This window comes from Rathayibacter sp. SW19, assembly GCF_030866825.1.
GTDB classification, from domain to species: Bacteria; Actinomycetota; Actinomycetes; order Actinomycetales; family Microbacteriaceae; genus Rathayibacter_A; species Rathayibacter_A soli.
This window is the reverse complement of the sequence record NZ_CP133020.1, coordinates 2642786-3098796: the sequence shown is the minus strand read 5'-3', so window position 1 is coordinate 3098796 and position 456011 is coordinate 2642786. Positions and strand designations below refer to the sequence as shown.

Below are 456011 nucleotides of genomic sequence, written 5' to 3'. Positions count from 1 at the left end.
CGAATCCGAGAGCGAGGCCCAAGACACTGAGGAATACCAGTTGCTCATCACCTGCGATGAGGCTCTTGCCGACGCCGACCTCGACGAAGGTCAGAATGGCCAGAGCAGTCCAGCCGACGCCAGTGACAAGGCAATGAGCGTGACGGCAGAGCCAGAAGTTCAGAGCGCACCAGCCGCCGGCTGCCACGAAGGCGACCCCGTCGGCACCGAGTTGCGCTCGCGTTGGGAGGTAGGGGGCCACGCCCAGCAGTGCGGCGACGCCGATGAGGTAGAGCAGGCACGACCATCCGGATCGAGGGAGCATTCGGTCAACGCGTTGCGCCAGCGTGTTCACGGGCGGCCGCGTCGGAGGAGACCAACCCCACAACGCGCGTGATGAACGGCTGAGCGGCAGGATGTCGGCGGGGCGGCACGCGCGGTCGGCATCCGCGGCGATTCGGATCGCGTCGAGGCGTTCCGTCTGGCTCTTATGGGGAATCATCTGGGCAGTCATCTCTGTCACCTCAAAGTGAATGTAAGCCCTCCCGGTGGGGGGAGAGTCAAGCGCTATTGCTGAATCGCGGATCCCACGCACGAAAATCTGCGCGACCGGTCAGTTCCTCGTTGTGCTCCGCCCGAAAGGCATCGATGCGCTCTATGACTTGGCCGAGTTCGGCGATACGCGCTGCCGCGCGGTCGCGTGCCACTCCCAACAGTGCGGCCAACTGCGGGCCGACGGTCTGGGTGGTGGGCGCAAGATAGCTCAGGCTGAGGTTCTGGATCTCAGCCATAGTCAGGCCGAGCGAGCGGAGCCCGCTGACCACCGCCACGCACCACAGCGCGTCGTCGCCGAAGAGCCGGTAGTTGCCCGGGCTGCGGCCCACGGTGTAAATGAGGCCGAGGTCCTCGTATGAACGCAAGATTTTAACGGAGACGCCAGTTCGGCGCGACAGCGTACCGATCGTCATTTGATGCTCATCGTTCATCGGGAGCGACCTCCTTCGCCGGCGTGAATCGCGCTTGATCGCGTCGGACACCTCACACAATACGGAGGGTAGACCCCGCGTCGCCGGTCGGCCACCGGGAGGCGGCAGGTGCCATGAATCAGTTTCAGCAGTTTCTGCTCAACTTGTTGACGCACAGCGGATCGAGGGGTTACATTAACTGTCATTGATGACTAACGTTAGTAGTCACGAACATAGTGATTGCGAAGATCGCGATCACTTACACAAAGGAGAAGATGATGGGACAACCAGTGGCCATGTTCGAGATCGTCAGCACCGAGCAGGATCGGGCGCAACGTTTCTATTCGCAACTGTTCGATTGGACGATCACGCCGGCTCCCTCGACGGACGGGTATGCGTTGGTCGATACCGGCGCCGGTGATGGCGCGATCGGCGGAGGAATCGGGCCGTCGATGCGCGGCGAAACCGGAGTCAAGTTCTATGTCCGGGTCGACGACCTTGACGCTTATCTTGCCCGCGCAGAGGAACTCGGCGGGGCGCGTGTCGTGCCGCCCACTGACCTGCCTGAGGGCTACGGGCGGTTTGCGATTCTTGCTGACCCGGACGGCAACCCGGTGGGTTTGTGGGCGTGAGTGCTGCTGTACGGCAGTCGTCGGTACAGAACGATGACGACGCGGTGTGGCGCGCCCTGGTCGAACCGCGTCGACGCGCGATCCTGCGTCTGGTCGCAGACCGGGAGCGCGCCGCCGGCGAGATCGCGAACGAGTTCGAGGTCACCCGCACCGCCGTGAGCCAGCACCTCACGGTGTTGAAGGAGGCGGGGCTCGTGTTCGAGCGTAGGGATGGAACGCGGCGCTTGTATCGCGCGCGCAGCGAAGGGCTTGCGGCGCTGCGTAACCTGTTGGACGATGTGTGGGCGACCTCGCTGGACATCGGGCGCACCCTGGTAGAAGCGGACCAGGACGAGAGCATTCGGGGTGAGTCAGATGACAACTGAGCGGGTGAGAACTGAGCGGCCACGCGAAGTTTTGCGGATGGAGCGGCCGCCGGTGCATCAGTCGGTCCTGGTGCGAAGCGGGCTTGAGCACACGTTCGCGGTGTTCGTGCGGGAAATCGGCTCGTGGTGGCCGTTACGGCCATTCTCGATCGGTACCACGAGCGTCCGCACCGTGACTTTCGAGCAGTCGCTCGGTGGGCGTGTCTACGAAACTTGGGACGACAAGAGCGAGCATGACTGGGGCACGATCCTGGCGTGGAATCCACCGCACGGCTTCTGTATGACCTGGAACGTGACAGGAACACCCACGGAGGTCGAGCTGTCTTTCACCGCAGAGGCGGAGCAGCGCACGCGGGTGGATGTCGAGCATCGAGGGTGGGATCGCCTCACGCAGGCCGAGCTGGAACGCGACTGTGCGCTCCCCGGCGGTTACCTCGGCGGCAGTTTCACCCAAGGGTGGTCGCGAATCCTGGCGGAATTCGTCGCGGCCGCACAGGCCTGACCTGGCCAGTGCGAGTGGCGTCGACGCTACGAGAAGGAAAAACCGAACCATGGACTATTTCACCGACGAGCAAATGCAGACAGCACTGCAATCCACGGAACCCTATACCGTTGTGATCCTCTCGAAGACCGTAAAGCGTGCCTCGAGCGGCGCGGATGCCGTGATTTGGGAGCACGGGCGACGGAACTTCGGCTTACGTGCACAAGGCGACCTTGCCGTCGTTTGCCCGATCAGCGACGAATCGGATTTCGCAGGCATTTACATCTTCGCAGGGAGCCCGAAGGAGGTCCGCGAGATCGTGGACGGTGATCCTGCCGTGCGCGCGGGCATCCTTACCTACACGATCCACGCAACGCGTACCTTCCCAGGGGACGCGCTTCCGCGACACTGATCAGTGAGGTATTGCTCGACGGCCGCAGTGATGCGCTGCTGGTCGTTTGTGGCGAGCAGATCAAGTAGAGCTCCACGCAGCACGGCGAGGGTGAGGGTGCGCTCAGCAATCGCCCTCGGGCTGCTGCGCTCGTCGGGGTCCTGGGCGGCGGCAAGAAGCTCCAGCCAGTCAGACACGGTGGACTGCGCGAAGTTGGCCCACGGGCCGTGTGGCTCGACCAATGAGCGCGTATAGCCTTCGGCCCACAGGCGAAGCAGGTCGCGGTACTCCTCAGCGGACAGCCATTCCCAGATCGTCGCGGCCATGGATGCGAGGTCGCCGCCGGGGTTGGACTCCTCCAGCCGGCGCAGCCAGGCAAGCTCGTCGACGCGCGCACGGCCGAGCAGGGCGCGCACGAGTCCGTCCTTACTGCCGAACAAGAACAGCAGCACTCGTGGGCTTGAGTCGATCTCCTTGGCAAGGGGCCGCAGCGTCAGTCCAGTGATGCCGTACTGGAGCACGTAGTTGTAGGCGCGTTCCAGCAACTCATCGCGCCTCGCAGACTCTGGCGGTACCCGTTCGTTCGACACGTGCTCTAGTATACTGAAACATGCGTTTCAGTTGCTATGAGCGGAGAGATTATGAAGACCGCAAACTCTGACATCACGATTCGACCCCTGGGTCGGCCGGGCGATCTGGGCTGGGTCGTCGAGGCCCACGGGGAGGTCTATAACACTGAATTCGGCTGGGATACGGATTTCGAGGCTCTGGTCGCGCGGATCGTCGCCGACTATGCCACCGATCACGACCCCAGCCGTGAGGCGGCCTGGATCGCCGAGTTGGGCGGGCGTCGCGTCGGATGCATCTTCTGCGTAACCGATGCCGATGACCCCTCGGCAGCAAAGCTGCGAATCCTGCTCGTACACCCAGATGGCCGCGGCCACGGGCTCGGCGGCCGTTTGGTCGATACCTGTCTGGGATTCGCGCGCGCCGCCCACTACGCGCGCGTCCGGCTGTGGACCAACGATCCACTCAAGGCGGCGAGACGGATCTACCTTGACCGCGGCTTCATCCTCACAGCGGAGGAGCGGCACCACTCATTTGGAGTTGACCTCATTGGCCAAACGTACGAACTAGAACTCGAGAACGCTGAGCCTCCGCTGTGACAGCTCAGCGTGACCGCCAAGAAGGCGTCGGGCGCGGCCCCTCACGGGGCGCAGTTCGAGCAGATTGTCGTCGTCGCGGGACACAAGACTGTGTGAATCGACACTGGGTAAATCGAGACTGTGTGAACCGAGACTGGGTAAATCGAGACTGTGTGAATCGACACTGTGTGAACGCGGCCACCGCGATTCGGCGAAGCGCCGTGCGGTGGCGTGTTCACATTCCACCTACGCAAAGAGGCCGGAAACCCTCAAGTTTCCGGCCTCATCTTGGTTGCGGGGACAGGATTTGAACCTGCGACCTCTGGGAGAACCGGAGCATAGTTCCGGTTGGCCCTGAATGAGGCTGAACACTTGCGGTTTTCCCTTGATTTTACAGGGAACCGGGTGGTTCGCTTGCCACGATCATATCCGGTCAAATTGAGTTCGTCACGAACCAATCCGGTGAGTAAACGGTGACCATCAGCAGCCCAAGACAGCTCGACCCGGCTACTTTCGTCCGGTGTCCGGACCATGGCGGAGTCCGCTCGGACGCCATCCAGTCCGGCGCGCTGATCCGGGAATGCACCCTCGACTGTTGTCTCACCCGCCAGTTCCGGGCCCAGTTCGACGAAGACGCGATAGTGGCCTCGAGAGTCTCGACCACGACCACGCTGACGCCGACGTGATCCATCATATGGGTCGTCATTTCTTGATCTCGTGGCGCAGTAGCACCACGCCCTTTTCGAACGAGGTGGCCTCGACCACGCTCAGGTCTCGCGAATCCTGGAAAATGCGCGTCCCAGTGCCCCGTGACGCCGGGCAGACCTGCATCTGGGTCTCGTCGACGACGCGGGCGTCCAGCGGGGGAGTGCATGAGCGCCGAGCTCCCTCACAGCTAGATGTCCTTGCTGCTGTGCTCCTTGGGCTCCCGGATTATGGCGGCCGTATCGCGCGCGACGAACTTGGCGAGATTGTTGAACTTCTGCCCGTACTCGCCCTGTTCGTCGGCATACGGCCAGCAGTCCTTGACAACTCGCACGTGTTCGCGCTGAGAATCATCATGTCGACCGAGTCGTCCTGGGTTACGAGACAGTGTGTGTTGAAGCCTGCTGCTATACAGCAAGTTGCGTGCTTCCGTATGCCGATCCTTGCATACGTGACAGCCGCTGCAGTAGGGGGTGATCCGAACGGCCCACACTGTCTCGCAAGGTATGCGTTTCGAGGCGCCTGGGTTGCGAGAAAATGTGACGCTGGAGATCATCCACACGGAGAACGGGGAGGAGGGCGAACCCGACGAGTGGATTCAACCCCCGGACAGACCAGGACCCACGGGAGTCGAGCGCTTCACAGACATTTATGCCTCGGTGGCCTACTTCTGGCGATTCGCGATGTCGCACCTTCGCATGAACAAAGCCTGGGCTACCTCGCGGAATTCCTCGTTGCTCGAGCGCTCAGCCTGGCCGACACACGCCGTATCGAGTGGGATGCCTATGGTTTGCTTGTCGATGACCGCATTCGGGTCGAGGTCAAGTCGTCGGCCTATCTCCATCTCTGGAAGCAGCGCCAGCTGTTACGGATCGAATTCTCCGGACTCCATGGGACGCGTTATGACCCGCGCCATGGTGACGACCCAAATGGGCGTCAGTCAAACGCCCACGTCTACATCTTCGGCGTGCAGGCGTCGACCAACCGCGACTCACATCATCCGCTGGATGTTCGGCGTGGGAGTTTTTCATCCTCAGCAAGAGTGATCTCAAGCGAGGTCGCGTCGGCCAGAGCCTCGGGCTCGCAACGTTGACACGCCTGTCGGGCGGGCAACACCTAGGAACGAGTTACGAGCACGGGTCTTCGAGAAAACAGAAGGCCAGATCGTGAAGACCGAACCCTGGTGGTGAGCGCGGGTCCTGATGCCGGCAACTCTCAATTGCGCATGAATGTGACTGACTCCTTTGGGACCGTGCCGAAGAGTGATACTCGCAATTCCCGCGCGACCCCGAGAAGTGTGCTCGCGTGCATACGAATCCAGGACTGCCTGGGTCTGACACTCTCTGTCAGCGTGAGTTGAGCCCCGGACGGCGGCTCGCACTCGCCGGGCGAGTAGGTTCGTGTCATGGATGCAGTTCTCGATGAGCGACTGGTGTTAGCGAGTGACGACCCGAGTCGACCTCATGTGCAGGGTGAATTCGTTGTTCCCCCTTATCAGCGTGGATACCGCTGGGGGGAGGTCGAGACGCATCAGCTTCTCGACGACATCAACTCAAGTCCTGTCGACCGCGGCTATTACCTGCAGCCGGTCGTGGTCCTGAAACGGCCCGACGGCACATGGGAACTCGTCGACGGGCAACAGCGCCTTACAACGCTGTACCTGATCCTGCGCTATATCGGGACGAAGCTTCCGAATGCCACCGTCGACTACTCATTGACATACGAGACGCGGGCTGGCAGCCGAGAGTACCTCGAGACACTCGACCCGGCACGAAGCAATGAGAACGTTGACTTTTTCCACATGGCAAAGGCCTATGAGGCCATCGAGTCGTGGTTTGAATCCCGCGGGAATCCGCTTCTCGTCGCCGTGGACATGTACCAGGCGCTCTCAAAGCGAGTGTTCGTGATCTGGTACGAAGCGCCCGCCGACACGACTAACGCGAACGCGCTGTTTGCCCGCTTAAATCGTGACCGGATTCCCTTGACCGACGCGGAACTCATCAAGGCTCTTATTCTCTCTGAGAGTGCCACCCGTGACGATCACTCTGGGCGCCGAGCTGAAATCGCCGCACAGTGGGACGGAATCGAACGAGAACTTCGGGAGGATCAATTCTGGGCATTCTTGACCGGAACGAGTGCCGGCAGACCGACTCATATCGATTTTGTCTTCGAAAGCTTGACCCGAGCGTCTTCTTCGCACCACAGACCTCCTTACTGGACGTTCGAACAAGTACGAGAACGCGTCAAGCAGACATCGGCGGCAGAATTCTGGCGGGAGGTCGTCGAGATCTTCGGAACGCTCAAGGGGTGGTTCAACGATCGCGAACTGTTTCACCGGATCGGCTACCTTGTCGCTATTGGCGACAACATTCAAGATCTAATCGCGATCTCACGGCTGACGACCCATTCCATGTTCCGGCAGGAGCTCCAGCGACGTATCCGCGAGAGGCTTGTTCTCACCCGAGAATCGGCGTCGCTACTTCGTTACGACAAGAACCCGATGCGATGCGAATGGGTACTTCTGCTCATGAATGTTCAATCGATCCTTGGATCGGCGGACAAAGGGAGCCGGTTCTCGTTCCACGCCTATGCACAGGGCGGCTGGTCTCTGGAACACATTCACGCTCAGAATGCCCAGCTGCTTCGCACCGACGCGCAACGATCAGACTGGATCGAGGCACACCTTCACGCAATCCGGGTGACGCCCTGGGAAGCCCCGAATCAGGTGACTGCTCAGAACCTGGCGCACGATCTCGAGGCACAAAAGAGCTCGTCAGTTCGAATAAGCGACGATGACGCATTTCAACGGCTCGTCGACCGGGTCTTCGACCTGTTCTCGGCGGGTGGCGACGAGGACGACGAGGAAATGCACGGCATCGCCAATCTCGCGCTGCTGCAGAAAAACTTCAACAGCAAGCTCAACAACGCCGTCTTCGCGTTGAAACGCGAGCGGATTATCGAACTCGACGAAGCAGGTGCTTTCATTCTTCCCTGCACCCGCAACGTGTTCTTGAAGTACTACACGCGAAGCGAGGATCAGCAGCTTTCTCTCTGGAGCCCTCAGGACCGCGAACAGTATCTCGAGAAGCTGCTGGTCCTGGTGGACGAGTTCCTGCTGGTCGAAAGCGAAGGAGAGGCAGCTGCATGAACGGGCACCGCACCACATTCATGGGACTCTTCGACGAAAGGGATGGCCGCCCGGACATCACCGCTATTGAGATCCCGATGATCCAAAGGGATTTCGCTCAAGGTCGTCAAGACGACGCCACAAGGGTCATCCGAGACCGCTTCCTCGACACCCTCATCGACGCAGCGACAGGTGCCACTTCTCCGATCGGTCTCGACTTCGTCTACGGAGAGCTACCGAATAACGGACTACTCCGGCCACTTGACGGGCAACAGCGACTCACGACCCTGTTCCTTTTGCATTGGTACATCGCATGCCGAGCCGGAACTCTTGATACGGACGCGGCGTGGCTTCGTCTCACCTACGCGACACGACCGAGCGCCCGCGACTTTTGCCAGACCCTAGCGACCCACCCTCTCCCTGACGACGCGGCGAGCCCATCGGCGTGGGCCACGGATGAGCCGTGGTACGTGTTCCCTTGGCAGCAGGATCCCACCATCCAGTCCATGCTGGTCATGCTCGACAGCATTCAAGAGCGTCTCTCCTCGCCCGGCACGGACTTTTACGACTTGTGGCGTCGGCTGGCGGACCGCGAAAACCCGCCGATCTGGTTCCTGTTTCTTCCCATAGAAGACACGGACCGCGGTGAGGACCTCTACATCAAGATGAACTCCCGCGGGAAGCCTTTGACGCCTTTTGAAGTCTTCAAGGCAGAACTCGAGGACCTGCTGGTCCCGGTGCTTGACCTGGCCGAGCATCGACACCTCATCGACAGCATCGACGGCAGCTGGACAAACCTTCTCTGGGAGTACGAGAAGACCGGCGACGGTGACTTCGAGATCGACCAAGAATTCATCCGCTACTTCCGCTTCATCATAGACGTCAGCGAATGGAGGAACGGGGCGAGAACTCGGCGCACCCTCGAAGCCGGCCTCTCCGATGAACTCCCCCTTGAGAAACGGGCACGGCGCCTGTTCGCGGACGCTACGAACCCCGACGCTGCCGCCAATCGCGCGTTCTTCTTTAACGCATTCGATACGTGGTGCGGCACTGAGAGCCCGGACACAGTTTTCTCGCGACTGTTCCGCGCGAACGGCGAAGGGGACGGACCGCTTCCACTGCTGCTTTCAACTTCGCCGGACCTGTTCCAAGCGTGCATTAGCGGATATGGCACATCGTTCACGACCACTGAGACGCTAATGCTGTTCGCAGTCCTGATCGCGCGCCAAGCCAGCATTGACGACACGCAGCTGGACCGTCGCCTGCGCACGCTTCGCAATCTTACAGAGTCGTGGAACCTCGACAGCAAGCGCATGGCCGAATACATCGGCGCCGTCGAACGACTGATTATCGACGGCACACTGGATAACGCCCCAGGCTTCAACCAGGGTTGGGTAGTCGACGAACGGCTCAAGTGGGAGACCCTCGACGCTCACCCCGAAGCGACAGGGGCAGTCCACCTCCTCGAGGATCACCCTCTCATCCGAGGCCGTCTGCTCGCCTTCGACTTGGACACGGATCTTCTCGGTCAGCGGCAAGTTGCGTTCGAGGCTGTCGCGGGGCCAGAACTCCGCGACGCTCTCGGGGCAGCCCTGCTGACAAAGGGCGACTACTCCCGCGACACCGGCTGGAATGGCAGGCGCCGCCAGCTCGGGAATTCGCAATCCGACGAATCCTGGCGCGACATGCTCACGGCACAGAACCGGGACACCCAGACAGGCCGGCGCGAGCCCCTCATGCTTCTCCTCGATGACATCACCGAACGTATGGCGGAAGGCGATGTGACGGCCGCAGAGACGCTTGAGCAGATTCAGTCCGACTGGCTAGGCCTCTGTGACAGGCGCGGCTTGTTTGACTGGCGGTATTACCTCGTCCGCTATCCCGGAGCACGAAGCACTCGAGGCGTCGGCTACTACAACGGCGAATATGATCCCGAGACAGGCGGATTCCACGCTGGCCGATTCAGGCTGCTCAATGGCAGTAACTACAGCGCCAAATTCTCGGACGTGATCCTTCGCGCCGTGTGGTTCCAGGGCCACCTTGCGCCCGACGTCGCGGAACCCGAGTGGTGGCACAAAGATGACCCAGGGATGTCGTTCCGCGCGTCACACCTCGAGCTGCGCAACTGTGACGACCGCTTCGAGATCATCACGCCGGAGGGCTACCCAGCAGAGGATTCCCGTCTGCAAGCTCTCTCGATGGAGTTCCTCGATCTGCACGGCAACGAGCTCCTGATTCCGCAATCGGAACGCGACGGGCGCAACGTCGATGACGTGGACCGAGTCCAGCTCGGCCTGCGGCTTTCGAGGGCAATGGTTGCCGCGAGGCTTTGATCCGAGCCGTCAATGTCAGCGGCCTCAAGCAGACTTCTCCCGCACGGACTTCGAAGGCCGTGTCTAAACGGAGGAAGAGCATGATTACGAAGACAGACTTGAATTGGTGGCTCGGCCTAGAGCCGGAACTCGATTGGCAGTTCGCAACGACATACGCTGACGGTGCCCCTCACGAGTACGTGGCCGAAGGGCACGCGTTGGGTCTGACGCATGATGATTTCGTGCGCGCGGCGCACGTGATCCGGACCTTCGGTGAACCGATGAAGTTTTACAAGCAGACCAGAATCTACCTGACCACCTCCACGGGCTGGAAGTACTGGACCATGAACGCCGACCTGAGCCAGACCTGCCTCGTAAATCGTGGTCGAGCAGAGCACGCCTACGGAGTTCAGAACGCGCCACGAACTGCATCCGGACTCGAATCGACATACGACGCACTCGCCTCCGAGTGGGACCAGAAGTACGGAATGACGAACGAAGAGAAAGACGCGACGACCGGGCTGATTCGCGACCAGTTTGGCGATAAGCTCTGGCGCACCCTTGACGTGGGATGCGGGACAGGCTGGATTCTCGACGCGGGACTCGTCGAGCCAATTCGATACGTCGGCGTCGATCCCTCCACGGCCATGCTCAACGTTCTCGTCTCCAAGCATCCGCACCTGGCAGGCCTGCATCCGACGACGTGGGCGGGAGCCACCCAAGAACGGGTGCTCTGCGGCACGCAATATGACACGGTGCTCTGCCTGGGCGGGGCGGCATCACATTTGACGCCACAAGATATCGTTCAGCTCCAGCTGCGTGCGAAGCGCGGAGCGATCGTCATGCATTGGGCGCCCGAGCAGGATCCGACAATTGGCAAGCGACTTGATTTGGGGGAACTATCTCGGTCCGCAACTTGCGATATCGCCATGAAGCTGGAGCCGATCGGCCGGTTCATCGCGGCAGTGGTGCCATCTGTCTGACCCGGCATAGGAGACCACCGCGAGTCAACCAAGGGGTGGGCACACTCCAGCCGTGCCCAGTCAATGACTTTTGCGTCATAACTGCGGCTTCGCTCCGCCCACTCGTTGGGCGTCACACTTTTGCACTCAGCGGCCACTTGGTCCCGACCCGTCATGAGTGCTGGTGGGATCATCACTCCCTAGTCCGTAGCGCAGCCGAAAGTGCAGCTAGTGAGTCTCATATCCAAAGGGTTACGAGGCGTCTCGTGGCCGCGGCCGACGGTGTCCGAAAACCCCTGGATTTCCGCGGCACGGCGATTCTCATAACTATGTATCGCAACCAGACGCTCAGCAGACAGTACTCTCCGTTGGTTTCGGGGTGAATCCCATCGGCGTGTTGAAGACTGATTGTTTTGAGAATCCGGCGGACGTGGTATGTCCTATGGTCTGCGGATGGCGCGCGTAAAGCCAGCAGCGAATAGTGCAGTCAGGGCCCAGCCGGCGAGGGTCAAGAACACGCCGACCCATGCGACGAATTGCCCTCCTGACGTGGAAGTGACATGGCATGTGGTACCAGTGCTGGTGGACACGAGCGGGATCGCCATGTCGACGGAAATTTGAAACTTCTCAACCCAAGTGCAGCCGGTGGCGGTGGCGGTGTTGGCCACTGCGCCAGGAACGTACATGGTAGTCATCACCGCGATCAGGAAGACTCCTGCAACGCCGATCAGGGCACGCCACGGTTGGTACCCATAGCCGAGGGTGAGCTTGGTGAACCTGAGCCACGCCCTCAAGGGAGGTGTTAACTTGCCACGTATGACCTGGTCATCGCGTTGCTTCATTAGCGCCCGGCGGGCGTCACTGTCGTGGCCGGCTGCGCGGGCGACGGCGGCCAATTGCTGGTACGGCTGCGGTTTGTACTCAGGCGTTCCCCTCTGAAGCAATGACAGCCATGTCTTGAGCGTTGCGGTCGGGTACCCGTTATATATCAAACCATCAACTACCCATCCCATCCCTGCAGTCGCGAGGTCTACACTCGCGTCACTCACCACCAGCCGTCCGGTGATGTGCATGTTGGCGAGCCTCACCGCACCTTGGCGGCCGTGTCCGATGGCGGTGAATTTGTCATCAAGAAACACGTCGCCGTCGATGGTCGTACGGTCGGCGGTCAGGGCGGAGCCCACCTGGTTGGTTAGTGTGGCGCGGCGCATAATCAGTTGCCCGGTGATGTGGGTGCCTAGGAGCCTTACCGCGGCTTGGCGGCCGTGTCCGATGGCGGTGAACTCGTTATCAAGAAACATGCCGCCGTCGATGGTCGCGCCGTCGGCGGTCAGGGCGGAGCCCGCCTTATTGGTTAGTGTGGCGTGGCGCATGACCAGTTGCCCGGTGATGTGGGCGCCTAGGAGGCGTATCGTGCCTGAATCGCCGTGTCCGATGGCGGTGAACTTGTTATTGAGAAACACGTCGCCGTCGATGGTAGCGCCGTCAGCGTCGAGGGCGGAGCCCGCCTTATTGATGAGTGCGGCGCCACTCATCGACAGCTGCCCATTGATGTGCGCACCTAAGATACGGACCGCGCCCCGCTTGCAGTCTTCGCCCTCGACGCTGACGACGGACCCGCTCAACTCCAGCCCAGGTATGTGGCAATCGCGTCCGTCCAGTCCATCGGGCAGGTGGCATGACAACAGTCGGAGGCGGATCGGTGTGGTTACGTCTTTTAAGTCGATGCGTCCAATAATCCGAGCACCGCGCAGTTGCAACCCATGCGGATCGGGTCCAACTTCTGGGAGTTGGCGGCCGCGGAGGATGTCGCGCAAAACCTGGGCGCTGATATCGTGCTCCGGACCCCAATTTTTCATGGCGTTCTCGTCAATGGCTTCGTCTTCGATTCCCGAGGCAAGGTCCAGTACCGTGCCATCCACTACATGATCGACAAGGCTTTGTTCGATGTTGGTGAGCTCCACGAATTGAGCTTGGCACACTTACAGCGGCCCACGTGAACCATCTGTACGTGCAAATTGATGCAAGTATCGAGTGTTGGAAGAACACCGTAATATACTGCACGGGCTGCTCGCTTTGCGATTCTCGGTCCACGTCTACACGCTTCGGCCGAGTGGTTCAGGTGCGGTTCTGGGTGGAGATATTGGTAGAGGGATTGCAGGCCGGGCCCACCTGCTTCGAGCCTCATCTCGCAGAGGTCGGCTTGCGGGCGCCAGAACCCGTGCAGGCTGGTTGGGCATTCGTTGGCTGCTAAACCGAAGTTACGTGGGTAACACTGAGACTACTTTCCATGACAACCGGGTTCGGCGTTATTTCGCGGATCTCATCGCTTGTGTTTCGAGCTGGGGGAGTTTCTTGGAACGCTGTAGTTTCCTGAGACACTGCACGTCCTGCTTATGAGACACGGGCTCACCGGGCTTATTGTCGGGATGGCCGTATGCGACAGTCCTCTGGCTCGTTAGCCTGTGGAGTCCAAAGTCCGCAGGGGAGTGTCCGCTGAAGGTCCCGCTTGCGACGCAACGGTTAGACCCTGAACGGAATCCGTGACGTTGTGACGTCTATGCTGTGTGCGTCGGTGTCATAGTTGCGGTGCACGAACTTGCGAACAGCGTCAGCTCTGAGTTCCAGATTGGGACCGGGGCCCACGATGATTGCTTTCAGCGCTTCGCGTGGCCACAGTGCTTCAACGTATGGCACCAGGCCAGTTGGTCCGACGCGGACCTTCACGGTCTTTAGCCAGCTGTCAGTCGTAAGGAGAAGTCGCCACTCCTTTTCCTCCCTGAAACCTGGATCTTTGATTTTCGCCAAAACGGGGAGCACATGCTGACCGAACTGCACGTCGGCGTGAACGCCTGGATGGCCCGACGGATAGGGGGCGAGCTGGTCTATTGCATCCTGAATTTGGGCCATTCCGGCGTCGGTTCCGTAATCAACTGGAATTAGCTCGAGTGGCTTAGACACCTGTTGAGCGCCGTACAACCCCGGCATAGTTGGCTTCGCCAGTGAGTCTGACTTCTCCAGTACGTCTCTACTGAACCCAAGTGAGTATCCCAGGACGCCGCCGCCGTACCCGCGCCACTGGCTAAGCAGATTGCCGTCTTCGCAAAATGCGGTCACATAGGCCGAGTATCCGTAGTCTTGCCCCAGTTCGATCCGATCGAGGTAGGACTGAATGCCCCTCAGAACGCTGACACGTGATCCAGCGGGGTCTTCGTTGGACGACTCGTCTAATACTTCGGGCCGGATGCTTTCAATTTTGGCGGTGATTCGTTCGCGCATAATCCGGGCAGCATGGACCAATTCGCCGGAGTCATTCAGATGGCGGGCATCCGTCATCCAGATCGAACCACCCTCGATGATTCCTTGCAGTCCAGCTGCAGTTGTATAGTGATATATCACCCGATCGTTGCTCATTTGATCATTTTCTCTTGCTGGCTAGAGGCTGTGTCTGACGAGCAACACACGGGCGTTCCGCTTGCGGCCGCATTCATCACAGGTATGGATCCTCGATCATCGGGCCGTCTCATGGCCAGCCTCGCATGCGACGCAGGGGGAAAATGATCCACTCCGCGGTGCTGCTCAACCAGCCACGAAAGTCCATCAGCTCATACGCGAACAGGTTGGTGTCAACCAGTCTGACTCTGTACTTTTTGCGGCGAACACGGCTCATCGTCGGAGCCTGTCTCCACGTGATCTCGAACTCGAGATCCATATTATTCGGTTCGCCTTCTGGCTCTGCCCACGGCCCGTATGCGGTCACGCCGGCCACGGATTCGCCGGTGACCATGCTGATGAGGGACTCCTTAGGCTGAGACACCGGGAACTCGATTGCCGCCCATAACCTTTCAAAGCTACGTGAAGGGGTACCCCGGTACACGAGACGCACGTCGTGGGCCGAAGCCTTACCCATGTTTGTAAGGGTGAACAGAAATATCGGCTGCGTCTCATTAATAGGAGTTTCTCGCCGGACGCTGTGCACGAAGAACGGCCGAGGGAATTGACGAAGAGCAGCAAAAGATGCCACCACGGAGAGCAGCGATACCACTAATGCGATGATCGCCAATACAAAGCTCGTGGTGGTGTCCATATGCTGAGGGTAGCGACCCAGGCGGACTGGAGCAGTCGACGTCGGCGTCGAAACGGTGGCTTCATGACTTTGCGATCAGCGCATTCAGTTGGGTTAGTCTTGTCGGATCGTTCAATGCGGGATTCCCAGGAATGTGTTCAACCGCTCGGAGTGGGCAGTCGGGGGGCAGAGCCGCAGTTCGTGTGTCTGCTTCAGTAGCCATGTCTCGGCGTCGGACCACGCAACTTTCAAGTCACTATTGAGTCTCTCGTGGTCATAGCCCGGGTACTGCTTCCACGGGACATCCCGACGGGTCAGGCCCAAGGCGAGCACGCTATGCGGCAGGACCATTTCGATCGCATCGCGGTCGCGGTCGCCCCAGAAGCCAAAGAGCGGGCATGACGCGTTGTCAACTAGACCGTTCGGAGCCAGCCCCGTCAGATCACGGTAGAAGGCCGCACCCGCTCGCGGATCGAACCTTAGGTCCCACTTTGCCCAGGACTCGGGGCCCCGCTCAAGTTGCTCCATCTGGGCGTCCACATCGCGGGACGCGATCCCGTAGTCGCCGAGCAACGGAAAGCCGCCAGACACGACGGCTGCGACTGTCTGATGTTTCGCCAATCGCAGTGCCAGCCACGGCCTGAGCGCGCCGATGAATGAGCAGCCGAAGAACAGAAAACGTTGATATCCGAGGTGATGCGCCACCGCGCGCAGGTCCGACGCCCAGAGAGTTGGAGCGTAGGGCACATCGGTTCGCGTGCTGGCGCCGAAGTCCCTCGGTGAGGCAACGATCACGGTAAACCGGCGCGCCATCATCTCGTCCAAGCAGTTCGCGCGGGAGGCGGGGCACGGAGAGCTGGCCTCGGATATCGAGCAGCGCATCGCGGGCAAGCTGGGGCTGGGCGTAGACGAGGCTGCTGGAGTAAAGGGTCCCGCCGGGGTCGATGCAGGGCCCCTCGCTGACAATACCGCTGGTGATTGGGGGTGCCGCCGGGATCGATATGGATGCCGCGGCAGGCGCGGCGAGGAGCCGCGCGCGGCCGGTTACGACGTGCAGGCGCGTGTCCGTGTCTCCGCGCATGACTCACTCGTGCGTGAGTTGCTCGACACGAGCCGTCATGTTCCGTATGGTGACCCGAGCGCCTGACATTCGGACAGAGGTCACCGGCCGATGCCGTGCCCGCGGTCGATGCTCACACTGGTGCGCGTGATTGAGCTGGCCTCCTGCTGGCTGGTGACGAACCTCGCGTGGTCGTAAGCGGCCCGGGCAGCCCGGTATTCGTATGCCTGTTCCAACCCGCTCAGTCGGTCAGGGTTGCCGAGCGGGGAGGGCCCGGTGACGTTGTAGCGTTCGCGGTAGAGGCGAATCGTTGCCGCGGCGCGGAGCCAGGATGCTTGCTCATCGCGGCCGGGCGTGCCGAGCCGTTTCGTCCACGCGGCTTCGGCCCGCAGGTCGGCCAGGGTGAGCCGTCGGGCGTGTTGCTCGATGAGTTGCTGCCTCTGGGCAAGGGCGGCACGCATGTCAGCAGGCATGGCTCCGATCGGGCGAGGCAGGAGCCCCGCGACACGGCGCGGGGCAGGCTGGGTCGTCCCACGCCGCGGGTTTGCCGTGCTCCGGTCGATCCACCGGATCAGGAGCACCGCCGGGTCGGCGGGCTCCTTGCCCTGAGCGGGTTGGTACGCGTGGAGGGCGCGGGTCGCGTCGCCGAGCACCTTCTCGGGTTCGTAACCGTGTGACTCTGCTCGTCTGAGCGTGTGCTCCAGTGCCGGGTAGTAGGCGCTGGTGAACACATCGTCCGCCACCACGTCATTCAGCAGTGCACGCTCGACTAGCGCGGCCCACCGTTCTGCCTGCGCGTATTCGGCGAGCGTTGCGTATTCCTTCAGAAGCGTGGTCAGCGAGGCGTGCTCGTCGGTGACGAGTTGCATCGTCTCGGTCGCGGAACGGTCGGCACCGACCTTGGCAAGAACCCGCGTGAGCCGTTCGGTCACCGTGCTCGCCCCGGTGAGGTCGTGATGGGGTTCTGTGTCCTCGTCGGGGCTGTCCATGATGTAGGCGTGGTTCGCATCTCTGCCTCGGGTGAGGGCGACGTACAGCAGTTCCCGGGTTGCGTTCTTCGGATCGATGACCGCGTGCGCGGTGTCCACCGTCGATCCTTGGGCCCGGTGGATGGTGGTGGCGTAGCCGAGTTCGACCTCCGCGGCGACATACGCGGCCGGGAGCACGATCGCCGCCCCATGCGGAACACCATCACTCCCGAAACGACGCACTGCCAGGGATCCGTCTTCGAAGCTGCCCGTGACCGTCCAGCGGTCGCCGTTCTTTACCCATGCTCCGCTGCCGGTGGTCAGGCGGCGCTCGTTGAGTCGGGTCACGATCACGTCCCCGACTCCGGCGGTGGTGCCGTCGTGCAGGGCGACGCCGGATTCCTGAACCTCGCCCGCGGCGATCAGATCCGTCCGGGCGTGCTGGTTCAGCTCGGTCACCGTCTCAGAGGTGGCCGCGATCATCACTGATCGCCGGCCCGCCGCCCGGTCGGCCCGCCACGCCTGGTAGGCGGCATCGAGCATCTGCTCCTGGTCGCCGTCATGGATGCGTCCGTGCTCCTGGTATGCGGCGAGCACCGCAGCATCGCCGTGGCGCAATCCCAGGCTCGCGGCCTTTTCCCACTCGGCGCGGAACCGGCGCACGTCGGTCAGCTCCGCCACGTCCGGCCGCATCCGGGCGAGCATGCCGAACGCTCCACCGGTTTCCACCGCGGAGAGTTGGGCGTGGTCACCGATCAGGACAACTTTCGCCCCCACGCTGGCGGCGTGGCTGGTGATACGGTCCAGGGCGAGAGTCCCGGCCAGGGATGCCTCATCGATCAGCACCAGCTGCCCCGGTTTCAGGTTCCAGCGGCCGTGCGTGTAGTCGTGCAGGTATTTCGCCGTGTTCTCCGTCCGCAGCCCCAATTGTTGCCCGAGCATGTCCGCGGCGGCAGCGGAGGGGGCGAGTCCGATCACCGTATCCTTGCCGTGGGCGGCGGTCCAGGCGCGGTGCAGGGCGCGCAGCGCCGTTGTTTTCCCCGTTCCGGCTGGCCCGACGAGTACGTCGAGGACACGGCCGGAGGTGGCGAGTTGGAGGATCGCGGCGGCTTGGTCGTCGGCGATTTTCACCCCGCGGATGGCGCGGGAGGTGTGCCGGTGCACGAGCCGCAACGCCAGCCGGGGGCCGGTCGTCTCGGCGGCGTGCTCCAGCAGCCGCGTCTCGGCATCCAGCAGGTCCTGGCTGGTATAGGCGACGGCGTCGGGACGGCGAAACCAGTGCGACCCGTCCGGGTTGGCGAACATCGCCGGCACGAGCCGGTCGTATTCCGGCGTCAGACGCACCGACTCGGACTCGGCACGCTCCACGACCGCGCCGATCACCGCTTCCCGGTCCTCGGCGGTGGCGAACCGGAGCCCCATCGTCTGCCGTGCAGCTTCCGCGTGCAGATTCCAGTGCCCCCACGTCGCACGCCGGTTCCCGACCTCCATCAACACCACAGTCGCAATGTCGCACACGCGATCCAATGGGAGGTCATCGGCGCGCAGAACCGCCTCACTCGGCGACCGGGCGAGCAGTTGCCGCACCCATCTCGTCGTGTTCTGCCCGAGCACTGATGTTGCCCGACCACGCCAATCCTCAGTCAGCACGGCAAGCGAGCGTAGCTCCTTCTCCGGCCGCGTCTGCAGGGTTGCTTGCTGCCGCAGGCGTGCCTCCGCATGCGGCGCCGGTGATCGGCCGTGCTTGGTCCGGTATTCAGCGATGAGCCGGTGCGCTGCCTGCTGAATCCCCTCACCGCCCTCGATCCCCTCACCGCCCTGAATGCCGAGGGTGCGGCGGGAGAACTCGGCCAGCAGGTCCGCCGGAACCCCCTGAATCTCCCAACCGGTGAACTGGCTGCTGCGCCGCTGCACCGGTACCCACGACACCCCGAGCAGGCGTGTCGCATGGTCGGCAAGGAACGCGTTGTACGACGCCGATAATGCCACCGTCGCCTTGTGCAGGGTGCGCGAATCCAGGGTGCGCCACTTCCCGTCCACGCCTTGCACCTTGTTGGACACCACAACATGGGTGTGCAACTGCGGGTCGCCGGCCCGGGTGTCGTAGTGATCGAACGCTGCCGCGATCACCCCGCGCACCGGCATCGACGCGACACCGCCATGCCCGACCCGGGTTGCGGCGACCTGGCGCTCCAGCAGGCCGAGGGTGTCGTGCATGGCCGCATGGTGCGCTTGCGCGAGCAGCGATTGCGTCCCGGCGTCCGCGACACCCCACAGGGTGCTGAACGACTTCGGCGGCGAGAACGTCAGATCGAACCCGGCAACCGGGGTGCGCGGTGTGCGTGCGCGTTCCTCCTCGCGGATGCGCTGCACCTGTTGCGCACGCTCCACCCCACCCGGCGACGCATCAAGGAGTGCAACACGCCCCGCAATGCGCCGCCACGGGGGTTGCAGCACCGGATACCCGGCCCCGAGCCTCCCACCGGTGATCGGGTCCACCCCGGAACCAAGCAGCCGGGCAAGCTGTCCCTCGGTCACCTCATCGCCCGCGCGCAACCGCCCCGCCTCATCACTGCCAAGCCCGGCAAGACCGGAGCCGAGCCAGATGCCGGGAGGGGTGCGCTCGACCGTGTAGTAGCGCGTCAACGGCGTGCCAAGGTCACGGTCCCCGTCGCCGACGGCAACCGATTTCAGCAGATACTCGAAACCGCGCCCGGCAGACATCACCCGGATCGACATCACCATCCCGACACACCCCCGAAACGGCCACCCCTGGGCTCGCCTCAGCAGATAGGTGCGCACCGCGCACCACGCGGCACCCTTGGTGCCAACGTGTGTGTCTTCGAGAGCACGGTATGAGTCCGAACGAGGCCGGGGCAGTGTTGGCGCGGTTGTGCGACAGGAACGGGGTCCGGATGCGTATCGGCGTCCTGCTTGACGGGCACAGTCTGAGGCGATGCCCGAGCGCAGAAATGGTGCACAACGAAACGGTTGGCGGCTCCAGCGCTATCCAAGTAGACGCCTGGCCTGCGCATATCCATTCGTCTCGACGCAAGATTGCCGAAGGAGTCGACTTGGAATTGATGGAGTGTCGTTGTTCTGTTCTTGCGATTACCCGGGAACATTATGGGAATACGCGCGATCGCGGAGGTCCAAGTTGACAAGTACCGACGACTTCTTTCAAAGGCAAAAGCCTGCAGCAGTGCTCAAGCATGAGCTGCTGCGTCGTTACTTGATTCCGTTCGTGACGATGACAGGATCGTTCGGCACGAAGAACGTGTGGTTGATAGACGCGTACGCTGGACCAGGTAAGTATGGCTCAGATGCAGATGGCGTAGAGGTTCCTGGCTCCCCAACGATCATCTGCGATCTCTCCAAGCGGCAGCTCTCGAGAGGGGTCAAGCTCCACGGCGTCTTCATTGAGCGGGAGAAGCCGTTCGTCAGTCAACTGCGCCAGGTTGTGAACGAGGCCGACCCGCAACACGCTCTGCATGAGGTGCTTGAGGGCGATGCCGAGCAGCATCTTGGAGCAGCTGTTGTGAAGGCGGGATCTGATCCGCTGCTGATTTTTCTCGATCCGTTTGGCACCTCGCTGTCGCTTGAGGTGTTATGTGGGGCGATCGCAGGCAGATCGAAGAGGTCGCCGACGGAGATCCTATTGAACTTCAATCTGGAGGCGGTGTGGCGCATCGGGGGCTTGCTGACCAAGAAGTCGCCAAATCAGGCAGATGAGAAGACGCTCGCCCGCGCCGATGCGTTTCTCGGCGGGCCGTGGTGGAGACGGGCATTCGTGGAGGCGCGCAGCGGTGGCACTCAGGCAGCATCAGTGGCCGCAACACACGTTGCGAGCGAATACCAGAGAACACTTTTTAGGCGTACTGGTCTGCACTCGATTCATGTGCCAATCCGGAGGCGCCCGGACCATCAGCCCCTGTTCTTGTTGACGCTCTTCTATGCCCACCCCGCGGCACCGGTAAAGTTCGTCGAAGCCGCATCGGCTGCAAATGGGGCATGGCGGTCATATAACAAGCAGAAGGATTTAGAAGCTGAGCTCACAAAGAACAGCGACCATTCGTTGTTCCCAGACGAGTGGCTGTTGGACATGTCGGCGAAGGAGCATGAACGCACCGAGCGCGACCTTGAGGCGGAGTGGGTGAACATTATCGCCGCGAATATCCGACGACTTCTGGAGTCATCAGTCGAGATTACGTTGGAAACGCAACTACTTGAGGTGTACGGCACCACGGTTACTCTGGCCCGCGAGAAGCACCTGAATCGTGCCTGGGACACGGTCGCAGCTGAGGGCATCGCCCAGCCGCGCCTCAAGGGACAACAGCATCCCAAGCAGTGGTTTCAAGTGATCAAACGAGCTGCGCCAGTCGTTCCGGCATCTGGCTCCAAATCTGACCGTCCAGCGAGCGTCCGCCGGCTTTAGGCGTCCGTCCGCCCCATTGCTTGTGGAAGAACGGCACGTTCGACTCGAAGCAGTTATCCCGAATTGCGCGCACCCAGCCTGGGTCCAGCGACCTCGCATGAGGGCCGGACTCTCCTCCAGTAATGACCCAGCCGATCCCGTCCAGATTCAGCTCGTCGAGCGGCCCAATCAGCGGCTCACACGACAAGAATCGCACCGCCGCCGGCAATTGACGCAGATCGTCGACGCGATAGAGATGCTCGGCGTTCTCCACGCTCACACCCATCCACAGGTTCGGTGGCCAGTCGAGCTTATCCGCGATCTTGGGTAGGCGTGAGGACCGTTTCGTGAGCACCTGGTAGGTGTGTTGTGGAGTGTCAGCGATGACATCGAAGACCCGCTTGACAAAGTCGAGCGGGACGCGGGCGTGGAACAAGTCGCTCATCGAGTCGACGAAGACGACTTTCCGGCCTCCCCACCTGTAGGGCTGCACTAAGGCGCTCTCGTGAAGGGTGAGTGCAAATCCCGGACCCGACGTCACAGGGTGCCCGTCGTTCTGATACTTCTCCGCGCCCATCGCCTTCAGGCGCTTCGACAGTGCGAGCGCGTAGCAGTTATCGCATCCCGGCGAGATGCGATCGCAGCCCGTGGTCGGGTTCCAGGTAATCTCCGTCCATTCGATGCCTGTTCGCTTGGCCATGAATACTCCAACGTAATAAACGTTACGCGAATCGCATAACGTGATACTTATAGTACATGAACGAAGAAGAGCGACTGGAAGCACTGCGTCGCATGTCGAAGAGTGCCTTCGGGCAAAGCTATCGGCTCGAATTGATGCTTTCCATCGCAGACTCAGAGGACGGATTCTGCACGTTAACCAACCTGTCGAAGACTCTCGATGTAACGATGAGCAGTCTTCAGCGTCCCTTCCAAGCTCTTGTCGAGTTGCAGCTGCTGAGCCCAATGCCGGACGCAGACAGCAAGTATCATCACTTCGTGCGCAATCCCAGCGCTGCGTGGGACTGGGCTCAAGAACTCGCTCGTTCGGTCGACTTCGCGTCAGAAATTGACACCCTCGAATCTCGGAAGAACGAATCCTGATCATCGCATCGTGAGCGAACTGCTGATGAGAATGACTCGGCCCTGATCGACGAGATCTAGGGTCCATCAACCCGGCGGCGCTGGCGGGCCGTTTCCGCACCGAGCTGAGCATCACGGCCGTCGACACGGCATTGCCCGTAGCTTGCCGGAAGTGGCGCGCGTCGAGCTCGTTGTGCAGTGCTTGCGCGTTCGAGGTGGTGCTTGGGCTAACTGGATTCCCGGAGAATGTGGACGAGTCGCGCTTCGGACTATCAGTGACAGGCGTCTTTGCACAGCGCCGGGAAGGGATAAGTGACTGACAATCCCGACCTCAGCTGTCGACTCCGATGCTGCCCACCTTTTGCACACACGCCAATGGATGGACTCCGGTGTCCTGCCACTGCGGATGATATGCCCTTGCCCAAACCAGGTTTGCTTCAGCAAACCAAGCATCCTACCCAAGGAGGCCCAGACCCTTAGGAGGTCGAGAGGCGCATCGTCAGGAGAGTCCGTGACGGCGCCCGGGTTTTCATACGTGCGAGCGCGCACTACCTCGTGGCAGGTCCGCACGACTGTGGAAACAAGGATGCCGAAAATGTGTACGTTCACTAACGCGAAGACCAGCGAGAAGGGCCACGGGTGACAGAGTCTCCTTGCGGAGCTCGCCATAAAGAACGGCCTCGTGCAAGATCGGCCGGCCTGACGTCGGCTGAGTCTCGTAGACTAATTTCAGGGTTCGGCGGTGAGGGAGGTGGCTGGGATGGCTCAGAAGATCCTGTATCAGGACATTGTCCCGTACGAGACGCCTTCTTGGCTGTCCGCGTTGCGCGGTCCGGCATCCGGGATGATAGAGATACCGATCACGGTGCATTGGGGTCCGCGTCACGTGTTCGATCTGGACGACACCGGTCAGCGTCGTGCCGCGTATCGGGCGATCGTGCGAGAAGGCACCCCGGAGGTCCAGGAGGCTCTGCTGAACGTCAGGCTGCTGCGTCAGTTGTGGCCGGAGTTGGTGCTGCCCGTACGATGCCGGACCTTGTGGGAGACTCGGTTCCCCGAGCTGTTCGCATAACCTCATTCGAGCAGGTGCGATCGTGAACGATCTGGAGTATCAGCGTCGTGTTGCGTTTGTGCTGTTGGAGGCAATCGGGGATGCCGGGTTCGCCTTGGCCGGCTCAAGTGCAATCCGTGAACATGGGCTCACGGATCGGCCGACCGAGGACGTCGACCTCTTTACCGATTCGGCCACGACGGCAGAGCAGTTTCAGACGGCCCTGCGCCGCGGGGAGAACGCGCTGCAGACGGCAGGCTACCGGGTCGAACGTATCCGCTCGTTCCCGTTGTTCGCGCGCATCCGGGTCGAGGACACCGCGGGCACGAGCTTGGATGTGGACTTCGCAGTGAATTGGCGTCGGGACGCACCGGTGCGGTTGAGTCTGGGCCCGGTCGTGTCTGAGCGGGATGCGGTCGCCGGGAAACTGTCCGCGGTGTATTCCCGAGCGGAGGTGCGGGACTTCCTCGACCTGGACGCGATACGACGCTCTGGCCGCTACGCCGACACGGACCTGCTTGCAATGGGTCGGGAACATGACGACGGGTTCGACGAGACGATGTTCGCTCAGCAGCTGTCCCGGGTCGCGAACGTTCTGCCCTCTGAAGCGGAAGAGTACGGCACCACCGCTGAGCAGCTCGCGGGAGTTCAGCAGCGCATCATGAGCTGGGCAATTGCCCTCCGCGAAGCTCACACTCCGCCCGCGCCGTCGCGGTCGACCATAGCGAAGCGGATACGTCAGCAGCAGTTGGACGCCCGCCAGCGCGCTCTGGGTGAGGCCGATCCGATCCCACCCGAGCGGCCCGGCCGCGAACCACCTCACCCCTCACTTTGATCATCGCAACTTGCACGCTGCGGGACCGCGCGGCGGTGAGGGCTCGACGTCGTGCCAGGGCGCCACGGTAATCCGAAATCTGGTTCACCTGCATCGTAATTCTGCGCGGACTACTGGCACCAAGAGGAGAAAGACTTCGCCGGGCGTGGCGCTCGGTCATTCGAACGGCGAGATCCACACGGCGTCACGCGACCGGCTCAACACCCTTCCCTTCGCTCTGTCGTGGGGATTCAGCACCACCCTCTCCTACGGTCGGTGTGTCAGAGTCCCAATGGTTTGCGGCACCGTGCGTCGTTCCTGTGGGGCCGCCGATTCGGCGGGCCCGTCCCCTGTGCGAAGGCGCTCATTGAGTCGAGCGGCTGATGGTGCCGATTCCCGGTCCCGCCTTCCGGGGGTGCCGATTCGGCACTCCCGCGCGACCTTCGAGTCGCCAAGTTGGCAGGGACGTCGCCACCGAACAAACCCGCGTGCCTACATATGGTAGCTCTGTCCAAGGGCAGATACAAGATGTAGTGGTGTGGCTGCGCGTCGGCTTGCAAGGACGATCGCGCGGATCTCTTCCTCCCGGGTGACGTGGTGGTGTCTGATGGCTGGCGCTCGTCCCGGACGACGTACACTTCGCCCCGGAATACGAGGCGCCTGGTCATTGCCGTGGTGTCTCCTTGGCGAAGACCTCGTCGAGGATGTCCGCGGTGATGGGGTTGACCATCTCGTTGCGGCGGATGTAGTGCTGAATCGTGATCCGCGTGTCCGCGTGGCCCAGCAGTTCGGCGGCGAGGTTGATGTTGGCGTGGTCGTTGATGGCGGTGGCGACCGTGCGGCGGAACATGTGCGGGCTGATCCCGTCGATCTCGGCCAGGGCGAGCACGCGCCGCAACTTGGTGCTCACGTTGTTCGGCGTCAGCGGTGTCTGGTTCCGGCTCGCGAAGAGCAGCGCATCCGGCGCCCGGTCGACCAGGGCCGCCAGGCGTCTGCGGATGGCTTCGGCCGTGAAGGACGGGATGGCGATCGTGCGCCGGGACTTGTGTGTCTTCGGGTGGTCCTGCCGGTGGGGTTTCGCACCTCGCGGGCAGACGATGGTGCCGGTGATCCGGATGGACGGGTGCGGCGAGGTCACGTCGACGTCGCGGCGGCGAATCGCGAGAGCCTCGCCGATCCGGGACGAGGTGCCGAGCATGACTTCGACGATCGCGCCGAGCTGGCCGTCCGGCTTCGGGCCGGACGGACTCAGCCCGGTCTCCCAGAACCGGATCGCTTCTCGAACGGCATTGACCTCCGTTGGCGTGAGCGCGGTCGGGTCGGGGCGCGGGTGGGTGAGGCGGGCGATCGATTCCATCGGGTTGCGCGCAGGATCTCATGTCGCACGGCCAGGCTGAAGGCCTGGCGGAGGACGTTGCGGGATTGCTTGGCCCGGTTGTAGCTGATCTGCCGCTGCTGCTTGATGAATAGGTCGCAGCGGGCGACGCCGATCTCCCGCAGGGTGAGGTTCGCGAAGTGCGGCAGCACCAGATGCGCCATGTTCCACCGGTAGAGGTTGCGGGTGCTCTCGGCCAGATCTGGGTTCAGCTCGACATCGGCCAGCCAATAGTCGGCTAGTTCCTTGAACGAACTGTCCGCGGTCAGGTCGGAGGTTCCCGGCTGGTAGACCGCCCGCAGGGACAGCTTCTCCTTCAGCAGCAACTCCGCCGACGTCCGGGTCGCGGCCGAAGCCTGGACCTGCCGGGTCAGGCCGTCCCAATCCCGGTATCGTGCCCGGGCCAGGATGTGCCCGGAGGGCAGGGTGCGGTAGGTGAACTCGCCGAAGGTGCCGATCGGCAGCCGCGGCCTAGACATTCCAACTCACCGCCCGTCCGCGGATGAGCCGTCCACGGTCGAGGCGGGGTCGCGTTGCTGCGCGACCCACGCCTGCACGTCGGAGATCGCGAACATGACGTGTTTGCCGAAGCGGTGACCGGCAGGTCCCTTGTGTCGGGTGCGCCAGTCGTAGATCGTCGAGACCGGCACGCCGAGATAGGCGGCCAGGGTGTGCACGTCGATCATCGGATCGAGGCCGGGGATGGGCGGCTGCGGATGCGATGCGGGGTTCATACCCGATAGGTGCGCATCCGCGTCCGCGGCGTCCGAAAACAGCCGGAAACAACCGCCCCCAGTGGAGCAGGAGCCGATGAACGGGGCTGTTGAGGAGGGATAAAAGGTGAGTAAACGGTGACGTGTTCAAATTCCACCTACGCAAAGAGGCCGGAAACCCTCAAGTTTCCGGCCTCTTCTGGTTGCGGGGACAGGATTTGAACCTGCGACCTCTGGGTTATGAGCCCAGCGAGCTACCGAACTGCTCCACCCCGCGGCACAAGATGAAACTCTAGCATGGCTGGCTCAACGCCGCGAACCCCGAACCCACCGCACCTGACTCCCGCCCGCGCATAGGCTGTCAACATGACTGATCAAGCCGTCAACGTCGCGGTCGCCCAGTTCGCCCCCGGTGCCGATCGCGACCACAACCTCGCGACGATCCGCGAGTTGGCAACGACCGCGGCCGGTCGAGGCGCCCGACTGATCGTCTTCCCAGAATATTCTTCCTTCTTCGTCGACCCGGTCGGGCCCGCCATGGTCGAGGCGGCCGAAGCGCTCGACGGGCCGTTCGTGACCGCGCTCGGCGCGCTCGCCGCCGAACTCGGCGTCGACATCGTCGCCGGCATGGCCGAGCGAGTAGCGGATGCCCACAAGTTTTCGAACACGCTCGTCGCGGTTGACCCGACCGGGCACATCGCAGCGACCTACCGCAAACAACACCTGTACGACGCGTTCGGCGGCCGCGAATCCGACTGGGTGCAGGCCGGTACAATCGAGGTGCCAGAGATCTTCGACGTCGACGGCCTGCGCGTCGGACTGCAGACCTGTTACGACCTGCGCTTCCCCGAACTGACCCGCCTGATCGTCGACGCCGGCGCCGAACTCGTGCTCGTTCCGAGCGAGTGGGTGCGCGGCCCGCTGAAGGAACACCACTGGAGCACCCTCATCGCCGCCCGCGCCATCGAGAACACCGTCTACATCGCCGCCGCAGACCATACCCCGCCGATCGGCGTCGGTCTGAGCACGATCGTCGACCCGATGGGCGTCGCTCTTGCAACCCTCGGCGAACGAGCGGATGTCGCCCTCGCCCCAGTCGCGCTGGCCCGCGTCGCGCAGGTGCGCAGCATCAATCCCGCATTGGCTCTGCGTCGCTACACCGTTGCCCCGCGCTAGAACCGCTGGCGGGCGCGCCCATTACCCACTGGGTTCAGCGGTGCAGTCCCGCCAACTGCTCGGCGGCGCGTCCGAGAACCTCCACGCGTTTGCAGAACGCGAACCGAACGAGCGAGGCCATCGAAGCATCCGTCGGCTGCGAGCAGAACGCAGAGATCGGAACGGCGACAACGCCGGCAAGGTGGGGGAGTTCTCGGCAGAAGGCGACGGCATCCGGGTAACCGAGGGGCGCGGCATCCGCAACCACGAAATAGGTGCCGGCGGGCTCGGAAACGGCGAAACCGGCATCCGTGAGCCCTGCGATCAGCAGGTCGCGTTTTGCGGCGAGCGTAGCCGCAACGTCGCGGAAGAAGGCGTCAGGAAGCCGGAGTCCGACGGCGGTCGCGGGCTGGAATGGCGCACCGTTCACGTAGGTGAGGAACTGTTTGACCGCCAGAATCGCCGTTACGAGTTCGGCCGGTGCGCTGAGCCAGCCGATTTTCCACCCGGTAGTCGAGAAGGTTTTGCCGCCAGATGAGATCGTCACCGTGCGTTCGCGCGCTCCCGGCAGCGTCGCGATTGGAACGTGCTGCACGCCGAACGTCAGGTGCTCGTAGACCTCATCGGTGACAATGATCGCGTCGTGCCGGTGCGCCAGCTCGACGATCGTCTCGAGGGTCTCGCGGCCGAACACGCTGCCCGTTGGGTTGTGCGGGTTGTTCACCAGGATGATTTTGGTGCGGTCAGTGACAGCGGCCCGCAATTCGTCGAGGTCGGGCTGGAACTCCGGCGCGCGCAATTGCACGGTTCGATGCACGCCGGCGGCCAGCGCGATCAGGGCACCATACGCGTCGTAATACGGCTCGAACGTGACGACCTCATCACCCGGCTCGACCAGCGCCAAAAGCGTTGCGGCGATCGCCTCCGTGGCGCCGGCCGTCACGAGCACCTCGCGGTCGGGGTCGACGCTGAGCCCGTAGAAGCGCCGCTGATGCTCGGCGATCGCCTCACGCAGCACCGGCATGCCGATGCCAGGCGGGTACTGATTGACCCCGTCGCGGATGGCGCGGATCGCCGCCTCCAGCACCTCGGCTGGCCCATCTTCATCTGGAAAGCCTTGGCCCAAGTTGATGGCTCCAGTGCGTGCGGCGAGTGCGCTCATTTCCGCGAAGATCGTGGCGGCGATTGTTCCGCTGGGGGATAGGAGTCCAGCTCCGCGTGCGGCCGCCAGCCAGGGTCCGTCGATGTTCATGCTGCTCCTTCGCGCCGCTGCGTGCTCGCTACGCTGATTTCCAACCTACGTCATCGCCCCAACACGGCGGACTCGACCGCGAACTCCACAAGTGAGCGGATGCTGCGCCACGGCACCCTCATTCCTCGTTACGGTGACTGCATGATCCGGATGCCGCACCCGCCTGTGGATAACTTCCGCGGCGCTCCGCAGGTTTGCTCTACCGTTATGGCATGCGGATGCTGACCCACCGACTTCTCCTTGCCGGTTCCGCGATGGTGGTCGCCGTCGGCCTGCTCTGCGGCTGCACGCCTGCGGCGCCAACACCGACTCCGACGCGCACGCCGGCCGCGACGCATTCACCCGTGTTCGCATCGGACGCTGATGCTCTGAAGGCCGCAACGGATGCCTACGCCGCCTACCTGAAGATGTCAGACACGATCGCGCACGACGGCGGGAAGGACCCTGAGCGCATCAAACCGTTTGTGACGGCGGCCTGGTACGAAGTCCAACTTAAGGATCTGAACACATTGCACGCAAAAGGCTACAAGGCAGTCGGCGATTCAGAGTTCGACAAGCCCACGCTTCGCAATTCGAGCACAGATGTGTCCGGCCGGGCCAGGGTCGGGGTTTATTTGTGTGTCGACGTATCAAAGGTACGGCTCGTCAATTCAGCGGGTGCCGATGTTACCCCCGCAACCCGGCATGATCGCCTACCACTTCAAGTCGAGTTCCAAGCGAACGCCAGTTCGTCCAAACTACTGATTGACAAGAGCGAAGTATGGACCGGAAAAAACTTCTGCTAGCCGCCGTAGTTCTGACTATCGGCGCGACCGTGGGTGCCACATCACCTGTCTGGGCATCCGAGTCGGGATGTTCGAGTACGGCGGCACTCATGGGCGGGTGCGGAGATCCGGCCCCGCAGACACAAGGCTCTATCGACGGAGGCGGCGTCAACATCGGTGCGACTCAAGAGGTCCAGGGCTCGGCACCGCGTGGCGGCAATGATGCCGCGGCGAGCGACTCTTCAGGCGGTGAGAGCAGCGGCAGAACCGGGAGCAGCTCGTTTCCCGATGCGGGGTTCGTTAACTTCGCACCGGTCGTCGACGTCTTCCCGTGTCAGGCTCCCGATCCGTGTGCGAATCCGACGGTTCGACTGAGTGACCTCATCAATTTCCGTGCACCGGTGCCCACAACTTCGATGGAACCGAATGGCTGGGCGGTCGTTGGCCTCGACGCCAACTTTGTGGCGGTCGCGAGCGTCGATGTGCAGAGTGGAACACTGCTCGGACAGCCAGCACAGGTGCGCTTTACCCCGTCGCGATTTTCCTGGGATTACGGAGACGGCGCAACGCGCACGTCTGCAGACGGAGGTGCATCGTGGGCACAACGCGGCCTACCTGAGTTCAGCGCGACACCGACGAGTCATGTGTATGTGCGTACCGGGAGTTTCACCGTGCGGATCGGGGTGACCTACACGGCGGAGTATCGCTTCGCAAACCAGAATTGGCAGCAAATCCCGGGTATTCTGAACATGCAGGCGCCTCAATTCGCCATCGTCGTCGGCGATGCGAAAACGGTGCTTGTCGGGCGTGACTGTGTCGCTAACCCGCGCGGTCCTGGTTGCTGAGAGCCCATTCGACGTGGCCGACGCCACTCGACACCAATGTTGAGGCCGACACACAGATTGCGCATAGGTTACGTTCAGGCGGAGCGTGGATGCTGAGCTTGCTTGGAAGGAGCACGACATGACTGACACCCCGAACGACCCCGTCAACGCACCGGAGCCCGAGGCAGCAGCCGGATCAACGGATCAGCCAGAGGCACAGACGCCGGACACCACGACTGATCAGCAACAGTCGGTTCCACCAACGGCGGATGCTGCGCCCCCCGCGCCGCCCGCAACTCCTGCATCCGCAACCTCCGCAGCTGCTCCGCAGTCTTCCGTTCCGCAGGTGTCGTGGGCGGCGCCCCTGAGTACGCCGCAGCCGACGGCAGTTCAGCCGACAGTGCCGCAGCCTACGGCCGCGCAGCCAACGTCATCGCAGCCGACTGCCGCTCAGCCCACAGTGCCGCAGCCTACGGTCGGCCAGCCTGCACAACAAGCGCCAGTCGCGCAGCAGACCGGCCAACCGCAGCCCGCCCAACCCCCGGTCGCGCAGCCGCCCGCCCCGTACTACGGCAATGGCGCCTTCGGTCAGCCGGGCCAGCCAGCCCAGCCGGCCTACGCATCCGAGCACCCATACGCAAACCAGGAGCAGCCGTACGCGCAGCAGTATTCGACTCAACCGACGCAGCCGATTCTCGGCGCAGCACCCGCGACCACGGCTGCGGAGAAGCAGCCGAAGAAGCGCGGCGTCGGAATGCTCGTCGCCGCACTTGCGATCGGGGCGCTGATCGGTGGCGCATCCGGTGCAGGTGTGATGGGAATCGTCCAGGCGAGCCAGAACGGTTCGGCCAAGCCGGCCAGTTCGACGGGTGCTGAGAACATCACCGTCAACAACGCAAGTGATGCCACTCCAGTGACTGCAGTCGCGGCAAAGGCCTCACCGAGCGTCGTGACGATTTCCGTCTCTGGCTCGCAGGCCGCAGGCACCGGCTCTGGCGTCATCTTGAGCGCCGACGGCTACGTGCTGACGAACACGCACGTCGTCACGCTCGACGGCGAGACTGCCAACCCGACCATCCAGGTGCAAGACAACAACGGCCACCTGTACACGGCGAAGCTGATCGGCACCGACCCGGTCGTGGACCTTGCGGTCATCAAGCTGAATGACGCGAGCGGCATGACACCCGCGACGTTCGCAGACTCGAGCAAGCTCAATGTCGGTGACCGCGCCGTTGCCATCGGTGCTCCGTTGGGCCTCGCCGGCACGGTGACGGATGGCATCGTCAGCGCGCTGAACCGAAGCATCCAGATCGCGTCGTCGGCAGCGCCGAAGAACGACCAGCAGTCGCAAGGAAATGGCAGCACCGACAATCCGTTCAACCTGTGGAACTTTGATCTGCCGGGTCAGGGCGGCTCGAGCCAAACTCCGAACGCCACGACGGGTACGATCTCGCTGCCCGTAATCCAGACGGATGCTGCCATCAACCCGGGCAACTCCGGCGGCGCGCTGCTGAACTCGAAAGGTGAGGTCATCGGTATCAACGTCGCGATCGCAAGCGCCAGCTCGAGCAGTTCGAGCAGCGGGCAGACCGGTAGCATCGGCGTCGGCTTCGCGATTCCATCAGATCTCGCAAGCCGCGTATCCTCCGAGTTGATCAAGAACGGCAAGGCCACCCACGGCCTGCTCGGTGCGAGCGTGAAGGATGCCTCGAGTTCGGCCTCCAGCACGACAGTCGGCGCGACCATCGCGTCGGTCAGCAGCGGCGGCGCCGCAGCGAAGGCGGGCCTGCAAGCGGGCGACGTCGTAACGAACTTCAACGGGATTCCGATTACGAGTTCGTCCGACATCACCGCGCAGGTGCGCTACCTCGCAGCCGGGTCGAGCGCCAAGCTCACCTACGTGCGCGACGGCAAGCCGTTCACGGTGGATGTCACGCTCGGCACGCTGGCCCAGTAGAAGCGTTATCCGACACCCCCAAGATCGCCCGCGCAACGATTGTTGTGCGGGCGATCGGCGTACATCTGCCGTCCATTCGCACCATCGCACCTTCCCGCCTTCCTGGATCCGCGCTGGTGTGTCCCTCGTGGAGGGCCGGATCGCAGGCACCGGGTCGGCCGCGGGCTGACTGATAAGCTCAACCGAGCCGAGAACGAGTGGACAATATGGCGCAAGTGAGTGACGAGGGCACGCTGCCCGGAGTCTCTTACGTCATGCCCGTTCTGAATGAGGTCGCCCATGTGCGCGACGCGGTCGACAGCCTCCTAGCGCAGGATTATGCCGGGCCATTCGAGGTCGCTCTGGCCCTCGGCCCGAGCATCGACGGCACCACAGAATTGGTGACGGAGCTCTCTCAGGCCGATTCGCGCATCCGCATTCTTGACAATGAGATTGGGTCGACGCCTTCCGGGTTGAATATCGCGATCAATGCGTCGCGCTACCCGATTGTGATCAGGGTCGACGCGCACTCGGTGCTTCCGCCGGAATATGCGCGTATCGCGGTCGAAACGATCCTGCGAACGGATGCCGACAATGTCGGCGGCGTCATGGATGCTCAGGGCACGACCCCGTTCGAGCGTGCGGTTGCGCACGCTTACGGTAGCGCCCTCGGGCTGGGGGGCACGAAACTTCACCGTGGTGGCGAAGAGGGCCCTGCGGAGACCGTCTATCTCGGCGTATTCAAGCGCTCCAGCCTGTTCGACGCAGGCCTCTTCAACGAGGAAATCAAGCGCGGCCAGGACTGGGAACTGAATCGCCGCCTGCGCAGCAGCGGCGGCACAGTGTGGTTCACGCCGAAGCTGAGCGTCGTTTATCGCCCGCGCGCCAGCATGAGCAGCCTGGCCCGCCAGTTCCTCTCGACAGGGCTGTGGCGCGGCGAACTGGCGCGGCGCTTTCCCGAGGCCAACGGCATCCGTTATTTCGCTCCGCCGATCATGGTGCTCGGTGTCGTGGTCGGCCTGATCCTCGGCATCATCGGAATCGTGCAGGCGAACGTCGGCGCGACGCCGTGGCTTCTGATCGGATTCGTTGCCCCGGCCTTCTACCTGCTGCTGGTCGTCGCGGCTGCGCTCGCCGCTAGCCCGGCGCTCGGGGTCCGGGCGACGCTCTGGTATCTGCTTGTCTTGCCCTGCATCCACTTTTGCTGGGGTATCGGTTTCGTGCTCGGTATCTTCGCACTTACGCCCAATATCTCCGCGCACACGGGAAGGTAACCATGTCGAACGAGCCGCCGACGGCCGACCACGAGACGGGGCCTGACGTGACCGGGCGGGGTGCCAGACCGCGGTCGATCGCGGAGCTGCGGGCGGTGGCACAGCCGCCCGAGGTGCGCTCGCGCGCCAACGCCGAGCACTGGACGGCGTCGCTGTATCTGCGCGACCTTTCTCCTTACCTGACCTGGATGCTGCTGAAGACGCGCATCTCTGCGAACGGTGTCACGGGGTTGATGATTCTGGTCGGCTGGTCCACCGCCGCGGCGCTCCTGATCCCCGGCATCTGGGGCGCGCTGATTGCTCTGGTCCTCGGCCAGTTGCAGATGCTGGTCGACTGCTGCGACGGTGAGGTCGCCCGGTGGCGCGGCACATCCTCACCTGCGGGCGTGTTCCTCGACAAAGTCGGGCATTACTCGACGGAGGCGCTGATCCCGCTGGTGCTCGGGATCCGCGCGGCTGCCTACCCGTTCCTGGTGCCGGCTGATTACCTGTGGACAACACTCGGCACTCTGCTCGCTCTGATCATCGTGCTGAACAAGGCGCTCAACGACATGGTGCACGTGGCCCGGGCGAATGCCGGGTTGGTGAAGCTCGCCGACACGCGCAGCGCGTCCGCTCCGACCAACGGCGTCGTCGCCAAGCTGCGGAAAGCGGCGCGTTTCGTTCCGTTCCACCGGCTGTATCACTCGGTGGAGTTGACGATCCTCGCGTTCATCACGGCCGTCGTCGGCCTGTTCGTCGGTCAGGAACTGGCCAGTCGTGTGCTCGTCGCCGTGCTCGTGCCACTGGCGCTGCTGTCACTGATTGGGCACTTCGTTGCGATCATGGCGTCGAACCGTGTCCGGTCCTGACGGCAGTTTGTCCGTGGGCGGTGCGGCTGGCGGCGGTGCGCGCCCTCCGGTCTCGGTCGGGGTCGTGGTGCTCACCCAGGGCAAGCGTCCGGATGAGCTGGCGCGAGGAATCCGGAGTATATTCTCTCAAGAGAATGTGACGCTCGACGTCGTGGTCGTCGGCAACGGCTGGGACCCGGCAGATGCGCATCCCTCGCTTCCCGCTGCGGCCAAGACGCTGAAGCTTGAGGAGAACCTCGGCATCCCGGCGGGCCGGAATCGGGGCGTGCCGCTGGTGTCTGGCGAGTATCTGTTCTTTCTCGACGACGATGCGTCGCTCCCGAGCACGGGATTCCTGCGCACGGCGACCGCACTCATCGAGGCCGATCGCGGCATCGGACTGGTGCAGCCGCGTGTCGTGGACCCGAGTGGCAGTACGTCACCGCGGCGTTGGGTACCCCGCATCCGAAAAGGCGAGGCGACCCAGTCGAGTAATGTGTTCTCGTGCTGGGAGGGCGCTGTGCTGTTGCCGCGCGCGGTGTTCGATGCCACAGGCGGCTGGGCGGACCCGTTCTTCTATGCCCACGAAGGCATAGAGCTGGCGTGGCGAGTGTGGGATCAGGGCAAGCGTGCCTGGTATGCGGGGGAGTTGACAGCGAATCACCCGGCGATCGAGCCGACCCGGCACGCATACTACTACCGGCTCAATGCCCGAAACCGGGTGTGGTTGGCGCGGCGTAATCTGCCCGCCGTGTTCATGCCGCTTTATGTCGGAGCGTGGACCGGCATCCAGGTGCTGCGCTGGGCGCGCCGCCCGGCAGCGCTTCGGGCGTGGTTCGGCGGCTGGCGCGAGGGTTGGCGCACCGACCCGGGGGAACGGCGGCCGATCCGCTGGCGCACCGTCTGGCGGATGACGCTCGCCGGCCGCCCGCCGATCGTTTGACTCGGTGGTTGGGTATAGCACATTCGTTGGTCAAGTAGCGGCAGCTGGTGATCAAGTAGCGGCAGATGGTGGTCGAGTAGCGAGCGCTAGCGAGTGTATCGAGACCTGTAATCGAGACCTGTAATCGAGACCCGGATCTGCGCCGCAACAAGGATTGAACGGTCGTGCCCGCGTTGATATGGTCGGCAAATGGCGCACACCACCGACTGGATCGAGCATCGCCGCGGCGATGGCGAACTCATCGGCTGGATGCGCCCGGAGTCCGACGGGTTCGTCGTCATCGATCTGCTCGGTCGGCCGCAGACCGGCGTGGTCGACTGGTTCACAGCGGAGGAGACGCTGGAGTCGACCGGAATCGGCTACCTTGCCGACCCTTTCGAGCTGCTGCTTGACGACGGATATTGGCTTCGAGTGCGCATAACCGAGGTCTCGTCTGACACGATCCGGATCAAGAAAGACGATTGGGGTGATATCAACGTGCCTCTTCGGGAATTCACGTTGCCGTTCCCCATCACGGATCGGCTGCGCCCGCTGGGATCTCGATAGCGCGCCCCGGTGGTCGAGTAGCGAGCGCCGGCGAGCGTATCGAGACCACGAGACCTCGCGAGGCGGTCTCGATACGCTCGTACCTCGCTACTCGACCAACGGAGTGGCGCGATGCCCGCCGTGAGGAAGCTCTCCGGGTGACGGCGGCGTGCTCGCTGAGGCTCAGTGCTCGATGACGACGATCGGCGGTTCGCCGAACGCGATGCGCGCGTTGCCGAGAACGCGGCGGCCGAGAATGTGATTACCTGTGCCGCCGACGACCGCACCGATGCCGAATGGGATCGCCTTGGCCAGCATCCCCGCGCCGCCTTTGATGGCGAATCGGCGCAGGAATGACTTCTGCAACTGGTCAACGAGTGGGCCAACCACAGCGCGCGGCATGCTGCTGGTCACGACTTCGCCCCAGTAGATCTGGCGGGTGGTGTCCCGCGCGATCGCCTCGGCGCCCCACTGGCGCACGAGGTCCGAGCCTTCACGGCCGAGCATCAGCGCCATCACCAGTGCGCGCGCCCGTTCGGGATCTTCGACGGCGACGCCGTGCACCTCGCTGACCGATTGGGCGAACAGAGCGGTGGCTTCAAGAAAGGCCGCAGTTTCAACACCGGACAAGGCGAGCGTCGTGACGGTTCCGATGGCCGGGATGACGGCAGTCGCGCCGACAGCGGCACCGCTGGTGGTCACCGCCGCGAGGTAGCGGCGCTCGAGAATGCGGATGAGTTCGCGAGAGGATGCATCCGGATTGCGTTTGCGGATGCCGCGGATGTGCGCGAGCACAGCTGGCCGTTGGATCGCCATCAGCCGATCAAAGCCGCGCACGCCTGCGCCGGGTAGTGCGCCGCCGCGGGGTGTGCTCATGCCGGTGATGGAAACGATCGGCTGGGTCTTGCGGGCCATCCCTCGAGTCTACGGGTGGTGGTTCTGCTCGTTCGCTGAGCGGAGCCGAAGCGTCACGCCGCCGTTGGTCGAGTAGCGAGCGCTAGCGAGCGTATCGAGACCCCGTTGGCCGACCTCGAGATCGCTCAAATGCACGTTTTACAGCCGGGGTCCGATGCATTCGGCCGATGTCACCGCTCAGCCGCTCGTAGGTTGCAGGCGCACAAGACGCCCGGTACGGTCAAACGATGGAACCCAACACTAGTTTGGTCGATGCGTACACCGCAGCATTCGCCGAATGGGAAGAATCCGATGTCGCCGTGCTCTGGGATTGCATGTCTGCCGACGGTGTCGCCGCAAAGACTTCGTAAGCGACGAACCTCTGTTGCCGATCCCTGAGATCGCCAGTCGATTACTCAGTCGGTGAATAACTTCGCGATCGTGTTTCGCACCGATGCGATCGTCGATGGGTGCAACACGGCGAGCGTGTCGCCGATCGAAGAATAACTTGCGGTGAACAGCTTCTCGGGCCGCACAAAACTGTCGAGCGGTAGTCGTCCGGCTGCAAAGTCAACCTCGGTGATCGCGATTGCTTGTTTACTCGAGTAGGCTCGCGAAGTCAGCTGGCACACGATCGCATCACGATGATCGGCGGCGGCAACGATGAGCGCGGGGCGCATCTTGACGGCGGATCCGTCCGAGAACGAAAACGGTACGACCACGATGTCGCCTACTGCAGGAATGCCCACGCCGCATCCTCCTCCGGGCGCTCCCAATCACTGAGCGCCTCGCGCGATGCGAGCATGAGCGAAAGCCCAGTGTCCGGCTCCACCACAGGGGTCAGCAAAAGCCCGTCGTCGACGATTGTCATGTCCAGTTCGCCGGTGAGGTGCGCTTGCACCAATATCGATTTGGGAATGCGCACCCCCTGCGAATTGCCGATTTTCACGATTTTGCCTCTCATGTAATTACAGTGTAATCACGTCGAGATTCGTCGTCTAGTGCTCGCCAGCGGCGGCGGTGCGTGTGAACTGGGGAGAACGCAGGTCGCTTCGGTTATCTGCAGGGGGAGCCGTGGTGCTCACTGACCGTCGCTGATGCGCAGCGGCGGCAGCGCGCTCACAATCGCGACGGTCTCGATGCTCACCGTCACGATGCGCTTGACCAAATTCAGGATGTATTCATGGTCGCCGTGCTCGAGCCCCCAGTCGTTCGGGTCATTCCGGATGCCGCTGGCCTAGTCCGTCTTCACCTGGTAGCGCTCGAGAATCCACTCGAGCGCCGAGCGGGAGCCGAGGAGGTACTCGTGAGTTTCGGGTGGAATCCCGCTCAGCGTGATCTGGTCGTTGTAGCGGATCGTGGACTTGTCCCACGCGCCGGCCTTGCCGCCGAATCGCGTCTTCTCGACGCGGAGATCGACGCCGGTGAGGTCGCTCGCCGAAGGATTTGGTGCGGGGGTTTCGAGACGCGCCGCTCGTTCCTCGCGGCGCTCCTCAACCAGCGATGGTGCCACGGCATTGGTGGTTGAGGAGGCCGCCCGCGGCCGTCTCGAAACCACTATCTCCAGCGGGTAAGGCTCGACACTCTCGTACTCGAGGTGCAGGTCCGCCAACTCGCGCCCAGCCTTCGCAAATGCCCAGAAATCGGATGCCGCACTCAACTTCGGAATGCGCGGCAGCATCTTCTTCAGGTCGGCGGCGTACGTCGTGCGGTAGTCGGGGGAGTGCAGCAGCCCGTAGACGAAGTAGAAGATGTCGTCCTTGGTCGTCTGTGACCCGTACAGCGCACGGTACTCGGCGACGATCTCATCGGTGATGTTGTCGACCCGCGTGTACGGCTCACCGTCATCGAACAGGCTCGGCTGTTCGCTTCTCGCCTCGTAGGTGTAGCGCGGAAAGAACTGGCCGGTCGCTAGGTAATGCAGGTCCGGGACGGCGTCGGTCACAAGTGATGCGAAATCGCTTGTTTCCCCCGGGGAAATCACAAAGATGCCAAGGTTCGCGCGGTCTGCCCTCGGAAAAATCTTTGGCAGGATTCCACGACGATCATTGAGATCCGCGCTGAAGTAGAGCCACTGTTTGTTGAAGGGACGATATGCGGCGACGCGACAGTTCTGCCGATCGAACCCCAATGCGTCTCTCCGAAGCGCGCGTGGAATCAGGCTCGAAGACCAACTTATCTTGGTCGTATCGCGGTCAAGGCTATCCTCGGTCACTGGTCCGTTCCCAGTCGCAGAGTGAGCCTGGCTATTGAAGAAGCTGATCGTGCGCTCGGCATTTGCTTCGAGACATTCCCGTGAGGCGTTGAACACCCACGCATCCCGGTTCGTCTTGAGACCTCCCGAGTAGGCTGAAAAGATCCCCACGCCTGGCCCTGTTCTCTCCGAGAGTGTGCGGAATGAGCCAAAGACGGCATCACGTTGGTCGAGCCAGTCGCCTGCTTCGTTGGGGTCGAGAACATCCCACGACACGCCGTCGACGCTGCCGTATTCGGCAATCAGCCCAAGCTTTTGCTTACGCGTTAGGTAGTCGCCGATGTCGCGGTAGTGGAGCACGCCGTGCTGGGCAGCATCCGGATTCTTGACGAGCAGTGAGATCGAGACGGTCGCGCGGCTGCCTTCGCCGAAGACTCCGTCCTTCTCCTTGCGGCGCTGCTCGCCCGAGGTGCGGGCGTTACCGCGCAGGTTGAACACATACAGCGAGCTGAACTCATCGGTCAGACTCTTGCGAAGCCCGTCGGCTGTGTTGCCGTCGAGGAAGCCGCCGTTGGAGACGAAGGCGACGATACCGCGATCCCCAATGCGGTCGCTTGCCCAGCGGATAGCGCGAATGTACGAGTCGTAGAGGCTGTTCTTCAACGTGGCGGTCGACCGTGCGGCATAGGTTTCGGCGATCCGCTTGTCCAGGTAGGGGTATTTGAGGTTCTGGTTGTTGTCGTTGGCGCTGTCCTGGCCGGAGGAGTACGGCGGGTTGCCGACGATCACATGAATCTTAAGGGCGTTCTGTGCCTTCACGCGGTCGTTGTTGTCGCCGAAGACACCGTGGTCGTCGAGCTCGTCGTCGTCCTCCGAGGATTGAAACGTGTCGGTGAGCACGATGCCGGGAAACGGCTCATACCTGTCCGTCTCATAGTGCTCAGCATGCGCGCCGCGAGACGCGCCGACAATACCGTGGAAAGTCTCCTCGATGTTCACCGCGGCCACGTAGTAGGCCAGCAGCACGATCTCGTTCGCGTGCAGTTCGTACCGATATTTTCGTACGAGATCCGACGCCTTGATCAGCCCGGATTGCAGAAGCCGCACAATAAACGTGCCGGTTCCGGTGAACGGGTCGAGCACGTGCACACCCTCGTCCGACAACGACGTGCCGAACTCGCTCCGCAGCAGGTCGTCGGCGCTGTGCAGGATGAAGTCCACGATCTCGTTAGGGGTATACACGATGCCGAGCCGGTTGCTGGTGTCGCGGAACGCACCGGAGAAGAATTTCTCGTAGAGCCGCTTGATGGTGGTTTGCTTGCCCGCGACATCCGTAATGCCGGAAACGGTGCGGCGCACGCTCGCGTAGAACGCATCGAGTTCGTCGCGTTCGCTTGCGACGTTGGTGCCCTCGAGCGCGTCGACCATGCGCTGCATGACCTGGGAGACCGGGTTGTTGTCGCTGAAGGAGTAGTCCTGGAACAGGGCGTCGAAGACGGGCAGAGTGATCAGATGCTGGGAGAGTGCCTCGATCGCATCCTTGTCGGTGATCGACGGGTTCAGGTTGTCCTGCAGGCCGCCGACGAAAGCCTGAAACTCGGTGCGGATGCGCTCATCCGACCCGGTTACCAGGTTGCGGATGCGTGCCTGCTGCCGGGCGGCGATCTCCGCAACGTTGCGGGCCCAGTTCTCCCAATAATCGCGTTCGCCGACCTTGTCGACGATCTTCGCGTAGATCGCATCGGTCCAATCCGCGCCGAGCGCAGCCCAGTTCAACGGCACTGACATCGAGTCCGGGCTGTCGTGGCCCGCCCCTTCGCCGTCGCGGTGCCAGTCGGTGACCGCGATCGCCTGGATCTGGTCGTCGCTGCGCCGGTTCAGGTCCAACTGTTCGATCTTCGCCTCGAACCGTTCATCGTGCGCCCGCAGCGCGCGCAACACATCCCAGACGACCTTGTATTTCGCGTTGTCGTTCAGCGCCTGCTCCGGGCTTTCCCCGGCTGGAACGGCGATCGGCAGGATGATGTAGCCGTAATCCTTGCCCTCAGCGCGGCGCATCACCCGGCCGACGGACTGCACCACATCGACCTGACTGTCCCGCGAGTTCAGGAAGATCACCGCATCCAACGCCGGAACATCCACCCCCTCCGACAGGCAACGCGCGTTCGTCAGGATGCGGCAACTGTTCTCATCCGCGTCGGTCTCGGCCTTCAGCCAGTCCAGCTTCTCATTGCGGACGAGGACGTTCATCGTGCCGTCCACATGCTGCGAGCGGATGCCGAGCGGCTGGGCGGTCGCCTTGGCGGCGATCGCGCGACCCGACGCATCCGCATTCTCGGTCGCCTCGTCGAGGCGTTCCTGCTCAGTCGTGGTCGGGAAGGCAGGCACACCGGATGCGACCGGGCCGCCGGCGAAGCCGTCCAGCATCGAGGAGACCTTCTGTGAATCCTTGATCGACCGGCTGAACGCGACCGCGCGGCGCATCGGCGCGATATCTCCCGGCCACGGCCCCAAACCCTGCACACCACGTTTGGCCAGGCCGTTGTAGATGCCGACGATGCGGGCGGCATCCGGAATGTTCAACTCGCCTTGCTGAGCGAACTCTTGTTGGAAGTTCGCCCCGATCGCTCCTTCGTCGACTGCCAGCACGAGCACGCGGTAGTCCGAAAGCAGGCCGCGCTCCACCGCTGCGCCGAAGCCGAGGCGATGGAAGGTCGGACCGAAGCGGGACTCGTCGTCCATGCTGACCACCACGGCGAGCTTTTCGGATGCCTTCGACTTGACCGCGTCCCCGTACAGTTTCGGGGTCGCGGTCATGTAGAGGCGTTTGCGGGTGCGAATGTAGTTCTCGTCGTGCACGCGCACGAATGCAGACTCGGCGTCGCCGGCGAGGGTCACGCCCGTCGTGCGGTGTGCCTCGTCGCAGATGACCAGGTCGAACGCGGGCAGGCCGGACTGTTGAGCATCCGCCACCACGCCGATCGACTGATAGGTGGAGAAATAGACGGTCAGACCGTCATCCGGCCCGCCCTCGTTTGCGGCTGCCAGCAGCGAGACTGCATTCGTCGTGGCCGGGAAGGCGAGGTCGCTGACCGAATAGTCCTCGGACCTTTTGCCGACCTTCGTGTCTGAGCAGATCGCGAATGCGCGCTGCGGCAGCACCTGTTGCGCCGCCCACTCGCGTAGCGTCTGCGACAGCAACGCGATTGAGGGGACCAGGAACAGCACGGACCCACCGGGCGGGGTCAGCTGCTCCGCGATTCGCAGGCTCGTGAACGTCTTGCCCGTGCCGCATGCCATGATCAGTTTGCCGCGGTCGGCATTGTCGAATCCGGCCTTCACGTCACGCAGCGCTTCGAGTTGGTGCTCGCGCAACTCCTTGAGCGGCTCCCGGTGCATCTGCTCGGGCTGCTCGATGCTGAACTGCGACCAGTCGATGTCGCTGGCTTCCAGCTCGTCCAGACCGATCCGGAACGTGTTGATCTGCTGATCGGCGATCGCGTCTTCCGCGTGCTTCGACCAACGGTTCGTCGTGGAGACGATGGCGCGCGAGGAGAACCCCGCCTTACCCGACGCGGTGAAGAACGAATCGATATCGCTCTTCTGCAGATAGTGATCGGACGCGTAGAACTTGCACTGGATCGCACAGAGCTTGCCCGTGTACCGCTCCCGAGCAACGAGGTCGATACCGGTGTCGACCTTGCCATCGCGGCCTGGCCAATCCTGCCACAACCACACCTCGTCGAATCGCGCAGAATACAACGGATCAGTGCGCAGGAACTGCGCAATCAACCGCTCGAACAGCAACCCCTTCTCGTGAGTGTCACGAGCGAGACGCGCGTATTCGGCGAGTAAGGCGGTGATGCCGCTTGCGGGCTTGTGGGGCAAGTTTTCTGGTGCGCTCTGCGCCGAAGCCGGAGAAACGGTCACGGGCAGTTCCTCCATCAGACGCTGTGGGTTCGAGCCTACGAGGCAAAAACACCGTGGGCAAATTGATCCCGGATGTTGACACCCTGGTTGGGGGTGCCGTCAACAGATATCCATGAGGCATGGCAGATCCTCTTTCCCCGGCAACTGAGGAACTTGGGAAGCGGGTCAGAACCTTCAGGCTCGAACTCCACTTGACCCAGGAGGAGTTGGCGGCAGCCGCGGAGATCGATTGGACTACGGTCGGCAAGATCGAGCGCGGACTGCGCAATCCCAACATGCACAATCTGATTCGGATTGCGAGGGCGCTCGGAAAGGATCCGTCCGAGCTTCTTGTCGGCATGACGTTGGAGATGACCCCGCAACGTCAGCATCGCCCACCACCCGGGCAGCGCTACGACGAAAAGCGCCGCCGCCCGCCGGCATAGCATCGGCGGCGCAGCCGGAGCATCGTGCCAAAGCGGTAGCGAAGGGTGCAAGCAATTAGGGCACAAACGCTAGAGCTAGAAAGACTCTGGTGATGCACGCTTCAGGCACATAGACATGAGCAGTGCCCAAAGAATTCTCAGTAGCCGCCGAGATCGTGGGAGAGCGACTTCGAGACATTCGGCACCGCATGGCGCTCAGCCAGGAGGACGTCGCCCACCTTGCCGAGATGCACGTCACCAATTACGGCAAGATCGAGCGCGGTCGAGCGAACCCCAGCCTGACAACGCTGATACGCATTGCGGTCGCGCTCAGCACCGACCCCGGTGAACTCATCCGCGGTATCGGCAAGACCGCGCTGCCCGAGAGCACGCACCTGCTCACCGCCGCTGAACTGATCCGGGAGCGCCAGCTGAGAGAACTCAAACCGCGCGCAACGTAGTACCGATCGTGCAATCGCGCTTTTGTGTTCACCGCGGCTGCGGATGGTCGTAGCCGACCGCATTCGGTGCCGACCGGCATCCGCTGACCTGGGTCGGTCGGGTGCGCAATGCTCGGACGGCACGGTTTCAGCGGTTCTCCGAGTCGGCCACGCCGAGCCCCGCGCGCCTGGCCCGCACGATGGCTTCCGAGCGGTCGGCCACCTGCAGCTTCGCGAAGACGCTCGAGACGTTGTTCCTGATTGTCTTTGGACTCAGACACAGCCGTGCTGCGATATCCCCGTTGCTTCGACCCGCCGCGATGAGTTCGAGCACGTCGCGTTCCCGTTCGGTGAGTTCGGGGAACACAACGTCATCTCTCGCGGACAACGGACGGGTCAGGTAGCCGAGCACCCGCTCGGCCACGCCCGGGCCGAAGATCGCCTCGCCTTGTGCAACGGCCGAGATCGCCCGCAGCACATCAGGGCTGTCGGCGCCCTTCACCAGGTAACCGCGCGCACCGGCCCGCATGGCGGCGAATACGGATTCATCGTCGTCGAACATGGTGAGCACGAGCACACCGGTCTCAGGCGCTCGCTGCGTGATCCGTCGCGTCGCAGTGACGCCGTCGACGCCGGCCATGTGCAGGTCCATGACGACGACATCCGGATGCTCCGTCTCCGCCATCAGAATGGCCTCGCTCCCGTTCGACGCTTCGCCGATCACCTCGAGGTCGGGCAGCACGTCGAGCAAGGTGCGCAGCCCGTGTCGGAACACCGGGTGGTCGTCGACGAGGAGAATGCGGATCATATGGGTACCACCGGCAGCCACGCGGAGACGAGGGTGCCTCCGAGTCTCGTCGCGCTCGTCTCGCAGCCGCCACCGAGCTCCCCGGCGCGTTCGCGCATCGCGGTCAGGCCGACCCCAGCGGGTGGCTGTGCGCCGATGCCGACGCCATCATCCTCGATCTCCACCAGCAGTGCTGTCGCCCCTTGCGGGCCAGCATCAAAACTCAAAGCTACCCGGCAGTGCCGTGCGGAGGCGTGGCGTGAGACGTTGGTCAGTGCCTCCGTGGTGATCCGGTACGCCGCGACCTCGACCGCAGCGGGCAGCGCACTGATGTCGGATGCCTCAACGTCGACCTCCAGGCCGGGGTCGCGGTCGCTGAGCAGCCGAGCCTGCTGACGCACTGCGCCGACCAGGCCGAGCTGATCAAGTGCGGGAGGGCGCAAGTCCTCCACCAGTCGATGAACGTCGGCGAGCGCTGCTTGCAGCTCTGCCTTGAGTTGGCTGGCCAGTTGCGCGGCCCTGGCACCGTCGACGGCCGCGATGTGACCAACGGCATCCAGACCGAGCGCGACACCCGCCAACGCCGGCCCGAGTCCGTCGTGCAGGTCGCGCCGGATGCGACGACGTTCCTCCTCTCGGGCAGCGATCAGCCCTTCGCGGGAACGCTGGAGTTCCACCGCAAGACGTATCGCGTGTGCGGCGACCCCGATCTGCCTGCCGAGGTCGTCGAGCAGTCGCAGGTCGGAGGGCCGGAACGGGTCGCGCGAGGTGCGCGGCGCCACCAGCAGGCGACCCACTTGCTCCGACTGGAAACTTAGCCCGACCGCGTGAAGTTCTGCCTGCGGAGTGCCATACTCGCCCATCAGTGGTGGCCCACCGTCGACATCCACCTCAACCCGCGCATAGGGCAGCCGCAGCGACGCCGCAACCGTGTCGGCCACCTCCGTCAACGCGTCGCCCGAGCGACTGGAATTCTCCAGCCGACGGCCGACCCCGGTGAGAACGTCATACGGGTCACCTCGAAGACCGAACAGCATGCGATCGAGGCTGCGTTGCAGACGGTCGCGCAGCGGTGCGAATACGATCGCGACGAGCGCGGTCGCCAGCAAGGCCCCCGCCTGAGTCGCCCATGCCGGTACAAGCGTGCCGACGAGCATCACCACCATGGCATACCCGAGCAGCAACAGCACGGTCAGGATCGCATAGACCAACGATCGTCTGATGACGACTCGGATGCCGTATGCCTTGGTTCGCAGGATCGCGACCGTCGCGACGACGGGCACCAGCGACACCGCGATCACTGCGACGACATCGCCGATGAGTTGCGGTAGCGGCAACAGGATGGCACCGGCGAGGATCGTGATCGTCAATGCGAACCAGCGCATCGCATCCCGTTCGGTTCCGCGTGAGCGCCACCAGCGCACCGCCGTGGCCGCGACGGAGCCGACCACGCCGAGGGCAAGCATCCCCATGCCCAGCGCCTGCAGTGTCACGAACAGCGCAGCAGGCAGCGCGACTCCGAGCGGATTCGTGATGACCGGGAAGTTCTCGAGCGGCCCGGGCCCGAGTGCGTTGGCAAGGAGAACGAGGAGCAGGCCGAGCGCGTCGACGTATACCAGCGTTCGCCAGTACGGGCCAGGGGGGCGTCCGTCCGGAAACAGCAGCACCCCGAGCGTGACGAGCGGGAGGAAGCCGAGAGACCATATCCATTCGGAGACCCAGGCGAACGCCGCGGACCCCGCCGCAGAGAACGTCAGAGAGATGTCCGCCGTCACCCAGACGGCAAGGGTGAGGGCACTGGCAAGACCACAACACAGGAAGAGCCAGCCGATCGGATGCCGAGGCAGCCGACTGAGCACGAGTGCACCGAGCGGCGGTAGCAGCACGCCGAAGACGATGTTGGGATAGACGTCTTCGAGGCCACCGGAATCCACCGACACGATCGGGCGCCTGAGCAGTAGCGCCGCCGCTGCGTAACCGATGACCAGCAGCGGCCCGAGGCAGGCTGCCGACCACAAGAACGCGGCACGCTGTACCGGCAAGGTGGCATTATGCACCCGCATGGTGGCATTATGCACCCGCGCGGCGTGGCGTCGCAGCCCGGCATGCACAGCAATCAGGCGGGTGTCGCGATCCGCGTCGGCTCGCCCGGCAGCTCGGCACGCACCCCGCGCCACGCCAGCACAATGCCGGTGACCAGAATCCAGAGCAAGCCGAGCATGAATGGCAAGGCGTTGGCGTTGATCGGGTCGGCACCGCTCAGCAGTGTCAGCGCGATCGTGCCGCCGCCGATGGCCACCGCGGACCAACCGAACCAGCGCGACATCACCCGGGAGACAACGAACGCTGCGCCGACCGCGGCCAGGAACGTGCCGAACGTCAGGAACGTGACGACGAACGCCACGTTGTTCATGTCCGCCAGCACTCGTGCGATGCTGGGCGAAAGTGAGTTGTGATCGAGGCGGCCGGCGATGACGGGAAAGATCGACGAGATCTTCAAAGCGACGGTCACAGTGCCGGCGATGACGGCGGTGCTCGCGAACCATGTGGCGACCCCACCCCGCGTACGAAGCGTGGTGACCAGCCAACCGAGGTAGAACATGAAGGCGATGAAGCCCAGGAACTCGATCGCCGAGCCGAGTTGGGCGACAACGCCCGGGGTCGAAGCTAAGGTCGTGAGGTCCGTCGCTCCGCTCGGGTGGGGGTCGCTGGAGCCTCCGGCGGCGAGCTGGTTACCGACGACGGTGAGAGCGACGTATGCCGCCCCCGCCAGCGCTCCCGTTCGATTCCACGCCTCCGATGCGCGATCGTGTGATGCCATGTTGTCCTCCTTCGATTGACTGAAAGTTCGTACAGTCATCAATCTGCGCTGCGCGGTGTCCCGCCGTCACGGGAGCGGAGTCCCGAATCTTCCCGCATGATCAATCGGGTCGGCGACGGCCTCAGCGCATACCAGGGTGGCGCAGATACGACAACACGGCAGCGACTCTCCGACTGACGGTCGGCTCCTCGGAAAGGGCGAGCTTGGTGAAGATCGCGTTGACATGCTTTTCGATCGTCGACTCCGACAGGTGCAGCGCCTGCCCGATGGCACCATTCGTCTTGCCCTCGGCCATCTCGCGCATCACGTCAAGCTCGCGGGGCGCCAGGGCGGACAGCGGCGATGTCGCCTGAGCGACCCGTCGCTCCACCAGTCGCTGCACAACCCCGGGGTCGACCACCGACCGGCCCGCTGCGACCTCCCGAAGTGCGTACAGCATGTCGTCCAGGTCGCCCACATTCGACTTGAGGAGGTTGCCGAGGCCGTCGGTCCCGTTCTCCAGCAGCTGCACCGCGTAGTCGGCGTCGGAGTACTGCGACAGCACGACGACGCCGATTTCCGGGTGCGCGTGACGAATCGCATGGGCAGCTTCGATGCCTTCGACGGTGTGGGTGGGAGGCATCCGGATATCGGTGAGTACAACGTCTGGCGAGGTCTCGGCGACCGCGGCGAGCAGCTGGGCCGCATCCTCGACCGCGGCAACGACCTCGACCTCGCCGGAATCCTCCAGCAAGCGCCTCGTTCCCTCGCGAACGAGATAGTTGTCGTCGGCGACGACGAGTCTCAGCGTTTCAGGTGATTCAGGTGTTTCAGTGCGTTCCGGCATTCGTCTCCCTGTTCTACTGTGCAGCTGGCAGTCGGATGTCCGCCCGTGTGCCCGTCGTATCCGACAGCACCTTGAACATTCCGCCCAGAGCCTCGATGCGGTCGCGCAGTCCGACCAAGCCCGTACCACCGTTCACCGTCGTGTCGAATCCGTGGCCGTTGTCGGACACCTCAATGCACAGCTGGCCGTCATGCCGGCGGATGCGTACGGCGGCCTCGGCGGCACCGGCGTGCTTTAGCGAGTTGGTCAGGCATTCCGAGACGGCGAAGTATGCGGCCCCCTCGATGTCGGCAGGAAGCCGGTCCGAGCGCGCGTCCGCCGTGCTGTCGACCCGCACCGGGATCGGCATGCGCTGTGCGCGCGCCTCGACGGCGGCGACGAGGCCGCGGTCGGTGAGCAGTGTCGGATGGATGCGTCGCACCAGCTCCTGCAGATCCGCGAGCGCGCGGCGGGCATACGACCGGCACCAACGTCTCGATCGTTGCGGCGTTGATCTCGTCGTTCTGTCTGATCGTCGGCACATTCCTGCTAACCGCGCGCCGACTCACCCGGGGCCGCGCGTCCGTGGCGACCGCGATGGGACTGCTGGTGGGGGCGCTTCTTATGAACACCCTCGTACTCGGCGTCAATGTCGCTTTCATCGCGATGGCCGACCCGTCAATGAACCACGGGCAGATGATCGCGCTGCTGCAGCTGATCGGCAGCAACCCGATCGCCCCGATCGTGCTCTTGGGCCACAACGTGCTCGTCGTTGCCCTCCTCATCCTCGGGATTGGGTTCTGGCGAGCGGGTATCGGTCCGCGCTGGGCCGCAGCCGCGATCGCCCTGTGCGGGCCGGTCGACATTATCGGTGGGTTCATCCCGTCGGAAGCGGCGGGCATCGTCGCGAGCGCCCTCTCGAATGCCCTGTTCATCGCCGGATTCGCGGCGCAGGCATAGTTCCTGCTGCGTCAACCCGTGCATGCTGCGGCGGATGCAGTGCCCGCCGCAGTAGCGATGGCGGACTGAAATCGAGCGCGGGGTGGACGAGACACGGTCTCGTCCACCCCGCACTCGTCTGCCTTGCGTGCTCGCCACAGACATGACCCGCCGACTCACGCGATATGCGAACGGCGAGTACTGTTCAAAAGCTCACGCGCCACAAGTATTCGTCACCATTCTCGCGACGCCAGCGCACGATCAGTATCGTGTCCCGCGCGAGGTCGTGCCCGGTGATCACGAGCGTTTCAGTTGCCCCGGCCGTGAGCGTCACCGGTGCCTGCAGAGGCATACTGCCGCCACCGATCAGGGCGAAAGTGACTCCGCTCAGAGTCTCAAGGCTGGCATTCCACAACTTGTAGCGAGGAGGCGTGCTCCTGTCGAATCGGAAAGGAACCGGATAGGCCGGCGGCGGCCCATCCGCTGGGTCACTCGGGTCGATGGCTCTCAACATGGTGGCACGGTAGCGTGGGCCTCCGACGAACGCAGCAGAGCCGTGGAGACCGGTTTCAGACGCCGATTGTTGGGGACAAGTCAGCCCGCGTAATCCTCGTTATAGCGATCCAGAACATCGGCGAGGGGCCCGTCGAGCACGAGACTGCCCTTGTCGAGATAGAGGCCGCGGGAGCAGAAGCGACGCAGATCACTCTCGTTGTGGGACACGAAGAACATGGTGCGACCGCCGGCGAGGAGTTCCTCGATGCGGCGATAACACTTCTCACGGAAGCCTCGATCGCCGACAGCCAGCACCTCGTCGACCAGCAGAATCGGCTCCTCCAACCGGGCAATGACGGCGAACGCGATCCGCACCTTCATGCCGCTGGACAGGTGCTTGTATGGTGTGTCGAGAAAATCGCCGATCTCAGCGAACTCAATGATCTCGTCGAACCGTTCGTCGATCTGCGCCTTCGACATACCGTGCAACCCTGCGGTCAGATAGACGTTGTCGCGCACGGTCAAATCGTCGACAAAGCCGCCGGTGATCTCAATCAGCGGTGCAACCCCATCACGAACACTGACCGTGCCTTCGTCTGAAAGCACCACTCCGGCGACAAGTTTGAGCAGTGTCGACTTGCCCTGGCCGTTGCGGCCAACAACACCGATAGCTTCGCCTGGCTGCACAGAGAAGGTGACATTGCGCAGTGCCCAGAATTCACCCGGACGGTTGCGCCGCTTGCGCGACGCGAACAGGTCTTTGAAGGAGCGCCGCGCTTGGCGATTGCGTTTGAAGCGGATGCCGACACCCGCCACATCGATCACGGCCGGCTCGATCATCAGATCTCCTTCAGCACGGCGCGCTCAGTGCGGGAGAACACCCACAGCCCCAACGCGAGGAATAGCAGCGACATCACCGCAGCGACCGCGACTGAATCCCAACTGAGCTCCTGAGCGAAGAAGGCGGACCGGTAAAGGCTGAAAATACCGTTCAGGGGGTTGAATCTCATCATGGTGCGCAACTCGTGCGGAACATCGGTTGCGCTGTAGATGATCGGGGAGGCATAGAACAGCAGCCGCAGGATCAGCTTGACCGCTCGTTCGAGATCCCTGAAGAACACAACGAGTGGAGCCACGATCAGGCCGATCCCGATCGTGAGAACGGCCTGGAGCGCGATCGCAAGCGGAAAATAGACGATGTTGAAGTTGATCGGTGCGCCGAAGACGATCGCGAAGACGGCCAGCACGGGCAAAGACAGCAGGAACTCGATGCCCTTGGAAAGCACGATGCGGTTCACCCAGATGGTGCGCGGAATCGTCGTAGATCGGATCAGTTTCGCCTCGCGCAGGAATGCGCGCGTGCAATCCGAGATCGTGCCGTTGAACCACATCCACGGCAGCAGAACAGAGAGCAGGAAGACGATGTACGGCTCTTCACCGATTTTGCCGCGCTGGAAGATGACAGTGAAGACGAAGAAGTAGATCCCTGCCATCAGCAACGGGTCGAGGATCGACCACACGTAGCCGAGCGCACTGGTCGAGTAGCGCACGCGCAGGTCGCGCTTGGTGAGCAGCCAAAGCGAACGGCGATAGCGCGCGAAGCGCGTGCGCTGGGTAGGGCGCACTTCGGCGTAGCTGGTGGTCACGGGTCCTATCGTATGCGTGCGTGAGCCGCGTAAATGACGCGGCCCCGCAGCATCCGCTGGTTCGAAGTTAGACGAACAGGTTGGCGCGCTCAAGATCTTCGGCGAAGTCGACCTCGACCGCGTACAGGTCGGAGATGTCCACCGGCTCAACGAGCATGCGATCCTGTTCGATCGCGAGTTCGATGCCGCGCTCGAAGTAGTCCTGGTCTTCGACGCGCTGGAGCTGGCGCAGCAGGCCAGCCTTGTCGCGGCTGGACACATAGTTGATTCCGACGGCCTCGCCAAGACCACCCTTGACAGTCTTCGAGAGTTTCTCGATGAAGCCTTCTGCGCCGGTCGTGTACTTGACTTCCTCGTCAGACACCTTTGAGGTGTTCACCGTGACAAACGACTGGTCACGTGACATCAACTCGGCGGCACGTTCGAGCACGGCCGGGTCGAAGACGACGTCACCGTTCATCCACAGCACTCCACCTGCGCCGGATGCCTGCAGGGCGCGCATCAAGCTTTTCGAGGTGTTGGTCTGGTCGTACTGCTCGTTATAGACGAAGGATGCGTCGGGGAATGCTTCGATGATGTGCTCCAGCTTGTAGCCGACCACCAACGTCACTTTGACCTTCGTGCCGAAGGCATGGTGGATGTTGTCGAACTGCTGTTGCATAATGGTGCGGCCATCGCTCAACTCGGTGAGGGGTTTAGGGAGGGAACGGCCGAGCCTGCTGCCCATGCCTGCTGCCAAAATCACTACCTGGGTGGTCACATCAATCTCCTGTTCATCGGCGAAGTGCTAACTCTTCGTCAGGTGGCAAACAGTGGAGAGTTTGCCGAGGGTTCGCTTGCGCTTCTACGTAAGGACACCTCTTCATGCCGTAATTCAGCTTATCGGGGCTGTTTTGCTCACAGCCAGTTGTTGCCGTTTCGTAATCATCCTCACGGGTGATACCTAGGGATGATATTTCGCCTGATTGCCTGGAATCGCCACGGATGACGGAGGGGCTTGATACGTTAGCGTGGTGAGTTCTGTGTCGCCTACTCCGGAGAACGTCGGACAAGAAGAAGAGTCCGAACGCCCAGTGACGGCCGCACGCGCGGCGGCCGCCGCGCCGACCGCACGCGCGCCCGTGGCGGCCCGCAAGGCGGCTCCTCGCAAACCCGCCGCCCGTAAGCCGGCTGCGCGCAAAGCACCGGCACGGCGTGCCCCCGCAAAGACGGCCGCCGCCAACACCGCCGCCACGGTTGTGCCGATTGCGACCGCACGTGTCAAGTCTGCGCCGGCGCCAGTTGTTCAGGACACTGCCGGAGTTGAGCCGGTGAGCGACGAGCCGGTGATCGCCGAGCCGGTGGTCGAAGAGGCGGTGGTCGAGGAGGCGGTTGTCGCCGCTCCGGTTTCCGACGCTGCAGTTGGCACCGAGCCAGTGTTCGACGAGCCAGTTGTTGACGAGCCCGTGCTCCCCGGCCCTGCTGCCGAAGAAGTGAGCCTGATCGAGCCCGAACCCGTGCGCGAACCCGAACTCGCGCTCGAGCCGGAGCCCGTCGCCGACGAAACCCAAGCAACCGAAGCAACCGACGTATTCACCGACGCTGCCACCGCCATCCTGCCGAGCGCACCGCCAACTGATCTGTTCGGCACCCTGCCGAGCGCGCCGCCAAGTGATCTGTTCGGCACCCTGTTGCGCGGGGATCAATCCGCGCACGTTGCGGAGGTGCCGCACGCGCATCCGATCGCTCCGCCCCAATCGGCGGATGTCGTCCTGTCCATTCAGCGACTGCGCAAGACATATGGTGCGACAGTGGCCCTCGATGCCGTGTCGCTGGACGTTCGAGCTGGTTCCTTCTACGGAATCGTCGGGCCGAATGGTGCGGGCAAGACCACCACGCTCTCGATCATTGCGGGGTTGCTGCGGCCGGACGCCGGTGCAGTGTGGGTGCACGGTGTCGATGTGTGGCGGCATCCGTCGAAGGCGAAGCGCTCGATCGGAGTGCTGCCGGATCGGTTGCGGTTGTTCGATCGGCTGACGGGCGCACAGTTCCTGCGCTATGCGGGCACGCTGCGCGGCTTGGATGCGGCCACCGTGAATGAACGGGCTGCTGATCTGGCTGCAGCGTTCGGGTTGGAAGACGCTCTGGGCCGGCTGGTTGCAGACTACTCAGCAGGCATGACGAAGAAGGTGGCGCTCGCCGCGGCAATGATCCATTCGCCGCGCCTGCTGATACTCGATGAACCGTTTGAATCCGTTGACCCGGTCTCTGCTGCGAATGTGATCGAAATCCTGCAGAAATACGTATCGGCGGGGGGCACCGTCGTGCTGTCCAGCCATGGGATGGACCTGATCCAGCGTGTCTGCGACAGCGTCGCGATCATCGTCACCGGCAGAGTGCTCGCCTCGGGAACCGTTGACGAGGTGCGTGGGCATGGCAGCCTGGAGGATCGCTTCGTCGAACTCGCCGGGGGGCGCAAGGCAGCGGAGGGTCTGGAATGGTTGCACAGCTTCTCCGACTGAAGCTGACGCTGACGGCCAACGCATTCCGCAGGAGTCCGTGGCAGGTGTTCGGCCTGATCGTCGCGGTGCTTTACGGCGCCTTCCTGGTTGTCGTCGTAGTTGCGGCGCTGATTGCCGCCCGCTTCGCGAGCAACGTCGATCTGGTGCGAAGCATTTTCGTCGTGGCAGGGTCGGTCACGATGCTCGGCTTCGTCGTTCTGCCACTTGTGTTCCGCACGGACGACACGCTCGACCCGCGCCGCTTCGCACTGTTCGGCATCTCGAACTCGCGGCTCGCGACAGCGCTTGCCGTCGCAGCCCTGGTCGGTGTGCCCTCGATCGTGCTGGCGCTGTGCACACTGGCATCCGTCGTCACGTGGTCGACTAGTTTCGGAAGTGTGCTTCTCGCACTGATCGCGGCAGCCGTCGCCACGGTCACGTGCACGCTCGTCGCGCGCCTCACCACGGCGATCGCAGGTCTTGTTCTGGCGACGCGCCGAGCACGCGATTTCGGTGGGGCGTTCGGGCTGGTTGTTCTCGTGCTGGTCCTGCCCATTGTGCTGCTGCTTACGAACATCGATTGGAGCCATGGCGGGATCCTTGCGCTGCACCGCGTCGCCGACGGATTGAGCTGGACACCGCTTGGCGCGGTCTGGGCGGTTCCCGCGGATGCCGCGGAAGGCGCGATCGGCGCCTCTCTGCTCAAGCTGATCATCGCTTCGGCATTCCTCGCAGCAGTGTGGCTCGCCTGGCGCGGCCTGGTGGCACTGATGCTCGTGACCCCTGGCAGGCAGGCAGTAGCACACACGTATGCAGGGCTCGGCTGGTTCGGCTCTTTCTCCCGCCGGCCGGCCGGGGCGATCGCCGCCCGCAGCCTCACCTATTGGGGGCGTGACGCGCGCTACTGGGTGTCACTGCTGATGATTCCGCTTGTGCCGTTCGTCGCAGTAGCCGCGTTGATGATCGCTGGAGTGCCCGGTCACATCGCGGCACTGCTGCCACTGCCGATCATGTGTCTCTTTCTCGGGTGGTCGATCCACAACGATGTCGCGTATGACAGCACGGCAATCTGGATGCACATTGCGTCGGGCACGAGAGGGGTTGCCGATCGAATCGGGCGAATCGTGCCGATCCTGTTCTTCGGTGTGCCCTTAATCGCTGTCGGATCGATCGTGACCGTCGTGTTCTACGGAGACTGGGCCATCTTGCCTGCCGTGGTCGGCGTGAACACCGCCGTCTTGTTTGTCGGAATCGGTTTGTCGAGTATTTCATCCGCATTGTTCCCCTACCCTGCGACAAAGCCGAACGACAGTGCCTTCGCGCAGCCGCAGCACACAAGCGCAACAGCTGCGGCCATCCAATCGGTCAGTTTTCTGGCGATCCTCGTGTTCGCATCGCCCGTGGTCGCGTTGACCGTGCTCGGCATCGTCGAATCACCGGACTGGTTCTTTGCAGCCCTTGCCGCCGGCCTGGTGATCGGCGGAGGCGTGCTGGTCGGCGGTGTCGCGGCAGGAGCTGCCACCTTCGACCGTCGTGGGCCCGAGATCCTCGCGGCGGCCATCAAGGCGGATTGAGCGTTGCGGCGGAGTATCGCAAGCGGGCATCGCCCGACATAGACTTGACGGATGAATCACGCCAGCATCTCCGATCCTGGAGCGCTCCCAGACGGCGGTGGCACAGCCACACTCGATCGTGAACTCGAGGAGCTCCTCGAACGCGAAAGCATCGAGCCGGGAGACCACGAACGCTTCTCGCACTACGTGAAGAAGGAGCAGATCCTCGAGTCCGCGGTCACGGGAAAGCCGGTCAAGGCGCTCTGCGGCAAGATGTGGACGCCAGGGCGCGACCCGCAGAAGTTCCCGATTTGTCCGACCTGCAAGGAAATCTACGAGACGCTCAAGGCGGATTAGTCGACGGTAACGGCTTTCGCTGCGGCTCTCAACTGCGCGGCGCTCAGAGGTAAATCGTCGGCAGCACGGGGTCTCCGCGGCCAAGCCGGAACGCAACATCCGGCAGTTCCGCGATCGCAATCGCGTGATGAGCGCGAGCGGATGCGACACCCTCCGCGCCGAGGTACGCTTGCTCGGGCGCGCCATCCACGATGAGCGGCACCAGCAGCTCCCTGCCGGAATCGCGCGGCGGAGCACCCGTGAGGATATGAATGGCTTCCACGGTCGCCGTGCCGGACGCATCCAAACGTCGCACCGCGTGTTTGCGCCCGCCGATGCTGACCTTGCCGTCCGACTTCTTCGCGACGGAGACCCAGTCACCTGCATTGTCGCGATGGGCGACCAGCTTGTAGACCATTCCGGAAGCCGGTGCCCCAGACCCGGTCACCACCGACGTGCCCACGCCGTACGAGTCGACCGGAGACGCCGCTAGGGCCGCGATCGTGTACTCGTCTAAATCGTTGGTCACGGTGATCCGCGTTTTGCGAGCGCCGAGGTCGTCTAGATGGCTGCGCACGGATCGAACCAGCGACGGCAGATCGCCGGAGTCCAATCGCACAGCGCCGAGTTCCGGGCCGGCGACCTTGATCGCCAGATCGATTGCCGCGTGCACGTCGAAGGTGTCGACCAGCAGCGTGGTCGAGGTGCCGAGGGTCTCGACCTGTGCGCGGAAGGCATCTTCCTCAGTGTCGTGCAGCAGTGTGAATGAGTGCGCTGCCGTGCCCATCGTCGGCACGCCCCAGCGCCGGCCCGCTTCCAGGTTAGATGTGGCATCAAAGCCGGCAATGTATGCGGCGCGCGCCGCGGCGACCGCCGCATGTTCGTTGGCGCGCCGCGAACCCATTTCGGCGATCGGCCTGCCGACGGCCGCGGACACCATCCGAGCAGCAGCGCTGGCCACGGCCGAGTCGTAGTTGAGGACGCTGAGGATGAGCGTCTCCAGAAGCACGCCCTCCGCGAAGGGAGCATCGACCACCAGCAAGGGCGAACCGGGGAAGTACACCTCGCCTTCACGGTAGCCGCGGATGCTGCCATTGAACCGGTAGTCGGCCAGCCAATCCAGCGTCGCGGATCGTACGACATGGTTCTCGCGCAGCCAGGTGAGTTCCTCGTCGCCGAACCGAAAGGCCTGGATCAGTTCGAGCAGGCGACCGACACCTGCGACGACACCGTAGCGGCGACCGCCGGGCAGGTGTCGCGTGAATGCTTCGAAGACGCATTCACGTTCATGCGTTCCCGCATCGATCGCGGCGTCCAGCATGGTGAGTTCGTAGCGGTCTGTACGCAGTGCGGGGGATGTGCCGATCACGCTCTCAGCCTAGTGAGTGCGCAGTGCCCACCAACGGGTACGCCGCGTTCAGATGCCGAAGCGCTTTGTCGAGAACGTCGATCAACGGCTCCGCCGGATCGGCGGCCCAACGATACATGCTTGACAGTGCAACCCCGAGCAGCGAGCCTGCGAGGGTGCGAACGGTGAGGTCGTCGGCGCTGACTCCGAGCCGCTCGGCGAGCATCGCCGCGACCTCGTCGAGCGACTGCATGAACAGTTGATCGGATGCGGCCGCGCGCAACTCCGGGACAAGAAAGATCAAGCGAACACGCTCGTCGAAGTCCGCGAGATCCGAGGCGGCAAGCTCGTCGAACGTCACATGCATGGCACGCCGGATCGCCTCAATCGGGGGTACATCCAGCGGCTGATTGCGGATTGCCGCAATCGCGAGGGGATCGTATTCGTCGGCGAGCACAACGTCTTCCTTCGTCGGGAAGTAGCGGAAGAACGTGCTCGGCGAGATATCTGCTGCTGCAGCAATCTGCTCGACCGTTGTCGCGTCATAACCCTGTTCGCGAAACAGGCGCAACGCCTGATGCTGAATGGAGAGCCGCGTGCGCGCCTTCTTGCGTTCGCGCAGCCCGACCTCGGTCGTGGCCTCCGTGGTCATCCTCGTCCCCCCTTCTGGCAGCCGCCCGCTTCGGAATGAAGATGAGGGCCAGAATCAGTCCGGCCACGGCGGAGCCTGCGCTTACGAGCAATGCTATGTCCATGCCGTGTGTGAATGCCGATTCGACCTCGCTCCGCAAAACGGCACTGCCGAGTTTGTCGGCGACGCCGAGTCCCGCGAACACGCTCGAGCGCGCGGCGCTGGCAACGGCATCCGGAAGGCCAGTCAGGGTCAGATGGGCGACGTAGGCGCTGCTCGCCACGCTGCCGATAATCGCAGCGCCGAGAGGTGAGCCGAGCTTCTGCATGGTCGACATGATGGCGGAGCCGACGCCGGCGCGCTCCGTCGGGAGCACGGCTAGAGCAGCGGATGCCGCGGTCGTTAGGGCGAGCCCGATTCCCAAGCCGAACACGGCAAGCCAGATCGCGAGGAAGAGTTCAGACGAGGTCACTGTCGTTCCGGAACCGATGAGGAGCCCCGCCGCCATGAGCGCGAACCCGAGAGCCGTCGTGAATTTGGAGCCGATCGCCGCGACCACTCGATTGGCCGGAACGGCGCCGATGACCAATCCGCCGATCAGTGGAAGCAGCCGGAGGCCGGAACCTTGTGCGTCCAAGCCGAGGACGGCTTGGAAGTATTGCGGTGCCGTGAACATCACTCCGACCATCGTCAGGATGCCGCACGCTGCCAAGATGACGCCCCAGGTGAAGGCCGCCGAGTGGAACAGCGTCAAATCGACGAGGGGGTCGCTGCCCCGGCGGCCGGCAAGAAATCGCTCCCAGAAGCCGAACGCGACGATGACGGCGATGCCGCCGATGATCAGGCTGAGAGATGCGACATCATTCCAGCCGTTGACCCCTGCCTCGATCAGACCATAGACAAGGAGTGCGATCCCGCCGCTCGACGTGACGATTCCGATCGGGTCGAGCCCCGGCTTGGTTTCTGCTCGGGATTCCGGCACGAGCGCGATCACCGCGACGAGGCCGATGGCGACCACGGGAACGTTCATCAGGAACACCCAGCCCCACCAGAACTGGGAAAGAACCCAGCCGCCGAGAATCGGTCCGATCGGCAGAGCGAGGAAGTTCGCGGCCGCCCAGATGCCGACCGCACGCGGCCGCTCCTCCTCCGAGAAGATCACGGTGATGACGCTGAGCGCCGTCACTGTCAGGCCGGCTCCCGCGACACCGAGAACGACTCTCGCGGCGATGAACAGTTCGGGGTCGGGCGCGTACGCGCATCCGATCGAGCCGATTCCGAACAGCACCAGCGAGATCAGCATGATCTTCTTGCGGCCGAAGCGATCGCCGAGCACCCCGGCCGGTAGCATTGCCGCTGCCAAGGCAAGGGCGTAGCCGGCAGAGAACCACTGCAGATCCGCTTCGGATGCGTGCAGCGCGGTTGCGAGCGTCGGCAGCGCGACGCTCAGCACGGTCAGATCGAGTCCGACCGCCAATATGGCCAGAGTGATCGCCGCGAGTGCCCACCACCGACGGTTTCCAGTTGCATTCATGATCGCCCTCCCATAACACGTCGCCGCTGATTGAACATGCAATGCGAGAGTATGTCAAATAAGGGCGACATGCAATAGATAGTGACTATCAAAATAATGTGAGTTCCAAAATTGTGCGCACTCGAACCGCGCCTACCAGGACCGTGTCCGCTCGAAAACACGCCTGCGAGCAGCGATTAGGCTGGATCATCGTGACAGATGCACCGATCGGGATTTTCGACTCAGGGGTCGGCGGCCTGACCGTCGCGCGCGCGGTTCGCGATCAGTTGCCAAACGAGTCGATCCTGTATATCGGTGACACAGCACATTCGCCGTATGGTCCGAAGCCAATCGCTCAGGTGCGGCAGTATGCGCTGGACGCGCTGGACTCCCTGGTCGATCAAGGTGTGAAGATGCTGGTGATCGCCTGTAACACGGCGTCGTCCGCGATGCTGCGCGATGCTCGTGAACGTTATTCGGTGCCCGTGGTCGAAGTTATTCAACCTGCGGTGCGCCGGGCGGTCAGCGCGACACGCAGTGGACGGGTCGGTGTGATCGGCACGCTCGGCACCGTCAACTCGCGCGCATACGAGGATGCTTTCGCCGCGGCACCCGAACTGCACCTGTTTACACAAGCGTGCCCGCGCTTCGTCGAATTCGTGGAGAACGGCATCACCAGCGGGGCTGAGTTACTGACCGTTGCCGAGGGCTATTTGCGCCCGCTGCGGCAGGCGAATATCGACACCCTCGTCTTGGGGTGCACGCACTATCCCTACCTGCAAGGCGCGATCTCGTACGTGATGGGTGACGGTGTCACTCTCGTCTCCAGCGATGTCGAGACCGCCAACGACGTCTATCGCATTCTCGTCGGCCGCGGCCTCGAGCGCACGGCCGCCAGCACACCGACCGTGCGGTATGAGGCCACAGGGGACGATGCAGCAGACTTCCTTCGGCTGGCTCATCGCTTCATGGGCCCAGAAGTCTCGCACGTGGACACCGTGCAGACCGGCCCTCTCGAACTGAGCGCACTTCGGCAGGTGCCCGATCGCTAGGCTGAATGGATGACTGACACCATTCGCAAGGACGGCCGGACCGTCGATGAACTGCGCCCCATCACGATCGAACGGGGCTGGAGCGAGCAGGCAGAGGGAAGCGCCCTGATCTCGTTCGGACGCACGCGAGTGTTGTGCACGGCATCGTTCACAAACGGTGTGCCGCGCTGGATGTCGGGTAAGGGCAAAGGCTGGGTGACCGCGGAGTATTCGATGCTGCCGCGCTCAACGAATGATCGGATGGATCGTGAATCCGTGAAGGGCAAGATCGGCGGACGCACTCACGAGATCAGCCGGCTGATCGGCCGCAGCTTGCGCGCCGTCGTTGACATGAAAGCGGTCGGTGAGAACACGATCGTGCTCGACTGTGACGTGTTGCAGGCTGATGGTGGAACACGCACCGCCGCGATCACTGGTGCATATATCGCGTTGGCGGACGCCCTGGAATGGGGTCGCGCCCACAAGTTCATCGGCCAGAGAGCCACGCCGTTGATCGACAGCGTGTCCGCGGTCTCGGTCGGCATCATCGACGGCGAACCCATGCTCGATCTGGCATACGTCGAAGATGTTCGTGCGGAGACCGATATGAACGTTGTTGTCACCGGCCGTGGGCTGTTCGTGGAGGTACAGGGCACCGCAGAAGGAGCCCCGTTCGACCGCTCGGAGTTGAATTCACTGCTTGACCTCGCAATCGGCGGCACGACCACGCTGGCGCAACTGCAAAGCGAAGCGTTGTCTGCGGTTCTGTGAGCGAGGGTCCGGTGAGCGAGCAGATCCGAGTTGTACTGGCGACCCACAACGCCCACAAGGTCGCAGAGTTCCAGCAAATCCTCGGGCGGGCATTGCCGCGGCTCGAAATCATCCCGTACGACGGTCCGGAGCCGATCGAGGACGGGGCCAGTTTCGCAGAGAATGCGCTGATCAAAGCGCGCACAGCATCCGCCCATACGGGTCTGCCCGCGCTCGCAGACGATTCCGGCGTGTGCGTCGACATCCTGGGCGGTGCGCCCGGCATCTTTTCCGCCCGTTGGTCAGGACAGCACGGTGACGACCGGGCAAATCGTGCATTGTTGCTGGACCAGCTCGCCGACGTGCGCGACGAGAACCGCGGTGCCCACTTCACCGCGACCATCGCCCTCGTCGTGCCGGGAGCGGGAGTCGGGGATGCGACGGATGCAACGACAGCGACGGGTGCGACGGCATCCGAAACCGTCGTGGAAGGAATCTGGCCCGGCTCGATCGCGCGGTCCGCGCGGGGGGAGAACGGCTTCGGCTATGACCCGGTCTTCATTCCTGCTGGAGGCACGACAACATCCGCGGAGTTGACCGCAGCAGAAAAAACTGCGCATAGCCACCGGGCGCGCGCGTTCGAAAAGATCATTCCTGCGCTGATGGCGCTCGCCAGTGAGTCGCCGCGACGCCGTCGAATTGAGAATGGCACTCATTCCTAACTAGGCCGTTTCACTGGCGGTTTGCGGCTGCTCGTGCATACGGTGGATGCATCATGAGTCACGATCACGCCCACGGCATCGCGAACCGACGGCGACTGTCCCTCGCCATCTGCATCGTTGGGGTCGTGCTGGTCATCGAGATCGGTGGTGCGCTCTTCAGCGGCTCGCTGGCGCTTCTTGCGGATGCCGGGCACATGCTCAGCGACCTCGCCGGCCTGATCATCGCACTTGTTGCCACCATCGTCGCCACCCGCCCGGCCACCGATCGACAGACATTCGGCTACCGGCGCGTCGAGGTGTTCGGTGCACTGATCAACGGCATCATCCTGGTGGTTGTGGCAGTGTCGGTCGCGATCGGTGGAATCGGTCGCCTGATCAGCGGGGAACAGGGCGAGGTGCACTCCGTGCCGATGCTCGTCGTCGCCTCGATCGGTTTGGTCGCCAACTTCGTTGCGCTGCTCGTGCTGCGGCAGGGCGCGGCCAGTTCAATCAACGTGCGCGGCGCCTACCTCGAGGTATTCGGCGATCTGCTCGGCTCGATCGCCGTGATCGTCGCGGCGGTCGTGATCCTCACGACCGGCTTTGTGCAGGCGGATGCGATCGCGTCGCTTGCAATCGCCGTGATGATCGTGCCGCGCGCGTTCTCACTGCTACGCGACGTCGTTCGCGTGCTGAGTGAGTCGGCCCCGGCCGACACCGATGTCGCGCGCATCCGTGAGCACATTCTCGGCACGCCCGGCGTCGTCGCCGTGCACGATGTTCACGTGTGGGCGATCACGTCGGGAGCCCCCGTCTTCACCGCTCACGTCGTTGTGCAGCCGGGGGTGTTCAAGGCAGGGGGTGCCGGGGCATTACTTGACCAGCTCTCCGGCTGCCTCGCCGAGCACTTCGATGTCGAACACTCGACATTCCAGCTGGAGCCGTCAGAGCATGCCGAGCACGAGGATCACACGCACCGCTGAGCGTCAGGTGCGCTGAGCGTCGGGTGCGCTGAGAGTCAGATGCGCTGAGCGTCAGCAGCGTTGATTATCAGCTGCGCTTGCAGGCCCTTACTCTGCGTGCTCGCCGAACACCTTGGGGTCCAGTGCCACATCATCATCGGTGGCAGGCACATTACTCGCGGCGTTCTTCTTTGCCTTTCGGCTGGACTGGATGTAGTGATACAGGGTCGGAATCACGGTCACCACGACCGCGCCCAACAGGATCAAATCGATGTATTTCTTCACGAAATCGGCGACTGGCGGGATGTAGCCGAGGAAGTAGCCGAACAGTGTCAGCCCGACGCCCCAGATGAACGCGCCGATGAAGTTGTAAAGACTGTACTTCTTGTAGTTCATGTGCCCGACGCCGGCAGCGACCGGTGCAAAGGTTCGAACGACGGGCACGAACCGCGCGAGAATCACGGCTAGTCCGCCGAAGCGTTCGAAGAATGCGTTGGTGCGTTTTACGTTCTGCACACTGAACAGGCCTGTCTCCTTGCGCTCGAAGATGCGCGGGCCGGCTTTCTTGCCGATCAGGTAGCCGACTTCGCCGCCGAGGAATGCCGAGAACGCGATCGCAAGACAGACCCACCAGATGTCGATGTGGATGCCGTGGCCGTTCGCCGTGGCGTGTGCCGTGAAGGTGAGAAGCCCGGTGATGACCAGGAGTGTGTCGCCCGGCAGCAGGAAGCCGATGAGCAGGCCGGTTTCGGCGAAAATGATCGCACACACGACGAGCAGCGCCCATGGGCCGGCCGCGTCGATGATGGTCGATGGGTCGAGCCAGGGAATCAAGGATGAGAGGTGAACCACAGTGCTCCAGTGGGCGACGACGAAGGCGGCAAACGCAACCGATGCCCCGTCGGCGGTGGTGAACAAAGATAACTTCTGTGAAGTTTAGCGAGCGACGCTGCATGGTGGGTGAACAGACGCTGATTACGCGAAAAGATCATCCGCTGGGTGGACATTGCCCGTGCGGTAGCCGGTGCGGAAGGGGGGATTTGAACCCCCACGCTCGAAAGCACAGGAACCTAAATCCTGCGTGTCTGCCAATTCCACCACTCCCGCGAGTGCGCCTAACAGCATAGCCGGGTGCTCGCCTGCTGGCTCGTACAGAGTGCCTGTGGATAACTTCTGCGCCGGGTTCGCGATTCCGGGCATGATTTTGGAATGACCGATGCCGTGCGACTGATCACAGACCGTGTTCGCGAACGGGTGCGCCACGACGGCGCCGACCCGACGCTTGCTGCAGCACGAACATCGCAGTACGTGCACGAGGAGTTGCGCCGCTACAGCGAGCATGCGCTCGGCGGCTCGGCGCCGATGCTGGCCGACGAGGGCCGTGCCGCGCAGGAGATCGTCGCCTCGCTCACCGGGTTCGGTGCGCTCCAGCCCTATCTCGACGACCCGACCATCGAGGAGATCTGGATCAACGCTCCCAGCCGCGTATTCGTTGCCCGGGATGGTGTGCCAGAACTCACCGGCACAGTTTTGGCCGACGGCGACGTGCGCGATCTCGTCGAACGGATGCTGCAATCCTCTGGTCGCCGAGTCGATCTCTCGAGTCCGTTCGTCGACGCGTCGCTGCCGGATGGGTCGCGTTTGCACGTCGTGATCCCCGACGTGACGCGCAGGCACTGGGCGGTGAACATTCGCAAGTTTCCGAAGCGCATCCGCGAGTTGGGTCAGCTGGTTGCGCTCGGTTCCCTTCCGCAACAGGCGGCCGAGTTCTTGCGGATGTGCGTTCTCGCGGGGCAGAACATCCTCGTCGCTGGTGCGACGCAGGCGGGCAAGACCACGCTCTTGAACACATTGCTCTCTGCCGCTCGTCAGAACGAGCGCATCGTCACGGTGGAGGAGACGTTCGAACTCGACCTGATCGCCCGCGATGTTGTCGCAATGCAGTGTCGCCAGCCGAGTCTCGAAGGGAGCGGCGAGATCACGCTACGACGACTGATCAAGGAGGCGTTGCGGATGCGCCCCGACCGTCTGGTCGTCGGTGAAGTGCGTGAGGCGGAGAGCCTCGACTTGCTGCTCGCACTGAATGCCGGGGTGCCGGGCGCCTGTTCGATTCACGCGAACAGCGCACGCGAGGCACTGTCCAAGCTCTGCACGCTGCCGTTGCTGGCCGGCAGCAATATCGATGCGGGCTTCGTCGTGCCGACGGTCGCAAGTTGTATTGACATCGTGGTCTTCTGCGAACTGGATCGGCATGGGCGCCGCAGGGTGAGTGAGATCCTGGCCCCGAGCGGAACGGTGACGGCCGGAACCATCGAGGCCAGCCCGATCTTCGCTATCCGCGACGGATTGCTCGAGGCGACCGGCGGGCATCCGACCAAAACTGCGAAGTTCCATGCTGCAGGCTTGGATCCGGCCATCGTGTTGCGACGGGGCATGGCGTGATCGCGGCGGTGGGGCTCCTGCTCGGCGGCGGGCTAGTGCTGGTGCTCGCCCCGTTCTTGTGGCCGAGAGTCGCCGCGGCCGGCACCGCACGGCAGCGGCATGCGAATGTTCTGCGCAGCAGTCTGGCGCAGGCCGGACTGCCCTTCGTGAGCCCCACAGCCTTCCTCGCCATCTGCGCGCTAGCTGGAATCGTTGCGGCAGCATTCACTCAGGCATTGGTCGGAGTTGTGGCACTTGCCGCGGCAGCGGCGGTTGTCGGCTCCAGTCTGCCCTGGTTGCTTGTGCGCTGGCGTCGCCTGGTGCGCAGACGTGAAAGCCGCACGGTGTGGCCGGATGTCGTCGATCACCTGGTTTCCGCAGTGCGGTCCGGCCTGGCCCTGCCGGACAGCGTCAGCGCACTCGCTCACGTAGGGCCCGCCGCGACACGTGCGGCGTTCACGGAGTTCGAGCGCGACTATCGGGCCACCGGCAACTTCGCGAGTTGTCTGGATCGGCTCAAAGATGCCCTTGCAGACCCGGTGGCCGATCGCATCCTGGAGACGTTGCGGATGGCTCGCGAGGTCGGCGGCAGCGAACTGACGACCGTGCTGCGCGGTCTCGCCGCGAACCTGCGTGAGGAGGCGGCGATCCGGGCGGAGGTCGAAGCGCGGCAGTCCTGGGTGGTCAACGCCGCTCGACTGGGTGTGGCGGCCCCGTGGATTGTTCTCGTATTGCTGGCGTCGCGATCGGAAGCGGCTCTGGCCTACAACACACCGACCGGCACAGCTGTGATCGTCTGCGGTTTGGCCCTATCGGTCGTCGCATATCGACTGATGATCGCCCTCGGCAGACTTCCCGAGGAGAAGCGGTGGTTCCGATGAGTGTCTTTGCGGCGTGGGGTGTGCTGTGCGGGGTCGGCTTCGGGCTCGGACTCTGGTCAATGCTTGCGGTGCTGCCGCGGTTGAGCTGGCCACGCTTGGCCGACCGGGTCGCGCCATACGTTGTCGACATCTCAGACGAGGCACGCATGCTGACGGCGCGCACCACCGTGCACCCGTTGCCGCTTGTTGGTGCGCTTGTTCAGCCACTGATCGGCGGATTGCGGCGAGGTGTTTCGCGCACACTTGGCGGCGGCGACACCATTGCATTGCGGCTCCGGCAGGCCGGCTCATCCCTGACAGTGGACGGCTTCCGCTCCCAGCAGCTGCTGTGGGGCGCATTCGGCTTCGCCGCCGGGCTCGCGATCGCTGTTCTCGCAGGTACAGTCGTGGCCGGGTCCACCCGGCCGATGCCGGCCGTTGCGCAAGCCGCCCTGCCGCTTATGCTCGCAGCCTGCGGGTTCGTTGCGAAGGACTGGCTCCTCAAACGCGCCGCGCGTGCTCGCCTGCGGCGTATCGCGGCCGAGTTCCCGACCGTGGTCGAATTCCTGACCCTCAGCCTCGCCGCAGGCGAAGGGATTCTGGACGCCATTCGCAGGATCGCCCGCGTCAGCTCTGGCGAACTTGCCCGTGAGCTGTCGGGATTGGTGGCAGATGTGGCCATTGGCATCCCTATTGCAACGGCGTTGACTCGCGTCGCCGACGGCATTCGCCTGCCGATGTTGACGCGCTGCGTAGAGGCGATCACGGCGTCGCTGGAGCGCGGTACCCCGCTGGCCGAAGTATTGCGCGCGCAAGCCGCCGACGCTCGCGCCGAGTCGAAACGCGAGCTGCTGGAATCGGCAGGAAAGAAGGAAGTGGCCATGTTGGTGCCTTTGGTCTTCCTCATTTTGCCGACGACGGTGCTATTCGCAATCTATCCAGGCGTTTTTGTACTGCAGTCCGGTTTCTGAATCGGCGCGTGAGAGAAGGGAAAGGCGACATGTCGAGATTGGTTGGCTGCAGCCGGAGGCTGATAAGGGCGATCCGCAGTGACGAGCGAGGGGACGTGCCCGGCTGGGTGCTCATCACGTTGATGACTGCTGGCCTTGTGATCATCATCTGGGGTCTTGCCGGGCCGGCGCTAAGCAGCGTGTTCGAACAGGCGATCAGCCGCGTCACGAGCTTCTGAGCTGTGGTGATGGGCATCCGCTGCCGCGCTCTGAGTTGGCGTAGCGACGATGGTTCGGCGATCGCCGAATTCGTGATGGTGGTCGGGTTGCTCACCGTGCTGACGCTGTCTGTCATCCAGCTCGGGCTCGCCCTGCTCATCCGCAACACCGTTCTGGATGCCGCCGCGGAGGGCGCGCGTTTCGCCGCGCTCGCCGACAACTCGCTCGCCGAGGGGCAGACTCGCACACGCGACTTGATCGTTACGGCGCTCGGCGGCGGCTATTCGCGCGACATCCGGGCGACATACGGCGACTATCGCGGGCAACAGGCGGTCACGATCACGGTGCGCACGCCGCTGCCGCTGATCGGGTTGGTCGGGCTCGATGGCGGAATGGAGGTAAGCGGTCATGCGTCAGTGGAAACTCTGGATGCGTCGCGTCCGTGAGGAGGACGGCTCCTCGTCCCTCGAGTTCATCACCATGGGGTTGCTACTGCTCGTGCCCCTGGTTTACCTCACTCTGGCCGTTGCCAGCATTCAGGGGGCGGCGCTGGCCGTCGAAGGTGCGGCACGTCAGGCTGCGCGCGTGTACGTGCAAGCACCGACGACAGCGGATGCCGATGCCCGCGCCGAGCGCGCCGTCGACTTCGCACTTGCGGACTACGGCCTTGATTCCGGGCAGGCACAGATTTCCGTCTCGTGCGCACCAGACCCCGATCACTGCCTGACCCGAACCGGCGCGGTGACCGTCACTGTGCAAGTGCGCGCACCGTTGCCGCTGGTGCCAAGCGTGCTCGACCTTCAGCAGACGGCGAGTGTTCCGCTGCAGGCCACCGGCACCCAGACGGTCTCACGGTTCTGGAGCGGACAATGAGGCGGCTGCGTGACGAAGAGGGGTCGATCCTGCCGTTGACGATGTTCTACGGCGTGCTCTGCCTCGTGTTGATTCTGCTTGTCGTAGCGGCGACCTCCCTCTACCTGGAACGCAAACGGTTGTTCACGCTGGCAGACGGCGCAGCGCTTGCCGGTGCCGAATCGTTCTCCCTCGAGGAGATTGCGACCGCGGGCGGGCTCCCACAGCTGTCGTTGAATGACGTCGCGGTGCGCAGTGCAGCGCAGGACTATCTTTCTCACAGGGCAGCGCAGTTTTCCCCCGGTGCAACACAGCCCTTCGACGCGCTCGCGCTCGTCGAGGCGCACTCCGCGGACGGTCGTAGTGCGACGGTGCGGCTGGCCGCCACGTGGCATCCGCCAGTCGTGTCGCTTTTGGTTCCCGACGGCATCCGCCTCGAGGTGACTTCGGTCGCACGTTCCGTCTTCTGGTGATCGGCGGCCTCATGCGCTCAATCTCGTGCGTCCAATCTCAAGCGCCCAATTTCATGCGCTAGGCCTCGGACGCCGCGGCACGTACCGCGGGATGTAGCGTGCCAGCACACCCGCACCGACCAGGCCGAGCACGCCGATGCTGATGCTTGCCGCAGCCAGTGACACAACTGCGGTGACACCGGCGACCCACAGCGGCGCGGCGGCTTGGCCGGCGTCGCCGGTGAATCGCCAGGCGCCCAAGAACGGGGCAGGGTTGCCCGGCGGTGCGAGGTCGGCCCCGAGTGTCATCAGGATTCCGCTGCCGATGCCGTTGGCAAGCGCCATGAACAGTGCGACGGCGATGAACCACGGCTCGTCCGTCACGAATGCCAGCGCGAAATGAGCGAGGGCGAGTCCGAGCATCGAGGGCATTGCCGTCCACATGCGGCCGAAACGGTCCATGACCTGGCCCGATACGTAGAACAGTGCGAAGTCGACACCGCCGGCCAGCCCGATGATCAGTGCGGCGGTCGTATCAGTGAGTCCTATCGATACGGCATACAGCGGCAAGATGATCGTGCGCGACGATCGAATCGCCCCGATCAGCGCGGCACCCGTGCCCATGCGCACCAGTACGCCTCGATTCGACCAGATCGTGCGGAACAGGCCGACGGTGCGTTCCTGGGCGTCGACCCGCCCCGGGGCGGCGATCCCGCGCATTTTGGCGACCGTCACGGTCGGGTCCGGCACGACCATCAGCACGACGGCCGAGGCGGCGCACGCGACGATGTGCACCCAGAAGACCATGTGCGTGTCGCCCGTCCACGCAATGACGCCCGCGCTGATGATCGGCCCGATGAACCAGCCACCGCGGAAGAGCCCGCCGAGTGTCGAGAGCGCCCGCGCGCGGTACTTCAGCGGCACGTACGTCGTCATGAACGCGTGCCGTGCCAGCGCGAACACCGCGGTTGCAAGGCCGATCAGAAACACACCGATCGTCAGGGCCAGCACCGTCGGGGACGCAAGGCAGATCACGAGGCCGACGATGCAGATCATCGCGGCGCCGACCATCGAGTTGCGCTCACCGAATCGCCCGACTATCCACCCGCTCGGCACATCGCCGAGCACCTCGCCGACCATGATCATGCCGCCGATGAACCCGGCCAGGGCAAGCCCTGCCCCGAGGTTGTGCGCGAGGATCGGAATGATCGGAATGATCGCACCCTCACCGACCGAGAAGAGCAACGTTGGCAGAAAGGCGGCCAGTGCAACCTCGCGGATGCTGAACGGCAGCTCATCGGAGGAAGTCACTATCCCGAATCTACACTGATGCGCTGTTGCGATCAGGCGCCCCCGGTAGGCTTGGCGCACAATGATTGAACTGGACTTCACCGCGCAGATTGCGGATTTGCGCTCGACTTTCGCCGACATCCGGGCGGTCGTCGATGTCGATGGATTGCGCGCCGAAATCGAACGGCTGAGCAGCGAGGCGGGCGTGCCCGACCTGTGGGACGACACCGAGCACGCCCAGAAGGTGACGAGTGATCTCAGCCACCGGCAGACCGAATTGGCGCGCATCGACGGCATTCAACGACGCCTCGACGATCTCGATGTTCTGATCGAAATGGCGACGGACGGCGCGGGGGATCAGGAGTCCGCAGATGAGGCGCGCGCCGAACTCGCCGCGCTTCAGATGGTGATGGACGACCTCGAGGTACAAACCCTGCTGAACGGCGACTACGACCAGCGCCCGGCAGTTGTCACCATTCGCGCCGGGGCGGGCGGGGTGGATGCCGCGGACTTCGCCGACATGCTGCTGCGGATGTACCTGCGCTGGGCTGAGCAGCACAAGTATTCTGCAACCGTGCTCGACACCAGTTATGCGGAAGAGGCCGGCATCAAATCCGCGACCTTCGAAGTGGATGCCCCGTTCGCGTTCGGAACCCTCTCCGTGGAGGCCGGTACACACCGGCTGGTGCGGATGAGCCCGTTCAATTCGGCTGGAAAGCGGCAGACGAGTTTCGCGGCGGTCGAGGTCATTCCGCTGATGGAGGAGACGGAGGCGATCGATATTCCCGAGTCCGATATCCGGGTCGACGTCTTCCGGTCGTCCGGGCCAGGCGGCCAGTCGGTCAACACGACAGACTCGGCAGTTCGGATCACTCACATTCCGACGGGCACCGTCGTGTCGATGCAGAACGAGAAGAGCCAGATCCAGAACCGCGCGGCCGCGATGCGGGTTCTGCAGTCTCGACTGCTCATTCTGCAGCGTGAGCAGGAAGCCGCCACCAAGAAGGAACTGGCCGGCACGATCACTGCGAGCTGGGGCGATCAGATGCGCAGCTATGTGCTCGCGCCGTACCAGATGGTCAAGGACCTGCGCACCGACTACGAGGTCAACAACCCGCAGAACGTGTTCGACGGCGACCTCGATGGATTCATCGCTGCGGGCATCCGCTGGCGCAAGCAGGACCAGCGTAAGTAGGAACAACCCAAATAGGTGAGTCGCTGCTGATATCCACAGGTGCTCTGCTTAGGCTCGAGGGGTCATGATCCGGTTCGACCATATCTCCAAGAAATATTCGGGCACCACGAGGCCCGCGCTCGGTGACGTCACCTTCGAGGTGCTCCGCGGCGAGTTCGTCTTTCTCGTCGGTGCTTCGGGCTCGGGAAAGTCCAGTTGCCTTCGGCTGATCCTCAAAGAAGAGAAGCCGACAAAGGGCAAGATTCATGTGCTCGGGCAGGACCTCGGCAGCATCTCCAACCGCAAGGTGCCGTACTTTCGACGTAATCTCGGGGTGGTGTTCCAGGACTTCCGGCTGCTGCCGAACAAGAACGTGTTCGCGAACGTGGCGTTCACGCTGCAGGTGATCGGAAAGTCGCGAGGCTTCATCCAAGAGGCAGTTCCGGATGTTCTGACCATGGTCGGTCTGGACGGCAAAGCTCAGAGACTTCCGCACGAGCTCTCAGGCGGTGAGCAGCAGCGCGTTGCCATCGCCCGCGCCGTCGTGAACAAGCCGCAGATTCTGCTTGCGGACGAACCGACCGGAAACTTGGACCCCGCGACCAGCGCAGGCATCATGGCCGTGCTCGAGCGCATCAACGCCGGGGGCACGACGGTTTTGATGGCCACCCATGAGGCCGCGATCGTCGATCAGATGCAGCGGCGCGTCATCGAACTCGTCGAAGGCGAGATCGTGCGCGATGAGCGTCACGGAGGCTATGGGTACACGGCGGCAGTGCCGGTCATCACCCCTGCCGACGCGAAGGACAAGCGCGGCATGACACCTGCACCCGTGCTCGGCCGAACAGCCTCGACTGCGGTGCCGAGCGCTGCACCGTTTGCCGCGCCGCCACTGAAGAAGGCTCCGGCGCCGCCACCGCAGAAGGAACCCGCGCCGGAACCGCTGCCGGCGATGCCAACCGCACCGGCAACATCCGCTGCGCCGCCGGTTTCCGCACAAGACCTGCAGACGGCAGACGCGCTGCCCGAACAACTCAGCCTCGCGGAGCGACTCGGCTTGCGGGCTCCTGGGCAGAGTGACGATCTGGCCGATGAGCAGAATGTTGGGCCCGTAAAATGAGATTCGCGTTGGTCTGGTCGGAGGCGGCGAACGGCTTGCGTCGCAACCTGTCGATGGTCATTTCCGTCATCCTGGTCACATTCATCTCCCTGACGTTCGTCGGTGCCGCGATTCTGCTGCAGATGCAGATCGGGCAGATGAAGAGCTATTGGTATGACAAAGCACAGGTTGCGGTTTACATGTGCCTGCCGACGGACAACACGAAGACCTGTCTTGGTGCGGATGCGACACCCGATCAGATCGCGGCCGTGAAAGCGCAGCTGAACTCGCCCGAGTTGTCCAAGTTCATCAAGAAGTTCTACTTCGAGGATCACAAGCAGGCGTATGCGACATTCAAGCAGCAGTTCAAGGACAATCCGGTCGCGGATTACGTCACGCCGGACATGCTGAACCAGACGTTCTGGATCAATCTGAAGAACCCGTCACAGTCCGCTGTGCTCGTCGAGGGCCTGTCCGGCGTAGCCGGGGTGCAATCCGTCACCGACCAACGTAGTTATCTGGACCAGATCTTCAAGATCCTGAACGCTGCCAGCTACACCGCGATCGCGATCGCCGCGCTGATGCTTGTGGCCGCGGCCCTGCTGATTGCAACCACCATCAGACTCTCGGCGTTCTCCCGAAGAAGGGAGCTCGGGATCATGCGTCTGGTGGGCGCCTCGAACCGGTTCATTCAAACACCCTTCATACTCGAGGGGGTGTTCGCAGCTCTGATCGGTTCTGTTTTGGCCGGAGGAGCGATTGTGGCGATCGTGCAGTTCTTCGTGCGCGGCTATCTGACCGATCACATTCCGTTCACCTCGTTCGTGGGGATGAACGACGCGTTCGTCGTCGTGCCGATCCTGATCGTGGTGGGCATCGCGCTTGCTGCGCTGTCCGCCAATGTGGCGATCTCGCGCTATCTGAAGGTCTGACCGATCGCGTCCCGCTGATTGAGGAGCGCGGTGGAGCTCAAGGGATCGCGAAGCGATCCGCGACCCCAGCGCCGAGCGAGCCTGCGAGCGAGGGATGGAGGAACGAGCGTCTCGAAATCGAGGGCGCGGCGCCTGCGTTAGACTGGTGCGCTGCTTCTGAAGTACGAAGCGCATCCACCGAATGATCAACCCAGGAGAACGCCGTGCCCAGGGAACGTGGCCAGAAGGTCGTGGCCACCAATCGCAAAGCCCGCCACGACTACACGATCGAAGACACCTTTGAGGCCGGACTGGTCTTGCAAGGCAGCGAGGTGAAGTCGCTGAGGGAAGGTCGCGCCTCCCTGGTGGATGGCTACGCGTTCATCGACGGCGGTGAAGCCTGGCTGGATGCCGTGCACATTCCCGAGTACGTGGGTGGCACCTGGAACAACCATGCTCCTCGCCGCAAGCGCAAACTGTTGTTGCACAAAGAGCAGATCCTGAAGATCCACAACAAGGTCAAAGAGGGCGGCTACACGATCATCCCGCTGTCGATCTACTTCAGTGACGGGCGCGCGAAGGTCGAGATCGCGATCGCAAAGGGCAAGAAAGAGTACGACAAGCGTCAGGCACTTCGCGAGCGGCAGGACAAACGTGAGGCCGACCGCGCCATCTCGAGCAGGCGTCACCTGGGGGAGTAGCGGCGACTCAGGATGCCCTGACTTTGGATGCCGAGCCTCAGGATGCAGCAAACCTCGCGTGCACTGCGACCGCGATCGTGATCTCTTCCGGCTTCAGGTCGAGCGGTGACGAGGAGCCGCCGACGGACATTCGCGCGCTCATCGGCATGCTGCCGGATTCGGTCCCGGGTTCGCGGGAACCTTCGCCGAGCATCCCCGGGTCGCTGAGGGCGGTGGGCCAAATCGTGCTGAGGCCGACGCTCGTCGCCAACACGGTGGCCTTCGCGACTGCAGCTTCGACCGCGCGCCGTCGGGCTTCCGTCGTCAGGGTCTGACGGGTCTCTTCTGTCAGGGTCCACTCGACGCTGCGCAGAGTCACACCGTCACGCAGAGCGACCTCGCCGAGCCACGTGCTGAGCCGAGTGAGGTCACTGAATTTGACCGCGATCTCAGCCGCACCGTGGTACACGATCGGGAGAATCTTTCCCTCCTGATTCCACGGCCGATCTCCCCACACTCGCCACTGATCGGCCGACCACCAGGTAATCGGCGGACGCTCCTCGCCGGTCATGGCCTCGATTTCGCGACTGAGTTCGCCGTGCAGTTGCGTCACGGCATCCAGCACCGCTTGTCTTTCCGGGCCGTCGAACCCGACGGCGAGATGGGCGGTGCCGCGCTCGGCTGGATGGTGCAACTCGTGTTCACCGTGCACGGTGATGATCGTGTCCGCCATGCGGCACAGCCTAGCCTCACCGGGCTGGCACGGTGGCGGAGCGGGATCCTGTTCCAGAGCGCGAAGCGCGTGCCGTCGCGCGGAGCGTGGTCAGCGATACCACATGCAAGATCACGGCCAGCGGAACGATGACCGTCGGAATCAGCACCAACGGCAGCAGTGCGACCGGCGCGGTCGATGGCACGACCGTCAGCAGTCGAACCGGGCCCGGGCCGGCAAGGAATCCGGCGGTGAGCGCGTAGGCGAGGTCGAGCAAGCCGAGGATGTTGAACCAGAGAACTCCACGACCGGCGACACCGCGACGCATCCGTGCGGACAGGAAGATGGCTTCGATCCCGATTGCGATATCACCGAACCCCGCCGGCAAAGCGAAGACAGCGGGTAGCGCGCCCAGGGCGAACGCGGCGAGGAACGCCGCGCCACCAGCGATGCGCAGGGCGTGCGGCAGCGTGACTCGCCACGCAAGCTCGGGTCGGGTGAGGATGCGCGACGCCGCGGGCATCCGCGTGAACAGGAACGCCACCAGCATCGCGCCGAGGGCGGCGACGCCGATCGCCGGATTGGTCGCGGTCCACGTCAGTCGGTAGACGCCCGCCGCGGCGAGAAGAGTGCTCGCGATCGCCCACAGGGTCCATCCGATTCCGGCGGCCCAGGCGAGGCGTGCGGGAGTGGTTCGGCGAAGACCGTCGGGCGCGGTGCCGCGTGCCAGCGCGACGACGGTCAGCGCCGGTAGCCCGATGACACCCGTAATCACGAGCATCCAAACCACGAGGGGCAGAGGGTACATTTCAAGGTTCCTTTCCGGTGTGCGGTTCCGAACACCATGGTTGTTTCAGAACAGCTTGTTCGATTATGCTTGCAGTGGCGCAGGGCTGGTCAAGAGGCAATCTCGGCGGTTTGTTCGGTACGGGACACCGGCGCCGGATTGTCCGCAACTGAGGAGGAAGTACTCATGGTTGAGCAGGACCGACGTGTGCGTCGCACGCGCAAGGCGCTGCACGAAACGTTCATCTCACTTGTGCTCGAAAAGGGTTATGACCAGCTGACGGTGCAGGACATCCTGGATCGCGCCGACATCGGCCGTTCCACCTTCTACGCGCACTACCGCGACAAGGAGGCGCTCTTGACGGCGTGTTTCGATGGTGTGCGGGAGCAGCTCACCAGCGAATTCGACGCGCTGACCACAGCGGGACTGCCCATCGAGGTGTACCGCCCGGCCGAGTTGATCTTCGACCACGCGTATCGAAATCAGCGGATCTACCGTGCGATCTGCGGTCGCAATGGTGGCGGCATCGTGCTGCGCTATCTGCACACCCTGATCGTCGACGTGCTGCTCGAGCACCTGCGGCGACAAGCCAACGCCTCCGTGTCCGGCGACCGGGTTGCAGACAGCACGCCCGACGAGGTCGCAGCGGAGTTCTACGCAGCAGCCACCGTTGGCCTGCTGGCCTGGTGGATCGATCAGGATTTCGCTCGCGATCCGCGCTCGTTGGCAACGGACTTTCGACGCTTGGCCGGCCGCGGTGCCGCTGTAGTTGCGGATGCTCACAGCGAGCAGGTGCTTGCCCGCTAGCGCTGCAGTGCCTCCAGGATCCAGCTCTGCAACGTGCCGAGCCAGAAATAGACCTGCTGCGCCGGCTCCGCCTCCGGGCTGGTGTCGCCGGTGTCGTCGTCGGTGTGGATGCCGAGGCGCACAGCGAGCACGAGTCGCAGATCGGTGAGCGTGCGCAGCCACGGAATGACGGACGTGCGGTCCAGCGTGAGATCTGAGCCGGACTGCGCGGCATCCGCCAGGGTGCGGGCATCCGCAAGCTTTGCGGTCACGAGTTCGTCTTCCGTGAAGCGGCGGAACTCGGCTGCAGCCTCCGCATCCTCGCGATAGGCGTCAGGGAGCAGACGCGACAGCGCCGGGTCGCTCGGCGTGCCCGGCGGTGTGGTGCCGCTTGCATCGAGCAGCGTTGTCAGTTCCGCGGTGAGGTCGTCGAGAAGCTCCCACTCGTCGCTCGAAAGTTCGACGATGATGCGGTCGCGACCAGAATGGCGGACTCGCATCAGGCATCCGCTTTGTCGATGGTGGCCCAGAGTCCATAGCCGTGCATTGCCTGCACGTGCCGTTCCATCTGCTCACGGTTGCCGCTCGCGACGATCGCCTTGCCTTCGTTGTGCACCTGCAGCATGAGCTTTTCCGCTTTGTGTTTCGAGTAACCGAAATACTCGCGGAACACGTAGGTGACGTACGACATGAGGTTGACCGGGTCGTTCCAGACGATCGTGCACCACGGCGTGTCGGGTGCGGTCGTTGTGTGCACATCCGTCTGCTCGTCGGTCAACGTCACTTCTCCAGCCTGGCACATTGTGCAGGTCGCGCGACCCCGGCATAGAGCGCCATTTCACGGTCGGCAAAGGTCTCACGGCGTTGGACTGGTGGTGAGCGGTGCCGGGAGCCGGTTCGGTGGTGTGCAGTGTCGGTTCGGTGCCGTGGTGGGCATCCGTTTCGAGTTTCGGCCGGATTCCGGCGGAGGTGCGGCCGATTCGGGGTGCCAGCCGGGTGGGCCGGTGCATGATTCAGGTTGGATCGGCCGACACGCCGCTCCCGACGTGTTGGGGTGCCACTCCAGCCTGAATTCTGAACCGAAAATCCGTGGATCGACCACCCACCGTGGTTGACCGACGCTGACTACTCGATCACCGGCGCGTGCGCTCGTTTCATCGTTGGCTGTGGGAGGGCGGTGCCCTGGCATAGATTCGCGGACCAAAGTGTTGTAGTCTGATGTGCTTGCCGTTGATCCAGGTCGCGACGAGTATCGCAGTATGACAACTCAACAGCGCGTGATAGCGACCCACTTGTGTGCGAACGCGCACGAGTGCTCATGGGGATGATCGGTTTCGACATTGCCTGAGCGAATGTGAGAAGCGGGTCGAGGATCCAGGGTTATCTCGTAAACGATCTCTGGAAAAAAATAAGTGCCAATTCAAACCGCACTGTCTCCGCTCAGGCGGACTTCGCCCTCGCGGCGTAGTCACTGCTTTAGCGACTAAAGAGACCGTCAGGCCGGGAATGCTCTCTACCCGGACCCTGGCGTCAGCTAGAGAGATTGCTTTTATGTTCTGTCTTGGGGCATAGAGGGACTCAAACCGAGGCTGGGCTTGTCGGATTAGGTGCCAGTGGCAAATTCCGGAGCCGAGTAGAACGCTTGTACTGGCTACACCCGTAGAAGACATATGACCACAGCAGTGGACGGGGGTTCAATTCCCCCCATCTCCACCAACGGTCGCTATCACGCGTTGTTGAGAATCTGTGGGCCCTGTTCGTTAAGGGATGCGTTAGCGGCTGCGAGCGACCTCGACCCGCTCCGCGCGCCGACGCACCTTGTCCATCCCGACATCGTAGCGAGGGTTGCGCGGCGTGGGGTGACCCTGCAGTGGGGGGTGTGCGCGGCGGATCCTGAGTCCTGATGCTGTTGGTCCTGCTGCTCGCCGCATTGGCCGGTGCGTTGGTGCTGATCCTGCGCGGGCGCGCTCCCGGAATTTGTCGGTGCGGAACGTCGATGCGGCTAGCTGAATATCATCTTCTCGTACAGCGTTCGCCCCGTTACATGATCGGTGAGGCCGTCGAGTTCGATGTCCAGGACGAGGTCCGCGTTGAAGTCGTAGTACATCGGGTGCTCACCCATGTGCAGCAGACTCGACATGCCATGCCGTGGCGTGGACATGTCAAGCGACTCAATGAGAGCAGGGTTCGTGGCGGTCATCGTGATGCGGCCACGATCACCCTCCCAAGTCCATTCCATGCGGGTCGGATAGGTCTGCTCACCCGGCCCGGGGACCTCATCGCTGGTCACAAGCCGCAGCGGCAGCATGTCGTCGGTGATGAGGTCGTCGCCTTTTGCGAGGTAGAACGTCGGTATGTTGATCTGGCCGAAGCCCATGAACCCCTTCGTCGTCATCCGAACGTAGACGATCGAGTAGTCGCCGACGTGTGCTCGACCCCAGAACCAGTGATCGAGGAAGGATCCCATGAGGTGGTTGCCCCAGTTGTGGTCGTGGTAGGCCGTGCCTGTGAGAGTCTTCGTCTCGCCGTGTTCTGCGATCGTTGCGGTCACCTGCCCGTATGGCACCGGCACGACCCAGGCGAGGTAGTGGCGCTTCGCGGAGTCGAAGTATGAGACCCCTGCGCCCGGGCGCCACGACGGTGCAGCGCGGGTGATCGTCAGGTTCGCGGTGATGCCGTCTGCCTCGATGTGGAGCTCGTAGGTGTCGAGGTCGCCCGTCACAGTACTCGCACCCAAGCGCACGTCGCAACGATCGGTCGCGGCGCTGAACTCCTCGGCGGAGAAGGTTGGCGCAAGGTGCCTGCGGGTGCCGTCAGGCAGCTGGCGGATGACGAGGAGCGTCGGTATCAGCGGGCCCGACGGGTCGGTGTGCGGTTTGTTCGAGAAGGTCACGACCAGTGTGGAGCCGTCGTCCAACTGGACGTCGAAGTACCACCACTCGAAGGTGCTATCTGCCGCGTCGACCGCGCGGTAACCGTCCTCCCAAACTTCGACATGATCGGGCTTCAGCCCAAGGGCCGCCAGCGCGTCAGTCTGCGCCTTGGCCATGGTTGATTCGAATGGCGTCCCAGTAGCTCCACCACAAGAGACTTGTGAGAACCGCCGGCTAAAGGCTAGTCGCGGAGTCGGAGTAGCTTGGGGTATCAGCGGGATGCGTCGCTGCGCATGCTGGTCTGTGTGTACGGTCCGGCGTGGACCGCCGTGAGCAGGACCGGCAAAGCAGATCCTGAGGAGGAATTGATGCGCCGCATCGTTGGGAAGATGCGATGCGCCGTGGCGGCCACCGCTGACCGGCGCGGACGTGGGTGGGTGGTGTTGGGGCTTGGGGCCGCGATGGTGCTGGCGGTCAGCGGATGCACGGCGGGTGCCTCGGCCGAGGCGCCGACACCGGCACGGACCTCGAGCGTGACACCGGTGGCGGGGTCGGCCGCCGCGTGCGTGCCTGACCCGAAGCAGGCGGCGACGCAGAAGGACACGCAGTCGACCAAGCCGATGCCGGCGGCTGTAGTTGGCAGGTATGACGCGGCTGTCACGGCCGAGTTCGCCAAGGTGAAGGAGTCGGCGCCGTCGGTGATTGTCGGGGTGCGCAGCCCGAAGGGAACGTGGGAGAAGGCGTACGGTCTGGCGGATATCGCCACGAAGACACCGTCGTCGACGAGCATGTATCACCGGATCGGATCGGTCACCAAAACCTTTGTGGCGACGGCGGTCCTGCAGCTGGCAGAGCAGGGCAAGCTGTCGTTGGATGACCCGGTCGATGACTATGTGGCGGGCGTCCCCAACGGCTCCCACATTACGCTGCGTGAGCTGGTCACGATGACCAGTGGTCTGGGCAGCTACTCCGCCGACCCGCAGTTTGCCAGCGAGGTGCTCTCGCAGCCGGAGCGGCAGTGGACGCCGCAGGAGTTGCTCGACCAGGCGTACAGCATGCCGACGTCGTTCCCGCCGGGCACCAACATGCAGTATTCGAACACGAATTACGTCCTGCTCGGTCAGGTCATCGAATACGTGACGGGGAAGTCGTGGGAGGACGTCGTCAAAGAGCAGATCCTCAAGCCGTTGCACCTGACCTCCACGGTGCTGCCGACTGGCAACATCATGCCGAGCCCGCACACGACCGGGTACACGCATATGACGAACGAGATCGTCGGGGCGACCCCGACGAACGCGTGGACCGACGCCACTGACTTCACACCGTCGGCGACCGGGGCGGCCGGTGCGATGATCAGCCGGCTGGGTGACCTGCTCACGTGGGGGCACGCGCTTGCGACCGGTCAGGGGGTGCTGCCGGCATCCGCGCAGGTGCAACGGCTCTCGTCCTTCGCCACGATGAGTGGTATCGGTGGCACCGTGTTCTACGGCGACGGGCTCATGTGCAAGGACGGCTGGATCGGCCATTCTGGCAATATCGCCGGCTACAACACGGTGCTCCTATGCAACCCGAGCACCCAGACCACCCTCGCCATCGAAGCAACCGGAGACACCGAAACAGCCACGCCCCCGCGGGTCTACATCGAAGACGAGTTGACATCCATCCTCGCAAAGATCGCCGGGCACCCCTACCTCGCCACTGTCATGCCGCCAGACGCCGCGCAGGTGCCGGGGCTTCTCGCCCCAGACCCCTTCTCGGAGTGACAGCGCCCTCACCACGATTGCCTGTGAGATCAGCGCAATTGCCGGGCGCCTGGGGTGCTGGTGCATTTGGTCGTGCTGGTGATCCTGCGCGAGCACGCTCCTGTTTCGGCGTGAAGGGGAAGCCCCAGGCCCGGCTCCGATATCGCCGCGCTATCATACTCGTATGGCTGTGACGCGTATCAGCGAAGTGCTCAGGCAGAGGCGGCGGGATGCGGGGTTGTCGCAGCGCGATCTTGCGTTGCGTGCCGGAGTTCCGCAGCCGAACATCGCCGCCTATGAGAGCGGTCGGCGCGTTCCCGCGGCCGCGACGCTGAAGCGCCTGGAGGGCGTACTGAATATTCCGACACTCGAGCGACTTCAGGCCACACGCGAGCGGATCATCCAAGCAGCGGCAGACAGACGACTGAGTGACGTCCGGGTCTTCGGATCGGTTGCTCGAGGCGAGGCCGGCGTCGGCTCAGATCTCGACCTGCTGGTACGCCCCGATTCGGATGCGTCGGTGTTTGACCTGGCCGGGTTCATGGTTGATGTTGAAGAGATGCTCGGGCTCAGCGTTGATGTAGTCTCCGACCGGGGCCGTGGTCCAGCAATGGACCGCATCCGCGCGGAAGCCGTTCCTCTATGACCGAGGATCTCGATCGCACCCCCGCGGTCCTTGCGGATATCGCGCGCTTTGCGGCCACCGCGCGACGCGTCGTCAGTCGCGACCACGACTGCTTCATCGACCCGGACGACGACGATCAGCGCCGCATCGCCCGGTCACTCCTTGTCGACTTGTCGGCTGCTGCAGATCGGCTTCCGGAGTCCTTCCGCCAGGCTTACCCCGAGATTGACTGGCGCGGCATCCGCTCCGTTCGGAACTTTGTTGCACACGATTACCACGGCACAGACGAGGAAATCCTGTGGCAAGCGATCTCCGTACAGTTTCCGGCGATCGTCTCCGCGCTCCTGCCGACGTAGGCGCGATTGCCTCGATTCTCCGTACGTGTCCTGACCCGCGGTGTACGAACTGGAGCGGCGCTGCACATCGGTGACGCGGGCCCGCGCCGCGCGCTCGAACGGTTGGTTCTTTCGAGTCGCAAATAGCCGTTGACAGGGGTATTGCGGGCGAGGAAACTTCATCTTGGTGAGGCCTTTTCGGAAGGAACATCAGATGACGTGGCACGTTGAAGGTACGTATTTCGAGAACTGCAACTGCGACATGATCTGCCCGTGCTCGACCTCGGGTTTGACCGCGCCGGCTGACAATGAACGATGTCAGGTGGCGTTGGTATTCCACGTAGACACGGGCGACGTTGAGGGCGTAGACGTCGGCGGCCTCACCGTCTGCGTCCTCGCGGACACTCCCCAACTCATGAGCGACGGCAACTGGAAGATCGGCCTCCTGATCGATTCGGCCGCCACGAACGCGCAAGCGGATGCGTTGGGTGCCGTTTTCGGCGGCCAAAGCGGCGGTCCGATGTCAAATCTGGCGCCGCTGATCGGCGAGATGGCCGGCCAGGACTCGATGGAGATGGCGTATGCGGTCGATGGTCGGCGGCATCAGGTGAGGATCGGCAGCGCCGTGGACGTGGTCGTCGAAGACTTCGTGTCAGCCCTTGACGCGACCGGACTCGGCGTGCGAGTGAGTGGCATCGGGTTCCCCGCCGATACGCTCGCGGCCGGTACAGCCACGGCGAGTCGGGTGGACGCTTTCGGGATGACGTGGGACAACACCGGGAAGAACTCGTTCTCAGCCCCATTTGCCTGGTCGGCGTAGTGTGTCGCGGGCGGCATCCCGCACCAATGGTCGCAACGCGAGCTTGTTCGCCCTTCTCGCGTGCGCTGCTCTCGCCTGGTATCTGACCTACGTCGGACTAGCGGGGATGCCGCCTGCCCCGGGAACCATGGGACTCGGGTTGCTCGGCTTCCTGGCTGCGTGGGAATTGATGATGGCCGCGATGATGCTGCCCTCTCTGGCTCCGCTCACCACGACCTACCTCCACACGATCCGCAGCGTGAGGAGCACCGCGGTGCGAGCGGGCAGAACGGCGGCTCTCGTCGCCGGTTACCTGGTCACGTGGCTCGGGTTCGGCATCATCGCGTACGCCGTGGCGTCGCTCGCGGCTACGCTGACCGCTGACGCGCCGCGCGTTGCCCCCTGGGTCGGGGCGGGCCTGCTTGTCGCGGCCGGCATTTACCAGCTGACACCGCTGAAGGATTTCTGCCTTCGGCATTGCCGCTCACCGATGTCGTTTCTGCTGCACGTCTCGTCGTACAAGGGACGGATGCGGGACTTCCGGGTCGGCGCCTACCACGGCGCGTACTGCGTGGGTTGCTGCTGGGGGCTCATGGTCGTGCTGCTTGCGGTCGGCGTGATGAACCTGATCTGGATGGCGGCCATCGCCGCGGCCATCCTGGTAGAGAAGATGTGGACGCATGGACGAGCCTTCAGCCGACTCACCGGGGTGCTTCTGATCGCGGTCGCGCTCTTCGTTCCGGCGCACCCGGAACTCCTGCCCGGATTCCATTCGGTCATGACGATGACAGCCTGATGAATCCAGCCTGCTGGCACAGAAGGAGTATGACATGACCACGTTCAGGGAACTCCACTACGAGGAGGCGCCGCTTCTGCTGCCCAATGCCTGGGACGTCGGTTCCGCGCTGGCATTCGTTGCGGCGGGCTTCCCCGCAGTAGGCACGACGAGCTTCGGCATTGCGGCCGGTGCCGGGATGCCCGACGGCGGCCGTTCCAGCAAGACGGCAACGGTGGCGCTGGTGGCGCAATTGCGCCAGCTGCCCGTCATCATCACGGCGGACGTCGAGGACGGCTACTCCGACGATCCGGAGGAGGCGGCAGAAAACGTGGCGCAATTGGCCGCTCTGGGCGCGGCCGGAGTCAACCTCGAGGACAGTGCGAGCGGGCACCTGGTGGACTCCGCGAGCGCCGCTGACAAGATAGCCGCAGTCAAACGACGTTGTCCTGAAGTATTCGTCAATGCGCGGGTGGACAATTTCTGGTTCGGCGAAGACGCTACTGTAGACGCCGTTCTGCGCCGTGCACATTCGTATGCTGAGGCCGGGGCTGACGGTATTTTCGTGCCTGGAGTTGCGGATCCAGAGCAAATCGGTAGCATCGCCGCCGGCGTCGGATTGCCGGTCAACGTGCTGGCGCACCCTTCGCTGACTGTGGCCGAACTGGGGGAACTCGGAGTTAGGCGGGTGAGTTCCGGCTCCTTGCCCTACCGCGCAGCCGTGGACGCCGCTGTGAGTGTTCTCAACGCGCTGCGCGACGGAAAACAATTGCCGAGCGCGACTCCGTATTGGGAAATGCAGTCGCGCCTCCTGGCGTTCGGCCAGCGCTTGGCGGGCTGAAAACAGATCGCTCCATTCACGGTTGATCGGTCTTCTCGGTGCTGCGGCTGCGGAACTTGCGGACTTTGGCCAAGTTGCCGCAGTCTGCCATGTCGCACCAGATGCGGGAGCGATTGCGGGACGCGTCGTAGAACGCTTCCAGGCAATCGTCGGCAGGACACAGCTTGACGCGATCCCAGTCACCTGTCGCAACAAGCTCGACCGCTTCGGCCATCGCAGCCTGCGCGATGTCGGCTGGCGCGAGCCGAGGCCGACCCGTCTGATCAAGACGCACGGCGACGGCGATCGCCGGTAAAGGGCCGCGTTGTCCGCGAAGTGCGGCACGGATGGCGTCGCGAACCTCCCGAGTCCTCTCCCGGTCCCCAGGCTGGAACCCGTGTGAGCGAGACCACCGCGCAAAAGATTCGGCGCTGTCGAGCAGATCGATGCCTGCTTCGATATCGACGGTGTTCAGCAAGTTGATCAGCACCGCGGCGCGATCAGATTGTGCGGGCACGGCACAAGTATAACCTGGTTTGTAACCAGTTACTTCAGTACAGTGGTTACATGATTGTGAGTGCCGGGATTGCGTTGGCCTCTGCCGTGATCTATGGCATTTCAGACTTCTTCGGCGGCATAGCGTCGCGTCGCATCCGTGTGTTGCCAACCACGACGACGACGTACCTGGTCGCGCTGGTGGTTCTTCTGCTTGGTCTTCTTGCCACGGGCGGAACCTGGTCGGCCGCCGCCGTGCTCGCGGGGAGCCAGGCGGGAGGTTTCGCGCTCGTCGGATTTCTGGCGTTCTACGCGGCCATCGCCATCGGGCCGATGAGCCTGGTTTCACCAGTGATTGCGATGCTCGAGGCCGTCGTGCCCGTTGCAGTTGCCGTTGTCATCGGAGAGCGTTTGACGTGGTGGGTGTGGCTATCGATCGTTCTCGTCGTGGTCAGCGGCGTTCTGGTCTCGCTTCAACGTTCTGAGCGTGCGGCTCCACTGCGGCCCAAGACGGCAGCATTGACACTAGTGGCAGGCATCGCCTTAGGACTGTCAATCGTTGCACTGAACGGGGCACCCCGCGAATCCCGGCTCATTCCGGGTATTGCGGAGCTGGTGGTGGGCCTTCTGCTCCTGTTAGTCGTGAAGGTGCTGGTGACCTCGGCCGCCGCAGGACGCTGGCTCGGAGCGCTGCTCGATGATAGTGCCGGCAGCGATGAGCCGGCCACACCGGTGCGTTGGCGCGGCATCGCGATCGCTTGCCTCGGCGGTCTGTTGCTTGGGGTAGCGAACATCCTGTTGATCTTTGCGCTGCAATCGGGAAGCCTTGCGGTGGTCGGCGTCTTGGTCAGCTTGTATCCCGTGACTACGATCGTCATCGCGCGCCTCGTATTGAAAGAGACGATGGCGCCGGTGCAGGTCTTCGGCGTTGTGCTGGCGATCCTCGCCTCCGCAAGCCTCACGCTGTCCTGACGTCGCCAGGTTGACGAGCCCCGCTAATCGGCGAGCGGCACCGCTTCGGCGCTTGTTGTGGTTTTCTGCCCGGATTCAGTCTCAGCCGGCTGCGTGAGCCCGGCGAGCGCTGCGCGCCCCGGCATGAACGAGACGGCCACGAGCATCCCGATCGCAAGGGCGACGATCGCGAGAAAGACCAGGTGGGTGCCCGCGACCAGGTCGACGACGGAAGGTGTTCCGGCCGCGCCGCCCGCGCTCGCATTCACGATCGCACCGAACACGGCCACGCCGACCGCGCTGCCGACAGATCGGGCGAACATGTTGTTGCCGGTGACGACACCGCGCACGTCCCAGTCGACGCTGGCCTGCGCCGCGATCAGCGTCGGTGTCGCGACAGGCCCCATCCCCGCCCCGATGATTGCGCAGAACAGCGCGATCTCCCAGACCTGCGAGCGGGTGCCGAGCATCAGCATGAGGATGCTTCCGGCCAGCACGAATGCCGTGCCGATGAGCGCTGTCGCGCGAAAACCGATCCTCAGGTAGAACCGGCCCGCGAGGGCTGCGGTGATTGGCCAACCCAGGGTGAGGAACGCCAGGGCAAAACCCGCAACCAGTGCGCTCGTTCCGAGCACCACCTGCGCGAACGTCGGCAGATACGACGACAGCCCGATCACGATAGCGCCGACGACGGCCGATGCGAGGGTGCTCGTGAGCAGCACGCGCCGGCTGAAGACCCAGAGCGGCAGAATCGGATGCTTCACTCGCGTTTCGACGACGACGAATGCCACCAGCAGGGCGGCAGCCAGCACGAAGATGCCGACGCCCCACACGGAGCCCCAAGCCCACGACACACCGCCTTCGAGCAGCCCGAGGATCAGCAGTGTTGTTCCGCCGGTCAGCAGCACGGCTCCTGGGTAGTCGATTTTCTGTTCCTGCTTCGCCGCCCTCTCATGGAAAGTGCGCCAGATCATGAAGCCCGCGAGGAGACAGATCGGAACGTTCACGTAGAAAATCCAGCGCCACGACAGATAGTCCGAGAATATGCCGCCGATCGCCGGACCGATCACAGACGCGAGCCCCCAGACGGCGGCCAGATAGCCCTGAACCTTGGCGCGCTCCGCGACGGTGTACACATCGCCCGCGATAGTCATGCTCATCGGCGCAACTGCGCCCGCACCGATGCCTTGAATCGCTCGAAACAGGATCAACACGGGCATGCTCCATGCCAGCCCGCTGAGCACCGATCCGAGCAGGAAGACCGCGATGCCGAAGAGCATCACCGGCTTGCGGCCGAAGATGTCGGCGAACCGGCCGTACAGCGGCACGGTCACGGCCTGGGCGAGCAGGTAGATCGAGAACAACCACGGAAACTGGCTGAAACCGCCGAGGTCTTTCACCACAGACGGTACGGCCGTGGCGATGATCGTCGAGTCCAGCGCGACCAATGCCGTCGCAAGCATCAGGGCGGTCAACAGCGGTCCCCGTTCGGACCGCAACCCGACTCCGGTGCGTGTGCTCGAGCTCATGGATTCCTTCCAGGGTGCTCAAGCTACAAGCCACTGCAAAAGGCTCGTATTCCCTGCCGAACGGAAGTCGTCACGCTTCGGCCGCGCGGTGCCGCGCCGTGTGCGTCGTGCGCTCCAAGGAAGCCGAGGGCACGAAGGTGACTGAGGTCGCCAACCCGGCGTCCGGAACGTAACGGTCCAGGGACATCAGCCATTCGTCCGGTGGTTCCGGCCACCAGCGGCCCGGCGGCAGGCGGCTGAGTGCGCCTCCGACGCCGGCGGCGGATGCCGCGCACGGTACCACTCGACTCGGTGCGACCGACGCGAGCGCACCGAACCACCAGTGCTTTGAGGTGGGGGACAGAGCATCCGGATCGAGAACGAGGTAATAGTCTGGCAGCGCGGTGGCCTCGCTGCTGAGAGTGGCGCGCGTCTCAAGAACTGCCACTTCGATGGTGCCGAACGGCGCAGTCTCGTCGAAGAACCCGACCCAAGCGTGCTGCACTGCCTCCAGCGGATCGCGATCATGCACCAAATAGGCGGTGTGGGCCCGGCTGACGAACTCGCGCTCCGAGACGGACGAATCCGCCCGGATTGACGCCGCGCGAACGTTGGGCAGCGTGTCAAGCTCGGCGAGAATCGCATCCGTCACCGCTCCGACGAGGATCACCACGGTGCTGTTGGGCTTGCGCACGCTCCTCAGTCTAGATTTATCGCGAGTGCGCGCGGCCTCCGTCACGCGAGTGCGTCCGAATGGTCGCGATGAGCGCCGGCGCCCGGCCGCGTAGCAGCCACTTGGACGCACTCGGCGCTGCGCGAAGGGTGCATGCGGCATCGGGGCGCTGACCGATGGAGTCGCCGCGAAGACCGTGCACGTAAGCTGAGACGGTGAGTCCTGCTACACCGGTCGCGTCGAACCGTTTCGAGTTGACGCTTCGCAGACCGAGGCTGCCCTGGCATCCCAAACCGACGGTCGTGTTCAACGGTCGCGGCCAGCCGGCGCAGTGGGGCACAGGAACGTGGCGGTACCCGGAGGGCGGCAATCTGACCGTCTCCGTCTATTTGCACAACCGGATGTGGACGTACGGATCCGCTCGCGCGACACTCGACCCGGACCACCCTGCCGCTCTCGTCTATTCCGCTCCCGTGTTGCCGTTTATGTCGGGCCGGCTCCGGAGTGTGCCACAACTCACTGCGCATTCATAGCTCGCGTTGGCCCGTTCACATCGATGGGGCGGATACTGAAGATCAGTTCGAAGGCGACAAGGCGGCTACGCAGCTGCGAAAGGGATGACGCGCATGATCAGGCACGGATTCGGCGGCATGGTCGGTATGTGGCCGTTGATGGCTGTCGGGATGCTGCTACTCGCGGGAATCGTGGTGCTGATCGTTCTGCTCATCATCCGATTTGCGCGTGGCGATCGCAGCGTGATGCTGCAAGGCGGCCCTCAAGCGGCTGGACCGGAACTGAGCCCGGCTCGCAAGATCCTCGACGAGCGATACGCGCGCGGCGACATCGACGACGAAGAATACCGGCGACGGCGCGAGACGCTGACGTAGGGCAAGCTCGGTCACGGCGCAAGCTCGATGACGGTCATGCCCGCGTGCGAAGCGGCATCCATTGTCGCCAACGCCCGCGGTGCTTGCTCGAGCGTGATCGTGCGACCGACCAGACGCCCGGGGTCGATGCGGCCGTCGGCGATCGCGGCGAGCATCGCCGGGTACTCGTGTGCGGCCATCCCGTGGCTGCCGCGGATCTCCCACTCGTTGGCGATCACGTCTGCCATCGGCACGCCGACGATCGCGTCGGCGCCTGCCAGCAGCCCAACCTGCACGTGGCGGCCACGTTTGCGCAGGTTGCGGATCGAGCTTTCGCACGTGGCGGCGCTGCCGTACGTGTCGAGCGAAAGGTGGGCCCCGCCGCCTGTCAGCTCTCGAACGACGGATGCCGTCTCGCCGCGAGCCTGCACCGTGACCGCCCCAAGCTCCCCGGCGCGTGCGAGCGCATCGTGAGACACGTCGATGGCCACGACCTGCGCACCTGCTGCGATGGCAATCATGATCGCAGACAGCCCGACCCCGCCGCAGCCGTGCACGGCCACCCACTCGCCGGGCGCGACGCGCCCCTGCGCCATGACGGCGCGGTACGCGGTGGCGAACCGGCAGCCGAGAGCCGCTGCGGCCACGAAATCCAGGGTCTCCGGCAGAGCGATCAGATTGGTGTCGGCGTGGGCGATCGAGACGAGCTCGGCAAATGAACCCCAGTGCGTGAATCCGGGCTGCTCTTGGTTATCGCACACTTGGCTGTTGCCGGCCGCGCACTGCTCGCACTGTCCGCAGGCGCAGATGAACGGTACTGTCACGCGGTCGCCGGGCACCCACTTCCTGACAGCACTGCCGACCTCTTCGACGAATCCGGCGAGTTCATGTCCAGGAACGTGGGGGAGCCGGATGCCGGGGTCGTGACCCATCCAGCCGTGCCAATCGCTCCGGCACAACCCGGTGGCCTGCACCCGGATGATCGCACCGTCCGGCGCACACTGTGGCGCAGACACGTCCGCGAGGCACGGCTGCTCCCCGAATCGTTCAAACAGCACCGCGCGCATCCGGATCGGTTTCCTCCCTGGCCAAGCGACGCCGACGGATCGATGTCACGCGGGCAACTCGGCCGCGTCCAGTTTGGCAGGCTTGCCGGGTCGTTCCATTTTGACGAGCACGATTCCGCCGACGATGAGCGCCCCGCCTGCGGCCTGCAGCAGGGTCGGCACCTCGCCGAGCACCCACCAGGCGAACAGGATGGCGAACAGGACTTCGAGCAGTCCGACGAACGATGCGACCCTGGAGCCGAGCTTGCCGGCGGCAAGAATTCCCGCGAGGTACGCGAACGCGGTGGAAACGATCACGACGACCCCCATCGGGATCAGCCACGAGACGCCCGCGTGGCCGAGCAGCGTGACAGGGGTGAACGCGAAGGTGAACGGAAGCAGGCGGGCGCTGCCCACAACGGTCAGGGCGATCGCACCGACGAGCAAACCAGAACACACCACGACGACCGGCGGAAGCGGGTCAGTGGGAAGGGCCGACAATAGAAAATAGCCCGCGACACAGACCGCGGCGCCGAGTGCGAAGACGACACCGAGCACGTCGAGACCGCCGGCACCGGACGGATTGATCACCAGCAGCAGGCCGACGATGCTCAAGACGGCGCCAGCGATCACGAGAACCGTTGGCGGGATGCGGGTGCGCGCCCAGGCCAGCAGCACCAGCAGGATCGGGGCCGAGTACTCGATCAGAAGAGCGATGCCCACCGGCAGTCGCTCGATTGCTGCGAAATAGAGCACCTGGGTGCCGACGACGGCGATGATGCCGTAGGCGACAATCAACTTCCACCGCGCCAGCAGGAGTCTGTACCGCCCGTGGAGGGCGATCAGTGCTGGGATCAGCAGCACGAGTCCGCCGCCGCCCGCACGCACGGCTACCGCGGCTGCGGGGGACCAACCGGCCTCGAGCAGTGGTTTCACGAAGGCGCCGCTGGTGCCGAATGCCGCGGCCGAGGCGAGAGCGAGGATCAGAGTCGACGCGCGTGTGCGCTCGGCGACTTCTCGATTCTCGGTTGTCATGGCCACCGGCCGCTCCAGTCATGTCATGAGTAAAATGAGGTACGGTAGTGACACTAGTTTAGGAGCCTGTCAGGAGTCAATATGCTCTTCGCCTATGACACGAACGTGATGCTCAACTTCATGGCGGCGCTGATCAACACGGAGCCCGGCGCGTCCGGCTCCGGCGAGGACGAGCTGTCAACTCTCGATCAACTGACCGAACTGACGGAGCGATTCGGCTATGCGGCGCGCACGGATCACAACGCGGAGGAGCTCAGCGCGATCCGCCGAGTGCGCACGGAACTTCGCGGATTCTGGGGCCTTGACCGCGATCACGCCGCCGAGCGGGTGAACGAGATTCTGCGCGAAGAACGCGCCCTACCGCAGCTGGCAAGGCACGAGGGCTGGGACTGGCATATTCATGCGACGCCGACCGGCGCGCCCCTGGTCAGCCAGATGCGCGTCGAGGCCGCAATGGCGCTCATCGATGTGATCCGCGCCAATGAGACCGAGCGGTTACGAGACTGCGCTGCAGACGACTGCACTGCCGTGCTCGTCGACCTCTCACGCAATCGATCGAAGCGCTATTGCGATGTGGGAAACTGCGGCAACCGCATGAATGTCAATGCGTATCGCGCGCGCCGCGCATCCGCTCAGCAGCGAATCAGCCGAGGCCGATGAGCACGCCCGGCTACGCGGCGCCGACGGTCAGCCCGGCGCAGATCAGTTCTGCCAAGGCGGGCAGGTCGTCCGCGTCGTCTTCGTGCTTGGGTTCGCTGCCCCGATGTGCGAGCGGGCGCACTGTCAATATCGCCACCCAGGCCTGTGCTGCCGCGCGCAAGGGCGCAGCGGCGAGCGGTCTCACGACGCTTGCTTGAAGCACGTGCTCGATCACGGCCTGCACATGCGTGCGGTGTTCGAGCAGGTGCGCGAGCACTTCGGGGTGCGTGTGTTGCTCGCGCTGGATGATGATGCGCACGACGTCGGAGGCGCTTTGCAACTCGTACAGCTTCTTCGTCACGTTCAGCAGCGAACGCACCGGGTTCCCCTTTTCGACCAGTGGTGCCGTGTCGACCGGTTCGAGATCCAGACGTTCGGAGACGAGCGTACGCAACAGGTCCGATTTCGCGGGGAAGTAGTAGAACAGCAGCCCTTTCGGAACCGCCGCGAGCCTTGCGATCGCCGACGTCGCGGTCGCGGCAAAACCATGCATGGCGAACAGGTGCTCCGCGGCATCCAATATGCGCGTGCGCGCTGCCAGTGCGTCATCCATAGGATTCCTCACTGCTCAACAGCGGCGCGTAGGGCGGTCGAACCGCCCCGCGCGCTCCTGTTCTCGGGGGTTCGATTGATCAGTGCGGAATCGCCTTGTGGTGCGTCCGCATGGTCGGCTGCAGCGCGAGCAGTGCTACGACGATCGCGACTCCGCCGCAGATCCACGACGTCCAGGCGGCTCCCATCGAGCTCGTGTAGACACCCGCCCACGGCGAGATGAACAGCAGCACCCCGATGACGCCTTGCACCCACTCCATCCGCATCATGCCGGGCGCTGCGAGGTTCCACAGCCCGGAAATGATCAGCAGAACACCGAGCACGAGCATGAGCGCGACGGATGCGCCCGCCGATGCGGTCCAGATCGTTGCCAAAGCGGCGTACAAACCAGCGGCAACAGCCACCCAGTCTTCCCACCGTGTCCATTTCTTCATTGAGACCAGCCTCCTTGTAAACAGGTCAACAGCTGGCTCCCTTTCGAAAAGGGGGTCGACTTCATTGTATTCCTAATACTGACTGACCGCCCGGTCAAATCGTCAAGAGTATTTTCCCGGTGTGAGCGGATGACTCCATGCGGCGGTGCGCGTCGGCCGCGCGTTCGAGCGGGAAGACACTGTCGACGATCGGCCGTACTCGCCCGCTCTCGACCAGCGGCCAGACGTTGGCGCGAACCTCAGCGATGATTTCCGCGCGCTCGGCGAAGGGCCGCGCACGCACCGTCGTGCCCCAGATCAGGCCGCGCTTCACCATCAGTGCGTTGATCGAGATCGTCGAGTCTGCCCCGCTGCGATTCGCGATCGACATGATGCGACCACCGAGCGCCAGTGCCCTGATGTCGCGCGCGATGTAGTCGCCGCCGACCATGTCGAGCACGACGTCCACGCCGGCGCCGCCCGTGATGTCCTTGACCCGTTCGACGAAGTCATCGGTGCGGTAGTTGACCCCCACGGCACCTAGCGACCGGCAGAACTCCACCTTGTCATCGGTGCCGGCGGTCGCGATCACCGGTGACCCGAGGGCAACCGCCAGCTGGATCGCCATGGTGCCGATGCCGCTCGATCCGCCGTGCACCAAGAGGGTTTCGCCGGCGGTCAAGCGCGCGGCCATGAAGACATTCGACCAGACAGTGGCCGCGACCTCGGGCAATCCGGCCGCCTCGACGAGGTCGATACCGGCGGGTGCCGGGAGCACTAGCTGGGCGTCGACCGCGACACGCTCGGAATATCCGCCACCGCCGAGCAGCGCGCACACCCTGTCTCCGACAGCGAAACCGGTCACCTCTGCCCCGAGCCCGGCGACCGTTCCGGACACCTCAAGGCCCGGCCATGTCGGGGCGCCTGCCGGCGAGGGATAGAACCCTTGCCGTTGCGCGATATCCGCCCCGTTGACTCCCGCCGCAGCGACGTCGATGAGCACGTCGTCCGGCCGCGGCGTCGGTTCATCCACCTGGGTAAGCGTGAGTACGTCCGGGCCGCCCGGTGTGGGAACGGTCACCGCTTGCATCAGTCGCCCCGTCATGACATCCTCACCTTCAACTTAGCGCCTCGAGCAGCGTGTCGTGCAGGGCGCCATTCGTTGCCAGCGGTGCACCGCTCCACAAGCCGGACTCGCCGGTGACAGAAGTGAAGCGCCCGCCGGCCTCTTCGACGATCGGGATCAACGCGGCAACGTCATACGGTTGCACGCCGAACTCGCCGACGGCGTCGAGCAGTCCCTCTGCGAGCATTGTGTACGACCAGAGGTCGCCGTAGGCGCGGTCGCGCCACACCTGCCGCGTCAGAGCCACCAGACGGTCGAGGTAGCCGGCCTGGTCCCACTGTTGCACGCTCTGGAAGCTGATCGAGGCATCCGCCAGGTCGCTGACACCAGACACGCGGATGCCGTACGGCTCGCCCGCCCCCTCCTGCGCCCAGGCGCCGCTGCCTTTCGCCGCCCACCAGCGCTTGCTCAAGGCGGGGGCACTTGCCACTCCGACAACGGGAACCTTGTCGATGACAAGAGCGATCAACGAACCCCACACGGGAACACCGCGTAAGTAATTCGCCGTGCCGTCGATCGGATCGATGATCCACTGCCTGGCACTGTCGCCTTCGATGCCGTATTCCTCGCCATAGATGCCGTCGCCCGGCCGCTCCGCGGCGATCAGAGCGCGGATGGCGCGCTCGACCGATTTGTCGGCATCCGTTACGAACGTGCGATCCGGCTTGGTCGAGACATGCAGGTCGTTTGCCCGGAATCGCGATGCTGAGACCGTATCGGCGGCATCGGCAAGACGAAGCGCAAGGGCGAGGTCATCGCTCAAGGTGGAGTCGGGTGTTGTCGGGCTGATGGGAGCATTCACGTCTCCAGACTAGACGGGCTCCGATACGCGGGCGAGGTGCCAGCAGAGGGTGCTCGAGTTGGCATCGGATGCGTTCGTAATGCTAGTGTTGACCCTCGGTTCGGGATCTCATTTCCCGGCCGAAAATGCACCTCTAGCTCAATTGGCAGAGCAACTGACTCTTAATCAGTGGGTTCCGGGTTCAAGTCCCGGGGGGTGCACCGAGAGAATCCTGCTCGCTAGGTAGAAAGACCTGATGAGGAGGATTTTATAGTCTCTGGACAGGGCTGAGTAGGAGCCTGAAAATGTCCATAAATTTGATCAAGGGGTCATTAACGGTCCATAAACCCTCCTTCAGCCCGAGTTTGCGCAGGCGGGTCGACGGTTGGTCTGGAGTGCCGCGGACTGAAGCGGTGACGGCGGGTGCGTGCGTCGTACCTGACCGGTATGACCGAACCTGTTGTACCAACACCGACCTCGCGGCTGGAACGGCTGTTGAGCGTCGAGGAACTGTCCGAGTACCTGGGCGTGCCGGTCCGCACCCTGTACGACTGGCGAGTGGACGGCCGCGGCCCCAAGGCGTTGCATGCCGGGCGGGTGCTGCGGTATCCAGAGAGCCGGGTGCTGGCGTGGATCGAGGCGAACCTCGATGACTGAGCAGCAACGTGTCTGGTGCCCCGGTGTTTGTGTTTGGGGTGGACGATGACTCGGCCGGTACAGCCCCTGGGCACGTTCGGTGTCATCAAGGTGACCCGCGTGCGTCGCGGCTGCTATCTGGCCGTGACGCGTTATCGCGATTTTGACGGCGACTATCGGCGGGTAAAGATGACGGGACCGACGGCCCGCGGCGCCGAGAATGCACTGAAGGCCAAGATTACCGAGGTTGGGGAACGCTCTCGCCACGGGGACCTTGACCGGTGGACCCGTCTACGTGTGGTCGCCGAAGTGTGGAGTGAAGAGGAACGCGCCAGCGAGCGGATCGCACCGCAAACGATGGATAAATATGAGGAAGTTCTACGCAGTATCGTGCTTCCCGCACTGGGGTCATTGCGGCTGGGCGAGCTCACCGTCGGTACCGTGGATCGTTTCCTGAAAAAGATCGCACAAGACCGGCCCGGCAGGGCCAAGCATTGCAAGGTGGTGCTTTCCCATGTTCTTGGACTTGCGGTTCGCCACGACGCGATCCCGACCAACCCGGTCCGTCAAGTCGGCCAATTACGCCGCAGCCACGCCGATGTTCGGGTTGCCACGCTGGACGAGTTGGTGGCGATGCGGGAAGCGATCGCATGCTGGCGGGTAGGCCCGCACGAGCGCGGTCCGCGCCCGGACGGGCAGCTGGGGAAGGCCTTCGACGTCATGCTCGGAACAGCCACGAGGATCAGCGAGACCCTCGCGATCCGCCGGTGCGACCTCGACTTGACCGTGTCGCCGGCGACCGTGTGCATCAGCGGGACACTGGTCTTTCGAAAGGGCATCGGTCTGATTCGTCAGGACCATCCGAAGCACTCGAAGCATTGGCGAGTGATCGCCCTCCCATTATTCGCGGAGAATGCGATACGCATCCGACTATCGGAAGTTGGCGATATCCCGTTAGAGCAGACCATCTTCTGCACCAAGAAGGGCACCTACCTGCCTCCGGCGAACCTGCGCCGGCAGTGGCGGGCCGTCCGAGCTTGCGCCACAGGCCTTCCTCCGGATGTGAACCTGGATTCGATCACTCCACACGTTTTCCGCAAGACCGGGGCGACTACCGTCGCCGAGCTAGGAGGAATTGGGCTGGCTGCGCAACTCCTTGGACACTCCTCGACTGCAATCACCGAAGAGTTCTACGTGCGGATGATCAAGACTGTCGATCCGGCTACGGCGGACATGCTCGAACAGCTCGGGCCGGATCGCGGTCAGCGGAAAATGAGGCTTTCACGATGACAATGACAATGATTCATGGCTTCGTTTGATCCGATGGTAGGTGGGAGCAGACAGTTCATGAGTATCTGAACGGCAGTTTCGGAAGTGCGCCAGAGCCTGCGTGCCAGGCTTGATCTATCGCACCCTGGAGAGATTGGCGTTTGGGGTGCTCCAGGAATTACTTTGTGGGCACAAGTCTCGAGGCTCCTCCGCAATGACGTCGCGACCGTAGGTGTCTTGTTTTGCGTGACGGACGCATCGCGCTATCGTCGGCCGCGCGGGTTTTTTCGCCCGTCGCATGCCTTGCTCAATCGGGGTCTTCTCCGGCGGGCTCGTGGCTGGCAATGGTGGGCGCAAGCCTGTCGCGTTCAGGGCGGGGCCGGTCGACAACGTAGGTAGTGAGGTTGTTGTCGTGGCCGATTCGACGTGCAACGAACTGATCCCGCTTGACCGGCTTGTTGTCGACGTTCTGCGTGTAGGTGCGGGCTTGGCCGTCGGCGATGAACGCATCACCTTTCTGGAACTGGGAGTAGGCGCGCTCGGCGGACTTGCCGAACATGATCAGATCGGTGAACGTCGGCTCCAACGGTGTGAACGACCCGTCATCCTTGCGACGGGCGTGTTCTTGGCCGATGCGTGCGTAAAAGCGGGCGTCACCATTCTGCGTGAACGATAGTTGCGGGGCTGAGGCAATGAATCCGGATACGGACTCGCGTGTGGTGATGGGCATCAGAGTGTTCTCCCTCGGCTGGTTGGCCTCTCACGCGCTTCGCGTGCTTTAGCAGTCAGGTGCGCATCGTGTCCGCGCCACGCTGATCGTCGCTCCCGGCGAGTAGCGACGATCGGTGACTGGTGTTGCAGATATCGCATCTCCGGAGTTGCGTTCAGCTACACGGCAGTTGCCCATTGGTCGCACGATGGTTGGTAGTTGTTCTCGACTGTTCGGGACGCTGGTCGCATCGGGGTTCGTCGAGGCGATTGCCAAGGAACGCCGAAGCGGGCAACGGGCGGGACGTGGTCGAGACGACCATATTTTCTGACCGTGTCAGGTATCGGCTTCGAGATCGTGTTCGAGGTTGCGGCGATTGCTCTGGAGGATTCGCGCGTTTGGTCGGCTGGTCCATGCCCGAAGGCGGGTGATGATGGGGCGGGCGGTGCGCAGCATGATGACCGCCGTGCCAAACGGGATGGTGCGTAGTACGTCGGGGGGAAGGATGGCGACGCGACGGATGGAGCGCTGGTGGGAGTGACCCCCGGAGGCGTCCGCGGTGACAGAGTTGGTAGTCTCGTCTCGGTCTCCGATCAGTGCTGTCAGGTCTTGTAGGTCACGACTGTTGGAGGCACCGCCGAGGATGATCTTCACGATGGAGGCGTCCCAGATCGCGTTCGCGTTGTTCTCCCCCCATTTCTCCCTCGCCTGTGCCAGCGACTGTAATACGGGCAGGGTGGTGATGCCGGTGCCGCCGCCTTCGGCCATCAGTGTTGGCAGCGACGGTAGCGGGGACAGGTTGCCGATTTCGTCCAGGGCGATGAGAACGGGAGGGTCCAGGCGTGCACCGGGCGAGCGAGCGGCGAGTTTGCGTGCGGTTTCCACGAGATCTTCGATGAAGGCTGCGACCAGGGGGGCGGAAGCACCGGCCCCGGCGCCGGTGGCCAGCAGGTAGAGGGTGCCGCGTTGGGTGAGAAATGTTGTTGGGTCGAATTCTTCGCCGCGCTTGGGCGTGACGGCAGCCAGGACGCGAGGGTCGGCAAAGGAGGAGAAGGCAAGCGATACGCCTTGCCAGATCGAGTTGCGTGTGGGCGGATCCGATTGAATCATCGCATCCAGTGAATCTGCCCATCCTTCCGCGGCGCGCGGGCTGCCTGAAAGGATACCGACGGCGTCTTGGGCGAGGATCGGGTTCAGTGCCCATTGATACAGGGTCCGTGCGTCTCGCCCGTCCAAAGCGGCGGCATGCAGGAGCGCCTGGATCGTGGCGGTGGTCTTGCCTTCCCAGAATCCGGCGTCTTGGACACCACCGAACCCGGTGGCCGCGGCGAGGCCCTTGGCCCGGATCATCGCCGTCAGTGGATCCTCGCAGCCCCGCACCGGCGACCAGCGCATTCCTGCAGGAAGTCCGGGGGCAAGGCGTTGTGGGTCGAATACCGCGGTCGGTCCGATGCTCTGCCGTGCTTTCAAAGTTGCAGTGAGGTTGTCGGGTCGGGTCGAGGTGGTGATCACGGCGCCGGGCGCGTCGAGGATGGCGTTGATGACGATGTGCAGGCCTTTGCCTGATCGGGGTGGTCCGATCAGCAGAATCGAGTCTTCCACGCTCGCCCAGACCTGCCCGCCCCGAGCATGGCCAAGCAGGTACCCGACGTCCTGTGGCTGTGGACGCTGAACGCTGGGTCGCAGGGTGGTGGCGCGGCGCAGCAGCGCTCTCCTGGACGCGCTTGCTGCGACTTCACCTGCGGTGGCGACGCCGGCTAGTCGGAACGGGTCGACCCGGCTGCGGGAACGCGCTACGGCTCGCCAAACCGACCAACCCGTGGCGCACAAAATCGTCAGGAGTCCCACCGCGACGGCCCAGTACACGATCGGGTTCAGAACTCCTGCGTTGAGCGCCTCGCCTGGGTTTCCCGGGTTGGCCAGGACTCGAATGCCGGAGCTGAGATTCCCCTGTGGCTGCGGCAATCCGGTAAGGAACGCGGCGATGGTCCCGGCCAGCCGAAGTAGACCTCCGAACAGGACAACACCGACGATGAAGCCGATGCCGAAGTTCGCGGCGATATCGTTTGCTGGACGCGGCGACGGCGCAGTCATCAGCAGATCTCCCTTCGCGTTGGTTCTTCGATCAACCCGGCTCACGGAATCAGGTACGGCGATGCCGCGGGTTCCGGTTTGGCCTCAGCCCCGATCGGCCCGTTTGCGTGATCGGCAAGCAGCCGATTGCTTTACCGAGTTGTGCTCGCTGAATGGTGCCCGCGTTGACACAGTCACCGTCCTCCTCATTGGTTGGTCCGCTTATCGAGAATTACTGGCACCCGCATCACCGGATACGCGACCGTCGCTGCCCGGCCGTGTGTTCCGCGTCACTTTAACCGCCCATGCGGCCTGTGGTATCAAAGGTTTCCAGTTCTGCCGGATGCAGTTGATGTTGTACCACGAACGATCTGTCCTTGATTCGCCATAGCCCTTGCCCGATGCCCAGGTGGGGAAGGACTTTCTGTTCGGTGCCGGACAGTCCCAGCAGGTCGGCGGTGGTGCCGAGCTGATCGGATTCCTGCCGGTAGATGATCCGGGTTTCAGCGTTGGCCAACAACGAGGAGGCGAGGGCTCGCATGGCGGTTCCTTGGTCGCCGACGTTATCGAGATCGGTGAGTTTGTGGAAGATCAGGAGGTTCGCGATGCCGTAGTGCCTGGACATTCGCCATTGCGCATCCATCCGCCGCAGCAAGGCCGGGTGGGACATCAGCCGCCAGGCTTCGTCGTAGACAACCCACCGCTGACCGCCGGCCGGATCCAGGAGGGCGGATTCCATCCAGGCGCTCGAGCAGGTCATTAATACCGAGATCAGGGTGGAGTTTTCCGCAACTTTGGAGAGGTCGAGCGAGATCATCGGCAGGGTTGGGTCGAACTCGACCGTTGAAGGTCCGTCGAACAGGCCGGCGAGATCTCCAGCCACGAGGCGGCGGAGGGCATGACCGACCATGCGGCCGTCCTCACTCAGTCGGGCATCTTCGCCAGCGTTCGGCGTGAGGAGATGGTCGACGATCATCGGCAACGTCGGCACCGCCTCTGAGACGTTCACCGCGTGCAGGGCGATGTCGATGGCGGTGTGTTCTAGCGGTGATAGCGACCGGTTGAGTACCGTTTCGGCCAGGGCGCCGAGGAGGTTGCGGCGGCGGGAGAGGACGGAGGCGGTCCATTCGGTGTCGGTCAGCCCGCCAGGCCGGTAGCCGGCATCCAGCGGATTGAGCCTGGTCCGCATCCCGTGGCCGAGGATGATCGCCCGCCCGCCAACGGCCTCCGCAACGGGGGTGTGTTCACCTTTCGGGTCGCCGGGGACGTAGACGCGGCGTCCGAACGGAATGCTGCGGGTGTAGAGGCTCTTCGCGAGGGAGGACTTTCCGGAGCCGACGATGCCGGCCAGAACAATGTTCGGTGCGGTGATGATGCCCTGCCGGTAGAGGACCCAGGGGTCGTAGACGAACGAGCCGCCGGAGTAGAGGTCATGGCCTACGAAGACACCGTCACTGCCCAGGCCGGCTTCGGCGAGGAACGGGTACGCGCCCTGCACGGTCGCGGAGGTGTCTTGATGTGGCGGGATTCGCAGTCGCCAGTACATTCTCAGCGCTGCCGAACCCGCTTCTCCGCCCGCTGGCAGATAGAGGGTCGCCCGTGCCTGCGCGCGTTCCGCCTCGTCTTTGCTGCGCGCAGTTGTCGCACGCGCCTCGCGATTACTGCGGTCTTGATCTTCGGCGTCCGTGATCCGTGCCTTGCGTTGCTTGCGCGGTTCGTTCGCGGGTGTGATCAGCATCCTCGAGTGCAACGTCGTGTGTTGCTGATGTTTCACGTCTTCACTCCTCACCGTGCTTGTTCGAGCCCATCGGATGCGTGCGTGCGGCGGCTCAGATGCCCCGGCACAGCGGTAAGGCTGCCGCGGCGAATGCCTGGGCCTGCTGCCCGACCAGGCGGCGGGTTTCACAGGAGGCTTGGATGGCGGCCTGCTCGATCGCGGCGATCGCCGCCTCGAGTTCATCGGGGGTGGGAGCGGAGACGGCGATGAGTCCGGTGTAGCGCAGGACGCCGTGGCCGGAAGTGAGATCTGCTTCTTGCTGCAGGACGTCCTGGTATTCGGCCGTTTGGGACGCGTCCTCGATTTGCCCGATCCGGGCCCGCTGGGCGGCATCGGAGATGTACTCGGTCTTCTTTCTCCGGATGTCCCGCGCGGCAATATCCGACCGGAGCGGGTCGCACAACAGCGTGAAGGATCGTCGGATTCCCGTGGACAACAAGATCGGAGCCAAAAATCCCGGGTAGACCAGCGAGCGCGGCCATTCCGAGATCCACAACACGGCATGCACCGCACTATCGGAGCGCAACAGATCCCAGCATTCCTCGATCGCCACCGGACCGGCCATGGAGAGGTCCTGCCCGATGCTGCCGGAGCGGTCCAGCGAAAAAGCAGCTTCGGGGTCGTAGGCGGTGCGGAGCATGATCGCCAGCTGACCCGGCGTGTACCACGCGGTCGGGCGCAATTCCGCGGCCCGCAGCGCCGTACTGAAGGATTCCATCTCCTGCCGCAGCACAGCCGCAGCCCCGGTGATTCCGCCACCGGCGGCGCGGATTACCCGGCCCGCCGCACGCAGATCTAAGGCAAGGGAGAGGGTGGTCACATGCCGTTCACCTGCCGGACCCGCGCGATCGATCAGCTCCCGGTAGGTGCGGGACACCCAGGAGCCATCGTCGGTACCGTGCTCGGCCCACCACTGCGACAGCCCATTACCGGAGTCCGGCAAGGTTCGCTCCAGGATCTGCACGCGAGCGATGTGTGTGGAGCGGCAGACGGTGGACAGCACCAGGCCCCAGGCTTGTACACGCCGGTCTTGCTCGGCCGGGTCCAGAAGGATGAACCCCGGATGTGTCACCTGAAGGATCGCGGTCAAGGTTTGGGCGTGCGGGTCGTGCACCATCACCGCACCCGAGTCCGGCTCGGTGTACTGACGTAGCGCGGCGGCGTCACCAGGCAGGGCCAAGGTGCCTGCTGGGCGTGGCTTCACCACCCGTACGCGGAACACAGTCTGCAGACGGTTCGTGCGTATCCACCAGTGGCCTGCGACCGGCACCCATTCGATTGCCCTGCGCCCGCTGATTGTGACCCACGCGGCCGCGATCCCGCTCACCCAGATCGGCGACGTGTAGGCAGCGGCAGGGCCGCCGACATACAGGGAGATCACGAACACCACGGCTGCCATGCCCAGAGCGGCCACCTGGAGTACGGACAGACCGAGGATGACGCCGCGCCGGGTCAGGCGGGAGAACTTGACCGCAGACAATGCATAGTCGGTCGCGGAGTTTGCTGAGGCCATGGATTCCTTTCACGTGCCTGGTATCCGGTAGGTATGTCCCGAGTGTTGAAAATGGAAGGCGGAAAGGCGTCCGGGCCCACAGCGTCTCTGCCTGATGTCGGCTAGACGTGTTCTTCCGCCCGTTGAGCTTGTCGCCGGTCGTTCCCGGTTGACCTCGTCCTGGCGCCGCTTACGAATCCGTACCTCTTGAAGTTTGTTGTCGCTTCGGTGGGGCAGGCGGCGGTGCGTTCGGCGGCCGGGCTGCCGGTGTTCGGCTCTGGCGGACGGTGGGTGGCGGTGGCGCGGATGCACCGGAGGCGTGGCCGTCGGCCGCGCTTGCGACCGTCTTACCTAACTGGGGGCCGGCCTCCGCGGCTCCCTTGACCAGCTTCGCCCCCGCGACGGCAGCCAAACCGATCGGACCGGCCGCGGCGGCCGCTGCCGAACCACCCGCGGCGCCTGCACCGCCTCCGGCCGCAGCGCCACCCCCCGCAGCGCGACCCCCGGCGGCCGATGCGCCTGCGCCCTTGCCGGCAGTCGCGCCAGTCGGTGTGCCGCCTTTACCCGCTGCGGACGGTCCGGGCGGCGTTGAGGCGCCCCGCGACGGGCCTGTGCCTGCGCCGTTACCGCTGTCGAGAACCTTCTTTGGGTCTGCGCCACCAGGCCGGAGCATGTCCGGCAGCGGTCGGTGCATGGCCTGCTTGGATTCTTGCTCCGCGGACATCACGTGGGCGGTGTCGAAGCCAGTGAAGGCGATGAATTTATAGACCATGTAGGGCGCGAATGCGGCGATGAACATCAAGACAATTCCCGCGACCGGGTCGGCGATCGAGGACAGGTCCAGGTCGATGGGGGCGTTGACTTGGTTGATCGCGACCAGAAAGACAATCACGATCACCAGTTTGGAGCAGATCAGGGCGAGCACGAACGACGCCCACTTGGTCAACCAGCCCTTGGTGGCATCCCATGGGGCTCCGGACAGGGCGATCGGCCCCATCACGATCGCTACGAGGATCAGCGCCTTGCGGATCAGGAGAGTGAACCAGACTAGTGCCGCAGCAGACAGGGCGAGGAAAGCGAGGAAGATCGTGACGATCGCACCCGCACCCGCGGAAGCGATACTGATAGAGCTGAGCCCGACAACTAGCGCACCGATCTTGGCACCCATCGACTGCAGAGTGTTGCCGGTGGCTTGGACGATGCCGATACACAGCTGGTCGACGACTTGAAGCAGGGTGGCGGTGAGGGTGATGATCAGAAAGGATCCGAGCACCGATTTCGCCAACCCGAGGGTGGCTTGGCCGAGAGCGCCGGAGTCGCGTCGGATCATGCCGGTGATCAACTGCAGGAAGAAGAAGATCAGCATGATGAACACCCCAACACCGAACAGAATGTTGTAAACACCCACGTATCCGGGTTCGGTGAGATCAACCAGGGTCGTCGAATCGAACAAGCCCCATACCCCCTGGAACATCCAGGCGGCGGCACCGCCCATCGAGGAGGCCAGCCAGTCGAACGGTGCCGAGATCAGGCTCGCGGCGGCTTGCCCGACACTGTCGCAGACGGTCGCGATGCCGGGCACGTCACAGATGCCGGCCATAGTTCACCAATCCCCCAACGGTGGTGGGTGGTGCCAGTTCACGAGACGGCCTGGCCGACGGTCCAAAAGAAGTTGATCAGGGTCACGGACGCGCCGGTGACGATGGCAGCCGCGCAGGAAATCAGCACACCGGCCTTGCCTCGCGAAGCAAGCTGAGGGTTGGAACTGTTCGCGCCGAAGCCCCACACCACCGCGGACAGGATTAGGGCCAGGACCGAGAGGATCAGGCCGACGGTCATCACTGCGCCGACGATCGTGCGTAGGCTCCCAATGCCCGGCAACCCACTGTCGTTGGGCGAGATGGTGATATCCGCGGGGATCCTTCGGAGCAGGGCGGACAGGACGGTGATGGTTAGCACGGCGGCTGGGTCCTTTCACGAGAGACAGAGGTTCCGTATCGGCGGCAGGTCATCTGTCAGGTGCGCTGCGCTTCCCGCCGGTCAGATTTTGGAACCCAAGCTGAGGAGGAAGTTCAGCCAAGTGGTACCGGCTCCGGCCAGGACCGCGCTGCTCAGGCACACCCACACCCCGGTGCGCGCTTTGGACGCGGTGACCGAGTTGCCGTGACTGGCGCAGGTCGCCCAGATGATGGCGCAGACGATGAGCATCAGCACCGCCACGATCAGGGTGATCGTCAGGAGCGCGCCGACAATACCGGTGAGGGTGCCCCGTCCGCCGATTCCGCTGAAATCCGGATAGACCGCAACCGACGCAAGAGATTGCAGGTACATGCCCGTCCCTTCTGTTCGTGGTGTTCGATGATGAGGTGTGCGTCCGGTGTGTTCGCTCAGACGTGCCCGCTGCAGACGGCGCCGCCGGCGCCGGGTTGGTTCAAGGTGGTGAGGTGATGCGCCGCCAACCACGGTTGTGGATCTACCGCGGCGGCGCTTTGCCCACCGGGGTGGATTTCCAGGTGGAGATGAGGGCCGGTGGAGTGGCCGGAGGAGCCGACCTGGCCGATCTGCTGCCCTGCGGCAACCCAGTCGCCGGGGTGGACGAAGATCCCGGTGGACCACATGTGCAAATAGGAGATGGCGACAACCTGGCCCTCAATGGTGCTCACGATCGTGATCCGCCCCTGGGTGCCGCCATCCATCCCCGCGAAGGTCACCCGGCCGTCCGCGATGGCCATGATCGGCGTCCCATCTGGTGCAGCGAAATCGGTGCCGGCGTGAAATGACTGTGCCCCGGAGATCGGATCGGTGCGAGGCCCAAACCCGTCCGTGACAGTGAAGTTGCCTTCGGGAAGCGGGAATACCAGACTCGTCGTTTCCGGCAGAGTCGAGTCGGCCGGCCCTACGGCGGGCGGGGGCGCGGTGAGGGCTTTCAAGATTGAACGGGCGACCGGCTCATAGTTTGCGTACCGGTCGGGGAAGGCCGAAATCTCCACCGACTGCACCGCCCGGCCCAGGCTCATCTGCTGCCAGCCGGGTACGTCCAAAAGTCCCCGCGGCGAACCATGATTGGGGCCGGAAGGTCCGCCGAAGAAGGCGCGCGCCTGGTAGGCGGGGTCCATCAACTCGGCTACCGTTCCCCAGCCTGATTGCGGCCGCATCTGGAACAGCCCGAGCGAGTCATGATCGGATCCGGTGCCGTCATTCGGATACGTGGCCGACTCTGGATACGCCGAAGGGTTCGCCAACTGCCGCAGGCCGGACTCAGTCAGCGCCGCCATCAGGCCGATGAGGATGCCGTTTTGACCGACACTCGCCGTCTGTGTGCCGACGAGGATGATCGTGCGCGCCCGGGTCAGTTGTTGCTTGTTCAGGACGATCAGCCTCCCATCGGCACTGGTGGCGGACAGTGAGTTCGGGACATCGGCGACCACACTCAACCTGGTGGTACCGCAGAGGGCGGTGTAGGAGATGGCCGGGTTGGCAATCACGCCGACACCGATCATCAGCAGTAGCGGCCCGAGGAGCAGCACAGCAAGGCCTGTCACGAGAAACGTTTTCATGGCGCACCGGCCTGGTCAGTGCAGCGGGTCGTTCAGCTTCGATAACCGCAGCAAAACGCACTGACGTGTGGCTGGCGGGCACGCAAGAAACATTGTGAACGACACCGGATGCTCACTGGACACCGGCTTTTCAAGCCACAGTCCGGTGCGGTGCCGGGTGGCCTCGACGGTGTAGGCGACGACACCGTCCTGAACGTGGCCGGAGTCGGCGGCAACGGCCTGCCGCCACTGGTCCGGAATGTACAACCGGCCGATAGTGACTGATTGCCGAGTCTGGTACTCCTGCAACGTCGACCACGAACTCGAGGAGGGGAAGTAGTTCGATAAATCGTGTATCAGGCCCGGCGCGTCCGTGCCGGACGGATCGGCTGCGGTAATCAGCGGTTGTTCGTATCCCGCAAGATCAATCCCGGAGGCGGTGTCCCAGGTGAACAGAGCCTCAATCACTGCGGGGGCAAAGATCGTGGCCTTTGACGTGTTCGGAAGAGGCTGAGGATGAACGGGAGCGCTGGGACGCCTATTCTGCGAGTCCGGGAATGGTCGAGACGCTGTCATTGAGATACCCGTGGGATGCAACCGTTTCGGGCCGTTAGTGAGCCCGTAAATACCAACGCAGATGAGAGCAAGGGTGATGACACCGACGCCGATCATCAGGCCAATTCGCAGGCCGTGACGCGGACGATCGCGAATGCCGGCAAGCTCAACCATGTGGGGCATCGACGGAAGCCTTCCTGATCGTGCGTTGGTGTGCAGGTCAGGTACGTTTGCCGGCCCCGGTCTTCGCTTTGCCTAAGTTAGGCAATCTTAAGATGGTCGACGGTCCGGGATGCGCCTCACCGGGCTTGCCCATATCGTTGGTTGTGTAAATAAATCGCTTCAGACAATGGCCATCCCGACGCGTCGTTATTTAGTTGATTTCCGAGGTGGACCGGAGTTGTTGGGCCACTGATTCCAATAGTCGTCAGGGTTGCTTGCGGGCTTGTCGTAGAGCACGAGTTCGTCGGCCTTCTCGAGTGAAGTGCACATGGTCATCAGTTCTCGATTTGCCGGGTCTGTGTCCCACTTCAGCAGCAGGTATCGATCGCCCGCCTTGTGGTGAATGCGTTGGATCACGGCTTTGGGGATGACCGGGTTGGTGCGCATCACCAGCCAGGTGTCCTGGTCGTATCTGATCGGCTTCGGGCGATTCATGGGGTCTCTTGGCGTGTCGGGAACTCTGTGCTTATGATCTTTAACCATCGAAGATATGTTCTACAAAGCAAGGAGTCAAGATGAGTGTCCTACACGCGACCGACACCGTCACGATCTGGCCACACGACGGTGCCCCCACGCGACTTGTCTGGCGTGGCAGGACGTATCAGGTCACCGATACGCCGACCCAGCTTTCCGATCTTCTGTTCGGCATAACGCATCCGCCGCAGATTGATGGATGGAGATTCCAGGGAACTGACGATGCAGGCGAATCGAAGGTTTTTGATGTTCGGCACGTCGGGGGAGCGGAATGGGTCGTTGTCAACGTCTATGACTGAAAGCGGCAGTCGGCTACAGTGTCCGCTCGCGATAGTCGTCGAGCAGTTGTGAAGCGGTGTACTTCCGGGGCTGGCCGGTTCCGGTACCGACCTGGAGGCCCGCGACCAGATCACTCAGTGGAACATCGACCGCAGCCGCCGCAATAAGCAGGGTGCCGAGCGTCGGGTTCGCGACCGCGCCGCGCTCCAGCCGCGCCCACGCGGAGGCATTCCAACCGGCCCCGGCGGCCGCTTCGGCTTGCGATAGGCCGAGGTGCTCGCGAGCCGAGCGGAGAGCCACACCGAATTGTGCTCCTGGTGTCATGACATCTTCGGGCGCATCCATTCAGTCAGCATAGGAGTGGCCCCATTTCAACCACCAGCGTACGGACGATGTGCCGATTCGACAGGCGCAATGCCAGCGGCCATTGGCACCGGTCGACGCACTTTTCGGGGAACACCACGTGCCAGGAGTTGGCGCCATCAACGGCCTCGTCGACGCGTCGCGCTTGGGGAAGGAGACTGACTACGCTAGTTCAGGTTTGCGCGCTGTCAATGCAGTGGTGACGAATGCGTTGGCGCCCGCGGCCGCGGTATTGATGAGGTCCCATTGCTTGTCGCTGGCGTGTTCCGCGATTACAGCAGGGTCGAACCGGTTCCACCAGCCGTGCTCGCGCCGGAGTAGGTCGACGAGTTTTCGGACTTCATGCTTTTGGCGCAGAAACGGGTCTGTGTCTGACCAGCCGATCGGCGCGGTACGGGCCCGCTCGGTTTTCTGAATCTCGGCCACCCTTCCAACCGCGAGAGCGGCCGCCTTGACTGCTGTCTTTGGGTGCGTTTCTTGGGCGAGTGCTGCAAGCTCGGTGCTCGCTGCGATGCGGACGGTATCGGTCGTGTTCGGATCGTCGGCGAGGCGACTGAGTGCTGCTTTATGTTGGGCGAGTTTCACCCGAAGGTATCGGCCATCGACTTTGCCGTCCTGGTTCAGCTCGAACAGAGCCTCAGCTGCAGCTTGCCGCACCAGGGGGTCTTCGCTATCGTCCGCAGCGATCATCTGCAGCTGGACGACCTGTTCGAGCATGCTACGTGAGTCCCGGCCCGTGACGGCCCGAGCCGCTTGGGTGCGTGCCTTGTTGGACCTCCCCAATGAGGCCAAGCCCGCGTCGTGTGGCGGGGGTGCCGAATCGGCACCCCCATCCTGGCTCGTTTGGAGGGCGATGAGGTGCTGGCGACGGGAGGGGGACCCAAACCGTGTCTCGGCGACACGGCGGACGGCGTCTTCGGTGTAAAGGGCCTTCAATTCGGCGTAGAGTTCGGCCTGTTCAATCGGGGTGAGAGCCTTCTGCAGCGTGTTCTCGTTCTGGATCGCCAGGACCGTGGTGAGTTTGTCGGACACGTCGGGCACGACCCAGATTGCAACGCTGGTGTGGCCGAGTTTGCGTAACGCCGCGAGGCGTCGGTTGCCTGAGATCAGCACGTAGGTTGAGGTGACGGCCACTGGGTGGAGCAGGCCGAGTCGACGGATTGATTCGACGAGTTCGTTGAGGTCGCCGAGATCGCGCCGGTACTGGTGGCCGACGGTGATCGCGTCGATCGCGTGTTCCAAGACCAGGTGCCCGCGCGCCATCACAGTGCCCCGGCTCGTCCCACTTCACGTGCCATCCGCACAAGGTCTGCATCTTGCAGGAGATCGGCCACCGTGTCGCCCAAGAGCACGCGCCCCAGGATTCCGGTTCCCGCGTCGTGACGGCGCGTGGGTTTGGTTCCGATCAGGAGCCGCACCAGGGCCGCCCACCTGGTATCGCTGTAGCCGAGTCGGTATGCCAGTGCGGTGTCGACGGTCAGGGTGTCCATCGCGGAGTCGTGGGATGACAATGAGCTAATCCGGTTGCATATGTACTCCACTGCCGCTTCGATCGCGCGGGCCGGCGAGCCGGTGACAACGAAGAACACGCATGCCGAGCGGATCACGTTCTCGACGTCGTCGTTGCTGTCCTCGGATTCCACGAACGGGTCGCGCCGGTGGATGTCGTAAAGGAATTCCTCGTAGTAGCCGGCGCGGATCGGTTCGAGGGGGGGTCGTTTTGAGGGCCGGCGGGCCTTGTCGGAGGAGGTCATCAGCCGGTCGGCGTGCTCGTCTGCGGCGATTGCAAGCCGGACGGCGTGCGTGACGACCGCCCACGGGTCGTCCGCTGTCAGCGTGGCCGGGGTGCGGAAGGCGAGAAACGCTGCGTAGCCGGCATCGGCCGGGTCACGATGCCAGGCTTTGGCGATCGGCGCGTATTTGTGCATCGCAAACAGCATCAATTCCCGGGCGACCGCGCTGGTGGCCCATCTGTCAGTTGCGGTCAACGTGGTGATCAGCTCACGCAGTATCTCACTGTCCGTGAAGTCTGGCAGCTCTTCTTGACTGGCCAGGCGTGTGGTTCTCATGACGGCTCCCTCGAAATACTCGGGTTAGAAGTAAGGTGTGTCATCCCGCCGGGGCGGCTTATCACTGCGCCTTGTTGTGCGGCCCACCTGCGAAGCGACGCGTTCTTTGTGGCCGGGAGGAACAGGATGGCGGTAGCGGTTACTGGCAACTGTTTCGTGCGGGCGTGTATTGCGGCGTGTATCGGCGGTGTCGACCGCCAACTTTTGGGCCGCAGTGCTCGCCCTGAACGTGTATTGGCGAGCTTCCGGGGTCCGGCAGCGATGGGTGTGCTGCCGGATGGCAATCTCGTGTGTGACCGGTCGCCCGGCGGTCGGCGTGCGCACCTGACCTGGAAGAGCACATCAAATTTCGGCGGCGGGTAGCGAAGCCGGGGACGAATACACACAAGCACCATCTGGTTGCCGGCAGCTTTCTTCTTGACATTGATCGGTCGGCGTTTCATTGTTGAGGACATGTGCCCCCTATGGGGTCTGTTCGTGTCGTTTGCGCCACCGGTTATCGAGAGCCGGTGCCATGAGTACTCGACGTTTTCGGTGCCCGGCACGCTTCCCAGCGGGACGGTACGCGAGCGAGGTCCTACTCGCCCTGTGCCGCGCGGTCCGGGTCGTCGGGAGGGGAGCACATTCAGATGGCTGTGACGGAATCTGCTTTCGCCGTGACGGCGGAGGACTCCGCGGCTGACCGGCCCCAGACGATTCGCCCGGTGCGGGCCCGACGTTCTCGGTTCTATCTGGCTGGTGCGCTGGCGCTGATCATCGCAGGTGGAATGGGCAGCGCATTCATCTATGCGACGGCATCCCATACCGAGCAGGTGCTGGTCGTGCGCCACGATGTGGAGCGGGGCGAGTTCATCACCCCGACCGATCTCGGCTCGATCGGTGTTGCGGCGGGACAAACAACCCAGGGTGTACCCGCGGCGAACGCGGCCGAGGTGCTCGGCAAGGTGGCAACGGTCGACCTGCCCAAAGGTAGCCTGATAACCGGCCGATCCTTCGCCGGGTCCCTCACTGTTCCGGCCGGGCAGGCACTGGTGGGGCTCTCTCTCAAACCCTCACAACTGCCTGCTCAGCCTCTTGTTGCCGGGGACCGGGTCGTGATCGTACCGGTGGCCGTCAACGGAAGCTCTGTATCCACATCAAGCGGTGCGGACTCCGGTGTCGTGTCGGAGGCTGTTCGTGACACGGCGTCGGGAACGACCATCGTTGACGTGTACGTGAGTCAGACGATCGCCGCGGATCTGACCAGTCGCGCATCCGTCGGTGCCGTCGCCATCTTCTTGACAGCCTCGGGGAAATGACATGACGGTTCTCGCTTTCGCCTCCTTCGCGGGCTCTCCCGGTGTGACCACCGCCGCATTCGCCGCCGCGGTGCACTGGGTGCGGCCAGTCATCGTGTTCGAGGCGGACAGTGTCAATGCCACCTCTGCGATGGCTGGATTCTTCCGATCGAATCTTCGCCCGGATAGTGGCGGCCTGGACAAGGTTGCTGTCGCCTACTCCCGCAATGTACTGACCTGGCAGGACCTGGTGGACCCGTCATCCGACCTGGCGATCGCCGTGCATCTGCTGCCGCACATTGTTGCGGCGCCGATCCCGGCGCTGCCTGCGGGGCACCGCATGTGGGTGGTACCAGGCTTCTACCGGCTGGGAATTCTCGACGGTGTCCGCGGAATGTGGGCCCGCTTTCCTCACCTGTTCCGGGCGCTGAGCCAGTCCGGGATTGACGTCATCGTGGATCTTGGCCGGATCGCTCATAGCGACGTCCGCTTGCCGATCTTGGACGGTGCCGACCAGATCATCACCTTCGCGGTCAGCACGATGGTCGATCTGAATCGCGTGTATCGCCGTCTGGAGTTGCCTGACTTGGCCGAACGCCTCGAGGGCGTCGGCCGGGCGGAGAAGTATCGGATGGTGCTGATCGAATCTGCCTACGAATCCGTTCCCTGGCACGCATTCGCCGAACACCTCATGCCTCTGCTGGGGGAATTGCCGTTCGATCCCGGCGGCGCCGCCGTGTTCTCACTGGGCCGGCCCGACACCCGACCACAACGAAACAGCTATCGGCAGGGGATCCGTCGACTGGTCGCCACGATCGATGAACAGGCCCGCAGTGACCTCGACAAAGAAGCAGTGTGATGACAGAAAACAACGCATCGGCAATCAGTATCGAGACGCGCCCGTTTCTCGATTACCTCGCCGTCGGCATTCCCAGAACCCCGCCGCTTGCTCAGCTCACCTCGCCTGGCCCGGCACACTTGTTCGCCGCCGCCACCGACCCCGACCCGCACTTGATCGAGCACACGCCGGCAGTCCTCGACCTCTCCGAGTCGACCTCCACTGTTCAAGTACCCGAGCATTCAGTGGTCGATCCGATCATCCTGCCTGGGCGCGGACTGCAGCCCGTGCAAGCCAACGACCGAGAAGACGCGGACGACGTTGATTGGCGGCTTGTGGACCATCTGACCAAACAGCTCAACCTGGACACCGACCATGAGCGCACCCGGCAAGATTTTGACGTGGCGACCGCCTCCGCCGAGCCAGAGACCGTCTTTGAGGAGAACGTGCTTGGAGAGATCTGGCGCCTGGTGAACCGGCATGGCGACTACCTCGTCATCAACAACGGCCCGGACTACGAGTGGTCCAGTAAGCGGCGTGCTGACCATGTTCAGGCGGTGTTCGATTCGGTGTTCCGCTACGGGCGTTTCCAACAGTATTTGCGGGAGCCTGGCATCGAAGACATCAGTGTCGTCGGCTTCGACAACGTTATGGTGACCACTTCGGAGGGTCGACGTGAGCACCGACGTCCGATCGCCTTCGATAATGATGATCTGGAAGGCCAGATCGCGGATCTGACCAGTTGGCGCGGCAGGGCGTTTTGCCGGCCGGCCGGGCACATCGACCTCGACCTCGGTGGTGCACGATTCTCCGCCACAGGCCGGCCGATCACTTCACTACCCAACATCACCATGCGCAAGCACAACCACATCGATGTCTCCCTCGATGACATGGTGGCGCTGGGTAGCATCACCAGCAGAATGGCGGTCCTGTTGTCCGCCGCGGCCAGGGCCAACCGCTCCGCTTTGGTCTCCGGTTGGACTGATGCCGGCAAGACCACGTTCTTACGGGCGTGGATGTCGGTGGTCCCATGGGAGGAGAAGATCGTCACGATTGAGACCGAGCACGAACTGTATCTGGGCAAACAGGTCCGTCGGCACGCGCAGGTGCAGGACTTCCAATACCTGCCCTCGATGCTGGCCGGCAGTGACCTGGCCGTCACCTACAGTCTGGAGGACGCCTTCCGAGAGTCGCTGCGCTCCTCCGCCCAACGCATCCTCTTCGGAGAGATTCGCGGGGCGGAGGGTCCGGTTGCGATCAAGGCGATGCAAGCCGGCAAAGGATCGATCTCCACCATTCACGCCCGAAACGCGGACGATGCCATCCACCGCTTCGCCGACATCCTGATGAGCGAGCAGGGCCTGAGCGATGACACCGTTCCGTTGCGTCAGATCATGCGCAGCATCGACCTGATCGTGCACCTGGACATGCTTTACAACCCCGACGGAACCCGGCGGCGCATTGTCACCGAAATCGCCGAGGTCATCCCGCGGCCTGACGCCCAGCTGCCGCTGGCTTCCCTCCTCTACGCATGGGACTGGGACACAGGCGCCTACACCCAACCGGAGAAACCAAGCACGCAACTGCAACAAGCGCTCTACCGTGTCGGTCTGGACCCGGAATACTTCTGGGCAGGCACAGAATGATGCCCCTGGCCGCGGTGCTTACCGGCGCCGCCACCGTCGCAGGAGTGCTCCTACTGGTTCTCGCGTTCCGGCCAGCACCACCCAAAGGACCAGACAAGACCGCCGGGGCCACCGTGGCTGGCCGGTGGGCGAGAATCAGCAGGCGGCAGAAATTCCTGTTGTTGGTCGGAATTCTTGCTGGAGTGGTCGCCGCGGAGGTGTCCGGCATCATCGTGCTGGTCGTGGTGATCCCGGTTGCGATCGTCGGGTTGCCGTTGCTGCTGGGGAAGGCGGACACGGAAGAACGAGACCTGCTGTCCGCATTGGAGACCTGGGCGCGGAGCCTGGCTGCTGCGGCCGAGACTGGGTCATTCACCCTCAAAGAGGTCATCGGCATCGGCCGCGCCTCCGCACCTCCGCGTCTGCGCATCCCGATCGACCGAATGTGCAACCGGATGAACGGCTCCTGGAGCACAGCCGCAACACTGCGGGCATTCGCCGACGAGATGGATAACGCGTGGGCCGACGAGGTCGTGATCTACCTGATCCAAGCCGCAGAATTCAACGCCGGCGGCCTCAGCACGGCGTTGGCCGGCCTGGCCGACAATCTTGCCAGCCAGGTCAAAGCACGGATGGTGATCTACAACGAACGCGACAAACCGCGCCGGACCATGCTGACAATGACCGGGATTATCGCGTTCGTTTTGGCGGGCATTGTCCTGTTCTCCCGAACCCCGCAGATCGCCGCCTATAGCACCCCGGCTGGTGAGGTGATCCTGACGATCATCCTCGCCGTGTTCCTGCTTCTGCTGGTCTGGGCGAAACGGCAAACACGCACCTCACCCGAACCGCGCATCGTCATCACCGACACCCACGGCATAGGGGATCGACCGTGAACCCGATTCTGATCGCCTTCCTGCCCGGCGCTCTGGTCGGAGCCGGGCTCGGCCTGTTCTTGCTCGCCACGGCCCCGCGCGTCCTGCGTGCCGGTGATGCACTCGACCGGCTCGGCGACCTCAACCCGGCACCCGAAACCGGCGCCACGACCCGTGCGCTCTCGGATCGGATCGGCGCGTGGATGCACGAGCATGCACCCAACCTGCCCGGCTTCATCGCCCCCATGAAACAACTTGATCTCCTGGAAATCCCGGTCAGCAGGTTTTACGCGCAGAAACTCCAATACGCGGCGCTAGGCTTCGCGGCCCCACTTCTGATTCCCATCCTCTTTCAGCTGACCCTCGGCTTCTTTTTCCCGCTTCCGCTGGTTGTCAGCCCGGTGCTGGCCGCTGTCATGTGGATGATCCCCGACAGTACCGTGCGCACTCGAGCCAAACAAGCACAGCGCGAGTTCACCCGCTTCGTCACCGTCTACCTCGAACTGGTGGCGGTGGCGCTGCTGGGGAACACCACCGCGGACAGCGCCCTGGCCAGTGCTGCGACCGTGTCCGATTCGTGGGCGTTTGTCCGGATCCGCCGTGAGTACCAGCTCGCCGACCTGACCCGTACCTCGAAATGGGACGCACTGGATCGCCTGGGCGTTACCATCGGGGTGCCCGCGCTGACCGAAATGTCTCGGACGATGCGGCTGGCCGACGCCCGGATCGGCCTCCGCGACCAGTTGCGCGCGGCCTGCGACAAACTCCGCGCCCAACTCGCCGCCGACGATACCGCCGCGGCCGAACGAGTTACCTCCCGGATGGATGTCCCCGTGATGCTCACCCTGGCCCCGATCCTGGCCATCGTCATCACCCCCACACTGTTGCAACTGACCGCCATGTGAGAAGGAAGGACAAACGACATGACTAAAATCATTGCCGGACTGTTGGGCCGGTATACGCGCATCAATGCCACGCTTCGCGAGCGGGTCGAAAAACTCCGTGCAGACCCCGAATCCGGTCTGGAGCAGTCGACCTGGACCGTGATCATCGCGGTCGGCGGTGCCGTCCTGGCCATCGCCATCCTGGGCCTGATCACGGCCTGGGCAACCGGCTACATCGGCAAGCTGCCCGGGTAAGAACAGCCGGGCACCAGGATGATGACAATTCACCTGCGAGGCACACTCCGACAGCTCGGCCGGGAGGACGGGGTCGCAACCAGCGCGATCGTCATTCCCGGAACCGTGCTGCTGGTGGTCATCGCCCTGCAATGCGCACTGTGGTTCCTCGGCGGCAACATTGCACAGAACGCCGCCATGGACGCCTACCGCGACGCCCGCGCCTACCAATCCACGACCGACGCCGGAACCGCTGCCGCCGGCAGCGTGCTCACCCTGACCGGCGGGTTCCTGGACAACCCCACCGTGCAGGTGCAGCGCACCGCCACCACCGTCACTGTCACCGTCACCGGGGATGCAGTCTCCCTCATCCCCGGGCTGTCCCTGCCGCCAGTCCAGCGGAGCATCACCGGCCCGGTCGAACGATGGATACCAGCACCATGACCGTTGCCGGGCGACTGCTGCGTGACGACCGAGGAGAGATCGAAGATCTCCCCGGCCTGACGATCCTTCTCGTCGGGATCATCGCCCCGCTCCTGGCCGTTGTGCTGTTCATGGGCCGCTACGGTCTGGCAGACAGCAGCGTGCAAAGCGCCGCCGCGGCGGCCGCCCGGGACGCATCCTTGTCCCGCACGGCAGCCGAGGCCGTGCCGCATGCCCAAGCTGCAGCGGCGATCGCCCTCCAGGGAAACGTCCACTGTGTCGGCCTCGACGTCACGATTGGTGGAAACGGGCTCACCACCGCGCTCGGCCAGACCGGCACCGTCAGCGTCACCATCATTTGCACGATCAGCAACGCCGATCTCGCGTTCCCCCTCATCCCGGGCACCACCACCATCACCGAGACCGCCAGCAGCCCTGTCGACCCCTACCGGCAGCGGTGAACCCATGAAATACACGCCCCTCGTCCTCATCCTCGCAGTCGCGATGATTCTGATCGCTGGCATCGTTGTCGACGGCGACGGCAAAACACAAACCGTGCAACAGTCCCTCACAATCGCCGAAGGCGCAGCCCGCGCCGGCACGAACGCCGCCGCCGGCAACGCCATCAACGGCGACGCCTTCACCCTCAGCCAACCCGCCGCGATCAACGCCGCCAACAACTACATCGCCGCAGCAGGAGCAACCGGCGAAACCCGAATCGAAGCCGACCAAGTCATCGTCACCGTCCACCTCACCTATACGCCGAAGGTGCTCAGCAGCTTCGGCTTCGGCCCGATACCGGTCCAGGCGACAGCCTCCGCCAAACTCGTCGACCACAACTAAAGCTAGGGAAGGAAACACATGATGACCGTGTCTGGAAGGCTTACCAGGATCACGGTTGCGGCATTGGCTGGGACACTCCTTCTGGGCGGCTGCAGTGGCCAAACCACAATCGTCCCGACAACCGCGTCGCGGACGGCGTCCTCAACTCCGACTGCATCATCGATCGGCGCACCGAAGACCGCCGACGAAGCATGGAGCGCAGCTACCCAAACGATCACAAGTTTCGTGGAGGTGCAGTACCAGATTCAGGCCAGCGCGGGTGCCAATCCTGAACGCATTGACCCATATGCGACCGGGTCTGCGCTCGAGAATGTGGATCAAGTTGCGGCCGGTCTTGCCGAAAAGCAGATCACGACGGCCGGTAGGCCAAAATGGACCCCAAATGCTTCCGTCTCGACGTTTGGTGTCGTTACCCCACAAAGTGGATCGGCGATTCCAAATGGAATCGTGTACGTCCGCGGATGCTTCGATGTCTCGGACCAAGTTCCAAAGTATGCAGACGGATCTCGCGCTCCTGTCTCCAAGCTGCGGATTTACCCAGTCCAGTTCACTGTGCGCTACATGCCCGAGGATCAGACGTGGAAAGTTGATGCCCTCCAGAGCATCGCAGGTCAGCAGGGAGCGCCCTCATGCTGATTCATCCAGCTTCGACGTGGCTCCTCACTTTGAGCCTCTTCATGAGTGGAGTCACGTTCGCCGGGCCAATGGCAGCCGGACCAGGCGGGGGTGGATGCGACGCGGACCCGTTCAGTCCTACGTGTGACGTGTCGATCAATTCGGCAGGCGGCGCAATCCCGCCAGCCGCAAATCCTGTCGGTGCTGAGGGTCCCCCCGACGGTTTCGCTCCTGGCCCGCAGACGTGTTCCTATCTGGGTGCCGCTGTGCCGTGTGCAGACGCTGCTGGATCGTGGAGCGATAACGGCGACTGTCATGGATACGTCTCGCTCGCGGCCACTCAAGGGGCGCCTCCTCCCGGGCGTGACGCCGCCGTCGGCGCATGGTATCAGTGCACCGGGTACTGTCCGCCGCCCCAGCGGGACTGCTACAACGCGTCATTCTGGTCGGATACACCACCGGCCGGTGTCATCCGATACACGCCGGCGCAGGCCGCGGCACTGTTGGTGCGCACGTTCCAGTTGCGCGGCATCGACATTGGCATGGCCCCGGCACAAAAGGTGCACTCCGATGACCCGGTCGGCACCGTTCCTTACCGGCGAACCTGGGTCGGCATTCCGGTGTGGCTTTGGGTCGACAATCCACAACCGCTGAGCTTCGGCCCTTACACACAGACCGCCACCCTCGGCGGCGTTACCGTCACGGCCACGGCCCAGGTTGCGTCGGTGACGTGGTCCAGTGGTGACGGCCAGGCCGTCACGTGCGGTGTCGGCACCGTTTTCAACCTGGACGCGATGCGCGACCAGCTCGCCGTGGATTCCCCGACCTGCGGCTACCGGTACCAGAACACATCCGGTGGCGGTCAATTCACGGCAACGGCGACAAGCCACTGGAGTGTTCATTGGACCGGCGGCGGCACCGACGGCATGATCGCCGTTCGTGACACCTCCAGTACGACGCTGGTGCGCGTCGGTGAGCTGCAATCGGTGAACACGGACCTGGCCGACAGCCTCGGATAGAAGGGTTCAACTGATGCGCAGATACGTTGCCGGGGTCGGATCCCTGCTGGTGTTCGCGGCGATTCTTGTGGGCGTCCCCGCCCTGCTCGTCGTCGTCGCCGGAAACCCTCTGCCCAGCACCGGGCAACTGGGCAGCATCCTCACGTTCACTCCGGACTACGGCAACGTGATCCTGGTCACCAAGGTTTTGCCGACGATCGGCTGGATTGCGTGGGCCTTCTTCACCATCCCGATGCTGATCGAGGTCGTCGCCTCGATCACCGGCCATGTAACCGGTAAGCGCTTTCGCGCCTTCCGTTTCCAGCAACACCTCGCTCTCACGTTAATCGCCGCGGTGCTGCTCCTCTTTGCTGGTGCCGGCACGCTGGCTGGACCTGCGCCGTCTGCGTCGGCCGCTGCCCTGTCAACAGGCGCGGTCGGCGCCCCGCCGTTGGTACGCGCTGGAGCTGCCTCGGGTCAGACGCATATGGAAACAACCGCAACCGCACTAACACCGGATGTGTTCTCGTCGACGGCGGCGACGATCACGGTGACGCATACCGTCATGCCAGGGGACACCCTCTGGGATCTGGCCGTCCAGTTCTACGGTGACGGAACCCGCTATGTCGACATTTACCGCGCGTCAACTTCGGCCGTGCAACCAGACGGTTCACAGTTGACTGATCCGAACCTCATTCGCCCCGGCTGGTTGCTAACCGTGCCTGGCGTCGCGGTTCCCACGACGCCTACACCGGGTCCGGCTGCTCAAGCAGGCTCCTTGTCTGGCTCAACTCGCGTGCCGACCGGCGGCACTCCTGCGGCAGGCGGGCACGAAGGCGCGACCGAGCCGACCCCGTCCGCGGCCGTGCGGTTGCCGGCCCCGGGACAGACACTCGTGCCGCCGACCACACCGTACGACCATGTAGGCGAGAATTCGAATGATCCGAGCGCGGACCAGCCGGCCGCGCTGATGACCGGTGGAGGTATCGCCGGGTTGCTCGCTGCCGGGGTCCTGGTGGTGCTCCGCCGGCGGCGGTTGCAGCAGCGACGCCACCGCCACGCGGGTGAGCGCATCGCCATGCCCGACCCGGAGCCGCACGATCTTGAAGTGCACCTGCGCGCGCTCGAGGACCCGCTGCAACTCGAACACGTCGATAACGCCCTACGTGTACTGCAGACGTGGGTGGAAACCAGTGGAGGAGTTCTCCCGGACTTGTTTGCGGTGCGGCTGTACGAGGATGGGATTGCACTGTACTTCGGAGGACCAACTAGTCTTCCCTCGCCCTTCGTTCTGTCGCATGAGGACCAGACGATCTGGACAATCCGATCCCGAGATGCGTCCGCCCCAATCCAAGAGGCGATCTCGCCGTACCCGGCACTGACGACCATTGGCGTCGACCGCAACGGCGGCGTTCTCCTGTTGAATCTGGAGCACGTCGGATCGGTGAATGTTATTGGCGACGAAGCGCTCAGTCGCGGATTCTTGAATGCTGTGGCGGCTGAACTTGCCAGCAGCCCTTGGGCCGACCAAATCCAGGTCACCATCGTCGGGATGGCCGTCGAACTCGGACACAGCCTCAACGCATCCCGGGTGCACCAGAGCGACGATGTCGCCGCGCTGTTGCGAAACCTTCAACACGATCTCGACGATCGTCGATACGCGTTGGCAGGCTTCGAAATGCGCAGCGTGCTGCAGGCCAGGTCGGTGCCGGCCGGCACCGAATCGTGGGCGCCCCACGTTGTCCTGATCGCAGGGCCCGTCGGAGAAGACACGGGAAGCGCCCTGCAGAATTTGGTCGACAGTAACCCGAACCTCGGGCTTGTGGTGGTCACCCAAGAAGGCGCCGAGGGTGATCGGGCAACGGTGCGAATGAATCCGGATGGGCTGGCCGAACTGCTGCTTCCAGGTGGGCTCGCTCCGGATCTTCCCTTCACACCGCAACTGTTGCAGGCCCGTGAACTCGGACTGCTGCAGCAGCTTGTCGACACCACCACGCGAGTCTCGCGACCTGCAGATCAGATCGGTTCGGCGGCCTCCCGTTACGCGGCGGAGCGGGTGGATTCTGTGCCGGTGGACAAACGGGACCGTACCCAGCCGGCGGACGACCGGGTGGGTGAGGGCGGAGAGATCACGCGGGCGGATGAGGAATCTCTCTGGCCGGATTGGTCCGCCCCGTATCTGAGGTTGCTCGGCCCGGTCGACATGCTGTATCTGGAAGACGAGACGGCGATGCCGGGCCGCGGGATCGAGCTGATCGCCTACCTGAATCTGAACGGTGCCGTGGAGGGGCGGCAGTTACAGCGTGCGTTCTGGCCCGATGCCGTTGAGGCCGGCAACAACCAACGACAGTTGGCGAGGAAGGTGCGCGTTGCGCTGGGCCACACGCCGGAAGGGCAGCCGCTTCTCCCGGAGAACACGCAACACCACGGCTACCGCCTTCACCGGGCGATCCGCTCAGATTGGGACGACTTCCGGGCACATATAGGCAACGACCCAACGGCTGCCGAAACGGAGGATCTTCTCGCCGCGTTGAAACTGGTGCGTGGACAACCATTCGCCAACTGCAATACCCGCCGCTGGTGGCAATGGGTTTCCTTCCCCGAAGAAGACATGCTCGAGGCCATCCTCGACACTGCTGACGAACTCGCTGGCAGAGCCCTCGCCGCCGGCGATCAGGTCACGGCACACTTCGCAGCGCGCGTCGCCCAGAACGTTGACCCGTTGAACGAGGCGGGGTGGCGAATCGAAATGAGCATTGCCATCCAGTCAGGCGACAGTGAAGGATTCGGGCGCATCCTAGAAGACCTCTACGCCCGTGTCGGTGGTCACGATCCCGACTACGAACTCGACGAAGACACCCAGCAGCTGGTCGATAGTTTCGCCACGGAGAAGGCCAAAACGCTATGAGTGGCGCCCACGTTGTCTCGGAATCACGGCGGAAACGACACCTGTCCACCACGGCCACATCCGGCCTGGCGGCGCTGATCAGTTGCGGGCTCGCCGTAGCAGTGTGGCCCATCCTCACCACGCATGTGTACGCCTGGATACTCGCCGGGCTACTGATCGGCGCAGGCACTCTTGTTGCTGTCGTCGATGTGCAGACAAATAAACTTCCGAACCGGTATGTCGCCCCGGTCGCGGCGGCCGGATGCGTCCAGGCGGCCGCGATCGCGTTTGTATCAGGCAACCCTTCCCGCCTGATCATCCCGCTGGCTTCCGCTGCGGTCGTCTTCTCCGTCTACACGGCGATGGGGTTGGCGGGATGGTTCGGATTCGGCGATGCCAAGTTCGCAGCCGCGCTAACGGTTACGGTCGCGATCAGTTCCGGGTATGCATCCGTGTTCATCGTCGCTATCGCCATGTTCATCGGCGGCGCCCAACAGTTACTGCTGACTGCTTCCGGTCGTGGGAAGCAGGCCTACGCACACGGTCCTGCGCTGATTGCGGCCGCATCCATTATTCTCGGCCTGACCCTCACCACGACCCCGTAGGTATCGGCGTACTCGGTGCCGGTGGCAGACGTGTCGCGGGCGAACTCGGCGGACTGCGCATCTGACTGAAGAACGCTTGCAACTCGTCTAAGGTGTTCGCGTGGCTGACTCGGCCAAGGCGTTTCTGGGCTCTTCAGGCGCGGACGCGGTGGACCGCTTCGCGGTTGCGCCGCAGCGGTTTGGACTGCTGTGCACGCTCATTCGTAATCGTCGGGGTCGTCGAGCCTCGCGAAGAAGGCGTCGTCGGCTTCGCGTCGTCGTGCCACGTCGTTAGTAGCGAATTGGACGAAGTCCTTGTCACGATTGGTGATGACGAGATCCTCGACGGTCACGACCGGGACCTCGCCAGGCCAGGCGGTCTGTCTGGTGGGGCGGTCCCGGTCGAGGCGGGTGCCGGATGCGGTGACCCAGTCGCGCAGTCGTTGGCGGGTTTCGGCGAAGTCGCGGTGCCAGCTCGACGGAGCGGAGCCGTTCTGCCCTGGATCGTAGGTGCACAGCCAGTGCAGGTGTAAGGCTGAAAGCTCCCAGACGAGCTCGGGGTGGCGGTGCCAGAACGGTGGGATCACGTTGATGCCCAGCCCGTAAGTGTGGCGCAGCCAGTTGACCCAAGCATTCAGTTCCAGCCACTCGCCCTCGGCGTCCTCGGCGGTGAGCAGATTCCAGTTGATCGGGTGCGGTGGTTCGGGCGGGGACTCATCGTCGTGATCATCGGTGTCGTCCGGCGCGCCAGGCTCGGGCTCCTCAGTAGTCGGCATTTGGTCCGCTTCAGCGTCATCGGGCTCGTCACCCGGTAGGTTCTCGTGCCGCATGGTCCAACCGCCTCAGCGGGTGATGCTCGGCGCTGATTTCGCCGCAGGAATCGGTCGTTGGGTGGGATCGACGACCGGTGCGCGGGATGGTTCCGCGGTTGCCGACTGCCGGCGACTGCGGTCCACAGTGTAGGTGGACCGCGCGATATCGTGGCCGAGCTTCTTGGCGACGAATTCCTCAGCGCGCACGTCTTGGCCGTCTACTACAGGGTGGTCGTACTCGTGAGAGTAGCCCTCGGCGATGAAGTGGTCACCTTTGGCGAAACGCCCGTAGGCACGTTCGGCTGTCTTCCGATACGTAACCAGGTCATGGAACGTCGTCTCGACCTGGGTGAACGATCCGTCCGGTTCCTTGCGATAGTGCTCCTGGCCGATCTTGGCGTAAAACCTCGCGTCGCCGCGTTCGGTAAAGGTGAGCTGTGGGTCGGAGGCGATGAATCCTGAGAGAGATTCCTGCGTGCGGATGGTCATCAGCGAGGCTCCTTGCCGTCACACGAGTCCCGATTGGGGATCGTTCTTGCCAGACAGGTGCGCTGACGATCCCCGCGGTCCGCTGTCTCACGGCTGTGCCGGGCCACGCAACAGTTGGCGCGCGGTGCGGGCATTGCCGGGGACTGGGGAACGGGCGTGACGGTGATGCCGGAGCCGTTTCCTGGTTTGACCGATATGAGCCGCCGCAGCATCCGCCCACCTTGATTTTCTGTCACATTGACAAGCTTCGCCCGGACGGCGCGGAACGGTGCGATGGCGCAAACCACTCCGAACCGCTTGTGCCACGCGGACTCTTTTCGACTTTGGCCGCGCTTTGCCGTTGTGACCCTCCGATGTCAGGGGTGGGCTGGGCGGGACGGTTGACGACGGCCTTGACCGCCTGGAGGTGATCCTCGCGGAGCGCAGGGTCCGACGGTGTCGACAACTGGCGGAGCAGACTCACGTGCCCGAGGGACTGGTTGTAGGTCAGGACATACTCGCCGCGTGTCACCTCCCGGTCCAGAGCGCCGGAGGGTGGGGTGTCGTAGACGTACCCGTTGACCATCGCCGCCTGAGTGGTCTCGTCTCCGCAGTCCCATCCGGCCAGGTGCGTGATCGCCGCGTCCGGGCCATCTCGGTCGACGATTTCCAGAACGGCGTCCGCTTCCTCGCCCTGGAGAAACACCACGCTGACCCACCGCTGCTCCGCGTCGCGGCCTCCGGGGTGCGTTGGGTGCCAAGCGATGGCACCCGAGTACTGGGCAGCCCGATCCAGCCGCGCCTCCACCGTGTCCAGCAGTGTGCCGGCCTGCCTCAGTTCGTCTGCAGCAGCCAGTGCCGCATGCGCGCCAGCCGGGTGATTGCCATGATCGTCGAACGCTCGTGCCCGGTGACTCAGGTGAGTGCTTGCGAGCTGTTCGAGCGCCTGGTGCAATGATTGAACTCCGGCCAGCAGATCGCCGATGACCGCGGAGGTGTCGGATGGGTCATCGAAGCTGCGTGTAGCGTGAGCAAGTCCGTGCAGCGCCTGCCGAGTCGCCTCCCCGTCGGCGACCGGGTCATGGAAAGTGGGCATGAGTCCTCCCTAACGAATTGACTTCGCCGGGCAGGTACACACCACGCACCCGCACCGATATCGTCAGATGGTCGGCGTCGCTGTTGCAGATCAGATCGCACCGGCGCTCCGCATGATGATTGCCTCCCTGTCTGGCATTCCGAGACCCGGGACGTCGTAGGGAGGCCCTACCTGGTTGGAATGATGCCGGCGTGTGCACCACAAGGTCATCCTCCGAAGACCGCAGGGAAAGACAGCGGCGGTGCGTATGCTCGGAACACAACAGGAGATCGTGGTTCAGGCGGTGGCGCGTGGGCCGCCATACCGGGCGATGCGCGCCGCGGCGGCGAAGTCGGTCGTGGCGGCAACGCTGGCTTCGAATCGTGACCATTGATCGTCGGTGAGGATGGGGCCGACCTCGGCCGGGTCGTAGTGGGTCCACCAATCGTCCAGGTCGTCCCAGATCAGCACGAACGATCGCAAGCTGTGTCGCACCGGCTCACCATCGAGCCGCATGGGACGACCTCGGTTTGCCATGCGCGTCTTGGTCGCGGTTTTTGCGCGTTCTAGTGCAAGGCGAGCTAGGCGCTCCAGATCATCCGTACGAACCGTGGTTTCGAGCACACGCACCCGTGCCGCACCAGCTGAAGCGGCCTCGCGGATGCCATTGGGCTGGGTGGTGTCAGCGGCGAGTGCGTCGAGTACTGCCAGGGATTGCGCGGCGTGGAGTCGCTGCTGCGCCGCCGTGATCGACCCGCCTGCATCGATCGCCTCAAGTTGGGCCGTGGCGTGATCGCGGATTGCGTCTGGCTGGGCGGGGTCGCCGGCCAGGCGTTGCAGCTCGTTGATGCGCTCCAGGCTGGTGTAGGAATTGCGGCCGGTAATCATGAGTGCTGCCTGGCTTCTGGTGTCACCGGCCAGTGGCCCCGCCACGGTGGCGGCATCGTATGACCGGGAGTTTTGCCTGTCCGTCCCGAATCGGGTGGCTTCTTGACGTCGGGTGGCATCCTCGGCGATGAGGTCCTTCAGTTCCCGATACAGTGCGGCCGCTTCGGTCTGGGTCAGCGGTTTGTGCAGGATGTTGTCGTCCTGTTCGGCCATCAGTTGGGCCAGCCGGTCGGAGATCCCCGATCGCACCCACACGTTCGTGGTCTTGATGCCGAGTCGGGCCAGGGCGGCAAGTCGGCGAGCACCACAGACCAGCACCCCGTCCGGGGTGACGGTGATGGGTTGGAGCAGCCCCTCACGTTCGATGGATGCCACGAGGGCGTCGATGTCACCGAGGTCACGGCGGTGCCTGGTCCCGACCACGATGGAGCCGATTGCGCGCTCCAGCTCGACCGCCCCGGACGAGTCACTCATGCCGGTCGCCACCGAACGCTTGCGAGGGTGCCGACAAGCTGATGCTGAGGACAAGGTCATCATCAGCCAGCAGCGCGTGTACCGGTTCCCCGACCAGAAGCCTCAAAAGTACCCCGCGTCCGACAGAGGTGTGAGCACGGTCCGGGTCGGGGTGGCCGAGCACGACCCGCAGCAGCGCGTTCCAGGATTCCGCGGGCAGGTCGAGGAGGGCGCGGGCGTGGCGGTCCCGACGTAGCGACTCATGCGCGCTAGCCCGTGAGGTGGCCGCGGCCAGGCGGCCACAGACGTACTCGATTGCTGTCCGCGCGGCCGCCGTCGGCCAGCCGAGCGCGCTGAACAAGCCGGTGATGTCTTCGACCGCCGTAGCGACGGCCGCCGACTCGTCACCGCGCGATCGACCATTACGAGGTGCGCTGCCGGTGGGATCGTTCGCGGTATCCGTGTCCTCGTCGTCGGGGTTGATGTGGAATGCGGGGTGGTAGTCGGGCAGGGGGTTCTCTCGGTCACTGAACCGTTCGGCATCGTGGAACACCGAGTATTTCGAGCGTCGGGCCTGATCCGTTGAGCACAGCAGCCCGTTGCCGCGTTCCTCGGCGATCATGGTCACCTGCACGGCACGGGTTACCACAGCCCACGGGTCATCGGCTGTCCGGACGGCCTGGGTGCGCATCGCCTCGAATGCGGCGGCGGCAGCTTCCCACGGGTCCAGCCCGTGCTTGCGCGCCAATGCCGCATACCGGTTGGCTGCGTGTGTCATCAAAGCCGCGACTTCGGGGTTGTGCTGCCACGTGTCACACCCGGCAGCGTGCAACCGGTTCAGCAGATCTCGCAGGCCCTCGGAGGTCTCGAACCCGGCGCACGAATCATCATCGTCACACATACGCGACCCACCTCCTGACAGACAGGTGTGCACGCACTTCCCACAGCCGCGCACGTTGACGTGACCCGGTGCGGCTCTACCTCGGCTCGACCGCCGGTGCGGTTTCTCGTTCTCGGGTGTCGTTTATGTGTGACTCGCCACATCGTTCGCGATATCGGTAGTCTCGAGGGCGGTCGGCGCAGATGAGGCCAGCCACCGGCCCACCGTCGAAGGGTGTACACCGGTTGTCCGCGCGATGGCCTTGTTCGACAACCCTTCTGCGTGCAGAAGCTCAGCAAGCTCTCTCCGCACGGGTGCGCCAGCAAACTCTGTATCCGCAGCTGAGGCGCTGCCGGCACCCTCTGTGGCGGGGAGCCCCGGTACGGGGCGGGTGAGAATGACAGTCAGGTGCGTAATCGCCAGCAACACGAGCGGGGGTACCGCGGCAACTGACGCCGCCAGCGCGCCAGGAACATCGGCATCTGCTGACACAACAGCGTGGAGAGCATTCGCCGTCACCGACACGAGGGCACCAGCCATCAGGAGAAGCCACGGATACCAGGCGGTGTGCTGCTCGTCGAGGGCCACCACCGAGACGGTCGCTACCACGATTATCCCGTCCACGATCAACGGCCACGCCCAGGCCTGTCTGCTGGAGATGCCCGAGCGTTCGGCGAGATCCGACAGCGCGGTGAACGACAGCCAGAACGCGCCGGCGGCGATGAACACCGTCCCGGCGACTGCGGTCGTCACCGCCAAGCGGCCACCGCGTCGCGCTGTGATCCCGCGGTTCACGAGTGTATCTGCCCGATGGGAGGCCTCGCCACCGGTCGGCGCGCCTCAACTGGCCCACTCGTTAGCGCAACGCCTTTTGCGCGGCGGTAGGCCGAGCGGATTGTCGCGGTCACCTCTACGTCTGGCAGTCCTATGCGCCTCGCAGCAGGGCCGAGAGCCTGCCGTGTGGCCTCGGGCTCGGTGCCGGCCTCGGCCAGGCGGCACGCCGCCCAGAAAAGTGCCTGGTTGCGTTCGCCCTCGCCGCGAGAGGCCACCCAAGCCGACAGCCGCTCCGCGTCGGTCCCCACGCGGATCGCGTGAGTTGGTGCGGAAGCACGGGACGGACGGGGATCGAGGAAGTTGCGTAATGCCACAGCATCCGTCGGCACCGGTGCCGACCTCGCGGTGGTGATCAGCTCATACGTGACGGATCGACCCTCGCTGGTGATGATCGAGGGCGGCGCGATAACGTATCCGCGGTTGCCTCGAAAGTCGACGCCCACAGCTGCTGCCTGCCATGAGGGCTGGGGGTGGGCAGGGTCTGCCGGATAGTAGGCATGGACGCCGCCCGACGGCGTGCGCACGAGCGCCGCCCACCCTTCAACGAGTCCGGCGCGGCGGGCGCGCTCGAATCCGACGAATCCCGACACCGGCCCGTGCACGTCGATGTCGACGACATCCACTCGGTCTCCGCCGGTGGGCAGGCCAATGTTCGCCTCCGGCCAGCGCGCCCACCAGTCAGCAACCAGCCTTGGGTTCACGCTTGCATCGTGAAAGCCGTGTGACGTCAGCGGACGTTTACTGCCGGGCACGCACGCGAACACCGCCACACCCGCCGACGCGAACTCTCTCGCGGCTTCCGGCAGCTGCAGTCCGGCAACCGACGTGAGCAGTTGTACCGCGTCCATCACAAGGTCCTCGCCCCGGACCGCACGACTGCCCGTGAATGCGACCCCTGGTCCAGCGCGGGTATTGACCGCGAGGGCCCGACAGGCTCAGCGGCGCGACGCGCTGTCTCGCGGATGAGCCCCGGTGGGTCGCCGTTACCGATCTGTACGGTTGGCAGGGCATCGAGGATTTTCACAGCTGTCGCTCGCACCCGCGCGCCGGTGGCTTGCACGACCTCCACCGGTGATTTTCCATCTACCGAAGACGCCCACGACGAGACGTACGGGATAGTGTAATTGGAGGTATCTAGCCCGTGAGCGGCACCGATCATCAGCGCGACAGACTCGGCCTCAACTTCGTCGATTCCGCGATGCGCCAGTGCATCGGCATTGTTCGGGCCGTGCAACATGACATGGGCCAGCTCATGGGCGAGGGTCTTGACCTGCGCGGCGGCGTCCATGTTCTCACGCACCGCCACCGTGAGAGCGGTGTAATCCGTGACGCCGTTCGCGCCACCGATCATGCCCTCGTGTGGCACGGACAGCAGCGTGAACCCGTGCGCATGAATGAGGTCGGCCAGTCCGTCCCAGAGCCCAGCCGGCGCTTCGCCTTCCAACAGGGTCGGGCGTGGCCGCTCGGGCACCGGATCACCCGTCGTCTGTGACACATCCCACACGTATGCCGGCCGCACCCCGATCATCTTCGACCGTACGGCTTCACCAGAGCGTGGCTTCTCCAAGCGTGCAAGGCGACGCCACGATTCAGCGCGTAGCGGTGTTGCGGTCGCGAACCGGGCGGTGACCGGCGCCTGAATCACGTACCCGGACTGGCCCTTCAGCACAGAGCGACCCAGCGATTGCCACTGCTTGAATCCCGCAACGTATGTCGGCACCGGATCGGGCACACGCCCGGCCTCGAACGCCGACAAGTGCTGCATCCAGATCAATAACGTGTTGTTGAACGACCGTGACCGGAACCGCGCGGCGAACTCCAGAGCCAGGCCCCAATCCTCGCCGGTCACCAGATTCTCGACGGCGCCAACCAGTTGCTCGTGCAGCGCGTCAAGCTTCGCGTCGCGTTCCGCACGTGTGTCGTCAACTGTTGTCATCTGCGCAACTCCTGTCGCCTGACTGTCGAGCGGTGGGGCTCACTGATGATCAGGTGCGCCAGGATCACCAGCACAGGGTGGCGGACAGCGATTGGGCCGCCGTCACTCGCACTTCGCCCCGCGACAGAGACTTCTCTCAACAAGTTCCGTCGACTCTTTGATCAGGGCGTCTTGCGGGGCGCTTCGATGCGCGCACGCCAGAGGGGAGTGCCACAATCCAGAATCTCCTTCGGGGCGCAATCACCCGCAGCTGACGGATCCTGCTCGATCAGTTGCCGGACTCGCGCGGCGTGGTTGTTTCTCTAGTGTCCGCGGCGACGTGTTCGTCGTTATTTGCGTCACTGCTGTCACGGACTCGCCGAATATCGATGACCTCGACTTGCTCCCGACCGTGCCGCTATCAATGAGCCGAAGTCGTTGACGGCGCAGATTGGCAGCTCCGTCGCCTACTGGTCAAGAATCCGAACCACGAGACCGATCGAGTTGCCACGCTTCTTGCAGATCGAGGGCAAAGCCGTGACGAAGCGCGCCTGACGCCACTGGGCGGAGCGGCTTACCTGTTTCGTAAGGGGAGGTGTCTCGGTGACGGTTTCGATGCGGGTGATGAGCGCGGGCGATGGTTACAAGTATCTGCTGCGTACCGTCGTGGCTGGTGATGGTGACCGGTCGTTGTCGACTCCGTTGACGCGGTACTACGCGGAGGCGGGGACACCACCGGGCCGGTGGCTGGGCAGCGGTGTTGGTGCGCTTGGTGACGGTCAGATCCTCGTTGGTGATCAGGTTTCGGAGGTGCAGCTGCAGCTTCTGGTCGGGATGGGGCGTGACCCGGTCACGGGGGAGCCGCTCGGGCGCGCCTACCCCGCCTACACGTCCGCCGAGCGGACCAACGGGCGGGTCGGTGCCCTCGACCCCGGCCTGAACATTCTCGAGCGTGCGGAGGCAACCGCTTCGATCGGGGCTGAGGAGGCTGCGCGGGGGGCGCGGCGGGCGGTGGCGGGGTTTGATTTCACGTTCTCGGTCCCGAAGTCCGCGTCGGTGTTGTGGGCGGTCGCCGATGCGGGGACCCAGGAGTCGATTGTCGGTGCGCATCATGCGGCGGTTGCAGAGATGGTTGCGTTCATGGAGCGAGAGGTTGCGGCCACCCGGACCGGTGCAACCGGGCGTGATGGTGCGGTTGCGCAGGTGGATGTGAGCGGGTTGATCGCAACGGCGTTCGATCATTACGACTCCCGTGCCGGTGACCCGCATTTGCACACGCATGTCGTGATCAGCAACAAGGTCCGCACCGTACTCGACGGGAAGTGGCGTTCACTGGATGGCCGGCCGTTGCACGCCGCCGTGGTGGCCTTGTCGGAATTGCATGAGGCGGTGTTCGCCGACCACCTCAGCCGGGCGCTCGGGGTGGAGTGGGTGCTGCGGGAGCGGGGTAGCGACCGCAACCCCGGCTGGGCCATCAGCACGGTGCCCGAGAATCTGGTTGGCGAGTTCTCCAGCCGGTCCCGACATATCGACGTTGAGGCGCGTCGTCTCGTGGAGGAGTGGGCTCGGGTGCACGGCTGGCGGCCGTCGAAGGCGACGATCATCCGACTGCGGCAGCAGGCGACCCTCAGCACGCGTCCGGGCAAGCAGGTGCGGTCGCTGGCTGATCTCACCGCCGAATGGCGGGACCGCGCAAGCAACCGGCTTGGGCAGGATGCAACCGGCTGGGCCCGCACCGCCACCGTCGGAGCGGAGCCTATGCTGCTGCGCGCGGAGGACGTGCCGTTGGACGTGATCACGAACCTCGGTCGGTCGGTTGTGGAGGTGGTGGGGGAGAAGCGGTCGACGTGGCGGCGCTGGAACCTGTACGCGGAGGTGGCTCGGCAAACAATGGGCTGGCGGTTCGCCACCACCCCGGACCGTGAGGAAATCGTCGGAATGGTCGCCGATGCCGCCGAAGCAGCCTCGCTGCGCCTGACCCCACCGGAGTTGGCGTCCAGCCCTGTTGCGTTCCGGCGGCTCGATGGGACCAGCGTGTTCCGTCCCCGACATTCGGAGGTGTTCTCCTCGGAGGGTTTGCTGGCCGCTGAGGATCGGCTACTCGCCTTGGGCCGGAACACCGGCGGCCCGACCGTGGCTGTCGAAACGGTCGAACGGATCACCGAGCGTCCCCACGGACATGGCCGGAAGCTCGGTACCGACCAAGCCGCGGCACTGGCAGAAGTCGCCGTATCTGGGCGCGTGCTCGACCTGCTGGTCGGGCCCGCCGGTGCGGGCAAGACAACCGCGATGCACGCGCTACGCCGGGTGTGGGAGGCCGGACGCGGTGCCGGCTCCGTGGTCGGTCTTGCACCCTCCGCGGTCGCCGCCCAGGTGCTCGCCGACGACCTCGGTATCGGAACGGAGAACACAGCGAAGTGGTGGCAAGACCACCTCACCCACGGTACAACGTTCACAGCAGGCCAGTTGGTCATCATCGACGAGGCTTCCCTGACCGGCACGCTGACGCTGGAGCGCATCACTGGACTGGCCGCCGAGGCCGGGGCGAAGGTGCTGCTGGTCGGTGACTGGGCGCAACTCCAGTCCGTCGACGCGGGCGGAGCATTTGCGATGCTCGTCACCGACCGCCCCGACGCCCCCAAGTTGGTGGACGTGCACCGTTTCACTCACGAATGGGAGAAGACCGCATCGCTGGACCTGCGACACGGACGGACGGCCGCGATCGAGAGCTACGACGGGCACGGCCGGATCCTCGGCGGCGACACCGACGAGGTGACCGCGGCCGCGTACAGGGCATGGTGGCACGACCGGGCAGCCGGGTTGTCCTCCATCCTGATCGCCGAGACCGGCCAGGCCGTCACCGAACTGAATGTGCGGGCCCGCGCCGACCTCATCCTCGATGGCGTGGTGGATGCGTCCCGTCAGGTCGGGCTACGTGACGGGACCGCCGCCTCCGTCGGCGATGAGGTCATCACCCGCCGCAACGATCGGCTGTTGCGGTCGGGCCGGGATTGGGTGCGCAACGGTGAGCGTTGGCATGTCACCGGGGTGCGCGTAGACGGGTCGCTGACCGTGCGCCGAGTCGGCAGGAGGTGGGGCGGGAAACTGGTGCTGCCGGCCGGGTATGTGGCCGAGCATGTCGATCTTGGCTACGCCGTGACCGCGTACCGGGCTCAGGGTGTCACCACCGACACCGGCCACGCACTGATCGAGCCGACAACAACACGCGAGAACCTCTACGTCGCACTCACCCGCGGGAGGGAATCGAACACGGCGTATGTTGCCGTCGACCGGCCTGACGACAACCACTCGACCCAGCACCCCGGCGACAACCCGGACGCGACCGCCCGCAGCGTGCTCTACGGGGTCCTCCAGCACGTCGGCGCCGAACCCTCCGCCCACCAGATGATCACCACCGAGCAGGACGCGTGGTCGTCGATCGGACAGCTCGCCGCCGAATACGAGACCATCGCAGCCGCCGCCCAACACGACCGGTGGGCCACACTGATTCGAACATCCGGACTCTCGGAAACCGACGCGGAAGCCGCGATCGCCTCCGACGTGTTCGGCCCCCTCACCGCCCAGCTACGCAGGGCCGAAGCCGACCACCACAACGTGGACACGCTCCTGCCGCGACTGGTCGCCGCACGCGGGTTCGCTGATGCCGCCGATATCGCAGCGGTGCTCCACGCCCGCGTCGCCCGCGCGACGGCCAGGCCTGCCGGCAGCGGCCGCACCTGGCGCGCCGCGCGGCTGATCGCCGGGCTCATCCCCGCAGCTGTCGGCCCCGTGACCCCTGATATGCGTCAGGCGCTCGATGAACGCCGCGACCTGATCGAACACCGAGCCGCGGCCTTGGTCAGCAAAGCCTTCACCGACCACGCGCCATGGGTCGCTGGCTTGGGGGAGACTCCCAGCGATCCACGAAAGGCCCGGGCATGGCGTGTTCAAGTGCGCATCATCGCCGCGTACCGCGACCGTTACACCATCACAACCGATAGCCCGCTGGGCGCGCCGGCCGAAAACGTTGCGCAGCGCATTGACGCAGCACGCGCTCGGGCAGCGATAGACCGGGCACGACAGCTCTCCAGCAGCGTTGATAACGCGACATCACGTGCAAGCCGGGCTGGCGCCGCTCGCTCGGGATTGAGACTGTAGATGTGCCGGTCTGTGGAATGTCAGGGTCAGGGGTAAAATGAACGGTGGGGCAGATTTCTCCTCGATCTGACGCCCTCCTGGCAGGCCCACTGGCCACTCTCACCCGCACTGCCTCACCTTGCCGTTTGCGATGAGGGGACAGTGCCATGATCCGGATTCTTTGGGCCGCCAGCGTCCGCACCCGCTACTACCTGCGCAGCTGCGCACCCACGAACATCCTGCTGGACGCCATTCGCACCCGCCGCGGACTCAAGTGGGGTGTGCCCGCGATGCTCCTGGCCATCCCCTACTTGCTCATCGTGAGCACCTGCGCGTCTTGGGCAGTCGACGGCGGCCCGGGGTGGCTGAACGTCGTGCTGCTGTGGGCGGCATGGAACTCGATGAAGTTTGTCGTCATAGGCCCGATAAGCCTCATCCTGCTCGCGCGGGCCCGGGCCATAGAGCGAGCCGCGCGGCGAAGCCAAGCGCGTCGGGACACCAGTGTCGACTCCGTGGTTGAGGTGCGCGCCTGACGGGGACTTACGTCACAAAGACGAAGCAGCATTGCTCCGCCGATCCACATTTCTCCGTCTGCGCTGTCCACTGAGGTGAGCCCAACCTGCATGCGCTGCGCGAGACCACATCTGCCTCGGCCGCCACCAGACTGCACTTGGGCTCACCGAGCAGCGCGCCGAGGAACCTTCCCGCGCCAAACATCAGGCAAGTAACGACATCCGCGAACCGAGCCGAAGGCGGCCAATGGTTTTCATCACGCGGTGCGATTGGCCAGTAGTCAACGAGACTCCGTATGGGCACGTTCATGACAGTCGGCATCTACGTCGATAAGTACGACTTGCACTTGAACGACCGCGGCAGTGTAAGCGGCGGTGAACAATGCACGTTCGCAGGTGCCGCGGTCAGCGAGTGCCTCGTCATAGTGGAGGCCTTTAGTGATTCCATCGCGTGTGGGCGTTCGGTCCTCTGGCCCTGGCCGAGTCGCTGCCTACAGCCGGTGGACAGGTGACACGGGCTCTGCGCCAGACACAAGACGTGCGGACCCGCGCCCTTGCGGCGGCATTTCGGATGCTCGACACCGGCTCGCTGCGTATCGGAGGCGAGCGGTACGCCGAAGCCAACGGGAGCCGCGGACTCTCAACTCTTCTGTGCGCGCACGTGAGCGTGCACAAGGAAACGGTGATGCTCTGTTTCCCCGCGAAAAGCGGCCAGCTATGGGACAGCGAGATCGCGGACGCCGACCTGGCCCGCTTCGTCCGGGGGCGATTACGCCGTGGTTCTGACAAACTCCTGCTGTCGTGGAATGACCGCGGTAGCCAGTACGCGATGACTGATGCCGCCGCCGTTCTGGGAACACCCCGGCGATTGCGAGAAAAGGCTACGTCGATCCGCGCCTCGTCGACCCCTATCTCGTTGGAGAGACCATTGACCCCGCCCGACTCGCGTCCGCCGAGTCAGAGCTACGCGCCCTACTTGTTCGCGAACCATCGCGCGTCGGAGCACCAACTTTGTCATGATCGCGCAGCGGAGCGGTGGCTTCTGGAACGGTAGGAGCCACTCGCTTGTGCGGTTGCCGAAATGTCGGCGGCACACTCTCCGGCGCCGACCAGCGGCCTAAATCATGCTCCCACTGTTGCTGCCTTATCGCCTCCCTGAGGTTGCACAGGCTCTGCTTGATTGTTGCCGTCGTCAAGAAACGGCCGGTCTCATTCATGGCACACTTCTTCACTTACCGCGCGATGTTCACTGCCGGATCGGTCGGTGGAACGCTCGCCGTACCCTACATCCAAGTTATGTCGAGGCGGAGTATCGTACAAGGGCCGTTCCTGCTGATTCACGGACCTTGAGGTTCCTCCTTGTCGGTGTCTGGGTCATCAGTGTCGGGCTCGCCGTCGACCGCGTCGTCATTTCGTCGGCCGTGCGACGCGGATCCGGCGGGAACGACCCCAAGCACGCCTCCGTCGGGGTCGGCGATGAAATCCGGTTCCGAACCACTGGTGCGCTTGTCAACGTTTTCCGGATCGTCGTGGTCGACCTCGAGGCCATCGACGAGTCCGTTGGTCTGATCGAATGGGTGTGCCATGTCTGCGGCAAGAGCGCTCAGCCCGGTGCTGGATTGATTCGATGTCGCGAACCGGCCATCGTCATGTGCCTGGTCGTCCGCGACGTGCTTTCCCTTGCTATCTTGCGGATGCGAGCCACCACCGTTGGTTTCGACTGCATCGCCTTCGCTTGCGTTCATGTTCTGCACGTTAACAGTGCAACGCCACCGCTGCAACGGGGTTGACTTCGCGGCCAGAAGCGCTTTCGTGGAGACATCGAGCGTGTTCGCGCACGCACGATGGGTCACGCCCGTCAATCCCTTGACAACGAACTGACGCCCGTGGTTACCGTGAGCTAGGCGGTCGCGCTGAGCCGGTGAATTGTGATGGCAGCGGCCGGGCCGTCGAGTCGAATGGAGTGTGCCTCGAATGCGCGCAATTATCGAAGTCGCGGGCTGGTGGGCAACAGTCGTCGTGGTGTGGGTGGTGACGGTATCGAGTGTGGGCCCGGCCGAGATCGTGTGCGCGCTGAGCGCCGGACTGGCCTGCGCCATCTTCGCACGACGGCTTCGGCTGACGTTCGGCTTTCGGTTTCGGCCGTCGCGCGTGTGGTTGCGCTCGATCATGCTCTTGCCGGTCGCGTTGATTGCCGATATTGGAATGTGCATCAGATTCATCGGCGGCGCGCTACTCGGCCGGCCTCAGGTCGGGCGAACCCGAAGACAATGGGGGCGGTCGGGGCGCTCTGCGGATGCGACGGCCTGGCGTTGCGCCGCAGGCTTGATCGTCTCGGCCACGCCCGGCACGCTTGTTCTCGACGCGGATCCCGGCTCGGGCGAACTGCTCCTGCACGTTTTGTGGTCGAGCCCGATCCGGATGGAAAAGTTGATCCCCGCATGAACGCGTGGATCACGGCGGCCGCCGTTCTGCTGGTGTTCGGGCGTGGCCCTGCGCTGTATTTTTCGTCGCGTGGCAGCAGTCTGCAACGACTGGTTGGCTTACAGCTCGCAGGGCTCGTCGCCGTGCTGGTGCTGATCGCCGTCTCCGAAGCGGTGGGCGAATCGATCTATCTGATTGTGCCGCTCGTTCTTGCCACACTGACGGCAACGGCACGCTAGTCTTCACGCGACTTCTGCGGCCGGATCCACGCGGCTCAGAGACGGCGGCAGGCGGGCATGGCGAGCGAGATCATCGTGAGTGAGATCATCGTCATTGTCTTGCTGGGCGTGGCCGGGTTCCTGTTCCTGATCGCGATCTGCGGGATGTTCCTTGCCCGGCGGTCCATTGACCGGCTGCACTTTCTGGCCGTGATCAGTTCGGCGGTTGTGCCTCTCGTGGCGATTGCCGCGGCTGTGCGCGAGGGCTTTACCCTGGGCGCGGCCACAGCGCTGGCGACCGGCCTGATCGTCGCGGTCTCCTCGCCTGCGCTGTCGATGGCGGTAGGGCGTGCCGTCGAGCAGGAGAGGCACGCCGACACGACGGGGGTCGGCACTGCACGGCCACAGGCGGGTAGGTCACCCGAATGACCGTGTTGATCGCTCTTGCACTCGCGCTTGTGCTGGCCGGTGCCGCCGTGGTCGTTTTCACAGACGATCCGGCAAAGCAGGCAGTCGTGCTGTCGGTCTACGGGTTTTTGCTTGCCGTGCTGTTCATGACCATGCAGGCGCCGGATGTTGCTCTCAGCCGAGTCGCGATAGGTGCCGCCGTCGTGCCCTTGATCGTGGTTCTTGCAATCGGCAAGATCGATAGTATCCGCGCGTCTAAAAAGAAGCACCGGTGACAAGAAAGCTGCGCTTAGCCATACTGGTCGTCGGGGCTGCCGCAGTCGGCATCGCGATGGTCTGGGCGGTCCTCTACCTTCCTGGGTTCGGCGGCTCGTGGCATCCGTACCGCGATCATGCGGCAGCTGCGGCACTGGCTCACGGCACCGCAAACGTGGTGTCATCGGTCAACTTCGACCAGCGTGCGTTCGACACGTTCGGCGAGGAGTCCATCCTGGTCGCGTCTGTCGTGGGCATCGCGGTGATCCTGCGTCCGATCGCGGGCGAGCGCAAGAAACAACGAGCCGCCGCAGGACATGTGCTTAATACCACATGCAATGAATGACGCTGGTGAGGATCGGGGTGCGGTCGACCGCAGCAGCCGGGGACCTTGTGGTGCAGCTGTGTCTCCCAGCCGGGCAGGATGAGTTCCACGATCGCGTTGATGGTCGTGACCTCCAGCGGACCGCTGGTTTGGAGCGCACACACATGCACATGGCCGATGAGGGTCTCCGTGACGAGGTGGCTCAGGATGAAGCCCGAAGTCGAGCTCTGGCGTGAACCTGAATCCTGGTTCCTCGAATTGGTGCGGAAATAGCCGATGTTCACGCATATGCATGTCGCCAGCTTCTATCCGATGTACCACGGCGTCTCCGGCCCCGACCAGCTTGTCCAAGCGGGCCGCCAATCACGGCGCAGGTGGCGTGGGCTCCGCAATGTCGCTGAGTTCGTGTTTGGTGGAGCCGATACCCTGCGCGGGGGCTGCGTGTGGCACCCGGATGCTCAGCGCGCCGGCCTGCACTGCGATACTCGCGCTGGTCACTGGTCCGAAGTCGTCGCCATCGAGTTCCACGCCTTGGGGTGTGTCGAAATCGACATGCAGGGTTCGAGTCTGTGTGTAGCGAAGAGCGCGCAGTGTGGGTGCAAGTTGTAGTGCGAGTCGGCCGCCGGTGGTGCGGTGCAGGACTCCACCGAGCGCGAGCCGGGACCCGATGTGTGCCCACCCGCCGAATCCTTTGGGGCTGAGCACAACGACATCAAGGCGCCCGTCATCAAGTTTCGCGTCCGGTAGGAGAAGGATGTTGGCGGTGAGGGTGCTGCAATTGCCGACGATCACGGTGTGCGCGTGAATCGTGCGAGGATGACCGTCGTCGAGGCGGTAACGCATTGTGATCTGCTTGTTGGCGAACACGGATTTGGCGATCGGGTCGGTGTACGCCAGCCATCCGAGCCGCCTCTTAAGTTGGCTGTTCGTGTTCGCCGCCATGCTCGCATCCAACCCGATTCCTGCCATCACCACGAAGACGTGGCGGTCGGTGGTGCCGTCCTCGCGGGTGAAGTCAACGAGTCCAACATCGATTAGCTTGCTGATCCCGGTGAACGCGGTTCTAACCGATAGCTCCAGGTCGCCCAGCGGCAGGCTCAGGTTCCGGGCTAGCAGGTTGCCGGTTCCGGCCGGGACCACCCCTAGCGGTGTGCCTCGGCCGTACGCGGCTTCGGCGACAGCACGGATGGTCCCGTCACCACCGGCGACGATCAGAACGTCTGCATTGGCGGTTAGAGCCTGGGTGGTGGCGTTCTGTCCGGGATCGGCCGAAGTGGTTTCAAACCAGAGACTGTGCGCCCACCCGTTGCATTCCGCTTCGGCGTCCACTGCTGCCCGTAGCGCAGCGACGTCGGTTTTGACCGGGTTGCAGATGACCGCCGCTACCGGTCGGGTCGCCGACGATCCGTCTGTCATTCGGCGGCAGCGACAGCGGCCGGGGAGCTCGTTGCGGCGGGCATCACGTTCGAGGGGAGGGTGGACTGATCGAATCGTGCGGAGGCGGCCAGGCGGGTGCGGAATCCGCCGCTGATTTGGATCAGGGTAGGAACGTCCACCCCGATGAGACTGTCCAGCGCGGTGAGGGCCCGTTCGATTGTGGTGCTGATGTTCTTGGGGGAGGCGCCGCGACGGCAGGTGACGGTGATCTTCAGCGCCGCCGTTCCTTTTATCTGGTAGGCCGTGATGTGGGCCGCGAGGATTTCTGGTTCTCCCGCCAGTGCGTCTCGGAGAAGTTCGGCTGCGACACCGGACTCGATGACGATCGTCCTGTTCTCGCTGGTCTGCTGGGTGATCAGCTGGCCGGTGTGCCCGCGCCCCTGTCGGAAGATGAAGACGATGAGAAGGATGATGAGGATGACGAGCACAGCCAACGCGCCGATCATGACCCAACTGATGCTCGTTCCGGGGATGACAGGGCTGCGAAGGACGGACTCGGTCGTCGAGAGCGCGTGCGGGGCGTTCTGATTCCAAGCCGTCGCCAGCGTCGGGAACAGTGCGAGCGCGACAGCGGCGATCCCGCCGCTGAGGAGAATGAGTCCGACCAGGAGGATCAGGAGTCGGTTTGCGAACCGGTTGGTATTGGTCATGCGCCGACCTTCCCACGCGATTCCACGGATAGCCGAGGGTCCCGCAGCGCCGGTTCCAGTTCGTATGAGTCGAGTTCGTCAGCGACCGCCGAGATCACCGCGGCACGATCCACCGAGACGCCGGATATCGGTGTGAGGCGTACGTCGGCGTGCCGGCGGGAGATGGTGACCTCGGTGTTGTCGGGGCTGATTCCCGCGGTGGAAGCGGCGTGTCGTGCGAGGGCGGAGGCGATGACTTCATCGTCGACCACTGTGACGCTGCGCACTGTATTGAGTACGTGCCGTGCGCGTCGGCCGCCAGTGACCGCGGCGAGAACCAGGATGATGCCGACCATGGCAACGACAATGCCACCGGCGACGATCCACGGAGCGGGTGTTGAGGTGATGCCGGCCGTCGCCCGCAGCATCTGTAACGGGGTGACGAGTAGTGGTGGCTGGTTCAGAAGTTGGAGGAGGATCTCCAGGCCCAGCCATGCGAAGGTGAGGATCAGGGCGATGGCGATGATGATCGCGGCAACTGAGCGTGGCGAATGTGTTTCCCGGCGGCGGATCCGGGCGGACGTCGAGTGTGTGGTGGTCATCGGACGCGTCTTTCAATCCTGATGCGTGTTCCGGTCAGGCGGATCGTGACGTGGCCGATGCGCGAACCGGTCAGCGCTGTCACGCGCTCAGTGATCGTCGCTTGTGCGTGAGCGGCGCGCTCCAGGAGGGGCCCGCCGGTGCGTGTCAAGAGTGTCGCATCGCGCTGGATGCGGGTCAGGGATACGACGCGGATGGGAGCGCTGATCGTGAGGGCGAGAAGCCCGTGGTCGTCGCCGAGGTCCACGTTCACTGCACCGGTTTCGATGCCGAGCGTGTCCGCGACGATCGCGACGACGATACGTGAAAGTGCGCGCTGTGTGATCCGGGTGCGACCCAGGGACGGAGCATCCGTGCTTGGCAAGACCTTGGCGTCTGACGGGACGACGGTGACGAGCGTGTCGGTCACGAGGAGGAGCGTTTGCCGCGCAAGGCGTTGGCGACGGTGCGGACATCCAGTTTGCCGTCGATGATGCGTCCGATCAGGCCGCCGATCAGCATTGCGACCGCGACGAGCACGGCCGCCCAGAAACCGAAGCCGATCCAGGCCAGGGCGAGTATCGCCCCGACCAGGATCCCGGTTTTAGTTGTTGAGATCACTGGACTCGAGCCCGACTCTCGTGTTCATGGTCGTGGTCGTCATCATCGGACGGGAGGTATACGTCATTGATCGTGATGTTCACTTCAGCAACTTCCATCCCGACAAGTGTCGAGATCGCTGTGATGACTGAGGCCCGGACATCGTCCGCGACCTTTTGCAGGGCGACGGGGTATTCGGCGACGAGGCTGATATCGACTGCGACCTGTGTTTCGCCGACCTCGACACTGACTCCCTGGCTGAGATCGGTGTTGTTCATTGCGTCGCGGATAGCGCCGATCACCCGGGCCGTGCCGCCGCCGAGGGCATGTACGCCTTCGACGTCCCGGGTTGCGATGCCGACGATCTTTGATACAACGCCGTCGTTGATGACGGTCTTGCCGTGTGTCGTCTCCGTGCTGACCGCGACGATCGGGGCGACCGCTGGTGCTGTTGCTGTTGCCATAATGCTGAACTCCTAACAATGAGCTGATCGGGAGCCCGGGCGGGCAACTGATGTCGAGATGTCTTCTCTGAGCGCTAGTGCGAACCGCTCGGTCGTCCACCCTGGGTGCGCCACCTCATACGACGCACCCAGCAGGCACCCCGGGCGTGCTCCTTCAGGTCATTTGGCGCTAGGCGTGTCCTGGCCTGCTTGCGAGTGGATGGCGTCCGCCGCTGTCCGCAGCGCGCCTTCCACCGTGTCGGTAACCTCGTCGATCTTCTTTTCGACAGCGTTCACCGACTTGTCGGCGACGTTCTTGGTGCCTTCGGCACCCTTCTTGATGCCTTCTCCTGCAGTCATGACGACCTCATCTCTCTTTGTGGTGAATTGGTGGCGGACACACGCCTGCTCGCGGAGTCCAGCGTCCCTCCATCGCTTGGATGCCGCGTGGGCATGACGGCGCCGTCATGCGAAGGCAATGTGGATACGAGACGTCGTTGCGTGCGCCGATTCGGTGGCGTCTGTGTGAATGTCTTGGCTCGCGCCGATCTGTTGGTCAACAACGCGGCCTTGCCCGAGAGCGGAGGCTGAAGGACAGGGCGGTGTACCTGGCGCGCAACGAACACCGAACGGTGTCGCTCGTAGACGGATTCATCACGCAGCCGGGCCGAGCTCTCCGATTGCGGACGGTGCACCTGGAGCAAGGCGCACGGTGAAGAACCGATGGACCGGCTATGCGGGTGCTGAGCCATTGTTACCCCTAGTTCGCGCGAAAGAGTTCGCCGCCAAAGGTCTAGAGCAACAAGAACAGTCTACGCTCTCGCCGGCGCAATGGCATCGGGGAGCTTTCGACTGCGCCAGGCTGCCCGCTTATACCTGGTGATCCGCTCGCCACTGTCGATGAGCGCGGCGATGCGAAGTGACCGGTTGGTGATGGCCACGGACACGGCGTGGAGGGTGAGGTTGTGGTTGCGTGCGTAACGGCGCAGAACAGCGAAGGACTCGCCCATCGAGGTGCCGTTGGCTTGGGCGATGGCACCCTTGGCCTGTTCGATGAGGACTCTACTGTTGAGCGCTTTCTGGAGTTGCTCAGCCACCACGTTTGCATGGGCCGCGACGCGTTCTTGGAGGATCCCGATTGTCGCCACGTCCGCGAGAGCTTGTGCGGCTGCCGCGTTTCGGCGGGTGAGTTCTCCCACCGATGTGCCGAAGAGGTTCATCGTGCCGATCGTGTCACCGCGCAGTCTCATGGGTATCGCGTGCACGGAACGGAATCCCTGTTCGAGAGCTGCGTCGCTGAAAGCCGGCCAGTGTCCGGCGGAAGCTGCGATATCGGAGACCGAGATTTGCTCGCCGGTGTTCGCCGCGCCGAAATACCGCGATCGACGCGCCGGACACCGGCAGCAGATCGACGAACGGGGCGCAGAGATCGTCGCCCCACTCCCAATCGGGAACACCCGTCGGAGTCGGGGGATCGGACGCGGGGACAGCATCGGTCATGGATAGCTCGCGGACCTCGCGTGCGGCAAGATCGGCACGCAAACCGGGCGTCGACCGTACGCACGACCTCTGCCGCGCGTGCCTCACACACTACGCCCAGCCGATCCGAACGAAATGGGAATTGACGTGCGAACTGCGCACGCGTATGGTGAGCATGTTGCTCGAGATCCCCGGCGGCGGATTAATACACGCCGAAAAGGGGCCACCGTGATTCCCAGCACGCTCGCAACACCGCCTACCTCTCACGCGAGAATCCGCGCGCCGACCTAAGGCAGACCCTGGCCGCGTCCGCACAGAAGCGCAGCGTTCGTTCCATAGCCCGGTCACTGAGACCGCTGTGGAAGGTAACAACCGACGACGTTTGTCCTTCCCCCTCACCGCACAGCTGAGCGATGACTCACGCGTGTGTTCTCGATAACCGTTTGACCGGGCAGGACAACACCATGACAACACTCAGCAACAACCCCTTCGACACGCAGCCAATAGAACCCGGACATTTTCCGGCACCAGACGATCCAGCAAATATCGGTCTGGGCGCAACGCAACCAATCGACATCACCGCGCTGATCGCCGATTGGGATCTCCAGTCCCGCACATCCTTACTGCAGCAACCCTCGGCACTCATCGACCAGGAACAGCCGACGCCCCTCGACCATGACAAGAAGGCATCATGACGATCACCGCGAACCCGGTCCCTCTGGACGACGAACTCGGCGACGTATTCGCCTCGCCCTCGATGATCAGAAGGGCTCCGAAGAGTCATTTTCCCGCGCCCGAACGGGACCCACGAGATGTGTATCAGCTCGTCCATGACGAGCTGATGCTCGATGGGGTCGCCCGGATGAACCTCGCCACGTTCTGCACCACCTGGGTCGAAACCGAAGTCCGCCAGCTCATGGCCGACTCGATCGATAAGAACATCATCGACAAAGACGAGTACCCGCAAACCGCTGAACTCGAGAACCGTTGCGTGCATATGCTCGCCGACCTCTTCAACTCCCCGGACGCTGCCGGCACCATCGGCACTTCCACGACTGGCTCCAGCGAAGCAGCCATGCTCGGGGGTCTTGCTGCGAAATGGACCTGGAAGGCGAAGCGAATCGCTGCCGGAAAATCGACCGCGACCCCGAACTTCGTATGCGGGCCCGTGCAGGTCTGCTGGGAGAAGTTCGGCCGATACTTCGATGTCGAAACCCGACAGGTGCCGATGAACGACCGGTATGTCATGACGGCGGAGGAAGCGATCGCTCAGTGCGACGAGAACACCATTGCCGTCGTCGTGACTTTTGGTCAGACGTTCACCGGCCTGTTCGAGGATGTCGCGGCGATCAGCGCTGCACTCGACGACCTCCAGGCGCGCACCGGCTTAGACATTCCCATTCACGTCGACGCTGCCAGTGGCGGTTTCGTCGCACCGTTCTGTGCCCCTGAGATCGATTGGGACTTCCGCCTCCCGCGGGTCAAATCCATCAACGCGTCTGGACACAAGACCGGTCTTGCGCCGATCGGGAGCGGCTGGGTGATTTGGCGTGAACGCGGCGATTTGCCGGACGAACTGATCTTCAATGTGAACTACCTCGGCGGTCAGATGCCGACGTTCAACCTAAATTTCTCCCGACCCGGCGGGCAGGTCATCTCCTCGTACTATCTCTTCCTCCGGCTCGGCAAAGAGGGTTACCGCAAGATCCAGGCCGCAACGTACGAGGTCGCCCAGCACCTCGCAGCAGGGATTACCCGCCTCGGTCGGTTCGAGCTTGTCTTCAGCGGCGACCCGACCCTGGGCATCCCCGCTGTGACCTGGAAGCTCAGTGCAGGCGAGCACGCACACAACCTGTTCGACCTGGCCGAAGAACTGCGCACCCGCGGCTGGCTGGTCCCTGCCTACACGTTGCCCGCCGGACAGGAAGCTGTGACCGTGCAGCGCATCATCGTGCGCCATGGCTTCAGCATCGACATGGCCGACCTCCTCCTTGAGGACATGCGCCGCGGCATTGCGAAGCTCGACGACCGCCCCCCGTCGAGGAAACTCACGGCGGGTGAGGCAACTGGTTTCAATCACGACGCGATCCCTGCAGTGCCGGCCGAACTGGTGAAATCATGACCGGCGAAACACTCACTCGACCCGTCGACGTTCGAAAGCACAGCGTCAAGAAGGCTGCGTTCATGTCGGTCCCGACCGTCGGTTTCCTCACCGCAGCCGCAGTCGTCACCAGCCTCCGGGGATTGCCCGTGATGGCCAAAGAAGAACTCACGATGTTCACCTACATCGGCTTCGCCGTCATCCTCTTCCTCATCCCCGCGGCACTCGTGTCAGCAGAACTCGGGAGCGCGTTCTCCAACCGCAAAGGCGGCGTATACACCTGGATCGGGGAAGCGTTCGGGCAACGCTGGGGCTTCGTCGGCATCTGGTTGCAATGGATTCAGAACGTTGTCTGGTTTCCCACTGGTCTCGCGTTCGCGGCGGCGGCCGCGGCCTTCGCGCTGAACGACGCAGGCCTCGCCAACGCCCACATCTACGTCGGGATCTTCTGTATCGTCAGCTACTGGCTCGCGACGCTCCTCGCCCTCCGTGGTAGCGCGATCCTTGCCAGGGTCGCCAAGTACGGGTTCCTGATCGGCACCGTCGTTCCCGGTGCGGTGCTCGTCCTGCTGTTTCTCTGGTGGGCTACGACCGGTCACGCCATGGGTTGGTCGACCGCAACGGACTCTGCGGTCAGCCACGTCGTCAACGGTTCCGCAGGGCCTCGTTTGCTTCCGCTTCTCGCCGGACTCGGGTCGCTTGCGTTCCTCGGCAACATCATGCTGCTCTTCGCCGGCGTCGAAGTTCAATCGGTGCACGTCGGAGAGATGAAGAACCCACGACGCGGGTTCCCGGCAGCGATGCTGCTGGCCTCGATCGTCTCCATAGCGGTCTTCCTGCTCGGCTCGCTCGCCGTCGCCGCCCTGGTGCCCTACAACAAGCTCGTCCTCCAGACCGGAGTGTTCGAAGCGCTGAAAACAGTCCTGGTCGACCAGTGGCATATCGGCTGGGTCGTCCAAGTGCTCGCGGCACTCATCGCGTTCGGCGCGCTCAGTGGCGCCCTGGCCTGGTTGTCCTCGCCCAGCAGAGGTCTCCTCGCGACCGCGCACGACGGCTTACTGCCGCCGCTCATGCAGAAGACCAACAAGCAGGGCGCCCCCCGCAACATCCTGATCATCCAGGCGATCATCGTGACCGCCGTCTCCTCGATCTACCTGTTCACGTCGAACGTCAGCGGAGCGTTCTTCCTGATCTCCACCGTCACAATCAGCCTCTACATCGTGATGTACCTGCTCATGTACGCCGCCGCAATCCGACTCCGCTACACACAGCCCAAACTGGCACGCGCATTCAAAATCCCGGGCGGCAAAGCAGGAATGTGGATCGTCGCCGGACTCGGCTTCGCGGCCGTCGCTTTCTCCCTCCTCGTATCGTTCTTTCCGCCGACACAACTGCCTGTTGGAAATCCCGTCATCTACGTCGCGCTGGTCGCGGCGGGACTGGTCGTCTTCGTGAGCGCTGCGCTACTGATCTATCGCTTCCGGAAACCCAGCTGGCAAGACGAAGGACCCGACCAGGAACTGCACGAGGCCAGTTTTCAAACGCCACCATCAGGAACCGAAAGGCGGACGGCTGGCGAGCCCCATCGCCAAGTGGCCGGAGGCTAAGAGCGAATTTCGTGAAGTTCGCTACTTCACCGAACTTCAACAACTGCCCATCTTGAGGACGCACTTCCTGGCTCGTGAAAGCCATGTGAGCGTGAAGTCAGCTCTCGCGGCTGCACCCCGGAAGTCGGCTACTGCTGTGAGGTATCGCAGACAGGCAATACCACCCGACTGCTGGTGGTCGTCGCCGTTCCGGTCACGCTGATCCTCGGTGTTGACGTCGTTACGCACGGAGCAATTACTCCCGGCGGAGGATTTCAGGGCGATGTCATCCTGGCGACTGGCTTACATCTGATGTACGTCGGCGGTCGATATTCTGCGTTCAGGCGGCTGCGCCCGCTTGGCTGGTTCGAGCAAGCTGAGGCAATCGGCGTGATTGCGTTCGCAGCGATCGGCGCGAGTGCACTGGCCTTGGGAGGGGCGTGGTTGGCCAATGTGCTCCCGTACGGTGCTCTGGCACAACTCGTCTCATCGGGCAGCGTGCCGTTGCTCAATGGTGCCGTCGGGCTCGCTGTTGCAGGCAGCATGGTGGTGCTGATCGCCCATTTCCTCGAGCAGCGGCACCTGTCATGGCCACAGCGTTCCGGCGGGTCGTCATCGGCGACGATAGAGAGCGAGGACCGGGCATGACGCTGTATCCCTATCTGGTTGCCGTTGCAATTTTCTTGCTCGGTGTGATCGGTATCGCTCGCAGTCGGAACCTGGTGCAAGCGATCGTCTGTCTTGCCGTTGCGCAATCCGCGACCTATGTGCTTCTGTTGTCGGTCGGCTACCAGAATGGCGCGACCGCGCCTATCTTCAACTCGTCGCCGACCGGTGCGAAGCACCTGGTCGATCCGGTCGTCCAGGCGTTGACGTTGACGGATATCGTCGTCTCGACCGCAGTGACGTCGATGCTGCTGGCATTGACGATTCAGATCGCCAAAACACACGACACCGTGAATCCGGACAACTTGCGGGCGCTGCGAGGCTGACATGACCTCAGCAGCACTTGCCACCGTGCTGATGCCCGCCGTCATCCTGGTCCCCATCGTGGTCGCTTGCGTCCTGCTGGGCATGGGTAGTTGGGTGAATCGGCCGACGGTCGACTTCGTCGCGATTGCCACCTCTGTTGCGGTGACCGCAATGGAATTCGTTCTTCTGGAAGCCTCCGCCCGTGGGCGACTCGTTGCCTGGCTCGGCGGTTGGACGCCGCATCACGGTTCGGGCAGTGTCGGCATCGTCCTGGTGGGGGATCAGTTCAGCGTCGGCATTGTGCTCGTGGCTGGGGTGTTGATGAGCTGCGCCCTGGCGTTCTCCTGGCGGTACTTCGAAGACATCCACACGCACTATCACGCACTGATGCTGATGTTCCTGGCAGGAATGACCGGCTTCGCACTGTCTGGCGGCGTGTTCAACATGTTTGTCTTCTTCAATCTGATGGGGGTCGCGGCTTACGCGCTCACCGCGACGAAGGTTGAAGACCCGTCGGCCGTGCACGGTGCGCTCAATTTCGGGATCATCAATTCCCTGGGGGCGTACATCTCCCTCATGGGAATCGGGATGCTCTATGCGGCCACCGGACAACTGAACCTGGCACAACTGTCTCGGGCCCTCGCAACGCACGCACCAGACCCGCTCGCGGTGGTTGGCTTCGTCTCGATCGCGACGGGGTTCCTGGTCAAAGGCGCCGTCGTCCCATTCCATTTCTGGCTCGATGATGCGCACGCCGTCGCGCCGACCCCGGTATGCGTCTTGTTCTCCGGCATCATGGTCGAGCTCGGAATCTACGGCGTCGCGCGCTTGTACTGGGTCGGATTCAGCGGCACCCTCGAAGCCGCGCAGATCCAGCGACTGTTGATGATCCTCGGGGTGATCACCGCCCTCCTTGGCGGGGTGATGTGCCTCTTGCAGCGCCATCTCAAAAGGCTGCTCGCGTACTCGACGATCGCGCACACCGGCCTGTTCCTACTTGCCGTCGGGTCACTGAGCCCGGTCGCCTTGGGCGGAATCGCGGTGTATGTGATCGGGCACGCGGCCGTGAAGTCGGTGCTGTTTCTGTCGGCCGGCATCATCCTAAACCGAAGTTACGCGGGTTGAGGGCGGGTTTCTCTGGCTTGAGCCGGGATTTTACTGCTGACTGTGGTGGTGTTTCTGGCTACTTGAGCGTGGTAGGGATGGTTTGGCCGATCAGCTCGAACGCGTGGCGTTGGATCGGGGTGGGGGTGGCGACCAGTTCGAAGCCGATCTCGTCGTCGTGGCCGGCGATGTGGATCCGGTTGCGGGTTAGGGTCGCGAGGTGGTCCAGCAACGCGGTGAAGCTGTAGGCGGGCTCGCCGGTGTCGGTGGTGGCGGTGGATGCTTTCCGGCGGGCGGCGGTGGAGCGTTTCGCGGGTGCGACGGGGTCGGCCGGGTCGGGTCGGTTCTCGTCGGTGAAGGTCAGCGGTGCCCACGCGTTCCTCAGGTGCCAGATCAGGTAGGCGGACAGCATGCACAGAAACACGTGCGCGCGAACTCGGGTTTCTGTCCAGTGGTAGATGGGCCGCAGGTCCAGGTCGATGGACTTGATTGAGCGGAAGTCGCGTTCCACGTGCGCCAACGACTTGTATGTGCCGACGACGGTGGCGGTGTCCATCTGCTCGGCCGGAACACTGGTGCGGATCACATAGATGCCGTCCAACGCCGCCTCGGCATCGATGTTGTGTTGGTTGCGGGTGAAGGTGAGCAGCCCGTCGTCGATGATGAGCTGGAAGTGTTTGGCCATGTTGTGTTTGCCGAGGATTTTGCCGACACGGACTCCGATCGGCCCGGCCTTGGTGAGTCGGCCCGCGGTCACGGCGGTCGCGATGACGGTCAGGTCAGCCTCGGTCGCGGCCAGCAGCTGCTCACGTTTGTAGGCGCGTTTGTCGGCCAGGGCAGGGTTGCGGCAGGCGATCAGGCGTTCGCCGGGATAGTCGGGATGTTGGATTTCGGCCAGGTTGGTGTCATCGAACAGGGATTGTTGCACGCACCCGTCCGCGATCAGGCCCGCGATCGACACGGAGCGCAGTGCGGTGACCCAGCCGAGACCGCCCAACTCTTTCAGCTGCCGGATGCGGGCGGAGGTGATCATGCCGCGGTCGCCGACCATGACCATGTCGTTGACACCGAACGTCGTCTTCATTTCGATGGCGATCTGCTGGAACGCCGTCGGGTCGGCGGTGTTACCGGGCACGACCCGGATCGCGACGGGCCGGCCGGCGGGGTCGGTCAGCAGCCCGTATTCGATCTGCGGCAGAGCCTTCTTCCCGTCCCGGGAGTACCCGCGGGCCGCCAACTCGCAGTGTGTGCCGGTGACCCAGGAGGAGGACAGGTCGAACAACGCCAACCGGTCCGGGTTGGCATCTTCGCCCAGGTGTTTGCGGGCGAGTTTCTTCTCGATTGCTTCTTGTCGGGTCGCGAGCCAGTCCATCGCCGCATACACCTCATCGGTTGAGACGTCGGTGATGCCGAGGTCCTCGGCGAGGGTGGTGTCGGCCCACCACCGGGTCGTGGCCAGTTTCGAGGCCGGTTTGCAGACCCGGGCGATGATCAGACCGAGCACCACGTCCCGAGCCTTGCCCGCCGGGCCCAGCAGAGCCGGCAGCCCCAGTGCCTGGGCTTGCGCCCAGACGGCGGCGACGTGCCCGTGCGGCAGGGACCGGGTCACCTCCAGGTTGTCGTCGGCGACGATCAGACTCTTGCCGGCCAGGGATGCCTTCAGGACCTCGATCGCACTGTCCGGCAGCGCGGTCAGGTTCGCCAACGTCGCGTGTTTGACCTTGGCGCCTTCCCGGTAGGAGCGGCGCAGCAGCACCGATTCGTAGACGCGTTCCTCACCAGCCTTGTTGACCGCCTTGGTTCTCACTTTGGCCACATGCATCGCCGTTGCGTTCTTCGCCACGCCATAATTCTAAACGCTAATCACGATAGATCATGGCTCAACACACCTATTTTACTGGCTACAATTGTTGATACAAAAGAACCCCCACTCCCCGCAACGACGGGGAAGTAGGGGCTCAACTCATACGTAACTTCGGCCTAAACCGATACGGCAGCGTCGACGAGTTCTCGTTGCGCGGGCGGGGCAAGGATGCGCGGATGCTTGGTTGTGTCTATCTGGCAGCAGGTCTCGCTCTGGCCGGCCTTCCTCCATTCGCGATCGGCCTGGGAAAGATCATCGGAGAGGACGGTCTCTCAGCGTCCGGGTTCGGTTGGGGGCCGGTGCTCTTCATCGTTGTCTCCGCGCTCTCCGGCGGAGCGGTTCTGCGCGCGGGCGCCCGCATCTTTCTCGGCATCGGACGCATTCCGGCACATGTTGAGGGGGAGGAGATGAGTGGGGACGAGGAGAAACGTGAACTCCCTAATCGGATGGCACGGGTTCCGGTGACGATGGCGATCCCGCTGGTGGGCTTGCTCGCGGCCGGCGCGGCTGTCGGACTGATTCCGGCGTTTGGAGCGGCGGTGGCCGTGGCCGCGGAACGCTTCATCGACCATGCCGGCTATGTCGCGGCGGTCCTTGGCGGGTCGCCCGGCTACGCGCACGTCGAGACGTTAGCTGTTGGCTGGAGTGGTGCCGGTATCCTGCTCTGTTTAGTTTCGGTGGCTGGGGCGCTGCTGGTCGCTACGACCGGACTGTACGCACAGAACCTGCCGCGGGTTGTAAAAGCCGCGGTGCACCCGCTGCGCGGGATAGTGCACGGGCTGCACCGCATCCATTCCGGGCACATTGGCGACTATGTGGTCTGGTTGCTGATCGGAGTCGGCGGAGCGGTTGCGCTTGCGATCGTGCCCTGAGAGCAGGAGCACGGAGCGCAGACGCACGGCCAGCCGGTTGTGCTGCTGCCGGTGCTGTCACGGCGTCGCCTGGTTCAGATAGAGTTCGGCCTCCTTCTCGGTCATCACGATCATCCCCCTGGTGCCGTTCGCCGAGTGCGCAAGCGCCTGGAGCCACGCAGGATTGAGTTCGGGCGCTCGACTGCCCGAGAATCGGAACTGCAGCGGAATCGACGGCGAAAGCCACAGGCTGATGCGGCCGGAGCCGTCTGACGAGGTCGGACCCCAACTCAGGAGGAAACTCTCTTGTCGTCTCAGCTTGGCGACGACGGCGACCTTCACATGGGAGAGCGTTCGATCTTCGATTTCATATTCCGCGGTGTTGGCGTAAATGAGGTAGCCCATCCCCATATCATCGCACCGCGACGTTGTGGAATCGGTCTGTGTTCAGTGTCACCGTGCCAGCTCATACGGGTGGGTCATCGATTTCCGAGGTGCTGCGGGTAACGCGCGCTCCGTCGACGGGATCGACGGCAGAGCGGGAGGTCGTCGTCGCTCTGCGGTGACGACTCACCAAGATTATGCCAATGATGAAAACGACGACGCCGGCACCCATGAAGATGTAGCCGACCAGGTGCAGATCGATCCACGCTACCTGGATGTTGAGGGCAAAAGTCAGGATCGCGCCGATCACGAACAGGACGATCCCAGTTCCGATACTCATGCTTGTTGCTCCATTTCATGTCAATGTCCGGTCTATGCTGTCCGGTCTATACCGCTTGCTGCGCACGAACAAGAGGTTGCCAACCCCGTAAGCGGTGTGCTAGGTGCGAGGGTCAGTAGTGGTTTGGGGTTGGGAGTTGGCGGCGGTTTCCGGCCGCTGGCTGTCGTGGCGGGCAGGCGTGCCATGTGTGATCGGTGGGGTCTTCTGGTGTTGCAGAGACCGTGGAGCGACGGCGGCAGCTTGACTGGTCCTGGTGGGGCGGCCCGATCCTGACGGGTTAGGTTCCCAGTCCGTTCATTGACCGTGCGGTTGTGGCGCTGAAAAGTTTGAGTAGGTTGTGGCAGCCGGCGATCAGGTCCCACTCGTGTTTGGCTTGATCAAGCCCGCGCAGGAGCACGTGTTTGCCTTGCCTGGTGTGTATCTGTCCGAACACCGGTTCCACGATCGCTTTGCGCCTGGCATAAATATCGTGGCCGTGTTTGGATCGCAGCCTTTGCACCATTCGTAGTTTTGCGGTCGCCGCGGCCGCCTGTTGCTGACCCGTCCCCATGATCGCTTCCTCTGCAGCGTTGAGTCGGCGGGTTGCGATGAAGAACTCTGTCTTGCCCGCACTGGCTTCCTCGATGCCCTCCGCGAATTCGAGGTTCTTCACCGAGCAGAAGCCGGCATCGACCAGAACCTGACCGGGCAGTACCCCCAGAGTCGCTTCGGCTTTCTGAATCATCGGGGCCAACTGTTCGAAATCATTCGGGGTGTTCGTCATATCGTTGCTGACGATCACTTGATGGTCCTTATCCACCAGGCAGAAACCGTTATAGCAGTAGTGGAAGGACCCGTCCGCGGTCTTCATGATCCTCGAGTCCGGGTCGGTGAAGTTGCGTTGCGTCTTCGGTCCCACCACAGCTTTGGCTGCCGCGTCCTGACCCTTCTCCTTGACCGCACCGTCCTCATCGCCGTGCTCGCGTGCTTTCTGTTCGGCATCTTTACGGGCTTTGGCCGCCGCGTCGGCCTCGAGCGCAGCCCGCGCCTGGGCAAGCTTGCCCAAACGCGTTTCACGCCGGGCAAGCTCGGCCGGTAACTCGTCACCGCGTTTGTCCTTGCCGAACCGGGTGTCTTCCGCAGTGTCGATCGCCTCGGCCTCCGCGAGGAGATCGGAGACCTCCTCGGCCAGGACCTTCTGCCTTTGGGTCAGACGGGCGTAACTCATCGCCTTGCGGCGGGACGCGTTGGCCCGCACCTTCGTGCCGTCCAACGCGACCTGCCCCAGCGAGACCATCCCCGCCGCCCGACACAACTCCAACGCTTGCAAGAACACGTTGCCCAAGGCCGACAGGTGACGTTTGCGGAACCGGGCAATCGAACGAAAATCGGGTGCTTGCTGCGCGGTCAACCAACGAAAAGCGACCACATCCACACACGCACGCTCGAGTTCCCGCGAGGAACGCACGCCCACGCAATACCCGTAGAGCAGCACACGAACCATCAGGCGCGGGTCATACGGCGGCTGGCCCTTCGCCTTGGCATACGACGCATAAAACTTCGACAAGTCCAGCTGACTGTCCACGACGTCAGCAATGAACCGGGAAAGATGAACCTCCGGCAGCCACTCGTCCAACGACGGCGGCACCATCATCACCAGATCCGGATCGAACGGTTTGAACCGTTTATGGATCCCGGCGCCAGCCTGGATCACCGACAGATCAGGCATCACCCGTTCAATCAGCGACTCATCGAAAAGACCATCAGGAGTATCCGATCCCATACCAAATTATCCCACACTGGGACCCAAAATCCCTGATCAAACATCCAAACCACACCAACACCACTACTGACCCACGCACCTAGGCACTATGGCCCTCAAGTGCGGAGTCGGCCCGGTCGCGAGCGATAAGTAGTCGAACCGCACCGATCGCGGTCGACAGGAGCGCATTCTGATTGCCGGGCGCGCCTCCGGCATGCATCTGCATGATGCCGCCGGCACGGGTCCCGTATATCGAGGACAGAATGAAGATGGCAGATGACTCCATTTCTGAACAGATCGCTCCACCCGCCACCCAGGCGTTCCATCGCTCGGCCAGAGTCCCGGCCAGGGGCATCCGTGCCGTCTCGGTTTCCCCGTAGAACGAGTCCTTGGAGTGCGAGATTCCCAGGCGGTGCGGCAGGTTGGCTTGGCGCGCGGCCGAAGTGAGGGCAGCGACAACTGCGCCGTCAGCAACCGCGGGGAACTCGATCGGTAGGTACTGTCGCGAGGTTCCCTCATCACGGATCGCGCCCGTGACGATCGCCAACTCCCCGTGGACGATGTCAGGCTGCATTGCGCCAGAGGTGCCCACACGAATGAACGTGTGTGCGCCAATCTTGTGGAGCTCCTCGACGGCGATTGCGGCCGAGGGGCTACCGACACCCGTTGACACGACGCTGACTGTTGTGCCGTCGAGGGTGCCGGTCCACGTGGAAAACTCCCGATTGGTTGCGACGTGAACTGCGCCGTCCAAGAACGCCGCGATCGGCTCGCACCGTCCTGGATCGCCGGGCATAAGTACGTATTTGCCCACCTGGTCGGATGAAACGCCCAGATGGCGCTGTTTCTGCTCTGCTGACATTTGCTGGTTCCTCCTGAATAATCCGATATTGGGCTAGTTCGCCGATCGCTGCCATAACCGTTCCATCGCGCTACGCCCGCGCTCGGCAATGTCCATGCTGTCTGCGTGCGTGAGCGCGCCGTTCTCGACTACTGGCGCCCCGTTGACCAACACCAGTCGGGCACGCATAGCGCCAGAGGCACACAATAGAAGTGCAGCTATTGGGTCGCTCGCCCCGGCGTATTCCAGTTCGCGGCAGCTGAATGCCGCAATGTCGGCGAGTGCGCCCACTCGTATGTCGCCGCCATCCCATCCGAGCGTGCGTGCGCCTCCGACGGTCGCCCAGCTCAGCACTCTCTGCGGCGTCACCAGTTGGAAGGGAAGCCCGTCTTGTGCTGCGCGGATGCGCTGGGTCTGGAAGACAAGGCGCATCTCGGCGAGTTGGTGGCCCGAGTCATTTGATGCGGCGCCATCAACACCGATCGAAATTTCCACCCCCGCGAGATCAGCGGCGAGACCGGGCGTGATTGGCAAGCCGAACCGCGCATTTGAACTCGGGCTCAAGGACAATCCCACCCCATGTTGGCTCGCAGAATGCAGTTCTTCGGGGGTGAGTCCAGTGCCGTGCGCGATCCAGAGGCGCTCATTCCACCACCCCGTGTCTTGCAGAAATCCGACCGGGTCCAGCCCCGCCGCGAAGCGAGCTCGCTCTCGCTCGTCGGGTCGCGGGTGGAGGTGGGTGTGAAGTGTGACGTCGTGCCGGTTGGCCAGCTCCGCGACATCCCGCATCACCTGGGGTAACCCATATGTCTTCTCGGTGAGGCCGAGGCCGACACGGCACATCGAGGCATCGCTGGCATCGTGGAATCTGTTGATAGCAGATTCCATTCGCTCCAGCATCGCGTCAACAGGTTCGATCGAAGAGTCGATGCAATCACCAATCCGCTCGCGGGTCGCCGCTTCCAGCTCGACAAGCCCGCCGCGCACCGGCGCGAACCGGCAACCGAGTTCCGCCGCAGCCTGCACCTGGGCCTCGAATATGTCACCGCTTCCCGTGGGGAAGTAGTAGGTGAAATCGCCGACAGTGGTGCATCCGCTGAGTAGCAATTCGGCAATTCCTATACGTGCACCGTCATATGCATCCTCGGCAGTGATATGGCTCCACACCGGGTACAGCTTCGCCAACCAACCGGCCAGTCCGCAGTCGAGGCCCTCCGTTCGCGTGAGTTGCTGTGACAGATGGTGATGGGTGTTCACCAGCCCGGGAATCACAACCCAGTCGGATGCCTCAATTGTCCACGTACCCTCCGGTACGCGGAGGTTTCGCCCGATCGCCCTCACGCGACCTCCGGACACGAACACGTCCTCACCCTCCACCACAGCGGGAACTCCCCCGCGGATCAGGTAGAGGGCGCCACAGGATCGCAGCAGGATCATGTCCCCGGTAGCGAGGGCGGCCGCTGAACCGGTTGGCGCATGCATCACCGAACTCTCTCCGCCTCGGCGACCTTCAAGCCGAATAGCCCAATCGCGTTTGACCCCATTACCGCCTCGGACACAGCAGAGCTTCGTGCCGCCCGATGGATTGCCTCCAGGTTCTTCTGCGGATTTGCGATCGCGAATGGATGATCCGTGCCGAACATCAGCTTCTCTGGACCCACAAGGTCGAGTGCTGCAGTGAGAGCGCTCGGCGTGTAGACCAGGGAGTCTAGCCATAGTTTCGCGAAGTCCTTGGACGGTTCGACATCGTGCCGAGCCTGCGCAACTTCATCGGGACGCCAGCACCCATCGACACGCCCAGCGAGGTACGGCAGCGTTCCGCCACCGTGAGAACCGATGATTCGCAAGTCCGGAAAGCGGGTCAAGACTCCGGACATCACCAGTCTGGTGAGCGCGAGAGTGGTTTCGTAGGGAAACGAAAGCGCGAGCTGTAATGCATGGCCATAGCCGTGCATCTCGTCGAGGCCGACGCCGTAGTGAGGATGCACAAGCACGGGCAACGCTAAGCGTTCCAGTTCGGCCCATACGGCGTCCAACTCCGGGGAGTCAAACGCGAGACCACTGATTCGGGTACCCATAGCCACGCCAAACAGTCCCTCACGTACGGCGATATCCCTCAGGGTGCCCACGACTTCGTCGATCGACGCATTCGGGATGCACCCCATGCCAACGATCCGCCCCGCAGTCCGTCTGCTGTAAGTGGCGAGCTCCTCATTCAGATGCGATGCCAACTCCAGCGATTCAGCCGGCTCGAATGGATCAAGCCAGGGGTTTCCCAGCGAAACGACCGAGTAGTCGATTCCGTGCTCATCCATAAACTCAAGCTTGCGATCAATCGACCAGTAGTCCTGTGTAATCGGCCGACCCTGGTCGCCGGGGAAGATCCGGAACAAACCCGAATCGCCCTCGCGCTCGCTTACCCGCGGGTTATCGGTCCGACGCCCGAGAGCATCGAGGTAGATCCGCGGATAGATGTGCGTATGTGTGTCAACAATGACAGTCACGTGGTGACCTTTCGGCGGTCGCTCCTGGAAGCGAGAACGGTTAGTGGTTGTGTTAGTAGTCGAGCGGTCTGGTGCCCTCAATATGCAGCCGCGTATACTCGCCCGCCGCTCGTCCATCGCCGCGCTCAAGTGCATTGATGATGAGGTCATGCTCCGCCGCCGACGCCTCATGTGCGCGACGACTGGTCGGAGCCATGTCGAGGGTTTGCCACAACTCGGTGAGAAATCTCATGAGCACGGGCGAATCGGACAGCTCGTAGATAGCGAAATGGAATTTCTGGTTGAGCTCGCCATGCCGACTCTCCGGTGCCTCCGAGAACTCCGCCGCCATCTGCCGAAGGTGCTGGATGGCTTCGGGAGTCACTTGACTGACAGCCAATTCGGCAGCAACGGATTCAAGCGCCGCACGCAGACGCCAGTTCTCGCTCATACGCTCGGCAAGCGGCCGCACTCGCGCGCCGTGATTCAGCTTTGCTTCGATATACCCCTCGGCCAGCAATTGACTGAGCGCTTCACGTACCGGAGTAGAGCTGACGCCGAAATGTGCAGCGATGTCGCGCTGTCGCAGGTTCTCACCCTCTGCATATTCACCATCGAGAATCCCCCGGCGTAACATGCGCGCTATAAACACGCTCTTGCTCTCCGGAGCACGGTCCGTGCCGGCATTTTGGAGAAATTCGCTCCTGACTTGCATTCACACATGGTATATCAAATTGCGCAATGTTTACAAATTCGTGAACAATTTCTGGATATAAAATGGGTTGGATCTCGTTTTTCGACCAAAATAGCCTCCTCGAGTCGGTTCGACGCCTAGAATTACACATGAGTGATATACCAGATTTCTCTAAAACGTCACCAGAAGGAGAGGGCAGTGTGACATGAACGGCGTGCCGGTCTCCGCCCATTGTGTTGCGTATCGGTTGAGAAGCGGCTCGGCCTGGCTCAAGATGAACGACTCACCGGTTGCTTCGAACGGCTGCTGCAGGCGACCGGCCAGAAGATGGCCCCGCCCTGAATTATTGGGTGATCGGCCGAAGCTCTGTTCAGTCGCCGCGACCGACGGATAACCATTCTGGTCTAGCCACCGATAGGAGGCCTCGTCGAATGAGTTCAGTCCTCCTCGCAGGTGTTCGCCGCCGATGTCGTCGTACGCGGATCACGTTCACGCCCAATGTTCCATTCGCCGGCATGCCGGACGTTATAGCCGGCTCCGCGCAAGGCGCGAGTAAAATTGGATACCAGTCGCGAATGGTGCACCGGCCGCGGCGGCCAGTTCGGCCGGGCTGACCCGTTTGGGTCCGTGGGTGAGGTAGGAGGCGATCTCGTCCGGGTCGGCCAGGCTGCGCCGGGCCAACAGCCAGTACTCGACACCCGGGTCGTGGCCGCCGTTGATGCCTGCCCGCGCCGTCCGGATCTGGTCGGATGGCTGGTGGACCAGCTGCCTGTGAAGCAGCCTGCGGCGGGGGCATCGCGACCGGCGGACTCTGGCCTCAGGCGACCAGCTCGTTCTGCCATACTCACAATGTCATCTGGCGTGCCAACGGGCGGCCCGATGCCACGCAGTTCGCCCGTGCGTTGGGCACGTTGGCGATCCCGGGCGATCAGATCGTGCACCTCGAGGCCCTGACCGCTCAGCTGAAGCTGGAGATCCAATATGTGCTGCCGTGCAGACGTGATGACGCCGCGACCACGTGTCCGCCACGGGCAGATCAGATTGGCCATTGACACTCCTCCAACACGCCAGACTCCTCAACGGGAAACGCCGGCTTCCGAACCGCCTCCCGTGAAGAGGGCACGTACAGACAAGGCAGGTGATCGATCCGAAGGGTCCCGTCGAGAACTTCATGCCGAGGCCAACAACCAGATTGGCTGCCGTTCACCTTCGCTGGCGCTCAGCGACTTGACCGTGCCGACCGAACCCTCGCACCGTGATGTGGCCAACCAGTACTTGCAGCAGTGTGATGTGTCCAACGTTTGAGGACGCCGACGACTGTCTACGTCGGCCGAATTTTGGCCGCTTGTCGTCGTGGCGCCTGGGGTTAGTATTCACCCGTCGTCGACAGCGCACCGAAAATGATCGTTTCCGGATGGGCATGCCCTGGGAGAGATGGTGGTGTGATGCGATTGGCGGCCATCGCGACAGGCCGCACCTTGAAAATTCAGTCACGCTGTTCGCCTGCAAAAACGGTATTGGGGCTACCTGCGGCCTCTACGTCGTCTTAGACAGACGCTTTCGTAGCCCGCTGATGACGGTGTCGATGTTGAACTGGAACTGTTCCAGTCCGAAGGTGGGAACCGTGTCCTGTAATGCATGAAGAATGGGAAGCTCCGTCTCCAACTGGTTGAACACTTCCCGATTCTCGGGGTGCTGCGGATGGCGTTCTGGGCTGGCGTCGAACAGCGCATCCCGTGCCGAGGCAATGCAGAGCGAGACGATCATCATCAGCGCGTGAGCAGTGGTGGGGCGGTCAAATCCAGCGCTCAGGAGCGCGGCCCCTGACGCCTCGACGGGAGCGAGCGAGCGAGCCGCGATATACGTCGACGAGAAATGGACGAGTTGGCCGGTCGCGATGGCGGCCTCACGCAGGCTGTATGCGGTAGTGCGGATCACCTCGTCCCACTCCGCGTTGGGGGCGATGGTCAGCTCGGGAACTTGTGCTTTCAGCGCCTCTTGGGCGATCAAGTGCAGCAATTGTTCTTTTCCGCCGACGTAGTAGTTCAGCAACTTCCTGTCGACGCCGAGATCGGCGGCTAGGCCACTCATCGTCAGGGACTCCGGCGTGTACTTCTGCGCCGCCTCCATGATCTGAGTGCCCGTGATCCGGGGAGGACGTCCGATGCGCTTGCGGGCCTCCTTAACCTCGCCATTGTCCGTCATGCCACTCCTAAATAAGGTTGCGCCGGGGACCATTATTCCCGAACGGGAAAAACATCTTGACATTTCAATGGTCATGGTTGCATACTTTTTCCCAACTGGGAAGAGGACGGTCTCATCCGAGCATCACTTCACCGCAGAAGGAAGAACCATGTCTAACCCGAATTATCCAACCGAACCGCCCCTCCCGGACGTCCTGGCTGACGAACTGCCCATTCCGGTCGCTGATGGCCCGAATATTGGGCCGGCAATGATGCAGAAACGGATGTGGGTGATGTACCCGCTCGCAGCCTTCGCGATCAGTGTCGTGTGGGGGTCGATCCTGCAGCAGCTGTTTGCCCGGCAGATCGCCGGTTTCGCAAGCAATGCGGTATCGGCGCCAATCCTGGGGGCCGTGGTGAGCGTCGGAGCGATCGTCGCGATCTTCGCTCAGCCGATCGTCGGCCGACTCTCCGACCGCACCCGCACGCGTTTCCTTGGGCGCCGTAACATTTGGACGCTCGGTACCGCGGTAGTCTCAGCGATCGGACTGCTCCTACTCCCTCTCGCGCAGGATGGGATTTGGCTGGGCGTGTTGTGGGCGGTGGTCATCTTCCCGCTGAACGGCTATCAGATCGCCACTACAGCTACATTTCCCGAGCGTGTCCCGGTCCGTAGCCAGCCATCAATGTCCGGCATCTACGGGGCGGTCAGTCTGCTCGGCATCTTCGGCGGCGTCGCAGTCGGTGGCCTTGTCCACAACCTGTTCCTTGCCTATGCGATCGTCGCCGCCCAGCTGCTCATCGTCGCCGTCCTGTTTGCGATCGGCACCAAGGACTACGTTCCAGTCGCTGCCAAACCGGGCAAGAAGGCTAGTTCCCCGCTCCCCGGGTTCCGCGATCACCGCAACTACTGGTGGGCGCTGTTCGCCCGCTTTGTCGCGTTCCTCGCGTACACCATTGCTACTGCGCTTCACGTGTACGTGCTGCGTGACTACATCCACATCGGGTCGCTGGAAAAGGCCAGCATCGCCGCCGTGCAGATGTCCGGCGTCAGCACCCTGGCGGTGCTCGTTGCCGCCCTTGTCGTCGGGGTTCTCGCCAGCAAGACGGGCCGACTGAAGGTCTTCGTCATCGCCTCCACGCTGATCTTCATCCCAGGATGTGTTGTGGCCCTCATCGCCCCGACATTCACCGGAATGCTCGTCGCCTACGGCATCCTCGGGTTCGGGTTCGGCGCCTATCTCGCCGTCGACCAAGCGCTGATCGCGCAGGTTCTCCCCAAGGCCGCCGACGCCGGCCGCGACCTCGGAATCGCGAACATCGCGAACGCCGGCCCGCAGATCTTCGCCCCCGTCCTGGCTGGAGCCCTTGTCGCGGTTGCCGGGTACCCCCCGCTGTGGGTCATCGCAATCGTGCTGACTATCGCAGCAAGCGTCGCGATCCTGCCTATCCGTGGCATCCGCTGATCATCCGCCGCGGCGGGCATACACCAGCGCCCACCCGACATCGGCACGGTTCTTTACCCCTCCCGGTTCCGACAGAACATCCGCAATATAAGGAGAAAAATATGCAGGCAAGCACCGCAACGATGCCCTACCAGGACAGGTCACTCGACATCGAGAATCGAGTGTCGGACCTGATCGACAGGCTCACGCCCCAAGATAAGGCGGGCCTGATCTTCCAGCCGATCATGCAGGTGGGCGACTTCGACGCAGAGGGGTTCATGGGTATGACACCCCCGCTGCGTGAGGTTCTCAACCGACGCATCAACCACTTCAACATCATGCGCGCCCCCAACCCCCGCGAGCTCGCACAGTGGGTGAACGCGGTGCAGGAAGCCGCGGCCGCGCAGCCTCTTGGCATCCCCGTTACGATCTCTACCGACCCGCGCCACTCCTTCACTGACAATCCCGCCACGGCCGTTTTCGCCGGACCGTTCTCGCAGTGGCCCGAACCACTCGGGTTCGCGGCCATCGGTGACGAAGCCCTGGTCGAACACTTCAGTGACATCGTGCGCAAGGAGTACCTCGCTGCCGGTATCCGCACCGCTCTGCACCCACAGATTGACGTCACCTCCGAACCTCGATGGGCTCGCCAGGTAAGCACTTATGGCTCCGACCCCGAAACGGTCGCACGGCTCGGAGCGGTACAGATCCGCGCCCTACAGGGCGAGCACATCGGCCCCCACTCCGTGTCGGCCATGGCCAAGCACTTTCCCGGAGGTGGCCCGCAGAAAGACGGAGAGGACCCTCACTTCCCGTTCGGCAAGGAACAGATTTACCCCGGAGGCGCCTTCGAGCTGCACCTCGAGCCGTTCAAGGCCGCGATTGCCGCCGGCGTCTCGCAGATCATGCCGTACTACGGGGTACCTATCGGGCTTAGGCTGGACGGAGAACTTGTCGAGGAGGTCGGCTTCGCCTTCAACAAGCAGATCATCACTGGGCTGCTCCGGAATAAGCTCGGCTTCGACGGCATCGTCTGCACCGACTGGTCGGTGATCAACACCACCTACTGGGGCGTGGAGCATCTGACCCCCGCAGAACGTCTGGTGAAGGCGTTGAATGCGGGCGTCGACCAGGTAGGTGGCGAGCATGACACCGCGCTGCTTCTGGCCGAGATGTCGGCCGGCCGCATCTCCGAGGAGCGGCTCGACATTTCGCTGCGCCGGATTCTCCGCGAGAAGTTCCGACTGGGTCTGTTCGATGGGACACGCTTCGTGGATGTGGATAACGCGGTAGCGGTCATCGGAAATCCGCAGCACGTCGCAGAAGGGATCGAAGCTCAAGCCGCTGCCCATGTCGTGATCGCGAACGATGACGTACTACCCCTACGCAGCGGAGTCAAGGTGTACGCCGAAGGATTGGACCCTTCAGCACTGACCGGCCGAGGCGAGCACGTCGCCACACCCGAAGAAGCCGACGTGGCCGTCCTCCGCATCCAGGCACCCTGGGTGCCGCGTAGCGAAGGCGGCTGGGCGAGCATTTTCCACCGCGGCTCGCTCGTGTTCCCCGAGGAAACGCTCGAGCACATCCGCGCGGTCGCGGCCATCACGCCCACCATCGTGGACGTGTATCTCGACCGACCGGTGCTGCTCGGCCAGGTCGCGCCGTTGGTCTCGGCGGTCACGGCCAACTTCGGTGCGGGTTCCGAGGCGTACGCTCGCGTCCTGTTCGGTGAGGCAGCACCGGTCGGACGGCTACCGTTCGAGATCCCATCCTCCATGGCCGCAGTTCTCGCGAGCTTCTCGGATGTCCCGGACAACACCTTCCGCCCCGCTTACCCGCAGGGATTCGGTCTGCGGTTGCCGTGATGTACCATCGCGTCCCGCGTATGCTGGCGCCATGTCCAAGGATCAGGATGGGCTCTGCGACGCCACTGCGGGGCAACAGCCGGTTGACGCGACGTCAGGTTGGCTTGGATCGTGTCGGGTGTGGGTTTGATCAGCCACTCACCGTCGATGTAGACGACGGGGAAAGTGACGGCGCCAACCCCAGGGAGGCTTTGGCGGGTGTTTTTGGCGTCGGGGCTGGTCTGGAGGTCGATGTCGTGATGGGTGATGCGGGCTTGGTCAAGGACCCGGCGGATGCGGTAACCACCGATGTTCCACCGTGTTGTGCAGACGGTCACCGGAACAGTCACCGCCGGCTGGCGCACGATGGTGGGCCGGAAGACACTCAACGGGGTGACCACACCTGTCGGGGTTGCAAGACTCATCGCAACGCCTTCCTTTCGGGCTTCTACGCTGTCGTTCGTACCGCTGGGATTCGTGATTTTCCGGTTTCCCGCCCGGAGTCCTCCGTCGGGACTCCGGGCGCTTCGTGTTGAATCACCGTGTCGGGGGTGATCGCACCCGGGAAACCGCCTCGCCGAGGGAGACCCTGCCGGTCGCCGCCACCGGGCGTGTCGTGTTGGGGTTCCACCGAACATCCCCACGGGGTGGAGGGCAGGCAATGGTTCCCACGATGGGTCGGTCACCGAACCCGGCGGTGTTCATGATGGTGACGAATTGTGCTTGGACCCACTCGCGGTCCTGCAGCAGCAATTGAAAGGTGTCCTGCTGGGTAGCCGGTATGGGCTCAAACACAATCAGGCTCGACAGCGTCATCTTCACCACCTCCCGACCTGGTGTGTCTTACCGGTTGGGTTGATCAGGCTCTGATGCTTTTGGTCTCCTTCCCTTTCTCGGTCTTGTCACCACGGGTGATGCTGATCTTGCGCGGTTTGGCCTGCTCGGCGATCGGGATGCGCAACCGCAGCACCCCGGCGGTGTAGTCCGCGTCGACCTTGTCGGTGTCCAGCGCGTCGCCGAGCACCAGTTGCCGGGCGAACACTCCCCAGGAGCGTTCAGCGGCGACCGCGTTGACGGCGTCCGGCATGTGGCTGAGGCGTTCGGCACGGACCGTCAGCACGTTGCGTTCCACATCGATATCCAACTTGTCCGGGTCGATGCCGGGCAGGTCCAGCTCGACCAGGAAGTCATCGCCTTCCCGCCAGGCGTCCAACGGCATGCTAGTGGGTCGAGCGACGGTTCCGAACACCTGTTGGGTGAGCCGGTCGAGTTCACGGAACGGGTCATGTTGCAACAGCATTTCTTGATCTCCTCCAATTCACTTGTTTCCGAAACCACCGACACATCTGTGCCGATAGATACAGATTTTATAACTCATATGAGGTAGCTATTGCAAGTGTTTTCCAACAATTTTGAGGTGCCGCGCTTACGCTGGCTGGTGCTGGCGGATCAACGGGTGCCGTGGCGCGGTGCAGGCCTATTCGCCTCGAGCCTGGCGGCGTGGCTGTCTCCGGGACAGTCAGTGCATCGAGGCTTAGCTGGCCAGGTGGGCTGGGCTGTTGTGCCTGTTGAGTGCTTGCCGGATCTCGTAGCGGCCGTTGAAGCTTTGCGCGGGCAGGCTCTGGAGCACTTCCAACACCGGTGTCGGTGCGCCGTCGCGGAGGGCCAGCATCACAAGGTCCTCTCGTTCGGCTGGATAGTCGATGTCGGCCAGAGGCTCCAGGACGTGTTCGATGTTCATGAGATCCCTCCCTGTTCTGTCGGGGTTTCGGAGTGGTGACGGCTGCGCATGTCGGGTTGCATCGACGACGCCTTTGCACCATCACGATGCAGAGCGGCATCGATGCGTACGTGGGATTGTTGGTACTGTTGGTGCCTCAACACTGCGGCCAAAGTCAATCCGCCGCGGGGTGCGTCCACGGCAAAACGGCTCTGCATCATGATGTGCTCCCTCCTGGCAAGGTATTCGTCAGAGCAAGGGTGTTTCCTCCGGTTGGGCTGCGCCTGTGCCCTGTGTGCTGATACCGGTCGTGTTGGCGATTTCTTGCCGCAACGCCTGGTTCTCCTCCTGCAAGTCCAGCACCCTTCCGATGCCTGCCAGGTTGACGCCGTCTTCTTGCAGGTCGGCGACCTGACGCAACCGGGTGACTTCCGCATCGCTGTAGCGACGCGTTCCACCGTCGGTTCGGGCAGGAGTGAGAAGCCCGTTGGCCTCGTAGCGGCGCAGGGTCGCCTGCGGTAATCCGGCAAGCTGGGCAGCCACGGCGATGCTATAGACCGGGGTCGAGGAGGAACGCTTATTCATTGTTAAAGAATGCCAACCCCATCTTGCACATGTCAACCATTCGGTGTAAAAGATTTGTATCAGCAGTTGCAGATTAGTTCCGAGATGTGAGGAACGTTCACTGTGTGGAACAACCCTCCCCCCGACGGGCTCGCATGGCTCTGTCGGTAGCCTGGAAAGGAGAACATCATCATGTCCATGTCTTTCGACCCGTTCAGCCAACTGGATCGCATCGCCCAGTCCGTGTTCGATACCAGCAGGCAACCACGCACCATGCCGGTCGATCTCTACCGTGACGGGGACCGGTATGTGCTGAACACCGACCTTCCCGGAGTGGACCCGGGTTCGATCGATGTCGATCTGGATGGGCGCCTGTTGACGATCCGCGCCCAGCGCACCGTCACCGATCTGGCGGACACAGGCAAGGAGAACGTGCGCTGGCTCACCCAGGAACGCCCCACCGGGGCTTATCTACGTCAGTTCGCCATCGGCGATGACACCGACTCGGGTGCCATCAGCGCCAGCTACGATAACGGTGTGCTCAGCGTGGTCATCCCGATCGCCGAGCGGGCAAAACCCCGCAAGATCGTTATCGAATCCAGTGCCGGCAAAGACCACAACGTCGTCCTGGGCTCATCAGCCACCCCGTAACCACGCAACTCATAAACGCACAACAACCCCTTCGGGGGTCCCTTCGGATGTGCATGCCGGACCGCATGAGGCGGGTGGCGCAGCATGCTTCCCCGGAAGGGTTCCGGGGTGGTCGCCGAACCGGCCGACGGCGACCATCCCACCCCCGAACCCGGCACCGTCCGGCCGGTGAAAAGAACTCAGGATGACAATCTTCGACTTGTACCAAAACCATCTACAACGATGGGCGCACCACGCGGGCCGTACCACCGGTCAGCGAATGCGACGCGTCTGGCAGCGGTTCCGAGCCGGTCTGGGTCATTCTCGATCCACCGAAAACGCGTGGCGCGAGCCGGGCGGTGGACTCGATGTTGCGCGGTTTGTCGCCGCCATGGTCCTCACCTGCTGCCTGATCGCCGTACTGCTTCTGCTCGTGCTGGGCGTGGTCGCCGTCATCTACGAACCCATCGCCCGGCAAGCCCTCCATGCGATGGGCTTCCCTACCTGACACCCAACGCAACCGACCGACCGCTCGCCGGCGCCGGCTGATCGAACGAAGACTGATCAACATAAGAACCGATCGGATAGAACCCGGACCGGATGGAAACTTCGGAGGTGAAAATCATGACCGAACCTGACACCACCGTGGAGACCGCACCCGCGCAAGCCGGAACCGGCGCGACGGCCGCTGGTGCCAGCATCCAGTGGCATGTGGCCGGCACCGACCTGGTCGTGCACGTCCTGGAAGACGACCAGTGGGTGATCCGTGATGGCACGCTGCCGCAAACCAACCCGTACAGCCTCCTCGGTTTCGTCGAGAAAAACGGGGATCGCTTCCAGGCCACCACCCTGTATCCGGCAGTGAAGAATAAGCACGGGTTCACCACGGGCACCTTCCCAAGCCTGGAGGCGGTCATCGGCCACTTCGCCATCAAACTCGACCGGCGCAGGCGAAACACGCACAACAGCATCACCGCATCACGGAGGGCATCATGATTCCGAAGGAAGTCTCGGTCGAGCGATTCGCCTTCACCTGTGCCGGGTGCGGCACCACCTGGGCGGCCGACTTCGACGTTCAGCATGTGCAAGACGGGTACGGGCACCTCAGGGACTACTTCTTCCACAACGGACTCGCCTGCCCGGACCCCACCTACCCCGGTGAAGCGGTATGCCCACAGTGCGGGCGCACCCGCATCATCGTCGAGCTGACCGCCCGCCGCTCCAGCCCCGCCGTCACCGGCCCCACACCGGCACACCCCGGCACACCGGTCACACCGCAACGAACAGCCAAACGGGCCACAATACCGTTACTGCCCGGAACCCCCCTCCCCTGGACTAGATGATTGATTCCAAGGGGTGTCGTTGGGGTTGGTGTCGGGTGGAGGGTGCCCAGAATCGAGGTTAGAAGACCAATCTCGAACCTGGAGGCTCTGATGGACAACGATCTGGACACCCTCGTAACAGCACTCTATGTCAGCTGTGATGACTTTCTGAAGGCCCATCCCGAACTGTGTCCGTGGCGGCCACGGGTCGGCTCGCAGCCGAGGATTATGGACGCGGAACTAATCGCGCTGGCGGTGATGCAGGCGCTGGCCGGCTTCACCTCGGAACACCGTTGGCTACGCCATGTGCGCTCGAATCTGTCGGGCATCTTCCCGAACCTGCCGAAACAGCCCGGCTACAATAAACGGTTGCGCAAACTCGCCGGTGTGATGCAGGCCGTGATCGGCCACCTGGGGAAGGACTCGACCCTGTGGTCCGATGACGTGTGGGTGGTCGACTCGACACGGATCGAATGCGGTCGCTCCCGCGAGACTGCGCACCGTTCCGAGCTGGCCGGCTTCGCCGAATACGGGTACTGCGCCTCGCATTCCCGCTAGTTCTGGGGGTTACGGCTGCACCTGCTGTGCACCCTGCAGGGACTGCCCGTGGGCTTCGCGATCGCCGGCGCCAAAGCCGATGAACGCGAGGTGCTGCTGAGTACGCTCGAGTCCACCCCCTGCCCGGCGCAACCCGGGCAGACAATCCTGGCCGACATGAACTACTACGGGCGCCTGTTCGAGAACGAACTGGCCCAGGCGGGCATCACCCTGATCCGACCCACCCGCAAGGGTGAGAAACCGCGCCCCGAGAAACGGTTCATCAAACCGTTGCGCCAGATCATCGAGTCGATCAACGACACGTTCAAGGGCCAACTCGACCTCGAAGCCCATGGCGGCCGTACCATCGCCGGCGTCACGATCCGTGTCCTGCAACGCATCATCGCCCTGACCGCCGCGATCTGGCACAACCAGGCCACCGGCATACGACCACTCAGATCCCTCACCGCCAACGATCACTAACCCTCGGAATCAATCATCGAGTAACCGCCAGGGACTGTACGTTCAACGGTGTAACTCCGATCAAGGAGGTACGAGATAAGAATGCAGGTTGAGACGGTCGAGCAGGCCGCGTCGGAAGGAGCCGGGACGCCCGTGGCGATAGCGGTTGAGGAACGAGAGCAGGAGCCGCCGGCGTCTGTGCCGGCGGTGGACTGGCAGCTGGTGGCGAGTCTGGTCGAGGGGGCGCGGTCGCAGGGCCTGTCCGTGGACGCGGAGGGCGGACTTTTGGCTGAGCTGTCCCGGCTGGTTTTGGAGTCCGCGCTGGCGGGCGAGATCACCGACCACCTCGGTTACGACAAGCACGAGCGGGGCGGCTTCCCGGAGGGCAACGTCCGCAACGGCACCCGCGCTAAGACGGTGCTGACCAAGGCCGGCCCGGTTCAACTCGAGGTGCCCAGGGACCGTGCCGGCACGTTCCAGCCCGCGGTGGTGGCCAAGAGGCAGCGTCGGCTGGGATCGATCGAGGAGGTGGTCCTGTCCCTGTCTGCCCGCGGGATGACGCACGGGGACGTCGCCGCGCACCTGGCCGACGTCTACGGGTCCGACGTGTCCAAGACGACGATCTCCACGACGATCACCGACAAGGTGTTGGAGGGCATGGCGGAATGGCAGAGCCGGCCGCTGGATGCGGTCTACACGGTCGTGTTCATCGACGCGAACCACGTCAAGGTCCGCGACGGGCAGGTCGCTTGCCCGGCCGATCTACGTCGCCCTTGCCGTGACTGCGGAGGGCAACCGGGACATCCTGGGTCTGTGGGCCGGGGACGGCGGTGAGGGCGCGAAGTACTGGCTGCAGGTGTTGACCGAGATCAAGAACCGGGGCGCCGGAGACATTCTGATGATCGTGTGCGACGGTTTGAAGGGCCTGCCCCACTTGGTCGCCGCGGTATGGCCCGAAACCATCGTGCAGACGTGCATCGTGCACCTGATGCGCAACAGCTTCAAGTATTCCTCCCGGAAGGACTGGGATGCGATCTCGCGGGGTCTGAAGCCGGTCTACCAGGCTGCTACCGCCGATGAGGCCGAGACCCGATTCCTGGAGTTCCAGGAAGCCTGGGGAGATAAGTACCCGGCGATCGTCAAGCTGTGGGAGAACGCGTGGGCCGAGGCAAGTGCCGTTCCTGCAGTTCGACCGGGAAATCCGCAGGATCGTGTGCACGACTAACGCCATTGAGTCGGTCAACGCGCGCATCCGCAAGGCCGCCAAGGCACGCGGCCACTTCCCCAACGAGCAAGCCGCGCTCAAGTGCGTCTACCTCGCGTGATGGCTCTGGACCCCACCGGCAAGGGTCGCGCCCGTTGGACGCAGCGTTGGAAAGGCGCGCTCAACGCGTTCGACATCACCTTCAACGGGCGCCTGTCCGCCCACACCAACTAACGCAACAACAACCCAGTTACACCGGTAATTTGACAGACCCGACCGCCATGGCAGCTGGTGCTGCGATTCACGGGTTCTTGTCCATGTCGGTGTCGTGCAGTCTTGCGGATCGTAAGTTGTGGTGTGTCAGGGGTGTTCGGGGAGTGAGGAGAATGGGGCGCCGTGTGGGTGCAGGGGCAGGCGGGTGGTGAATGTGGTGCCTGTGCCGAGTTGGCTTTCGAGCGTGATCGTTCCGTCGTGTGCTTCGATGATCGTCTTGGCGATCGGCAGGCCGATGCCCACTCCTTGGATTGCGGCCTCGCGAACCTCGGGGGCGCGGAAGAAGCGTTCGAAGACACGGGCTTGGTCGTTCTTGCTGATGCCGCGGCCGTTGTCGGCGATACGAATGACGGCGTCATCGCCGTCTCGTGTCAGGGAAACTGTGATCGTTCCGCCTGCCGGGGTGTATTTGACCGCGTTGGAGACGATATTGTTCAGCGCTTGGGTGAGACGGGCCACATCAACCTGCCCGATCAGGGACGAGGGTGGCAGTTCAAGCTCGAGTCGATGTCCGCCCTGATCGATTGAGGGTCGTAGGGCGTGGATCGACTGCGATACTACAGAGGCCAGGTCTACGGGTTCGATGCGCAGGCTGTGTTCTTGCGCTCCTGCACTGGCCAGGTCACGCACAAGAGTGACCATCTGGTCGACGTTATGTTGGATGGTTTGGAATTCGTGTTGGAGTCCCAACTCGGCCAGGTCGTGTGTGTCCGTGATCAGGTCGAGGTATCCGACGATCGAGGTCAGCGGTGTGCGTAGCTCGTGAGAGATGGTTGCCAGGTAGTCTTCGCGTACTTCGATGGCGTTGGCCAGGTCCGTGACGTCGTAAGTCACGACGGCTGATCCGAGGGGTTCACCGTCGGGGCGGGTGATGCGGTGGGCCTCAGTGAGTACCGCCCGCTGATCATCGTTGTCTGGGTCGCCAACCCAGTAGATCACCCCGCGTTGATCGCCTTCGATGGTCTCCGACACGATGTCCTTGTCCCGCTTGACTGGTGTGCGCCGGTCGGAGGCATAGACATGGGTGCTCTTTCCGGTTTTCGGGTCGTAGCCGGTCAGTGTCAGGATCTCATCGACCATGCGGTTATGCATTTGCGGGTGGTTGTCGGTGTCGTAGAAAATCACGGCGACTTTAACCGTGTCCGCGATCGAGCGAACGATGAAGCTCAGATCGTTCATTTTCGCTTCAAGGTCGTGCAGTTTCTTGGTGGTCTCCTCCAGGGCGGTCGCGGTCTGTGCGCGTGCGTGAAGCTGTGAGACGGCGTATCCGATCTGCTTGCCGAGAGAGTTCAGCAGCTCGGGGTCGTGTTGCGCGTATCGCCGGTTATCGTCGCTGGTGATCAGTATTGCGCCGAGCAGGGTGTCATCTGCCGCGATCGGGATGGCACGGATCGGGTTCACGCGTGTGTGCAGCAGCGAATGCAGCAGCGATGCGGCAGGCTCGGTCTCGTCGGACGCGATCCACAGATCAGTGCCCTTCTGAGTGGCGCGAGAGAGTTCTTCGCTCAGCTGGGTGCGCACCTGAACGACGGTCTGGGAATCGAGAGGCCCCTTCAGGTTCCGGTCGGAAGATTCGGTGAGGTCGTCGCCGAACCACAGCACCGCGCAAGAGGCCGGTTGAAACAGCTGGGTGACACCATCCAGAACAGCACCGGTGAATGCTTCTGTTGTCGGCACACGGTAGAGAGCCTCCACGAGTTTCAGAATTCCGACGTGCAACGACTCCATTGTGCTCTGCCCGCTTTCCGATTCGTGCCGTTGGGCGAGGGGTGCGGCGTCGATACTGCTGTCGGCGATATTCGCGGCCGGCGGCCGATCCGCACTGGAACTCTCCGACGATTCGGACATTCTCGACTCCTTCGTCCGTGGCGGCTGGATGGTGATGTAGCGAACGCTGAGTTGCCACTTCAGCGTAGATTAACCTCATCCTATGGGTGCAGTCGGTGCTGTCCTCGGGTCGGAGAGCAGCTCAATCACGGCGGAACATCGGCTTAGCCCGCGAAGCGTGGAGTGTTCTGCTTTCCCTTCATAGCATGCCCTTCACAGCTTGTCCTTGTCGCGACGATGCTGTGCCTGGCCGGTGTGGTCACGATCGTTTACCGTCGAATCACCGTACCGCTGTGGCTTTCTCACTGCTTCATACGTTGCCGGTGATCGGGTTGGCGACCTAATTTCCGGCTGCTCGGAATTATCGTCAGCGCGGCGCTGCCGACTGGGTTTCTGATCGCACAATCGCGGGTGTCCCGGATCGATTCGGGAACGACGATCGCCAGGGTCGTTATCGTTCCCATCGGGTTGGCCTGGTGGCGGTCAGCGTGTATCCGTCGCGTCGTCGTGTCGAGGCGCGGCGCATCCTCATGCGACGCCAAGCGGAGGCGTTACGGAACACCGCCGCAGAGGGTCGACGCCATAGAACTAACTTGATGCAGCAATGGAAGCGGTGGTCTTCGGCATCACCGACGCCGCGGAAACAGGCTACAATCTTGACGCTTTGGGGGAGGAGGCCGGCGCACGCCGCAGCACCGTGACGACGACCGGATTCACCGATGCTGCCGGTTCGTGGTGATCTGCAGCCCGCGGAAACCCGGACGTTCGACAGAGCTGTCGCGGCCGGTAGCACGCTTTGGATGCGACCGGTGTCGCCGTGTGCGTAACGCTGGCGATCGGGGGGTCCTCAACCTGAACGGGGCAGAAAGCGAGCCTGCCGCGTACGTTTTTTCACTTAATCCGCGGCGCAAGGGGTTCCTTGATGGGCATCACAGGCCATTGCCGTCGTGTTGCCACTTTGAGCAATGCGTCATCTGAGCCGACCACGACAGGGTTTGTGACGTGCTCTAGCAGTGGCAGATCGCTGGGGTGATCTCCGTACCCCCAACTGGTCACCGCCGCCGACCGGAGGGCGTTCAGGTATGCATCAACGGCGGTTCCCTTCTCTCCGCCGATCATCGCTGCGTTGATCTGGCCGGTATAGAGCCCTCGGTTTGTTTCAAGCTGCGTGCAGTACAACCGGTCGGCGCCGACGTCGTCGGCGAGCGGTTGCAACGGGGCGGCGAAGGAGCCGGACACAAGCACGATGTGATGGCCCGCTTGCCGATGCTCACGCAACCGTTCCAACACGTTAGCCCGGTAGAAGCCGGGCTGACTGGAAGTTTCCGCGTACCAGGATCGTCCGGCTTCGCTGACCAGGTCGACCGGCTGCGCGGCCCAGAGTGCGAAGTACAGGCGGTTGAGCTCAGACCGGCCGAGTTGGAGGGCCTGCTCTCTGAGCTCGCCCAGGCGTTGGGGGGATGCCATCGATGGCGTCAGCTTCTGGTAATACAGCAGGAAAGACTCGAGGGTCTTGACCGAGACCAGGGTCTCATCGACATCGAAGAATGCGACCACGGTGTCGTGAGACTTAGACACGGGCGCCGCTTCCCGCGAGCATGTCAACACACCGCGCACAGACCTCGGCAACGGTCCGCTCACCCTGACTGATCATCGTATGCGAACTCGCGTGGTCGATCTCTGCACTCAGATGCGTTGGTACGCGCAGTTCGGCGAAGGCCGGGAATGTGATCTCCAGTGCCGACGCCGGTGCACCTGTCGCCTGCTCGTGCAGCGTCGCCGCGGCATGCAGCAGCAGTATCCCGGGCAGGTGGTCGACGGGGTGATCGAAGAAGAACGGATCAGCCTCGTTCACGCCCAGGACCGCCCGCGCTGATGTTGTCGTTCGTACCGGGTCGATCAGGAGTGTCTCGGCATGGTCAACGATGGCCTCGCCGAGAACCTGCGCGCGGCGTCGCACCACACGGTAGTCCAGATCCGACAACACCTGGGCACTGATATGCGCAGTCACAGCGGCGCCTATGGTGTAGTCGACCTCCAGCCGGTGCGGTATGCCTTTTCGGTGGACGATGTCCGCGAATGACACGGCGGCCGTGCACTCGAAGGCGCCGAAACGTGGAAAGACCAATCGTTCGCGTGCCGTGTTCACGGACAGGGCGGAGATGACGAAGTGCACGCTCGGATCCATGCCGAGCCCCGCAACGCACACTGCGAGTCCGGCCTGCCGCAGTGCCTCAGCCATCAAGGTCAACGGCACTGCCCCCGGCGTCGGATGGCACAGCCAATGGCTGCGTGGTAGGGACAGACCGACTTCCCAGTAAGCCTCCGCGAGCTGGGTCAGCTCTGACACCAGCAACTCCGATCGCGTCGAGCGATGCGCGGCCGAGTGGTCTAAGTGTTGGACGTCGGTATGCATTATCGATGTTTCCTTCGTGGGCTGGGGACCAGTACCGGTACCGCGCCCCTGGGATACAGACTCTCACGAATGCGTCAAAATACCGGCGAAATTTGTGCCCAGTTAGGGGCTCCGGTTCGTACCCGGTAGTCGCGTCAGAATCCGCATAGACGAGCATCTTTCGCGGTGGCGCGGTAGTGGGTGGGATCGGCAGGGGCTCACGTTGAGTTCGTGTAGAACGGTTCCGGATGCCTACGCGCCGCCCGAGAACACGGCGGCGGAGCCCGCCGCGACGGATGCTGCCGCCCGTGTCATTCGAGCGAGATCGACGGATCTGCGCAGGCACGTGCAGCAACGGTTGAGCAGTCCAGGCGTTGCTCGACGGTCGTGGCGGCAAAAGCTTGATCGAATCTTGAGCCGACCTTGCCACATCCTCGCGGAGGCGTTGAGGCGGGCCCTGCAGACTCTAGCTGTCCCGAAAGGGTGGGCACGGTGAATATCAACCCGAACGAATCACCGGCACCGCTTGACCCCTCAAGCCCGGGGTGCAAACCCGAACAATGCACCCCGGCGGCCTCTGCACCCGAACTGAAGGAATCACTCATGTTGAAGAATCTGAACCCTGTCATCACCGGCGATCTGCTCCGTGTGCTGGACTCGATCCAGCCGGGCCAGTCGCTGGCCGTCCTCAGCGATGACACCCCCTACCAGCACCTGGACCTCCCCTTGGTGCAGATTCCGCCTGTCACCCTCGAACAGGCTATTGAAGCAATCTTCAGCGCGCTCCCGCTCGCGTCCGACGGAAACGCGCCCATATTGTCGTGGTTCGCCGACCCCACCGAGGCGCACGCGGAAGATATCGCTTACGCCGTCAAGGGCCTGGCAAACGACGCGGAATTGCGCCGCGTCGAGATGACCATTGTTGTGGACTCGCGTGATTTTGAGGCCGCGATGGATGACACGGTCGCAACGATCACTTTTCCCGCGGACGCCTCGCCCTGGGCTTTCCTGATCCGCGCCGGCGCCTGATCAACGGCAACCGAACTGGCGTGTGCCCTGTCCTGGGGGTAGGTCAGAGGTCAACCTGCCCCGTCTTGAGGCAGAGGACCCTTCGGTAACAGCGGCTATGGTTGTCTACGTGCCCTTTTGGGGAGGCGCACTGTTACGGATTCACCCGATGCAACACATCCGCAGCGTGGTCAACTCTTTCTAACGAATGCTGCGGACCTGTCCGCGGGACAGGAGTGATGCTCGTGGCAATCAGTGATCTTATACCCGGCGCAGGCGCCGGCACCGGCAACGACGCGGATACTGTGACACACGTCCGCACGGCGCCGGTCCAGGCGCGAAGCGTCGAGCGGATCAATGCGCTGCTGGATGCTGCGGCGGCCGTGATCGACGAGATCGGTATTCACCGCCTGACAACCGACATGGTCGCCGAGCGTGCTGCCACATCGATTGGAACCGTGTACCGCTACTTCCCTGACAGGGTCGCACTGCTTCACGGGCTTCGGGATCGCGCCACGGCACGGTTCCACGCGCTTGTGCTGGAGTTGATTCGCACCCAGAACCTGGAATCCGTGCTGGACGCGGGCGATTGCGCACTGGAGGCATACATCCGGATGTATCGAAGGGAACCCGGATTCCGCATCATCCGCTTCACCGACCCGACCCGACACCCCGGAGAGGAAGAAGCGCAAGACCCTTCGGAGTTTTTCGCATCGCGCTTCGCGCAGATCCTGACGGAGAAATTCGGGCTGCCTTCCACCGCCGGCCTGGCATTACGGCTGCAGATCGCCGTGCGGATCGGTGATGCGCTCACCGCGCAGGCATTTCAAAAGGCTTCTGGCGGAGATGAGAGGATCCTGACGGAAGCCCACGTGGCCGTCCGAACATATCTCGCCGCTGACTTGGCCCAAGGCATCGTTTCCCACATCAAATAGTCCCGAGCATATTCGAGGACGCCACTGTCAATGCGCGTCCCCAATCCACCGATTCCGCACCGCAACAGTGTCCGGGAACGGGTAGAAGAACGGCTGTCGCGATCTCCGTCGCAAATTTGTGACGACCTGCGGTCAGGATCGCGCAGCCGGAAAATTCCGCAGTCGAGGGTGACCGGCGATTCGTCACCGTTCGGCAGGGTGGCCCCGGCGCTCCGTAGGGCGGCCTGGGCCGGCTTGCTGCAGCCGGCCGCGATATTCAGAATTGTCGCGGTGAACGCGAATGCAAGCGCCGCGATGTACATCCCGAGGGGCTTGTGCATGGCGTCAGGGTGTGACCTTCGCCGCCGAGCAGCCCACCGATTGGCCGGTGAGTGGGCCGATCGAGATCGCCATCTGGTAGCACGTGACCTTGTTCGCGGAGCTCATACCCGTACCAGTCAGGGTGCCGGTGCAGGAACCGTTAGTGACCGTGAAGATCGCATTCGCCGGGAGATAACCGGTCGGCGCGGTGCTGCGAGTGGACCTGCCCGGCGGCCGGGCTGTATTGGCCGTCGTAATAATTCTCGACCCAGTCTGCCTGCGAGGGTGTTCGCTCTGGCCTGCAGTTCCGGCCGGCGTTCACCGCCGCAACCGAGGGAAGGACACCACCCGCCATCCGACGAGTGTGGGCGTGACCTTGTGCTGGGTGCGTGTTTGAGGTCACACCCCTCACTATTATGTGAGTGATCCTCAACTAAAAGTAGGGCGGAACTTTACCCTTTTGTGGGGGGACGCACACACCATGTGCCTGGCGAGGTGACGCCCGCCATCGACCCGACCGTCTGGTGCTCGTGGCAGGGCGAGAACGTGACCCCGCCGGCAGTGGCGACCTCGGTCGCCTCCTCGAGGTTCTGCGCAAGGCCCTCGAAGACGATCGCCCCGGTGACGGCCCCACGCATCGGGTTCGACATGCGCTCCCAGGTGATGGGCGGCCCGGCGTGCAGGATCGTCGTCTTCGTCATCCCGGGAACAACATCCAGGGCACGACCGTAACCGACAAGCATAGGTTTCGCGGTCAGGAGCCGGTCCACAACCTCAGCGTTGGCCGCCTCGATCTTCACGACCGTCTCCGGTGCGGTGAGTGCGTCGAGCGCGGCGATGGCATCGGGGTCGCCGCCGTCGGGCGGGGCCCAGTCCAGTGCGGTGGCCTTCGCGCCCTGCGCAGCCGCGTTCTCAGCGAACGTCGGTGGACCGACGGTGAGGATGTCAGGTGCTGTGGCAAACAATTCTCTGGTCCGCTGACTCGTACCCGTGATCGCTCCTTCCTGATAATGCTGTTGACGTACTCGCCGGTCTCGGTGCTGCTTCGCGTGACCGTCACGCCGGCCTGCTCGAGTGCCGCGACCTGGCCGGGGTAGCCCTGGTGGTCCAGGTCGGTCCCGAGCACGTATCCCACGACTTCCAGGTACCTGCCGGACGCCGCCACGCGGGCCTGTTCGATCGCCGGGAGGGTCACGCCGACGGGGTCGTCATGCGCGCCGAACCCGAGTTCGAAGTCCATCACGATTACCGCGACGGTGGGGCTGCGGCCTCCTTGACCAATCGTTCCAGTCGCAGCGACGGGTCGATCATGGGATGCGGCCGACCGTTCGTGAACTCGTCTGCGCCGAAGTCGATGAAGGTGTGCCCACGACTGGCCCCACCGGGGCGGAGGAGACCGGCTGGATCCTTCTGGATGTTGCTGAAGACCTCTTCACCTGACCTGAGCAGCGCATACATCGTCTCATCGCAGAGTGTGTCCCCGCAGAACAGGCCGCGCACGTAACGCTGCCCGGGCGCCAGTTTCGCCCGTGTACGAGTGGCCAGCGCGGCATCGGCGACGGGAACGGCCGAGTCCGGGTTGCCTGCAAGCCGGACTGCTTGCGAGGCGGCGTCCCTGCTGCTGCCCGCGAAGTGGCCGCCGGCGGCGGTGACGGCCGTTTGGGATCCGCCGATGAAGTAGACGATGACTGGTTTGCCGGCCTGTTCCAACTCCGTAAGGACCTTCTTCTCGACCTCGGCAGCGGGGGGTTTGGAGACTAAGCCTTGATCCACCGATTGGTTTGGGTGGCTGGCTGGTTTGGATTTGAGCGCGGGTTTCTGGTCGCGGGCAGGAGTGATTGTTGGGCCCTTCTGCCCGGGTGTTCCACTGCTGGTCCTGGTCGTGCCGGTATCGGCTGGTTGGTCAGATGATCACGGCCCCGGGCGGTCCGTAGGCGTGATCGAAGAGGGTCCGCCAGCTGGTCTCCCAGGGCCAGTTCTCGGGTAGATGCAATCGGATTTTGCGGGCGCCGGAGGCGATCCTGGCTGGAATGGCGACCAGTGTGCGGCGGATGGTGGCGGTGGTTGCTTTACCCAGTCCGGTGCCAGCGTTCGTCGCGGCGGCGCGAGTGAGGTTGAAGGCGATGACGGCCAGAACAAGCCACGCGGCGTTGGCTGTGAACACTCCGGAGGTTATCTTGAGGCGCCCGGCCGGGGTCCACGACGTGCACGACGAGGGGAGGCCTCGCCCGGATTGTGTGGTGGATGCGGTTATCTGTTGTTGTCCATGACGACGACGGAGGTGTCCGATGCGGGTGCAGTTGGTGCGTATGAGTGAATCCGGGATGGAATCCTGGACGCTACTGGGTGATGATCATGTTCCGGTCGAGCCGGTGGAACGGTTCCTGGCTTACCTGTCCTCGATCGAGCGGTCGCCGAACACGGTCAAGGCATACGCGCACGACCTGAAGGACTGGTTCACGTTCCTGGCGGGGCGCGGCCGCGACTGGCGTGCCGTGACGTCGGAGGATGTTGCCGGGTTCGTGGCCTGGCTGCGGCTACCACCGGCGGCCCGGGACGGGCGGGTGGCGGTGTTGCCGTCGGTCGAGCACCACTGCGCCGCGGTGAGTGTGAACCGCAAGCTGGCGGCATTGACATCGTTTTGCGAGTTCCATGCCCGGCACGGAGTGCGTTTGGCCGGCCTTATGGTGGAGATTCGGCCCGCTGGACGGGACCGGTATGCGGCCACGTCGTTCCGTCCGTTTCTGCATCACATCAGCAAGAGCGCCCCGCAACGGCACCGGACGGTCAAGTTGACGGCCCCGACCCGGCTGCCCCGTGTTCTGACGGTGCGTGAGGCGCAGTCGATCCTGGACGCGTGTGAGCATCTGCGGGATCGACTGCTGTTCGCGGTGTTGCTGGACTGCGGGGTTCGGATCGGGGAAGCACTCGGACTGCGGCACGAGGACGTGGCGATCGCGGAGCGGCAGATCGATATCGTGCCGCGGGTCAACGACAACCGGGCCCGCGCGAAGGGCGGCCGGTGCCGGTCGATCCCGGCCAGCAGCGAGTTGATGCGTCTCTACGCTGACTACCTCACCGAGGAGTATGGTGCACTGGATTCGGATTACGTGTTCGTCAACCTCTGGGGCGGACGGCGCGGGCAACCGTTGACCTATTCTGCGGTCTATGACTTGGTGGGCCGACTGCGGACCCGCACGAAGATCACGTTCGGGCCACACCTGTTTCGTCATACTTACGCGACCTGGTTATTGCGCAAGGGTGCCGGGATGGAGAGCGTGCAGCAACTGCTCGGGCATGCTTCGATCGCGACCACGATCGACACATACGGCCATCTGAGTGTTGAGGACGCACGTCGCACGTTGCAGGCCGCGGGCTGGTTCACTGGTCGGGAGGTCCAGCTGTGAGCGCCCCCGTGGCGGCGCTGACGGGTGGCGGGCTGTTGGAGAAGCTGATGGCAACGGTGCGTGTCGAGTTCCGGGTCGAGGTGTTCGTCCCCGACCCCCACGAGCCGGTCCTCGGCGTGGCCGAGTGCCTGGCTGATGGCTGCGACCGGTCGGTGTCCCAGAACCGGTTGTGCAGTGCGCACGCCCGCCGCTGGCGGGCTGCCGGCGTCGGCGACGTGCACGAGTTCGCCGCTGATTCGGGCCCGGCGCTGACCGGGCGCGGCCAGCCGTCACAGTGCACCGTGACCGGCTGCCAATACGGCGTGAACGCTGTGGGCTTGTGCATGCGCCATTACGGGCAGTGGAAACGCGCGGGCCGACCGGACTCGGCCACCTGGGCTGCGGCCGCGCCGGCCGTGTCGTCGTCGGCGCCGCATCGGCAGTGCCGGTTGCCGTTCTGCTCCTCGTGGGTGGAGAACGACGAGCGCATGTTCTGTCGCTGCCACACGACGCGTTGGCGCCAGCTCGGCAGTCCGGACATCGACGAGTTCCTTCAACATTGCCTGCTGCGTGGCAAGGCACGGGTGGACTTCCGGGGTCTGGCCCCGCAACTGGGCCTGGAGTTCCGATACGCCATGCAGCGCCGCCGCGATCAGCAGGTGATCATGACGCCGCCGCAGATGGTCAGCTGGGCGATGCGCCGAGCCCTGAATGCCGGTGTCTCATCGTTGCTGGAGCTGACATCGCAGCAGTGGCGGCAGCAGACCGCCACGGTGAGCGCGTGGCCGTCGGCGGCCGCGTTCCTGCTCTTCGCTCGCGACGAGGTCGAGACCTTGCGAGATGGGATCGGCTGGGAGGTCGAATACCCGCGTGAGGTCTGGCGTCTGCACAAGCTGCCCGGCATCACCACCAGCCCTGGCAGGTCGCACCCTCGCAACAACCTGCGTTTCGACCGGATCGGCCAATCGTGGCTGCGGGGCCTGGTCAAACGCTGGATCCGGCTGCGGCTGACTTCGGGACTGTCGGTCACCGCCGTGCTGGCCGACCTGGCGGCGTTGACCCGTTTCAGCGCGTTCCTGACCCAGACCGGCGACACCGTCGGCGACCTGACCGGCATCGATCGGGCGCTGCTGGAACGCTACCTGGCGTGGATACCCGCACAGCCCGGCGGGCACACTCTCAAGGAAGACTGCGTCACCGCGGTCGGCACGTTTTTCACCGCGATCCGCCAGCACGGCTGGGATGACACCCTGCCCACCACCGCGGTGTTCTTCCCTGGCGATATCCCGCCCCGGCCACCACGGATGAGCCGCCGGCTGGCCGAATACGTGATGGCTCAAGTTGAAGCGCCGGAGAACCTGGCCCGCTGGTCCAACCCGGACGGGCGGCTGGTCACGCTGATCCTGATGCGTTGCGGATTACGGGCCACCGACGCGTGCACGCTGCCGTTCGACTGCGTGATGCACGACGGGCAAGGCGCCCCCTACCTGCGTTACCTCAACAACAAGATGCGTCGCGAGGCCGCCGTCCCGATCGATGAGGAACTGGAAGCCGAGATCCGCGCCCAGCAGCAGCGCGTAACCACCCGTTGGCCCGGCGAACATCCGCACCTGTTCCCGCAGGAGAAAGGCAACAGCAATGGGTGCGACCCGTTGAGCTACTACAGCTACCGGGCGATGCTCAACCAGTGGCTGACCGCCTGCGACATCCGCGACGAGCACGGTGAGCCCGCCCACCTCACACCCCACCAATGGCGTCATACCTTCGCCTGCAGGCTGATCAACCGGGACGTGCCGCAGGAAGTCATCCGGGTGCTGCTGGATCATTCCTCAAACGAGATGACCTCGCACTACGCCCGGATCACCGACCAGACCGTGCGCCGCCGCTGGGAACAGGCCGTCAAGGTCAACGTCAACGGCCAGCCGGTCGCGATCGCACCCGACGGGCCGCTCGCGCAAGCACAATGGGCCAAGACCCGCTACGGCATCGCCACCCAGACCCTCCCGCACGGCTACTGCGGCCTGCCGGTGCAGAAGTCCTGCCCGCACGCCAACGCGTGCTTGACCTGCCCGGTGTTCATCACCGGTCCGGAGTTCCTGCCCGAACTGCGCGAACACCGCGGCCGCACTCTCACCCTCCTGGACAAGGCCACCGTCGCCGGCCACACGCGCGTGATCGAGATGAACCAGCAGGTCCTCACGAACCTGGACCGGATGATCGCCGGTGTTCAGGACGAGCAGAACGATGCCGGACATGCCGGCTGACAACTCGCGCCACCTCCGGGCCGCCGCACGCAAACGCAGCGCCGACACCCGCCAGAAAGCCGTGAAAGCGTTACGTCGGCTCGACTCCTCCGGCACGCCGGTCACCTTCGAGTCGGTCGCCCGAGAAGCGGGCGTCTCGCGGTCCTGGCTTTACACGCAGACCGATCTACGCGCCGAGATCGAACGACTACGACGCCGGGGCCGCACGGCCTCACCGGCACCAGTCGTCCCGGACCGTCAGCGCGCGAGTGACACCTCGCTGCTACGCCGGCTGGAAGCCGCGACCGAGCGGATCCGACACCTGGAACATGACAACAGAGAACTACGCGACAGCCTCGCCGAAGCGCTCGGCCAGCAACGCACCGCCCGCACCCTCGGTCCCGACACGCCCGGGCGCACCAACCAAAATCTCATCAGAGAAGGCTGACCATGAGTCGATCAACGACCGCGTCAAAGACACCGTCCATGACGCACAACCCCCGAAAACACTGGTCTCCAGGCCATGGCCATCACTCGGACTCAAGATAACGGAGGGCAGGTGCGCGAGTGCACTGTTTTTCAGGTCGGCGTTGACTTGCTCGATGATCGCGTGGCCACGGTGAGTTTTATCCGCGGTGATGGTGTCCAGGTCGCTGGTGGTGAAGAACGCGTGGAACCGGTGCGTGTCGAACAACGTCGGATGGTCCAGGTCCTTCTTGTTCAACTCCGGAATGCGCCGCACGACCAGACGCCCGATGATGCGTTCGCTTTTCTTCCTCGAGGTGAACGCGGTGAACGCGACCTCGGCGACTTCGGCTTTTGAGATCCACGTTTTGGTGTCCTCGTCGTAGATCGCGTCGGTGTATTCGATGGTCTCCCACGCGTGGTCGTCGATGGTGGAGATCGCTTTCTTGATCGCGGGATCCATCCGCGCCGTCACCGACACGGCGGCGCCGGCTTTCAGTGCAGTGTTGACGGAGGCGAACCCGTAATAGGCGGAATCGGCGCGGAACAGGACCCGGGTGTTCTTCAAGCCGTTCAGGCGTTTGATCGTGGCCAGCCCATCGGCGATCAGCCGGGCAGCCCCGCGCGGGGAACCACACGCGCCGCGGCGCAGTCGTTGGCCGATGATCACCGGGGCGGAGGCGCTCGTTTTCACCGTCGCCAGCAACGCGTTGATGCCACGCACCCCCGAGTAACCGAACCCTGCACCCTGCTTCTGGTAGCCGTGGACTTCGATGATCGTGTCATCGACATCCAGGAGAACATATTCATCAGCGGCGGGCGCAGCGGCGGGCAGTAACGGCGCGTATCTGGTGAGGTTGGCCAGGAACCGAGAAGCGACCGCGTCGAGTTGGCGGACATGACCAAATACAAACTCGCGCAGGAACGATCCCAACGTCGATGGTGCGTAACAGGCGGTGAAGAGTTTGCGCATCCCACCATGACGCAGGATCGCCATGTCATCGATCGAGTCCGCCCCGGCGACCATTCCGCCCACCAGCGAGGTCACTTTCAACCCAGCGTTGGCGCCCTTGTCCGTCGGCACCGTCAGCCACTTCTGCGCCAGCGCCCGAAGGCCAGCTTTCTCGGCGAGTTTCATGATCGGAACCAAACCCGCCGCCGACACGAGGTTCGGGTCGTCAAATGTGGCTGACACGGCCGCGGAAGCATGTTTCAATTGCATCTACGAGGTGCTCTCCTGTTGGGTTGAATAGTGCTCTAGACAAGAACTATTTTCCCAGATCAGAAGAGCATTCTCGGTTTAACACACTGTCAATTCCCCAAACTCACCGGTGGATCCAGGCTAAGACGATGACCGATGTGTGCGGGTCCGCTGCTAGGGCGCGGATGCCGTCGATCATCATGATGCCGCCGACATCGGAACTCAGATCCCGCCCACCGGTGCCGATGAGTTGGGACACGCCACCACCGAGGCTGTGCACGCGCACGCTGACCTCTTGGGCACCGGTGCCGCTCGCGGCGACTATGCCGATCGAACCACGCCGCACCGCATTCGCGAAGTCGAGGCCGATCCCGCCGATGATCGCCGTACCGCAGTCGGGGCCCATCATCAGCAAGCCCTTCTTGTGTGCGAGCTTCTTGAGCGCGACCTCGGCTGCAACCGGGACATTGTCGCTGAAGAGCATGACGTGCAGATCATTCTCAAGAGCCTTGCGCGCTTCACGCGCCGCGTACGCACCGTTCACCGCGATAACCGCAATATTCGCGGCGGGGTCGGCCTGGGCCGCTGCGCCCACCGTGCGATAGGTGACTGTTTCGTCGTCTCCTACCGGAGGTTTGCGGGCAAGCAGCTGTTCGATCGGTGCGAGGACGTCGTCCACGTCAGCGCCGCCCGCGGTGACCGCGACGATGAACAGGTCGGCTATCTCTGCCTCTTGCACCTCCGGTGTGAGCAGGTCGAGGTTCTCCAGAACGCTCTTGTTCATCGCCGTGGCTATCGCCACGAAGGCCTGCCGAACACCGAGGAGCGCACTTGCCGACGTTGAGATCGACATCAGCGAGACGGAGTCGAGGTAGGTGTTCTTCTTGATGACTGTCGTGACGGTCATGCCGCGCAGTTCCGAACTCTCACGCGTTCCAGTCGCTGTTCCAGGCGGATGCTGGCAAGGACGCCCGCGAGTGTGTCCGTTCCCGAGGTGTGCCCGATCTTGAGCACGCCGGTGGTGGCCTCCGCCAGCTTCGTGTCCGTGGTGGTGTCGCTGCCGAAGAGCGCTTCGAGAAGCTCCATGATTCTCTGCCGGGCACGACCCTGGATGGCCTCACGCAGCGTGGCACGACTGAGGGCGGTGGTGCACTGGGGCTGTGCGTCAAGTCGAGACGCGAGCACGTTGGGCAGCAGCACGATACGGCTGGCCGGCCGCGATGCGACAAGGGTGATCCCGGTCAGAACATCATCGCAGGCCGGGGTCAGCCCGCGGCCCAGCCCGAGCATCCGATCGATTGCGCCGCCCAGGGCAACCCCGTCACCATCACATTCCGCCTGCACGATAGTCCGGAGGCTCGCGTTCAATATCGTGGCAAGGGTGGACCCGAACGGGTCGACCATGCGACCCGCGCTGAGGATGCCGCCGCGCACGCCGTGCTCGATCAGGACCGCGGCGACGATGCCGATCCGGTGCGTGAGTGCCCCCGTGTGTGGTGTTGCTGCGGCACAGCGGCACTGCCATAGTGTCGCGTGCTCGAGGCTGATGCTCACCTGTCCGAGCCAGACCGTGTCGGCGTCGAAGGTCACCGGCATCCCGTCGGCCACACCCAGCGCATCCCAATCCGCGAGATCGACTCGGACGCTCCACGGTGCATCGTCAAGACCAGACGCGCACAGTGCGACGAGTTCCGCCTCGGAGCTCAGGACGTTGACGACGTGGCGAAAGGTGGAATGAACCGTGCCGCGCATCGTGCCACGGCTGAGACGGTCGGCCAGAACGGAGTCGAGCGAAAGCGCCTCGACGGCCGTTTGTGCCACAACCGTCCCAACCATCTCCGTCTACGAATCGAGCCGCACGATATCGTCTCGACAATCAAGGCGGTATACCGTAAGCGCGATTTACGGAAAAAGAGCAGGGTCCGTTCAAAGTCAGCGCAGACGTGAGAACGCACCCTCCGCTGGTCGCGTGGCGAGCACCAGCGAGCGTATCGAGACCGTATTGCGGGGTCTCGCTACGCTCGCTCGCTACACTCGCGGGCTACTCGACCAATGGGACGATGCAATTCGCTGACACTGAAAAGGCCTGGTCTTATCTGGGTGATTGCGTCATTAGGTGAGGTGTTGCCCGAGGATGCGTGCGATGGCGTCGTCTGGGACGGGGCCGTGTCGGAGGATTCGTGCAGTCCCGCCGTGGTCGAGAGCCGCGGCGTCCACGATCGTCGAGGCGGCGGAGGTGATCTGCTCCGCCGGTGGTTCGATGCTGCCGCCGTCGAGGTAGACGGTGACGCTGTCGCCGAGCATGTGCTCTGCTTCGTCGGCGTTCAGGGCTGATGGCTGGCCGGTGCGGTTCGCGCTTGAGACGGCCAATGGTCCGGTCTCATGGAGGAGGCCGAGGAGGATGTCATGGGCCGGCATCCGCAGCCCCACGGTGCCGTGGGTTTCGCCGAGATCCCACGACAGCGCCGGTTGTGCTCGCAGGATGACGGTGAGACCACCGGGCCAGAACTCGTCGACCAGCCGTCGGACAGGCTCGGGCACATCAACGGCAAGAAGGTCGAGCATCTCCTTGCCCGGGATGAGCACAGGTGGTGGTGCCTGCCGGGTGCGTCCTTTTGCGTCCAGGAGGGCTTGCACCGCCGTCGGCGAGAACGCGTCCGCAGCGACTCCGTACACGGTGTCGGTCGGGACGACGACGAGCTTGCCGACCCTGAGGGCGGTTCGGGCAGCATTCGTGCCAGCCAGCAGTTCGGCAGGGTTGGACAGGTCAAATCGTGATGGCATGTGATCGCGCGCAGCGAAACCGGTAAGGAGGTGGTCTGGGATTCTTACGGGACACTGACCGTTTCAGTCATACCATCGATGAGTCCAACAATCGGGTCCAGCGTGACCAGACCTTCCTGCAGGCTGTAGTTCGCGCCGACCACCGCTAATTCTTCGGCGTTGATCGCAGATCGAAGCACCTCTGATCGGGCGATCATCTCCGTGATCGTGTTGCGGAGATGCTCGCGACCGACCGCGGCGGCGTCAATCTGTCCAGCAGCGATCGGGTGAGGCTGACCGTCACTTTCGTTTTGTGTTCTGCCCACCTTTGTGACGGCAGGGATAATTGGGGCGATCAGTTCAGCGAGGAGCGGTGGCAAGGTCTCGGGCTGGTCGGTTTGGGAGGCGATCGCGGCGGCGACCGCGCCGCAAGCCTCATGGCTGAGTACCAACACGAGAGGGACGTGCAGAATCGCCACTGCGAACTCGATAGACGCCAACGCGGAATTAGTGACCACCTGTCCGGCGTTTCGGATGACGAATTCGTCGCCGAGGCCCAAATCGAAGATGATCTCCACGGCAAGTCGCGAATCCGAGCACGCAAAAATTGCGACGATCGGATTCTGGGTGTGCGCGAGTTGAGTTCGTCGAACCAGATCCTGATGAGGATGTATTGGCGAGCCCGCGACAAAGCGCGCGTTGCCTTCCAACAATGCACTCAGCACCTGTGCAGGACGTTTCGTCACCTGTTCTCCTTTACCGTCATACTTACCGTTGCTGCGAATTCAATCTACCGCGCCGTGCGGGACAGCTTGATCGCGGTGTCGATTCCGGCCCGCATTGGTCCCTTGCGTGAACGTGCAGCAATCACCTTCAGATTTGCCCGAGCCTGAAGCGATCAATCCTTCCAGCATCCCGCCTGCGCGGCTGCAGCGTGCGCTGTTGCAGGACTCGGTTCTCACGGTGACCGCACATCCCCTGCGAGCCAGATACGATTAGCGAAGTAACCATGGGGTGTTATCGTCTGCTCCGCGGTGATCGCCGACGAAGATTGAAGTGTGGTTGTTGACGAACTCGGCATATGGTGTGCCTGAACGCAAGCGATCACCACAGTTTGATGCTGACCTTCCGACACCTAGTACCCACGGCAGACCGCAGATCAGGATCTCCAGGTCAGCCGTTGTCGGAAACCTGAGGGCCCTTCGAAACAACTCCCTTCCGGGAACCCTCATGGCGCCCATCATCAAGGCGAACGCCTTCGGCCACGGATTAGAGCTGACGGCGACCGCCCTCGCAGATGAAGCCGACCTGCTGGCGGTAGCCGAGCCATCCGACGCCCTAGCCATCGCCGGGATAGCGCCCGGGCGCGTGCTGTGCCTCGGCCCGGCCGATGGCGCACAGCTTGCAGAACTGCTCAAAGCTGGGATTCGGGTCACCGTGACCAGCCGCGAAGCACTACCAACGCTGGGCCCCGGCGCGACAGTCCACCTGTTAGTCGACACCGGCTTGCACCGTCTCGGCGTCGCACCACAGCATGCGGTCGAGCTCGCTGAGGCGATACGCGCGACCGGCGCCAACCTCGAAGGCCTGTTCATTCATGTGGCAGGTGCGGACCGCAACGACTGGTCAGAAGTCGAAGCCGAGGTCCAGACGCTCCGCGACCTGCCGATCCGCGGCGTACTCCGGCACACTGGCGGAACGAGCCTGATCGTCGTGCGACCGGACCTCGTCGGCGATCTTGGCCGGCCCGGGGTCGCAGTCTTCGGTTACGTGCCCTATCCGGAGCAGGAATCGTTGATCGAACTCCGGCAGGTGCTGACACTTGTCGCCCCGGTGCTGGAATTGCGCACCGCGGCGGCGGGGGACCGCGTCGGATATGCGGGCACACGGTTGGAGCGCGACACCGTCATCGCAACACTGTCGATCGGTGCGGGCCACGGCATCAACCCACGATGGGCAGACAACGGCGGATGGGTCAGCATCAGGAAGCACCGTTGCCCGCTGATCGGCGCACCCATGCTGGACTACACACTCGTGGATGCTACTGGCATCCCCGAGATCGCGGTCGGCGACACCGCGGTCCTATTAGGCGAACCTGCCGGCGATTTCGCGGGCCCATCTGTTCAGCAAACAGCCGATCGACTCGGTCTGAGCGCGGAGCACCTGCTCGTCGCACTGCAAGCATCTATTCCCCGCGTGCTTGTGCCATAGCAGTTCGTTCTTCGTAACCACGCGTAAAGGTACTCTTCTACTGGGCGCCCGCGATTCCGGCGGTCGACGCGACACACAGCGACGGTTAGGCTCCGCTCCTCGGGCGCCCACCCCCAACTCTGCGGCTGCCCCGTTTGCGGCGCAGGGACGCATCGACGGTTCCTGGCCGTTTTCGCGAATGCTATCTACGCCGCAGCGCGGCCGCAGAGATAATTGGGGTATCCGGCGATCACGTCGGCACTGGGGCGTATCCGTGTCATGCTCGAACGCATGCGAACAGGGATTATCGGCGGTGGACTCCTGATCGTCGGAGTCGCGGCTGTTGCCCTCCGGATCGAACCGCTCAGCGCCGTCGAGGTGGTGTGGATTCGGGTGTGGCCGATCCTGCTCTTCGTCGCTGCAATCTCTGTCGTCACCGAGCTGGTCGCAGCTGCCGGCGTGTTTACCGTGGTCGCTGCTGGCCTTCGCCGGCGGACTCTTCTTCGTTGCCGACGCGGCACACCAGCTGGGACTCGGCCGTGCGCTGGCAGCACCGACCGGCGGCGGAACCGGATTCCTTCAGCTGTTCCGGTTGGCAGGGGCAGGGGCGGTATCCGCCAATCTTGTGAACAATCTGCCCGCCTACCTCGCCCTGGAACCCGCTGCGATGCGGGAACCGGCCCGTATGATCGCGCTGCTGATCGGGGTGAACTGCGGCGCGCTCGTCACTCCGTGGGCATCCTTGGCGACCCTGCGCTGGCACAGTCGCCTGACCGCTCTCGGCGTCGACATGCCCTGGCGCCGGTTCATGCTGCTCGGTGTGATCGTTGCCCCACCGACGATTGCCGCATCGGTCGCAGTCCTTGCCCTCGCGGGGTGACCGAGCCGCGCCCCGTCCAGGGCAGGCATTGCTCAAACGGGCTGTCACGGTTGCTGCGTATGCCACGCATCCCGAACGATATCGAGTCGTCGGCAGCGGGGTGTGCCAGACTAACGGTGGAGATCTGGCCTGGCGCATTGCCAGTTGATTCGGCCTTCGAAGGTAATCGCGAAGGCGTTGAGTGTGGGCTTCCACCTCGTGACCTGGCGTGCCCCACCCCGCCCGGTCAGGTCAGGTGACCGTGTCACGAGATACAAGCACTTCAGCGCCGCGGCGTCGTCGTTCGGGAAGTGCCCGCGAGCACGCACTCCGCGGCGGTAGCGGTTATTGATCGACTCAATTGTTATCTCCAGTGATCGTAGGGCATCTGTGAAGTCCAGTACGGGGCTTCCTGGTGCGGGGGGAGTGTGCTGGATGTGGTCATCTTCGGCCCTGGGTATCGCCGCGTTGGCCGTGTCCCGGCCGAAGGACACCTATCTCGGAGTGAAGTACCGGCGCATCGCCACCCGGCGCGGGCCGATCAAGGCCGCCGTCGCGATCGAGCGGGCGATCGGGCACATGCTGTCAAGTGGAAGAGTCTACCTCGATCCCCGCGCCGACTACTACACCCGCCTCGAGCCGCAGAAGGGCAAAAACAGGGCCATCCGACAGCTGGAGACCCTCGGCTACCGGGTGGTGATCAGCCCGGTCGCTGCATAAGTCACGTCCTACTCACGTGTCAGTCGACACCGGCTCGCACCGTCTCGGCGTCGCACCACAGCATGCGGTCGAACTCGCTGAGGCGATACGCGCGACCGGCGCCAATCTCGAAGGCTGTTCACTCAGGTGGCAGGTGCGGACCGCAATGACTGGTGCGAAGTCCTTACAAGGGGAACGGCGGGTCCCAGCGGTGGTAGCAGTCACAAGCGGACGGCGTGGGCAGCGTCGGACATTTGACACAGAACCGGGCAAATCCACAGCTGTTTCAGTCGGGTCATTGACGGAAAAAATCGACCGGCATAGCGTGACCGAGCGTCAGCTTGTCGGGCATCTGACCATGCGCCCGTCTCGCCGGGCGTATTGGAATCACCAATCATGTGGAGGAAGAAATGTCCGTGAAACGACGAATGCTGGCGGTGGCCATCGCCGGCGTGATGGGGCTGTCGGGATGTCTCCTGACGGCAATGCCGGCGGCTGCGCGCACGCCGGACGGTCAAGCTCATTATGTGGATTGTTCCGCTTCGACCCCCGGCGACGGTGGGGTGCAATCGCCCTGGAATTCTCTGTCGCAGGTGAACGCGCAAACCTTCGGTGCCGGCCAGGAGTTGTTGTTCAAGCGCGGCGTACAGTGCGTCGGCGAACTCGAACCGCAGGGGTCCGGAAGTGCCGCATCTCCGTTCGTCATCTCCGACTATGGCACCGCCCACACCAGGGCGGCGATCGAAGGTGGAGGCGCCGAGGCGGCGGTGAAGCTGTATAACGAACAGCACATCACGCTGAGTAATTTGGAGATCACCAACTCCGCGTCGCCGGCGTCCCAGCGTCGTGGTGTGCTCGTTCAGCTTCAGGACTATGGTGTCGGACACGGCTATCTGTTGAAGAACCTCGACGTGCACGATGTGCTCGGAGGCGACCTCAAGGGGCCGAACGGCAGCCAGGGCATCGCGTTCAAGGTCAGCGGGTCGAGTGTGTCGACCTCATTCGACGGAGTGGATATCGTCGGCAACCGGCTGGATCACGTCGATCGTCAGGGCATCGTGATCGTGCTGAGCACATGGAGCAATCGTGCGGAGGTCGGCAGTACGGCACCCGAGAACTGGGTGCCGTCAACGCATGTCGTCATCGAGCGCAACGTGCTCACCGACATCGGCGGCGACGGCATCGTGATGAACACCACCGACGGTGCGCTCGTGCAGCGCAACACCGTGAGCGGGTTCAACGAGCGCTCCGCGGCGTATAACGCGGGCGTCTGGGACTACAACACCGACAACTCGTTGCTGCAATACAACGACGTTTCTGGCGGTCGCACGCATCTGGATGGTATGGCCTACGACGTCGACCAAGGTAACATCGCCACGACCTTCCAATACAACTACAGCCACGACAACGAGGGCGGATTCTTCCTACTGTGCAACAACGGGCCGGGCGTGATCCGCGAGGCCGTCGTGCGCGACAACTTCAGTTCGAACGATTCGTACCGCGGCATCGAGAACTGCAAAGGCGCGATCGAGAGCGCCCGATTCAGCAACAACACCATCTACATCGGTGACGGGGTCAGTCAAACGGTGGTCAACGAGAACACCACGAGCCTGCGCAACGTGGCATTCGACGACAACATCGTCTATAAGACGGGGGCGGGTGTTGCCGACTTCAACCTCCGATCCGGCGGTTACACCTTCGCAGGAAATGTATTCGCCGGCGTGCAGAACGCGCCACAACAATCCGTTGCAGGACGAGTCGTCGGCCGTTGCGCCGCCGGGGCGACCAGCGGCTACCCGGCGGTCGAAGCGTTCCAGTACCTGACGCATGGGCACGACGCGAACTTCGCCGCGCTTGCTTCCGACGCCAACCTCGGCCGCTACTTCGGTGCAGACTCCAAGGTGACCGCACCGCAGCCTTCGGGTGTCGGCACGCGCTGCTGATGGGAGCCCGGGGTCGGTGAACGAAGGAGGGCGGGTTTGCGTGAACGACCCGTCCTTCTTCGCGATCTTGAACCCTAAATAATCAATGCCGACCAGCTTTACATAAATTAGGTCAACAAAAATTGAATTGAATTCTGTCGAATTATTGACGGAAAAAATCGACCCGCCTACGCTTCACCGTATGGTTCAGCAGAACAGTGACGCTATCGGCAGCCAACGCCGGCACACCGAGCGTATTCTGCGTGTTCTGAGCCGGCACGGTGCCCTCAGCAGAAGCGAGATCGCCGCGCGCGTCGGCGTCTCGCGAACGACTCTGTCCGACCTCACGGGCCTCCTCCTCGAGCAGGGTGCGATCGTCGTCGCCGAGACCGATGCCGCTTCCCGTGTAGGGCGCGGGCGCCCTGCCGAACGGCTCGCACTCGACCCAGAAGCCGGGCAGTTCATGGGTGTCGATTTCGGGCGAGGCCGGGTGCACGTGGCAGTGGCGGACGCCGCACACAACATCATCGCCTCCGGCGGCCTTCGCTACCCTATTGGTGCGGCGTGGCCCGAGCGCATCACGACGGCCTTCGAGCTCATCCAGGGCTTGAGTGATGCGACAGGCACGCATTACGGTGCGCTTCGCGGCATCGGCATCGGATTCCCAGGCCCGCTAGCGCCGCAGGCCGGCGCGGTCGGCGACCCTAGACAGGACGCACATGAGTCTGCCGGCGACCTGGTCAGCGCGAGCTTCGCGGAACGGTTCGGCGCCCAGGTCACAATGGACAACAACAACCGATTCGCCGCCCTGGCCGAAGCCAGCTGGCGCCGGCATTCCGGGACCGAGAACCTGCTCTACCTGCGTATCTCCGACGGCATCGGTGGCGGCATAATCGCCGGCGGGCGCCTGCTCACCGGCGCGGCCGGATTTGCCGCCGAATTGGGCCACGTCACGGTCGACCTCGCGGGCCGCGATTGCCACTGCGGCAAGCGAGGATGCCTGGAAACGGTCGCATCCCTCCCCGCCGTGCTCGACAAGTGCCGGGCGGCGGGCGCGTCAATCGCCTCGATCGAGGACCTTCGTCGCGCCGTCGCCGCCGATGATCCGATCGCCTCAGACGTCCTGCGTGAGAGCGCGACCGCGATCGGGCGTGTCCTCGGCGCCGCGGCCGTGACCGTGAATCCGTCCGAGATCGTGTTGGCAGGGGATCTGATCGAGGCCGCTCCCGCCGTGCTTCAGCATGCCGGAAGTGTGATCGGCTACGAACTGCTGCCGATGCTCCCAAACCGGCCGGTGATCAGGGGAGCGCGTCTCGGCGACGATGCCGGTGCACTGGGGGCCCTTATAGCGCTTTTCCACCAATCCCCACTACTGGCCGGATATTCCGAAGCGGACCCGTCGCCCATCGTCGTTCGTGCTGGCCTAACAAAAAGGCGAGCATGACCCAAGCGCGTCCGCCCCACGGACGCAGCATCCTCCCCACGAAGAAACCCGTCACAACACAGAAGGAAACAGATCAATGAAGATGACCAGAATCACGATTGCAGCCGGTGCTGCTCTCGCACTGATCGCCGGCGTGGCCGGCTGTTCCGCGTCGGGCGGCGCCGGTGCGGCTACGAGCGCGAAACCGGAACCGGCAAACATCCGAGTGTGGTTCATGCAGGACTCGGTGCCCCAATCGGCCCAAGACTTTCTCGTCAGTCAGTTCGAGAAGGAAAACAAGGGCTCGACGCTGCAGGTTCAGGTGCAGCAGTGGGCTGGAATCGCGCAGAAGCTGCAGACCAGCCTGCCGAGCAAGGACCAGACTCCCGACATCGTCGAGACGGGCAACACCCAAACCTCGACCTTCTCGTCAGTCGGCGCATTCAGTGATATTTCAAGCGTGAAGAGCCAACTTGGCGGCAAGAACTTGGTGCAGAGCTTCATCGACTCGGCGACCTGGGACGGCAAGTTGTACGGTGTTCCGCTGTATGCCGGCTCGCGCAGCGTCTACTTCCGCACGGACATGTTCAAGGCGGCCGGCATCTCGGTGCCGACCACGATTGACGAGCTGCAGACGGACATCGCCAAGCTGCAGGCCGCCAACCCCGAGAAAGTGCCGGGTTTCTCCTCCATCTACCTTTCTGCCAACGACGTGCATGCTGCTGAGTCTTGGCTGTTCGCCAACGGGGGCAACTACGCGGTCAAGAAGAACGGCAAGTGGGTGGGCGACTTGACCAGCGCCGACTCGCAGCGCGCTCTCACCCAGTTGCAGGAGATCTGGGCGCACGACACAAGCTACGGCATGGACAGCACGGTGGCGGCCAATGGCATGTACAACCTGTTCAACCAGGGCAAGGTCGGCATGATGGTCGGCACGCTCAACGTCTCCACGAAGATCTCACCGGACCTGATGAGCTCGGGCAAGGTCGGCATGTTCGCCTTCCCGTCCAACACGCCGGGAGTAGCCGGTAAAACCTTCGCAGGCGGTTCGAATGTGAGTATCTCAGCCGCATCGAAGAACCAGGTTGCGGCACAGTCCGCGTTGAAGATCATTATGGGAAAGACCTTTCAGTCGCTGATGGCGAAGGACGGCGGCTGGGTGCCCGGCAACCTGACGTATGCCAACGCGCTGACCGGCCCGTTCGCCAAGGCCGCGAAGGCTGCCGTTGTGAACTCCACGCTAACCCCGAACACGCCGCAGTGGGGAATCGCCGGGGCCAACAATCTGCTGCCTAACTTCTACACCTCCATCGCCAAGGGTCAGGACCCGATGACCGTCGCCAAAAGCGTAGATGCGACGATCACGCAGACACTCAACGCGAGCAATTAGCGCGAGTAACTCGCGCGACCGGGTCGTCGGCTCGAACGCCGACGGCCCTGTCAGATCAGAACGAGGATTCTCATGACAGTCATACTCGACCAGGGGCGACGGGATCAACGTGCCGCCCCGACCGGGCGGTCTGGACGCACGGGGCGGCCCTGGCGCAAGGGGCGCCGCGTGAAGCTGCTTGCGCCACTGGCCCTGCTCGCGTTGCCCGCGGTGGTGATCGGCATCACCCTGGCGTATCCGCTGTACCGGCAGGTGGTGATGTCCTTCCAGAAGTACGGACTCGCCCAACAGTTCGGACAACCCGCGACGTTCGTGGGATTCAACAACTACGCCACAGTCCTCAGCGACACCGAGTTCTGGGCTGTCTTAGCACGCTCGATCGCATTCTGTCTGATCGTGGCGGCGCTGACCATGGCCATCGGCATCGGCATGGCCGTGCTGATGCAACGCGCCGCACCAGCCGCCCGTATCTTTTTGAGCGTGTGCCTGATGCTGGTTTGGGCGATGCCCGCGATCGCCAGCCTCACCGTCTGGCAGTGGATTCTCGACGCCCGGCTCGGCGTGCTCAACTATCTTCTGGTGCACATGGGCTTCACCCAGTTCAAGGGATACCCTTGGCTTGCGACCAATCCATTCGTGTTCCTGGCGATCGTCGGAGTGATCGTTCTCTGGGGCAGCATGCCGCTGGTCACCATCACGACGTATGCGGCGTTGACCCAGGTCGGTGAAGAGACCTTGGAAGCCGCATCCATCGACGGTGCCGGATTCTGGAACCGGCTGCGCTATATCGTGCTGCCGATCATCAAGCCGATGCTGTTCTTGATCGGAATCCTGCAGGTCATCTGGGACTTCCGCGTGTTCACACAGGTATATGTCCTGCAGCAGTCCGGCGGCAACTCCCAGTCGACCGACGTGCTCGGCACCTTCGTCTACCGCGTTGGAATCGGACAGGGCAACTACGGCGAGGCTTCTGCACTCGCGTTGATCATGCTCGGTATCGCATTGCTGATGACCTGGCAGTACATGCGCACACTACTGAAGCAGGGGGACCTCGCATGAGTCTGATTCGCAACCGTCGGCGACCTGCCGTCACTCGTGGCCGTTGGCTCTGGAGTGCTGCAGCCGTGGCCATCGGTCTCCTCTGGGTGTTCCCGGTGTACTGGATGGTGAACAGTTCGATGCTGCCAGACAGTCAGCTGCTCAACGACACTCCGACGTTCTTCCCCTCCCAACCTGACTTCAACGCGTTTCGAGGCGTATTCACCGACCCGCACTTTTGGTCGTCGCTGCGGATGAGCCTGACCGTCACCATCGCCGCGGTCGCCCTTGCGCTCGTCTCTGCGTGCCTGGCTGCCGTGACGCTGAGCCGGTTCCGCTTTCGCGGGCGCCGCTGGGTGATCGTCACCGTGCTGGTGATCCAGATGGTCCCGACCGAAGCGATCTTCATCTCGCAGTATAAGATGCTCGACGCCTGGAACCTGTTGAACTCTGCCGTCGGCCTCGCCCTCCTCTACGCGGGAACCGTGCTGCCCTTCATCACCTGGATGCTGAAGGGCTACGTCGACGGGGTGCCCGTCGAACTCGAGGAATCCGCGATGGTGTCCGGATGCACCCGCGTCGGCGCCTTCTTCCGAGTCACACTTCCTCTGCTCGGCCCCGGCCTCGTGGCCACGGGTGTCTTCGGCTTCCTGGTCTCGTGGAACGAGTTCACTCTCGCGCTGGTTATGCTCACCAACAGCAACAAGACGACGCTGCCGCTGTGGCTTGAGACCTTCCAGAGCGCCAATCGAGGCACCAACTGGGGTGGCGTGATGGCCGGTTCGACCGCGATCGCCATCCCCGTCATCATCATCTTCTTGATCGTGCAGAACCAGATGTCGAAAGGCATGATCGCCGGCGCGGTGAAGGGATGAGCGAGTGGAACCCTGATGAGCTCGACCTCTTCCCGGCGCCGCAGTCGACCACCGCATCGGCAGCAGAAGCGCCGGCCGGTTTCGCCGCACCGGTGTCGGTCGTGCACGATTCAAGCCTGAACCGGCAGGGTTATCGCATCACAGCCGTCAACGGCTCCATCGAATTGTGTCATGCAGACGGGGCGGGGCTCGGCTACGGGCTTGACACGGTTCGGCAGTTGCGCGAGACCGGCGCCCTCGACCGTTCGGCTCTCCGGATCGATGACTGGCCGGACTTCGCGACACGCGGTTACATGCTGGACATCAGCCGCGGCCGTGTTCCGACCCGGTCCTCGCTGCGACGTTTGGTGGGGGTGCTCTCGACCGCGCGATACAACCAACTGGAGCTCTACACCGAGCACACCTTCGCGTATGCCGGTCACGCCGAGGTGTGGGAGTCGTCCTCGCCGATCACCCCCGACGACGTACGGTGGCTTGATGCGCTGTGCGAAGCCTCGGGGATCGCCCGGGTGGCCAACCAGAATTGTCTCGGCCACATGGAACGCTGGCTAGCGCACCCGCGTTACCTGGATCGGGCGGAGAGCGCGGAGGGCGTGAACCTGGTCAGTGAGGTGCTGCCGCCGACCACGCTGGCTCCGACGCCCGAGAACGTGGCATTCGTCTCGGGTCTGCTCGAAGAACTCGTGCCGCTGTTCCGTCACCGCCGCATCAACATCGGCTGCGACGAACCGTGGGAGCTGGGCCAGGGTGCCAGCCGCGAGCGTGCCGAGACGGACGGGCTCGGGAGGGTGTACACCGACTACGTCGGCGCCGTGATGGCGCCGTGGATAAAGCGCGGCTACCAGGTCGAGTATTGGGCCGACGTCGCCGGGCATCACCCCGAAGCACTGGATTCGATGCCGGCCGGATCCATCCCGATCGTTTGGATGTACAACTCTCCTACCATGATGCAGAACCTGGTCGCGCAGGACGACCGGCAGGAAGAGGCCGGGCACGCTGCGCACGGCATCGTGATCAGAGACCTCACCGAGGGATTCCGGGACCGCGGACGGGCGTTCATCGACGCGGGCATCCCCTTCTGGGTGGCCCCGGGCACAAACGCGTGGAGATCCGTCACCGGCAGGCTCGACGAAGCGATGCTCAACCTGGTCGACGCCGCCGAGGTCGGCCTTGAGAACGGTGGCGACGGTTACCTCGTCACCTCCTGGGGAAATCAGGGCCACTGGGACCCGCCGATAGTCTCCGTGCCGCCGATCATCGCAGGCGGCGCGTTCAGCTGGGCGCTGGCGACGAACCGGTCGATCGACCTGCCCGGGGTGTTGAGCCGGCGTGTGTTCGATGACGCCAGTGGTGTGCTCGCCCGAGTGCTCTGCGATGTCGGTCGGATCCCCGAACTGCTTGAGACCCCGGTACTCAACACGTCTCCGCTGTGGGTCCTGTTGCAGAGCGGCGGACGACTGCCCGCAAAGCACACCCCGCCACCGGCCGCGGTGCGCCGTGTGAGGGAGCTGCTGATCGAGTCGACGATGCGGCTGGGTCTGGCCCAACCCGCCTGTGCCAGTGGGGATATCGAGGTCGCCGACCTGCAATTCGTGATCGTTACCGCGCTCCTCGCCGTCGACCTGATCGCGGCGGGTCTGGGCGCGGAGACCAATCCGACCCCGATAGAGGCGCGAGCGGGGTTGGATCGGCTGGAGCAGATCCTTGCCCAACATGCGCAGCGTTGGACTGCAACATCCCGCTACGGCGGACTGGTCGCCAGCCTGGCCGAGTTGGAGCCGTTGCGCGCCCGGCTCCAACGCATCGCCTCCGGAATCACCGACAAGACTGACAAGAAGGACTGATGAGCAACACACAACGTCGGCCGAATATCGTTCTGATCCTCACCGATGACCACGCCTCGCACGCGATCGGGGCCTACGGCTCCGTGGTGAACACGACGCCGCGCATCGACGAAATCGCCGCACACGGGCGGCGGATCGACAACTGCTTCTGCACCAACGCCATCTGCACTCCGTCGCGGGCGTCGATCCTGACCGGTACCTACAGTCACATCAACGGTGTGACGACACTTGAGACTCCGATCGATGCGAGCCAGCCGACGTTCATCTCGCAACTGAAGGATGCGGGATACCACACGGCGATCGTCGGCAAATGGCATATGGGGGAAGGAGCCGGACACGACCCGCAGAACTTCGACTACTGGGCGGTCCTGCGCGATCAGGGCGAGTATTTCAACCCGCAGATCCTGACCGAAAACGGCGTTGAGATCGTGGACGGGTACGCCACGGACATCATCACCGACCTCTCGCTGAACTGGCTCGAGTCACTTCACGACGATGAGCCCTGGTGCCTGCTCGTGCATCACAAGGCACCGCACCGCCCGTGGCTGCCCGATGACAAACACAAGGGCATGTACTCCGAGCCGATCCCGGTGCCGGCCACATTCGATGACGACTATGCAACCCGTACCTCGGCGGCTCATCGTGCGGCCATGCGGGTCGCGGACGATCTCACGATGACCGACCTCAAGGAATACCCGCCGGCAGAGCTGACCTACGAACAGACAGCACTGTGGAAGTATCAGCGCTACATGGAGGACTACCTCGCCTGTATCGCATCGATCGACGACAATGTGGGACGCGTGATCGACTGGCTGCGCGAACATCAGGTATTCGACGACACGCTCATGATGTACACCTCGGACCAGGGCTTCTTCCTCGGCGACCACGGATGGTTCGACAAGCGGTTCATGTACGACGAGGCGCTGCGGATGCCGCTGTTGATGAGCTACCCGGCCCGGATCCCGGCCGTCAGGGAGCCACTGACCCAGATCGTCACCAATGTCGATTTCGCGCAGACCATCCTCGAATGCGCCGGTCTCGACGCCCACCCGCGGATGCAAGGAGTCAGCTTCTGGCCACAACTGACCGACCGGCCCGATGCCCCAACCCGGGACGCCATGTACTACCGCTACTTCGAGAATGATGACATCAATCATCACGCTCTCGCGCATTACGGCGTCCGCACCGACCGGTACAAGCTCATCTATTTCTACAACGACGGAATGGGCCTGCCCGGTTCATCGGCGCTCACCTACCCGCCCGAATGGGAACTCTATGATCTGCAGGGAGATCCGGACGAGTTGAACAACGTCTACCTCGACCAACGCTATCGAAACATCCGGGAAGAACTGAAAGTCACCCTCTGGCAACTGCAAGCCGAACTGCACGATGTGCCGCATCCGTCACAACCACGCCCGGAACGTTTGGGGCGCGGCCCGTGTCAGAACGGCCCGGCGTGATCCGTCACGATCACCCGCCGGGCCGCTCGTTTCATCCGAACATCGTCAGCCTGACGCCGCCGACGGGCCCAAACCAAATCCGGCCCACCCAAAATCGTAGACAGCCCGGTAGGACAACGCATTCCCGACCGGTCCAGCCCACAAATTGACGAACACGTAATCGCTGCCCAGGTCCCCACATTCAGGCCACCGACGCGGAATTCGCCGAGCTCGGTGAGTGCATTGCGCCCTGCAAGACACAGCGTCCGCTGTTGCACTCGGGCGATCTCGTGCGGATGGACGAAAGCGACCCGGCACTGTGGATCAGCGGCGTCGTGTCACAGGATCGTTCGCACGCACTGTTCTCGCTGGCCTATCTCGCGATGCCCGTCGTACTCCCGCTCGGCCGGTTGCTGGGTTTTGGCTGCGGGGTTCGATGTCGGGGTGTGAACCGGGGGCGTATTCGTTCGTGCACGTATCGCTGCGCGGTCGCGTAGGTGCGGTCGCGGATGAAGATCGCGTCGGCGGCCATCATCGACAGTGAAAAGAAGGGCAGCCCCATCAGCACGGCGATCCCCACGTGCATGCTGAGGATCCCGGACAACGCGAGGATCCGCGTCCAACGCGTCAGCAGCAAGAACGCGAAGAACACCTCCACGTAAACCGACACATAGGTGGCAATGTTCACGACCAGCGGGTTGACTGTCACAAGTTGGGCAAGCCCCGGCCAGGGATCCAACGAATCCAGTTGCAACGGGTAATAGACGGCCGTGCCGTCTGCCCATTGGGATCCGGCGACCTTCGCCATGCCGGCAACCCCGTAGATGATGAACAGTTGAAGGGCCACCGCGACAAGCGCACCGTTGTGCAGGATCGTCGGAAACCATACCGGCAGCCTCCGCGCTGAAGGAGACACGGCAGCTCTGCGAGCCCGGCGCCGGGCATCCAACGACCAGCGTGCTGACATATCGGTGAAGCAGAAATAGAACAGCAGGATACGAAACGCATTATCGGTCTGGTCGTAGGCGACCGGGTTCGTGGAGACAAGACTGATGTACAGGTAGAGGGTCACGATTGCGGAGATCCGGGAATGCCAGCCCAGCAACAAGGCCAGGCCGGCAACACCTAACAGCAGGAACTTGATTGTGAACAACCACTCAGGATCCGCCGAACTGTAGAAGTCGAACGGGAAGGACCAGGCGGTCTGATACTGGATCGGTTTGACCCAGCCGGATCCCGGACCCCAAATGAAATCGCGCACAGGAAAATTCGCAACCACGAATCCCACCACGACCACGCCGTAGCCGATCCGGGCCACAGCCACACCATACGTGGCCCGCTTCGCGTCAATCAGCCACGCCTCCCCGGCACGGTATGTGCGCGCTGCGACGCCGGAGATCCGATCCGCCGCGGCCATCACGAGCCACCACGCTTCGCGTAAAAATCATGAATGACCGCACTGTCAAGGCCCGGCACATCCAATGGTTGACGCCAGCCCTCAACGAAATACGACGGAACCTCCTTGACCTTCTCAAACCGTTCATCAAAGGGCACCGGCGGGGTTGAAACCGTCCGCACCTGCACTGCGGTGATGGTGTTACCCCACCGTTGCCGGGCGATGGCCGTGGCCAGCCCGGTGACCGTCTGCTCGTATTGGATGTAACTGTCGGCGGCCGGGTTCGGGTGACGGGTCAAATCAGTCTTCAGCCTGTCCAACCAGTGCGCCCCGAAATAATCATTACCAACAACCTCCCGCACACCCGCATTCATCGCCAGAAAAGCCCCATGGAACCGGTCGCCGAGAATGTAATTGTTCAAATACATGCGGCTCGGCGCCGGGTGATCACGCACGAACTGTGCCGTGTCACTACCGGTGATATTGAACCATCCGGTCGGCTGCGCACCGGCCCACGACGCACTGGCCCCCTGTGCCGCAGGAAGCATCGCCCGCACCTGCAGGCTCACATTCGTTGAACCCGGGTTCGGTGCGAACACAGCCCACCCCTGCGTGAACATCGGCATCATATACCCATTCAGCAGGCTCGTCCCGATCAGAGCCCGCAGCGCGATAGAAGAAGTACCCCAGGTATACGTGAAGAAGAAATGCCAACCCAGGACCAAAGCAACAACCACCACCATCACCCGCGACGCACGAGGATGGCGCTGCGAGCCGGGCCGTCCAGAGGTGTTTACCAAACCCGCCTCCTCTGCACCGACTCACCGGATACCGGCGTCGACCCCGACAACCCCGCACATTATCCGCTGGGGAGCATCAACCGCTCCTCCAGCGACGGGGTCAGAATGCCCGCAACCGCACACACACCAGGTGCGCCCGGCACCCGCCGCCTAACGCACCTTACGAGCACGACCCACGAGGAACAATCCGCCGCCCAAACCCAGAAAGAGCAATACCGCCGGAACCAGCCACACGTTATCAAGCCCCGTATCAGCCAACCCACTCGCCGTCATCGCACCCGCTGTCATCGTCACCGCTGAACTGGACCCGGCAGTGGTCGTCCCCGCCGAAGTGGTACCCACCGTAGTCCCGACCGTAGTCCCGGTGGTTGTGCCGGCCGTGGTTGTGCCGGCCGTGGTCGTGCCGGCCGTGGTTGTGCCGGCCGTGGTTGTGCCGGCCGTGGTCGTGCCGGCCGTGGTCGTGCCGGCCGTGGTCGTGCCGGCCGTGGTCGTGCCGGCCGTGGTCGTGCCGGCCGTGGTCGTGCCGGCCGTGGTCGTGCCGGCCGTGGTCGTGCCGGCCGTGGTCGTGCCGGCCGTGGTCGTGCCGGCCGTGGTCGTGCCCGCCGTGGTGGTGCCTCCGCCGCTGCCGGTCGTGCAGTTGGCCGGTCGCGTGACCGTGTTGGTATCCAGTGTTACTGCACCGTTTCGGGCCAGCAGTCGACCTTGCACATCCGCGGTGGTGTTAGCAGTTATCGAGGTCAGCGCCAGGACGGTCCCGACAAACACCGAACCGGTCCCCAGGGTGGCGGAGCTGCCGACCTGCCAGAAGACGTTGCACTGGCTGGCCCCACCGGTGAGCATGACATGGCTGCTCGTGCCGGTGATCAATGTTGAACCGGCCTGGAAGATAAAGACCGAACTGGCATCCCCGTCCAGTGTCAGCGTCCCGGACAGGCTCAGTGTGGGGGCGGAGTACACGCCCGGGCCCAAAGTCTGGCCTGCAAGATCCACACTGGCCAGCGCAGTGGCCGAGCGGCCTGCGGCATCGTTATACGCCGTCGTGACATCCTGCTGGGCGGTGTCGGCGACACCGTCCGTGGTGTGAATGACGCCGTTCTCCACAATGCCGGGAGGAAACCCGGTGACCGCCGAACCCGGGCTGACCCCAAGATCACCGCTGAGATCACTTACTCCCGTGTTCGTCACGGTCGTGCCGCCCAGCACAGCAAAACTCTCCGCCGTGCCAAGTCCGACCGCCGCCTCGGCAGCCAGCGCCGGCCGGGCACTGCCCGGCACGAACGCGAAACCAATCGCCACCGCCAAACCGAACACGCAAACTGCCCGCACTTGTACACGCTTCGTCGAAAGAATCACAGTGTCCCCGCCTCACCAAATAGCCGAAGCTGGACCACATAGCACAGCAACGTGTCAGTTTTGCCCAGCCTAACCACGAATTACCACAGAATACGAAACTGTGAGAAATCGTCTGATAATTGCACTGGCTATAATCTCGTGCATTCGACCACAGACCCTCGCGGGCCCCGCAAAGCACAACAGATCATCCGATACTCGTGGGGGTTAAGAACCAGAGGACCACCCTTTTTTGACCCGCGTTCGCGGCCGCGGTCCTGAACGAACACTGGAAGCCGAACGGTCGCAGAGACCGCTCACCCTGAAATCTAACCTGACCACCCGCAAGCCGAACCACGCGACACCCCCGCGCTCTCGGGGTGTTCACCGTCAAAGCGAACCGACCCGTGTCGTGTTTGATTGAGGGGAGCATTACCCGGAAGGAATGTCCCTGAGATGGCAGCACAACGGAAGTACCCTGCAGAGCTTCGTCAGCGCGTGACGCGTCTGGCCGTCGAGGCGCGTAAGGACCCCGCGACCCGGGTGGGCGCGTACGGGCGGATCGGCGACCACGGACTCGGCGCGGATCGCGCAGCTGGCACGAGAGAATCGTGAACTGCGCCGTGCGAACCAGATCCTCAAGTCCGCGCCGGCTTTCTTCGCGGCGGAGCTCAACTGCCCATCCCGGTGACCGTGCGCGTCGAGTTCATCGACGAGCACAAGCAGCGGTTCGGGGTCGAGCCGATCTCCCGGGCGTTGGAAGACACGCCAGCCCAGATCGCCCCGAGCACGTACTAGGCCGCCAAGGCCCGCGAGCCCTCGGCTTGCAGTGTCCGAGACCAAGAGCTGACCGAGAAGGTCATCACAATCCACAAGGAGAACTAAGACGTGTATGGGGTGCGGAAGATGCCCGCCGCGCTGCGACGGGCAGGTGAGAAGGTCGCCGAGTCCACCGCGCGCCAGCTGATGAAAGCGCATGGACTGCGTGGACTGCTGCGGGCCAAGGGGCCGCGGACCACGAAGCTGGCGGCCGAGACCGACCGGCCGCGAGACCTCGTCGACTGGCAGTTCTTTTCACCCGCGGTCAACAGGCCCTTGGTCGCCGACATCACCTATGTGCGCACGTTCTCCGGAGGGGTGTATGCCGCGTTCGTCCTCGACGTGTTCTCGCGCATGGTCGGCGGCTGGCAGGTGGCCACGTCGCTGTATACCGACCTCACCCTGGACGCGTTGAAGATGGCGATCTGGCGGCGTGAGCGCGAAGGTGCCGACCTGTCCGGACTCGTCCATCATTCAGACCGCGCGGTGCAAAATCGAGCCATCACGTACACCGAACGCCTCGCCGAGGCCGAGGCCGTCGCCTCGGTCGGCTCCAAGGGAGATAGTTACGACAACGCCATGGCCGAAGCATTCAACTCACTGTTCAAGGCCGAGCTGATCCGCAACCGCGGCCCCTGGGCCGGCATCGACGACCTCGAGATCGCGGTCGCCGAATACATCGACTGGTACAACAGCCGGCGCCTCCACAGCGAACTCAGACACATCCCGCTCGCCGAATACGAAGCCCTCCACGCCGTCACCCAGGCGGCCCCGACCCTCATCAAAACCAACCAAACAACCCTCTATGAAACTCGACACTTGACAAACCAGCCGGGCCTGCGGGACAACGCGGATCGCGTCGCAGACTTGGGCGGTCCTGTCCCCGCAACACACGCCGAGACCGAAGGGCCATGGCCGCACGACGACGTGGCAGATCACGGTGCAGCGCGTGCAAACCTGGATTTGGTTCCCGCACGCGGATCAGACAATCCGCCTGACCCGCGACCGGATCGATCCCCGCAGCGGCAAGGCGAGTCGCGAACCGGCCTGCGCGATCACCTCGCTCAGCCCCAGCCGGCCTCACCGCCGGAACTCGTCGCGCTCAGCCGCGGATGCTGGGGAATCGAGTCCAGGGTGCCTCAGAACCCCCGAATGGAATGGTGAGACACGCGGTACGGCGAGACGACTTCCCGGGACGGTGCCGTTGCGCATGTTTTCGCGGCTCCTACAGCTGGTGTTTCGGGCTGGGGGAGTGTCTTGAGATGTAGTTTTCCGGGACAATCCACCTCGTGGGCATAACGCCCATCAGTTGCTCCTTCCAATCGTTTCGACAAAGGGCCGGCTGTCGACGGCGCCTGAATTTTGGCGATCGTTAGGGGTGGGGCTGGGCAAGACTTCGGAGTCTGACGCACGTGCTTAGTGACAACAGTTCCTTAATCCCGACGACTGTACTACCGGACGAGGCTCAAGCTCGGGCTCGTGGCACCAAGGTATTAGTGGTCGTGATTTCCCGAGCACTGGCCCACGGTGTCCACGTACTGAGCCGACAAGTCACGCGAGCCGACAAGCCAAGCGAACCGCTCGAACCCGCACGCGACAGGGTTTGGTGCACGGTAGCGCTGCGTGGCGTATTGCGGTTTGAGTTTGTGCCGTTCCGTCGAGCCTCTCAGCCTTTGCTGCGCCCCAGCTGGTGGCGCAGGGAACCTTCGACGTTGCGCTGTCGAAAGTGGTGCCCGACGTGCAGGAGCTTAGCGGGTGCGGCCTTCTGGTTCGCTTGTGCGAGTTCGTGGGCGCCCTCCTCTCCGAGCAGCAGTTGGGGTCCGAGGTTCGGTACGGGAATCAGAGCGGGCCTCGTCAGCACGCGCGCTAGTGTGCGCGTGTACTCGACGTTTCGAACGGGTTGCGGTGCTACCGCGTTGACCGGGCCGGAGAGGTGCGTGTCGAAGAGTGCGCGGTTGTAGATGTCGATGAGGTCGTCGAGATCGATCCAGGACAGCCACTGTTGACCGGTGGCGATGCGGCCACCCATGCCGAGGGCGAAGAGCGGGCGCAGCAGGCGCAGGGTGCCACCGCGCGGGGATTGCACGATGCCGGTACGGATGTTGATGACGCGGATGCCTGCCGTTGCGGCGGGTCGGGTGGCTGCTTCCCAGTCTGCGACGACATTCGCGAGAAAGCTCTCACCTGCGGGGCTCTCCTCGGTGAGGGCCTCGTCCCCGCGGTCGGCTCCGTAGTAGCCGATGGCGGAGGCGGCCACGATCGTTCGAGGTCCCGGTCGGGTTGTGGTGGCCAGTTCGCACAGCAGCCGGGTCGGTGCGATTCGGCTGTCACGGATCGCGCGCTTGTGGGCGGGGGTGAAGCGTCCGGCTATCGATTCGCCCGCGAGGTGGACGAGCGCGTCTATTCCTTCCAGCAAGCCGGCATTGGGCTTCATCGGATTCCACGTGCGCTCATCGCCGCCGTGGGCTTGTCGCCTTACCAGGCGGATAACCCGGTGACCACCGGAGGTGAGAAATGCGCACAATGCTGAGCCGACCAGGCCAGAGGTCCCGGTCACAGCGATGGTGAGCGGTCTGGCACCGTTTTCTGTTGCCCAGCGATGGGCGGCGAGGTCGCCGGCGAGTTGGCTGTGCCGGTAGAGGAACATCGGCCGCAGCAGATGCGATCCCAGTGGTGTCTCGACACGATCGGTGACCCGGGTTCGTTCGTTGCCGGCATCCGCGAACTGGTGGGTGTGTCGCCAGCGCAGCGCGGTGTAGACCGGAATGGACGCAAGTCCGCCGGCGGCGATGGTGTCGACGAACTGGTGGGGCGGCCGGTACCGGGTCGGGTCATGCCGGGAGACCCAGGTGAGTCCGCCCGGAAGGCGGAGGAGCGCCTCCCCGTCCTGCAGGTTATCGCTTTCAGCGCGAAGGCTGACGGGCTGCCACGGTGGAGAAAGCCGGGTGAAGGCGCCCGGCCTGGTATGCCAGCCGAAGACATCCTGAATGGTCGCATCAACGATCGTGGAATAGGTTATGCCCATGTGCTGACTCCAGCTCGATCGCCACGGCTCGCCTGCTTCCAGGCACACCTGTTAGTTTGCTCATCATGAGACTCTGGTCGGTTCATCCACGCTATTTCGATCGGCAGGCATTGGCGGCGTGCTGGCGTGAGGGGTTGCTGGCTCAGGCGGTGCTTGCAGACCGGACGCGCGGATACCAGCGGCACCCGCAGCTGGAGCGTTTCCGTGCCCATTCGAGTCCATCGAGGGCAATCGGCGCGTTTCTGTGCGGGATCGCCGATGAGGCCGACACGCGCGGGTACACCTTCAACCGAGCGAAGATCCTTGAGGTGGATGACGCGCTGGAGCCGATTCCGGTTACCGTCGGCCAGCTGGCCTACGAGTGGGCGCATCTGATGTCGAAGTTGACGGTGCGCAGTCCCGCCGTCGCGGCAGAATGGGAACAGACCCGGCTGCCCGAATCTCATGTGCTGTTCACTCTGATCGAGGGGTCGATCGCTTCGTGGGAGCATCCGAAGAGTTGATCCCGGGCTGACCTTCCATTTCGATTGGTTCATCGCCGGTGTCGCTGAGTTCGTTCAAGAATCGGATGACGGTCTCGCGCTCGGACGAACTCAGGCGTGCTGCGACGTCGAATCGGCGGGCATGCATCTTACCTACCGTATCCCGGACCTGTTGGTGCGTGTGCGTGGTGATCGTGATCGCCAGGGCCCGTCGGTCGGTGGGGTGGGGCGAGCGTTGAATGTGGCCGGCTGCAGCCAATCGGTCCAGCAACTTTGTAGTGGATGCTGTGGATATGCCCAGGTGCTCGGCCAGAGCCCCAGGGGTCGCGATGACACCCTGATTCTGCGCAACGACGAGAAAGCGCAGCGCCTTCATGTCGGTTTCGTTCAACTGCATGTGACTGCGCGACCGGAAGCTCATGGCCTGTTCCGATTCGCGCCACCGGCGGATGCCCACCAGCACCCGGGTTATCTCGGTGATCTCTTCTTCATCCATTCCCGAGTAGTCGACCAGTTGCTGCCCCGGATCGATGATTCGCGGGTCGAGCATCGCGTCAGCGGCACCAAGGTGCATGTTGCGTGGCTCAGGCATACGGGTATTCTATTCCTCAACACGATGCTTACTAAGCTATTTATTAGCTAGGCTAGGCGTGTTTGATCTAATGCTCGGCTTGGGAGGTCGTGATGGTGAACGCGGCGGATGTTGAGGAGGTCATTCTCCTGGACGAGGCGGGACAACCGGTTGGTGCGACCTCGAAGGCGGGGGTTCATGGGCCGGAGACACCGTTGCATCTGGCTTTTTCCTGTTATGTGACCAACGAGTCGGGCGAGGTGTTGTTGACGCGGCGTGCGTTGACGAAAGCAGCCTGGCCGGGGGTGTGGTCGAATTCGTTTTGCGGGCACCCGCGGCCTGCTGAGTCGGTCCTTGCGGCGGTTCATCGGCGTGCCGAATTCGAGGTCGGTTTGGTGCTGACGCGGGTGGAGTTGGCGTTGCCGGTGTTCCGTTACCGGGCGAGGGATGCTTCGGGTGTGGTCGAGAACGAGATCTGCCCGGTGTATGTTGCCTCGACGTTGATGCAGCCGGTACTTCACCCGAGTGAGGTGATGGACTACGCCTGGACCGACCCGCTTGCACTTGGCCGGTCCATCCGGCTCACTCCCTGGGTGTTCAGCCCGTGGCTTGTGCTGCAGGCCAAGTTGCTGCCTCTTTTGGGCGGAACGGGCAACAGCATGTGGCAAACCGTCCGGCCTGATGTCCGGGAGGGAGCACTGCGATGATATTGACGGTATCGCGACCTCGCGGTTCGGACTGCGTCGCGCAAGTGGAGATGCGCATTTCTGATTTCTTCAACGCTAAACAGTCGCTGGCAGGCCCATACGGTCGCCAATATGCGGCACTGTGGTCAGGCACCCGGCGCGCGTGTGAAGGCGGGAAGAAGTTTCGCCCCGCGCTGGTGGTCAACGCATATCACGCGCTGGGCGGGAAACATGACGAGGACGTCGTGGTTGTCGCGACCGCGTTCGAACTGCTGCATACCGCGTTCCTGCTGCATGATGATGTGATCGATGGGGACACGATGCGGCGGGGGCAACCGAACCTTCTCGGAGCGTTTTCCGCTCACGCTGCCGATCGCGGCGTGAACGCAGCATCCGCCACAGTGTGGGGCGAAGCATCCGCCATCCTGGCCGGCGACCTGCTGATTCATGCGGCACAGGCACAGATCGCCCGCCTGGATATCGCCGCAGGGACCCGGTGTGCGCTGTTGGAGTTGCTGGAGGAATGCATGTTCGTCACCGCCGCCGGTGAACTGGCCGACGTCGCCTTCAGCACCACCGTAGAGCTCCCGGTGTTCTCGGAAGTGCTCTCGATGACGCAATGGAAAACCGCCCACTACTCCTTCCAGGCACCGTTGCGCGCCGGCGCAATCCTGGCCGGCGCCGGTGAAGTTGCTCTGACCGCACTCGGCGAGTATGGACGCCATATCGGCATCGCGTTCCAGCTGCGTGACGACATCCTCGGAATCTTCGGCGCCGAAGACGTAACGGGCAAGAGCACGACGAGCGATCTGCGCGAACACAAGATGACCGCCCTGATGTGTTATGCGTTACAGAGAGACGACACCGGCGAACTGCACGAGATCCTGGGGCGCGAACGTGTCACCGATTCCGATCTGCAGCGCGTGAAAAACATCCTGGCAGGTGGCGCGCGCGCGTTCATCGAGACTCTGATCGCCGATCAGACACAACTGGCCATCGCTGCGATCGACTCGTCGGCGATCCCAGCAGGTCTGGGGGAGCAGTTGGTGGACGTGGCACGGAAAGCGTGCGAGCGCGCGTCATGAGATTCGGTCACACGGACGCCCCTGTGGGCCTGGGCTTGTATTCTCGCGCGGCGCACAGGAGTTCAGCGCAGATCATCCGTGAGTATTCGACATCGTTCGGGATGGCCTCACGCCTGTTGGGGCGGCGTGTCCGGGCGCATGTCGAGAACATTTATGGGTTGGTGCGCATAGCCGACGAGATCGTCGATGGTGCGGCCGCGGAGGCGGGTCTGGATCTCGACGCACAGCGGGCTCTGCTTGAAGCATTCGAAGCTGAGACAGACAGTGCACTGCAGGCCGGGTACGGCACCAACCTGGTCGTGCACGCGTTCGCCACCACCGCCCGCACTGTCGGGATCGGCACCGAGTTGACAGCGCCGTTCTTCGCGTCCATGCGCCGTGACCTGAACCCGGCGGCGTTCACCGCGGATGAAATGCACGATTACATCTATGGGTCGGCCGAGGTTGTCGGGCTGATGTGTTTGAAGGCGTTCCTGCATGGTGTGCCGAGCGTGCCGAGCCAACGCGGACGCCTCGAGGAAGGCGCCAGAGCGTTGGGTGCTGCTTTTCAGAAGATCAACTTTCTGCGCGACCTGCGTACTGACTGGAGTCAGCTGGGCCGCAACTACTTCCCGGAAATCGATCCGGATTGCCTCACGGAGGCGCAGAAGATGGGGTTGGTTGCGGACATCGAGTCCGATCTGGACACGGCGGCGGCGGTCATTCCGAACCTTCCTGCCGACTGCCGCACGGCGGTCGTCTCGGCGAACGGCCTGTTCGCGGCGTTGACCCGCCGAATTCGGGACACGCCGGCAGCAGATCTACTGCAGACACGCATTCGGGTGCCCACTGCGATGAAGTTGCGCATCGTCTTTCAGGCGAAAACCGGCGCAAGAATGCGGAGTACGTCGTGAGTGGCGGTCTCCAAGCCAGGAAGACAGTTGTGGTTATCGGCGGCGGCATCGCCGGCCTGGCAACCGCAGCACTGCTGGCCCGAGAGGGACATCAGGCCACTCTCCTGGAAGCGCGAAGCGAGCTCGGCGGACGAGCGGGCAGCTGGCAGAAAGATGGGTTTCGGTTCGACACCGGGCCTTCGTGGTATCTCATGCCGGAGGTGTTCGATCATTTCTATCGTCTGCTAGGCACGTCCAGCGCTCAGCAGCTCGCACTGACGCGGCTGAACCCCGGCTACCGGGTGTTCTTCGAGAAACATGGCGATTCGGTGGATGTGATGGCCGAACGAGCCGCGAACCTGCGCACGTTCGAGCGGATCGAGCCCGGTGCCGGTACCGCCCTGAACCGATATCTTGTCTCCGCGAAAGATGCATACGAGGTTGCTCTGCGCCGTTTTCTCTACAGCACCTTCGCCTCCCCGCGCCGCCTGCTGGCATTCGATGTGGTCAAGCGCATGCCGCGATTGACGCGGCTGCTGCTGCAACCGCTGGATGGTTTCGCCGCCCGCTACGTGACGGATCGCCGGTTGCGGCAGATTCTCGGGTACCCGGCCGTGTTCCTGGGTTCGTCCCCGTCGCTGACCCCTAGCCTCTATCACCTGATGAGTCACCTGGACTTGGAGGACGGCGTGTACTATCCCGACGGCGGATTCGCCGCGGTCATCGCCAGCATCACCGGCCTGGCCCAGGCGGAAGGAGTGAGCATCGTCACCGGCGCCCGGGCAAGAAGGATCACCACCACGGCGGCGGGCAAACGTGCACGGGTGACCGGCGTTGATTTCACCGATGGTGACGGCGCGATGCGGCAGGTGGCGGCGGATGTTGTTGTCTCGGCCGCCGATCTGCACCACACCGAGACCGAGCTGCTGCCTGCGACACTGCGCAGCTACCCGGAGGAATGGTGGTCAACTCGCACCGCCGGCCCCGGGGCGATCCTGGTTTTCCTCGGCGTTGCCGGCAGCTTGCCGGAACTGGCCCATCACAGCCTGTTCTTCACCGAGGATTGGGCCGAGAACTTCGGCCGCATCTTCACCGCACCGACCTCGATTCCCGACCCCGCATCGATCTACGTCTGCCGGCCGAGCGCCACCGACCCGGCCGTGGCCCCAGCCGGGCACGAGAACCTGTTCGTTCTGGTCCCGGTGCCGGCAGACCCGAGCATCGGCGGCGGCGGCATCAACGGTGCTGGGGACGACTCTGTGGAGGCGGTCGCCGATACGGTCATCCGGCAGATCTCCCAGTGGGCGGGTATCCCCGATCTCGCTGAGCGCATTGTGCTGCGGCGAACCCTCGGACCGGGCGACTTCGAGGCGGGCTTCCACTCCTGGAAAGGCAGCGCCCTTGGGCCGGCACACACGTTGCGGCAGAGCGCGTTCCTGCGTGGCAAGAATGTGTCCTCGAAAGTCGACGGGCTCCTGTATGCCGGCGGGACCACCGTGCCGGGCATCGGTTTGCCGATGTGTCTGATCAGCGCCGAACTGGTCATCAAGAGGCTACGGGGCGACACCACTACCAGCGCCCTTCCGGAGCCGCTATGAGCATCGTTTATCTGTTGTGTCTGGTGGCCGTCCTCGCGTGCATGGTGCTGACCGATCGCCGCTACCGACTGTTCTTCTGGAAAGACCCGTGGCGTGCCGCTGCCGTGCTGGCTGTCGGGCTGGTGTTCTTCCTCGGCTGGGATGTGCTGGGTATTCACCTGGGAATCTTCTTCCGCGGTGAGACCGGGTTCATGACCGGTGTGCTCCTGGCACCGGAGCTGCCGGTGGAGGAGCCGTTCTTCCTCGTATTCCTGTGCTATCTGATCATGGTGCTCATCGGCGGGATCGACCGCATCCTTGGTACTGTCAGGCGACGCCGGCGCATGGTCAGGGGGCGTCGGTCGTGACCTACCTGTGGTTGAGCCTGATCTTCCTCGCCGGTGCGGTGCTGGTGCTGGTTGCCGCGCTGGTGAAGGCGCGGGCCTTGTGCCGTGCGTTGATCACCCGCTGGTGGTTGCCGGTCACGGCGGCAGGGATCGTCGTGATGGTTCTCACGGCGGTCTTTGACAACGTGATGATCCGCAGCGGACTGATGGCGTACGCGTCGACCAAGACTTCGGGCCTGGTCATCGGGGTGGCACCAATCGAGGACTTCGCCTACCCGGCGGCCGGGCTGATTCTGCTGCCATCGTTGTGGTTTCTGTTTCGCAGGCGAGGCACCCATGACCAGTAGCCGCATCCGCCGAACTGTCGGGGCGTTGGTCGTGGCCTCCCGCCCGGTCAGTTGGATCAATACCGCTTTCCCGTTCGCCGCCGCCTACTATCTGACGGCAGGGCACGTCGATGCGGCCTTGGTGGTGGGAACGGTCTTCTTCCTGGTGCCGTACAACCTGGCGATGTACGGCATCAACGACGTTTTCGACTACGAGTCCGATCTGGCCAACCCGCGTAAGGGCGGTCTGGAAGGCGCCGTACTGACACGCAACCTGCACCGGCTGATGCTGCGCGTTTCGGGCCTGCTGACCGTTCCGTTCATCATCATGCTGGTCGTACTCGGCGATCCGGCCTCATGGGCGGTCCTGACGGTGAGCCTGTTCGCGGTGGCCGCCTACTCCGTTCCGGGACTGCGGTTCAAAGAGAAACCGTTCCTGGACTCGATCACCTCCAGCACACACTTCGTGAGCCCCGCCGTGTACGGGCTTGTCCTGGCCGGTGCAGCCCTCACTGTTCCACTTGTTGCCCTGCTGGCCGGGTTTTTCCTGTGGGGTATCGCCAGCCACGCCTTCGGTGCTGTGCAGGATGTGATGCCCGACCGGGTCGGCGGCATCCGTTCGATCGCGACCGTCATGGGCGCGAAATGGACGGTCCGGTTCTCCACGGCTGCCTGGGTTGCAGCTGGGCTGCTGATGTTGCTCACCGTGTGGCCGGGTCCGTTGGCCGCGTTGTTGGTGCTGCCATACGTTGCTGTGGCTTCACCGTTTCGCTCGATTTCCGATGAGAAATCCGAGCAGGCCAACCGTGGCTGGAAACGGTTCCTGTGGATCAACTACACCGCCGGTTTTCTGGTCACCATGCTTCTGATCGCCTACGCCCTGGAAAGGTCTTGACACCCCCATGAACACTGAATCCCGCCGCGACTGGACACCTGCACGCTGGTTGCGCATTCTGCTGCCGACCGTGCTGCTGATTATCTGGCTTGCCGCGGCAAGCTTCGGCGGGCCCACGTTCGGGAAACTGTCTTCGGTCTCCAGCAACGATCAGGCCGCGTTCCTTCCAGCCAGCGCCGAATCCACCGAGGTGAACACGGTGCAGAAGAAGTTCACCGACGCGAAAGCGCTGACCGCGATCGTCGTCCTCGTCTCCGATTCGATCATCCCGAAAAGCGACCTGACCTCGTATGCGAAACTCGGCACCAAGCTGGGCGCCGTCGACGGGGTGCAGAAGGCGCAACCACCGGCCACGACCTCGGTGGCCGGCCCGATCCCATCCAAGGATGGCAAGGCGATCGAGTTCATCGTGCCGGTCACCGACACCAACAACGTCAAGAGTGTCGTCGCCGACCTGCGCACAACGGTCAACGATGCGATCCCGTCGACTGTGACCGGCTATGTGACCGGGCCTGCCGGTCTGACCGCCGACCTGGTCAACGCGTTCGGAGGCATCGACGGCATCCTGCTGTTGGTCGCGGCCGGGGCCGTGTTCCTGATCCTGCTGCTGGTCTACCGCTCGATTGTGCTGCCTTTCCTGGTGCTGTTCACCTCGATCTTCGCCCTGACCTCAGCGATCCTGCTGGTCTACGCGTTCGCCAGCTGGGGCTGGATCACCCTCAGCGGCCAAAGCCAGGGCATCCTCTCCATCCTGGTCATCGGGGCCGCCACCGACTATTCCCTGCTGCTGGTGGCCCGCTACCGGGAAGCACTACACCACGTCGAGTCGAAATGGGCGGCAATCGGCCGGGCCTGGCGGGCCGCCCTGGAACCGATCGTCGCATCCGGTGCCACGGTGATCATCGCCCTGCTGTGCCTGCTGTTCTCCGACCTGAACTCCAACAAGGCTCTCGGGCCGATCGGTGCTATCGGTATTGTGTTCGCGCTGTTGGCCGCCCTGACCCTGCTACCGGTGTTGTTGGTAATCTTCGGCCGGGCAGCGTTCTGGCCGTTCCGCCCGAAATATGCCACCGAAGCCGCCGATGACGACCGGCACGCTCATGCCGAGACCATTCGAGGGCTGGAAGGCATCACCGGGCTGTGGCGGCGCGTCGGCAGCCTCATCGCCCGCCGCCCGCGGGCCACCTGGATTGTCACCCTCGTTGTCCTGGGTGCCTGCTCGCTGGGTCTGCTGCAGTTGCAGGCCAACGGGGTGCCGCAAACCGATGTCGTCCTGACCGCCTCGAACGCCGTCGACGGGCAGAAAATCGCGGCCAAACACTTTCCGTCCGGCTCCGGCAGCCCCGTCGTGATCGTCACCGACCGTGACAAAGCCGACGCAACACTGAAAGCCGTCAGCCAGACACCGGGGATCAGTTCGGCGACCTTCTACACCGGCAACAACCGTCCCGGCACACCGGCCGAGCCGGTGGTGCTCGACGGGAAGGTGCTCATCGACGGGGTACTCTCGGCCGAACCCGACTCACACACGGCCGAACAAGTGGTCCGCACGCTACGGGCGCAGTTGCCGAAAACCGACCCCGGGGTACTGGTCGGCGGGGTGACCGCGACCGCACTGGACACGAACACAACCGCGCAAAACGACCTGGTCAAGATCATCCCGATCGTGCTGGTGGTCATCCTGCTCATTCTGATGCTGCTGTTGCGTTCGATCCTGGCCCCGGTGCTGCTGATCGGCAGCGTGGTCGTCTCCTACGCGGCAGCGCTGGGGGTGTCGGCACTGGTTTTCAACCACATTTTCCAGTTCCCAGGTGCGGATGCGGCAGTCCCGCTCTTCGGCTTCGTCTTCTTGGTCGCGCTCGGTGTGGACTACAACATCTTCCTGATGACCCGGGTGCGCGAAGAATCCATCCGGCTCGGCACCAGGCCGGGCATCCTGCGCGGCCTGGGCATGACCGGCAGCGTCATCACCTCCGCCGGGGTCGTTCTGGCCGCCACCTTCGCGGCGCTGGCCGTCATCCCGATTCTCTTCCTGGTGCAACTCGCGTTCATCGTCGCCTTCGGGGTGCTCCTGGACACCGTCATCGTGCGCTCCCTGCTGGTGCCGGCCGTCTCGTACGACATCGGACACGCCATCTGGTGGCCCTCCACACTCTGGAAGCGCGGCACACCCAGCCCTCGAGCAGCCACGGACGGTGAGCACACATGACCAACCCACCTGCGGACACGGCGCATCTCACGGCCGGGCCGGGGGATCGCGTGAGCCCGGCACGCCGTCGGTGGGCGGGCCTGGTGTTCATCAGCGTCGCTGTGGCGCTGATCATCGTCGATTCGACGATTGTCAACGTGGCGATCCCGTCGATCGTGCGCGACCTGCGCATCACCTCGACCCAGGTGCAATGGGTTCAGGAAAGCTACACCCTGGTCTTCGCCGCCTTGTTGCTGGTCTTCGGCACCCTCGCCGACCGGTATGGGCGCCGTCGCATGCTGATCATCGGGGTGAGCATCTTCGCCGCTGCCTCCGTATTGGCCGCCCTGTCACCTTCAGGGGACCTGTTGATCGGCTCCCGCATTCTGCAAGGCGTGGGCGGGGCGATGGTGCTGCCCACCACGCTGTCGCTGATCAACGCGACCTTTCGAGGCAGAGAACGCGGTATCGCCTTCGCCGTGTGGGGTTCCACCATCGGTGGTATGGTCGCTGTCGGCCCGCTTTTGGGTGGCTGGCTGACTACCTACTATTCGTGGCGGTGGGCGTTCGGCATTAACGTGCCACTGGCTGTGATCATCGTCATCGGTGTGCTGGTGTGCGTGGCCGAATCCAAGGATGCCGGACAGCTGCGCTCGATTGACATCATCGGTGCCGTGCTCTCGGTCATCGCCAGTGCGTCTCTGGTCTTCGGCCTGATCGAGGGCCGCAGCTACGGTTGGTGGTTGACCAACGCTAACCAGAAACTTGCTATCGGCAGCTGGGAGTGGCCTTTCGCTCTCTCACCGATAGCGATCGCATTTGCACTCACCCTGGTCTCGTCCGTGGCGTTCATCCGGTGGGGTATCCACCGTCAACGGGCCGGTCAATCCACGCTGGTGGCGTTTTCCCTGTTCGCGATCCCGTCGTTTCGCAACGGCAACATCGCCGCGATGATCATCTCCCTCGGCGAGTTTGGCATCATCCTGTCTCTGCCGTTGTGGTTGCAGAACGTTCTCGGCTACAGCGCCTTGCAGACCGGGTTCGTTCTTTTGGCCCTGGCCATCGGCTCGTTCGCCGCCAGCGCTCTCTCCGGCGCGTTCGGGCAGAAACTCACCCCGGTCGCAACCGTGCGCATCGGCATCATCGGGGAGATCATCGGGGTCACCGGTCTCGGCTTCGTCATTAGCGCGAACGCGACATGGCTGGTCATCGTGCCGTTCCTTTTCGTCTACGGAATCGGCCTCGGCCTGGCCACCGCCCAGCTGACCGGGGTCGTTCTCAAAGACGTGCCTGTTGAGAAGAGTGGGCAAGGCTCCGGCACGGCCAGCACCGCACGGCAAATCGGCTCCGCCCTGGGCATTGCGATCCTCGGTACCGTGCTGTTCACCTCCGTCGGCTCCTCTCTGAACACACGACTGTCCGAGATGACACCGGCACTTCCGGCGGCCGCCCAAAGTCAGATCGTCAACACCGTCGTCGTCAGCGCCGGCGGCGCGATTCCGGGGCTCTCAGCCAAGAGCGAGAAGGTTGCGGATGCTGCGCGCGAAGCGTTCAGCGACGGAACCCGCTACTCCGCGTTCGCCGCCTCCGGATTCCTCGTGCTCGGTCTCCTGGCCACGCTCAGACTGTCCGGCGCCCGCAACACAGGCTCCGAAGACACGGCACCAGAACCCTGGGATGCAACCAAGCCCGCAATACGCAAACGAAGACGCCGAGAAGTTCGGCCACTGGCTAATGACCGCGCGGCATACATACTCAGGGGGAGAATGCCTGCGGACAGCAATTGACCCGCCACTGAAGTGGCGGGTCATCGCACCCTTGATGCTTTTCGGGGATTAGTTGGCCGGCGGCATCAGCACGGTGTCGAGGAGGTACACGGTCGCGTTGGCGGTGTGCACTCCACCGCAGATCACGTTGGAGTTGTTGACCTTCATGTTGTCGCCGGTGCCGGTGATCGTGACGTCTTGACCTTCGACGGTCGCGTGCGATCCGTCGATGGAGTCAGGGGCCAGTTGGCCGGCGATCACGTGGTAGGTCAGGATCTTCTTCAGCGTGGCGGCGCCCGCGGGCGTCTTCAACGTGTCGATCGTGGCGGGGTCGATCTTGGCGAATGCCGTGTCGACCGGGGCGAAGACCGTGAACTGACTGCCGTCCAGTGTGTCGACGAGGTTGACGGCGGGGTTCAGCTTGCCGGAGACCGCGGCGACCAGGGTCTTCAGCAGCGGGTTGTTCGATGCGGCCACGGCCACGGGGTCTTGTGACATTCCGCTGACCGAGCCGGCACCGGAGGGGTTCGCCTTCGCGTAGGCCGCACATCCCGGACCGACCAGATCCGCGGCCGGATTCGCCTTCGTCGCACTTGCGGAGGGTGTTGTGTCGTTCTTCATCGACGTCGACCCGCCTGAACTGGCCGCGGCCGAACAGCCCGACAGTCCGATCAGGGCGACTGCGGCCAGGCTGATCACGGCGATGGTGTTGCGCTTGTTGACTCGCATGAGCTTCTCCTTTGATGTTCTGGCTGTGTGGCCAGTCGGCCACGCGCTGTGCGGCCTTCATCAGCACATTCGGAACGTCGGTCCTGACCGGTTTGGAATTGCTTGTCGGCAATCCATGGATGCGCCGGGTTCCGAACTGTGTGCGATACCCCTCGTGAAGCACACCTCAGTGCATCGACCATCGCCTTGGAGGCACCCCGTGTACCTGACGCTTGCTCTGATCGGATTCCTCGGAGGTTTGGTCACGGGAATTTCCCCGTGCATCCTTCCCGTGCTGCCGGTCATCTTCTTCTCCGGTGGCGTCCAGGCCGCACGCCCTTCGGCAAGCTCAGGGGCCGGGACACTGTCAGCAGCCACTCCAAGTGCACCGACGTCGTCCGCAGGTTCCGGCACGGCGACTGTGCTGGCGGAACCTCAGGTGGCTGCATCGCCGACGGTTTCGCGTTGGCGCCCTTACCAGGTGATTCTCGGCCTGATCGTCAGCTTCAGCGTTTTCACCCTGCTCGGTTCGCTGCTGCTGGCTGTTCTGCATCTGCCGCAGGATGTTCTGCGCTACGCTGGCATCGTCGTGTTGGTATTGATCGGGATCGGGTTGATCGTGCCGCGGTTCGAGTCGATTTTGGAGAAGCCGTTTTCCTGGATTCCGCAGCGCAATGTCGGCACCGACCGTGGCGGTTTTGTTCTGGGGATCGCGCTCGGCGCTGTCTACGTGCCCTGCGCGGGCCCTGTCCTGGCGGCGATCACCGTTGCCGGGTCGACCGGTCGGATCGGTGTCGGCACGATCGTGCTGACGGTCACGTTCGCGCTGGGTGCCGCGATGCCGTTGCTGATTTTCGCGTTGGCCGGCCGCCGGGTCGCCGAGCGGGTGCGCACATTTCGCAAGCACCAGCGCGGTGTGCGGATGACTGGCGGCATCTTGATGATTGGTCTCGCCGTCGCGCTGGCCTTCAACCTGCCGCAGTTCTTGCAGACTCTGGTGCCGGATTACACGAGCGGACTGCAGGACCAGTTCTCGAACTCGCAGCAGGTCAGCAAGGCGCTCAATCTCGGCGGCCTGGTCAACGACCAGAACAAGAACCTGTCGAAATGCCGCAATGACGCGACCGTACTCGAGTCCTGCGGCACCGCACCGCAAATAACCGGAATCCAGACGTGGTTCAACACGCCCGGCGACAAACCGCTCACGCTCGCCCAGGAGAAGGGCAAGGTCGTGCTGATCGATTTCTGGGGCTACTCCTGCATCAACTGCCAACGCTCGGTCCCGCACGTCGTCGCTTGGAACAAGGCGTACAAAGCCGACGGGCTGCAGGTCATTGGCATCCACTCACCCGAGTACTCGTTCGAAAAAGTAGTCGGCAACGTGAAATCCGGCGCCAAGGCGCTGGGCATCACCTATCCGGTGGCGATCGACAACAATCTGTCTACCTGGACGAACTACCGCAACCGGTACTGGCCGGCCCACTACCTGATCGACGCGAAAGGCGTCGTGCGCAACGTGCAATTCGGTGAGGGCAACTATTCCTCGACCGAGGACCTGATCCGGCAACTACTGAAACATGCAAACCCGGATGTCAGCCTCCCGCCCAAAACGGAACTCGCCAACACGACGCCCGCTCTGGGCTCGATCACCCCCGAAAGCTACCTCGGCACCACCAAACAGGTCAACTTCGGCGGCAGCGAACCCTATTCGACCAAGACCACACAGTTCCGGTACCCGGAGAAACTAGCCGGCAACGAATTCGCCCTCGACGGCGCCTGGTCGCTGCAGACGCAGTACGCGACACCGGACGCAGCTTCGGCGCGCATCCGCTTGAACTACACCGGCGACCAGGTGCGGATGGTGCTGGGAGGCTCCGGCACGCTGACCGTCGGCAATGGCACTAAGACCACGACGATCTCCGTGTCCGGCGTGCCCCGCTCCTACCAGGTCGAGAAGACCGCGAAATCCACATCGGGCACCCTGAACGTCACCGTGGGCCGCGGCGTGCGGGCCTACTCGTTCACCTTCGGCTGAGCGTTGACATCCGGATAGCCCGGCCGAGATGACCTGACCGACGTCACCGAATTGCTCACCACCGACACGCGCCTGGCGGGCGCGACCGGGCCCACGTGCCACATCGAGCTGCTACGTGGCTGGAAGACGATCGACGTTGATTCGCCGATGTGGGCGCCGCCGGGCTACGGCGACCACCTCGAATAACTCAACCCGGGCATGCGATGCGGGCGAGGATGAGGCAGATGGGGCTGACCGAGGAGGTCGTAGCAGCGATCATACCCCGCCACGGCGAACCGGCGCGGTGGAGCATCTCCTTCGCCGTCGACGCTGTGGACGCCGTCGCGACCAGAGCCCGCGAGCTCGCCGGGTCGGTTCTGACTGGACCGTGGGATGCGCCATGTGCGCGATCGGCCGTCCTGGCCGACCCGGCCGACCCGGCCGGCCATCCTTCATCGCCGCCCAGTTCGTACCCGAGAACCGCTGAGGGATCGACTCGCACGGGCTGCCCTGCGGGTCGTGCCCTGCGGCCCGTTAACTGTCCGGTGAGCGAGGCGGGTATCGGCGCCAGCGTGTTGAAGCCCGCCGATTCCTCGCTGCGGCACCCTAACTGGCGATGGCGACGATCGGCTTGGTAGTCGGTGCCTTCGAGCCGCCCGCGGGTTCGATTGTGATGCCGACGGTGTCCCCGGCGGCCATCCGGCCGTTCAGAACCTGCCACGTCCTCTCGTCCGACCGGATCGTGACCAGGCCGGCCGACACCACGGAACCTTGGCCGATGTACCACAATTGATAGGTCTTGCCGGCAGGTGCCTGCGGCAGCCCGTCGAGCACTACGGCGGATTCGCCCAACTGCTGTGACCAGATCAGGGTCGCGGAGCCGCCGCCGGCGACCGCTTCGCTGGCACGCTGGGCGTCGGAGGCGGCGCTGATCTGAGCCAATGTCGCGGCCTGCTGCTGCACGGCAGACGAACCGTTCCCCACGGCGATTCCCACACCGGTACCGCCGGCGAAAAGCGCGACGGCCGCGGCCGCGGCGACAAGAATGACGCCAGGTCGGCGGAACCAGCGCGCCCGGGCCCGCGCATCCGCCGACGTTGGGGGAGAACCGGCGGTCGAGTCGGTGGCGCGGGAATCGGCCACGGACCAGACTTCGGTCACCCTCGCAGACTGCGCGGCAGCGCTTGCCGTCTCTGGTGAGTCGCTCGCTGCCCACTGCGGCGTGCCGGCGACCTGCGCCATCAACCGAGCCTTGAGCGCGGCCGACGGAGTCGCCTCCGCAACATCGTTGTCTAGAGCTGCAGCCACCGCCTCGAATGCGGCGGCCTCGCGGCGCGCATCCGCCGAGCGCGCCAGATACGCCTCATACTCGGCACGCTCCCGAGGCGTCAACGAACCGAACGCATGGCCGGCCGCCAACAGCGACGGGTCGTCGAAGTCGGTCACGGTGCCACCCCCAATTCGTTTCTCAATCGAATCATCCCATCACGCAGCCGCGTTTTCACTGTGCCGATCGGGATGCCCAGCAGCTGCGCGATCTCGCTGTGCGTGTATTCACCGTCATAGGCAAGAGAGATCGCCTGGCGCTGCGTATCGGTCAGCTGTTCCATGGCCGCGCCCACTCTCTCTCGCTCGATTCTGATCTCGACGGTCTGGGCAACCTCGTCGGAGACCGCATGAAAATCGCGGATGCCGATCCGGGTATCGCGATCGCGGGAGGCCTGCGCCGACCGAATCCGGTCAATCGCCCGCCTCGTCGCCATCGTGAGAACCCAGGTTGCCGCTCCACCTTTATTCGGTTCAAAGCGCGCAGCGGATTGCCACACCTCCAGAAACACCTCCTGCGCAACCTCTTCCGATTGCGCCGGATCAATCAGAAGTCGACGGATCGTGCCCAGAACCCGAGCGGCCAGCCGGTCGTAAAGCTCACCGAACGCCGCCTGGTCGCCCTGCGCGGTGCGCAACAGAAGCCCATCAGCGCTCGTCGGCGGCGCGTCGGCATCATCCGCCGATCCAATGGTTTCGCTACGCACGGTTACCAGCATTGCAGGTGGGCGCGCGCGCCGCGACCGGCTACCCTAACGTGGCCAGCCAGCAGATGGTGCGAGTACCGGTTGAACCTGCCGAGTCCAGATCATTTTTCGAGACGGACCAATCCAGTTTTGGCGGCCGCTCCGAATAACCCGTTGCCGAGATCAGTGTCGAGTCCGCGGTCGCCCGTCGCTGTATCGACGACAATTCGTACCTCATCTGAGGCCGCGACTGCGAAGGGAAAGATCGTGGATATAAAAACTAAGGGCGGTAGACGCCGCCTCGGGATCGTCGCATCAGTCTTCACCGGTGCGATTATCGCAACGCTGTCGATTTCGACCGCGGCATTCGCGGCCAGGTCAACCGTGCTGCCTGTTTCATCGGCGCAGACGCCGGCCTGGAGCAACGGCGAGACCGTGACGATACAGTATTCACAGAACTTCTTCTGTGATACCAGCGTCGCCTCGAGCGCGCCGAGCGGTTGCGAAGTCGGTACCGACGCCAATCGTGGGCCGGTCGCCAACGCCGACCGCTCGACGCTTTTTGTGCTGGTTCCGCTGTTCGCCAACCCGAGCCCGGCGCCGATGTGTGCCGTTGCGTCGTGCCCGAACCACCCGTTGACCATCGACCTCTCGCGGATCGCTGGCGCGCTTGGCGCATCGCCCAACGCCGTGGCCGATGTCGCTCTTCCCGCCCACAGTCACATCCTCGACGGTCCCGCCGGCGGATGGTGGGACGTGAAGGTCGTCGCTGTCACCAACCAGGCGGCATGGTCGCAACTCGCCGCCGGGAAGTCGGAGGGGGTGATGAACAGCCTGATCGCTGATCCGTCGAGCGGCGTGCTCGGCCCGATCCCGACGAACCTGTATCTGTTCTTCAACGTCGTCGGACCGCGCTGACCCACAGGTGCCTCCGGGCGGGCCGCTGCGTGAGTTGCGCCGCGACCCGACCGGAGCCCACCGGATTCCTCCACCCTCACCACTCACGCCGGCTTGATCACGCCGGCCACTCCTCTCCCGATAGGAAAGGTTCTCAAGATGACTTCGCACACCAACACGTCCACACTCCGGATCTCCGGCCTCACGGTGACGCGCCGCGCTACAGCCCATGCCCTCATCGCGCTCGCGCTCGCGCTCGGGGCCGTGGGCTGCGTGCTGCCGTGGCTGACGGTCTTCAACGGTCTCACGATCATTCCTGGGTTCTCCGTGGACGGCGGATTCCTCGCCGCAATCATGCTCGCCGCTGTGGCCGTGCTGTACGTCGCCGATCGGCACGGCGGTGCCCGTGTGCTCCAGTCCCTCGCCGGGATTGCTGCCGGCGGCGTACTCGTCGACAGCGTGTACAGCGCCATCCGTATCCAGTCGTACGCTTCCGCGCCCGGCGTCGCCGGGGCCTTGACGACGCCCGTCGCAGGCGTCGGCCCCTATTTCATGGCTGCCGGTGCGCTCGTGCTCATCGCTGCGGTCGTGCTGGCGCCAGCAGCGTCTGGCAGCCTGGGTGCCCGGATCATCGTGCGGCTGGTGCTCGCACTGCTGCTGCTCAGTGCTGCGAGTATCCACCTGATCCTCACCTCCGAGCACCTCGCTGAGTCCACCATCCTCGGCGCCGGTTTCCTGGCGGCCGGCATTGCTCAACTCGCCCTTGCAGGCCTCGTGATCGTGGGCCCTCCTGGTGTAGTCGACGGTTTTGGGATGAGCGCGATCATCGTCGTCAACGTCGCGCTGATCGGCATCTACATCTACGCCGTCACCGTCGGCCTGCCCCTCGACACCGGTCATGGCGCCGACGAGGCGGTCGGCCTCCGCATTGGCGCAGGGGAACCCATCGATATCAAGGGAGGCGTCGACCTCATCGCTGAGGTCGCCGCCGTTGTCCTTGCGGGCGTACTGGGATGGCGACGATCTTGGCGACGTGATGAAACGACGGAATGACACGGCCCGCGATTCACGTGTGCCGCAATCGTATCCGGAATCCGACAACAGCCGCGGGTGTCAAGCAAGAGCGGCCCGCGAGGCAGCGGTGTTGCGACCACCGCTAGAATCCGTCCACCCCGAACCGATCGAGTCGCAGCCCACTCGTCCCTACGAGATCGGCATGCACCGCGTCGCGTTCTCAGTCGGCGACATCGGCAAAGCCCTTGCGATAGCCGCGAAGCACGGTTGCCGTTTACTTCGCAGTGCGGCGACCTATCAGGACGTCTACAAATTCATCTACGTCCGCGGTCCCAGCGGGATCATCGTGATGCTCGCCGAGGAGCTGAAGAACAACTGACAGTCGATCGGCCCAATAGGGACGTGTCACCAATCTCGCCGGAACTGCAAGTCTGTCCGGTGGGCGTACCCGCACCGAATGGTCGTCGTCCTCAAATGCGGTGACCGTCTTACCTTGACCATTGTCAGACAGGGCAGCGGAAGTTCCTTGGCTCGAATGCTTGGCCGGGCGTGTTGTTGGGGTTGAGCTACGCTTAAGTCTAGTTCATGCCGCGAGTCCGGCTCGGCTGAATAGTTCGTCGCTCGCGATACCGACGACGGACGGATGCGCCTCGGTATTCACCTGCCATGTGTGGCGCGTCAACGCGTCGAACTGTCGTTCCGGCGGCCCTGCTGTGCTCGAGGGGAGGCGTCGGGTTCCCGATCACGCCTATGTATTCGGGCCCGCCCGACTGGGTAGCGGTTGAAATGTGCGTGCCAATCGTGTCGCCAGGTGTAATCCGGCCAGCCGCCCGGTTCCTCGGGGGTCGCCACCGATCAGTGCGAATATTCGGGTAAGCCGATTGTGCATTGATTGTCGCTCGATATGCAGCGCCCGTGCGGCCTCCGAAGCGTTGCACCCGTAATCCAGCCAACGGTTGAGTGTCTCAAGCAGTTGGCCGTCTCGTGCTCTGTCGTTCTCGATGAGGTCCGACAGCAGCGCATGGACGAAGGAGGCACGGACTTCTGCGCGAATGTTGCGATGTGCCAATCGCTCTACGGCCACGGATTCGGCGTCGACCACCGTGCCGGCCGCGAAAAACGTCGTGGGCCGTGTCTCGCTTCCGGCATCACTGTGTGCCCAATTGTGGTGTCGGAGAGAGGCTATGTCCAGTGCCAATCTGGCTTCGGTTACCGAGTCCGGGGCCTCACCCATTTCGGCAACCAATGGGCCTACGGATGCCACATGATTGTGCCCCGCAATCGCATCGGTCAGGTCGCCGACTAGCTGAGACCGTTGGGTGCGTGCGATATCGTGCTGCAGTACCACGAGGGCGAGAGTTTCGTTGCTGTCCGAATGGATCAACACGGTTCGATTAGGTCGGCTGAGGATGCGCTCGGGTCTGAACGGCTGAGGAGTCGCGCCCAATGCGCGTATGACGATAGCAATCATCGGATCGGCCGAATCGAGGCCGGCCGCAGCGGACAATTGTGGAATGCGCCAGCGGGCCCCACGAACGGCGATGGCCCGGAATAATTCCGCACGCGCCGCTTCCTGCAACGTCGGCGGGTGTTGCCAGAGCAATGACAAAGACAGGATGTCGATCACACGTTCGCCAGCTACACGGGCCATGACCGCATCGGTGCCCGCCGGAACGTCGATATGCAGATTTCCTGTCACGCCGCCGCGAATGGGCACCTCGATATCAATGCCCTGCGCAGCGGTGTTTGCGGTGCGATCGCCGAAGACGGCTGCACCGAGAAGATTGCCCATCATGCCGGTCAGGGTCACATCGGTACCGGTGAGCTCCGCCAGCACTGCCAGTAGTTGATCCAACCCGTGGCCCTCTGCGAGTTCCGCCGCGATCGCATGCGAGATGAGGTCGGCTTGCTGGAGTCGCAAGGCGGATTCCCCGACTAGGACACTATTGATAGATTCCGCCACGTCGACGAATGGGACGACCTTGCGTAGTTCCACGAGCGGGAGTCCCGCTGATTGCGCAGCGCGAATCATTTCGGGCGGCAACGTGCGCAGATGCGGCCCTGTTTCAATGGCCAGGGCTGCGATCTTCCTTTTGGCCAGACTCGCGACATAGTCGACCTGCTGGTTCGCTGAGGCCGAAATCAGGTTCGTGCCACCGGTCAGCAGAAATTCACCGCCGCGTAGCAGCGCCGCGATGTCCAGTACCTCGCTGGAGTGCACCCACCGCACCTGGGCTGTTTCGGCCGACTCAAAGCCGGCCCGGAGCACCGGTTTGCCAGGCGCCAACGCCGGATGCAGCAAGACTTCACGAAGAGACAATGGCATGACGATGTGTCCTAGTTTTGAAAAGAGTACTAGACACATTGTATGTTGTGTGCTGCGCGAGGCGCGGCCTACCTTGGACCAAGCCGGCCAATCGACATCCCGATCGAATGACCACAAGCTATGGAGGCAATGATGCCGCATCAAACTTTACCCGCGTCGAGTAGTGGCCCCACCGAGAGCGATGCATTGTTGGGTACCCCCGACTATGAGGCGCAGCTTCAGTACATTCCTGAGTCCGCCCGAACCCGCAAGGTCAACGGGCAGTTCTGGATCTGGGCTGGAGCGAATATTGCCCCGATCAACTGGGTCCTGGGAGCCCTCGGCATCCAACTGGGCTTAGGTTTTGCCGATACAGTCACCGTTCTCGTGATCGGAAATATCATCGGGATGGGCGTATTCGGTTTCTTCGTCTTGTTGGGCCAGCGCACCGGAGCGACCGCGATGGTCCTCGGGCGAGCACCATTCGGGCGACGCGGCAATTACCTTCCGTCGACTATTCAGGCACTTCTCGTGATCGGCTGGTGCGCCATCAACACGTGGGTCGTTCTGGATCTCGTCATGGCGCTCATCGCTCAACTGGGGTGGGTCAACCCTCACGCGGATAATTATGGGTGGAAGATCGGCGTGGCCACATTCATCATGGTCGTTCAAGTCTTCATTGCTTGGCTCGGATACAAAGCCATCGCTGCCTTCGAGCGGTGGTCGGTGCCATTCACGCTTGCCATTCTCGCGGTGATGTCATTCGTCGCTTGGTTCGGCATGAACATCAATTGGGGCTATGCCGGCCAGTCCGGTCACATCTTGGAGGGCGGTCCCCGAATCGCCGCGATGACGGCGGTGATGACCGTGATCGGTATCGGTTGGGGAATCACGTGGTTCACCTACGCCGCCGATTACTCACGCTTCGTCAGCAAGTCGGTACCGAAGAGCAAACTGTACTGGTATTCCGTGTTCGGTCAGCTCATCCCAACCGTCTGGCTGGGCATCCTCGGAGCGACACTCGCCACCAAGTCGGCCACGGCCGATCCTGGACAGTTGATCGTGGAAAATTACGGTGCGCTGGCCATCCCCGTTCTGCTGCTGGTTCTCCACGGACCGATCGCCACGAACATTCTGAACGTGTACACATTCTCGATGGCCACCCAGGCGCTCGACATCAAGGTCAGTCGGAAGAACCTGAATCTTTTCGTCGGCGTCTTCTCCCTGATTCTCCTGATCGTGCTGATCTTCCAGGCAGGGTTCGCCTCAACAGTTGATACGTGGCTCGGCGCTATTGTCGCATGGGTTGCTGCCTGGGCTGGAGTCATGCTGGTGCACTACTACTGGCTTGACAAGAAATACCCCATCAACGTCGATCGGCTCTTCGACCCGATTGGAACGCGACGTGTCATAGAGATCAACTGGGCCGGCATGATCGCATTCCTTGTCGGAATCTTCGCCACCTGGCTGTTCATGTACGGCTCGTTCCCTGTCATGCAGGGCTGGGTGGCAACAGCGTTGGGTGGGTGGGACTTCTCCTGGCTGGCCGGCGGACTCGCCAGTGCGATCATTTATGCGTTCCTGGGACCGTTGGTGCACCGCAAGTGCTACCTCGCGACGTTATCCGAACGGGGTTCGAGCAAGACAGAATCGGCTGCTGGCCCGGTAGCAGAGCACGAGGTGATGTGATGGTGGGGGTTGAGGCGCAAAATCTGAGCGCTAGGAAGGCTCCGGGTGCCATCGGTGATGCTCTTCATCCGATTACCTGGCCGCAGCCTTATCGTGCGGCAGCTGCGTTCACCTTCGACGTCGACGCCGAGTCGGGCATGCTTGTCGAGGATCCCGCATTCAGCAATCGGATGTCATTGATGACGCATCAAGCGTACGGCCCGACTGTCGGCGTTCCGCGGTTGCTTCAGATCCTGCGCAGGCGCAATGTCAGGGCGACCTTCTTCGTGCCCGGTTTTACCGCTGACTGCTATCCGGACATAGTGCGCGCGATCGCAGCCGACGGGCACGAAATTGCTCACCATGGTTATCTGCATGAACACATGCAGGGGATCAGCGCTAAGACCGAAGCGGGCTACCTTGAACGCGGCCTTGACGCGCTGGCACGGGCCGCGGGCGTGCGGCCGGTCGGATTCAGAGCGCCATGGTGGGAAATGAACTGGCACACACCCGACCTCTTGATGGACCGTGGTTTCCTCTACGACTCCAGTCTTCATGCCGGGGATGCGCCGTACCGCTTCTCGATGGCCGCGGCGGATGGGCGGGATCTGATCGAAGTACCGATCGACTGGGCATTGGACGACTGGGAGCAGTACGCGTTCTACCCCGGAGTGACCGGAAGTGGTGTGATCGAGAGCCCAGCCAAGGTGCTCGAGCTGTGGACCTTGGAGGCTGAAGCCCACCACAGCGCAGGCAGTTGTTTTGTGTTGACCAACCACCCCTTCATCTCAGGACGGCCCTCGAAGGCGGTCGCGCTGGAGCAACTGATCGAACGCGTGCAAAGCATGGACGGCATGTGGGTAACGACTCTGCAGGAAATCGCCATGCACGCAAAGCAGTCGTTGACGACGATCCACACCCACGCCCGGATTGACATCCCGTCATTCCCGGACACCGCACCAGTCTTCCGGCCGTCATCGGTTCGCAACCTGGGCTCCGATTCGGCGGCCGCTGATACTGGCGAGTGACGCTGCTCGGTGCGCGACACGCACCGATAGTTCTGTATTCGAATTTCAAGTAACAAAAGTTGAGGGAGTGTTCATGTCTGTTGATGGTGTGGTTTCGTCGGTGTCGGCGTTGGAGCGTTTGAAAGTTCTGCATAATGGTGAGAAGGTGCAGTTGACGTTTTCGGATCTCGAGATGGAGCGTCGGTTGGCGGGTTTGCGCCGGATCATGGCGGAGAAGGAATTGGATGCGGTGATCCTGACTTCGTTCCATAACATCAAGTACTATTCGGATTTCTTGCACACGTATTTCGGTCGTTCTTACGCGCTTGTGGTGACGGCGGATGATCAGGTGACGGTCTCGGCGAATATTGACGCGGGGATGCCGTGGCGGCGTGGTTATGGCGAGAATATTGTGTACACGGATTGGCGTCGGGACAATTATCTGTTCGCGTTGCAAGAGGCGTTGCGTCAGCGTGGCGTGAAACCGCACCGTCTTGGGGTGGAGAATGACACACTCCCGGTCGATAGTCGGGACCGGATCCAGGCGGCGTTCGAGGATGCCACCTTGGTGGATGTGGCGCAGGCGGCGATGCGTCAGCGGATGGTGAAGTCCGCTGAGGAGATCGCGGTGATCACTCATGGCGCCCGGATTGCTGATCTTGGTGGTGAGGCGATCCGTAACGCGATCACCGAGGGGATCACCGAATATGAGGTCGCACTGGTGGGCACCGAGGTGATGGTGCGGGAGATCGCCCGAACCTTCCCGAATAGTGACATTCGAGACACGTGGGTGTGGTTCCAGTCGGGGATCAACACCGATGGTGCGCACAACTGGCCCACGACCAGGAAGATTCAGCGTGGGGACATCCTCTCGTTGAACTGTTTCCCGATGTCGTGCGGGTATTACACCGCGTTGGAGCGCACCCTGTTCTATGGTCAGCCGGATGCTCGCTCGCTGGAGTTGTGGGACATCAACGTGCAGGTGCACAAGCGTGGCATGGAGTTGATCAAGCCCGGGGCGGTGTGCAAAGACATCGCCGCGGAGTTGAACGAGATCTACGTCTCGCACGGCCTGTTGGCCAATCGCACGTTCGGGTACGGTCACTCCTTCGGCGTGTTGGGTCACTACTACGGTCGGGAGGCCGGCCTGGAGCTGCGTGAGGACATCGACACGGTACTCGAGCCGGGCATGGTCGTCTCGATGGAGCCGATGATCGCCGTCATGGATGGTCTGCCCGGTGCCGGTGGTTACCGCGAACACGACATTCTGGTGATCGGCCAAGACGGCGCAACCGATATCACCGGTTTCCCGTTCGGTGCCGAACACAACATCATCGACGCCTAGACCAGGTCAATACATGAGGCCGCACCGGTTGTGCGGCCCCGTTTCCCGGCATTTCGACATGTGCGCGGGCCCTCTTATCGATGCCGGCGGCGGTACCTGCTGTGAAGGGAGAGGTGCGGATGGATCAGCAGTTCGATGATCCTGCAGGCCCGCTCAGTGCCAGTAGGCTGAGCAGCACCTATTCGGTGGCGCATCCTGCTCGGATCGGTTCGCGCGCGGCTCTGATCTACCTTGCCGTGTGCATCGTGTTGATCGCATTGAACGTGCGTACGCTGTTCTCGAGCTTTTCCGCGATACTGCCCGAGATCGTTGCGGCCACCGGCATGCCGGCGCTGTTGGTCGGCGTGTTGACCACCGCTCCCGTGCTCCTGCTGGGTTTGTGTGCACCGCTGGCTCCGCTGCTGGCGCGCCACTTCGGGGTCGAGCGGGTCATGCTGGCGTGCATGATGATGTTGACCTTGGGTCTTGCTGCGCGAGGGCTTGGTGCCGATTCTGCTCTGCTTGCGGGGACCCTCGCTTGCGGCGCTGCCATTGCGGTTGTGAATGTGCTGCTTCCGGAGTTGGTCAAACGTGACTTTCGGCATCGGCTGGGCTTGATGAGTGGGCTCTACACGGGGGCGATGTTCGCCTCCGCAGCGATGGCAGCCGCGTTCACGCATCCCGTCTATGAGTCCAGTGGGTCCTGGCAGTTCGCGCTGTCCGTCTGGGCGATCCCCGCGCTCATCGTCGTCGTGTTGTTTGTGCCGTTGGCTTGGCGCCGAACGCACGGGGTTCGTATGGCGACCAGTTCCGGCGTGTCTGTGTGGCGCTCGGGCACAGCGTGGCAAGTCACCATATTCATGGTCCTGCAGGCGATGACGTCATTCAGTGTCTTCGCGTGGTTGGCACCGATCCTGCGTCAGCGGGGAGTCGACGGCGGAACAGCTGGCCTGATGGTTGCTGTTTGTATTCTGCTGCAGGTCATCGGCTCGATCGTGGCTCCGGTAATTGCGGTGCGCTGTGCCGACCAGCGCGCCCTCAATGTTGTCATCGCATTGTTGGCTGGGTTCGGATTCGCTTTGTGTGTCTTCGGACCGATGCCAGCGGTGTGGGTCTGGATCGTGGTCTTGGGGGTCGGGCAAGGCGGTATGACCGCACTGGCGTTGACGATGATCGTGCTGCGGACCCGGAGCAGCGATGCCGCTTCGCGACTGTCCGGGATGATGCAGGGTGTCGGTTACGGTGTCGGTTCTTCTGGCACTCTGCTTGTTGCGTTGTTGTACCAGTCGACCGGGTCCTTCACCGCCGCAGGACTCATGTTCGTGGCCGTCGGCATCGTCGGCGCATGGTTCGGATACGGGGCCGGTCGGACGCGATTCGTCGAGGAGCGATGACGATGATTTGCCGTGAACCGACGGCGTCAGTTCATTGGGGCGGAAGCGGACCGACACCGACTCGTCGACGTCTAAACCGGGCCAACGTATGAGGCCGCGCAACCGGAACCATCCCACGCCTTACCGTGATGAAATGGGAGCGGGGCGAACCATCGTGGACACAGTCATGGCAGCTAATCCGGACGGTGCCGTCAACGACGCATCGCGCGGCACTTCCGTATTGCTGAACGCTATCGTCGTCTTGCGCAGTTTCAGTATGAGTGAGCCGGAGTTGGGTGTTTCCGAGATTGCCCGGCGGGTGGGATTGCACAAGAGCACGGTTTCGCGCATCTTGTCGACATTGCGCGCGGCGAATCTTGTCGAACGTGACGCTGAGACTCGACGCTTTCGACTCGGCCTCGGGGTGATCGCACTTGCCGGCCCTCTACTGGCCGATCTGAATGTTCGTCGGATCTCATACCCCCTGTTGCGGGACCTGAGTGAGCGTACGGGCGAGACCAGCGCCCTCATGCTCTGGAATGGGACCGAGACGGTGTGCGTTGAGCAAGTGGGCAGTCGCCATTTTGTCAAACACACGACTCCATTGGGGACCCGATACAACGAAGCAGTGAGTGCGTCAGTTCAGGTGTTCCTCGCGATGGAAGGGGCCGAACGCGTGCGAACGCTGCTTGGCGGCGGTTTCGTCTCGCATCGGCTGCTCGATGACGCGGACATAGAACGGTACCTGTCTACGCTCCGGCAGGTCATCACAACCGGCTACGCGGTCAACTATGGTGAGACTTCGCTCGAGGAGGTAGGAGTATCGGCACCCGTAAGCGACCACCGCGGCACGATCACCGCAGCGGTGCTGATCTCTGCGCCACGCTTCAGGGTTTCAGAGGGCCAATTGTCTGTTCTCGGCGAGGCGTGCGTGGACACAGCCCGGCAGATCACCTCCAGGCTGGGCGGCACCGCTCTACCACGCGAGACCGCACAACGCACAAATACAGGACGCGGTGGCTGGACCCAGCCGAGAAGGCTAGGTGAACAGTCGGCCTTCCTATCACCAGCTACAGGGACATCGTCCCGCGTACAGAATTAAACGACGCGACGCGGGGGTTGCCTCCTCGAATCAGAACGACGCGTGGATTGAACTTGCGTCTAAACCTTGGCGCTCGTGTTGGTTTGTTGTGTGATGATTTTGGAAGCGATGGCTGCAACCTCGCGCATCTGGCGGTGATGACGCGTAGCTGGCGGTCGTTGGCGATCCATTCCTGGTAGAGCGTTGAGGAGAACCGTGAGGTGTTCGGCGGCGAAATTCTTGACTAACTGCCCGCGGGCGTCGTGTCCGACGCCGTGGTTGGGGAAGTGGGCACCGGTGGCCCCGTCGTCGGTGTTGGCCAGGTTCTTCGCTTCACGCTTGGGTCGAAGCAGTGCTGACCTTGGTGTCGACCGGAAGTTGGGGGCAATTTATGGGTCATAAACCTGTCCAAAATTGTCCGTAGCACTCCGTGATTGTCCGAGGTATGATCGCACCGTAAGTCACAGAAAGTGCTCTTGTACGGGGATTTTCAATACAAAGTGCGCAACGAAGTGGATCGGGCAACACCCTAGAGTTCATTCAGTGGGTTCCGGATTCAAGTCCCGGGGGTGCACAGAGAAGAAGCCCGGCCTCCAGGGCTATCCGATCCGCTCAATCGGTCGTGCTGTGGTCAGAGCAACGGGGAAGACGCGTAATCTTGAGACGTGGCTGGTGACTCAGTACCGGGAGGAATCCGGCTGGCCGAGCTATTGGGAGCACTGTCTCTGGGCACCGACCTCGGGATGGGCCAGCCGATGGAGCACGTGCTTCGGCAGTGCCTGATCGCACTCCACCTTGCGGAACGAGCGGGCCTCGGTAAATCAGAGCAGCTCGTCGTCTACTACACGTCGATGCTGGCTTGGGTCGGTTGTCACATCGATGCGTATGAACAGGCGAAGTGGTTCGGTGACGATCTCGCGTTGAAGGCCGACTTTCGAATGGTGGACTTTTCTTCACCTGCGGTGCAGAGGCTGTTCATCCTCCGCCACATCGGTGCTGGGGCGCCGGCGCTGAAGCGGGTTGGCGTGGGTGTCGAGTTTGCCCGTGGCAGTGGGGCCCAGGATGCCTCGGACATGCTGCTCAACCACTGGCGGGCCGCCGATCATCTGACCGAGCGACTGGGACTCGGTGCGTCGGTGCGCGCCGGTGTCGAGCAGACCTTCGAGCGCTGGGATGGGGAGGGCGTGCCGAAGGGCATCAAAGGTACAGAAATCTTGACGGCTTCGCAGCTGGTGAACCTTGCCGATGTCGTGGAGGTCTTTCACCGGGTTGGCGGAATCGATGCGGCCATCGAGGTGGCCCGTGAGCGCAGTGGAACCCAGTTCGCCCCGGAGTTGGTGGACCTGTTCTGCGTGGAAGCCCGCAGCTTGTTCGACGACTTGGGGAGTTCGACCACGTGGGACACGGTTCTCGCGGCGGAACCCTTGTCGGGCGTCTGGCTCTCCGAGGCTGAGTTCGATGCGGCTTTGGACGCGATCGCCGACTTCGTCGACCTCAAGTCGCCATACACAATCGGCCATTCGCGTGCGGTCGCGCATCTTGCCTGGGCGGCAGCGCGCATGCACGGGTACTCCGCGGCGGCGGTGCTGACAATTCGACGGGCCGGCCTGGTGCATGATCTCGGGCGGCTCGGTGTCCCCAACACGATCTGGGACAAACAGGGTGAACTCACCGAAGCAGAAGTCGAACGGGTGCGGATGCACCCGTACCTGACCGAACGGATGCTCGCGTTCTCCCCTGCGCTCGCGCCGCTCGGGTCGATTGCGGTGCAGCATCACGAGCGAATGGACGGCTCCGGCTATCCGCGCGGGTTGGATGGATCCGCGCTGAGCCCTTCGGGGCGAATACTGGCCGCAGCCGACAGCTATTGCACCTGGCGTGAGCCGCGACCGCATAGATCCGCGGGCACCGCTTCGGAGGTCGCGGAGAAATTGCGCAGTGAGGTCCGTGCCGCGCGGCTCGACGCTGAGGCGGTCGACGCGGTGCTGCGGGCGGCCGGTGAACGGGTGGCCATTCGAAAGGACTGGCCACTGCAACTCACCACTCGCGAGGTGCAGGTATTGCGACTCATCGCCGGCGGGTTCTCCAATCGGGAGATCGCCGACGAATTGGTGATCTCTCGCAAGACAGTGGGCAATCACGTCGAGCACATCTATTCCAAGATCGGCGTCTCCAACAGGGCGATGGCGAGCCTGTTCGCTTCCAGGCACGGCTTGGCAGATCTCGGGACCGCTGACCAGCGTTGAGCCCGGATGCGGGGCTCTGCCGATGAATCTCGGTGCGAAAGATGGGGTCAATGCCTCATTCGCGACAGCGGTGCCGCGCCTAGCGTGAACGAGTGGCCGAGTTCGGGACTGATACCCAAAACGACCGCCAGAAGTTGGGCACGAAATGCGATTGGAGATCGATCATGTCAGGCAGAATCCAGCCGCAGGCATTCGCCGACAAAGGGGTGATGGCTGCAGTCGTGCCTCCTGGGGCCGGTGAGCGGTTCAGCGGCTACGGCGTGATGGGCTTGCCGTTCACGAGCGGTCACTACCTTGCGTTGCGGCACATGACGGCGAGTTCAATTGGGCCCAGCTATCGAGCCGTGTGGCATCGCGACCCAGCGGGGGAATGGACTGTATATGCGAGTGCGCCCCCTGAAGTCAGTTGTGCGCGCTTTCTGGGATCAGCCCTGACAGCGGCCTACACGTCGCCGATCGGTCTGGAGTGGTCTGGGCCCTCTTCGCTCACGGTGCAGGTACCGGGAGTACTCACCTGGCAATTTGATATCTCCGCGGACTTCGCGACGCGCACGATGAGTGGCATCGGAGCGCGGCTCCCGGCCGGTGCCTGCCACTCGAGGTGGTTGCTGCACCCCATGAGTCTTATTGCTGGCCCATTCTTGTCGGTCGGGAAGGTTCGGCTGCTGGGGGTCATGCCCAACGGACAAACTTTCGGCGCTATCCCCCGGAGGGTGTGGCGGATCGAACAGTCATGGGCCGAAATGCAGGGCGAGAGTCTCGGCGAACCGGGGCCGTTGCCCCGCCAGGAGCGTCTCGGCGACTTCATGCTGCCGCAACGCGGGATCTTCTTCGCCGAGGGCGCTCTGGTATTCGCCCCTTCGGCGGAGGGCACCCCGACTGTCTCGGTGCGACAGCAAGCGGCAGCCTGAAGCGCCCGAACGTATACATCACACGAGGGTTCAAAGATTATGTTCGTTCGCACGATTCCTGAGAAAAGCGCCACAGGGCCCGTCGCCGACTACTACCGGCAACAGCACGAAGCATGGGGATTTCTACCCAACTATGCTCGTGTCTTCTCCAGCCGTCCCGATGTCGCACAAGCGTGGAATACACTCAACCTGGCGATCCGCGGAGGCATGGACCGCCGCCTGTTCGAACTCGCGACGATCGCCGCTGCCCGCGCCCTGCACTCCACCTACTGCACTGCTGCACATTCCAAGTACCTGCGTGATGTCTGCGGCGATGAAGCAACGCTGTGCCGGATCGCAGAAGATCCGAGCGGGGCCAGCCTGAATCCACAAGATCGCGCCGTCTATGACTTCGCCGCCAAGGTCGCGTCCGACGCGGCCGGCGTCGAGCAAGCAGATATCGACCGGTTGCATGCTCTCAACCTGTCCGACCTCGACATCACCAATATCGTGTTTGCCGCGGCGGCCCGTTCCTTCTTCACCAGGGTTCTCGACGGGCTCGGCGCACAACTCGACGTCGAAACCGCCAGCACGTTTTCGCCCACGCTACTCGAGTCCATGATCGTCGGGCGGCCGGTCGCGACAGTGATGCCGCTGTAGCGATGCCTCTTCACATTCCCGAGGAAACACCTGGTGTGAAGTCGGACATTGGTGTTCGTCAATAAACTGCCGTGCGCCCGCATGATTTGGAACTCAGAATGGAAGAGTGCAGCAGGACATCGCCCGGGTGACGACACCCGACGGCACCAGCGTGGCATATGCGTCGCTCGGTGTCGGCCGGCCGATGGTTTACGTCACGGGCTGGCTCAGCCATCTGCAGCTGAGCTGGGAGCTACCGGACGAACGGGTGTTTTTCCAGAGCCTTGCGAAGGGCTGCCGGCTTGTGCGGTACGACCGCGCCGGCTGCGGGTTGTCGGCCCCTCGTCCCGGCCGCCGTCGATGGCGTACGAACTTGATCAGCTTGCCGCGGTCGTCGCGACGCTCGGCCCGGAACCCTTCGACTTGGTCGGCACGTCGATGGGTGCGCTGGCCGCAGTGGCATGGGCAGCAGCATGCCCGGACACTGTCCGGCGGCTGGTGCTCTACGGCGGTTGGGTTTCCGGCGCGGACATTTCCCCGCCCAGTGCACTACTTGCGATGAGCTACAGCCTGGACATCACGGACCTTCTCGCTCAGGTGCACGCACCAACGTTGGTGGTGCACAGGGCCCACGATCGGGCCGCTCCGGTTGAGCAGGCCGCTACGCTTGCCGACGGCATCGCGGGCGCGCAGCTCGTGGTGCTGTCCGGCCGCTCCCATCTGCCGTATGTGGGCGACACCCAGACACTCGTGGCGACGATCCGTCTGCGACTCGGCTTTCGGTCGCGAGCCCAGATTGCCGCGTGGTACTCCACCCACCGGGAGGCAAACTAGGGTAATTCCACGCCTGACCGCGCGGTCGGCCTCGTGCATGCTGATCAGATGGACCACGAATCTACGACCACCGCCGCGTCAGCGACCGGGTTCGAGTTGCACGCTGGCCGGGGCGGGTTCAACGCCGCGTTCTTCAAAGTGATGGACCCGTACCTGGAGTGGAACCTCCGTCGCTACAAACGACCTGTATTCGCCGGGCTTCCGCAAACTGTCGTCGAGATCGGATCCGGCGTCGGGGCCAACCTTCGCTATCTCTCGGCCGGCAGCACCCTCGTCGCCATCGAGCCGAACCGACACATGCACGGGCTGCTGCGCGCGGCGGCCCTCCGAACCGGCGTGCGGCTAGAACTCCGTGAGCGCCTGGCCGAGGAGACGGGTCTCCCTGATCAAAGCGTTGACACCGTGATCTCCTCGCTCGTGCTCTGCACAGTGCAGGACCCGGCGGCTGTGCTCGCCGAGATCCGGCGTCTCCTGCGTCCCGGTGGGAGCTTCCGGTTCCTCGAACACGTTGCAGCCAGGAGCGGCACGCCGACCCGCGCCGCACAACGGATTCTCCGTCGTCGATGGGCCTGGACCTTCGAAGGCTGCTCCTGCGAACGCGACTTGGCGCGTTCCGTGCGCGCCGCCGGATTCGAAAGCGTACTATCGACCACTTCAGGATCCACACTCCGTTCCTCCCGTTCAACAGTCAAATCTCCGGCATCGCGCGGCAAAGCAGGCGAGCCATCGACCTGCCGATACCGGCAGGCTAGAGCCACCACGGTGGGATCGCCGCTTCGAAGCCTTCACATGCCCTTGACCGCTCGGCGTTCATGCCCGATGATCGCCTTCATGAGCTGGTCAACGGTGGGCAGACCCGCCAACCCGGCCGGAGTGTAGTAAGTGCGGCAGGCCAAGGCGGTCGTGCGCCCGGCATCCGAGAACAGGTCTGCACCATCAACCGTGATCGTCACAGAACCCGCACCCGATACCGCCGCCGGCCTTCTCCCAATTCGGGCAGTCATCAATGTGCAGTACTTGGATCTGCATGACCCTCATTCTTTTCCGCTGGCACCGTCTCCGTGACAACGGTGAGTGGCGATTCGACCTCGCCGCGCCAGGCCTCGACACCTTCGCGTGCGGCGAGTGCGGCCACGACCAGCGCCGCGACCGAGTCGGCCCAGGTCCATCCGAACAGGCCGTTGAGCACAAGCCCGACAAGTACCGTTCCGGACAGGTAGACGCATAACAGGAGTTGCTTGGCATCTGCGAGCACGCTCAGGGAGCGCAACTCGCGACCGGTGCGGAACTCAAACCAGGCCAAGACCGGCATGACGATCAGGCTCAGCGCGGTGATGCCGATGCCCACAGCGCTGTGGTTGGCCTCGTGCACGCCGGTCAGGCTCAAAACCGCATCGAACGTCACATATGCTGCGAGAGCGAAGAACGCAATCCCGATGGCCCGAACAGTGGCGCGCTCCCACCGTTCGGGATCTTTGCGCGTGAACTGCCATGCGATCGCCAGAGCGGAGAGCACTTCCACCACGGAGTCGAGGCCGAAGCCGATCAAGGCGGCAGAGGAAGCCGCCGTGCCCGACCAAATTGCCACGACCGCCTCAAGGACGTTGTAGCTGATCGTGAAACCGACGATAAAGCGCACACGGCGATGGAGTGTGTTGCGACGTGCATCGCTCACAACCGTCGTCACAGCAATGCCCCCGCTGGGCAGCCGGGGACCGTGCAGGTCGCGTCCATGCATGGTGCATCCGCGTCCACCGCGAGCGTGACATCCACCAGTGCGGTCAGCGCGCGCGTCAGATGCGGGTCGGCTATCTCATACCGGGTTCGCCTGCCCTCCGGTTCCGCAACGACGATGCCGCAATCCCGCAGACAGGTCAGATGGTTTGAGACGTTGGAGCGGGTGAGTTCGAGTTCGCGCGCGAGCATTGCCGGATAGCTCGGCCCCCGCAAGAGCACCATGAGAATTCGGGAGCGAGTGGGATCGGCCATCGCGCGGCCTAAACGATTCATGACGTCAAGACGAGAAGCAATGGTCAGCACATGCTGACTATACAGCGAGTACTGACTACATAACGAGCACTGACTGCTGGGCGAGCTCTGCACGCCTACAAGCCCATGCGTGTCGCAATCGCCGGTACCGCCCTGCTGAGCACGTAGCGCACGGTATTCCAATCGTGCGACGAGTTCGGCGACCGAATCAGATCGGTTGTCATGCCGGCCGCCGTTGCTGCCTGCATCGCGGCGTGCGTGATCGGTACATACTTCGCATCCTGTGCACCGACTCCGAAGATCGCAACGGTGTCGGTGTACGGGGCATGTTTGGCGAGCAGCGTGAGCGGCTTGATCGCGTTGTACGCTGCAGCAGATCCACCGAATGCCTTCTTCACCGTGTCGCGACCGATCGTCGGCGCGATCTCTCCTGAGATGTCGATGAACGAGCGATAGAGGTTCGGATAGCCGGCACCGAACTGCAGAGCGCACGTGCCGCCCTGCGAGTAGCCCCCGACTGCCCACTGCTGGGGGCCATCGGCGACGTTGAGGTGCGAGGTGATCCAGTGCGGCACGTCAACCGTCAGGTAGGTGCCCGATTTTCCCAGCGTCGAGTCGACACACATCGGATTCGACAACGGGTTGCCGAGCTGGTCAGGGGCGACGACGATCGGCGCGAGCCCATTGTGCGCCGCCGCGTATGCGTCGAGTATCCCCTGGAGTTGCCCTGACGTGAACAGATCCGCCGGAGCACCGGGCTGACCCGAGAACATGACCATGACGGGTAGCTTCGGGGCAGATGGGACCAGCGCGGCCGGCGGCAGATAAACGGATGCGACCCGGGCGCTGAATCCGGACGTTGTCGCCGGAATGTCGACCGTGCCGACCGTGCCCTTCGAGGGCATGCCGGCGGGCGGCTGCCAGGTCTGCGCCAGGGTCGGATCCATTGGCCCGGCCTGACCGCTCAGATGGCTGCTTGCAAGCGGGGGATACGGGGTGATGCCGAGGGCGTCTTTGAGATTGCGGTACGCCCCGAAATCGACGTTGATCGCGGCCGCAGCGGCGACGACGAACACGATAATCGACAACGCGGCGATCAGCTTGCGCCACCATCGTGTGCGGATCAGGTTCAGCACGGCCAGAAAGATCCCTGCGCATGTCATTGCGACCCACACGCGCACGACCGTAGTCACGGGCAGCCCGAACACATCCCAGACGTCGCTGACGAGCCAGGTGATCAGCCAGCCGACTGCAGCGCCGAGTACAACGGCGGCGATGGCCGTGATCAACCAGCGTCTGCTGGGCCGCCTCACCAGCAGGTAAACGAACAACAGTGCAGCCACGACGTCAACAGGGACGAGAAACGCGCTCTTGTCGATTCGGAAGTCCAGAAGCCAATCAAGCACGCCATAGGCTCTCACAGTCGCCGTTGATTTTGCTGCAGACGACGCGCCTGTCGTCGGATATGCTCGTGCTCGGCCCAAGCGTCGTCTGCAGCAAGCCGTTGCCGATTGGGGAGATCGTGTTAGAAAGTGCCCTGACCCTCGACATCGTATCCGGGCCTGCGATCATCGTTCTGTACACTCTGTCGGCGGTGATCGCGGCCTATCTTCTGCTGCGGCGGCCCACCCGTCGCTGGGTTATCACCGTGCTCATCGCCTTCGCTGTCGGCGGCACGTGCGCGGTTGCAATCTGGTTCTTTGGAATTCGGGTGTTTCACCTCGTCGACATTCCGCTGAGTCGAATCGTGTACGCCTGGTTGGCCGCGACTCTGGTGGGCGTCTGCCTTGCGATCGTCAACCTGTGGCGGTCACGTTGGTGGCGGAAAGTGATCGCTTCAATCGGCATTGTGGCCTTTCTCACGACAGGAACCGTTGCCGTCAACGCCTGGTTCGGCTTGGATCGCTCGCTGGGCGCATTCCTCGGAGTAACGGTTTCGAAACCGATAGCGCTCGCACCGCTGAGCGCACCGACAGCCCATTCGAAGCCGGTCGGTCCATTGTGGAAGACCTGGATCCCTCCGGCCGACATTCCGGCGAAAGGCACGATCGGAACCGTGACGATCCCGGGCACCATTTCGGGTTTCACGGCGCGTCCGGCCGGACTGTACCTTCCACCCGCGGCTTTGGTCGCGGACCCGCCGCCTCTGCCGCTCGTTGTGATGATGATGGGTCAGCCTGGAGACCCGGATCCGAGTTACACTGCCGGGGTGCTCGACGCTCTCGCGGCACAGCATCACGGACTTGCCCCTATCGTCATCGTCGCGGATCAGCTCGGCAATCCGAATACCGACACGCTCTGCCTTGACACGCCGCAGCTGGGCAACATTGAGACCTACATCACGCAGGATGTCGTCAACTGGGCGATCGCGAATCTCAACGTGACCAAAGATCACCGCTACTGGACCGTCGCCGGTTACTCGAATGGCGGCGAATGCGCACTGTCCTTTCTGATCAAGCACCAGAAGCTGTGGTCTAACGTGCTCGACATCTCCGGTGAGGAGATCCCGGGAGCGGACGACCCTGCGGAAGTGCTCGCGACGATATTCAACGGCGACCAGGCTGCATACGACGCGGTCAAACCTCTGAACATTCTCTCATCCACGAAGTTGCCCGGAACCTTCGGCGTGTTCACGGTCGGCTCCAACGACAGTGCATTCGTGCCGGGGCAACGCCAGGTCGCCGCTGCCACAAAGGCAGCGGGCATGATCTCGACGTATTACGAGGTGCCGAACGGCGGCCACGTCCTGCCAGCGCTCACCGATGGGCTGCAGCATGCATATCAGCTGCTGTACGTGCGGCTCGGTCTCGCGCCCCCGAGTTAGGGCGTGTGCTGCATGAGGTAAACGACGTCGTTGTTCTCGGGGATCGTGCTCGTCACAGCGTAGCCAAGGGCCTCCAGCTGCGTGAGCTCGGCCGGATGGGCCGGCGTGCCCACCCCTCGATGCAACACCAGCCACACGCGCCCGTTACCGCTTGCCAGGCGAGTGGCCGCCTGCGAAACGGGCTCGGTTCGATCCCAGATGCCGGTGGTCTGCTCGTACGGTGTCACCAGCGTGACGTCGTCGAGGCCTTGGAACGCCTGCGGATACAAATACTTTGCGCTACGCGGGTTCTGCGAAGGGCTCCCACCCTCCGTGAAGACGATGGCATCGCCAGGCTGGGCATTGCTCGAGATCGTCGACGCGACCTCGGACCAGTCGCTGCCGCCGGGCATCCCGAAGGGCCCGCGCTGATGCAGATAGCTCGGCGCGGCCAACGCGACGAGTGCGCAGACCGCGACAACCACCATCCAGCGACGCGTCAGCAAGCAGATGCCGGCGGCGATCATCATGGCAACGGCCGGAGTCACAAACGACAGGTACCGAGCGGCGTACACGGCATGCACCAGGTTGACACTCACCAGCAGAACCGTCGGAATCACCAACCACGCGGTGGCGACGACAGCGAACGACGGTGATCGCAGGTCCGTGCTGCCGACTGACCCTGGTTGCGGGCCGCCAGGTGCCGACCGATGCCGCCACTCACGCACCCAACGTGTCGCAAACACCCCCAGAGCGCAGAGGATGAAAAGCCACGCCACGATCGCGAACTGTGCCGTCCAGAACCACTGGTCCACGAAGAAACCCGTGAAGTCGACCGTCACGCGATTGGCGAGGAAGGAGATCTGCCCGCCCTCTGAGAGGTCCAAAGAGATTGCGGGCGCCGCACACAGCACTGCCAGCACGGTCGCGAGCAGCCAGCGCCGCATCATCCGCCGCTCGCGGTTCACCGACAGCACGATCGCCGCGTGCACGAGCACCATCATCGCCAGGTAGAGGAAGACATAAATGGATGCGGCCAGTGCCACACCGTAACCCAGCCACGCGAGAGCGCTGCGACTGCGCGTGCGAACCAGGTGCACGAGGAGCACCGTCAACCACACCGCGCACGTGGCGGTGAAGGCGTATTCGCGTGCTTCGGTGCCCATATAGGTGACACGGGGAATGATCATGTACACGATGGCGCTCACGACGGCGACGCGTGGCCCGCCAAGCCGATGGGCGAGAATGACCAGGCCCGCGGTCGCAAGCCCCGTCGCAATCGCGCTCGGCACGCGTACGGAGAACGCCGAAGCCCCGAATAGGTCGATCCACACGTGCAGGAACACATAGTAGGCGCCGTGCACGGAGTCGATGTGCCCGAGCATGGCGAACAGCGAAGGCCACGAGCGCTCCGCAGACATGATGCTCGCTGCCTCGTCGCCCCACAACGAGGGGATCCATGACCCGGCGGCAGCGACCGCGAAGCCGAGCAGGCCGAACAGCAGTGCGAGCGGCCCCGATCGTGCGAAACGCCGGGTCGGAATCCGCGCAGGTCGCGCGGGCACGTGCTGCTTTGGTGCATCGCGGGTTGGTGCATCGAGGATCGGCGCGCCGGTGCGAGGCAGGACGATCTCGGAGAGCATGCTCCTATTACGCCCGAAGACACTGAACGATCAGTGCCGAACCGCGTGATCGTTCGTGAGAGTCCTCTCAGCGATCTCGATTGACGAACGCGCGTCGCGCTGCCTGTAACCTGGGCCGGTGACCCCTCAACAGTCCGGAAGGCCGGGCAATTCTGCGCCGATCAACGTGCGCACGGAGCTTCTCTTCGCGTCGACCGCCTTGTTCTTTTCGCTGCTGGCGATCGCGATCAACCCGTTCTTCATCAGCTGCCTGCTCGGCATCGGATTCTCGGTGCGCGTGCTCGTGCGCATCCGACGCGTTGGCCCGGCGCCGCGCACGAGTTCAGCACCGCGCACGAGTTCAGCGCCGCGCACGACGGCGTTCTGGCTGGCCGTTGCCGCGCTGCTGCTGGGAATCATCGCGCTGGTCGGCACGATTCTGCTGTACCTGTATCCGGTGGGTTAGGCGCCCGAGGTCGTCGAACTCGCGATAGCCTCCGTCAGCGCATCCACCGCGCGCACCAGTGCGAGATGGGACAGCGCCTGGGGGGTGTTGCCCGCCTGACGATTGTTCTCAACGTCGTATTCCTCACTGAGCAGTCCCACATCGTTGGTGAGCGTGACGAGTCGGTCCATGAGCACGCGCGCGTCGTTGAGCCGACCGGAGCGAGCGTACTGCTCGGCCAGCCAGAACGAACATGCCAAGAACGGATGCTCACCGGCCGGCAGCCCGTCGACCCCCTTCTCCGTGCGGTAGCGCAGCGGCAGGCCGTCGCGGAGGAGGTCGTTCTCGATCGCAGCAACAGTACGCAGCATCCGCGGGTCGTCCGCCGCGCAGAAGCCGGCCTGCGGAAGCTGCAGAAGCGCCGCATCCACCTCGGTCCCGCCGAAATACTGGGTGAAGCAGCCGCGCACCGGATCGACGCCCTTCGCTTCGATTTCGGCGCGCACCTCGTCACGAATTCGAGCCCAGCGCTTTGATGGCCCCGGCAGGCCGAACTCCTCGACGGCGCGCACAGCACAGTCGAACCCGGCCCAGACCATCACACGCGAGTGGGTGAACTCGCGTGGTTCCCCGCGTATCTCCCAGATCCCTTGGTCGGGCAGATGCCAGACCTTCTCCAATTGCACGACCAGCGCGCGTTGCACCGACCAGGAGTTCGGGCCCTCCTGCACCCCCGCAACGCGGGCAGCGTGCAGTGCGAGCATCGTCTCGCCGATCACATCGGCCTGGAACTGCTCCGCCGCGCCATTGCCGACACGCACCGGCGACGCACCCTGGTAGCCCGGCAGGCTGGTCAGGGCGCGCTCAGGCAGGTAACGCTCGCCCGCCAGACCGTACATGATCTGCACGTCGCTCGGATCCCCGGCAACGGCACGCAGCAACCACTTGCGCCAATGGTCGACTTCGTCGCTGATGCCGTGTGCCAGCAGCACGCTGAGCGTCAGCGAAGCGTCGCGCAACCAGACGTACCGATAGTCCCAATTACGTTCGCCCCCGAAGCTCTCGGGGAGCGAGGTGGTCGCGGCAGCGACAATCCCGCCAGTCTGGTCGTGTGTCAGAGCACGCAGAACCAGGAGCGACCGGATCACCTCAGCGCGATACGGGCCATCGTGACAACACGTCGAAGACCACTCCGTCCAGAACTCGCGCGTGTGCTCGATCCGTTCTGCCACGTCGGGCGGATCGGGCGGTTCCTTGTGTGACGGGTACCAGGTGAGCGAGATGTCGACGAGTTCGCCGGCGGCAACGGTGAAAACACCCTGATGGCTATGGTCTCTGGCCCGTAGCGCCGGCCCGCGCACGACAATCGCATCAGGGCCGGCAGCCGCCACAAGCGTCGGGCGTTCCTCATTCTGCACCTGGCGAACCCAGGGGATCGCCGTCGCATAGCCGAAGCGCAATCGCAGGTCTTGGGTCATCGATACTGTGCCGCTGACGCCGCGCACCCGCCGGAGCACGTCGGCCCTGTGGTCGCCGTGGGGCATCAAGTCGGTGACTTCGACCACGCCGGTCGGCGTTGTCCACGTTGTGATCAGGATGAAAGTGTCTCCGTCGTATCGCCGCGTGCTCGTGGCGTTCGGGTCGACCGGGGCCAACAGCCAACGGCCGTGATCTTCTGTGCCGAGCAACGCACCGAAGACCGATGCAGAGTCGTAGCGTGGCAGGCACAACCAGTCGAGACTGCCGTCCGTGCCGATCAAGCCGGCGGTGTAGCAGTCGCTGATCAGGGCATAATCCTCGATCTTCTGGGACATGCCCCCATCCTTGCAGCTACTGTGAAGTTCATGACGCAGGTTGTGAAGACTCTTCTCGTTCTCGGTGCAAGTGGCGATCTGTCGGCCCGACTTCTACTTCCAGCCCTCGGCCAACTCCTGACGAGCCAGGGGGAGAGGAGGCTCACGCTGGTCGGAGCCGGCAGCGAGGAGTGGAGCGACGCGGTGTGGCGCGCGCGTGTGCGTGAATCTTTCAAAACGGTGAAGGCATCCGGCGCCGCCGTTCAGGATCTCGTGAAGTCGACGACCTATCACACAGCCGACGTCACAAAAGCGGACGATCTGCAAAAGCTGATCGATGCATGCGATGGAACGCCCGCGATCTATTTCGCGCTCCCGCCCGCCGTCGCGGCGCTGGCGTGCAAGGCACTGCAGAAGGTGCAACTGCCGCAGGGCACGCTGCTGGCGCTGGAGAAGCCGTTCGGCACGGATCTGCGCAGCGCGGCCGCGTTGAACAAGCTCGTCTTGACACTGGTGCCAGAGGACCAGGTTCATCGCATCGATCACTTCCTCGGCCGCTCAATGGTGTTCAATATGCTCGGCCTGCGGTTCGCGAACCGGATCTTGGAGCCGGTCTGGAGTGCAGAGCACATCGAACGAGTGGACATCGTCTATGACGAACAGCTCGGGCTCGAAGATCGCGCGCGCTACTACGACTCGGCTGGGGCTCTGGTCGACATGATCCAAAGCCATCTGCTGCAGGTGATGGCCATCGTGGCGATGGAACCGCCATCGACCCTTTCAGCGAGGGACATGCGTGACGCGAAAGGCATCATCCTGCGAGCTGCGAAGGTGTGGGGCGATGATCCGGTGATCGCCAGCCGACGCGGTCGCTACACGGCCGGAACGGTACTCGGGCACAAGCTGCCCTCGTACGTCGACGAGCAAGGCGTGGATGCGGCCCGCGACACGGAGACCTTGGCAGAGGTGACGTTCGAAATCGACACCTGGCGCTGGGCCGGCGTGCCGTTCACCCTGAGATCCGGCAAAGCGCTTTCGGAACATCGTCGAGAGATTGTGATCACGTTCAAGCAGGCTCAGCACCTTCCGCACGGGCTGCGCGGCGTCGAACGTCCGACCAAACTCCGGATGCTGATCGGCCCTGACGGCATGTCGCTCGAGTTGAACGTGAATGGCCCGGGCGACCCGTATGTTCTGGGTACCGCACTGTTGCAGGCAGACTTCGGACCAGGCCAATTACTCGCATACGGCGAAGTGCTCGACGGGTTGCTCGACGGTGACCCGGCGTTGTCCGTGCGAGGGGATGCCGCAGAACAATGCTGGCGCATCGTCGCCCCGGTGCTGAAGGCGTGGTCGACGAACGCCGTGCCGATCGACGACTACCGCGCGGGATCGCGTGGACCGGCGGCATGGCCTGCGATCGACTGAGTTGCGGCAACTCCTGAAAACGCAGCGGAGCTACGCGACGAGTTCGTGTTCGTGAATGTGTGCGATCGGCCCTGTGACAGGCCGCTTGAGGTCGGTCCACACCGTGATCGGCGCTGGCCGCCAACCGAAGGCCGCCGGCTCTTCGAGCGTGTCGCCACTTGTCGCACTGCGGTCTGGAGCAGGCGCATCCGCCATTGGGCGGGCAACGTGATCTCCGGCGATCTCGGTCACAGCGTGCTCGCTCGCTGCGAGATTCTCGCGAGCGATGCGCAGCGCCTCTACGACGTGTGTCGTCACAGAGTGTGCGACTACACCGTAGAACAACTGGTCGGAGTCGGTCGGTGCTCTGCGCGTGAGTGTCCATTCGCCATGCTCGCCGATCGCGGCTGCGACCTGCGCGTGCACGATGTCGAAGATGGCGTCTTCCGTGAGTTGGGGTGCCGACGCCACCAGCGCAGGTGCGACATGCCGTCTTCGACCGAACATGGCCGATCCCCTTTCCGGGCCTGACAGCCTCTCCTGTACAGCATGAGCCCCCTGATCGCCCGATCGTGGTGGACACGCCGCGAGGCCGCTACTTCGCCTCGAGTTCGCCCGGCACGTCTGCCTTGCGTGATTTTTCGCGCACCGTCTCGATCGCGACAGCCATCGACAACGCCCAACTGAGCCAGATGAGAATCAGCAGCCGGTTGCGGGGCCCGCGACGTGTCGCCTGGATCACGGACCAAGCTCCGAAGACGGCGCCGAGAACGCCTCCGTTCAGCAGGTACTTACGCATGCCCAACCCTTCTCGCGACGACACCGAGCCCGCGACAGACCAGCCCCGTCTACCCAGTGTGCCGCACAGGCCGGCTGAGTGCGTACTGGCAAGCGTCTGGGAATCTGACCGATCGTGCAGGAACTGACCGATCGGTCAAGTAGCGTTGTGGGCATGCCCCCATCAATACCGAGCACTACCGTCGCGCCGCCCAGGCCGAACCCGAGTGAAGAACTCCTCGCCGTCGCCATCGAACAGTTCGCCAGCGTCGGCTTTGCCGGCACTTCGCTGCAGCAGATTGCGGATGCCGCCGGGTATTCGAAATCGAGCGTTCTGTATCACTTCGCATCCAAGGAGGCACTGCTCGAGGCTGCGTTGAGTCCGGCGATCGACCGACTTGAATTGGTGCTGACCGATGTGTCCGACCTCGGCGGCAGTCCGGCCAAACTCGGAGAATTCGTGGAGCAGTTCATCGACTTCCTGTTCGCGTACCGCCTCGAAGTGCACACATTCATCAATCAGGGGCAGTCGCTCGTCGGTATCCCTGTCATCGATCGCGCGAACGCGACCGTGCGCAAGCTCGCCGAAACCTGTGCGTCCGATTTCGACAGCGTCGAGGATCAATTGCGATTCGGGGTCGCCCTCGGTGGCGCTGCGTATGCGCTGGTCGCGGGTGCGAACTTCGGCGATGCCAACATTCAGCGCCCCGACGGGCGGGCCGCTCTGATCACCATCGTCACCGGCCTGCTCGCCCCGGCGTCGGCGCACACTCACAACGGATAGGACGTCACCGATGGCAACACTTCTCTACCGCATCGGTCACTTCGCCTATCGCAAGGCGTGGATGGTCATTGGCGTCTGGATTGCTCTGCTCATCGCCGTGCTTGGCGGTGGGCTGGCCCTGGGCGGGCAAACCCAGGAATCCTTCGCCATTCCCGGCACGGAATCGCAGCAGGCAATCGATCATCTGGACGCGGTTTTCCCCGCCGCAGCGGGAGCCAGCGCGCAAGTGGTGTACCAGGCGCCGGCCGGGCACACGATCTCCGAGGCGAAGTACACGGGCGCGATCAACTCGATGGCCTCGCAGCTTGACAAGGTCTCCGGTGTCGCCAACGTTTTCACGCCGTTCTCGAAATACTCGACGAATGCGCTCTCTGAAGACGGTCGCATGGGAATCACGACCGTGCAGTTCGACAAGCAGTCCTCCGAGGTGACAACTGCCCAGAAATCCGAAGTCGAAGCGAGCGCAACCACTGCCCGGGACGCCGGGCTCACCGTCGCATTCGGCGGCCAAGTCTTTCAAGACACGACGTTCGGAATCACGATCACAGAGGTCTTCGGCGTCATCTTCGCCGCTGTCGTGCTGATCATCACCTTCGGCTCGCTGCTGGCCGCAGGGATGCCACTGATCACCGCTCTGCTCGGAGTCGGCATCACAATGGGCGGAGTGATCGCCGTCTCAGCGTTCACCACCGTCTCCAGCGCATCACCGATGCTCGCTCTGATGCTCGGGCTGGCGGTCGGAATCGACTACGCGCTGTTCATTCTGTCGCGGCACCGATCCCAACTCGCGCAGGGAATGGATCCGGAGGAGTCTGCCGCGACTGCCGTTGCGACCGCGGGCAGCGCTGTCGTCTTCGCCGGGGCGACCGTCATCATCGCGCTGCTCGGGTTGCTGGTCGTCGGAATCCCGTTCCTGAGCGTGATGGGGTTGGCTGCCGCGTTCGCCGTCTTGGTCGCGATCGGCGTCGCCACGACACTGGTACCGGCCATGCTGGGCCTTGCCGGAAAACGGCTGATTCCCAAGGAGGGCTCGCGCGCATACAAGCGTGCGCAAGCCCTGACGACGACCGAGAACCGCCCGACCGAGAACGACCCGACCGAGAACAACCCGACCGAGAAAATCACAGCCAAGCGCACGATGGGCTTGCGCTGGGTCAATATGGTCATGAAAGCACCGTTGGCCTGGGTCATCGCGGTCGTGGTCATCCTCGGCACCGTGGCGATACCGGCACTGAGCCTGGATCTCAACTTGCCGAGCGGCGGCACGGAGCCCGTCGGTTCGACTCAACGTCAGGCGTACGACCTGATCGCAGAGGGCTTCGGCCCCGGTTCCAACGGACCGCTGATCGTCACCGTCGACATCACTCAGACCACGGATGTCATGAATGATCTGAGCGCTGTCAGCGCGCGCTTGGCACAGGTGCCCGGTGTCGCATCCGTCGGTCAGGGCATTCCGAATCCGACCGTGGACACAGCGATCATCCAGGTGATCCCGACAAGCGCTCCCGACTCGGACAAGACCAAGGAACTCGTGCAGCGGATCCGCGACCTCGAGCCCTCCATTGCGAAGGACCTCGGCACGCCGATCGCGGTCACCGGATCAACTGCGGTCGCTGTTGACATCTCCAACCGACTGGCGGGCGCCTTGATCCCGTTCGGTCTTGTGGTGGTCGGCCTGTCGATCCTGCTGCTGATGACGGTGTTCCGTTCGATATTCGTGCCGATCAAGGCCGCGCTCGGTTTCTTGCTGTCGATCACGGCGTCGATCGGTGTCGTTGTGGCCGTGTTCCAGTGGGGCTGGTTCGCGAACCTCATCAACGTGGACACGCCGGGTCCGATTCTGAGCTTTTTGCCGATCATCATGATGGCACTCCTCTTCGGCCTCGCGATGGACTACGAAGTCTTCCTGGTCTCAGGCATGCGTGAGGAGTTTGTGAAATCGGGCAAACCCAAGGCAGCGATCCGCACCGGTTTCGGCAATGCCGCGCGCGTTGTCACGGCAGCAGCGCTCATCATGTTCTTCGTCTTCTTCGCCTTCGTTCCGGAGGGCTCAGGAGTGATCAAGGGCATCGCTCTCGGGCTCGCGATCGGAATCTTCTTCGATGCCTTCCTCGTGCGCATGACGCTGGTTCCCGCCGCGATGGCCCTCGCTGGCAAGGCCGCTTGGTGGCTGCCGAAGTGGCTTGCGCGCATCCTGCCGAATGTCGACATCGAAGGCGAGGGTCTGCGCCGGCACGTCGCCGATCACCTGTGGGCCGGAGCTCAAGACGCTGCCATCACGGCGGATGCGCTCTGCCTCGGCGTGGAGGGCAGCGAACTCGGCCCCGTCGACTTCTCGGTGCCTCGCGGTGGTGTGCTCTGGCTGCGCGGCGATGCCGCGGACCGACGCGTTGTTGCCGCAACCATTGCCGGCCGATTGGATGCCCGCGAGGGCCGACTGCAGGTATTGGGTTCGGCGCTGCCCTCTGAGCGCTCGCGCGCAATGCGTCAAGTGGCTCTCTGCGACGTCGGCGCCGTTGACACCCGGGGCGGTGACCTGACCGTGGGAGAAGTGCTCGCCGAGCGCAGTGAACTCGGCAGCCCGTGGTGGCGCCTCACCTCATCGCGGCGACAGGTCATCAGTGCAGCGGCACGCGTCGCTGACGCCCTCGATGCGCACGAGGTGCGCGGAGTTCCGCTAACCGTCGACACGACGTTCGCCACGCTGGGTGCAGTGCAGCGGGCCAGCGTGCTCGTGGCGGCAGCGCTGACTGAGCGCCCCGGCATCGTCTTCATCGATCTCGGCGACAGGCTCGGCGACCCGCGACGTCGCGCCACTTTCATCGCCGTTGTCGAGAAACTCACCTCTGCCGGCACCACCATTGTCTTCGGCTCCCAGTCCGCATCGACCGCCACCGGTGATGCCGACTCCAACGCGGATGCCGAGGCCTCCGGAGTGAGCAGACTGCTCACGGTCATCGATCTTGACAGCCTCGCCAGAAAGGGCGTGCTCTTGTGAACAGTTCAGCTATGAAGAACCGGCTCGAACGGCTGTTCAGCCGCACTGCCGGACAACGCCGATGGATGTTCGGTGCCCTCATCGCCGGCGTCACTATCGTTCCGCTGGCCATCGCAGGCCTGTTCGCAGGTTCCCTCGGTTCCGCGACGAGCCGTGTCGACACCATCCCGGCGATCGTCGTGAACAACGACACCATGGTCACCACGACGGCCGCGGACGGTTCGAAACAGATGGTGCTCGCCGGTCGCCAACTGGTCACGGGACTGACCGGGTCGTCGTCATCAGGCCTCAAGTGGAGTGTTTCCAACTCGAAGGACGCAAGCGCGGCGCTTGCTGCGGGCGATGCCTTCGCGGTCGTGACGATCCCGAAGGACTTCTCGAAATCGATCCTCAGCATTTCGGGGGCAGACCCCAAGCAGGCACAGTTGAGCATCCGCACGGATGACGCGCACAGCTACCTGGCGGGCACCGTCGCGCAGAGCGTCGGCTCGGCCATGACCTCGAGCCTCGGCAAACAGATCACGACACAGTATCTCGACGGGCTCTACGGCAACCTGGCAAGCATGGGCGCCGGGCTGACCAAGTCTGCGAACGGCGCGGCCTCACTCGCGACGGGTGTCACGGGGCTGACCACCGGACTGAATCAGCTCTCCGCCGGGATGGCATCCACTGCATCCGGAGCAGCATCGCTGTCGAGCGGAATCGACGGCTACACGTCGGGGGTGGACGGACTGAGCTCAGGCGTCGCGCAACTGTCCGAGAAGACCGCGTCGCTGGGCCAGCTGGGCAGTTCAACGGCCGCCTACGCGAGCGGTACGGCACAGCTCGCATCCGCACTCGCCTCAGCCAACGCCATGCTGCAGTCCGCTGACCCGGCGCTCGCGGCACAGGGCAAAGCCATGATGGCCTCGCTCATTCCACAATTGAGCGGTGCGACCGCGCAGGCAGTCGAGTTGGCGGCAGGGGCATCACAGTTGGGCTCCGTGCACGACGGTATCGCGCAGCTCGCAGGCGGGGCGGCGGAACTGGCGGGCGGATCCGCGCAGCTACGGTCGGGCGCGAGCGGACTCTCCGACGGCATTTCCCAACTGGCGACCGGCGTATCGGGAACGGCCGACGGTGCTGCACAGGTACAGGCCGGAGCCGACCAACTAGCCGCAGGGATGAAGACCGGTGCAGAACAGGCATCCGCATTGAAAGACACGAATGCGAAGGCAACCGCCAAGGTGGTCGCAGACCCGGTGGGCTTCTCCGTGACGAGAGCAAACCCGATCAGCTCGGTCGGCTCCGTGATCGGCATGCTGTTCGTGCCCATCGGGCTCTGGATCGGCGCGCTCGCGATCCTGCTGCTTGTCCGGCCGCTGACGGCGACCGCTTTGGCCTCGACGGCCTCGACCAGGCGCCTGGTGGCGAAGGGTCTTGGCCGTGCGGGAGGTCTCGCCCTCGCACAAGCGATCGCGCTGACCGGGCTGCTGCATCTCTCGCTGGGGGTGTCGTGGACGATGATTCCGGCCACGCTCGCGTTCTCGATGCTCATCGCTCTGGTGTTCACCGCGATCCACTATTTGCTGACGGTCGCGGTCGGTCGGGTCGGAATCGTCGTGTCGCTCGTGCTGCTGGCATTGCAGCTGGCCGCAGTCACCGGGTTGGTGCCGTTGCAAGTGGTTTCTGCGCCGTTCCAGATGTTGAGTCCGCTCCTTCCGCTGACCTACGCCGTCGCCGGCATGCAGGGCATCGTCTCGGGCAGCGGGGGCGCGGCTGTGGCAGGACCTGCTGTGGCGCTGCTGCTGTTCGCGGCCATCAGCGTGGTTGCCTCGCTCTGGGTCGTTGCTCGCAAGCGTGGCGCACGGGCGTTCGGATTTTCCCTGGCCCGCAGCGTGCTCTGACGGACCGGCTGATAGCCTGGCTGCGAGTGAGAGCGGATGCTCTGGCTCGGTGGGAGGCACGCCATTACAGCGCACAACGACGCGGCAACCGCAGCGGATGCCACGACTTTCGACCTCGTGATCGTCTCGAACCGACTGCCGGTCGACCACGTTTCCGGTGAGGGCGACGACGCTGTCTGGCGGCCGTCGCCAGGGGGTCTGGTGGCGGCACTCGAACCGGTGATGAAGACCCAAGACGGGGTCTGGATCGGCTGGGTCGGAATCGCAGACGCGCACTTCGAACCGTTCGTCTCCGACGGCATCGATATCGTGCCGATCACGCTCAGCGAGCAAGATGTGCGGTACTACTACGAGGGCTTCTCGAACGACACGCTGTGGCCGCTTTACCACGATGTGATCGCCCCGCCAAGCTTTCACCGCGAGTGGTGGGACTCCTACGTCGCCGTCAACACGCGCTTCGCCGAGGCCGCCATCGCTGCCGCAGCGCACGGTGCCGTGATCTGGGTTCACGACTACCAGCTGCAACTCGTGCCAAAAATGATTCGCGACGAACGCCCCGATGTCGTGATCGGTTTCTTCAATCACATTCCGTTTCCGGCATACGGCATCTACTCGCAATTGCCGTGGCGCAGGCAGATCGTCGAAGGACTGCTCGGTGCTGACGTGATCGGTTTTCAGCGGCTTGCCGATGCCGCCAATTTCGCCAGGGCTGCCCGCCGGCTGAAGGGGTTCGACACGCGCGGCTCTGTGATCGAGGTGCCGATCGCGACGGATGATCCGGACGCCGGTTCGCATCGCCATGTCACGCGCAACCGGCGCGGGCAGCTGGTGCGCACGGTGTTGGTGCGCCAATTTCCGATCTCGATCGATGCACGCGCCTATCAAGACCTGGCCCGACGACCGGAAATTCAGGCGCGTGCGCGCCAGATCCGCGAGGAGCTCGGCAACCCGAAGACCATCATGCTCGGCGTCGACCGATTGGACTATACGAAGGGAATCGGCCACCGGCTGAAAGCCTTCGGCGAACTCCTGCGAGACGGCTCGATTTCGGTCGAAGACGTTACACTGGTGCAGGTTGCCAGCCCGAGCCGCGAGCGGGTCGCCACCTACAAACTGCTGCGCGACGAGATCGAGTTGACTGTCGGCAGGATCAACGGCGACTACAGCACGATCAGCCACACGGCGATCAACTACTTTCATCAGGGCTATCCGCGTGAGGAGATGGTGGCGCTGTACCTTGCGGCCGACATCATGCTGGTCACCGCATTGCGCGACGGCATGAACCTGGTGGCGAAGGAATACGCCGCATCGCGCGTTGACGAAGACGGTGTGCTCATCCTCAGCGAGTTCACCGGTGCATCCGACGAACTGAGGCAGGCACTGCTGATCAATCCGCACGACATCGAGGGTGTGAAAGACGCGATGCTCCGGGCCATTGGCATGCCGACCCGCGATCGAACCAGGCGGATGCGTGCGCTGCGCAAGCGCGTTCTCACCTACGACGTGCGCCGCTGGTCTTCGGCATTCCTCGAGGCACTGACGCGCAGCGACCATGACGACTTTCCGGTCTCCGAACCGGCCGGACACCAATCGAGGGAACGCTGAATGTCGGGGGAAAACTGAATGTCGGGGGAATACTAAATGGCACAGCAGGAACCGGCACAAGCTTCGCAGCAGGCTCGCGCCTTCGCCGTGGCATTGGCGGAGTTGGCGCGCACGGAGCGCTTGTTGATCGCGCTCGACTTCGACGGCACCCTGAGCCCGCTCGTCGACAGCGCCTCAGAGGCACGTGTACTGCCCGAGGCTGCCGAGGCACTCGACACCTTGAAGAAGCTGCCGAACACCTGGGTCGCCTACGTTTCCGGTCGCCCTCTGGAGAGCCTGGTACGCATCGCGATGGCAGACGATGACGTTCTCCTGATCGGCTCGCACGGCGACGAGGTGCGGCTGGGCAATCGGGTTCAGGAGCTGGGTCTGGCCGATGAAGAACGCCGTCGCCTGACCGCGTTGGATTCTGCGCTGACCGCACTGATCGAGGCGACGCCCGATTCTATGCTCGAGCACAAGCCGGTTGGGCTCGGCGTGCACACCCGGTTGGTCGACCCGGCCGCCGTGCCCGCGTTGCATGAGGCCGCCCGCGCCGCGGCGGATGCGATCGGTGGCTTCGTCGTGCGAGAGGGCAAAGACATCCTGGAATTCACGGTGCGAGACGCGACCAAGGGCGAAGGGGTCGAGCGCCTGCGCACCTACACGAACGCATCCGCTGTGCTGTACGCCGGCGACGACGTGACCGATGAAGACGCGTTCGTGGTGATGCGCGAGAGAGATCTCGGCGTCAAAGTCGGTGACGGCGACACAGCCGCGCAATACCGGGTCGCAGACCCGCACGCGGTCGGCGTCATGCTGACGCTGCTGGCCGGCGCCCGCGAGCAGTGGGCCACACGGCCGTAAACCGATGCGCGTGGTGGCATTTCGATCACTGACCTGATGTGACCGGCCTGACTACCGACACGATGTTCGGCGTGGGTGAGACGATCTTGCGTGCTTCGGAATTCGCCCGACAGCCTGAAGACCGTGCGGATTCCAGCGACTCAGCCAGCATGCCGATCGACCTCGGCTACAATTCTTTCGATCGGCTCGAGAGAGGCGATCGTGTCGACGGTCGGTGTGTACTCCATTCCGAAGTAGCCCCTGTAGCCAAGCCGTCGAAGGGTACCGAGCTCGTGTGCCCAGTCGAGCCCACCGGTACCGGGTTCATGTCGGCCGGGAGCGTCGGCCACCTGTACATGGGCGACCAGGTCGATGTCATCGCCGATGACGGTTTCAAGATCTTCCTCCATGACCAGGGCATGGTAGGCGTCTAGGAGGAATTTCAGGTGTGATGAGTCAACCTCTCGAACGATGTCGAGGCCTTCCCTGGTCGAGTGAAGGAAGGTGCCGACATGATCGACCTTGGTGTTGAGATTCTCCAGCAGCAGCGTCACGTTGCTACCGTCGAGGATCGACGCGGCGGTCGTGAGCGCAGACACAACGGCTGCGTGCTGCGCTTCCCGGCTGGCACCGAAGATCTCTTCGCCGGCGACAGTGACCAGAAAACGGGCATCGAGGCGGCGAGCGACGGTCAGTGACTCTCGCACCCCGTCACTGTATCGTTCGCGCGTCGCCGGATCGGTAATGTCGAGTTTCGGCTCGACGATGAGGGAGAGCAAGCGCACGCCGGTCTCCTGGAGCGCCGATTCAATCGACTCGAGATTTTTGTCGCGCCATCCCCATATCTCAACGGCGGTCAGGCCGTGTGCTGCGGCTGCGCGGATTCGATCGGCAGTGTCGTCACCGACTTCAGTGAACATCCACTCCAAGTTTGCGGCTATCGAGGTCATGGCTTGTGCACCCTCTCTGGGATCGATTTCTGCTGGCTAGTCTCGGAGGTCGAGCCAGCGGACGTGCTCGGGAGTGAGATCGATCTTCAGCGCATCCAGCGACGTTCTGGTCTCTTCAATTGTGCGCGGGCCGATCAGGGGAAAGGTCGGGAATGGCTGCTGGAGCACGTACGCCAGAGCCACTGCCATCGCGCTGACGCCGAACTCGCTGGCCAACTGTCGGGTTCGGCGCAACCGCTCGAAGTTGCTGTCGCTGTAGTAGCAACGCACGAGTTCGGCGTCGGACGTGTCCGAGGGGTCTGCTCGAGCGAAGAACCCGCGTGCTTGAGACGACCAGGGGAACAGTGGAGTGCCGGTCTCAGCGAGCCATCTCTTCGATGCCTGATCAGTGACATGGCGGCACCCGGCCCACGGCAGCGCATACGCTTCTGCCAGTCCGAAATGATTGCTCAGTGCGGTGAAGCCCTGCTTGCCGTGCTCGGCGGCATACTCGTTCGCCGCAGTGAAGCGCTCGACGCTCCAGTTGGATCCTCCGAATGCCCGGATGCGGCCCGCGCGGTAGTGCTCGTCGAGAACATCGATGAACTCGCCCACCGGAATGGACTCGTTGTCTCGATGCATGAAGTAGAGATCGACGTAGTCCGTCTGCATACGGTCCAGACTCGTAAGCAGCTGAGAGGACAGGTTGCCGGGGTCGCAGTATGGGGTGTGCGCGCCCTTGCCGATGAGGAAGACGTCGTCGCGGACACCCCGGTTGCGGATCCACTGTCCGAGAAGCTTCTCTTGGAGCCCGTCATTGTATTCGTGAGCAGTATCGAACGCGTTGCCGCCGCGTTCGAAGTAGTCGTCGAACATGGCCGTGGCGTGAGCAAGTGTGGATTGGTTGTCGCAGCCCATGACCAGACAGGAAATGTCTTTGCTGCTTCCTGACAGCGTGCCGTACTTCATGGCCGACTCCCGACGGCTGAGTGGCCGACCCGTTGCCGTTGGGATATTGGCGTCATCGTGTTCGAACGGATAGCGAAGGCCGATCGCATTGCGCCATTGATCGAGGACGTTCGCGATGACGAGGGACTCGGCCCACGGCATCTGCGGCGCCTCCTTGGTCCCGATCGCCGCGCCGAGCGCGTCTGCCTCGCGGGCATACGCCGATGCGGCGTCGCAGCGGATTCGCTGTTCGTCCTCTCCGGATCGGCGAACCGTGACGGTCGGGCGCTCGTCCGCAGCGACCACCCAGGGGTTTTCGACGTGGATGCTGCCTTTCGAGCCGTAGACATGGACGTCGTTGGGTCCTGCGGAGCCGATGCCTGCCGAGATGTGTGCTGTGATGCCTGACGCAAAACTCAGGGACGCGCTCGTCCACTCGTCCACGCCGCTATCCCCGAGCATCCCCTCCGCTTCGACGCGGGGTAGAAAGAGGCTACCGGTCGAGGCCTTCACAAGACCCAGCACCATGGAGACGGGGTAGCCGCCCACATCGAGGATCGCACCCCCGGCGAGCTTCACATCGAACAGTCGGCCCTCCTTGTGTGAGGCGCGAAACGAGTAGGAGGCGTCGATGTGCTGAAGCGTGCCGATTGCGCCTTGCGCGACGAGCTCGAGCAGCGCAGACATCTGGGGATGGAACCGGTACATGTAGCCTTCGATGAAGGCGACTCCAGCGCGCCGCACCGCCTCCAGGGTCGTCATCGCCGCCGCCTGGTTGACTCCCATTGGCTTCTCGCACAGGATGTGCTTCCCCGCCTCAGCTGCGCGTATCGACAATTGCGTGTGAGTAGTGTGCACAGTTGCGATGTATACGGCGTCGACTTCTGGGTCGTTCAGGAGCCCTTCATATGAGTCGTAGCACTTGAGCGCACCGTAGGCGCGTCCGAAATCTCGCGCCTTGTCGGCGTCTCGACTTGCGACGGCATGCAGGGTCACGCCCTCGGTGAGGGAGAGTTCTCGCGCGAATCGGTGCGCGATCTTCCCGAGTCCGAGAATGCCGAATTTGAGCTTGTCCATGTCGTACACCGTTCTTCTAGAAACGCACATCCTACGTTGATATCTGTGCCTGCAAGAGCGGTCGGTGGCCACGTGAGTCGACCACCGACCGTCCCGCGCTATTTGACTGGCTTGACCATCCACGCGATATTCGGCGTGGGTGAAATCACGGACATATCCATTCCCGTCACGAGCTTCTTGTTGTAGATCACGATCGACGGAGCGCTGAGGATATTGGTCGACCAGACCAGCTGCTGTTGCGCGCGCTGCAGCACCTTCTGGTATCCGGTCGATTGCTCAGCCAGGGTCGCCGCAGCCGCCGCGGCCGCGAGTCCCTGATCGATCTGGCTGTCGGTGACGTTGAACACGTTGTACTTCGTGGCGCCGCCGCTGAAGAAGCTCTTCGCCTGCACGTACATGGGAAGCGTCCCATAGTCGTAGAACGCGACCGGGTATTTCTTCGCGAGCAGATCGGTGAGCAACTGGCCGTCGTCCTTGTACGTTGTGAGCTTCGCCGAAACGCCGATCTTCGCCCAGTCTGCGACGACGGCCTGTGCGATGAGTCCGTCGTTCCCATCGGCAGACGTAGCGACGTCGAACGAGAACCCGCTCGGATATCCGGCCTGAGCGAGCAGCTGCTTAGCCTTGGCCGGATCGTATGCGAACGCTTCGGCGGCGTCCTGGGAATAGCCGGCGAGACCGGCAACCGTCATCGTGGCATTTCCTTCAGCAAGGTTGCCGTAGACGCCCTTCGCGATCGCGGGGCGGTTGATCGCATAGCTCAACGCCTGACGTACGTTCACGTTGCCGAGCGCTGGAGCCAATTGTCCGTTCGTATCGAAGTAGTTGACACCGTTGACTCCGGTCAGCTTCGTGTTGACGCTGAGCGAGCTCATTCCTGCGGCCGCCTTCGCGGTGGAGGCGTCGCCGAAGAATGCATCGACCTCGCCACTCTGCGTTGCCTGCAGTGCGGCGGCCGTGCTGGACACGACCTTGATGATCACCTTGTTCCATTGGATGGCTGCTTTGTCCCAGTAGTCGGGGTTCGGCACGTAGGTGTACGAGCTATTCGCAATGGTCTGCTTCGGGTCAAGCACGTAAGGGCCGGCGCCATGGGTGGAGTTCTTGAGCGAGTCCGGGTTTGAAACCCCTTTTGGACTGATGATCGTCGCGAGCATCACCCGCTGGCTGAGCAGGAACGGCATCTGATCGCTCGGGCTACTGAGCGTGAAGTCGACCTTGTCGCTTCCATTCGCTGTGATCGACGTAACGCCACTGATCCACGAGGGCCCCTCTGACCCGTTCTTCTTTACGTAGGAGATCGACTTGACGACAGCTTCTGCGTTGAGATCATCTCCGTCGGAGAACTTCACGCCCTTTCGCAGCGTCACCTGGAAGGTTGTGTGATCTTTCGACGTGTATTTCCACGAGGTTGCCAACCCTGGCACGAAATTTCCATTGCCGTCGATGCGGATGAGCGGGTCGTACGAGAGCTGGTCGTACCAGGCCAAGGGGGGATAGATGGTGTTCTTCGCCGGGTCAAGGCTGACCGGGGGCGCCGTCGTCGCAAGGGTCAGAACCTTATTGGCCGAGCTTGCCCCGCCGCTGCCGGAGCAGGCGGACAAGATGATTGCGGCGGCAGTCACCGCCGCGATAGCAGCCACGCGTGTGAAGCGACGTGCGCGCTTATGTGAATCCCGGAACATGGTGGATCTCCTTCGGTTGGATGGTGGTGTTTTGAGTGGGGTGGAGCGGGTGACGCACTTCTGAGTGGACCTAAAGCGCCTGGAGCGCCTCCCATTCCTGCCGACGGCGGCGCTGGACGTCGGGATCTGGATAAGGTTCTGCGGCCAGTAGCCGTTTGGTGTAGGTGTCGCGCGGGCAGGTGTAGACCTCTTCCGTCGGCCCCTCTTCCACAACGCGGCCGGCGTTCATGACCATGACTCGTTCGGAAAGCAATCGCACAACTGAGAGATCGTGCGCGATGAATAGGTAGGCGACCTCGGTCTCCGCCTGCAGACGACGGAACAGATTGATGATCTGCGCCTGCACCGATAGGTCGAGCGCTGAGACCGGTTCGTCACAGACGACGAGCTTGGGATGGCACATCAACGCACGGGCGATCGCGATGCGTTGTCTTTGCCCTCCGGAGAAGTCGCCCGGCGACTTCGCGGCATCGGTGGCGTGGAGACCGACCGTGTCGAGGAGGTGACGTGCGCGGTTCAGCGCATCGGCGCGTGACATCGCGCCGGTCGCCGTCAACGGTTCAATGAGGATGTCGCCGACCCTCTTGGCTTCGTTGAGTGAGTTGCGCGGGTCTTGGAACACCACTTGCACTTCGCTGGCAAGCTGTCGGCGACGCTTGCGGGAGGCGTGTGTGATGTCGTTGCCCTCGAAAGTGATCGTTCCCGACCGGGGAGTCGCCAGACCGAGGATCGCGCGCCCTACCGTGGACTTTCCCGAGCCGGACTCGCCGACGAGTCCGAGCGTAGTTCCTCGTTTGATCGAGAATGAGATGTCGTGCGCCGCGGTGAACGCCTTCCGGCCGTGTCCGTATGCGACGTCGAGGTGGTCGACCGTGAGGATTGTGTCGTTCATCGTGAGCTTCCGCCTGTTGTGACCCGCTTCGCGGGCTCTGTGGAGAATTCGGAGGTGATCACCGGCAGGTCGATGCCGGGCGTCGCCCCGTGCGGGTTCGAGGTGAGTAGTGCACGCGTGTATGGATGCTGTGGGTCTGTGAAGATCTGTCGCACGGGGGCGTCCTCGACGACGTGGCCCCGATACATGACCGCGACTCGATCGCAGACATCGGCGATGACGCCCCAGTCGTGTGTGATCACGAGCATCGACATTCCGGTCTCCCGCTGCAGCCGGAGTAGCAGGCCGAGGATTCCGGCTTGCACCGTCACATCGAGAGCCGTGGTCGGTTCATCCGCGATCAGTAGCTCGGGTCGGCCGGCGAGTGCGTAGGCGATGGAGACGCGCTGCGCCATGCCGCCGGAGAGCTGGCTCGGGTATCGGCGGAGCGCTGAGCCGGGGTCGCGGATCTCGACGGTCGTGAGTAGTTCAATTGCCCGCGCGCGCCGTTCGGCTCGGGACATATCTCGTTCTGCTCGACGTAGCACCTCGTCGAGTTGCGCGCCGATGCGCAGATTGGGGTCGAGCGCGACCATGGGCTCTTGCGCCACATAAGCGATGTGGCGACCGCGCAATGCTGCGAGTCGTTTGTCGTCCAGCTGAAGCAGGTCGACCCCATTGAAGAGCACTTGCCCCTTCGAGATCTCCACGCCGCGACCGACCACCCCCAGCACGCCGAATGCGACAGTCGTCTTGCCGGAGCCGGATTCGCCGACGAGCCCGAGTGTTTCGCCGCGTTCGATCGTCAGCCCGACGTCGTAGACGATGGTTGTGAGCCCATCGTCCGTCTGGTAGCCGACCTCGAGCCCGCGAACCTTGAGGAGGGCACCGGTCTGCAGTGCCGGAGCCGGAGCGTTCCTCGGGACTTTGCGCGCCGGTGTCAGTTTCGAACCTTTCCAGCTGCGCCCGAGCGATGCGCCGAGCTCATCGCCGATCACACCGAGGGCGAGTGCCGTCAGGAAGACCGCACCACCGGTCGGATACAGCATCCACGGATTGAGAGAGATCTGGGACGCCGCTTCGGAGACCATGTTTCCCCAGGTCGGCTCCGGAGCCTGTCTACCGAATCCGAGGAAGCTCACGGCGCTTTCGAGTACCACAGCGTTCGCGGCGAACAATGAGCCCTGCACGACGATCAGAGTGCGAATGCGCGGAAGGATGTGGCGGAAAATGATGTGTGCGGACGATAGGCCAGAAACGCGCGCTGCGTCGACGAACAGCTCGTTTCGAATGGCGAGGACGGCGGATCTGACCATCAGGGCCATCACCGGGCACGACAGGATGCCGAAGACGGTCATCGCCAGGTAGGTGTTGTTGCGGTAAACCGACAGTACGACGAACATCACGATGATTCCCGGCATGGCGATGACGATGGAGACGATGGCCATCGTGATCCGGTCGGTCCAGCCCGACTGGTAGCCGGCGATCAACCCCACGACCGAGCCGATCACGGCGAAACAGATCACCGCGAGCCCGACGCTGATCAATGTGGGAGGTGCACCGAACATGAGTCGGCTGAGGATATCCCGCCCCAGGCTGTCGGTTCCCAACCAGTGCGCGAGGCTCGGACCCTGCAGAATCGCGCCCAGGTCTTGGGTATTCGGGCCGTATGGCGCGAGAAGCGGCGCGAAGACCGCGCCGACGACGACGAGCGCGAGCCAGGTGGCGGCCAACACAGTGCCCAGTCGCAACCTGCGCCAGTGCACGCGACCGAACCGTGTGTTCAACGTCAATGGAGGTACGATCTCGGTCATCGGATCGCCGCCTTTCGGTCGAGCCACCGATAGCCGATGTCGGCGAGCAGGGTGACGATGAGAATCACGATCGTGTATGCCAGTACCGTTCCTTGAACAGTGGGCAGATCGTGCTGTAGGGTCGCCGTGGTCACCAGCGACCCGAGTCCGGGAATAGCGAAAATTGTCTCGAGTGCGACCGTGCCGCCGAATAGGTTGATGAACGACGAACTGATTCCCGAGACGATCGAGGTGGCCGAGTAGCGCAGGCCGTGGCGAAAGACGAGCGAGCGGCGGCTGATGCCATTGGCCTGCATGAACCGCATGAAGTCTCTGCTCATCGCCTCCACGAGCGCATCCCGTGTTTGTTTGGCGATGAGCGCCACACCTGCGATCGCCAGCGCAGTCACGGGCAACACCAGCTGGGATAGCCAGATGGAGGCATCCACGGACGGATCGGTATAACCGAGCGAAGGGAACCAGCCCAGCCGTCCCGAAACGAACACGATCAGGATCAACGCGAACCAGAAATTCGGTAGCGACATGCCGACCATGCCGAGCACATCCAACGCGCGTGCGACCGCCCCGCCGCGTACTGCCGCCATCGTGCCGAGTGCGATTCCGAGCACGGCTGCGACCAGGGTCGCGAAACCGGCGACATACAGGGTTGGCATCACCCGGTCGAACACTGTCGACGCAACGTCATCACCCGTGAAGATCGAGGTGCCCAGGTCGCCGCGGAACGCGGCGCTCAGCCAACCGAGGTACTGCTCCGGCAGCGGCGTATTGAGGCCGAGCTGGTCATTGAGCGCGCGAATGCTCTCAGGAGTTGCGTTCTGCCCGAGAATCGTTGTCGCGACATTTCCCGGGATGAACGAGACCAGAACGAATGAGAACGCCGTGATGATGAATAGCACGGGGATTGCCAGCGCGATACGACTTCCGATCATACGGACCATGAGCATCCTTGCTAGTGGTTGGGTCGGGGAGGGGAGGAGGGGCGGTCAGGTCCAGGAGATGCCGGAGAAGCCGGAGTCGAACGCGTCGTGACTGGTCCGGACCGACTCGATCTCGTCGAGCGTGGTGTGATCCTGCTCGAGGAAGAGGTAGTCGAAATTCGGCAGGCCGGCCGCCGTGTCGAGGATGTCCTGAATCGGTAGAGCGCCTGTGCCGATCTCGGTGAAGCAGCGCGTGTCCTTGCGCTCCTCGAACACGGCCATGTCGATGGTCTCGGTAGGCGAGACGACGCCGTCGTACAGGTTCAGCGGCTGCGGCGCGTTCTCGGGGAAGTCCTTCTGATGGAGAAGGATGACCCGATCGGCGCATTTGCGCATCCAGTCGAGCGGGTCTTGGCCGCCCCGGTACATCCAGTAGGTGTCCAGTTCCAGCTTGACGAGCTCCGGATCGGTGTTGTCGAGCACCAAGTCGTACACATAGTCGTCGCCGAAGCGCTGGAATTCTTGGAAATGATTGTGGTAATAGAAACGCATGCCTCGTTGCCTGGCGAGTTCGCCGACCTGGTTGAAGGTCTCAGCGCGACGCATCACGAAGTCCCGGTCGCCGTAGGGGTAGAACTCGATGTCACAACCGATCTGCGCGTTTCCGAGCTCTGCCTGGTAGTCGAGCACGCGCGGCAGGATGTCGAGCTCGAGCGGGTTGATGTGGCAGCCGACGATCGACAGGTCGAGGTCGGCCAGTCGAGAACGCAGTTCGTCTGCTTTCACGCCGAATCCGACACCGGGGTCGTTGCGGGCGTTGTGGTTGGCGGCTTCCAGTCGCGTGAAGCCAGCATCGGCAACGAGTGCGAGTGTGCCCCACGGGTCCGATGCAAGCGACTGGCGGACGGAGAAGAGTTGGAGTCCGACGCTGACGTTCACAGTGTGATCCCTTCCAGGCGGTTTGTGTCGGGTGAAGATTCGATCGCAGTGGCACGTCGAGAGGGGGTCGGACGGTCCACGGCGGAGCCGATGCGCACGACTTCAGACCGGTCACTCGATCGGTTGAACGCTGTAATGACGTCCAAGACGTGCAGAGCCAGGGCTCCGCTGGCGTGAAGATCCGCACCTGAGAGCGCGGAAGCGAGATCCGCCACTCCGATGCCGCGCAGCAGCTGCACGGGAGTCGCCGGCTCGCCTGTCGGGGTGAATACGGGTTCGAGCACGGACCAGTCCGGGTCATCGTGCCGGCGCACGCGCACTGGCGAGTCATATTCATTCGGATCGCCGAGTTGAAGAGTGCCGTTCTCTCCGAAGACCTCGATGAACGGCATGTCAGTGTCCCAGATGTCGAAACTCGAGATGACCGTCGCAATCGTCCCGTTTTCGAATCGCAGCGATGCCGAAGCGTGGGTCGGAGTCGTCACCTCGATCGAATCCACGCGCCGTTCCGGAGCTGTGACCGTCCGATGTGACGCGCCGATGCTGCTGAATGCGCTCACTTCGGACACCGGGCCGAAAAGATTCACCAGTGCAGTGACGTAGTACGGGCCGAGGTCCAGGGATGGACCGCCGCCGGGCTGGAATAGGAATGTGGGATCGGGATGCCACTTTTCAGCGCGTGAGTACCGGATGCACGCGACGGCGGCGATGGGGCGGCCGATGACTCCGTCGTCCACTGCCTTACGGGCGGTTTGCGCGGCGCTGCCGAGGAACGTGTCGGGAGCGGCTCCGACCAACAGACCGGCTTTTTTCGCTTCCAGAAGCAGTTGGTTCGCAGGTTCCGGGTCGGTCGTGATCGGTTTCTCGACGTAAACGTGCTTGCCCGCTTTCAGGGCCGCCCGAGTGACGGCTTCATGCGCCCGAGGCGGTGTGATGTTCACGATCAACGAGATCGCCGGATCGGCTAGGAGTTCTTCGACACTTGGATATGCGCGGATGCCGAGGCGCTCGCTCAGCGCCGACGCAAAGCGCCCGTCGACATCGGCACATCCCGCAAGCGCCAGCTCCGGAAACCGTTTCATTCCTTCCACGTAGCGTTCTGCGATGTTTCCGCAGCCCACCAAACCGACAAGCGTCGGAGAGCTTGCCGCACCGTTGCGTCCGGTCATGGATCCTCCAGTTATGACTCGTTAGGGATACATAAAACACGAATCGACATCATTTGTCTAGTTGTAAGACGTAAGATGTTGGAAAGAAGATAAAACGCTGCCTAATGTTGAGATAGCTTGGAGTCATGAGGAAGACCTCAGTAGGAACAAGAGCGGTGCGGGGAGACCCCACCGATGTCTTGCGGTTGCTTTTCGACCGCCGAGAATGGACCCGTGCCGAACTGGCCCGAGCCACGTCGCTTTCCCGGTCCACTATCGTTCTGCGCTTGGATGCGCTCCGCGATGTCGGCCTGGTGCGCGAGGTGGGGCGGCTCTCGCCCGAGGGCGGTCGTCCCACAACGAAACTTGCCCTCAACGACCGCGTTCGGACTGTGGCTGGAATTGAGTTAGGGCACTCATCATGTCGCGTGACGATCGCGGACCTCGGCGCAAAACCGCTCGCGCAGACGTCGCTGCCGATCGCCCACACCGACGGCTACGAGCACATCCTCAACGGCATCGTTGATACGCTCCGGCGGCTATTGTCTGACACGGCCGAAGAGCACGGTGACCTGGCCGCGGTCACGCTCGGCCTGCCGATGTCCGCCACGCTCGGCGCTGTCGGCCTCATTCGCACGGGCGGTGCGAAGGGGTGGATGGGTTTCCCCGCTCGCGAGTGGCTTGAGACAGAACTGGCCGTCCCCGTGCAGCTAGAAAACGATGTCAATCTGATGGTGCTCGGAGAGCGGATCGAGGCGTTTCCTGAAGTCGCTGACCTTCTACTGGTGCACGTTGCAGACGGTGTGGGGGCCGCGGCCGTCGCCGGTGGCAACCTGGTGAGAGGCGCCGCCAATCTTGCGGGCGAAATAGCGCATGTGCCGGCGCTGCGCCGTAATGATGAGTTGTGTCTGTGCGGCAACAGGGGCTGCCTCGGGGCGGTCGCCACGCTTCCTGCGGTGCTGAGTACTCTGCGGCGTGAAGGTCGCCAAGCTGAAAATCTCGACGACCTGATGCAGTTGGTTGCGCGCGGTGACTTTATTGCGGCGCGAACACTGCGCCAAGCCGGACGCGATGTCGGTGACGTGCTCGTCTACAGCATCAGTTCCACCAATCCACAGGTGCTTGTCCTGAGCGGCAGCCTTGCCTTTGCCGGCGACCATTTCATCGCCGGGGTCAGGGAGTCCCTTTATAGCTCCGGCCCGCCCGCCCTCACGGACGGACTTCAGGTTGTGCGATCGATGAAGCCTGCAGGGTCAGGCACGCGTGGAGCGCTCCAGATCGCCGCCGAGCAGGTGCTTTCCGGCGATAGCCTCGTCGCACTCCTCGAGGAGTCCGCCTAGCGCTTGCGCGAAGCAACGCGAGAGTATAGCGAGGTCGGCTGTTCTATGGGCTGCCGGGGGCACGCGTCGGGCGGTCCTAGACTTGACACATGCCTGAGCTGGAGAAAACCGAGTTGGATAGCGCCGAGTTGGAAAGCGCCGCGATCGACATCAAGCCGCGCAGCCGCACCGTCACAGACGGTATTGAAGCAACGACCAGCCGGGGTATGCTCCGCGCAGTCGGCATGGGCGATGAGGATTGGGACAAACCTCAGATCGGAATCGCGAGCTCGTGGAACGAGATCACGCCGTGCAACCTCAGCCTTGATCGGCTCGCTCAGGCAGCGAAGGAGGGTGTGCATTCCGGCGGCGGCTACCCGCTGCAGTTCGGCACCGTCTCGGTCTCCGACGGCATTTCGATGGGACACGAGGGCATGCACTTCTCGCTGGTGTCGCGTGAGGTGATCGCCGACTCGGTCGAAACCGTGATGATGGCTGAGCGCCTCGACGGTTCCGTCTTGCTGGCCGGGTGCGACAAATCCATCCCCGGCATGCTGATGGCCGCCGCCCGGTTGGGGCTCGCATCCGTGTTCCTCTATGCGGGGTCGACAATGCCGGGCTGGGTCAAGCTTTCCGACGGTGTCGAGAAGGAGGTCACGATCATCGACTCGTTCGAGGCCGTGGGGTCCTGCCTCGCCGGAACGATGAGTCGTGAAGACCTGCACGCGATCGAGTGCGCGATCGTTCCAGGCGAAGGCGCCTGCGGAGGAATGTATACCGCGAACACGATGGCGTCCGTCGCAGAGGCCCTCGGTCTCAGCATGCCTGGCTCGGCGGCCCCGCCCGCGGCGGACCGCCGCCGCGACTACTACGCGCACCGCAGTGGCGAGGCCGTTGTGAACATGCTGCGGCTCGGAATCACGACCAAGGACATCCTGACCAAGAAGGCGTTCGAGAACGCCATCACCGTTGCCATGGCGCTCGGCGGCTCGACGAACGTCGTGCTGCACCTGCTCGCGATCGCGCGCGAGGCCGATGTCGAGCTCACCCTTGACGACTTCAACCGCATCGGCGACAAGGTGCCGCACATCGGCGACCTCAAGCCGTTCGGGCAGTTCGTGATGAACGACGTCGACCACCACGGTGGCATCCCGGTTGTCATGAAGGCGTTGCTAGATGCCGGGCTTCTGCACGGTGACGCGCTGACGGTGACCGGCAAGACCGTCGCAGAGAACCTCGCTGTCTTGAACCCGCAGCCGCTGGATGGCACCGTGCTGCGCACTCTTGACAACCCGATCCACCCGACAGGCGGGCTCACCATCCTCAAGGGGTCGTTCGCCCCGGACGGCGCCGTCGTCAAGACGGCCGGCTTCGACGCGGATGTCTTCGAAGGCCCAGCGCGCGTCTTCGAGCGCGAGCGTGCGGCCATGGACGCGCTGACCGAGGGCGCGATCAACAAGGGCGACGTCATCGTCATCCGCTATGAAGGCCCGAAGGGCGGACCCGGAATGCGCGAGATGCTGGCCATTACGGCAGCCATCAAGGGCGCGGGGCTCGGCAAGGATGTATTACTATTGACAGACGGTCGATTCTCAGGCGGCACAACCGGTCTGTGCATCGGCCACATAGCACCCGAAGCAGTGGACGCTGGTCCCATTGCCTTCGTGCGCGATGGTGATCTGATACGGGTCAATATCGCGGCTCGCTCACTCGACCTACTGGTCGGAGAGTCTGAGCTGGCAGCCCGCCGCCAAGGCTGGGAACCACTTCCCCCGCGCTATACCCGTGGCGTTCTCGCAAAGTACTCGAAGCTCGTGCATTCCGCTGCGGAAGGCGCGATCACCGGGTAGTTCGCGTATCTCTCATCCGGTACGTACGAAGCCAAGGAACAACCTCACCCATGTCCACGGAATCACGAATCGTGCCGTCGCCGACGGCTCCCCACCACACACCAGAATCACGCACCCCAGAAACCGTCACGGGCGCGGAAGCAGTCGTACGAACGCTTGAACTGCTCGGCGTCACGGACGTGTTCGGATTGCCCGGCGGAGCGATCCTGCCGCTGTACGACCCGCTGATGGACGCGTCGAAGATTCGTCACATCCTGGTTCGCCACGAACAGGGCGCCGGTCACGCAGCAGAGGGCTACGCATCCTCCAGCGGCAAGGTCGGCGTGTGCATCGCAACGAGCGGCCCCGGCGCCACGAATCTGGTGACGGCGATCATGGATGCCCATATGGACTCTGTTCCGCTGCTCGCGATCACCGGTCAGGTGTTCTCCACCCTGATGGGCACGGATGCCTTCCAAGAGGCGGACATCGTCGGCATCACAATGCCGATCACGAAGCACTCGTTCCTCGTGCGACGCGCGGAAGACGTCGCATCGACGATCGCCGCGGCCTATTTGATCGCCTCGACGGGCCGACCCGGCCCGGTTCTTGTCGATATCACCAAAGATGCCCAGCAGGGAACCGCACCGTTCATCTGGCCGCCGAAGATCGACCTGCCCGGCTATCGCCCGGTGACCAAGGCGCACGGCAAGCAGATCCACGCGGCCGCGCAGTTGCTCGTCGATGCGAAGAAGCCGGTGCTGTATGTCGGTGGCGGTGTGATCAGGGCCAGCGCACACAAAGAACTGCTGGAACTGGCGGAGGTCACCGGCGCCCCCGTCGTTACGACGCTGATGGCGCGTGGTGCGTTCCCCGACTCGCACAAGCAGCACCTCGGCATGCCCGGCATGCACGGTACTGTGCCCGCTGTGCTCGCCCTGCAGGAGGCCGACCTGATCGTGGCGCTCGGAGCTCGATTCGATGACAGGGTCACGGGCAAGACGGCACTGTTCGCCCAGCATGCCAAAATCGTTCATGTTGACGTCGACCCTGCGGAGATCTCGAAGATCCGCACGGCTGACGTACCCATCGTCGGCGATGCCAAGGATGTCATCGTCGACCTCACCTCGGCCTTCCATGGCCTGTCCTCCGAAAGCGCGCCGGACCTTGGCGAGTGGTGGACCTACCTGGACGGATTGCGTGAGGAGTTCCCGCTCGGTTACTCGCCCACCGCGGACGGGTTGCTCTCCCCGCAGTACGTGATCAAGCGGATTGGTGAGTTGACCGGGCCCGAGGCCGTCTATGCGGCCGGCGTCGGACAGCATCAGATGTGGGCGGCCCAATTCATCAAATACGAACGCCCCAACGCCTGGCTGAACTCCGGCGGGGCTGGAACGATGGGCTACGGCGTGCCGGCGGCGATGGGCGCAAAGGTCGCCAACCCCGACCGCACGGTTTGGGCGATCGACGGCGACGGATGCTTCCAGATGACCAATCAGGAACTGGCCACCTGCACGATCAACAACATCCCGATCAAGGTGGCGATCATCAACAACTCGTCGCTCGGCATGGTGCGTCAGTGGCAGACGCTCTTCTACGACGGCCGCCACTCGAACACAGACCTCGACACCGGGCACGGCACGATGCATGTTCCGGACTTCGTCAAGATGGCGGAAGCATACGGGGCCCTCGGCATCCGCGTCACGAAAGAAGAAGAGGTCGATGACGCCATCAAGTTGGCATTGGAGACCAATGATCGGCCGGTCGTGATCGACTTCGTCGTCAGCCGCGACGCGATGGTGTGGCCGATGGTGCCGCAGGGCGTCAGCAACAGCTACGTGCAGTACGCGAAAGAACACAGTCCGCAGTTCGAGGAGGAGGCATAGCAATGAGCGCACACGTTCTGTCTCTCCTGGTCGAGGACAAGCCCGGCCTGCTGACCCGCGTCGCCGGCTTGTTCGCTCGTCGCGGTTTCAACATCGAGTCGCTCGCCGTGGGTTCGAGCGAGATTGAAGGCCTCTCCCGCATCACCGTCGTCGTCGATGTCGAGGAGCTCCCGTTGGAGCAGGTCACCAAACAGCTGAACAAGCTGATCAATGTGATCAAGATCGTCGAACTCGACCCCGCCCAATCGGTGCAGCGCGAACATCTGCTGATCAAAGTGCGGGTCGACAACCAGACCCGGTCGCAGGTGCTGGAAGCGGTCAACCTGTTCCGTGCGCGCGTGGTCGACGTCGTCATGGACGCCCTCGTCATCGAGGTGACAGGCGACAGCGGAAAGACTCAGGCATTCCTCCGAGTGCTCGAGCCGTACGGCATCAAGGAAATGGCGCAGTCCGGGCTGCTCGCGATCGGCCGCGGCTCGAAGTCCATCACCGAACGCGTCTTCAAGAATTGACCACCAAAAACTAACCCCCAAACAAGGAGACACACAACAGTGGCTGAAATCTATTACGACAATGACGCAGACCTTGCCATCATCCAGGGCAAGAAGGTCGCTGTCATCGGTTATGGCTCGCAAGGCCACGCGCACGCGCAGAACCTGCGTGACTCCGGAGTCGAGGTCGTTGTCGGCCTCAAGGAAGGCTCGAAGTCCAAGCAGAAGGCGGAAGAGGCCGGATTCCGCGTTTTCAGCTCGGCTGACGCGGCCGAGTGGGCGGACGTCATTGTGATCCTCGCCCCCGACCAGGTGCAGCGTCACCTGTACGCTGACGACATTGCGCCGCACCTGGCAGCAGGCAAGGCACTCGTCTTCGGGCACGGCTTCAACATCCGTTTCGAGTACATCCAGGCACCGGACGGCGTCGACGTGATCATGGTCGCCCCCAAGGGTCCCGGCCACACGGTGCGCCGCGAATACGAGGCGGGCCGCGGCGTTCCCGTCGCCGTCGCCGTCGAGAAGGACGCGACAGGCAACGCCTGGCCGCTCGTGCTCAGCTACGCGAAGGGCATCGGCGGCCTGCGCGCCGGCGGCATCAAGACAACGTTCACCGAGGAGACGGAGACCGACCTGTTCGGCGAACAGTCCGTGCTCTGCGGCGGCGTCTCCCAGCTGATCCAGTACGGCTTCGAGACGTTGACCGAGGCGGGTTACCAGCCGGAGATCGCCTACTTCGAGGTGCTTCACGAGATGAAGCTCATCGTCGACCTGATCTGGGAGGGCGGCATCGCCAAGCAGCGTTGGAGCGTCTCGGACACGGCGGAGTACGGCGACTACGTCTCAGGTCCGCGCGTGATCGACCCGCGTGTCAAGGAGAACATGAAGGCCGTTCTCTCCGACATTCAGGACGGCACGTTCGCGGCGCGCTTCATCGCGGACCAGGATGCAGGGGCCCCCGAGTTCCTCGCGCTGCGAGCCAAGGGCGAGCAGCACCCGATCGAGGCCACCGGCCGTGAGTTGCGCAAGCTCTTCGCGTGGAACTCGTCGAACGACGACGACTACGTCGACGGCGAGGTTGCTCGCTAAGCGCGCTCGTTCATCAACTGGATCAGATCGCGCCGGAGAGGGAGCGGATGCCCGGTTCAACCGTGGCAGTAGAAATTGCAGTACAAGACGTCGAGGGCGTGCGGATTGCGCTCGGTGAAGGCGCGGACACGGTCGAGTTGTGTTCGGCCTTGCGCGTCGGCGGGCTGACGCCGTCGGCCGGCGTCGTCGAATTGGCTGCTGAGCTGGCGCGCGATGCCGGCCGGCAGGGGTTCTTGCACGTCCTGGTGCGCCCGCGCCCTGGTGGCTTCTACTACAGCGGCAACGAGATTGACGTGATCCTGCGCGACATCCGTCAGCTTCGCGAATTGGGAGCAGACGGTATCGTCACCGGTGTGCTCGACGAGCGGGGGCGGGTCGACATCGACACGATGCACGGCCTGGTCGATGCCGCCGGGGCGCTGGATGTCACATTTCACCGGGCGATCGACGTTGCACCGCATCCGGTCGCCGCTGTAGAGAAACTATCGCTGATCGGCGTGCGACGCGTGCTCAGTTCTGGGCAGTCCAAACGCAGCATCGACGGTGTCGAATTGCTTCGTGCGATGACCGATAAGGCCAGAGGCAAGGTGAACGTGATCGCGGGTGGCAACGTCACGCCGCAGGATATCCCCGCGTTGGCGGCAGCCGGTGTGCTCAGTGTGCACTTGTCCGCTCGGCATGTGGTCGTCGGCACGGCGAGCGGACCGGGCGGCGGGGATGCGTCTTACGATGCCACGGATGCCGCACTCGTGCGTGCCGCTATCGCGGCGGCCCGCAGCCGCTAGCCCGCAGAAACTCGGATCCGCATCCGCCCTCCGTTCAGACGGCGCAGCACGGTGCATAACGGTATTCAGAGGACGCGGTAAGGTGTGAACCACCGCGCCCCATTGACCGTGGCGCCCGAGCCCCGTCTGTTTTACGCCGTAGCCACGGCGTGCCACCGCCGCTCGCTGTCCCTGAACGATGACATCGTTGTTCGATGTCGTCCCCGCTCAATGTCAAAGGAAGCGTTACGTGTCAAAACCGGTCGTGCTGATCGCCGAAGTCCTTTCCCCCGCCACCGTCGATGCGCTCGGCCCCGATTTCGACGTGCGCACCGTCGACGGAACGGATCGTGCCGCCCTGCTTGCGGCGCTCACAGACGCGGAAGCCATCCTGGTGCGCTCCGCCACGAAGGTCGACGCCGAGGCTATCGCGGCCGCACCGAAGTTGCGTGTGATCGCCCGAGCAGGCGTCGGGCTCGACAACGTTGACATCAAGGCGGCAACCACGGCAGGTGTGATGGTCGTCAACGCGCCGGTCTCGAACATCATCTCGGCCGCCGAACTGACGATCGGCCACATCCTGAGCCTTGCCCGGCACATTCCGGCAGGGCACGCATCGCTGGCCGATGGTCAGTGGAAGCGTTCGAAGTACACCGGTGTCGAACTCTATGAGAAGACGATCGGCATCATCGGCCTCGGCAGGATCGGTGCGCTGATCGCCGCGCGGCTTCAGGCGTTCGGCACGTCGATCATCGCATACGACCCCTATGTGACCAGCGCACGGGCGCAGCAACTCGGCGTTCAACTGGTCAGCCTCGATGAGCTGCTCGCATCCTCCGACTTCATTTCCATCCACATGCCGAAAACGCCAGAGACGGTTGGCATGATCAGCGACGAGCAGCTCGCACTGATGAAACCGTCTGCGTTCATCGTCAATGTCGCCCGCGGCGGTCTCATCGATGAGGATGCCCTCTACCGCGCACTGTCTGCAGGTTCGATCGCTGGGGCGGGGCTCGACGTGTTCACGTCAGAGCCGCCGGAAGACTCCCCGCTGCTCGCGCTGGAGAACATCGTGGTTACTCCGCATCTGGGTGCCTCCACGGACGAAGCGCAGGAGAAGGCAGGTGTCTCCGTCGCGAAGTCGGTGCGCTTGGCGCTGTCCGGTGAACTGGTTCCGGATGCCGTCAATGTCGCAGGCGGGGTCATCGACGAATACGTGCGCCCCGGCATCCCGCTGGTCGAGAAGCTCGGGCAGGTCTTCAGTGGACTTGCCGGCAGCCCGCTGACCAGTATCGATGTCGAGGTTCGTGGCGACCTGGTCAACTACGACGTCAGCGTGCTCAAGCTGGCGGCCCTCAAGGGCGTCTTCTCCAACATCGTCAGCGACAACGTGTCCTATGTGAATGCGCCACTCCTGGCCGAACAGCGCGGTATCGAGGTGCGCCTCATCACAGACGCTGTCACGAAGGACTACCACAACGAGATCACTCTGAGTGGTGCGCTCAGCGACGGTTCTCAGATCTCAGTGGCCGGCACCATCACCGGTACGAAACAGGTTGAGAAGCTCATCGGCATCAACGGCTACGAGATCGAGGTGCCGCTCGCTGAGCACATGATCGTGATGATCTACGATGACCGGCCCGGTATCGTCGCGATCTATGGCCAGCAGCTCGGAGACGCCGGCATCAACATCGCGGGTATGCAAATTGCGCGGACGGCGGCGGGCGGAAAGGCATTGAGCGTCGTGATCGTCGACTCTCCGGTACCGGAAGGACTTCTCGAGACCGTGCGCACGGCGATCTCCGCCGACGTGACCTACGAGATCGACATCGCCGACTAGCGCTCGGCAGGTTCAGACTGAGCTCTCGGCGGGGCCAGACCGACGAGCCACAAAGTCTTTGACTGCGGCGACGAGCTCGTCCATGGATTCTGAGCGCGCCGTCTCGTCCGTGAGCCGCATTGACGAGTTGAAGTACAGCCCGTCGCCCACAAGCGCGACGACGCGAGCGGCGACCGGGTCGGTCACGGCATCCGTGATCGCTGCCAGCCAGGTCGCCTGCATGCTGCGGATGGCGTCGCGTACGTCCGCGTGCGACCCCTGCGCCAGGCACGCGCAGGCCACGATCGCGCGCTCCAGCGCGCTCTGACCAAGATCAGTGGATGCGACCGACGTGCGGATGAAATACTCGACGACACCCTCCGGGGCGGCGCGCATCCGCTCCACATCTGCACTAACCAGCACCCGCAAACGTTCTATCAGTCCCTGGATCAACGCATCCTTCGACGCGAAGTGGTAGAGCAGTCCGCCCTTGGACACGCCGGCATTACTCGCTACAGCCTCGAGGGTCGCTGCGCGTTCGCCGTCGTCGATGAGCAGCAGTTCGAACGCATCAAGGATGCGCTCACGGGTCGGAGCGGGGGAGGCCACGCCCTCATCGTACTCAGCGCGTTCCAGAGTCATAGCTGGTACTATACCGTCTGGACGGTATAGCATCTAACAATACAGATTCCGGCGACCCACAGAAAGCAGAGCCCACCTTGACGACCGCAGAGGCCCTGGCAACCTCGACGCTGCCCGCCCGTGCTGGGGCACGCCAATGGGCTGCTCTCGGCGTGCTCATGCTGCCGGTGCTCCTGGTCTCCGTCGACAACACGGTTTTGAACTTCGCGCTTCCGGCGATCTCAGAAGCCCTGGAGCCGACCGGTGTCGCGCTGCTCTGGATCATCGACATCTACCCGCTGGTGTTGGCGGGGCTCTTGGTGGCGATGGGCAGCCTGGCAGACCGAATCGGCCGGCGCAAGCTTCTCGTGATCGGCTCGGTCGGTTTCGTCGCGATGTCGATCGTTGCGGCATTCTCATCGACGGCAGAAGCGCTGATCGCCGCACGGGCAGCCCTCGGGTTCTTCGGCGCCATGTTGATGCCGTCGACGCTCTCGCTGCTGCGCTCGGTGTTTCTCGACCGGGATCAGCGCCGAATGGCCATCGCGGTTTGGGCGACCGGGTTCGCTGCCGGCTCAGCGCTCGGCCCGATCGTCGGCGGGCTCCTGCTCGCGCACTTCTGGTGGGGGTCCGTCTTCCTGATCGCGGTGCCCGTGCTGATTCCGTTGCTGATTCTCGTGCCGCTCCTGATCCCTGAGTCGCGCGACCCGAATCCGGGAACGATCGATCTGCTCAGCATCCTGCTGTCGCTGGCGGCGATGGCGCCACTGGTCTTCGGCATCAAGTCGCTCGCCAACGGCGGCAACGTCGTCATCGGTGTCATGGCGGTTGCCATCGGGGCTGCGAGCGGTCTGCTGTTCGTGCGACGCCAGTTGCGGCGCAGGAACCCGATGCTCGACGTGCGGCTGTTCACGCGGCCTGCGTTCAGCGGTGCAGTCGGGGTGAACCTGCTCAGCGTGATCGCGCTCGTCGGCGGCCTGTTCTTCATTTCTCAGCATCTGCAGCTGGTGCTCGGTCAAGACCCCATTGAGGCGGCATTGACCCTTTTACCGGGGCTCGTCGCGATGATCATCGCGGGCCTGGCCGTTGTGCCGATCGCCCGCCGCACGCGCCCGAGCATCGTTATCCCCATCGGCCTCATGCTCTCCGCCTCCGGTTACACGATGATCGCGGTGCTCGGTAACGGGCTGAGCGCCGGCGCGTTCATCATCGCGTTCATCGCCCTGGGCATCGGGATCGGTGCCGCCGAGACGGTCTCGAACGAACTGATCATCGCAACGGCACCCGCGGACAAGGCGGGTGCCGCATCCGCTGTGTCCGAGACCGCGTACGAACTCGGCGCCGTGCTCGGCATGGCTATCCTCGGCACGATCATCACGGCGAGCTACCGCGCCGCTGTGGTGCTGCCCTTCGGTCTGACGCCGGCCCAGGCGGATGCCGCGGGGGAGACGATCGGTGGAGCCGCTGCGGTTGCGAAGACGCTTCCGTCGCTCCAGGCGGATGCGCTGATGGCCTCGGCGCGGCACGCCTTCGACAGCGGCGTCGCGCTGACCGCGGGGATCGGTGCTGGCTTGGTGCTGCTGGCGGCGGTGCTGGCCGCCGTGACGCTGCGGCGCGAACGGTCGGCCAGCAAGAAGACGGACGCAGTCCGGCCGGACAGGGTGCTGGACTAAACGTCGTCGCGGCGTTCCGTCGTGTCATAGCGTTGCCCGGTCGCGGGGTCGATACCGGTGCGCCGGGTCACGACACTCCTCCGCTTCTGGGCGAGCAAAACGATTCCGATGATGATGACGAGCACTCCTGCCCCCATCAGAATCCAGCCGACCAGCTGGAGATCGATCCAGGCCGGAGTGACGTTGACCGCGAACGCGAGAATAGCGCCGATCACAAAGAGGAAGATGCCCGCGCCGAGACTCATCGTCTGTGCCTCCCGTTATTCAAGGCCCTGTCGTTGAGGGCCTTTTGCCGTTCCAGGATGCCGCCAGCATAGACCGGCGGGCTCGGCACGGCCAGAGCAGAACTGCTACGCGAGTAATCTGGCAGTAGTCCGCACATTTCTAGCCCTGGAGTCGTATGTCCCGCACCATCAAACTCGCCGTCATCCCTGGAGACGGCATCGGCCCAGAGGTAATCGACGAAGCGGTCAAGGTGCTTGACGCTGCGACGGAATCCGAGTCTGTAACGTTTGACAAGACAGAATTCACGCTCGGCGCAGCTCGGTTTCTCGAGACCGGCGAAGTATTGACCGATGAAGACCTCGCGTCGATTCGAGAGCACGACGCGATTCTGCTCGGCGCGGTGGGCGGGCTGCCTGGCGACCCGCGGCTGAAGGATGCCAACATCGAGCGCGGGCTGCTGCTCAAGCTGCGCTTCAGCCTTGACCAATACGTGAATCTGCGCCCGACCACGATCTTCCCCGGGGTGTCCAGCCCGCTGGCCAATCCTGGCGAAGTCGACTTCGTCGTGGTGCGCGAGGGCACGGAGGGGCCGTATGTGGGCAACGGCGGTGCCATCCGCGTCGGAACGCCGCAGGAGATCGCCAACGAGGTTTCTGTGAACACGGCATTCGGAGTCGAGCGCGTCGTGCGGTTCGCCTTCGCTCAGGCGGCAGCACGGCGCAACAAGCTGACTCTCGTGCACAAGACCAACGTGCTCGTCAACGCCGGTGCGCTGTGGAAGCGCGTCGTCGACTCCGTCGCAACCGAGTTTCCGCAGGTCACCGTCGACTATCTGCATGTCGACGCCGCCACGATCTTCTTCGTCACGAATCCTGCTAGATTTGACGTCATCGTCACGGACAACCTCTTCGGCGACATTCTGACCGACCTCGCGGCCGCAATCAGCGGCGGCATCGGGCTAGCGGCCTCGGGCAATATCAACCCGGATGGCGTCTTCCCCAGCATGTTCGAACCGGTTCACGGATCGGCCCCGGACATTGCCGGACAGCAGAAGGCCGACCCCACAGCGGCGATCCTGTCCGTCGCGCTGATGCTCAGCCACTTCGGGTTGACGGATGCCGCGGCACGCGTGAACGCGGCCGTGCTCGGCGACCTTGCCGATCGGGGTTCGGCGCATCGCACGACATCCGAGGTCGGTGACGCGATCGTGGCTCGCGTCGCCGCGTAACGAAGCTTCACCTCTCCACAGAAGGACTTGAAATGACCACCACCGCACGGACAGCGACATTCGCCCTCGCATTCGCCCAGACACCGTCCACCTCGACGCGTGCAGAAGCGGAGCGCGACGCCATTCTTGCCAATCCCGGGTTCGGGCAGCACTTCACAGACCACATGGTCGTAATCGATTGGAGCCTGCAGAACGGCTGGGAGAACGCCCGTGTTGTACCGTATGGCCCGCTGCAGCTCGAGCCTGCGTCCGCTGTTCTGCACTACGCACAGGAGATCTTCGAGGGACTGAAGGCGTACAGGCACGCGGACCGCTCGATCTGGACATTCCGGCCCGATCGGAACGCGGAGCGCATGCAGCACTCCGCGCACCGACTCGCATTGCCGCCGCTTGCAGTCGAGGATTTCATCGAGTCGCTGAAACAGCTGATCGCTCTGGATCATAATTGGGTTCCGGCTGAGCCTGAGACGAGCCTGTATCTGCGCCCGTTCATGATCGCCAACGAGAACTTCCTCGGCGTGCGGCCGGCGCAACGGGTGAGCTATTACGTGATCGCCAGCCCGGCCGGCTCATACTTCGCCAACGGCGTCGCCCCGGTGTCGATCTGGCTGTCGAGCGACTATTCGCGTGCGGGGCGCGGTGGCACAGGGGCCGCGAAGTTCGGCGGCAACTATGCGGCGTCCCTGCTGCCGCAAGCAATCGCATACGAACACGGTTGCGCGCAGGTGCTGTTCCTCGATGGTGAGACGGGCACGCACATCGACGAACTCGGCGGTATGAACATCGTGTTCGTTCACAAAGACGGCACCCTGGTGACCCCACGGCTGAGCGGCAGCATTCTCGACGGCGTCACACGCAACAGTCTGCTGCAGCTGGCCCGCGACCGCGGGCATGGCGTCGAGGAGCGTGACGTGACGGTCGACGAGTGGCGCGAGGGAATCGCATCCGGTGAGATCACGGAGGTGTTCGCGTGCGGCACGGCCGCCGTCGTCACACCGATCGCGCAACTCAAATCGGAGGACTTCACCATCGGCTCGGCGGATGCACCGGCTGGCGAACTGGCAATGTCGCTGCGCAAGGAGCTCACCGACATTCAATATGGGAGAATCCCGGATCGGCACGGCTGGCTCGTGCGATTGGATGCGTAGTGACGTGAAGGTCGCACGATTCAGCTACAACGGAGCGCTGGCATACGGGATCCTCGACGACAACGAGTTGGTGATGCTCGACGGCGATCCGATGTTCTCCGGGTTCAACACGACCGGCGAGCGGGTTCCGCTCTCGGCGGCCACGTTGTTGGCACCGGTAATTCCGCGATCGAAGGTCGTGGCGGTTGGCAAGAACTATCGCGATCACGCAGCCGAAATGGGCGGAGAGGCGCCAGCCGCACCACTGCTCTTTCTCAAGCCGAACACCGCTGTGATCGGGCCGAACGATGCGATCGTGCTGCCGACCCAGTCGAGGCAGGTCGAGCACGAGGGCGAATTGGCGGTTGTCATCGGGCGGATCGCAAAGAACGTCTCAGCGAAGGACGCTGCCGACTATGTGTTCGGCTACACGGCCGCGAATGATGTGACCGCGCGAGATCTGCAGAAGGCCGATGGGCAATGGGCCCGCGCAAAAGGGTTCGACACGTTCTGCCCGCTCGGGCCGGTGATCGAGACCGAGTTCGACATCGCTGCAGCGACGCTGCGCACCCGGGTGAACGGGGAACTGCGTCAAGACGGTCGCGTCAGCGACCTCGTGCACGATATCCCGTCCATCGTCGAATATGCCTCGAGCGTGTGGACGCTGCTGCCGGGAGACGTGATCTTGACCGGCACGCCGGCCGGTGTCGGGCCGCTGCGTGCGGGAGACGTCGTCGAGGTCGAGATCTCCGGGATCGGCACCCTCAGCAATCCGGTGCGCGCCCGCGCCTGACGCCTCGCAGGTAGCCTCGGTGGTCGAGTAGCGCGCGAGGAACGAGCACGCGTATTGAGACCCGTGCATGGGCCCGTCAGCGACCAAGCGCCCTCAGCACCGCGTCCACGTCCGACTCGTCGTTCCACAGATGGAAGGCCACGCGGGCATTGCCCGCTCGACCGGATGCGACGATGCCGGCGCCCGTCAACCGCGCGAGTTGGTCACCGTCCGGATCGTGCCAGGTGACGATGGATTGGCCGCGGGTTGTGAGCCCGAGCCCTTCGCAGAGCGCGTCGCCGAGCGCGATGTCGTATGCGGCCACCTCCTGCATGTCCAACGAGGCATACATGTCTAGTGCGGGGGCAGCGCCGATCCACGATTGCCAGGCTGGCGAGACGTCGAATCGGCGAGCGTCGTCGGCCAAATGCATGTTCGGGCCGTACGTTGACGTCCAGGGGTCATCGCCGGCGTACCATCCAGCCTGCACGGGCCGCAACCGGCCTGCGAAGTCTTGGCTCACGGTCATGAAGGCCACACCTCGCGGCGCGCTCAGCCATTTGTATGCGTGACCGATCGTTGCGTCGAATTTGGAGGCATCGACCGGAAGCCAGCCTGCGGCCTGTGTGAGGTCGCAGAGGGTGCGTGTGCCGGTGCGTGCAGCGGCGGCGATGATGGTATCCGCATCGGCAATCACTCCGGTCGCTGATTGCACGAGCGAGAAGGCGACGAGCCAGGTGCGCTCCGTGACGGATTCGGCCACGGCATCCTGCGGAACGTGCCGCACGTGCACGCCGCGATGCTGTTGTTGCAGGAAGGGGAAAATGATCGAGCTGAAGTCGCCGTCGATGCAGACGATCTCGGCGCCGTCTGGTGCGGAGGCCGCGATCACGCCGGCCATGACGGATTCCTGCGAGCCGATGGCGACACGGTCTGTCGACACACCGACGAGTCGCGCGTAGCTCGCCCGCCCCGCCGCTACCGCAGCCTCGTACACGGCGCAGTCCGTGCCGGTGTGGTATGCCCGATCGAGATCGGCGTGCTGTGCCTGAATGGTGTCTCGCGTCGGCAAGCCCATTGTGCACGCTGCCAGGTAGCCGTGACCGCCGCCGAACTGGGCTTGGGCTGCGGCGAGGCTCAGTTGCGGTGTCTTGACGGACGTGGAAGCGGGGATGGATGCGGATGCCAGAGCAGTGGTCATGGTTCCAGCCTTGCAAGAGTCCATATATTGTTCCAGTGGCAGTGTGGTATCTGAAGGATAACCGCACGTTATGATTGAGTCATGACCCTCGTTCCGTCGCTCGAGTCGCGGTTCGAACTTGACTCGCACACGTTGCGCATCGTGCGCGCAATATCCGAAACCGGATCGATCACGGCCGCGGCAGCTGCACTGGGCTTCAGCCAGCCGGCGATCAGCCAGCATCTCAAGCGAGCCGAGACGCGGATCGGCATGCCGATTGTCGCGCGCGCAGGCCGCGGCGTGCGGTTGACCGAGGCGGGCCGCGTGCTCGCCCGGCATGCAGGCACGATCACGACTGCGCTGGATGCGGCCGCCGGTGAGCTGTCGGAGCTCGCCGGTCTGCGCGCGGGCCGAGTGCGTATTGCTGCGTTCCCGTCTGCATCGCCGACACTCGTGCCGAAACTGCTCGGTAAGATGGCGCAGGTTCATCCGGGGATCGGAATCAGTTATCTCGAGGCCGAGCCTCCCGAAGCAGTGCAGGCGGTGCGCGAGCAACAGGCCGATTTGGCCGTCACATTCAGCTATCCGGGCGATCGAGTCGACCCGCACAAGGACAGTGCGCGCGGACTGGTCGTGGCCCCGCTCTGGCGCGACGAGATGCTGCTGGCGCTGCCTGGGGATCACCCGCAGGCAGCCTCCGGGACCGTTGCGCTCGATGCCCTTGCTGCGGAAAGCTGGATCGCGGGCTGCCCGCGCTGCCGCGGCCACCTGCTGCAGCTCGCCGAGAAGTCCGGCTTCGAACCGGCAATCGCGTACGAGACGGACAATTTCGTGGCCGTGCTCGGAATGGTCGCAGCGCGACTCGGCGTCGCGTTGATCCCGTCTCTTGCGGTGGATGCCGCGTCGGTGCCGTCGGGGGTGGTCATCCGCCCGACGAGCAATCGCGACTATCGCACCATCCATCTGGTCGGCGCTGCCGGGAGCGAAAAGGTTCCGGCCATCGCGGCCACCACGGCCGTGATCGTCGATCTTGACACTTCGGCGTGGTCGCTCGGGCCGGCCATCGCGGCAGCCTGACCCGCGGCAGCCTGACCCGCGGCAGCCTGACCCGCGGCAGTCAATTCGTCTTGGTTCTACGCTGGCCTTATGGATTTGTCGATGTTGACCGGCTGGGAGAGCTTTTTCGTGGCGCTGGCGGGTGTCGGGGCTGCGCTGGCCGGCCTCATCATCGTTGCCATCACCGTGACGATCAAGGAGATCCTTGCATCGAAGGCGCTGCCGTCCAGGGCCGCCGCTACGATCGCGTCGCTGGTGCTCGTGGTTGTGGCGTCCGGTCTGATGCTTGTGCCTCGGCAGAGCGCCACGGCGTTGGGCGTTGAGCTTGTGATTGCAGGTGTGTTCGTCGTGCTCATTCAGGCGGTTTCGCTTATGCGTATCTTTGACGAGCGCCCGCTGCGGCCCGCTGCCGAGAATGCCGTCAAGATCGTGCTGGGGGTGGCACAGATCCTGCCGTTCATGATCGGAGCCGTACTTGTGCTGTTGGCACTGCCTGCCGGTGTGTATTGGATTGCACTGGGCATGCTCGTGACGATCGCCTGCGCGACCATGAACGCGTGGGTGTTGCTGGTTGAGGTCCAGCGCTGAGGCATCGGAGTGGCGGTCGCGTTGATGATCTCTCCCGCCGCGAGCCCAAACCACTGAAATCAGAAGGGCGGCGGATCGTTTTCGCGCTCGAAGCCGGTGGGCGTTCGCCAGACGACCCGACCGTGAGCGGAGCGCGTGATCGTGATTTTGGTCTGGTGTTTGAGAGTGTGATGACCACGACTGAGCGGCACAAGGTTGACCTCATTGGTGAGGCCATCGAATTGCCAGTCAGTGACGTGATCAAGATCGGATGCGTCGATTCGGATCGAGCAGGTCGGGCATCCGCAGTCTGGATCTCGGCGGCGCAACCACTCGCGCTGCGCCGCAGTCGGGCGGTACCTTGTGCGATCCATGTTCAGGTCGACTCCGGTGATCGGGTCAGTGAAGATCCGCCGGAAATTGGGGGCATCCGCGGTCAGGAGGCGCGCAGTCGCATCGTCGATCGGTCCGAAGCCTTCCAGCACCGCCCGATCGGTCTGGGCCTTGGCAAGCAGCTCGGGGTGGTCGAGCAGAATCGTGACGGGCACTGTGATGTGCACCCGCGCCTTGACCTCAAATTTCGTACCGCGCCCGGTGAGGATGTCGCTGGCGGCGTCCGCTCGCAGCTGCGCCAGGGTGCGTTTCTCGCCTTCCACCCTGCGTTGCCTCAGCGCAACGGCGTTGATGCGTGCATCGAGCTTCATGATCGTGGATGCGTCCGTGAAGAGCGAGAAGACGGCCATGCTGTTCTCTTGGGGCGTGACTTCCGTGTGTCGATCTGCCCGGGCTTCCAGGTGCCGTTCGGTTGCGTCTTTCGGGTGGATCCGTTCTCGCGCAGCGCGCGCGGCTTTGCGGAATTGCGACGGCGTCAGACGGGCTGCCTTCTCGACCAGCGCGTCGTCCAGTGCGCTGAATGTGCTCGGATTGTCGTGCGGAAGGGTCCAGGCCACCGACGCTGCTTCGCGCGCGTTCTGGTACCCGACATTCCCCTTGCAGAATCGTTCCCAGGTTCGGGGGAGCCGTTCTATCAGCGTGTCTGCCTCGTGAAACTGAGCCCAGATCGTGTTTTCGGGCAGCGACAGCCGCATGGATAACTCCATCACGACGGCTCGCGCTGCCAGAGTCACGGCTTCCCGGCGTGGAGATGATTCGGGCACGTAAACCCCGGGGTTTCGGCGAGCTGTCTTGATCGCCTCGCGAATGGCGGTCAGCTGTGCGGCCTGCGAGACGGCGACCGAACGCGCGAACACACCGGCCGAGTCCAATAGCGCCGTCACCAACTCCAACGACCCGGCCTCGACGGCGGGATCGTCGAACGGGGGTTCACGTTCGTCGGGTTCGATGACTGTGTTGTTCATACGCCCAATATAGAACAAATATTCGAATAATGATAGACTCGCAAAGAAAGGAGATAGAAATTGATTACGGCAAGCGAGCTACGTTGATCAGGTGCTCGTCAGCGGATAGAGTCCCCGTCAGTGCGACCCCTCAGGAAAGCGAGATCGAAGAAACTATGATCGTCAGTGTATGTCTGAGACAATCGCACACCCGTTCACCACCGCCACCGGTAGCGACATTCGCGTTCGCTTCTGCCCGTCGCCGACGGGCACGCCGCACGTCGGTCTGATCCGCACCGCCCTGTTCAACTGGGCCTACGCCCGACATAACGGCGGGAAGCTCATCTTTCGCATCGAGGATACCGATGCGGCGCGCGACAGCGAGGAAAGCTACGCACAGATCATCGAGGGTCTGCGCTGGCTCCACCTGGATTGGGACGAAGGCGAGGGCGTCGGGGGGCCCAGCGGGCCGTACCGCCAGTCCCAGCGATATGACATCTACCGCGACATGATTGCCCGGCTGACGGCATCCGGTCACGTCTACGAGAGTTTCTCCAATGCCGAGGAGATCGACGCCCGTAACGAGGCAGCCGGTCGGCCGAAGCAGTTCGGCTACGACAACTTCGACCGTGACCTGACCGACGAGCAGAAGGCCGCATTCCGTGCCGAAGGCCGCGAACCGGCGTTGCGGTTGCGGGTTCCGGACACCGATCTGAGCTTCGACGACCTCGTGCGAGGGGAGATCACGTTCCCGGCCGGTTCGTTCAGCGATTTCGTCGTGGTGCGTCCGAACGGGCATCCGCTCTATCCGTTCGTCAATCCGGTCGACGATGCGCTGATGGGAATCACGCACGTGATGCGCGGCGAGGACATCCTGCCGTCAACCCCGCGTCAGATCGCGCTCTACCACGCGCTGATCGACATCGGTGTGACCACGTTCGTGCCGCGTTTCGGTCACATGCCATACGTGATGGGGGAGGGCAACAAGAAGCTGTCCAAACGCGATCCGTCGTCGAACCTGTTTCATCACCGTGATCGCGGATTCATTCCGGAGGGACTCGTCAACTATCTGGCGCTGCTTGGCTGGGGGCTCGCGGCCGACCGTGATGTGTTCAGCCTCGATGAGATGGTTGCCGCGTTCGACATCGCGGACGTGAACCCGAATCCGGCGCGCTTCGACCTGAAGAAGGCGGAGGCGATCAATGGCGACCACATCCGGTTGCTGGAGGTCGCGGACCTCGCAGAGCGCATCGTGCCGTATCTGGTCGCCGCCGGCGTCGTGACAGAGCCGCTGACAGATGCGGAGCACGAGATCCTGCTGCTGGCCACGCCGCTCATTCAGGAGCGGATGCATCTGCTCGGCGAGGCGCCGGCGTTGCTTGAGTTTCTGTTCACGGACGCCGCGTCGCTCGTCTACGAGGATGACGGGCTTGCGACACTGCCGGCGAACGGGCTCGAGGTGCTGACTGCATCGCTGCCCGTGCTTGCCGCGATCGGGGACGACGACTGGACGCATGATGCTGTTGAGGTCGCGCTGCGCACAGCCCTAATCGACGAGTTGGAACTCAAGCCGCGCGTCGCTTTCGGACCGTTGCGTGTTGCGGTTTCGGGGCGACGGATCTCGCCGCCGCTGTTCGAGTCGCTCGAGATCCTCGGCAAGGCGGAGACGCTGGCGCGCGTTCAGACGCTCAGCGCCCGTTTGGCTGCGGCCGACCGCCTCGGCCGATGAGCGCGCAGCCTGAGTCGCCGGGCACTGGAGAGGGCACGCTCCGCGACGTGATCGTGATCGGCGCCGGCCCTGCGGGGCTCTCGGCCGCGCTCAACCTGGTGCGAGCACGCCGCAGTACGCTCGTTTTCGACGCCAATCGGCCGCGCAATGCGGCGACGTTGTATTCGCACGGTTTCTTGACTCGAGATGGGATGTCCCCGCTGGAGTTGCGCAAGCTCGGCCGCGCCGAGGTTGAGCGTTACCCGTCTGCAGACGTTGCGTTGGGTCGGGTGGAGTCGGTGACGCGCGAGTCGGATGGCACGTTTGTGGTGGTGGCTCACGGCATCCGGGGTGAGGGCGAACGTGTCGATCGTGCGCGTGCCGTGCTGATCGCAACGGGCCTGAGTGAGGAGATGCCGGCGGTGCCGAGCATCCGCGGGTATTACGGGACACATCTGCACAGTTGCCTCGAGTGTGATGGTTTTGAGAAGTCCGACGAGCAGCTCGTGCTGATCGGCGAGACGAACGATCTCGCCAGGCGCGCGTTCGAACTGCGCCAGTGGTCGCGCAGGCTCGTTGTGCTCACCAACGGTGTCGGCAGTGTGACGGAGGCGGAGGAGCGCGATCTGGCGACCCTCGGCATCCGGGTCGATCGTCGCAAGATCGACGATATCGAGGGTGAGCGCGCCACGATGACGGGTGTGCGATTCATCGATGGCGCCGTTGTGGCCTGCACAGGTGGATTCGTGCGGCCGGTATGGTCGGCGACGCTCGAGTATGCGGCTGGGCTGGGGCTTGCGCGCGATGAGTCCGGGCTGGTGCACGTGGACGCGCACGGTCGCACCTCGGTGCAAGGGGTGTACGCGGCCGGCGATTCGACCGCGCCCGGTCCACAGCAGCTCATCGTGGCGGCTGGCGAGGGTGCGCACACAGCGGCCGCGATCAATCGCGACCTGCTCGGCAAACTGGCGGATGCTGCCGCCGCGGAACGCGCGTCGGTCGCGCAGTAGCGCGCTGCTTTTCGGTCGGCGCACCCGGTGCTTTCGGGTCGGCCGTCGGGTCCGCTTTTCGGTCGGCATTCGGGTCGGCGCGCCCGGTGTCTGGGCCGTTTTGGCCGGGTGCTACCGCGTAGGCTAAAGTTGACAATCGGCCTGGGCTTCGGTGCGGGCCGGTGGGGTATGGTGTAATTGGCAACACGGCTGATTCTGGTTCAGTTGTTCTTGGTTCGAGTCCAGGTACCCCAGCACTGAAGAACCCTCTGTTTTCTGGGGAAAACGGAGGGTTTCGTGTTTCTCCCCATCCCTACGCTGGGCGCCGAAAACGGCCCAAAGTGTACTTTTCGGGGTCTTTTCCCCGAGCACGGTCGGCTTCGGCGGCATTGGACGCTCTGGCGGTACGCGCTGGCACTCGTTGGAACGGCCTGCCCCGAGGTGGTCCGGCGAGGGCTGTCGCACCTCAGCTGCATGACGGATGACGAACTGCAGATCATGACGGGGGAGCAGGTCGCCCTGCTCCTGCAAGTCTCACCCCGCACCATCGAGGAATGGCGGCAGTCGAAGTCCGGACCGCCCTACCGGCGGATGGGTAAGCACGTGCGCTACCTGCGCGGCGAGGTCATCGCCTGGTTCGAAGGGCTGGCCCAGGATGCCTAGGGCGAAGCTCGAACCCGGCCAGCTCGGCACGGAGGGTGTCAGATGGTTTGTGGTGCGCCGCGAGGCGCTGTTTGTTCGAATGGAGGTGGGAGACCTTCGTCGCCGTGCCGTCGTAGCGGTGGGGTGAAGTTGGCGGCAGCCTGATCCGGGGAACGCCGGGGAGGGTGGGAGCAGCCGCGACAAAGTCAGGACGGCCCAGTACTACCGGATGGGTCGGGTCTGGTGAACGAGACGAGAAGGTATACGCGAGGAACCGGTGTTCTACGCCTCTTGACATCTGACCAGCTCTAACCCGGCGGATGTGGGCTGGGTGGCGGTGCGCACCCGACGTTTCGGCCACACGCCATGTGGCCGGGATCGCCGGGGAACTGCCGGGACGGTATCGCACGCCGGGCCTGGCAGGTCGTGGTGAAGGACTATGGCGTAGTCACGACGAGGTCGCAGGGGTAAAGCCGGGTGCCTAACTCGTTGATCGAACAACAGTGAACGTGGGAACCGCCTGCGGTGACGCTCCGGGTCGTGCGGTCAGCCTGATCGCATGATTCGGATAGGCCCGTTGCCGGCCGAAGGCCGCAGGTGGGGCGGAGCCGTCGTAGTACTCCGGGGCCGGGAAAGCCGGTCACATGGGGAAGGGCGGCAGCGTGTGAAGTGAGGAGACAGTGCAATGCTCGAAGAAGCGCCGGTGAATATCGGCGCCGTGGACTGGCCCGATCCTGAATCGGCCGATGCCACGGTACGAGGAATGCAAATCAAATTGCAGCGTCTCGGCCGCGACACCGAGCCGGTCGGCCACATGACGGATCGCCGCGTACTCCGTCTCGTGATCCGGCAGAGCCTCCTCGAGCATCCTCACCGCGCGCTGCCGGAACTCGGGCTAAAACTGACGGGGCATGACTCCATCCTCCTAAAAGAAGCGGAACCAAACCCAGGCCGATTCACACGGCACCCAACGCTCAAGGGTGGATAGTTGCGCGAAGCCCCGCCTCGACCGCGGCACGATCGGATGCGATCCGATGCCCGTCAGGGCGCTCGGTCCAACGCTGCAAGTGCGTCATGATCGGCGGAGCAGACCTCAGCAGCACCAAGCCCGTACCGAAGGGCAAGCGTCGGATTAGGTCAGGCGGCATTGTCACGACGCGACGGACCGGGTGGCGTCCCGTTGTGTGGTGGAGTTTCTCGGCACCGTTCGGGATCAGCTTCTGTGATTATGCCGCGTTGAGTTCCGGGATCGCCACCTCCTCGTCGTTTGTGGTGAGCAGTTTCATGGAGTGCTCGGAGAAGTAGCGGCGGTCGGCGCCGTCCCATTCATCGTGCTGCTCGATCAGGACGTGGCCGGCCAGGCGCAGGAGCGCGGCGGGGTTGGGGACTGTGGCGACGACGTCGGTGCGGCGTTTGATCTCCTTGTTCACGCGTTCCAGCGGGTTCGTGGACCAGATCTGCCGCCAGTGCTGTTGCGGGAAGCCGCAGAACGCGAGGATGTCGTTCTGCGCGTCTTCGAGCATGTCGGCGATCTTCGGGTGCGAGCGGGTGAGCATCCGCACGACCTCGTGGAACTGCGCGAACACGTGCTCCGTGTCGGGTTGGGCGAAGATCGTGCGGATGATCGATGCGACCATCGGGCCCGCGGCCTTCGGAACGTTGGAGAGCACGTTGCGCATGAAATGCACCCGACAGCGTTGCCACGCTGAGCCGCCGAAGACCGTCTCGATCGCGGCGATCAGCCCGGTATGCGCGTCGGAGATGACCAGCTTCACCCCGCCGAGGCCGCGCGCCTTCAACGAGCGCAGGAAGCTGGCCCAGAACGGTTGCGACTCCGTCTCACCGACCTCGAAGCCGAGCACCTCCCGGCGCCCGTCCGCAGCGACGCCGATCGCGACGACAACCGCCTGCGAGACCACCCACCGGCCGCCCCTCGCTTTGCAATACGTCGCATCGAGGAACACATACGGATACGTCGTGTCAGCCAGTGGCCGGTCGCGGAACGCCGCAACATCCTCATCGAGGTTCGCGCAAATGCGTGAGACCTCCGACTTGGAGATGCCGGTGTCAGCGCCGAGCGCTTTGACGAGGTCATCGACCTTCCTCGTTGAGACGCCGGGACATAGGCCTCCATCACGACCGCAAACAGGGCCTGATCGACCCGCCTCCGCCGCTCCAACAACGAGGGGAAGAACGACCCCTGTCGCAGCTTCGGGATCCGCAGATCCAGCTCCCCGGCCGTGGTCGTGAGCGTGCGCGGGCGGGTGCCGTTGCGTTGCGCCACCCGCTCCGGAGTCCTCTCGAACGGGGCGGCACCGATGAACACGGCCGCTTCCGCGTCGATCAACTCCTGATACAGCGTTTCGGTCGCGACCCGGATCCGGTCGGTGACATCGGTGAGTTTCAGTTCCCCGAGGAGCTCGAGGAGGGCAGACTGGTCTAGAGCCATCGTGCTTTGTGTCCTTCTATGAGTGACTTTGATCGGTACTCACTGACCATCGCACGATGGCTCACCCACGTCTACGACGCAGACAACCCCATCCGAATCTCCACCACTCCACGGGACGTCACCGTACTTCACGCTGCACCGATGCGCGAGCTTGACAAGGGTCTCCCATAGTCAGCTCTCCTCAATCGGTCGAAACGCCTTCAAACCGGCGTTTCGTGCTCGGAAGATCATCGCTTGGTCGTAGGTCGCAAGAGCGACGTCAGCTGTGAACGGGCGCAGGCGGATGGCCTGGTCAATGATCTCCAAGTCCGCGTCGCGCATGCGCTCATGATGAAGATCGTCGACCATCAAGATCGCGTGCAGTTCGCCCGCCAACTGCATGCCACCTGCACAGCGTTGCCGGATCTGCCAGTTCAGGTAACCCGCCTGAAACACCTTGTCTAGGGATCGAAGCACGGTCCGCGCGAGCGTGCGCACCGCGAGCTTCTCCTCGCCGATGTACATCACTCCGTTACTGTCCTTCAGCCTGTCGAGTTCCTCGACGACAATCATCGGGATCCCCAGGGCAATGTCCACATGCGGAAAGACGTTGAGCCCCAGGTGCCACGGCACATCGATCAGGCTTTCCGCGTGTCGAAGCAGCACGTTCGTATCCAGGACGACGGCGGGAAACGGGGCGCCCGCGACGCCGGTCCCCGCCCACTTCGACCAAACGTCAGCCCGACCGCGCAAGTCCTTGACCGCTGTACCGGTCGCCTCCCTGGAGGTGGCGAGTTCGAGGTCAACGAGCTCGCCAACTGCCGGAACCCCGTAGGCGATGGGGTCAAGGGACTGGAGAAGCCAGTGACGGCGCGTTGCCACCAACTCTTCGATCGAGGCAGACGTGAGGTGGCCGGTCAGAGACCGTATCTGACGAGTTGACCACGTGCGGTACTCGTTCAGCCGGTCGACAGGCATCCCAGCCCCGAAGATGTTCGAGGCCGTGCGGGACGTCTCCTCAAGTGCTGCGATGGCGCTCTGGAGTGACGCGCCCGGAACTAGTTGAACCACTCGCTCACCGTATAGGCGGCCTCCGACGTCGATACCCATCCGCGGTGGCGGTGCGCCGAGTCCAGCGTCATTCGGCTGGCGCCCACGGTCGCACTCCTCGAACTCGCGCAGCGCGTGTCGCATCTCGCGCTGAACGGACCGCACAGCTGCGCATTGCATCCAGTGCCGCCAAGCACGATCAGCTGAAGCTCGATCAGCCCTGACCTGTTGGAAGCCGATCAGTCCGCTCCAGCCTCCTGGTTCAATGGCCGTGCACCACGCCACCGCCGTGAAACCCAAACCACGCCGAAGCCTGCACACAAGATGACGGTGGCGATCAACACGATGTAAAACGCAACCGAAAGATATCCATTGGGTGACAGCGCGGGGTTGAGAAACGGATATGGGTACCACGGCCCGCTCCCGGTAATTGCATCGGTCGCGACCGGTGCGCGCAGCAGTGTGTAGACGGCCCATCCCACCGGGAACGTAGCAATCGCTCACACAACTCGACGACGCAGCGGTGCCCTGCCTGGCGCGAACAGCCAATCCAGCAGCATGCAAATGGGGGCGATCACATGAAGGACCTCGTTTGACCACGGCACTGTCTGCCCCTGAGGCAGCGACACGTTACGCAGCAAGAGGTTGTAAACGGCGCCAGTCGTGATCATGTACGTCACGACCGCAGCCCGCAGCCCGGCAAACCAGACCGGATCGTCACCGGGGTGAGAGAACGACAGGATTGCACCGACCGCAAGGACCACCACTGCTCCAACGTTCGAAGCGATCGTGAAGAAGCTGAAAAAGTTCAGCAGGAGCGCGGGGATGCTCCCGCCTGCTACCTGGGCCTGCTCAACGCTGTGCACGAGCTGGGCAACGATCGCCGCAAGCGTCAAGAGCGCCACCGCGGCACGTGCGGCGCCGAACCCAGTTCGCACGGGCTCGATCGTAGCGGACGCGTAGTCGCGGCTGCCCGACCGCGGCCGCGGAAGGACTCGAGGCGCCGAAATGGCCACGCGTCATCGGGCCGAGCAGTACGGGCGCGCGCGCCAGAATCTGGCTCGACGAGACGGAGATCGAACCCGTTGACCGGTTCACTGGCGTGCGCTGCCTCTTCGCCACCGATGGTCACGCGTCGTGATCCGGGAGTCCGGCCGCTGTTGGGGTGACCCATAACTTCTCCTCTGGAACGCGCTTGGCGTCCGTTCTTGATAGATGGCGTCGATCATTTGCGCGTGGAACAACGACGCGACGCGCAGCGGGAGACGGCGATGGTGATTCGAGATCGCGGGGCGCGTTGAGCGGACGCAACCTGCGGATCCCGAGCCGTCTGCTGCAGCACGGTGAGTACCTCTCGAAGCGGGATCTCAGTGGTGCGGTGCGCCGCACGAGACCATGGTGAACTCGCAGATGCCACTCGCATCGTCAGCCGGAGATCGAGACGAGCGAGTGAAGCACACTCGAACGAGCGGCCACGTTCCAACAGTCCCGCCACGACGGTCGGGCCAGACGGCATCCTGAACCACCTGTTCGACTTCCGTCCGCCCCTGCCGTGCGCGTCGAGGCCAGCGCGTGCAGCTCAGGTCCACTGTTCAGATGACGGCGGCGGCGACCGATTGATCGTCTACCGCGTCGCGCTCTTCAGTCGCCGCGGGGTGGTCGACACCGATCGGGCAGTCGCAAGCCACATAGATGGGCGTGCCGTCTCGCCAACTGGTGAACACCTCAGCATGAACAAGCCCCAAGAGGCGAAGGAGGTTCTTAGGCATGTGGCTTCCTTGATATCAAGCGGGAGTTGGATCGCTACCGGGATGAAGCCGGAGCAGGCGGTGGGGGACTATCGCCACACCAGCCTTTCGCCTGCCGCCGCGCGCGGGTGAGCCAAACGATCACCGTAGGTATCTCGGAGCTGGAGCACATAGGTATCCGAGGTGCGCTGGGCGCCCAGCCGCCGCTGAACTGAGTACTACCCATAGGCGCGCTCCCGGAGAAGGTGCGCATTGCGGCGACCCCGTACCTTCGCGCTGGGATCGAACAATGCGTGCGGCCTCTGCTCGACAAACTCGAGCCCTCGACACTCCACTACACGGAGCTTCTCGCGAGCTTCGGTTCAAAGGCGCCAGTGGTGTGCGATGCAGGCGACGTTGAGGGGATCGCCCGACGCGAGCTCGGGGACTTCCTGGAGTCTCTCGACGCCGTTTATTGCCCAGAGGAGCCGCGACGGTATGCGACGCCGGGCCAGACGCTATCTGACGTCGCTGGATGAGTCGATCAACGACTGCACTGCCGCAATCGCTCGACCGAGTGTGATGCGCTCCTGCTCGATCCGTCGGTGACCCCTGTGCTGCTCGTCGAGCACTCGCAGGTACATTGCACGCTCGTCGGCGCGGAGCTGGTCCGTCTGCTTCGGAACTCCCGGGGTGAGCGCCTTTCCATACTGGTCGAGGTCAGTACCGTACTGCTCGAACTCATCGTAGGTCTCCGGATCCATGAGGATCGACTCGATGTCACGGTTGAAATCCACCCGGTACCCGTTCAGGATTTCGTAGCCATCGCGGTCGATGTCGCCCCAATACACGACGACCGGTGCTTCGCGGATCCATCGGAACGAGGCGACTGTCTTGCCGCCCCTGCCGACGCCTTCAACTGAGATGCCGCCCGCTAAAGGCGGGAAGTGCACCGCGGTGTCCTTGTTCTCCGAAATGACGACGAGCTCCGGGACGTAGGCCGGTGCAAAGCGGTCGCCAACAGTTGCCGAGTCGTGGATGCGGCCGCCAGCTGCTCGGTGGTCGGGATCGAGGTACGTGAAGTGGATGCGTGGTGGGTGCCCAGGCAGGAGACCGAGATCCTCCAGTCCGGTGAGTGCCTGGACGCCGGCTCGATGATTCTGGAGCCACTTCGCGTGGACGCCGGGGATCGGAACCTGTCGCGGGGTGACACCGAGCTCAGCGTGTGCCGGGTCCGCGAGGTACCAGACGGCAACGGTCAGCAGCAGCGCAAAGTCAATCTCCGAGTATCCGTCGATGAGCCGAATGGTCCGGCCGATGTCGAGGGCACCCGGGTATCTCTCTCGCAGCACCGCCAGTCGCTCGCGACCGCGGTCGAGTCGCTCGGGCCAGCCGCCACCAGCGATCGCCGCAGCGTGTTCGATCGACTCGACGTGTGCGTGGGTCGGAACCGATTGCCGGGTACCGCCCTTGGCCACCCGCGTCTCGTAGTCGAGCGTGACCTCCCAGCTGCGGGCCCAGTCCTGCCAGGCGACCGTCTGCGAATGGATGGCCGCGTAGTCCGCGTGCAAGTCCGCAGCCGTCGCTCGCCCCAATGGAAACGCGTACGGGAAGGCGACCAGGTCGCCGACTAGATGCGCATGCCACTTCCCCTCCAAACGGCGTCGGACGTCCGAAACGATGGTCTCGTGCGTCTTCACGCGAGGCTTCCCTCGTCGGAGGCATCCCGAATGTCGCTGATGAATGAGTAACCCTTCGGACTTTTCGTCACGGTGTGGATCAGGTCCATATGCGGCTCGAGCGCCGTCACCTTGTCGAGAGGCGCACCGATGACGAGCTGGAACCCGAGGTCCTGCCATGCCCTGACCGCGCGGCCGGCGAACTCGCTGTCAGATTTCACGAAGCCCTCGTCGAGGAACACTGGAGCGAACCGGGGCCGGGAGCGGGTTTCGTCCCCGAGTTGATAGCGCAGCGCCGAGCCGACGATGAACGCGACAAGCTCCTGTGTCTCACCCCCGGACTTGTCCCCGAGGGAGTCGTGGGTTGCGATCTCACGGCGATTCTCGTCCAGTACGACCGCGGTGATGACAACGTGTTGACGCACGTCGAGGAACCGGTCGCGCAGCGAGGTCGACGACTTCGTATGTCCTTCGGGGATGCCGATGCGGCTCATGAACTCGCGGAGCCGTGTAAACCTGGTCTCCACCTGCTGCTCGGTCAGTTCGAGGGCAAGCCCGGATGAGAGTTCGCGCAGACCACGACGGAAGGTGCTCAGATCCTCGCCTTGGAGCCGTCGCAGGTTGATCTGCAGCACGCCCTTGCCGCCGAAGGGCAGAGTGTCGAGGATTCTGTTGATCGGGCGCAGCCGGTCTCCGATGTCCTCGAGCGCCGTGTCGAACGCGTCGTTCAGGCGCAACAGATCGTCGCTCGACCACGCGGCGAACTCGCGTCGCCACTTGTCCCGCCGCTCGTGAAGTCCCTCGGACTGGATTCGGTCGAGGATCTCGCGATAGCCGTCTGCGGAAGTCGCTGAGACGCCGAGGTTGTTCTCGGGCCACTGCCGCTGATATGCCTCGAACAAGCTCTCCATCGCGCTGGTAGCGCTGCGGGCGGCGCGTTGCGCCGTGGCGGCTTCTTCCTGCAGTCGATTGCGGAGGGCTCTCATGTTCGGGCCGAACGACTTCAGGCTCGTAATGTCCCAGTTGTCCGCGAACAGCTTGTCGAGATAGGCCTGCTGGGCGTCGGTGACGCTGGCCGTCTGCCTGCCGACGATAGCGTCGATGGCGGTCTGGGCCGTGTCCTGGTCGTCCACCAGGCACTCCCACTCCTTGTCCAGCTCATCCACACGATTGCTGGCGAGGACCCTGTCCCGGTTCGCCTTTGCGTCGAGCGGCTTGATCCGCTCCTCTTCATCCTGCAGCGCGTCGAGGATTTGGTTGGCATCGCGCAGCCGGCGGACCTCGTCCTCGAGTTCGACGATGCGGCGATCGATGCCGAGGTGATCGATCTCGGCCCATATCGTGTCCTGCACCTGCACATGGGCGCTCTTCTGGGCGCGAACGTCATTAAGGCGTGCCTGCACGTCGTTCACGCGCTCGCGCACGGCGGCGATCTGCGGCTCGAGCTCGTCCAACAGCGTCACGATGTCCGCCAGCCGACGCTCGTTGGAGAAGCCGATGATGTCGCCCTCCGCCGACTCTCCGTGGGCGCCACGGTCGCCGTCGCGGGTCTGTCCGGCCGGCGTGACACGTGGCTCGCGTCCATCGAGCGATACCGCGTCGGAGATGCACAGGTGGTCGACGCCGTCGTTGCTGATTCGGTCCTGAACCCATGCCGAGAAGGGGGAGGGCTTGAAGGCAACCTTCCCCGAGATGTAATCGGGATCACCCCGCCACTCCTGGTGGTCGGCGAGCGTAACTGCCTGAAACCGGATGCGGGGAGTGATCGTGACGCCGTCGATTGCTGCGGAAAGCCGGTTGCGCGTGTGTCGGTCGACCAGAACCGTGCGGGCGATGCCTCCTAGCGTCGTCTCAACCGCCCTGCGCCAGCGCTCTTCCTCGGGGCGCACATCGATGAGCTCGGCGACGAAGGGCAGGTCGTTCATCGGGTCGAGGCCCGCGGCGTTCGCCATTCGCACGCGCGCGTCGTGGAGCCGACGCGGGACCATACCCGTGCGGCCCGTGAGGGACTTCTTCTCCTCCATCAGGTCGATCTTGCGGCTGTTCAGCGGAGACAGTTCCTTCTCGCGAATCGCCTCCGCTTCGGCCTCAAGGGACTCCTCTCTCGCGCCAAAACCCGCCAGGAAGTCGGCCGCAGCAGCCTGCGCTTCGGCGAACTGCTCTGCGGTCTCGGGCACCACCAAGCCGATGGCTTCCGTCCGGGTCTGAAACCTGAGGTTGGCTGCGTAGACCCCGTCACGGCTGCCGGTCAGGCGCTTGATCTCGCGAGCGCGCTCGTCGATCGCACCACCGCCGTTCGCACGCTTCTCCTCGGCGATCTGGGCGAGCCGCGCCTCATGGCGATCCTCGTCCGACTTGGCCTCTGCGTAAGCCGCCGCCGTGGTGGCATGGTCACGACGGTTCTCGACCACTGCGGTATCGAGCAGTGCCCGCTCGGTGCACAGCATCCACAGGCGGAAGGGGGACGGCCCGTCGTCTTCGGCCCCGAATTGGCGAATCAGCAGCGACCTCGAGTCGGCGTCGGCGAGGTCACGCTGCAAGCCCGGAAGACGTTGCAGCGCCGCAACCTTGGCTGCCTCATCGACCATCTTGCGGTAGGAAGCCTCGAGGTCCCCGAAGTGCGAGAGAGCGTCGTCGGCGGCCTGATAGGTGATGGGCCGCTCCAAGACCATCCGCTTGTAGAGGTCGTCCACGCGGCTGATCTGCATGCCGGCCTGCACACGGGCGAGCAGACGCATAGCCTTTCGACCCCCATCGCCGCCGTCGCCGATGCCAAGCCGAGTGTGCACCGTGGTCTCGAACTCACCCCAGGTGTTGTAGGTGGTCAGCCCTGCGATGCTCGCCTTGAGGGAGCGCTTGTCGAACCGGGTACTGGCCAGCTGCTCGAGGCGGGTGAGGTCGAGGTGTCCCTCGAAAGTCGCATAGGTCGTAACGACGTCGCCGCCGACGCTCGCGCCCGCCTTCGCGAAGTAGATGCGCAGCACAGTGAATCGGCGCCCGGTGTCGTTGATGAACGTCGCGGAGAGCGCGCCCCAGACGGGGCCGCCGTCACTGCCGCGCAGCACCTCGTCACGCACCTCCTCCGAGCCCGCGACACGGTTTGTGTCCATCTTCCCGCGCAGGTAGGTCAGCAGGTTGCGCTGCTCGTTCGAGCGAGCCCTACCTCCGCCGGCATCATTGGATGCGCCGTTGAACGGCGTATCCGACGGCATCATCAGCGCGATGTAAGCGTCGAGGACCGTCGACTTGCCGGTACCGCTCGCCCCCGACAACAGCGTGGAGCCGGGAGAGAAGCGCACCTCGCGATGACCATGGAAACCGCCCCAGTTCACCAGCTGCAGGGCTTCGATTCGCCACTGCGCATGCTCCATCACTGGAACTCGCTCGATCTGGATCGGCAGTTCGAGAGTCATCAGTCCTCCTCCTCGAGACCATCCAGCAGGTCGACCTCGTCGGCGGCAGCATCCAACTCGGTGGGATCGACCTCGGTCCCGTTCTGGGTCATGAACCACGTCCACAGGGCACGGAGCTTTTCGATCGGCATGAGTACCTCGATGATCGGCGAGATACGGAACCGATCCGGGTCCTTAGTTTTCAGGAGCACGCCAGCTGTCGCCAGACCGTCGATCGCCTTGACCGCACGCTTCTGGTCCATCGCGCGGTGGGTGGCGTGCTTGGGGCGCTGGTCGGCCACCTCGTCGAGCAGCGTCTGACGGTCCACGAACACGACATCTTCGCCCTCTTGTCTTTGGGCGAAGAATCTTTGCCGGAGGAAGACCATCACGATGGTCTCCTCCTTGGTGTGCGACACATCGCGGAGCAGCGACGGCAGCGGGTCACCCGTGGTGGCGGTCGCCTGACGCTTGAAGGCGACCTGGAAGCCGGGCTCGACGCGGAGCTCGAAGAACAGGTCGTTGAGACGGCTCTCGATGACGTCGCGGCTGGCGAGGAGCACGGCCCAGTGCTCGGGATGCCGCTCTGCCGAGATGTATCTGTACTTGAGTAGCGCGTGCAGGCATCGTCGTTGCTCGGGATACAGAGAGCTGGAGTCGCCCTCGAACATCGCCAGGCTGGTCTGGTCGGCTACTTCGTCCTCGACGTTCGCGACCACGTGCTCGTCGAGGGGGTCGAGGACGAAGTCGCCCTCGCCGGTCAGGGCATCGATCACAGCGGGTCCCCCTCCGGCCGGGCGACCCCAGCCGTCGTCATCGTCGAAGTCGGCATGAGGAACCGACGCGTCGTGCCGTCCGGCCGCACTGCGGAGACGGCCTCGCGCGCTGCCGGATCGATTTCCGCCCCTATCCGGGTGTACAGGTGAAGGAGGCCGAGTATCTCGACCGGACGGCGAAGGTCGTCGGGCAGTTCGTTGAAGAGGGCCGCAGCGGACTCCAGGGCGCCCGCGGCGAGCTTCTCGTCTATGCTTCGCCGCAGCTGTTCGAGGGAGGGGCCGCCCTGCTTTCGGATCTCATCGAGTGACAGCGACGCCGGGGCCTCGCGCGACACATCTTCGAGCGGCTCGGGTGCCCGCTCGTTCTCGGGATCGAAGGTCTTGAACTTCAGCCCGGCCACGTCAAGGCTCGGCGGGATGAGCTCGACATCGATATGGTCACGCGCTCGCGCGGACTGCATCCACGCCCGCATCTCGCGGTCGATGCCGCGCAGGACGAGGTCCAGCTCGCGATTCTTGATGTGGTCGTAGTTCTCGATGTGCTCGCGCAGCGTCGACGACAGGTGCTGACGCTGGGCGAGCACGTCCTTGATGCCGCGGCGGATCACATCTACCGCGGTCCGGAGCTGACGTTGCTCGTCGGGGAGCAGAGTGCCCGACCAAGGGTGCGCGAGGATGGTATCCAGGTCGGCACGCATCCGGGTCAGCCAGTCCGGCTTGCGAAACAACTCCAGCGCTCCCGAGAAGGCGCGACCCTCAGGGGTCGCGGTCAGCAAGTTGGCTGACTTCTTGAGGTAGTCGTCGACCACCTCACCAACAGGGCGCTCCTCTTCCCGGAACCACTTGGTCATCATCCGATGCATGTCGCGCACGGACTCCTCGACGCGACGGAAATCAGACGGAAGGCCATCGAGCTCACGCAGCACGTTCGAGAACTGCTCGGTCAGCTCCGCCTCGGAGGACTCCGGCACCTCCGCGCCGGACGCCAGACGATCGTGCTCGGCCTGCAACCGGGCAATCTCCTCGACAAGACGCCGTTTGCGCTCCTCTCGGTTCGGGTTCGCAGCCAGCGCCGCCTCAGAGACGACGCGCCGCATCGTCTCGATGCGGGACAGGGAAACGTTCAGCTGCGTACGCGTCGCGCGGGTGACATAGTCCATGGCCTGCCGCGCGTCGCCCGTTAGCTGATACGTCTCCTCACCACGACCCGGGTCGCGGTAGAGCCAGCGTTCGCGCACCCACTGCATGGCCAGCGCCTTCCCGTTGCCCGCCGGTACCGCGTAACCCGCAGCCCGCAGCTCACCGAGGAGAGCATCGATTCTCGTATGAAACTGCTCCACGGGAACCGGCTGCCCGTCATCGGGGAATGCATTGGCGAAAAACGGCATAGCAACGCCAGCGGACTTGCGGTCCAGCAACTTCAACGTCGGCGTATTGAGGGCTGCATCGATGCGCGCGACGTCGCCCTCGATCCCGGTTGCCATACTCCGCCCTTCGGTCCAGACTCGTTCGCCTCAGTCGACGGCCGGCTTCAGAGTCGTGAGCGCTTCGCGCAGCCCCGCCGCGATGCCTTCAGCGTTCATCGCACGCTCCTCAGCTGCGGTGACCGCCGCTGTCGCCTTCTCGACCGATGCTTCGAGTTCGGCGATGCGGCCGGCTGCGGCCTCCGCCGCGCGCTCGCGTTCGGCCTCGAGGTCCTCAACCGCGGCCGTGAGCCTCACAACGTCGGCCTCGGCAGCCGCCACCTTCGTCTCCCAGCCGGATCGGGCCTCATCGAACTCTGCCCGGGACTGGGTGCGAGCCTCGCGCCATGTCGCCTGGGCGACCGTCTGGAAGCGGGCCTGGAGGCTCTCGGGCATTGGCGCGTCAACCTGGTCGCTGGCCTGGTTTGCCCGCTCCTTCCACGCCTTCGCTGCGGCCGCCGCGGTGGCCATGCGGACGCCGGAGCGTTCGCGGACCGCGGCGGCGCTGACAGCGAGACCCTCGGTGGCCAGTTCCTCCGCAGCCCGAGCGGCCTTCTCCTCGGCAGCGGTCATCGCGCCCTCAGCCATCTCGACCTCCAGAAATGGTAACCGGTAAGGTGGTAATGGCATTACCTTACCGAATTACCGGACGTTCGGCCAGGCCGCTCAGTCCATGCACGGCTGCGCGCTCAGGGATAGCGGCCCCAAGCGATCTCGAGAGCGAACCCGGTCGGCCAAGAAGAATGCGACGACACAGCGGACGGATCATGCGCTCAGCATGTCCTGGACCTCCGACATCACCAGTCACGCCTCTCGTGAGCCGTCACTCTGGCAGCCCATCGTTAGCCCGTCTCGGGGGTACTTTTGGGGGTCTTTTCGCGTGTCTGAGGGTCGAATCAACGCGTTTCAGTGCGTAGCAGCTGGTACAGTGAACATAGATGAATTGCTGATCCAACTAGAAAACCGTGCTTCGCGCAGGGGTCAACACGTAGGGCCTGGAACCTTCAGTTGTTCTTGGTTCGAGTCCAGGTACCCCAGCACTGAGATCGTTGAGTTCCCGCGGAAGTCGGACTCCATCCTCCCTCTCGCGAGTGGCCCGATCCGGCCCGCAGTGACCAGATTGGTGACCAAAAACCCCGCAGAGCGCGCTTCATGGGCGTTTTCACGGACGAGGTACGCACCAGCCCCCACAGTTCTTCAGAAAAGGCCGAAACGGTCACAGCGACGGACCTATTGCCGAGAAGCAAAGCAGAACGACGACTCCTCCGTGGTAGCCGACCTGGTGAGGATGGTGACGCGATCAACGAGGCCGGCCTTCTGGTCAGTCTCGTCGATACCAGCGGGATCAAGTTCCACAGCTAGCACGGCGGCTAGCTAGGCGCAGTTGCGCTTCGTCGATCAGATGCGGGAGACTGGCGCGAACGCGGCTGATGGGTCCGCACACCCGTCGCCAGATGGCGCAGCTGCTGCAAGTCGGACCCTCGGCACAAAGGAGTGCAAGATGAGGGCATCCTCCCGGCTGTATGTGGTGTTCGCGGTCTGCGTCGCTTTGATTGCGACGGTCATCGTGACGACCGTGGTGACGGCCGGACCAAAAGCCCCGGACTTCACGCGCACCGCCTCCATTGCGAGTGCGGATGCAGAGGCACTGCTCGCCGCGCATGATATGTCGTCGCTGTCTCTGGCGCTGGTCGCCGGCGACGATGTGGCGTGGTCTGAGACATTCGGGGCGGTGGACACGAGCGCTACCGCGCCGACCGATCAAACGCTGTATGGCATCGGATCTGTCAGCAAAGTCGTCACGACGGTCGCGGTCATGCAACTGGTCGACGCCGGCGAGGTAGACCTGGATGCGGCGGTCGTGGACTACATCACTGATTTCCGGATGGCCGATCCCGGATACGCGCAGATCACTGTGCGCATGCTGCTGAACCACTCGGCCGGGTTCCCCGGGTCCGATTACGCCGATGCCTTCACCACGGCACCGTTCACCGGCTATGCCGACCAGATGCTCGCCCAGCTCGCTCAGTCTCGGCTCAAGAGCATGCCGGGCTCGGTCGCGGTGTATTGCAACGACTGCTTCACCATGGCCGGCCTCCTCGTCGAACGGGTGAGCGGTATGCCCTTCACCGAATACGTCCGTGCCCGGGTGTTGGAGCCGCTGGGCATGACCCGGTCGATGTACCCCACGGTTCCGCTCACCCCCGGCGACTTCGCACCGGTGATCATCGACGACGTCATCCAGCCGGCGGAATACCTCAACCTCTACGCGTCAGGTGCCCTCTTCTCGACGCCCGGGGAAATGGCGCGGCTGGCAGCGGTGCTGCTGGGCGATGGAACATGGCATGGCGAGCAGATCATCTCCCCCGCTTCGATCGAGGAGATGGGTCTGGACCAGGTATCCGGCAGCCTGGATCCCATCGCCTCGACGGGTTTCCGGTACGGTCTCGGATGGGACACGGTGACCGATCCGGGGCTGGCGGCGATCGGTGCACGAGGGTGGACCAAAGGCGGCGACACCCGGGACTACCACGCGACATTCATGCTCGCTCCCGACTCCGACGTCGCGGTGGTCATCACCGCCGCCGGACGGAAGGCCGGTTCGGGGATGCTTGCAACGCTCGCGCAGACGGTCCTGCGCAGCGCGATCAACGAGATCGACGGTGTCACGCACACGCCTGCGGCGGTGGATGCAACCGCCCCTGCAAAGACGAATGCCGCGCACGACCAGCTGGCGGCGATGGTCGGGTCCTACGCCGGATCGTACCTCGTGCGCGTCGAAGCGACCTCCGAGGACTCACTCGCCGTCGACGCGTTCGCGGGTGGGGAATGGCTGCCGCCGGAGACCTACACGCTGCGCAGCGACGGTCTCTTCTGGAGGACCACCGAGCCGGCGCGGTCGTTGCAGACCCGCACCGCGTGGGGACGGACCTACCTCGTCCTGCAGGTTCCCGATGAGCACGGCATCTTCCTGGACACCTCGATCCTCGGGGAGAAGGTCTCACCGAACGGCGCGCTCGGGGCTGCCTGGAAGCAACGGGTGGGCCGAACGTGGGTGAACGTCACAGAGCGTTCGGACTCTCTGCTCTGGAACGGAAATCCCACCTTGACCATCGCAGACCCGGATGACACCGGTTACCTCTGGGTCACCCACGCACAGGGCTCGACCCCCATCGATCCGCGCGACAGCGACGATGTCGGGGTGATGTTCGTGCAGCTCCCCGCGGTGAACGGGCGCGACATGAACGACCTGCGCATCGTCCCCCGCGATAGTGAGGAATGGGTGCAGTTCGGCTCGGCAATGTACCGACCCGCCGAGAGCATCCTCCCGCTGGAGCACGGCGAGGTGCGGATCACCATCGGTGACGATGCCACGGCGGAATGGCGATCCGTCCCCGTCGACACGCGGCTCGAGTCGACGGGGGACGGCGTCTGGCACGCCTACACACCAGACGGGGACCCGATCGAGGTGGCAGCCGGCTCGGGCGTGCTGCCGGCCGGCTCACTGGTCGCCGTGTTCGGCGCCGCGGGCGCGACCGTCACGCTCAGCGCTGAGCTGGCCTGACTCGGAGTTCGCCCTCGAGCCTCAAGTGCTCATGTGGGGTTGCATCCTTCGGTGCAGCGGATGCCGCGAGGCGAGCACTCTCAGGCTGCTGACGTTGGATTTGTGTGCGACTACGCGATGCGCGACGACGCAATCCCGTTTAACCCGGCGCGACACGTGCAACGCCTGCCGCTGCCGGAGAAGAAAACAGCGGTGCTCACTCCGCGCAGATCGCGGGCATCCACGAGCTCATGGAGCACTGGCGCGAGGACAGCGGCATGAGCCTGCGCCCGAACTACCGCGTGCTCATCGACGGCATGGACATCATGCTCGGCACCTCCGCCCGCGTCGAATGCATCGGGCTGTGCCGCTGCGATGTCGACATGACCGCAAGCCCGCCGACGCTGCTCTTCCAAACCGCGACCGGATTGCCGATGAGCGTGAGCAACTACGAGTGGCTGTTGCGCTCTTTCGTCGACGATAACGGCGACGCGCTCACCGCCATCGGCGTCGACTCCGACCGCCACTCCACGCACATCTACCGGCGCACAGTTGCAACCCTCGTCGAACAGGCCGTGGGCATCACCCTCGCCTCCCGCCTGCTCGGGCACGCGAACTAGCAGATCACCGCGCCAGCTATGTCGCCTCTGCCGAGGAGGTCGACCCGATCACGATCGACATCCTCGACGCGATGCTTGGGCAGGGAAGGCCGTTGTTGGTCAGCTCGCGAGGGCGCGCGCCTTCACCGCAGCGAGGTCGCGCTCCAGGCGTTCCAGTGCGACACGCAGGTCGTCACCTTCATGGCTGGCGAGTCCATCGAGGATGAACCCGCGGGCCAGCGTCGAGACGGGCACGCCGTTCGACGCTGCCAGGGCTTGCAGCGCCTCGAGTGTCTCCGGCGGGACGCGCAGCGTCAGCAGGGGAGAAGGGCCGCGGTTCGGCTTCGTCCACTCGCCCTCGGGAACGCCGTCTCGGTACTCAGCAGTGTCGGCGTCAAGCTCAGCGCGGATCGCGTCGCGCGTTTCGTCGGGAATCCGATCGTTCATCCTTCTCGCCTTCCTTCGTAGAGCTTCCGGTGTGCCTCGTTGGCCGTCCACGCGTTGCCGCCGCAGAGCCGGCCTTCATGTCTCACGACGATGACGACCAGCAACTCGCCGCGAGTGCTGCTCCAACCGAGGTAACGGTCCGACTTACCGGAACGGCTCCCGGGTCGGGGGATCGCGGCAGAGCATCCGGATCGTCGATCGCTGCCTCGGCTTCATCGGGCGTGACTCCGTGCCGCTCCCACATGTACGCGACGGCCTCGGAATCCCACTCGACATCGGCCAAAGCTCAGTGTATAACACGTGTCTTACGTCGAGCACGAGTAGCTGCTGAGAGATCGAGAACCTCTGGACGTTGTTCGGGCTGCGCTCTCGCGTGAGACAGCGCTTGACGCCTATGATCTGGGCGACATCAACACCAACCGCATCCACGTGACCGTGACGAGGCACCGCCGGTTCCGCCGCGCGGGCGGTGACGGATATGTCGTCCATTATGAGGAGCTTGATCCGCAGCAGATCGGGTGGTGGGATGAGATTCCTACGGTCACGGCGGTGACGGCGATCGCTCAGTGCATCGAGTACGGCGCGCCGACATACTTGCTGCGTCAGGCGTTGGAGCGCGGGCATGCTCGAGGCTACCTGAAGACCGCGGAGCGCGACGCCTGCAGCAGATGCTGGAGGTGCGTCGGTAGTGATGGCCATGCGGCATCAGTTCTCCTACTGATGAAATTCCTTTATGACCCTATTCGTGGAGTACAAGCAAGCAACGCGCGAGGCTGAACTGGCGCAACTGCGGCGCGTGCTTGCGGCGCGTGCTTGCGGTGCGTGCGATGCTTCTTGACGGGGACTCGCAGCGCGACATCGCCAAACAGCTTGGGGTGACGCAGCCCGCAATCAGCTGTCAGGTTGCTCGCGAGCGCACGGACGGCGCGCGGCCGAGCGATCTCGTCACGGCGGGGCGCGCGGTTCTTCGGCAGGTTGCCAAACGACGGGGTTTCACGAAGCTCGCCGACCTCGCTCAGGAGATGGGGATCGCGTCGGCAAGCATCTACGCGTGTTTCGGCAGCAAGGAAGACCTGTTCCGCCAGGTCATGGCGTTGTACACGGCGACGGCCGGCGCCCCGCCGCGTCAGGCGTTGACCGACACACCGACGACGCGCATGGCGATCGAGCGGATGCTGTCGGCCACCGTCGACCAGATCACCAGCGCCGACTCGCCCCATTACTGCATGCTCGTGCTGGCTGCGCCGACGGGTGCGATCGAGAACGACGCGGTCCTGGAGTTCCTCGCCGAAGGCCGACGCGGCCAGCGCGCCGCGATCCGTGCTCGGCTGGAGCGCGGTGTCGCCGAGGGCGACCTCGCCGCATCCGCAGATTGTGACGCGTTGGCGCGCTATTACGCGACCGTCGTACAGGGGCTTTCGATCCAGGCGCGCGATGGTGCGACGCGGTCGGAGCTCGACGATGTGGTCGCGTGTGCCATAGCCGCGTGGGACGCTCTTGCCCGATAACCTGTGGCCGACGACATCAGTCTCGCCCGGCCGGCAACACGTTCCGATCGCTTTCAGCCGGTCGCTTTCAGCCGATCGGGGAAGTTGGCGAAGAAGATGGCGAAGCCGGCGCGACAATTGACGTCGCGCGACAGGACAGCCTCGATCGCGCCCTACTCGAGACTGACGCGGTGATCAACTGCGCCGGCCCGTTCTTCGACACCGCCGAAGCCGTGGCTGCGAACACTACCGGAGCCGATTTCGGAATTGATGGCGGAATGGTGGACACGCCGTGAACCGTGCCACAACAATAGATTTCTCACGATGAAAGGTGCGACCGATGGCCGGAACGCTAACAGAGTCTGAACTCGCCGAGATCAAGGAAGCCAACGCCTCGGGCAAACGCTCCGTCGTGTTCGTGCACGGGCTGTGGCTGCTTTCGGGCAGTTGGCGCCGTTGGCGTGACGAATTCGAGGCAGCCGGGTACGCGACGATCGCTCCGGCGTGGCCAGACGACCCGGAGACGGTTGACGCCGCGCGCGCAAATCCAGAGGTCTTCGCACACAAGATGGTGCAGCAGGTGACCGATCACTACCTCGAGGCTGTCACCGCACTCTCGGAAGCCCCTGCGCTTGTCGGGCACTCGTTCGGCGGCCTGATTGTGCAAAAAATGGCCGGTGAGGGCGCCTCCGCCGCCACCGTCGCGATCGATAACGCGCCGTTCAAAGGCGTGCTTCCGCTGCCCGCTTCTTCGCTGAAGTCGGCGTCGCCGGTGCTCGCAAATCCTGCCAACCGAAAGAAGGCGGTGGCTCTCACGTTCGAGCAATTCGTCTACGGGTGGGCCAACAACCTCGACGAGGCAGAAGCTCGCGAACTGTACGACGAGTATCACGTGCCGGCATCCGGAGTGCCGCTCTTCCAGGCTGCCGTCGCCAATTTCAATCCTTTTGGCGGCGCGACAGCTGTGGACACGAAGAACCCTGACCGTGGCCCTCTGCTGATCATCGCCGGCGACGCCGACAACACCGTTCCCCTCGCGATCACGCGCGCCTCATACAAGATTCAAGCGAAGAATCCGGGCGTGACAGAGATCGTCGAGATTCCGGGTCGGGGGCACACCCTCGTCATCGACCACGGATGGAAAGAAGTGTCCGACGCAGCCCTCAGCTTCGTGCAGGAGCATTTGCCGACGGAATGACGGCCGCCTGACGGCCAGGTCCAGGCATTGCCTGAGCCGTTCGTCGAAGTTTGCCGGCCATCCGCATGACCGCGCGTACGCCCGGCCGGCTGGCGTCGAGCGGTAATGTTTTTCCGGGTAACGTGTTGCCGATTGGGGGGGGCGGGGCATGTCCGCGTTGATGCTGATGGGCTTAGCCGCAGTGTTGCTGTGGTCGCTCGTGGCGCATCGGTTCGAGCGCTGGGGTGTCGCCGGGCCCGCGGTGTTCGTCGTCTTGGGGGCGGCCACGACGGTCTGGGACCTCCCCGCGTATGCTGCGGTGATCGACGCCCCTGCAAGCGAAAAAGTCGTCGAGGTGATCCTGGCGATTGTGCTGTTCGTCGATGCCACTGAAGTGCGTGGAGGCATCTTCGGCCGCGAGCCGCGGGTGACCCTGCGGCTCGTGCTCATCGCCCTGCCGTTGTCGTTGATCCTCGCCGCGGTGGCCAGTGCCCTCTTGATTCCCGAATCGTTGCTGCTGATCGGCGTGATCGCGTGCGTGATCATGCCGACGGACTTCGCCCCGGCGGCGAACATCCTGCGGTTCAGCCACGCTTCAACCCGGGTGAGGCAGATCCTCAACGTCGAGAGCGGATACAACGATGGGCTCATCTCTCCGCTTTTCGGCATGGCTCTGCCGATGGCGGTTGCGCTCACCACCGTGCTGCATGCCAAGCCGGGCGAGAACGACGACGCCGTGGTCGGCTCGAACCTGCACCAAACGGCGGATGCGTTCCTGAACGCCGTGCCGGCATCCGTCGTTGCGATCGTGGTCGGGGTCGTGCTCGGCGGCGTGATCGGCGTGGCAGTGCGCGTATTGTACCGACGCGGGATTTCGAACGAAGCGGGCGTGCGGTTCGTGATGCTGCTCTTGCCCCTGATCGCGTACGCGATTGCGACGATCCCGGTATTGAACGCGAACGGTTTCGTCGCAGCCTTTGTGGCGGGCCTCATGTATCGAATCACCCGGACGAGGGGGCAACAGGAGCGGGTGATCCCACACTCTGAGCTGATGCTCGTCGACGAGATCGGCGTGCTGACCACGAGCATCGTCTGGTTCATGCTCGGCGGGGCGGCGCTGCTGGCTTTCACGTCAGGATTCGACTGGCGCGTGCTCGTGCTCGCAGTCCTCGCCCTGACGGTGTTGAGGATCGTCCCCGTGTATTTTTCGCTCTTGGGCAGTTCAGTCGGTTGGCGCGACCGGCTGCTCATCGGTGCTCTCGGACCGCGCGGCACAGCGACGATTGTGTTCGGCCTGCTTGCCTACAACGCTCTGCCGAATGAAGAAGGCAGTCTGGTGTTGCTCGCGACGGTAATGACGGTAGTCGGCAGCGTGCTGCTGCATGGCGTCGCCGCGCCGCTCGTGCTGCGCCGAATCGCTCCGGTCGGTTCGGTGCCAGCCACGGTAGCGGTGGAATAGCACGCCGGCCCACCACGAGCGCAAGCGCACCTGCCGCGATCCAGCCCGTGCTTTTCTTCTTGCTCTACGGTGCTTAGCTGACCTGAGCTTGGCTGACCTGGGCTGGACTAATCGGGGCCTGACTCCGCCGATGATGCCGCGATTCGTTCATGGTGACGCTCCTCCCACTCGCATTTCATACGAGAGTCGCGCACGGAGCTAGGAGTTCCATACGAGCATCCGTTGGATGCTCTGCGTGTATCCTGTCAGAATTCCGATTGGCTGTCACACCGCGTCCGGGTCGCCCCAACCGGGACCGCCGAATCCCATTTCCTCAGGGGCAACATCGCGAGTCGTCTGCGTAAACTGCCAGCGGTGCCCGGCCAGATCCTCCACCGTGCACGCGCGTTCGCCGTATGCGTATTCGGTCGGTTCCTGGAGTATTCGTGCACCCCGCGAGCGCACGCGTTCGAACTGGGCATCGACGTCGTCCACGCGCACCTTCAACAGGTGGGTCTCCGTGTGCGCTTGTGGCTGCTGCCGCTCGCCGCTGACATCGGCAACGATCATCGCCCCGTCAGCTCCGATCTGCAGCTGCGATCGGTGCGCGTCGCCCACGCGGACCCGCTCGACGAACCCGAAGACATCCGTGAGCCAGGCTACCGCGGCACGCACATCCGGGTAGACAAGCACAGGAACGACCGTCACGGGCGGGGCGGACCTGTTGTTGATCACAGGGCGATCATAGGCTCGCGCCGCGGTCACGGCCAGTGCCACATTCAGCCCTGCTCTGCGGCCCATCCGGCAACGCGCTGCGCGCTGTCTTCGTCGGAAAGGTCCTCGACGCGCGTCATGATCGACCACCTCACACCATACGGATCGCGGATGCTTGCGAAGCGATCTCCCGACACGAACGTCGATATCGGCTCCCGGATGGTTGCTCCGGCTTGCACGGCGCGCTCGAGAAGGCCATCGGCATCCGAGCAGTAGAGCCCAAGCGAATAGCTGTCGGCCTCACCGCTCGGGGCGGCAATCAACTGGTAGTCGGGATTGGGTTCACCGAGCTGCAAACGCCCGTGGCCGAAGTCGAGTTCGGCATGAGCGACGACGCCGCCGAACTCGGTCACACTGATCACGCGGGCGCCGAACACGGTCTGGTAGAACGTGATCGCCTGCTTCGCAGACGGGATCGCGAGAAACGGAGTCAGGCTCGTATAGCCATGCGGAATGCCGTGGTTCGTGTGCTCGCCGTCGGCCGCGATGATCGCTTCGGATTTCATGGTGTTGGTCATGGGAACGACGGTACGAGGTGGCGTACCGTGAGGGCTTGGAGATTTGCGACAAGCCGCGATTTGCGACAAGCCGCGATTCGCGACAAGCCGCGATTCGCATGAAACCGCAGATCGAAGGTCGGAGGTGACCGGTGGAGCGTTCATTCAAGGGCATCCTCTATCCGACCCGACTGCCCGATTTTCACCGCATACCGGCCCCCGACATCGTCGCACACCTGGTCCAATGGTTTTGGATACCTGAATGGGACATCGAACCGGGGCGCACATCGCGCCAACAACTGATCGCGTATCCGACCTCGAACCTCGTTGTTCTGCCAAGCACAGTGGAGTTCGCCGGCCCGGCGACGCGGGCATCGCATCGCGATCTGACCGGCCGCGGCTGGGCAGTCGGCGCACTGCTGCGTCCTGCCCTGGTGCCGCACCTGATCGAGGACCCCGGCCGCATGCGCGATCGGTTGACGATGCTGCCGCTGCCCGAACTGCAGAGCGCCGTTTCCTCGGCCATGGCCGGGGCCGACCCGGAAACTCGGCGGCGCACCGCGGTCGGTTCGTTTGTGGACTGGCTGGTGGCGCAGCATCCGGAAGTCTCCGAGGAAGGAGAACGTGCGAACCGGATGATGCACATCATCGCGACGGATGCCGACGTGCGGCGAATCGACGATATCTCCGGTCGGCTTTCGGTTTCGTCCAGGACTCTGCAGCGAATTGCGAGAAAGTATGTCGGACTCAGCCCGTCCGAGTTGATCAGGCGTCGTCGGCTGCAGGATGCGGCCGAGCGGGTGCGAACCGATCCGGTCGCAGATCTTGCCGCCCTTGCTGCCGAGCTCGGATACGCCGATCATGCCCACCTCACCAACGACTTCCGGATGGTGCTCGGTTTCACGCCGAGTGACTATCGCCGCAGCATTCAATCGTGAAATAGTGCGCTTGCGGGGTGTATCTGCAGGCACGATGTCTGGTTTGCTCGATCGCCTACGACCTCTGAGGGACAGCGCCAAACCGGTGCCGCGAAACGCGAGGTGACCATGAAGTACATGCTGTTGATCTATGGAACCGAAGCGGCCTGGGCGGCGATGACTCGGCCCGCCTTCGAGGCGCTGATGGCGAAGCATGCCGCACTTCAGCAGGAGTTGCGAGCGTCAGGCGAGTTCATCGACACGAACGAGCTGGTGACCGAGAACTCCAAAGTGGTGCGCACCTCCCACCGTGCAGTCGAAGTCACCGACGGCCCGTTCGTCGAAGTCGAGGAGGTGCTCGCCGGGTATTATCTGGTTGAATGCGACAGCATCGAACGCGCAACGGCGATCGCCGCGACGCTGGGCGAGGCCGAGTTCGGTTTGGTCGAGGTGCGCGCGACGACTCGTGAGCCGGACCATTGAGCTGACTTGGACCGTCCGCTGGTCGAGCTGTCGGGTCTCGATACACGTCCTCGCTGGCGCTCGGGCGTTACTCGACCGCCGGGGTTGTTGGTCGGACTGTCGGGTCTCGATACACGTCCTCGCTGGCGCTCGGGCGTTACTCGACCGCCGGGACTGTTGGTCGAGCTGTCGGGTCTCGATACACGTCCTCGCTGGCGCTCGGGCGTTACTCGACCGCCCGGACTGTTGGTCGAGTAGCCCGCGAGCGCAGCGAGCAGGCGTATCGAGACCACCGATTCCTCGGTCAGCCACCCGCCGGCGTGAGTGCGGCGACGATCGTCTGCGCACCGGCCCAGTACGGCGCGTAATGGTTTGGGTCGTCGTTCACTTGCACTGCGTGCGCCGCTTCGGTCGGCGCCATAGTCTGCCAGCCATCAAGGCTGGTCAACTTGTTGAAGAAGTTGGTTGCGGAGATGTATGGATCCATCCGATCGGCCAGCGTGCCCCATGCGCCGTTGTCGCGCTGCTGGAAGAGCCCGCGACTGTCAGGGCCGGCAGCATCCCCGTAGTCGAGCACCCGAAGTCCGGACTCGCCCATCGCCGTCATCACGCCGACGGCTTGTGTGTGCGTTCCGATGCCCTGTGCGCGTGCCGCATTCATGATGTACGCGGCATTGATCAGCCGGTCTTGGCAGTAGCCGGCGACCGGGCCGGCCGGCACGGTGATGCCACCGACGTTGACCGGCGCCGCGGCAGGGCAACTGATCGAGGGGCTCGCAGATGATGCACCGGATGCACCAAATGCACCGAAGGCCGACGAATTGATGGCGACGACGGCGCCGCAGATGGCAAGACATACCAGAACCGCCGTGATGGCAAATGCTTTGCGCACGCTGGTGCTCCTGCGGGTCGATCATGGCAGCCGCGGGTCGGCCTGCGCGCAGTCGACCATACGGACCGACCCTCCACGGTCGGTATGAGCAGCCTGGGAGTCGGCCTGTTCAGGCGTGCTTGCGCGCCCGCGGGCCTGCGATCAGCCGCTCGACAGGGCCGACGAGCCACTGGTTCCAGATGGCGAGGAATGCGGTCATCGCCGCTCCGGTGTACAGGATCGACCCGATGACATCCGTCGGATAGTGCACGCCGATGTACAGGCGTGACCACGCCACGAACAGCACGCACACCGCGCCGATGATGATCGCCCACTTCTGCCCGCGGCGCCGGCGATACAAGAAAACAAAGCCGAGTGCGAGCGCCATCGCCAAACAGGTGTGCCCACTCGGGAAGCTGTCGAGGGTGACCTCTGTCGACAGCGGGTGGGCGAGCAGGTGGAAGTCGGGGCGGGGCCGGTGCACGATCATCTTCACGAGCTCAGAGCTGAGCCATCCGCCCGCTACGACCAGCAGAAACGTCAGGCCGACCATCCGATCGCGCGTTCGCCAGAACACGGCCAGCGAGACGAGCACCACGATTATGAGCCCCATTGTCGGTGAGAGCACCCATTGCACCGCAAGTGTCACCGAGTCCCAGAACGGAACGTGAGCACGGCTGAGCCACTGGTCGACCCCGATTTCGGTGTGCGCCCACGAGGCGGACCCGGCGAGCACCTTTGCGACCCCGATGACGACGAATACAACCAGCACTGAGACGATCAGGGTCGCCCAGAATCGCCGGAATGGTGCAAGCATTCCGCGGAAGCGGGCACGCTGTTCTGCGCGAGTGAGAGTGTCGGTTGTCATTCGATCCTTAGCTTGTTCGACTTTTGATCTCAGCGTGCGGTGGCGGTTCTAAGATCTCTCGAAGACGGCACTTAGCGAAGCGGATCGAATCTACGGTACACGTCCGGTACGGTGCCGCCCGTCATCGCCTCGGCCAGGAACTTGCCGGTGAGCGGACCGAGCGTGATGCCCCACATGCCGTGACCTCCTGCCACGTGCACGCGCGGTGAGTGGGTCTCACCGATCAATGGGAGCCCATCCGGGGTGCACGGCCGCGAACCGACCCACTCCTCGCGCCGGTCCGCCCAGTCGATCCCGGTGAACATCGGCTTCGCCGCGTTCATGACCGCGCTGATTCTGCGCGGGTCAAGCGGTGCCTCCGCTGAGCGGAACTCCATCATTCCGCTGACCCGGAAGCGGTCTCCGAGCGGCGTGCACGCGACGCGCGCGGCGGGAAAGTAGATCGGTCGGGTCGGCATCGCATCCGGTACGACGGTGAAGCTGTATCCGCGCCCGGCTTGCACGAGTTCTCGCACTCCGTACGGGTGCGCCAACGCGCCCAACCAGGTTCCGGATGCGATCACGACGGCATCCGCGGCGACCGGTTCTCCCGAGGCGGGCACGATCTCGACGCCAGAGCGGCCTCGGTCACGCACGTGCGTCACATCGAATCCGGTCACGATCTCGGCACCGCGCTTGCGCACTGCCCCGGCCAACGCCTCGACGAACTTCGGCGGATTGATGAAGTGCTGCCCGTGCAGCTTCACACCGAATTTCACTCCCGGCCCAAGGGCCGGTTCAAGCTGACGCAACTCGTCGCCGTCCGACAGTTCGTAGTCAACGGCACCGCCCGCTGCAACAATGCCGTTGAACTCATCGAGCAAGCCCGCTCGCTCCTTCTCAGTGGCGAATCCGGCGAGAAACGGTTCGGCGAGCTGTGTCTGTTCTGCGACGCCGCCATTCGTGAGCTCGTCGAACGCGTCCATTGCCATGCCGGCAACTTCGGCGTAGACCGCCATCGATGATCGCCAGAAGCCGGGAGTGCAGTGCCGGGCGAAGCCCACCAGAAAGCGCAACAGCTTCGGACTCAAAGTGAACGGAATGTACAGCGGCGCAGATGGGCGCATCACGGCACTGATGCCGTAGGCAAGCACAGCAGGCTCCGGAAGTGGGATTGTCAAAGCTGGCGCAATCCAACCCGCGTTGCCCCAGGACGAGCCGGCGTTGACTGCGGTCCGTTCCACGATCGTGACGCGCACCCCGTGCTCTTGTAGAAAATATCCCGTAGACAGGCCGACCATGCCCGCCCCGACGATGACGACGTGATCCAGGCCGGCCACTGCTGATCCCTTCGTTGGATACTTCTCATCCTGGCATCGTGTCGGAGAATAGACGAACGCGGTGCAGTCGTCGCACCGATCAGAGGGAGCGCACGATATGCAAGCCGTGGAGTACAACCGCACGGGCGGTGCAGAGGTTTTGCGACTTGTCGAGAGGGAACTGCCTGCGGTCGGCCCCCGCGAGGTGAGGGTGCGGATCGTGGTTGCCGGCGTGAACCCGACGGACTGGAAATCGCGTCGAGGAGCAGGTGACGGAACTGCGCTGCCGCAACCGCAGGTGCCGGGCCAAGACGGCGCCGGCATCGTCGACGCGGTCGGTGACGGTGTGGTCGATTTCGCGCCAGGCGACCGGGTTTGGGTGTGGGATGCCGCGCAGTATCCCGGCGGGGGTACGGCGCAGGAATACGTGACACTGCCCGCACGACAGGTCGTCGCGCTGCCTGGTCCTGCCTCGTTCGACCTCGGCGCCGCGCTCGGCATTCCTGCGCTGACCGCCCATCGGGCGCTGACAGCATTCGAGCACGCGCCCGCGCAACTCGCGGCAGGGAGCTTGAGCGGTCGAACCGTGCTCGTGACGGGCGGCGCCGGCGCTGTCGGCCATGCCGCCATCGAATTGGCCTGCTGGGCCGGTGCCACCGTGATCACGACAGTGAGCAGCGCGCAGAAGGCGGCACTCGCCGCGCGTGCCGGCGCGCAGCACGTCATCAATTATCGAGAGGCGGATGTGGAAGCCGGGATCCGCGGCATCCGCCCCGATGGGGTCGACATCATCGTCGAGGTGAACCCGCTCGCGAACCTCGAACTGGACCAGAGTGTGATCGCTCCGAATGGCACCATCGCGCTGTACGCGGCGGACACGGGTGCCGTGCTCGCACTGCCGGTGCGCGCGAACATGACCAAGAATGTTCGGTACCAGTTCATCCTCACGTACACGACGACGGTGGCCGAGAAGGATGCCGCGGTGGCTGCAGTCAGCGAAGCTGTGGCGGATGGCGCGCTGCACGTCGGTGAGGCCTCCGGGCTGCCACTCATCCGCTTTCCGCTCTCGCGCACAGCCGACGCGCACCGTGCGGTCGAAGTGGGCGCCGTCGGCAAAGTGTTGATCGATGTGGGCGCCTGACTGATCTCGAACAAAACCGCGCATTGCAATCCGGCGCGTGGGGAGTCAGGCTGAAGTCGGGCCGAGTTCACGCCAATGCACACGTGCCCGGTCAGCGGAAGGAGCAACGACCGTGATGCCATCCTCTATTCCGACCCAACCGCCGCTCAATCTGAAGCCGGGCTTCTCGCTGCAGCTCCATCGGGGCGAGACGCTCACCATCGCTGTCGTAGGAATCATTGTCGGGGTCATGGCCTTGATCTGGCAGGACGCCACCCTGGTACTGATCGGAGTGCTGTTCGGCGCGTATTTGATCGTTGCCGGAATCGTGCGCATTTCCGCCGCAATGGTGTCCAGGCATGTCCGCGGCGGCCAACGCTTTCTGATCGGCCTGCTCGGGCTCCTGATCCTTGTAGCAGGCGTCATGTGCATCGCCGATCCAACGCAATCGATCGTCTTGTTGGCCTTTGTGATCGGCGTCGGCTGGATCGCCAACGGCGTGATCGACTTGATCGGGGCCGCGGCACGCACCATTTATCCGCGCTGGTTCGGCGTGATCGGCGGGCTGTTTTCACTCCTCGCCGGGCTTGTCGCGCTGACCCTGCCGGTGCTGACGTTGCAGGCGTTCGTCGTCGTCGGAGCAATCCTGCTGATCGCCATCAGCATCATGTCGTTGCTGACCTTGCCGCGACGGGCACCCACGACAGCCTGGTGAGTAGCCGCGCTCCCGGTTAGAGCAGCGGGGGGTACCGCGGCGGGCGCGGCGGCGGCGGTGGCGGCACGACCTTTGCGGCAGTGACATCGTGCAGAGCGAGGGTAACGGTGCCGTGCCGTGTTTCGATCACGCACTGACTCGCCGAACGGTCGCGCAGGTAGCCGAGCGCGTCGGTGAATCCGCCTGCGATGCGCGTGCGCACCGTCATCCGGGTGCCGATGGCAACCCCCTGGATGAGTTGCACCGGGTCTGCCATAGCGCCAGCTTAGGGCGGCGGGGCGGCATAATGGCCAGATGCGACAGACATCGACCGTACCGGGTTCTCGGATCGTCGGCCTCGGCCATTACCAGCCGGAGCGCGTGCTGACCAATCAGGAACTCGCAGGCATGGTCGACACGACCGACGAGTGGATTCAGACGCGCACAGGCATCCGCACCCGCCATATCGCTCGTGATGACGAATCGGTGCCGGAGCTCGCGACGAATGCCGCCAGGAACGCACTGGCAGACGCAGCACTCGAGATCGCCGATGTCGACATGATCATTGTCGCCTCGACGTCGATGCTCGATCACAGCCCAAACGCCGCCGGACGGGTCGCCGCCGCACTCGGCGCGCGTTCACCGGTGATCATCGACGTGAACGTCGCCTGCTCCGGGTTCGAGCACGCGATGGCGCTTGCCGACAACGCGATTCGGGCGGGCTCGGTGCGTACAGTACTCGTGATCGGGGCGGAGAAGTTGTCGGCCATCACCGATTGGACCGACCGCGCGACCTGCGTTCTGACCGCAGACGGCGCCGGTGCATTCGTGCTCGCTGCGACAGCTGATCCGCGAGTCGGACCCGTGGTGTGGGGGTCAGAGCCGACACTGTCGCATGCCATCGAAGTCGAAATGCCGGAAAACCACTTCACGCAGGACGGCCGAGCGATCTTCCGCTGGGCGATCACGGAGGCGGCAGCACACGCCCGATCGGCGGTGGAGCAGGCCGGGCTCACGCTCGAGGACATCGAGGTGTTCGTGCCGCACCAGGCCAACCTGCGCATCATCGAACCTCTCGCCAAGCAGCTCGGGCTCGAGTCGAAAATCGTCGTGACGGATGTGATCGAATCAGGTAACACGTCTGCTGCGAGCATCCCGCTCGGGCTCTCGAAATGGTGGCACGCCGGCAGAATCCCTGCCGACGCGCCCGCACTGTTGTTCGGGTTCGGCGGGGGTTTCGCCTACGCCGGGCAGGTCGTCATGACCCCCCAGAGGTAGCGGCGATGTCCTTTCCACTGACCATCGGCTATGCGGCGATGTTGGAGCAGTTCGCGCCGATGGAGGCCGTTGAGCTGAGTGCGTATGCCGAGTCGCACGGGTTCTCGGGAGTGATGGCCGCCGACCACTTTCAGCCGTGGGTTCCGGCGCAGGGGCAGGCCTCTTTCGTGTGGAGTGTACTGGCCGCGATCGGAGAACGCACCCACGGGGATTTCGGGCCAGGGGTCACCACGCCGAGTTTCCGCTGGCATCCTGCGATGCTGGCGCAGGCATCCGCGACGCTCGGGGCGATGTATCCGGGGCGGCATTGGCTGGGTGTCGGCTCGGGGGAGGCGCTGAACGAGCACATCGTCGGCGCTTACTGGCCCGAGGCTCCGGAACGCATCAATCGCATGTTCGAGGCGGTCGAAGTCATTTCGAAGCTGTTTTCCGGTTCGCTTTCCGGCAACGACGTGAAGCACGCGGGCCCGCACTTCAAACTCGAGTCGACTCGGCTGTGGACCATGCCGGAGACCGCCCCGGACATTCTCGTTGCGACAGCCGGACCGGTGACCGCCAAGCGGGCGGGTCGGCACGCGGACGGGTTGATCACTGTCGGCGCACCATTGGAGAAAGTCGGCGGGTTGATGTCGCGATTCGACGCCGGTGCGCGTGAAGCGGGCAAGGATCCGTCGCAAGCTCCGAAAGTGTTGCAGTTGCATCTGAGTTGGGCGCAGACCGATGAGCTGGCCCTCGCGAACGCGCTGCGTGAATGGCCTAACGGCGGCATGCGGTTTCCGAAGGCGGACATCCGCTCACCGTTCGAGTTCGAACAGCTCGCCAAGCACGTGCGGCCGGAGGACTTCGAGGGCCGGATGGTGATCTCAGCCGACCCCGACGTGCACCGGGCGGCGATCCAGCGCTTCGTCGATGTTGGCTTCGACCGCATCTATCTGCACAACGTCGGCCGTAATCAGCGCGAGTGGATCGACGTGTTCGGTCGTGACGTGTTGCCGAAACTCGCACGATGAGCGGCCTGGCAGCCTTCGTGCAGACCTGGGCACTTGAGGGTGTTCCTGAGGTGCGGCCGGGTGACGACCTCGCGCGGTTGATCGGTGACGCCGTCGACGCGGCAGCCGCGCACGAGCCTGAATGCGCTCTCGTCGACGGGGACATCCTCAGCGTCACGAGCAAGATCGTCTCGAAGGCTGAAGGGCGCATCGTCGCCGCGATGGATCGTGAAGATGCAATCACGGGCGAGACGGTGCGCGTCGTGGCAACCCGTGCGCATGCGAACGGGGTGACTCGCATCGTCGAGAACCGGCTCGGCATTGTCGCGGCGGCGGCGGGCGTCGACGCGAGCAACACGGCGCTCGGCACGGTGCTGCTTCTCCCTGTGGATCCGGATGCGACCGCTTGCGCCCTCCGCGCTGCGTTGCAGTCCCGCTTCGGGCTGCGGCTCGGCGTCGTGATCACGGACACGCTGGGGCGCCCCTGGCGCGTCGGTCAGACGGATGTCGCCATCGGCGCAGCTGGGGTCGTCGTCGTCGATGACCTCCGAGGGGTGCTGGATGGCGCGGGGCGAGTGCTGGCTGTCACTGCCCCGGCGGTCGCGGACGAAATTGCAGGCATGACCGACCTGGTCAAAGGAAAAACGGGAGGTCATCCGGTGGCTTTCGTGCGCGGGTTGGCCCGGCTGGTCACGGCCGACGATGGGCCGGGCGCGCGTTCGATCGTGCGCACGGGCGAGTCCGACATGTTCCGGCTCGGCAGTGCTGAGGCGCAGGCACAGGGATACTCGCAGGGCTATGCGGCCGGGCTCGCGGCCGCGAAGGACGCGGCAACGGGTTGAGGGCTGGCTGCTTCGCGCTTGGCTGCTTCGCGGTTCGATGGTGCGGCACCGTCCATCGCGTAGACGACCAGTGGTCCGCCGTGTCGCGGATGGACGATGACGTCGCATCGTGCACCGTAGACCCGTTCGATCAGCTCGGCAGTGATGACGTCCCAGGGGCGCCCGGCCGCGATGAGTACGCCGTTCTGCAGCAGCAGTAGCCAGTCGCAGTATGCGGCGGCAAGATTCAAATCGTGGATGGCGACGACGCTGGTGAGAGCGAGCCGGCGAACCTGGCCGAGCAGGGACAGTTGGGCTGTGACATCGAGGTGGTTGGTCGGCTCGTCGAGCAGCAACAGCGATGGTTCCTGCGTCAGCGCCCTGGCGATGTGCACCCGTTGGCGTTCGCCGCCGCTGAGGCCGTGCCAGGTGCGCTCCGCGAGGTCGCCGGCGCCGACCGACCGTAGCGCTGCAAGGGCGATGGTGCGGTCATCTGGCCTGTCGAAACCGCCGAACAGTCCGGTGCGGTGCGGGATTCTGCCGAGCAGTACGACGTCGAGCACCGGCAGATCGGTCTCCAGTTCTGCGCTCTGTTCGAGCAGAGCGATGCGTTTGGCCGCGTCGCGTCGCTGCAGCTCATGCACGACCGCTCCGTTCAGAATGACCCGTCCGCCCGTCGGTGCGTCGATTCCTGCGATCAGCCGGAGCAGGGTGGATTTGCCAGCGCCGTTCGGTCCGAGGATGCCGGTGACGGCACCGGACGGCAGTTCTGCAGAGATGTCGTCGAGGATGTCTCTGCCCTCGATGCGGCGCGTCACGCCGTCCATGACGATGCTCATGTGGCGACCCTTCTGCTTCGAATCAGCACGATGAAGACCGGAACACCGATGATCGCCGTGACGATGCCGACCGGCAGTTCTCGCGGATCGAACACGGTGCGGGCAAGGGTGTCCGCGATGACTAGAAACGCGGCGCCGGCCAGTGCTGCTGCCGGGATCAGCTGACGGTGCCCCGGCCCGGCCAGCCCGCGCACCATATGCGGCAGGATCAACCCGATGAAGCCGATCGCGCCGCTGACGGCGACCATCGCCCCGGTCAGCAAGGCGACAGCGCCGAGGAACATCCAGCGGGTGGCGTTGACGTTGACGCCGAGTGAGGCGGCCGACGTGTCCCCGAATGCGAAGGCATCCAGTCGCGGCGCCGCGGCAACGATCAGCACGCCGATCACAACGAGGGCGGACCAGGCGATCAGTGTCGAGGTCCACGTGGCACCGGCCAGCGAGCCGAGAAGCCAGTTGAGGATGTCACGGTACGAGTCTCCCTTCGCCGACCAGAAGATGACGAACGCGGTGCCGGCCGCGCACAGTTGTGCAATCGCGAGACCGGCGAGCACCAGTCGACCCGTGGACAGCGACCCGCCCGACTTCGCAATCGACAGTGTGGCGATAAGCGCCACGAACGCTCCCACGAATGCGGCTGCCGGCAGCGCGAACGACACACCGAGGATCAAGACGGCGACGGCGCCAAGGCTTGCGCCGGATGAGACGCCGAGCAGGTACGGATCCGCCAGCGGGTTGCGAGTGATCGACTGCATGACCGCCCCGCTGATCGCAAGGCCCGCACCGACGGCCGCGGCCGTGAGCACGCGAGGCAGACGCAACTGCCAGACGATCGAGTCCGTCAGCAGCGGTGGCGCGGCCACGCCGGGGATGCCGAGGTGGTGGCCGATGCTTCTGGCGACATCGTCCAGGCTGATTCCGGCGGGCCCGATCGTGACAGCGACGCAGCCGATGACCACAAGGGTGATCGCCAAGGCCAGGGTCCACCCCGCGGCCTTGTTGGAACGCCGAGCGTGCGTCAGAACGGCCGTCGCGACGCTCACCCGTCGACCTTCTTCAACTGCTGGATGACGCTGGCAGCCGCTTGCACATTGCGAACGCCGGCCTCAGTCGAGGCGAACGGCAACACGATGAAACGATGGTTGACAACGGCGTCGAGATTCTTGGTGACCGGGTTGGCCTCCAATGCACTGATCTTCGATTTCGCGGTGTTCCAGTCCGCATCGACGACCACGATGACGTGCGGGTTCGCTGCTGCGACCGCCTCCCAGCTCACCGAACTCCAGGTGTCGTGCACGTTCGAGAACACGTTCTTCAGCCCAGACGCCCGCATGATCATCTCGGGTGCCCCGATACCGGCACCGACGTACGGTGTCGTGCTGCCGCTGGAGTACCAGAGTGCACTGACCGTCTTCTTCGGCGGTGTGAGCGCATGCAGTTGCGCCTTTTGCTGCGTCACGAGCTTCTGCGCCGCAGCACTCGCACCGAAAACTCGGCCGGCCTGATCGATCTCAGTGAACACGGTGTCGAACGTGAGCGGATCCGGCATGAACGCGGCTTCCTTGCACGCCGACGGCGACACGTAGGTGCCGATGCCGAGCTGGGCGAGCGACGCGCGCTCGCCCACACCGTCTGCGGAGAAATTCGACTCCCAGCCGGCGTAAATGAAGTCTGGCTGTAAGGCAAGCACCGCCTCTTGCCCGGGCAGGAAGTCACTGATCACCTTCGGCGTCCCGTGGCCGGCGAGCGAGGCCGGAATCGGACCGTCGAGGAATGCCGAGCCCACGATGCGCTTGCCCAATCCGAGGGCGAGCAGCAGTTCCGTCGTGGAGGATTTGATCGTCACAATCCGCTTCGGCGCGGCGCCGACCGTCACCGTGGTGCCGCAATTGTCGATCGGCCCGGATGCCGCAGGCGACACCGTTGCGGACGCGGACGCCACGGATTGTTCGCTCGCGGCCGCCGAACATCCGCTGAGAATGAGCGCGAGCGCGGCTGCGCCGACGAAAGATACGGTTCGGATTGGTGCGCGCATGACAACTTTCGAGACGGGGGACAAATCTGGGCAGGCAACACAGGACAACACAACACTGCGAGACCTGCCGCCCCAATCCGGAGTCGGCGCACCGTGCCAAATACAGCCGGGGGTCGCTGCCAAAAGTCTACGACAGCGCTGCTCGCGTTGCATCCAGTGCGCGACAATGGGTGGATGCCCTCACTTGCGCACGAGGTGCGACGCGCGGTCGCGTGCATCTCGCGCACACGAGCGTTCCGTCGCGTCGGCCCCGTCGTGATGCCTCCGCTGGAGCGCGGCATGCGGCTGCTCACCGGGGGTCGGCTGCAATTGAGCGGTCTCCTCGTTCCGTCTCTGGTATTGCACACGGTGGGGGTCAAGTCCGGTCTACCGCGCGACACCACGCTCATGTACTGGCCGGATGGCGCCGGCAATCTGCTGGTGACCGGGAGCAACTTCGCACGCGCCGAGCATCCGGCATGGACGGGGAACCTCCTCGCACATCCGGATGCTGCTGTCAGCGTCCGCGGGCGGCGCATTCGGGTGCATGCGCGTCTGGTCGAAGACGACGAGCGGGAGGCCGTGTGGGCACTCCTCGAAGCCAACTGGCCAGGCTATCGTCAATATGAACGAGCGGCCGGTCGCGTCATCCGGATCTTTCGTCTCGAGCGCGTCTGAGCTCGAAGTCATGAATCGCGCCACGGCGATAAAGTTGAACCATGCCACTCGTCGGTGAATACGAACCCAGCTCGGTGAAGCGCTCTCGCGAGCAGGTGGAACTCTACGAAAGTTCCGGTGGCACCCAAGGCGTGACGCTGGGCCGGCTGGCTGTGATCATTCTGACCACGGTCGGCGCGAGGAGCGGCAAGCTGCGCAAAACGCCGCTGATGCGGGTCGAGCACGACGGCGCTTACGCGGTGGTCGCCTCCATGGGCGGCGCGCCGAAGCATCCGGTGTGGTATTTCAACATTCGCAAGAGCCCGCAGGTCGAGCTGCAGGACGGCCCGGTCAAGCGCGACTATCTCGCGCATGAGGCGGTCGGCGAAGAGAAGACGCTGTGGTGGGCGCGGGCGGTGGAGGCGTACCCGCCGTATGCGGACTATCAGACGAGGACGACGCGGCAGATCCCGCTGTTCGTGCTGGAGCCCGTCTCCGAGTGAGCAGCGACGCGCCGAGCCGCGCACGTGCTCAGATATCGAGCGTGTCGCCGGGCTCCAGGGCGAAGAATTCGCCACCACTCTGTTCGGTTGCCCAGGCAATTCGCGCGTTGGCCATTTTCTTGCCCGCTACCGAGTTGACCATCTCGTGCGTCGGGAAGCTGCGCTTCGGTTTGACCGCGAGCACGTAGTCCATGAATTCGGCCGCCTTGAGCCACGGCGCGCTTGACGGCACGGCGAGCACGTCGACCTCGACGCCCTCGGGGATGGTGAACGAGTCCCCCGGGTAGTACAGCTGATCGTTGATCAGCACGCCGAGGTTGTCGACGATGGGGATCGATGAATGGATGACGGCGTGCTTGCCGCCGAAGAAACGCAGGGTGAACCCTCCGGCTTCGACAGTGTCTCCTGCCGCGACCGTGATGATGTCGAAGTCGCTCGCGGCGGCTGCGACGCCGGCCGGCCCATAGATCGGCACATTGGGGTTCATCTCGAGCACTCGGCCCAGCTGCTCGGGCGTCCAGTGGTCGGCGTGTTCGTGCGTGATGACGACGGCGCTCGTGTTCACCGTGTCGGTCAGCGCGGTCGTGAAGGACCCGGGGTCGACAAAGAGCTTCTTGCCTGATTGTTCAAGCAGCAACGCAGCATGTTCGAACTTGGTCAGTCTCATGAGGCACCAGCTAATACCCATTTTCAGGTATTCGCAAACTGCGGAATATACCCCCGTAGGGTATGGTTGGCAGCAGCATGAACAGGAGCACACAGGACATGCAGGATCACGACATGCACGAGCACACGGTGACAAAGGGCGCGGAGACCACCGAACCCGGCGCAGATCCGGGGCATGAGGGCCATGAGGGCCACGAGGGCCACGAGGGCCACGAGGGCCACGCGGACCATGCCAGCCACGAAGGCCACGCCGGCCACGATCCGGCGATTTTTCGCCGGAAGTTCTGGGTGAGCCTGATTCTGACGGTCCCGACAATGGTGTTCTCGCCGGGGCTGCAGGAGATCCTCGGCTTGAACGGTCCGCGCTTCGCCGGCAGTCAATACATTCCGGCCGTGTTCGGCATCGCGATCTTCCTGTACGGCGGACTGGTGTTCCTCAGGGGTGCAGTGACAGAACTGCGTGCACGCAAGCCGGGAATGATGACGCTGATCTCACTGGCGATTCTGGTGGCGTTTGGCTACAGCGCCGCCGTTACGCTCGGCCTGCACGGCATGGACTTCTGGTGGGAACTCGCAACGCTCATCACCATCATGTTGCTCGGACACTGGATAGAGATGTCGGCCGTGATGGGCGCCCAGAACGCGCTTGGCGAACTCGCCAAGCTGCTTCCGGATCAGGCTGAACTCGTGACGCGCGGGGCCGACGGCATCGACGCCATCCAGACGGTCCCGGTGTCCCAACTCGCGGTCGACTCCCTCGTCATGATCCGGCCAGGTGCCGGTATTCCGGCAGACGGTGTGGTTGTGGAAGGACACTCACAGGTGGACGAATCCCTGCTGACGGGGGAGTCCGTTCCCGTCGGGAAGGCCGAGAGGGATGCTGTCGTCGCGGGCAGTATCAGTGGCACGGGCACGCTCACGGTGCGCGTGACGAAGGTCGGCGCGGACACAGCGATCGCCGGCATCATGCGATTGGTCGCGGACGCGCAGAATGCGAAATCCGGCTCGCAGTTGCTGGCCGACAAGGCGGCCGGATGGCTGTTCTACGTTGCGCTTGTCGCTGCCGCGATCACCCTGATCAGCTGGTCACTGATCCAACCGGGCGACCCATCGTTCGTGCTTGAGCGCGTCGTCACCGTGCTGATCATCGCTTGCCCGCACGCGCTCGGGCTCGCGATCCCGCTCGTCGCGCAGATCGCGACGACGCTGGGTGCCCGCAACGGGCTGCTGATTCGTAGCCGTGCCGCGTTGGAAGACGCTCGCCGGATCGATGTCGTGTTGTTCGATAAGACCGGTACCCTCACCGAGGGCAAGCAGGGGGTCGTCGCGGTGCACACCCGCAGTGGGGTTGCAGAAGCGGAGTTGCTTGCGCTCGCCGCATCCGTCGAGGCACCAGCGGAGCATCCGATCGGGCGGGCGATCGTCGATGCGGCGCTGAAGCGCGGCATCCGCGTGCCCAAGGTAGAGAACTTCCAAGCGCTGCCGGGGCGAGGTGTCACCGGAGACGTGGGCGCACGAAGCGTAGCGGTGGGTGCCGGACGTTTACTCGAGGAGCGCGGGTTGGTGCTCAGCCCGGAGCTGGCACAGGCCACCGTCGACGCCGGCCGCGAGGCGCGGTCTATCGTGTACGTGGTCGAGCGGGGCAGTGTGCTCGGTGCGATCGCGCTCGCCGATGTCGTGCGTCCGGAATCCGCTGAGGCTGTGCGTTCGCTGACGGATGCCGGGGTGCGCGTCGCCATGCTGACCGGAGACTCGCAGGCGGTCGCGTCCGCTGTGGCAGACCAATTGGGCATCACGGAGGTGCTCGCCGAGGTGTTGCCCGAACGCAAAGCGGCAGCTGTTGCCCAACTGCAAGCGGACGGTTCCAGGGTCGCGATGGTCGGCGACGGGGTGAACGACGCGCCGGCACTCGCCCAGGCTGATGTCGGCATTGCGATCGGCGCGGGTACGGACGTGGCGATTGAGGCTGCTGGAATCGTCTTGGTGTCGAGTGATCCGCGCGGCGTTGGCCGTACCCTCGCACTGTCGCACGCCACCTACCGCAAGATGCAGCAGAACTTGTTCTGGGCCACCGGCTACAACGTGTTCGCGATTCCCCTGGCTGCAGGGGCGCTGGTCTGGGCAGGGATCACGGTGTCGCCTGCGCTCGGAGCCGTTTTGATGAGTCTGTCGACCATCGTCGTCGCCCTGAATGCACAATTGCTGCGGCGGTTGCGGTTGCGTTGACCCGCGCGCCCGCCGCGGTCCGCCATAATCAGGAACTATGTCGACCGCTGCACCCCGTATTGTCGTTGCGATCAATCCGCAAGCGTCGTTCGGGGCTCGGCAGGAGGTGGGGCCTGCCGTGGTGACCGCGCTGAGCGCGGCCGGCTTCGAGGTCGTCGCGATCACACAACCGAACGGCGAGCTTCTGCGGCGCGAGACATTGGCAGCCGTCGACGCGGGTGCCGACGCACTCGTGATGGTCGGCGGCGACGGCATGGCCGGAATGGGAACGAACATCGTTGCGGGCACCACGTTGCCGCTTGGCATCATTCCGAGCGGCACCGGCAATGACGTGGCGCGCGGGCTTGGCATGCCGATCGACGATACGGATGCCGCTATCCGTGCGCTGCTGGACGCCTTGGAGCGCGGTCCGCGCGTGATTGACGCCGGCCGTGTGCGCCAGGGCGGCCTCACCACCTGGTTCATCGGGGTGCTCTCGGCCGGATTCGACGCGATCGTGAACGAGCGGGCCAACCGCATATCGCATCCGCGCGGCAAAAGTCGGTACACGCTGGCCATGTTGATCGAACTCGTCAGCTTCCGGCCGATCGAGTACGTCGTGACCACGGACAGCGAGTCATTCGCGACCCGCGCAATGCTGATCTCCGTCGCGAACAATCGCTCGATCGGTGGCGGCATGATGATCGCTCCCGACGCCGAACTCGACGACGGGCTGCTCGACCTGTTCATTGTCACTCCGATGTCCAAGATCCGCTTCATCAGCGTCTTCTCGAAAGTATTCTCCGGAACGCATACGTCGCTTCCCGAGGTGCAGCTCTCCCGTGTTCGCAGCGTCAGGCTCGAGTCGCCGAGTGCGGTCGCGTACGCGGACGGCGAACGGATCGGTGCGCTGCCGATCGAGGTGGAAGTCGTGCCCGGCGCGCTGCGCGTTTTGGCCTAAGTGTGCGCCAGCTTGTGCGCTGTGCGCCACTTCGGCTGGCGCACGGCGCACCATGTGGCGCACGGGAGTGCGGCCGTGCGCCCTTGAGCGTCGAGGAGGGAGGTTCCGGCTCGGTTTGTCCGGCGCGGCGGCGTGTGGCATACTCGATGAGTTGCAAGCGGCCCCATCGTTTAGCGGCCTAGGACGTCGCCCTCTCACGGCGGTAACGCGGGTTCAAATCCCGCTGGGGTCACAATCGGCGAAAACCCCCGGCTATCCGGGGGTTTCCACGTTCCGGTCGTCGCGCTCCGGCGGGTCTCAACGCGGCGAGTAGCAACAGGTTGGCAACGCACGTCGCATGGTCGGACCGCTCATCCCAGGACGGCGTGCGAGTTCGGCATGGCGGAACATTCGTCCAAGACGGCGATGTCGTGTGCGTTCCACACTGCTGTCATGACGAGATCACCCTTCATTCGCTTCGACGCGTCGTCGGCGCCAAGCCAGCGCAACACAGGTGACGCTGCACACATCCGCAGGCATCGAAAGCGTCGCCGGCTGGCTTTTGCCGCGGTCGTTCTCGGCGTCATTGCCGGGCTGCTGGCAGTGAACACCGTCATCGTCAACGACCAGGCGGCAGCCGCAGTGTCGAGCAGCGGCACGGTGCGAGTCGGCGGTACCGCACTCAATGTACGAGAGGACGGTGCGGTGACAGCTCCGGCCCTGGTGCTCATCCACGGCCTTGGAGGTTCTATCCATTGGTGGGATGCGGTCACGCCCGTGCTCGCGAAGGCGCACTACGTCATACGTATCGACCTTCTGGGGCACGGACGGTCCGCCAAGCCAGGCGGCAACCAGTACTCGATACCCCATCAGGCCAGGCTTGTCGGCGATGTGTTGACCAGGCTCGGCATCACTCACGCCATTGTGATCGGCCACTCGACCGGCGGATATGTCGCCACGTCCCTGGCTGAACAGCGCCCCTTGCTGGTGACGGCGCTGGTGCTCATCGACACCGGCCCGAGCATGTCGGCGTATATTTCCGGCGGTCCAACCGGGAACCTGCTCACCACGCCGGTGATCGGCCAGTTGATCTGGCGGCTACGCACCGACTTTCTGCTGCGGCAGGCCATGGGTTCTGCGTTCAGCCGTCCGGGCTACCGGATCCCGCAGCGGATCATCGACGATCTGAGCGGCATGACGTACCACGCACTCACCGCGACTTCGCTCGCCTCGGACATGTACATCCAGCAGGAACCGATGCCGCAGCGCCTCAAACAGGTCGGCAAGCCCTTGCTCGTGCTGTACGGTGCCGACGACCACCGTTGGCATCCGGCGTCGTACGCTCAGTACAGTGCAGTGCCGGGCGCGCGCATCGAGGCAGTGCCGGGTGTCGGTCACTCCCCGATGCTCGAGGACCCAGCAGGTACGTCTTCACGCATCCTCGCCTTCGTGAACCCCTTGGAGGCGCGATGAAGGCGAACCCCGGCTTGTACCATCGACGTATGCCGCAGGAGTGGGACATTGCCGTGCCACGCGTTACGCGTCTGCACGGACTCCGCATGGCAGCGTTCACAGGCCGCTCGGCAGCTCCGGTCAAACTATCGACGGTCCCGTTCCCCGCCGTGACGCTGTTCATCGACCTGGGCGACGCCGAAGTCGTCGAAGCGCGGGGCGGGGACGGTATCCGCGGCAGTGGTGTCGTCGGGATCGGCGCCGCCCAGCTGCGAGTCCGCGCACGCCACCTCGAATGCCTGCAGGTGCGACTGTCGCCGACGCTGGCATACGCCGTGCTCGGCGAGGCAGTCGACGATCTCGCTGCTGACACGGTCGGACTTGACAGGATTTGGGGTATCGAGGCCGAGCGGCTGTGCAATCGCGTCTACGAACAACCGGATTGGGATGACCGATTCGCGATCGTCGAGTCGGCGCTCGCCTACCGGTGCCTGTCTGAGCGTCGGGTCGACGCCGAGGTGACCCGCGCCTGGCACCATCTGTCAGCACGTCATGGCCGGATCCGCGTCGAGCAGCTCGCTGATGACGTCGGCTGGAGTCGCAAGCGCTTGTGGTCTCGTTTCCGCTCGCAGATCGGCATTACGCCGAAGCGGGCCGCGCAACTGGTGCGCTTCGACCGCGCAGCCCACCTTCTCGCTTCCGGACAGAGCGCCGCCACGGTCGCTGCCGAATGCGGATACACCGATCAGTCGCACCTGAATCGGGACACCACAACTCTCGCCGGGCTCACACCCGGCGGCGTGGCCACCGCGCGGTGGCTTCAAGCCGATCCAGTCGCGTGGCCCAGCAGCCGGTCACCGGCAGCCCCGATCGCGACCCTCGACTGATACGACCGGGGACAGACTCATTCCGCTCAGCTCTCCGGATCGTCCATGAACTGCCGAAGCTCCTGCACCGTGTGGCAGCCGACCGTCGTCTTGCGCGCCCACTCGAGCGCCTCCTGGCGGGTGTCGACCTCGATGATGGTCATCCCGCCATTGAGCTCCCGGCTCTGCGGATAGCTCTGCTGAATGACGGTGCCATCCGCAGCAACCTGGACCGCAGCGACGTCCTCATCGATACCACCTCCGAACCTGTACACGCCTGCGGCCTTCATTTCGGCGATCACCGCGTGGGAATCGCGGTCCGCTGCTGCGAACTCAGACTCATCGAGGTCCATCGCCGCGCTGGGAAAGGAGATCAGGTAAAAAGTCACGTCAGCATCCTCTCGTCGGTTCCCTCATTCTGCCCCAGCGATCATCGTCGAGAAAGACCACGTTCAGTCGCGGGTTCAAGTCCCCCTGGGGTCACAATCGCCGGCTTTCCAGGGAGACAGTGGGAAGCGCTCTCGTGCTGCGGAAGCCCGAGGCGTAGCCTTTTTGTATGTGCCGGAACATCCATACCCTCCACAATTTCGAGCCAGCTGCAACAAGTGATGAGGTGCACGCGGCCGCCTTGCAGTATGTGCGCAAGATCAGCGGGACAACGAAGCCATCGAAGGCGAACGCTGAGGCGTTCGACCGCGCCGTCGCGGGGATCGCGCACCTCACCCAGCATCTGCTCGACGACCTCGTGACGACCGCCCCGCCGAAAGACCGCGAGGTCGAGGCCGCGAAGGCGAAGGAGCGCTCAGCGCGCCGCTTCGCCGCTGCTTGAGACGCAGACCCTCCGTGCTCCACGGCTGAAAATTCTCGCCTGTATTTGGTCGGCGATGTCGGATCGAGACATCGCGGTTCGTAGTAAAGGTGAGTGTCAGCCTATGAGGGGCACCGACTGGTCGCAGATCGAGGCGCTGCACGACCTCGTCGAGGCTGCGGGCACGATCGGAGTGATGTCGTCGGGCCAAGGCAGCGTAGCGGGCAACGAGCGAGGAGGCCATGAGTTGTACCGCGGGAGCAAAGCAGCGCTGAACACCTTCATGCGCAGCTATGCTGCACGGCACCGGGACGGACACCGCACCCTCGTCCTCATGGCCCCTGGCTGGGTGAGCACGGAACTGCGCGGCCCAGGGGCCAGACTCCGCATTGACGAGAGCATCCCTAACGTCGTCAAGACACTTGACGCACTTGCCGGCGCCCGCGGCTTGCACTATGTCGACTACCTCGGCCGCACGGTGCCGTGGTGAACGCGACACCGCATGTTCACGAGCCCGCCGTTCAGCAGGCGTGGACGCTCATGCAACAGTTCGTGGAGGCCCAGAACCGCCCCACGACGCTGAGCGAACTCGCCGGAGCGACCGGAATCGACGCCCCGTACGCGACCCTGATCGTTGACAAGCGGCCCGCACTGCCTGGATCAGGCGGCGTTGCTGACCGTCAGAAGGATCGCGGCGTCTGAGGTTGCGCTGACGCTGTGCGGGTCGGCCGGCAGATCTAGGAAGTCGCCGGCCTGCAATTGCCAGCTGGCGGTCGCGGTCTCCAGCAGCACCTTGCCGACGATCACCTGAATGCTCGCTTCGCCTGGGCTCCGGTGTTCGGCGAGAGTTGAACCGGCGGTGAGCGCTATCACGGTCTGCCGTAGCCGCTGATCGTGGCCCCCGTAGATGGTGCGCGCGGCGCGACCGCTCGTCGAATCCGTGGCGGCCCGCAACTGTTCACGAGCGGCGGCGGCCAGGGCGGTCTTCTTCATCGGCACTCCTTGCGTTGTTCCCAGACCTTACTCGCTGCGAGCAGGCGGCAGGCAGATCGGAGGTGTCAACATGCCGATTTCCTCCCGAACCCACCACACGTGTTCTGTGCGCCGCTGGGCGCGACTGGAGAATCGGTAGCGGAACATCCGGGCGCGCACCCAACGGGGGCGTTCTGCGCCGAACGGGGCGTAGCGCAGCATCCGCAGTGTTGCAGGGTCGGCCTCGAGCAGCCGGACGAGGAAAACCCGGAACCAGGCTTCGTTGCGCATGCCGAGAGCGAGAAACCACATCAGCCAATCCAGGCGCAGATGGTATGGCGCGAATTGACGTGGGCGACGCGCCGGATCGCCGGGTTTGCCGTGGAATTCGTAGGGGAGCCAGACTGCAGCATCCGTCGGTTGCGATGCGTCGGTCGCCTCGACGATCACCTCGAAACGCTCTTTCGTGACGCTGCCGAATGCGCCGTACGCGTTCACGAGATGCCAGCGGTTGAAACTCGCGTTCATCAGCTGGTGGCGAGAGAACAGGTTGCGCAACGGCGGCCAACTCAACACGACCAGGAACAGTGTGACGGCCAGGATCACGATGATGAACCACACCTCGGGCGGATGCGTGTCTGTGTGCGCCGGCATCGCCGGGATGACCAGATGTGCGGCCGGGTCCCAGACAGCTGAGAACGCGAGGATCATCGTCAGCACGTTCAGCCAGGCGAAGTTGCCCGAGAGCAGCAACCACGCCTGGGTCAGGATGACGATCGCGGCTGCGATGCTCGCGACCGGCTGCGGGGCGAACAGGAAGAACGGCACGATGAGTTGAGCGAAATGATTGCCGAGCACCTCGCCACGGTGCATCCATTTCGGCAAGTGGTGGAAATACCAGCTGAGCGGATTCGGCATCGGTTGTGTTTCGTGGTGGTAATACAGCGCGGTCAGATCTCGCCAACTGCGGTCGCCGCGCAACTTGATCAAACCCGCCCCGAATTCGACCCGAAAGACGAGCCAGCGCACGAAGATGATGATCGTGACCGGCGGGATGGTTTCGTTCGAGCCGAGGAATGCGACGAGAAATCCCGACTCGAGGAGCAGGCTCTCCCAGCCGAATGCGTAGAACGTCTGGCCGATATCGACGATCGAGAGATAGCCTCCCCAGATCAGCAGGAAAGCGGCCATCGGCAGCCATGCCGGTCCGAGTTGCGGCAGGCCGGCCACCAGGCTGAGAGCGATCGCCGCACCGACGACAGCGGTCGCGCGCAGCATCCTGTCGGAATAGCGGCGACGAAAGATCGTCGGTCTGCCGGAATCGCCGACGCGGTCGAGGAAGTCGCGCGCCGGTTGCAATCCGTGCTCGCCGAGCAGCGCTGGAAACTGCGCGAGCGTCGAGAGGAACGCAATCAGGAATACCGCAGCCACGCCGCGCTGCAACACTTGCCGAGCGAGTTCGTAGCCTTCCGCACCAAACCACTCCATCGTGCTCCAACGCTACGGCGGTAACGGGTTGCGCTCAAGATCGGCACACCAACGGATGCTGCGGCGATTGTCAGCGCCAAGCGCGCGGCATCCGATAAACTGGTCGGACGAAGGGGAGTATCCCAACGGCTCGCGTGCGAGCCAACGCCGCGATCGTCATCACGGGCCGTGTTCGGGCCCCGGGCGCGGCGGCATGGTCTCGAATCATGCGGGAGAGACTTTCGCAGCCGCGACGAACCCGTTGCGGCTGCCGTCAGCGCGTGGTCGGTTAGTCGTGCGCTCCCGACTTCGGAAGGCTTCGCATGGAGCTCGCCCTGCCGCTCTGGTTTGAAATCGGTTCGCTCGCCGTTCTCAGTCTGATCCTGCTCGCCGATCTGCTGATCGTGCTCAAGCGGCCGCACATCCCTTCGCCGCTGGAATGCGGAATCTGGATCTCGTTCTATGTCGCACTCGCGCTGGTCTTCGCGCTGTGCATTCTGCTGCTCGGTGACGCAGAACACGCCGGGCAATTCATTGCGGGCTGGCTCACCGAATACAGCTTGAGCGTCGACAATCTGTTCGTGTTCGTCTTGATCATGGCGCGCTTCGCCGTGCCACGGAAGCTTCAGCAGGAAACGCTGATGGTCGGCATCATCATCGCCCTGGTGCTACGCGCGATCTTCATCGTGCTCGGCGCGCAGCTGATCGAGAATTTCAGCTGGATTTTCTACATCTTCGGCGTGTTCCTGCTCTACACGGCGGTGCATCAGGCGGTGAGCTCGGAGACTGCCAACGACGAAGATGATCGATTCATCCGATTCTTGCGTCGGCGGCTGCGGATCTCCCACGATTTCGACGGCACGAAACTGCGCACGACGGTTGCCGGACGACGGTTGTTCACCCCGATGTTGATCGTATTCGCGGCCATCGGCACGACCGATCTGTTGTTCGCAGTCGACTCGATCCCCGCGATCTTCGGGATCACAACAAGTCCGTTCCTGGTTTTCGCGGCGAATGTCTTCGCACTGATGGGGTTGCGGCAGCTCTACTTCCTGCTTGGACATCTGTTACAACGACTGCACTACCTGAAGTACGGCATCGCCGTGATCCTGGCATTCATCGGTGTGAAATTGGTGTTTCACGCCCTCCACGAAAATCAGTTGCCGTTCATCAACGGTGGAAATCCTGTTGAATGGGCCCCAGAGATCGGCACTCTGCTGTCGCTCGGGGTGATTGTCGGCGCGATGCTGATCGCTACGATTGCAAGTCTGTTGAAGATGCGCTTTCAGCCAGATCAGGCAGGCACGACTGATGCCTCGGACAGCGGGCCCGCACGCGAAAGGAATCGACGTAAGTGAGCGGAACTCTTGCGGTCAGTGCACGCTCTGACACGGGCGCAGTCAGGACCGTCAATGAGGACAGCCTCATTGCGCGTGCACCGGTTTTCCTCGTCGCGGACGGCATGGGAGGGCACGCCCGCGGTGAGAAGGCCAGTCAGGAGGCCGTACGTATATTCGCCGAACGCATTCCGGCAGGAGCCGCGCCGACGCGAGACGACGTTCTCGACGCGGTAGCCGCGTCCAACAGGGCGGTGCGTGCGCTGTCTGCCTGTGACGACAGCGGGGTGGCAGTCGCGGGAACGACGCTCACCGGCGTTGTGCTCTTGCACGACGGCGAGGCGGATGTTCAGCACTGGATGATCGTCAACGTCGGCGATTCTCGGGTCTACGACTGGGATGGACGCACACTGACCCAACTCACTGTCGATCATTCGGCGGTGCAGGAACTGCTCGATGCCGGCGCAATCAGCGAGGAAGAGGCTGCAACGCATCCCGACCGCAACGTGATCACGCGCGCGCTCGGCGCGGCCGACTCCGTCGACGTCGATATCTGGCTCGTGCCCGCCGCTGGAACCCAGACGTTTCTGATTTGCTCGGACGGGCTGTGCAAAGAGCTCACCGATGAGCAGATCGCCGAAATCCTGGCGGGTGGAGGGAGCGTGAGGGGCAGCGATGACGATTCAAACCGTTCGCTGGCCGACCTGCTCGTCGATGAGGCAGTTGCAGCAGGCGGCCGTGACAACGTGACGGTGATCGTGGTTGAGTCCCGGCTGGGGGACAACGGGAGCAATGCCAGGGCGTCGGCCGCCAGTGCGCCAGGCTACACGGTGCTGCTCGACGGTACCCATCGCGGATAAAAGCATCAGCCCCTTGGCTGGTATACCAACTTGGTCCACCAAAGTCAGAATCCGATGCTACCCTGAGCACATGAACACGGCATCGGACACCGCGCGCAGCCCGCGCACACTCGCGCAGAAGATTTGGGACGACCACCTCGTCGTGCAGGGTGAGAACGGGTCGCCTGACCTCATCTACATCGATCTGCATCTCATTCATGAGGTGACCAGCCCGCAGGCATTCGACGGTCTGCGCATGGCTGGGCGCCCGCTGCGGCGACCGGACCTCACCATTGCCACAGAGGACCATAACACCCCGACGATCGGCATCAATCGCCCGATCGCGGACGCCACGAGCCGCACTCAGATCGAGGCATTGCGCTCGAACTGCGCAGAGTTCGGTGTGCGCCTGCACTCTCTCGGCGACATCGAGCAGGGCATCGTGCATGTGGTCGGCCCGCAGTTGGGTTTGACCATGCCGGGGATCACCGTGGTCTGCGGCGACAGCCACACATCGACACACGGCGCGTTCGGCGCAATGGCCTTCGGCATCGGAACGAGCGAGGTTGAACACGTCATGGCCACGCAGACGTTGCCGCTGAAGCCGTTCAAGACCATGGCGATCACCGTGGAAGGCGAATTGCGGCCCGGAGTCAGCGCGAAGGACATCATCCTGGCCGTCATCGCGAAGATCGGAACCGGCGGCGGGCAGGGCTACGTACTCGAGTACCGCGGAAGCGCCATCCGTGCCCTGTCTATGGAAGGCAGGATGACGATCTGCAACATGTCGATCGAGGCGGGAGCGCGCGCAGGCCTGGTCGCGCCGGACGAGACCACCTTCGCCTACCTGAAGGGCCGCCCGCACGCGCCCGCCGGCCAGGACTGGGACGATGCGCTCGAGTATTGGAAGACGCTTGTCACAGACGACGACGCAGAATTCGATGCCGAAGTGTTCATCGACGCCGACAATCTCGAGCAATTCGTCACCTGGGGCACCAACCCCGGTCAGGGTGTGCCGCTCAGCGAGGCAATCCCGCACCCGAGTGAGTTTGCCGATGCAAACGATCGAGCAGCGGCAGAGCGTGCCCTCGCATACATGGATTTGGCGCCGGGGACCAGGATGAAAGACATCCGCGTCGACACGGTGTTCATGGGCTCGTGCACGAACAGCCGAATCGAGGACCTCCGAGCGTTCGCATCGATCATCGAGGGCAAGAAGAAGGCGGAGGGTTTGCGAGTGATGGTCGTGCCCGGCTCGGCGCGGGTGCGCCTCGAGGCGGAGGCGGAGGGCCTCGACAAGATCATCGAAGCGTTCGGCGCAGAGTGGCGCTTCGCCGGCTGTTCGATGTGTCTCGGTATGAACCCCGACCAGCTGGCACCGGGGGAGCGCTGCGCGTCGACGTCGAACCGCAATTTCGAGGGTCGTCAGGGCAAGGGCGGGCGCACCCATCTGGTGTCGCCTGTTGTCGCGGCAGCCACAGCCATTCGCGGAACGCTGTCCAGCCCGTGGGATGTTCAGCATTCCGGTGATCGAGTAGGCCGCGACGAAGGAGCCGCCGTATCGAGATCCGGCGACGGTGGTCTCGATACGCTCGTTCCTCGCTACTCGACCAACGACGACGAAGGAGCACAGGCATAATGGAAAAGATTTCAACCGTCAGCGGTGTTGCTGTCCCGTTCCGTCGTTCGAACGTCGACACGGACCAGATCATCCCCGCCGTCTTCCTCAAGCGGATCACAAAGACCGGATTCGAAGACGCCCTCTTCCACGAGTGGCGCAAAGACCCGGAGTTCGTGCTCAACCAGGAGCCGTACAAAGCAGGCAAGATCCTGGTCGCCGGCGCCGATTTCGGCACAGGATCCTCTCGGGAGCACGCCGTGTGGGCACTGCGCGACTACGGTTTCACCGCGGTGCTGAGCCCGCGATTCGGCGACATCTTCCGTGGCAACTCTGGTAAGCAGGGCCTGCTGACAGGCCTGATCAGCGAGGAAGACGCGGAGAAGCTGTGGGCCGCGATCGAGGCGAACCCGGGAATAGAGGCGACGGTCGATCTGGTTGCGCGTACAGCAACCATCGCCAGCCTGACCGTTTCTTTCGAGATTGACGATTACACTAGGTGGCGGTTGCTCGAGGGCCTGGACGACATCGGCCTGACATTGCGTAACGAAGCGCAGATCACAGAATTCGAAGCCCGCCGCGAAAGCTGGCGGCCCAAAACAATACCGGTGAAAACTACGTGAACTCACTTCTTCAAGATGCTCAAGCCGCAGGTGCCCGAGTGGGACTGACCGCAGAAAAGATCACCATCCACGGTGGTCGCCCGCTCAGGGGGAGCATCAGGTTGAAGGGGGCGAAGAACCTCGTCACCAAGGCGATGGTCGCCGCTTTGCTCGGCGATACGCCGAGTGAGTTGCGGGATGTGCCCGACATCAGTGATGTGCGCGTCGTGCGTGGGCTTTTGGAGATCCACGGCGTCAAGGTGACGGCATTTGCCGATGGCAGCACGCTCGTGCTCGACCCGAGCGGCATCGAGACGGCGCACATGGCCGACATCGACGCGCACGCCGGTTCCAGCCGCATCCCGATCCTGTTCTGCGGCCCGCTGCTGCACCGGCTCGGCGAGGCGTTCATCCCCGACCTCGGCGGATGTCGCATCGGCGACCGCCCGATCGACTACCACCTGCAGGTGCTGCGCAACTTCGGTGCGATCGTCGAGAAGCTGCCCAGCGGCATCCGGATGACCGCGCCGAACGGTCTGAAGGGCGCGAAGGTTCACCTGGAGTACCCGAGCGTCGGCGCTACAGAGCAGGTGCTGCTAACGGCTGTGCGCGCCGAGGGTATCACCGAGCTCAAGGGTGCGGCGATCGAGCCTGAGATCATGGACCTGATCAACATCCTGCAGAAGATGGGTGCGATCATCACGGTCGACACCGACCGCGTCATCCGCATCGAAGGGGTGGACCGGCTGAGCGGCTTCAGCCACACGGCTCTGTTCGACCGCAACGAGGCCGCCAGCTGGGCTGCGGCAGCGCTGGCCACCGGCGGCGACATCTTCGTCGGCGGGGCTCGCCAGGCCGAGATGCTCACCTTCCTCAACGTTTTTCGCAAGGTCGGTGGTGCGTTCGACATCAGTGACGACGGCATCCGGTTCTACCATCCCGGTGGCGAGTTGAAGCCGGTCGTGATCGAGACGGATGTGCACCCGGGCTTCATGACGGATTGGCAGCAGCCGCTCGTGGTGGCCCTGACCAAGGCGCAGGGCGTCTCCATCGTGCATGAGACGGTGTATGAGCAGCGGTTCGGGTTCGTCGACGCGCTGGTGGAGATGGGGGCGACCATCCAGATTCATAAAGAATGCCTGGGCGGGCATCCGTGCCGGTTCGGTCAGCGCAACTTCAACCACTCAGCCGTGATTGCCGGTCCAACGACGCTGCACGGCGCCGACATCGAGGTCCCCGACCTGCGCGGCGGTTTCAGTCACCTGATCGCGGCTCTGACTGCGGAGGGAACATCCACCGTCAGCAACGTTGGAATCATCTCGCGAGGGTACGAGAACTTCATCGAGAAGCTCGAACTGCTGGGAGCCGACTTCGTTCTCGAAGGATAATAGGCGGGTGCCTACATCCTCCGCGCGCCGGCCCAGCTCTGAGAAGGGGCGCCCTTCGGCCTTTTGGATCCTGGCCGCACTGGTGCTGCCGCCACTGTGGTTCATGGTTCGTTATCGCATCATCGATCGCGAGAAACTGCCGGTGCGCGGCGCATTCGTGATCGCTCCGAACCACTACACCGAGATCGACCCCGTAATCGTGGCTGCTGCCGTGTGGAAGCTCGGTCGAGCACCACGGTTTTTGGCCAAGGCGAGCCTGTTCAGCGTGCCCGTCGTCGGCTGGCTCTTGACGAAATCCGGCCAGATCCCGGTCGAGCGCGCCGGCCGAAGCCGCACGGGGGCACCGCTGCTGGCGGCCGAGAAACTCGTCGAACGCGGGCAGTGCGTGATCATCTACCCGGAAGGCTCGCTCACCCGGGACCCGGACCTGTGGCCGATGCGCGGCAAGACCGGTGCCGCGCGAATGGCGCTTGAACACGGCATTCCGGTGATTCCGGTCGCGCACTGGGGCTCCCAGCAGGTGATGGCACGATACTCGAAAAAGATCAGCTTCTTTCCGCGCAAAACCGTGACGGTCGTGTTCGGTGACCCGGTGGACCTGTCTGAATTCCGCGACAAGCCGTTGAACGCGGGCACGCTTGCCGCCGCGACGAACGTGATCATGCAGGATGTCACCGGCCTGCTCGAAGGTGTGCGCGGTGAAAAGGCTCCAGCAGAGCGTTGGAATCCGGCGGCGCATGACCAGAAGGAGACGGGCCGCTTTGAGGGCTAGATCACTCCCGGCGCACCGTGTCGCGGTGCTGGGCGCCGGCAGCTGGGGAACGACCTTCGCGAAGATTCTGGGCGACGCCGGAAGCGAGGTCATCATCTGGGCCCGCAGGCCAGAGATCGCGCACGAGATCACAGAGGCACGCCGAAACAGTCAGTATCTGCCGGGTGTCAATCTGCCACCGAGCGTTCGGGCGACCACGGTGCTTGCCGACGCGCTGGATGGTGCCGAGCAGGTGTTCGTCTCGATCCCGAGCCAATCGCTGCGTGAAAACCTGTCTGCCGTCGAACCGCTCCTGCCGCAGGGTGCGCCCATCGTGAGCCTGATGAAGGGGGTCGAGCGGGGGAGCGGGCTGCGGATGAGCCAGGTGATCGCACAAGAGCTGCCGATTGATCCTTCGCGCATCGCCGTGATCTCCGGCCCGAACCTTGCCTTGGAAATCGCGCGGGAACAGCCGACTGCCGCGGTCGTGTCATCGGTGAGTCTTGAAACCGCGCAGGCCGTCGCTCTGTTGGCGACAAATCGATATTTCCGATCGTTCGTGAACACAGATGTCATCGGAACCGAGTTCGGCGGCGTGCTCAAGAACTTGATCGCCGTCGCCATCGGCATCGTCGATGGCGTCGGCTATGGCGAGAACACGAAGGCGTCGATCATCACGCGTGGGCTCGTCGAGATGACGGATTTCGCTGTGGCGCACGGCGCGATGCCCGACACGCTTGCCGGGCTGGCGGGCCTCGGCGACTTGATCGCGACCTGTCAGTCCCCGCTGTCACGCAACAACACGGCGGGCCGCCTGCTCGGCCAGGGTTACGCGTTCGACGAGGTGGTCAGACAGATGAACCAGACAGCAGAGGGCCTGGCATCCGTCGCCCCGATTCTTGAGCTCGCACGCGCACGCGGCGTGGCGATGCCCATCGTCGAACAGGTCAGCAGGGTGCTTGCGGGTACGCTCGATCCGAAAGACATCGCGCCGCATCTGACAACGGATTCGGACGAACCCCAGGGTGAAAGGACCGCGGATGGCGGACAAGATCGCGGTCGTACTTCTCTTCGGGGGGCGTTCCAGCGAGCACTCGGTCAGTTGCGCAACGGCCGGCGGAGTTCTCGCGGCGATTGATCGCGAGCGTTACGACGTGATTCCCGTGGGAATCACGCGCGATGGCGAATACGTGCTTGAACGCGACGATGCCGCGGCGTTCGCGCTGAATCCGATTGCCATGCCCGTCGTCATCGACAACGGCACGCGCGTGCGCTGGCCGGAGAGTGCCACCTCGCGCACGTTGACTGTGCATGAACCTGACGGGTCGGAGCGCGTGCTCGGCGATGTCGACATCGTGTTTCCGATCCTGCACGGCCCGTGGGGCGAAGACGGAACACTCCAGGGCATGCTGGAACTGGTCGGCCTGCCTTACGTCGGCAGTGGTGTACTCGCGAGCGCTCTGGGCATGGACAAGCATTTCACCAAAACCGTGCTGCAGCATGCTGGGCTTCCTGTGGCCGCGTGGCGCACGGTGTCCGCCTTCGACTGGAGCAGCGATCCGGATGCCGTCGCTGCGGCGGCAGCTGAGCTCACCCTGCCGCTGTTCGTCAAGCCGGCGCGGGCAGGTTCCAGCGTCGGTGTGACGAAGGTCGCCGCGATCGAGCAGCTGCCGCACGCGATCGAGACGGCACTGGCCGAGGACGACAAGGTGCTGATCGAGAGCGGATTGGTCGGGCGCGAGGTCGAGATCGCCGTGCTCGGCGGTCGGCCGGGGGAGGCGACGCGCGCATCCGTCGCCGGAGAGATCGTCGTCTCGGGCCGTGACTTCTACGACTTCGCCGCGAAGTACCTTGACGCGCCGGGCGTCGAATTGGTGTGCCCTGCGGATCTGAGCGCAGGCGAGCTCGCTCTGATGCAGTCGCTTGCGGTCCGGGCGTTCGACGCGATCGGCGGCGAGGGACTCGCCAGAGTTGATTTCTTTCTGACCGCAGACGGTTTCGTGATCAACGAGATCAACACGATGCCGGGATTCACGCCGATCTCGATGTTCCCGAAGTGCTGGCAGGCGAGCGGGCTCGCCTACCCGCAGTTGATCGACGAGCTGATCGACGTTGCGCTCGCCCGCACGGCCGGACGCTGAGCCTGTCGGAGCACCCCGAATAGACTGCGGTGCTGCTCGATCAGGGACTGGGAGTGGGGCTTGTGGTGGCCGTCGGGTTGGTGGTGGGCGTCGGCGCCGGTACGTCGGCGGCCGTGACGCACCTGAGGTTCTTCGACTGAGGAACGCTGCCGATCGCGCTGGCGAGGTCGGCCATCACGCTCGCGTCCGAGACTCCGCCACCTCCGTGCTGAATGACGACCTCCGTCGCCGGGACGCGCCCGAAGGTGATGTAGCGCAGCGCGGAGGAGAGCGGATCGTTCTCGAGCACCCAGTCGATGCCGTTGGCCGTCAGACACGGCTTGGTGGTCGGGCCGATCGGAGGGACGCCGCAGCGTAGCAGCACGACAGCAGGGCTGCCCCACGCACTCGTCGCCTGCGCATCCGTGTCCCGCTGCGCATGGCCGGCGATGCTGTCTGGCAGCCGCACGGAGATTTCCGCACACCCGGGATTGTTGGAGTCCGGCGCCGCCGTCATCGTCACGATCGGGGTGCACGCGCCGAGCAGGCCGGCCGCCAGCAGCAGAGGGAGTGCCGCCAGCATACGTGCGGGCCGAAGAGTCATCGCGATCCAGGCTACCGTTTGAAGCATGACGATGTCTGAACCCGACGAACCGGCCGATACGCTGCAGCCGGCCGATACGCTGCAGCCGGCTGACACGCTGCAGCCGGCCGACACGCTGCAGGCGGTCAGCGAGATCGATGCTTTGCGCCGCATCTTCCCGCGGCTGCCGCTCTCGGATGCCGCGCTTGTCGGGCCCGGTGACGATGCTGCTGTCCTTTCCGCCCCGGATGGGCGTTACGTCGTCACGACGGACTTGATGGTGCACGGTCCGGACTTCCGCTTCGCATGGTCGTCCCCCGTCGATCTTGGCTGGAAGGCAGCGGCATCCAATCTTGCGGATGTTGCCGCGATGGGTGCGCGCCCGACGGCATTGCTGGTCGCGATTGCTGCTCCGCGCACGACGTCGGTCGTCGTGCTCGAGGGCATCGCCGACGGGTTGCGGGAAGCGTGCGCAGAACTCGCACCAGGCTGCGGTGTCGTCGGCGGCGACCTGTCGGCGTCTGACACCTTCACGATCGCCGTGACGGCGTTCGGCGATCTCGAAGGGCGGGCGCCCGTTCTGCGATCCGGGGCGCGGATCGATGATGTGGTGGCGGTCGCAGGCGATCTCGGCGGCGCTGCTGCCGGGTTGGCGCTGCTGTTTCGGCATGCAACGGATGCTGATGGCTCGCCGGACGCCCGGTTGGCCGCTTCCCTGCGCCGCGAGCACCGCGTCGCAGTCGAGGCCCAGCTGCGGCCGCATCCGCCGATCGCTGCGGGAGTTGCCGCTGCGCGGGGCGATGCGCGAGCGATGCTCGACCTCAGTGACGGGTTGGCGCTGGATGCGCGGCGGATTGCGCAGGCATCCGGCGTCGCCATCGATCTTGAGCGTTCCGCGCTCGGTGCGGAACCGGACCGCGCCCTGGTCGGCGGCGAAGATCACAGCCTGTTGGCGTGCTTTCCACCGGCGGCGCCGCTCCCAGACGGTTTCCGCCGGATCGGCACCGTCGTCGCGGGCGACGGGCTCCTCGTCGACGGCCTGCCGTACACCGGCCTCGGCGGCTGGGACCCGTATGCCGGTTGGAACGGCGCGCGGGGCTGAGCTGCACCGCGCTACCGGCCGCGACGCGTGCTGTGCAGCGTGCGACGCGTCGGCTATTCGGCGACGATGCGATCGGCGGTCCACACCGCGGTGTCGCCATAGACCTTGCGTCGATCCAGGGTGAGCAGCGGCGGCCAGGTCGGCTCCTGTGAACGAGCGCTTCGCTCGACGACGACAACCGCGTCGTCCGTGAGCAGCGGTTCGAGGGTGGCCAGATCCTCTGTCAGTTCTCTCTCAGGCAGGTCATACGGCGGGTCGAGGAACACCAGCTGAAAGCCGCCTGCCGCCGCTGAGTGCCCGGCCAGAAAACCGCGAACGGAGGACACGACGGTGCTCAGCCTCGGTGCGGCGCGCCCTTTCGCCGCTGTGAGGATCGCCGAGGCGTTGGCTCGGCAGATCTCTGCCGCAGCCCTACTGCGTTCGACCAGCACAACGGATGCCGCCCCCCGGCTCGCCGCCTCCAACCCCAGTGCGCCGGATCCCGCGTACAGATCCAGCACGTTAGCGTCGTGAACTGCATTGCGGGCGACCAGCGCTGAGAACATCGCCTCGCGCACGCGATCGCTCGTCGGCCGGGTGCCCGAACGAGGAACCGCAAGGGTGAGCGAGCCGGCGAAGCCGGAAACGATTCGTGTCATCGGCTTCAACGCTACCGTCCGATCCCGGGCGATGCAGGGTGGGCCCGACCGCGCGGGGCTGGGTGTCGGTGGCGCGCTTTAGACTCGGTGCATGTCCGCACCGTCACCCAGCAGAGGCGTGCGGAGTGCCGGCGCTCGCGAGGTCGGAGATCGTGCAGTCGGGGTCGGCTTGGACAGCAAGCTGACCGGTGTTCTCGGCGGCAGGAGTGCCGCCGTGTTGAAGAAGGCATTCGGCATGATCACCGTCGGCGATCTGCTCAGCCACTATCCTCGCCGATACGCTCGGCGAGGTGAGCTGACGGCGCTGAACGGCCTGCCGGTGGGCGAAGCCGTCACGATCGTCGGCGAAGTGCTCTCCGTCAGCAAACGCGACATGAAGACCAAGCGCGGCTCGATCGTCGAGGCGAAGATCACCGACGGCACCGGCCTGCTCAGCCTCACATTCTTCAACCAGGCGTGGCGTGCAGAACAGCTGAAACCCGGTCTGCGCGGCGTCTTCGCGGGCACGGTCTCCGATTATCACGGCACGCTGCAACTGACGCACCCGAACTACGAACTCTTCGCCGAGCAATCCGACGCGTTCGATGGTGATTCCGCGGCTGCCCTGCGCTGGGCAATGACGCCGGTTCCGATCTACCCGGCGACATCGACCGTGACCAGTTGGGACGTACGCAAGTGCGTCGTGCAGGCGTTCGCATCCCTTGGCGTGATAGCCGACCCGATCCCAGAGACCGTGCGCACAGCTGCGACGCTCCTGCCGTACCGCAAGGCACTGGAACTCATCCACAATCCGCAAACGGATGCCGACTGGCTGCACGCCAGAGACACCCTTCGCTTCCATGAAGCATTCGTTCTTCAGGTGGCGCTGCTACAGCAGAGGGCCGCCGCACGCAGCGCGCGTGCACTGCCCAGGGTTCCCCGTGCCGGCGGTTATCTGGAACGGTTCGACGCGGCGCTGCCTTTCACGCTGACCGACGATCAGCGCATCGTCGGAGCGGAGATCGCACATGATTTGGCGGAGGAAGCTCCGATGAATCGGCTTGTGCAGGGCGAAGTCGGCAGCGGCAAGACGCTGGTCGCGCTGCGGGCCATGCTCGCGGTCGCGGATGCGGGCGGCCAGGCGGCCCTACTGGCACCTACCGAGGTGCTGGCTGCCCAGCACCTGCGTTCGATCGCAGCCATCCTCGGCCCGGACCTCGCGGCAGAACTGGTGCCGACGCTGATCACCGGTCAGCTCCCGGCCGCGGCGCGCAAGAAGGCGCTGCTGCGCACGATCTCCGGGCAAGCCCGCATCGTCGTCGGTACTCATGCTCTGCTGCACGACGCTGTCACCTTTTACGATCTCGGTCTGATCGTGGTCGATGAGCAGCACCGCTTCGGCGTTGACCAGCGCGAGGCGCTGCGGTTGAAGGGGGCGACGCCGCCGCACGTTCTGGTGCTCACTGCCACTCCGATTCCGCGTACCGTCGCCATGACGGTTTTCGGCGACCTGGATGTCTCGACGATCACCCAATTGCCGGCAGGCCGACAGCCGATTGAGAACTTTGTCGTACCGCTGGCGGAGCATCCGGTTTGGGAACGCCGTGTGTGGACGCGCGCGGCGGAGGAGATAGCCGCGGGGCATCAGGTGTTCGTCGTCTGCCCTGCGATCAGTGCGAAGATTCGTGAGGCGGGTGATGAGGAGCTTGCCGAATCGGCGCGGCCCATGGCATCCGTCGAGTCCACGTTCGCGGCGGTCACGCGGAATCCCGCTTTGGCTTCGGCACGCATCACCGCCTTGCACGGCCGCATGTCGGGCGATGAAAAAGAGTCCGTCATGCGCGCCTTCGCAGCCGGCGAGATCGATCTGCTCGTGGCGACGACCGTGATCGAGGTCGGAGTCGACGTGCCGAACGCGTCGGCGATGATCGTGCTCGACGCGGACCGGTTCGGGGTGTCACAGCTGCACCAATTGCGCGGCCGCGTGGGCAGGGGTGAGCACCCCGGCCTCTGCTTGTTTGTGACCTGGGCAGAAGCAGAGACGCTGGCCCGACAGCGTGTGGATGCTGTTGCATCGACGCTGGACGGCTTCGCCCTGGCCGAGGTCGATCTCGAACTGCGCCGGGAGGGCGACGTTCTCGGCAACGAACAATCCGGTGGGCGCTCCTCACTTCGACTATTGCGTGTGGCGCGCGACGGAGTCGTCATCACGTTCGCGCGTGAGTTGGCGGAGGGCGTGCTCTCGGCAGATCCGCAGCTGACGGGCCATCCGGCGCTCGCGGCCGCGCTGGCGCGCCGCCTCGACGAGTCGGAGCGCGACTTTCTTGCGAAGAACTGATTTCTTGCGAAGAACTGAGGGCACGCTCAGACGGACATCATTCGGTCAGCAATCGGTAACGAAAGGATAACCGTGAACGACTATCCTGGAAGCCTATGAACAGGATCGCCGTTGTCCCTGGATCGTTCGACCCCGTCACGCTGGGTCACCTCGATGTGATTGAGCGCGCCGCAAGGCTGTTCGACGAGGTGCACGTGCTCGTCGTGCACAACCCGGACAAGGCGGCGCTGCTGCCGATCGCCCAGCGCGTTGCTCTGCTCGAGCAATCGATCAAAGATGCCCGCATTGCCGGCAATATCCTCGTCGCATCGTGGAGTGTCGGCCTGCTCGTCGATTACTGCACGGATGTCGGCGCCCAAGTTCTCGTGAAGGGCATCCGTTCGCAGATCGATGTCGCCTACGAGACTCCGATGGCGATCGTGAACCGCAACCTCGCGCAGGTCGAGACGATCTTCCTGCTGCCGAATCCGGCGAACGCGCACGTCTCGAGTTCGCTTGTGCGGCAGGTGTCCGCGCTCGGCGGCGACGTCAGCCCGTATGTACCGCGGGCTGTCTATGACTATCTGCACGAGTCATGAACAGCTTCCCAACCCGGCAACCGACCGACTCGTCTGTCGCTCCTGAAGCAGAAACAGGAGAGATGGAGCTGGCAGAGCTGCAACGGGCAGCCGGTCAGATCGCCGTGAACGTTGAGTCCGTCATCGACGGAAAGCACGAAGCGGTACAGACGGCGCTGACCGTGCTGCTGGCGGAGGGACACCTGCTGATCGAAGATGTGCCCGGCGTCGGAAAGACGATGCTCGCGAAGTCTCTCGCGAAGTCGGTCGATTGCTCGGTCAGCCGCATCCAGTTCACCCCCGATCTGCTGCCCAGCGACGTCACAGGCGTGTCGGTGTACAACCAGGCCGAGCGGCGCTTCGAGTTCAAACCGGGTGCCGTGTTCGCCAACATCGTCATCGGCGACGAAATCAATCGGGCCAGCCCGAAGACTCAATCGGCGCTGCTGGAGTGCATGGAGGAGCGCCAGGTCACCGTTGATGGATCGACCTATCCGCTGTCCAGCCCGTTCATCGTGGTAGCAACCCAGAACCCCATCGAGATGGAAGGCACTTACGCCCTGCCCGAGGCTCAACGCGACCGGTTTATGGCACGGATCGCGATGGGCTATCCAGACGAAGAAGCCGAGATGGACATGTTGCACGGGCGGGACACGTCGAGCCCGCTGTCGCGTATCGGTGCTGTTGTCACAGTCGACCGGTTGCGTGCGATGATGGCCACTGCGCGTCGGGTGTTCGCATCCGTCGCCGTCAAACGCTACGCGGTCGATATTGCCAGGGCCACTCGACAGGATGGCGAATTGCGGCTCGGAGCCAGCCCGCGTGCGACCTTGCAGCTCGTGCGCGCCGCAAAGGCGCGCGCTGCGTTGGACGGACGCGACTTCGTGTTGCCCGACGACATCGACATCCTTGCTGTGCCCGTGCTGGGCCATCGCCTGTTGCCCACCAGCCGGGCAATGGGCCAGCACCACGAAAGTGCGCCGCTGATCGCAGAGATCATCGAGCGGATCGTTGCGGCGACCCCTGTGCCGAGTTCGACGAGCTGAACCATGTCCGGGGCGCGCGAGCGGATGCCGCGGGTGACGCGCCCGCGGCCCACCTTGCGCGGGTGGGCGCTGGAGACAGCTGGAATCCTTGCGTTCATCGGCGCCGTGTGGTTGGGCCGTGTCGACCTGCTTTTCGTGGGGCTGGTGCTGACAGTGCTCCCTCCAGCCGCAATGCTGGCGCTCGTGCTCGATCGCCCGTGGCTGAGCGTTTCGCGCTCCTTCTCGCCTGAAATCGTCGCGACGGGTGAGGAAGCTCAGGCGACACTGACCGTGCGCAATCACGGCTCCCGCTCACCGTCGCCGATGCGCTGGCGCGACATGGTCGGCACGGGCTTGAGTGCGCCGGGGCCAGCCCCCTTACCGTGGCTTGCCGAGCACGGGCTGCCCACCAGGAACCGGCCGGACACGGCCACGCTGCACTATCGCATCCGCACCCAGCATCGCGGGGTGTACGAGGTCGGCCCCGTGCTCCTGGCCCGCCTTGATCCGTTCGGGCTTGCTCGCGCCGAGTATGCGGTCGGCGGTGAACGACCCCTGCTGGTCACCCCGCGTGTTGTTCCACTTGCCCACGGCGAGCTGGACACCGCCACCACCGAAGGCACCGAATACGAGCTGTTGCGGCATAGCATTCCGAGTGCAGACGAGTTGATCGCGCGCGAATATCGCACAGGTGACCCGTTGCGCCGAGTGCACTGGCGCGCGACTGCCCGGCACGACAAACTCATGGTGCGCCAAGAAGAGCAGCGCAGTGACCCGAACGCCTGGATTCTGTTCGACACCCGCCGCGCGGCCCGCACCGACCGGCACGTCACGCGTCATCACTCGCGTAACGCCGCATTCGAACAGGCTGTCACCCTGGTCGCGGCGCTCGGTTCCCATCTGTTGAACGAGGGGTTCGTGGTGAATGTCGTGGAGACAGGACGCGTGCAGTTCTCCGGGCGCACGGGGGCGGGTCGCCTCGGAGTGCTCGGCTCGGCCGCGGCGTCGTTCGAACTTCCAGCAGGCGAACAGCTTCTGTTGGCCAATCTCGCGTCCGTTCGGCAGGTCGGTCAGTCTGCTCGTCAGCGTGAGCGAGACGCCTCGAGCGCCGGCGACATCCTCGCCGACGGCCTGCGCCGTGGTGGCAAAGCCGTGCCGGTATTCGCCGTGCTCGTCGACGGCGGACTGAGCGATGTGACGGTGCTCGCCTCTGTGCGCCATCAATGCGACCCCGCCGTCGCCTTCTTGCTCGGCGGCGCGAGTCGCCTCGGCGACGATGACCTCGTGCGCGCGGGCTTCACCTGCGTCACGGTCAGCTCAGGAGATGACCCGCAAACGGCGTGGCGAGAGGCCTCCCGTCTGTATTCGGAGGCCACTCGCCATGGTTAGTGTCACTTTTCAGCGCACCGTGGCGCGAGCCCGTGTACATGACGGCCAGTGGGGGATGACCGCTTCCCTCGTTGTACTCGCCACGGCTGCGAGCACAGGGATGATCGGATTGATCGACGGCCCGAGTTGGTGGTTCGCCTTCACCGGGATATCTATTCTGCTTCTGCTGAGCGCTGCGGGGCTGCGTACGCTCGGCGTACCGCGGCTCGCAGTGCCGATCATCGGTGCCGTTGAATTGCTCGCCGTGCTGACGGCGTCGTTCGGCGGCGGGCATTCCGTCGTCGCCTTCGTGCCGACCCCCGCGACATTTCAGCGGTTCGGTGAATTGTTTGCGCTTGCTCGCGTTTCGCTCGATCAGCAAGCGGTGCCCGCCGACTCTCTGCCCGAATTTCTGTTTCTGATCACACTGTTCGCCGGGATTGCTGCTCTGCTGCTTGACCTGATCGCGTGCGCGGCGCGTCGTCCGGCACTGACCGCGATCGTCATGGCTGTCATGTTGATCGTGCCGTCCCTGCTGCTGCCGACCGGCATCTCGCCGTTGTCACTGGTCGCCTGCATTGCCGCATACCTGCTCGTCTTGCGTGTCGACACGCGGCGGCGCAGCAATGGCTGGGGTGAACTAGGAATGTCGTTGTCCGTGGCCGCCGCGGTGACTGTTGTGGCGCTGACGCTGTCGACCACGGCACCCGGATTCCAGCAGATCGGGCGGCAGGGGATCGCCGGCAGCGGCATCCTGATCGGGGCGGGGGTCAACCCGCTGATCGATCTGGGAGCAGACCTGCGCCGCCCGGCGCCTGTGCCCGTTTTCACATACACCACGACGGCCAAGACCACGCCGTATCTGCGGTTGACCGCATTGGACCAATTCACGGGCACGATCTGGCGTCACAGAGACGGATCGACGAAGAGCCTGCCGGCAAGCGGCAATTTCGGCCCAGTGCCCGGGCTGGCGGCGGGTGTCGCGTCGACGAAGATCGAAACGGACGTGCAGATCCAGAACATGGAGAGCGCGTGGATCCCGGCACCCTATCCGGCGACCGGCGTGCAGGGGCTGCAGGGATCGTGGCAGTGGAACACCACGGACCTCACCGTTTCCGGCGTGACCTCGACCACACAGGGGCAGTCCTATCGGGTGGAAGGCCTCGACCTCGAGCCGAAGGCGCAGCAGCTGGCGGATGCGACGGGTGCCATTCCAGAGACCGTCGCAGCACACGATCTCTTCGTTCCGTTCGATGCGCCGTCGATCATCGCCCGAACAGCCGCAACGGTCACTCAGGGAGCCACCACCGAGTACGAAAAGGCGGTGGCGTTGCAGAATTACTTCCAAAATGACGGTTTCGTATACTCGACCACCGCTCCCGTGCACAATTCTTACGACGGCGACAGCATGCAGTCCATCGCGGCGTTCCTGAAGGTCAAAAGCGGATATTGTGTGCATTTCGCATCCGCGATGGCGATCATGGCCCGCACGCTCGGCATCCCGTCTCGGATCGGCATCGGGTATCTGCCCGGCACGGTTGTTGGGTCCCGAAACGGGCAGACACTGTTCGGCGTCACATCAGATGAGCTGCACGCGTGGCCAGAACTGTACTTCTCCGGAGTGGGCTGGGTGCAGTTCGAGCCCACGGTCAGCAGAGGTTCGCTCCCTGCATACACGATTCCGGGCGGCGCGACCTCGTCGGTGCCGAATTCGACCGTTCCGTCACGTTCCCCCGGGGCACTTGCGCCGGGCCCGGACAAAACGAATCTCAGCGGCGTTCCGACCCAGACCACCGCAGCGCAGGAACTCGGTGCTGTCGTCTCAAGCGTTCTGGTCGCCATCTTCCTCCTTGCGTTGCTGCTCCTGCCTGCCGGGGTGCGCCGCTGGCAGCGTCGGTCGCGATTGCGACTGCTGCGCGACGAGTGGGGCAGTCCGCGGCTAGCCTGGAAGGAGTTGAGGCAGAGTGCCCGCGATTTGCGCATCGCAGTGCCTGACACCGAAACGCCGCGTGCATTCGCCGTGAGGATCGGAGAACTCATCGATTCCGATCCTGCCGCAAGCGCCGGGCTCGAATCACTGTTGGAAGCCACAGAACGCGAAGAATTCGGTCGGCCGGGGCACGGCATGATCGATCCTGACCGGGCGGACGAGCTACGGGCGGTACTGAATGCCCTTGCCACGCGCGCACCGATCGGTGTGCGAGCCCGGGCACTCTTCCTGCCGGTCTCGCTGCTGCCGCAGACGGATCAGCTCTTGCGTGGGCGAGCCAGGCTCACCGCGTAGTCCCGGCGCACCATCTGCACCAGCCTCACCGCATAGAATTGTGCGGTGACAAGCAACAAGGTCGGCCAGCACTCCGGCAGCAATCGCAATCCGTTCGTTGTGGGGGTTCATGACCTCATGCATCGCCCCGGCGAAATGCGCGAGCAGAATTTAACGATCGTGCTTGGCGAGCGCCTCGGTGAGGGACTGGTGTCGGTGCAGGCGGGCGATACGCTCGACGTCCGGCTGCGAATGGAGTCCGTTCACGAGGGCATCCTGGTCACCGCTGAGACGTTTGCGACGGCGACCGGTGAGTGCGGGCGCTGCCTTCGAGACATCGCGCTGCCGGTCGAAGTCGATTTTCAGGAACTTTTCGCGTATTCTTCTGGAGAAGCTTTTGACTCGGAGGTTCACGACGACCACGTGGATCTTGAACCTCTGATCAGAGACGCGGTGGTACTCGCACTACCGTTTCAGCCGGTATGCCAACCCGATTGCCCCGGTCTCGACCCAGAGACAGGTGAGCGGCTGGCCGACAGCCCCGATGATTCGCCGCGAGAAGTCGCAGATCCACGGTGGTCTGCGCTCGCGGGGTTTGCCGCCTCTGAGGGTGCGGCCGGTCTGGCCGGCACGAACCACAGCGGTTTACACAGTACCGATTTTGACAGCACTGATTTTGACAATAGAGAAGAGAAATAGACATGGCTGTACCGAAGCGGAAGAAGTCCCGCTCGAACACGCACTCGCGCCGTTCGCAGTGGAAGGCTGAGGTCCCCACGCTCGTCAAGACCGTCGAAAACGGCAGGGTCACCTACAGCCTGCCGCACCGCGCGAAGGTTGTCGAAGATTCTGCCGGCACCGCGCTGTTCCTGGAATACAAGGGTCGCAAGGTCGCCGACGTCTGATCGGGAGGGCAGGATGCCGACGGCGGATGCAGCGCGCGAGCGCGACAACGAACTGGACACCCTGCAAAGCACGCTCGGGGTCGCTATCGACACCGAGTTGCTCACCCTCGCCCTGACCCACCGTTCATACGCGTATGAGCACGGCGGCATCCCGAACAACGAGCGCCTCGAATTCCTCGGCGATTCGATTCTGGGGCAGGCCGTTACGGTCATGCTGTACCGCACGCATCCGACATTAGACGAGGGCGACCTGGCGAAGCGCCGGGCGGGCCTCGTCAGCAGTGTCGCGCTGGCCGAGGTTGCGCGCGGCATCGGTCTCGGGGCATACCTTCGGCTGGGTCGTGGCGAGTCTCAAAGTGGTGGCGCCGAGAAGTCATCGATCCTCGCAGACACCGTCGAGGCGATCATCGGCGCTGCCTACATCAGCGAAGGCGGCGAGACCGCTACGGCACTCGTGTTGCGCCTGATCGAGCCATTGCTCGAGGACCCGAGCCGCTTCGGCGCCGCGATGGATCCGAAGACCAGTCTGCAGGAGATCGCGTCACATCACGGTGCACCCGCACCGAGCTATTCGGTGACCAACACAGGCCCCGACCACAACAAGCTTTTCCGCGCGACGGTCACAGTGCCGGGACTGATCAGTGCGACAGGCGAGGGCAGCAGTAAGAAGCACGCCGAAATGGCGGCCGCGCTCGATGCGTGGACGCAGTTGAATGCCCGAACTTCCTGAGGTCGAGGTCGTGCGGGCGGGCCTTGCGCCGGCCATCACCGGGGCAACGGTCTCCTCAGTCGAGGTGTTCGATGCGCGCTCACTGCGACGGCACGATCCTGCTGCAGGTGACTTCGCCGCTCGGCTGACCGGGCAGCGGTTCACTGCGGCGGTGCGCCGGGGAAAGTTCCTGTGGTTGCCGTTGGCCGCCCCAACTGTCGTGGGTGTCTCAGCGGTCGTGAGTGCCCCAACCGCTGCGAACAAAACGACGGACAATTTCCGTGACACGCCGGTCGCGCCGCTGCAGCACCCTGCGCGTCGCTGCGAAAGTCCGTCGTTTTCTGCACTGCTGGTGCACCTGGGGATGAGCGGGCAGGTTTTGCTGCGCGAGCCGGGCGCGCGACTTGAGGATGACGGGCCGGTGCGCATCAGACTCGTGTTGCAGCATCCGGAGCATGGTGAACTGGCGGTGCACTTCGTCGACCAACGCATCTTCGGCTCGATGGCGGTGGACCGCCTCGTTGACACTCCGGATGCCGCGCCGGGCGGATTCGGGGACTCTGCGGCTCTCGTACCGAGTCAGGTCGCGCACATCGCGCGGGATCCGCTCGATCCGGCGTTTTCGGATGCCGCGTTCCTCGCGTCGCTTCAACGCAAGAACACCGGGATCAAACGGGCGCTGCTCGACCAGACGCTGATCAGCGGCATCGGCAACATTTATGCGGATGAGGCGCTCTGGGCGGCGCGCGTGCACTTCGCTCAGCCGACAGCATCCCTGAGTAGTCGAAAGGCTCGCGCGGTGCTGACTGAGGTGCGGCTCGTGCTTGCCAAGGCACTCGCAGAGGGCGGCACCAGCTTCGACGCGCACTATGTGAACGTCAACGGGGCATCCGGTTACTTCTCGCACAGCCTCAACGCCTACGGTCAGCAGGGCAAACCGTGCCCGCGCTGTGGGCGGCCGATGGTGCGTGAGGCGTTCATGAATCGCTCATCGCACTTCTGCCCGCACTGCCAGCGGCTGCGCGTGCCCCGCTTGCTACAGTCGTGACCATGTTCGAAACCGGCGTATCCGAGGCCCGTGAGCACGCCGCGTATCCGTTGCTCGGGCGCTCCGCACTGGTCACGGGCGTGTCCCGTCGGCGGGGGATCGGCTATGCGATCTCCGTGCGGCTCGCACAGCTCGGTGCGAACGTGTTCATTCACCACTATTCGGCGCACGATGAGGGGCAGCCATGGGGTGCGGATGATCTCGGTGCCGTGCGCGACGGCATCCGCTCGGTGCAGCATCCGGATGCGCGGTTCGGGGACATCAGCGCGGACATGGCCGATCCGATGACGCCGGAACGCGTGACCGTCGCCGCCGTGGCCGCCGTCGGCCGGTTGCGGATCCTGATCTGCAATCATGCGCGAAGCGGCGGCGACGGATCGATCTTCGATATGACACCGCAGCGACTTGACGGCCATTGGCAGGTCAACGCGCGTTCGACCCTGTTGCTGACGCGGGCATTCGCAGAGCAATTCTCGGATGTGACTCAGAGTGCCGGTATCCGGCCGGACGCGCCAACTCGGCCAGGCGTGAGGCCGCCCTTCGCTGGCCCATTCGACGAATTCGAGACCGGACGCGTGATCTGGATGGCGTCCGGGCAGCTGGACGGGCCGATGCCCGGCGAGGTCGCGTATGCCGCGAGCAAAGCCGCGCTCGCCGGCGTCACGCCGACCGTCGCAAGCGAACTGCTCACGCGCGGGATCATCCTCAATACAGTCAATCCCGGGCCTGTGAACACCGGCTATCTGGATGCCGAGACGACCGATCGACCGTTGGATGACCTCAATGCCCGCTTGCAGGGCATGCCGCTCGGGCGCTTCGGTGCACCGACTGACCCCGCGAGACTGATCGGCTGGCTCGCAAGCGACGAGGGACGCTGGATCGTCGGGCAGGTGTTGACGAGCGACGGCGGTTTCCGGCTGTAGGCAACGAATCGTTCGTTGGCGCTTCACGCTGCGCGGCTGCGCGGCCGGGTGGGCCGAGTCCGGTACCGTATAACCAGTGTCGCGGGGAGTGAACGGGGAGGGCGCCGAGTGCATCTGAAGAGCCTGACCCTGAAGGGGTTCAAGTCCTTCGCCCAGTCGACCACATTCGCGTTCGAGCCCGGGGTCACCTGCGTGGTCGGCCCGAACGGGTCGGGCAAGTCGAACGTCGTCGACGCACTCGCCTGGGTGATGGGCGAGCAGGGCGTCAAGACTCTGCGCGGCGGCAAGATGGAAGACGTCATCTTCGCGGGCACCTCGTTCCGCGGGCCGCTCGGCCGTGCGGAGGTCACGCTCACGATCGACAACGCAGACGGCGCCCTCCCGATCGAATACTCCGAGGTGACGATCAGCCGTACGCTGTTCCGCAACGGCGGCAGCGACTACGCCATCAACGGGCAGTCCTGCCGGTTGCTTGATGTGCAGGAGCTGCTCAGCGACTCCGGTCTCGGTCGCGAGATGCACGTCATCGTCGGGCAGGGACAACTGGATGCCGTGCTGCGTGCGTCGCCGGAGGAGCGGCGCGGTTTCATCGAAGAGGCCGCAGGCATCCTGAAGCATCGCCGGCGCAAAGAGAAGACCCTGCGCAAGCTCGATGCGATGCAGACCAATCTCACGCGGCTGAGCGACCTGGCCGGTGAGATCCGCAGGCAGCTGAAACCGCTCGGGCACCAGGCCGAGATCGCTCGAGAGGCCCAGTCGATCGCGGCGATCGTGCGGGACGCCCGGGCCAGGTTGCTCGCTGACGAGGTGGTGTCGCTGCGGCACGCCCTCGACGCGCACAACCGCTCGGAAAGCGAGCGGCACAGCGAACGCATCGTGCTGCAAGAACAGTTGGAACAGAAGCAGCTGCGCATCGCCCGCCTCGAGAAGGCGCAGGTGTCCGATGCCGTAGATGGTGCACGCCGCACGACGTTCGGCCTCGAGTCGGTGCAGGAACGATTGCGCGGTCTGTACACTCTCGCCAACCAGAGGCTCGCCCTGCTCGGCTCGCAGGCGGATTCCGGTGACGCTGCCGTGACGGTGAGCCAGCAGATGGTGGATGCCGCCCGCGAGGAGGCCGCGCGGCTGCTCGAGACCGTAGGTGAATCGGATGCCGCCTGGAGCGCAGCGCGCGCCGCGACAGCGGCCGCACGCGGGCGCCTCGACGCGCTCGACGAGGAGATCGCTGCGCAGAGTGCTCTGGTCTCCAAGCACGACCTTGAGCTCACAAAACTCTCAGGACAGGCGGATGCCGCCGCGTCCCGGCTCGCAGCCGTACGCGGCGGAGTACTGCGGCAGAGCAACGCTCTCGACGCAGCGACGCAGCGGCTCGAAGCGGCGCGCGCGCAGTTCGCGTCGGCTGAGGCCGAGGCCGCGCTGGCCGACGCGGGCGAAAACGACCTCGATGAGGCCTACGAGCTCGCGCAGGCGCAGGTATTCGAGGCCGAGGGCGAGATTGAACGGCTCCGCGAAGATCTGCACACGCTTGAACGAGAACGCGACGCCCTCGCTGCGCGAACCGGTGCGTTATCATCTGCTCTCGATCAGAAGGACGGGTCAAGTGCGCTCGTCGCCGCCCGGCTGCCAGGCATCCGCGGGCTCGTCGCTGAACATGTGCAGGTGAAGCCGGGGTTTGAAGCAGCGGTTGCCGCGGCGCTGGGCACGCTCGCAGACGCGGTGCTTGCCGAGAATCGGGATGCGGGAATCGATGCGTTGGAGCGTGCTCAAGCGGACGAGTTCGGCCGCGTCGAGTTGCTGCTGGCCGAGGCTTCGGCGGAGAACGTGCCTGGGCCGGCGGCATCCGATTCTCAGGTTGGGACGAGCATGGCCTTGCCGCACGGTGTTGTTCTGCCGCCCAGTTTGGTTGCCGGACAGAGCGTGGTGACGGCGCCACCAGGAGTACTCGGCCTGCTGGCGCACGTGGTGATCGCCGATGATCTTGAAGTCGCCCGCTCGTTCTGGGCGGAACTCGAGACGGCGGACGCGAGCGTGATCATGAGCACCATCAGCGTGATTACCAAATCCGGTGACGTGCTCAGTCGGTATGTGCTGCGGGGCGGGTCTGGTGCCAAACGCAGCAGGCTGGAACTCGTCGCAGATCGAGATGCGGCCGCGGAACGGCATGGCGAGGTGCTTTCGCTGATCGAGCGGGCGAAGTTCGCGCTCGCCGAGCAGCGCGGCATCCATCAGGTGGCGAAGGAGCAGTCCGCGCACGCCCTGGCATCCTTGCGTGAATTTGATGCATCGCTAGCGGCGCAGAGCGAGCTGCTGAACCGGCTTCGGGTGCAGGTGGAGGCATCCGCCGCTGAATCGGAGCGGCTGCGCGTCGCGCTCGCCGTGGCTGGTGAAACCGTTGCGGATGCTGAAGGTGGCGCTGATCGCGCGAAGGCCGCTCTCGAGACCGCCGCGGCCAGACCCCGACCGATTCTCGACGTCAGTTCGCGGGACGCGCTGTTCGCTGAACTCGAGGCGGCCCGCGAGAGCGAGGTCGACGCGCGACTGGCGCTCGAGACGGCGAAGGAAAGGGTGCGAGCTGAGCGGGCGCGCGGCGACACTCTCGTGCGTCAGCGGGAGGCAGAGCGGGCTGCCGCGGAGGCTGCCGCCCGGCGAGCTGTTATCCGCAACCGGCAGGTCGAAGCGGCTGACGCGGTGATCGCATCGCTGCCCGCCGTGTTGGACTCCGCCGATCGATCGGTATCGCAGGCGAGGGTCGAGCTGGCCGCCGCTGAAGCGGAGCGCGCTGAGCAGAACCAGGAGCTGGCCGCATTGCGCCGCGAGGAGGCCGCCTTGCGGGAGCGGTTGCAGGCGATCAGCGAGAGCGTGCACGGGCTGGAACTGCAGATTTACGAGAAGAAACTTCATCTGTCCGGCCTGCTGGAGCGCGCCGGCAGCGAACTCGGGCTGGTCGAGGACGTGCTCGTCGCCGAGTACGGCCCGGACGTGCTGATCCCGCCAGATGCTGCCCCGGAATCTGGTGGTCGAGTAGCGAGCGCCAGCGAGCGTATCGAGACCGGTATCGAGCCCACAGGTATTCCGTTCGATCGGGAACAGCAGCAGAAGCGGCTTGAGAAGGCCGAGCGCAAGTTCGCTCAGCTCGGCCGGGTCAATCCGCTCGCGCTCGAGGAGTTCGCTGCATTGGAGCAGCGGCACAAGTTCCTCACCGAGCAGCTCACGGATCTGACGAACACGCGCAAGGATCTGTTGACGATCATCGAGGAGATCGACGGCAAGATGGAGTCGATCTTTGCGGATGCCTTCGAAGACACCAGGGCTGCATTCGCCGAGGTGTTCCCCGTCTTGTTCCCAGGTGGCGCCGGCAGCATTTTCTTGACCGATCCGGAGAACATGCTGACCACCGGTATCGAGGTCTCGGTGAAGCCGGCCGGCAAGAAGATCGAGCGGCTGTCGCTGCTCTCCGGTGGTGAGCGCTCATTGGCGGCCATTGCGTTGCTGATCGCGATCTTCAAAGCGCGGCCGAGCCCGTTCTACATCATGGATGAAGTCGAAGCCGCGCTGGACGACGCGAACCTCGGACGGCTGTTGTCGATCTTCGAGTCATTGCGTGAGGCCAGTCAGCTGATTGTGATCACACACCAGAAACGCACGATGGAAATTGCGGATGCCCTCTATGGGGTGTCGATGCGGCAGGACGGCGTTTCCGCCGTGATCGGTCAGCGGGTCGCGACCGAAGAACGCCCGTAGCGCGCCTAGCGCGCCCGTGGATGGTTGGGTGTCGGTCGCTGAGCGAAGCCGAAGCGCTCGCCGTACGGATGGTGATGGCCGGGTCCCGGTCGCTGAGCGAAGCCGAAGCGTCTCCGGTACGGCTGTCTTCTATGCGGCGTCGAGGTCGGGTAACCCGTAGCGTGCTGTGCCGCCGAGGCGGGGTTTCTGGTCGGGGTCGACATGGGGTGGTGGGGTGAACCAGACTCGGCCGTGCTGGTCGATGGTGATGATCCAGCCGTCGTTGTGCATTCGGGTGTGGCACGGTGGACATAGCAGCACCCCGTTGGTCAGGTCGGTGGGTCCGGTGTCTCGCTCCCACCAGCGAATATGGTGGGCTTGGGTGTACGCGGCGTCCAGGCCGCAGCAGGCGCAGCCGCCGTCCCGTTCGGCTAGTGCGATGCGTTGGCCGGGGCTGAACAGGCGGGCGGCCCGGCCCTGGTCCAACGGCAGGGAGTCGGTGCCGAGGACTTGGGGGATGATGTTCGCGCCGGCGGCCAGTTTCCGGATCGTTTCCACGCTGACGGGTTGGTCGATACCGTCGATGCTGCCGTGGCCGATGCCGTCGGTGAGGGTTTTCAGGTCGATGCGCACGACCACGGTTGTGGCTGAGGCGGCGGGGGCTTTCCGGCAGGCGCCCGCGTGGTCGGCGATCATGGTCAACGCGTCGGCCTGCAGTTGCGGCACGGTGCGGGTATCCACCAGCACCGGCGTGTCCCCACTCCCGCTTTCGCCCCCGCTTCCGCCCCCGCTTTCGCCGGCGTGTTCGGCGTCATGTCGGGCGCGCAACATTTTCGTGACGATGGCTTCGATCGCCGCTTTCACCGGCGCGGCGGACTCCGGGTCCAGGTGGGCGGACAGGTGGGTCATGCCGTGTGCGTCCTGCCGAATGTACACGGCACGATCGGCACGGAGTTCTTTTTCTTTCGGGGCGACACCGTCCGCATCCAGGCGGGCCTCGGCCTCCCGAATCAGCCGATACAGGATCTCTAACGGCAAATCCGCCGCCTTCTGCGCTAAAAGCTGCTCCATCGCCTCCGCCTGGCCGGGGTTCGCCCGGCGGGCCACCCGATCCAACATGGTCGTGATCGCCGACGCCGCCGACACACTGATCCCACCCGCCTGCAATGCCGCGGCCACGTGCGGGTGGGTCGGCGGTAACTGCTGCCCGGTCAAGGACTGCCGGGTTGCGGTGGCGGTGCCGACCGAGACCAGCCGGGAGGCTTCGGTGATACTGCCGCCGGTCGCGGCGGCGACCAGGCGGGTCGGGCCCAGGAATCCGTGCTGTTTCGCCAACCCGGTCCGGCCGGCCTCGGCCGGGGAGCGGCGGGCGACCTCGGCCGCGACCCTCACCAACACGGCGTTACCGTCGCGGATCAGCCGGGCCAACGCATCCGTCACACCGATCAGCCCGGCATCACTCATCGACTCCACATCCACCTGCACAGCGGACGCCGTGCCGGCGTCGCCGGTGGTCGTGTCGGTGCGCACACCGAACGCGGGCAGGGCGCCGTCCCACGTGGCAGTCAACGACGTCAAGTCGTCCTGCAGGGGTTGCAACGGCTGGTTCATACCCCCAATCTGTCACAGGCCACCGACATTCCGACCCCGGAAAACCCGCGAAAACACGCGGATCTTCAAACATTCTCAGACCGTTACCCAACCGTGACAAAAACCGCAGGTGGCGCACCGACCGGTCACGTGCAAGCGATGACCCACTACGTCCTCGACCGCGGTCGGGACACCGGACACCCGCGCTGAACCAGTGCCCAGCCGCCAGAGCGCGCACCCTCCGGTCGAACGACGAATCAGCCAGCACTCGACGGGCCAACCGACGGCGGGATTTCGAGACACTCGCTGACGCTCGCTCCTCAATCACCGGACAATACACTCGTCGCGACGCGTGATGCGCTGATGTTATGATGATGTGATGCGAACGACGTTGGATATCGATGACTCAGTGCTGAGCGCGGCACGGGCGCTGGCCCGCGATGGCAAGATTTCGATCGGTGAGGCCGTTAGTCGGCTCGCTCTGCGGGGTCTTGCTCCGCGCGACAACGCCTTTGGTGCGAGCCCGAGTGGGTTTCCGATCTTCCGACCTGATTCTGACGCGGCCGCCATCACCCTCGACCTTGTGAACGAGCATCGCGATGGTGACTAAGCCCTATCTGCTCGATGTCAATGTGTTGATCGCCCTGGCCTGGCCGCAGCATGTGCATCACCTCCGCAGCCACGCCTGGTTCGACGCCCTGACCGATGCGTGGGCGACGACGCCGTTCACGGAGGCAGGGTACCTGCGATTGTCGATGAACGCAGCGGTGGTAGGGTCCTCGATCCGAGCTTCCGAGGCGATTGCGAGTCTGTCTGCAATCCGTGCGCTGCCAAGGCATGTCTTTCTGATCGACGATTCATCGCTTGCACGCGCTGCGATCGTCACAGACCGCATGTCGAGTTATCGGCAGGTCACCGACGCACATCTTGTCAACCTCGCGGCGACGACGGGAGCGGTGCTCGCGACGCTCGATCGCGCGATCGTCGAGTTGCTTGCGCCCGACGAGCGAGAGCACGTCTTCCTGTTGCCGGGGTGACCCCTACGGTCGAGCCGATCGCATCAATTCCGATCGCATGAATTGTGGCTACAATTGAGGGAAAGATGACGCCACGGAGGCAATCGTGAGTATCGGCATTCGCGCGCTTCGCGATTCGCTGAGCAGTCAGCTTCAGGCCGTCCGCAACGGTCAGTCGTTGACCGTGACCGATCACGGGCACGCAATCGCCCGTATCGTTCCGGTCGAGGGTGCATCTGCGTTCGAACAGCTACTGGCTGAACAGCTCTTGACGGCTCCAACCGCTCCGCGCACGCCATTGCCGCGGCCCATCGCAGCAAAGGGCCCCGTCAGTGATCTGGTGGAGGCGCAGCGAGCGTGATCGCCTATTTCGACACCTCGGCGTTCTTGCCGCTCGTTGTCGATGAGGCGGGCTCCGCCCGCTGCCGGCGACTGTGGGACGCGGCCGACCAGATCGTGGTGACGCGACTCGTCCACGTCGAAGTGTCAGCCGCACTTGCCGCGGCAGAGCGCCTTGGGCGGATTACATCAAGCGACCACGACGAAGCGCTGTTTTTGGTCGCCGCGGTGTGGCGACAATGCAACATACGCGAGCTCGACGCACAGCTGATGGTCGCGGCCGGTCACTTAGCGCGACGGTTCGGGCTCCGCGGATACGATGCGGTCCACTGTGCGGCTGCTGCAGAACTCAGCGGCGATGAATTTGCCGCCGCAAGCGGAGATCAGGCGCTCCTGAAAGCGTGGAATGCACTCGGCCTCACAACGATGAACCCGAATGCACCTGTGGATCCGCCATGACTGCTAGGTGCTGTTGACTCCCAACGCCTCAAGATCGTCGTTCCCGTGGGCCGCCAGGCCGACGGGAACCCACCGACGTACCAGGAGATTCTGTTGCAGAATCTGACGCGTGGCGTGCTTGAAGTGTTAGCGGGGGCCCGTGAACTCGACCAGCTCATCGGCTGGGTAACCGCAGACGTTTACGAACACATTCTGAAACGAGTCATCGTCTCGAGCCGTGCGCGGGAGGCACCGCGGCTGCTGGCGCGCCTTCCTTCGGCGCACATCATCCGCGTGACCTGCAGTGCCCCCAGGGACGGCGTTGTAGAGGGCGTGGTCATTGTGCGTACCGCCGTTCGAGTACGTGCGGTGGCAATTCGTCTCGAGCAATACCGCGATCGTTGGCGTGCGAGTGCCATCAATGTTCTGTAGAAGTCAGGACTGCCCCGGGGATCGGGAGCGCGTCTTCGTGCGGCCAGGCTGCGGCCGATAGTCGGCGCCGCTCCGCGAATAGACTGTGCGCATGGCTGAACACACCCCCTGGTCGCTCTCCGGCGCACTGCGCGGCATGTTCGCGAAGAAGACCATCGACGAGGAGACCTGGGAGAACCTCGAGTCCGCGCTCATCACCGCAGACTTCGGCCCGGATGTGACGGACGCCGTCGTGGATGATCTGCGTGCCAAGGTGGCCCACTTTCACACGACAGACCCGGCCGACCTCCAGCGGATGCTGCGCGAAGGTATCGAGGAACGCCTTTCGAAACTGGACCCCACTCTGAAGCTCACCGAGCGCCCGGCCGTTGTGCTCGTCGTCGGTGTGAACGGTGTGGGTAAGACGACGACGATCGGCAAATTCGCCAAGTTCCTGCGCACCTACGACCGCACTGTCGTCGTCGGCGCGGCCGATACGTTCCGCGCGGCCGCGGTCGAGCAGCTGGCAACGTGGGCGGAACGCGCCGGCGCCGAGATCGTGCGACCGCAGCAGCACGGTCAGGATCCCGCATCCGTCGCTTTCCAAACGGTCGAAAAGGCCAAGGCAGACGGCACGGAGATCGTCATCATCGACACGGCAGGGCGGTTGCAGACCAAGGGCGGCCTGATGGACGAACTGTCGAAGATCAAGCGGGTGCTCGAACGGCAGGCGCCGATCTCCGAAGTGCTGCTCGTGCTCGATGCGACGACCGGGCAGAACGGGCTGGCTCAGGCGCACGCGTTCATCGAACACGCCGGCGTCACCGGGCTCGTGCTGACCAAACTCGACGGCTCGGCCAAGGGCGGATTCGTGCTCGCCGTGCAGGAACAGACGGGCCTGCCGATCAAACTCGTCGGCCAGGGCGAAGGCATCAACGATCTCACCGGCTTCACCCCGCACGTGTTCGCCGCACAACTGGTTGGATAGCATCCAATGTCGATCGAGCACGACTTCTTCGGTGTCATCGAAGACAACGGCTACGGGGGCCTCCGCTGGTCGAGCGAGACCGAGCTTGGCAACCAGGTCGTCGCGATCGACCTGACCGCCGATGACGAGACCGCGGTCGGCGACGCCCAGCTGGCTTTGGCGGCGGCAGTCATCCATTCGTTGGAGGGCTTTGACGCGCGCGCACGTGACGCGCTCATCGCTCAGCTGAGCGAGCGGGAATCCGTCACCGCGCAGTACGTCGACGTCCACGTCGGCACCTTGGGGGAGAGTCTGCTCGATCTTCTCGTGCACAACTCCGGGGATATTCCCATGGATGTGCTGCGTTCGCTGCAGCTCGTGCATGTCGGCTTGTTTCCGCAACGTGACGACGACGGCGATGCGTTCGCCGAATTCGACTACTCGATCAGCCCGGACGACACTGAGTATCTGCTCGTGGTCAGCTTCGACATCCAGGGAGACGTGTCGGCCGTCGACATGGCGAACTGACGGATAGCCCGCGGCGGACGCACACCATCCGACAGGTTAAGATTGACGGACCATGGCAACTTTCGGCACCCTTTCTGACCGCCTTACAGACACCTTCAAGAACCTCCGCACCAAGGGCAAACTCTCCGCTGCGGATGTCGATGGCACCGTCCGCGAGATCCGTCGCGCTCTGCTCGACGCCGATGTCGCTCTGCCTGTTGTCAAGCAGTTCACGGCGGCTGTTCGCGAGCGTGCGCTCGGTGACGAGGTCAACAAGGCGCTGAACCCCGCGCAACAGGTCGTGCAGATCGTCAATGAGGAGCTTGTCGGCATCCTCGGCGGGCAGCAGCGTCAACTGCTGTTCGCGAAGAAGCCCCCGACGGTGATCATGCTCGCCGGCCTGCAGGGTGCAGGGAAGACAACGCTAGCCGGAAAACTCGCGAAGTGGCTGGTCAAGGGCGGCCACACCCCGATGCTCGTCGCGGCAGACCTCCAGCGGCCGAACGCGGTCACCCAGTTGCAGATCGTCGGCGAACAGGCCGGCGTGCCGGTGTTCGCGCCGGAGCCCGGCAACGGTGTGGGAAATCCGGTGCGCGTCGCCAAGGACGCCGTCAAGCAGGCGGAACGGCAGCAGTACGACACGGTCATCATCGACACGGCGGGCCGTCTTGGCGTCGACGCAGAACTGATGAAGCAGGCTTCGGACATCCGAAAGGCCACCGATCCAGACGAAGTGTTGTTCGTCATCGACGCGATGATCGGGCAAGACGCGGTGGCAACGGCCAAGGCGTTCCAGGACGGTGTGGACTTCACCGGCGTCGTGCTGTCCAAGCTCGATGGCGATGCGCGCGGTGGTGCTGCGTTGTCGGTCGCATCCGTCACCGGTCGTCCGATCATCTTCGCCTCAACGGGTGAGGGTCTTGACGACTTCGAGCCGTTCTATCCGGACCGGATGGCCAGTCGCATCCTCGACCTCGGCGACGTGCTCACCCTGATCGAGCAAGCGCAGGAAGCGTTCGACGAAGAAGAAGCTCGCAAGGTCGCCGAGAAGTTCGCGACCGACACGTTCACGCTCGACGACTTCCTCAAGCAGATGCAGCAGCTGCGCAACATGGGCTCGATCAAGAAGATGATGGGCATGCTGCCAGGTGCCGGCGCGATGAAGCAGCAGCTGGACAACTTCGACGAGAAAGAGATCGTGCGCACCGAGGCGATCATCCAGTCGATGACGAAGGCGGAGCGCGCTAACCCGAAACTCCTGAACGGGTCGCGCCGGGTGCGCATTGCGCGGGGTTCCGGCATGACCGTGACGGATGTCAACCAGCTCGTGATGCGCTTCGAGCAGGCCGCGAAGATGATGAAGACTGTAGCGAAAGGCGGCGTGCCGAACGTTCCGGGCATGGGTCCGATCCCGGGAGCCGGTTACGTCGGCAAGGCGAAGCCGCAGAAGGTGAAGGGGTCGCGCTCGGGCAACCCGGCCAAGCGCGCTGCGGAGAACGCGGCGATCGCCGCGGGCACCAAGCCAGGCAGCACTGCCGTTGTCAGTGGCTCCGGGTTCGGTCTGGGCGGTAAGGCCGCGGGCAAGGGAAAGCCCGGCGCTCCCAGCGAAGAAGAGCTCGCAACGTTGCAGAAGTATCTCGGGCGCTGAGCGCTCACACGTCGCGTGATCCTCCACGCTCGAGTTCGCCCGGTTGCACGAAGCCCGTCTCGTACGCGAGGATCACGGCTTGCACGCGATCTCGCACACCGAGTTTTGCCAGGAGCCGAGCAACGTGCGTTTTCACGGTCGCTTCTCCGAGGAACAATTCCGACGCGATCTCGGCGTTTGTGCGCCCGGTTGCCAGAAGTGTCCAAACCTCCTGCTCGCGGGTGCTCAACGACTGCGGAAGCGCGGTCGCGTTGCCGCCGGGTGCAGGCATCCGCACGAATCGTTCGATCAGTCGACGCGTGATCGAGGGCGCGAGCAAGGAATCGCCGTGGGCAACGATCCGGATGGCCGCCGTGAGTTGCTCACGTGGCACATCCTTCAGGAGAAAGCCACTCGCGCCCGCTCGCATTGCGTCATATACGTACTCGTCGAGGTCGAAGGTTGTCAGCACCAGCACCTTGGCGAGCGATCCTGCCTCGGTGAGCCGTCGGGTGGTCTGGATGCCGTCGAGCACCGGCATCCGGATGTCCATCAGGACGACGTCAGGATGTTCCTGAGCGACCCGAGTCAGGCATTCCACCCCGGTCGACGCTTCCCCGACCACCTCCAGATCGGGTTCTAGGTCGAGGATAAGCCGGAACCCCGTGCGCACGAGCACTTGATCGTCGACGACGAGAATCCTGATCACGGCGCGCCTTCAAACATGGGCAGCCGCGCACGAACGCGGTACTGACCTGTGCCGGTCGGACCGATCGTGAGGGTGCCCTGCAGTGCAGTGACGCGTTCGCGGATTCCGATCAAGCCGAGCCCCGCTCCGTGACCGGGTCGCGGCGGCGTTTTGGGTAGCTGGTTGGCGATCTCCAATTCCAGCCCGGTCGCGGTCTGCCTGATGCTCACGCTGGTCGGCATGCCCGGAGCATGCCTGATCACGTTGGTCAGAGACTCCTGCACAATGCGGTAAGCGGCCAGATCGACCACGGCAGGGCGGGCTGCATCGATCGAGCCGGAGAATTCCACCGGCACCCCGGCTGAGCGCGCTGCGGCGATCAGGGCCTGAACCGCTGCGAGACCGGGTGTTGGAACCGGTGAGTCGTCATCCGTGCGCAGAACCTGCAGCATGCGCCGGATGTCGCCAAGTGAGTCGCGTGCGCTGCCACGGATGGCCAGCACCGGTTCTCGGGCACGTTCCGGGTGCATCGCGAGCGCAGCCTCTGCTGCCTCGGCCTGCACGGCAATGACACTCAGACTGTGAGCGACGATGTCGTGCAGGTCGCGAGCGATCCGCAACCGCTCTTCAGCGACGGCGATTCGTGCGAGGTCTGCCTGATGCTGCTCCGCGTGCGAGACGCGAGAACGCCACAAGCGACTGGCACGCCCGAGCAGCCACAATCCTCCGAATAGCAGCACGACGAACAGATAGTCGACGCCGTTGGCAAGGCGTTCCTCGAAGAGGAGGCCGGTCACCATCACGATGCCCACCACGGCGGCGCGACCCTCCGAATAATGCGCTGCGAGCGAGTACATCACGATCGCGTAGACCACCAGCGACCAGAGCGAACCCGGGGTGTCCGCGAACAGCGTTTGGGTGATCCCGGTGATCAGCAGCAGCACGACGGCGGTTACCGGCGAGCGTCTGCGCCAGCACACGGCGAGCGTGGACACGAACGCGACGGGCAGGGTGATGGCCAGTTGTCCTTCGTCCGGGTTGCCGGTGAGCACACTCGCCACCGCCACCGCGCACAGGAACCCGGCGAGCAGCAGGTCGGGCAGGGGAAACCCGAACACCCGCCGCCTCCGCACCGAGGCCGCCCACTCGAACATTTCCACACTCTATTCCCGCCCGGGGGAACCGGCATCCGCCGAACAGGCGAACACATTCGCCCGTTCGGCGGATGAGCTGCGCAGCGGATCACCCGTTCGGCGCCGCACAACAGCCCGATGGCTGACGAAACCGGAGTGCAGTTGCCGTGAGGCTGGCTGCAGACGGTGCACCCGCGCCGCGAGGAGGGACTGATCATGAACATGACACGAGCGCGCCTGCTGCGCATAACCGGAGTGATCGGGCTGATTGCCGGCCCCATCAGCTTGATCGTGACGACCGTCATGCAGTGGATGCTGCAGGCAGCCAACCCCACTGCGACCGTTTACGAGGTGATCGCTCAGAACCAGGCCGCATGGCTGACGCTCGGCATTCTGAGCGTGTTCGGCCTGCTGGTCTGGCTGGCCGGCATTCCTGCCGTCATCGACCGCGTACCCGGCAGAGGTTGGGTGCTGACAACCGGCGGGGGCCTCGTCACCGCGATCGGCCTGGCTGCCGGTATCGGGCATCTTGCACTGTTTTTCGGGACGGATGCCGTGCTTGCCGCTGACGGGCTCGGCGGCCCGGCCAGAGAGCTGTTGGACAAAGCGGCCGGGCAGGAGCCGCTCGGGAGCCTACTTCTGGTCGTGTTTTTGGCCGCCTTTTCACTCGGCCCGATCCTCATGACCATTGGGCTGCGCCGCGCGAAAGCTGTTGCGGTATGGGTTCCCGTTACGGCGATCATCATGACGGTGGCAAACTTCGTCGGTGGAGTTCCAGCCGGGATCGTGCAGCTTGCGGCACTGGTGGCAACGTTCGTGCCGATCGTCGTCACGGTGCTCCGCGCGCCGACCGCGGCCCCTGCTCCGGCAGCGAAGAGCGATGCGGATGGTGCTCGATCCGGGCATGCGCTCAGAAGCGAATAGCCGACGATGCGAAGGCCCCGCTGATCGCCTGCGCGAGTGCACTCTGGCCCGCCTCGGTCGGGTGCACATCGTCGCTCTGCATCAGATCGACGCGCCCGCCCAGTGGCTGGCCGATGTCAAGGTAGTAGCCGCCGCTGCTCGTCACCGCAGCGTCGACCTGGTCATCGATGTCGGCCAGCTGACCCGGCGGGGTCGTATCGCTCCATACCGCGCTGAGACCGATCAGCACCGCGCCGGGCAGCGCCCGATGCAAGTGCGCGATCGTCGAATCCGTCGCCGCGTCCAGCACGCTGTTCGAGACACCGATGTCGTTACTGCTGCCCTCGAGGATCACCGCGTCAGGGTGCAACGCGATTGCCGCGCTGACCTGGTTGGCGAACGTGTCGCCTTCGTCGCCGATCGCAACGAACCCCGATCCGTCGCTGGCCAAGTTGATGATGCGCCATCCGCTGGTTTGCGCCAGCAGGCCGGGCCATGCTTCGGGTGCGCTCAGGCCGTGGCCCTCCATAATCGAATCGCCGATGGTGACCACAAGCGGGCCCTTCGGCGAGCCTTCGGTCAGGTGCGGCACGATGCGCGGCCGGGCCGCCACCGAGGTGGCAGCGGTGACCAGTGCGGCCGTCACGATGCCGACGGCGAGTACCACCGCGACGATGCGGAGGATCGGGATCTGCCCGAGGCGGCCAACCATGGCTCCACCCTAAACTGAATTCATGTGGCCCGGCCAGCCTGACGGTTGTGCCGGCTCGGGGATACGCTTTCGCCCGGTCGAGACCGTCTGCACACCCAAACGCGACAATGTCGAACACGTTGCACCCGGGTTTGCCGCAGCCGCGGGGTGCGAGTAAGTTCTCGGGTGTTTGACAACTCGACCGATGTTGCCGCACTGCCTACATGCAGGCAGTTGACACGGCGATCGAAAGGAACGGTGCATCTGATGCAACTCATCGTTCATGGAGCGGAAAGCCGACTGGCCGGGGAGCTGGAGATTCCGGTTTCGAAGTATCACGCACACCGCGCCCTTGTGCTCGCCTCGCTGGCAGAAGGCACCAGTGTCGTCTCCGGAGTCTCGGCAACCCGGCAGGTCGAATGGACGATCAGCGTATTGCGCGCGTTGGGCACAGACATCCGCATCGTCGGTGACGACTATCTCGTGACGGGCGGGCGGTATCGGGCCACAGACGTCGACGAGAACGGCACGCACGGCAGCAACGGGCTGCTCAACGTCGGGTCCTCCGGCACGACTCTGTATTTCATGACCGGGCTTGCCAGCCTCGCCGATCGACCGATGACGTTGACCGGCATGAAATACTTCCGCCGGCGGCCCATCAGCGCACTGCTCGGCTCTCTGCAGCAAATGGGCGTGGAGCTGACGTCAACTGACGGATGCCCGCCGATCACCGTTCAGCCCGTTCGGCCTCGCGGTGGAGATGTCGAAATCGCGGGAACGCTCTCGCAGTGGCTGAGCGGGTTGCTCCTGCTCGCACCGTTCGCGCGCTCAGACACGACCGTGCACGTCACCGGCGGTGCACTGAACGAGCAACCGTATGTCGATCTGACTGTTCGAATGATGCGGACCTTCGGCCTGGTCGTCGAGCACGACGACGATTGGCTCACGTACCGTATTCCGGGTAATCAGACCGCGACGCCCGCAGACTACCGCCTTCCGCCGGACATCGGTGCGGCAGCGTTCGGTGTGGCAGCCACCGCGTTACATCCCTCGGATGTGCTGTTCCGGGGGCTGTCGGCCACTCGGGCTGCCGACACCGACCATCCGGAGTCGGAATTCCTCGACCTGGCGGCACGGATGGGCGTGCCCATGCGACTGGATGACGCGACTGGATTCGTACGGGTGCAGCACGACGGCATCCGCTTGAACTCGCTCGACATCGACTGTGCACCGATTCCCGATCTCCTGCCGGTGCTCTCTGCGATGGCGAGTGTTGCCGACGGCACGAGCCGGCTGCGCAATATCGGGCATATCCGGCTGAAAGAATCCGATCGCGTGTCGGCGATGCTGCAGTTGAACCGCATGGGCGCTTCCGCGCAACAGAGCGACTCAGAGCTGCGGATAACGGGGGTCGAGGCCCTGCGTGCCGCCGCCCTCTCGTCATTCAATGATCATCGGGTGCTGATGGCGTTGGCGGTCGCGGCGACCAGGGCCGGCGGCAGTTCGTCGTTGACCTATCCGCACGCGTACCGAATCTCGTACCCGGAATTCCTCGACGCGATGAACGGCATCGGGTTGGAGATCGATGTCAGTTCCGCACGTCAGCCTGACACCGGCGATCCGAACTCCGGGTACGCGACCGGTGCGGACACCGATCGGCTCACTGCGCAGTCAGCAGGGCGCACGGCGGCGCGCAGGTCCAGCGTCTCCGATGCCGAGTACCGGTACGGTGCGTTCGACCGGCACGGTCCCGTAGAACACGTGCTGACACTGTCGCAAGAGCGGCCCGATGATCCTGCCGTCATCGAGGTCGGCGCGGACGCGCCTGCCGTCGTCAGCTGGAGCGACCTGCAACGCGAAGCAGATCAGGTGTCTGCGCTCCTCCTGGACCTCGGTGTGCGGCGCGGAGAAGCGGTGGCGGTACAGCTGCCGAACTGGCGCGAGTTCATGGCCATCACACTCGGAATCATCCAGCTCGGTGCTGTCGTCACACCGATCATGCCTGCGTTCGGGCCACGCGAGACCACAATGACACTGGCGCGATCGCACGCCAGAGTGCTGTTCCTGCCGAATCTGTTCCGGCACCGGCGACCGGCTATCGAACTGTTGGATGTGAGCGTGCAGGCGCACCGGCAGTCGCGCCCACTTGCACTCGAGCACGTCGTCGTGCTGCAGACCGAGAACAGACACTCGGCCGATGTGGCGACCGATCTGCCACCGATCCCCGACTCGGCAGCGGCCATGGTCGAAACGGTGGACTGGACCTGGCACTACTACGACGCTGCACTCGCATCGGTGACCCCCGACCTGCCGCACATCCGTTCCCGTGCGCCACATCCGGACGATGTGTGCCAACTGTTGTTCACGTCAGGCACGACAGGAGAGCCGAAGGGCGTGCAGCACACACACGGCACCTTGGCGCGCGCCGTGGACATGGAGATCGCGCACCTGGGGCTCGACGGCGACGACCGAATTTTCGTGCCATCGCCGCTCGCACACCAGACGGGTTTTCTGTACGGGATGCTGCTGTCCTGGCAGCTCGGTGTCGCCGCGGTGATTCAGCCGGTGTGGGATGCGCCACTCGCGCTTGAACAGGGGTTCGGCCTGGGCAAGGCGACATTCGTGCAAGCGGCGACGCCGTTTTTGATGGACCTGGTGCGCGAGGTCGAGACCGGGGCACACGCTCCCCAGTCGTTGCGGATTTTCGTGGCCACGGGGGCTGCCGTACCCCGCGCACTCGCGCAGCAGGCCACCGCGGTGCTCGGCACCGCGGTGCTCGGCGCATTCGGAACGACAGAGACCTGCCTGGGTACACTGGCGTCGCCTGACGATGCGCCGGAGCGCGCGTGGGGAAACGACGGGCGCGCCTTGGCCGGCATCGACATCCGCATCGTCGACGACGCAGGGATGCCGGTGGCTGCTGGGGCCGAGGGGAACTTCGAACTGCGGTCGCCGACGATCTTCGGCGGCTACCTCGAGCGCCCCGACCTGACGGCGGACGTGTTCACCTCCGACGGCTGGTATCGAACCGGCGACCTCGCGAGCGTCGACGATGAAGGATTTCTGCGCATTTCGGGCCGAGTCAAGGACGTCATCAACCGCGGCGGCGAAAAGGTGCCGGTCGTCGAGGTGGAGAATCTGCTGTACCAGCATCCGCTCGTCGCCGATGTCGCAGTCGTCGCGATGCCGGACGCACGGTTGGGAGAGCGCGCCTGCGCATTCGTGGTGTCGACGCATCCGGATCGACCTCTCACCTTCCGCGCGTTGCAGCAGTATCTCGCGGCGGCGGGAGTGTCGAAGTACTACTGGCCGGAGCGGCTCGAATTCGTCGATGAGCTTCCACGAAACGCGATCGGCAAGATTCAGAAGAATATCTTGAGAGAAATGGCCGCCGCCCTGGTCGCGGCGACAAAGGAGACGATATGACACAGGCCGCGCCCGTCGGCACACTGGGTGACGAGTCGTTCAGCGCCCTCAAAAACGAGATCGACACCTGGGTGCGCGGGCCGGGCGAGGACTTCGCGAACGTCATCGAGGAGTCCGGTGAGGTGCCCCCCGAGTTGTTCGCCGAGTTGAAAGTGCGCGGCTATCTCGGTCTTGCGGCGCCGGAGCGGCTCGGCGGGCGCGGTATCGACTTCGTCCGCTACATCGAGTTGATGGAGCTGTTCTCGCGCTCCCACGCGTCGGTTCGGATGCTCGTGCACGTTATCAACGGAACCTGGCGTGCGATGGACCCATACGTGACGGATGCGCAGCGCGAGCGCATTCTCAAACCGTCCGTTGCGGGCGATGTGCTGGTTGCGTTCACGCTGACCGAGGCGACGGCAGGAACCGGGGCGGACATCCGCAGCACCGTTCGCCGCGATGGGGACACGTACTACCTCAGCGGTGAGAAGCATCTCATCACGTTCGGCGTGCGGTGCGACTACTGGTTGCTGGCTGCGCGTCTGGAGGGCACCAGCGGCCAGGATGGCACGCTTGCCCTGCTGGTGCCGAATACCGGCCTTCCCGGTGTGCAGGTCGTTGACGATTCGCACACGATGGGGGTTCGGGGCACGGACCATGCGATCCTGCGCTTCGAGAACACACCGGTTCCGATGTCTGCCCGGCTCGGCGCTGAAGGCGACGGGCTCGCGGTCATGCTCGGCGGATTCCTGTTGCCGAGCAGAGTGTCGGTGGCGATGAGCTGTGTCGGGCTTGCCGAACGGGCGCAGGAACTCGCGGTCGACTACGCGAACCGGCGCGAGACGTTCGGCAAGGCATTGTCGCAACGGCAGGCGATTCAGTTCTATCTTGCGGAGAATTACGCGGACATCGCGGCGGCGCGTGCCCTCGTGATGGAGGCCGCGCGTGCATACGCGACCGGGGCGCCCGACGCAGGGGTGCTTTCCAGTGCGTCGAAGATGATCGCCGTCGACATGCTCACCCGGGTGACGGACAAGGCACTGCAGATTCACGGCGGGCAGGGATACTGGAAGCGCAACGCCATCGAACGCGTCTACCGCGATGCGCGCGCTCAGCGCTTCGAAGAAGGCACAAATGAGATTCAGAAATTGATCGTCGCGCGCGCCGTCGTCGCCGGCGCAGTCTAACGGGAGGAGACCCGGCAGTATGGCAGCTACCCCAGCAGGCACCGGTGCGCGCGTCGCACTGATCACGGGAAGTTCGCGCGGTATCGGCAGAGTGCTCGCGCTCAAACTCGCCGCGGCGGGCACGAACGTGGTCGTCAACTACAAGGCGAATCGGGAACTCGCAGAGCGCACGCTTGAAGACGTGCGGGCAGCCGGCGCCGACGGCATCATCGTACAGGCGAACATTGAGGAGCCGGACGATATCGACGCGCTTTTCGCAGCGGTCGCCGCCCGCTACGGCCGACTCGACGCATTCGTGGCCAACGCCGCGGCCAGTGCGTTCAAACCGGTCGCCCAGTTGAAGCAGCATCACCTGGATCGCAGTTGGGCGATGAATGTGCGCTCGTTCGTGCTCGGCGCGCAGCGGGCGGCAGACCTGATGACCGGGGGCGGCCGCATCGTCGTCGTCACCAGTTACGGATCGCTCCGTTCATTCCCGACCTACGCGTCGCTGGGCGCGGCGAAGGCGGCGGCCGAGACCTACATGCGCTACATGGCCACAGAATTCGGGCCGCGGAACATCACCGTCAACGCCGTCAATGGCGGTCTGATCGACACGGATTCGCTGGAATTCTTCTACGAACGCGTGCCCGGCATCCCGCCGATGCAATCCGTGATCGAGAAGCTGCCGCTCGGGCGGCCGGGCACCGCGGATGACATGGCATCCGCCATCGAGTTCCTGCTGTCGGAGCATGCCGGTTACATCACAGGGCAGGTGCTGTCCGTCGACGGCGGGCTGACCATCGTCGCCCCACCGTTCTGGGCAGACACGACCGGCGACCTGCACGCAGCGGTCTACGGCGAGTCAGACGAAGCCTGAGCGTTCGCGTGGACGACCTCCTGCCGCGCCTGCGCACGCCGTGGTCGATCGGCTCCTTGCAGCTGCCGCACCGCGTTGTCATGGGCAGCATGCACACTGGGCTCGAGGTCGCGGATGACGGTGGAGCTGGACTCGCCGCGTTCTATCGAGAACGCATCGACGGAGGCGCCGCGCTGATCATCACGGGCGGGCTGGCCGTGAACTCAGCCGGTCGCGGTGGCCCCGACTATGCGGTTCTCGGTGAGTCGGGTGTGCACGAGCGACTGAGCCGAGCCGTCCAGGCCGTACATGAGGCCGGCGGAGTGATTGCGGCGCAACTGTTCCACGCCGGACGCTACGCGATCCTCGACGGGCTCACGGATGCGGCCGGCCTGCCCGAGCACGCGGTCGCGCCGTCCGCCGTGCCGTGGCCTGCCGCGCACGGCGCCGTGCCGCGCGCGATGACCGCCGACGAGATCGCCGCAACCATCGAGGACTACGCGGATGCCGCGCTCCACGCTCTCGACGCCGGATTCGACGCGGTCGAGCTGATGGCATCCGAAGGTTATCTGATCAACCAGTTCTGCTCGCCACTGACCAATCTGCGAGACGATGAGTGGGGAGGAGACGGCGAACGGCGGCAACGATTCGCGCTTGCCATCGTGCATGCCGTGCGCTTGGCGCTTCCGGCCGCCGTGCCGGTGCTTGTGCGGATGTCGGGGGCCGATCTGATGTCCGGCTCATCCACGCCCGACGAGGTCACCACGCTCGCCGCTGCGCTCGTCGACGCCGGAGCAGACGCGCTGAGCGTCGGCATCGGCTGGCACGAGTCGCGCGTGCCAACGGTGCAAGCATCCGTGCCGCACGGAGCGTGGCTGGGTTATGCCGAGCGAATCGCCGGTGCTATCTCCGCGGCCGGAGTGCGCCGCGTTCCCGTGATCGCGAGCAATCGGATCACTGATCTTCGGCAGGCAGAGCGCATCCTGGAACGCGGTACCATCGACGCCGTCGCACTGGCACGGCCCTTCCTGGCCGACCCGCAGCTCGTCGCCCGCAGCCAAGCCGGCGACTTCGACGCGGTCAACACCTGCATCGGTTGTGACCAGGCATGCATCGACCGCTCGCTGGTCTTCCAGCCTGTATCGTGCTTGGTCAACCCGCGGGCCGGACATGAGGCAGTGTTTTCGGCACGCGCGGATGGGCAGAAGCGTCGTTTCGCGGTCGTCGGTGCCGGGCCGGCAGGCATGGCGGCCGCGATCGACCTCGCCGAGCGCGGGCACCGCGTCACGGTGTTCGAAGCGGCGCAGGAGCTCGGCGGGCAGTTCACCTTGGCGGCTCGCGTTCCGGGCAAGGAAGACTACGCGCGCACAGCCGAGTCGGCACGCGCACGCTTGACAGCGCTCGGCGCAGATATCCGAACCGGCACCACGGCGTCTGTAGAGGGCCTTGGCGACTTCGCCGGCGTCGTTGTGGCGACAGGTGTTCTCGCGCGGCGGATCGAGCTGCCGGGCGCCGATCTGCCGCACGTTCTGACCTATGAACGCGCTCTTCGTGACGGAGTGCCGGATGGCTCCGTCGCCATCATCGGAGGTGGAGGGATCGGCGTTGATGTTGCGGCATTCCTCATCGAGCCCCATGACCGACGGGCGCGCGCCGCCCAATTCGCGGATCGGTTCGAGCTGGCGGAGTCGACAGGCTTCGTGGCGGCCGGTGAAAGGCCGTTCGCCGACACGGGCATCCGGATGGCGCCGCGAGCAGGCTCTCTGGTGACCATCATGAAGCGCAACGGCCGATTCGGCCCGGGGATCGGCATCACCTCGCGCTGGGTCGCGCTCGGCACGCTTCGTGCCGCAGGGGTTCGGATGCTGGCCGATATCGCCTATCGTGAGATCACTGTGGCCGGGGTTGTGATCGAGCACACGCAGGGAGGCACCGAGCTTGTTCCCGGGCAGACCGTGATCGTGTGCGCCGGCCAGGAACCGAACGGGACGCTGGGTGCGCAACTGCGCGAGGCAGGCATCCGTCATGAGGTGGTCGGCGGTGCCCGGGATGCGAGCGGGGTGGATGCGGTGCGTGCGACGAGTGAGGGCCTCACGGCCGCGCGCCGGCTGAGCGTACCGTGACCGCTGCGTTCAGTAGTGGTCCCGTTCGTCGAGTAGCGAGGAACGAGCATATCGAGACCCACATCGCGGGTGCGGGGTCTCGATACGCCTGCTCGCTGCGCTCGCGGGCTACTCGACCACCGGAAGGGCCCTGCTCGATTAACCGAATCAGGGGAGAGTCTGGCAGAATAGCCCTCTGAGTTCTGCTCGGTTCGACCCTCTAATCAGACCGTTTGCAGAGCCCCATAGACCTCCTGCCGCGTGTGCCCCCACGCCCACGGCAGTCAGTTCGACAAACACCTCATACAACACAGGAGAATTGTGGCTGTCAAGATCCGTTTGAAGCGCATGGGCAAGATCCGTGCACCGTACTACCGCATCGTCGTCGCCGACTCGCGCACCAAGCGCGACGGTCGTGTCATCGAAGAGATCGGCATCTACCACCCGACCCAAGAGCCTTCGGTCATCAAGGTCGACTCAGACCGCGCACAGTACTGGCTCTCCGTCGGTGCGCAGCCGACTGAGCAGGTCGAGGCGCTGTTGCGCCTGACGGGCGATTGGGGCACCTTCAAAGGCTCCAAGAACGTCGTGAACACCGTCAAGGTGAAGGAGGCCAAGGTCGCCTTCGTCGCCGACGAGAAGAAGAAGCCCGTGTTGAAGCCGAAGGCCGACAAGCCCGTTGCGAAGGCCGCTGAGCAGGCGCCGGTCGAGGCGTCAGAAGGCGCCGCCGAGGCATCCGAAACCGAGAAGGCCTGAGATTGCTCGCTCCCGCTCTCGAGCACCTCGTCAAGGGGATTGTCGATAATCCCGACGACGTGGTGGTTGTCGCAAAGAATTCGCCTCGCGGCGAGGTTCTCGAGGTTCGCGTGAACCCCGAGGACCTCGGCCGGGTCATCGGCCGTTCCGGTCGCACCGCGAAGGCTCTCCGCACGCTGGTCTCGGCCCTCGCCGACGGCCGTCGTGTGCGGGTCGACGTCATCGACACCGATTCCTGAGGTGGTCGGGAAGCAGCCGCAGCGCACTCAGCTGCGAGTCGGCCGCCTGACGAAGGCGCATGGCCTGAAGGGTGCGCTCAAGCTCGAGTTGTACACCGACGACCCCGAGCATCGGTTCGTGCCCGGCGCCGTGTTCTCCGTGCAAGTTCCGAGCGGCTCGAAATGGCACGGCAAGACCCTCGAGCTGGTCGAGTTGCGCTGGTACAACGCTCAGCCGGTGGGGTTTTTCGTCGGTGTTTCCGACCGCTCTGAAGCGGAGACGCTGGCGAAGGCGATCCTCTGGGTCGACCAGGACTCCGCCGAACTGCCTCAAGAAGAAGATGCCTGGTACGACCATCAGCTTGTCGGCCTTGCCGTCGTGCGCGACGGAGTCACTGTCGGAACGGTCAACCGGGTCGATCATCTGCCCGCGCAAGACCTGCTCGCGATCAAGACGGATGCCGGTGAGGTGCTCGTTCCGTTCGTCAAGGCGATCGTGCCAAGCGTTGACATCGACGCGGGCACGGTGACGGTCACGCCTCCACCCGGCTTGTTCGAGGAACTCCCTGACGAGACGGATGCCGACGAGGCGGGCGCTGACGAGACGGGCACCGACGAGACGGGCACCGACGAGCCGGATGCCGACGAGACGGGCGCTGACGAGACTGGCCGCCGACGAGGCGGGCGCTGAGCCGTTATGGAACCTCTCGCCACGGGAATGCGGCGGATCGGCAAACTCATGCGGCATCTGCCGCGCTCGTCTGTGGCGAAGGCGACCCCCGAAGAGATCGCGCGCGACAGCGGCGCAGGCGCACCGGAGTTATTTGCGTCAATCCTGATGGGCAGGCGTCCGAGGTCAGTGCGCGCCCATGACCGAACGGTCGAGGGAGTGCCGATCCGCGTGTACACGCCCGCGGGCGAGGTGAGCCGGCGGCCTGTCGTCGTCTACTTCCACGGCGGCGGTTTCGTGTTCGGCGATCTGCGCGGCGGTGACTGGATCTGCGGCACGGTTGCGCGCGATCTCGATGCAATCGTGGTGTCCGTCGGCTACCGGCTTGCGCCCAGGCATCCGTTCCCTGCCGGCGTGCAGGACTGCTACTCGGTGCTCGTCTGGGCAGCCGAGAACGCACACGAGTTCGGAGCGGACGCCGGAAGGCTCGGGGTGATGGGCGAGAGCGCGGGCGCAAATCTCGCGGCGGTCGTTTCGTTGATGGCACGGAACGAGAACGGCCCTCGGATTCGGCATCAAGCTCTGATATACCCGGTCACGGGAGCCCGCGGTACCGAGTCGCGCCGGGCCAATGCCGACGCGTTCATTCTGACGGAAGCCGACATGCACAAGTTCGATGAACTATACGGCGGCGATCTCGACGACTGGAGAGTGTCGCCGCTCAGGGCAGAATCGCTGGAAGACCTCCCAGCAGCCTTGATCGAGGTGGCCGGGCACGATCCGCTGCACGATGACGGGGTGCTGTACGCGGAGGCGTTAGAGGCGGCCGGTGTCGAGGTTCGGCTGCTTGACTTTCCAGCGATGCCGCACGGCTTCCTGAACTTCCCGCGATTCGCGCGGGATGCGAAGCCCGCGCTGGCCGCCGTAGTCGACGCCCAGCGGCACGCGTTCCGAGACTGACCTCCCCGACTGGCCTCCCCGGCTGGCCTCCTCGGCTGGCCTCCCCGACTGGCCGGGGACATGCTCCGCCTAGACTCGTGGCTGTGCGCATCGACATCGTCACGATCTTCCCCGAGTTCTTCGACGTGCTCGACCTGTCGCTGCTCGGCAAAGCCCGTCAGTCCGGACTGCTCGAACTGAACGTGCACAACCTGCGGGATCACGCGCATGACAAGCACCGCACCGTCGACGACACCCCGTACGGCGGGGGCGCCGGCATGGTGATGAAGCCGGAGCCGTGGGGTGAGGCGCTGGACGGCATCTTGCCGGCATCGGAGGATCCGCTCGTCATCTTCCCATCACCGGCAGGCGAAGTGTTCACCCAGGCAACCGCGCGCGAATTCTCCGCTGAACGCCACCTCGTCTTCGGCTGCGGGCGATACGAGGGCATCGATCAGCGCGTGTTCGACGACACCGCTGCGCGTGCCCGGATGCGATTGGTCAGTCTGGGCGATTATGTGCTCAACGGGGGAGAAGTGGCAGTGATGGCAATGATCGAGGCGCTCGGCCGACTCATCCCCGGCGTAATCGGCAACCCCGAGAGCCTGGTCGAGGAATCGCATGAGGCCGGCCTCCTGGAGTACCCGAGCTACACGAAGCCGGCAAGCTGGCGCGACCGCGTGGTTCCTCCCGTGCTGTTGAGCGGCAATCATGGTGCAATCGCCGCCTGGCGACGAGCGCAGCAGCTGGAGCGAACCTCGCGCGTTCGGCCCGACCTGTTCGACAGCACGACGACCGACGACAGGCAGGCCGACGACAGGCGCATCGACGCCAGGCAGACCGACGACAGGCGCACCGACGCCGATCTTGTGCCCCCAGCGAACTCCCAGCGGAATCCCGAGTAGCCGCGATTACCCTGGGTCACATGATCATGCGCCGGGCGTTCTACTATTGGCAGTTCATTGCCGCAGTGGTGCTTCCGGTGTGGCTGCTCGTGGGCTGGGCGGTGTTCGGAGCCGGCGGTGCCGGCCTCTTCGGACTCGTGCTGGTATGCCCCATCGCCTTCATCGCGCTGCTCGCGATCGCTCTGCTGAACTATGCGCGCACGTCCGTGCGCCGCGCGCGCGCCGTGTCATGGCGAGATGCTGGAATCCTGGCGGCCTGGCATCTGTCGATCATCGGGGTCGGATTCTTCGGGCCAGGCGGCGCATGGTTCGCGTTCGCCGCGATCATCCTCGCCATCTTCGCGTTCTGGTATGCGCTCTGGGCGCTGGTGACGGACGCCGGCAGACGCGTGGCCGCAGCGTTCGCACCGGTCGCAGGCGAGCCCGGTCCGTCGGCGAATCTCGGCCCGCAGGGCAGCTTCGCGCAGGACGCGACCGTTATCATCGTGCAGGAGAAACCAGCGGACGGAACCGGGCCCGCCGCGCGCTGAGGGCATCGCTTTGCGATTCCCAGGCCATCCATGACACAATTGACGATTGTGCCGCGGCCCGGGCTCTGCCACAGGGGAGCCAGCGATAACGGCGGACACACTCCATTGATCACTATTCGCTCGGCGTGCACTGCACTGCCCGGGCACGACAGAGCGTTCGACCGGTGGCGGGCGCAGGAAGCGAATCCCCATGCACATTCTCGACCAGGTCGACGCAGCGTCGCTGCGCAGCGACATTCCGGCCTTCCGCGCCGGTGACACCGTCAAGGTGCACGTCAACATCATCGAAGGAACTCGCTCCCGCATCCAGGTTTTCCAGGGCGTCGTGATCGGCCGTAGTGGTGAAGGCGTTCGTGAGACATTCACGGTCCGCAAAGTCAGCTTCCAGGTCGGCGTCGAGCGCACCTTCCCCGTGCACTCCCCAGTGATCGACCACATCGAGGTCGTCACCCGTGGTGACGTGCGTCGCGCCAAGCTGTACTACCTGCGCGAACTGCGCGGCAAGAAGGCCAAGATCAAGGAAAAGCGCGACGCGTAATCCGCCCCGACAGCGACTCACGCGTCGGCAACGGCGAAACCTGATCTCCCGATCCTCTACACTTTGAGTTCGGGAGTTCAGGCGCTTAAATGACGGATATCACTGCATGACAGACGACACGGAGGCCGTTCGGTCCGACCGTACGGCCCTGGACAAACGCAAGCGGCAACGCAGCGTCAAACTCTTTCTCCGAGACATTCTGATCATCTTCGTTGTCGCGGTCTTGGTGTCGTTCCTCATCAAGACCTTTCTCGTTCGGTCGTTCTACATTCCGTCAGGCTCGATGGAGAGCACCCTGCTGATCAATGACCGGATCATCGTCAACGAACTCGAGCCGAACCTGATGCCGATCCATCACGGCGATGTCGTCGTTTTCACAGACCCAGGCGGATGGCTGCCCCCCGCTGCGCCGGTCAAGCAGAATCCGATAGCGGCCGGAATCGACTGGGCACTGTCCGTCGTCGGCCTGTCCGCTCCGGACAGCGATGACCACCTCATCAAACGGGTCATCGGAATGCCGGGCGACCACGTCGCCTGCTGCAACGCTCTCGGTCAACTGAGCGTGAACGGTGTGCCGCTCAAAGAGCCGTATATCAAGCTTCCACTCGGCGAAGTGAACGCCGCATCGGTCTCCTTCGACGTGAAGGTGCCCAAGGGCGACCTGTGGGTCATGGGCGACAATCGGTGGGACTCTCAAGACTCGAGTCGCAACCAGTCGCTGCCAGGCAAAGGGTTCGTCCCGATCAAGGATGTCGTCGGCCGTGCCGTACTGATCAGCTGGCCGGTCAGTCGCTGGGCCTATCTCGACAACTATCCAGATGTATTCCGCGGCGTCGAGAACAGCCCGTAATGATCGTCACTCCGACCTGCGACTTCGAACGAGCATTGCACGTCAGCGGCGCGCACTGGGTGATCGGCTGTGACGAAGTCGGCCGGGGCGCCATCGCGGGGCCCGTCGCCGTCGGAATGGTCGTCGTCGACGCCGATATCGAACCGATGCCGCTCGGACTCCGGGACTCGAAGCTGCTCAGCGAGCCTCGAAGGGAAGCGCTCGCGCCCCTTTGCCGCAGGTGGGCGCGGTTCCACGCGGTTGGCCTGGCGTCGCCGCTTGAGGTTGACTCCCTTGGCATCATCGCCTGCCTGGGCCTCGCCGGCAAACGTGCACTGATCGCGTTGCACAAGCTGGGCGCGCCGATACAGGATGCGACGGTGATCCTCGACGGCAACCACGACTACCTCGGCCCGGCACTGCACTCCGCGACGCCCGCAGTGGTGACGAAGGTCAAAGCGGACCAGACCTGCGCGTCTGTGGCAGCGGCATCCGTCATCGCAAAGGTGCACCGAGACCGGCTGATGATCGAACGCGACGCCCTCACTCCAGGCTACGGCTGGGCCGCAAACAAGGGCTATGGCAGCGCCGCCCATCTGGCCGCGATCGCGGCGCTCGGCGCCAGTGACTTCCATCGGCGCACCTGGCTCAAGCAGGCCACAGCGTAGACTGGAAACACCATGGATGAAGACGAGTTCGACGACTATGACCGCGAGGTCGAGCTTGCGCTCTACCGCGAATATCGGGATGTCGTCGCCCAATTCAAGTACGTGATCGAGACAGAACGTCGCTTCTATCTCGCAAACGAGGTGGACTTCGTGCGGCGCGACACTGAGCACGACTTCTACTTCGAATTGACGATGAACGATGTCTGGGTGTGGGATGTGTACCGCTCCGATCGGTTCGTCAAATCCGTGCGTGTGCTGACGTTCAAGGATGTCAACATCGAAGAGCTCTCGACCAAAGATTTCGAACTGCCGAAGGAACTCGCACTCGACGAGTAACCCGCCGCCGAGCACTGACACTCGGTCTCCACAGGCAGGCCGGTTGTGATTCTTTTGCAGGTTCGCGCGCTTTGCGCCCCACGCATCTTCGCCCTCGGGCACCCTCATAGCAGGAGGGGCTCATGGCAGCGAAAGACACGCTCGGAAGGCGCGGCGAGGAACTGGCCGCAGAGTATTTGCAGGCGCACGGCTATCGGCTGATCGACCGTAATTGGCGGTGCAACCAAGGCGAGCTCGATCTCATCGTCGAGCGCGATGGCGAGACGGTTTTCGTAGAAGTCAAGACGCGCAGCTCGCTGGCTTACGGGCATCCGTTCGAAGCGATCACAGCAGTCAAGGTGGCACGTCTTCGGCGCCTGGCCGCCGCGTGGTGCGCCGAATCGGAGCAGTTCGTCGGGCGCGCCCGAGTCGACGCCGTCGCCGTGATCGCCTCCGGCGACGACGTCACGATCGAACACCTGGAAGGTGTCGGCTGATGGCCGTCGGGCGCACGTACTCCGTGGCCCTGCTCGGGCTCGCGGGATCGATCGTCGAGGTCGAGGCGGATATCTCAAGCAATCTTCCGTCGATCGTGTTGATCGGCCTTCCTGATGCTGCGCTGACCGAGGCGCGCGACCGTGTGCGCGCCGCCGCGGCAAACTCGGGCTGCCCCCTCACCGGGCGCAAGCTCACGATCAACCTGTCGCCGGCAGCGCTGCCGAAACACGGCTCGGGCTTCGACCTGGCGATCGCTTTGGCGAGTCTCGCGGCCGCTGGAGACGTGTCAACCGACTCGGTCGAAGGGGTCGTCCATTTGGGGGAACTGGGCCTCGACGGGCGATTGCGGCCAATGGCGGGGATCCTGCCCGCCGTGTTGGCCGCCGCTCGAGCCGGCAAAGACGCGGTGATGGTGCCTGTCGGCAATGCCGACGAGGCCGCACTCGTCCCCGGAATCCGAGTGCTGCCCGTCGCTTCCTTGAGAGAGGCGGCCATTCACCACGGCGGTCGCTATGACCCGATCCCGGTTGATCCGCTGATTCCCGCCGCCGAACCCGACGGCGTCGGCAACGAGTACGACGTTGCCGACATCGTGGGCAATGACGCGGCGGTCCACGCGCTGCTGATCGCGGCGGCGGGCGGCCACCACGTGTTCCTGCTGGGCCCACCGGGGGCGGGCAAGACGATGTTGGCGGAACGGCTGCCCGGGCTGTTGCCGGATCTTGACGAACAAGCCGCACTCGAAGCGACGTCGATCCGGTCGCTTTCCGGGCGACCAGTCGGTGCGGAACTGATGACCCGACCGCCGCTGGAAGCCCCACATCACACGGCGACGGCCGCGGCCATTATCGGCGGCGGAAGCGGCCGCATCCGCCCGGGTGCGGCTGTTCGCGCATCACACGGCGTGCTGTTCCTGGACGAGGCGCCGGAGTTTGCAACCGCAGTACTGGATGTGCTGCGCCAGCCGCTCGAATCCGGCAAGATCACGATTCACCGGGCCAACGGTGTGGCGCAGTTCCCCGGCCGATTCCAACTCGTGATGGCAGCGAATCCATGCCCGTGCGGGCAGTACGGGGCACCGGAGGACACCTGCACGTGCACACCGTCCGCCAGGAGGCGCTACCTGGGGCGTGTGTCCGGGCCGCTGATGGATCGAATCGACATCCGCCTGACGCTGCGCAGAGTCACAGCGACCCAGTTGCGATTGGCGGACGACGCCGTCCGGCCGAACACCGCGACGGCGCGCGTTCGCGTGCACGAGGCGCGTCAAGCGGCACGCGACCGGTTGCGATCCACACCGTGGACGATGAACGGCCAGGTCTCGGGGCCCTGGCTGAGGGACCGGTCGCGGCGACTCGGCCCGAGCACTACCGCAAGTCTCGATCGCGCCCTTGAGCGCGGCGGTATCACCATGCGCGGCTATGACAGGACCTTGCGGCTGGCGTGGACAGTGGCGGACATCGAGGGTGCCGCTCGCCCCACGGCGGAGCACATCGGCGCCGCGCTGTACCTGAGGAAGGGGATGACTTCATGACGATCTTCGGATTCGACGAGCCAACCGTCGATCGGCTCATTGCGGCGGTGCGCAATGCAGATCGTTCGATTGACGGTGAGGAGCGAGCGGCTCTGGTCGCGCGAGCGGCCTGGTCAGGCATCGCGGAGCCGGGGGACGGCACGGCGGGGAGCCTGATCGCGACCATCGGGCCGAGCCTGGCATTGCGTTCCGTGCTCGAAGGGTGGCCGGCAGACCGTGTTCTCGGAATCATGCGCGAGCATGACCTTGACTCGGCGGCGACGGTGAAGCCGGAGCTCGCCGCTGCCGTCAAGCGCTGGCAACCGCGCCTGAAGTCCGCGGAAGTGCTGCACGCGCTCGAGCAGGCCGCGCGCGTCGGCGCCGCGCTCGTGGCGCCGAACGACCCAGGATGGCCCGGCGGGCTTCATGACCTGGGCAGACACTCACCGATCGCCCTGTGGCTGCGCGGAAAGTCCGCAGTCTGCGCACGGCTGGAACGGTCGATTGCCCTAGTCGGGGCGCGGGCCGCCTCGGGTTACGGGGAGCAGGTCACGATGGACGCATCCGCAGGGTTGGCGGAGCGCGGATTCGCAATCGTCTCCGGTGCGGCGTATGGAATCGATGGCATGGCCCATCGTGCGGCGCTCGCGGCAGACGGTGTTACCGTGGCGTTCCTGGCCGGCGGCGTCGACCGGTTCTATCCGAGCGGGCACGACGCTCTGCTCAGTAGGATCGTGGCGGCCGGTGCCGTCATATCGGAGGTGCCGTGCGGTGCAGCCCCGACAAAATGGCGCTTCCTGCAACGCAATCGTCTGATTGCCGCCAGCGCCAGCGCGACAGTTGTCGTGGAGGCAGGGCGCCGAAGCGGTTCATTGAACACTGCTGGGCACGCTGCGGCCCTTGGCAGGCCGCTTGGGGCTGTGCCCGGGCCGGTGACCTCCCCGACCTCGGCGGGCTGCCATCGCTTGATCCGTGACTACGACGCCATCTGCGTCACGACAGTCGAGGAGATGAGTGAACTCGTCGACGGTGCTGCTGTCACCGACAGGGCGTTGCTGGGCGATCCGACAACGGAAGAAACCAGGGTCTTCGATGCACTGAGTGTGCGAGCGGCACGCGATGTGCAGGACATTGCCGCACGCGCCGGCCTTGCAGCATCAACTGTCGTAGCCGCGCTGGGTCTGCTTGAACTGACCGGGCGAGTTCGTGAAGCAGAGCGCGGCTGGGTCAGAACGTCCTAATAGCAGCACTGAGGTGTGCGCGAGCGCCGGATGCACCTCAGCCGGGCGTGGCAGGCGGAATCCGTGCCAGGGTGCGCAATGCTGGAGAAATGGACCTCCAGCGGGCGATCGACGACTTTGTGGTCTATTTGAGCGCAGAGCGTGGCTATTCGGCGCAGACGGTTCGCGCTTATCGTGCCGATCTCACTCGTTTACGCGAGTTCGCCGCCGACCGTGCGGTCGAAGATCCCGACGGGCTCACCCTGGAGATTCTGCGTGATTGGCTCTGGCAAGGTGCACAAGCCGGCCTCGCCAAGGCGACACTCGCGCGACATTCTGCTGCGGCCAAGAGTTTCAGCGCATGGACCGCACGCACCGGGCAGTCCGCGACCGACAGCGGGGCGCGGCTGCGTGCACCCAAGCCGGACCGCAAGCTGCCACGGGTTCTCACGCGCACACAAATGGACGGCATCCTGCGCGCGCTCGGCACGCGTGCCCAGACGGGCAATCCCGTCGCCGTGCGCGACCTCGCCGTGATCGAACTGCTCTATGCATCGGCGCTGCGTGTCTCAGAACTGACCGGGTTGGACGTCGACGACGTCGACTTGGAACGCTTGACCGTTCGCGTGCTCGGCAAGGGCGCCAAAGAACGGGTCGTGCCATTCGGAGTGCCGGCACGAGCGGCGATCCTGGAGAATATCCGCGTGGCGCGTCCGTTGCTCCTGAAGCGCGCCGCCGGTGGCGACAAGGCCGATGCGCGACGCTCGGCTGCCACGCCAGCCTTGTTTCTCGGTGCGCGCGGTGCGCGTCTTGGCACTCGCGCGGTATACGACTTGGTTGCCGGAATCCTTATCGACCTGCCAGGCTCCGGGCCCGCTGGTCCGCACGCCCTGCGACACACCGCTGCAACGCACCTGCTCGATGGAGGAGCAGACTTGCGCGCTGTGCAAGAACTGCTCGGCCATGCGAGCCTCGGAACCACTCAGATCTACACCCACGTGTCGACGCAACGACTCGTAGAAAGTTATCGGCTCGCGCACCCGCGGGCTTGAGCGTCGGAAACGCCCGCGATCTACGCGACGCCATTGCCAGACCGGAAAGTTCAACCCAACGGAAGGAGGATGGCGCGGGCTGCGCCCCCGAGGAACAGGAGAGGCGAGACGTACTCACCGGCGACACGTACGCCGAGATGCACGCATTCGCGATCGCAGTGACCACCGGAACCGACCGTTCCAACGACCTCGCCCGCGCGCACGGGCAGCTCGAGCGGCACCGACCCAACAACGGGTTCCAGGCTCACCAACACCCCGGCAGCGGTCTGCAGGGTGAGCACCGGTCGGTCGACAACCGCACCGGAGAAATAGACCGTCGCGTCAGCGGGGGCGCGCACGAGTGCACCCGGGGTCGAGGCGATGTCGATGCCGCGGTGCCCTGCGCTGTACCGCGTCAGCGGCGCTTGAAACCCGGCGAGGATGCTGTGCGGCGGATCGATCGGCCAAGCCCAGCGGACATTCGCAGGTGCCGCCACTGCGCGAAGCGCCTGAGCGCCGGCGTTGGTGACCACAATGGGCGGTGCCGCTGTGGGCGGGCTCGTGCCGAGTGCATCCGAGGCCGTCGTGTCCGACGCGGACCCCGACGCGACCTCCGGCAAGACTGGCTGAAGAGTTGCCGATAGGACCGCCAACGCCGCGGCCAGGCACGCTCTTGCCCAGCAAGCGGGAGGAACACGCCACGAGACGATCACGAAGCCAGTGTGCTCCACGTGCGCCGTGGGCAAGCCAATCAGCGCCTAACCTGTTCAGAATCCGCTGCGCGCCTCGCGGATGGGGCATAGTATGACCGATGCGCGCGCTGCACACTCCTGGCGAGCGTTGTAATATATCGGTATTAGCGGCAGCGGCCACACGCACGCGCCCGAGCACCGTCACGACGCAGTAACTGCCAAAAGCCAAGGGGCACGTCAATGACTTTCAATGCGTTACAAGGACCAACTCACCGACTCGATCTGGCGCCGACCAACACCATCGCCGACCAGGTCGTCGAGGAGATTCTGCGCGCGATCGACGCGGGGGAGTATGCACCCGGCGACATCGTGAATGACGTGGAGATGGCGGCACGTTTCGGTGTGTCCCGCACGCCGGTGCGGGAAGCACTGCAACGCCTGCGCGTTTTCCGAGTCATCGAAACAGCGGCGAGCAGATACACACGCATCACGAGGCCGGACAGAGGCGTGCTCATCGAGGGCCGTATCGTCTGGGTTGCTCTGCTTGGCGCCGTAATCGACGAGGTTGCCGAGAACGCGCCTACTGCCCTGATCGATGAACTCGAGCAAAGCCTGATGGCGCTTCGCGAAGCGATCGACAATTCAGACGGAAATGGCGCGATCGCGGGCGTACAGACATACCTTCGCAGCCTGATGCGATACTCGCATAACCGAACTTTGCTTGAGGCACTGAGCGCTTATCTGCACCAGTTCGGTCTCGCCGTGCGCTCCATCGGCGGCACGCATGCCGCGGAGCTGATCGCTGTGCTGTTCGCGGTCGACGGTCGGCATTCCCTCTTGCAAGAGTTGGCCGACGCTCTGCGTGCCGGCGATGTCGCAGCATGCCGCGACGTGCTCAGGAGCATTCAGCGGCAAGGCGTGCCGACGGAGGAGTCGCTGCTCGGTCTTGCGTGAGCGGGGCACCTCTAGTCGCATCGGCGGTCGAGGTGTAGCGTGACAGACACGCGCAGAGGGGGCTCTCATGTCGGATACTGAACCGCACCGAAACGAAATTGTGCACGGGGGCACGCAGGCCGGGCATCCGAATCGCGGAAAGATCATCGGAATTACGCTCGCGGCTGCACTTGGCGGGCTGCTGTTCGGATTCGATACGTCCGTCATCAACGGTGCGGTTGACTCGATCAAACACGAGTTCACCCTCGGAGACGCCGCGATCGGTTTCACGGTAGCCATCACCCTGCTCGGCTGTGCAGTCGGGGCGTGGTTCGCAGGTCAATTGGCTGACCTGTGGGGACGCAAGCCGGTCATGGTGATCGCCGCAATCCTGTTCGTCGCAAGTTCGATCGGGTCCGGGCTGGCATTCTCCGACTGGGAGCTGATGATCTGGCGACTCATCGGAGGGCTGGCGATCGGCATCGCGTCAGTGATCGCGCCTGCATACATCGGCGAGATCGCCCCGGCCAAGATGCGTGGTGCCCTGAGTTCGCTGCAGCAGTTGGCGATCACGCTCGGCATCTTTCTGGCTTTGCTATCGGATGCCGCACTGGCCGGCCCTGAGGGCAACGCACTTCGAAGCCTGTGGTTCGGGGTGCCCGCCTGGCGCTGGATGCTCCTTGTCGGAGTAATTCCAGCGGTGATCTACGGAATCCTCGCGCTGACCATCCCGGAGTCGCCTCAGTTCCTCATCCGAAAAGGCCGAGATACCGAAGCGCTCGCCGTCGTGCGCAACGTGACCGGCGCAGCCGACCCGGACGCCCGGCTGGCGGAGATTCAGGACAGTCTCGAGGCGGAACGACGTGCCCGCTACAGCGACCTGCGCGGAAAAGCCTGGGGGCTCCAGCCGATTCTGTGGGTCGGCATCGGCATGGCTGCGTTCCAACAATTGGTCGGCATCAACGCGATCTTCTATTACTCGACAACGCTGTGGAAGTCGGTCGGATTCAGCGCATCCGACTCGTTCACGACCTCAGTGATCACCTCGATCATCAACGTCGTCCTCACCTTCGTCGCGATCTTCTTCGTAGACAAGGTCGGCCGCAAACTACTGCTGCTCTGGGGCTCGGGCGGCATGTTCGTCGGCCTCGTTCTCGCCGCTGTCTCATTCTCGCAAGCGCAAGGGTCAGGAGCCGACATCACGCTTGCGCAACCGTGGGGCGTGATCGCACTGATCGGTGCGAACCTATTCGTGATCTTCTTCGCTGCGACCTGGGGGCCCGTCATGTGGGTCGTCCTCGGAGAAGTCTTCCCGAACAAGATCCGCGGTTTGGGGCTGGGCATCGCGGCGGCGTTCAACTGGATCTTCAACTTCCTCGTCACCCTGCTGTTCCCGATAATGACGGCCGCCGTCGGGCTGGGTTTCGTCTACGCCGGCTTCGCATTCTTCGCTGTGCTGTCGTTCTGGTTCGTCAAAGCGCTCCTACCGGAGGTCAGCGGCCTCGAGTTGGAAGACAAGGGCAAGCTCACCCACATGCACCGGGACCACGCAACGGCCTAGAACGAGTCAGCAGGCCAAAACTGACCGGCGCCACGAGCGCCGCCGCGCAGATGTTATGATTCTTGATGCACCTCGCATGTCGAGGTGACTACGCGTGCCCGCAATGCCGATCACCGCGTGATCGCAGAGGCAGTCGCATCCACCGGTCCCCGATGAACACGAGTTCATAAACACGAGTTCATAAAAATCGGGGCGGATGTCTGTCGGGCACCAGGAGTGGGATCAACCGATCCGCACAAAAACCGAATGACACCGTTGCAGCCACGCGCTGTGCGCTGTCAAGAATAGGAGAACGGCCATGGCCGTCGTAACAATGCGCCAGCTGCTCGACAGCGGCGTCCACTTCGGACACCAGACCCGCCGCTGGAACCCGAAGATGAAGCGCTTCATCCTGACCGAACGCAGTGGCAGCTACATCATCGATCTGCAGCAGTCGCTGACCTACATCGACACGACCTACGACTTCGTGAAGGAGACGGTCGCGCACGGGGGCACCATCCTGTTCGTCGGCACTAAGAAGCAGGCACAGAACGCGATTTCCGAGCAGGCGACGCGTGTCGGCCAGCCCTATGTCAACCAGCGCTGGCTGGGCGGCTTGCTGACCAACTTCCAGACCGTCTCCAAGCGTCTCGCGCGCATGAAGGAACTCGAGGAGCTCGACTACGAGGGCACGACGAGCGGTTTCACCAAGAAAGAACTTCTGATCAAGAAGCGCGAGCTCGACAAGCTGCACAAGTCACTTGGCGGCATCCGCAACCTGACGAAGACGCCGAGTGCCCTGTGGGTCGTCGACACCAAGAAGGAGCACCTCGCGATCGACGAAGCCAAGAAGCTGGGCATCCCGGTCATCGGCATCCTCGACACGAACTGCGATCCCGACGAGGTGCAGTACCCGATTCCGGGCAATGACGACGCCATCCGTTCCGTCAGCCTGCTGACGCGGATTGTGGCGGATGCGGCGGCAGAGGGCCTGATCCAACGCCACCAGAAGCCGGAGGAGGGCGAAGAGCCCGCTGAGCCGCTTGCCGAGTGGGAGCGCGAACTGCTGCAGGCCTCGGAAGACGACATGCCGACGCAGTCCAGCGCCGACACCGAGAAGGTCGCGAACCTCAATGAGGCCAAGAAGGAGGCGACGACCGCTGAGGTCGCCACGGCTGAGCAGGTCGAAGCAGCTGCAGATGAGCCCGCCGTCGTCGAGACTGTCGCCGTTGAGGACGCCGCAGACGAGCCCGTCGCCGTCGAGGCTGAGGTCGTCGAGGAAGCCGGCGAGACCGCGACAGCGTCCGAATAGACCTTTTCTTCAATTCAAGGAGTTCACACGTAATGGCAAATTTCAGCGTTGCCGATGTCAAGACGCTGCGCGAGCAGCTGGGCACGGGAATGGTCGACACGAAGAATGCGCTCGTCGAAGCGGAGGGCGACCTCGAAAAGGCGACGGAGATTCTGCGACTCAAGGGGGCGAAGGGTAACGCGAAACGTGCCGATCGCTCCACGAGCGAGGGCCTCGTCGCCGCGAAGGAGAACGGCAGCACCGCAACGCTGATCGAGCTCGCATGCGAGACTGACTTCGTCGCAAAGGGTGAGAAATTCATTGCCCTGGCAGACAAGCTGCTCGAGGCTGTAGCTGCTGCCGGTGCAACCACAGTGGAAGCCGCGCTGGCGGCGCCCGCGAAAACGTCGGCCGGTGACGGGACTGTCGCGGAGTTGATCGACGGCGAAGCCGCCATCCTCGGCGAGAAGATCGAACTGCGTCGCGTCGCGGTCGTCTCCGGCGAGCACTTCGCGATCTACCTGCACAAGACATCGAAAGATCTGCCGCCGCAAGTGGGTGTCATCGTCGGATACAGCGGGACGGATGCCGAGACGGCGCGCAGCATCGCCCAGCACATCTCGTTCGCCAACCCCGAGTATCTCGCCCGTGAGGACGTTCCCACAGACGCCGTCGAGAACGAGCGCCGCATCGTCGAGGAGATCTCGCGCAACGAGGGCAAGCCCGAGGCCGCGCTGCCGAAGATCATCGATGGCCGGCTGCACGCTTACTTCAAACAGGTCGCGCTGCTCGAGCAGGACTACGCAAAAGACAACAAGTTGGCGGTTGGCACCGTGCTGGCTGACGCAGGCTTGACCGTCAGCGGCTTTGTTCGCTTCAAGGTCGGCGCCTGACGCCGCCAGAAGCGCATCGGTAGCGGAGGAAGCCCGGATCCCTTGCGGTCCGGGCTTCCTCGCTCTGTGAGCGGCACGGGTGACGGAAGCGCGCCGCGGCACGCTAGTTTTAGACAGGGTCTGACGGAAGGACGCACACATGACGGAACTACCGAAGAGGCGCCGAGTCCTGCTCAAGCTCTCAGGGGAGGCGTTCGGAGGGGGTTCCCTCGGCGTCAATCCAGACGTCGTAAGCGCTCTCGCCCGCGAGATAGCGCGCGCTGCAGAAGACGTCGAAGTCGCGATTGTCGTCGGCGGTGGAAACTTCTTCCGTGGTGCTGAGCTCAGCCAACGCGGGATGGACCGCGGTCGCGCCGACTACATGGGCATGCTGGGAACAGTCATGAACGCATTGGCTCTGCAGGATTTCCTGGAGCAGGCCGGTGCGGCCACGCGTGTTCAGTCGGCCATCTCGATGACTCAGGTCGCGGAACCGTACATTCCTCGTCGTGCAGAGCGGCACCTTGAAAAGGGCCGCGTCGTCATTTTCGGTGCAGGAGCCGGACTCCCGTATTTTTCAACAGATACCGTCGCCGCCCAGCGGGCGCTCGAAATCGATGCAGACGTCGTGCTCGTTGCGAAGAACGGCGTCGACGGCGTGTACAGCGCCGATCCGCGCACGAACCCCCAAGCGGTGAAGATCGACCGAATCACCTATCAAGACGCGCTGCAACAGGGGCTCAAGGTCGTCGACTCGACCGCGTTCAGCCTGTGCATGGACAACGGGATGCCGATGCAAGTGTTCGGCATGCAGCCAAGCGGGAACGTGACGGCTGCAATTCTCGGCAAGGCACTCGGCACTCTGGTCTCCAACTAAGCTGGACCCAATCGATCTTTCAAAGGAGTGACCGTGATCGCGGACGTACTTTCGGCAGCGGCCGAGCGCATGGGTAAGGCTGTCGAAGTCGCGAAAGACGACTTCGCGACCGTGCGGACCGGCCGTGCGAATCCGCAGTTGTTCCAGAAAATCCTGGTCGACTATTACGGATCGCCGACCCCGTTGGGGCAACTTGCGTCGATGCAGAATCCGGAAGCGCGAATGCTGGTCATCACGCCGTACGACAAGAGCGCACTCAAGGAGATCGAGAAGGCGATCGTCGCTACGCCGAACCTCGGCGCGAATCCGAGCAATGACGGAACGATCATCCGGGTGACGATGCCCGAACTGACGCAGGATCGGCGCCGCGAATACGTGAAGATCGTGCGCAGCAAAGCCGAAGACGCCAAGGTCTCCGTGCGCAACGTGCGCCGGAAGGCGAAAGATGAACTCGACGGCCTGAAGTCTGAGTTCGGCGACGATGAGGTGGCTCGCGGCGAAAAGGAATTAGAGCAGGTCACCAAACGCCACGTGGATGCCATCGACGAGGCACTCGGGCGCAAGGAAGCCGAACTGCTCGAGGTATAGGCAGCCATGGCGAACGATCCGTCGCAGGACCCGGACAGGCCCGCTTCTCCTACGGGAACAGGGCATCCGTCGCACGCCGAATTCCGAGCCCAGGTGAAATCGACCCGCGCCGACATCGAGCGCCAGGTGCAGGCGACGAAGGCGCAACTGGATGCGACCAACGAGCGCATTCGGGCACGCACCGGCCGCAATCTGATTCTCGCCATTCTGATCGGCCTCGCGTTCGGCGCCGTCCTGTTGATCAGCTTGATCTTCATCAAAGAGATCTTCATGGTCGTGGCGGCGGCCTGCGCTGCGTTCGGCGCATTCGAATTGACGCACGCACTTCGTGGGGCGGGCTACCTGCTTCCGCGCGTGCCAACTGTCATCGCAGCGGTCGCGATCATCCCCGCCGCGTACTACGGTCAGGAGACCGGCCAGTTGGTCGCGCTCGGTGCAGGCCTCGTGCTCTGCTGGGTGTGGCGCCTGGCGATGGCGATCTCACCCCGTCATCGCACCAAGCGAAGCGCGTTAGGCAGAGATCTCGGGGCAATCGCCTTCGTGCAGATGTATGCCGCACTGCTGGCGAGCTTCTCGGTGCTTCTGCTGGAAAAGGATGGCGGTCAGTGGTGGACCCTGGCTTTCATCGTCCTTGTGGTGGCGGCGGACACCGGTGCGTATGCCAGCGGATTACTGTTCGGTAAGCATCCGATGGCTCCGTCGATCAGCCCGAAGAAAACCTGGGAAGGCTTTGCGGGCGCCGTCGTGACCAGCATCATCGCCGGCGTTCTGCTCGCCGTCTTCATGGTGCATCAACCTGTCTGGTTCGGCGTGATTTTCGGGGTCGTGATTCTGCTGACAGCAACTCTCGGCGATCTCGCAGAGTCGCTGATCAAGCGTGACATCGGCGTGAAGGACATGAGTTCCTGGTTGCCGGGGCATGGGGGATTCCTGGACCGGCTCGACTCGATTCTGCCCTCGGCCGTGGCCGCGTACGCGTTGTTCCAGATATTCGGCTAACGGATTTGGCAGAATAGGGCGGTGAGCACCTTTCCGACCGCCCGAAAGTCCAAGCCGGGTTACAAGACCGCGGAGGTCGACGCGTTCCTGAATCGCGCTCGGGCGTCCTACGACGGAACAGACGCAGACCTCGCGCCGCTGACGGCGGAGGAGATTCGGCACACGGCGTTCTCGATGCACAAGGGTGGGTATGCGACCGAACTTGTCGATGCCGCCCTGGAGCGCCTCGAGGACGCATTCGCAGCGCGCGAACGCGAGCATGCATTGACCGACGCTGAACGGCAGCAGCGACTCGAGGAGGCGCGTGCTACGGCCCAGGTGATCATCAACCGCCTCAGCCGCGACGAGGGGCAGCGCTTCGCGCGCACGAGCTTCCTCTCGCACGGCTACAACCGAGCGGATGTTGACCGGTTCAGCAAGCGCTTGCTGCGCTACTTCAGGGACGGCAAGCCGATGAGCATCGATGAGGTGCGCACGGCTGTCTTTCGCCCGAAGCGGGGCGGGTACCGCGAAATTCAGGTCGACTTGCTGCTTGACAGCGTGACGGATGTGATGCTGGCTGTTCGCTGAGTTTGCGTGTTCGGGTTGGCATGACGCCTCGATCTTCGTTATGGTTTTGTGATCGTGGGTAGGCATCAAGGAACAACGACGCCCCTTGCACCAGCGAAGCCGGTCGGGGTCGTCCGTAAGGGACCCCACTCGCATCTTGCTTCAACGCCCGCGGCCGATGCGCGCAAGGGGCCGCCGACGCAGCCGAATTCTGACGGCACGAAGCGCTCAGGGCGTCGCAATAAGTCCCGCCCGTTCTTCGTCAGCCTGGCCTTCCTCGCGGCTGTCGGCTTTCTCCTGGTGAACATCGTCGATCCATACTCGGGTGCGACGGCCTCTCCCGATTTCGCGCTCGGGCACAGCGATCGATTCGAAGGTCAACCGATCCAAGACCTCGCCGTCGCCGCCGGCTACGAGAACACGGTAACCCGTGAGGCATATACCGTGAAGGAAAAGCCGAAACCACCACCACCGCCTCCTGTTGTCGTGGTTCCGTCCTCGTCGTCCGGCTCCGGCGGTGCGCCCGCCGTCGGCACACCGGACCCCGGGAGCGCTCAGGCATATGCGTTGACCGCCCTACAGGCCCGCGGAATGGGAAACGACCAGTTCAACTGCCTGGTCGCCCTGTGGAACCGTGAATCTCACTGGAATGTGTACGCCTACAACGCCGGGAGTGGCGCGTACGGCATTCCTCAGGCTCTTCCCGGCAGTAAAATGGCGTCGGCGGGTGCGGATTGGCAGACGAGTGCGGCAACCCAGATCAACTGGGGCCTCGGCTACGTGATCGGCCGCTACGGAACCCCGTGCGGGGCGTGGAATCATTCGGAGTCGACCGGCTGGTATTAGCGGTACGCAATCTGCGGCGGCGCGATCTTCTAGACTGGACTCATGCCGCGCAGCAACCGACCCCGCGGGCGAAAATCCCCTCAGGCCTCCCACCTCGCGGCGGCAGACGAGGACGAGTTGACGCTGAACCACCTCATGTCGGGGTGGCGCCGCACGGAGCAGCGCCGAGGCTTCGCCTGGAATGTACAACCGATTTCATCGGCCCAGGCGGTCAAGACCTACGTCTGCCCCGGTTGTGAGCAGGAGATCGACCCGGGCGTCGCTCATGTTGTCGCGTGGCGAGCGGATGGCGTACTCGGCGATGCCTCCGATATTGCGGCCCGCAGGCACTGGCATGTGCACTGCTGGAAAGTGAGTTGACGTCCGTGAAACAGATGCAGGATCCGCTCGAACTCCGCGGCGGCGTGGAACTGCCCGCGCGACGCGAGAACATCGAGCTGCACACGGAAGACGGACTCACACTCGTCGGAGAGCTCGCGCTGCCTATCGAGCGTGACCCGGTGGCAACCTTGGTGACGCTGCATCCGCTGCCGACCGCAGGTGGCTTCATGGATTCGCACATCCTCCGAAAGGCTGCGGCGCGGTTGCCCGCGCTGGCTGAGGTGGCCGTGCTGCGTTTCAACACCCGCGGAACCCATTCTCCGCGCGGCACCAGTGAAGGCAGCTTTGACGGCGGTGGTGCGGAGCGCCTCGACCTCGCAGCGGCAATGGCATTCGTTCACGAACGTGGCTTGCCGCATCCGTGGCTCGTCGGATGGTCGTTCGGCACCGAGATTGCGCTCAAGTACGGCAGGCAGCATCCGATCGACGGTGCGATCTTGCTCTCACCACCGCTGCACAGGGCGACCGACGCAGAGCTCGCGGCGTGGGCGGACGACCCGCGCCCGTTGATTGCGCTGATTCCGGAGCACGACACGTATTTGCAACCGGAAGAAGCGCGGAAACGGTTCGCGGTCGTGCCGAACGCGCGTGTGATCGCCGTCGAAGGCGGCAAGCATCTCTGGGTGGGGGAGAACCTCACCAAACGCGTGCTGAGCGAAATCGTGGCCATTGTCAACCCGGCGGCGTTGCCGTTGCCGACGCACTGGTCGGCAGAGTCGTTGCCGACGCACTGGTCGGCCGAGCGCTGACCGCTACGGATTTGTCAGATTTCGTTCTGGTGCGGAATCACGACCTGCTTGATGATGAGCATGATCGAGGCAGCCACCGGAATTGCGATCAACGCGCCGAGGATGCCGAGCAACGAGCCGCCCGCCAACGCCGCGATGACGACGACAGCGCCTGGCACCGAAACCGCACGGTTCATGATGTTCGGGCTCAGTACGTATGCCTCGATCTGCATATAGACGATGTACCAGATGGCGGCCACGAGCGCTGTCAACGGCGACGCGAGCAGCAGTGAGAGCAGAACGATGATCACGGACCCGGTGAGGGTTCCCACAAGGGGGACCAGCGAGAACAGGAAAGCGATCACGGCTAGCAGCAGGGGGAACGGTGCGCCGATGATCGTCAGGAAGATCGCGCTGAGAATACCGTTGCACAGTGCCAGCGTCACCTGCCCCATGACGTATTTGCCGACAGAATCTGAGATCTGCTCCGCCAGGTCGGAAAAGCGTGCGCGCTTCGACGCGGGCACCAGCTCATACGTTGCGCGCTTGATGTTGTTGAGCGATCCAGTGAAATACAACGTCAGAATGAGCACGATCACGCCGCCGAAGAATCCGCTGACGATGCCGATTCCGGCCTGCAGGATGCCACCGGTGATGCCGCCGACATTCTTCTGAATGTAAGACCAGGCCTGTTGCAGCGCTTCGTCGAAGTTGATTGCGGGGAATTGATGTTGAAGGTCTCGGTACCAGGTCTGGTAGGTTCCCGTCTCGACGAACTTGGTGACTTGTTTGACCAACTGGGTCGACTGGTCGACGATGATCGGCACGATCGCCCACATCAGCAGTGCAAGCAGGCCGACAAGCACGACCACTACGATCAACAGCGCCGCCCAGCGGGGAGCCTTCCTGCGCTCGATGAAGCCGACGATCGGTTCGAGCCCGAGGGCCAGAAACAGTGCGGCACCGATATAGGTGAGGATCGTCGACAGGCTGACAATCGACGTCAGGATGAACAGGCCGAGCCCGACCCCCAGCGTTCCGATCAATCCGAGGCGGAACGCATTTTGTATTCTCATGCCGACTATCCCCGCTTCTTGGTCAGCTGTTGTCTGCTGCGACCTGCTCCGCTTGAGTCAGGACCCCCCTGAGAGACTCGAAATAGCCTGCGACAGCCTCGCGCTCGATCCTAATCTGAGAAAGCCGTTCTTCGGCATCCGAAACGAGAATTCTCGTGCGTTCGTCCGCTTCCTCGATGATCGCCTTGGCTCGATCTTCCGCACTGCGCACGATCTGCTGTGCCGTCGCGTCTGCGTCCTTGCGGGCGTTCTTGACCTCTGCCCTCGCGTCGGCCTCGACCGAGTCGGATTCTTCCCGCGCTTGTGCTGTGCGCTTGATCGCTTCGGCAAGTTGGTGGTTCGCGTCGTCCAGGTAGCTCTGAGTCTGTGCGACAGCGTCCTGGTGGTTCTTCAGGTGCTCTTTCTCCGCTTCGTCGGCGCGCGCCTTCAGCTCGACGTCGAGGTCGATGCGCGCCTGCTCGGCTTCGTGTGTACGGCGCTGTGCCTCGGCGAGGATGGTCGCCCGTGTGGTCGCGAGTTCTTCTTCGAGGGCGTTTTTGCTCTGCTCGCTTTCATGGGCGAATTCCGCGCGGGCGTTGCTCAACTCGTGCTCGAGATCGGAACGGCGCTGGTCGATCTCGCGTGCGAGCGCGGCTCGTGCCTGCTCCATCTCGTTCGCCAGATCGATGCGCGCTTGCTTCGAATCAGCAGCAATGTCGAGCCGAGACTGCTCACCTTCGCGCTCGAGCGTCGAACGCGCCTTGGCCACTTCGTCTGCGGCTTCAGCGCGCTGGGCAGCCACTTCGCGTGCCACCGCTTGGCGCACCTGCTCCGTTTCTGCGTTCAGGCCCTCCGCGGTCTGCCGCGCCTCAGCGGCCTCGCGAACGGCAGCAACCTTGAGCTCTGCCGCCTCCCGCTCGACCTCTGCGCGCACGGCTGCTGATTCCCGCTTGCTTGTCGCGCGCAACTCCGCCGCCTCCGTCGCGACGGCGCCGCGGATGGCCGCGGCCTCACGAAGTGCGTCTTGGTTCAGCTGGTCGCGTTGGTGCTTGGCCTTCGCGACGATCTCGTTCGCTTCGATCTGAGCGTCTTGCACTGTTGTCTCCGCGCGAGCGTGCGCATCTGCCAGCACCCTGTCTGCCTGCTCCGCTGTGGTGCGGCGGGCTTTCTCGATTTCGGCGGCGACTGTTGCGCGCAACTTCTCTGCATCAATGTCGGCCTGGGCGATCATTCGAGTCGACTGTTCTTCTGCGACGCGCAGCGTGTTCTCCAACTTGGTGCCAAGGCCCGAGAACGTCGGTGAGCCGACCTCTTCTATCTCAGCGTTCAACTCCTCGATGCGGGCGTTCAGACGTTTGATCTCTTTCGCAGTATCCGCGCCTTGCGTGTTGGCCTTGATCAGTTCTCTGCGCAGGTCCTGGAGGGCTTTGTCGACCTCATCCTTGTCGTAGCCTCGGAAGACTTGGGTAAACTCTGACTCGTCGGTGGGCACTGTGAACCTCTCCCGTGTAATTGGGGTGTGTGGGGGCGCAGGCCGGGGGCGCCTGCAAGCTCATCCGATCCTAGTCTCGGTGAGCGATCGCTGCACCCGCTGCGGGTTCAGACATCTATGATGCGCCTCCCAGCGTCAGCCGCTAGCCTTGACTGTCTTTGATTGTTGCCGTGAGCGCCGACGTGTCTGCGCCACTGGTGCGGTTTCAACCCGAGTGGGCGCATCCGGTGCCCAGCCGCACGTCGGCTCCCCGTCGCACGCGGCGGAATCGCGAGCCGGTCGACAACACAGAAGGAGCTTTCGTGCGTCTTGTTTTGGCCATCGTGACCTTTGTGGTCGCCGCGGCGTTGATCGGCATCGGGATCGCCGAGCGAACCATCTGGGCCTCGCCTAGCAGCCTCGTCGCACAGGCGACGGTCACCGGGGATGCACCGTTCACCGTCATCGACGGCGCCGTGCTCAACTCCCATCCGGGACAGCAAACCCTGTTGGTCAACGGTGCAAAGCAGTCCTTCGTCGCCTACGGGCGCACCGCGGATGTGAAGGCCTGGCTCGGTGATGAGCGGTATGCCAAGTTGTCATACAAGCCGGCAACCAATGTGCTGACGTCGAGCATCGTGACACCGAACAACTCGGCGGATGTCTTCTCGAACACCACCCCGGGCTCCGGTGCGACTCCGGGTGCGACTCCGGGTGCAACTCCGGGTGCAACCGCCACCCCGACCCCATCACCGTCACAGGTGGGTGCCACCGGCGCGACCGGCACGGCGGATGCCACTGCGAACACCGCGAAAAAGCCGGGGCCGAACCCTGTGGGCTCCGATCTGTGGCTTGAGCAGTTCGTCGGGCAGGACGCCGCGATCACCAAGATGAACGTTCCTGACAGCATCAGCGTAATCATTGCCAGCGATGGCACCGCTGCCGCACCGAAGTCGGTCGCGGTGGTCTGGCCGCTGGACAATTCGACGCCGTGGTCGGGGCCGCTCATCGTCGGCGGCGGCATTCTGCTGGTCGTTGGGCTCGTTCTCTACCTGTTCGCGCTACGCGGCATGCGGCGGGCGCGAGGGCCGCGACGCAACAGCGGGGGCCCGAAGCCGCCGAAGCTGCCCAGGTCGGCGAAGTACAAGCCCACCGACGAGCTTGATTCGGGTCCGACGGATCGCCCGACGACCCGTCGGGCGATCCGCCGTAAGGTGGCCGTCATACCGGTCGTGCTCGCTGGGTCATTGCTGTTCACGGGGTGTTCCGCCCAATACTGGCCAAGTTTCGGGTCCGCAGCGACCCCGAGCAAGACAGCGACGGCGTTGGCCACGGATATCCCGGGGCAGGGAAAAGACGCGATGCCGCCCGCAGTGACTGCGCCGCAACTCGATGACATCGTGACGCGGATCTCCACGGTGGCAGCGGAGGCGGATTCCAAGCTCAACGCTGACCTGATCAAGACGCGCTTCACCGGACCTGCGCTGCAGGAACGCACGGCGAATTACACCATCCGTGCGAAAAACGCCAGTGCAGCCGCGCCGCAGGCGATTCCGGCTGGCCCAGTGGTGGTGGGTGTGCCGCAGGCGACAGATACGTGGCCGCGCGTCGTCGCAGCCGTCGTACAAGACAAGTCGAATGCGAAGAGCGCACCGATCGATCTGGTGATGGTGCAGCAGACGCCGCGTGATAACTATCTCGTCGAATATGCGATCACACTGCAAGCGGACGCGAAGGTGCGCGATCTCGCGCCGGTCACGATCGGCGCCTCGCTTGTGCCGCCGGACTCGAAGCTGCTGAAGATCTCGCCGAATGCGCTCGGCCCTGCATACAGTGATGTGCTCCTCAACGGCACCAAAAGCAAATATGCAGATCTGTTCGACGAGAAGTCCGACGGATTGAGTTCGCAGGTCGGCGCAGATTTCAAGGCCAAACAGATCTCGGAACTCGCTAAAACCGCGAGCCTCGCATACACCGCAGGCACAGGCACCGGGGACCCGATCGCGTTGGCCACAAATGACTCAGGTGCCATCGTCGCGACGAGCGTGACCGAGACGGCGACCGTGACGGTGGTTGAATCCGGTGCACGGGTCAGCGCGGGAGATGCCACGGCCGCCCTTGCCGGCGTTACAGACAGCGGCACAGGCTTGGCGACGACCTACGGCTACCAACTACTGTTTTATGTGCCCCCTGCAGAATCGAGTCAGAAGATCAGACTGCTCGGATTCAGTCAGGCGCCCATCTCAGCAAAGGAGACGTCATGAGCAACGCAATGCCCCCAACAGCAGGTCTCCGTGGAGCGATCGACTTGTCCCCGCTACTGAACTCGCAGGCGCCAGGCGCAACGCCGGGTGCCGCGCCGGGGGCGACGCCCGGCGACGGCGGAGTTCCCGGTGAGCCGATAACACTGCCCGGATTGGTCTTCGACGGCACAGACGCGAACTTCTCGCAGTTCCTGGATCTGTCGATGACGATCCCGGTGATCGTGGATCTGTGGGCGACCTGGTGCGAGCCGTGCAAACAGCTCTCGCCGATCCTCGACAAGCTGGTGAGGGAGTATGCCGGCCGGTTCGTGCTCGTCAAGGTCGATGTCGATGCGAACCCGCAACTGAGCCAGGCGTTCCAGGCACAGTCGATTCCGACCGTTGCCGCCCTGATCGGAGGTCGACCGGTCGCGTTGTTCACCGGTGCGATCCCGGAGGCGCAGGTTCGCGAAGTCTTTGTGCAAGTGTTGGAGCTGGCTCAGCAGAACGGCGTCACCGGGCAGGCGCAGGTTGACTCCGCCGGCGAAGACGACGCAACTGGGGAGCCGATGGAACCGGTCGCCGAGCCGCTGCCGCCGCTTCATCAGGAGGCGTATGACGCGATCGAGCGCGGTGATTACGCCGCAGCTGCCACTGCATATCGCACGGCGATCGCCCAGAACCCTCGCGACCACGACGCTGTTGCCGGGCTCGCCCAGGTCGGTCTCCTCGGCAGGCTGAACGGGCGTACGCTCGATGAGATCCGAAGCTCGGCCGCAGACAGGCCGCACGACATCGATGCTCAACTGGCCGTCGCAGACCTCGACTTGTCCGGTGGCCACGTCGAGGACGCGTTCGATCGCGTTCTCGACCTGTATCCAACGGTCGACGCCGCAGGCAAGAACACGGTGCGCGAGCGACTCCTGGAGTACTTCGAGGTCGTCGGCGTGGCGGATTCTCGCGTTGCCCACGCCCGGGCCCGGTTATCCGCACTTCTGTACTAGACCGAAGTTACGTATGAGTTGAGCCCCTACTTCCCCGTCGTTGCGGGGAGTGGGGGTTCTTTTGTATCAACAATTGTAGCCAGTAAAATAGGTGTGTTGAGCCATGATCTATCGTGATTAGCGTTTAGAATTATGGCGTGGCGAAGAACGCAACGGCGATGCATGTGGCCAAAGTGAGAACCAAGGCGGTCAACAAGGCTGGTGAGGAACGCGTCTACGAATCGGTGCTGCTGCGCCGCTCCTACCGGGAAGGCGCCAAGGTCAAACACGCGACGTTGGCGAACCTGACCGCGCTGCCGGACAGTGCGATCGAGGTCCTGAAGGCATCCCTGGCCGGCAAGAGTCTGATCGTCGCCGACGACAACCTGGAGGTGACCCGGTCCCTGCCGCACGGGCACGTCGCCGCCGTCTGGGCGCAAGCCCAGGCACTGGGGCTGCCGGCTCTGCTGGGCCCGGCGGGCAAGGCTCGGGACGTGGTGCTCGGTCTGATCATCGCCCGGGTCTGCAAACCGGCCTCGAAACTGGCCACGACCCGGTGGTGGGCCGACACCACCCTCGCCGAGGACCTCGGCATCACCGACGTCTCAACCGATGAGGTGTATGCGGCGATGGACTGGCTCGCGACCCGACAAGAAGCAATCGAGAAGAAACTCGCCCGCAAACACCTGGGCGAAGATGCCAACCCGGACCGGTTGGCGTTGTTCGACCTGTCCTCCTCCTGGGTCACCGGCACACACTGCGAGTTGGCGGCCCGCGGGTACTCCCGGGACGGGAAGAAGGCTCTGCCGCAGATCGAATACGGGCTGCTGACCGACCCCGCCGGCCGGCCCGTCGCGATCCGGGTCGTGCCCGGTAACACCGCCGACCCGACGGCGTTCCAGCAGATCGCCATCGAAATGAAGACGACGTTCGGTGTCAACGACATGGTCATGGTCGGCGACCGCGGCATGATCACCTCCGCCCGCATCCGGCAGCTGAAAGAGTTGGGCGGTCTCGGCTGGGTCACCGCACTGCGCTCCGTGTCGATCGCGGGCCTGATCGCGGACGGGTGCGTGCAACAATCCCTGTTCGATGACACCAACCTGGCCGAAATCCAACATCCCGACTATCCCGGCGAACGCCTGATCGCCTGCCGCAACCCTGCCCTGGCCGACAAACGCGCCTACAAACGTGAGCAGCTGCTGGCCGCGACCGAGGCTGACCTGACCGTCATCGCGACCGCCGTGACCGCGGGCCGACTCACCAAGGCCGGGCCGATCGGAGTCCGTGTCGGCAAAATCCTCGGCAAACACAACATGGCCAAACACTTCCAGCTCATCATCGACGACGGGCTGCTCACCTTCACCCGCAACCAACACAACATCGATGCCGAGGCGGCGTTGGACGGCATCTATGTGATCCGCACCAGTGTTCCGGCCGAGCAGATGGACACCGCCACCGTCGTCGGCACATACAAGTCGTTGGCGCACGTGGAACGCGACTTCCGCTCAATCAAGTCCATCGACCTGGACCTGCGGCCCATCTACCACTGGACAGAAACCCGAGTTCGCGCGCACGTGTTTCTGTGCATGCTGTCCGCCTACCTGATCTGGCACCTGAGGAACGCGTGGGCACCGCTGACCTTCACCGACGAGAACCGACCCGACCCGGCCGACCCCGTCGCACCCGCGAAACGCTCCACCGCCGCCCGCCGGAAAGCATCCACCGCCACCACCGACACCGGCGAGCCCGCCTACAGCTTCACCGCGTTGCTGGACCACCTCGCGACCCTAACCCGCAACCGGATCCACATCGCCGGCCACGACGACGAGATCGGCTTCGAACTGGTCGCCACCCCCACCCCGATCCAACGCCACGCGTTCGAGCTGATCGGCCAAACCATCCCTACCACGCTCAAGTAGCCAGAAACACCACCACAGTCAGCAGTAAAATCCCGGCTCAAGCCAGAGAAACCCGCCCTCAACCCGCGTAACTTCGGACTAGATCTACTGGCCCGCCGGCAGGAGCTAGGCGCGCGGGCGCAGCCACAGGCCGCCGAGCGGCGGCAATGTGATCTCCGCGGAAGCCGGGCGCCCGCCCCATGGCTCGTCTGTGGCGACGACCGCCCCGAAGTTGCCGACCCCCGACCCACCGAAGATTTCGGCATCCGTGTTCAGCAGTTCCTCCCACTGCCCCGCGAACGGCAGTCCGACTCGATAACCGACGTGCGGGTTGCCGGAGAAGTTCATCAGAACGGCGATCGGATGCCCGTCGTCCCAGCGCAGGAACGACACGACGTTGCGCTGAGCGTCGCCGCCGTCAAGCCACTCGAACCCGCTTGGATCGTTGTCGTGTCGCCACAGCGCCGGATTCTGGCGATACAGGCGGTTCAGCTGACGCACCAGGTCGAACAGGCCGCGATGGCTCGGTTGGTCCAAAATCCACCAATCGAGCCCGCGCTCCTCGCTCCATTCGCTGGGCTGCCCGAACTCCTGACCCATGAACAGCAGTTGTTTGCCGGGGTGTGCCCACATGAACGAGAGGTAGACGCGTACGTTCGCGAGTTGCTGCCAATGATCGCCGGGCATCTTCGACAGCAGTGAACCCTTGCCGTGCACGACCTCGTCGTGGCTGATCGGAAGCATGAAGTTCTCGCTGAACGCATACACGAACGAGAAGGTGATCTCGTTGTGATGGTAGGAGCGATACATCGGGTCTTCATGGATGTATTGCAGCGAGTCGTGCATCCAACCCATGTTCCACTTGATGCCGAAGCCGAGGCCGCCACTGGTCGTCGGTGCGGTCACTCCGCCCCAACTGGTCGATTCTTCCGCGATCATCACGATCCCGGGATTGCGCTTGTACGCGGTTGCCGTGGCCTCCTGCAGGAACGAGATCGCTTCGAGGTTCTCGTTGCCGCCGTGGATGTTCGGTTCCCATTGCCCGTCTTCGCGGGAGTAGTCGAGGTACAGCATCGAAGCGACAGCGTCGACACGCAGCCCGTCGACGTGGAACTCCTCGAGCCAGTACAGCGCGTTCGCGACCAGGAAATTGCGCACCTGTGGTCGGCCGAAGTCGAAGACGAGCGTGCCCCAATCCTTCTGTTCGCCGCGCCGCGGATCCGGATGCTCGTACAGCGCAGGGCCGTCGAAGCGTGCGAGCGCCCATTCGTCCTTCGGGAAGTGGCCGGGCACCCAATCCATCAGCACGCCGATGCCGGCCTGATGAAGCCGGTCGATCAAGTGGCGAAGGTCGTCCGGGTGACCGAACCGGCTGGTCGGTGCATAGTATCCCGTCACCTGGTAACCCCACGAGCCGCCGAATGGATGCTCTGCCAGCGGCAGGAACTCCACGTGCGTGAAGCCCAGCTCCTTCACGTAGTCGATCAGCTGGTCGCTGGCTTCACGGTAGCTCAGCCCGGGCCGCCACGAGCCGAGGTGCAGCTCGTACACGCTCATCGGGCCGTTGTGCGGATCGGACTGCTCCCGCGCGCGCATCCACTCCGAGTCTGCCCAGTCGTAGTGGGTCTCGACGACGATCGAGGCCGTGGCCGGGGACTGCTCGGCATAGCGGGCCATCGGATCTGCTTTGCGCAGCACGGTTCCATCCGCAGCGAGCAGTTCGAACTTGTACAGCGCGCCCGGCACGACGCCAGGGACGAAAAGCTCCCACACACCGCTGCCGCCCATACTGCGCATGGCGTGGCGTGTGCCGTCCCAATCATTGAAATCACCGATCAATCGCACGGCGCGGGCATTCGGCGCCCAAACAGCGAACGACGTGCCCGCGATGCTCCCGGTGACACCGGCGTGCTCGCGATAGTGCGCGCCGAGCACATCCCAGAGACGCTCGTGCCTGCCCTCACCGATCAGGTGCAGGTCGAGTTCGCCGATCGACGGCGCGTAACGGTACGGGTCGTCTGCCGTCCACGTCGGCGCGTGCGGATAGCGGGTTTCAACCAGGTAGTCGTCGGGCCCGAGAATGCTCAGGCCTTGCCAGATGCCATGTCCGACGTGGCCGAGGGAGATACGCGCGCCCGTTGTCGTGACCGCGCTCACGGCATCCGCAAGCGGTCGCAGCGCACGGATGACCGTGACGGGGTCGCGCACACCTTGTGCGGCAACGATGTGCTGCCCGAGCACCGCGTGCGGGTCGTGGTGGCGCCCCTCTGCAATCGCTTTCAACAACTCGTCCGGCAACTCGGGCAGGATGACGCCGCCTGCACCCTCGGGGATGGGACTCATGATTGGACCTCTCTCACGTGGAGGATATGAACCGGCTCAGTGAAGGCGTCAAGGCGCACGTAGTTGTCAGCACCCCAGGTCCAGCTCGCCCCCGTGACGAGGTCTTCGACATCGAAGCGTGCTCCTTCGGTGAGTCCGAGCTCTGGCAGGGCAAGATGCACGACGCTTTCCCGTACCGAATGCGGGTCGACGTTGGCCACGACGATGATCGAGTCCGGCCGGCCCGTTCCGGTGAATTCGGAATCGAGATGTTTGCTGAAGACGAGGATGGCGTCGTCCTCGCTGGAGTGCACGTGCAGGTTTCTCAGTTGCCCAAGTGCGGGGTGCTCTGCCCGCACGCGGTTCAGCATGGTCAGATACGGCGCTAGGGACACCCCGAGAGACTGGGCTTGCGCGTAGTCGCGCGGCCTGTATTCGTATTTTTCGTTGTCGACATACTCTTCCGCACCGGTTCGGGCCACATTCTCGAACAGTTCGAATCCGGAGTACACCCCCCAGGTCGGTGCAGCGGTGGCAGCGATGGCAGCGCGGATCTTGAACGCGGCGGGCCCGCCGAACTGGAGGTATTCCGTGAGGATATCCGGCGTGTTAACGAACAGGTTCGGCCGAAGGAAATCTGCGGTGTCGTGTGCGAGGGAGGCGAGGAACTCCTCGAGCTCCTGCTTCGTGTTCCGCCACGTGAAGTAGGTGTAGGACTGCTGAAAGCCGACTTTCGCGAGCGTTTGCATCACGGCGGGGCGGGTGAACGCCTCAGCGAGGAACACGACGCCCGGATCATCGGCGTTGACCGTGTGAATGAGCCACTCCCAGAAGTCCAGTGGTTTCGTGTGTGGATTATCGACCCGGAAGATGCGGATGCCGAGCGCCATCCAGTGCCGCACGATGCGCAGCACCTCGGTGCGAATGCCCCGCGGGTCGTTGTCGAAGTTCACCGGATAGATGTCTTGATACTTCTTCGGCGGGTTCTCCGCATAGCGAATCGTGCCATCGGGGAGTGTGGTGAAGAATTCCGGATGCTCGGTGACCCAGGGATGATCGGGTGAGGCCTGGAGCGCCAAATCGATTGCGACTTCGAGGCCGGCCTTGCGCGCCTTGCCGAGGAAGAAAGTGAAGTCCTTCTCCGTACCCAACTGCGGGTGGATGGCGTCGTGCCCGCCGCTTGACGCACCAATTGCCCACGGCGAGCCCGGGTCGGCCTCCCCAGCGTTCAAAGAGTTGTTGGGACCCTTGCGGAACGACAGCCCAATCGGGTGAATCGGAGGCAGATACACGATGTCGAAACCCATGTCGGCAATGGCAGGCAGTCGCTTGGCTGCGCTGCGGAAGGTGCCGGAGGTCCAGGTTCCGCTTCTTGTGCGTTTTGCGCCAACCGAGCGCGGAAAGAACTCATACCAGGATCCGACGCCGGCCGCCCTGCGCTCGACGAGCAGCTCGAGCGGCTCGGAGAGTGTCGATAAGCTGATGATCGGCCGCGCATCCAATACCCGTGTGAGCGCGACAGCGGACGCGGCGGCCAGCCGCGCGAGCGCAGGAGCTTTCGTGGCTGTGATCGCGGCTGATGCGTCCTTCAGCACCCGGCGCTGTGCAGCGCTGCGTGCTCGGTCAGCCGCCGCGCGCTTCAACAGGTCGGCGCCGATCAGGAACATGAGCTCGACGTCGACTCCGGCGGGGATCTTGAGTTGTGCGTCGTGCAGCCAGGTCGCGTAATCGTCGGCGAAGCCTCGCGCCTGAAAACGCCACAGCCCCTCAGCTTCCAACTGAACAAGCCTGCGCCAGCGATCGGTGCCAGGTGCGGCAGGCGCCATGCGGTACTCGGAGGCGGTTCCCGCCGGGTCGAACAGCAGAAGATCAACGCCGATCAGGTCGTGTCCCTCGCGGAACGCGGTCACTCCGAACGGCACGACTTCCCCCGCGAACGCCTTGGCAGGCCACCGTCCCGCGTTGACGGCCGGTGTGAGATCCAGGATCGGAATTCGCCCGATCGCAGGCTCGAAATCGTCGTTGGTCGTTGCCACACTCCGACCGTAGCGCCAATGGGCCCATGCGCGGGCGGCGTGTTCGCGTTTGCGGATTGTTTTGCTTGCTCCGATAGTGTTGCCGGGGTGAAAGCAATCCGTCAATTTACCGTTCGCGCCGTGATCCCCGAAGCGCTGGGGGCGTTGGAAGAGCTGGCGGCCAACCTGCGCTGGGCGTGGCACGAACCGACCCGCCAGCTGTTCAAGCACATCTCGGAGGAAGTCTGGGCTTCTACCGCGGGCGACCCCGTCGCACTGCTCGGCAATGTCGAGCCAGCGCGGCTTGCAGAGCTTGCTGCGGACGCATCCTTCGTCGAGTGGGCGAACTGGGTGCGCGAAGATCTGCGCCGTTACCTGAGCGAACCGCGCTGGTATCAGGGGCTGGCGGATGCGCCGGCATCGATCGCATACTTCTCACCCGAATTCGGCATCGCCGCTGCGCTTCCGCAGTACTCAGGCGGGCTGGGAATTCTGGCAGGCGATCATCTGAAGAGCGCCTCGGATCTCGGCGTGCCCTTGATCGGGGTCGGGCTGTTCTATCGATCGGGCTACTTCCGCCAGGCGATTTCGGCAGATGGCTGGCAGCAGGAAAGTTATCCACCCCTGGATCCGGACGGGTTGCCTCTCGTCGTGCTTCGGCACCCGGATGGCACCGCCGCACACATCGCGCTGGCTGTGCCGGGCGGCGGAGCCCTGCAAGCCAGGATCTGGACCACGATGGTCGGCCGGGTTCGCCTGTTACTGCTTGACACGAACATTCCCGAGAATCCGGAAGCACTGCGCTCCGTCACCGACCGGCTCTACGGCGGCGGCGGCGAACAGCGACTGTTGCAGGAGCTCCTCCTCGGCATCGGCGGAGTGCGCGCTTTGCGGGTTTGCGCAGCGCTGAAGGGAGGCCCTGAGCCGCATGTCTTCCACACCAACGAAGGACACGCCGGCTTTCTCGGTGTCGAGCGCATCTCAGGCCTGATCGGCGACGGGCTCGCCTTCGACGAGGCATTGCAGATCGTGCGAGCAGGCACGGTTTTCACAACGCACACACCGGTTGCGGCCGGAATCGATCGGTTCGAACGCACGCTGATCGAGCGGTATTTCAGTCAGCCGGAACTCCTGCCCGGCGTCGACACGAACGACGTGCTCGCCCTCGGGGCCGAGAACTACGAGGGCGGCTCGGCCGACGTGTTCAACATGGCGGTGATGGGGCTGCGACTCGCCCAACGGGCGAACGGCGTGTCGAAATTGCACGGCGCAGTCTCGCGGCAGATGTTTTCCGGGTTGTGGCCGGGGTTCGACGCAGAGGAGGTGCCGATCACCTCGATCACGAACGGAGTGCACGCCGCGACCTGGACAGACCCGGCGATGCAAGAACTCGCGGAGCGCCATCTCGGAACCGCCGATACCGCCCACGCGGATTGGCTTTCGCAGTCGCTGAGTGACACCGAACTGTGGTCTGTGCGTCAGCGGATGCGAGACAACCTCGTTCACGACGCCAGACGCAGGGTTGCGGCGGCCTGGCGGGCCGGTCACACCGGCACCATCACCCCGCCCTGGCTCGGCGAGATTCTTGATCCCGCGATCCTTACCATCGGTTTCGCGCGGCGCGTGCCCACCTATAAGCGTCTGACTCTGATGCTGCATGATCGTGCGCGTCTGCGCAGCATCCTGCTGGACCCGCAGAGACCGGTGCAATTGGTGATCGCCGGCAAATCGCATCCGGCGGACGAGGAAGGCAAGCGGCTCATCCAGGAGCTCGTGCAGTTTGCGGCACAGCCGGAACTGCGCGGTCGGATGGTGTTTCTGCCGGACTACGACATCGCGATGGCGAAGACTCTGTATCCGGGCACAGACGTCTGGCTCAACAATCCATTGCGCCCGCTTGAGGCGTGCGGCACGAGCGGCATGAAAGCGGCGCTCAACGGTGTGTTGAATCTGTCCATCCTCGACGGATGGTGGGACGAATTCTATGACGGTGAGAACGGCTGGGCGATTCCGTCCGCAGACACGGCAGGGGATGCCGCACAGCGGGACGCCCTGGAGGCGAACGCGCTGTATGACCTGATCGAGCACCGGATCGCACCACGTTTCTACGAACGGGGCGACGACGGCGTTCCGGCACGCTGGGTCGCGTCGATTCGGCACACCATTGCGTCGTTGTCGCCTGAACTCACTGCGGAGCGCATGGTGCGCGAGTACGTCGAGCGGCTCTACCTGCCTGCGGCGGCATCCGAGCGTGCGCTCACCCATGATGGCAATCGGCCGGCGCGTGAGCTGGCCGCGTGGAAGGCGCGGGTACGCGCTGCCTGGCCGGCGGTCACCGTCGTGCACGTGGAGTCCGGTGGCATCGATTCCGTGCCGCAGGTCGGCGATCAATTGCACCTGCGCGCGCACGTCGCGTTGGGCGACCTCACGCCTGACGATGTCACCGTCGAGGTCGTCTACGGCCACAGCGAAGGCGGCAGAGACCTCGTCGGCGCGCAGCATGAGGTACTGACCGCGATGGACGCCGGGGACACGACGCGCGCCTACGAAGGCACCATTCCACTGGAGAAGGCCGGGTCTTTCGGATACACGGTTCGGGTCACGCCGCGTAACGCGTTGCTCGCGTCGCCCGCCGAACTGGGTCTGGTCGCCGTCGCGGATTGATCGCGCTCGCCGCGGGCCGGTTCAGCGACCGATTGCGGCGAGGGTACCGCCCGTGACCGCGAGCAGGTCGTTCGGCGACAACTCGATGTCGAAACCACGGCGTCCGCCAGACACGAAGATCGTCTCGAACAGCTCGGCGGAATCGTCCAGCACGGTCGTCAGTACCCTCTTCTGACCGATCGGCGAAATTCCGCCGATCACGTAACCGGTCCTTCGCTCTGCCACTGATGCCTCAGCCATCCGTGCCCGCTTTGCACCGACCACCGCGGCGAGGGCGCCCAGATCCAACTGCCCGGAAACTGGAACGATGCCGACCACCAGCTCGTCATCGGCGTGCACCACCAGAGTCTTGAAGACACGCTCCGGTTCGACACCGAGCAGTGCCGACGCCTCGAGTCCGAATCCGGTCGTCGCCGGGTCATGCCGGTAACTGTGCGGCGTGAATGCGACGCCTGCGCGAGCCAGCGCGACGGTCGCGGGCGTGCCGGGGCCGGCATCCGGTCTACGAGTCAACTGCCCGCTCGTTCATCCTGGGCCTCGTTCACTCTGGGCCTCGTTCACTCTGCCTCATTCACTCGGTAGAGCTGGATCGATGCGGGCGACATCGTCACGGTCGACCCCGGTGAATGCCTTGCTTCCACCCCGGGTGCCGATTCCGGCGGCCTGTCGGCTGCGCTATCCCAGAGCAGGCAGTACCCGGTGACACCGAGCTGCGCCGGCAGCGTGACCGGCACCGAGGTTTCCAGGCCGTGCACGATGAGCAGGGTGCGCCCGCTCTCGGTGAACTCGTCGGTGTTCGCGGCGAGATATTGCAGCGTGCGATTCTCGGGCGACTGCCAATCGGTCACATTCATAGTGGCGCCGCTTGCGTCGTACCAGTCCATCCGGGCAGCGTTCGGGACGGCTTCACCGGTCTTGCCGTAGCGCACCGGTCGCAGCCCCGCGTTGTCGCGACGCAAGCGGATCAGCAAGCTGACTGTTGCGAGCAGGTCCCGTTGTGCCGGTTCCAATTCCCAGTCCAACCAGGTGAGTTCGTCGTCGTGGCAATATGCGTTGTTGTTGCCGCTCTGCGTGCGGCCGAATTCGTCTCCCGCTGTGATCATGGGCACGCCCGCGGAAAGAATGAGGGTGGCCATCAGGTTGCGGATCGCCTTGCAACGAGCAGCCAGGATCGCGGGATCGGTCGTGTCGCCTTCGACGCCGTGGTTGTACGAACGATTGTCGTTCGTACCGTCTCTGTTGTCTTCGCCGTTGCCGATGTTGTGCTTCGAGTCGTATGCCACCAGATCGGCCACGGTGAATCCGTCATGGGCCGTGATGAAATTGACGGATGCGAGAGGGCCGCGTTCCGCTGCGAACGTGTCCGCCGAGCCGGCGATCTCGGTCGCCAGCGCACCGATCCCACTGCTCGGTTCGCCGTTCGAGCGGGCGTCGGCGATGTCCCGCAACCAGAACGTGCGGGTCCGGTCGCGGAATTGGTCGTTCCACTCCGACCAGCCGTCGGGGAAGTTGCCCGTCTGCCAGCCGCCCTGTCCGACGTCCCACGGCTCAGCGATCTTCTTCACGTCGTGCAGGTGCGGGTCGTCGAGGATGCCGTACAACAGCGGATGATCCCGTGTGTACTGCAGGTTCTCGTCGCGCCCCAAAGCGACGGCCAGGTCGAAACGGAAGCCGTCGATCTGCACGTCGTTCGCCCAGTAACGCAACGAGTCGTCGATCAGGTGCCGAACGACAGAATGGCTCGCGTTCAGCGTGTTGCCGCACCCGGTCACATCGATGTAGTTGCCGTGCTCGTCTTGCCGATAGTAAGCCGCGTTGTCCAGGCCGCGGAAGCTGCTGGTTGGCCCGTCGGGCCCCTCTTCTGACGTGTGGTTGTACACGACGTCGAGAATCACTTCCAGCCCTGCCTCGTGCAGGAGTTTGACCATGCCCTTGAATTCCCGCAGCACGGCTGCAGAGCCGGCGGCTTGTGCGGACCTCGTGGCATATGCTGCGTGCGGTGTGAAGAAGTTGAGGGTGTTGTAGCCCCAGTAGTTCGACAGACCCTGCTTGACGAGCCGTTCTTCCGAGACGAACGCGTGCACAGGCAGCAACTCGACAGCCGTTACGCCGAGACCGAGAAGGTGCTCGATAGTGGCGGGGTGGGCAAGCCCGGCATACGTGCCGCGCAGTTCTGCCGGCACGGCCGGGTTCAGCTTGCTGATGCCTTTCACGTGCGCTTCATAGATGACGGTGTCATCCAGCGGCGTGTTCGGTTTCTTGCTCGCGCCCCAGTCGAAGGAGTCATCGACGGGCACGGCCCGCCATCCACCCGAACCGGCGCGCGCGAGCCCCTTGGCATACGGGTCGAGGAGGAACTTGTCGCGGTCGAACGCGTTCGGCGGTGCGTCCGGGCCCGATGCGCGCAATGCGTAGCGCATTCCGGCGCGCAGCGTATCGGAGTGTGCGGTCCACACGTCTCCGGCGCCGCGCGTCATCGGAATCTTCTCGGTCACCCAAGTGGGGTCGCCTGTCGCGAAAACGCACAGCTCGATCGCGTCTGCACTGTGCGACCAGACGCTGACGGAGCAGCCGTTCGTCGTGAGGGTCGCGCCGAGCGCGCTCCAAGCATCCGCCGAGGTCATGAGTTCTACAGTAATGAGTATGACGGTCTACCTTGACCACGCGGCCACGACACCCGCGTCTCCTGCCGCGATCGAGGCGTACGCGCGGGCGATGGCGACGGTGGGCAATCCGTCGTCGATCCACAGCGCAGGTCAGGCAGCGAAGCGGATGCTCGAGGAAGCACGCGAGCAGGTTGCGGCCACGCTCGGCTGCGAGCCGATCGAGGTCGTGTTCACCTCGGGCGGCACCGAGGCGATCAACCTCGCGCTCAAGGGGCTGTACTGGCAGCGCAATCACGCCGCTGGTCGCCCAGCGAGAGCCCACTCCGCTGGTCGCCCAGCGAGCGCCCACTCCGCTGGTCGAGTAGCGAGCGCCCACTCCGCTGGTCGAGTAGCGAGCGCTAGCGAGCGTATCGAGACCCGTATCCAGACCCCTACCGACACCCGCGCCGCGACCCGCACCCGCATCCTCGTGCCCGGCGGTGAGCACCACGCGACCATCGACACCGTCGAATGGCTTGAGCAGTACGAGGGCGCGACGGTCCAGTGGCTCCCGCTCGACGAAACCGGCGCGCTCCGGCTCGACGCGCTTGAGCAGGCGTTGACCGACGACCCGGAATCGATTGCGCTAGTCACAATGATCGCGGCCAACAACGAGGTCGGCACCGTGCAACCCGTGCGGGCAGCCGCTGCGCTCGCGGCAGCCGCCGGCGTGCCATTGCATGTCGACGCGGTGGCCGCCTACGGGCATCTGCCGATCGATTTCAGCCTGCTACGCACGCAGAGCAGCAGCGATGCCGCCGGACTGGTCGCGTTGAGCGTTTCCGCGCACAAGATCGGCGGGCCCGTCGGCATCGGCGCGCTCGCGCTGTCCCGGCACGCGAGCGTCGTGCCGCTGATCCACGGAGGCGGCCAGCAGCGACAAGTGCGCAGCGGCACCCAGGATGTTGCAGCCGCCGTGTCGTTCGCGGCGGCCGCGCGTGAGGCAACTGATGTGCTGGCCGAGGAGTCGGCGCGGTTGTCCGCGCTGCGCGATCGGGTGATCGCCGGGGTGCGCGCAACGGTGCCCGATGCGCTGCTGAACGGACCGGAGCCCCCGTCAACCGATCGCAACCGCGCGCATCCGGATGCCGTGGTCCGGCTGAGCATGAACGCGCACTTCTCGTTCCCCGGCTGTGAGGGCGACTCCCTGTTGTTTCTGCTCGACGCCGCCGGGATCTCCGTCTCGACCGGTTCGGCGTGCCAAGCCGGCATCCCGGAGCCGTCGCACGTGCTCCGCGCAATGGGCCGTGACGAGGTGGCGTCGCGCGGTGCCTTGCGGGTGACGCTGGGGCGCACGACAACGGATGCGGACATCACCGCGTTCCTCACTGCGCTTCCGTCCGCATACGCACAGGCTGCGCGGGCCGGCCTTGCTGATCGCGAGACCGAGTTGGGCATCCGCTAGCGTCTGTTTCAAAACGACGGACATTTTTCCGCAAACGCGGCGCGTCGCACATCGCGCGCGGCGAGTCGCCGAATATCTCCGTCGATTTGGTGCGCTCTGGTGACACCCGGGTGGCGCTTACACTGGAACGCGTGAAAGTTCTTGCGGCAATGAGCGGCGGCGTCGACTCTGCGGTGGCGGCTGCGCGCGCCGTCGATGCAGGGCACGAGGTCGTCGGGGTGCACCTCGCGCTCAGCCGGATGCCGGGCACCCTGCGCACCGGCAGCCGCGGCTGCTGCACCGTCGAGGACTCGATGGATGCGCAGCGCGCTGCCAACCTCATCGGCATTCCGTACTACGTCTGGGACTTCTCCGAACGCTTCAAGCTCGACGTCGTCGACGACTTCATTGCCGAGTATTCCGCCGGGCGCACGCCGAACCCGTGTCTGCGGTGCAACGAGAAGATCAAGTTCGCGGCGCTGCTTGAAAAGGCGCTCGCCCTCGGGTTCGATGCCGTGTGCACCGGCCACTACGCGGCCATCCAGACGGATGCCGCCGGCAACCGCGAGCTGCACCGCGCCAGCGCCTGGGCGAAGGACCAGTCATACGTGCTCGGTGTGCTCAGTGCGCAGCAGCTGGCGCACGCGATGTTCCCGCTCGGTGAGACGCCGTCGAAGGCACTCGTGCGGGCCGAGGCCGCCGAGCGTGGTTTCAGCGTCGCGACCAAGCCGGATTCGCATGACATCTGCTTCATTCCGGACGGTGACACGCGGGCCTGGCTCGGTGAGCATGTCGGGGCGAAGCCGGGGGAGATCCTCGACCGCAGCGGCAACACGGTCGGCAAGCATGACGGGGCGAACGCGTTTACCGTCGGACAGCGTAAGGGGCTTCAGCTCGGTGTGCCTGCACCGGACGGCAAGCCCCGGTTCGTGCTAGAGGTGCGGCCAAAGGACAACACGGTCGTTGTTGGACCGCGCGAAGCGCTGGACCTTGCACAGATTGCTGGTTCCCGGTTCACCTGGGCCGGGCTGCCTCCGGAGCAGCCCGAGCTGCCGTTCGCGTGCGACGTGCAGATCCGCGCGCACTCCGACCCTGTGCCGGCAACTGCCGCGCTCGTCGGCGGCGAATTGGTGATCACGCCTGCTACGCCGCTCAACGGTGTCGCGCCCGGCCAGAGTGCGGTGATCTACCTCGGAACGCGCGTGCTCGGTCAGTGCACGATCGACCGCACGGTCGGCGCGGTCCCAGTCAGCTGACGTGCTCGGCATTCGCCGTCAATCGGCCGGATCGATGCGCCGTAGTCGTGGTACCGCTGACTTCGAATGTTGCGCTCGAAGCGTTTCCGGGCAACATACTTGTTCCGGTCGATGCGTCCGAGCTTGGGCGGGACTCGGTTGCCGTCGTGTCGCAAGTCGGACCGGTCAGCCGGGAGTTCGTTGAACCGTACACGATGGGGCACGTCCCGAGCCACGTGATCTCAAGTATTGCCGACGGTATTCGACTGGTGTTGGGTATCTGAGCCCACCACGATGCGTGGCGGTCCGCAAGAGGAACGGTGAGCGGGACGGCAATGTTTTTCTCGCCGCGAGCGCGGCCGGACTTCCACGCGATTCCGTCGTCAACGTGACAGCTATCGCGACGCTCAACAGGGCAGACCTTGCTGACTACGTCGGGCAGGTGCCTGATGTTCTGCTCGAGGAAGTTCACCGCGGTGCAAGACGAGTCGTGGAGTTGTGAGCGCCCCGACTCGCCAGCAGAACTGCCCTCAAGCGGAACCGTAGCTTTGGGTTGCGCGAACGAGGAGCAGGCCTGTCGCGCTTCAGGAATGAGCAGTTGCTCGGGCCGGCCATAGTAAGCCTCGTTGAACCCATCAGGGCGGGCCACGGGGATGGGGACCGATTTGGCAGTGACGGTGCCGCCCAGACCGTCCGTTAGCGGATCGCTCTCAGGTACGGCTCAAGCCGTCGGTCTCCGGTCGGGGATCCCACCGCATCGATTCGGAGCGAATCGAGGAAGAAGTGCGTGAGGTTGCTCACCCGGGGAGAGCCTCGATCGGCTGCCCACTGCAGCGGGCGCAGGAGCCCTGGTCGGATGCGGAGGATGCGCTGGCGGCGTCCGGCAATACTGAACGCGAGTTCTTCCAGTTCGCGGTATGTGAGGATCTCGGGGCCGCCGATGTCCCAGCTTGTTGGCGGCTCGGCGAGATGGCCGACGATGAATTCTGCGAGATCGGCTCCATGGATGGGGTTGACCTTCGCGGTGCCGTCGCCGAGGGTGAATCCGAGCCCCTTCTTCGCCAGGAGCAGGAAATCGGTGACATCGGAGAAATAGCCGGACGGGTTGACGATCTGGCCTGCCACGCGGCTGCGGCGCAGCGTCTCGGCGAACGCGTGCTTGGAGCGCATGGTCAGTGACGTGCCGATCTCCGAACGCAGGACATTGATATAGAGGAAAGATGCAGACCCGTGGCGCTCCGCATCCTCCAGTAGACGCAAGTTGCCCAGGAAGTCGATATCCCACGGGCTCGCTTTCTGCCGGGTGACTCCCAGAGCGGAGACGACGCGGTCTGCACCCTCGCAGGCGCCGCGCAACGTTGTCGGATCCAAATAGTCCACAACTTTCCACTCGGCAACGTGTCCGCGCAACGATGGCGCGCCGAATGACCCAGGCGCTTCCGCCTGTTCCCGTGACCGAACAAGGGCGCGCACCCGAAAGCCCCGAGAGTCCAGCGCCTCGACAACATGTCGTCCGACATAACCGGTGGCTCCCGCGACAACGATCGTCTCACTCATGCATGCCCTCCTATTCCTGTACCGATCGGTACACGAACTGAGTCTACAATCAAGAAGATGTCTCGTCCACCCCGCCCCCTCGCTGTATCCACGGCCAGGCGTCTCTCCGCGGCCGCGGCGGCCGCGTTCGCCCAGAGTGGGCTCGACGGCGCGTCGCTGAACGGCATCCTGAGGCGGGCCGAGATGGGCAAGGGCTCCTTTTACCACCATTTTGCCGACAAGGCAGCGCTGCACGACTGGGTGACCAAGCGCCTGTCTACTGACCTGCTCGAGGAAGTCCGCCCGCCGCCACTGGAAGCGCTGACCGCAGCAAACTTGCGGCCGGAACTGTCGGAAATGCTCGACCGGCTCGGTCGAATCGCAACAACGCGCCCCGAGCTGATGGATCTCGGCCGCATGTTCCACAATTCCGCTGACGCCGCCGCGGACCGCGCGATCGCGCGAGTGCGCCGCACCGTAACCGACTGGGTGACGGATGCTCTCCGAATCGGGCAGACACTCGGCATCATCCGCCGGGACCTACCCCTCGACCTGCTGACCGCCTGGACCATTGCCTCGCTCACCACCATCGACCAATGGGCGCTGACCGCAACAACTCCCGTCAGGGCATGCCGCGCCGCAGCGCAAACGGCACTCGATGGCCTCTGGCAGGTCCTTACCACCGGACCCACCGACAGCCAGCATCCGTCGCCGACACCATGAAACGCACTGGCGAGAACCTCCCCGACACGATCGGCCCGCGAGCCGGACGTGCACCGCCTCGCGGAGGGCCTGCCGATCATTGCGCGAACAGCATGCCGCCCATATCGTCCTTGATATGGAGTTCTTGAGCGTCGGCGGAGCAGAGATCGCGTTCCGGGTCACAGGATCCGGCCCTGCCCTGCTCGCGCCGGAATGCAACTACACGTGGGATCCCGAGCTGGAAGAGTTGATGGCGCGCCGGTTCACCGTGATCGTTGCCTCGCCAAGGGACTTCGGCGCGAGCACCCGAACGGGTGGGCCGTACGTTCCTGCGCTCTGGGCGTCTGACATGGCTGCGGTGACGCGTCACCTCGGATATCAGCGCGTGCTGTTCTTCGGCTACTCGTTCACCGGCGTGTTCGGCCCGTGGCTGGCACTACAGCTGGCCGAACAGATGTCAATCGCGGCGGTGGCGTCCGGGGGTTTCCCGCTGCTGGGCGACTACGGGATCACCTCCCGCGATGTGGACGCCCAGATGGGGCAATTGGAGCAGGACAGGGATACCTGGGCACGATGGGAAAGCAGGTTCGATCCTCGAGCCGGCGCGGCCTTTTATCGCGATCTGGCCGGGCTGGCTCCGGATGCTCTGGTTGACAACGCGCCTTGCCCGCTGTACTGCTTCTGGGGCGACCACGACGAGGAAGCCATTGGTCGGATAATGCCGCACAGCATGCTCGGCGAAGGCTTGACCCGCCGAGGCGTCCCGTGGAAGGAGTACTCCGGGTACGACCACGAGGGGCTCAACAGCGAGTTGAAGGTTGCATGGCCCGAAACCGAGACCTGGCTACTGCAACAAGCACACGACCTGCAGATCTGAACCCGTCAGCTACAGAGCGGAGAGCCCAATACGCAGAATGCCACAGGCGGTGCGACCCGTTCATAGCAGTGTTCATGGCAGTGTTCATGGAAGTGTTCATGGCAGTGGCCTCAATGTCGGCGGCACTGATTATGCTGAGTCCGTGGCAGAGAAGGCAACGGTCCAAAAGGCAGCGGCACAGCAGGCAACGGCCCAGAAGGCAACAGAAGACCTGACCCTCGAAGAAGCATCGTCGCAGGCGGGCGACCTGACGACGCGCATCCTAGGGGCTCGCGACGCCTACTACGAGAAAGACGCCTCCGTGTACTCCGACGAGGAGTACGACGGCTTCATGCGTCAGCTGCAAGAGCTGGAGCGGCTGTTCCCCGAACTGCAGAGTCAGGACTCGCCGACGCAGACGGTGGGCGGGCGCGCCGAGACGACTCTGTTCGCTCCTGTGACGCATGCGGAGCGGATGCTGAGCCTCGACAATGTGTTCTCGATTGACGAATTCGACGCCTGGGCTGCCAAAGTCGAGCGCGACGCCGGTCGACACGTCGACTACCTCTGCGAGCTCAAGATCGACGGGCTGGCCATCAACCTGCGCTACGAGAACGGCGTGCTCGTCACGGCCGCCACGCGCGGCGACGGGGTCGTCGGTGAAGACGTGACCGACAACATCCGCTACGTGAAAAGCATCCCGCAGCGGCTGACCGGCACAGGGCATCCGCCGTTGGTCGAGGTGCGCGGTGAGGTGTACTTCGAGGTCGAGACATTCCGCCGGTTGAACGCGATGCAGGCAGAAGAAGGCGAGCGAATCTTCGCGAACCCGCGCAACGCCGCGTCGGGCAGCCTGCGCCAGGTGCGCGAGAACAAGAGTCCGGCAGCCCTGGACCGGATGTACCGCAGGCTGACGACGCTCTCCATGCTCGTGCACGGCATCGGGGCATGGGAAAACCCGCCTGTGAGCAGCCAGTCGGAAGTGTACGGGCTGCTGAAGACTTGGGGACTGCCGACGAGTTCGCACTTCCGGGTCAAGCCGACGAAGGAGGGCGCCGCCGAATTCATCAGATACTTCGGCGAGAACCGCGGCAGCGTCGAGCATGAGATCGACGGCATCGTCGTCAAGGTCGACGAACTGGCGCTGCATGCTGAACTCGGCGCAACCAGTCGTGCGCCGCGCTGGGCCATCGCCTACAAATACCCGCCGGAGCAGGTCAATACGAAACTGCTCGACATCGTGGTCAGCGTCGGTCGCACAGGGCGGGTAACACCGTTCGCCGTCATGCAGAAGGTGCGCGTCGCCGGTAGCGAGGTGCGCCAGGCGACGCTGCACAACCAGGACGTTGTGAAGGCCAAGGGCGTTCTGATCGGCGACACCGTCGTTTTGCGTAAGGCGGGCGATGTCATTCCCGAAATTCTGGGGCCAGTCGTCGAACTGCGGGACGGCACAGAACGAGAATTCGTGATGCCGGAGTTCTGCCCCGAGTGCGGCACGCGCCTCGCCCCAGCGAAGGAGGGCGACGTCGACCTCCGATGCCCGAACACGCGCGGATGCCCTGCGCAAGTGCGCGGTCGAGTCGCGCACGCGGGTGGACGCAGCGCCCTCGACATCGAGGCCCTGGGTGAAGTCGCCGCCGCCGCGCTCACGCAACCGCTGAAGCCCGCACGCCCCCCACTGCCGACCGAGGCCGGGTTGTTCGAGTTGCGTCTGCAGGACCTGTTTCCAATTCGCGTCATCGTGCGCGACAACGAAACGGGGCTGGAGAAGCTGGGGGAGGACGGCAACCCGAAAGAGGATGCGCCGTTCCGTCGCCTGCGCAAGAAATCCGGCAAGGGCGCAGACCCGGCATTCGATCCAGCAGCCGAGGAATTCGACGGTGACGAAGACTACGTTCCGTCGAAGAACGCGCACGAACTGCTCACCAACCTGGAGAACGCGAAAACACGCCCGCTTGCGCGCATCCTGGTTGCGCTGAACATTCGGCATGTCGGCCCGGTGGCCGCCCGCGCTCTCGCCGACTATTTCGGCTCGCTCGACGCCATTCGCGGCGCAACCCGAGACGAACTCGCCCAGGTCGATGGCGTCGGTGAGATCATCGCAGACGCACTGCTCGAATGGTTCACGCTCGACTGGCATCGCGAGATCGTCGACCGCTGGGCTGCCGCCGGAGTGCAATTCGCGACCCCGGGACACCCAGGGCCCGGCGCCGCGGCTGCGGCGGGCGGGGTGCTCGCGGGCCTCACCGTCGTCGCAACGGGCACGCTGGAAGGTTTCACCCGCGAAGGTGCGCAGGAGGCGATCGTCGCAGCGGGAGGCAAAGCGGCGTCCAGCGTTTCCAAGAATACGGACTTCGTCGCAGCAGGGCCCGGTGCCGGTTCGAAGTTGACGAAGGCGGAGCAACTCGGGGTGCGGATCCTCGATGCCGACCAGTTCAGACGGCTCGTCGAGGGTGGCCCCGACGCAATTTGACCCGACGATGATAAGATCGCGGGCTGAGGCACGCGGGTCGGCGCGATCGCCTGAACTGCGGACCGTTCGGTGGTTCGCGATATCATGAGGGCTGTTCATCTGTCGACCCGAAAGACAGCCTGTACACGTTTCGCTAGAGGGGGGCGGTGCGGGTGCGCGTTGTGGTCGCTCTCACAACGATCGCCTCGGTGTGGTCATTGGGTGTCGGTGCTGGCTTGCCGATCCTCCATGATGTCTCACCCGCGGCGGCGACGACGAGCGTTGACGCGCCCGCAGTCAGCGTCAGCGACCGCGTTCCGGCAATGCTCGATACGATTTCGCAGCTGAAACCCACAAAAGTCTCCTCCTACGTGGAGCAGAACCGGTCCGCGATCGAACGCACCCTCTCGTCCGTTGGGAGCGCGCGCGGCGTCGTCGATTGGTGGGCCGGGTTGTCTGGGGTGGAGCGGGGGTTGCTGTCGCGAGACGCGGCATCCGTGCTGGGAAATCTGGATGGGCTTCCGGTCAGCGTGCGCGACAAAGTCAACCGGGCGCAGCTGACTTCTCGGTTGACGTCACTCTCCGGCAAAGCGAATGATCACCCCGCTGCGATCACAACGGCGCAGACGGTCGAGCTTGCCGGCCTTCGCAGCATCAACGCGGCACTGCGCTCCGAGCCCGGCGGCCCGAAGCGCTCCCTCGTTACCTTCGACCCGACCGGCAGCGCCCGTGCGGCCATTGTGATCGGGGACCTTGATCGGGCCGATGCGGTGAGTGTTCTGGTGCCGGGCATGTCGTACACGGTCGAAGGCCAGCTTGTCGACTGGGCTTCGACAGCGCAGGCGGTCTATGACGAGCAACGAGCCTGGCTGCGACGCCTCGGCACTCCGTCGCGCACCGTTGCGACGGTCGCGTGGATCGGTTACAAGACTCCGGACCTCGGCACCGTGCTCAGCGCACACGACGCTCAGGCCGGTGCCCAGGAACTCGACCAGTTGCTCGCGGGCATCCGCGCGCTCCGAAGCGGGCACCAGCCGTACCTGAGCGTCTTGGCACACTCATACGGTTCGACGACCGCCCTACTCGCGCTTTCCACGGGCACGGTCGGTGTCGACGCCCTTGCTGTGGTCGGATCACCCGGCAGCCCAGCGGCGTCCGTCGTGGATCTGGACGTGAAGGGCGGCAACGTTTACGTCGGCTCTGCTGCGTTCGATCCGATTGCAGGAATCGGATACTTCGGGCCTGATCCGGGCAGCAGCGCCTTCGGGGCGCACCGGATCAATGTCGGTGCCGGCATTGACCCGGTCGATGGTCACATTCTGCTGCCCGCGCTCGGCCACAACGGCTACTTCGCACTTGGAACCCAGTCGCTGCGAAATCTCGCTCTCGTCGGCATGGGTGAAGGTGCGCTGACGACGCGGCCCTGACCTTACCGCCGCAACTGCGGAAACTGGCCTGCCGCAACTCCCGAATACAATTGAGGGGCAAACCCCTGATTACCACGATGGAGACGCATGCCTGAAATCAGCACAGACCAGGTGCGACACCTGGCAAACCTGGCGAGGATCGACCTCAGTGAGGACGAGATTGCGAGCCTCACCACGGAGTTGGGGCAGATTGTCGAGGCTGTCGCACAGGTGAGTGCGGTTGCTGGGGATGGCGTTCCGGCCACCAGCCATCCGATGCCGTTGGCGAACGTGTTCCGCGACGACGTCGTCGTGCCGTGCCTGACCGTCGAGCAAGCGCTGTCCGGTGCCCCCGATCGCTATGGCGACAAGTTTAGAGTGGCCCCGATTTTGGAAGAGGAGTAGCCACGTGACCGATCTGATTCGATTGACTGCCGCGGACCTCGCCGAAAAGCTGGCTGCTGGTGAGGTGTCAAGCGTCGAGGCTACGCGTGCCCACCTCGAACGCATCGCTGCCGTCGACACCGACGTCCACGCATTTTTGCACATCGCGGCCAATGCGGCGCTCGCGACGGCGGCACGTGTCGACGAACGGCGAGCGGCCGGCGAGGAGCTCGGACCGCTGGCCGGAGTGCCGATCGCGATCAAGGACGTTCTGGCCACCATCGACATGCCGACGACGTCGGGATCCAAGATTCTGGAGGGTTGGCTGCCGCCATACGACGCGACTGTGGTCAGAAGGCTGCGTGACGCCGACCTGGTGCCGCTGGGTAAGACAAACATGGACGAGTTCGCCATGGGGTCCTCCACGGAGCACTCGGCATACGGTCCCACCCGCAACCCGTGGGATCTTGAACGGATTCCAGGCGGATCCGGCGGTGGCTCTGCCGCTGCTGTGGCTTCGTTTGAGGCGCCGTTGGCACTCGGCAGCGACACGGGTGGTTCGATTCGGCAACCGGCGGCGGTTACCGGCTCTGTCGGCGTGAAGCCGACCTACGGAGGTGTCAGCCGCTACGGTGCGATCGCCCTTGCCTCCTCGCTCGACCAGGTCGGGCCGGTCAGCCGGAGCGTCCTTGATGCGGCGCTTCTGCATGACGTCATCGGTGGTCACGACCCGCTGGACTCCACGTCGTTGCCCGATGAGTGGACCTCGATGGCAGCAGCCGCCAGGGTGGGGCTCGCCGGGGGAGCGTTGAAGGGCATTCGTGTCGGCGTTGTGAAGGAGATCGCCGGCAGCGGTGACGGGTTCCAGGCGGGTGTCAAGCAGCGCTTCGATGAAGCACTTGCACTGATGGCGTCTGCGGGCGCTGAGATCGTCGAGGTGAGCGCTCCGAGCTTCGAGTATGCGATTGCTGCGTACTACCTCATCTTGCCCGCAGAGGCATCCAGCAACCTGGCCCGCTTCGACTCTGTGCGGTTCGGAATTCGCGTCGACCCGGCTAGCGGCCCGATCACGACAGAACGGGTGATGTCGGCGACCCGTGACGCCGGATTCGGGCCGGAGGTGAAGCGTCGTATCATCCTCGGCACGTACGCACTGAGCGCAGGCTATTACGACGCCTATTACGGCAGCGCGCAGAAGGTGCGCACCCTGATTCAACGTGATTTCAACGATGCCTTCGGCAAGGCGGATGTCTTGGTGTCGCCGAGCGCGCCGACCACCGCCTTCAAATTCGGCGAAAAGCTCGAAGACCCGCTGGCCATGTATCTCAATGACGTCACCACGATTCCCGCGAATCTCGCCGGCGTGCCCGGCATGGGCCTTCCGATCGGCCTCGCCGCGGAGGACGGGTTGCCGGTCGGCATGCAGCTGATGGCGCCAGCCCGGGCAGACGCCCGGCTCTACACGATCGGTGCTGCGCTCGAACAACTGCTCGAGGCCGAATGGGGCCACCCCATGCTCGCGCGGGCACCCGAGCTGTCTGCAACGGCGGTGCGTGGACGGCACGTAGCATTCGCAAACGAAGAAGGGGCGGCGTGATGCCAGGCAAATCCGGCGCGACAGTCGCGTTGATGGACTTCGACGAGGCACTGGCCAAGTACGAGCCGGTGCTCGGTTTCGAGGTGCACGTCGAGCTGAACACCAAGACGAAGATGTTCTGCGGCTGTGCGAACGAATTCGGTCAGGGGGCGAACACCAACACATGCCCCACCTGCCTCGGGTTGCCCGGCGGCTTGCCTCAAGTAAACAAGAAGGCGATCGAGTCGAGCATTCGTCTCGGGCTGGCCCTCGGCTGCGAGATCGCCGAGTACTCACGGTTTGCCCGCAAGAACTATTTCTACCCGGACACGGCGAAGAACTTTCAGACCTCTCAGTACGACGAGCCGATCGCGTTCGAGGGGGCTGTGACGATCGAGCTGGAGAGTGGCCGCGAGGTCACCATCCCCATTGAGCGTGCCCACATGGAGGATGACGCGGGCAAGCTCACGCACGTCGGCGGCGCGACCGGTCGCATCCAGGGCGCCGAGTATTCGCTCGTGGATTACAACCGTGGCGGGGTGCCATTGGTTGAAATCGTCACGCGCATGATCGAGGGCGCAGAAGCCGATGCACCGGAGATCGGTCGCACGTACGTCGCCGCAATCCGTGAGATCGCCAAGGCCCTCGGCGTCTCCAACGCGCGAATGGAGGAGGGCAACGTGCGCTGCGATGCGAATGTGTCCCTGCGGCCGCGGGGCAGCGGGCTGCTCGGCACCCGGACGGAGACGAAGAATGTGAACTCGTTGCGCTCGGTCGAGCGTGCTGTGCGGTATGAGATTCAACGCCAGGCTGCCGTTCTGGACGCCGGTGGCACAATCACGCAGGAAACGCGGCACTGGCACGAAGACACCGGCACGACCTCGGCCGGTCGGCCGAAGTCCGACGCCGACGACTACCGCTACTTTCCCGAGCCCGATCTGGTGCCGGTCGCACCGAGCCGCCAATGGGTCGAAGAGTTGCGCGCAACGCTGCCGGAACCTCCCGCTGCACGCCGCAAGCGGCTGCAGGCCGAGTGGGGCTTCACCGCGCTCGAACTGCAAGACGTCGTCAACGCCGACCTGCTGGACACCGTCGAGGCAACGGTCGCGGCCGGGGCGAGTCCGGCATCCGCACGCAAGTGGTGGACCGGCGAGATCGCCCGGCTCGCCAACGCGCAAGGTGTCGACGCATCATCACTGGTCACGCCGGAGCACGTGGCACAGCTCGCTGCCTTGGTCGACGCGGGCACTCTCACCGACCGTTTGGCCCGGCAGGTGCTCGAGGGAGTCATCGCGGGGGAGGGCACACCGCAGCAGGTCGTTGACGCGCGCGGGCTCGCGGTCGTGTCCGACGATAACGCGCTGATTGCGGCGATCGACACCGCGCTGGCCGCTCAACCCGACGTGCTTGCAAAGATCCGGGACGGCAAGGTGCAGGCTGCCGGTGCTGTGATCGGCGCAGTCATGAAGGCGATGCGCGGTCAAGCGGATGCAGCGCGGGTGCGCGAACTCGTGTTGGAGCGTGCGCAACAATAGTCGGTTCACAATAAGTCCTCGAAATGTCGATTGGGCACTCCGCGGTTCGCGTAGTGTTACGAATACGGAGCCGTTCAGGCTCCCTATCCGAGGGAGTCCACCATGTCGGACAAATCGCCCAAGAAGTCCTCAGCAAAGACGGCGGCGTCGAAGACGCTGAAGGAAAAACGCGCAGACAAGAAGGCGAAAGCGCAGAACAAGTCCTCGTCGCTGTAGCGGGTCACCGCCGCCGCGCGTGTCTCCTGAGGCCGGTTGACGCTGCCTAGACTGGTCTCATGGAGACTTCGAGCGCGGCGGTCACGAAAGGCGTGCGTGGCGGCAACAGGAGTGCGCGCGCATCCGTCGTGTGGTTGGCGGCCGCGATCGATGTCGTCGCGGTGTTTGTATTCGTCGCGACCGGGCGCAGCAGTCATGCCGAGGCGCTGAGCGTCGCCGGTCTTGCACAGACGGCCTGGCCCTTCCTCGGCGGAGCGCTCGTCGGGTGGTTGATCGCCGGGCTGCTCACCCGCGGTGCATGGCACAGCCCGCTCGAGGTGGTGCGTACGGGGCTCGTGGTCTGGGTGTCGACTGTCATCATCGGGATGTTGTTGCGGGTCGTAAGCGGGCAGGGCACGGCGTTAGCGTTCATCATCGTTGCGATCGTCGTGCTTGGCATGCTCTTGGTCGGCTGGCGCGCCCTGGCGATTCTGATCCGTCATCTGCGTGGTCGGCGGCCCGCGCAGCAGGCGGCAGGATGAGCGCGCTCACCGAGCCGATTCGCGCCCGCCTTCAGGAGACCCTCTCCGGCCAGCGCACCGGAGTTCCGGACTGGATCACCGCGTTCGAAGCCGGCACGGACGCCGGCTACTTCGGCCCCGGGTCGGCCGTCTGGGCAGTGCATGGCGGCATGCCGACCCTCGTCGCGGGCATCCGTGCGCTGCTGATGCAATCGCTGCACCCGGGTGCGCTCGCTGGCGTGCACGACTGGTCCGACTACCAGAAGAACCCGCTCGCGCGCCTGGCAGGAACCATCCGCTGGATCTTCACGGTCAGCTACGGTGACACGACCCAGGCGGTCGCAGGCTCTGACTGGGTCAAACGTCTGCACGAACGCATCGTGGGCGGCTACGTCGACGGCCACGGTCGCGAACGTCGTTACGCGGCCAACGACCCCGAGCTGTCATCGTGGGTGCACGTCGCGTTCACCGATGCGTTTCTGTCGACCCACGAACTGTGGGGCGCACCGATCCCCGGTGGTGGCGATCGCTATGTGCAGGAGTGGGCGAAAGCCGGTGAGATGATGGGCGTTGCGCATCCGCCGCACAGCGTCGCCGAATTGAAAGCGCAGCTGCACGCATTTGCGGATGCCGGTGAGCTGCGCCGCGATTCCAGGGTGGACGACGTGGTGCGTTTCGTGCGACGCCCGCCGCTGCGCACGGTGCTGAAGCCCTCTTACCGGGTTCTCTTCGCAGGTGCCGTCTGCAGCTTGGAGCCGCGCTTCCGGGACATGCTCGGGTTGCATGAGGCGCGACTCGGTCCTGTGCGCCTGCCCGTTGTCGCTGCTACCGGGTTCGCGTTGCGCCGCGCGGGTTCACTGCTCGGCCCGCAGACCCAGGGTGAGCTCGCGGCCCGACGACGCCTCGCGCGACTGGCTGTCGCCGAGTAGCAGCAGCGCGTGTTCAGCCACCGAGGCCGACTACGAGGTTGATCGTTGTCGCTAGCACGACGGTGCCGAAGATGTAAGAGAGCAGCGTGTGTCGCAGTACGATCGCGCGCAGCTGCGAGGTGCGCAAGCTGGTGTCGGACACTTGGTAGGTCATGCCGAGATCGAACGCCAGGTAGGCGAAGTCGACGAATCGCGGGTCCTCGTCCGGCGAGTTGAAGTCGATGCCCCCTTCGGGTTCTGTGTAATAGACGCGCGCATAGCGCAGGGTGTAGAGCGTGTGTATCAGGGTCCAGGACAGGGCCACGCTTGCGACGGCAAGACTGGCCAAGGTCACTCGGGCGACGGAGTGCACCGACGTCGCGTGGATGAGCAGCACAGCGACTGCCCCGAGGCTGCCGATGCTGGCCAGCAGGATCAGCAGTTCGCTGATCTCTCGTCCTGGATCTTCGCGGGTTGTGTGGATGCGGGTTTGCACAGAATCAAGTCGCCCGATAACCAGCCAGATCCAGACGATGAACACCAGGCAAGCCGCAGCCCAGCCGGCGACGGGCGCGTTCCACCATGACGTTGTCGATCCGACGGCGTATGCAACGACGATCCCGACGACGGCCATCGTAATCACACGCAATCGCGAGCGACCCTTGTCTGCGTCATCGAATGAGGATGATGTCACCTGCTGATCGTGTCACGCGCCACCCGGTGCCCGCGCCGCGCCGCGCCGCGCCGCGCCGCGTACTGTGGGCTCGATGACAGGCTTGTGTGTGCGCCGCTGCCCCTCGACCTGTATCCGGCTCAGATGCTCTGCCACCGGCCGGTCAGGTCACAGAGGCCAGCGCGAACGACAGAGCGAACCCACCGAGGGATGTGGCGACGAACAGCCAGCCGATCACGATGACCCTGCGCACGCTCTTGCGTCGGCTGTCGTGCCGTGGGGCGCCCCACAGATGGGCGTCGAGTTGCACGCGGTGGGCCTCGTCGATCAGCTTCTGGGTACCGGGAAGCGTGGTGTCGAGCGCGCCGGTATCACACTGGGCACTGATCCGGGCTGCCTCCTCGAGTGTCATGGCCAGCTGGTGTCGTTGACTCATCGTTGGTCGCTATCGCCGTCGCTGCCGATGCCGGCGGGAACGCTGAACCGCCGCCCGGCTTCGGGATGGTGCAGGTCGAACGCGGGCGACTCACTACGGATGCGCGGAATCGACGTGAAGTTATGCCGAGGCGGCGGGCAACTGGTCGCCCACTCCAACGAACGGCCGTTGCCCCACGGGTCATCGACGGTCACCTTCGGGGCGTATCGCGAGGTAATGTACACGTTCAAGAAGAACGGGATCATCGACATCCCCAGGATCGCGGCGCCGATGGTGGAGACCTGGTTCAGCCAGGTGAACCCATCGGTCGGCAGGTAGGTGTAGTAGCGGCGCGGCATTCCGATTACGCCCAGCCAGTGCTGGATCAGGAACGTGGTCTGGAAGCCGATGAACAACATCCAGAAGTGCCACTTGCCGAGCCGCTCGTTCAGCATCTTGCCGGTCCACTTCGGCCACCAGAAGTAGAACCCGCTGAACATCGCGAACACGACCGTGCCGAACACGACGTAGTGGAAGTGCGCCACCACGAAGTACGTGTCTGTGACGTGGAAGTCCAGCGGCGGGGAGGCCAGGATCACCCCGGTCAGACCACCGAACGTGAATGTCACCAGGAACCCGATCGCCCAGAGCATCGGGGTCTCAAAGGTCAGAGATCCCCGGAACATGGTGCCGACCCAGTTGAAGATCTTCACCCCGGTCGGCACCGCGATCAACATCGACATCAGCGAGAAGAACGGCAACAACACAGCCCCGGTCGCGTACATGTGGTGGGCCCAGACCGTGACGGACAAGGATGCGATCGCAATGGTCGCGTAAACGAGAGTCTTGTAGCCGAACACCGGTTTTCGACTGAAGACAGGGAACACCTCTGTGACGATGCCGAAGAACGGCAGGGCGATGATGTAGACCTCCGGATGGCCGAAGAACCAGAACATATGTTGCCAGAGCAGAGCTCCGCCGTTGGCTGCATCGAAGATATGCGCCCCGAACACCCGATCGGCGGCGGCACCGAAGATCGCCGCGGCCAGCACTGGGAAGGCCATCAGAATGATGATGGAGGTGATGAGCGCGTTCCAGGTGAAGATCGGCATGCGGAACATGGTCATCCCGGGCGCGCGCAGGGTCACGATCGTGGTGATGAAGTTCACCGCACCCAGAATCGTGCCGAACCCGCTGATACCCAATCCGAGGAACCACATATTCCCGCCCAACCCCGGCGAGAACGTCGTCGAGGCCAACGGTTGATACGCGAACCAACCAAACGACGCAGCACCCTGCGGCGTCAAAAACCCCGCCACCGCGATCAAACTGCCGAAGTTGTACAACCAGTACGCGAACGCATTCAACCGCGGGAACGCCACATCCGGCGCCCCGATCTGCAACGGCATGATCACATTGGCGAAGCCGGCGAACAACGGTGTGGCGAACATCAGCAGCATGATCGTGCCGTGCATGGTGAAGAGTTGGTTGTATTGCTCGCGGGTCTGTACCACTTGGAGGCCCGGCTCGAACAGTTGCGCCCGCATGATCAACGCCATCACGCCGCCGATGCAGAAATACACGAACGACGTGACCAGATACATGTACCCGATCGTCTTATGATCCGTCGACGTCATCCAATTGACCAGAATGTTGCCCTTACGAACCACCGACGGGGACATTCCGGGCGGCGGCGCTACCGGCTCTCGGAGTGACACCGTTGACGTCATGTGGAAACCTCCTCGTAGGCCAGGCGGGCGTCTGCACGGCTCGGAGAGTCGTCGTCTGCTGGTCCCACGAGGCAACTTAAAAGCAGCCTACTCCGTTTAAATTGTTCTGCGTCGGCGGTTATCGAACCTGGCGTTACCGTGCGTCGTCGTCGAAAGCCCAATCGAACATGTCCTCGACGAACATGCTGAACAGTGCTTTCTCGCTGCTCCACACGGGTGGATCGATGTTGACGCGCTGCCACACGATCGGGTCGATGTCGTCGAGGCTGTCGACGGGGAATCCCCAGTTGGCTGCCTCGCTCGCCTCGTCGAGGAAGAGCAGGTAGCCGCCATCGAGTTCGAGTTCGTCGGGGTCCCAGAAGAAGTTGCGCGCCTCCATCAGTTCGTCGCAACGGCCGACGGCCTCGTAGAACGCCCGCAGCGCCCGCGGCACCGCGAACGGATGCGGCTTCAGCAGTCGCGCTAATTCGGCCGCGGGGATTCCGTCGGCTTCGCTCCAGGCCCGGCCGAGATGGCGCGGAACAAGTTGCCGAAAGGTGTCGACATACGAGTGCGACATGGTCAGTTCCCGTGTTCGGCAAGAAGCGCGTCGCGCACCTGCTTGCGTAGCACCTTGCCGATCATCGACTTTGGTAACTCCTCGACCTGCACCACGTGCCGCGGAACCTTGTATGCCGTGAGGTTCTCGCGCGCAAACGCACGGATCGCATCCTCGTCGAACGAGGCACCCGGCTGCATGACCACCGCGGCAACGACGTCCTCCCCGCCGCGCTCGTGAGGGATGCCCACGACGGCGACGTCTGCGATGCCCTGTCCGCCCCGGAGGCAGTCTTCTACCTCGGTTGGCGAGACGTTGAATCCGCCGGTGATGATCAGCTCCTTGATCCGGTCGATGATGCTGACGAACCCGTCTGAGTCCATTGCGACGATATCGCCGGTGCGGAACCAGTCGTCTGCCGTCAAAGCCTTCGCCGTCTCGGCGGGTTTCTGCCAATAACCGGAGAAGACCTGTGGCCCACGTGCAAGCAACTCGCCGGATTCGCCGAACGGGCGATCGACAGACACGTTATCGGGGTCGACGACGCGAAGTTGTGTGCTGGGTAAGGCCAAACCCACCGTTCCGTCGCGGCGGCTGCTGCCGACGGGGTTCGCCATCAGCACGGGGGAGCACTCTGACAATCCGTAACCTTCGACCAGGTAGCCCCCGGTTTCCTTCTCCCAGAGCTCCACTATGCTCGCCGGCAGATTCATCGCACCCGAGATGGCGATCTGAATGCCGGCCAAGGACACTTTTCGCTCCTTCGCCGCAGCAACGAGTCGCTGATAGATCGGGGGTACGGCCGGAAGGAATGTGGGTGGGCGCTTCTTGATGACGGCTAAGACGAGGTCAGGGTCGAAGGCGGGAAACAGCACGAGCCGCGCACCCATGCTCATTGCGAAGGTCAGGCTCAGCGTCAGACCATAGGCATGAAAGAGTGGAAGCACGGCATACACGACCGTGCTCCCGCGCTCGATTGCGGGCACCCAAGCGCGCGCCTGCGCCGCATTCGCCAGCAGATTGCCGTGGCTGAGCATGACACCCTTTGGCGCCCCGGTTGTTCCGCTCGTGTATTGGATGAGGGCGAGGTCATCGAGTTCCGGGCGGGCGTGCGTGCGCTTGATCCGGCGAGTCGCGAGCATTTTCTCCCACGCGATCGTGCCTCGCGGAGCCGGTACGGTGAGCTTCTTGCGCGCGGTACGCGCAGCCGACACGGGCAATTTCAACGCCATCCGCTTGGAGATCGGCATCGCGCGCGTGAGATCGACGGTGATGACGGTGGTGACGCCGAGGTCGCGCGGGAGCTCTTGCACCGCTGCGGCTGCCTTGTTCCAGACGATCGCAACCTGTGCGCCGTGGTCTTCGAACTGATGCCTCAGTTCGCGCGGCGTGTAGAGCGGGTTGTGTTCGACTACGACGGCGCCAAGTCGCAGTATCGCGTAAAACGCGACCACGTGTTGCGGGCAGTTCGGCAGCACGATCGCCACCCGGTCACCTTTGCGCACGCCAAGTTTGTGCAGGCTGTGCGCAACGCGGGCGATTCGATCGCCGAGTTCGGAATACGTCGTGGTGGCGCCGAAGAATTCCAACGCGACGTGTCCTGGGTAGTCTGCGACCGCAGTGTCGATTAGGTGCGACAGCGAACCGGTCTGTGCGGGAATGTCGTGGGGAACATCCGGGGCGTAGTGCGCGAGCCACGGGCGGTCAGCGTAAGTCGTCATTGTCTCAGCCTACGATCGTCTCTGTTCGGTCGTCTCAGGAGCCATCGCGGTCGTCTCGCCCGGTGAGCGCCAGAAGGCGGGATTGCAGCGGTGCGTCTTCGCCGATCGGCACAGCGGAGGCGAAGAGGCCGCTGGCCTCAAGCGTGTCCTTTTGCGGTTCGAACACCGTCCACGCCGCCTCAACGAGTGCCGCCTCGAGCCGGTCGTCCGTTCCCGTCGCCCTCGCCAGGTCCCAGGTGTGCACGATCACATCCGCTACTTGTTCGCTGAGGTACTGAAGTGCGGGCACGGTGTCAGACGATAGACGAACCGGTGAATCGAGATCGACGTGCTCCCACGTTTCAGTGGCGGCGGCAGACGATGCGGCCCACTCTGCTGCCAGGTCATCGCCGAGAGGTTGGAGTCGGGCACGGGCCTCACCGGCGGTCCGTCCGGCAAGGAGGAGAGGAGCCCAACGCTGCTCGTCGATCACGTGCGCCACCAGTTCGCGCACGTTCCACAACTCGTCGGGCGTCGGTGCCGACCAGTCGGTCACGCTCGCTATACGCATGCCGAACGTGCGGTGTGCCGTTCGCTGAAGTTCTCGCCAGTCGATCGTCGTGTCATCGGTCATGTCGTTGTGCTCCCGCTTCTGAGGTGTCACTCGCGAGCTGAGGCGCGAGTCGTGACGCCATTGCGTGTGCGTACCGCAACGCGCGCTCGATCCGTTCTGTTCCCGCCTGTTATGGTTTCGTTGGCGTTCGACACCGGAGCCCGGGCCCGTGCGCGCCGATGATCGCTATTCGTGTCATGCGTCCATCTTGCTCTGTGTGGGCGTGCTCTGTGTGGGCGTGCTCTGTGTGGGCGTGCTCTGTGTGGTCCTACTCTGCGCAGGCCCGGCGGTGATATCTTGTGTGGCATGGTTCAGGTGCTTGAGCTGCTCGCGCGGTGGTTCGTCGCCGGCGTCGACCTGCTCGGAATGAGCACCGGCCCAACTGCGGCCGTGGCGCTGCTCGGAGTCATCGGGCTGACAACACTCGCACTTGCGCTGACGGTGCGGCATCTGACGGCCCTGAGTGCGTCTTTCGTGTTGTTGACGCCGCTGCGGGTGCAGCGTGAATCGACGGATATTGCGGTTCTGCTCGCGCGCAGTGATCCGGATGCTGAAGGCCATGCGCGCCCGCGAGCACCGGCTGCCTCGCTGACGGTCGCCTAGCACACCGAGACTCTGGTCTCTTCGGCAGCAAGCCGAACGCTGATGTCGCGCGCTCAGGCGGCCATACGGCTTCACCTATCCGTATGACAGCAAGGACACCTTCGCATGAACATCTATGCTTCAGGACCCGTGGCGAGCATTCTCGACGCGGTGTATCAGTTTGTGAGCGCGCTCGGAGGCGCTCTTCAGCCCATAGCAGGCACCGCGGCCGCTGCGCTCGCAGTCGTGGTGTTCACCCTGCTTGTGCGTACCGCACTCGTCCCCGTCGGCGTGTCGCAGGCGCGCGCCGAATTCAGCCGCAATCGACTGGCCCCGCAACTGGCCGAACTGCAGCGCATCTACGGCCGGGACAAGAAGAAGCTGCAGGAGCAGACCCTGGCCTTGTACGCGCGGGAGAAGACCTCGCCACTCACCGGATGCCTTCCGCTTCTGGTGCAGGCGCCGGTGCTCTCGCTCGTTTACGCGTTGTTTCTGTATTCGAGCATCGACGGCCACTCCAACACGCTTCTAACGCAGCAGCTGTTCGGCGTACCGCTTGGCACGAGTTTCGTTCACCTGCTGGGCGCCGGCCAGGCGCTCTGGCCCGGCATCGCCGTGTTCGTGGTGCTGCTGGGCGTGATCGCTGTGACAACTGCGGTCACGCGCACGGTGCTGTCCGTTCATCCGGCGGTGACCGCGGACGGGGCGGCCGCGGGCACCCCCGCGACTCGCGCGACGCGCATCCTGTCGTATCTGCCGTTCGTCACGGTTGTGTTCGCAGCATTCGTACCGCTTGCCGCGGGACTGTACCTGGTGACGACCACGACCTGGAGCCTGCTCGAACGGATCACGCTCCGTCGGCTGCTCAGAAGCGTCGGGTGAACGGTAGGGGTTTGCGCATCCGGATCAAGAGCACCAGCGGCAACAGAACGTATGGCAGGTTGAATGCCAGGAACTTGACCGGATTCGGAGTGACCCATTGCGGCTCGCCGAAGAACTCGACGCCGAACACGATGATGCCGGTGATCGACACGATCATCGTCGCGTAGATGACACTCGGCAGCTGGATCCAGTTCCAGCCGCGGATCAGCGAGACCACGAGCACGATGTAGAAGGGCATGTAGGCGAAAGCAGACAGCCCCGTCACGATGCGCATCCATGAGGGAGGAGTCATGAATAGCGGATCCGTGTCGTGCGCGTACCACCAGTTCGAATTCACGAAGAAATTCGCAGACGGATGCGCGAAGTCAACGCCGATCGTGGGCAACAGATCGCTGATCAACGACGTGATTGTGAAGGCGCTGAACACGACGATGAACGCGATGTCGATCGAACGGCGGCCCAGGGGCAGATTCGCTGGAGTGGGGTCAGTTGAGGGCATGGCAGGCCCACTCTAGCGGGCCGCCGCAGGCGATTCTATGCTGAGAACATGTTCGTCGAGGGCACCCTTCGATGGCAGGTCACGGAGGATTGCCCGTGGGACCTGCTGATGGCGCTGAGCCTGCGCGATCTGGGCGAATTGGACAACAACACGTCGCCTGCGATCCCGCGCGTCATTCCGCCAGCGCAACTCGTGCGGCATGCGGCGGGCGGGGTCGCCCTCAGCGCTCCGGCGATGCTCGCTCCCGTGGATCGCGAGGCATTGCAGTTGCAGTGGGAGCAATGGTGGCACACCATCGTTCGCCGTGAATTGCGACCTTTGATCACGGGTTTGCGTCCGCCGCACTTCGCAGAATTCGATCGGCAGTTGGAATTGCAGGATCTGATCATTCGGCACTACGACACGGCGCTCGCCTGGACGAGTGCTCGACATGACGAATACGCTCGCACCAGCCTGCAACAACATGCCACACGCGCGGCCGACATTGTCGACATCGTGCGCGACCGCGAACACGAACTGCGCAGGCAGGCCGGCTATTTTCGGCTCGATATCGCTGTGCTACCCCTGGCCGAGCCTGGAGCCTGGATCGTTGGCCCTAACTCGGTCGTTGCCAGCCAGAGCCTCCGCGAAGATTCCGCGTCCTTCCGCGCGTGGTTCCGGCCGTTCGTCGAGGCGCTGGTGTAAGCGAACCCGGTTAGGCCACCCGGCGCTCCGGTGACACCGTCTCGGCAGGGTCGTCGACCACCAGCGCGCCGATCGCGTCGTCGATGCGTGCGAGCACCGCAGCATCCAACCTGACCCCGGATGCCTGCACGTTCGAGGCCACCTGCTCCGGTCGCGACGCACCGACGATCGCAGCCGCGACGTTGTCATTCGAGAGCACCCAGGCAATCGCCAACTGCGCCATCGTGATTCCCAGCTCATCGGCGATCGGGCGAAGGTTCTGCACGGAGGTGAGAATCTCCTGTGTGAGGAAGTCCTTGATCGCGCTGGCACCGCCGTGCGCATCCGTTGCACGCGAACCGGCCGGAGCAGGCTGACCGGGCAGATACTTGCCCGTCAGGACCCCCTGGGCCATTGGGGACCAGACGATTTGGGAGATGCCGAGCTCCTGCGAGGTCGGCACGACCTCAGGTTCGATGACTCGCCAGAGCATCGAGTATTGCGGCTGATTGGAAATCAGCTGGAAGCCGAGCTGCTTGGCCAGGGCGTGACCGGCACGCAGCTGATCAGCGTTCCACTCCGAGACTCCGATGTACAGTGCCTTGCCGGCACGCACGACATCGGCGAATGCCTGCATAGTCTCTTCGATCGGCGTCTCGTAGTCGTAGCGGTGCGCCTGATAGAGGTCGACGTAGTCCGTGCCGAGCCTCGCGAGCGAACCGTCGATCGATTCCAGGATGTGCTTGCGCGACAGACCGGTGTCGTTGTGGCCCTTCGGCCCCGTCGGCCAATAGACCTTCGTGAAGATTTCAAGGGACGCGCGACGCTCTGACTTGAGAGCATCGCCCAGCACAACCTCGGCGGCCGTGTTCGCATAGGCATCGGCGGTGTCGAAGGTGGTGATGCCGGCGTCGAGTGCTGCGCGCACGCACTGGGTTGCCGTGTCGTTCTCGATCTGCGAGCCGTGGGTCAGCCAGTTTCCGTAAATAATCTCTGAGATCTTGAAGCCGCTATTGCCGAGGTAACGAAAGTTCATGCTGTCAACGTTACCGGTTCGGCCCACTGTCACCGGCAGATGCAAGACTAGGACGATGGGGCGCGCGGATGGCAGTCAGCGGCAGGTTTCGCTCGCCGCCGTCGACGACACCGATGCCACGATTCTGCATGTCGATATGGACGCTTTCTTCGCGGCCGTGGAATTGTTGGACCATCCAGAATTGCGTGGCAAGCCGGCGATCGTCGCCCACTCCAGCGGGCGCTCCGTCGTCACAAGCGCGACCTACGAAGCCCGCCGCTACGGCGTTCGTAGCGCCATGCCTGTCGGGCAGGCACTACGGCTCTGCCCGAACGCCGTGGTGTTGCCGCCGCACATGGAACGCTATCGAGAGTATTCACGCCGGGTGATCGAACTTTTCCACGAGGTGACGCCACTCGTCGAGCAGGTGAGCATCGACGAGGCGTTCCTCGACGTCGCCGGTGCCCGCAAACTGCTCGGATCCCCTGCCACGATCGCGGCAGGGTTGCGTGCACGGGTATTGGAACGCACCGGGCTGCCGTGCTCGGTTGGGGCAGCGGGCACGAAGTTCGTCGCCAAGCTCGCCTCAGGCCTGGCCAAACCGAATGGACTGCTGGTGATTCCGCCGGCCGAGACCCTTGCTTTTCTGCACCCGTTGCCGATCTCGGCGCTCTGGGGCGTCGGCCCGAGCACGCAGGAGTCTCTTTCCGCCCTCGGGCTGCGCACCGTGCGCGATATTGCGGAGTTTCCGCTCGCGGCACTGGAGAAACGCATCGGGGCTGCCGGCGCCCGCAAGCTGCACGATCTGGCCAACGGGATCGACCCACGCGATGTAATGGTGTTCACGCGGGAGAAGAGTGTCGGACATGAGATCACCTTCGAGCACGACCTGACCGACCCGACCGAATTGCGTCGTGAGCTGTTGCGCTTGTCAACACGCACAGGGGAGCGGCTGCGCAGCTCGGGGTTGGCCGGCCGCACCGTGGCGTTGAAGCTGCGTTATGCAGATTTTCGCACAATCAGCCGTTCCCGCACTCTGGCGGAGCCCACGAACGTCGGGCGGCGGATTTACGAAGAGGTCGCATCCGTTTTCGACGCGTTGGATACGGCGGGGGCCGCTATTCGGCTGATCGGGGTGCGCGTCGAGCAGCTGGAGAGCGCCGGCACCGGCGCGCCAGCCCTCTGGGATCCTGACGAGGAGTGGCGAGACGCCGAACGGGCCATCGACACGGTCAGTGCACGGTTCGGTGGCGATGCGATTACGCCAGCCTCGCTCGTGAACGTCTCGCGCAGTCGCGTCGGCGAGACCTCGGCACTTCGGGCGCAGCGCGAAGCTGGCAAGTAGGTTAGTAGACCGGTAGCGTTGGCACATGGCTAATCTCACGCTCCAACTTGCAGAGACCGTCAGGAACGCAGGCGTGCGGTCCGTGTACGGTGACCCGGTCGAACTCGACGGCGTGACGATTGTTCCGGTCGCCCTTGTGGGGTTCGGTTTCGGCGGGGGAAGCGATTCCGGCGACGAGGCCACGGCGGCCAGCGGGGGTGGCGGAGGCGGTTACAGTGTGCCGATCGGTGCATACGTACGGGATCGTAACGGAATGCATTTCGAACCGAACGTCATCACGTTGCTTGCCGTGGGCATCCCGTTCGTCTGCGTCGCGGGCCGCGCCCTGTCGAAGGTGATCAGGGCGCTGAAGAAGTAGGGCGCTCGAACTGAACGGTTGGTGCGAGCGTGCCCAGCCACTTGGCAATGCCGATGGTCAAGCTTTGCCCGCGCGCGCCGCGACGGACGACGAACATCGCAATGAACAGGCCGGACATCAGCACATTCTGCAGGAATGCCGTGTACCCGCCGCCCAGGCCGATGCCGAACTTCGCGAAGAACACCCACTGGCATGCTAATCCGATCGCGAAGATCAGAATGCCCCATCCGATGAACATGGGTCGCGTCACGAAGTTCGGTAGTTCCGCCCGCCCATAGCGGAAGAAGGTGACGACGATGACAATGTCCAGGGCACCCCACACCATGCTGACGGCACCCTGGGCAGGCACACCGTCGACCACGCTCATCACGGCGTTGCTGAGCTCCCACGCCAGGTTCAACGCGAGTGCGGCAGCCGGGATCGCGTAGGTTCTGCGCTTGAATCCGATTCGGATAGCGTCGACATAGACGACCGTCCAGGCGATCCCGCTGACCAGAGTCAGGACCATCGCCGCGAGCGACATCAACGTGCCATTACGAAGTAAGACCGCGCCGCTGCGCAGCAGCACGTGCCTCGGCGACACGAATCTGATGCTGGCGGCGCTGTTTGCGCCACCTCATCAGCACGATACGCAGCATCACGAGGAACGCGATCACGACGACGGCGAGCAGAAAGAAGATCATCGTGGTTCCTTCGGGCTGTTCGGCGACGTTGGCTTGATCCGCACGAGACTCATCCTACGGCGAACGGCGCATGGATCCGTGCCTCGCGCTATACTCGGTGGCGAACACGGGAGTCCGGTGAGCCGGGCTGAGAGGAAGGTTCTCAACCTTCGACCGTCGAACCTGATCTGGGTCATGCCAGCGCAGGGAGGCAATCAATCTCTCCGGGTTCCGTCATCCGGCGGGCCCCACACCCGTGCCCTCGTTTCATTTCGAATTAAGGGGCACGAACAGTGCAGACAACAACGGAATCAACCGGCTTACCGGCGACGAAGCGCACGCGATCGCTGCGCTGGCGAGTCGTCGACATCGTCATAGCCAGCGTCATCGCGGTTGCGGCGGGCGTTATCTTCTGGGCCTGGGATCAGGCCTCCAACCCGATCGGCGCTCCGATCCAGGCCGCGCTTCCGGGCCTTCAAGGCATCATCAACGGCCCGTGGCTGTTCGCAGGCGTGCTCGGCGGCCTGATCGTGCGCAAACCGGGCGCGGCGCTCTACGTCGAACTGGTCGCAGCCACCGTCTCGGCACTCATGGTCACGCAGTGGGGAGCATTGACTCTGCTCTCCGGCCTGGTACAAGGCCTTGGTGCGGAGCTTGTCTTCGCAGTTTTCCTGTACGCGCACTGGAATTGGTTCGTCGCGCTGCTGGCCGGTGCCGGTGCCGGGATCGCCGAGTCCATCCTGGATCTGCTGGTCTGGTATCCGGGCGCGAAGTTCTCCTTCGCCCTCACGTACGCCATCTCCACCACGATCTCAGGGTTGTTGATTGCGGGTCTCGGTTCCTGGCTGATCGTCAAAGCGCTGGCCAAGACCGGCGCGTTGAACCGATTCGCCGCCGGCCGAGAATCGCGGGTCACGGTCTAGGCGGCAGAAATGAATCGTGCCTCGCGGACAGCGGGCCAGACGATGACAACGGGCCACACGTTCCGGCCGGCATCCGTGCGCGCGTCTGGCTGGGGTTGGCGGCACGCCGGTCGTCGTGAGTGGGCGTTACGTGAGGTGCAGCTGAGCATCGAACCGGGCGAGCGGGTACTGCTGCTCGGGGCATCCGGTTCGGGTAAGAGCACGCTGCTGGCAGCGCTGGCCGGTGTGCTCGGCGGTGAGGACGAGGGTGAAGAGCAGGGAATTCTGCGAGTCGACGGGGCAGATCCTGCTCGTCAGCGCGGTCGCAGCGGCCTTCTCTTGCAGGACCCGGACTCTCAGGTGGTGCTGGCGCGCGTCGGCGACGACGTTGCATTCGGTTGTGAGAACCTTGGCGTGCCGCGTGCTGAACTCTGGTCTCGCGTGCGTGAGTCGCTCGGCGCTGTCGGCCTGAGCCTGCCGCTGGATCACCCGACGGCCGGGCTTTCCGGAGGCCAGAAGCAACGGCTCGCGCTGGCCGGCCTCGTGGCGATGCGCCCCGGGCTGTTGCTTCTGGACGAGCCGACCGCAAACCTCGACCCAGACGGCGTGCTTCAGGTACGCTCCGCCATTGACGCCGTGCTGCAGACCACCGGTGCAACCCTGGTCGTCGTCGAGCATCGGGTCGACATCTGGCAAGGGCTCGTCGATCGTGTCATCGTGCTTGGCACAGACGGTATTCTTGCGGACGGCGCGCCGGACACGGTGCTGCGCCAGGAGGCGGCGCGACTGCACGGGAGTGGAGTGTGGCTGCCCGGCGAGCGGGCGGGGGCCGATCCGGTGTCGATCGCGCATCCGGTGTTGGATGCCGAGCCGCCGTCGGCGCTGCTTCAGGCGCGCGGTGTCGCTGTCGGGCGGGGGCGCGGACCCGCCGTCGCGCACGGGCTGGATCTCGCCGTCGCGGCCGGTACGACAACTGTTATCAGCGGGCCGAACGGAGTGGGCAAGTCGACGTTCGCCTTGACGCTTGGTGGGCTGATCCCTCCGCTTGCGGGAACCCTGACCGCTGCAGAAGGGCTTGCCGGGTCAGCAGGTGCCACACCGGTTCGATGGCGTTCTCGGGAATTGCTCACCCGCATCGGCAGCGTCTTCCAAAGTCCTGAGCACCAATTTGTCGCTTCGAGCGTTCGGGAGGAACTTGCTGTCGGGCCTCGCGCGCTGCGCCTGCCACTCGCGCAGCTCACCGAACGCGTCGATGAGCTTTTGGCGAGGCTGCGGCTGGCAGAGTTGGCGGACGCGAACCCGTTCACGCTATCTGGCGGGCAGAAACGGCGACTGTCGGTTGCGACGGCGCTTGCGACCCGGCCGCAGCTGCTGATCTTGGATGAGCCGACGTTCGGCCAGGATGCGACGACCTGGCGGGAGTTGATCGCGCTGTTCCGGGAGCTGCAAGCGGAAGGTCACGCGCTCGTCGCGGTCAGCCACGACCCCGAGTTCGCTGCGGCGACAGGCGCATATCGGTGGCGAATGGCCGCTGTCGGTGAGAGGCAACCGGCATGACTGTGATCTCACCGCTGAGGATTGGCCGGCTCGCGCAGGTGAATCCAGTCGCGAAACTCGCCGCGGTGCTCGTCATCAGTGTGACGCTGATCCTCACCATCGACTGGGTATCTGCCGCTGTCGCCTTGGCGCTGGAGTGCCTGCTGCTCGCCTGGGCCAGGCTGCCGCTGCGATCCGTGTTCATACGGACGCTTCCACTGCTGATCGCTGCACCGTTGGCCGGGCTCACAACTGTCTTATACGGCCAGCCGGGCGGGCAGACTTATTGGCAATGGTGGGCTGTTCAGGTCAGCGACGGCTCAATCGCGCTCGGCATCGCGACGACGCTGCGTATCCTCGCTGTCGGGATACCCGCGATCGTGTTGTTCATCACGATTGATCCGACGGACTTGGCGGATGGGCTCGCGCAAATCGTTCATCTCCCAGCGCGATTCGTGCTCGGAGCGCTGGCAGCCCTGCGTCTTGCCGGATTGTTCATCGAAGACTGGCGCGCACTTGAACTCGCGCGACGCGCGCGGGGGATTGCCGACCGCGGCAGGCTACGTCGGCTGGTGTCTGTTGCCTTCGCGCTCTTGGTGCTGTCGATCCGCAGGGGCAGCAAGCTTGCGACGGCGATGGAGGCGCGCGCATTCGATGCGCCGGTCGCACGCACCTGGGCTCGGCCGTCGGTGTTCGCCGGCCGTGATTGGATCGTGATCGGCCTCGGCGGCGTGGTGGCGGCATCCGCAGTACTTGTTTCGATTGCTGCCGGAAGTTGGAACTTTGTGCTCGGCTGAAACGGTGCCATCCGATCGAGGCGGCGCCGCACCGGACGCCGTGCTTGAGACTGTCGCAATGCAGACAGCTGCAGCCCCGATCGTGTTGATCGACGGCCCGGCCGGTGCGGGCAAGTCGACCCTGGCGGATGCCCTCGTCGCCCTATGGCCGGACGGGCGGGCGCCGACACTGCTTCGGATGGACGACCTTTACCCCGGCTGGCGCGGCCTCGATGCGGGCAGTCGATACTTGCGCTCGAAGGTGCTTGCACCACTTCGGCGAGGATCGCCAGCTCGGTGGCAGAGTTATGACTGGGCGACCCGCGAGCGCGGCGATGAGTGGCATCAGGTCGATGCGTCGAGCCCGTTGATCGTGGAGGGTTGTGGCACGCTGAGCGTCGCCAACGCACGGCTGGCAGACGTCACCGTATGGCTGAATGCCGACGACGACGTGCGTAAGCGTCGAGCACTGGAACGCGACCACGGCGGCTTCGATCCGTATTGGGACATCTGGGATGCCCAGTTCGTTGCGTTTGTGAGACGCGAAGACCCGGTGGCTCTCGCTGACGTGATTCTCAACGGCACACCGTGAGAACGCGCGCCTCTGGCCCATTCCGATCGAGCGGCGCTACGGTTATCACATGAGTGACACCGAGCGCACGACTGTGGAGTACATCGTCGAGTACATCGACGGGCCGCTCGCGGGGGGCAGCGACCGCCGGGTGCTGATCCGTGGCAAATACGACGAATCGCTCAGTGCCGTCGCGGCCGTCGAAGGAATGGAATCGCTGTTCCGCTACGTCGCTGTCGACAGCCGCGAGATTCAGGGCGAATTGCACGTGCGTTACCGCTTCGATGCATCGGACAGCGATCCGGTAGAGCCCGACATCGACGAAGACTAGTTTCGCGCTCAACCCCAGCCGAGCGCGTGCAGTTCCGCGTCGTCGATGCCGAAGAAGTGCCCGATCTCGTGCACGAGTGTGACATGCACCTGATCGCGCAGTTCTCGTTCGGTGGAACAGATCGACAAAAGCGGTTCGCGGAACAGGGTGATCCGATCCGGCATCTCCCCGTACCCGTATTGGCCACGACGCGTGTTGTCGATGCCGCTGTACAGGCCGAGCAGGTTCAACGAGCCGTCCTCAGGGCGGTCCTCGATCATGAACGCGACGTTCTCGACGCCGTCGACCATGTCGTTCGGCAGGGCCTCGAACTCCTCGGTGACGAGCTGCTGGAACTCGTCTGCTGACATCTCCATCACGGTTCCAGCTTGTCATGGATTCGATGAGCGGACCGGTGCGCGCGGGTCGGCACGCCGACGAGAATCAGGCCCGGGCGCGGGGCTCAGGTAGGTCTAGGTTCCAGTGCCGCGCGACACTGAGTGCCCACTCGTCGCCATGGCCATTCTCGGCAGGTCCCCTGGCGACAGCGAACCGTGAAATGATGCGCTGGGCGCCCTCCGTGTCGCCGTAGAGCACGTCGATCCAGAAGGAGGTCTGGCGCTCCACACGTGAGGCGATGCGCATCGCATCCTCGGCGCCGCGGTCTCGCATCGCGATCTGGCAGAACCCGGCGTCGTCGGTGGGCACATAGATGTCGCGCGTGAGGCGGTGGAACTCTTCGGGCGCGGCGGGCGCCGCATCGCTCAAGAGTGGCATCTGCCAACCGTGCAGTACCGCGACGCCGCGCCCGGCGTTGCGCACCGAGAGCACGATGTAGATGGCCTCTGGTGTCAACTCGATTGTCACCCTCCCGCCCGGGACTACAATCCATTTTCCGTCAGCGAAGCCGACCTTTTGCGGCGGATCCGACCAGCGAGACGGAAACAGAATAGGACGCAGACCTTCGAGTAAAGCACGCTCGGCCGTTCGCGCGGCCCGGTTGGCCGACCGGGTCGAGGCGAACGTGGCCACCGCGAGCAGAGTCGTGCCGAGCGCCGTGCCCAGGTTGGCGATCAAGGCCCAGTCGACCATCTGATCTCCCATCACAACGACGACCTGGGACAAGTCTGAGGTCGGCGGCGTTCAACGCGCAAGCGACCTACCAGGCGGCACTAACCGCAGCATGCAGGTCGAGCAGCGGCGCCGTTCGTTCGCTCAGCCCGCGGCCGAAGCCGCACTCGGTCGCGACGCCGAAGCGGCTTTGCGCGCGACGAGCTGCGCGCTGTCGGCGCAGCGCGCCGTCGACACCGTCTTCGTGGTGTACGAGCCCTAGATACAACTCGGTTTCGTCGGGAAGGTTCACGTCAGCCAACGGCGCGAAGTAGGCGTCGTCGTCGCGCTCGATCGGCACAGGCAAATGGAACCAGTTGATCGGGCGGGCATTCTTCGCCAAGACTCCCGTGATGAATGCGGCGAGGTGCCCGGTGTCCTGGGGCTGCACGAAGTGCGTCTCTTCGACGTCTCCGTAGCAGAGGTGATAGCCGACTTCGACGTCTTCTGGCACAGCGGATGCCTGCTCTGCCGCTCTCTCGAGGACACCGCCGAGCACATCGTCGAACCAAGGTGTCAGCGGATAGCCGGACGGCAGCCGTGCACTCTCCAGCAGGCCGAACTCGACGGCGGTGTCCCACTGGATGGCGAGATCCTCGTGCGGGATCTCTTCGAGAATGCGGGCGAGTTCACCGAAGATGGCGTGCGCGTAGACCGGCTCGAGCGCCGCCCGGTTGCCTGGAACGATGAACGACGCAATCACAGCGGCCGGGGTCGGCAAGGAAACCTGAAAGCGGGTTCCCGGGGCGATCACGCCGGCTTCTCGCAGCGCCGCGAAGGTCGCGTACGACGCGATCGCTGCATCCGCGTAGCCGAGTGAACCCAACGTGAGCGAGGCCGCGTCGATGCCTGAATCGAGCATCAATGGTCGCGCGTCGAACTGCCCGCGCACGTACACCGGATCGCCGGGGATGCGGTTGAGGCCCTTCGTCGCTGCCAGGCGATCACGCTGGAATTGAATCCAGTAGTAGCGTTCGCCGACCTCGCCGTCAGGCATCCGCCGTAGTCGGTCGCCGAGGTGGGCGCTTACGGTGCGGAACACACTCTCGGCATCCGGCAGATTGATGCTGCCGACGAGGTGTGCGCCTTGCGGTCCGCTATCGTGCGGACCCCACGGGTTGGACTCAGGCATTTCCGACCCCCGAATTCATTGGGGTGAGTAACGGGGCTTGAACCCGCGACCTCCTGGACCACAACCAGGCGCTCTACCAGCTGAGCTATACCCACCATGTGCTGCTTGCGATCATTCGATCGATTTGTGTTCGATCGATTTGTGTTCGACTGATTCAGGCAACGCAGACGATTCTATTACATTCGCGGCGCCCAGTTTTCCACGACGGCTGCCGCGACTGCTGCGGCTTCGTCGGAAGTCGGCCCCGGCTGTGGAACGAACACAGCCCCGCGGTAGTAGTCAAGTTCGCGAATCGACTCGAGGATGTCGGCCAGCGCACGATGCCCGCCGTTCTTCTCGGGTGCTTTGAAGTACACCCGTGGATACCAGCGGCGGGCGAGCTCCTTGATCGAGGACACGTCGACGTTGCGGTAGTGCAGGTGCGCGTCGAGCCGAGGCATGTATTTGGTGATGAACATTCGGTCGGTGCCGATGGTGTTGCCGGCCAACGGTGCCTTCTGCTCGCCGGGGACGAATTTCAGAATGTATTCCATCACGTCGTATTCGGCCTGGGCCAGACTCACGCCGTTCGGGATTTCCTCGATCAGGCCGGAGGTGGTGTGCATGTTGCGCACGAAGTCGCCCATCTGGTCCAGTGCGGATGCGTCTGGCTTGATGATGATGTCGATCCCCGGATCGAGCAGGTTGAGTTCGAAATCGGTAATGACGACCGCGATCTCGACCAGCTCGTCGACCTCGAGGTTGAGTCCGGTCATTTCACAGTCGATCCAGACGAGGCGATCCGAGGATGTTGGCATGCTGGCAAGTCTAATCGGGGGCACCGACACGTAGAATTACGGCATGGAACTCCTGCTGTTCACGTCGGCGTTCTGTGAGCCCTGCATGCAAACCCGGTCGGTGATGGCTGAGGTCACGAGAATCGCTCCTGTGGTGCAGGTCACCGAGTTCGACATCGTTCGGGACGAAGCGCGAGCGATGGCCGAAGGCATCCGGTCGACTCCAACGGTGATCGTGCACAATGCTGACGGAGCCGAGGTCTTCCGCGCGGAGGGGGTTCCGACCATTCAGCAGGTGCTCGTCGCCGCGGCCAAAGGGCTCTAGGCGAGGCGCACTGCGGTATCGTGTAAGCGCGTTTGCCCTCGTAGCTCAGCGGATAGAGCAGGAGCCTTCTAATCTCTTGGTCGCAGGTTCGATTCCTGCCGGGGGCACCTATCGTCAGAGCGCTCGGCGACCCTAGCCACGCGAACTTTCTCGACAGATAATGTCGATCAGCCCATTGCCCAGTCGTCATCTGTGTGTACCGCAATTCCAGCGGCACGCGACCCACCGAAGCGAGAAGGGATTCGTCCGATGCGTTACACATTGTTGCTGCACTATCCAGAGGCGACAGAAGAGTCAATCGGCAAAGAAGCAATCGAGGAAGGCATGCGGGCGTTCGCCAGCTACGCCGGTGCGCTCCGGCAGGCCGGCGTGCTGGTCTCCGCCGAAGTGCTCCAGCAGTCAGCGAACACGACGACACTGACGACAGTCGATGGAACGCTACGGGTGCAAGACGGCCCGTTCGCTGACACGAAGGAGCAGCTCGGCGGCACGTTCGTCATCGACGTGCCGCACCTGGATGCCGCGCTTGACTGGGCGCAGCAGGCGCCATCGATCGCGTGGGGCGCCGTCGAGGTGCGCCCGGGCGCTACCTATACCGTCGACGGGGTTTGGAGACCGAACGAATGAGCGACCAGGAGGTGCGGGCAACGGCGGAACACGTCGCCCGCACCTCCTACGGGCGCCTCGTTGCGATCCTTGCGGCCGCAACCGGTGACCTCGAATCGGCAGAAGATGCCGTCTCCGTGGCGTTCGAGCGCGCGCTGACCGTCTGGCCGCACGCCGGCATCCCCGACAACCCGGAAGGGTGGCTGGTAACTGTGGCACGCAATCATCAGCGTGATGTGTGGAAATCCTCAGCGCATCGCACCGTAATGCCGTTCGAGGAACAGCGCACCGAAGCACGTGAGATGCCAGCGCGGACCGTGGCAGCGGCGATGGAAAATCTGGATCCGGATGCGATTCCCGACAAGCGCTTGGCACTCTTGTTCGTCTGCGCCCACCCCGCGATCGAACCGGCGATTCGCACACCGCTGATGCTGCAGGCCGTGTTGGGATTCGACGCCACGCAAATCGCCAGGGCGTTCGCGACCCCGCGGACTGCGATGGCCCAGCGGCTTGTGCGTGCGAAGAGGCGCATCAAGAATGCGCGCATCCCATTTCTGGTGCCGGATCGGGCGGCGATGCCGGAACGCCTCCCACCGGTGCTCGAGGCAATTTATGGCTGCTTTGCGATCACCACGCGGCAAGATTCCCTCGCAGGCGAAGCACAATATCTCGCCATTACGCTCGCGGCGCTGCTCCCATCGGATGCGGAAACCTGGGCGCTGGCAGCGCTGATCACGCTCTCGCTTGCCCGCGCGCCCGCCCAGCTGAATGGATTCGTGCCCCTGGAGGAGCAAGACGTCACACAGTGGGACGCCCGCATGATCGCGGAGGGTGAGTCCTATCTGCGCCGGGCGACGAGGCCCGGAAATCCGGGCCGATTCCAGCTGGAAGCGGCGATCCAGGCGGTGCACTGCGACCGTGCCCGCACCGGCTTGACCGATTGGGCCGCACTCGAGACGCTGTACGCGGCGTTACTGTCGGTCGCCCCCAGCTTGGGCGCGCAGGTAGCGCACGCAACGGTCATCGGGCACGTTGCGGGGGCATCCGCCGGGCTCGCTCTGTTGGACGGCATCGCCGAGCTGGCCGTCGAATTCCAGCCGTATCACGCAGCGCGGGCGGAATTGCTGCGGCGTGCCGGCCGGGCGGCCGAAGCGGCGCGGTCGTATGCCTCGACGCTGGAGCTGACCGATGAGCCGGAGGTGCGCGAATACCTGCAAGCGCGGTTGCGCACGCTCCGGCAAGTGGCGCACCGCGGCTGAGACTGCCGGCTACTTGCATCTGCAACGCGGTAAGGCAAAGCTGGAAAGAAAGGGCGGGCATCCTGCCTCGCCCGTGAAAGAAGTGCGGTTTTATGTCCAACGTGCAACGATTGTCCATTCACGATGTCGATCCCAACGCATATCAGTCGATGTATGCGATGGAGAAATACATCCATGCCGGGTCGCTCGGCGAAGATCTGCTTGCATTGGTCAAGATTCGAGCGTCCCAGCTCAACGGATGCGCATACTGCCTCGACATGCACGGTCGCGAAGCGCGCGCCGCGGGCGTCGACGACCGCCGTTTGGACGTGCTCGCCGGATGGCGCGAAGCGCTGTCGCTGTATTCCGATCGGGAGCGGGCCGCTATCGCCCTCACCGAGTCAGTGACGCTGATCGGAGAGGGCGGCGTCAGCGACGACGAGTGGGGTGCGGTGTCAGCGGTGTTCAGCCAGTCGGAACTCGTGACCCTGCTGATGGCGATCGCGGCAATCAACGTGTGGAACCGGCTGGCGATCGCCACCCATCAGGATCTTCCCGAGACGGTGCCTGTCGGCTGAATCATGCGTCCGGCGCCCGTCCGACCCTCACGCTTCTTCAGCGACGTGCTCCCGGTCGGGCGGGCGCAGCACACCACCCAAGGCCCGCCGGTGCTGCGCGAGCGCGACGAGCGGAAACAGCAGAACCGACAGCATTCCAGCACCGATCAGAGCTGCGGCCGTGCCGGAATCCAGCACGTGGCGCTCGACTCCGATACCGGTGACGGCGACGATGATCGGCAGCCCCGTTGCACTGAATAGAATGACGGCTCTTCGATCCGCCCACGATGCACCGGCCGGTGCGGTGAGCATTCCAGGGAGTCCGCGCACGATGAGCAGCAGCACGAGAATGATCGGCAATAAGAGCAATAGGCGCGGGTCACCGATCAGGGACTTCAGATCGAACGTGAGGCCTGTGTTGATGAAGAAGATCGGCACCAGGAAACCGAAACCGACCGCTTCGAGCTTGGTTTCCACGGCCGCGCGGTCCTCGCTCGCTGCGCCAGACAGCACCACTCGGCAGAGCACGCCGGCCGCGAATGCACCCAGAAGCATGTCCAGTCCGAACACGACGCTGAGAACGGCCAGTGCGGCAATCACTACCAGCACGAATCGCACTGCGAATTGCCCGCTCGTGTGCAACGTCGCCGCGATCAAACGGTGCAGTCCGTGGTGGCTGCCCTTGGCCGCAAGCAAGATGCTCAGTCCGGTGATCAGCGCGAACGCGATGAGCACGATGCTGGCGATCAGCGGGGTGCGACCGCTGAGGAACAGTGAGATTGCCAGCAACGGGCCGAATTCGCCTGCAGCACCGATTGCCGTGACCGCCCTGCCGAACGGCGTTTTCATTTCGCCTGCGTCCCGCAACACGGGCATGAGCGTGCCGAGCGCCGTCGATGTCAGTGCGATGCCGATGAACACCCCGGCGACCGGATTCGGTGCGATCAGAATGCCGGCGACGACACCGGCAACCAGCGATATAAGCCACCCGACGCTCGCCCGATTGAGGTTTCGACCACGGATGGCGGCGAAGTTGATCTCGTTGCCCGCGAGGAAGAAGAGCATCGCGAGCCCCAGATCCGCGAGTATCGAGGTGAAGTCGTCGACCTTGATCCAGCCCAGGATGCTCGGGCCGAGAATGAGCCCCAACAGGATTTCGAAGACGACAAGTGGGATCTTGACGAACCGATTCAACGTCGCGCCGAGTAACGGGGCGGCGGCCGCAGCGAGCGGAACGAGCAATAGGGTCGACAACGGGGCACTCATCTCATCAGAGTAGAACCGAGACGCCGTGTCTCCTGTCATGCGCGGGTCGAGCGACCTACCTGATGCGCGTCGTCGAGCGGCGTTACACGGGGGAAACACGGCACCGCTATGGTGCTGTCATGCGTGAGTTGCAAACGCGGATCATCCGCGAGTTGAACGTCAAGTCGACAATCGATCCAGAGGATGAAATCCGGCTGAGAGTGCGCTTCCTCACCGACTACTTGCTCGCGACCTCGGCCAGGGGATTCGTTCTCGGCATAAGCGGCGGGCAGGATTCCACCCTCGCTGGTCGTCTCTGCCAGCTCGCCGTCGAACAGTTCGCGCTCGAAACGCCCGACGGCGTCGGTGCGGGAGTGGAGTTCATTGCGGTGCGACTTCCATACGCCGTGCAACAGGACGAGGACGATGCGCAACTCGCGCTGTCATTCATCCGACCGCAGCGTGAAGTGACCTTCAATATTCAACGCGCCGTCGACGGGTTTCAGGCCGAGTTCGCCGATGCCACAGGTGAGCGGTTGACCGATTTCAACAAGGGCAACGTGAAGGCTCGAGCACGCATGATCGCACAGTATGCGATTGCCGGCCAGCGAGGATTGCTCGTGGTCGGTACCGATCACGCTGCGGAAGCGGTCACCGGTTTCTACACGAAGTTCGGCGACGGCGGCGCAGACCTGTTGCCGTTGGCCGGATTGACCAAGCGCCAGGGGCGCGCGCTGCTCGAGCACCTCAATGCGCCGGCGCGGCTGTACCTGAAGGCACCGACCGCTGACCTGCTCGACAACACGCCAGGCCAGACCGACGAGGCCAACCTCGGGCTTCGATACGAGCAACTCGACGACTACCTTGAAGGCCTCGACGTGCCGGAGTCAATCGCAGATGCGATCGAAACGCGATACCTTGTGACCGCCCACAAGCGGACGTCGCCTGCGACGATGTTCGACAACTGGTGGCGTTGACGCGCTGGCTGGAATCGATGCGGTGCTGACGGGGTTGATGCGGTGCTGGCGGGGAATGACGCGTCGCTACGACGGTGAGCCGACGGTCGCGGTCTGAACGGTGTCCTCCGGCAGCGTGTCCGCGGCGACCGAAGCGGCGGTGCCCGGTTTCGCACCGTCGGCAGCCATCGAGGTCGCGGCCCCAGCCGCTGAACCCGCATACTGCTCGTGATGCTGCTGGGCTACCCACGCGTCCTGTTGCACGGCGAGGACCTTCTCCTCGGTTGCGCCCTCGAAACGCCACCGGTCAAGGTCATTCATGAATATCTTGCGCGCCCGGCTCGGCTTGTTCTGCCACTCGATCAGCCGGTCACGGAACTCGGCGATCGCAGGGTCGAGCTGATAACCGAAGGTCGCAGAATTGCGCTTCATCTCGGCCAACTGATGGTCTGCCCAGTTTGCTGCGATTCCAGCACCCTTGATTGGCAGTAGACGCACAAGGATGTCCGCCTGGCCGACAGCACGGTCGGACAGCACCTGCTCCTGCGGTGTCAGCGAGTTCCAGACCGAAGCCTCTGTCGCTGCGTCGACGAGGGCCGCGATTGCGGATGCCTTCTGCTCGCGATCACCGCGTGAGATCAGTCCCTTGATCGCACCTCGTGCAATCCAGGCCGAAAGCAGCCCTCCGATAATGACTGCAACGAAGAGCACGCCGGCGCTGAACAGCACCGGTCGATTGTCCTGCGACGTGAACCAGTTTGCGAAATCATTCCACCATTGCATGGGCCGTACACTACGTGCACTGCGTCGGTTTTCGACGGAGGCGCTCCGCGAAGAGCAGGGTCTCGCTCGCTGAAGGTGTCAGAGTCGATCGGTTCCGTCGATCGCGTACCGCTCGATCGCCTCGAGTTCGTCGACGGTGAGAGGACCGGCTGTCAGTGCTGCAATGTTCTGCTCGAGCTGGGCGACGCTGGACGCACCGATCAGCGCGCTGGTCACCTGCGAGTGCCGCAGCACCCACGTCAGTGCGAGCTGAGCCAACGTCTGCCCG

The 456011-nt window shown here is 63.9% G+C and carries 446 protein-coding genes, 7 tRNA genes, 1 other RNA gene and 10 pseudogenes (2 of these 464 running past the window's edge); 275 read left to right on the top strand and 189 right to left on the bottom strand.

Annotation, left to right across the window (positions count from 1 at the left end):
• Together QU604_RS14530 and QU604_RS14525 are read right to left on the bottom strand one after the other, a co-directional pair.
• Window positions 1–493: the 5' portion of a hypothetical protein gene (locus QU604_RS14530; RefSeq protein WP_308465336.1), read on the bottom strand. 197 nt of this gene lie to the left of the window's left edge; only the first 493 of its 690 coding nucleotides appear in the window; the start codon lies at window positions 491–493; its stop codon lies off the left edge, out of view.
• 46 nt (window positions 494–539) lie between these two features.
• The gene (locus tag QU604_RS14525) at window positions 540–965 is read right to left on the bottom strand and encodes a MerR family transcriptional regulator (RefSeq protein WP_308465335.1); all 426 of its coding nucleotides are present in this window, start codon (window positions 963–965) and stop codon (window positions 540–542) included.
• Window positions 966–1219: 254 nt separating this feature from the next.
• Between QU604_RS14525 and QU604_RS14520 the strand changes: the two genes are divergently transcribed.
• Genes QU604_RS14520 through QU604_RS14505 form a run of 4 tightly spaced genes read left to right on the top strand, consistent with a single transcriptional unit; the run spans window position 1220 to window position 2834 of the window.
• Window positions 1220–1576: a VOC family protein gene (locus tag QU604_RS14520; RefSeq protein ID WP_308465334.1), complete on the top strand. Its 357-nt coding sequence runs from the start codon at window positions 1220–1222 to the stop codon at window positions 1574–1576.
• A complete protein-coding gene (locus QU604_RS14515; protein ID WP_308465333.1) occupies window positions 1573–1941 on the top strand; it encodes an ArsR/SmtB family transcription factor in 369 nt (122 codons plus the stop codon). Before QU604_RS14520 ends, QU604_RS14515 begins: the two co-directional genes overlap by 4 nt.
• A 52-nt stretch (window positions 1942–1993) precedes the next feature.
• Window positions 1994–2443, top strand: a complete 450-nt coding sequence (locus QU604_RS14510; RefSeq protein WP_308465332.1) for an SRPBCC domain-containing protein — start codon at window positions 1994–1996, stop codon at window positions 2441–2443.
• A 49-nt stretch (window positions 2444–2492) separates the two neighbouring features.
• A complete protein-coding gene (locus QU604_RS14505) occupies window positions 2493–2834 on the top strand; it encodes a PIN domain-containing protein (RefSeq protein WP_308465331.1) in 342 nt (113 codons plus the stop codon).
• Here QU604_RS14505 and QU604_RS14500 read toward each other — a convergent pair.
• Window positions 2780–3403, bottom strand: coding sequence for a TetR/AcrR family transcriptional regulator (locus QU604_RS14500; protein ID WP_308465330.1), 624 nt, complete (start codon window positions 3401–3403; stop codon window positions 2780–2782). The genes QU604_RS14505 and QU604_RS14500 overlap by 55 nt on opposite strands.
• A 51-nt stretch (window positions 3404–3454) precedes the next feature.
• Between QU604_RS14500 and QU604_RS14495 the strand changes: the two genes are divergently transcribed.
• Complete coding sequence (locus QU604_RS14495; RefSeq protein ID WP_308465329.1) at window positions 3455–3979, top strand: GNAT family N-acetyltransferase; 525 nt, start codon at window positions 3455–3457, stop codon at window positions 3977–3979.
• A gap of 4 nt (window positions 3980–3983) precedes the next feature.
• Here the strand turns inward: QU604_RS14495 and QU604_RS22205 are convergent, their stop codons facing one another.
• Both QU604_RS22205 and QU604_RS14490 read right to left on the bottom strand, forming a co-directional pair.
• Window positions 3984–4160, bottom strand: a complete 177-nt coding sequence (locus tag QU604_RS22205) for a pentapeptide repeat-containing protein (RefSeq protein WP_409349968.1) — start codon at window positions 4158–4160, stop codon at window positions 3984–3986.
• A gap of 693 nt (window positions 4161–4853) precedes the next feature.
• A complete protein-coding gene (locus QU604_RS14490) occupies window positions 4854–4997 on the bottom strand; it encodes a hypothetical protein (RefSeq protein ID WP_308465328.1) in 144 nt (47 codons plus the stop codon).
• 1071 nt (window positions 4998–6068) lie between these two features.
• On the opposite strand from QU604_RS14490, the gene QU604_RS14485 reads away from it, so the two are divergent.
• The 3 genes from QU604_RS14485 to QU604_RS14475 all read left to right on the top strand — a co-directional run bounded on the left by QU604_RS14485 (window position 6069) and on the right by QU604_RS14475 (window position 11085).
• A complete protein-coding gene (locus QU604_RS14485; RefSeq protein ID WP_308465327.1) occupies window positions 6069–7811 on the top strand; it encodes a DUF262 domain-containing protein in 1743 nt (580 codons plus the stop codon).
• Window positions 7808–10123, top strand: coding sequence for a DUF262 domain-containing protein (locus tag QU604_RS14480; RefSeq protein ID WP_308465326.1), 2316 nt, complete (start codon window positions 7808–7810; stop codon window positions 10121–10123). Before QU604_RS14485 ends, QU604_RS14480 begins: the two co-directional genes overlap by 4 nt.
• Window positions 10124–10203: 80 nt before the next feature.
• Window positions 10204–11085 carry a methyltransferase gene (locus QU604_RS14475; RefSeq protein WP_308465325.1) on the top strand — a complete coding sequence of 294 codons (882 nt, stop codon included), beginning with the start codon at window positions 10204–10206 and terminating at the stop codon, window positions 11083–11085.
• Window positions 11086–11504: 419 nt separating this feature from the next.
• On the opposite strand, the gene QU604_RS14470 is transcribed toward QU604_RS14475, so the two are convergent.
• The 4 genes from QU604_RS14470 to QU604_RS14455 all read right to left on the bottom strand — a co-directional run bounded on the left by QU604_RS14470 (window position 11505) and on the right by QU604_RS14455 (window position 15877).
• The gene (locus QU604_RS14470; protein WP_308465324.1) at window positions 11505–13028 is read right to left on the bottom strand and encodes a hypothetical protein; all 1524 of its coding nucleotides are present in this window, start codon (window positions 13026–13028) and stop codon (window positions 11505–11507) included.
• A gap of 559 nt (window positions 13029–13587) precedes the next feature.
• A complete protein-coding gene (locus tag QU604_RS14465; RefSeq protein WP_308465323.1) occupies window positions 13588–14478 on the bottom strand; it encodes a DUF2971 domain-containing protein in 891 nt (296 codons plus the stop codon).
• Between the two features lie 109 nt (window positions 14479–14587).
• Entirely contained in the window at window positions 14588–15151 is a 564-nt protein-coding gene (locus tag QU604_RS14460) for a hypothetical protein (protein WP_308465322.1), read from the bottom strand.
• A gap of 111 nt (window positions 15152–15262) precedes the next feature.
• Complete coding sequence (locus tag QU604_RS14455) at window positions 15263–15877, bottom strand: alpha/beta fold hydrolase (protein ID WP_308465321.1); 615 nt, start codon at window positions 15875–15877, stop codon at window positions 15263–15265.
• A gap of 10 nt (window positions 15878–15887) precedes the next feature.
• Between QU604_RS14455 and QU604_RS14450 the strand changes: the two genes are divergently transcribed.
• Window positions 15888–16277 carry a hypothetical protein gene (locus QU604_RS14450; protein WP_308465320.1) on the top strand — a complete coding sequence of 130 codons (390 nt, stop codon included), beginning with the start codon at window positions 15888–15890 and terminating at the stop codon, window positions 16275–16277.
• A 14-nt stretch (window positions 16278–16291) separates the two neighbouring features.
• On the opposite strand, the gene mobF (QU604_RS14445) is transcribed toward QU604_RS14450, so the two are convergent.
• Entirely contained in the window at window positions 16292–19903 is a 3612-nt protein-coding gene (gene mobF, locus QU604_RS14445) for a MobF family relaxase (RefSeq protein ID WP_308465319.1), read from the bottom strand.
• 457 nt (window positions 19904–20360) lie between these two features.
• Between mobF (QU604_RS14445) and tcmP the strand changes: the two genes are divergently transcribed.
• Entirely contained in the window at window positions 20361–21593 is a 1233-nt protein-coding gene (gene tcmP, locus QU604_RS14440; protein WP_308465318.1) for a three-Cys-motif partner protein TcmP, read from the top strand.
• Here the strand turns inward: tcmP and QU604_RS14435 are convergent.
• Window positions 21520–22272, bottom strand: a complete 753-nt coding sequence (locus tag QU604_RS14435) for a DUF5131 family protein (RefSeq protein WP_308465317.1) — start codon at window positions 22270–22272, stop codon at window positions 21520–21522. The genes tcmP and QU604_RS14435 overlap by 74 nt on opposite strands.
• A 56-nt stretch (window positions 22273–22328) precedes the next feature.
• Here QU604_RS14435 and QU604_RS14430 point away from each other — a divergent pair, with 56 nt between their 5' ends.
• The 3 genes from QU604_RS14430 (at window position 22329) to QU604_RS14420 (ending at window position 24538) form a co-directional block, all read left to right on the top strand.
• Window positions 22329–22673: a hypothetical protein gene (locus tag QU604_RS14430; RefSeq protein WP_308465316.1), complete on the top strand. Its 345-nt coding sequence runs from the start codon at window positions 22329–22331 to the stop codon at window positions 22671–22673.
• 739 nt (window positions 22674–23412) lie between these two features.
• The gene (locus tag QU604_RS14425) at window positions 23413–23724 is read left to right on the top strand and encodes a transcriptional regulator (protein ID WP_308465315.1); all 312 of its coding nucleotides are present in this window, start codon (window positions 23413–23415) and stop codon (window positions 23722–23724) included.
• 22 nt (window positions 23725–23746) lie between these two features.
• Window positions 23747–24538, top strand: coding sequence for a nucleotidyl transferase AbiEii/AbiGii toxin family protein (locus tag QU604_RS14420; RefSeq protein WP_308465314.1), 792 nt, complete (start codon window positions 23747–23749; stop codon window positions 24536–24538).
• A 643-nt stretch (window positions 24539–25181) separates the two neighbouring features.
• Here the strand turns inward: QU604_RS14420 and QU604_RS14415 are convergent.
• The 4 genes from QU604_RS14415 to QU604_RS14400 form a co-directional block, all read right to left on the bottom strand.
• A complete protein-coding gene (locus tag QU604_RS14415) occupies window positions 25182–25715 on the bottom strand; it encodes a tyrosine-type recombinase/integrase (RefSeq protein WP_308465313.1) in 534 nt (177 codons plus the stop codon).
• A gap of 50 nt (window positions 25716–25765) precedes the next feature.
• Window positions 25766–26371 (bottom strand): tyrosine-type recombinase/integrase, encoded by a 606-nt coding sequence (locus QU604_RS14410; protein WP_308465312.1) that lies wholly within the window; start codon window positions 26369–26371, stop codon window positions 25766–25768.
• Window positions 26372–26377: 6 nt separating this feature from the next.
• The gene (locus QU604_RS14405) at window positions 26378–26626 is read right to left on the bottom strand and encodes a helix-turn-helix transcriptional regulator (RefSeq protein ID WP_308465311.1); all 249 of its coding nucleotides are present in this window, start codon (window positions 26624–26626) and stop codon (window positions 26378–26380) included.
• A gap of 179 nt (window positions 26627–26805) precedes the next feature.
• Window positions 26806–26882 (bottom strand) — tRNA-Met (locus tag QU604_RS14400).
• An 89-nt stretch (window positions 26883–26971) separates the two neighbouring features.
• Here QU604_RS14400 and QU604_RS14395 point away from each other — a divergent pair.
• The gene (locus QU604_RS14395) at window positions 26972–27781 is read left to right on the top strand and encodes a carbon-nitrogen hydrolase family protein (RefSeq protein WP_308465310.1); all 810 of its coding nucleotides are present in this window, start codon (window positions 26972–26974) and stop codon (window positions 27779–27781) included.
• Window positions 27782–27815: 34 nt separating this feature from the next.
• Here QU604_RS14395 and QU604_RS14390 read toward each other — a convergent pair whose 3' ends face one another.
• The gene (locus tag QU604_RS14390; RefSeq protein ID WP_308465309.1) at window positions 27816–29012 is read right to left on the bottom strand and encodes a pyridoxal phosphate-dependent aminotransferase; all 1197 of its coding nucleotides are present in this window, start codon (window positions 29010–29012) and stop codon (window positions 27816–27818) included.
• 212 nt (window positions 29013–29224) lie between these two features.
• Here QU604_RS14390 and QU604_RS14385 point away from each other — a divergent pair, with 212 nt between their 5' ends.
• The 7 genes from QU604_RS14385 to QU604_RS14355 all read left to right on the top strand — a co-directional run bounded on the left by QU604_RS14385 (window position 29225) and on the right by QU604_RS14355 (window position 36129).
• On the top strand, window positions 29225–29797 hold the full coding sequence (locus QU604_RS14385; protein ID WP_308465308.1) for a hypothetical protein: 573 nt from the start codon (window positions 29225–29227) through the stop codon (window positions 29795–29797).
• 380 nt (window positions 29798–30177) lie between these two features.
• Window positions 30178–30621, top strand: coding sequence for a hypothetical protein (locus tag QU604_RS14380; RefSeq protein WP_308465307.1), 444 nt, complete (start codon window positions 30178–30180; stop codon window positions 30619–30621).
• 118 nt (window positions 30622–30739) lie between these two features.
• Window positions 30740–32557 (top strand): trypsin-like peptidase domain-containing protein, encoded by a 1818-nt coding sequence (locus tag QU604_RS14375; RefSeq protein WP_308465306.1) that lies wholly within the window; start codon window positions 30740–30742, stop codon window positions 32555–32557.
• A gap of 206 nt (window positions 32558–32763) precedes the next feature.
• Window positions 32764–33810 (top strand): glycosyltransferase family 2 protein, encoded by a 1047-nt coding sequence (locus QU604_RS14370; protein WP_308465305.1) that lies wholly within the window; start codon window positions 32764–32766, stop codon window positions 33808–33810.
• Window positions 33811–33812: 2 nt separating this feature from the next.
• Window positions 33813–34661 (top strand): CDP-alcohol phosphatidyltransferase family protein, encoded by an 849-nt coding sequence (locus QU604_RS14365; RefSeq protein WP_308465304.1) that lies wholly within the window; start codon window positions 33813–33815, stop codon window positions 34659–34661.
• Between the two features lie 13 nt (window positions 34662–34674).
• Window positions 34675–35583: a glycosyltransferase family 2 protein gene (locus QU604_RS14360; RefSeq protein ID WP_308468930.1), complete on the top strand. Its 909-nt coding sequence runs from the start codon at window positions 34675–34677 to the stop codon at window positions 35581–35583.
• 189 nt (window positions 35584–35772) lie between these two features.
• The gene (locus QU604_RS14355; RefSeq protein WP_308465303.1) at window positions 35773–36129 is read left to right on the top strand and encodes a hypothetical protein; all 357 of its coding nucleotides are present in this window, start codon (window positions 35773–35775) and stop codon (window positions 36127–36129) included.
• 180 nt (window positions 36130–36309) lie between these two features.
• Here QU604_RS14355 and QU604_RS14350 read toward each other — a convergent pair.
• Window positions 36310–37023: pseudogene (locus QU604_RS14350) on the bottom strand (hypothetical protein); the annotation flags it as partial.
• A 227-nt stretch (window positions 37024–37250) separates the two neighbouring features.
• Between QU604_RS14350 and QU604_RS14345 the strand changes: the two are divergent.
• Window positions 37251–37373 (top strand): hypothetical protein, encoded by a 123-nt coding sequence (locus QU604_RS14345; protein ID WP_308465302.1) that lies wholly within the window; start codon window positions 37251–37253, stop codon window positions 37371–37373.
• Window positions 37374–37418: 45 nt separating this feature from the next.
• Here the strand turns inward: QU604_RS14345 and QU604_RS14340 are convergent, their stop codons facing one another.
• The 3 genes from QU604_RS14340 to QU604_RS14330 form a co-directional block, all read right to left on the bottom strand.
• Window positions 37419–37751, bottom strand: coding sequence for a type II toxin-antitoxin system PemK/MazF family toxin (locus QU604_RS14340; protein WP_308465301.1), 333 nt, complete (start codon window positions 37749–37751; stop codon window positions 37419–37421).
• A complete protein-coding gene (locus QU604_RS14335) occupies window positions 37733–37966 on the bottom strand; it encodes an AbrB/MazE/SpoVT family DNA-binding domain-containing protein (RefSeq protein ID WP_308465300.1) in 234 nt (77 codons plus the stop codon). Before QU604_RS14335 ends, QU604_RS14340 begins: the two co-directional genes overlap by 19 nt.
• Window positions 37967–38239: 273 nt before the next feature.
• Window positions 38240–43126: a DEAD/DEAH box helicase gene (locus QU604_RS14330; protein WP_308465299.1), complete on the bottom strand. Its 4887-nt coding sequence runs from the start codon at window positions 43124–43126 to the stop codon at window positions 38240–38242.
• 119 nt (window positions 43127–43245) lie between these two features.
• Here QU604_RS14330 and QU604_RS14325 point away from each other — a divergent pair, with 119 nt between their 5' ends.
• Complete coding sequence (locus QU604_RS14325; RefSeq protein ID WP_308465298.1) at window positions 43246–43551, top strand: type II toxin-antitoxin system RelB family anti-toxin; 306 nt, start codon at window positions 43246–43248, stop codon at window positions 43549–43551.
• A gap of 122 nt (window positions 43552–43673) precedes the next feature.
• Window positions 43674–43991, top strand: a complete 318-nt coding sequence (locus tag QU604_RS14320) for a helix-turn-helix domain-containing protein (protein ID WP_308465297.1) — start codon at window positions 43674–43676, stop codon at window positions 43989–43991.
• A 127-nt stretch (window positions 43992–44118) separates the two neighbouring features.
• On the opposite strand, the gene QU604_RS14315 is transcribed toward QU604_RS14320, so the two are convergent.
• The 5 genes from QU604_RS14315 to QU604_RS14295 form a co-directional block, all read right to left on the bottom strand.
• Window positions 44119–44778 (bottom strand): response regulator, encoded by a 660-nt coding sequence (locus tag QU604_RS14315; RefSeq protein WP_308465296.1) that lies wholly within the window; start codon window positions 44776–44778, stop codon window positions 44119–44121.
• Window positions 44775–46820 (bottom strand): sensor histidine kinase, encoded by a 2046-nt coding sequence (locus QU604_RS14310; protein WP_308465295.1) that lies wholly within the window; start codon window positions 46818–46820, stop codon window positions 44775–44777. Before QU604_RS14310 ends, QU604_RS14315 begins: the two co-directional genes overlap by 4 nt.
• Window positions 46821–46873: 53 nt before the next feature.
• The gene (locus tag QU604_RS14305; protein WP_308465294.1) at window positions 46874–47578 is read right to left on the bottom strand and encodes a hypothetical protein; all 705 of its coding nucleotides are present in this window, start codon (window positions 47576–47578) and stop codon (window positions 46874–46876) included.
• 121 nt (window positions 47579–47699) lie between these two features.
• Window positions 47700–48404, bottom strand: a complete 705-nt coding sequence (locus QU604_RS14300) for a response regulator transcription factor (RefSeq protein ID WP_308465293.1) — start codon at window positions 48402–48404, stop codon at window positions 47700–47702.
• A 13-nt stretch (window positions 48405–48417) separates the two neighbouring features.
• Window positions 48418–48825, bottom strand: a complete 408-nt coding sequence (locus tag QU604_RS14295) for a sensor histidine kinase (RefSeq protein ID WP_308465292.1) — start codon at window positions 48823–48825, stop codon at window positions 48418–48420.
• Between QU604_RS14295 and QU604_RS14290 the strand changes: the two genes are divergently transcribed.
• Window positions 48804–49343 (top strand): hypothetical protein, encoded by a 540-nt coding sequence (locus QU604_RS14290; protein WP_308465291.1) that lies wholly within the window; start codon window positions 48804–48806, stop codon window positions 49341–49343. The two genes, QU604_RS14295 and QU604_RS14290, sit on opposite strands and share 22 nt — an antisense overlap.
• A gap of 184 nt (window positions 49344–49527) precedes the next feature.
• Here QU604_RS14290 and QU604_RS14285 read toward each other — a convergent pair whose 3' ends face one another.
• From QU604_RS14285 to QU604_RS14270, 4 genes are all read right to left on the bottom strand, one after another.
• Window positions 49528–49836, bottom strand: a complete 309-nt coding sequence (locus QU604_RS14285; protein WP_308465290.1) for a hypothetical protein — start codon at window positions 49834–49836, stop codon at window positions 49528–49530.
• 80 nt (window positions 49837–49916) lie between these two features.
• On the bottom strand, window positions 49917–50657 hold the full coding sequence (locus QU604_RS14280; RefSeq protein ID WP_308465289.1) for an ABC transporter ATP-binding protein: 741 nt from the start codon (window positions 50655–50657) through the stop codon (window positions 49917–49919).
• The gene (locus QU604_RS14275) at window positions 50657–51463 is read right to left on the bottom strand and encodes an ABC transporter permease (protein ID WP_308465288.1); all 807 of its coding nucleotides are present in this window, start codon (window positions 51461–51463) and stop codon (window positions 50657–50659) included. Before QU604_RS14275 ends, QU604_RS14280 begins: the two co-directional genes overlap by 1 nt.
• A gap of 67 nt (window positions 51464–51530) precedes the next feature.
• Window positions 51531–52223 (bottom strand): phosphocholine cytidylyltransferase family protein, encoded by a 693-nt coding sequence (locus tag QU604_RS14270; RefSeq protein ID WP_308465287.1) that lies wholly within the window; start codon window positions 52221–52223, stop codon window positions 51531–51533.
• A 253-nt stretch (window positions 52224–52476) separates the two neighbouring features.
• On the opposite strand from QU604_RS14270, the gene QU604_RS14265 reads away from it, so the two are divergent.
• The 3 genes from QU604_RS14265 to QU604_RS14255 are packed head-to-tail and all read left to right on the top strand — an operon-like array spanning window position 52477 to window position 55853.
• Entirely contained in the window at window positions 52477–53964 is a 1488-nt protein-coding gene (locus QU604_RS14265; protein WP_308465286.1) for an ATP-binding cassette domain-containing protein, read from the top strand.
• Window positions 53940–55517, top strand: a complete 1578-nt coding sequence (locus QU604_RS14260; RefSeq protein ID WP_308465285.1) for a hypothetical protein — start codon at window positions 53940–53942, stop codon at window positions 55515–55517. Before QU604_RS14265 ends, QU604_RS14260 begins: the two co-directional genes overlap by 25 nt.
• A gap of 51 nt (window positions 55518–55568) precedes the next feature.
• A complete protein-coding gene (locus QU604_RS14255) occupies window positions 55569–55853 on the top strand; it encodes a DUF3039 domain-containing protein (protein WP_308465284.1) in 285 nt (94 codons plus the stop codon).
• A gap of 43 nt (window positions 55854–55896) precedes the next feature.
• On the opposite strand, the gene QU604_RS14250 is transcribed toward QU604_RS14255, so the two are convergent.
• Genes QU604_RS14250 through QU604_RS14240 form a run of 3 tightly spaced genes read right to left on the bottom strand, consistent with a single transcriptional unit; the run spans window position 55897 to window position 59345 of the window.
• Window positions 55897–57198: a nicotinate phosphoribosyltransferase gene (locus QU604_RS14250; protein WP_308468929.1), complete on the bottom strand. Its 1302-nt coding sequence runs from the start codon at window positions 57196–57198 to the stop codon at window positions 55897–55899.
• A gap of 7 nt (window positions 57199–57205) precedes the next feature.
• A complete protein-coding gene (locus tag QU604_RS14245) occupies window positions 57206–57832 on the bottom strand; it encodes an acyl-CoA-like ligand-binding transcription factor (RefSeq protein WP_308465283.1) in 627 nt (208 codons plus the stop codon).
• Window positions 57723–59345 carry an MFS transporter gene (locus QU604_RS14240; RefSeq protein ID WP_308465282.1) on the bottom strand — a complete coding sequence of 541 codons (1623 nt, stop codon included), beginning with the start codon at window positions 59343–59345 and terminating at the stop codon, window positions 57723–57725. The genes QU604_RS14245 and QU604_RS14240 overlap by 110 nt, the downstream gene beginning before the upstream one ends.
• 191 nt (window positions 59346–59536) lie before the next feature.
• On the opposite strand from QU604_RS14240, the gene murI reads away from it, so the two are divergent.
• Genes murI through QU604_RS14220 form a run of 4 tightly spaced genes read left to right on the top strand, consistent with a single transcriptional unit; the run spans window position 59537 to window position 62789 of the window.
• A complete protein-coding gene (gene murI / locus QU604_RS14235) occupies window positions 59537–60376 on the top strand; it encodes a glutamate racemase (protein ID WP_308465281.1) in 840 nt (279 codons plus the stop codon).
• A 9-nt stretch (window positions 60377–60385) separates the two neighbouring features.
• Window positions 60386–61126 (top strand): ribonuclease PH, encoded by a 741-nt coding sequence (gene rph / locus QU604_RS14230; protein WP_308465280.1) that lies wholly within the window; start codon window positions 60386–60388, stop codon window positions 61124–61126.
• 11 nt (window positions 61127–61137) lie between these two features.
• A complete protein-coding gene (gene rdgB / locus QU604_RS14225) occupies window positions 61138–61827 on the top strand; it encodes an RdgB/HAM1 family non-canonical purine NTP pyrophosphatase (RefSeq protein WP_308465279.1) in 690 nt (229 codons plus the stop codon).
• A gap of 53 nt (window positions 61828–61880) precedes the next feature.
• Window positions 61881–62789, top strand: a complete 909-nt coding sequence (locus tag QU604_RS14220) for a cation diffusion facilitator family transporter (protein ID WP_308465278.1) — start codon at window positions 61881–61883, stop codon at window positions 62787–62789.
• A gap of 87 nt (window positions 62790–62876) precedes the next feature.
• Here QU604_RS14220 and QU604_RS14215 read toward each other — a convergent pair whose 3' ends face one another.
• Both QU604_RS14215 and QU604_RS14210 read right to left on the bottom strand, forming a co-directional pair.
• The gene (locus tag QU604_RS14215; RefSeq protein WP_308468928.1) at window positions 62877–63620 is read right to left on the bottom strand and encodes a DedA family protein; all 744 of its coding nucleotides are present in this window, start codon (window positions 63618–63620) and stop codon (window positions 62877–62879) included.
• 173 nt (window positions 63621–63793) lie between these two features.
• Window positions 63794–63875: transfer RNA gene (locus tag QU604_RS14210), tRNA-Leu, on the bottom strand.
• A 102-nt stretch (window positions 63876–63977) separates the two neighbouring features.
• On the opposite strand from QU604_RS14210, the gene QU604_RS14205 reads away from it, so the two are divergent.
• Genes QU604_RS14205 through QU604_RS14175 form a run of 7 tightly spaced genes read left to right on the top strand, consistent with a single transcriptional unit; the run spans window position 63978 to window position 68543 of the window.
• Window positions 63978–65210 (top strand): TadA family conjugal transfer-associated ATPase, encoded by a 1233-nt coding sequence (locus QU604_RS14205; RefSeq protein ID WP_308465277.1) that lies wholly within the window; start codon window positions 63978–63980, stop codon window positions 65208–65210.
• A complete protein-coding gene (locus tag QU604_RS14200) occupies window positions 65207–66070 on the top strand; it encodes a type II secretion system F family protein (RefSeq protein WP_308465276.1) in 864 nt (287 codons plus the stop codon). The genes QU604_RS14205 and QU604_RS14200 overlap by 4 nt, the downstream gene beginning before the upstream one ends.
• Window positions 66067–67020 (top strand): type II secretion system F family protein, encoded by a 954-nt coding sequence (locus tag QU604_RS14195; RefSeq protein WP_308465275.1) that lies wholly within the window; start codon window positions 66067–66069, stop codon window positions 67018–67020. Before QU604_RS14200 ends, QU604_RS14195 begins: the two co-directional genes overlap by 4 nt.
• Before the next feature lie 29 nt (window positions 67021–67049).
• Window positions 67050–67238, top strand: a complete 189-nt coding sequence (locus QU604_RS14190) for a hypothetical protein (RefSeq protein WP_308465274.1) — start codon at window positions 67050–67052, stop codon at window positions 67236–67238.
• Between the two features lie 9 nt (window positions 67239–67247).
• Entirely contained in the window at window positions 67248–67664 is a 417-nt protein-coding gene (locus tag QU604_RS14185; RefSeq protein WP_308465273.1) for a TadE family protein, read from the top strand.
• Window positions 67627–68091 (top strand): hypothetical protein, encoded by a 465-nt coding sequence (locus tag QU604_RS14180; RefSeq protein WP_308465272.1) that lies wholly within the window; start codon window positions 67627–67629, stop codon window positions 68089–68091. The genes QU604_RS14185 and QU604_RS14180 overlap by 38 nt, the downstream gene beginning before the upstream one ends.
• Entirely contained in the window at window positions 68088–68543 is a 456-nt protein-coding gene (locus QU604_RS14175) for a pilus assembly protein TadG-related protein (protein ID WP_308465271.1), read from the top strand. Before QU604_RS14180 ends, QU604_RS14175 begins: the two co-directional genes overlap by 4 nt.
• Before the next feature lie 51 nt (window positions 68544–68594).
• On the opposite strand, the gene QU604_RS14170 is transcribed toward QU604_RS14175, so the two are convergent.
• Window positions 68595–69833: an MFS transporter gene (locus QU604_RS14170; RefSeq protein ID WP_308465270.1), complete on the bottom strand. Its 1239-nt coding sequence runs from the start codon at window positions 69831–69833 to the stop codon at window positions 68595–68597.
• Between the two features lie 61 nt (window positions 69834–69894).
• Between QU604_RS14170 and prfB the strand changes: the two genes are divergently transcribed.
• The 4 genes from prfB to smpB all read left to right on the top strand — a co-directional run bounded on the left by prfB (window position 69895) and on the right by smpB (window position 73697).
• Complete coding sequence (gene prfB / locus QU604_RS14165; RefSeq protein ID WP_308465269.1) at window positions 69895–71007, top strand: peptide chain release factor 2; 1113 nt, start codon at window positions 69895–69897, stop codon at window positions 71005–71007.
• 64 nt (window positions 71008–71071) lie between these two features.
• On the top strand, window positions 71072–72106 hold the full coding sequence (gene ftsE / locus QU604_RS14160) for a cell division ATP-binding protein FtsE (protein WP_308465268.1): 1035 nt from the start codon (window positions 71072–71074) through the stop codon (window positions 72104–72106).
• On the top strand, window positions 72103–73017 hold the full coding sequence (gene ftsX, locus QU604_RS14155; RefSeq protein WP_308465267.1) for a permease-like cell division protein FtsX: 915 nt from the start codon (window positions 72103–72105) through the stop codon (window positions 73015–73017). Before ftsE ends, ftsX begins: the two co-directional genes overlap by 4 nt.
• A gap of 203 nt (window positions 73018–73220) precedes the next feature.
• Window positions 73221–73697, top strand: coding sequence for an SsrA-binding protein SmpB (gene smpB / locus QU604_RS14150; protein WP_308465266.1), 477 nt, complete (start codon window positions 73221–73223; stop codon window positions 73695–73697).
• 37 nt (window positions 73698–73734) lie between these two features.
• Here the strand turns inward: smpB and QU604_RS14145 are convergent, their stop codons facing one another.
• Both QU604_RS14145 and QU604_RS14140 read right to left on the bottom strand, forming a co-directional pair.
• Window positions 73735–74409 (bottom strand): SIMPL domain-containing protein, encoded by a 675-nt coding sequence (locus QU604_RS14145; protein WP_308465265.1) that lies wholly within the window; start codon window positions 74407–74409, stop codon window positions 73735–73737.
• 16 nt (window positions 74410–74425) lie between these two features.
• Window positions 74426–75196, bottom strand: coding sequence for a DUF8737 domain-containing protein (locus QU604_RS14140; protein WP_308465264.1), 771 nt, complete (start codon window positions 75194–75196; stop codon window positions 74426–74428).
• A gap of 165 nt (window positions 75197–75361) precedes the next feature.
• On the opposite strand from QU604_RS14140, the gene QU604_RS14135 reads away from it, so the two are divergent.
• Window positions 75362–75982: a TetR/AcrR family transcriptional regulator gene (locus QU604_RS14135; protein ID WP_308465263.1), complete on the top strand. Its 621-nt coding sequence runs from the start codon at window positions 75362–75364 to the stop codon at window positions 75980–75982.
• On the opposite strand, the gene QU604_RS14130 is transcribed toward QU604_RS14135, so the two are convergent.
• A complete protein-coding gene (locus QU604_RS14130) occupies window positions 75979–76461 on the bottom strand; it encodes a DUF2017 domain-containing protein (protein ID WP_308465262.1) in 483 nt (160 codons plus the stop codon). The genes QU604_RS14135 and QU604_RS14130 overlap by 4 nt on opposite strands.
• Window positions 76461–76763 carry an ATP-dependent Clp protease adapter ClpS gene (gene clpS, locus QU604_RS14125; protein ID WP_308465261.1) on the bottom strand — a complete coding sequence of 101 codons (303 nt, stop codon included), beginning with the start codon at window positions 76761–76763 and terminating at the stop codon, window positions 76461–76463. The genes QU604_RS14130 and clpS overlap by 1 nt, the downstream gene beginning before the upstream one ends.
• A 518-nt stretch (window positions 76764–77281) precedes the next feature.
• Between clpS and ssrA the strand changes: the two genes are divergently transcribed.
• Window positions 77282–77677: a transfer-messenger RNA gene (gene ssrA / locus QU604_RS14120) on the top strand.
• A gap of 286 nt (window positions 77678–77963) precedes the next feature.
• On the opposite strand, the gene QU604_RS14115 is transcribed toward ssrA, so the two are convergent.
• Entirely contained in the window at window positions 77964–79010 is a 1047-nt protein-coding gene (locus QU604_RS14115; RefSeq protein ID WP_308465260.1) for a lipocalin-like domain-containing protein, read from the bottom strand.
• Window positions 79011–79202: 192 nt separating this feature from the next.
• On the opposite strand from QU604_RS14115, the gene QU604_RS14110 reads away from it, so the two are divergent.
• The 6 genes from QU604_RS14110 (at window position 79203) to QU604_RS14085 (ending at window position 83951) form a co-directional block, all read left to right on the top strand.
• On the top strand, window positions 79203–80597 hold the full coding sequence (locus QU604_RS14110; RefSeq protein WP_308465259.1) for a serine hydrolase domain-containing protein: 1395 nt from the start codon (window positions 79203–79205) through the stop codon (window positions 80595–80597).
• Between the two features lie 163 nt (window positions 80598–80760).
• A complete protein-coding gene (locus QU604_RS14105; RefSeq protein ID WP_308465258.1) occupies window positions 80761–81222 on the top strand; it encodes a helix-turn-helix domain-containing protein in 462 nt (153 codons plus the stop codon).
• Complete coding sequence (locus QU604_RS14100) at window positions 81219–81557, top strand: HepT-like ribonuclease domain-containing protein (protein WP_308465257.1); 339 nt, start codon at window positions 81219–81221, stop codon at window positions 81555–81557. Before QU604_RS14105 ends, QU604_RS14100 begins: the two co-directional genes overlap by 4 nt.
• Before the next feature lie 193 nt (window positions 81558–81750).
• Window positions 81751–82356: a DUF1326 domain-containing protein gene (locus tag QU604_RS14095; protein WP_308465256.1), complete on the top strand. Its 606-nt coding sequence runs from the start codon at window positions 81751–81753 to the stop codon at window positions 82354–82356.
• A 43-nt stretch (window positions 82357–82399) separates the two neighbouring features.
• A complete protein-coding gene (locus QU604_RS14090) occupies window positions 82400–83131 on the top strand; it encodes a DUF2182 domain-containing protein (RefSeq protein WP_308465255.1) in 732 nt (243 codons plus the stop codon).
• A gap of 34 nt (window positions 83132–83165) precedes the next feature.
• Window positions 83166–83951, top strand: a complete 786-nt coding sequence (locus tag QU604_RS14085; protein ID WP_308465254.1) for an isocitrate lyase/PEP mutase family protein — start codon at window positions 83166–83168, stop codon at window positions 83949–83951.
• Between the two features lie 16 nt (window positions 83952–83967).
• Here QU604_RS14085 and QU604_RS14080 read toward each other — a convergent pair whose 3' ends face one another.
• The gene (locus QU604_RS14080; RefSeq protein WP_308465253.1) at window positions 83968–84447 is read right to left on the bottom strand and encodes a CGNR zinc finger domain-containing protein; all 480 of its coding nucleotides are present in this window, start codon (window positions 84445–84447) and stop codon (window positions 83968–83970) included.
• Between the two features lie 50 nt (window positions 84448–84497).
• On the opposite strand from QU604_RS14080, the gene QU604_RS14075 reads away from it, so the two are divergent.
• Window positions 84498–85397 (top strand): EamA family transporter, encoded by a 900-nt coding sequence (locus QU604_RS14075; RefSeq protein ID WP_308465252.1) that lies wholly within the window; start codon window positions 84498–84500, stop codon window positions 85395–85397.
• 23 nt (window positions 85398–85420) lie between these two features.
• Here the strand turns inward: QU604_RS14075 and QU604_RS14070 are convergent, their stop codons facing one another.
• Together QU604_RS14070 and QU604_RS14065 are read right to left on the bottom strand one after the other, a co-directional pair.
• The gene (locus tag QU604_RS14070; RefSeq protein WP_308465251.1) at window positions 85421–86905 is read right to left on the bottom strand and encodes an MDR family MFS transporter; all 1485 of its coding nucleotides are present in this window, start codon (window positions 86903–86905) and stop codon (window positions 85421–85423) included.
• 70 nt (window positions 86906–86975) lie between these two features.
• The gene (locus QU604_RS14065) at window positions 86976–87578 is read right to left on the bottom strand and encodes a hypothetical protein (RefSeq protein ID WP_308465250.1); all 603 of its coding nucleotides are present in this window, start codon (window positions 87576–87578) and stop codon (window positions 86976–86978) included.
• Between the two features lie 194 nt (window positions 87579–87772).
• Between QU604_RS14065 and QU604_RS14060 the strand changes: the two genes are divergently transcribed.
• Both QU604_RS14060 and QU604_RS14055 read left to right on the top strand, forming a co-directional pair.
• A complete protein-coding gene (locus tag QU604_RS14060; protein ID WP_308465248.1) occupies window positions 87773–88090 on the top strand; it encodes a hypothetical protein in 318 nt (105 codons plus the stop codon).
• A gap of 93 nt (window positions 88091–88183) precedes the next feature.
• Window positions 88184–88444 carry an SHOCT domain-containing protein gene (locus QU604_RS14055; protein ID WP_308465247.1) on the top strand — a complete coding sequence of 87 codons (261 nt, stop codon included), beginning with the start codon at window positions 88184–88186 and terminating at the stop codon, window positions 88442–88444.
• Between the two features lie 11 nt (window positions 88445–88455).
• Here the strand turns inward: QU604_RS14055 and QU604_RS14050 are convergent, their stop codons facing one another.
• Both QU604_RS14050 and QU604_RS14045 read right to left on the bottom strand, forming a co-directional pair.
• Window positions 88456–89490, bottom strand: coding sequence for a zinc-dependent alcohol dehydrogenase family protein (locus tag QU604_RS14050; protein ID WP_308465245.1), 1035 nt, complete (start codon window positions 89488–89490; stop codon window positions 88456–88458).
• Between the two features lie 45 nt (window positions 89491–89535).
• The gene (locus tag QU604_RS14045; RefSeq protein ID WP_308468927.1) at window positions 89536–90504 is read right to left on the bottom strand and encodes an EamA family transporter; all 969 of its coding nucleotides are present in this window, start codon (window positions 90502–90504) and stop codon (window positions 89536–89538) included.
• Between the two features lie 81 nt (window positions 90505–90585).
• Here QU604_RS14045 and QU604_RS14040 point away from each other — a divergent pair, with 81 nt between their 5' ends.
• Window positions 90586–91164, top strand: coding sequence for a CGNR zinc finger domain-containing protein (locus QU604_RS14040; RefSeq protein WP_308465244.1), 579 nt, complete (start codon window positions 90586–90588; stop codon window positions 91162–91164).
• A 10-nt stretch (window positions 91165–91174) separates the two neighbouring features.
• On the opposite strand, the gene QU604_RS14035 is transcribed toward QU604_RS14040, so the two are convergent.
• The 4 genes from QU604_RS14035 to QU604_RS14020 all read right to left on the bottom strand — a co-directional run bounded on the left by QU604_RS14035 (window position 91175) and on the right by QU604_RS14020 (window position 94096).
• Window positions 91175–91756, bottom strand: coding sequence for a TetR/AcrR family transcriptional regulator (locus tag QU604_RS14035; protein ID WP_308465243.1), 582 nt, complete (start codon window positions 91754–91756; stop codon window positions 91175–91177).
• Between the two features lie 79 nt (window positions 91757–91835).
• Window positions 91836–92189 carry an SPW repeat protein gene (locus QU604_RS14030; protein ID WP_308465242.1) on the bottom strand — a complete coding sequence of 118 codons (354 nt, stop codon included), beginning with the start codon at window positions 92187–92189 and terminating at the stop codon, window positions 91836–91838.
• A gap of 94 nt (window positions 92190–92283) precedes the next feature.
• Complete coding sequence (locus tag QU604_RS14025) at window positions 92284–93258, bottom strand: NAD(P)H-quinone oxidoreductase (protein ID WP_308468926.1); 975 nt, start codon at window positions 93256–93258, stop codon at window positions 92284–92286.
• A 28-nt stretch (window positions 93259–93286) separates the two neighbouring features.
• On the bottom strand, window positions 93287–94096 hold the full coding sequence (locus QU604_RS14020; protein WP_308465241.1) for an inositol monophosphatase family protein: 810 nt from the start codon (window positions 94094–94096) through the stop codon (window positions 93287–93289).
• 127 nt (window positions 94097–94223) lie between these two features.
• Between QU604_RS14020 and QU604_RS14015 the strand changes: the two genes are divergently transcribed.
• The 3 genes from QU604_RS14015 to QU604_RS14005 all read left to right on the top strand — a co-directional run bounded on the left by QU604_RS14015 (window position 94224) and on the right by QU604_RS14005 (window position 96001).
• Window positions 94224–94296: transfer RNA gene (locus tag QU604_RS14015), tRNA-Lys, on the top strand.
• 226 nt (window positions 94297–94522) lie between these two features.
• Window positions 94523–94732 carry a helix-turn-helix transcriptional regulator gene (locus QU604_RS14010; protein ID WP_308465240.1) on the top strand — a complete coding sequence of 70 codons (210 nt, stop codon included), beginning with the start codon at window positions 94523–94525 and terminating at the stop codon, window positions 94730–94732.
• A 90-nt stretch (window positions 94733–94822) separates the two neighbouring features.
• A complete protein-coding gene (locus QU604_RS14005) occupies window positions 94823–96001 on the top strand; it encodes a tyrosine-type recombinase/integrase (protein WP_308465239.1) in 1179 nt (392 codons plus the stop codon).
• A 286-nt stretch (window positions 96002–96287) separates the two neighbouring features.
• On the opposite strand, the gene QU604_RS14000 is transcribed toward QU604_RS14005, so the two are convergent.
• The 10 genes from QU604_RS14000 to QU604_RS13955 all read right to left on the bottom strand — a co-directional run bounded on the left by QU604_RS14000 (window position 96288) and on the right by QU604_RS13955 (window position 106779).
• Window positions 96288–96710: a single-stranded DNA-binding protein gene (locus QU604_RS14000; protein WP_308465238.1), complete on the bottom strand. Its 423-nt coding sequence runs from the start codon at window positions 96708–96710 to the stop codon at window positions 96288–96290.
• Between the two features lie 315 nt (window positions 96711–97025).
• A complete protein-coding gene (locus QU604_RS13995) occupies window positions 97026–98783 on the bottom strand; it encodes a type IV secretory system conjugative DNA transfer family protein (protein WP_308465237.1) in 1758 nt (585 codons plus the stop codon).
• 274 nt (window positions 98784–99057) lie between these two features.
• A complete protein-coding gene (locus QU604_RS13990; RefSeq protein ID WP_308468925.1) occupies window positions 99058–100500 on the bottom strand; it encodes a putative type IV secretion/conjugal transfer ATPase in 1443 nt (480 codons plus the stop codon).
• Between the two features lie 91 nt (window positions 100501–100591).
• Entirely contained in the window at window positions 100592–102052 is a 1461-nt protein-coding gene (locus tag QU604_RS13985; RefSeq protein ID WP_308465236.1) for an SCO6880 family protein, read from the bottom strand.
• Between the two features lie 169 nt (window positions 102053–102221).
• Entirely contained in the window at window positions 102222–103631 is a 1410-nt protein-coding gene (locus QU604_RS13980) for a conjugal transfer protein TrbL (protein ID WP_308465235.1), read from the bottom strand.
• 38 nt (window positions 103632–103669) lie between these two features.
• On the bottom strand, window positions 103670–103990 hold the full coding sequence (locus QU604_RS13975) for a DUF6112 family protein (protein WP_308465234.1): 321 nt from the start codon (window positions 103988–103990) through the stop codon (window positions 103670–103672).
• An 81-nt stretch (window positions 103991–104071) separates the two neighbouring features.
• Window positions 104072–104362 (bottom strand): DUF6112 family protein, encoded by a 291-nt coding sequence (locus QU604_RS13970; protein WP_308465233.1) that lies wholly within the window; start codon window positions 104360–104362, stop codon window positions 104072–104074.
• Between the two features lie 56 nt (window positions 104363–104418).
• On the bottom strand, window positions 104419–105588 hold the full coding sequence (locus QU604_RS13965; protein ID WP_308465232.1) for a M23 family metallopeptidase: 1170 nt from the start codon (window positions 105586–105588) through the stop codon (window positions 104419–104421).
• Between the two features lie 15 nt (window positions 105589–105603).
• Window positions 105604–106305, bottom strand: coding sequence for a hypothetical protein (locus QU604_RS13960; RefSeq protein ID WP_308465231.1), 702 nt, complete (start codon window positions 106303–106305; stop codon window positions 105604–105606).
• Between the two features lie 186 nt (window positions 106306–106491).
• Window positions 106492–106779, bottom strand: coding sequence for a hypothetical protein (locus QU604_RS13955; RefSeq protein WP_308465230.1), 288 nt, complete (start codon window positions 106777–106779; stop codon window positions 106492–106494).
• A gap of 80 nt (window positions 106780–106859) precedes the next feature.
• On the opposite strand from QU604_RS13955, the gene QU604_RS13950 reads away from it, so the two are divergent.
• Window positions 106860–107117 (top strand): hypothetical protein, encoded by a 258-nt coding sequence (locus QU604_RS13950; RefSeq protein WP_308465229.1) that lies wholly within the window; start codon window positions 106860–106862, stop codon window positions 107115–107117.
• 13 nt (window positions 107118–107130) lie between these two features.
• Here the strand turns inward: QU604_RS13950 and QU604_RS13945 are convergent, their stop codons facing one another.
• The 3 genes from QU604_RS13945 to QU604_RS13935 all read right to left on the bottom strand — a co-directional run bounded on the left by QU604_RS13945 (window position 107131) and on the right by QU604_RS13935 (window position 109529).
• Window positions 107131–107442 carry a helix-turn-helix domain-containing protein gene (locus QU604_RS13945; RefSeq protein WP_308465228.1) on the bottom strand — a complete coding sequence of 104 codons (312 nt, stop codon included), beginning with the start codon at window positions 107440–107442 and terminating at the stop codon, window positions 107131–107133.
• A 180-nt stretch (window positions 107443–107622) separates the two neighbouring features.
• Window positions 107623–108723 carry a ParB N-terminal domain-containing protein gene (locus QU604_RS13940; protein WP_308465227.1) on the bottom strand — a complete coding sequence of 367 codons (1101 nt, stop codon included), beginning with the start codon at window positions 108721–108723 and terminating at the stop codon, window positions 107623–107625.
• Window positions 108723–109529, bottom strand: coding sequence for a hypothetical protein (locus tag QU604_RS13935; RefSeq protein WP_308465226.1), 807 nt, complete (start codon window positions 109527–109529; stop codon window positions 108723–108725). The genes QU604_RS13940 and QU604_RS13935 overlap by 1 nt, the downstream gene beginning before the upstream one ends.
• A 629-nt stretch (window positions 109530–110158) precedes the next feature.
• Here QU604_RS13935 and QU604_RS13930 point away from each other — a divergent pair.
• From QU604_RS13930 to QU604_RS13875, 12 genes are all read left to right on the top strand, one after another.
• Window positions 110159–110827 carry an SAF domain-containing protein gene (locus QU604_RS13930; RefSeq protein WP_308465225.1) on the top strand — a complete coding sequence of 223 codons (669 nt, stop codon included), beginning with the start codon at window positions 110159–110161 and terminating at the stop codon, window positions 110825–110827.
• 1 nt (window position 110828) lies between these two features.
• Window positions 110829–111665 (top strand): hypothetical protein, encoded by an 837-nt coding sequence (locus QU604_RS13925; RefSeq protein WP_308465224.1) that lies wholly within the window; start codon window positions 110829–110831, stop codon window positions 111663–111665.
• Window positions 111665–113290 carry an ATPase, T2SS/T4P/T4SS family gene (locus QU604_RS13920; RefSeq protein ID WP_308465223.1) on the top strand — a complete coding sequence of 542 codons (1626 nt, stop codon included), beginning with the start codon at window positions 111665–111667 and terminating at the stop codon, window positions 113288–113290. Before QU604_RS13925 ends, QU604_RS13920 begins: the two co-directional genes overlap by 1 nt.
• A complete protein-coding gene (locus QU604_RS13915) occupies window positions 113287–114165 on the top strand; it encodes a type II secretion system F family protein (protein WP_308465222.1) in 879 nt (292 codons plus the stop codon). The genes QU604_RS13920 and QU604_RS13915 overlap by 4 nt, the downstream gene beginning before the upstream one ends.
• Window positions 114162–115049, top strand: a complete 888-nt coding sequence (locus QU604_RS13910; RefSeq protein WP_308465221.1) for a type II secretion system F family protein — start codon at window positions 114162–114164, stop codon at window positions 115047–115049. The genes QU604_RS13915 and QU604_RS13910 overlap by 4 nt, the downstream gene beginning before the upstream one ends.
• 18 nt (window positions 115050–115067) lie before the next feature.
• Complete coding sequence (locus QU604_RS13905) at window positions 115068–115283, top strand: hypothetical protein (RefSeq protein WP_308465220.1); 216 nt, start codon at window positions 115068–115070, stop codon at window positions 115281–115283.
• An 18-nt stretch (window positions 115284–115301) separates the two neighbouring features.
• A complete protein-coding gene (locus tag QU604_RS13900) occupies window positions 115302–115706 on the top strand; it encodes a TadE/TadG family type IV pilus assembly protein (protein ID WP_308465219.1) in 405 nt (134 codons plus the stop codon).
• Entirely contained in the window at window positions 115688–116146 is a 459-nt protein-coding gene (locus tag QU604_RS13895) for a hypothetical protein (RefSeq protein ID WP_308465218.1), read from the top strand. The genes QU604_RS13900 and QU604_RS13895 overlap by 19 nt, the downstream gene beginning before the upstream one ends.
• A gap of 4 nt (window positions 116147–116150) precedes the next feature.
• Window positions 116151–116528, top strand: coding sequence for a hypothetical protein (locus QU604_RS13890; RefSeq protein ID WP_308465217.1), 378 nt, complete (start codon window positions 116151–116153; stop codon window positions 116526–116528).
• 629 nt (window positions 116529–117157) lie between these two features.
• On the top strand, window positions 117158–118162 hold the full coding sequence (locus QU604_RS13885) for a hypothetical protein (RefSeq protein WP_308465216.1): 1005 nt from the start codon (window positions 117158–117160) through the stop codon (window positions 118160–118162).
• Window positions 118163–118175: 13 nt separating this feature from the next.
• Entirely contained in the window at window positions 118176–121049 is a 2874-nt protein-coding gene (locus QU604_RS13880) for a LysM peptidoglycan-binding domain-containing protein (RefSeq protein ID WP_308465215.1), read from the top strand.
• Window positions 121046–121633 carry a prepilin peptidase gene (locus QU604_RS13875; RefSeq protein WP_308465214.1) on the top strand — a complete coding sequence of 196 codons (588 nt, stop codon included), beginning with the start codon at window positions 121046–121048 and terminating at the stop codon, window positions 121631–121633. The genes QU604_RS13880 and QU604_RS13875 overlap by 4 nt, the downstream gene beginning before the upstream one ends.
• Window positions 121634–121830: 197 nt before the next feature.
• On the opposite strand, the gene QU604_RS13870 is transcribed toward QU604_RS13875, so the two are convergent.
• From QU604_RS13870 to QU604_RS13835, 8 genes are all read right to left on the bottom strand, one after another.
• Window positions 121831–122442 carry a hypothetical protein gene (locus tag QU604_RS13870; protein ID WP_308465213.1) on the bottom strand — a complete coding sequence of 204 codons (612 nt, stop codon included), beginning with the start codon at window positions 122440–122442 and terminating at the stop codon, window positions 121831–121833.
• A gap of 12 nt (window positions 122443–122454) precedes the next feature.
• Window positions 122455–122913 (bottom strand): single-stranded DNA-binding protein, encoded by a 459-nt coding sequence (locus QU604_RS13865; protein ID WP_308465212.1) that lies wholly within the window; start codon window positions 122911–122913, stop codon window positions 122455–122457.
• A 232-nt stretch (window positions 122914–123145) separates the two neighbouring features.
• Window positions 123146–123988, bottom strand: a complete 843-nt coding sequence (locus tag QU604_RS13860) for a hypothetical protein (RefSeq protein WP_308465211.1) — start codon at window positions 123986–123988, stop codon at window positions 123146–123148.
• Window positions 123989–124264: 276 nt separating this feature from the next.
• Window positions 124265–125329, bottom strand: a complete 1065-nt coding sequence (locus QU604_RS13855) for a ParB/RepB/Spo0J family partition protein (RefSeq protein WP_308465210.1) — start codon at window positions 125327–125329, stop codon at window positions 124265–124267.
• Window positions 125322–126209: a hypothetical protein gene (locus tag QU604_RS13850; RefSeq protein WP_308465209.1), complete on the bottom strand. Its 888-nt coding sequence runs from the start codon at window positions 126207–126209 to the stop codon at window positions 125322–125324. Before QU604_RS13850 ends, QU604_RS13855 begins: the two co-directional genes overlap by 8 nt.
• A gap of 123 nt (window positions 126210–126332) precedes the next feature.
• Window positions 126333–126941: a DUF2637 domain-containing protein gene (locus QU604_RS13845; protein ID WP_308465208.1), complete on the bottom strand. Its 609-nt coding sequence runs from the start codon at window positions 126939–126941 to the stop codon at window positions 126333–126335.
• 38 nt (window positions 126942–126979) lie between these two features.
• Window positions 126980–127870, bottom strand: coding sequence for a bifunctional DNA primase/polymerase (locus tag QU604_RS13840; protein ID WP_308465207.1), 891 nt, complete (start codon window positions 127868–127870; stop codon window positions 126980–126982).
• A complete protein-coding gene (locus tag QU604_RS13835) occupies window positions 127870–128958 on the bottom strand; it encodes an ArdC-like ssDNA-binding domain-containing protein (protein ID WP_308465206.1) in 1089 nt (362 codons plus the stop codon). The genes QU604_RS13840 and QU604_RS13835 overlap by 1 nt, the downstream gene beginning before the upstream one ends.
• Before the next feature lie 594 nt (window positions 128959–129552).
• Between QU604_RS13835 and mobF (QU604_RS13830) the strand changes: the two genes are divergently transcribed.
• The 3 genes and pseudogenes from mobF (QU604_RS13830) to QU604_RS13820 form a co-directional block, all read left to right on the top strand.
• Window positions 129553–133095: a MobF family relaxase gene (gene mobF, locus QU604_RS13830; RefSeq protein WP_308468924.1), complete on the top strand. Its 3543-nt coding sequence runs from the start codon at window positions 129553–129555 to the stop codon at window positions 133093–133095.
• Window positions 133096–133241: 146 nt separating this feature from the next.
• The gene (locus QU604_RS13825; RefSeq protein WP_308465205.1) at window positions 133242–133607 is read left to right on the top strand and encodes a sulfate permease; all 366 of its coding nucleotides are present in this window, start codon (window positions 133242–133244) and stop codon (window positions 133605–133607) included.
• A 448-nt stretch (window positions 133608–134055) separates the two neighbouring features.
• Window positions 134056–134606, top strand: a pseudogene (locus tag QU604_RS13820) (DNA topoisomerase IB); the annotation flags it as partial.
• 317 nt (window positions 134607–134923) lie between these two features.
• On the opposite strand, the gene QU604_RS13815 reads toward QU604_RS13820, so the two are convergent.
• The gene (locus tag QU604_RS13815; RefSeq protein ID WP_308465204.1) at window positions 134924–135331 is read right to left on the bottom strand and encodes a hypothetical protein; all 408 of its coding nucleotides are present in this window, start codon (window positions 135329–135331) and stop codon (window positions 134924–134926) included.
• 229 nt (window positions 135332–135560) lie between these two features.
• Here QU604_RS13815 and QU604_RS13810 point away from each other — a divergent pair, with 229 nt between their 5' ends.
• From QU604_RS13810 to QU604_RS13790, 5 genes are read left to right on the top strand one after another with little or no spacing between them, the layout of a single operon-like run.
• The gene (locus QU604_RS13810; RefSeq protein WP_308465203.1) at window positions 135561–136031 is read left to right on the top strand and encodes a Na+/H+ antiporter subunit E; all 471 of its coding nucleotides are present in this window, start codon (window positions 135561–135563) and stop codon (window positions 136029–136031) included.
• Window positions 136028–136249: a hypothetical protein gene (locus tag QU604_RS13805; protein ID WP_308465202.1), complete on the top strand. Its 222-nt coding sequence runs from the start codon at window positions 136028–136030 to the stop codon at window positions 136247–136249. The genes QU604_RS13810 and QU604_RS13805 overlap by 4 nt, the downstream gene beginning before the upstream one ends.
• A 57-nt stretch (window positions 136250–136306) precedes the next feature.
• Window positions 136307–136657 carry a monovalent cation/H(+) antiporter subunit G gene (locus tag QU604_RS13800; RefSeq protein ID WP_308465201.1) on the top strand — a complete coding sequence of 117 codons (351 nt, stop codon included), beginning with the start codon at window positions 136307–136309 and terminating at the stop codon, window positions 136655–136657.
• A complete protein-coding gene (locus QU604_RS13795) occupies window positions 136654–136911 on the top strand; it encodes a Na(+)/H(+) antiporter subunit B (RefSeq protein ID WP_308465200.1) in 258 nt (85 codons plus the stop codon). The genes QU604_RS13800 and QU604_RS13795 overlap by 4 nt, the downstream gene beginning before the upstream one ends.
• Window positions 136908–137237, top strand: a complete 330-nt coding sequence (locus QU604_RS13790) for a hypothetical protein (RefSeq protein WP_308465199.1) — start codon at window positions 136908–136910, stop codon at window positions 137235–137237. Before QU604_RS13795 ends, QU604_RS13790 begins: the two co-directional genes overlap by 4 nt.
• 342 nt (window positions 137238–137579) lie before the next feature.
• Here the strand turns inward: QU604_RS13790 and QU604_RS13785 are convergent, their stop codons facing one another.
• The 8 genes from QU604_RS13785 to QU604_RS13750 form a co-directional block, all read right to left on the bottom strand.
• Entirely contained in the window at window positions 137580–138632 is a 1053-nt protein-coding gene (locus tag QU604_RS13785) for a diacylglycerol/lipid kinase family protein (protein WP_308465198.1), read from the bottom strand.
• Entirely contained in the window at window positions 138629–139303 is a 675-nt protein-coding gene (locus tag QU604_RS13780) for a hypothetical protein (protein WP_308465197.1), read from the bottom strand. Before QU604_RS13780 ends, QU604_RS13785 begins: the two co-directional genes overlap by 4 nt.
• Window positions 139300–139884, bottom strand: a complete 585-nt coding sequence (locus tag QU604_RS13775; protein WP_308465196.1) for an Asp23/Gls24 family envelope stress response protein — start codon at window positions 139882–139884, stop codon at window positions 139300–139302. The genes QU604_RS13780 and QU604_RS13775 overlap by 4 nt, the downstream gene beginning before the upstream one ends.
• Window positions 139881–140291 (bottom strand): hypothetical protein, encoded by a 411-nt coding sequence (locus QU604_RS13770; RefSeq protein ID WP_308465195.1) that lies wholly within the window; start codon window positions 140289–140291, stop codon window positions 139881–139883. Before QU604_RS13770 ends, QU604_RS13775 begins: the two co-directional genes overlap by 4 nt.
• Window positions 140288–140482, bottom strand: a complete 195-nt coding sequence (locus QU604_RS13765; RefSeq protein ID WP_409349967.1) for a DUF2273 domain-containing protein — start codon at window positions 140480–140482, stop codon at window positions 140288–140290. Before QU604_RS13765 ends, QU604_RS13770 begins: the two co-directional genes overlap by 4 nt.
• The gene (locus QU604_RS13760) at window positions 140479–140925 is read right to left on the bottom strand and encodes an Asp23/Gls24 family envelope stress response protein (protein ID WP_308465194.1); all 447 of its coding nucleotides are present in this window, start codon (window positions 140923–140925) and stop codon (window positions 140479–140481) included. The genes QU604_RS13765 and QU604_RS13760 overlap by 4 nt, the downstream gene beginning before the upstream one ends.
• A 159-nt stretch (window positions 140926–141084) precedes the next feature.
• The gene (locus tag QU604_RS13755; RefSeq protein WP_308465193.1) at window positions 141085–141264 is read right to left on the bottom strand and encodes a hypothetical protein; all 180 of its coding nucleotides are present in this window, start codon (window positions 141262–141264) and stop codon (window positions 141085–141087) included.
• 452 nt (window positions 141265–141716) lie between these two features.
• Window positions 141717–142397 carry a GAF and ANTAR domain-containing protein gene (locus QU604_RS13750; protein WP_308465192.1) on the bottom strand — a complete coding sequence of 227 codons (681 nt, stop codon included), beginning with the start codon at window positions 142395–142397 and terminating at the stop codon, window positions 141717–141719.
• 450 nt (window positions 142398–142847) lie between these two features.
• Between QU604_RS13750 and QU604_RS13745 the strand changes: the two genes are divergently transcribed.
• The 6 genes from QU604_RS13745 (at window position 142848) to QU604_RS13720 (ending at window position 148167) form a co-directional block, all read left to right on the top strand.
• The gene (locus QU604_RS13745) at window positions 142848–143078 is read left to right on the top strand and encodes a hypothetical protein (protein WP_308465191.1); all 231 of its coding nucleotides are present in this window, start codon (window positions 142848–142850) and stop codon (window positions 143076–143078) included.
• Window positions 143075–144505, top strand: a complete 1431-nt coding sequence (locus tag QU604_RS13740; RefSeq protein ID WP_308465190.1) for a glutamate decarboxylase — start codon at window positions 143075–143077, stop codon at window positions 144503–144505. Before QU604_RS13745 ends, QU604_RS13740 begins: the two co-directional genes overlap by 4 nt.
• Entirely contained in the window at window positions 144502–146091 is a 1590-nt protein-coding gene (locus QU604_RS13735) for an amino acid permease (protein WP_308465189.1), read from the top strand. Before QU604_RS13740 ends, QU604_RS13735 begins: the two co-directional genes overlap by 4 nt.
• Window positions 146092–146265: 174 nt before the next feature.
• Complete coding sequence (locus QU604_RS13730; RefSeq protein WP_308465188.1) at window positions 146266–146718, top strand: MnhB domain-containing protein; 453 nt, start codon at window positions 146266–146268, stop codon at window positions 146716–146718.
• Complete coding sequence (locus tag QU604_RS13725) at window positions 146715–147062, top strand: sodium:proton antiporter (protein ID WP_308465187.1); 348 nt, start codon at window positions 146715–146717, stop codon at window positions 147060–147062. Before QU604_RS13730 ends, QU604_RS13725 begins: the two co-directional genes overlap by 4 nt.
• A gap of 1 nt (window position 147063) precedes the next feature.
• Window positions 147064–148167, top strand: coding sequence for a complex I subunit 5 family protein (locus QU604_RS13720; protein WP_308465186.1), 1104 nt, complete (start codon window positions 147064–147066; stop codon window positions 148165–148167).
• A gap of 58 nt (window positions 148168–148225) precedes the next feature.
• On the opposite strand, the gene QU604_RS13715 is transcribed toward QU604_RS13720, so the two are convergent.
• Window positions 148226–149989 carry an IS1634 family transposase gene (locus tag QU604_RS13715; protein WP_308464953.1) on the bottom strand — a complete coding sequence of 588 codons (1764 nt, stop codon included), beginning with the start codon at window positions 149987–149989 and terminating at the stop codon, window positions 148226–148228.
• A 197-nt stretch (window positions 149990–150186) separates the two neighbouring features.
• On the opposite strand from QU604_RS13715, the gene QU604_RS13710 reads away from it, so the two are divergent.
• Window positions 150187–150882 carry a hypothetical protein gene (locus QU604_RS13710; protein ID WP_308465185.1) on the top strand — a complete coding sequence of 232 codons (696 nt, stop codon included), beginning with the start codon at window positions 150187–150189 and terminating at the stop codon, window positions 150880–150882.
• Window positions 150883–150939: 57 nt separating this feature from the next.
• Here the strand turns inward: QU604_RS13710 and QU604_RS13705 are convergent, their stop codons facing one another.
• From QU604_RS13705 to QU604_RS13670, 8 genes are all read right to left on the bottom strand, one after another.
• Window positions 150940–151266 (bottom strand): DUF7882 family protein, encoded by a 327-nt coding sequence (locus QU604_RS13705; protein WP_308465184.1) that lies wholly within the window; start codon window positions 151264–151266, stop codon window positions 150940–150942.
• A 61-nt stretch (window positions 151267–151327) separates the two neighbouring features.
• Window positions 151328–151585 carry a DUF6458 family protein gene (locus QU604_RS13700; RefSeq protein WP_308465183.1) on the bottom strand — a complete coding sequence of 86 codons (258 nt, stop codon included), beginning with the start codon at window positions 151583–151585 and terminating at the stop codon, window positions 151328–151330.
• A 277-nt stretch (window positions 151586–151862) separates the two neighbouring features.
• Window positions 151863–153257 carry an IS1182 family transposase gene (locus QU604_RS13695; protein ID WP_457852546.1) on the bottom strand — a complete coding sequence of 465 codons (1395 nt, stop codon included), beginning with the start codon at window positions 153255–153257 and terminating at the stop codon, window positions 151863–151865.
• Window positions 153258–153426: 169 nt separating this feature from the next.
• Complete coding sequence (locus tag QU604_RS13690) at window positions 153427–154188, bottom strand: nucleoside phosphorylase (RefSeq protein WP_308465182.1); 762 nt, start codon at window positions 154186–154188, stop codon at window positions 153427–153429.
• A gap of 33 nt (window positions 154189–154221) precedes the next feature.
• Window positions 154222–155649 carry an amidohydrolase family protein gene (locus QU604_RS13685; protein WP_308465181.1) on the bottom strand — a complete coding sequence of 476 codons (1428 nt, stop codon included), beginning with the start codon at window positions 155647–155649 and terminating at the stop codon, window positions 154222–154224.
• Entirely contained in the window at window positions 155649–156671 is a 1023-nt protein-coding gene (locus QU604_RS13680) for an amidohydrolase family protein (RefSeq protein ID WP_308465180.1), read from the bottom strand. The genes QU604_RS13685 and QU604_RS13680 overlap by 1 nt, the downstream gene beginning before the upstream one ends.
• A 52-nt stretch (window positions 156672–156723) precedes the next feature.
• Window positions 156724–157365, bottom strand: a complete 642-nt coding sequence (locus QU604_RS13675; protein WP_308465179.1) for a GntR family transcriptional regulator — start codon at window positions 157363–157365, stop codon at window positions 156724–156726.
• Window positions 157366–158880: 1515 nt separating this feature from the next.
• Window positions 158881–159624: a TetR/AcrR family transcriptional regulator C-terminal domain-containing protein gene (locus QU604_RS13670; protein WP_308465178.1), complete on the bottom strand. Its 744-nt coding sequence runs from the start codon at window positions 159622–159624 to the stop codon at window positions 158881–158883.
• Between the two features lie 73 nt (window positions 159625–159697).
• On the opposite strand from QU604_RS13670, the gene QU604_RS13665 reads away from it, so the two are divergent.
• Both QU604_RS13665 and QU604_RS13660 read left to right on the top strand, forming a co-directional pair.
• Entirely contained in the window at window positions 159698–160993 is a 1296-nt protein-coding gene (locus QU604_RS13665; protein WP_308465177.1) for an MFS transporter, read from the top strand.
• Window positions 160994–161094: 101 nt separating this feature from the next.
• Complete coding sequence (locus tag QU604_RS13660) at window positions 161095–162837, top strand: glycoside hydrolase family 3 protein (RefSeq protein WP_308465176.1); 1743 nt, start codon at window positions 161095–161097, stop codon at window positions 162835–162837.
• On the opposite strand, the gene QU604_RS13655 is transcribed toward QU604_RS13660, so the two are convergent.
• From QU604_RS13655 to QU604_RS13640, 4 genes are all read right to left on the bottom strand, one after another.
• Window positions 162804–163241 (bottom strand): glutaredoxin family protein, encoded by a 438-nt coding sequence (locus QU604_RS13655; RefSeq protein ID WP_308465175.1) that lies wholly within the window; start codon window positions 163239–163241, stop codon window positions 162804–162806. The two genes, QU604_RS13660 and QU604_RS13655, sit on opposite strands and share 34 nt — an antisense overlap.
• Window positions 163242–163675: 434 nt before the next feature.
• Entirely contained in the window at window positions 163676–164116 is a 441-nt protein-coding gene (locus QU604_RS13650; protein WP_308465174.1) for an Hsp20/alpha crystallin family protein, read from the bottom strand.
• A 234-nt stretch (window positions 164117–164350) separates the two neighbouring features.
• A complete protein-coding gene (locus QU604_RS13645; RefSeq protein WP_308465173.1) occupies window positions 164351–164557 on the bottom strand; it encodes a DUF2795 domain-containing protein in 207 nt (68 codons plus the stop codon).
• A gap of 228 nt (window positions 164558–164785) precedes the next feature.
• Complete coding sequence (locus tag QU604_RS13640; RefSeq protein ID WP_308465172.1) at window positions 164786–165121, bottom strand: MerR family transcriptional regulator; 336 nt, start codon at window positions 165119–165121, stop codon at window positions 164786–164788.
• Window positions 165122–165292: 171 nt separating this feature from the next.
• Here QU604_RS13640 and QU604_RS13635 point away from each other — a divergent pair, with 171 nt between their 5' ends.
• Window positions 165293–165751, top strand: a complete 459-nt coding sequence (locus tag QU604_RS13635) for an Hsp20/alpha crystallin family protein (protein WP_308465171.1) — start codon at window positions 165293–165295, stop codon at window positions 165749–165751.
• 214 nt (window positions 165752–165965) lie between these two features.
• On the opposite strand, the gene QU604_RS13630 is transcribed toward QU604_RS13635, so the two are convergent.
• Window positions 165966–166217, bottom strand: a complete 252-nt coding sequence (locus QU604_RS13630; protein ID WP_308465170.1) for a hypothetical protein — start codon at window positions 166215–166217, stop codon at window positions 165966–165968.
• 137 nt (window positions 166218–166354) lie between these two features.
• Between QU604_RS13630 and QU604_RS13625 the strand changes: the two genes are divergently transcribed.
• The 4 genes and pseudogenes from QU604_RS13625 (at window position 166355) to QU604_RS13605 (ending at window position 169489) form a co-directional block, all read left to right on the top strand.
• The gene (locus tag QU604_RS13625) at window positions 166355–166726 is read left to right on the top strand and encodes a hypothetical protein (RefSeq protein ID WP_308465169.1); all 372 of its coding nucleotides are present in this window, start codon (window positions 166355–166357) and stop codon (window positions 166724–166726) included.
• Window positions 166723–167073 carry a hypothetical protein gene (locus tag QU604_RS13620; RefSeq protein ID WP_308465168.1) on the top strand — a complete coding sequence of 117 codons (351 nt, stop codon included), beginning with the start codon at window positions 166723–166725 and terminating at the stop codon, window positions 167071–167073. The genes QU604_RS13625 and QU604_RS13620 overlap by 4 nt, the downstream gene beginning before the upstream one ends.
• A 90-nt stretch (window positions 167074–167163) precedes the next feature.
• Window positions 167164–168072: pseudogene (locus QU604_RS22330) on the top strand (IS982 family transposase).
• Window positions 168073–168153: 81 nt separating this feature from the next.
• Window positions 168154–169489 (top strand): annotated as a pseudogene (locus tag QU604_RS13605) (IS256 family transposase).
• Between the two features lie 126 nt (window positions 169490–169615).
• On the opposite strand, the gene QU604_RS13600 reads toward QU604_RS13605, so the two are convergent.
• On the bottom strand, window positions 169616–171376 hold the full coding sequence (locus QU604_RS13600) for an ATP-binding protein (RefSeq protein WP_308465166.1): 1761 nt from the start codon (window positions 171374–171376) through the stop codon (window positions 169616–169618).
• Between the two features lie 583 nt (window positions 171377–171959).
• On the opposite strand from QU604_RS13600, the gene QU604_RS13595 reads away from it, so the two are divergent.
• A complete protein-coding gene (locus QU604_RS13595; RefSeq protein ID WP_308465165.1) occupies window positions 171960–172094 on the top strand; it encodes a hypothetical protein in 135 nt (44 codons plus the stop codon).
• Window positions 172095–172246: 152 nt separating this feature from the next.
• Here QU604_RS13595 and QU604_RS13590 read toward each other — a convergent pair whose 3' ends face one another.
• Both QU604_RS13590 and QU604_RS13585 read right to left on the bottom strand, forming a co-directional pair.
• Complete coding sequence (locus QU604_RS13590; RefSeq protein WP_308465164.1) at window positions 172247–172933, bottom strand: HAD family hydrolase; 687 nt, start codon at window positions 172931–172933, stop codon at window positions 172247–172249.
• A complete protein-coding gene (locus QU604_RS13585) occupies window positions 172926–173771 on the bottom strand; it encodes an AfsA-related hotdog domain-containing protein (RefSeq protein WP_308465163.1) in 846 nt (281 codons plus the stop codon). Before QU604_RS13585 ends, QU604_RS13590 begins: the two co-directional genes overlap by 8 nt.
• 582 nt (window positions 173772–174353) lie before the next feature.
• Between QU604_RS13585 and QU604_RS13580 the strand changes: the two genes are divergently transcribed.
• Together QU604_RS13580 and QU604_RS13575 are read left to right on the top strand one after the other, a co-directional pair.
• Entirely contained in the window at window positions 174354–174779 is a 426-nt protein-coding gene (locus QU604_RS13580; RefSeq protein WP_308465162.1) for an RbsD/FucU family protein, read from the top strand.
• Window positions 174780–175003: 224 nt separating this feature from the next.
• Window positions 175004–175693, top strand: coding sequence for a TetR/AcrR family transcriptional regulator (locus tag QU604_RS13575; RefSeq protein WP_308465161.1), 690 nt, complete (start codon window positions 175004–175006; stop codon window positions 175691–175693).
• Window positions 175694–176445: 752 nt separating this feature from the next.
• Here the strand turns inward: QU604_RS13575 and QU604_RS13570 are convergent.
• From QU604_RS13570 to QU604_RS13560, 3 genes and pseudogenes are all read right to left on the bottom strand, one after another.
• Entirely contained in the window at window positions 176446–176958 is a 513-nt protein-coding gene (locus QU604_RS13570) for a hypothetical protein (protein ID WP_308465160.1), read from the bottom strand.
• A gap of 125 nt (window positions 176959–177083) precedes the next feature.
• A pseudogene (locus QU604_RS22200) lies at window positions 177084–177451 on the bottom strand (DUF1116 domain-containing protein); the annotation flags it as partial.
• A 445-nt stretch (window positions 177452–177896) separates the two neighbouring features.
• Window positions 177897–178169: pseudogene (locus QU604_RS13560) on the bottom strand (transposase); the annotation flags it as partial.
• Between the two features lie 133 nt (window positions 178170–178302).
• Here QU604_RS13560 and QU604_RS13555 point away from each other — a divergent pair.
• From QU604_RS13555 to QU604_RS13545, 3 genes are read left to right on the top strand one after another with little or no spacing between them, the layout of a single operon-like run.
• Entirely contained in the window at window positions 178303–179400 is a 1098-nt protein-coding gene (locus QU604_RS13555) for a site-specific integrase (protein WP_308465158.1), read from the top strand.
• On the top strand, window positions 179397–181643 hold the full coding sequence (locus QU604_RS13550) for a tyrosine-type recombinase/integrase (RefSeq protein WP_308465157.1): 2247 nt from the start codon (window positions 179397–179399) through the stop codon (window positions 181641–181643). Before QU604_RS13555 ends, QU604_RS13550 begins: the two co-directional genes overlap by 4 nt.
• Window positions 181624–182070 carry a DUF6262 family protein gene (locus QU604_RS13545; RefSeq protein ID WP_308465156.1) on the top strand — a complete coding sequence of 149 codons (447 nt, stop codon included), beginning with the start codon at window positions 181624–181626 and terminating at the stop codon, window positions 182068–182070. The genes QU604_RS13550 and QU604_RS13545 overlap by 20 nt, the downstream gene beginning before the upstream one ends.
• 15 nt (window positions 182071–182085) lie before the next feature.
• Here QU604_RS13545 and QU604_RS13540 read toward each other — a convergent pair.
• The 5 genes and pseudogenes from QU604_RS13540 to QU604_RS13520 form a co-directional block, all read right to left on the bottom strand.
• A pseudogene (locus QU604_RS13540) lies at window positions 182086–183309 on the bottom strand (IS1380 family transposase); the annotation flags it as partial.
• A 103-nt stretch (window positions 183310–183412) separates the two neighbouring features.
• Window positions 183413–184195: an AllF/FdrA family protein gene (locus tag QU604_RS13535; RefSeq protein ID WP_308465155.1), complete on the bottom strand. Its 783-nt coding sequence runs from the start codon at window positions 184193–184195 to the stop codon at window positions 183413–183415.
• Complete coding sequence (locus QU604_RS13530) at window positions 184192–185109, bottom strand: oxamate carbamoyltransferase subunit AllH family protein (RefSeq protein WP_308465154.1); 918 nt, start codon at window positions 185107–185109, stop codon at window positions 184192–184194. Before QU604_RS13530 ends, QU604_RS13535 begins: the two co-directional genes overlap by 4 nt.
• Window positions 185110–185400: 291 nt before the next feature.
• Complete coding sequence (locus tag QU604_RS13525) at window positions 185401–186072, bottom strand: L-threonylcarbamoyladenylate synthase (protein WP_308465153.1); 672 nt, start codon at window positions 186070–186072, stop codon at window positions 185401–185403.
• A gap of 44 nt (window positions 186073–186116) precedes the next feature.
• Window positions 186117–186761: a carbonic anhydrase gene (locus tag QU604_RS13520; RefSeq protein ID WP_308465152.1), complete on the bottom strand. Its 645-nt coding sequence runs from the start codon at window positions 186759–186761 to the stop codon at window positions 186117–186119.
• 346 nt (window positions 186762–187107) lie between these two features.
• Here QU604_RS13520 and QU604_RS13515 point away from each other — a divergent pair, with 346 nt between their 5' ends.
• Both QU604_RS13515 and QU604_RS13510 read left to right on the top strand, forming a co-directional pair.
• Window positions 187108–188262 carry an alanine racemase gene (locus QU604_RS13515; protein WP_308465151.1) on the top strand — a complete coding sequence of 385 codons (1155 nt, stop codon included), beginning with the start codon at window positions 187108–187110 and terminating at the stop codon, window positions 188260–188262.
• Between the two features lie 322 nt (window positions 188263–188584).
• A complete protein-coding gene (locus QU604_RS13510) occupies window positions 188585–189121 on the top strand; it encodes an ArsB/NhaD family transporter (RefSeq protein WP_308465150.1) in 537 nt (178 codons plus the stop codon).
• Between the two features lie 110 nt (window positions 189122–189231).
• Here QU604_RS13510 and QU604_RS13505 read toward each other — a convergent pair.
• Window positions 189232–189507 (bottom strand): annotated as a pseudogene (locus QU604_RS13505) (transposase); the annotation flags it as partial.
• A gap of 28 nt (window positions 189508–189535) precedes the next feature.
• On the opposite strand from QU604_RS13505, the gene QU604_RS13500 reads away from it, so the two are divergent.
• The 8 genes from QU604_RS13500 to QU604_RS13465 all read left to right on the top strand — a co-directional run bounded on the left by QU604_RS13500 (window position 189536) and on the right by QU604_RS13465 (window position 199751).
• Entirely contained in the window at window positions 189536–189820 is a 285-nt protein-coding gene (locus QU604_RS13500; protein WP_308469024.1) for a hypothetical protein, read from the top strand.
• A 389-nt stretch (window positions 189821–190209) separates the two neighbouring features.
• Window positions 190210–191742: a right-handed parallel beta-helix repeat-containing protein gene (locus QU604_RS13495; RefSeq protein WP_308465149.1), complete on the top strand. Its 1533-nt coding sequence runs from the start codon at window positions 190210–190212 to the stop codon at window positions 191740–191742.
• Window positions 191743–191923: 181 nt separating this feature from the next.
• Window positions 191924–193165, top strand: coding sequence for an ROK family transcriptional regulator (locus QU604_RS13490; RefSeq protein ID WP_308465148.1), 1242 nt, complete (start codon window positions 191924–191926; stop codon window positions 193163–193165).
• A 76-nt stretch (window positions 193166–193241) separates the two neighbouring features.
• Complete coding sequence (locus tag QU604_RS13485; RefSeq protein WP_308465147.1) at window positions 193242–194534, top strand: extracellular solute-binding protein; 1293 nt, start codon at window positions 193242–193244, stop codon at window positions 194532–194534.
• Window positions 194535–194606: 72 nt separating this feature from the next.
• On the top strand, window positions 194607–195593 hold the full coding sequence (locus QU604_RS13480; RefSeq protein WP_308465146.1) for a carbohydrate ABC transporter permease: 987 nt from the start codon (window positions 194607–194609) through the stop codon (window positions 195591–195593).
• Window positions 195590–196447 (top strand): carbohydrate ABC transporter permease, encoded by an 858-nt coding sequence (locus tag QU604_RS13475; protein WP_308465145.1) that lies wholly within the window; start codon window positions 195590–195592, stop codon window positions 196445–196447. The genes QU604_RS13480 and QU604_RS13475 overlap by 4 nt, the downstream gene beginning before the upstream one ends.
• Window positions 196444–198291, top strand: coding sequence for a family 20 glycosylhydrolase (locus QU604_RS13470; protein ID WP_308465144.1), 1848 nt, complete (start codon window positions 196444–196446; stop codon window positions 198289–198291). Before QU604_RS13475 ends, QU604_RS13470 begins: the two co-directional genes overlap by 4 nt.
• Entirely contained in the window at window positions 198291–199751 is a 1461-nt protein-coding gene (locus QU604_RS13465; protein WP_308465143.1) for a sulfatase family protein, read from the top strand. Before QU604_RS13470 ends, QU604_RS13465 begins: the two co-directional genes overlap by 1 nt.
• Window positions 199752–200103: 352 nt before the next feature.
• Here the strand turns inward: QU604_RS13465 and QU604_RS13460 are convergent, their stop codons facing one another.
• The 3 genes from QU604_RS13460 to QU604_RS13450 all read right to left on the bottom strand — a co-directional run bounded on the left by QU604_RS13460 (window position 200104) and on the right by QU604_RS13450 (window position 203222).
• Window positions 200104–201147 (bottom strand): HTTM domain-containing protein, encoded by a 1044-nt coding sequence (locus QU604_RS13460; protein ID WP_308465142.1) that lies wholly within the window; start codon window positions 201145–201147, stop codon window positions 200104–200106.
• Window positions 201147–201926, bottom strand: coding sequence for a DUF5819 family protein (locus QU604_RS13455; protein WP_308465141.1), 780 nt, complete (start codon window positions 201924–201926; stop codon window positions 201147–201149). Before QU604_RS13455 ends, QU604_RS13460 begins: the two co-directional genes overlap by 1 nt.
• A 150-nt stretch (window positions 201927–202076) precedes the next feature.
• A complete protein-coding gene (locus QU604_RS13450; protein WP_308465140.1) occupies window positions 202077–203222 on the bottom strand; it encodes an ice-binding family protein in 1146 nt (381 codons plus the stop codon).
• A 489-nt stretch (window positions 203223–203711) separates the two neighbouring features.
• On the opposite strand from QU604_RS13450, the gene QU604_RS13445 reads away from it, so the two are divergent.
• Together QU604_RS13445 and QU604_RS13440 are read left to right on the top strand one after the other, a co-directional pair.
• Window positions 203712–203870: a hypothetical protein gene (locus tag QU604_RS13445; protein ID WP_308465139.1), complete on the top strand. Its 159-nt coding sequence runs from the start codon at window positions 203712–203714 to the stop codon at window positions 203868–203870.
• Between the two features lie 273 nt (window positions 203871–204143).
• Window positions 204144–205238: an IS3 family transposase gene (locus QU604_RS13440; protein WP_308465138.1), complete on the top strand. Its 1095-nt coding sequence runs from the start codon at window positions 204144–204146 to the stop codon at window positions 205236–205238.
• Window positions 205239–205740: 502 nt separating this feature from the next.
• Here the strand turns inward: QU604_RS13440 and QU604_RS13435 are convergent.
• Window positions 205741–207099: a TIGR01777 family oxidoreductase gene (locus tag QU604_RS13435; RefSeq protein WP_308465137.1), complete on the bottom strand. Its 1359-nt coding sequence runs from the start codon at window positions 207097–207099 to the stop codon at window positions 205741–205743.
• A 65-nt stretch (window positions 207100–207164) separates the two neighbouring features.
• On the opposite strand from QU604_RS13435, the gene QU604_RS13430 reads away from it, so the two are divergent.
• Entirely contained in the window at window positions 207165–207602 is a 438-nt protein-coding gene (locus tag QU604_RS13430) for a pyrimidine dimer DNA glycosylase/endonuclease V (RefSeq protein WP_308465136.1), read from the top strand.
• Here the strand turns inward: QU604_RS13430 and QU604_RS13425 are convergent.
• Window positions 207553–208173 (bottom strand): MarR family winged helix-turn-helix transcriptional regulator, encoded by a 621-nt coding sequence (locus QU604_RS13425; protein ID WP_308465135.1) that lies wholly within the window; start codon window positions 208171–208173, stop codon window positions 207553–207555. The two genes, QU604_RS13430 and QU604_RS13425, sit on opposite strands and share 50 nt — an antisense overlap.
• Before the next feature lie 92 nt (window positions 208174–208265).
• On the opposite strand from QU604_RS13425, the gene idi reads away from it, so the two are divergent.
• From idi to QU604_RS13380, 9 genes are read left to right on the top strand one after another with little or no spacing between them, the layout of a single operon-like run.
• A complete protein-coding gene (gene idi, locus QU604_RS13420) occupies window positions 208266–208859 on the top strand; it encodes an isopentenyl-diphosphate Delta-isomerase (protein WP_308465134.1) in 594 nt (197 codons plus the stop codon).
• 50 nt (window positions 208860–208909) lie between these two features.
• Window positions 208910–209923, top strand: coding sequence for a polyprenyl synthetase family protein (locus tag QU604_RS13415; protein ID WP_308465133.1), 1014 nt, complete (start codon window positions 208910–208912; stop codon window positions 209921–209923).
• Window positions 209920–210816, top strand: a complete 897-nt coding sequence (locus QU604_RS13410; protein WP_308465132.1) for a phytoene/squalene synthase family protein — start codon at window positions 209920–209922, stop codon at window positions 210814–210816. Before QU604_RS13415 ends, QU604_RS13410 begins: the two co-directional genes overlap by 4 nt.
• Window positions 210813–212393, top strand: coding sequence for a phytoene desaturase family protein (crtI, locus tag QU604_RS13405; RefSeq protein ID WP_308465131.1), 1581 nt, complete (start codon window positions 210813–210815; stop codon window positions 212391–212393). The genes QU604_RS13410 and crtI overlap by 4 nt, the downstream gene beginning before the upstream one ends.
• Window positions 212390–212740: a lycopene cyclase domain-containing protein gene (locus QU604_RS13400; protein ID WP_308465130.1), complete on the top strand. Its 351-nt coding sequence runs from the start codon at window positions 212390–212392 to the stop codon at window positions 212738–212740. The genes crtI and QU604_RS13400 overlap by 4 nt, the downstream gene beginning before the upstream one ends.
• Window positions 212737–213066 (top strand): lycopene cyclase domain-containing protein, encoded by a 330-nt coding sequence (locus QU604_RS13395; protein ID WP_308465129.1) that lies wholly within the window; start codon window positions 212737–212739, stop codon window positions 213064–213066. Before QU604_RS13400 ends, QU604_RS13395 begins: the two co-directional genes overlap by 4 nt.
• The gene (locus QU604_RS13390) at window positions 213056–213940 is read left to right on the top strand and encodes a prenyltransferase (RefSeq protein WP_308465128.1); all 885 of its coding nucleotides are present in this window, start codon (window positions 213056–213058) and stop codon (window positions 213938–213940) included. Before QU604_RS13395 ends, QU604_RS13390 begins: the two co-directional genes overlap by 11 nt.
• Before the next feature lie 7 nt (window positions 213941–213947).
• A complete protein-coding gene (locus QU604_RS13385; RefSeq protein WP_308465127.1) occupies window positions 213948–216149 on the top strand; it encodes an MMPL family transporter in 2202 nt (733 codons plus the stop codon).
• Window positions 216146–217915, top strand: a complete 1770-nt coding sequence (locus QU604_RS13380; protein WP_308465126.1) for an MFS transporter — start codon at window positions 216146–216148, stop codon at window positions 217913–217915. The genes QU604_RS13385 and QU604_RS13380 overlap by 4 nt, the downstream gene beginning before the upstream one ends.
• A gap of 48 nt (window positions 217916–217963) precedes the next feature.
• Here the strand turns inward: QU604_RS13380 and QU604_RS13375 are convergent, their stop codons facing one another.
• Window positions 217964–218623, bottom strand: a complete 660-nt coding sequence (locus QU604_RS13375) for a fasciclin domain-containing protein (protein ID WP_308465125.1) — start codon at window positions 218621–218623, stop codon at window positions 217964–217966.
• Window positions 218624–218822: 199 nt separating this feature from the next.
• Between QU604_RS13375 and QU604_RS13370 the strand changes: the two genes are divergently transcribed.
• Window positions 218823–220637, top strand: a complete 1815-nt coding sequence (locus QU604_RS13370; RefSeq protein ID WP_308465124.1) for a cytochrome c biogenesis protein DipZ — start codon at window positions 218823–218825, stop codon at window positions 220635–220637.
• A 585-nt stretch (window positions 220638–221222) separates the two neighbouring features.
• Here QU604_RS13370 and QU604_RS13365 read toward each other — a convergent pair.
• Together QU604_RS13365 and sigK are read right to left on the bottom strand one after the other, a co-directional pair.
• Window positions 221223–222062: an anti-sigma factor gene (locus tag QU604_RS13365; protein ID WP_308465123.1), complete on the bottom strand. Its 840-nt coding sequence runs from the start codon at window positions 222060–222062 to the stop codon at window positions 221223–221225.
• Window positions 222059–222661 (bottom strand): ECF RNA polymerase sigma factor SigK, encoded by a 603-nt coding sequence (gene sigK / locus QU604_RS13360; protein ID WP_308465122.1) that lies wholly within the window; start codon window positions 222659–222661, stop codon window positions 222059–222061. Before sigK ends, QU604_RS13365 begins: the two co-directional genes overlap by 4 nt.
• 234 nt (window positions 222662–222895) lie before the next feature.
• Here sigK and QU604_RS13355 point away from each other — a divergent pair, with 234 nt between their 5' ends.
• From QU604_RS13355 to QU604_RS13345, 3 genes and pseudogenes are all read left to right on the top strand, one after another.
• Window positions 222896–223546, top strand: a complete 651-nt coding sequence (locus tag QU604_RS13355; RefSeq protein WP_308465121.1) for a hypothetical protein — start codon at window positions 222896–222898, stop codon at window positions 223544–223546.
• Window positions 223547–223684: 138 nt separating this feature from the next.
• Window positions 223685–224578 carry a hypothetical protein gene (locus tag QU604_RS13350; protein WP_308465120.1) on the top strand — a complete coding sequence of 298 codons (894 nt, stop codon included), beginning with the start codon at window positions 223685–223687 and terminating at the stop codon, window positions 224576–224578.
• 106 nt (window positions 224579–224684) lie between these two features.
• Window positions 224685–224918, top strand: a pseudogene (locus QU604_RS13345) (VOC family protein); the annotation flags it as partial.
• A gap of 369 nt (window positions 224919–225287) precedes the next feature.
• Here QU604_RS13345 and QU604_RS13340 read toward each other — a convergent pair.
• Entirely contained in the window at window positions 225288–226865 is a 1578-nt protein-coding gene (locus QU604_RS13340) for a PucR family transcriptional regulator (RefSeq protein WP_308465119.1), read from the bottom strand.
• Window positions 226866–226994: 129 nt separating this feature from the next.
• Between QU604_RS13340 and QU604_RS13335 the strand changes: the two genes are divergently transcribed.
• From QU604_RS13335 to QU604_RS13290, 10 genes are all read left to right on the top strand, one after another.
• Window positions 226995–228533 (top strand): purine-cytosine permease family protein, encoded by a 1539-nt coding sequence (locus QU604_RS13335; RefSeq protein ID WP_308465118.1) that lies wholly within the window; start codon window positions 226995–226997, stop codon window positions 228531–228533.
• Window positions 228533–229540 carry a polysaccharide deacetylase family protein gene (locus tag QU604_RS13330; RefSeq protein ID WP_308465117.1) on the top strand — a complete coding sequence of 336 codons (1008 nt, stop codon included), beginning with the start codon at window positions 228533–228535 and terminating at the stop codon, window positions 229538–229540. The genes QU604_RS13335 and QU604_RS13330 overlap by 1 nt, the downstream gene beginning before the upstream one ends.
• Before the next feature lie 73 nt (window positions 229541–229613).
• Window positions 229614–230864 carry an aminopeptidase P family protein gene (locus QU604_RS13325; protein WP_409349966.1) on the top strand — a complete coding sequence of 417 codons (1251 nt, stop codon included), beginning with the start codon at window positions 229614–229616 and terminating at the stop codon, window positions 230862–230864.
• A 119-nt stretch (window positions 230865–230983) separates the two neighbouring features.
• Window positions 230984–232237, top strand: coding sequence for an MFS transporter (locus tag QU604_RS13320; protein WP_308465115.1), 1254 nt, complete (start codon window positions 230984–230986; stop codon window positions 232235–232237).
• A gap of 166 nt (window positions 232238–232403) precedes the next feature.
• Window positions 232404–233318 carry an IclR family transcriptional regulator gene (locus QU604_RS13315; protein ID WP_308465114.1) on the top strand — a complete coding sequence of 305 codons (915 nt, stop codon included), beginning with the start codon at window positions 232404–232406 and terminating at the stop codon, window positions 233316–233318.
• Window positions 233319–233962: 644 nt separating this feature from the next.
• Complete coding sequence (locus tag QU604_RS13310) at window positions 233963–235543, top strand: HD domain-containing phosphohydrolase (protein ID WP_308465113.1); 1581 nt, start codon at window positions 233963–233965, stop codon at window positions 235541–235543.
• A gap of 164 nt (window positions 235544–235707) precedes the next feature.
• Window positions 235708–236454 (top strand): hypothetical protein, encoded by a 747-nt coding sequence (locus QU604_RS13305; RefSeq protein WP_308465112.1) that lies wholly within the window; start codon window positions 235708–235710, stop codon window positions 236452–236454.
• Window positions 236455–236493: 39 nt separating this feature from the next.
• The gene (locus tag QU604_RS13300) at window positions 236494–237093 is read left to right on the top strand and encodes a carboxymuconolactone decarboxylase family protein (protein WP_308465111.1); all 600 of its coding nucleotides are present in this window, start codon (window positions 236494–236496) and stop codon (window positions 237091–237093) included.
• Window positions 237094–237432: 339 nt separating this feature from the next.
• A complete protein-coding gene (locus QU604_RS13295) occupies window positions 237433–237906 on the top strand; it encodes an alpha/beta fold hydrolase (protein WP_308465110.1) in 474 nt (157 codons plus the stop codon).
• A gap of 48 nt (window positions 237907–237954) precedes the next feature.
• The gene (locus tag QU604_RS13290; protein ID WP_308465109.1) at window positions 237955–238785 is read left to right on the top strand and encodes a class I SAM-dependent methyltransferase; all 831 of its coding nucleotides are present in this window, start codon (window positions 237955–237957) and stop codon (window positions 238783–238785) included.
• Window positions 238786–238909: 124 nt separating this feature from the next.
• On the opposite strand, the gene QU604_RS13285 is transcribed toward QU604_RS13290, so the two are convergent.
• The 3 genes from QU604_RS13285 to QU604_RS13275 form a co-directional block, all read right to left on the bottom strand.
• Window positions 238910–239581: a cation efflux transmembrane domain-containing protein gene (locus QU604_RS13285; RefSeq protein WP_308465108.1), complete on the bottom strand. Its 672-nt coding sequence runs from the start codon at window positions 239579–239581 to the stop codon at window positions 238910–238912.
• Between the two features lie 8 nt (window positions 239582–239589).
• A complete protein-coding gene (gene cmtR, locus QU604_RS13280) occupies window positions 239590–239946 on the bottom strand; it encodes a Cd(II)/Pb(II)-sensing metalloregulatory transcriptional regulator CmtR (RefSeq protein ID WP_308465107.1) in 357 nt (118 codons plus the stop codon).
• A 65-nt stretch (window positions 239947–240011) separates the two neighbouring features.
• Window positions 240012–241301: an alpha/beta hydrolase gene (locus QU604_RS13275; protein WP_308465106.1), complete on the bottom strand. Its 1290-nt coding sequence runs from the start codon at window positions 241299–241301 to the stop codon at window positions 240012–240014.
• Between the two features lie 65 nt (window positions 241302–241366).
• Here QU604_RS13275 and QU604_RS13270 point away from each other — a divergent pair, with 65 nt between their 5' ends.
• Window positions 241367–242719 carry an alpha/beta hydrolase gene (locus QU604_RS13270; RefSeq protein ID WP_308465105.1) on the top strand — a complete coding sequence of 451 codons (1353 nt, stop codon included), beginning with the start codon at window positions 241367–241369 and terminating at the stop codon, window positions 242717–242719.
• On the opposite strand, the gene QU604_RS13265 is transcribed toward QU604_RS13270, so the two are convergent.
• Window positions 242716–244341: a glycosyltransferase family 39 protein gene (locus tag QU604_RS13265; protein ID WP_308465104.1), complete on the bottom strand. Its 1626-nt coding sequence runs from the start codon at window positions 244339–244341 to the stop codon at window positions 242716–242718. The two genes, QU604_RS13270 and QU604_RS13265, sit on opposite strands and share 4 nt — an antisense overlap.
• A 118-nt stretch (window positions 244342–244459) precedes the next feature.
• On the opposite strand from QU604_RS13265, the gene QU604_RS13260 reads away from it, so the two are divergent.
• A complete protein-coding gene (locus QU604_RS13260) occupies window positions 244460–244786 on the top strand; it encodes a hypothetical protein (protein WP_308465103.1) in 327 nt (108 codons plus the stop codon).
• Here QU604_RS13260 and QU604_RS13255 read toward each other — a convergent pair.
• Window positions 244783–246579, bottom strand: a complete 1797-nt coding sequence (locus QU604_RS13255) for a glycoside hydrolase family 15 protein (protein ID WP_308465102.1) — start codon at window positions 246577–246579, stop codon at window positions 244783–244785. The two genes, QU604_RS13260 and QU604_RS13255, sit on opposite strands and share 4 nt — an antisense overlap.
• 30 nt (window positions 246580–246609) lie before the next feature.
• Here QU604_RS13255 and QU604_RS13250 point away from each other — a divergent pair, with 30 nt between their 5' ends.
• Window positions 246610–247986, top strand: coding sequence for a glucose-6-phosphate dehydrogenase (locus QU604_RS13250; protein WP_308465101.1), 1377 nt, complete (start codon window positions 246610–246612; stop codon window positions 247984–247986).
• Window positions 247987–248016: 30 nt separating this feature from the next.
• On the opposite strand, the gene QU604_RS13245 is transcribed toward QU604_RS13250, so the two are convergent.
• The gene (locus QU604_RS13245) at window positions 248017–248472 is read right to left on the bottom strand and encodes a hypothetical protein (protein ID WP_308465100.1); all 456 of its coding nucleotides are present in this window, start codon (window positions 248470–248472) and stop codon (window positions 248017–248019) included.
• An 88-nt stretch (window positions 248473–248560) separates the two neighbouring features.
• On the bottom strand, window positions 248561–248764 hold the full coding sequence (locus QU604_RS13240) for a hypothetical protein (protein WP_308465099.1): 204 nt from the start codon (window positions 248762–248764) through the stop codon (window positions 248561–248563).
• A 153-nt stretch (window positions 248765–248917) separates the two neighbouring features.
• Between QU604_RS13240 and QU604_RS13235 the strand changes: the two genes are divergently transcribed.
• The 5 genes from QU604_RS13235 to otsB are packed head-to-tail and all read left to right on the top strand — an operon-like array spanning window position 248918 to window position 256861.
• Complete coding sequence (locus QU604_RS13235; RefSeq protein ID WP_308465098.1) at window positions 248918–249526, top strand: TetR/AcrR family transcriptional regulator; 609 nt, start codon at window positions 248918–248920, stop codon at window positions 249524–249526.
• 10 nt (window positions 249527–249536) lie between these two features.
• Window positions 249537–252524 carry an MMPL family transporter gene (locus QU604_RS13230; protein WP_308465097.1) on the top strand — a complete coding sequence of 996 codons (2988 nt, stop codon included), beginning with the start codon at window positions 249537–249539 and terminating at the stop codon, window positions 252522–252524.
• An 11-nt stretch (window positions 252525–252535) separates the two neighbouring features.
• Window positions 252536–254410: a YhgE/Pip family protein gene (locus QU604_RS13225; protein WP_308465096.1), complete on the top strand. Its 1875-nt coding sequence runs from the start codon at window positions 252536–252538 to the stop codon at window positions 254408–254410.
• 36 nt (window positions 254411–254446) lie between these two features.
• Window positions 254447–256015 (top strand): alpha,alpha-trehalose-phosphate synthase (UDP-forming), encoded by a 1569-nt coding sequence (locus tag QU604_RS13220; RefSeq protein ID WP_308465095.1) that lies wholly within the window; start codon window positions 254447–254449, stop codon window positions 256013–256015.
• A gap of 36 nt (window positions 256016–256051) precedes the next feature.
• Complete coding sequence (otsB, locus tag QU604_RS13215) at window positions 256052–256861, top strand: trehalose-phosphatase (protein ID WP_308465094.1); 810 nt, start codon at window positions 256052–256054, stop codon at window positions 256859–256861.
• A gap of 140 nt (window positions 256862–257001) precedes the next feature.
• On the opposite strand, the gene QU604_RS13210 is transcribed toward otsB, so the two are convergent.
• From QU604_RS13210 to QU604_RS13175, 8 genes are all read right to left on the bottom strand, one after another.
• Complete coding sequence (locus QU604_RS13210) at window positions 257002–257790, bottom strand: hydroxypyruvate isomerase family protein (RefSeq protein ID WP_308465093.1); 789 nt, start codon at window positions 257788–257790, stop codon at window positions 257002–257004.
• A 36-nt stretch (window positions 257791–257826) separates the two neighbouring features.
• Complete coding sequence (locus QU604_RS13205; RefSeq protein WP_308465092.1) at window positions 257827–259794, bottom strand: aldo/keto reductase; 1968 nt, start codon at window positions 259792–259794, stop codon at window positions 257827–257829.
• Window positions 259795–259892: 98 nt separating this feature from the next.
• Window positions 259893–261479, bottom strand: coding sequence for an ABC transporter substrate-binding protein (locus tag QU604_RS13200; RefSeq protein WP_308465091.1), 1587 nt, complete (start codon window positions 261477–261479; stop codon window positions 259893–259895).
• Between the two features lie 70 nt (window positions 261480–261549).
• Window positions 261550–262371 (bottom strand): ATP-binding cassette domain-containing protein, encoded by an 822-nt coding sequence (locus QU604_RS13195; protein WP_308465090.1) that lies wholly within the window; start codon window positions 262369–262371, stop codon window positions 261550–261552.
• Window positions 262368–264164, bottom strand: a complete 1797-nt coding sequence (locus QU604_RS13190; protein ID WP_308465089.1) for a dipeptide/oligopeptide/nickel ABC transporter permease/ATP-binding protein — start codon at window positions 264162–264164, stop codon at window positions 262368–262370. Before QU604_RS13190 ends, QU604_RS13195 begins: the two co-directional genes overlap by 4 nt.
• Entirely contained in the window at window positions 264161–265093 is a 933-nt protein-coding gene (locus QU604_RS13185) for an ABC transporter permease (protein ID WP_308465088.1), read from the bottom strand. The genes QU604_RS13190 and QU604_RS13185 overlap by 4 nt, the downstream gene beginning before the upstream one ends.
• A 54-nt stretch (window positions 265094–265147) precedes the next feature.
• The gene (locus QU604_RS13180; protein ID WP_308465087.1) at window positions 265148–266020 is read right to left on the bottom strand and encodes a sugar phosphate isomerase/epimerase family protein; all 873 of its coding nucleotides are present in this window, start codon (window positions 266018–266020) and stop codon (window positions 265148–265150) included.
• Entirely contained in the window at window positions 266017–267189 is a 1173-nt protein-coding gene (locus QU604_RS13175) for a Gfo/Idh/MocA family protein (RefSeq protein WP_308465086.1), read from the bottom strand. Before QU604_RS13175 ends, QU604_RS13180 begins: the two co-directional genes overlap by 4 nt.
• Window positions 267190–267314: 125 nt before the next feature.
• On the opposite strand from QU604_RS13175, the gene QU604_RS13170 reads away from it, so the two are divergent.
• The 7 genes from QU604_RS13170 (at window position 267315) to serA (ending at window position 276386) form a co-directional block, all read left to right on the top strand.
• Window positions 267315–268508, top strand: coding sequence for an ROK family transcriptional regulator (locus QU604_RS13170; RefSeq protein ID WP_308465085.1), 1194 nt, complete (start codon window positions 267315–267317; stop codon window positions 268506–268508).
• Between the two features lie 89 nt (window positions 268509–268597).
• Entirely contained in the window at window positions 268598–270337 is a 1740-nt protein-coding gene (gene ilvD, locus QU604_RS13165; protein ID WP_308465084.1) for a dihydroxy-acid dehydratase, read from the top strand.
• A 50-nt stretch (window positions 270338–270387) separates the two neighbouring features.
• Window positions 270388–272202, top strand: coding sequence for an acetolactate synthase large subunit (locus QU604_RS13160; RefSeq protein WP_308465083.1), 1815 nt, complete (start codon window positions 270388–270390; stop codon window positions 272200–272202).
• A gap of 2 nt (window positions 272203–272204) precedes the next feature.
• On the top strand, window positions 272205–272714 hold the full coding sequence (ilvN, locus tag QU604_RS13155; RefSeq protein WP_308465082.1) for an acetolactate synthase small subunit: 510 nt from the start codon (window positions 272205–272207) through the stop codon (window positions 272712–272714).
• A 39-nt stretch (window positions 272715–272753) separates the two neighbouring features.
• The gene (ilvC, locus tag QU604_RS13150) at window positions 272754–273782 is read left to right on the top strand and encodes a ketol-acid reductoisomerase (RefSeq protein WP_308465081.1); all 1029 of its coding nucleotides are present in this window, start codon (window positions 272754–272756) and stop codon (window positions 273780–273782) included.
• A gap of 47 nt (window positions 273783–273829) precedes the next feature.
• A complete protein-coding gene (locus tag QU604_RS13145) occupies window positions 273830–274567 on the top strand; it encodes a copper homeostasis protein CutC (RefSeq protein ID WP_308465080.1) in 738 nt (245 codons plus the stop codon).
• Between the two features lie 229 nt (window positions 274568–274796).
• Complete coding sequence (gene serA, locus QU604_RS13140; RefSeq protein WP_308465079.1) at window positions 274797–276386, top strand: phosphoglycerate dehydrogenase; 1590 nt, start codon at window positions 274797–274799, stop codon at window positions 276384–276386.
• Window positions 276387–276398: 12 nt separating this feature from the next.
• Here serA and QU604_RS13135 read toward each other — a convergent pair whose 3' ends face one another.
• Window positions 276399–277007: a TetR/AcrR family transcriptional regulator gene (locus tag QU604_RS13135; RefSeq protein ID WP_308465078.1), complete on the bottom strand. Its 609-nt coding sequence runs from the start codon at window positions 277005–277007 to the stop codon at window positions 276399–276401.
• A gap of 77 nt (window positions 277008–277084) precedes the next feature.
• On the opposite strand from QU604_RS13135, the gene QU604_RS13130 reads away from it, so the two are divergent.
• Entirely contained in the window at window positions 277085–278659 is a 1575-nt protein-coding gene (locus QU604_RS13130) for an MFS transporter (protein WP_308465077.1), read from the top strand.
• Here QU604_RS13130 and QU604_RS13125 read toward each other — a convergent pair.
• Entirely contained in the window at window positions 278656–278904 is a 249-nt protein-coding gene (locus QU604_RS13125) for a DUF6458 family protein (RefSeq protein WP_308465076.1), read from the bottom strand. The genes QU604_RS13130 and QU604_RS13125 overlap by 4 nt on opposite strands.
• Before the next feature lie 155 nt (window positions 278905–279059).
• Between QU604_RS13125 and QU604_RS13120 the strand changes: the two genes are divergently transcribed.
• The 3 genes from QU604_RS13120 to QU604_RS13110 are packed head-to-tail and all read left to right on the top strand — an operon-like array spanning window position 279060 to window position 282032.
• On the top strand, window positions 279060–280112 hold the full coding sequence (locus QU604_RS13120; protein ID WP_308465075.1) for a 3-isopropylmalate dehydrogenase: 1053 nt from the start codon (window positions 279060–279062) through the stop codon (window positions 280110–280112).
• A 32-nt stretch (window positions 280113–280144) separates the two neighbouring features.
• The gene (locus QU604_RS13115; RefSeq protein WP_308465074.1) at window positions 280145–281260 is read left to right on the top strand and encodes a branched-chain amino acid aminotransferase; all 1116 of its coding nucleotides are present in this window, start codon (window positions 280145–280147) and stop codon (window positions 281258–281260) included.
• Between the two features lie 4 nt (window positions 281261–281264).
• Window positions 281265–282032 (top strand): fumarylacetoacetate hydrolase family protein, encoded by a 768-nt coding sequence (locus tag QU604_RS13110; RefSeq protein WP_308465073.1) that lies wholly within the window; start codon window positions 281265–281267, stop codon window positions 282030–282032.
• A gap of 76 nt (window positions 282033–282108) precedes the next feature.
• Here the strand turns inward: QU604_RS13110 and QU604_RS13105 are convergent, their stop codons facing one another.
• Complete coding sequence (locus QU604_RS13105; RefSeq protein WP_308465072.1) at window positions 282109–283212, bottom strand: aminotransferase class V-fold PLP-dependent enzyme; 1104 nt, start codon at window positions 283210–283212, stop codon at window positions 282109–282111.
• A gap of 81 nt (window positions 283213–283293) precedes the next feature.
• On the opposite strand from QU604_RS13105, the gene QU604_RS13100 reads away from it, so the two are divergent.
• On the top strand, window positions 283294–284268 hold the full coding sequence (locus tag QU604_RS13100; RefSeq protein ID WP_308465071.1) for a LysR family transcriptional regulator: 975 nt from the start codon (window positions 283294–283296) through the stop codon (window positions 284266–284268).
• A 69-nt stretch (window positions 284269–284337) separates the two neighbouring features.
• On the top strand, window positions 284338–284835 hold the full coding sequence (locus QU604_RS13095) for a hypothetical protein (protein WP_308465070.1): 498 nt from the start codon (window positions 284338–284340) through the stop codon (window positions 284833–284835).
• A gap of 59 nt (window positions 284836–284894) precedes the next feature.
• On the opposite strand, the gene QU604_RS13090 is transcribed toward QU604_RS13095, so the two are convergent.
• Window positions 284895–286172 carry an HNH endonuclease signature motif containing protein gene (locus QU604_RS13090; protein ID WP_308465069.1) on the bottom strand — a complete coding sequence of 426 codons (1278 nt, stop codon included), beginning with the start codon at window positions 286170–286172 and terminating at the stop codon, window positions 284895–284897.
• A gap of 169 nt (window positions 286173–286341) precedes the next feature.
• On the opposite strand from QU604_RS13090, the gene gltX reads away from it, so the two are divergent.
• The 5 genes from gltX to QU604_RS13065 all read left to right on the top strand — a co-directional run bounded on the left by gltX (window position 286342) and on the right by QU604_RS13065 (window position 290478).
• Complete coding sequence (gltX, locus tag QU604_RS13085; RefSeq protein WP_308465068.1) at window positions 286342–287880, top strand: glutamate--tRNA ligase; 1539 nt, start codon at window positions 286342–286344, stop codon at window positions 287878–287880.
• Entirely contained in the window at window positions 287877–288869 is a 993-nt protein-coding gene (locus QU604_RS13080; protein ID WP_308465067.1) for an NAD(P)/FAD-dependent oxidoreductase, read from the top strand. Before gltX ends, QU604_RS13080 begins: the two co-directional genes overlap by 4 nt.
• 162 nt (window positions 288870–289031) lie before the next feature.
• Window positions 289032–289103, top strand: a tRNA-Gln gene (locus QU604_RS13075).
• 219 nt (window positions 289104–289322) lie between these two features.
• Window positions 289323–289511 (top strand): helix-turn-helix transcriptional regulator, encoded by a 189-nt coding sequence (locus QU604_RS13070; RefSeq protein WP_308465066.1) that lies wholly within the window; start codon window positions 289323–289325, stop codon window positions 289509–289511.
• Window positions 289512–290175: 664 nt separating this feature from the next.
• Window positions 290176–290478 carry a hypothetical protein gene (locus QU604_RS13065; RefSeq protein ID WP_308465065.1) on the top strand — a complete coding sequence of 101 codons (303 nt, stop codon included), beginning with the start codon at window positions 290176–290178 and terminating at the stop codon, window positions 290476–290478.
• Window positions 290479–290716: 238 nt separating this feature from the next.
• Here the strand turns inward: QU604_RS13065 and QU604_RS13060 are convergent.
• Window positions 290717–291939: pseudogene (locus tag QU604_RS13060) on the bottom strand (IS256 family transposase).
• An 18-nt stretch (window positions 291940–291957) separates the two neighbouring features.
• Here QU604_RS13060 and QU604_RS13055 point away from each other — a divergent pair.
• The gene (locus QU604_RS13055; protein WP_308465064.1) at window positions 291958–292110 is read left to right on the top strand and encodes a hypothetical protein; all 153 of its coding nucleotides are present in this window, start codon (window positions 291958–291960) and stop codon (window positions 292108–292110) included.
• Here QU604_RS13055 and QU604_RS13050 read toward each other — a convergent pair whose 3' ends face one another.
• The 8 genes from QU604_RS13050 to QU604_RS13015 form a co-directional block, all read right to left on the bottom strand.
• Complete coding sequence (locus tag QU604_RS13050; protein WP_308465063.1) at window positions 292111–292989, bottom strand: PIN domain-containing protein; 879 nt, start codon at window positions 292987–292989, stop codon at window positions 292111–292113.
• 479 nt (window positions 292990–293468) lie between these two features.
• A complete protein-coding gene (locus QU604_RS13045) occupies window positions 293469–293906 on the bottom strand; it encodes a Pr6Pr family membrane protein (protein ID WP_308465062.1) in 438 nt (145 codons plus the stop codon).
• A 654-nt stretch (window positions 293907–294560) separates the two neighbouring features.
• The gene (locus QU604_RS13040) at window positions 294561–294737 is read right to left on the bottom strand and encodes a hypothetical protein (protein WP_308465061.1); all 177 of its coding nucleotides are present in this window, start codon (window positions 294735–294737) and stop codon (window positions 294561–294563) included.
• A gap of 476 nt (window positions 294738–295213) precedes the next feature.
• On the bottom strand, window positions 295214–296395 hold the full coding sequence (locus tag QU604_RS13035; protein ID WP_308465060.1) for a Wadjet anti-phage system protein JetD domain-containing protein: 1182 nt from the start codon (window positions 296393–296395) through the stop codon (window positions 295214–295216).
• Window positions 296392–299787 carry an ATP-binding protein gene (locus QU604_RS13030; protein ID WP_308465059.1) on the bottom strand — a complete coding sequence of 1132 codons (3396 nt, stop codon included), beginning with the start codon at window positions 299785–299787 and terminating at the stop codon, window positions 296392–296394. The genes QU604_RS13035 and QU604_RS13030 overlap by 4 nt, the downstream gene beginning before the upstream one ends.
• A complete protein-coding gene (locus QU604_RS13025; protein WP_308465058.1) occupies window positions 299787–300542 on the bottom strand; it encodes a DUF4194 domain-containing protein in 756 nt (251 codons plus the stop codon). The genes QU604_RS13030 and QU604_RS13025 overlap by 1 nt, the downstream gene beginning before the upstream one ends.
• Window positions 300539–302026, bottom strand: a complete 1488-nt coding sequence (locus tag QU604_RS13020) for a DUF3375 family protein (protein ID WP_308465057.1) — start codon at window positions 302024–302026, stop codon at window positions 300539–300541. The genes QU604_RS13025 and QU604_RS13020 overlap by 4 nt, the downstream gene beginning before the upstream one ends.
• A 30-nt stretch (window positions 302027–302056) precedes the next feature.
• Window positions 302057–302593 carry a DNA-binding protein gene (locus QU604_RS13015; protein WP_308465056.1) on the bottom strand — a complete coding sequence of 179 codons (537 nt, stop codon included), beginning with the start codon at window positions 302591–302593 and terminating at the stop codon, window positions 302057–302059.
• Window positions 302594–303506: 913 nt separating this feature from the next.
• Here QU604_RS13015 and QU604_RS13010 point away from each other — a divergent pair.
• Window positions 303507–305570 (top strand): serine hydrolase domain-containing protein, encoded by a 2064-nt coding sequence (locus QU604_RS13010; RefSeq protein WP_308465055.1) that lies wholly within the window; start codon window positions 303507–303509, stop codon window positions 305568–305570.
• Between the two features lie 257 nt (window positions 305571–305827).
• A complete protein-coding gene (locus tag QU604_RS13005) occupies window positions 305828–306169 on the top strand; it encodes a site-specific integrase (protein ID WP_308465054.1) in 342 nt (113 codons plus the stop codon).
• A 99-nt stretch (window positions 306170–306268) separates the two neighbouring features.
• Here the strand turns inward: QU604_RS13005 and QU604_RS13000 are convergent, their stop codons facing one another.
• Window positions 306269–306595, bottom strand: a complete 327-nt coding sequence (locus QU604_RS13000) for a hypothetical protein (protein WP_308465053.1) — start codon at window positions 306593–306595, stop codon at window positions 306269–306271.
• Between the two features lie 82 nt (window positions 306596–306677).
• Complete coding sequence (locus tag QU604_RS12995) at window positions 306678–306878, bottom strand: BrnT family toxin (protein WP_308465052.1); 201 nt, start codon at window positions 306876–306878, stop codon at window positions 306678–306680.
• 544 nt (window positions 306879–307422) lie between these two features.
• On the opposite strand from QU604_RS12995, the gene QU604_RS12990 reads away from it, so the two are divergent.
• From QU604_RS12990 to QU604_RS12980, 3 genes are all read left to right on the top strand, one after another.
• The gene (locus tag QU604_RS12990; protein WP_308465051.1) at window positions 307423–308103 is read left to right on the top strand and encodes a TetR/AcrR family transcriptional regulator; all 681 of its coding nucleotides are present in this window, start codon (window positions 307423–307425) and stop codon (window positions 308101–308103) included.
• Window positions 308104–308422: 319 nt separating this feature from the next.
• Complete coding sequence (locus QU604_RS12985; protein ID WP_308465050.1) at window positions 308423–309280, top strand: alpha/beta hydrolase; 858 nt, start codon at window positions 308423–308425, stop codon at window positions 309278–309280.
• Window positions 309281–309428: 148 nt separating this feature from the next.
• A complete protein-coding gene (locus tag QU604_RS12980; RefSeq protein ID WP_308465049.1) occupies window positions 309429–310718 on the top strand; it encodes a cation:proton antiporter domain-containing protein in 1290 nt (429 codons plus the stop codon).
• A 264-nt stretch (window positions 310719–310982) separates the two neighbouring features.
• On the opposite strand, the gene QU604_RS12975 is transcribed toward QU604_RS12980, so the two are convergent.
• Entirely contained in the window at window positions 310983–311432 is a 450-nt protein-coding gene (locus tag QU604_RS12975) for a VOC family protein (protein WP_308465048.1), read from the bottom strand.
• A gap of 44 nt (window positions 311433–311476) precedes the next feature.
• Window positions 311477–311989, bottom strand: coding sequence for a VOC family protein (locus QU604_RS12970; protein WP_308465047.1), 513 nt, complete (start codon window positions 311987–311989; stop codon window positions 311477–311479).
• Window positions 311990–312120: 131 nt separating this feature from the next.
• On the opposite strand from QU604_RS12970, the gene QU604_RS12965 reads away from it, so the two are divergent.
• Window positions 312121–312906 (top strand): AraC family transcriptional regulator, encoded by a 786-nt coding sequence (locus QU604_RS12965; RefSeq protein WP_308465046.1) that lies wholly within the window; start codon window positions 312121–312123, stop codon window positions 312904–312906.
• 108 nt (window positions 312907–313014) lie between these two features.
• The gene (locus QU604_RS12960) at window positions 313015–313368 is read left to right on the top strand and encodes a YciI family protein (protein WP_308465045.1); all 354 of its coding nucleotides are present in this window, start codon (window positions 313015–313017) and stop codon (window positions 313366–313368) included.
• A gap of 283 nt (window positions 313369–313651) precedes the next feature.
• On the opposite strand, the gene QU604_RS12955 is transcribed toward QU604_RS12960, so the two are convergent.
• The 3 genes from QU604_RS12955 to QU604_RS12945 form a co-directional block, all read right to left on the bottom strand.
• Window positions 313652–314239: a hypothetical protein gene (locus QU604_RS12955; RefSeq protein WP_308465044.1), complete on the bottom strand. Its 588-nt coding sequence runs from the start codon at window positions 314237–314239 to the stop codon at window positions 313652–313654.
• A 109-nt stretch (window positions 314240–314348) separates the two neighbouring features.
• Window positions 314349–315086, bottom strand: a complete 738-nt coding sequence (locus QU604_RS12950) for a phosphatase PAP2 family protein (RefSeq protein WP_308465042.1) — start codon at window positions 315084–315086, stop codon at window positions 314349–314351.
• A gap of 71 nt (window positions 315087–315157) precedes the next feature.
• A complete protein-coding gene (locus tag QU604_RS12945) occupies window positions 315158–316405 on the bottom strand; it encodes an NAD(P)/FAD-dependent oxidoreductase (protein ID WP_308465041.1) in 1248 nt (415 codons plus the stop codon).
• A gap of 97 nt (window positions 316406–316502) precedes the next feature.
• Between QU604_RS12945 and QU604_RS12940 the strand changes: the two genes are divergently transcribed.
• Together QU604_RS12940 and QU604_RS12935 are read left to right on the top strand one after the other, a co-directional pair.
• The gene (locus tag QU604_RS12940) at window positions 316503–317525 is read left to right on the top strand and encodes an NADPH:quinone reductase (protein ID WP_308465040.1); all 1023 of its coding nucleotides are present in this window, start codon (window positions 316503–316505) and stop codon (window positions 317523–317525) included.
• 115 nt (window positions 317526–317640) lie between these two features.
• The gene (locus tag QU604_RS12935; RefSeq protein ID WP_308468922.1) at window positions 317641–318219 is read left to right on the top strand and encodes an HdeD family acid-resistance protein; all 579 of its coding nucleotides are present in this window, start codon (window positions 317641–317643) and stop codon (window positions 318217–318219) included.
• A gap of 16 nt (window positions 318220–318235) precedes the next feature.
• Here QU604_RS12935 and QU604_RS12930 read toward each other — a convergent pair whose 3' ends face one another.
• Entirely contained in the window at window positions 318236–318475 is a 240-nt protein-coding gene (locus tag QU604_RS12930) for a hypothetical protein (protein ID WP_308465039.1), read from the bottom strand.
• A gap of 38 nt (window positions 318476–318513) precedes the next feature.
• Between QU604_RS12930 and QU604_RS12925 the strand changes: the two genes are divergently transcribed.
• Genes QU604_RS12925 through cofE form a run of 3 tightly spaced genes read left to right on the top strand, consistent with a single transcriptional unit; the run spans window position 318514 to window position 321307 of the window.
• A complete protein-coding gene (locus tag QU604_RS12925; RefSeq protein ID WP_308465038.1) occupies window positions 318514–319476 on the top strand; it encodes a beta-ketoacyl-ACP synthase 3 in 963 nt (320 codons plus the stop codon).
• Between the two features lie 5 nt (window positions 319477–319481).
• The gene (locus QU604_RS12920) at window positions 319482–320486 is read left to right on the top strand and encodes a TIGR03557 family F420-dependent LLM class oxidoreductase (protein WP_308465037.1); all 1005 of its coding nucleotides are present in this window, start codon (window positions 319482–319484) and stop codon (window positions 320484–320486) included.
• Window positions 320483–321307, top strand: a complete 825-nt coding sequence (gene cofE, locus QU604_RS12915; protein WP_308465036.1) for a coenzyme F420-0:L-glutamate ligase — start codon at window positions 320483–320485, stop codon at window positions 321305–321307. The genes QU604_RS12920 and cofE overlap by 4 nt, the downstream gene beginning before the upstream one ends.
• On the opposite strand, the gene QU604_RS12910 is transcribed toward cofE, so the two are convergent.
• Genes QU604_RS12910 through QU604_RS12900 form a run of 3 tightly spaced genes read right to left on the bottom strand, consistent with a single transcriptional unit; the run spans window position 321262 to window position 324160 of the window.
• Window positions 321262–322125 carry an ABC transporter ATP-binding protein gene (locus tag QU604_RS12910; protein ID WP_308465034.1) on the bottom strand — a complete coding sequence of 288 codons (864 nt, stop codon included), beginning with the start codon at window positions 322123–322125 and terminating at the stop codon, window positions 321262–321264. The genes cofE and QU604_RS12910 overlap by 46 nt on opposite strands.
• Window positions 322122–323147 carry a putative F420-0 ABC transporter permease subunit gene (locus tag QU604_RS12905; RefSeq protein WP_457852548.1) on the bottom strand — a complete coding sequence of 342 codons (1026 nt, stop codon included), beginning with the start codon at window positions 323145–323147 and terminating at the stop codon, window positions 322122–322124. The genes QU604_RS12910 and QU604_RS12905 overlap by 4 nt, the downstream gene beginning before the upstream one ends.
• Window positions 323148–323164: 17 nt before the next feature.
• Entirely contained in the window at window positions 323165–324160 is a 996-nt protein-coding gene (locus QU604_RS12900) for a putative F420-0 ABC transporter substrate-binding protein (RefSeq protein ID WP_308465033.1), read from the bottom strand.
• 174 nt (window positions 324161–324334) lie between these two features.
• On the opposite strand from QU604_RS12900, the gene QU604_RS12895 reads away from it, so the two are divergent.
• Both QU604_RS12895 and QU604_RS12890 read left to right on the top strand, forming a co-directional pair.
• A complete protein-coding gene (locus tag QU604_RS12895; RefSeq protein WP_308465032.1) occupies window positions 324335–324817 on the top strand; it encodes a nitroreductase family deazaflavin-dependent oxidoreductase in 483 nt (160 codons plus the stop codon).
• A 41-nt stretch (window positions 324818–324858) separates the two neighbouring features.
• On the top strand, window positions 324859–325299 hold the full coding sequence (locus tag QU604_RS12890) for a nitroreductase family deazaflavin-dependent oxidoreductase (protein ID WP_308465031.1): 441 nt from the start codon (window positions 324859–324861) through the stop codon (window positions 325297–325299).
• A gap of 28 nt (window positions 325300–325327) precedes the next feature.
• Here QU604_RS12890 and QU604_RS12885 read toward each other — a convergent pair whose 3' ends face one another.
• On the bottom strand, window positions 325328–325966 hold the full coding sequence (locus tag QU604_RS12885; RefSeq protein WP_308465030.1) for an MBL fold metallo-hydrolase: 639 nt from the start codon (window positions 325964–325966) through the stop codon (window positions 325328–325330).
• Window positions 325967–326043: 77 nt separating this feature from the next.
• Here QU604_RS12885 and QU604_RS12880 point away from each other — a divergent pair, with 77 nt between their 5' ends.
• From QU604_RS12880 to QU604_RS12860, 5 genes are all read left to right on the top strand, one after another.
• A complete protein-coding gene (locus QU604_RS12880; RefSeq protein WP_308465029.1) occupies window positions 326044–328191 on the top strand; it encodes a heavy metal translocating P-type ATPase in 2148 nt (715 codons plus the stop codon).
• Window positions 328192–328228: 37 nt separating this feature from the next.
• Entirely contained in the window at window positions 328229–329131 is a 903-nt protein-coding gene (locus QU604_RS12875; RefSeq protein ID WP_308465028.1) for a diacylglycerol/lipid kinase family protein, read from the top strand.
• Between the two features lie 159 nt (window positions 329132–329290).
• A tRNA-Glu gene (locus tag QU604_RS12870) sits at window positions 329291–329363 on the top strand.
• A 200-nt stretch (window positions 329364–329563) separates the two neighbouring features.
• Complete coding sequence (locus QU604_RS12865; protein ID WP_308465027.1) at window positions 329564–330583, top strand: alpha/beta fold hydrolase; 1020 nt, start codon at window positions 329564–329566, stop codon at window positions 330581–330583.
• 86 nt (window positions 330584–330669) lie between these two features.
• The gene (locus QU604_RS12860) at window positions 330670–331449 is read left to right on the top strand and encodes a helix-turn-helix domain-containing protein (protein WP_308465026.1); all 780 of its coding nucleotides are present in this window, start codon (window positions 330670–330672) and stop codon (window positions 331447–331449) included.
• 26 nt (window positions 331450–331475) lie between these two features.
• Here QU604_RS12860 and QU604_RS12855 read toward each other — a convergent pair whose 3' ends face one another.
• Window positions 331476–331817 carry a YciI family protein gene (locus QU604_RS12855; protein WP_308465025.1) on the bottom strand — a complete coding sequence of 114 codons (342 nt, stop codon included), beginning with the start codon at window positions 331815–331817 and terminating at the stop codon, window positions 331476–331478.
• A gap of 167 nt (window positions 331818–331984) precedes the next feature.
• On the opposite strand from QU604_RS12855, the gene QU604_RS12850 reads away from it, so the two are divergent.
• The 3 genes from QU604_RS12850 to QU604_RS12840 all read left to right on the top strand — a co-directional run bounded on the left by QU604_RS12850 (window position 331985) and on the right by QU604_RS12840 (window position 332938).
• On the top strand, window positions 331985–332257 hold the full coding sequence (locus QU604_RS12850; RefSeq protein ID WP_308465024.1) for a DUF2277 domain-containing protein: 273 nt from the start codon (window positions 331985–331987) through the stop codon (window positions 332255–332257).
• A gap of 103 nt (window positions 332258–332360) precedes the next feature.
• Window positions 332361–332726: a Rossmann-fold NAD(P)-binding domain-containing protein gene (locus QU604_RS12845; protein ID WP_308465023.1), complete on the top strand. Its 366-nt coding sequence runs from the start codon at window positions 332361–332363 to the stop codon at window positions 332724–332726.
• Window positions 332723–332938: a hypothetical protein gene (locus QU604_RS12840; RefSeq protein ID WP_308465022.1), complete on the top strand. Its 216-nt coding sequence runs from the start codon at window positions 332723–332725 to the stop codon at window positions 332936–332938. Before QU604_RS12845 ends, QU604_RS12840 begins: the two co-directional genes overlap by 4 nt.
• On the opposite strand, the gene QU604_RS12835 is transcribed toward QU604_RS12840, so the two are convergent.
• Both QU604_RS12835 and QU604_RS12830 read right to left on the bottom strand, forming a co-directional pair.
• Window positions 332897–333229: a cupin domain-containing protein gene (locus QU604_RS12835; RefSeq protein ID WP_308465021.1), complete on the bottom strand. Its 333-nt coding sequence runs from the start codon at window positions 333227–333229 to the stop codon at window positions 332897–332899. The genes QU604_RS12840 and QU604_RS12835 overlap by 42 nt on opposite strands.
• 27 nt (window positions 333230–333256) lie before the next feature.
• Window positions 333257–334696, bottom strand: coding sequence for a lipase maturation factor family protein (locus QU604_RS12830; protein ID WP_308465020.1), 1440 nt, complete (start codon window positions 334694–334696; stop codon window positions 333257–333259).
• Window positions 334697–334998: 302 nt separating this feature from the next.
• On the opposite strand from QU604_RS12830, the gene QU604_RS12825 reads away from it, so the two are divergent.
• The 8 genes from QU604_RS12825 to QU604_RS12790 all read left to right on the top strand — a co-directional run bounded on the left by QU604_RS12825 (window position 334999) and on the right by QU604_RS12790 (window position 343351).
• Window positions 334999–336033, top strand: coding sequence for a TerC/Alx family metal homeostasis membrane protein (locus tag QU604_RS12825; protein WP_308465019.1), 1035 nt, complete (start codon window positions 334999–335001; stop codon window positions 336031–336033).
• Window positions 336030–336872: a PP2C family protein-serine/threonine phosphatase gene (locus tag QU604_RS12820; protein WP_308465018.1), complete on the top strand. Its 843-nt coding sequence runs from the start codon at window positions 336030–336032 to the stop codon at window positions 336870–336872. The genes QU604_RS12825 and QU604_RS12820 overlap by 4 nt, the downstream gene beginning before the upstream one ends.
• A gap of 70 nt (window positions 336873–336942) precedes the next feature.
• Window positions 336943–338490, top strand: coding sequence for a 3-isopropylmalate dehydratase large subunit (gene leuC / locus QU604_RS12815; protein ID WP_308465017.1), 1548 nt, complete (start codon window positions 336943–336945; stop codon window positions 338488–338490).
• Entirely contained in the window at window positions 338490–339092 is a 603-nt protein-coding gene (leuD, locus tag QU604_RS12810; RefSeq protein WP_308465016.1) for a 3-isopropylmalate dehydratase small subunit, read from the top strand. Before leuC ends, leuD begins: the two co-directional genes overlap by 1 nt.
• Window positions 339089–340459, top strand: a complete 1371-nt coding sequence (gene murA, locus QU604_RS12805) for a UDP-N-acetylglucosamine 1-carboxyvinyltransferase (RefSeq protein WP_308465015.1) — start codon at window positions 339089–339091, stop codon at window positions 340457–340459. The genes leuD and murA overlap by 4 nt, the downstream gene beginning before the upstream one ends.
• Before the next feature lie 7 nt (window positions 340460–340466).
• Window positions 340467–341231 (top strand): lysophospholipid acyltransferase family protein, encoded by a 765-nt coding sequence (locus QU604_RS12800; protein ID WP_308465014.1) that lies wholly within the window; start codon window positions 340467–340469, stop codon window positions 341229–341231.
• The gene (locus tag QU604_RS12795) at window positions 341197–342348 is read left to right on the top strand and encodes an NAD(P)H-dependent glycerol-3-phosphate dehydrogenase (RefSeq protein ID WP_308465013.1); all 1152 of its coding nucleotides are present in this window, start codon (window positions 341197–341199) and stop codon (window positions 342346–342348) included. Before QU604_RS12800 ends, QU604_RS12795 begins: the two co-directional genes overlap by 35 nt.
• The gene (locus QU604_RS12790; protein ID WP_308465012.1) at window positions 342251–343351 is read left to right on the top strand and encodes a D-alanine--D-alanine ligase family protein; all 1101 of its coding nucleotides are present in this window, start codon (window positions 342251–342253) and stop codon (window positions 343349–343351) included. The genes QU604_RS12795 and QU604_RS12790 overlap by 98 nt, the downstream gene beginning before the upstream one ends.
• A 40-nt stretch (window positions 343352–343391) precedes the next feature.
• Here QU604_RS12790 and QU604_RS12785 read toward each other — a convergent pair whose 3' ends face one another.
• A complete protein-coding gene (locus QU604_RS12785) occupies window positions 343392–343934 on the bottom strand; it encodes a DUF3515 family protein (protein WP_308465011.1) in 543 nt (180 codons plus the stop codon).
• 31 nt (window positions 343935–343965) lie between these two features.
• Here QU604_RS12785 and thiL point away from each other — a divergent pair, with 31 nt between their 5' ends.
• On the top strand, window positions 343966–345015 hold the full coding sequence (gene thiL, locus QU604_RS12780; RefSeq protein ID WP_409350033.1) for a thiamine-phosphate kinase: 1050 nt from the start codon (window positions 343966–343968) through the stop codon (window positions 345013–345015).
• A 53-nt stretch (window positions 345016–345068) separates the two neighbouring features.
• Here the strand turns inward: thiL and rsmD are convergent, their stop codons facing one another.
• Complete coding sequence (gene rsmD / locus QU604_RS12775; RefSeq protein WP_308465009.1) at window positions 345069–345653, bottom strand: 16S rRNA (guanine(966)-N(2))-methyltransferase RsmD; 585 nt, start codon at window positions 345651–345653, stop codon at window positions 345069–345071.
• Between the two features lie 91 nt (window positions 345654–345744).
• On the opposite strand from rsmD, the gene QU604_RS12770 reads away from it, so the two are divergent.
• From QU604_RS12770 to smc, 11 genes are all read left to right on the top strand, one after another.
• Complete coding sequence (locus tag QU604_RS12770; RefSeq protein ID WP_308465008.1) at window positions 345745–347970, top strand: ATP-dependent DNA helicase RecG; 2226 nt, start codon at window positions 345745–345747, stop codon at window positions 347968–347970.
• Between the two features lie 95 nt (window positions 347971–348065).
• Window positions 348066–348548, top strand: a complete 483-nt coding sequence (gene coaD / locus QU604_RS12765; protein WP_308465007.1) for a pantetheine-phosphate adenylyltransferase — start codon at window positions 348066–348068, stop codon at window positions 348546–348548.
• Window positions 348545–349573, top strand: a complete 1029-nt coding sequence (locus tag QU604_RS12760; protein ID WP_308465006.1) for an AAA family ATPase — start codon at window positions 348545–348547, stop codon at window positions 349571–349573. Before coaD ends, QU604_RS12760 begins: the two co-directional genes overlap by 4 nt.
• A gap of 3 nt (window positions 349574–349576) precedes the next feature.
• The gene (locus QU604_RS12755) at window positions 349577–350941 is read left to right on the top strand and encodes a DUF58 domain-containing protein (RefSeq protein WP_308465005.1); all 1365 of its coding nucleotides are present in this window, start codon (window positions 349577–349579) and stop codon (window positions 350939–350941) included.
• Entirely contained in the window at window positions 350934–353204 is a 2271-nt protein-coding gene (locus QU604_RS12750) for a transglutaminase TgpA family protein (RefSeq protein WP_308465004.1), read from the top strand. Before QU604_RS12755 ends, QU604_RS12750 begins: the two co-directional genes overlap by 8 nt.
• Window positions 353205–353321: 117 nt before the next feature.
• Entirely contained in the window at window positions 353322–353882 is a 561-nt protein-coding gene (locus QU604_RS12745) for a YceD family protein (RefSeq protein WP_308468920.1), read from the top strand.
• A 2-nt stretch (window positions 353883–353884) separates the two neighbouring features.
• Window positions 353885–354088, top strand: coding sequence for a 50S ribosomal protein L32 (gene rpmF / locus QU604_RS12740; RefSeq protein ID WP_308465003.1), 204 nt, complete (start codon window positions 353885–353887; stop codon window positions 354086–354088).
• Between the two features lie 13 nt (window positions 354089–354101).
• Window positions 354102–354818 (top strand): ribonuclease III, encoded by a 717-nt coding sequence (gene rnc, locus QU604_RS12735; RefSeq protein ID WP_308465002.1) that lies wholly within the window; start codon window positions 354102–354104, stop codon window positions 354816–354818.
• On the top strand, window positions 354802–355845 hold the full coding sequence (gene mutM, locus QU604_RS12730) for a bifunctional DNA-formamidopyrimidine glycosylase/DNA-(apurinic or apyrimidinic site) lyase (protein WP_308465001.1): 1044 nt from the start codon (window positions 354802–354804) through the stop codon (window positions 355843–355845). The genes rnc and mutM overlap by 17 nt, the downstream gene beginning before the upstream one ends.
• A 2-nt stretch (window positions 355846–355847) precedes the next feature.
• Window positions 355848–356768 carry an SDR family oxidoreductase gene (locus QU604_RS12725; RefSeq protein ID WP_308465000.1) on the top strand — a complete coding sequence of 307 codons (921 nt, stop codon included), beginning with the start codon at window positions 355848–355850 and terminating at the stop codon, window positions 356766–356768.
• A 108-nt stretch (window positions 356769–356876) separates the two neighbouring features.
• Window positions 356877–360509, top strand: a complete 3633-nt coding sequence (gene smc, locus QU604_RS12720) for a chromosome segregation protein SMC (RefSeq protein WP_308468919.1) — start codon at window positions 356877–356879, stop codon at window positions 360507–360509.
• A gap of 129 nt (window positions 360510–360638) precedes the next feature.
• Here smc and QU604_RS12715 read toward each other — a convergent pair whose 3' ends face one another.
• The gene (locus QU604_RS12715; RefSeq protein ID WP_308464999.1) at window positions 360639–362099 is read right to left on the bottom strand and encodes an HNH endonuclease signature motif containing protein; all 1461 of its coding nucleotides are present in this window, start codon (window positions 362097–362099) and stop codon (window positions 360639–360641) included.
• Between the two features lie 358 nt (window positions 362100–362457).
• Here QU604_RS12715 and QU604_RS12710 point away from each other — a divergent pair, with 358 nt between their 5' ends.
• The 8 genes from QU604_RS12710 (at window position 362458) to ffh (ending at window position 367404) form a co-directional block, all read left to right on the top strand.
• Window positions 362458–362688 carry a hypothetical protein gene (locus QU604_RS12710; protein WP_308464998.1) on the top strand — a complete coding sequence of 77 codons (231 nt, stop codon included), beginning with the start codon at window positions 362458–362460 and terminating at the stop codon, window positions 362686–362688.
• On the top strand, window positions 362678–363115 hold the full coding sequence (locus tag QU604_RS12705; RefSeq protein ID WP_308464997.1) for a TA system VapC family ribonuclease toxin: 438 nt from the start codon (window positions 362678–362680) through the stop codon (window positions 363113–363115). The genes QU604_RS12710 and QU604_RS12705 overlap by 11 nt, the downstream gene beginning before the upstream one ends.
• An 85-nt stretch (window positions 363116–363200) precedes the next feature.
• Entirely contained in the window at window positions 363201–363455 is a 255-nt protein-coding gene (locus tag QU604_RS12700; protein WP_308464996.1) for a type II toxin-antitoxin system Phd/YefM family antitoxin, read from the top strand.
• Entirely contained in the window at window positions 363452–363892 is a 441-nt protein-coding gene (locus QU604_RS12695; protein ID WP_308464995.1) for a type II toxin-antitoxin system VapC family toxin, read from the top strand. The genes QU604_RS12700 and QU604_RS12695 overlap by 4 nt, the downstream gene beginning before the upstream one ends.
• Window positions 363893–363937: 45 nt before the next feature.
• A complete protein-coding gene (locus QU604_RS12690; RefSeq protein ID WP_308464994.1) occupies window positions 363938–364303 on the top strand; it encodes an Rv3235 family protein in 366 nt (121 codons plus the stop codon).
• Between the two features lie 91 nt (window positions 364304–364394).
• On the top strand, window positions 364395–365270 hold the full coding sequence (gene ftsY, locus QU604_RS12685; RefSeq protein ID WP_308464993.1) for a signal recognition particle-docking protein FtsY: 876 nt from the start codon (window positions 364395–364397) through the stop codon (window positions 365268–365270).
• 6 nt (window positions 365271–365276) lie between these two features.
• Window positions 365277–365777 (top strand): DUF2004 domain-containing protein, encoded by a 501-nt coding sequence (locus QU604_RS12680; RefSeq protein WP_308464992.1) that lies wholly within the window; start codon window positions 365277–365279, stop codon window positions 365775–365777.
• A gap of 52 nt (window positions 365778–365829) precedes the next feature.
• Window positions 365830–367404 carry a signal recognition particle protein gene (ffh, locus tag QU604_RS12675; protein ID WP_308464991.1) on the top strand — a complete coding sequence of 525 codons (1575 nt, stop codon included), beginning with the start codon at window positions 365830–365832 and terminating at the stop codon, window positions 367402–367404.
• A 4-nt stretch (window positions 367405–367408) separates the two neighbouring features.
• On the opposite strand, the gene QU604_RS12670 is transcribed toward ffh, so the two are convergent.
• Both QU604_RS12670 and QU604_RS12665 read right to left on the bottom strand, forming a co-directional pair.
• On the bottom strand, window positions 367409–368092 hold the full coding sequence (locus QU604_RS12670) for a response regulator (protein WP_308464990.1): 684 nt from the start codon (window positions 368090–368092) through the stop codon (window positions 367409–367411).
• Entirely contained in the window at window positions 368089–369225 is a 1137-nt protein-coding gene (locus tag QU604_RS12665) for a sensor histidine kinase (RefSeq protein ID WP_308464989.1), read from the bottom strand. Before QU604_RS12665 ends, QU604_RS12670 begins: the two co-directional genes overlap by 4 nt.
• A gap of 195 nt (window positions 369226–369420) precedes the next feature.
• Between QU604_RS12665 and QU604_RS12660 the strand changes: the two genes are divergently transcribed.
• Entirely contained in the window at window positions 369421–370128 is a 708-nt protein-coding gene (locus QU604_RS12660; protein WP_308464988.1) for a hypothetical protein, read from the top strand.
• On the opposite strand, the gene QU604_RS12655 is transcribed toward QU604_RS12660, so the two are convergent.
• On the bottom strand, window positions 370115–370819 hold the full coding sequence (locus tag QU604_RS12655) for an SGNH/GDSL hydrolase family protein (protein ID WP_308464987.1): 705 nt from the start codon (window positions 370817–370819) through the stop codon (window positions 370115–370117). The two genes, QU604_RS12660 and QU604_RS12655, sit on opposite strands and share 14 nt — an antisense overlap.
• 246 nt (window positions 370820–371065) lie before the next feature.
• Here QU604_RS12655 and aroA point away from each other — a divergent pair, with 246 nt between their 5' ends.
• The 18 genes from aroA (at window position 371066) to QU604_RS12565 (ending at window position 388981) form a co-directional block, all read left to right on the top strand.
• Window positions 371066–374224, top strand: a complete 3159-nt coding sequence (gene aroA, locus QU604_RS12650; RefSeq protein WP_308464986.1) for a 3-phosphoshikimate 1-carboxyvinyltransferase — start codon at window positions 371066–371068, stop codon at window positions 374222–374224.
• Window positions 374221–375390: an acyl-CoA dehydrogenase family protein gene (locus tag QU604_RS12645; protein ID WP_308464985.1), complete on the top strand. Its 1170-nt coding sequence runs from the start codon at window positions 374221–374223 to the stop codon at window positions 375388–375390. The genes aroA and QU604_RS12645 overlap by 4 nt, the downstream gene beginning before the upstream one ends.
• Before the next feature lie 19 nt (window positions 375391–375409).
• The gene (locus QU604_RS12640) at window positions 375410–376249 is read left to right on the top strand and encodes an SDR family oxidoreductase (RefSeq protein ID WP_308464984.1); all 840 of its coding nucleotides are present in this window, start codon (window positions 375410–375412) and stop codon (window positions 376247–376249) included.
• An 8-nt stretch (window positions 376250–376257) separates the two neighbouring features.
• On the top strand, window positions 376258–378351 hold the full coding sequence (locus tag QU604_RS12635) for an FAD-dependent oxidoreductase (protein ID WP_308464983.1): 2094 nt from the start codon (window positions 376258–376260) through the stop codon (window positions 378349–378351).
• 300 nt (window positions 378352–378651) lie between these two features.
• A complete protein-coding gene (gene rpsP, locus QU604_RS12630; RefSeq protein WP_308464982.1) occupies window positions 378652–379086 on the top strand; it encodes a 30S ribosomal protein S16 in 435 nt (144 codons plus the stop codon).
• A gap of 2 nt (window positions 379087–379088) precedes the next feature.
• Window positions 379089–379325: an RNA-binding protein gene (locus QU604_RS12625; protein WP_308464981.1), complete on the top strand. Its 237-nt coding sequence runs from the start codon at window positions 379089–379091 to the stop codon at window positions 379323–379325.
• A 1-nt stretch (window position 379326) separates the two neighbouring features.
• Window positions 379327–379995: a ribosome maturation factor RimM gene (gene rimM, locus QU604_RS12620; RefSeq protein WP_308464980.1), complete on the top strand. Its 669-nt coding sequence runs from the start codon at window positions 379327–379329 to the stop codon at window positions 379993–379995.
• A gap of 6 nt (window positions 379996–380001) precedes the next feature.
• Window positions 380002–380934 carry an alpha/beta hydrolase gene (locus QU604_RS12615; RefSeq protein ID WP_308464979.1) on the top strand — a complete coding sequence of 311 codons (933 nt, stop codon included), beginning with the start codon at window positions 380002–380004 and terminating at the stop codon, window positions 380932–380934.
• 83 nt (window positions 380935–381017) lie between these two features.
• Entirely contained in the window at window positions 381018–381818 is an 801-nt protein-coding gene (trmD, locus tag QU604_RS12610) for a tRNA (guanosine(37)-N1)-methyltransferase TrmD (protein ID WP_308464978.1), read from the top strand.
• A gap of 20 nt (window positions 381819–381838) precedes the next feature.
• Entirely contained in the window at window positions 381839–382348 is a 510-nt protein-coding gene (locus QU604_RS12605) for a hypothetical protein (RefSeq protein WP_308464977.1), read from the top strand.
• 190 nt (window positions 382349–382538) lie between these two features.
• The gene (gene rplS / locus QU604_RS12600; protein ID WP_308464976.1) at window positions 382539–382886 is read left to right on the top strand and encodes a 50S ribosomal protein L19; all 348 of its coding nucleotides are present in this window, start codon (window positions 382539–382541) and stop codon (window positions 382884–382886) included.
• Window positions 382887–382992: 106 nt separating this feature from the next.
• Complete coding sequence (gene lepB / locus QU604_RS12595) at window positions 382993–383736, top strand: signal peptidase I (RefSeq protein ID WP_308464975.1); 744 nt, start codon at window positions 382993–382995, stop codon at window positions 383734–383736.
• Window positions 383736–384383, top strand: a complete 648-nt coding sequence (locus tag QU604_RS12590) for a ribonuclease HII (RefSeq protein WP_308464974.1) — start codon at window positions 383736–383738, stop codon at window positions 384381–384383. Before lepB ends, QU604_RS12590 begins: the two co-directional genes overlap by 1 nt.
• Before the next feature lie 12 nt (window positions 384384–384395).
• On the top strand, window positions 384396–384719 hold the full coding sequence (locus tag QU604_RS12585) for a DUF2469 domain-containing protein (RefSeq protein WP_308464973.1): 324 nt from the start codon (window positions 384396–384398) through the stop codon (window positions 384717–384719).
• A 122-nt stretch (window positions 384720–384841) separates the two neighbouring features.
• On the top strand, window positions 384842–385195 hold the full coding sequence (locus QU604_RS12580) for a YraN family protein (RefSeq protein ID WP_308464972.1): 354 nt from the start codon (window positions 384842–384844) through the stop codon (window positions 385193–385195).
• Entirely contained in the window at window positions 385195–386730 is a 1536-nt protein-coding gene (locus QU604_RS12575) for a YifB family Mg chelatase-like AAA ATPase (RefSeq protein WP_308464971.1), read from the top strand. The genes QU604_RS12580 and QU604_RS12575 overlap by 1 nt, the downstream gene beginning before the upstream one ends.
• Window positions 386727–387950: a DNA-processing protein DprA gene (dprA, locus tag QU604_RS12570; protein WP_308464970.1), complete on the top strand. Its 1224-nt coding sequence runs from the start codon at window positions 386727–386729 to the stop codon at window positions 387948–387950. The genes QU604_RS12575 and dprA overlap by 4 nt, the downstream gene beginning before the upstream one ends.
• Before the next feature lie 89 nt (window positions 387951–388039).
• Window positions 388040–388981: a tyrosine recombinase XerC gene (locus QU604_RS12565; RefSeq protein ID WP_308464969.1), complete on the top strand. Its 942-nt coding sequence runs from the start codon at window positions 388040–388042 to the stop codon at window positions 388979–388981.
• A 50-nt stretch (window positions 388982–389031) separates the two neighbouring features.
• Here QU604_RS12565 and QU604_RS12560 read toward each other — a convergent pair whose 3' ends face one another.
• Complete coding sequence (locus tag QU604_RS12560; RefSeq protein WP_308464968.1) at window positions 389032–389673, bottom strand: peptidoglycan DD-metalloendopeptidase family protein; 642 nt, start codon at window positions 389671–389673, stop codon at window positions 389032–389034.
• A 219-nt stretch (window positions 389674–389892) separates the two neighbouring features.
• On the opposite strand from QU604_RS12560, the gene QU604_RS12555 reads away from it, so the two are divergent.
• The 11 genes from QU604_RS12555 (at window position 389893) to QU604_RS12505 (ending at window position 399277) form a co-directional block, all read left to right on the top strand.
• Entirely contained in the window at window positions 389893–390606 is a 714-nt protein-coding gene (locus QU604_RS12555) for a GntR family transcriptional regulator (protein ID WP_308464967.1), read from the top strand.
• Between the two features lie 67 nt (window positions 390607–390673).
• Entirely contained in the window at window positions 390674–392146 is a 1473-nt protein-coding gene (locus tag QU604_RS12550) for a sugar porter family MFS transporter (protein ID WP_308464966.1), read from the top strand.
• Between the two features lie 298 nt (window positions 392147–392444).
• A complete protein-coding gene (gene rpsB, locus QU604_RS12545) occupies window positions 392445–393437 on the top strand; it encodes a 30S ribosomal protein S2 (RefSeq protein WP_308464965.1) in 993 nt (330 codons plus the stop codon).
• A gap of 32 nt (window positions 393438–393469) precedes the next feature.
• The gene (gene tsf, locus QU604_RS12540; RefSeq protein WP_308464964.1) at window positions 393470–394309 is read left to right on the top strand and encodes a translation elongation factor Ts; all 840 of its coding nucleotides are present in this window, start codon (window positions 393470–393472) and stop codon (window positions 394307–394309) included.
• A 139-nt stretch (window positions 394310–394448) separates the two neighbouring features.
• On the top strand, window positions 394449–395165 hold the full coding sequence (gene pyrH / locus QU604_RS12535; protein ID WP_308464963.1) for a UMP kinase: 717 nt from the start codon (window positions 394449–394451) through the stop codon (window positions 395163–395165).
• 33 nt (window positions 395166–395198) lie between these two features.
• Window positions 395199–395753: a ribosome recycling factor gene (gene frr, locus QU604_RS12530; RefSeq protein WP_308464962.1), complete on the top strand. Its 555-nt coding sequence runs from the start codon at window positions 395199–395201 to the stop codon at window positions 395751–395753.
• Window positions 395754–395759: 6 nt separating this feature from the next.
• Window positions 395760–396752, top strand: a complete 993-nt coding sequence (locus QU604_RS12525; protein WP_308464961.1) for a phosphatidate cytidylyltransferase — start codon at window positions 395760–395762, stop codon at window positions 396750–396752.
• Between the two features lie 21 nt (window positions 396753–396773).
• On the top strand, window positions 396774–397322 hold the full coding sequence (locus QU604_RS12520) for a DivIVA domain-containing protein (protein ID WP_308464960.1): 549 nt from the start codon (window positions 396774–396776) through the stop codon (window positions 397320–397322).
• 54 nt (window positions 397323–397376) lie between these two features.
• Window positions 397377–398147 (top strand): aggregation-promoting factor C-terminal-like domain-containing protein, encoded by a 771-nt coding sequence (locus tag QU604_RS12515; RefSeq protein WP_308464959.1) that lies wholly within the window; start codon window positions 397377–397379, stop codon window positions 398145–398147.
• Between the two features lie 42 nt (window positions 398148–398189).
• The gene (locus tag QU604_RS12510) at window positions 398190–398507 is read left to right on the top strand and encodes an Rv1322 family protein (protein WP_308464958.1); all 318 of its coding nucleotides are present in this window, start codon (window positions 398190–398192) and stop codon (window positions 398505–398507) included.
• A gap of 14 nt (window positions 398508–398521) precedes the next feature.
• Entirely contained in the window at window positions 398522–399277 is a 756-nt protein-coding gene (locus QU604_RS12505; RefSeq protein WP_308468918.1) for an alpha/beta hydrolase, read from the top strand.
• Window positions 399278–399291: 14 nt separating this feature from the next.
• Here QU604_RS12505 and QU604_RS12500 read toward each other — a convergent pair whose 3' ends face one another.
• Together QU604_RS12500 and QU604_RS12495 are read right to left on the bottom strand one after the other, a co-directional pair.
• A complete protein-coding gene (locus tag QU604_RS12500) occupies window positions 399292–400332 on the bottom strand; it encodes an AI-2E family transporter (protein WP_308464957.1) in 1041 nt (346 codons plus the stop codon).
• A 22-nt stretch (window positions 400333–400354) separates the two neighbouring features.
• A complete protein-coding gene (locus tag QU604_RS12495) occupies window positions 400355–401803 on the bottom strand; it encodes a DivIVA domain-containing protein (protein WP_308464956.1) in 1449 nt (482 codons plus the stop codon).
• A 302-nt stretch (window positions 401804–402105) separates the two neighbouring features.
• Between QU604_RS12495 and QU604_RS12490 the strand changes: the two genes are divergently transcribed.
• The 3 genes from QU604_RS12490 to QU604_RS12480 all read left to right on the top strand — a co-directional run bounded on the left by QU604_RS12490 (window position 402106) and on the right by QU604_RS12480 (window position 406930).
• Window positions 402106–404046: a DUF8094 domain-containing protein gene (locus tag QU604_RS12490; protein ID WP_308464955.1), complete on the top strand. Its 1941-nt coding sequence runs from the start codon at window positions 402106–402108 to the stop codon at window positions 404044–404046.
• The gene (locus QU604_RS12485) at window positions 404043–405029 is read left to right on the top strand and encodes a tetratricopeptide repeat protein (RefSeq protein WP_308464954.1); all 987 of its coding nucleotides are present in this window, start codon (window positions 404043–404045) and stop codon (window positions 405027–405029) included. The genes QU604_RS12490 and QU604_RS12485 overlap by 4 nt, the downstream gene beginning before the upstream one ends.
• A gap of 137 nt (window positions 405030–405166) precedes the next feature.
• Window positions 405167–406930 carry an IS1634 family transposase gene (locus tag QU604_RS12480; RefSeq protein ID WP_308464953.1) on the top strand — a complete coding sequence of 588 codons (1764 nt, stop codon included), beginning with the start codon at window positions 405167–405169 and terminating at the stop codon, window positions 406928–406930.
• A gap of 105 nt (window positions 406931–407035) precedes the next feature.
• On the opposite strand, the gene glgB is transcribed toward QU604_RS12480, so the two are convergent.
• Together glgB and QU604_RS12470 are read right to left on the bottom strand one after the other, a co-directional pair.
• The gene (gene glgB, locus QU604_RS12475; protein ID WP_308464952.1) at window positions 407036–409252 is read right to left on the bottom strand and encodes a 1,4-alpha-glucan branching protein GlgB; all 2217 of its coding nucleotides are present in this window, start codon (window positions 409250–409252) and stop codon (window positions 407036–407038) included.
• Window positions 409249–411267, bottom strand: coding sequence for a maltotransferase domain-containing protein (locus tag QU604_RS12470; RefSeq protein WP_308464951.1), 2019 nt, complete (start codon window positions 411265–411267; stop codon window positions 409249–409251). The genes glgB and QU604_RS12470 overlap by 4 nt, the downstream gene beginning before the upstream one ends.
• 87 nt (window positions 411268–411354) lie before the next feature.
• Here QU604_RS12470 and glgP point away from each other — a divergent pair, with 87 nt between their 5' ends.
• Window positions 411355–413910 carry an alpha-glucan family phosphorylase gene (gene glgP / locus QU604_RS12465; protein WP_308464950.1) on the top strand — a complete coding sequence of 852 codons (2556 nt, stop codon included), beginning with the start codon at window positions 411355–411357 and terminating at the stop codon, window positions 413908–413910.
• Between the two features lie 21 nt (window positions 413911–413931).
• On the opposite strand, the gene ybaK is transcribed toward glgP, so the two are convergent.
• On the bottom strand, window positions 413932–414423 hold the full coding sequence (gene ybaK / locus QU604_RS12460; protein WP_308464949.1) for a Cys-tRNA(Pro) deacylase: 492 nt from the start codon (window positions 414421–414423) through the stop codon (window positions 413932–413934).
• Window positions 414424–414467: 44 nt separating this feature from the next.
• The gene (gene glgX / locus QU604_RS12455) at window positions 414468–416534 is read right to left on the bottom strand and encodes a glycogen debranching protein GlgX (protein ID WP_308464948.1); all 2067 of its coding nucleotides are present in this window, start codon (window positions 416532–416534) and stop codon (window positions 414468–414470) included.
• 19 nt (window positions 416535–416553) lie between these two features.
• Between glgX and QU604_RS12450 the strand changes: the two genes are divergently transcribed.
• The 4 genes from QU604_RS12450 to QU604_RS12435 all read left to right on the top strand — a co-directional run bounded on the left by QU604_RS12450 (window position 416554) and on the right by QU604_RS12435 (window position 419676).
• The gene (locus tag QU604_RS12450) at window positions 416554–417960 is read left to right on the top strand and encodes a cysteine desulfurase family protein (RefSeq protein ID WP_308464947.1); all 1407 of its coding nucleotides are present in this window, start codon (window positions 416554–416556) and stop codon (window positions 417958–417960) included.
• Between the two features lie 131 nt (window positions 417961–418091).
• Entirely contained in the window at window positions 418092–419195 is a 1104-nt protein-coding gene (mnmA, locus tag QU604_RS12445) for a tRNA 2-thiouridine(34) synthase MnmA (RefSeq protein WP_308464946.1), read from the top strand.
• A 47-nt stretch (window positions 419196–419242) separates the two neighbouring features.
• Entirely contained in the window at window positions 419243–419458 is a 216-nt protein-coding gene (locus tag QU604_RS12440) for a hypothetical protein (protein ID WP_308464945.1), read from the top strand.
• Between the two features lie 14 nt (window positions 419459–419472).
• On the top strand, window positions 419473–419676 hold the full coding sequence (locus tag QU604_RS12435; RefSeq protein WP_308464944.1) for a type II toxin-antitoxin system PemK/MazF family toxin: 204 nt from the start codon (window positions 419473–419475) through the stop codon (window positions 419674–419676).
• Between the two features lie 194 nt (window positions 419677–419870).
• Here the strand turns inward: QU604_RS12435 and QU604_RS12430 are convergent, their stop codons facing one another.
• Window positions 419871–420731 carry an SDR family oxidoreductase gene (locus QU604_RS12430; RefSeq protein ID WP_308464943.1) on the bottom strand — a complete coding sequence of 287 codons (861 nt, stop codon included), beginning with the start codon at window positions 420729–420731 and terminating at the stop codon, window positions 419871–419873.
• A 57-nt stretch (window positions 420732–420788) separates the two neighbouring features.
• Between QU604_RS12430 and QU604_RS12425 the strand changes: the two genes are divergently transcribed.
• From QU604_RS12425 to QU604_RS12385, 9 genes are all read left to right on the top strand, one after another.
• Window positions 420789–421433 (top strand): TetR/AcrR family transcriptional regulator, encoded by a 645-nt coding sequence (locus QU604_RS12425; protein ID WP_308464942.1) that lies wholly within the window; start codon window positions 420789–420791, stop codon window positions 421431–421433.
• 115 nt (window positions 421434–421548) lie between these two features.
• A complete protein-coding gene (locus QU604_RS12420; RefSeq protein ID WP_308464941.1) occupies window positions 421549–422289 on the top strand; it encodes an alpha/beta fold hydrolase in 741 nt (246 codons plus the stop codon).
• Window positions 422290–422431: 142 nt separating this feature from the next.
• Window positions 422432–424741 (top strand): NAD-dependent DNA ligase LigA, encoded by a 2310-nt coding sequence (ligA, locus tag QU604_RS12415; protein WP_409349964.1) that lies wholly within the window; start codon window positions 422432–422434, stop codon window positions 424739–424741.
• Between the two features lie 161 nt (window positions 424742–424902).
• The gene (locus QU604_RS12410) at window positions 424903–426147 is read left to right on the top strand and encodes an alpha/beta hydrolase (protein ID WP_308464940.1); all 1245 of its coding nucleotides are present in this window, start codon (window positions 424903–424905) and stop codon (window positions 426145–426147) included.
• Window positions 426148–426234: 87 nt separating this feature from the next.
• The gene (gatC, locus tag QU604_RS12405) at window positions 426235–426531 is read left to right on the top strand and encodes an Asp-tRNA(Asn)/Glu-tRNA(Gln) amidotransferase subunit GatC (RefSeq protein WP_308464939.1); all 297 of its coding nucleotides are present in this window, start codon (window positions 426235–426237) and stop codon (window positions 426529–426531) included.
• A gap of 4 nt (window positions 426532–426535) precedes the next feature.
• Window positions 426536–428107: an Asp-tRNA(Asn)/Glu-tRNA(Gln) amidotransferase subunit GatA gene (gene gatA, locus QU604_RS12400; RefSeq protein ID WP_308464938.1), complete on the top strand. Its 1572-nt coding sequence runs from the start codon at window positions 426536–426538 to the stop codon at window positions 428105–428107.
• Window positions 428107–429621, top strand: coding sequence for an Asp-tRNA(Asn)/Glu-tRNA(Gln) amidotransferase subunit GatB (gene gatB / locus QU604_RS12395; protein ID WP_308464937.1), 1515 nt, complete (start codon window positions 428107–428109; stop codon window positions 429619–429621). Before gatA ends, gatB begins: the two co-directional genes overlap by 1 nt.
• Before the next feature lie 275 nt (window positions 429622–429896).
• Window positions 429897–430358 (top strand): DUF3054 domain-containing protein, encoded by a 462-nt coding sequence (locus tag QU604_RS12390; protein WP_308464936.1) that lies wholly within the window; start codon window positions 429897–429899, stop codon window positions 430356–430358.
• The gene (locus QU604_RS12385) at window positions 430355–431266 is read left to right on the top strand and encodes an oxygenase MpaB family protein (protein ID WP_308464935.1); all 912 of its coding nucleotides are present in this window, start codon (window positions 430355–430357) and stop codon (window positions 431264–431266) included. Before QU604_RS12390 ends, QU604_RS12385 begins: the two co-directional genes overlap by 4 nt.
• A gap of 13 nt (window positions 431267–431279) precedes the next feature.
• Here the strand turns inward: QU604_RS12385 and QU604_RS12380 are convergent, their stop codons facing one another.
• The 6 genes from QU604_RS12380 to QU604_RS12355 all read right to left on the bottom strand — a co-directional run bounded on the left by QU604_RS12380 (window position 431280) and on the right by QU604_RS12355 (window position 436935).
• A complete protein-coding gene (locus QU604_RS12380) occupies window positions 431280–431939 on the bottom strand; it encodes a DUF1345 domain-containing protein (protein ID WP_308464934.1) in 660 nt (219 codons plus the stop codon).
• 142 nt (window positions 431940–432081) lie between these two features.
• Window positions 432082–432354, bottom strand: a complete 273-nt coding sequence (locus tag QU604_RS12375; protein WP_308464933.1) for a hypothetical protein — start codon at window positions 432352–432354, stop codon at window positions 432082–432084.
• Complete coding sequence (gene ctaD, locus QU604_RS12370) at window positions 432351–434063, bottom strand: aa3-type cytochrome oxidase subunit I (protein WP_409349963.1); 1713 nt, start codon at window positions 434061–434063, stop codon at window positions 432351–432353. The genes QU604_RS12375 and ctaD overlap by 4 nt, the downstream gene beginning before the upstream one ends.
• A gap of 133 nt (window positions 434064–434196) precedes the next feature.
• The gene (locus QU604_RS12365; RefSeq protein ID WP_308464932.1) at window positions 434197–434622 is read right to left on the bottom strand and encodes a hypothetical protein; all 426 of its coding nucleotides are present in this window, start codon (window positions 434620–434622) and stop codon (window positions 434197–434199) included.
• 2 nt (window positions 434623–434624) lie between these two features.
• Window positions 434625–436322 (bottom strand): long-chain-fatty-acid--CoA ligase, encoded by a 1698-nt coding sequence (locus tag QU604_RS12360; RefSeq protein ID WP_308464931.1) that lies wholly within the window; start codon window positions 436320–436322, stop codon window positions 434625–434627.
• A 34-nt stretch (window positions 436323–436356) separates the two neighbouring features.
• Complete coding sequence (locus tag QU604_RS12355; RefSeq protein WP_308464930.1) at window positions 436357–436935, bottom strand: TIGR03086 family metal-binding protein; 579 nt, start codon at window positions 436933–436935, stop codon at window positions 436357–436359.
• Window positions 436936–437220: 285 nt separating this feature from the next.
• Here QU604_RS12355 and QU604_RS12350 point away from each other — a divergent pair, with 285 nt between their 5' ends.
• Both QU604_RS12350 and QU604_RS12345 read left to right on the top strand, forming a co-directional pair.
• Window positions 437221–437517 (top strand): DUF6412 domain-containing protein, encoded by a 297-nt coding sequence (locus QU604_RS12350; protein ID WP_308464929.1) that lies wholly within the window; start codon window positions 437221–437223, stop codon window positions 437515–437517.
• A 105-nt stretch (window positions 437518–437622) separates the two neighbouring features.
• Window positions 437623–438378: a YidC/Oxa1 family membrane protein insertase gene (locus tag QU604_RS12345; RefSeq protein ID WP_308464928.1), complete on the top strand. Its 756-nt coding sequence runs from the start codon at window positions 437623–437625 to the stop codon at window positions 438376–438378.
• On the opposite strand, the gene QU604_RS12340 is transcribed toward QU604_RS12345, so the two are convergent.
• Window positions 438362–438877, bottom strand: coding sequence for an EXPERA domain-containing protein (locus QU604_RS12340; RefSeq protein WP_308464927.1), 516 nt, complete (start codon window positions 438875–438877; stop codon window positions 438362–438364). The two genes, QU604_RS12345 and QU604_RS12340, sit on opposite strands and share 17 nt — an antisense overlap.
• 48 nt (window positions 438878–438925) lie before the next feature.
• Here QU604_RS12340 and QU604_RS12335 point away from each other — a divergent pair, with 48 nt between their 5' ends.
• The gene (locus QU604_RS12335; protein ID WP_308464926.1) at window positions 438926–439561 is read left to right on the top strand and encodes a hypothetical protein; all 636 of its coding nucleotides are present in this window, start codon (window positions 438926–438928) and stop codon (window positions 439559–439561) included.
• Between the two features lie 10 nt (window positions 439562–439571).
• Here QU604_RS12335 and QU604_RS12330 read toward each other — a convergent pair whose 3' ends face one another.
• A complete protein-coding gene (locus tag QU604_RS12330) occupies window positions 439572–440576 on the bottom strand; it encodes an aldo/keto reductase family protein (RefSeq protein ID WP_308464925.1) in 1005 nt (334 codons plus the stop codon).
• A gap of 55 nt (window positions 440577–440631) precedes the next feature.
• Here QU604_RS12330 and dinB point away from each other — a divergent pair, with 55 nt between their 5' ends.
• Both dinB and QU604_RS12320 read left to right on the top strand, forming a co-directional pair.
• Window positions 440632–441900: a DNA polymerase IV gene (dinB, locus tag QU604_RS12325; RefSeq protein WP_308464924.1), complete on the top strand. Its 1269-nt coding sequence runs from the start codon at window positions 440632–440634 to the stop codon at window positions 441898–441900.
• A gap of 25 nt (window positions 441901–441925) precedes the next feature.
• Window positions 441926–442258: a spore germination protein GerW family protein gene (locus QU604_RS12320; RefSeq protein WP_308464923.1), complete on the top strand. Its 333-nt coding sequence runs from the start codon at window positions 441926–441928 to the stop codon at window positions 442256–442258.
• Here the strand turns inward: QU604_RS12320 and QU604_RS12315 are convergent.
• Together QU604_RS12315 and QU604_RS12310 are read right to left on the bottom strand one after the other, a co-directional pair.
• Entirely contained in the window at window positions 442239–442841 is a 603-nt protein-coding gene (locus tag QU604_RS12315; protein WP_308464922.1) for a transmembrane-type terpene cyclase, read from the bottom strand. The two genes, QU604_RS12320 and QU604_RS12315, sit on opposite strands and share 20 nt — an antisense overlap.
• A complete protein-coding gene (locus QU604_RS12310) occupies window positions 442792–442941 on the bottom strand; it encodes a hypothetical protein (RefSeq protein ID WP_308464921.1) in 150 nt (49 codons plus the stop codon). The genes QU604_RS12315 and QU604_RS12310 overlap by 50 nt, the downstream gene beginning before the upstream one ends.
• Before the next feature lie 272 nt (window positions 442942–443213).
• On the opposite strand from QU604_RS12310, the gene QU604_RS12305 reads away from it, so the two are divergent.
• The 5 genes from QU604_RS12305 to QU604_RS12285 are packed head-to-tail and all read left to right on the top strand — an operon-like array spanning window position 443214 to window position 447036.
• The gene (locus QU604_RS12305; RefSeq protein WP_308464920.1) at window positions 443214–443843 is read left to right on the top strand and encodes an ECF transporter S component; all 630 of its coding nucleotides are present in this window, start codon (window positions 443214–443216) and stop codon (window positions 443841–443843) included.
• 9 nt (window positions 443844–443852) lie between these two features.
• Window positions 443853–445379, top strand: coding sequence for an ABC transporter ATP-binding protein (locus QU604_RS12300; RefSeq protein WP_308464919.1), 1527 nt, complete (start codon window positions 443853–443855; stop codon window positions 445377–445379).
• On the top strand, window positions 445376–446155 hold the full coding sequence (locus tag QU604_RS12295) for an energy-coupling factor transporter transmembrane component T family protein (protein ID WP_308464918.1): 780 nt from the start codon (window positions 445376–445378) through the stop codon (window positions 446153–446155). The genes QU604_RS12300 and QU604_RS12295 overlap by 4 nt, the downstream gene beginning before the upstream one ends.
• Before the next feature lie 4 nt (window positions 446156–446159).
• Window positions 446160–446726 (top strand): nucleoside/nucleotide kinase family protein, encoded by a 567-nt coding sequence (locus QU604_RS12290; protein ID WP_308464917.1) that lies wholly within the window; start codon window positions 446160–446162, stop codon window positions 446724–446726.
• 49 nt (window positions 446727–446775) lie between these two features.
• Entirely contained in the window at window positions 446776–447036 is a 261-nt protein-coding gene (locus QU604_RS12285; RefSeq protein WP_308464916.1) for a hypothetical protein, read from the top strand.
• Window positions 447037–447044: 8 nt separating this feature from the next.
• On the opposite strand, the gene QU604_RS12280 is transcribed toward QU604_RS12285, so the two are convergent.
• The 5 genes from QU604_RS12280 to orn all read right to left on the bottom strand — a co-directional run bounded on the left by QU604_RS12280 (window position 447045) and on the right by orn (window position 450054).
• Window positions 447045–447392, bottom strand: coding sequence for a metallopeptidase family protein (locus tag QU604_RS12280; RefSeq protein ID WP_308468915.1), 348 nt, complete (start codon window positions 447390–447392; stop codon window positions 447045–447047).
• A 67-nt stretch (window positions 447393–447459) separates the two neighbouring features.
• Entirely contained in the window at window positions 447460–448107 is a 648-nt protein-coding gene (locus QU604_RS12275; RefSeq protein WP_308464915.1) for a hypothetical protein, read from the bottom strand.
• Window positions 448108–448174: 67 nt separating this feature from the next.
• A complete protein-coding gene (locus tag QU604_RS12270; protein WP_308464914.1) occupies window positions 448175–449257 on the bottom strand; it encodes a hypothetical protein in 1083 nt (360 codons plus the stop codon).
• Window positions 449258–449276: 19 nt separating this feature from the next.
• Window positions 449277–449352 (bottom strand) — tRNA-His (locus tag QU604_RS12265).
• Window positions 449353–449433: 81 nt separating this feature from the next.
• Window positions 449434–450054 (bottom strand): oligoribonuclease, encoded by a 621-nt coding sequence (orn, locus tag QU604_RS12260; protein WP_308464913.1) that lies wholly within the window; start codon window positions 450052–450054, stop codon window positions 449434–449436.
• Window positions 450055–450097: 43 nt separating this feature from the next.
• On the opposite strand from orn, the gene QU604_RS12255 reads away from it, so the two are divergent.
• The 5 genes from QU604_RS12255 to QU604_RS12235 all read left to right on the top strand — a co-directional run bounded on the left by QU604_RS12255 (window position 450098) and on the right by QU604_RS12235 (window position 452780).
• Window positions 450098–450358 carry a thioredoxin family protein gene (locus QU604_RS12255; RefSeq protein ID WP_308464912.1) on the top strand — a complete coding sequence of 87 codons (261 nt, stop codon included), beginning with the start codon at window positions 450098–450100 and terminating at the stop codon, window positions 450356–450358.
• 34 nt (window positions 450359–450392) lie between these two features.
• Window positions 450393–450465 (top strand) — tRNA-Arg (locus tag QU604_RS12250).
• 142 nt (window positions 450466–450607) lie between these two features.
• Window positions 450608–450985, top strand: a complete 378-nt coding sequence (locus tag QU604_RS12245; protein ID WP_308464911.1) for a YciI family protein — start codon at window positions 450608–450610, stop codon at window positions 450983–450985.
• The gene (locus tag QU604_RS12240) at window positions 450982–452223 is read left to right on the top strand and encodes an RNA polymerase sigma factor (protein WP_308464910.1); all 1242 of its coding nucleotides are present in this window, start codon (window positions 450982–450984) and stop codon (window positions 452221–452223) included. The genes QU604_RS12245 and QU604_RS12240 overlap by 4 nt, the downstream gene beginning before the upstream one ends.
• 92 nt (window positions 452224–452315) lie before the next feature.
• On the top strand, window positions 452316–452780 hold the full coding sequence (locus tag QU604_RS12235) for a carboxymuconolactone decarboxylase family protein (RefSeq protein ID WP_308464909.1): 465 nt from the start codon (window positions 452316–452318) through the stop codon (window positions 452778–452780).
• A gap of 27 nt (window positions 452781–452807) precedes the next feature.
• Here QU604_RS12235 and QU604_RS12230 read toward each other — a convergent pair whose 3' ends face one another.
• Entirely contained in the window at window positions 452808–454025 is a 1218-nt protein-coding gene (locus tag QU604_RS12230) for a cation:proton antiporter (RefSeq protein WP_308464908.1), read from the bottom strand.
• A gap of 119 nt (window positions 454026–454144) precedes the next feature.
• Between QU604_RS12230 and nadE the strand changes: the two genes are divergently transcribed.
• Entirely contained in the window at window positions 454145–454981 is an 837-nt protein-coding gene (gene nadE, locus QU604_RS12225) for an NAD(+) synthase (protein ID WP_308464907.1), read from the top strand.
• A 66-nt stretch (window positions 454982–455047) separates the two neighbouring features.
• Here the strand turns inward: nadE and QU604_RS12220 are convergent, their stop codons facing one another.
• Together QU604_RS12220 and QU604_RS12215 are read right to left on the bottom strand one after the other, a co-directional pair.
• Window positions 455048–455743: a hypothetical protein gene (locus QU604_RS12220; protein WP_308464906.1), complete on the bottom strand. Its 696-nt coding sequence runs from the start codon at window positions 455741–455743 to the stop codon at window positions 455048–455050.
• A 78-nt stretch (window positions 455744–455821) separates the two neighbouring features.
• Window positions 455822–456011 carry the final stretch of an aldo/keto reductase gene (locus QU604_RS12215; RefSeq protein ID WP_308464905.1) on the bottom strand. The gene runs 818 nt beyond the window's last position, so 190 of the gene's 1008 nt are visible here — the last part of the coding sequence; its start codon lies off the right edge, out of view; its stop codon occupies window positions 455822–455824.

Bases quoted from the DNA above. Each gene is read 5' to 3' on its own strand.
- QU604_RS14405 (WP_308465311.1), bottom strand. From the start codon at position 26,626: ATGAACCCCGCATCGCATCCGCAGCCGCCCATCCCCGGCCTCGATCCG.
- QU604_RS14465 (WP_308465323.1), bottom strand. From the start codon at position 14,478: ATGAGCAACGATCGGGTGATATATCACTATACAACTGCAGCTGGACTG.
- QU604_RS13825 (WP_308465205.1), top strand. From the start codon at position 133,242: ATGATCCGGATTCTTTGGGCCGCCAGCGTCCGCACCCGCTACTACCTG.
- dprA (WP_308464970.1), top strand. From the start codon at position 386,727: ATGACGATCTTCGGATTCGACGAGCCAACCGTCGATCGGCTCATTGCG.
- QU604_RS13145 (WP_308465080.1), top strand. From the start codon at position 273,830: ATGCCCGGTTCAACCGTGGCAGTAGAAATTGCAGTACAAGACGTCGAG.
- QU604_RS13990 (WP_308468925.1), bottom strand. From the start codon at position 100,500: ATGCTGATCACACCCGCGAACGAACCGCGCAAGCAACGCAAGGCACGG.
- QU604_RS14385 (WP_308465308.1), top strand. From the start codon at position 29,225: ATGCGGATGCTGACCCACCGACTTCTCCTTGCCGGTTCCGCGATGGTG.
- glgB (WP_308464952.1), bottom strand. From the start codon at position 409,252: ATGAGTCCCATCCCCGAGGGTGCAGGCGGCGTCATCCTGCCCGAGTTG.
- QU604_RS12960 (WP_308465045.1), top strand. From the start codon at position 313,015: ATGAAGTACATGCTGTTGATCTATGGAACCGAAGCGGCCTGGGCGGCG.
- QU604_RS12510 (WP_308464958.1), top strand. From the start codon at position 398,190: ATGCCGCGCAGCAACCGACCCCGCGGGCGAAAATCCCCTCAGGCCTCC.
- QU604_RS14335 (WP_308465300.1), bottom strand. From the start codon at position 37,966: ATGAGAGGCAAAATCGTGAAAATCGGCAATTCGCAGGGGGTGCGCATT.
- QU604_RS13070 (WP_308465066.1), top strand. From the start codon at position 289,323: ATGACGGATGACGAACTGCAGATCATGACGGGGGAGCAGGTCGCCCTG.
- QU604_RS13205 (WP_308465092.1), bottom strand. From the start codon at position 259,794: ATGGACAAGCTCAAATTCGGCATTCTCGGACTCGGGAAGATCGCGCAC.
- QU604_RS13920 (WP_308465223.1), top strand. From the start codon at position 111,665: ATGACAGAAAACAACGCATCGGCAATCAGTATCGAGACGCGCCCGTTT.
- QU604_RS14425 (WP_308465315.1), top strand. From the start codon at position 23,413: ATGGCTCAGAAGATCCTGTATCAGGACATTGTCCCGTACGAGACGCCT.
- QU604_RS14280 (WP_308465289.1), bottom strand. From the start codon at position 50,657: ATGATCGAGCCGGCCGTGATCGATGTGGCGGGTGTCGGCATCCGCTTC.
- QU604_RS13740 (WP_308465190.1), top strand. From the start codon at position 143,075: ATGACGATCACCGCGAACCCGGTCCCTCTGGACGACGAACTCGGCGAC.
- QU604_RS12450 (WP_308464947.1), top strand. From the start codon at position 416,554: ATGACGGTCTACCTTGACCACGCGGCCACGACACCCGCGTCTCCTGCC.
- QU604_RS14415 (WP_308465313.1), bottom strand. From the start codon at position 25,715: ATGCTCGGCACCTCGTCCCGGATCGGCGAGGCTCTCGCGATTCGCCGC.
- ffh (WP_308464991.1), top strand. From the start codon at position 365,830: ATGGCAACTTTCGGCACCCTTTCTGACCGCCTTACAGACACCTTCAAG.
- QU604_RS12835 (WP_308465021.1), bottom strand. From the start codon at position 333,229: ATGAAGAAGACCGCCCTGGCCGCCGCCGCTCGTGAACAGTTGCGGGCC.
- thiL (WP_409350033.1), top strand. From the start codon at position 343,966: ATGTCTGAACCCGACGAACCGGCCGATACGCTGCAGCCGGCCGATACG.
- QU604_RS13960 (WP_308465231.1), bottom strand. From the start codon at position 106,305: ATGCCCCACATGGTTGAGCTTGCCGGCATTCGCGATCGTCCGCGTCAC.
- QU604_RS13850 (WP_308465209.1), bottom strand. From the start codon at position 126,209: ATGTGTGACGATGATGATTCGTGCGCCGGGTTCGAGACCTCCGAGGGC.
- QU604_RS14070 (WP_308465251.1), bottom strand. From the start codon at position 86,905: ATGAGCTCGAGCACACGCACCGGAGTCGGGTTGCGGTCCGAACGGGGA.
- QU604_RS12505 (WP_308468918.1), top strand. From the start codon at position 398,522: ATGCAGGATCCGCTCGAACTCCGCGGCGGCGTGGAACTGCCCGCGCGA.
- QU604_RS12655 (WP_308464987.1), bottom strand. From the start codon at position 370,819: ATGGTTGGCCGCCTCGGGCAGATCCCGATCCTCCGCATCGTCGCGGTG.
- QU604_RS12280 (WP_308468915.1), bottom strand. From the start codon at position 447,392: ATGGAGATGTCAGCAGACGAGTTCCAGCAGCTCGTCACCGAGGAGTTC.
- rpsB (WP_308464965.1), top strand. From the start codon at position 392,445: ATGGCCGTCGTAACAATGCGCCAGCTGCTCGACAGCGGCGTCCACTTC.
- QU604_RS13625 (WP_308465169.1), top strand. From the start codon at position 166,355: ATGACCGAACCTGACACCACCGTGGAGACCGCACCCGCGCAAGCCGGA.
- QU604_RS12770 (WP_308465008.1), top strand. From the start codon at position 345,745: ATGTCCGCACCGTCACCCAGCAGAGGCGTGCGGAGTGCCGGCGCTCGC.
- QU604_RS12375 (WP_308464933.1), bottom strand. From the start codon at position 432,354: ATGAGTCAACGACACCAGCTGGCCATGACACTCGAGGAGGCAGCCCGG.
- QU604_RS13870 (WP_308465213.1), bottom strand. From the start codon at position 122,442: ATGCGGCACGAGAACCTACCGGGTGACGAGCCCGATGACGCTGAAGCG.
- rsmD (WP_308465009.1), bottom strand. From the start codon at position 345,653: ATGACACGAATCGTTTCCGGCTTCGCCGGCTCGCTCACCCTTGCGGTT.
- QU604_RS13185 (WP_308465088.1), bottom strand. From the start codon at position 265,093: ATGATCGGAAGTCGTATCGCGCTGGCAATCCCCGTGCTATTCATCATC.
- QU604_RS13895 (WP_308465218.1), top strand. From the start codon at position 115,688: ATGGATACCAGCACCATGACCGTTGCCGGGCGACTGCTGCGTGACGAC.
- QU604_RS13295 (WP_308465110.1), top strand. From the start codon at position 237,433: ATGGCGTACGAACTTGATCAGCTTGCCGCGGTCGTCGCGACGCTCGGC.
- rph (WP_308465280.1), top strand. From the start codon at position 60,386: ATGACTGACACCATTCGCAAGGACGGCCGGACCGTCGATGAACTGCGC.
- rpmF (WP_308465003.1), top strand. From the start codon at position 353,885: ATGGCTGTACCGAAGCGGAAGAAGTCCCGCTCGAACACGCACTCGCGC.
- QU604_RS12785 (WP_308465011.1), bottom strand. From the start codon at position 343,934: ATGACTCTTCGGCCCGCACGTATGCTGGCGGCACTCCCTCTGCTGCTG.
- QU604_RS13645 (WP_308465173.1), bottom strand. From the start codon at position 164,557: ATGAACATCGAACACGTCCTGGAGCCTCTGGCCGACATCGACTATCCA.
- QU604_RS13720 (WP_308465186.1), top strand. From the start codon at position 147,064: ATGACCTCAGCAGCACTTGCCACCGTGCTGATGCCCGCCGTCATCCTG.
- QU604_RS12285 (WP_308464916.1), top strand. From the start codon at position 446,776: ATGAGTGACACCGAGCGCACGACTGTGGAGTACATCGTCGAGTACATC.
- nadE (WP_308464907.1), top strand. From the start codon at position 454,145: ATGCGTGAGTTGCAAACGCGGATCATCCGCGAGTTGAACGTCAAGTCG.
- QU604_RS12850 (WP_308465024.1), top strand. From the start codon at position 331,985: ATGTGCCGGAACATCCATACCCTCCACAATTTCGAGCCAGCTGCAACA.
- QU604_RS13135 (WP_308465078.1), bottom strand. From the start codon at position 277,007: ATGACTCTGGAACGCGCTGAGTACGATGAGGGCGTGGCCTCCCCCGCT.
- QU604_RS14325 (WP_308465298.1), top strand. From the start codon at position 43,246: ATGGCAGATCCTCTTTCCCCGGCAACTGAGGAACTTGGGAAGCGGGTC.
- QU604_RS13780 (WP_308465197.1), bottom strand. From the start codon at position 139,303: ATGACCAATACCAACCGGTTCGCAAACCGACTCCTGATCCTCCTGGTC.
- QU604_RS12910 (WP_308465034.1), bottom strand. From the start codon at position 322,125: ATGAGCATCGTCATGGACGGCGTGACGCGCCGCATCGAGGGCAGAGAC.
- QU604_RS13855 (WP_308465210.1), bottom strand. From the start codon at position 125,329: ATGAGTGACTCGTCCGGGGCGGTCGAGCTGGAGCGCGCAATCGGCTCC.
- QU604_RS14255 (WP_308465284.1), top strand. From the start codon at position 55,569: ATGAATCACGCCAGCATCTCCGATCCTGGAGCGCTCCCAGACGGCGGT.
- QU604_RS14390 (WP_308465309.1), bottom strand. From the start codon at position 29,012: ATGAACATCGACGGACCCTGGCTGGCGGCCGCACGCGGAGCTGGACTC.
- QU604_RS12220 (WP_308464906.1), bottom strand. From the start codon at position 455,743: ATGCAATGGTGGAATGATTTCGCAAACTGGTTCACGTCGCAGGACAAT.
- QU604_RS13390 (WP_308465128.1), top strand. From the start codon at position 213,056: ATGACCAGTAGCCGCATCCGCCGAACTGTCGGGGCGTTGGTCGTGGCC.
- QU604_RS14430 (WP_308465316.1), top strand. From the start codon at position 22,329: ATGAACGAAGAAGAGCGACTGGAAGCACTGCGTCGCATGTCGAAGAGT.
- QU604_RS13555 (WP_308465158.1), top strand. From the start codon at position 178,303: ATGAGTGAATCCGGGATGGAATCCTGGACGCTACTGGGTGATGATCAT.
- QU604_RS13760 (WP_308465194.1), bottom strand. From the start codon at position 140,925: ATGGCAACAGCAACAGCACCAGCGGTCGCCCCGATCGTCGCGGTCAGC.
- QU604_RS12335 (WP_308464926.1), top strand. From the start codon at position 438,926: ATGTTCGTCGAGGGCACCCTTCGATGGCAGGTCACGGAGGATTGCCCG.
- QU604_RS13690 (WP_308465182.1), bottom strand. From the start codon at position 154,188: ATGTCAGCAGAGCAGAAACAGCGCCATCTGGGCGTTTCATCCGACCAG.
- QU604_RS13775 (WP_308465196.1), bottom strand. From the start codon at position 139,884: ATGACCACCACACACTCGACGTCCGCCCGGATCCGCCGCCGGGAAACA.
- QU604_RS13885 (WP_308465216.1), top strand. From the start codon at position 117,158: ATGCTGATTCATCCAGCTTCGACGTGGCTCCTCACTTTGAGCCTCTTC.
- QU604_RS13705 (WP_308465184.1), bottom strand. From the start codon at position 151,266: ATGGGCTACCTCATTTACGCCAACACCGCGGAATATGAAATCGAAGAT.
- QU604_RS12275 (WP_308464915.1), bottom strand. From the start codon at position 448,107: ATGGTCGACTGGGCCTTGATCGCCAACCTGGGCACGGCGCTCGGCACG.
- QU604_RS12420 (WP_308464941.1), top strand. From the start codon at position 421,549: ATGGAGTTCTTGAGCGTCGGCGGAGCAGAGATCGCGTTCCGGGTCACA.
- QU604_RS12390 (WP_308464936.1), top strand. From the start codon at position 429,897: ATGGAGACTTCGAGCGCGGCGGTCACGAAAGGCGTGCGTGGCGGCAAC.
- QU604_RS14050 (WP_308465245.1), bottom strand. From the start codon at position 89,490: ATGCGCGCGGTGCTGTTTGAACGATTCGGGGAGCAGCCGTGCCTCGCG.
- QU604_RS13225 (WP_308465096.1), top strand. From the start codon at position 252,536: ATGAAGAACCGGCTCGAACGGCTGTTCAGCCGCACTGCCGGACAACGC.
- leuC (WP_308465017.1), top strand. From the start codon at position 336,943: ATGAACACGGCATCGGACACCGCGCGCAGCCCGCGCACACTCGCGCAG.
- QU604_RS14395 (WP_308465310.1), top strand. From the start codon at position 26,972: ATGACTGATCAAGCCGTCAACGTCGCGGTCGCCCAGTTCGCCCCCGGT.
- QU604_RS12845 (WP_308465023.1), top strand. From the start codon at position 332,361: ATGAGGGGCACCGACTGGTCGCAGATCGAGGCGCTGCACGACCTCGTC.
- QU604_RS14520 (WP_308465334.1), top strand. From the start codon at position 1,220: ATGATGGGACAACCAGTGGCCATGTTCGAGATCGTCAGCACCGAGCAG.
- QU604_RS13930 (WP_308465225.1), top strand. From the start codon at position 110,159: ATGGCTGTGACGGAATCTGCTTTCGCCGTGACGGCGGAGGACTCCGCG.
- ftsX (WP_308465267.1), top strand. From the start codon at position 72,103: ATGAGATTCGCGTTGGTCTGGTCGGAGGCGGCGAACGGCTTGCGTCGC.
- QU604_RS13795 (WP_308465200.1), top strand. From the start codon at position 136,654: ATGACCGTGTTGATCGCTCTTGCACTCGCGCTTGTGCTGGCCGGTGCC.
- QU604_RS14180 (WP_308465272.1), top strand. From the start codon at position 67,627: ATGCGTCAGTGGAAACTCTGGATGCGTCGCGTCCGTGAGGAGGACGGC.
- QU604_RS12750 (WP_308465004.1), top strand. From the start codon at position 350,934: ATGGTTAGTGTCACTTTTCAGCGCACCGTGGCGCGAGCCCGTGTACAT.
- QU604_RS13330 (WP_308465117.1), top strand. From the start codon at position 228,533: ATGGTGGGGGTTGAGGCGCAAAATCTGAGCGCTAGGAAGGCTCCGGGT.
- QU604_RS13000 (WP_308465053.1), bottom strand. From the start codon at position 306,595: ATGAACGATCGGATTCCCGACGAAACGCGCGACGCGATCCGCGCTGAG.
- QU604_RS14300 (WP_308465293.1), bottom strand. From the start codon at position 48,404: ATGCCGGAACGCACTGAAACACCTGAATCACCTGAAACGCTGAGACTC.
- QU604_RS13080 (WP_308465067.1), top strand. From the start codon at position 287,877: ATGAGCGCGCAGCCTGAGTCGCCGGGCACTGGAGAGGGCACGCTCCGC.
- QU604_RS13865 (WP_308465212.1), bottom strand. From the start codon at position 122,913: ATGACCATCCGCACGCAGGAATCTCTCTCAGGATTCATCGCCTCCGAC.
- QU604_RS13240 (WP_308465099.1), bottom strand. From the start codon at position 248,764: ATGCGTAAGTACCTGCTGAACGGAGGCGTTCTCGGCGCCGTCTTCGGA.
- QU604_RS12525 (WP_308464961.1), top strand. From the start codon at position 395,760: ATGGCGAACGATCCGTCGCAGGACCCGGACAGGCCCGCTTCTCCTACG.
- QU604_RS13475 (WP_308465145.1), top strand. From the start codon at position 195,590: ATGAGTCTGATTCGCAACCGTCGGCGACCTGCCGTCACTCGTGGCCGT.
- QU604_RS13755 (WP_308465193.1), bottom strand. From the start codon at position 141,264: ATGACTGCAGGAGAAGGCATCAAGAAGGGTGCCGAAGGCACCAAGAAC.
- QU604_RS12590 (WP_308464974.1), top strand. From the start codon at position 383,736: ATGATCGTCACTCCGACCTGCGACTTCGAACGAGCATTGCACGTCAGC.
- QU604_RS13115 (WP_308465074.1), top strand. From the start codon at position 280,145: ATGACCACCACCGCACGGACAGCGACATTCGCCCTCGCATTCGCCCAG.
- QU604_RS14240 (WP_308465282.1), bottom strand. From the start codon at position 59,345: ATGAATGCAACTGGAAACCGTCGGTGGTGGGCACTCGCGGCGATCACT.
- QU604_RS13595 (WP_308465165.1), top strand. From the start codon at position 171,960: ATGGAAGCGGTGGTCTTCGGCATCACCGACGCCGCGGAAACAGGCTAC.
- QU604_RS13970 (WP_308465233.1), bottom strand. From the start codon at position 104,362: ATGTACCTGCAATCTCTTGCGTCGGTTGCGGTCTATCCGGATTTCAGC.
- ctaD (WP_409349963.1), bottom strand. From the start codon at position 434,063: ATGACGTCAACGGTGTCACTCCGAGAGCCGGTAGCGCCGCCGCCCGGA.
- QU604_RS13810 (WP_308465203.1), top strand. From the start codon at position 135,561: ATGCGCGCAATTATCGAAGTCGCGGGCTGGTGGGCAACAGTCGTCGTG.
- QU604_RS12340 (WP_308464927.1), bottom strand. From the start codon at position 438,877: ATGCCCTCAACTGACCCCACTCCAGCGAATCTGCCCCTGGGCCGCCGT.
- ftsE (WP_308465268.1), top strand. From the start codon at position 71,072: ATGATCCGGTTCGACCATATCTCCAAGAAATATTCGGGCACCACGAGG.
- sigK (WP_308465122.1), bottom strand. From the start codon at position 222,661: ATGCTGGTAACCGTGCGTAGCGAAACCATTGGATCGGCGGATGATGCC.
- QU604_RS12925 (WP_308465038.1), top strand. From the start codon at position 318,514: ATGCGACAGACATCGACCGTACCGGGTTCTCGGATCGTCGGCCTCGGC.
- QU604_RS12300 (WP_308464919.1), top strand. From the start codon at position 443,853: ATGAATCGTGCCTCGCGGACAGCGGGCCAGACGATGACAACGGGCCAC.
- QU604_RS13665 (WP_308465177.1), top strand. From the start codon at position 159,698: ATGTCTAACCCGAATTATCCAACCGAACCGCCCCTCCCGGACGTCCTG.
- QU604_RS13915 (WP_308465222.1), top strand. From the start codon at position 113,287: ATGATGCCCCTGGCCGCGGTGCTTACCGGCGCCGCCACCGTCGCAGGA.
- QU604_RS12360 (WP_308464931.1), bottom strand. From the start codon at position 436,322: ATGACGACTTACGCTGACCGCCCGTGGCTCGCGCACTACGCCCCGGAT.
- QU604_RS13875 (WP_308465214.1), top strand. From the start codon at position 121,046: ATGAGTGGCGCCCACGTTGTCTCGGAATCACGGCGGAAACGACACCTG.
- QU604_RS13065 (WP_308465065.1), top strand. From the start codon at position 290,176: ATGCTCGAAGAAGCGCCGGTGAATATCGGCGCCGTGGACTGGCCCGAT.
- dinB (WP_308464924.1), top strand. From the start codon at position 440,632: ATGGGGCGCGCGGATGGCAGTCAGCGGCAGGTTTCGCTCGCCGCCGTC.
- QU604_RS12665 (WP_308464989.1), bottom strand. From the start codon at position 369,225: ATGTTCGAGTGGGCGGCCTCGGTGCGGAGGCGGCGGGTGTTCGGGTTT.
- QU604_RS12880 (WP_308465029.1), top strand. From the start codon at position 326,044: ATGAACAGGAGCACACAGGACATGCAGGATCACGACATGCACGAGCAC.
- QU604_RS13415 (WP_308465133.1), top strand. From the start codon at position 208,910: ATGCGCATTTCTGATTTCTTCAACGCTAAACAGTCGCTGGCAGGCCCA.
- QU604_RS12680 (WP_308464992.1), top strand. From the start codon at position 365,277: ATGTCGATCGAGCACGACTTCTTCGGTGTCATCGAAGACAACGGCTAC.
- QU604_RS12715 (WP_308464999.1), bottom strand. From the start codon at position 362,099: ATGAACCAGCCGTTGCAACCCCTGCAGGACGACTTGACGTCGTTGACT.
- QU604_RS13340 (WP_308465119.1), bottom strand. From the start codon at position 226,865: ATGCCATTGTCTCTTCGTGAAGTCTTGCTGCATCCGGCGTTGGCGCCT.
- clpS (WP_308465261.1), bottom strand. From the start codon at position 76,763: ATGTGCCAGGCTGGAGAAGTGACGTTGACCGACGAGCAGACGGATGTG.
- QU604_RS14055 (WP_308465247.1), top strand. From the start codon at position 88,184: ATGATCAGGCACGGATTCGGCGGCATGGTCGGTATGTGGCCGTTGATG.
- QU604_RS13710 (WP_308465185.1), top strand. From the start codon at position 150,187: ATGCTTGGTTGTGTCTATCTGGCAGCAGGTCTCGCTCTGGCCGGCCTT.
- QU604_RS13650 (WP_308465174.1), bottom strand. From the start codon at position 164,116: ATGCTGTTGCAACATGACCCGTTCCGTGAACTCGACCGGCTCACCCAA.
- QU604_RS13800 (WP_308465201.1), top strand. From the start codon at position 136,307: ATGGCGAGCGAGATCATCGTGAGTGAGATCATCGTCATTGTCTTGCTG.
- QU604_RS13685 (WP_308465181.1), bottom strand. From the start codon at position 155,649: ATGCATGCGCCAACCGGTTCAGCGGCCGCCCTCGCTACCGGGGACATG.
- QU604_RS13735 (WP_308465189.1), top strand. From the start codon at position 144,502: ATGACCGGCGAAACACTCACTCGACCCGTCGACGTTCGAAAGCACAGC.
- QU604_RS12350 (WP_308464929.1), top strand. From the start codon at position 437,221: ATGGTTCAGGTGCTTGAGCTGCTCGCGCGGTGGTTCGTCGCCGGCGTC.
- QU604_RS13030 (WP_308465059.1), bottom strand. From the start codon at position 299,787: ATGACTCTCGAACTGCCGATCCAGATCGAGCGAGTTCCAGTGATGGAG.
- QU604_RS13235 (WP_308465098.1), top strand. From the start codon at position 248,918: ATGCCCCCATCAATACCGAGCACTACCGTCGCGCCGCCCAGGCCGAAC.
- QU604_RS13100 (WP_308465071.1), top strand. From the start codon at position 283,294: ATGACCCTCGTTCCGTCGCTCGAGTCGCGGTTCGAACTTGACTCGCAC.
- QU604_RS14355 (WP_308465303.1), top strand. From the start codon at position 35,773: ATGGCGCACACCACCGACTGGATCGAGCATCGCCGCGGCGATGGCGAA.
- QU604_RS12885 (WP_308465030.1), bottom strand. From the start codon at position 325,966: ATGAGACTGACCAAGTTCGAACATGCTGCGTTGCTGCTTGAACAATCA.
- QU604_RS14195 (WP_308465275.1), top strand. From the start codon at position 66,067: ATGAGTGTCTTTGCGGCGTGGGGTGTGCTGTGCGGGGTCGGCTTCGGG.
- gatB (WP_308464937.1), top strand. From the start codon at position 428,107: ATGCCAGGCAAATCCGGCGCGACAGTCGCGTTGATGGACTTCGACGAG.
- QU604_RS13305 (WP_308465112.1), top strand. From the start codon at position 235,708: ATGTCAGGCAGAATCCAGCCGCAGGCATTCGCCGACAAAGGGGTGATG.
- QU604_RS12355 (WP_308464930.1), bottom strand. From the start codon at position 436,935: ATGACCGATGACACGACGATCGACTGGCGAGAACTTCAGCGAACGGCA.
- QU604_RS13675 (WP_308465179.1), bottom strand. From the start codon at position 157,365: ATGCAAGTCAGGAGCGAATTTCTCCAAAATGCCGGCACGGACCGTGCT.
- QU604_RS12830 (WP_308465020.1), bottom strand. From the start codon at position 334,696: ATGGAGTGGTTTGGTGCGGAAGGCTACGAACTCGCTCGGCAAGTGTTG.
- QU604_RS13545 (WP_308465156.1), top strand. From the start codon at position 181,624: ATGCCGGACATGCCGGCTGACAACTCGCGCCACCTCCGGGCCGCCGCA.
- QU604_RS13300 (WP_308465111.1), top strand. From the start codon at position 236,494: ATGTTCGTTCGCACGATTCCTGAGAAAAGCGCCACAGGGCCCGTCGCC.
- QU604_RS14495 (WP_308465329.1), top strand. From the start codon at position 3,455: ATGAAGACCGCAAACTCTGACATCACGATTCGACCCCTGGGTCGGCCG.
- QU604_RS12555 (WP_308464967.1), top strand. From the start codon at position 389,893: ATGACTTTCAATGCGTTACAAGGACCAACTCACCGACTCGATCTGGCG.
- QU604_RS14085 (WP_308465254.1), top strand. From the start codon at position 83,166: ATGACCACGTTCAGGGAACTCCACTACGAGGAGGCGCCGCTTCTGCTG.
- QU604_RS13635 (WP_308465171.1), top strand. From the start codon at position 165,293: ATGTCCATGTCTTTCGACCCGTTCAGCCAACTGGATCGCATCGCCCAG.
- QU604_RS13090 (WP_308465069.1), bottom strand. From the start codon at position 286,172: ATGAACAACACAGTCATCGAACCCGACGAACGTGAACCCCCGTTCGAC.
- leuD (WP_308465016.1), top strand. From the start codon at position 338,490: ATGGAAAAGATTTCAACCGTCAGCGGTGTTGCTGTCCCGTTCCGTCGT.
- lepB (WP_308464975.1), top strand. From the start codon at position 382,993: ATGACAGACGACACGGAGGCCGTTCGGTCCGACCGTACGGCCCTGGAC.
- QU604_RS12970 (WP_308465047.1), bottom strand. From the start codon at position 311,989: ATGACCAACACCATGAAATCCGAAGCGATCATCGCGGCCGACGGCGAG.
- QU604_RS13620 (WP_308465168.1), top strand. From the start codon at position 166,723: ATGATTCCGAAGGAAGTCTCGGTCGAGCGATTCGCCTTCACCTGTGCC.
- QU604_RS12585 (WP_308464973.1), top strand. From the start codon at position 384,396: ATGGATGAAGACGAGTTCGACGACTATGACCGCGAGGTCGAGCTTGCG.
- QU604_RS14260 (WP_308465285.1), top strand. From the start codon at position 53,940: ATGGTTGCACAGCTTCTCCGACTGAAGCTGACGCTGACGGCCAACGCA.
- QU604_RS13200 (WP_308465091.1), bottom strand. From the start codon at position 261,479: ATGTTCCGGGATTCACATAAGCGCGCACGTCGCTTCACACGCGTGGCT.
- QU604_RS12725 (WP_308465000.1), top strand. From the start codon at position 355,848: ATGTTCGAAACCGGCGTATCCGAGGCCCGTGAGCACGCCGCGTATCCG.
- QU604_RS14105 (WP_308465258.1), top strand. From the start codon at position 80,761: ATGGCTGTGACGCGTATCAGCGAAGTGCTCAGGCAGAGGCGGCGGGAT.
- QU604_RS13320 (WP_308465115.1), top strand. From the start codon at position 230,984: ATGGATCAGCAGTTCGATGATCCTGCAGGCCCGCTCAGTGCCAGTAGG.
- QU604_RS12550 (WP_308464966.1), top strand. From the start codon at position 390,674: ATGTCGGATACTGAACCGCACCGAAACGAAATTGTGCACGGGGGCACG.
- QU604_RS12980 (WP_308465049.1), top strand. From the start codon at position 309,429: ATGTCCGCGTTGATGCTGATGGGCTTAGCCGCAGTGTTGCTGTGGTCG.
- QU604_RS12860 (WP_308465026.1), top strand. From the start codon at position 330,670: ATGGCAGCGTTCACAGGCCGCTCGGCAGCTCCGGTCAAACTATCGACG.
- QU604_RS12920 (WP_308465037.1), top strand. From the start codon at position 319,482: ATGTCCTTTCCACTGACCATCGGCTATGCGGCGATGTTGGAGCAGTTC.
- QU604_RS13470 (WP_308465144.1), top strand. From the start codon at position 196,444: ATGAGCGAGTGGAACCCTGATGAGCTCGACCTCTTCCCGGCGCCGCAG.
- QU604_RS14095 (WP_308465256.1), top strand. From the start codon at position 81,751: ATGACGTGGCACGTTGAAGGTACGTATTTCGAGAACTGCAACTGCGAC.
- QU604_RS13805 (WP_308465202.1), top strand. From the start codon at position 136,028: ATGAACGCGTGGATCACGGCGGCCGCCGTTCTGCTGGTGTTCGGGCGT.
- idi (WP_308465134.1), top strand. From the start codon at position 208,266: ATGGTGAACGCGGCGGATGTTGAGGAGGTCATTCTCCTGGACGAGGCG.
- QU604_RS13255 (WP_308465102.1), bottom strand. From the start codon at position 246,579: ATGTCCCAGAAGATCGAGGATTATGCCCTGATCAGCGACTGCTACACC.
- QU604_RS14485 (WP_308465327.1), top strand. From the start codon at position 6,069: ATGGATGCAGTTCTCGATGAGCGACTGGTGTTAGCGAGTGACGACCCG.
- QU604_RS13445 (WP_308465139.1), top strand. From the start codon at position 203,712: ATGGCAGCACAACGGAAGTACCCTGCAGAGCTTCGTCAGCGCGTGACG.
- QU604_RS14315 (WP_308465296.1), bottom strand. From the start codon at position 44,778: ATGATCCGCATTCTCCTCGTCGACGACCACCCGGTGTTCCGACACGGG.
- QU604_RS14305 (WP_308465294.1), bottom strand. From the start codon at position 47,578: ATGGCATCACACGATCGCGCATCGGAGGCGTGGAATCGAACGGGAGCG.
- QU604_RS14000 (WP_308465238.1), bottom strand. From the start codon at position 96,710: ATGCCCATCACCACACGCGAGTCCGTATCCGGATTCATTGCCTCAGCC.
- QU604_RS13580 (WP_308465162.1), top strand. From the start codon at position 174,354: ATGTTGAAGAATCTGAACCCTGTCATCACCGGCGATCTGCTCCGTGTG.
- QU604_RS12755 (WP_308465005.1), top strand. From the start codon at position 349,577: ATGTCCGGGGCGCGCGAGCGGATGCCGCGGGTGACGCGCCCGCGGCCC.
- QU604_RS13335 (WP_308465118.1), top strand. From the start codon at position 226,995: ATGATGCCGCATCAAACTTTACCCGCGTCGAGTAGTGGCCCCACCGAG.
- QU604_RS14505 (WP_308465331.1), top strand. From the start codon at position 2,493: ATGGACTATTTCACCGACGAGCAAATGCAGACAGCACTGCAATCCACG.
- QU604_RS12930 (WP_308465039.1), bottom strand. From the start codon at position 318,475: ATGGCAGACCCGGTGCAACTCATCCAGGGGGTTGCCATCGGCACCCGG.
- QU604_RS13220 (WP_308465095.1), top strand. From the start codon at position 254,447: ATGCTCTGGCTCGGTGGGAGGCACGCCATTACAGCGCACAACGACGCG.
- QU604_RS13125 (WP_308465076.1), bottom strand. From the start codon at position 278,904: ATGAGTCTCGGCGCGGGCATCTTCCTCTTTGTGATCGGCGCTATTCTC.
- QU604_RS12640 (WP_308464984.1), top strand. From the start codon at position 375,410: ATGGCAGCTACCCCAGCAGGCACCGGTGCGCGCGTCGCACTGATCACG.
- QU604_RS12890 (WP_308465031.1), top strand. From the start codon at position 324,859: ATGCCACTCGTCGGTGAATACGAACCCAGCTCGGTGAAGCGCTCTCGC.
- QU604_RS12255 (WP_308464912.1), top strand. From the start codon at position 450,098: ATGGAACTCCTGCTGTTCACGTCGGCGTTCTGTGAGCCCTGCATGCAA.
- QU604_RS12865 (WP_308465027.1), top strand. From the start codon at position 329,564: ATGACGAGATCACCCTTCATTCGCTTCGACGCGTCGTCGGCGCCAAGC.
- QU604_RS13465 (WP_308465143.1), top strand. From the start codon at position 198,291: ATGAGCAACACACAACGTCGGCCGAATATCGTTCTGATCCTCACCGAT.
- QU604_RS13190 (WP_308465089.1), bottom strand. From the start codon at position 264,164: ATGACCGAGATCGTACCTCCATTGACGTTGAACACACGGTTCGGTCGC.
- QU604_RS14190 (WP_308465274.1), top strand. From the start codon at position 67,050: ATGTCGAGATTGGTTGGCTGCAGCCGGAGGCTGATAAGGGCGATCCGC.
- QU604_RS12345 (WP_308464928.1), top strand. From the start codon at position 437,623: ATGAACATCTATGCTTCAGGACCCGTGGCGAGCATTCTCGACGCGGTG.
- QU604_RS14175 (WP_308465271.1), top strand. From the start codon at position 68,088: ATGAGGCGGCTGCGTGACGAAGAGGGGTCGATCCTGCCGTTGACGATG.
- QU604_RS13955 (WP_308465230.1), bottom strand. From the start codon at position 106,779: ATGAATCGCCCGAAGCCGATCAGATACGACCAGGACACCTGGCTGGTG.
- mobF (WP_308468924.1), top strand. From the start codon at position 129,553: ATGCGGGTGATGAGCGCGGGCGATGGTTACAAGTATCTGCTGCGTACC.
- QU604_RS13400 (WP_308465130.1), top strand. From the start codon at position 212,390: ATGAGCATCGTTTATCTGTTGTGTCTGGTGGCCGTCCTCGCGTGCATG.
- QU604_RS13840 (WP_308465207.1), bottom strand. From the start codon at position 127,870: ATGGACGCGGTACAACTGCTCACGTCGGTTGCCGGACTGCAGCTGCCG.
- QU604_RS12485 (WP_308464954.1), top strand. From the start codon at position 404,043: ATGAGCAACGCAATGCCCCCAACAGCAGGTCTCCGTGGAGCGATCGAC.
- QU604_RS13315 (WP_308465114.1), top strand. From the start codon at position 232,404: ATGGCAGCTAATCCGGACGGTGCCGTCAACGACGCATCGCGCGGCACT.
- QU604_RS14375 (WP_308465306.1), top strand. From the start codon at position 30,740: ATGACTGACACCCCGAACGACCCCGTCAACGCACCGGAGCCCGAGGCA.
- QU604_RS12295 (WP_308464918.1), top strand. From the start codon at position 445,376: ATGACTGTGATCTCACCGCTGAGGATTGGCCGGCTCGCGCAGGTGAAT.
- QU604_RS13385 (WP_308465127.1), top strand. From the start codon at position 213,948: ATGAACACTGAATCCCGCCGCGACTGGACACCTGCACGCTGGTTGCGC.
- QU604_RS13995 (WP_308465237.1), bottom strand. From the start codon at position 98,783: ATGACTGCGCCGTCGCCGCGTCCAGCAAACGATATCGCCGCGAACTTC.
- QU604_RS13325 (WP_409349966.1), top strand. From the start codon at position 229,614: ATGTCTGTTGATGGTGTGGTTTCGTCGGTGTCGGCGTTGGAGCGTTTG.
- QU604_RS12320 (WP_308464923.1), top strand. From the start codon at position 441,926: ATGGCTAATCTCACGCTCCAACTTGCAGAGACCGTCAGGAACGCAGGC.
- rplS (WP_308464976.1), top strand. From the start codon at position 382,539: ATGCACATTCTCGACCAGGTCGACGCAGCGTCGCTGCGCAGCGACATT.
- QU604_RS12575 (WP_308464971.1), top strand. From the start codon at position 385,195: ATGGCCGTCGGGCGCACGTACTCCGTGGCCCTGCTCGGGCTCGCGGGA.
- QU604_RS13890 (WP_308465217.1), top strand. From the start codon at position 116,151: ATGAAATACACGCCCCTCGTCCTCATCCTCGCAGTCGCGATGATTCTG.
- ftsY (WP_308464993.1), top strand. From the start codon at position 364,395: ATGGCTGAACACACCCCCTGGTCGCTCTCCGGCGCACTGCGCGGCATG.
- tsf (WP_308464964.1), top strand. From the start codon at position 393,470: ATGGCAAATTTCAGCGTTGCCGATGTCAAGACGCTGCGCGAGCAGCTG.
- QU604_RS13660 (WP_308465176.1), top strand. From the start codon at position 161,095: ATGCAGGCAAGCACCGCAACGATGCCCTACCAGGACAGGTCACTCGAC.
- QU604_RS13425 (WP_308465135.1), bottom strand. From the start codon at position 208,173: ATGCCTGAGCCACGCAACATGCACCTTGGTGCCGCTGACGCGATGCTC.
- QU604_RS14435 (WP_308465317.1), bottom strand. From the start codon at position 22,272: ATGGCCAAGCGAACAGGCATCGAATGGACGGAGATTACCTGGAACCCG.
- QU604_RS14045 (WP_308468927.1), bottom strand. From the start codon at position 90,504: ATGACAACCGAGAATCGAGAAGTCGCCGAGCGCACACGCGCGTCGACT.
- coaD (WP_308465007.1), top strand. From the start codon at position 348,066: ATGAACAGGATCGCCGTTGTCCCTGGATCGTTCGACCCCGTCACGCTG.
- QU604_RS13495 (WP_308465149.1), top strand. From the start codon at position 190,210: ATGTCCGTGAAACGACGAATGCTGGCGGTGGCCATCGCCGGCGTGATG.
- QU604_RS12565 (WP_308464969.1), top strand. From the start codon at position 388,040: ATGGACCTCCAGCGGGCGATCGACGACTTTGTGGTCTATTTGAGCGCA.
- QU604_RS14185 (WP_308465273.1), top strand. From the start codon at position 67,248: ATGGGCATCCGCTGCCGCGCTCTGAGTTGGCGTAGCGACGATGGTTCG.
- QU604_RS13925 (WP_308465224.1), top strand. From the start codon at position 110,829: ATGACGGTTCTCGCTTTCGCCTCCTTCGCGGGCTCTCCCGGTGTGACC.
- QU604_RS13750 (WP_308465192.1), bottom strand. From the start codon at position 142,397: ATGCTGTCCCCGCGTCCGATCCCCCGACTCCGACGGGTGTTCCCGATT.
- QU604_RS12760 (WP_308465006.1), top strand. From the start codon at position 348,545: ATGAACAGCTTCCCAACCCGGCAACCGACCGACTCGTCTGTCGCTCCT.
- QU604_RS12645 (WP_308464985.1), top strand. From the start codon at position 374,221: ATGACACAGGCCGCGCCCGTCGGCACACTGGGTGACGAGTCGTTCAGC.
- QU604_RS14075 (WP_308465252.1), top strand. From the start codon at position 84,498: ATGATTGTGAGTGCCGGGATTGCGTTGGCCTCTGCCGTGATCTATGGC.
- QU604_RS13245 (WP_308465100.1), bottom strand. From the start codon at position 248,472: ATGTTCGGTCGAAGACGGCATGTCGCACCTGCGCTGGTGGCGTCGGCA.
- QU604_RS14010 (WP_308465240.1), top strand. From the start codon at position 94,523: ATGACCGAACCTGTTGTACCAACACCGACCTCGCGGCTGGAACGGCTG.
- pyrH (WP_308464963.1), top strand. From the start codon at position 394,449: ATGACGGAACTACCGAAGAGGCGCCGAGTCCTGCTCAAGCTCTCAGGG.
- QU604_RS14220 (WP_308465278.1), top strand. From the start codon at position 61,881: ATGAGTCACGATCACGCCCACGGCATCGCGAACCGACGGCGACTGTCC.
- QU604_RS12895 (WP_308465032.1), top strand. From the start codon at position 324,335: ATGCCCTCACTTGCGCACGAGGTGCGACGCGCGGTCGCGTGCATCTCG.
- QU604_RS12825 (WP_308465019.1), top strand. From the start codon at position 334,999: ATGGAGCTCGCCCTGCCGCTCTGGTTTGAAATCGGTTCGCTCGCCGTT.
- QU604_RS12950 (WP_308465042.1), bottom strand. From the start codon at position 315,086: ATGACAACCGACACTCTCACTCGCGCAGAACAGCGTGCCCGCTTCCGC.
- QU604_RS13640 (WP_308465172.1), bottom strand. From the start codon at position 165,121: ATGAATAAGCGTTCCTCCTCGACCCCGGTCTATAGCATCGCCGTGGCT.
- QU604_RS14140 (WP_308465264.1), bottom strand. From the start codon at position 75,196: ATGTACCCTCTGCCCCTCGTGGTTTGGATGCTCGTGATTACGGGTGTC.
- QU604_RS13485 (WP_308465147.1), top strand. From the start codon at position 193,242: ATGAAGATGACCAGAATCACGATTGCAGCCGGTGCTGCTCTCGCACTG.
- QU604_RS12270 (WP_308464914.1), bottom strand. From the start codon at position 449,257: ATGCCTGAGTCCAACCCGTGGGGTCCGCACGATAGCGGACCGCAAGGC.
- QU604_RS13290 (WP_308465109.1), top strand. From the start codon at position 237,955: ATGGACCACGAATCTACGACCACCGCCGCGTCAGCGACCGGGTTCGAG.
- QU604_RS13175 (WP_308465086.1), bottom strand. From the start codon at position 267,189: ATGACCGGACGCAACGGTGCGGCAAGCTCTCCGACGCTTGTCGGTTTG.
- QU604_RS14035 (WP_308465243.1), bottom strand. From the start codon at position 91,756: ATGGATGACGCACTGGCAGCGCGCACGCGCATATTGGATGCCGCGGAG.
- QU604_RS14285 (WP_308465290.1), bottom strand. From the start codon at position 49,836: ATGTTGAGAGCCATCGACCCGAGTGACCCAGCGGATGGGCCGCCGCCG.
- QU604_RS14030 (WP_308465242.1), bottom strand. From the start codon at position 92,189: ATGAAGAAATGGACACGGTGGGAAGACTGGGTGGCTGTTGCCGCTGGT.
- QU604_RS14110 (WP_308465259.1), top strand. From the start codon at position 79,203: ATGCGCCGCATCGTTGGGAAGATGCGATGCGCCGTGGCGGCCACCGCT.
- QU604_RS13700 (WP_308465183.1), bottom strand. From the start codon at position 151,585: ATGAGTATCGGAACTGGGATCGTCCTGTTCGTGATCGGCGCGATCCTG.
- QU604_RS13005 (WP_308465054.1), top strand. From the start codon at position 305,828: ATGAGCCTGCGCCCGAACTACCGCGTGCTCATCGACGGCATGGACATC.
- QU604_RS13040 (WP_308465061.1), bottom strand. From the start codon at position 294,737: ATGCCTAAGAACCTCCTTCGCCTCTTGGGGCTTGTTCATGCTGAGGTG.
- QU604_RS14205 (WP_308465277.1), top strand. From the start codon at position 63,978: ATGACCGATGCCGTGCGACTGATCACAGACCGTGTTCGCGAACGGGTG.
- QU604_RS13095 (WP_308465070.1), top strand. From the start codon at position 284,338: ATGGATTTGTCGATGTTGACCGGCTGGGAGAGCTTTTTCGTGGCGCTG.
- QU604_RS12710 (WP_308464998.1), top strand. From the start codon at position 362,458: ATGCGAACGACGTTGGATATCGATGACTCAGTGCTGAGCGCGGCACGG.
- QU604_RS14460 (WP_308465322.1), bottom strand. From the start codon at position 15,151: ATGGACACCACCACGAGCTTTGTATTGGCGATCATCGCATTAGTGGTA.
- QU604_RS13600 (WP_308465166.1), bottom strand. From the start codon at position 171,376: ATGTCCGAATCGTCGGAGAGTTCCAGTGCGGATCGGCCGCCGGCCGCG.
- QU604_RS12900 (WP_308465033.1), bottom strand. From the start codon at position 324,160: ATGCGCGCACCAATCCGAACCGTATCTTTCGTCGGCGCAGCCGCGCTC.
- QU604_RS12500 (WP_308464957.1), bottom strand. From the start codon at position 400,332: ATGAGAATACAAAATGCGTTCCGCCTCGGATTGATCGGAACGCTGGGG.
- cofE (WP_308465036.1), top strand. From the start codon at position 320,483: ATGAGCGGCCTGGCAGCCTTCGTGCAGACCTGGGCACTTGAGGGTGTT.
- QU604_RS13015 (WP_308465056.1), bottom strand. From the start codon at position 302,593: ATGGCTGAGGGCGCGATGACCGCTGCCGAGGAGAAGGCCGCTCGGGCT.
- mutM (WP_308465001.1), top strand. From the start codon at position 354,802: ATGCCCGAACTTCCTGAGGTCGAGGTCGTGCGGGCGGGCCTTGCGCCG.
- QU604_RS13860 (WP_308465211.1), bottom strand. From the start codon at position 123,988: ATGCCCACTTTCCATGACCCGGTCGCCGACGGGGAGGCGACTCGGCAG.
- QU604_RS12615 (WP_308464979.1), top strand. From the start codon at position 380,002: ATGGAACCTCTCGCCACGGGAATGCGGCGGATCGGCAAACTCATGCGG.
- QU604_RS14310 (WP_308465295.1), bottom strand. From the start codon at position 46,820: ATGCGGGTGCATAATGCCACCTTGCCGGTACAGCGTGCCGCGTTCTTG.
- QU604_RS13900 (WP_308465219.1), top strand. From the start codon at position 115,302: ATGATGACAATTCACCTGCGAGGCACACTCCGACAGCTCGGCCGGGAG.
- QU604_RS14525 (WP_308465335.1), bottom strand. From the start codon at position 965: ATGAACGATGAGCATCAAATGACGATCGGTACGCTGTCGCGCCGAACT.
- QU604_RS13265 (WP_308465104.1), bottom strand. From the start codon at position 244,341: ATGCTCTCCGAGATCGTCCTGCCTCGCACCGGCGCGCCGATCCTCGAT.
- QU604_RS12310 (WP_308464921.1), bottom strand. From the start codon at position 442,941: ATGATCTTCTTTCTGCTCGCCGTCGTCGTGATCGCGTTCCTCGTGATG.
- gatC (WP_308464939.1), top strand. From the start codon at position 426,235: ATGCCTGAAATCAGCACAGACCAGGTGCGACACCTGGCAAACCTGGCG.
- QU604_RS12705 (WP_308464997.1), top strand. From the start codon at position 362,678: ATGGTGACTAAGCCCTATCTGCTCGATGTCAATGTGTTGATCGCCCTG.
- QU604_RS13585 (WP_308465163.1), bottom strand. From the start codon at position 173,771: ATGCATACCGACGTCCAACACTTAGACCACTCGGCCGCGCATCGCTCG.
- aroA (WP_308464986.1), top strand. From the start codon at position 371,066: ATGCAACTCATCGTTCATGGAGCGGAAAGCCGACTGGCCGGGGAGCTG.
- QU604_RS13250 (WP_308465101.1), top strand. From the start codon at position 246,610: ATGACGCAGGTTGTGAAGACTCTTCTCGTTCTCGGTGCAAGTGGCGAT.
- QU604_RS13980 (WP_308465235.1), bottom strand. From the start codon at position 103,631: ATGGCCGGCATCTGTGACGTGCCCGGCATCGCGACCGTCTGCGACAGT.
- QU604_RS13350 (WP_308465120.1), top strand. From the start codon at position 223,685: ATGACTTCGCACACCAACACGTCCACACTCCGGATCTCCGGCCTCACG.
- QU604_RS13935 (WP_308465226.1), bottom strand. From the start codon at position 109,529: ATGAGAACCACACGCCTGGCCAGTCAAGAAGAGCTGCCAGACTTCACG.
- QU604_RS13630 (WP_308465170.1), bottom strand. From the start codon at position 166,217: ATGGAGGGCTTGCCGGGCGATGGGTTCGTAGATGACGGCGACCACGCC.
- rnc (WP_308465002.1), top strand. From the start codon at position 354,102: ATGCCGACGGCGGATGCAGCGCGCGAGCGCGACAACGAACTGGACACC.
- QU604_RS13745 (WP_308465191.1), top strand. From the start codon at position 142,848: ATGACAACACTCAGCAACAACCCCTTCGACACGCAGCCAATAGAACCC.
- QU604_RS13725 (WP_308465187.1), top strand. From the start codon at position 146,715: ATGACGCTGTATCCCTATCTGGTTGCCGTTGCAATTTTCTTGCTCGGT.
- QU604_RS13170 (WP_308465085.1), top strand. From the start codon at position 267,315: ATGAGGAAGACCTCAGTAGGAACAAGAGCGGTGCGGGGAGACCCCACC.
- QU604_RS13105 (WP_308465072.1), bottom strand. From the start codon at position 283,212: ATGACCACTGCTCTGGCATCCGCATCCATCCCCGCTTCCACGTCCGTC.
- QU604_RS14145 (WP_308465265.1), bottom strand. From the start codon at position 74,409: ATGGCGGACACGATCATCACCGTGCACGGTGAACACGAGTTGCACCAT.
- QU604_RS14365 (WP_308465304.1), top strand. From the start codon at position 33,813: ATGTCGAACGAGCCGCCGACGGCCGACCACGAGACGGGGCCTGACGTG.
- QU604_RS14040 (WP_308465244.1), top strand. From the start codon at position 90,586: ATGCTCTTCGCCTATGACACGAACGTGATGCTCAACTTCATGGCGGCG.
- QU604_RS12935 (WP_308468922.1), top strand. From the start codon at position 317,641: ATGCCATCCTCTATTCCGACCCAACCGCCGCTCAATCTGAAGCCGGGC.
- QU604_RS12745 (WP_308468920.1), top strand. From the start codon at position 353,322: ATGCATCGCCCCGGCGAAATGCGCGAGCAGAATTTAACGATCGTGCTT.
- QU604_RS13880 (WP_308465215.1), top strand. From the start codon at position 118,176: ATGCGCAGATACGTTGCCGGGGTCGGATCCCTGCTGGTGTTCGCGGCG.
- QU604_RS13950 (WP_308465229.1), top strand. From the start codon at position 106,860: ATGAGTGTCCTACACGCGACCGACACCGTCACGATCTGGCCACACGAC.
- QU604_RS13945 (WP_308465228.1), bottom strand. From the start codon at position 107,442: ATGGATGCGCCCGAAGATGTCATGACACCAGGAGCACAATTCGGTGTG.
- QU604_RS13380 (WP_308465126.1), top strand. From the start codon at position 216,146: ATGACCAACCCACCTGCGGACACGGCGCATCTCACGGCCGGGCCGGGG.
- QU604_RS13940 (WP_308465227.1), bottom strand. From the start codon at position 108,723: ATGGCGCGCGGGCACCTGGTCTTGGAACACGCGATCGACGCGATCACC.
- QU604_RS12795 (WP_308465013.1), top strand. From the start codon at position 341,197: ATGACCAGAAGGAGACGGGCCGCTTTGAGGGCTAGATCACTCCCGGCG.
- QU604_RS13525 (WP_308465153.1), bottom strand. From the start codon at position 186,072: ATGCCATCACGATTTGACCTGTCCAACCCTGCCGAACTGCTGGCTGGC.
- QU604_RS12425 (WP_308464942.1), top strand. From the start codon at position 420,789: ATGTCTCGTCCACCCCGCCCCCTCGCTGTATCCACGGCCAGGCGTCTC.
- QU604_RS13500 (WP_308469024.1), top strand. From the start codon at position 189,536: ATGTGGTCATCTTCGGCCCTGGGTATCGCCGCGTTGGCCGTGTCCCGG.
- QU604_RS13435 (WP_308465137.1), bottom strand. From the start codon at position 207,099: ATGGGCATAACCTATTCCACGATCGTTGATGCGACCATTCAGGATGTC.
- QU604_RS13460 (WP_308465142.1), bottom strand. From the start codon at position 201,147: ATGGCCGCGGCGGATCGGATCTCCGGCGTCGCAGCGCGCACATACCGT.
- mobF (WP_308465319.1), bottom strand. From the start codon at position 19,903: ATGGTGATGTCGATCCGGGTGATGTCTGCCGGGCGCGGTTTCGAGTAT.
- QU604_RS12230 (WP_308464908.1), bottom strand. From the start codon at position 454,025: ATGAGTGCCCCGTTGTCGACCCTATTGCTCGTTCCGCTCGCTGCGGCC.
- QU604_RS12875 (WP_308465028.1), top strand. From the start codon at position 328,229: ATGTCGACCGCTGCACCCCGTATTGTCGTTGCGATCAATCCGCAAGCG.
- QU604_RS14245 (WP_308465283.1), bottom strand. From the start codon at position 57,832: ATGACCACGGAGGCCACGACCGAGGTCGGGCTGCGCGAACGCAAGAAG.
- QU604_RS13480 (WP_308465146.1), top strand. From the start codon at position 194,607: ATGACAGTCATACTCGACCAGGGGCGACGGGATCAACGTGCCGCCCCG.
- QU604_RS14345 (WP_308465302.1), top strand. From the start codon at position 37,251: ATGGAACCCAACACTAGTTTGGTCGATGCGTACACCGCAGCATTCGCC.
- QU604_RS13210 (WP_308465093.1), bottom strand. From the start codon at position 257,790: ATGACCTCGATAGCCGCAAACTTGGAGTGGATGTTCACTGAAGTCGGT.
- QU604_RS12385 (WP_308464935.1), top strand. From the start codon at position 430,355: ATGAGCGCGCTCACCGAGCCGATTCGCGCCCGCCTTCAGGAGACCCTC.
- QU604_RS14115 (WP_308465260.1), bottom strand. From the start codon at position 79,010: ATGGCCAAGGCGCAGACTGACGCGCTGGCGGCCCTTGGGCTGAAGCCC.
- ilvN (WP_308465082.1), top strand. From the start codon at position 272,205: ATGAGCGCACACGTTCTGTCTCTCCTGGTCGAGGACAAGCCCGGCCTG.
- QU604_RS12330 (WP_308464925.1), bottom strand. From the start codon at position 440,576: ATGAACTTTCGTTACCTCGGCAATAGCGGCTTCAAGATCTCAGAGATT.
- QU604_RS12580 (WP_308464972.1), top strand. From the start codon at position 384,842: ATGGCAGCGAAAGACACGCTCGGAAGGCGCGGCGAGGAACTGGCCGCA.
- QU604_RS14100 (WP_308465257.1), top strand. From the start codon at position 81,219: ATGACCGAGGATCTCGATCGCACCCCCGCGGTCCTTGCGGATATCGCG.
- QU604_RS13815 (WP_308465204.1), bottom strand. From the start codon at position 135,331: ATGAACGCAAGCGAAGGCGATGCAGTCGAAACCAACGGTGGTGGCTCG.
- QU604_RS13655 (WP_308465175.1), bottom strand. From the start codon at position 163,241: ATGAGTCTTGCAACCCCGACAGGTGTGGTCACCCCGTTGAGTGTCTTC.
- QU604_RS12790 (WP_308465012.1), top strand. From the start codon at position 342,251: ATGGCGGACAAGATCGCGGTCGTACTTCTCTTCGGGGGGCGTTCCAGC.
- QU604_RS13055 (WP_308465064.1), top strand. From the start codon at position 291,958: ATGAGTGACTTTGATCGGTACTCACTGACCATCGCACGATGGCTCACC.
- QU604_RS13985 (WP_308465236.1), bottom strand. From the start codon at position 102,052: ATGGCCTCAGCAAACTCCGCGACCGACTATGCATTGTCTGCGGTCAAG.
- QU604_RS14410 (WP_308465312.1), bottom strand. From the start codon at position 26,371: ATGTCTAGGCCGCGGCTGCCGATCGGCACCTTCGGCGAGTTCACCTAC.
- QU604_RS13965 (WP_308465232.1), bottom strand. From the start codon at position 105,588: ATGAAAACGTTTCTCGTGACAGGCCTTGCTGTGCTGCTCCTCGGGCCG.
- QU604_RS12365 (WP_308464932.1), bottom strand. From the start codon at position 434,622: ATGTCGCACTCGTATGTCGACACCTTTCGGCAACTTGTTCCGCGCCAT.
- QU604_RS13410 (WP_308465132.1), top strand. From the start codon at position 209,920: ATGAGATTCGGTCACACGGACGCCCCTGTGGGCCTGGGCTTGTATTCT.
- QU604_RS12235 (WP_308464909.1), top strand. From the start codon at position 452,316: ATGTCCAACGTGCAACGATTGTCCATTCACGATGTCGATCCCAACGCA.
- prfB (WP_308465269.1), top strand. From the start codon at position 69,895: ATGATTGAACTGGACTTCACCGCGCAGATTGCGGATTTGCGCTCGACT.
- QU604_RS12985 (WP_308465050.1), top strand. From the start codon at position 308,423: ATGGCCGGAACGCTAACAGAGTCTGAACTCGCCGAGATCAAGGAAGCC.
- otsB (WP_308465094.1), top strand. From the start codon at position 256,052: ATGGCACAGCAGGAACCGGCACAAGCTTCGCAGCAGGCTCGCGCCTTC.
- QU604_RS13430 (WP_308465136.1), top strand. From the start codon at position 207,165: ATGAGACTCTGGTCGGTTCATCCACGCTATTTCGATCGGCAGGCATTG.
- QU604_RS13375 (WP_308465125.1), bottom strand. From the start codon at position 218,623: ATGCGAGTCAACAAGCGCAACACCATCGCCGTGATCAGCCTGGCCGCA.
- QU604_RS12990 (WP_308465051.1), top strand. From the start codon at position 307,423: ATGCTTCTTGACGGGGACTCGCAGCGCGACATCGCCAAACAGCTTGGG.
- QU604_RS12245 (WP_308464911.1), top strand. From the start codon at position 450,608: ATGCGTTACACATTGTTGCTGCACTATCCAGAGGCGACAGAAGAGTCA.
- QU604_RS13160 (WP_308465083.1), top strand. From the start codon at position 270,388: ATGTCCACGGAATCACGAATCGTGCCGTCGCCGACGGCTCCCCACCAC.
- QU604_RS13010 (WP_308465055.1), top strand. From the start codon at position 303,507: ATGAGGGCATCCTCCCGGCTGTATGTGGTGTTCGCGGTCTGCGTCGCT.
- QU604_RS12940 (WP_308465040.1), top strand. From the start codon at position 316,503: ATGCAAGCCGTGGAGTACAACCGCACGGGCGGTGCAGAGGTTTTGCGA.
- gltX (WP_308465068.1), top strand. From the start codon at position 286,342: ATGTCTGAGACAATCGCACACCCGTTCACCACCGCCACCGGTAGCGAC.
- QU604_RS13195 (WP_308465090.1), bottom strand. From the start codon at position 262,371: ATGAACGACACAATCCTCACGGTCGACCACCTCGACGTCGCATACGGA.
- ilvD (WP_308465084.1), top strand. From the start codon at position 268,598: ATGCCTGAGCTGGAGAAAACCGAGTTGGATAGCGCCGAGTTGGAAAGC.
- QU604_RS13120 (WP_308465075.1), top strand. From the start codon at position 279,060: ATGTCCCGCACCATCAAACTCGCCGTCATCCCTGGAGACGGCATCGGC.
- QU604_RS13535 (WP_308465155.1), bottom strand. From the start codon at position 184,195: ATGACCGTCACGACAGTCATCAAGAAGAACACCTACCTCGACTCCGTC.
- QU604_RS14135 (WP_308465263.1), top strand. From the start codon at position 75,362: ATGGTTGAGCAGGACCGACGTGTGCGTCGCACGCGCAAGGCGCTGCAC.
- QU604_RS14025 (WP_308468926.1), bottom strand. From the start codon at position 93,258: ATGCAAGCGGTGACCGTTCCCACACCGGGCGGCCCGGACGTACTCACG.
- QU604_RS12605 (WP_308464977.1), top strand. From the start codon at position 381,839: ATGATCATGCGCCGGGCGTTCTACTATTGGCAGTTCATTGCCGCAGTG.
- QU604_RS13785 (WP_308465198.1), bottom strand. From the start codon at position 138,632: ATGACAGACGGATCGTCGGCGACCCGACCGGTAGCGGCGGTCATCTGC.
- QU604_RS13490 (WP_308465148.1), top strand. From the start codon at position 191,924: ATGGTTCAGCAGAACAGTGACGCTATCGGCAGCCAACGCCGGCACACC.
- QU604_RS14475 (WP_308465325.1), top strand. From the start codon at position 10,204: ATGATTACGAAGACAGACTTGAATTGGTGGCTCGGCCTAGAGCCGGAA.
- QU604_RS13230 (WP_308465097.1), top strand. From the start codon at position 249,537: ATGGCAACACTTCTCTACCGCATCGGTCACTTCGCCTATCGCAAGGCG.
- QU604_RS12660 (WP_308464988.1), top strand. From the start codon at position 369,421: ATGAACATGACACGAGCGCGCCTGCTGCGCATAACCGGAGTGATCGGG.
- QU604_RS14480 (WP_308465326.1), top strand. From the start codon at position 7,808: ATGAACGGGCACCGCACCACATTCATGGGACTCTTCGACGAAAGGGAT.
- glgX (WP_308464948.1), bottom strand. From the start codon at position 416,534: ATGACCTCGGCGGATGCTTGGAGCGCGCTCGGCGCGACCCTCACGACG.
- QU604_RS13905 (WP_308465220.1), top strand. From the start codon at position 115,068: ATGACTAAAATCATTGCCGGACTGTTGGGCCGGTATACGCGCATCAAT.
- QU604_RS12240 (WP_308464910.1), top strand. From the start codon at position 450,982: ATGAGCGACCAGGAGGTGCGGGCAACGGCGGAACACGTCGCCCGCACC.
- QU604_RS12430 (WP_308464943.1), bottom strand. From the start codon at position 420,731: ATGAGTGAGACGATCGTTGTCGCGGGAGCCACCGGTTATGTCGGACGA.
- QU604_RS13670 (WP_308465178.1), bottom strand. From the start codon at position 159,624: ATGACCATTGAAATGTCAAGATGTTTTTCCCGTTCGGGAATAATGGTC.
- QU604_RS14130 (WP_308465262.1), bottom strand. From the start codon at position 76,461: ATGCGAGTCCGCCATTCTGGTCGCGACCGCATCATCGTCGAACTTTCG.
- QU604_RS14370 (WP_308465305.1), top strand. From the start codon at position 32,764: ATGGCGCAAGTGAGTGACGAGGGCACGCTGCCCGGAGTCTCTTACGTC.
- orn (WP_308464913.1), bottom strand. From the start codon at position 450,054: ATGCCAACATCCTCGGATCGCCTCGTCTGGATCGACTGTGAAATGACC.
- QU604_RS13020 (WP_308465057.1), bottom strand. From the start codon at position 302,026: ATGGCAACCGGGATCGAGGGCGACGTCGCGCGCATCGATGCAGCCCTC.
- QU604_RS13835 (WP_308465206.1), bottom strand. From the start codon at position 128,958: ATGACAACAGTTGACGACACACGTGCGGAACGCGACGCGAAGCTTGAC.